Origin of the sequence: Rhodococcus sp. H-CA8f, assembly GCF_002501585.1 — a bacterium.
GTDB lineage: Bacteria > Actinomycetota > Actinomycetes > Mycobacteriales > Mycobacteriaceae > Rhodococcus_F > Rhodococcus_F erythropolis.
Window position 1 is genome coordinate 1,764,340 of sequence record NZ_CP023720.1, and the last position, 461,373, is coordinate 2,225,712.

Annotated in this window: 413 protein-coding genes, 5 tRNA genes, 3 rRNA genes, 1 pseudogene and 2 riboswitches (1 of these 424 only partly in view); of the genes and pseudogenes, 248 read left to right on the forward strand and 174 right to left on the reverse strand. The window is 62.4% G+C overall.

Annotated features, from left to right (window positions below):
* The 5 genes in view from CPI83_RS08510 to CPI83_RS08530 are tightly spaced (at most 23 nt apart) and all read left to right on the forward strand, a layout consistent with a single transcriptional unit that may run on beyond the window.
* Positions 1–57, forward strand: partial view of a siderophore-interacting protein gene (locus tag CPI83_RS08510; protein WP_020970316.1) — the 3' end only. 831 nt of this gene lie to the left of the window's left edge; the window shows 57 of its 888 coding nt (coding positions 832–888); its start codon lies off the left edge, out of view; it ends in the stop codon at positions 55–57.
* Positions 54–1,181, forward strand: a complete 1,128-nt coding sequence (locus CPI83_RS08515; RefSeq protein WP_020970315.1) for a Fe(3+)-siderophore ABC transporter permease — start codon at positions 54–56, stop codon at positions 1,179–1,181. The genes CPI83_RS08510 and CPI83_RS08515 overlap by 4 nt, the downstream gene beginning before the upstream one ends.
* Positions 1,178–2,227 carry an iron-enterobactin ABC transporter permease gene (gene fepG, locus CPI83_RS08520; protein WP_019744683.1) on the forward strand — a complete coding sequence of 350 codons (1,050 nt, stop codon included), beginning with the start codon at positions 1,178–1,180 and terminating at the stop codon, positions 2,225–2,227. The genes CPI83_RS08515 and fepG overlap by 4 nt, the downstream gene beginning before the upstream one ends.
* A 23-nt stretch (positions 2,228–2,250) precedes the next feature.
* On the forward strand, positions 2,251–3,102 hold the full coding sequence (locus CPI83_RS08525) for an ABC transporter ATP-binding protein (protein WP_044479581.1): 852 nt from the start codon (positions 2,251–2,253) through the stop codon (positions 3,100–3,102).
* Complete coding sequence (locus CPI83_RS08530) at positions 3,099–4,139, forward strand: ABC transporter substrate-binding protein (RefSeq protein WP_097387083.1); 1,041 nt, start codon at positions 3,099–3,101, stop codon at positions 4,137–4,139. Before CPI83_RS08525 ends, CPI83_RS08530 begins: the two co-directional genes overlap by 4 nt.
* Position 4,140: 1 nt before the next feature.
* Here CPI83_RS08530 and CPI83_RS08535 read toward each other — a convergent pair whose 3' ends face one another.
* Together CPI83_RS08535 and CPI83_RS08540 are read right to left on the reverse strand one after the other, a co-directional pair.
* Positions 4,141–5,115 (reverse strand): ABC transporter substrate-binding protein, encoded by a 975-nt coding sequence (locus CPI83_RS08535; RefSeq protein ID WP_020970313.1) that lies wholly within the window; start codon positions 5,113–5,115, stop codon positions 4,141–4,143.
* 71 nt (positions 5,116–5,186) lie between these two features.
* Complete coding sequence (locus CPI83_RS08540; protein ID WP_092763152.1) at positions 5,187–5,825, reverse strand: TetR/AcrR family transcriptional regulator; 639 nt, start codon at positions 5,823–5,825, stop codon at positions 5,187–5,189.
* 84 nt (positions 5,826–5,909) lie between these two features.
* Between CPI83_RS08540 and CPI83_RS08545 the strand changes: the two genes are divergently transcribed.
* The 7 genes from CPI83_RS08545 to CPI83_RS08575 all read left to right on the forward strand — a co-directional run bounded on the left by CPI83_RS08545 (position 5,910) and on the right by CPI83_RS08575 (position 13,893).
* Positions 5,910–7,292, forward strand: coding sequence for an MFS transporter (locus CPI83_RS08545; protein ID WP_060939780.1), 1,383 nt, complete (start codon positions 5,910–5,912; stop codon positions 7,290–7,292).
* 55 nt (positions 7,293–7,347) lie between these two features.
* Positions 7,348–8,337: an ABC transporter substrate-binding protein gene (locus CPI83_RS08550; protein WP_097387084.1), complete on the forward strand. Its 990-nt coding sequence runs from the start codon at positions 7,348–7,350 to the stop codon at positions 8,335–8,337.
* A complete protein-coding gene (locus CPI83_RS08555; protein ID WP_232816886.1) occupies positions 8,334–10,199 on the forward strand; it encodes an ABC transporter ATP-binding protein in 1,866 nt (621 codons plus the stop codon). The genes CPI83_RS08550 and CPI83_RS08555 overlap by 4 nt, the downstream gene beginning before the upstream one ends.
* Positions 10,196–11,932, forward strand: coding sequence for an ABC transporter ATP-binding protein (locus tag CPI83_RS08560; RefSeq protein ID WP_069146389.1), 1,737 nt, complete (start codon positions 10,196–10,198; stop codon positions 11,930–11,932). The genes CPI83_RS08555 and CPI83_RS08560 overlap by 4 nt, the downstream gene beginning before the upstream one ends.
* Before the next feature lie 21 nt (positions 11,933–11,953).
* On the forward strand, positions 11,954–12,595 hold the full coding sequence (locus tag CPI83_RS08565) for a TetR/AcrR family transcriptional regulator (RefSeq protein ID WP_069146388.1): 642 nt from the start codon (positions 11,954–11,956) through the stop codon (positions 12,593–12,595).
* A gap of 97 nt (positions 12,596–12,692) precedes the next feature.
* Complete coding sequence (locus CPI83_RS08570) at positions 12,693–13,193, forward strand: nuclear transport factor 2 family protein (RefSeq protein WP_020970307.1); 501 nt, start codon at positions 12,693–12,695, stop codon at positions 13,191–13,193.
* Between the two features lie 25 nt (positions 13,194–13,218).
* Positions 13,219–13,893, forward strand: a complete 675-nt coding sequence (locus tag CPI83_RS08575; protein WP_046378961.1) for a pyridoxal 5'-phosphate synthase — start codon at positions 13,219–13,221, stop codon at positions 13,891–13,893.
* Positions 13,894–13,908: 15 nt separating this feature from the next.
* Here the strand turns inward: CPI83_RS08575 and CPI83_RS31400 are convergent, their stop codons facing one another.
* On the reverse strand, positions 13,909–14,217 hold the full coding sequence (locus CPI83_RS31400) for a hypothetical protein (protein WP_283301934.1): 309 nt from the start codon (positions 14,215–14,217) through the stop codon (positions 13,909–13,911).
* A 55-nt stretch (positions 14,218–14,272) separates the two neighbouring features.
* Between CPI83_RS31400 and CPI83_RS31405 the strand changes: the two genes are divergently transcribed.
* Positions 14,273–14,464, forward strand: a complete 192-nt coding sequence (locus CPI83_RS31405) for a hypothetical protein (protein WP_306294056.1) — start codon at positions 14,273–14,275, stop codon at positions 14,462–14,464.
* A gap of 92 nt (positions 14,465–14,556) precedes the next feature.
* Here CPI83_RS31405 and pnuC read toward each other — a convergent pair whose 3' ends face one another.
* Both pnuC and CPI83_RS08590 read right to left on the reverse strand, forming a co-directional pair.
* Positions 14,557–15,207: a nicotinamide riboside transporter PnuC gene (gene pnuC, locus CPI83_RS08585; RefSeq protein WP_019744670.1), complete on the reverse strand. Its 651-nt coding sequence runs from the start codon at positions 15,205–15,207 to the stop codon at positions 14,557–14,559.
* Positions 15,207–16,925, reverse strand: coding sequence for a peptide chain release factor 3 (locus CPI83_RS08590; RefSeq protein ID WP_007728924.1), 1,719 nt, complete (start codon positions 16,923–16,925; stop codon positions 15,207–15,209). Before CPI83_RS08590 ends, pnuC begins: the two co-directional genes overlap by 1 nt.
* 239 nt (positions 16,926–17,164) lie before the next feature.
* On the opposite strand from CPI83_RS08590, the gene CPI83_RS08595 reads away from it, so the two are divergent.
* A complete protein-coding gene (locus tag CPI83_RS08595) occupies positions 17,165–18,799 on the forward strand; it encodes a fatty acyl-AMP ligase (protein WP_097387086.1) in 1,635 nt (544 codons plus the stop codon).
* A 3-nt stretch (positions 18,800–18,802) separates the two neighbouring features.
* Here CPI83_RS08595 and pth read toward each other — a convergent pair whose 3' ends face one another.
* The gene (gene pth / locus CPI83_RS08600) at positions 18,803–19,375 is read right to left on the reverse strand and encodes an aminoacyl-tRNA hydrolase (protein WP_003946229.1); all 573 of its coding nucleotides are present in this window, start codon (positions 19,373–19,375) and stop codon (positions 18,803–18,805) included.
* A 106-nt stretch (positions 19,376–19,481) separates the two neighbouring features.
* The gene (locus CPI83_RS08605; RefSeq protein WP_020908579.1) at positions 19,482–20,090 is read right to left on the reverse strand and encodes a 50S ribosomal protein L25/general stress protein Ctc; all 609 of its coding nucleotides are present in this window, start codon (positions 20,088–20,090) and stop codon (positions 19,482–19,484) included.
* A 290-nt stretch (positions 20,091–20,380) separates the two neighbouring features.
* Between CPI83_RS08605 and CPI83_RS08610 the strand changes: the two genes are divergently transcribed.
* Entirely contained in the window at positions 20,381–21,586 is a 1,206-nt protein-coding gene (locus CPI83_RS08610; RefSeq protein WP_232816887.1) for a GAF domain-containing protein, read from the forward strand.
* Here CPI83_RS08610 and CPI83_RS08615 read toward each other — a convergent pair.
* Complete coding sequence (locus CPI83_RS08615) at positions 21,583–23,043, reverse strand: FAD-dependent oxidoreductase (protein WP_097387087.1); 1,461 nt, start codon at positions 23,041–23,043, stop codon at positions 21,583–21,585. The genes CPI83_RS08610 and CPI83_RS08615 overlap by 4 nt on opposite strands.
* A gap of 82 nt (positions 23,044–23,125) precedes the next feature.
* Positions 23,126–24,307 (reverse strand): aminotransferase class V-fold PLP-dependent enzyme, encoded by a 1,182-nt coding sequence (locus CPI83_RS08620; protein WP_047888913.1) that lies wholly within the window; start codon positions 24,305–24,307, stop codon positions 23,126–23,128.
* 14 nt (positions 24,308–24,321) lie between these two features.
* On the opposite strand from CPI83_RS08620, the gene CPI83_RS08625 reads away from it, so the two are divergent.
* The 5 genes from CPI83_RS08625 (at position 24,322) to egtD (ending at position 29,918) form a co-directional block, all read left to right on the forward strand.
* On the forward strand, positions 24,322–25,596 hold the full coding sequence (locus tag CPI83_RS08625) for an APC family permease (protein ID WP_046378959.1): 1,275 nt from the start codon (positions 24,322–24,324) through the stop codon (positions 25,594–25,596).
* Between the two features lie 78 nt (positions 25,597–25,674).
* Positions 25,675–26,898 carry an ergothioneine biosynthesis glutamate--cysteine ligase EgtA gene (gene egtA / locus CPI83_RS08630; protein ID WP_097387088.1) on the forward strand — a complete coding sequence of 408 codons (1,224 nt, stop codon included), beginning with the start codon at positions 25,675–25,677 and terminating at the stop codon, positions 26,896–26,898.
* On the forward strand, positions 26,895–28,202 hold the full coding sequence (egtB, locus tag CPI83_RS08635) for an ergothioneine biosynthesis protein EgtB (protein WP_097387089.1): 1,308 nt from the start codon (positions 26,895–26,897) through the stop codon (positions 28,200–28,202). The genes egtA and egtB overlap by 4 nt, the downstream gene beginning before the upstream one ends.
* Position 28,203: 1 nt before the next feature.
* Positions 28,204–28,950, forward strand: coding sequence for an ergothioneine biosynthesis protein EgtC (gene egtC, locus CPI83_RS08640; protein ID WP_020908572.1), 747 nt, complete (start codon positions 28,204–28,206; stop codon positions 28,948–28,950).
* Complete coding sequence (egtD, locus tag CPI83_RS08645) at positions 28,947–29,918, forward strand: L-histidine N(alpha)-methyltransferase (protein ID WP_097387090.1); 972 nt, start codon at positions 28,947–28,949, stop codon at positions 29,916–29,918. The genes egtC and egtD overlap by 4 nt, the downstream gene beginning before the upstream one ends.
* Before the next feature lie 12 nt (positions 29,919–29,930).
* Here the strand turns inward: egtD and CPI83_RS08650 are convergent, their stop codons facing one another.
* Positions 29,931–30,275 carry a hypothetical protein gene (locus tag CPI83_RS08650; RefSeq protein WP_046379990.1) on the reverse strand — a complete coding sequence of 115 codons (345 nt, stop codon included), beginning with the start codon at positions 30,273–30,275 and terminating at the stop codon, positions 29,931–29,933.
* Positions 30,276–30,371: 96 nt separating this feature from the next.
* On the opposite strand from CPI83_RS08650, the gene CPI83_RS08655 reads away from it, so the two are divergent.
* The gene (locus tag CPI83_RS08655; RefSeq protein ID WP_198586340.1) at positions 30,372–31,913 is read left to right on the forward strand and encodes an HNH endonuclease signature motif containing protein; all 1,542 of its coding nucleotides are present in this window, start codon (positions 30,372–30,374) and stop codon (positions 31,911–31,913) included.
* Between the two features lie 108 nt (positions 31,914–32,021).
* On the forward strand, positions 32,022–33,227 hold the full coding sequence (locus CPI83_RS08660) for a PQQ-dependent sugar dehydrogenase (protein WP_097387092.1): 1,206 nt from the start codon (positions 32,022–32,024) through the stop codon (positions 33,225–33,227).
* Between the two features lie 3 nt (positions 33,228–33,230).
* Here CPI83_RS08660 and CPI83_RS08665 read toward each other — a convergent pair whose 3' ends face one another.
* From CPI83_RS08665 to CPI83_RS08690, 6 genes are all read right to left on the reverse strand, one after another.
* Positions 33,231–34,118 carry a cyclase family protein gene (locus CPI83_RS08665; RefSeq protein ID WP_097387093.1) on the reverse strand — a complete coding sequence of 296 codons (888 nt, stop codon included), beginning with the start codon at positions 34,116–34,118 and terminating at the stop codon, positions 33,231–33,233.
* Positions 34,118–35,698 (reverse strand): SLC13 family permease, encoded by a 1,581-nt coding sequence (locus CPI83_RS08670; protein WP_021345090.1) that lies wholly within the window; start codon positions 35,696–35,698, stop codon positions 34,118–34,120. Before CPI83_RS08670 ends, CPI83_RS08665 begins: the two co-directional genes overlap by 1 nt.
* Before the next feature lie 78 nt (positions 35,699–35,776).
* On the reverse strand, positions 35,777–36,433 hold the full coding sequence (locus tag CPI83_RS08675) for a hypothetical protein (protein WP_024487329.1): 657 nt from the start codon (positions 36,431–36,433) through the stop codon (positions 35,777–35,779).
* Positions 36,434–36,672: 239 nt separating this feature from the next.
* Positions 36,673–37,653 carry a ribose-phosphate diphosphokinase gene (locus tag CPI83_RS08680; protein WP_019744654.1) on the reverse strand — a complete coding sequence of 327 codons (981 nt, stop codon included), beginning with the start codon at positions 37,651–37,653 and terminating at the stop codon, positions 36,673–36,675.
* Positions 37,650–39,158 carry a bifunctional UDP-N-acetylglucosamine diphosphorylase/glucosamine-1-phosphate N-acetyltransferase GlmU gene (gene glmU / locus CPI83_RS08685; protein WP_097387094.1) on the reverse strand — a complete coding sequence of 503 codons (1,509 nt, stop codon included), beginning with the start codon at positions 39,156–39,158 and terminating at the stop codon, positions 37,650–37,652. Before glmU ends, CPI83_RS08680 begins: the two co-directional genes overlap by 4 nt.
* Positions 39,159–39,248: 90 nt before the next feature.
* Positions 39,249–39,319: transfer RNA gene (locus CPI83_RS08690), tRNA-Gln, on the reverse strand.
* Between the two features lie 154 nt (positions 39,320–39,473).
* Here CPI83_RS08690 and CPI83_RS08695 point away from each other — a divergent pair.
* The 11 genes from CPI83_RS08695 (at position 39,474) to CPI83_RS08745 (ending at position 54,041) form a co-directional block, all read left to right on the forward strand.
* Positions 39,474–40,127, forward strand: a complete 654-nt coding sequence (locus CPI83_RS08695) for a TetR/AcrR family transcriptional regulator (RefSeq protein WP_019744652.1) — start codon at positions 39,474–39,476, stop codon at positions 40,125–40,127.
* 189 nt (positions 40,128–40,316) lie between these two features.
* Positions 40,317–40,958 carry a ScbR family autoregulator-binding transcription factor gene (locus tag CPI83_RS08700; RefSeq protein WP_003946317.1) on the forward strand — a complete coding sequence of 214 codons (642 nt, stop codon included), beginning with the start codon at positions 40,317–40,319 and terminating at the stop codon, positions 40,956–40,958.
* A 286-nt stretch (positions 40,959–41,244) separates the two neighbouring features.
* The gene (locus tag CPI83_RS08705; RefSeq protein ID WP_020970291.1) at positions 41,245–41,691 is read left to right on the forward strand and encodes a holo-ACP synthase; all 447 of its coding nucleotides are present in this window, start codon (positions 41,245–41,247) and stop codon (positions 41,689–41,691) included.
* Entirely contained in the window at positions 41,684–41,926 is a 243-nt protein-coding gene (locus CPI83_RS08710; RefSeq protein ID WP_003946296.1) for an acyl carrier protein, read from the forward strand. The genes CPI83_RS08705 and CPI83_RS08710 overlap by 8 nt, the downstream gene beginning before the upstream one ends.
* Positions 41,923–43,113, forward strand: a complete 1,191-nt coding sequence (locus CPI83_RS08715) for an acyl-CoA dehydrogenase family protein (RefSeq protein ID WP_042952515.1) — start codon at positions 41,923–41,925, stop codon at positions 43,111–43,113. The genes CPI83_RS08710 and CPI83_RS08715 overlap by 4 nt, the downstream gene beginning before the upstream one ends.
* A complete protein-coding gene (locus CPI83_RS08720) occupies positions 43,110–44,066 on the forward strand; it encodes an amino acid--[acyl-carrier-protein] ligase (RefSeq protein WP_031333718.1) in 957 nt (318 codons plus the stop codon). The genes CPI83_RS08715 and CPI83_RS08720 overlap by 4 nt, the downstream gene beginning before the upstream one ends.
* Complete coding sequence (locus CPI83_RS08725) at positions 44,066–45,052, forward strand: DUF1839 family protein (protein ID WP_019744648.1); 987 nt, start codon at positions 44,066–44,068, stop codon at positions 45,050–45,052. Before CPI83_RS08720 ends, CPI83_RS08725 begins: the two co-directional genes overlap by 1 nt.
* A gap of 2 nt (positions 45,053–45,054) precedes the next feature.
* Positions 45,055–47,640, forward strand: coding sequence for a glycosyl hydrolase (locus CPI83_RS08730; RefSeq protein WP_097387095.1), 2,586 nt, complete (start codon positions 45,055–45,057; stop codon positions 47,638–47,640).
* Positions 47,641–47,768: 128 nt separating this feature from the next.
* Positions 47,769–51,395 (forward strand): transcription-repair coupling factor, encoded by a 3,627-nt coding sequence (gene mfd, locus CPI83_RS08735; protein ID WP_031331022.1) that lies wholly within the window; start codon positions 47,769–47,771, stop codon positions 51,393–51,395.
* Between the two features lie 7 nt (positions 51,396–51,402).
* Positions 51,403–52,239 (forward strand): MazG family protein, encoded by an 837-nt coding sequence (locus tag CPI83_RS08740; RefSeq protein ID WP_097387096.1) that lies wholly within the window; start codon positions 51,403–51,405, stop codon positions 52,237–52,239.
* Between the two features lie 320 nt (positions 52,240–52,559).
* Positions 52,560–54,041 (forward strand): sugar transferase, encoded by a 1,482-nt coding sequence (locus CPI83_RS08745; protein ID WP_070795947.1) that lies wholly within the window; start codon positions 52,560–52,562, stop codon positions 54,039–54,041.
* A gap of 60 nt (positions 54,042–54,101) precedes the next feature.
* Here the strand turns inward: CPI83_RS08745 and CPI83_RS08750 are convergent, their stop codons facing one another.
* Complete coding sequence (locus CPI83_RS08750; RefSeq protein WP_020970286.1) at positions 54,102–54,623, reverse strand: YdcF family protein; 522 nt, start codon at positions 54,621–54,623, stop codon at positions 54,102–54,104.
* 414 nt (positions 54,624–55,037) lie between these two features.
* On the opposite strand from CPI83_RS08750, the gene CPI83_RS08755 reads away from it, so the two are divergent.
* Positions 55,038–55,454 (forward strand): hypothetical protein, encoded by a 417-nt coding sequence (locus CPI83_RS08755; protein ID WP_097387097.1) that lies wholly within the window; start codon positions 55,038–55,040, stop codon positions 55,452–55,454.
* Between the two features lie 92 nt (positions 55,455–55,546).
* On the forward strand, positions 55,547–57,310 hold the full coding sequence (locus tag CPI83_RS08760) for a hypothetical protein (RefSeq protein WP_157920615.1): 1,764 nt from the start codon (positions 55,547–55,549) through the stop codon (positions 57,308–57,310).
* Positions 57,311–57,325: 15 nt separating this feature from the next.
* Here CPI83_RS08760 and CPI83_RS08765 read toward each other — a convergent pair whose 3' ends face one another.
* From CPI83_RS08765 to CPI83_RS08790, 7 genes are all read right to left on the reverse strand, one after another.
* Positions 57,326–58,222, reverse strand: coding sequence for a cellulase family glycosylhydrolase (locus tag CPI83_RS08765; RefSeq protein WP_229756550.1), 897 nt, complete (start codon positions 58,220–58,222; stop codon positions 57,326–57,328).
* 421 nt (positions 58,223–58,643) lie between these two features.
* On the reverse strand, positions 58,644–59,729 hold the full coding sequence (locus CPI83_RS08770; protein WP_097387099.1) for a beta-xylosidase: 1,086 nt from the start codon (positions 59,727–59,729) through the stop codon (positions 58,644–58,646).
* Positions 59,722–60,810, reverse strand: a complete 1,089-nt coding sequence (locus CPI83_RS08775; protein ID WP_232816888.1) for a glycosyltransferase family 4 protein — start codon at positions 60,808–60,810, stop codon at positions 59,722–59,724. Before CPI83_RS08775 ends, CPI83_RS08770 begins: the two co-directional genes overlap by 8 nt.
* Positions 60,807–62,396 carry a flippase gene (locus CPI83_RS08780; protein ID WP_097388146.1) on the reverse strand — a complete coding sequence of 530 codons (1,590 nt, stop codon included), beginning with the start codon at positions 62,394–62,396 and terminating at the stop codon, positions 60,807–60,809. Before CPI83_RS08780 ends, CPI83_RS08775 begins: the two co-directional genes overlap by 4 nt.
* A 7-nt stretch (positions 62,397–62,403) precedes the next feature.
* Positions 62,404–63,426 (reverse strand): glycosyltransferase family 1 protein, encoded by a 1,023-nt coding sequence (locus tag CPI83_RS08785; protein ID WP_229756551.1) that lies wholly within the window; start codon positions 63,424–63,426, stop codon positions 62,404–62,406.
* A complete protein-coding gene (locus CPI83_RS31180) occupies positions 63,354–64,760 on the reverse strand; it encodes an O-antigen ligase family protein (protein WP_228117961.1) in 1,407 nt (468 codons plus the stop codon). The genes CPI83_RS08785 and CPI83_RS31180 overlap by 73 nt, the downstream gene beginning before the upstream one ends.
* Positions 64,761–64,771: 11 nt before the next feature.
* Positions 64,772–66,538 (reverse strand): alpha/beta fold hydrolase, encoded by a 1,767-nt coding sequence (locus CPI83_RS08790; protein ID WP_232816928.1) that lies wholly within the window; start codon positions 66,536–66,538, stop codon positions 64,772–64,774.
* A gap of 116 nt (positions 66,539–66,654) precedes the next feature.
* Here CPI83_RS08790 and CPI83_RS08795 point away from each other — a divergent pair, with 116 nt between their 5' ends.
* Entirely contained in the window at positions 66,655–67,791 is a 1,137-nt protein-coding gene (locus tag CPI83_RS08795) for a glycosyltransferase (protein ID WP_019744633.1), read from the forward strand.
* Here the strand turns inward: CPI83_RS08795 and efeB are convergent.
* From efeB to efeU, 3 genes are read right to left on the reverse strand one after another with little or no spacing between them, the layout of a single operon-like run.
* Positions 67,764–69,044: an iron uptake transporter deferrochelatase/peroxidase subunit gene (gene efeB / locus CPI83_RS08800; RefSeq protein ID WP_097387100.1), complete on the reverse strand. Its 1,281-nt coding sequence runs from the start codon at positions 69,042–69,044 to the stop codon at positions 67,764–67,766. The two genes, CPI83_RS08795 and efeB, sit on opposite strands and share 28 nt — an antisense overlap.
* Positions 69,045–70,175, reverse strand: coding sequence for an iron uptake system protein EfeO (gene efeO, locus CPI83_RS08805; protein WP_019744631.1), 1,131 nt, complete (start codon positions 70,173–70,175; stop codon positions 69,045–69,047).
* A 14-nt stretch (positions 70,176–70,189) separates the two neighbouring features.
* Positions 70,190–71,092: an iron uptake transporter permease EfeU gene (gene efeU / locus CPI83_RS08810; protein WP_021345071.1), complete on the reverse strand. Its 903-nt coding sequence runs from the start codon at positions 71,090–71,092 to the stop codon at positions 70,190–70,192.
* A gap of 140 nt (positions 71,093–71,232) precedes the next feature.
* Between efeU and CPI83_RS08815 the strand changes: the two genes are divergently transcribed.
* The 6 genes from CPI83_RS08815 (at position 71,233) to CPI83_RS08840 (ending at position 75,910) form a co-directional block, all read left to right on the forward strand.
* Positions 71,233–72,045, forward strand: coding sequence for a lytic murein transglycosylase (locus tag CPI83_RS08815; protein ID WP_031333703.1), 813 nt, complete (start codon positions 71,233–71,235; stop codon positions 72,043–72,045).
* Between the two features lie 214 nt (positions 72,046–72,259).
* Positions 72,260–73,546: a phosphopyruvate hydratase gene (eno, locus tag CPI83_RS08820; RefSeq protein WP_019744628.1), complete on the forward strand. Its 1,287-nt coding sequence runs from the start codon at positions 72,260–72,262 to the stop codon at positions 73,544–73,546.
* Positions 73,547–73,566: 20 nt separating this feature from the next.
* Complete coding sequence (locus tag CPI83_RS08825) at positions 73,567–74,298, forward strand: septum formation initiator family protein (RefSeq protein ID WP_232816889.1); 732 nt, start codon at positions 73,567–73,569, stop codon at positions 74,296–74,298.
* Complete coding sequence (locus CPI83_RS08830) at positions 74,295–74,840, forward strand: DUF501 domain-containing protein (RefSeq protein WP_020908542.1); 546 nt, start codon at positions 74,295–74,297, stop codon at positions 74,838–74,840. The genes CPI83_RS08825 and CPI83_RS08830 overlap by 4 nt, the downstream gene beginning before the upstream one ends.
* Entirely contained in the window at positions 74,837–75,802 is a 966-nt protein-coding gene (locus tag CPI83_RS08835; protein WP_097387102.1) for a Ppx/GppA phosphatase family protein, read from the forward strand. The genes CPI83_RS08830 and CPI83_RS08835 overlap by 4 nt, the downstream gene beginning before the upstream one ends.
* A gap of 34 nt (positions 75,803–75,836) precedes the next feature.
* Positions 75,837–75,910, forward strand: a tRNA-Leu gene (locus tag CPI83_RS08840).
* A 60-nt stretch (positions 75,911–75,970) separates the two neighbouring features.
* Here CPI83_RS08840 and CPI83_RS08845 read toward each other — a convergent pair.
* Positions 75,971–76,180 (reverse strand): annotated as a pseudogene (locus CPI83_RS08845) (tyrosine-type recombinase/integrase); the annotation flags it as partial.
* Here CPI83_RS08845 and CPI83_RS08850 point away from each other — a divergent pair.
* Together CPI83_RS08850 and CPI83_RS08855 are read left to right on the forward strand one after the other, a co-directional pair.
* On the forward strand, positions 76,170–77,144 hold the full coding sequence (locus tag CPI83_RS08850; RefSeq protein ID WP_232816890.1) for a recombinase zinc beta ribbon domain-containing protein: 975 nt from the start codon (positions 76,170–76,172) through the stop codon (positions 77,142–77,144). The pseudogene CPI83_RS08845 and the gene CPI83_RS08850 sit on opposite strands and share 11 nt — an antisense overlap.
* A gap of 83 nt (positions 77,145–77,227) precedes the next feature.
* Positions 77,228–77,692 (forward strand): DUF488 domain-containing protein, encoded by a 465-nt coding sequence (locus CPI83_RS08855; protein WP_097387104.1) that lies wholly within the window; start codon positions 77,228–77,230, stop codon positions 77,690–77,692.
* Here the strand turns inward: CPI83_RS08855 and CPI83_RS08860 are convergent.
* Complete coding sequence (locus tag CPI83_RS08860; RefSeq protein ID WP_232816891.1) at positions 77,689–78,513, reverse strand: hypothetical protein; 825 nt, start codon at positions 78,511–78,513, stop codon at positions 77,689–77,691. The two genes, CPI83_RS08855 and CPI83_RS08860, sit on opposite strands and share 4 nt — an antisense overlap.
* Before the next feature lie 156 nt (positions 78,514–78,669).
* A complete protein-coding gene (locus tag CPI83_RS08865) occupies positions 78,670–79,323 on the reverse strand; it encodes a DUF2510 domain-containing protein (protein ID WP_097387105.1) in 654 nt (217 codons plus the stop codon).
* Between the two features lie 121 nt (positions 79,324–79,444).
* Here CPI83_RS08865 and CPI83_RS08870 point away from each other — a divergent pair, with 121 nt between their 5' ends.
* The gene (locus CPI83_RS08870) at positions 79,445–79,765 is read left to right on the forward strand and encodes a helix-turn-helix domain-containing protein (RefSeq protein WP_232816892.1); all 321 of its coding nucleotides are present in this window, start codon (positions 79,445–79,447) and stop codon (positions 79,763–79,765) included.
* Positions 79,766–80,045: 280 nt separating this feature from the next.
* Here the strand turns inward: CPI83_RS08870 and CPI83_RS08875 are convergent, their stop codons facing one another.
* The 3 genes from CPI83_RS08875 to CPI83_RS08885 form a co-directional block, all read right to left on the reverse strand.
* On the reverse strand, positions 80,046–80,732 hold the full coding sequence (locus CPI83_RS08875; protein WP_060939524.1) for a hypothetical protein: 687 nt from the start codon (positions 80,730–80,732) through the stop codon (positions 80,046–80,048).
* Between the two features lie 548 nt (positions 80,733–81,280).
* Positions 81,281–81,475, reverse strand: a complete 195-nt coding sequence (locus CPI83_RS08880; protein ID WP_046378942.1) for a hypothetical protein — start codon at positions 81,473–81,475, stop codon at positions 81,281–81,283.
* 290 nt (positions 81,476–81,765) lie between these two features.
* A complete protein-coding gene (locus tag CPI83_RS08885; protein WP_007728823.1) occupies positions 81,766–82,443 on the reverse strand; it encodes a tellurium resistance protein TerA in 678 nt (225 codons plus the stop codon).
* Positions 82,444–82,740: 297 nt separating this feature from the next.
* Here CPI83_RS08885 and CPI83_RS08890 point away from each other — a divergent pair, with 297 nt between their 5' ends.
* The 8 genes from CPI83_RS08890 to CPI83_RS08925 all read left to right on the forward strand — a co-directional run bounded on the left by CPI83_RS08890 (position 82,741) and on the right by CPI83_RS08925 (position 93,133).
* Positions 82,741–85,044 carry an EAL domain-containing protein gene (locus CPI83_RS08890; protein ID WP_232816893.1) on the forward strand — a complete coding sequence of 768 codons (2,304 nt, stop codon included), beginning with the start codon at positions 82,741–82,743 and terminating at the stop codon, positions 85,042–85,044.
* Positions 85,037–87,442, forward strand: coding sequence for an EAL domain-containing protein (locus tag CPI83_RS08895; protein WP_097387106.1), 2,406 nt, complete (start codon positions 85,037–85,039; stop codon positions 87,440–87,442). Before CPI83_RS08890 ends, CPI83_RS08895 begins: the two co-directional genes overlap by 8 nt.
* Before the next feature lie 46 nt (positions 87,443–87,488).
* Complete coding sequence (locus CPI83_RS08900; RefSeq protein WP_097387107.1) at positions 87,489–88,340, forward strand: SDR family NAD(P)-dependent oxidoreductase; 852 nt, start codon at positions 87,489–87,491, stop codon at positions 88,338–88,340.
* Between the two features lie 3 nt (positions 88,341–88,343).
* Positions 88,344–89,249, forward strand: a complete 906-nt coding sequence (locus tag CPI83_RS08905; protein WP_097387108.1) for a TIGR03619 family F420-dependent LLM class oxidoreductase — start codon at positions 88,344–88,346, stop codon at positions 89,247–89,249.
* 68 nt (positions 89,250–89,317) lie between these two features.
* Positions 89,318–90,004, forward strand: a complete 687-nt coding sequence (locus CPI83_RS08910) for a nitroreductase (protein WP_020908534.1) — start codon at positions 89,318–89,320, stop codon at positions 90,002–90,004.
* Between the two features lie 73 nt (positions 90,005–90,077).
* The gene (locus tag CPI83_RS08915) at positions 90,078–91,214 is read left to right on the forward strand and encodes a methyltransferase (protein WP_097387109.1); all 1,137 of its coding nucleotides are present in this window, start codon (positions 90,078–90,080) and stop codon (positions 91,212–91,214) included.
* Positions 91,215–91,391: 177 nt separating this feature from the next.
* Positions 91,392–92,249 (forward strand): Bax inhibitor-1/YccA family protein, encoded by an 858-nt coding sequence (locus CPI83_RS08920; protein ID WP_175413833.1) that lies wholly within the window; start codon positions 91,392–91,394, stop codon positions 92,247–92,249.
* Between the two features lie 128 nt (positions 92,250–92,377).
* Positions 92,378–93,133: an enoyl-CoA hydratase/isomerase family protein gene (locus CPI83_RS08925; protein WP_097387110.1), complete on the forward strand. Its 756-nt coding sequence runs from the start codon at positions 92,378–92,380 to the stop codon at positions 93,131–93,133.
* 66 nt (positions 93,134–93,199) lie between these two features.
* Here the strand turns inward: CPI83_RS08925 and CPI83_RS08930 are convergent, their stop codons facing one another.
* A complete protein-coding gene (locus CPI83_RS08930) occupies positions 93,200–94,417 on the reverse strand; it encodes an acetyl-CoA C-acetyltransferase (RefSeq protein ID WP_019744600.1) in 1,218 nt (405 codons plus the stop codon).
* A 121-nt stretch (positions 94,418–94,538) separates the two neighbouring features.
* Positions 94,539–95,501, reverse strand: a complete 963-nt coding sequence (locus CPI83_RS08935) for an SGNH/GDSL hydrolase family protein (protein ID WP_170320380.1) — start codon at positions 95,499–95,501, stop codon at positions 94,539–94,541.
* 80 nt (positions 95,502–95,581) lie between these two features.
* On the opposite strand from CPI83_RS08935, the gene CPI83_RS08940 reads away from it, so the two are divergent.
* The 3 genes from CPI83_RS08940 to ilvA all read left to right on the forward strand — a co-directional run bounded on the left by CPI83_RS08940 (position 95,582) and on the right by ilvA (position 99,483).
* Positions 95,582–96,967, forward strand: coding sequence for a cystathionine beta-synthase (locus tag CPI83_RS08940; RefSeq protein WP_003943292.1), 1,386 nt, complete (start codon positions 95,582–95,584; stop codon positions 96,965–96,967).
* 44 nt (positions 96,968–97,011) lie between these two features.
* Complete coding sequence (locus tag CPI83_RS08945; protein WP_003943272.1) at positions 97,012–98,184, forward strand: cystathionine gamma-synthase; 1,173 nt, start codon at positions 97,012–97,014, stop codon at positions 98,182–98,184.
* 135 nt (positions 98,185–98,319) lie between these two features.
* Positions 98,320–99,483 carry a threonine ammonia-lyase gene (ilvA, locus tag CPI83_RS08950; RefSeq protein ID WP_223257899.1) on the forward strand — a complete coding sequence of 388 codons (1,164 nt, stop codon included), beginning with the start codon at positions 98,320–98,322 and terminating at the stop codon, positions 99,481–99,483.
* Positions 99,484–99,489: 6 nt separating this feature from the next.
* Here the strand turns inward: ilvA and CPI83_RS08955 are convergent, their stop codons facing one another.
* Together CPI83_RS08955 and CPI83_RS08960 are read right to left on the reverse strand one after the other, a co-directional pair.
* Positions 99,490–100,284: an FAD:protein FMN transferase gene (locus CPI83_RS08955; RefSeq protein WP_020970264.1), complete on the reverse strand. Its 795-nt coding sequence runs from the start codon at positions 100,282–100,284 to the stop codon at positions 99,490–99,492.
* The gene (locus tag CPI83_RS08960) at positions 100,281–100,526 is read right to left on the reverse strand and encodes a hypothetical protein (protein ID WP_153211881.1); all 246 of its coding nucleotides are present in this window, start codon (positions 100,524–100,526) and stop codon (positions 100,281–100,283) included. Before CPI83_RS08960 ends, CPI83_RS08955 begins: the two co-directional genes overlap by 4 nt.
* Before the next feature lie 205 nt (positions 100,527–100,731).
* Between CPI83_RS08960 and CPI83_RS08965 the strand changes: the two genes are divergently transcribed.
* Positions 100,732–101,832 (forward strand): C40 family peptidase, encoded by a 1,101-nt coding sequence (locus CPI83_RS08965; protein WP_019744596.1) that lies wholly within the window; start codon positions 100,732–100,734, stop codon positions 101,830–101,832.
* A gap of 86 nt (positions 101,833–101,918) precedes the next feature.
* Here CPI83_RS08965 and greA read toward each other — a convergent pair whose 3' ends face one another.
* Together greA and CPI83_RS08975 are read right to left on the reverse strand one after the other, a co-directional pair.
* Positions 101,919–102,413 carry a transcription elongation factor GreA gene (gene greA, locus CPI83_RS08970; RefSeq protein ID WP_007726385.1) on the reverse strand — a complete coding sequence of 165 codons (495 nt, stop codon included), beginning with the start codon at positions 102,411–102,413 and terminating at the stop codon, positions 101,919–101,921.
* Positions 102,414–102,640: 227 nt separating this feature from the next.
* Positions 102,641–103,066, reverse strand: a complete 426-nt coding sequence (locus tag CPI83_RS08975; protein WP_020970262.1) for a DUF4307 domain-containing protein — start codon at positions 103,064–103,066, stop codon at positions 102,641–102,643.
* A 303-nt stretch (positions 103,067–103,369) separates the two neighbouring features.
* On the opposite strand from CPI83_RS08975, the gene mca reads away from it, so the two are divergent.
* The 3 genes from mca to CPI83_RS08990 are packed head-to-tail and all read left to right on the forward strand — an operon-like array spanning position 103,370 to position 106,606.
* Positions 103,370–104,248 (forward strand): mycothiol conjugate amidase Mca, encoded by an 879-nt coding sequence (gene mca, locus CPI83_RS08980; protein ID WP_020908526.1) that lies wholly within the window; start codon positions 103,370–103,372, stop codon positions 104,246–104,248.
* On the forward strand, positions 104,245–104,559 hold the full coding sequence (locus tag CPI83_RS08985; protein WP_097387111.1) for a hypothetical protein: 315 nt from the start codon (positions 104,245–104,247) through the stop codon (positions 104,557–104,559). The genes mca and CPI83_RS08985 overlap by 4 nt, the downstream gene beginning before the upstream one ends.
* Positions 104,560–104,578: 19 nt before the next feature.
* On the forward strand, positions 104,579–106,606 hold the full coding sequence (locus CPI83_RS08990; RefSeq protein WP_097387112.1) for a thioredoxin domain-containing protein: 2,028 nt from the start codon (positions 104,579–104,581) through the stop codon (positions 106,604–106,606).
* Here the strand turns inward: CPI83_RS08990 and CPI83_RS08995 are convergent.
* Positions 106,573–107,241 (reverse strand): hemolysin III family protein, encoded by a 669-nt coding sequence (locus CPI83_RS08995; RefSeq protein ID WP_020970260.1) that lies wholly within the window; start codon positions 107,239–107,241, stop codon positions 106,573–106,575. The genes CPI83_RS08990 and CPI83_RS08995 overlap by 34 nt on opposite strands.
* Positions 107,242–107,413: 172 nt before the next feature.
* Here CPI83_RS08995 and CPI83_RS09000 point away from each other — a divergent pair, with 172 nt between their 5' ends.
* On the forward strand, positions 107,414–108,181 hold the full coding sequence (locus CPI83_RS09000; RefSeq protein WP_003945211.1) for an isoprenyl transferase: 768 nt from the start codon (positions 107,414–107,416) through the stop codon (positions 108,179–108,181).
* A gap of 6 nt (positions 108,182–108,187) precedes the next feature.
* On the opposite strand, the gene coaA is transcribed toward CPI83_RS09000, so the two are convergent.
* On the reverse strand, positions 108,188–109,120 hold the full coding sequence (gene coaA, locus CPI83_RS09005) for a type I pantothenate kinase (RefSeq protein WP_003945270.1): 933 nt from the start codon (positions 109,118–109,120) through the stop codon (positions 108,188–108,190).
* Positions 109,121–109,292: 172 nt separating this feature from the next.
* Between coaA and CPI83_RS09010 the strand changes: the two genes are divergently transcribed.
* The 5 genes from CPI83_RS09010 to CPI83_RS09030 all read left to right on the forward strand — a co-directional run bounded on the left by CPI83_RS09010 (position 109,293) and on the right by CPI83_RS09030 (position 115,845).
* Positions 109,293–110,489 (forward strand): DUF885 domain-containing protein, encoded by a 1,197-nt coding sequence (locus CPI83_RS09010; RefSeq protein WP_069146350.1) that lies wholly within the window; start codon positions 109,293–109,295, stop codon positions 110,487–110,489.
* Between the two features lie 76 nt (positions 110,490–110,565).
* Positions 110,566–111,873 carry a serine hydroxymethyltransferase gene (gene glyA / locus CPI83_RS09015; RefSeq protein ID WP_003945195.1) on the forward strand — a complete coding sequence of 436 codons (1,308 nt, stop codon included), beginning with the start codon at positions 110,566–110,568 and terminating at the stop codon, positions 111,871–111,873.
* Between the two features lie 152 nt (positions 111,874–112,025).
* Positions 112,026–113,459, forward strand: a complete 1,434-nt coding sequence (locus tag CPI83_RS09020; RefSeq protein ID WP_019744590.1) for an amidase family protein — start codon at positions 112,026–112,028, stop codon at positions 113,457–113,459.
* A 26-nt stretch (positions 113,460–113,485) separates the two neighbouring features.
* On the forward strand, positions 113,486–114,202 hold the full coding sequence (locus CPI83_RS09025) for a LuxR family transcriptional regulator (protein ID WP_007726367.1): 717 nt from the start codon (positions 113,486–113,488) through the stop codon (positions 114,200–114,202).
* 275 nt (positions 114,203–114,477) lie between these two features.
* Positions 114,478–115,845 (forward strand): PhoH family protein, encoded by a 1,368-nt coding sequence (locus CPI83_RS09030; protein WP_003945274.1) that lies wholly within the window; start codon positions 114,478–114,480, stop codon positions 115,843–115,845.
* Between the two features lie 60 nt (positions 115,846–115,905).
* Here CPI83_RS09030 and CPI83_RS09035 read toward each other — a convergent pair whose 3' ends face one another.
* The 5 genes from CPI83_RS09035 to CPI83_RS09055 all read right to left on the reverse strand — a co-directional run bounded on the left by CPI83_RS09035 (position 115,906) and on the right by CPI83_RS09055 (position 120,730).
* Positions 115,906–116,310 (reverse strand): carboxymuconolactone decarboxylase family protein, encoded by a 405-nt coding sequence (locus CPI83_RS09035; protein ID WP_019744588.1) that lies wholly within the window; start codon positions 116,308–116,310, stop codon positions 115,906–115,908.
* A gap of 30 nt (positions 116,311–116,340) precedes the next feature.
* Entirely contained in the window at positions 116,341–116,766 is a 426-nt protein-coding gene (locus tag CPI83_RS09040; RefSeq protein WP_019744587.1) for a limonene-1,2-epoxide hydrolase family protein, read from the reverse strand.
* Between the two features lie 17 nt (positions 116,767–116,783).
* Entirely contained in the window at positions 116,784–118,397 is a 1,614-nt protein-coding gene (locus tag CPI83_RS09045; RefSeq protein ID WP_097387113.1) for a serine hydrolase domain-containing protein, read from the reverse strand.
* 97 nt (positions 118,398–118,494) lie between these two features.
* Positions 118,495–120,066: an MFS transporter gene (locus CPI83_RS09050; protein ID WP_029255850.1), complete on the reverse strand. Its 1,572-nt coding sequence runs from the start codon at positions 120,064–120,066 to the stop codon at positions 118,495–118,497.
* 97 nt (positions 120,067–120,163) lie between these two features.
* Positions 120,164–120,730 carry a TetR/AcrR family transcriptional regulator gene (locus tag CPI83_RS09055; RefSeq protein WP_003945239.1) on the reverse strand — a complete coding sequence of 189 codons (567 nt, stop codon included), beginning with the start codon at positions 120,728–120,730 and terminating at the stop codon, positions 120,164–120,166.
* A 340-nt stretch (positions 120,731–121,070) separates the two neighbouring features.
* Between CPI83_RS09055 and CPI83_RS09060 the strand changes: the two genes are divergently transcribed.
* Together CPI83_RS09060 and CPI83_RS09065 are read left to right on the forward strand one after the other, a co-directional pair.
* Positions 121,071–121,526: a nitroreductase family deazaflavin-dependent oxidoreductase gene (locus tag CPI83_RS09060; protein WP_020908518.1), complete on the forward strand. Its 456-nt coding sequence runs from the start codon at positions 121,071–121,073 to the stop codon at positions 121,524–121,526.
* Positions 121,527–121,585: 59 nt separating this feature from the next.
* Complete coding sequence (locus CPI83_RS09065) at positions 121,586–122,305, forward strand: NAD(P)-binding domain-containing protein (RefSeq protein WP_097387114.1); 720 nt, start codon at positions 121,586–121,588, stop codon at positions 122,303–122,305.
* A gap of 49 nt (positions 122,306–122,354) precedes the next feature.
* Here the strand turns inward: CPI83_RS09065 and CPI83_RS09070 are convergent, their stop codons facing one another.
* Positions 122,355–123,758 carry a class II fumarate hydratase gene (locus CPI83_RS09070; protein WP_019744582.1) on the reverse strand — a complete coding sequence of 468 codons (1,404 nt, stop codon included), beginning with the start codon at positions 123,756–123,758 and terminating at the stop codon, positions 122,355–122,357.
* Positions 123,759–123,859: 101 nt separating this feature from the next.
* A complete protein-coding gene (glpX, locus tag CPI83_RS09075; RefSeq protein WP_019744581.1) occupies positions 123,860–124,894 on the reverse strand; it encodes a class II fructose-bisphosphatase in 1,035 nt (344 codons plus the stop codon).
* 180 nt (positions 124,895–125,074) lie between these two features.
* Between glpX and CPI83_RS09080 the strand changes: the two genes are divergently transcribed.
* On the forward strand, positions 125,075–125,644 hold the full coding sequence (locus tag CPI83_RS09080) for a DUF4245 domain-containing protein (protein ID WP_029255848.1): 570 nt from the start codon (positions 125,075–125,077) through the stop codon (positions 125,642–125,644).
* A 21-nt stretch (positions 125,645–125,665) separates the two neighbouring features.
* Here CPI83_RS09080 and CPI83_RS09085 read toward each other — a convergent pair whose 3' ends face one another.
* The 3 genes from CPI83_RS09085 to CPI83_RS09095 are packed head-to-tail and all read right to left on the reverse strand — an operon-like array spanning position 125,666 to position 127,742.
* Entirely contained in the window at positions 125,666–125,884 is a 219-nt protein-coding gene (locus CPI83_RS09085; RefSeq protein ID WP_003945276.1) for an exodeoxyribonuclease VII small subunit, read from the reverse strand.
* Positions 125,881–127,146, reverse strand: coding sequence for an exodeoxyribonuclease VII large subunit (gene xseA, locus CPI83_RS09090; protein WP_003945258.1), 1,266 nt, complete (start codon positions 127,144–127,146; stop codon positions 125,881–125,883). Before xseA ends, CPI83_RS09085 begins: the two co-directional genes overlap by 4 nt.
* Positions 127,143–127,742: a lipid droplet-associated protein gene (locus CPI83_RS09095; RefSeq protein WP_030244398.1), complete on the reverse strand. Its 600-nt coding sequence runs from the start codon at positions 127,740–127,742 to the stop codon at positions 127,143–127,145. Before CPI83_RS09095 ends, xseA begins: the two co-directional genes overlap by 4 nt.
* 153 nt (positions 127,743–127,895) lie before the next feature.
* Between CPI83_RS09095 and CPI83_RS09100 the strand changes: the two genes are divergently transcribed.
* The gene (locus tag CPI83_RS09100; protein ID WP_003945273.1) at positions 127,896–128,909 is read left to right on the forward strand and encodes a 4-hydroxy-3-methylbut-2-enyl diphosphate reductase; all 1,014 of its coding nucleotides are present in this window, start codon (positions 127,896–127,898) and stop codon (positions 128,907–128,909) included.
* A 67-nt stretch (positions 128,910–128,976) separates the two neighbouring features.
* Here CPI83_RS09100 and CPI83_RS09105 read toward each other — a convergent pair whose 3' ends face one another.
* On the reverse strand, positions 128,977–129,933 hold the full coding sequence (locus CPI83_RS09105) for a DUF6542 domain-containing protein (RefSeq protein WP_097387115.1): 957 nt from the start codon (positions 129,931–129,933) through the stop codon (positions 128,977–128,979).
* A gap of 217 nt (positions 129,934–130,150) precedes the next feature.
* Between CPI83_RS09105 and CPI83_RS09110 the strand changes: the two genes are divergently transcribed.
* Together CPI83_RS09110 and CPI83_RS09115 are read left to right on the forward strand one after the other, a co-directional pair.
* Positions 130,151–131,326, forward strand: coding sequence for an exonuclease SbcCD subunit D (locus CPI83_RS09110; RefSeq protein WP_020908513.1), 1,176 nt, complete (start codon positions 130,151–130,153; stop codon positions 131,324–131,326).
* Positions 131,323–134,301, forward strand: coding sequence for an SMC family ATPase (locus tag CPI83_RS09115; protein ID WP_097387116.1), 2,979 nt, complete (start codon positions 131,323–131,325; stop codon positions 134,299–134,301). Before CPI83_RS09110 ends, CPI83_RS09115 begins: the two co-directional genes overlap by 4 nt.
* Here the strand turns inward: CPI83_RS09115 and CPI83_RS09120 are convergent, their stop codons facing one another.
* A complete protein-coding gene (locus tag CPI83_RS09120) occupies positions 134,302–135,495 on the reverse strand; it encodes an AI-2E family transporter (RefSeq protein ID WP_003945249.1) in 1,194 nt (397 codons plus the stop codon).
* 152 nt (positions 135,496–135,647) lie between these two features.
* Here CPI83_RS09120 and CPI83_RS09125 point away from each other — a divergent pair, with 152 nt between their 5' ends.
* On the forward strand, positions 135,648–136,052 hold the full coding sequence (locus CPI83_RS09125) for a hypothetical protein (RefSeq protein WP_019744573.1): 405 nt from the start codon (positions 135,648–135,650) through the stop codon (positions 136,050–136,052).
* A gap of 6 nt (positions 136,053–136,058) precedes the next feature.
* On the opposite strand, the gene CPI83_RS09130 is transcribed toward CPI83_RS09125, so the two are convergent.
* From CPI83_RS09130 to CPI83_RS09140, 3 genes are all read right to left on the reverse strand, one after another.
* Positions 136,059–136,259, reverse strand: coding sequence for a YbdD/YjiX family protein (locus CPI83_RS09130; RefSeq protein ID WP_019744572.1), 201 nt, complete (start codon positions 136,257–136,259; stop codon positions 136,059–136,061).
* A 2-nt stretch (positions 136,260–136,261) separates the two neighbouring features.
* Positions 136,262–138,544, reverse strand: coding sequence for a carbon starvation CstA family protein (locus CPI83_RS09135; protein WP_019744571.1), 2,283 nt, complete (start codon positions 138,542–138,544; stop codon positions 136,262–136,264).
* A 111-nt stretch (positions 138,545–138,655) separates the two neighbouring features.
* Positions 138,656–140,233 (reverse strand): FMN-binding glutamate synthase family protein, encoded by a 1,578-nt coding sequence (locus tag CPI83_RS09140; protein WP_024487321.1) that lies wholly within the window; start codon positions 140,231–140,233, stop codon positions 138,656–138,658.
* A gap of 89 nt (positions 140,234–140,322) precedes the next feature.
* Here CPI83_RS09140 and CPI83_RS09145 point away from each other — a divergent pair, with 89 nt between their 5' ends.
* Together CPI83_RS09145 and ychF are read left to right on the forward strand one after the other, a co-directional pair.
* Positions 140,323–140,826, forward strand: a complete 504-nt coding sequence (locus tag CPI83_RS09145) for a CD225/dispanin family protein (protein WP_020908510.1) — start codon at positions 140,323–140,325, stop codon at positions 140,824–140,826.
* 70 nt (positions 140,827–140,896) lie between these two features.
* A complete protein-coding gene (gene ychF / locus CPI83_RS09150) occupies positions 140,897–141,976 on the forward strand; it encodes a redox-regulated ATPase YchF (protein ID WP_019744568.1) in 1,080 nt (359 codons plus the stop codon).
* 16 nt (positions 141,977–141,992) lie between these two features.
* On the opposite strand, the gene CPI83_RS09155 is transcribed toward ychF, so the two are convergent.
* The gene (locus tag CPI83_RS09155; RefSeq protein WP_097387117.1) at positions 141,993–142,955 is read right to left on the reverse strand and encodes a pseudouridine synthase; all 963 of its coding nucleotides are present in this window, start codon (positions 142,953–142,955) and stop codon (positions 141,993–141,995) included.
* 188 nt (positions 142,956–143,143) lie between these two features.
* Here CPI83_RS09155 and CPI83_RS09160 point away from each other — a divergent pair.
* Positions 143,144–143,216: transfer RNA gene (locus CPI83_RS09160), tRNA-His, on the forward strand.
* 300 nt (positions 143,217–143,516) lie between these two features.
* On the opposite strand, the gene CPI83_RS09165 is transcribed toward CPI83_RS09160, so the two are convergent.
* Both CPI83_RS09165 and CPI83_RS09170 read right to left on the reverse strand, forming a co-directional pair.
* Positions 143,517–144,581, reverse strand: a complete 1,065-nt coding sequence (locus tag CPI83_RS09165) for a glycerophosphodiester phosphodiesterase family protein (RefSeq protein ID WP_097388150.1) — start codon at positions 144,579–144,581, stop codon at positions 143,517–143,519.
* 95 nt (positions 144,582–144,676) lie between these two features.
* Positions 144,677–145,534, reverse strand: coding sequence for a PE-PPE domain-containing protein (locus CPI83_RS09170; RefSeq protein WP_097388151.1), 858 nt, complete (start codon positions 145,532–145,534; stop codon positions 144,677–144,679).
* 107 nt (positions 145,535–145,641) lie between these two features.
* Here CPI83_RS09170 and CPI83_RS09175 point away from each other — a divergent pair, with 107 nt between their 5' ends.
* From CPI83_RS09175 to CPI83_RS09205, 7 genes are all read left to right on the forward strand, one after another.
* Positions 145,642–146,607 (forward strand): L-lactate dehydrogenase, encoded by a 966-nt coding sequence (locus CPI83_RS09175; RefSeq protein WP_020908505.1) that lies wholly within the window; start codon positions 145,642–145,644, stop codon positions 146,605–146,607.
* Positions 146,608–146,647: 40 nt separating this feature from the next.
* Positions 146,648–147,034, forward strand: a complete 387-nt coding sequence (locus CPI83_RS09180) for a phage holin family protein (protein ID WP_019744552.1) — start codon at positions 146,648–146,650, stop codon at positions 147,032–147,034.
* On the forward strand, positions 147,031–147,396 hold the full coding sequence (locus CPI83_RS09185) for a VOC family protein (protein WP_097387118.1): 366 nt from the start codon (positions 147,031–147,033) through the stop codon (positions 147,394–147,396). Before CPI83_RS09180 ends, CPI83_RS09185 begins: the two co-directional genes overlap by 4 nt.
* Positions 147,397–147,471: 75 nt before the next feature.
* On the forward strand, positions 147,472–147,966 hold the full coding sequence (locus tag CPI83_RS09190) for an SRPBCC family protein (RefSeq protein ID WP_084325339.1): 495 nt from the start codon (positions 147,472–147,474) through the stop codon (positions 147,964–147,966).
* Between the two features lie 32 nt (positions 147,967–147,998).
* Positions 147,999–149,327: a WS/DGAT domain-containing protein gene (locus CPI83_RS09195; protein ID WP_097387119.1), complete on the forward strand. Its 1,329-nt coding sequence runs from the start codon at positions 147,999–148,001 to the stop codon at positions 149,325–149,327.
* Positions 149,328–149,347: 20 nt separating this feature from the next.
* Positions 149,348–149,911 carry a mismatch-specific DNA-glycosylase gene (locus tag CPI83_RS09200; RefSeq protein WP_097387120.1) on the forward strand — a complete coding sequence of 188 codons (564 nt, stop codon included), beginning with the start codon at positions 149,348–149,350 and terminating at the stop codon, positions 149,909–149,911.
* Positions 149,912–149,964: 53 nt separating this feature from the next.
* On the forward strand, positions 149,965–150,315 hold the full coding sequence (locus tag CPI83_RS09205) for a hypothetical protein (RefSeq protein WP_020908500.1): 351 nt from the start codon (positions 149,965–149,967) through the stop codon (positions 150,313–150,315).
* Positions 150,316–150,375: 60 nt separating this feature from the next.
* Here CPI83_RS09205 and CPI83_RS09210 read toward each other — a convergent pair whose 3' ends face one another.
* Together CPI83_RS09210 and CPI83_RS09215 are read right to left on the reverse strand one after the other, a co-directional pair.
* The gene (locus tag CPI83_RS09210; RefSeq protein WP_003945198.1) at positions 150,376–152,073 is read right to left on the reverse strand and encodes a fumarate hydratase; all 1,698 of its coding nucleotides are present in this window, start codon (positions 152,071–152,073) and stop codon (positions 150,376–150,378) included.
* A gap of 114 nt (positions 152,074–152,187) precedes the next feature.
* Entirely contained in the window at positions 152,188–153,309 is a 1,122-nt protein-coding gene (locus CPI83_RS09215) for a winged helix DNA-binding domain-containing protein (protein ID WP_097387121.1), read from the reverse strand.
* A 272-nt stretch (positions 153,310–153,581) separates the two neighbouring features.
* Between CPI83_RS09215 and CPI83_RS31315 the strand changes: the two genes are divergently transcribed.
* The 8 genes from CPI83_RS31315 (at position 153,582) to CPI83_RS09250 (ending at position 160,943) form a co-directional block, all read left to right on the forward strand.
* Positions 153,582–153,707, forward strand: a complete 126-nt coding sequence (locus CPI83_RS31315; protein ID WP_019744544.1) for a hypothetical protein — start codon at positions 153,582–153,584, stop codon at positions 153,705–153,707.
* Positions 153,708–154,037: 330 nt separating this feature from the next.
* Positions 154,038–155,042 (forward strand): alpha/beta hydrolase family protein, encoded by a 1,005-nt coding sequence (locus tag CPI83_RS09220; RefSeq protein ID WP_097387122.1) that lies wholly within the window; start codon positions 154,038–154,040, stop codon positions 155,040–155,042.
* Positions 155,039–156,025 (forward strand): alpha/beta hydrolase family protein, encoded by a 987-nt coding sequence (locus CPI83_RS09225; RefSeq protein ID WP_232816895.1) that lies wholly within the window; start codon positions 155,039–155,041, stop codon positions 156,023–156,025. The genes CPI83_RS09220 and CPI83_RS09225 overlap by 4 nt, the downstream gene beginning before the upstream one ends.
* Positions 156,026–156,110: 85 nt before the next feature.
* Positions 156,111–156,590: a VOC family protein gene (locus CPI83_RS09230; protein WP_007726307.1), complete on the forward strand. Its 480-nt coding sequence runs from the start codon at positions 156,111–156,113 to the stop codon at positions 156,588–156,590.
* Positions 156,591–156,679: 89 nt separating this feature from the next.
* A complete protein-coding gene (locus CPI83_RS09235) occupies positions 156,680–157,663 on the forward strand; it encodes an iron-siderophore ABC transporter substrate-binding protein (RefSeq protein WP_097387124.1) in 984 nt (327 codons plus the stop codon).
* A 168-nt stretch (positions 157,664–157,831) separates the two neighbouring features.
* Positions 157,832–158,530 (forward strand): CPBP family intramembrane glutamic endopeptidase, encoded by a 699-nt coding sequence (locus tag CPI83_RS09240; RefSeq protein ID WP_020908494.1) that lies wholly within the window; start codon positions 157,832–157,834, stop codon positions 158,528–158,530.
* 69 nt (positions 158,531–158,599) lie between these two features.
* Positions 158,600–160,000, forward strand: a complete 1,401-nt coding sequence (locus CPI83_RS09245) for an amidohydrolase family protein (protein ID WP_020908493.1) — start codon at positions 158,600–158,602, stop codon at positions 159,998–160,000.
* A gap of 1 nt (position 160,001) precedes the next feature.
* Positions 160,002–160,943, forward strand: a complete 942-nt coding sequence (locus tag CPI83_RS09250) for an antibiotic biosynthesis monooxygenase (RefSeq protein ID WP_097387125.1) — start codon at positions 160,002–160,004, stop codon at positions 160,941–160,943.
* Here the strand turns inward: CPI83_RS09250 and CPI83_RS09255 are convergent.
* Positions 160,931–161,161 (reverse strand): PLD nuclease N-terminal domain-containing protein, encoded by a 231-nt coding sequence (locus CPI83_RS09255; RefSeq protein ID WP_031331074.1) that lies wholly within the window; start codon positions 161,159–161,161, stop codon positions 160,931–160,933. The two genes, CPI83_RS09250 and CPI83_RS09255, sit on opposite strands and share 13 nt — an antisense overlap.
* Before the next feature lie 888 nt (positions 161,162–162,049).
* On the opposite strand from CPI83_RS09255, the gene CPI83_RS09260 reads away from it, so the two are divergent.
* Complete coding sequence (locus CPI83_RS09260; RefSeq protein ID WP_069146332.1) at positions 162,050–162,832, forward strand: DUF1906 domain-containing protein; 783 nt, start codon at positions 162,050–162,052, stop codon at positions 162,830–162,832.
* On the opposite strand, the gene CPI83_RS09265 is transcribed toward CPI83_RS09260, so the two are convergent.
* Both CPI83_RS09265 and CPI83_RS09270 read right to left on the reverse strand, forming a co-directional pair.
* A complete protein-coding gene (locus CPI83_RS09265) occupies positions 162,819–163,319 on the reverse strand; it encodes a nuclear transport factor 2 family protein (protein WP_007726289.1) in 501 nt (166 codons plus the stop codon). The genes CPI83_RS09260 and CPI83_RS09265 overlap by 14 nt on opposite strands.
* Before the next feature lie 235 nt (positions 163,320–163,554).
* A complete protein-coding gene (locus CPI83_RS09270) occupies positions 163,555–165,000 on the reverse strand; it encodes an MFS transporter (RefSeq protein WP_019744532.1) in 1,446 nt (481 codons plus the stop codon).
* 80 nt (positions 165,001–165,080) lie between these two features.
* Between CPI83_RS09270 and CPI83_RS09275 the strand changes: the two genes are divergently transcribed.
* A complete protein-coding gene (locus CPI83_RS09275) occupies positions 165,081–165,545 on the forward strand; it encodes a MarR family winged helix-turn-helix transcriptional regulator (RefSeq protein WP_024487315.1) in 465 nt (154 codons plus the stop codon).
* Here the strand turns inward: CPI83_RS09275 and CPI83_RS09280 are convergent.
* The 3 genes from CPI83_RS09280 to CPI83_RS09290 all read right to left on the reverse strand — a co-directional run bounded on the left by CPI83_RS09280 (position 165,536) and on the right by CPI83_RS09290 (position 167,333).
* Positions 165,536–165,937, reverse strand: coding sequence for a hypothetical protein (locus CPI83_RS09280; protein ID WP_232816897.1), 402 nt, complete (start codon positions 165,935–165,937; stop codon positions 165,536–165,538). The two genes, CPI83_RS09275 and CPI83_RS09280, sit on opposite strands and share 10 nt — an antisense overlap.
* A gap of 78 nt (positions 165,938–166,015) precedes the next feature.
* Positions 166,016–166,759, reverse strand: coding sequence for a hypothetical protein (locus tag CPI83_RS09285; RefSeq protein WP_029255827.1), 744 nt, complete (start codon positions 166,757–166,759; stop codon positions 166,016–166,018).
* 271 nt (positions 166,760–167,030) lie between these two features.
* A complete protein-coding gene (locus tag CPI83_RS09290) occupies positions 167,031–167,333 on the reverse strand; it encodes a 4a-hydroxytetrahydrobiopterin dehydratase (protein WP_019744528.1) in 303 nt (100 codons plus the stop codon).
* Between the two features lie 16 nt (positions 167,334–167,349).
* Between CPI83_RS09290 and CPI83_RS09295 the strand changes: the two genes are divergently transcribed.
* Positions 167,350–167,775, forward strand: a complete 426-nt coding sequence (locus CPI83_RS09295; protein ID WP_097387126.1) for a (deoxy)nucleoside triphosphate pyrophosphohydrolase — start codon at positions 167,350–167,352, stop codon at positions 167,773–167,775.
* Here the strand turns inward: CPI83_RS09295 and CPI83_RS30955 are convergent.
* Positions 167,753–167,929, reverse strand: coding sequence for a hypothetical protein (locus tag CPI83_RS30955; RefSeq protein ID WP_019744526.1), 177 nt, complete (start codon positions 167,927–167,929; stop codon positions 167,753–167,755). The two genes, CPI83_RS09295 and CPI83_RS30955, sit on opposite strands and share 23 nt — an antisense overlap.
* A 324-nt stretch (positions 167,930–168,253) precedes the next feature.
* Here CPI83_RS30955 and typA point away from each other — a divergent pair, with 324 nt between their 5' ends.
* The 6 genes from typA (at position 168,254) to CPI83_RS09325 (ending at position 174,650) form a co-directional block, all read left to right on the forward strand.
* On the forward strand, positions 168,254–170,161 hold the full coding sequence (gene typA / locus CPI83_RS09305) for a translational GTPase TypA (protein WP_019744525.1): 1,908 nt from the start codon (positions 168,254–168,256) through the stop codon (positions 170,159–170,161).
* 151 nt (positions 170,162–170,312) lie between these two features.
* On the forward strand, positions 170,313–172,097 hold the full coding sequence (locus CPI83_RS09310) for an ABC transporter family substrate-binding protein (RefSeq protein ID WP_019744524.1): 1,785 nt from the start codon (positions 170,313–170,315) through the stop codon (positions 172,095–172,097).
* Positions 172,094–172,978, forward strand: a complete 885-nt coding sequence (gene mshB, locus CPI83_RS09315) for an N-acetyl-1-D-myo-inositol-2-amino-2-deoxy-alpha-D-glucopyranoside deacetylase (RefSeq protein WP_070385337.1) — start codon at positions 172,094–172,096, stop codon at positions 172,976–172,978. Before CPI83_RS09310 ends, mshB begins: the two co-directional genes overlap by 4 nt.
* A 107-nt stretch (positions 172,979–173,085) precedes the next feature.
* Complete coding sequence (locus CPI83_RS30960) at positions 173,086–173,244, forward strand: hypothetical protein (RefSeq protein WP_019744522.1); 159 nt, start codon at positions 173,086–173,088, stop codon at positions 173,242–173,244.
* A gap of 92 nt (positions 173,245–173,336) precedes the next feature.
* A complete protein-coding gene (locus tag CPI83_RS09320) occupies positions 173,337–173,753 on the forward strand; it encodes a hypothetical protein (RefSeq protein ID WP_019744521.1) in 417 nt (138 codons plus the stop codon).
* Positions 173,754–173,804: 51 nt separating this feature from the next.
* Positions 173,805–174,650 carry a uroporphyrinogen-III synthase gene (locus CPI83_RS09325; protein ID WP_019744520.1) on the forward strand — a complete coding sequence of 282 codons (846 nt, stop codon included), beginning with the start codon at positions 173,805–173,807 and terminating at the stop codon, positions 174,648–174,650.
* Here the strand turns inward: CPI83_RS09325 and CPI83_RS09330 are convergent.
* Both CPI83_RS09330 and CPI83_RS09335 read right to left on the reverse strand, forming a co-directional pair.
* Positions 174,610–176,181, reverse strand: a complete 1,572-nt coding sequence (locus tag CPI83_RS09330) for a PH domain-containing protein (protein WP_021345012.1) — start codon at positions 176,179–176,181, stop codon at positions 174,610–174,612. The two genes, CPI83_RS09325 and CPI83_RS09330, sit on opposite strands and share 41 nt — an antisense overlap.
* Positions 176,178–176,681: a PH domain-containing protein gene (locus CPI83_RS09335; protein WP_020970221.1), complete on the reverse strand. Its 504-nt coding sequence runs from the start codon at positions 176,679–176,681 to the stop codon at positions 176,178–176,180. The genes CPI83_RS09330 and CPI83_RS09335 overlap by 4 nt, the downstream gene beginning before the upstream one ends.
* An 82-nt stretch (positions 176,682–176,763) precedes the next feature.
* Between CPI83_RS09335 and CPI83_RS09340 the strand changes: the two genes are divergently transcribed.
* The 8 genes from CPI83_RS09340 to CPI83_RS09375 all read left to right on the forward strand — a co-directional run bounded on the left by CPI83_RS09340 (position 176,764) and on the right by CPI83_RS09375 (position 185,951).
* Entirely contained in the window at positions 176,764–176,952 is a 189-nt protein-coding gene (locus CPI83_RS09340; RefSeq protein ID WP_003945217.1) for a hypothetical protein, read from the forward strand.
* Between the two features lie 118 nt (positions 176,953–177,070).
* The gene (locus CPI83_RS09345) at positions 177,071–179,629 is read left to right on the forward strand and encodes a bifunctional FO biosynthesis protein CofGH (protein WP_019744516.1); all 2,559 of its coding nucleotides are present in this window, start codon (positions 177,071–177,073) and stop codon (positions 179,627–179,629) included.
* Positions 179,629–180,387, forward strand: coding sequence for a hypothetical protein (locus CPI83_RS09350; RefSeq protein WP_019744515.1), 759 nt, complete (start codon positions 179,629–179,631; stop codon positions 180,385–180,387). Before CPI83_RS09345 ends, CPI83_RS09350 begins: the two co-directional genes overlap by 1 nt.
* A 146-nt stretch (positions 180,388–180,533) precedes the next feature.
* The gene (fdxA, locus tag CPI83_RS09355) at positions 180,534–180,857 is read left to right on the forward strand and encodes a ferredoxin (protein WP_003945248.1); all 324 of its coding nucleotides are present in this window, start codon (positions 180,534–180,536) and stop codon (positions 180,855–180,857) included.
* A 5-nt stretch (positions 180,858–180,862) separates the two neighbouring features.
* On the forward strand, positions 180,863–181,966 hold the full coding sequence (gene dapC / locus CPI83_RS09360) for a succinyldiaminopimelate transaminase (protein WP_021332787.1): 1,104 nt from the start codon (positions 180,863–180,865) through the stop codon (positions 181,964–181,966).
* Between the two features lie 64 nt (positions 181,967–182,030).
* Positions 182,031–182,711, forward strand: coding sequence for a rhomboid family intramembrane serine protease (locus CPI83_RS09365; RefSeq protein ID WP_021332788.1), 681 nt, complete (start codon positions 182,031–182,033; stop codon positions 182,709–182,711).
* A gap of 12 nt (positions 182,712–182,723) precedes the next feature.
* Positions 182,724–184,136 (forward strand): acyl-CoA synthetase, encoded by a 1,413-nt coding sequence (locus tag CPI83_RS09370; RefSeq protein WP_097388153.1) that lies wholly within the window; start codon positions 182,724–182,726, stop codon positions 184,134–184,136.
* Between the two features lie 213 nt (positions 184,137–184,349).
* On the forward strand, positions 184,350–185,951 hold the full coding sequence (locus tag CPI83_RS09375) for a substrate-binding and VWA domain-containing protein (RefSeq protein ID WP_029536790.1): 1,602 nt from the start codon (positions 184,350–184,352) through the stop codon (positions 185,949–185,951).
* 15 nt (positions 185,952–185,966) lie between these two features.
* On the opposite strand, the gene CPI83_RS09380 is transcribed toward CPI83_RS09375, so the two are convergent.
* Positions 185,967–187,187 (reverse strand): HNH endonuclease signature motif containing protein, encoded by a 1,221-nt coding sequence (locus tag CPI83_RS09380; RefSeq protein ID WP_232816898.1) that lies wholly within the window; start codon positions 187,185–187,187, stop codon positions 185,967–185,969.
* Between the two features lie 213 nt (positions 187,188–187,400).
* Between CPI83_RS09380 and CPI83_RS09385 the strand changes: the two genes are divergently transcribed.
* Positions 187,401–188,375, forward strand: coding sequence for an ATP-binding cassette domain-containing protein (locus tag CPI83_RS09385; protein WP_097387128.1), 975 nt, complete (start codon positions 187,401–187,403; stop codon positions 188,373–188,375).
* A complete protein-coding gene (locus CPI83_RS09390) occupies positions 188,375–189,133 on the forward strand; it encodes an ABC transporter permease (protein ID WP_042952452.1) in 759 nt (252 codons plus the stop codon). The genes CPI83_RS09385 and CPI83_RS09390 overlap by 1 nt, the downstream gene beginning before the upstream one ends.
* Before the next feature lie 9 nt (positions 189,134–189,142).
* On the opposite strand, the gene CPI83_RS09395 is transcribed toward CPI83_RS09390, so the two are convergent.
* Both CPI83_RS09395 and dapD read right to left on the reverse strand, forming a co-directional pair.
* Positions 189,143–190,525: an amino acid permease gene (locus tag CPI83_RS09395; protein ID WP_020908472.1), complete on the reverse strand. Its 1,383-nt coding sequence runs from the start codon at positions 190,523–190,525 to the stop codon at positions 189,143–189,145.
* Positions 190,525–191,478 carry a 2,3,4,5-tetrahydropyridine-2,6-dicarboxylate N-succinyltransferase gene (gene dapD, locus CPI83_RS09400; protein WP_019749368.1) on the reverse strand — a complete coding sequence of 318 codons (954 nt, stop codon included), beginning with the start codon at positions 191,476–191,478 and terminating at the stop codon, positions 190,525–190,527. Before dapD ends, CPI83_RS09395 begins: the two co-directional genes overlap by 1 nt.
* Positions 191,479–191,527: 49 nt before the next feature.
* Between dapD and dapE the strand changes: the two genes are divergently transcribed.
* The 10 genes from dapE to CPI83_RS09450 all read left to right on the forward strand — a co-directional run bounded on the left by dapE (position 191,528) and on the right by CPI83_RS09450 (position 199,975).
* The gene (gene dapE, locus CPI83_RS09405) at positions 191,528–192,598 is read left to right on the forward strand and encodes a succinyl-diaminopimelate desuccinylase (RefSeq protein ID WP_198586343.1); all 1,071 of its coding nucleotides are present in this window, start codon (positions 191,528–191,530) and stop codon (positions 192,596–192,598) included.
* A gap of 16 nt (positions 192,599–192,614) precedes the next feature.
* Positions 192,615–193,418 carry a TIGR00730 family Rossman fold protein gene (locus tag CPI83_RS09410; protein WP_003945176.1) on the forward strand — a complete coding sequence of 268 codons (804 nt, stop codon included), beginning with the start codon at positions 192,615–192,617 and terminating at the stop codon, positions 193,416–193,418.
* The gene (locus tag CPI83_RS09415; protein ID WP_020908470.1) at positions 193,412–193,969 is read left to right on the forward strand and encodes a TIGR00730 family Rossman fold protein; all 558 of its coding nucleotides are present in this window, start codon (positions 193,412–193,414) and stop codon (positions 193,967–193,969) included. Before CPI83_RS09410 ends, CPI83_RS09415 begins: the two co-directional genes overlap by 7 nt.
* A 112-nt stretch (positions 193,970–194,081) precedes the next feature.
* Entirely contained in the window at positions 194,082–195,854 is a 1,773-nt protein-coding gene (locus CPI83_RS09420) for a long-chain-acyl-CoA synthetase (protein WP_019749365.1), read from the forward strand.
* 30 nt (positions 195,855–195,884) lie between these two features.
* A complete protein-coding gene (gene folP, locus CPI83_RS09425; protein ID WP_037249509.1) occupies positions 195,885–196,784 on the forward strand; it encodes a dihydropteroate synthase in 900 nt (299 codons plus the stop codon).
* Positions 196,781–197,722 (forward strand): glucosyl-3-phosphoglycerate synthase, encoded by a 942-nt coding sequence (locus CPI83_RS09430; RefSeq protein WP_019749363.1) that lies wholly within the window; start codon positions 196,781–196,783, stop codon positions 197,720–197,722. Before folP ends, CPI83_RS09430 begins: the two co-directional genes overlap by 4 nt.
* A gap of 32 nt (positions 197,723–197,754) precedes the next feature.
* Positions 197,755–198,132 carry a DivIVA domain-containing protein gene (locus CPI83_RS09435; protein ID WP_019749362.1) on the forward strand — a complete coding sequence of 126 codons (378 nt, stop codon included), beginning with the start codon at positions 197,755–197,757 and terminating at the stop codon, positions 198,130–198,132.
* Entirely contained in the window at positions 198,132–198,701 is a 570-nt protein-coding gene (locus CPI83_RS09440) for a DNA-3-methyladenine glycosylase I (protein WP_019749361.1), read from the forward strand. The genes CPI83_RS09435 and CPI83_RS09440 overlap by 1 nt, the downstream gene beginning before the upstream one ends.
* Positions 198,702–198,852: 151 nt before the next feature.
* A complete protein-coding gene (locus tag CPI83_RS09445) occupies positions 198,853–199,020 on the forward strand; it encodes a DUF3117 domain-containing protein (protein ID WP_003945169.1) in 168 nt (55 codons plus the stop codon).
* A 115-nt stretch (positions 199,021–199,135) separates the two neighbouring features.
* Positions 199,136–199,975, forward strand: a complete 840-nt coding sequence (locus CPI83_RS09450; protein WP_097388154.1) for a putative RNA methyltransferase — start codon at positions 199,136–199,138, stop codon at positions 199,973–199,975.
* Between the two features lie 6 nt (positions 199,976–199,981).
* Here the strand turns inward: CPI83_RS09450 and glgA are convergent, their stop codons facing one another.
* Positions 199,982–201,154: a glycogen synthase gene (glgA, locus tag CPI83_RS09455; RefSeq protein WP_070386685.1), complete on the reverse strand. Its 1,173-nt coding sequence runs from the start codon at positions 201,152–201,154 to the stop codon at positions 199,982–199,984.
* Between the two features lie 132 nt (positions 201,155–201,286).
* Between glgA and glgC the strand changes: the two genes are divergently transcribed.
* On the forward strand, positions 201,287–202,501 hold the full coding sequence (gene glgC, locus CPI83_RS09460) for a glucose-1-phosphate adenylyltransferase (protein ID WP_003945185.1): 1,215 nt from the start codon (positions 201,287–201,289) through the stop codon (positions 202,499–202,501).
* Here the strand turns inward: glgC and CPI83_RS09465 are convergent.
* Positions 202,498–203,133 (reverse strand): O-methyltransferase, encoded by a 636-nt coding sequence (locus CPI83_RS09465; RefSeq protein WP_097387130.1) that lies wholly within the window; start codon positions 203,131–203,133, stop codon positions 202,498–202,500. The genes glgC and CPI83_RS09465 overlap by 4 nt on opposite strands.
* A gap of 330 nt (positions 203,134–203,463) precedes the next feature.
* On the opposite strand from CPI83_RS09465, the gene sigE reads away from it, so the two are divergent.
* The 4 genes from sigE to tatB all read left to right on the forward strand — a co-directional run bounded on the left by sigE (position 203,464) and on the right by tatB (position 206,515).
* Complete coding sequence (gene sigE / locus CPI83_RS09470; protein ID WP_029255812.1) at positions 203,464–204,060, forward strand: RNA polymerase sigma factor SigE; 597 nt, start codon at positions 203,464–203,466, stop codon at positions 204,058–204,060.
* A gap of 52 nt (positions 204,061–204,112) precedes the next feature.
* Complete coding sequence (locus CPI83_RS09475) at positions 204,113–204,472, forward strand: hypothetical protein (protein WP_042952454.1); 360 nt, start codon at positions 204,113–204,115, stop codon at positions 204,470–204,472.
* A gap of 97 nt (positions 204,473–204,569) precedes the next feature.
* Positions 204,570–206,048: a trypsin-like peptidase domain-containing protein gene (locus CPI83_RS09480; RefSeq protein ID WP_097387131.1), complete on the forward strand. Its 1,479-nt coding sequence runs from the start codon at positions 204,570–204,572 to the stop codon at positions 206,046–206,048.
* A gap of 74 nt (positions 206,049–206,122) precedes the next feature.
* Positions 206,123–206,515 (forward strand): Sec-independent protein translocase protein TatB, encoded by a 393-nt coding sequence (gene tatB, locus CPI83_RS09485; RefSeq protein WP_003945177.1) that lies wholly within the window; start codon positions 206,123–206,125, stop codon positions 206,513–206,515.
* Positions 206,516–206,578: 63 nt separating this feature from the next.
* On the opposite strand, the gene CPI83_RS09490 is transcribed toward tatB, so the two are convergent.
* The 5 genes from CPI83_RS09490 to CPI83_RS09510 all read right to left on the reverse strand — a co-directional run bounded on the left by CPI83_RS09490 (position 206,579) and on the right by CPI83_RS09510 (position 212,117).
* The gene (locus tag CPI83_RS09490) at positions 206,579–207,715 is read right to left on the reverse strand and encodes an Mrp/NBP35 family ATP-binding protein (protein WP_003945178.1); all 1,137 of its coding nucleotides are present in this window, start codon (positions 207,713–207,715) and stop codon (positions 206,579–206,581) included.
* A gap of 24 nt (positions 207,716–207,739) precedes the next feature.
* Positions 207,740–208,603, reverse strand: a complete 864-nt coding sequence (locus CPI83_RS09495; protein WP_003945171.1) for a lytic murein transglycosylase — start codon at positions 208,601–208,603, stop codon at positions 207,740–207,742.
* Between the two features lie 145 nt (positions 208,604–208,748).
* Positions 208,749–210,176 carry a lytic murein transglycosylase gene (locus CPI83_RS09500; RefSeq protein WP_232816899.1) on the reverse strand — a complete coding sequence of 476 codons (1,428 nt, stop codon included), beginning with the start codon at positions 210,174–210,176 and terminating at the stop codon, positions 208,749–208,751.
* A gap of 115 nt (positions 210,177–210,291) precedes the next feature.
* Positions 210,292–210,834 (reverse strand): DUF1003 domain-containing protein, encoded by a 543-nt coding sequence (locus tag CPI83_RS09505; protein ID WP_003945067.1) that lies wholly within the window; start codon positions 210,832–210,834, stop codon positions 210,292–210,294.
* A complete protein-coding gene (locus CPI83_RS09510) occupies positions 210,831–212,117 on the reverse strand; it encodes a CBS domain-containing protein (RefSeq protein ID WP_019749352.1) in 1,287 nt (428 codons plus the stop codon). The genes CPI83_RS09505 and CPI83_RS09510 overlap by 4 nt, the downstream gene beginning before the upstream one ends.
* Before the next feature lie 72 nt (positions 212,118–212,189).
* Between CPI83_RS09510 and CPI83_RS09515 the strand changes: the two genes are divergently transcribed.
* The 6 genes from CPI83_RS09515 to ugpC all read left to right on the forward strand — a co-directional run bounded on the left by CPI83_RS09515 (position 212,190) and on the right by ugpC (position 218,286).
* Positions 212,190–213,152 carry a CoA ester lyase gene (locus CPI83_RS09515; protein WP_020908461.1) on the forward strand — a complete coding sequence of 321 codons (963 nt, stop codon included), beginning with the start codon at positions 212,190–212,192 and terminating at the stop codon, positions 213,150–213,152.
* A 106-nt stretch (positions 213,153–213,258) separates the two neighbouring features.
* Positions 213,259–213,753, forward strand: a complete 495-nt coding sequence (locus CPI83_RS09520; protein ID WP_003945065.1) for a general stress protein — start codon at positions 213,259–213,261, stop codon at positions 213,751–213,753.
* A gap of 227 nt (positions 213,754–213,980) precedes the next feature.
* Positions 213,981–215,318 (forward strand): ABC transporter substrate-binding protein, encoded by a 1,338-nt coding sequence (locus CPI83_RS09525; protein WP_097388155.1) that lies wholly within the window; start codon positions 213,981–213,983, stop codon positions 215,316–215,318.
* 80 nt (positions 215,319–215,398) lie between these two features.
* Positions 215,399–216,280 carry a sugar ABC transporter permease gene (locus tag CPI83_RS09530; protein ID WP_044480569.1) on the forward strand — a complete coding sequence of 294 codons (882 nt, stop codon included), beginning with the start codon at positions 215,399–215,401 and terminating at the stop codon, positions 216,278–216,280.
* A 1-nt stretch (position 216,281) separates the two neighbouring features.
* A complete protein-coding gene (locus tag CPI83_RS09535) occupies positions 216,282–217,112 on the forward strand; it encodes a carbohydrate ABC transporter permease (RefSeq protein WP_097387133.1) in 831 nt (276 codons plus the stop codon).
* Positions 217,113–217,116: 4 nt separating this feature from the next.
* Positions 217,117–218,286, forward strand: coding sequence for a sn-glycerol-3-phosphate ABC transporter ATP-binding protein UgpC (ugpC, locus tag CPI83_RS09540; RefSeq protein ID WP_019749347.1), 1,170 nt, complete (start codon positions 217,117–217,119; stop codon positions 218,284–218,286).
* Positions 218,287–218,289: 3 nt separating this feature from the next.
* Here the strand turns inward: ugpC and CPI83_RS09545 are convergent, their stop codons facing one another.
* Positions 218,290–218,526: a hypothetical protein gene (locus CPI83_RS09545; RefSeq protein WP_232816900.1), complete on the reverse strand. Its 237-nt coding sequence runs from the start codon at positions 218,524–218,526 to the stop codon at positions 218,290–218,292.
* A 126-nt stretch (positions 218,527–218,652) separates the two neighbouring features.
* On the opposite strand from CPI83_RS09545, the gene CPI83_RS09550 reads away from it, so the two are divergent.
* Both CPI83_RS09550 and CPI83_RS09555 read left to right on the forward strand, forming a co-directional pair.
* Entirely contained in the window at positions 218,653–219,918 is a 1,266-nt protein-coding gene (locus CPI83_RS09550) for an ATP-binding protein (protein ID WP_097388157.1), read from the forward strand.
* 10 nt (positions 219,919–219,928) lie between these two features.
* Complete coding sequence (locus tag CPI83_RS09555) at positions 219,929–221,035, forward strand: winged helix DNA-binding domain-containing protein (protein ID WP_097387134.1); 1,107 nt, start codon at positions 219,929–219,931, stop codon at positions 221,033–221,035.
* Here CPI83_RS09555 and CPI83_RS09560 read toward each other — a convergent pair.
* Positions 221,028–221,891 (reverse strand): hypothetical protein, encoded by an 864-nt coding sequence (locus tag CPI83_RS09560; RefSeq protein ID WP_003945080.1) that lies wholly within the window; start codon positions 221,889–221,891, stop codon positions 221,028–221,030. The genes CPI83_RS09555 and CPI83_RS09560 overlap by 8 nt on opposite strands.
* The gene (locus CPI83_RS09565; protein ID WP_097388158.1) at positions 221,881–222,579 is read right to left on the reverse strand and encodes a metallophosphoesterase; all 699 of its coding nucleotides are present in this window, start codon (positions 222,577–222,579) and stop codon (positions 221,881–221,883) included. The genes CPI83_RS09560 and CPI83_RS09565 overlap by 11 nt, the downstream gene beginning before the upstream one ends.
* 71 nt (positions 222,580–222,650) lie before the next feature.
* Between CPI83_RS09565 and CPI83_RS09570 the strand changes: the two genes are divergently transcribed.
* On the forward strand, positions 222,651–223,235 hold the full coding sequence (locus CPI83_RS09570) for a suppressor of fused domain protein (RefSeq protein WP_097387135.1): 585 nt from the start codon (positions 222,651–222,653) through the stop codon (positions 223,233–223,235).
* Between the two features lie 25 nt (positions 223,236–223,260).
* Here the strand turns inward: CPI83_RS09570 and CPI83_RS09575 are convergent, their stop codons facing one another.
* Positions 223,261–223,707: an SRPBCC family protein gene (locus CPI83_RS09575; protein WP_007736117.1), complete on the reverse strand. Its 447-nt coding sequence runs from the start codon at positions 223,705–223,707 to the stop codon at positions 223,261–223,263.
* Between the two features lie 133 nt (positions 223,708–223,840).
* Complete coding sequence (locus CPI83_RS09580) at positions 223,841–224,911, reverse strand: magnesium and cobalt transport protein CorA (protein ID WP_019749341.1); 1,071 nt, start codon at positions 224,909–224,911, stop codon at positions 223,841–223,843.
* 169 nt (positions 224,912–225,080) lie between these two features.
* On the opposite strand from CPI83_RS09580, the gene CPI83_RS09585 reads away from it, so the two are divergent.
* The 4 genes from CPI83_RS09585 to CPI83_RS09600 all read left to right on the forward strand — a co-directional run bounded on the left by CPI83_RS09585 (position 225,081) and on the right by CPI83_RS09600 (position 228,580).
* A complete protein-coding gene (locus CPI83_RS09585) occupies positions 225,081–225,935 on the forward strand; it encodes a PHP domain-containing protein (protein ID WP_020908451.1) in 855 nt (284 codons plus the stop codon).
* Entirely contained in the window at positions 225,935–226,546 is a 612-nt protein-coding gene (locus CPI83_RS09590) for a MarC family protein (RefSeq protein WP_003945093.1), read from the forward strand. The genes CPI83_RS09585 and CPI83_RS09590 overlap by 1 nt, the downstream gene beginning before the upstream one ends.
* Positions 226,547–226,549: 3 nt before the next feature.
* On the forward strand, positions 226,550–226,924 hold the full coding sequence (locus CPI83_RS09595; RefSeq protein WP_097387136.1) for a hypothetical protein: 375 nt from the start codon (positions 226,550–226,552) through the stop codon (positions 226,922–226,924).
* A 462-nt stretch (positions 226,925–227,386) separates the two neighbouring features.
* The gene (locus CPI83_RS09600; protein ID WP_003945072.1) at positions 227,387–228,580 is read left to right on the forward strand and encodes an NADP-dependent malic enzyme; all 1,194 of its coding nucleotides are present in this window, start codon (positions 227,387–227,389) and stop codon (positions 228,578–228,580) included.
* Between the two features lie 71 nt (positions 228,581–228,651).
* Here CPI83_RS09600 and CPI83_RS09605 read toward each other — a convergent pair whose 3' ends face one another.
* Genes CPI83_RS09605 through CPI83_RS09620 form a run of 4 tightly spaced genes read right to left on the reverse strand, consistent with a single transcriptional unit; the run spans position 228,652 to position 232,114 of the window.
* Positions 228,652–229,341, reverse strand: coding sequence for an ABC transporter permease (locus tag CPI83_RS09605; RefSeq protein WP_003945081.1), 690 nt, complete (start codon positions 229,339–229,341; stop codon positions 228,652–228,654).
* On the reverse strand, positions 229,338–230,021 hold the full coding sequence (locus CPI83_RS09610; protein WP_019749338.1) for an ABC transporter permease subunit: 684 nt from the start codon (positions 230,019–230,021) through the stop codon (positions 229,338–229,340). Before CPI83_RS09610 ends, CPI83_RS09605 begins: the two co-directional genes overlap by 4 nt.
* Before the next feature lie 4 nt (positions 230,022–230,025).
* Positions 230,026–231,171, reverse strand: coding sequence for an ATP-binding cassette domain-containing protein (locus CPI83_RS09615; RefSeq protein WP_029255803.1), 1,146 nt, complete (start codon positions 231,169–231,171; stop codon positions 230,026–230,028).
* 4 nt (positions 231,172–231,175) lie between these two features.
* Positions 231,176–232,114, reverse strand: coding sequence for an ABC transporter substrate-binding protein (locus tag CPI83_RS09620; RefSeq protein WP_019749336.1), 939 nt, complete (start codon positions 232,112–232,114; stop codon positions 231,176–231,178).
* A 203-nt stretch (positions 232,115–232,317) separates the two neighbouring features.
* Here CPI83_RS09620 and CPI83_RS09625 point away from each other — a divergent pair, with 203 nt between their 5' ends.
* Positions 232,318–233,202 carry an ABC transporter substrate-binding protein gene (locus CPI83_RS09625; protein WP_097388159.1) on the forward strand — a complete coding sequence of 295 codons (885 nt, stop codon included), beginning with the start codon at positions 232,318–232,320 and terminating at the stop codon, positions 233,200–233,202.
* A 51-nt stretch (positions 233,203–233,253) separates the two neighbouring features.
* On the opposite strand, the gene CPI83_RS09630 is transcribed toward CPI83_RS09625, so the two are convergent.
* From CPI83_RS09630 to CPI83_RS09640, 3 genes are all read right to left on the reverse strand, one after another.
* A complete protein-coding gene (locus tag CPI83_RS09630; RefSeq protein ID WP_019749334.1) occupies positions 233,254–234,195 on the reverse strand; it encodes an alpha/beta hydrolase fold domain-containing protein in 942 nt (313 codons plus the stop codon).
* Between the two features lie 63 nt (positions 234,196–234,258).
* Complete coding sequence (locus CPI83_RS09635; protein ID WP_019749333.1) at positions 234,259–235,089, reverse strand: SDR family NAD(P)-dependent oxidoreductase; 831 nt, start codon at positions 235,087–235,089, stop codon at positions 234,259–234,261.
* Positions 235,086–236,660 carry an NAD(P)/FAD-dependent oxidoreductase gene (locus tag CPI83_RS09640; RefSeq protein ID WP_097387137.1) on the reverse strand — a complete coding sequence of 525 codons (1,575 nt, stop codon included), beginning with the start codon at positions 236,658–236,660 and terminating at the stop codon, positions 235,086–235,088. Before CPI83_RS09640 ends, CPI83_RS09635 begins: the two co-directional genes overlap by 4 nt.
* Before the next feature lie 71 nt (positions 236,661–236,731).
* On the opposite strand from CPI83_RS09640, the gene CPI83_RS09645 reads away from it, so the two are divergent.
* Positions 236,732–237,361 (forward strand): TetR/AcrR family transcriptional regulator, encoded by a 630-nt coding sequence (locus tag CPI83_RS09645; protein ID WP_007736130.1) that lies wholly within the window; start codon positions 236,732–236,734, stop codon positions 237,359–237,361.
* Between the two features lie 126 nt (positions 237,362–237,487).
* Here CPI83_RS09645 and CPI83_RS09650 read toward each other — a convergent pair whose 3' ends face one another.
* The 5 genes from CPI83_RS09650 to CPI83_RS09670 all read right to left on the reverse strand — a co-directional run bounded on the left by CPI83_RS09650 (position 237,488) and on the right by CPI83_RS09670 (position 247,860).
* Positions 237,488–241,249, reverse strand: coding sequence for a multifunctional oxoglutarate decarboxylase/oxoglutarate dehydrogenase thiamine pyrophosphate-binding subunit/dihydrolipoyllysine-residue succinyltransferase subunit (locus tag CPI83_RS09650; protein ID WP_019749330.1), 3,762 nt, complete (start codon positions 241,247–241,249; stop codon positions 237,488–237,490).
* Between the two features lie 175 nt (positions 241,250–241,424).
* Positions 241,425–245,234, reverse strand: a complete 3,810-nt coding sequence (locus CPI83_RS09655) for an ABC transporter ATP-binding protein (RefSeq protein WP_097387138.1) — start codon at positions 245,232–245,234, stop codon at positions 241,425–241,427.
* A gap of 36 nt (positions 245,235–245,270) precedes the next feature.
* Positions 245,271–246,044, reverse strand: coding sequence for an ABC transporter permease (locus CPI83_RS09660; RefSeq protein WP_019749328.1), 774 nt, complete (start codon positions 246,042–246,044; stop codon positions 245,271–245,273).
* Positions 246,041–247,042 (reverse strand): ATP-binding cassette domain-containing protein, encoded by a 1,002-nt coding sequence (locus CPI83_RS09665; RefSeq protein WP_020723663.1) that lies wholly within the window; start codon positions 247,040–247,042, stop codon positions 246,041–246,043. Before CPI83_RS09665 ends, CPI83_RS09660 begins: the two co-directional genes overlap by 4 nt.
* A gap of 68 nt (positions 247,043–247,110) precedes the next feature.
* Positions 247,111–247,860, reverse strand: coding sequence for a hypothetical protein (locus CPI83_RS09670; RefSeq protein WP_003945111.1), 750 nt, complete (start codon positions 247,858–247,860; stop codon positions 247,111–247,113).
* Between the two features lie 154 nt (positions 247,861–248,014).
* Here CPI83_RS09670 and CPI83_RS09675 point away from each other — a divergent pair, with 154 nt between their 5' ends.
* Positions 248,015–248,425 carry a VOC family protein gene (locus CPI83_RS09675; RefSeq protein ID WP_019749325.1) on the forward strand — a complete coding sequence of 137 codons (411 nt, stop codon included), beginning with the start codon at positions 248,015–248,017 and terminating at the stop codon, positions 248,423–248,425.
* 10 nt (positions 248,426–248,435) lie between these two features.
* On the opposite strand, the gene CPI83_RS09680 is transcribed toward CPI83_RS09675, so the two are convergent.
* Entirely contained in the window at positions 248,436–249,470 is a 1,035-nt protein-coding gene (locus tag CPI83_RS09680; RefSeq protein ID WP_097388160.1) for a glutathione S-transferase C-terminal domain-containing protein, read from the reverse strand.
* Positions 249,471–249,505: 35 nt separating this feature from the next.
* On the reverse strand, positions 249,506–250,195 hold the full coding sequence (locus CPI83_RS09685) for a GNAT family acetyltransferase (protein ID WP_097387139.1): 690 nt from the start codon (positions 250,193–250,195) through the stop codon (positions 249,506–249,508).
* Positions 250,196–250,339: 144 nt separating this feature from the next.
* Between CPI83_RS09685 and CPI83_RS09690 the strand changes: the two genes are divergently transcribed.
* Together CPI83_RS09690 and CPI83_RS09695 are read left to right on the forward strand one after the other, a co-directional pair.
* The gene (locus tag CPI83_RS09690; RefSeq protein ID WP_019749322.1) at positions 250,340–250,963 is read left to right on the forward strand and encodes a PadR family transcriptional regulator; all 624 of its coding nucleotides are present in this window, start codon (positions 250,340–250,342) and stop codon (positions 250,961–250,963) included.
* A gap of 2 nt (positions 250,964–250,965) precedes the next feature.
* Positions 250,966–252,450: a DHA2 family efflux MFS transporter permease subunit gene (locus CPI83_RS09695; protein WP_019749321.1), complete on the forward strand. Its 1,485-nt coding sequence runs from the start codon at positions 250,966–250,968 to the stop codon at positions 252,448–252,450.
* On the opposite strand, the gene CPI83_RS09700 is transcribed toward CPI83_RS09695, so the two are convergent.
* Positions 252,410–253,759, reverse strand: a complete 1,350-nt coding sequence (locus CPI83_RS09700) for an FAD-binding oxidoreductase (protein ID WP_198586367.1) — start codon at positions 253,757–253,759, stop codon at positions 252,410–252,412. The genes CPI83_RS09695 and CPI83_RS09700 overlap by 41 nt on opposite strands.
* A 49-nt stretch (positions 253,760–253,808) precedes the next feature.
* Here CPI83_RS09700 and CPI83_RS09705 point away from each other — a divergent pair, with 49 nt between their 5' ends.
* The 4 genes from CPI83_RS09705 (at position 253,809) to CPI83_RS09720 (ending at position 257,666) form a co-directional block, all read left to right on the forward strand.
* Positions 253,809–254,609, forward strand: a complete 801-nt coding sequence (locus CPI83_RS09705; RefSeq protein ID WP_021344976.1) for an enoyl-CoA hydratase/isomerase family protein — start codon at positions 253,809–253,811, stop codon at positions 254,607–254,609.
* Between the two features lie 93 nt (positions 254,610–254,702).
* Positions 254,703–255,896, forward strand: a complete 1,194-nt coding sequence (locus CPI83_RS09710) for an AMP-binding protein (protein ID WP_042952424.1) — start codon at positions 254,703–254,705, stop codon at positions 255,894–255,896.
* A gap of 35 nt (positions 255,897–255,931) precedes the next feature.
* Positions 255,932–256,693, forward strand: coding sequence for a crotonase/enoyl-CoA hydratase family protein (locus tag CPI83_RS09715; protein WP_019749317.1), 762 nt, complete (start codon positions 255,932–255,934; stop codon positions 256,691–256,693).
* A gap of 7 nt (positions 256,694–256,700) precedes the next feature.
* Positions 256,701–257,666: an adenosine deaminase gene (locus tag CPI83_RS09720; protein WP_097387140.1), complete on the forward strand. Its 966-nt coding sequence runs from the start codon at positions 256,701–256,703 to the stop codon at positions 257,664–257,666.
* A 3-nt stretch (positions 257,667–257,669) separates the two neighbouring features.
* Here the strand turns inward: CPI83_RS09720 and CPI83_RS09725 are convergent, their stop codons facing one another.
* Positions 257,670–258,983, reverse strand: a complete 1,314-nt coding sequence (locus CPI83_RS09725; RefSeq protein ID WP_019749315.1) for a D-arabinono-1,4-lactone oxidase — start codon at positions 258,981–258,983, stop codon at positions 257,670–257,672.
* Between the two features lie 78 nt (positions 258,984–259,061).
* Between CPI83_RS09725 and CPI83_RS09730 the strand changes: the two genes are divergently transcribed.
* Together CPI83_RS09730 and CPI83_RS09735 are read left to right on the forward strand one after the other, a co-directional pair.
* Positions 259,062–259,709 (forward strand): TetR/AcrR family transcriptional regulator, encoded by a 648-nt coding sequence (locus CPI83_RS09730; RefSeq protein WP_020908434.1) that lies wholly within the window; start codon positions 259,062–259,064, stop codon positions 259,707–259,709.
* Between the two features lie 70 nt (positions 259,710–259,779).
* A complete protein-coding gene (locus CPI83_RS09735) occupies positions 259,780–260,955 on the forward strand; it encodes an amino acid deaminase/aldolase (RefSeq protein WP_097387141.1) in 1,176 nt (391 codons plus the stop codon).
* Between the two features lie 45 nt (positions 260,956–261,000).
* On the opposite strand, the gene CPI83_RS09740 is transcribed toward CPI83_RS09735, so the two are convergent.
* Positions 261,001–264,444 carry a bifunctional RecB family nuclease/DEAD/DEAH box helicase gene (locus tag CPI83_RS09740; protein ID WP_097387142.1) on the reverse strand — a complete coding sequence of 1,148 codons (3,444 nt, stop codon included), beginning with the start codon at positions 264,442–264,444 and terminating at the stop codon, positions 261,001–261,003.
* 83 nt (positions 264,445–264,527) lie between these two features.
* On the opposite strand from CPI83_RS09740, the gene CPI83_RS09745 reads away from it, so the two are divergent.
* On the forward strand, positions 264,528–265,169 hold the full coding sequence (locus tag CPI83_RS09745) for an alpha/beta fold hydrolase (protein WP_020970182.1): 642 nt from the start codon (positions 264,528–264,530) through the stop codon (positions 265,167–265,169).
* A gap of 5 nt (positions 265,170–265,174) precedes the next feature.
* On the opposite strand, the gene CPI83_RS09750 is transcribed toward CPI83_RS09745, so the two are convergent.
* The gene (locus CPI83_RS09750; protein WP_020908430.1) at positions 265,175–265,792 is read right to left on the reverse strand and encodes an isochorismatase family cysteine hydrolase; all 618 of its coding nucleotides are present in this window, start codon (positions 265,790–265,792) and stop codon (positions 265,175–265,177) included.
* 92 nt (positions 265,793–265,884) lie between these two features.
* On the opposite strand from CPI83_RS09750, the gene CPI83_RS09755 reads away from it, so the two are divergent.
* The 3 genes from CPI83_RS09755 to CPI83_RS09765 all read left to right on the forward strand — a co-directional run bounded on the left by CPI83_RS09755 (position 265,885) and on the right by CPI83_RS09765 (position 269,028).
* Positions 265,885–266,586, forward strand: coding sequence for an FCD domain-containing protein (locus tag CPI83_RS09755; RefSeq protein ID WP_019749310.1), 702 nt, complete (start codon positions 265,885–265,887; stop codon positions 266,584–266,586).
* Entirely contained in the window at positions 266,583–267,953 is a 1,371-nt protein-coding gene (locus CPI83_RS09760; RefSeq protein ID WP_097387143.1) for an FAD-linked oxidase C-terminal domain-containing protein, read from the forward strand. Before CPI83_RS09755 ends, CPI83_RS09760 begins: the two co-directional genes overlap by 4 nt.
* 88 nt (positions 267,954–268,041) lie before the next feature.
* Positions 268,042–269,028 carry an NAD-dependent epimerase/dehydratase family protein gene (locus tag CPI83_RS09765; RefSeq protein ID WP_232816901.1) on the forward strand — a complete coding sequence of 329 codons (987 nt, stop codon included), beginning with the start codon at positions 268,042–268,044 and terminating at the stop codon, positions 269,026–269,028.
* 56 nt (positions 269,029–269,084) lie between these two features.
* Here CPI83_RS09765 and CPI83_RS09770 read toward each other — a convergent pair whose 3' ends face one another.
* From CPI83_RS09770 to CPI83_RS09785, 4 genes are all read right to left on the reverse strand, one after another.
* Positions 269,085–270,872: a long-chain fatty acid--CoA ligase gene (locus tag CPI83_RS09770; RefSeq protein WP_019749307.1), complete on the reverse strand. Its 1,788-nt coding sequence runs from the start codon at positions 270,870–270,872 to the stop codon at positions 269,085–269,087.
* Between the two features lie 139 nt (positions 270,873–271,011).
* Positions 271,012–271,710, reverse strand: coding sequence for a hypothetical protein (locus CPI83_RS09775; protein ID WP_029255787.1), 699 nt, complete (start codon positions 271,708–271,710; stop codon positions 271,012–271,014).
* A gap of 126 nt (positions 271,711–271,836) precedes the next feature.
* Entirely contained in the window at positions 271,837–272,463 is a 627-nt protein-coding gene (locus tag CPI83_RS09780) for a phosphoribosyltransferase family protein (protein WP_024487772.1), read from the reverse strand.
* A 55-nt stretch (positions 272,464–272,518) separates the two neighbouring features.
* Positions 272,519–273,346, reverse strand: a complete 828-nt coding sequence (locus CPI83_RS09785; protein ID WP_020908425.1) for a carbon-nitrogen hydrolase family protein — start codon at positions 273,344–273,346, stop codon at positions 272,519–272,521.
* 102 nt (positions 273,347–273,448) lie between these two features.
* On the opposite strand from CPI83_RS09785, the gene CPI83_RS09790 reads away from it, so the two are divergent.
* Positions 273,449–275,224, forward strand: coding sequence for a DEAD/DEAH box helicase (locus CPI83_RS09790; protein WP_003945121.1), 1,776 nt, complete (start codon positions 273,449–273,451; stop codon positions 275,222–275,224).
* Between the two features lie 102 nt (positions 275,225–275,326).
* Here CPI83_RS09790 and CPI83_RS09795 read toward each other — a convergent pair whose 3' ends face one another.
* The 4 genes from CPI83_RS09795 to CPI83_RS09810 all read right to left on the reverse strand — a co-directional run bounded on the left by CPI83_RS09795 (position 275,327) and on the right by CPI83_RS09810 (position 279,960).
* Complete coding sequence (locus CPI83_RS09795) at positions 275,327–277,225, reverse strand: ABC transporter ATP-binding protein (protein WP_097388162.1); 1,899 nt, start codon at positions 277,223–277,225, stop codon at positions 275,327–275,329.
* A 92-nt stretch (positions 277,226–277,317) separates the two neighbouring features.
* Positions 277,318–277,908 (reverse strand): hypothetical protein, encoded by a 591-nt coding sequence (locus CPI83_RS09800; RefSeq protein WP_019749302.1) that lies wholly within the window; start codon positions 277,906–277,908, stop codon positions 277,318–277,320.
* A gap of 56 nt (positions 277,909–277,964) precedes the next feature.
* Positions 277,965–278,375, reverse strand: a complete 411-nt coding sequence (locus tag CPI83_RS09805; RefSeq protein ID WP_097387145.1) for a YchJ family metal-binding protein — start codon at positions 278,373–278,375, stop codon at positions 277,965–277,967.
* 22 nt (positions 278,376–278,397) lie between these two features.
* A complete protein-coding gene (locus tag CPI83_RS09810) occupies positions 278,398–279,960 on the reverse strand; it encodes a long-chain-fatty-acid--CoA ligase (RefSeq protein ID WP_019749300.1) in 1,563 nt (520 codons plus the stop codon).
* Between the two features lie 260 nt (positions 279,961–280,220).
* On the opposite strand from CPI83_RS09810, the gene CPI83_RS09815 reads away from it, so the two are divergent.
* From CPI83_RS09815 to CPI83_RS09835, 5 genes are all read left to right on the forward strand, one after another.
* Positions 280,221–280,994: an ABC transporter ATP-binding protein gene (locus CPI83_RS09815; RefSeq protein WP_003945134.1), complete on the forward strand. Its 774-nt coding sequence runs from the start codon at positions 280,221–280,223 to the stop codon at positions 280,992–280,994.
* Between the two features lie 4 nt (positions 280,995–280,998).
* Complete coding sequence (locus CPI83_RS09820; RefSeq protein ID WP_060939479.1) at positions 280,999–283,533, forward strand: FtsX-like permease family protein; 2,535 nt, start codon at positions 280,999–281,001, stop codon at positions 283,531–283,533.
* A 67-nt stretch (positions 283,534–283,600) separates the two neighbouring features.
* Positions 283,601–284,047 (forward strand): hypothetical protein, encoded by a 447-nt coding sequence (locus CPI83_RS09825; protein WP_020970172.1) that lies wholly within the window; start codon positions 283,601–283,603, stop codon positions 284,045–284,047.
* Between the two features lie 107 nt (positions 284,048–284,154).
* Positions 284,155–285,330: an acyl-CoA dehydrogenase family protein gene (locus CPI83_RS09830; protein ID WP_007736177.1), complete on the forward strand. Its 1,176-nt coding sequence runs from the start codon at positions 284,155–284,157 to the stop codon at positions 285,328–285,330.
* Between the two features lie 8 nt (positions 285,331–285,338).
* Positions 285,339–286,469 (forward strand): acyl-CoA dehydrogenase family protein, encoded by a 1,131-nt coding sequence (locus tag CPI83_RS09835; protein WP_097387146.1) that lies wholly within the window; start codon positions 285,339–285,341, stop codon positions 286,467–286,469.
* 58 nt (positions 286,470–286,527) lie between these two features.
* Here CPI83_RS09835 and CPI83_RS09840 read toward each other — a convergent pair whose 3' ends face one another.
* The gene (locus CPI83_RS09840; RefSeq protein WP_070384943.1) at positions 286,528–287,874 is read right to left on the reverse strand and encodes a DUF5691 domain-containing protein; all 1,347 of its coding nucleotides are present in this window, start codon (positions 287,872–287,874) and stop codon (positions 286,528–286,530) included.
* 104 nt (positions 287,875–287,978) lie between these two features.
* On the opposite strand from CPI83_RS09840, the gene CPI83_RS09845 reads away from it, so the two are divergent.
* A complete protein-coding gene (locus CPI83_RS09845; RefSeq protein WP_051636484.1) occupies positions 287,979–289,208 on the forward strand; it encodes a hypothetical protein in 1,230 nt (409 codons plus the stop codon).
* A gap of 136 nt (positions 289,209–289,344) precedes the next feature.
* Positions 289,345–290,115: a hypothetical protein gene (locus CPI83_RS09850; RefSeq protein WP_019749294.1), complete on the forward strand. Its 771-nt coding sequence runs from the start codon at positions 289,345–289,347 to the stop codon at positions 290,113–290,115.
* Positions 290,116–290,117: 2 nt separating this feature from the next.
* Here the strand turns inward: CPI83_RS09850 and CPI83_RS09855 are convergent, their stop codons facing one another.
* On the reverse strand, positions 290,118–291,065 hold the full coding sequence (locus tag CPI83_RS09855; RefSeq protein WP_007732210.1) for an aldo/keto reductase: 948 nt from the start codon (positions 291,063–291,065) through the stop codon (positions 290,118–290,120).
* Between the two features lie 183 nt (positions 291,066–291,248).
* Here CPI83_RS09855 and CPI83_RS09860 point away from each other — a divergent pair, with 183 nt between their 5' ends.
* Genes CPI83_RS09860 through CPI83_RS09870 form a run of 3 tightly spaced genes read left to right on the forward strand, consistent with a single transcriptional unit; the run spans position 291,249 to position 296,085 of the window.
* On the forward strand, positions 291,249–291,674 hold the full coding sequence (locus tag CPI83_RS09860; RefSeq protein WP_029255779.1) for a hypothetical protein: 426 nt from the start codon (positions 291,249–291,251) through the stop codon (positions 291,672–291,674).
* Positions 291,674–295,792, forward strand: a complete 4,119-nt coding sequence (locus CPI83_RS09865; protein WP_097387147.1) for a cation-translocating P-type ATPase — start codon at positions 291,674–291,676, stop codon at positions 295,790–295,792. Before CPI83_RS09860 ends, CPI83_RS09865 begins: the two co-directional genes overlap by 1 nt.
* An 11-nt stretch (positions 295,793–295,803) precedes the next feature.
* On the forward strand, positions 295,804–296,085 hold the full coding sequence (locus tag CPI83_RS09870; RefSeq protein ID WP_030536904.1) for a hypothetical protein: 282 nt from the start codon (positions 295,804–295,806) through the stop codon (positions 296,083–296,085).
* Between the two features lie 69 nt (positions 296,086–296,154).
* On the opposite strand, the gene CPI83_RS09875 is transcribed toward CPI83_RS09870, so the two are convergent.
* The gene (locus CPI83_RS09875) at positions 296,155–301,638 is read right to left on the reverse strand and encodes a carboxyl transferase domain-containing protein (RefSeq protein WP_097388163.1); all 5,484 of its coding nucleotides are present in this window, start codon (positions 301,636–301,638) and stop codon (positions 296,155–296,157) included.
* Positions 301,639–302,146: 508 nt separating this feature from the next.
* Complete coding sequence (locus tag CPI83_RS09880) at positions 302,147–302,917, reverse strand: HD domain-containing protein (protein ID WP_021344949.1); 771 nt, start codon at positions 302,915–302,917, stop codon at positions 302,147–302,149.
* Between the two features lie 216 nt (positions 302,918–303,133).
* Here CPI83_RS09880 and CPI83_RS09885 point away from each other — a divergent pair, with 216 nt between their 5' ends.
* Both CPI83_RS09885 and CPI83_RS09890 read left to right on the forward strand, forming a co-directional pair.
* A complete protein-coding gene (locus CPI83_RS09885; protein WP_019749287.1) occupies positions 303,134–303,865 on the forward strand; it encodes a GNAT family N-acetyltransferase in 732 nt (243 codons plus the stop codon).
* A gap of 53 nt (positions 303,866–303,918) precedes the next feature.
* On the forward strand, positions 303,919–304,893 hold the full coding sequence (locus tag CPI83_RS09890; RefSeq protein ID WP_019749286.1) for a sigma-70 family RNA polymerase sigma factor: 975 nt from the start codon (positions 303,919–303,921) through the stop codon (positions 304,891–304,893).
* A gap of 78 nt (positions 304,894–304,971) precedes the next feature.
* On the opposite strand, the gene CPI83_RS09895 is transcribed toward CPI83_RS09890, so the two are convergent.
* On the reverse strand, positions 304,972–305,382 hold the full coding sequence (locus CPI83_RS09895; protein ID WP_003945103.1) for a VOC family protein: 411 nt from the start codon (positions 305,380–305,382) through the stop codon (positions 304,972–304,974).
* A 637-nt stretch (positions 305,383–306,019) separates the two neighbouring features.
* Between CPI83_RS09895 and CPI83_RS09900 the strand changes: the two genes are divergently transcribed.
* From CPI83_RS09900 to CPI83_RS09915, 4 genes are all read left to right on the forward strand, one after another.
* Positions 306,020–307,537 (forward strand): 16S ribosomal RNA (locus tag CPI83_RS09900).
* 328 nt (positions 307,538–307,865) lie between these two features.
* Positions 307,866–311,000: ribosomal RNA gene (locus CPI83_RS09905) — 23S ribosomal RNA — on the forward strand.
* A 159-nt stretch (positions 311,001–311,159) separates the two neighbouring features.
* Positions 311,160–311,276: ribosomal RNA gene (gene rrf / locus CPI83_RS09910) — 5S ribosomal RNA — on the forward strand.
* The 16S, 23S and 5S rRNA genes sit together here, the layout of an rRNA operon.
* A gap of 514 nt (positions 311,277–311,790) precedes the next feature.
* The gene (locus CPI83_RS09915; RefSeq protein ID WP_232816902.1) at positions 311,791–313,110 is read left to right on the forward strand and encodes a plasmid pRiA4b ORF-3 family protein; all 1,320 of its coding nucleotides are present in this window, start codon (positions 311,791–311,793) and stop codon (positions 313,108–313,110) included.
* Between the two features lie 82 nt (positions 313,111–313,192).
* Here CPI83_RS09915 and CPI83_RS09920 read toward each other — a convergent pair whose 3' ends face one another.
* Together CPI83_RS09920 and CPI83_RS09925 are read right to left on the reverse strand one after the other, a co-directional pair.
* Positions 313,193–313,768: a TerD family protein gene (locus CPI83_RS09920; protein WP_003940660.1), complete on the reverse strand. Its 576-nt coding sequence runs from the start codon at positions 313,766–313,768 to the stop codon at positions 313,193–313,195.
* Positions 313,769–313,881: 113 nt separating this feature from the next.
* A complete protein-coding gene (locus CPI83_RS09925) occupies positions 313,882–317,064 on the reverse strand; it encodes a DEAD/DEAH box helicase (protein WP_097387148.1) in 3,183 nt (1,060 codons plus the stop codon).
* Positions 317,065–317,175: 111 nt separating this feature from the next.
* Between CPI83_RS09925 and CPI83_RS09930 the strand changes: the two genes are divergently transcribed.
* Positions 317,176–318,294, forward strand: a complete 1,119-nt coding sequence (locus CPI83_RS09930; protein WP_019749282.1) for an alpha/beta hydrolase family protein — start codon at positions 317,176–317,178, stop codon at positions 318,292–318,294.
* A 52-nt stretch (positions 318,295–318,346) separates the two neighbouring features.
* Here the strand turns inward: CPI83_RS09930 and CPI83_RS09935 are convergent, their stop codons facing one another.
* Both CPI83_RS09935 and CPI83_RS09940 read right to left on the reverse strand, forming a co-directional pair.
* Entirely contained in the window at positions 318,347–318,706 is a 360-nt protein-coding gene (locus CPI83_RS09935) for an excalibur calcium-binding domain-containing protein (RefSeq protein ID WP_020970160.1), read from the reverse strand.
* A gap of 172 nt (positions 318,707–318,878) precedes the next feature.
* Positions 318,879–320,252 carry a dicarboxylate/amino acid:cation symporter gene (locus tag CPI83_RS09940; protein ID WP_042952395.1) on the reverse strand — a complete coding sequence of 458 codons (1,374 nt, stop codon included), beginning with the start codon at positions 320,250–320,252 and terminating at the stop codon, positions 318,879–318,881.
* Between the two features lie 339 nt (positions 320,253–320,591).
* Here CPI83_RS09940 and CPI83_RS09945 point away from each other — a divergent pair, with 339 nt between their 5' ends.
* The 3 genes from CPI83_RS09945 (at position 320,592) to CPI83_RS09955 (ending at position 324,406) form a co-directional block, all read left to right on the forward strand.
* On the forward strand, positions 320,592–321,497 hold the full coding sequence (locus CPI83_RS09945) for a phosphodiesterase (protein ID WP_097387149.1): 906 nt from the start codon (positions 320,592–320,594) through the stop codon (positions 321,495–321,497).
* Positions 321,498–321,575: 78 nt separating this feature from the next.
* Positions 321,576–321,689, forward strand: a riboswitch (SAM riboswitch).
* Positions 321,672–323,018: an LLM class flavin-dependent oxidoreductase gene (locus CPI83_RS09950; protein ID WP_157920616.1), complete on the forward strand. Its 1,347-nt coding sequence runs from the start codon at positions 321,672–321,674 to the stop codon at positions 323,016–323,018. (Overlaps the previous riboswitch by 18 nt.)
* Positions 323,019–323,038: 20 nt before the next feature.
* The gene (locus tag CPI83_RS09955; RefSeq protein ID WP_007729254.1) at positions 323,039–324,406 is read left to right on the forward strand and encodes an NtaA/DmoA family FMN-dependent monooxygenase; all 1,368 of its coding nucleotides are present in this window, start codon (positions 323,039–323,041) and stop codon (positions 324,404–324,406) included.
* A gap of 51 nt (positions 324,407–324,457) precedes the next feature.
* Here CPI83_RS09955 and CPI83_RS09960 read toward each other — a convergent pair whose 3' ends face one another.
* On the reverse strand, positions 324,458–325,951 hold the full coding sequence (locus tag CPI83_RS09960; RefSeq protein WP_020970156.1) for a stealth family protein: 1,494 nt from the start codon (positions 325,949–325,951) through the stop codon (positions 324,458–324,460).
* Between the two features lie 280 nt (positions 325,952–326,231).
* Between CPI83_RS09960 and CPI83_RS09965 the strand changes: the two genes are divergently transcribed.
* A complete protein-coding gene (locus CPI83_RS09965; RefSeq protein ID WP_080910610.1) occupies positions 326,232–326,465 on the forward strand; it encodes a hypothetical protein in 234 nt (77 codons plus the stop codon).
* Positions 326,466–326,468: 3 nt separating this feature from the next.
* Here CPI83_RS09965 and CPI83_RS09970 read toward each other — a convergent pair whose 3' ends face one another.
* Positions 326,469–326,894 carry a nuclear transport factor 2 family protein gene (locus CPI83_RS09970; protein ID WP_097388166.1) on the reverse strand — a complete coding sequence of 142 codons (426 nt, stop codon included), beginning with the start codon at positions 326,892–326,894 and terminating at the stop codon, positions 326,469–326,471.
* A gap of 381 nt (positions 326,895–327,275) precedes the next feature.
* Here CPI83_RS09970 and CPI83_RS09975 point away from each other — a divergent pair, with 381 nt between their 5' ends.
* From CPI83_RS09975 to CPI83_RS09995, 5 genes are all read left to right on the forward strand, one after another.
* Positions 327,276–328,880 (forward strand): ABC transporter substrate-binding protein, encoded by a 1,605-nt coding sequence (locus CPI83_RS09975; protein ID WP_232816903.1) that lies wholly within the window; start codon positions 327,276–327,278, stop codon positions 328,878–328,880.
* 8 nt (positions 328,881–328,888) lie between these two features.
* Entirely contained in the window at positions 328,889–329,848 is a 960-nt protein-coding gene (locus CPI83_RS09980) for an ABC transporter permease (protein WP_097387151.1), read from the forward strand.
* Between the two features lie 47 nt (positions 329,849–329,895).
* A complete protein-coding gene (locus CPI83_RS09985) occupies positions 329,896–330,699 on the forward strand; it encodes an ABC transporter permease (protein ID WP_230091183.1) in 804 nt (267 codons plus the stop codon).
* Positions 330,700–330,735: 36 nt separating this feature from the next.
* Positions 330,736–332,436: an ABC transporter ATP-binding protein gene (locus tag CPI83_RS09990; RefSeq protein WP_097387152.1), complete on the forward strand. Its 1,701-nt coding sequence runs from the start codon at positions 330,736–330,738 to the stop codon at positions 332,434–332,436.
* Positions 332,437–332,499: 63 nt separating this feature from the next.
* A complete protein-coding gene (locus tag CPI83_RS09995) occupies positions 332,500–333,474 on the forward strand; it encodes a TauD/TfdA family dioxygenase (protein ID WP_097387153.1) in 975 nt (324 codons plus the stop codon).
* Here the strand turns inward: CPI83_RS09995 and CPI83_RS10000 are convergent, their stop codons facing one another.
* Positions 333,475–334,317 carry a hypothetical protein gene (locus tag CPI83_RS10000; RefSeq protein ID WP_097387154.1) on the reverse strand — a complete coding sequence of 281 codons (843 nt, stop codon included), beginning with the start codon at positions 334,315–334,317 and terminating at the stop codon, positions 333,475–333,477.
* Between the two features lie 31 nt (positions 334,318–334,348).
* Positions 334,349–336,142, reverse strand: a complete 1,794-nt coding sequence (locus CPI83_RS10005) for an alanine racemase (RefSeq protein ID WP_097387155.1) — start codon at positions 336,140–336,142, stop codon at positions 334,349–334,351.
* A gap of 160 nt (positions 336,143–336,302) precedes the next feature.
* Here CPI83_RS10005 and CPI83_RS10010 point away from each other — a divergent pair, with 160 nt between their 5' ends.
* Entirely contained in the window at positions 336,303–337,748 is a 1,446-nt protein-coding gene (locus tag CPI83_RS10010; RefSeq protein ID WP_029255765.1) for an amino acid permease, read from the forward strand.
* The gene (locus CPI83_RS10015) at positions 337,745–338,665 is read left to right on the forward strand and encodes a universal stress protein (RefSeq protein ID WP_003940649.1); all 921 of its coding nucleotides are present in this window, start codon (positions 337,745–337,747) and stop codon (positions 338,663–338,665) included. Before CPI83_RS10010 ends, CPI83_RS10015 begins: the two co-directional genes overlap by 4 nt.
* 42 nt (positions 338,666–338,707) lie before the next feature.
* Here CPI83_RS10015 and CPI83_RS10020 read toward each other — a convergent pair whose 3' ends face one another.
* Positions 338,708–339,709: an MBL fold metallo-hydrolase gene (locus CPI83_RS10020; RefSeq protein WP_020970145.1), complete on the reverse strand. Its 1,002-nt coding sequence runs from the start codon at positions 339,707–339,709 to the stop codon at positions 338,708–338,710.
* A 295-nt stretch (positions 339,710–340,004) separates the two neighbouring features.
* Between CPI83_RS10020 and CPI83_RS10025 the strand changes: the two genes are divergently transcribed.
* The 7 genes from CPI83_RS10025 to CPI83_RS10055 all read left to right on the forward strand — a co-directional run bounded on the left by CPI83_RS10025 (position 340,005) and on the right by CPI83_RS10055 (position 350,315).
* Entirely contained in the window at positions 340,005–341,105 is a 1,101-nt protein-coding gene (locus CPI83_RS10025) for an LLM class flavin-dependent oxidoreductase (RefSeq protein WP_092765257.1), read from the forward strand.
* A gap of 109 nt (positions 341,106–341,214) precedes the next feature.
* Complete coding sequence (locus CPI83_RS10030) at positions 341,215–343,338, forward strand: hypothetical protein (protein WP_232816904.1); 2,124 nt, start codon at positions 341,215–341,217, stop codon at positions 343,336–343,338.
* On the forward strand, positions 343,331–344,848 hold the full coding sequence (locus CPI83_RS10035) for an ATP-binding protein (protein WP_092765259.1): 1,518 nt from the start codon (positions 343,331–343,333) through the stop codon (positions 344,846–344,848). Before CPI83_RS10030 ends, CPI83_RS10035 begins: the two co-directional genes overlap by 8 nt.
* On the forward strand, positions 344,845–347,769 hold the full coding sequence (locus CPI83_RS10040; RefSeq protein ID WP_097387156.1) for a Z1 domain-containing protein: 2,925 nt from the start codon (positions 344,845–344,847) through the stop codon (positions 347,767–347,769). Before CPI83_RS10035 ends, CPI83_RS10040 begins: the two co-directional genes overlap by 4 nt.
* 33 nt (positions 347,770–347,802) lie before the next feature.
* Complete coding sequence (locus CPI83_RS10045; RefSeq protein WP_003940667.1) at positions 347,803–348,657, forward strand: ParA family protein; 855 nt, start codon at positions 347,803–347,805, stop codon at positions 348,655–348,657.
* Entirely contained in the window at positions 348,654–349,145 is a 492-nt protein-coding gene (locus tag CPI83_RS10050) for a hypothetical protein (RefSeq protein ID WP_092765263.1), read from the forward strand. The genes CPI83_RS10045 and CPI83_RS10050 overlap by 4 nt, the downstream gene beginning before the upstream one ends.
* 282 nt (positions 349,146–349,427) lie before the next feature.
* The gene (locus tag CPI83_RS10055) at positions 349,428–350,315 is read left to right on the forward strand and encodes an HNH endonuclease (protein WP_232816905.1); all 888 of its coding nucleotides are present in this window, start codon (positions 349,428–349,430) and stop codon (positions 350,313–350,315) included.
* A 45-nt stretch (positions 350,316–350,360) separates the two neighbouring features.
* Here CPI83_RS10055 and CPI83_RS10060 read toward each other — a convergent pair whose 3' ends face one another.
* Entirely contained in the window at positions 350,361–350,951 is a 591-nt protein-coding gene (locus CPI83_RS10060) for a hypothetical protein (RefSeq protein WP_097387157.1), read from the reverse strand.
* Between the two features lie 381 nt (positions 350,952–351,332).
* Between CPI83_RS10060 and CPI83_RS10065 the strand changes: the two genes are divergently transcribed.
* The 5 genes from CPI83_RS10065 to CPI83_RS10080 all read left to right on the forward strand — a co-directional run bounded on the left by CPI83_RS10065 (position 351,333) and on the right by CPI83_RS10080 (position 357,126).
* Entirely contained in the window at positions 351,333–352,589 is a 1,257-nt protein-coding gene (locus CPI83_RS10065) for a plasmid pRiA4b ORF-3 family protein (protein ID WP_097387158.1), read from the forward strand.
* Positions 352,590–352,977: 388 nt separating this feature from the next.
* On the forward strand, positions 352,978–354,630 hold the full coding sequence (locus CPI83_RS10070) for a sodium:solute symporter family protein (RefSeq protein WP_232816929.1): 1,653 nt from the start codon (positions 352,978–352,980) through the stop codon (positions 354,628–354,630).
* 27 nt (positions 354,631–354,657) lie between these two features.
* Positions 354,658–354,789 (forward strand): putative transporter small subunit, encoded by a 132-nt coding sequence (locus CPI83_RS31185; protein WP_003941363.1) that lies wholly within the window; start codon positions 354,658–354,660, stop codon positions 354,787–354,789.
* 103 nt (positions 354,790–354,892) lie between these two features.
* On the forward strand, positions 354,893–355,336 hold the full coding sequence (locus CPI83_RS10075; RefSeq protein WP_007726042.1) for a MarR family winged helix-turn-helix transcriptional regulator: 444 nt from the start codon (positions 354,893–354,895) through the stop codon (positions 355,334–355,336).
* Positions 355,333–357,126, forward strand: coding sequence for a long-chain fatty acid--CoA ligase (locus CPI83_RS10080; RefSeq protein ID WP_097387159.1), 1,794 nt, complete (start codon positions 355,333–355,335; stop codon positions 357,124–357,126). Before CPI83_RS10075 ends, CPI83_RS10080 begins: the two co-directional genes overlap by 4 nt.
* Here the strand turns inward: CPI83_RS10080 and CPI83_RS10085 are convergent.
* Complete coding sequence (locus CPI83_RS10085) at positions 357,123–357,503, reverse strand: helix-turn-helix domain-containing protein (RefSeq protein ID WP_097387160.1); 381 nt, start codon at positions 357,501–357,503, stop codon at positions 357,123–357,125. The genes CPI83_RS10080 and CPI83_RS10085 overlap by 4 nt on opposite strands.
* 223 nt (positions 357,504–357,726) lie before the next feature.
* Between CPI83_RS10085 and CPI83_RS10090 the strand changes: the two genes are divergently transcribed.
* From CPI83_RS10090 to CPI83_RS10100, 3 genes are all read left to right on the forward strand, one after another.
* Entirely contained in the window at positions 357,727–357,972 is a 246-nt protein-coding gene (locus CPI83_RS10090; protein ID WP_232816906.1) for a hypothetical protein, read from the forward strand.
* 124 nt (positions 357,973–358,096) lie between these two features.
* Positions 358,097–359,686 carry an FAD-binding protein gene (locus CPI83_RS10095; protein WP_097387162.1) on the forward strand — a complete coding sequence of 530 codons (1,590 nt, stop codon included), beginning with the start codon at positions 358,097–358,099 and terminating at the stop codon, positions 359,684–359,686.
* Positions 359,683–360,006 carry a ferredoxin family protein gene (locus CPI83_RS10100; protein WP_007726052.1) on the forward strand — a complete coding sequence of 108 codons (324 nt, stop codon included), beginning with the start codon at positions 359,683–359,685 and terminating at the stop codon, positions 360,004–360,006. Before CPI83_RS10095 ends, CPI83_RS10100 begins: the two co-directional genes overlap by 4 nt.
* Here CPI83_RS10100 and CPI83_RS10105 read toward each other — a convergent pair.
* Positions 359,996–361,051 (reverse strand): 2,3-butanediol dehydrogenase, encoded by a 1,056-nt coding sequence (locus tag CPI83_RS10105; RefSeq protein ID WP_003941279.1) that lies wholly within the window; start codon positions 361,049–361,051, stop codon positions 359,996–359,998. The genes CPI83_RS10100 and CPI83_RS10105 overlap by 11 nt on opposite strands.
* Before the next feature lie 176 nt (positions 361,052–361,227).
* On the opposite strand from CPI83_RS10105, the gene CPI83_RS10110 reads away from it, so the two are divergent.
* From CPI83_RS10110 to CPI83_RS10125, 4 genes are all read left to right on the forward strand, one after another.
* Positions 361,228–361,722 carry a DUF3558 domain-containing protein gene (locus CPI83_RS10110; protein ID WP_065455820.1) on the forward strand — a complete coding sequence of 165 codons (495 nt, stop codon included), beginning with the start codon at positions 361,228–361,230 and terminating at the stop codon, positions 361,720–361,722.
* A 30-nt stretch (positions 361,723–361,752) separates the two neighbouring features.
* Positions 361,753–362,106: a hypothetical protein gene (locus tag CPI83_RS31190; protein WP_232816907.1), complete on the forward strand. Its 354-nt coding sequence runs from the start codon at positions 361,753–361,755 to the stop codon at positions 362,104–362,106.
* A 68-nt stretch (positions 362,107–362,174) separates the two neighbouring features.
* On the forward strand, positions 362,175–362,666 hold the full coding sequence (locus CPI83_RS10120) for a DUF3558 domain-containing protein (RefSeq protein ID WP_230091180.1): 492 nt from the start codon (positions 362,175–362,177) through the stop codon (positions 362,664–362,666).
* Between the two features lie 43 nt (positions 362,667–362,709).
* Complete coding sequence (locus tag CPI83_RS10125; protein WP_097387164.1) at positions 362,710–363,036, forward strand: hypothetical protein; 327 nt, start codon at positions 362,710–362,712, stop codon at positions 363,034–363,036.
* 1 nt (position 363,037) lies between these two features.
* Here the strand turns inward: CPI83_RS10125 and CPI83_RS10130 are convergent, their stop codons facing one another.
* The 3 genes from CPI83_RS10130 to CPI83_RS10140 all read right to left on the reverse strand — a co-directional run bounded on the left by CPI83_RS10130 (position 363,038) and on the right by CPI83_RS10140 (position 366,584).
* Positions 363,038–363,391: a UBP-type zinc finger domain-containing protein gene (locus CPI83_RS10130; RefSeq protein ID WP_097387165.1), complete on the reverse strand. Its 354-nt coding sequence runs from the start codon at positions 363,389–363,391 to the stop codon at positions 363,038–363,040.
* Positions 363,392–363,461: 70 nt separating this feature from the next.
* Positions 363,462–364,898, reverse strand: a complete 1,437-nt coding sequence (locus CPI83_RS10135; protein WP_003941311.1) for an ATP-binding protein — start codon at positions 364,896–364,898, stop codon at positions 363,462–363,464.
* Between the two features lie 9 nt (positions 364,899–364,907).
* Positions 364,908–366,584, reverse strand: coding sequence for an FAD-dependent oxidoreductase (locus CPI83_RS10140; protein ID WP_021334150.1), 1,677 nt, complete (start codon positions 366,582–366,584; stop codon positions 364,908–364,910).
* A gap of 180 nt (positions 366,585–366,764) precedes the next feature.
* Here CPI83_RS10140 and CPI83_RS10145 point away from each other — a divergent pair, with 180 nt between their 5' ends.
* Complete coding sequence (locus CPI83_RS10145) at positions 366,765–367,292, forward strand: DUF3558 domain-containing protein (protein ID WP_232816908.1); 528 nt, start codon at positions 366,765–366,767, stop codon at positions 367,290–367,292.
* A 212-nt stretch (positions 367,293–367,504) separates the two neighbouring features.
* Positions 367,505–367,711, forward strand: a complete 207-nt coding sequence (locus CPI83_RS10150) for a hypothetical protein (protein ID WP_232816909.1) — start codon at positions 367,505–367,507, stop codon at positions 367,709–367,711.
* 56 nt (positions 367,712–367,767) lie between these two features.
* On the opposite strand, the gene CPI83_RS10155 is transcribed toward CPI83_RS10150, so the two are convergent.
* Positions 367,768–368,229 (reverse strand): 6,7-dimethyl-8-ribityllumazine synthase, encoded by a 462-nt coding sequence (locus CPI83_RS10155; RefSeq protein ID WP_003941401.1) that lies wholly within the window; start codon positions 368,227–368,229, stop codon positions 367,768–367,770.
* A 46-nt stretch (positions 368,230–368,275) separates the two neighbouring features.
* Positions 368,276–368,788, reverse strand: a complete 513-nt coding sequence (locus CPI83_RS10160; RefSeq protein WP_003941343.1) for an Lrp/AsnC family transcriptional regulator — start codon at positions 368,786–368,788, stop codon at positions 368,276–368,278.
* 219 nt (positions 368,789–369,007) lie between these two features.
* Here CPI83_RS10160 and CPI83_RS10165 point away from each other — a divergent pair, with 219 nt between their 5' ends.
* The 3 genes from CPI83_RS10165 (at position 369,008) to CPI83_RS10175 (ending at position 372,852) form a co-directional block, all read left to right on the forward strand.
* On the forward strand, positions 369,008–370,123 hold the full coding sequence (locus CPI83_RS10165; RefSeq protein ID WP_097387167.1) for a Glu/Leu/Phe/Val dehydrogenase dimerization domain-containing protein: 1,116 nt from the start codon (positions 369,008–369,010) through the stop codon (positions 370,121–370,123).
* Between the two features lie 129 nt (positions 370,124–370,252).
* Entirely contained in the window at positions 370,253–371,371 is a 1,119-nt protein-coding gene (locus tag CPI83_RS10170; RefSeq protein ID WP_097387168.1) for a class I SAM-dependent methyltransferase, read from the forward strand.
* Between the two features lie 113 nt (positions 371,372–371,484).
* A complete protein-coding gene (locus CPI83_RS10175) occupies positions 371,485–372,852 on the forward strand; it encodes an acetamidase/formamidase family protein (RefSeq protein ID WP_097387169.1) in 1,368 nt (455 codons plus the stop codon).
* Positions 372,853–372,872: 20 nt separating this feature from the next.
* Here CPI83_RS10175 and CPI83_RS10180 read toward each other — a convergent pair whose 3' ends face one another.
* The 7 genes from CPI83_RS10180 to CPI83_RS10210 form a co-directional block, all read right to left on the reverse strand.
* Positions 372,873–374,219, reverse strand: a complete 1,347-nt coding sequence (locus tag CPI83_RS10180) for a hypothetical protein (RefSeq protein ID WP_097387170.1) — start codon at positions 374,217–374,219, stop codon at positions 372,873–372,875.
* Positions 374,220–374,431: 212 nt separating this feature from the next.
* A complete protein-coding gene (locus CPI83_RS10185; RefSeq protein WP_020970103.1) occupies positions 374,432–374,914 on the reverse strand; it encodes a hypothetical protein in 483 nt (160 codons plus the stop codon).
* A 165-nt stretch (positions 374,915–375,079) separates the two neighbouring features.
* Positions 375,080–375,637: a LysM peptidoglycan-binding domain-containing protein gene (locus CPI83_RS10190; RefSeq protein ID WP_020908363.1), complete on the reverse strand. Its 558-nt coding sequence runs from the start codon at positions 375,635–375,637 to the stop codon at positions 375,080–375,082.
* Between the two features lie 306 nt (positions 375,638–375,943).
* Complete coding sequence (locus CPI83_RS10195) at positions 375,944–376,738, reverse strand: ABC transporter ATP-binding protein (RefSeq protein ID WP_041816070.1); 795 nt, start codon at positions 376,736–376,738, stop codon at positions 375,944–375,946.
* A gap of 8 nt (positions 376,739–376,746) precedes the next feature.
* Positions 376,747–377,550, reverse strand: coding sequence for an ABC transporter permease (locus tag CPI83_RS10200; protein ID WP_041815060.1), 804 nt, complete (start codon positions 377,548–377,550; stop codon positions 376,747–376,749).
* Positions 377,528–378,556, reverse strand: coding sequence for an ABC transporter substrate-binding protein (locus CPI83_RS10205; RefSeq protein WP_020908360.1), 1,029 nt, complete (start codon positions 378,554–378,556; stop codon positions 377,528–377,530). The genes CPI83_RS10200 and CPI83_RS10205 overlap by 23 nt, the downstream gene beginning before the upstream one ends.
* A complete protein-coding gene (locus CPI83_RS10210) occupies positions 378,556–379,299 on the reverse strand; it encodes a TenA family protein (protein WP_020970100.1) in 744 nt (247 codons plus the stop codon). The genes CPI83_RS10205 and CPI83_RS10210 overlap by 1 nt, the downstream gene beginning before the upstream one ends.
* Positions 379,287–379,382: riboswitch (TPP riboswitch) on the reverse strand. (Overlaps the previous gene by 13 nt.)
* Positions 379,383–379,512: 130 nt before the next feature.
* Here CPI83_RS10210 and CPI83_RS10215 point away from each other — a divergent pair.
* A complete protein-coding gene (locus CPI83_RS10215; protein ID WP_047889213.1) occupies positions 379,513–381,081 on the forward strand; it encodes a carboxylesterase/lipase family protein in 1,569 nt (522 codons plus the stop codon).
* Here the strand turns inward: CPI83_RS10215 and CPI83_RS10220 are convergent.
* Together CPI83_RS10220 and CPI83_RS10225 are read right to left on the reverse strand one after the other, a co-directional pair.
* Positions 381,074–382,258 (reverse strand): MFS transporter, encoded by a 1,185-nt coding sequence (locus tag CPI83_RS10220; RefSeq protein ID WP_153211270.1) that lies wholly within the window; start codon positions 382,256–382,258, stop codon positions 381,074–381,076. The genes CPI83_RS10215 and CPI83_RS10220 overlap by 8 nt on opposite strands.
* Before the next feature lie 212 nt (positions 382,259–382,470).
* Positions 382,471–382,740: a GNAT family N-acetyltransferase gene (locus CPI83_RS10225; protein WP_097387171.1), complete on the reverse strand. Its 270-nt coding sequence runs from the start codon at positions 382,738–382,740 to the stop codon at positions 382,471–382,473.
* Positions 382,741–383,315: 575 nt separating this feature from the next.
* On the opposite strand from CPI83_RS10225, the gene CPI83_RS10230 reads away from it, so the two are divergent.
* Positions 383,316–383,642, forward strand: a complete 327-nt coding sequence (locus CPI83_RS10230; protein WP_003941297.1) for a hypothetical protein — start codon at positions 383,316–383,318, stop codon at positions 383,640–383,642.
* Between the two features lie 57 nt (positions 383,643–383,699).
* Here CPI83_RS10230 and CPI83_RS10235 read toward each other — a convergent pair whose 3' ends face one another.
* Together CPI83_RS10235 and CPI83_RS10240 are read right to left on the reverse strand one after the other, a co-directional pair.
* Complete coding sequence (locus CPI83_RS10235; protein ID WP_021334158.1) at positions 383,700–384,323, reverse strand: Type 1 glutamine amidotransferase-like domain-containing protein; 624 nt, start codon at positions 384,321–384,323, stop codon at positions 383,700–383,702.
* 34 nt (positions 384,324–384,357) lie between these two features.
* Entirely contained in the window at positions 384,358–385,176 is an 819-nt protein-coding gene (locus CPI83_RS10240) for a maleylpyruvate isomerase family mycothiol-dependent enzyme (protein WP_097387172.1), read from the reverse strand.
* A 191-nt stretch (positions 385,177–385,367) separates the two neighbouring features.
* On the opposite strand from CPI83_RS10240, the gene CPI83_RS10245 reads away from it, so the two are divergent.
* The 4 genes from CPI83_RS10245 to CPI83_RS10265 all read left to right on the forward strand — a co-directional run bounded on the left by CPI83_RS10245 (position 385,368) and on the right by CPI83_RS10265 (position 390,293).
* The gene (locus CPI83_RS10245; RefSeq protein ID WP_097387173.1) at positions 385,368–386,906 is read left to right on the forward strand and encodes an AMP-binding protein; all 1,539 of its coding nucleotides are present in this window, start codon (positions 385,368–385,370) and stop codon (positions 386,904–386,906) included.
* A gap of 527 nt (positions 386,907–387,433) precedes the next feature.
* Complete coding sequence (locus CPI83_RS10255; RefSeq protein WP_047889211.1) at positions 387,434–388,543, forward strand: Re/Si-specific NAD(P)(+) transhydrogenase subunit alpha; 1,110 nt, start codon at positions 387,434–387,436, stop codon at positions 388,541–388,543.
* The gene (locus tag CPI83_RS10260) at positions 388,543–388,866 is read left to right on the forward strand and encodes an NAD(P) transhydrogenase subunit alpha (protein WP_003941319.1); all 324 of its coding nucleotides are present in this window, start codon (positions 388,543–388,545) and stop codon (positions 388,864–388,866) included. The genes CPI83_RS10255 and CPI83_RS10260 overlap by 1 nt, the downstream gene beginning before the upstream one ends.
* The gene (locus CPI83_RS10265) at positions 388,866–390,293 is read left to right on the forward strand and encodes an NAD(P)(+) transhydrogenase (Re/Si-specific) subunit beta (RefSeq protein WP_020970092.1); all 1,428 of its coding nucleotides are present in this window, start codon (positions 388,866–388,868) and stop codon (positions 390,291–390,293) included. Before CPI83_RS10260 ends, CPI83_RS10265 begins: the two co-directional genes overlap by 1 nt.
* Positions 390,294–390,664: 371 nt before the next feature.
* On the opposite strand, the gene CPI83_RS10270 is transcribed toward CPI83_RS10265, so the two are convergent.
* From CPI83_RS10270 to pdhA, 5 genes are read right to left on the reverse strand one after another with little or no spacing between them, the layout of a single operon-like run.
* The gene (locus tag CPI83_RS10270) at positions 390,665–391,318 is read right to left on the reverse strand and encodes a hypothetical protein (protein ID WP_020908349.1); all 654 of its coding nucleotides are present in this window, start codon (positions 391,316–391,318) and stop codon (positions 390,665–390,667) included.
* 29 nt (positions 391,319–391,347) lie between these two features.
* Positions 391,348–392,553: an MFS transporter gene (locus tag CPI83_RS10275; RefSeq protein WP_019749231.1), complete on the reverse strand. Its 1,206-nt coding sequence runs from the start codon at positions 392,551–392,553 to the stop codon at positions 391,348–391,350.
* A 10-nt stretch (positions 392,554–392,563) separates the two neighbouring features.
* Positions 392,564–393,799, reverse strand: coding sequence for a dihydrolipoamide acetyltransferase family protein (locus tag CPI83_RS10280; RefSeq protein WP_097387175.1), 1,236 nt, complete (start codon positions 393,797–393,799; stop codon positions 392,564–392,566).
* The gene (locus CPI83_RS10285; protein WP_097388169.1) at positions 393,796–394,764 is read right to left on the reverse strand and encodes an alpha-ketoacid dehydrogenase subunit beta; all 969 of its coding nucleotides are present in this window, start codon (positions 394,762–394,764) and stop codon (positions 393,796–393,798) included. Before CPI83_RS10285 ends, CPI83_RS10280 begins: the two co-directional genes overlap by 4 nt.
* A gap of 5 nt (positions 394,765–394,769) precedes the next feature.
* Positions 394,770–395,858 (reverse strand): pyruvate dehydrogenase (acetyl-transferring) E1 component subunit alpha, encoded by a 1,089-nt coding sequence (gene pdhA / locus CPI83_RS10290; RefSeq protein ID WP_019749228.1) that lies wholly within the window; start codon positions 395,856–395,858, stop codon positions 394,770–394,772.
* A 221-nt stretch (positions 395,859–396,079) separates the two neighbouring features.
* Between pdhA and CPI83_RS10295 the strand changes: the two genes are divergently transcribed.
* Positions 396,080–397,108, forward strand: a complete 1,029-nt coding sequence (locus tag CPI83_RS10295; RefSeq protein WP_020908344.1) for a phosphotransferase family protein — start codon at positions 396,080–396,082, stop codon at positions 397,106–397,108.
* Here CPI83_RS10295 and CPI83_RS10300 read toward each other — a convergent pair.
* The 3 genes from CPI83_RS10300 to CPI83_RS10310 are packed head-to-tail and all read right to left on the reverse strand — an operon-like array spanning position 397,105 to position 399,299.
* Positions 397,105–397,554 (reverse strand): thioesterase family protein, encoded by a 450-nt coding sequence (locus CPI83_RS10300; RefSeq protein WP_019749226.1) that lies wholly within the window; start codon positions 397,552–397,554, stop codon positions 397,105–397,107. The genes CPI83_RS10295 and CPI83_RS10300 overlap by 4 nt on opposite strands.
* Positions 397,551–398,789 (reverse strand): benzoate/H(+) symporter BenE family transporter, encoded by a 1,239-nt coding sequence (locus CPI83_RS10305; RefSeq protein WP_003941402.1) that lies wholly within the window; start codon positions 398,787–398,789, stop codon positions 397,551–397,553. Before CPI83_RS10305 ends, CPI83_RS10300 begins: the two co-directional genes overlap by 4 nt.
* Positions 398,790–398,825: 36 nt before the next feature.
* On the reverse strand, positions 398,826–399,299 hold the full coding sequence (locus CPI83_RS10310; RefSeq protein WP_003941284.1) for an Lrp/AsnC family transcriptional regulator: 474 nt from the start codon (positions 399,297–399,299) through the stop codon (positions 398,826–398,828).
* Positions 399,300–399,401: 102 nt separating this feature from the next.
* On the opposite strand from CPI83_RS10310, the gene CPI83_RS10315 reads away from it, so the two are divergent.
* Together CPI83_RS10315 and CPI83_RS10320 are read left to right on the forward strand one after the other, a co-directional pair.
* Complete coding sequence (locus CPI83_RS10315; RefSeq protein ID WP_003941342.1) at positions 399,402–400,025, forward strand: LysE family translocator; 624 nt, start codon at positions 399,402–399,404, stop codon at positions 400,023–400,025.
* Positions 400,026–400,047: 22 nt separating this feature from the next.
* Complete coding sequence (locus tag CPI83_RS10320; RefSeq protein WP_097387176.1) at positions 400,048–400,884, forward strand: sulfurtransferase; 837 nt, start codon at positions 400,048–400,050, stop codon at positions 400,882–400,884.
* Between the two features lies 1 nt (position 400,885).
* On the opposite strand, the gene CPI83_RS10325 is transcribed toward CPI83_RS10320, so the two are convergent.
* A complete protein-coding gene (locus CPI83_RS10325; RefSeq protein WP_003941357.1) occupies positions 400,886–401,347 on the reverse strand; it encodes a DUF6328 family protein in 462 nt (153 codons plus the stop codon).
* 13 nt (positions 401,348–401,360) lie between these two features.
* On the reverse strand, positions 401,361–402,179 hold the full coding sequence (locus CPI83_RS10330) for a shikimate 5-dehydrogenase (RefSeq protein ID WP_097388170.1): 819 nt from the start codon (positions 402,177–402,179) through the stop codon (positions 401,361–401,363).
* Between the two features lie 127 nt (positions 402,180–402,306).
* Between CPI83_RS10330 and CPI83_RS10335 the strand changes: the two genes are divergently transcribed.
* Entirely contained in the window at positions 402,307–403,881 is a 1,575-nt protein-coding gene (locus tag CPI83_RS10335) for a molybdopterin-dependent oxidoreductase (RefSeq protein ID WP_097387177.1), read from the forward strand.
* Here the strand turns inward: CPI83_RS10335 and CPI83_RS10340 are convergent.
* Complete coding sequence (locus tag CPI83_RS10340; RefSeq protein ID WP_097387178.1) at positions 403,868–404,503, reverse strand: TetR/AcrR family transcriptional regulator C-terminal domain-containing protein; 636 nt, start codon at positions 404,501–404,503, stop codon at positions 403,868–403,870. The two genes, CPI83_RS10335 and CPI83_RS10340, sit on opposite strands and share 14 nt — an antisense overlap.
* Before the next feature lie 158 nt (positions 404,504–404,661).
* On the opposite strand from CPI83_RS10340, the gene CPI83_RS10345 reads away from it, so the two are divergent.
* On the forward strand, positions 404,662–405,894 hold the full coding sequence (locus tag CPI83_RS10345; RefSeq protein WP_021334169.1) for an amidohydrolase family protein: 1,233 nt from the start codon (positions 404,662–404,664) through the stop codon (positions 405,892–405,894).
* A 1-nt stretch (position 405,895) separates the two neighbouring features.
* On the opposite strand, the gene CPI83_RS10350 is transcribed toward CPI83_RS10345, so the two are convergent.
* Together CPI83_RS10350 and CPI83_RS10355 are read right to left on the reverse strand one after the other, a co-directional pair.
* A complete protein-coding gene (locus CPI83_RS10350) occupies positions 405,896–406,597 on the reverse strand; it encodes an HNH endonuclease family protein (RefSeq protein ID WP_097387179.1) in 702 nt (233 codons plus the stop codon).
* 80 nt (positions 406,598–406,677) lie between these two features.
* Complete coding sequence (locus CPI83_RS10355; protein WP_097387180.1) at positions 406,678–407,598, reverse strand: NADP-dependent oxidoreductase; 921 nt, start codon at positions 407,596–407,598, stop codon at positions 406,678–406,680.
* A gap of 92 nt (positions 407,599–407,690) precedes the next feature.
* On the opposite strand from CPI83_RS10355, the gene CPI83_RS10360 reads away from it, so the two are divergent.
* The 3 genes from CPI83_RS10360 to CPI83_RS10370 all read left to right on the forward strand — a co-directional run bounded on the left by CPI83_RS10360 (position 407,691) and on the right by CPI83_RS10370 (position 412,176).
* Entirely contained in the window at positions 407,691–410,507 is a 2,817-nt protein-coding gene (locus tag CPI83_RS10360; RefSeq protein ID WP_047889200.1) for a DEAD/DEAH box helicase, read from the forward strand.
* A complete protein-coding gene (locus CPI83_RS10365; RefSeq protein ID WP_029255725.1) occupies positions 410,504–411,277 on the forward strand; it encodes an SWIM zinc finger family protein in 774 nt (257 codons plus the stop codon). The genes CPI83_RS10360 and CPI83_RS10365 overlap by 4 nt, the downstream gene beginning before the upstream one ends.
* 149 nt (positions 411,278–411,426) lie before the next feature.
* A complete protein-coding gene (locus CPI83_RS10370; protein WP_019749216.1) occupies positions 411,427–412,176 on the forward strand; it encodes a GntR family transcriptional regulator in 750 nt (249 codons plus the stop codon).
* 54 nt (positions 412,177–412,230) lie between these two features.
* Here CPI83_RS10370 and CPI83_RS10375 read toward each other — a convergent pair whose 3' ends face one another.
* Together CPI83_RS10375 and CPI83_RS10380 are read right to left on the reverse strand one after the other, a co-directional pair.
* Entirely contained in the window at positions 412,231–412,689 is a 459-nt protein-coding gene (locus CPI83_RS10375; RefSeq protein ID WP_019749215.1) for a glucose PTS transporter subunit IIA, read from the reverse strand.
* A complete protein-coding gene (locus CPI83_RS10380; RefSeq protein ID WP_097387181.1) occupies positions 412,686–412,916 on the reverse strand; it encodes a PTS glucose/sucrose transporter subunit IIB in 231 nt (76 codons plus the stop codon). The genes CPI83_RS10375 and CPI83_RS10380 overlap by 4 nt, the downstream gene beginning before the upstream one ends.
* A 327-nt stretch (positions 412,917–413,243) precedes the next feature.
* On the opposite strand from CPI83_RS10380, the gene CPI83_RS10385 reads away from it, so the two are divergent.
* The 11 genes from CPI83_RS10385 to CPI83_RS10435 all read left to right on the forward strand — a co-directional run bounded on the left by CPI83_RS10385 (position 413,244) and on the right by CPI83_RS10435 (position 424,831).
* Positions 413,244–414,587 (forward strand): PTS transporter subunit EIIC, encoded by a 1,344-nt coding sequence (locus CPI83_RS10385; RefSeq protein ID WP_097387182.1) that lies wholly within the window; start codon positions 413,244–413,246, stop codon positions 414,585–414,587.
* Positions 414,588–414,589: 2 nt separating this feature from the next.
* Positions 414,590–414,859, forward strand: coding sequence for an HPr family phosphocarrier protein (locus CPI83_RS10390; protein ID WP_019749212.1), 270 nt, complete (start codon positions 414,590–414,592; stop codon positions 414,857–414,859).
* Positions 414,859–416,532 (forward strand): phosphoenolpyruvate--protein phosphotransferase, encoded by a 1,674-nt coding sequence (ptsP, locus tag CPI83_RS10395; protein ID WP_060939005.1) that lies wholly within the window; start codon positions 414,859–414,861, stop codon positions 416,530–416,532. The genes CPI83_RS10390 and ptsP overlap by 1 nt, the downstream gene beginning before the upstream one ends.
* Positions 416,529–417,770: an N-acetylglucosamine-6-phosphate deacetylase gene (locus tag CPI83_RS10400; RefSeq protein WP_097387183.1), complete on the forward strand. Its 1,242-nt coding sequence runs from the start codon at positions 416,529–416,531 to the stop codon at positions 417,768–417,770. The genes ptsP and CPI83_RS10400 overlap by 4 nt, the downstream gene beginning before the upstream one ends.
* Positions 417,758–418,537, forward strand: coding sequence for a glucosamine-6-phosphate deaminase (nagB, locus tag CPI83_RS10405; protein WP_021334281.1), 780 nt, complete (start codon positions 417,758–417,760; stop codon positions 418,535–418,537). The genes CPI83_RS10400 and nagB overlap by 13 nt, the downstream gene beginning before the upstream one ends.
* Position 418,538: 1 nt before the next feature.
* The gene (locus tag CPI83_RS10410; protein WP_097387184.1) at positions 418,539–419,261 is read left to right on the forward strand and encodes a copper homeostasis protein CutC; all 723 of its coding nucleotides are present in this window, start codon (positions 418,539–418,541) and stop codon (positions 419,259–419,261) included.
* 129 nt (positions 419,262–419,390) lie between these two features.
* On the forward strand, positions 419,391–420,908 hold the full coding sequence (locus CPI83_RS10415; RefSeq protein WP_003941275.1) for a CoA-acylating methylmalonate-semialdehyde dehydrogenase: 1,518 nt from the start codon (positions 419,391–419,393) through the stop codon (positions 420,906–420,908).
* Between the two features lie 14 nt (positions 420,909–420,922).
* The gene (locus tag CPI83_RS10420; RefSeq protein WP_080910648.1) at positions 420,923–422,083 is read left to right on the forward strand and encodes an isobutyryl-CoA dehydrogenase; all 1,161 of its coding nucleotides are present in this window, start codon (positions 420,923–420,925) and stop codon (positions 422,081–422,083) included.
* The gene (locus CPI83_RS10425) at positions 422,080–423,138 is read left to right on the forward strand and encodes an enoyl-CoA hydratase/isomerase family protein (RefSeq protein WP_097387185.1); all 1,059 of its coding nucleotides are present in this window, start codon (positions 422,080–422,082) and stop codon (positions 423,136–423,138) included. Before CPI83_RS10420 ends, CPI83_RS10425 begins: the two co-directional genes overlap by 4 nt.
* Before the next feature lie 23 nt (positions 423,139–423,161).
* Complete coding sequence (gene mmsB / locus CPI83_RS10430; protein ID WP_097387186.1) at positions 423,162–424,055, forward strand: 3-hydroxyisobutyrate dehydrogenase; 894 nt, start codon at positions 423,162–423,164, stop codon at positions 424,053–424,055.
* On the forward strand, positions 424,055–424,831 hold the full coding sequence (locus tag CPI83_RS10435; protein ID WP_003941374.1) for an enoyl-CoA hydratase: 777 nt from the start codon (positions 424,055–424,057) through the stop codon (positions 424,829–424,831). The genes mmsB and CPI83_RS10435 overlap by 1 nt, the downstream gene beginning before the upstream one ends.
* Positions 424,832–424,924: 93 nt before the next feature.
* Here the strand turns inward: CPI83_RS10435 and CPI83_RS10440 are convergent, their stop codons facing one another.
* A complete protein-coding gene (locus CPI83_RS10440) occupies positions 424,925–425,458 on the reverse strand; it encodes a MarR family transcriptional regulator (protein ID WP_020970065.1) in 534 nt (177 codons plus the stop codon).
* 85 nt (positions 425,459–425,543) lie between these two features.
* Here CPI83_RS10440 and mraY point away from each other — a divergent pair, with 85 nt between their 5' ends.
* On the forward strand, positions 425,544–426,620 hold the full coding sequence (mraY, locus tag CPI83_RS10445; protein ID WP_003941316.1) for a phospho-N-acetylmuramoyl-pentapeptide-transferase: 1,077 nt from the start codon (positions 425,544–425,546) through the stop codon (positions 426,618–426,620).
* Here mraY and CPI83_RS10450 read toward each other — a convergent pair.
* A complete protein-coding gene (locus CPI83_RS10450; protein WP_097387187.1) occupies positions 426,617–427,903 on the reverse strand; it encodes a multidrug effflux MFS transporter in 1,287 nt (428 codons plus the stop codon). The two genes, mraY and CPI83_RS10450, sit on opposite strands and share 4 nt — an antisense overlap.
* Before the next feature lie 222 nt (positions 427,904–428,125).
* On the opposite strand from CPI83_RS10450, the gene CPI83_RS10455 reads away from it, so the two are divergent.
* A tRNA-Cys gene (locus CPI83_RS10455) sits at positions 428,126–428,196 on the forward strand.
* A gap of 158 nt (positions 428,197–428,354) precedes the next feature.
* Entirely contained in the window at positions 428,355–429,650 is a 1,296-nt protein-coding gene (locus CPI83_RS10460; RefSeq protein ID WP_097387188.1) for a DNA cytosine methyltransferase, read from the forward strand.
* An 82-nt stretch (positions 429,651–429,732) separates the two neighbouring features.
* Here CPI83_RS10460 and CPI83_RS31320 read toward each other — a convergent pair whose 3' ends face one another.
* Both CPI83_RS31320 and CPI83_RS10465 read right to left on the reverse strand, forming a co-directional pair.
* A complete protein-coding gene (locus CPI83_RS31320; protein WP_255246884.1) occupies positions 429,733–429,858 on the reverse strand; it encodes a hypothetical protein in 126 nt (41 codons plus the stop codon).
* 394 nt (positions 429,859–430,252) lie between these two features.
* The gene (locus CPI83_RS10465) at positions 430,253–430,900 is read right to left on the reverse strand and encodes a TetR/AcrR family transcriptional regulator (protein ID WP_046378816.1); all 648 of its coding nucleotides are present in this window, start codon (positions 430,898–430,900) and stop codon (positions 430,253–430,255) included.
* Positions 430,901–430,997: 97 nt separating this feature from the next.
* On the opposite strand from CPI83_RS10465, the gene CPI83_RS10470 reads away from it, so the two are divergent.
* Entirely contained in the window at positions 430,998–432,788 is a 1,791-nt protein-coding gene (locus CPI83_RS10470; protein WP_097387189.1) for an amidohydrolase family protein, read from the forward strand.
* Positions 432,785–433,630, forward strand: coding sequence for an alpha/beta fold hydrolase (locus CPI83_RS10475; protein ID WP_097387190.1), 846 nt, complete (start codon positions 432,785–432,787; stop codon positions 433,628–433,630). Before CPI83_RS10470 ends, CPI83_RS10475 begins: the two co-directional genes overlap by 4 nt.
* Positions 433,631–433,715: 85 nt before the next feature.
* Here CPI83_RS10475 and CPI83_RS10480 read toward each other — a convergent pair whose 3' ends face one another.
* From CPI83_RS10480 to CPI83_RS10490, 3 genes are read right to left on the reverse strand one after another with little or no spacing between them, the layout of a single operon-like run.
* Positions 433,716–434,855, reverse strand: a complete 1,140-nt coding sequence (locus CPI83_RS10480) for a sulfotransferase (RefSeq protein WP_020908307.1) — start codon at positions 434,853–434,855, stop codon at positions 433,716–433,718.
* A gap of 7 nt (positions 434,856–434,862) precedes the next feature.
* Entirely contained in the window at positions 434,863–435,645 is a 783-nt protein-coding gene (locus CPI83_RS10485) for an SDR family oxidoreductase (protein ID WP_097387191.1), read from the reverse strand.
* A gap of 2 nt (positions 435,646–435,647) precedes the next feature.
* The gene (locus CPI83_RS10490) at positions 435,648–436,814 is read right to left on the reverse strand and encodes a hypothetical protein (protein WP_021334277.1); all 1,167 of its coding nucleotides are present in this window, start codon (positions 436,812–436,814) and stop codon (positions 435,648–435,650) included.
* 116 nt (positions 436,815–436,930) lie between these two features.
* Between CPI83_RS10490 and CPI83_RS10495 the strand changes: the two genes are divergently transcribed.
* The 5 genes from CPI83_RS10495 to CPI83_RS10515 all read left to right on the forward strand — a co-directional run bounded on the left by CPI83_RS10495 (position 436,931) and on the right by CPI83_RS10515 (position 442,299).
* A complete protein-coding gene (locus CPI83_RS10495; protein WP_097387192.1) occupies positions 436,931–437,866 on the forward strand; it encodes a helix-turn-helix domain-containing protein in 936 nt (311 codons plus the stop codon).
* Positions 437,867–438,009: 143 nt separating this feature from the next.
* A complete protein-coding gene (gene cysD, locus CPI83_RS10500; protein WP_097387193.1) occupies positions 438,010–438,936 on the forward strand; it encodes a sulfate adenylyltransferase subunit CysD in 927 nt (308 codons plus the stop codon).
* Positions 438,936–440,780 (forward strand): adenylyl-sulfate kinase, encoded by a 1,845-nt coding sequence (gene cysC / locus CPI83_RS10505; RefSeq protein ID WP_060939012.1) that lies wholly within the window; start codon positions 438,936–438,938, stop codon positions 440,778–440,780. The genes cysD and cysC overlap by 1 nt, the downstream gene beginning before the upstream one ends.
* The gene (locus tag CPI83_RS10510) at positions 440,777–441,931 is read left to right on the forward strand and encodes a 3'(2'),5'-bisphosphate nucleotidase CysQ (RefSeq protein ID WP_060939013.1); all 1,155 of its coding nucleotides are present in this window, start codon (positions 440,777–440,779) and stop codon (positions 441,929–441,931) included. Before cysC ends, CPI83_RS10510 begins: the two co-directional genes overlap by 4 nt.
* Entirely contained in the window at positions 441,928–442,299 is a 372-nt protein-coding gene (locus CPI83_RS10515) for a limonene-1,2-epoxide hydrolase family protein (protein WP_042952314.1), read from the forward strand. The genes CPI83_RS10510 and CPI83_RS10515 overlap by 4 nt, the downstream gene beginning before the upstream one ends.
* A gap of 9 nt (positions 442,300–442,308) precedes the next feature.
* On the opposite strand, the gene CPI83_RS10520 is transcribed toward CPI83_RS10515, so the two are convergent.
* Together CPI83_RS10520 and CPI83_RS10525 are read right to left on the reverse strand one after the other, a co-directional pair.
* Positions 442,309–443,460: a N(5)-(carboxyethyl)ornithine synthase gene (locus CPI83_RS10520; RefSeq protein ID WP_097387194.1), complete on the reverse strand. Its 1,152-nt coding sequence runs from the start codon at positions 443,458–443,460 to the stop codon at positions 442,309–442,311.
* A 233-nt stretch (positions 443,461–443,693) separates the two neighbouring features.
* A complete protein-coding gene (locus tag CPI83_RS10525; RefSeq protein WP_019749191.1) occupies positions 443,694–444,071 on the reverse strand; it encodes a MarR family transcriptional regulator in 378 nt (125 codons plus the stop codon).
* 85 nt (positions 444,072–444,156) lie between these two features.
* Between CPI83_RS10525 and CPI83_RS10530 the strand changes: the two genes are divergently transcribed.
* A complete protein-coding gene (locus CPI83_RS10530; protein WP_097387195.1) occupies positions 444,157–445,686 on the forward strand; it encodes an MFS transporter in 1,530 nt (509 codons plus the stop codon).
* Between the two features lie 73 nt (positions 445,687–445,759).
* On the opposite strand, the gene CPI83_RS10535 is transcribed toward CPI83_RS10530, so the two are convergent.
* From CPI83_RS10535 to CPI83_RS10550, 4 genes are all read right to left on the reverse strand, one after another.
* Positions 445,760–447,652 (reverse strand): FAD-dependent monooxygenase, encoded by a 1,893-nt coding sequence (locus CPI83_RS10535; protein WP_097387196.1) that lies wholly within the window; start codon positions 447,650–447,652, stop codon positions 445,760–445,762.
* Positions 447,653–447,654: 2 nt separating this feature from the next.
* Positions 447,655–448,983, reverse strand: a complete 1,329-nt coding sequence (locus CPI83_RS10540) for an MFS transporter (protein ID WP_020908300.1) — start codon at positions 448,981–448,983, stop codon at positions 447,655–447,657.
* A gap of 128 nt (positions 448,984–449,111) precedes the next feature.
* Positions 449,112–450,038 (reverse strand): LysR substrate-binding domain-containing protein, encoded by a 927-nt coding sequence (locus tag CPI83_RS10545; protein ID WP_020908299.1) that lies wholly within the window; start codon positions 450,036–450,038, stop codon positions 449,112–449,114.
* A gap of 89 nt (positions 450,039–450,127) precedes the next feature.
* A tRNA-Arg gene (locus tag CPI83_RS10550) sits at positions 450,128–450,203 on the reverse strand.
* A gap of 243 nt (positions 450,204–450,446) precedes the next feature.
* Here CPI83_RS10550 and CPI83_RS10555 point away from each other — a divergent pair.
* Entirely contained in the window at positions 450,447–452,816 is a 2,370-nt protein-coding gene (locus CPI83_RS10555; protein ID WP_019749186.1) for a phosphoketolase family protein, read from the forward strand.
* A gap of 75 nt (positions 452,817–452,891) precedes the next feature.
* Here CPI83_RS10555 and CPI83_RS10560 read toward each other — a convergent pair whose 3' ends face one another.
* Positions 452,892–453,611, reverse strand: a complete 720-nt coding sequence (locus CPI83_RS10560; RefSeq protein ID WP_019749185.1) for a DUF305 domain-containing protein — start codon at positions 453,609–453,611, stop codon at positions 452,892–452,894.
* Positions 453,612–453,615: 4 nt separating this feature from the next.
* On the reverse strand, positions 453,616–454,443 hold the full coding sequence (locus CPI83_RS10565) for a DUF3105 domain-containing protein (protein ID WP_021334274.1): 828 nt from the start codon (positions 454,441–454,443) through the stop codon (positions 453,616–453,618).
* 216 nt (positions 454,444–454,659) lie between these two features.
* Between CPI83_RS10565 and argS the strand changes: the two genes are divergently transcribed.
* The 5 genes from argS to thrB are packed head-to-tail and all read left to right on the forward strand — an operon-like array spanning position 454,660 to position 461,108.
* Positions 454,660–456,312 (forward strand): arginine--tRNA ligase, encoded by a 1,653-nt coding sequence (argS, locus tag CPI83_RS10570; protein ID WP_097387197.1) that lies wholly within the window; start codon positions 454,660–454,662, stop codon positions 456,310–456,312.
* Positions 456,309–457,730: a diaminopimelate decarboxylase gene (gene lysA / locus CPI83_RS10575; RefSeq protein WP_019749182.1), complete on the forward strand. Its 1,422-nt coding sequence runs from the start codon at positions 456,309–456,311 to the stop codon at positions 457,728–457,730. Before argS ends, lysA begins: the two co-directional genes overlap by 4 nt.
* A complete protein-coding gene (locus CPI83_RS10580; protein WP_007726192.1) occupies positions 457,727–459,040 on the forward strand; it encodes a homoserine dehydrogenase in 1,314 nt (437 codons plus the stop codon). Before lysA ends, CPI83_RS10580 begins: the two co-directional genes overlap by 4 nt.
* The gene (gene thrC / locus CPI83_RS10585; RefSeq protein ID WP_097387198.1) at positions 459,037–460,119 is read left to right on the forward strand and encodes a threonine synthase; all 1,083 of its coding nucleotides are present in this window, start codon (positions 459,037–459,039) and stop codon (positions 460,117–460,119) included. The genes CPI83_RS10580 and thrC overlap by 4 nt, the downstream gene beginning before the upstream one ends.
* Before the next feature lie 44 nt (positions 460,120–460,163).
* Positions 460,164–461,108, forward strand: a complete 945-nt coding sequence (gene thrB, locus CPI83_RS10590) for a homoserine kinase (RefSeq protein WP_007726194.1) — start codon at positions 460,164–460,166, stop codon at positions 461,106–461,108.
* The last annotated feature ends 265 nt before the right edge of the window (positions 461,109–461,373 follow it).

Here is a 461,373-nt window from a genome sequence, read left to right on the forward strand (position 1 = left end):
GACGAGGAAGAGATTCGCGACGAGGTCGAGAAGACTCTAGAGAGCGCCGGCTTGTGACCGTTGGATTAGACAAGAGTGCCGTCGACCAGAGTGCGGCTGACGAGAGAGCCGTCGACAAACACACCGAAGAACTGATCGACGAGTCGCTGCAAGAGAAGCAGAAGCAACCGGACGGCCTGGTATCGACCAACTCTCGTCGTATGGCGGGTCTTTTGGTGTGCCTGGTGGTGCTCGCCGCCGTGCTCCTTCTGAGCATTGCGGTGGGATCGAAGACCATTCCGTTCGGCACGGTCATCGACGCGCTGGTGAACTACGACGACTCGAACGATCACGTGATCATCCGTGACCTGCGGCTGCCGCGTACTCTGCTCGGTCTGATCGTCGGCATGGCGCTCGGCGTGGCCGGTGGCCTCATCCAGGCGATGACACGAAATCCCTTGGCTGACCCCGGAATTCTCGGTGTCAATGCCGGAGCAGGCTTTGCGATGGTTGTCGCCGTCGCGGTCTTCGGCCTGACCAGCATCTGGTCGTACATCTGGTTCGCGTTCCTCGGAGCGGTGATAGCCACGGCGATCGTCTACACGCTGGGCTCGATCGGTCGAGGTGGTGCGACGCCCATTCGGCTGACGCTTGCCGGTGTTGCCATCGGCTCCGTGCTCGGCGGCATCTCGTCCGGCATCACCTTGCTCAACCCGACCGCCTTCGATCAGATGCGCCAGTGGAATGCCGGCTCACTCAGCGGACGTTCGTTGGAAATCGTTCTGGCCGTTGCCCCCTTCATTCTCATCGGACTCTTCCTGGCGCTCGCGTTGGCGCGCCAACTCAACGCGGTGGCCTTGGGTGACGATCTGGCACGTTCGCTCGGTGCCAACATCACTCGTACTCGTATCCTCGGTGTCATCGCGGTGACCTTGCTGTGTGGCGCAGCGACAGCGGCGGCCGGGCCGATCGGATTCGTCGGTCTGATGGTTCCGCACGTCGCAAGATGGTTCGTCGGACCGGATCAGCGATGGATTCTCCCGTACACGTTGGTGTGCTCGCCGATTCTGCTTCTCTTCTCCGACGTCGTCGGCCGAATCGTGCTGCGCCCGGGTGAACTTCAGGTCGGCATCGTCACGGCATTCATCGGAGCTCCGGTGCTGATCATGCTGGTGCGTCGAAGCAAGGTGAGCGGTCTGTGAGCATCGATTTCGGGCGCCCCACCACGGTGGTGCGCTCACCCAAAGAAGGCTGGTCCGCGCGGATCGACGTCCGCACGGTCACGGTCTGCCTCATCCTCGTTGCGCTTGCACTGGCGATCGGTGTCATCGCCCTCGGTAGTGGTGACTACCAGGTGCCGATCGGGGACGTCCTCGGCGCACTGTTCGGCGAAGCGCCCGCGCGTATCCACATGGTCGTCGTGGAATGGCGTCTGCCCCGAGTTCTGTTGGCGCTGATGCTCGGTGCGGCACTCGGCATGAGCGGTGCGATCTTCCAATCGCTCACCAGGAACCCGTTGGGTAGCCCAGACATCATCGGCTTCAACTCCGGTGCGTACACGGGCGCTCTTGTGGTCATCCTCCTCATCGGTGGTACTTACTACGAGATCGCAGTCGGTGCTCTGGTGGGCGGAATCGCGACCGCAGCAGTGGTTTACCTCCTTGCGTACAAGCGTGGTGTGCAGGGATTCCGGTTGATCATCGTCGGTATCGCCATCAGTGCGATGTTGGGCTCGGTCAACACGTGGATGATTCTCAAGGCGAAGCTTGACGACGCAATGGCCGCCGCAGTGTGGGGTGCCGGTTCGTTGAACGGTCTCGGCTGGACTCAGGTGTGGCCGGTGGTCGTCGTGCTGGCCATCCTCGTTCCGCTGATCCTGGTGTTGGGCAGGCGGATGCAGATGCTCGAGATGGGCGACGACGCCGCCAAGGCACTCGGAGTCCGGGCCGAACCCACGCGGCTTTCCCTGGTTGTTCTGGGTGTCGCTCTGACGGCCATGGTGACAGCAGCGGCCGGACCGATCGGGTTCGTCTCGCTGGCGGCTCCGCAATTGGTGAGGCGATTGACCGGTAGTGCCGGAGTGACCCTGCTGCCGTCGGCAGCAATGGGTGGCGCGTTGCTGATGGTCAGCGACTGGGTGGCGCAGCGAGCTTTTGCACCGACACAGTTGCCGGTCGGCGTCGTCACCGTCTCCATCGGTGGCATCTATTTTGTATGGCTTCTCGCGCGAGAGGCCCGTAAGCAGTGATCGGTGAAGGAACGAGGAACAGCGTGAACGAGGCAAGTGCGGCGGGCGTCGTGGCTGAGAAGACGAATCGGCTTCGCGCCGAGGACGTCACGATCGGGTACGACAAGCGCGTCATCTCGGAGCACCTCGACGTCGAGATCCCCGACGGTGGCTTCACCGTCATCGTCGGTCCCAACGCCTGCGGCAAGTCGACACTTCTGCGTGCGTTGTCCCGGTTGCTCAAGCCGACCACCGGCAAGGTTCTCCTCGACGGCAAAGCGATCACGTCGTACCCGGCCAAGGAAGTTGCGAGGCGGCTCGGGCTTCTGCCGCAGACGTCGATCGCCCCGGACGGCATCAAGGTCGCCGATCTGGTTGCGCGAGGACGTTATCCGCATCAGAAGCTGATCCGTCAGTGGTCGCGAGAGGACGAGGCCGCCGTCATCAAGGCGATGGAGGCAACCAAGGTCACGGATCTCTCTGCCAGGCCGGTCGACGAACTGTCCGGTGGTCAGCGCCAACGTGTCTGGGTCGCTATGGTTCTCGCGCAGCAGACTCCGTTGGTGCTGCTGGACGAGCCGACGACGTTCCTCGACATCGCGCATCAGATCGAGCTTCTGGAGTTGTGCCGCGATCTGAACGAGAACGACGGGCACACGCTGGTGGCTGTGCTTCACGATCTCAATCACGCGTGCCGCTACGGAACTCACATCATCGCGATGAAGGACGGCGCCGTGGTCGCCGAGGGCCCGCCCGCGGAGATCATCACCGAAGAACTGGTGCAGGAGGTGTTCGGCATGGCGTGCCGCATCATCGACGATCCGGTTTCCCACACACCACTTGTCATTCCGCTGGGACGCGAGCGTCAGCGAAACATCGAAGGAGCAAAGGTATGAAACTCTTCCTGGATACGCAGGTCACCGATTCGGAGTGGGCTCAGATCGTCGACCGCATTTCACGGCGCCGATTCTTCGGTGGCGCAGCCGGTGTGGCTGCAGCACTGGCGCTGAGTGCGTGTGGAACTTCCGATGCCGAGTCGGACGCGGCCAGTGACACTCTCCCGTACACGTGGGGCGAGTTCAGCGGCGACGTTCCGCGCGACCCCAAGCGCGTTGTGGTGCTGGACGGACGCGTCGACCTCGAATTCGCGATGATGATGGACTACCCGATCGTCGGTTCGGGGAACTTCTGGTTCCCCGATGCCAAGGCAGGATTCCAGTTTCCCGGCCGCACCATCGAGGACGCGAGCTTCGTCAACGTAGCCGGCGATTTCTCCACCAATTTCGAGGCTCTGCTCGCTCTCGAACCCGATCTGATCGTGATCACTGCGATCGGTTACACGAGTGACTGGTACGGCACCGAGCGCTTGTCTTCGATCGCGCCACTGTTGGTGGTCGGCGACGACGTCGAACCGATCGCCGGACACCCGGTCGACTGGCGAGGTGCGCTGATAGCGCAGGCGAGCCAACTCGACCGTGTGGCAATCGCCGAGGCTTCCATCGCGGAGTACGACGACAAGCTCGCGAGACTGCGACCCATGTTGCAGGAGAAGCTGGGCGGAAAGAAGATCGTGTTGGGCGTTCAGACGCCGACCGGATTCCTTGTGCATCAGCGGAATCTGCGGATCAGTGTTGCAATCGATGCCGGCCTGGACGTGCTCTTCCGTGACGACGACAATGCAGAGAACTCGTTCGAGTTGTCGTTCGAGCAACTCGACACCTTGGCTCCGGCGGATGTGATCATCGCCCAAGCTCGCGATCAGGAAGCACTCGACGCGATCAAGACGCAGCCGACATGGCAGCGGTTGCCTGCAGTTCAAGCGGGCAACGTGTTGACCAGCGACGCGCGATACAACCAAGGATTTGCGCTCACCGCGGCCATCTTCCTCGACGTTCTCGAGGAAGCGGCCGGGCGAATCACTGCTGGGCAGTAATTCAGGCGACGTTGCGGGCCTGGTCGAGTAGTTGTGCAACCTGCTCGAACCAGGCGCCGTAATTGGCGTAGGTGTTGGGACGCTTGTCGTCGAAGTCGATCACCTGGTTCGCGGTCACCGCGGGCAGCTTGACGAACACGGGTGATACTGCGAATGCTTCTGCCGACTTCGCGAACTGGAACACGATGTCCGCCGGGTAATCCGGGACCTGCTCCCAGCTGAGGTCGGCCCAGCCTTTGTCGCCTCCCGGTCCGGTGAACTTCACACCGAGTTCTTTCAGATAACCGAACTGGGCGAGCGCCGTTGTGCCTGCGTACAACTCGGAGCTGTCACCGTTCAGGGCGAGGACTTCGATGTCGTCGACCTTGGCCGCGGCAGTTCGGATGCGCTCTGCACCGGATTCGAATGCTTCCTTGCCCTCGCGTGCTGCGGCTGTGTCGGTGTTCCCGCCGAGAGCTTCGGCGAGTGCGGCGTATTCGCTCAATACGTCCGGTGTCGAGGCTCCGGAGAACTTGACGCCGACAAACGGTGCAACATTGTTGACGGTGTTGCCCATCGGCTCGTCCCACCAAGTCCATCGCGTCGGGTCGTCACTGTTGCCGTACCCGATGACGAGGTCGGGGTCCAGTGCCGCAAGTGCTTCCGCGCTGAGTTCGCCTTCACGGCCGACGACCGTCATGGTCGACTCGTCGGCATGATCGGTGACGTCGGGATTGCCGACGCCGTAACCGAAGATGCCGACCGGCCGAATACCGTAGTCCCACAGCGCAGCAGCGGAATACGCGTCGACGACGATCCGCTCCGGGGCGTGATCGAGGGTGATCGTGTTTCCGTATCCCGTTGTGTAACTCCAGGACTGGTCGGCGGACCTGGTCTCGGTAGAAGGCGATGCGTCGCTACTTCCGCAACCGGTGAGTAGGAGTGCGGCGACGGCGGGTAGTGCGGCGAATCCGGCGAACCGGCGGGTGAGTTTCATGAAAACCTTCCGAACATGGCGAACTAAGCTAGGTAAGCCTAACCTGATGTTCCGTTCGGGTGTTCTCCGGGTCAGGTGCCCTGCCACATCTGAAGCCATTCGCTCCAGGATGGGGGAGTGATCGACGGTTGAGGTGTTCCGCCACGAAGTCCGTCGAGCATGAAATCGAGATAACGCGTGTGTATTTCGGTGGCTCGATCGCCATCGATCGGCAGAGTCGGCCGCAGATGCACTGTCATGAGCATGACGTCTGCAGCAGTGAAGCCGGGCGGGACTTCGTGAGCGTCGATGCAGACGTCGACCATGGATTGCAGTGCGGCCTCCAATTCTTCGGCGGCACGAGTGACTTCGGCGTGTTCAGGCAACCTGCCGCCGAGGACCGGAATGAGCGGTCCCACCGATTCGGTGAGATATCGCGAGAAGAACGTCTTCAATACGGCTTCATCGGTTTTCGCGGTGCTCACGCACTCTCGGGCAAGGGTGGCGAGGTGATCGATCGCCCAGACGCGCAGGGATTGCGCCAGTTCCTCCTTGCCTCGGTATCGGCGATAGATGCTGCCGACGCCCACTCCGGCCCGTGCGGCAATCGCCGATACCGGTGCATTCCAACCCTGTTCGGCAAAAATCTCGCGCGCCGCTCGCAGCACGGTGACGTCGTTGTCTGCGGCTTCTCGGGCGCGTCCGGGGAGGCTCGCATTCTCTTTCGCCATTCCCACAGGCTAGCAATGCATGGTTTACTCAATCGGAACGGAGTGTTCCGTTCCGATTCGATTCATGATTGGAGGAAGGTGTCGATGACGACCTTGGCAGAGGCGCCCACGCGATCCGGGAGCCGGGTGATCGCAGCCCTGGCTGGAGCGGTACTCGTCTACTCGCTCATGCAGACGATGCTGGTACCGGCGTTGCCGGTGTTGGGTGAGCATTTCGACACGTCCGTGGCGGTGACCGGGTGGATTCTTACGTCCTATCTGTTGGCGGCCGCGGTGATGGCTCCGATCGTCGGGGCAATGGGTGACCGGTTCGGCGACAAGCGAGTTCTGGTGATCGTTCTGATCATCTTTGCCCTCGCCACATTCGCCGCCGCGGCAGCGCCGAACATCGGGGTGCTGCTCGTCGTTCGGGCCGTCCAGGGAGTGAGTATGGCGAGCTTCCCGCTCGCGATGGCAGTGCTGCGGAGAACGGTAGTGGGCCCCGAGTTGTCTTCGGGGATAGGTTGGCTCGCTGGGACTTTGGGAATCGGTGCCGGAAGTGCACTGGTGATCGGCGGTGTCATTCTCGAGTATCTCAGTTGGCAGTGGTTGTTCGTGATCACCGGGATCTTGATCGTGCTCGCATTGGTCGCGGTGGTGGCCGTGGTTCCGGGTTCGCATCGCCGGCCGGGTATGCCGACGGACTGGGCCGGTGCCGGAGCACTGGCGTTCGGGTTGGTGAGCCTGCTCCTGGCGATCACCAAAGCCTCCGACTGGGGAGTTCTGTCGCTCGGATTCTGGGGTCTGGTTGTGATCGCGTTCGTTTCGTTCGCGACACTGATTGCCGTCGATTCCCGCCACGACGCGCCGATTGTCGACATGCGAGTCTTTCGGGACAAGCCGATGATGATCACCAGCGCACTCACTCTGGTGTTCGGATTCGTGCCGTACATCTTCTACCTCTGCCTGCCGCGGATCCTCCAGGCGCCGGACACGTCCACGTACGGAAGCGGATTCACTGTCGTGCAGACCGGGTTGGCGCTCTTGCCTGCCGCTGTACTCGTCTTTCTCGGCGGGCGTTTGACGCCGGCTCTCGCGCGGCGATACGGGCCGCGAGTACCGGCGGTGACAGCGCTGGCACTCATGGCGACGGGCGCGATCGGACTTGCAATCTGGCCGAGTTCGGTGGTTGCGATCGTGCTGTTCTTCTCCCTCGTCGGGTTGGGGAACGGCGTGGGGTTCGCGGTCTGTGCTCTGTTGGTTGCTTCGATCGTGCCGCCATCGGAGATGGCAGCGGCCAGTGGTGTCAACAGCGTGATCAGGACCGTGGGATCGGCGGTGGGTGCGCCGGTGACCACAGCAGTCCTGGCGATCGGTATTTCCGGTGATTCGTTCGGGGCGGCGTTCGTGATGGGCGCAGTCATCAGTGTTGTCGCGTGTCTGCCGGCGTTTGCACTTCCGGTGACGAGGGCTGCACAAACGGCCTGAGTTATTGTAGGCTCCCCTAATCGAGACAGTGTGTAACTAAAGCAGGGAGAGAAGGATGCGGCAGCAGTGGGGCCTGCGAGCAACGGCACTCGCAGCGACAGCAACGGCCCTTGTCGGTTGCTCCTCGGGCGTCGATGACGCCGACGCAGCGGCACACGAGTCCTCTGCCGCGCCTGCGCCACAGAAGTTGCTCGCACTGGACGAGTTCGCAGCACTCAACGCGCTCACACTTGGGGTCAAGCCCGATACGGTCTTTGCCACCCTGCAATCACAGGCGGCGAAGGAGATCTTGCAGAGCGAGGGCATAGAGGTCATCGACAAACCGACGTTCTTCGAGTCACCCGACGTCGAACAGATCGCAGCAGTCGATCCTGACAGAATCCTGCTCAGTGACGTCGGGTCGTTGACGTCGATCACGGCTCAGGCCAACGAGATTGCCCCGACGACGGTGCTCGCCTATGCGGCGCCGTGGCGCGAAGTTCTGAATACCGCGGCGACTGCTCTGGGTCGAGAGTCCGAAGCTCGCGAAATCGTGTCGAGGCTCGAGACCAAATTTGCCGAAGTATCCGGAACGGTCGAGGCGCAACCGCAGACGTTGTCCGTGCTGGTGGGATTCTCCGGCGGCATCTACACCGTCATCCCACAGTCGCCGATGTCCTCGATCATCGAGGAAGCCGGTTTCAGGCGTCCACAAGCCGAACTCGACGCGAAGATCGGACCGAACACAGGTGTTGCCACGTCTTCGGTGTCGGGCGAGGAGGTCGGGCAGCACGCGGCGGACGCGATGGTCGTGACCTCGGGAAACATCTACGACGGCGCACTGGTACACGCAAATCCGTTGTTCAACGAGATCCCTGCGGTGCAGGCCGGGCGCACGGCAGACGTCAGCGGCGAACTCTGGTTCGGCAGTTATCCCTTCGCGGTCTACTGGATCCTCGAAGACCTCGAGGCACTTGCCGATCGCACACTCACCGGCGCGGAACTCCAAGGACGCATCGCATCCGACGCCGACGCAGTTACCCGATGGAAGGCGTTCTCGAAATGACGACGACACAGGCCACGAAAACAGACATTTCATCTGAAGAGGCCGACGTATCACAAGGAGCGGCGGCCGAAGCCTCGCAAGCCAAAGCTGAAGCGGCGGAGCACAAGAGCGCGCTTCGCGAACTCCTTGCTCCAGTGCGCACGCGGACCACCATCGCGATGGTGATGCAGGTGATCGCCGCGGTCGCAGCCATCGTGCCGTACGTGGCCATCGCCGAACTGGGTAAGACGCTGATCGTGGGCGGTGACGTCGACTCGTCCCGTGTCTGGACGATCGTGTGGGTGGTCGTCTTCGGTCTGGGTATGCGTGCGTTCTTCGGAGGCGGTGCGTTGATCGTGACGCACTTCGCCGATGTGAATCTGCAGGCGGTGCTGCGGCGTCGAATCGCAGCGACTCTCGGTCGACTTCCCCTGGGCTGGTTCACCTCCCACTCGTCCGGAACCGTGCGCAAAGCCGCGCAGAACGACATCTCCGATCTCCATTACCTGGTTGCGCACAGTGCCGTCGAGACCACCGGAGCCATCGCAGTGCCGCTCGTCGGACTCGGCTACGTGATCTCGATCGACTGGCGTCTGGGATTGGTTGCGATTGCCACGCTCCCGATCTACATGATCGCCTACGCGATGATGACCAAGGACATGGCCGTCAAGATGAGCCGGATGAATGAGGGCATCGCGGCCATCAGCAACACCATCGTCGAGTTCGTCACCGGTATCGCAGTGGTCAAGACCTTCGGTCAGGACAAGCAGTCACACTCCCGGTACCGCGACGCCGCCAAGGCATTTGCACTCTCGTACGAGGGCTGGGTTCGCCCGATGCTCCGGACCGAGGCGCTGGCCTCGATTGCATTGAGCGCACCGGTAGTGCTGGTGGTCAACCTTGGCCTCGGCTCGTGGTTCGTCCACTCCGGATGGGTGTCACCCATCGATGTGCTGACCAGTTCTCTTGTCGCGATGGTGATTCCGGTGTCGGTGACGACCATCGGTTTCGGTATGCAGGCTCGCCGAGAGGCAGCCGCCGCTGCGGCGCGACTGATTGCGCTGTTCTCGACCGAGGCGCTGCCGGAAACCGATCATCCGAAAAGTCCCGCGGGGAATGAAGTTCGATTCTCCGGAGTTTCTTTCGCCTACGACGACGGCGCCGACGTTCTGACCGACATCGATCTGACGCTGCCGGAGGGCACGGTGACGGCGTTGGTCGGACCTTCGGGTTCGGGTAAGTCGACGCTGGCAACGCTGGTTCCGAGGTTCCACGACGTGCGTGCCGGATCCGTGGCCATCGGTGGTGCCGACGTCAGGGACGTGGCGACCGACGAGCTGTACCGCCACGTCGGATTCGTTCTGCAGGACGTGCAGCTGGTCGAAGCGACCGTGCTCGACAACATTCGGCTTGCCCGACCGCAGGCGACTGCGGCCGAGGTGAAGGCCGCTGCCGCAGCCGCGCAGATCGACACCCGAATCGAAGCGCTCCCGAGAGGCTACGACTCCGTAGTCGGGGTCGACGCCAGATTCTCGGGTGGTGAAGCCCAAAGGGTCTCCATAGCGCGTGCGATTCTCGCGGACACTCCTGTTCTCGTGCTCGACGAAGCAACCGCTTTCGCCGATCCGGAGTCCGAAGCCGATATCCAGGAGGCGTTGTCGCGCTTGACGGTCGGCCGCACCGTGCTGGTGATCGCGCACCGGTTGGCTTCGATCGTGAGCGCCGATCAGATCGTGGTCCTCGACGCCGGACGGATCGTGGAGAAGGGCACGCACGATCAGCTTGTGGCGAGTGGTTCAACCTATGCCCGGATGTGGGCGAGTCACAGTCGGGCCGACAGCATCGCTGGTATGTCTGACGCAGCAGGAAAGGCCAACTCATGATTCGCGACCTCTTCCGGATACTCGGCCCGCAGAATCAGGGCCGCTATCGCGAGTTCTTGGTGTGGGCAGTGTTGTACGGCGTGATGCAAGGTTTGGCAGTGGCGCTACTGGTCCCGGCGGTGCAGGCACTGTTCGATCAGGACTGGGGCAGTTTCCTTCGGTGGCTCGCCGCTATGGCCGTGTGCGCCGTGATCAGTTCGATTGCGCATTACCTGCAGGCGATGAAGGGATTCGAGTCGGCCCTCACGCTGCTGAGGACTATGCATCTGCGCCTGGGAGATCATCTCGTCACTCTGCCGCTCGGCTGGTTCGGCGCCGGCCGACTCGGCCAGGTATCGCAGGTTGCCAGCAAGGGCACCATCTCGGTGATGGGGGCGGCTGCGCACCTGATGACACCGATCATCTCCGGAATTGCCAGCCCGGCAACCATTGTCGTGTGCATGCTGTTCTTCGACTGGCGGCTCGGGTTGGCACTGATGGTCAGCGTTCCGATTCTGTTCGCGGCAGCAAGATTTGCCTCGACGATGACTGCCAAGGCCGACGATCGGGCACATGCCGCAGCCGTCGAATCGAACAATCGAGTGCTCGAATACGCTCGTTGCCAACCGGTCCTGCGTGCTTTCGGACGCACACACGGGGTGTACGAACCGCTCGACGACGCGATCGAAGCGCAACACACTGCGGGTCGTTCACAACTGTGGTTCGTGGTGATCGGGTCCGTGGTCAACGGGATCGCCCTGCAATTCGTCTTCTCTGCAGTGATCATCCTGGGTGCATTCCTCGCGCTCGGCGGCGACATCGACCCTGTCACGTTGATCGCGCTACTCGGCCTGACCGCACGGTTCATCCAACCGCTGGGTGAGATCGGCGAGTTCGGCGGTGCAATCAGAATGGCACGCAACGAAATCCGTCGGATGTCCGAGATCCTCGAAGTGGAACCATTGGTAGAACCCGATACCAGCGGGCAGCCGACGGGGGAGACGGCCGTGCAGTTCGACGCCGTCGACTTCGGCTACGCGGACGGTGGGCAGGTGCTGCGGGACATCTCCTTCGAGGTGCCGCGGAAGTCGCTGACGGCGTTGGTCGGTCCGTCAGGGTCTGGCAAAACCACCGTCACTCGGCTGATCTCGCGCTTCTACGACGTCGACTCGGGGGTGGTACGTGTCGGCGGCGTCGATGTGCGGGACCTCACGAGTGCCGATCTGATGTCGCAGTTGTCCTTGGTTTTCCAGGACGTGTACCTCTTCGACGACACGTTGATCGCGAACATCCGCCTCGGTCGCCCCGAAGCCACGGACGATGAGGTCTTCGACGTGGCTCGGATCGCGGGCGTCGCGGAAATCGTCGAGCGACTTCCGCGGGGTTGGGACACCCGCGTCGGTGAGGGCGGGACGGCACTGTCCGGTGGAGAGCGGCAGCGGGTCTCCATCGCGCGCGCACTCCTCAAACGCGCGCCTATCGTTCTGCTCGACGAGGCGACGGCCGCGCTCGATCCCGAGAACGAGGCCCATGTACAGCGTGCGATGCAGGAACTCGCCAGTGAAAGCACACTGCTCGTGATCGCTCACAAACTGTCTACCGTCGTGGCCGCAGACCAGATCATCGTGCTCGGTGACGACGGATCGATCGTCGAAGTGGGAACCCACGAAGTTCTGCTCGCAGCCGGTGGGAACTACGCCGCGTTCTGGAACCAGCGCCACCGTGCGTCGGGATGGCGGTTGGTAGCGGGCTGAGCAGGTGGCAGGCTGAGCAGAATGCAAACCGGAAAGAAGACGGGGCGGCCGCCGACGTTGTCGACAGTGGACATCGTCGAGGCCGCCCTGGCTGGTGATCTGAGTGAATTGACCATGCCGAGTGTGGCAAAACGTCTGGGCGTCAGCCATTCTGCACTTTATCGCTACTTCGCGGACCGTGAAGCGCTGCTGCGGGCTTGTGCGGATCACGTTGTGCGTCAGACTGTATGGCCGGACACGGATCGTCCGTGGCGTGGGTTTCTGACGGATTTGTGCGACGTTCTGTGGTCCTCGTTCGAGCGCTATCCAGGTCTAGCCCAGGTCGGTCTCGCAGTTCCGGGCACGCCACCGGCGATAATCGAGATCGTGGAGAAACTGGTCGGTTCGTTGACTGCCCAGGGTTTCACACCACACGACGCGGTCCTGGCGGTGGACTTCATCTCCGAGGTGACCATGACGCAGTTCGCAATGATGGCGGCAATGGACAAGACCGTGAGCTCCGCGGATTCGCGTTCTGCGCGCCAGGCGTATCAGGAGAGTTGGAATGCGTCGGAGTCGTTGGTCGAGGGGATCGGCGACGAATCGACGTGGCACGGGCGAGGTTGGTTGGACGAGAAGATCACGATCATGCTCGACGGCCTGGAAAAGCGTGTTATCGGCTGACATTTCTACTAGCTTTGAGAGTAATGCCCGTTTCGGCGTGATACAGGCTAATGTGCACACATAGGACGGGTGGTTGCTGCACCGGGAGGCGGGGATCATGGATCTCGAAGCGATTGTTCTCATCCAAAGACTCAAGTACCGATACGCACGCGCCTTGGACACCAAATCGTGGGTCGAATTTGCCGACACTCTGACCGTCGACGCCACCGCGATCTACGGAGAACAACTCAGTTTCGATTCCCGAGATTCGTTCGTCTCCTTCCTCGAGAACACCCTCGGATCACACGTCATCACCGAACATCAGTGCGGGCAACCCGAGATCGACGTCGATGGAGACACCGCAACCGGGATCTGGTGCCTCGCGGACACTGTGGTGATCCCCGAAGACGGCATGCTTCTTCGCGGATCGGCCTTCTATCACGACAGATACACCCGCTGCAGCGACGGTGAATGGCGAATCTCCCACACGAGCTACGAGCGGACCTGGGAATCGGTGGTGGCGCTCGCCGACATGCCGAGTTTCCGATTGACGTCCAACAAGTGGGCGCTGCTGCAGCAACCGTCGTTCGGCGACTCGGTAGTTCGCAACGTCTCCTGAGGCCGCCCGCGATTAGAGTCGGCTCATGGTTGATGCAGATTTTTCGCTGCCTGACGTACGGACGTGGATTCGCGGTATCCCCGCACTGACCGGAACTCCGCCGCCCGCGCCTGAACATTTTCCGGAAAAGCCGGGAGAGCTGTTCCTCGACTGGCTCCGTGCGGCCGTGGCCTTCGGTGTCGTCGAGCCACACGTGTGTGCGCTCGCGACCGTCGACAGTGACGGTATGCCCGATTCCCGCTTCCTCATCCTCAAGGACGTGACCGAGGGTGGGTTCTGGTTTTCGGGTTCAGCTGCTTCGCCGAAAGGCATTGAGCTGAAAGAAAATCCGCGAGCATCGCTCGCCTTCTACTGGCGTGAGACGGGCCAGCAGGTCCGGATTCGCGGGTTGGTTCGCGAGGGCGACGACGCACTTCGAAGCCGAGACTTCGTCGAACGCTCCGTCACTGCGAGGGCGGTGGCGACGGCAAGTAAGCAGAGCGAGGTGCTCGAAGACTTAGGGGCGTACGACGCCTCAGTGGCCGCTGCGGAAGCAAGAATCAGTGACGACCCGGGGTTCGTGTCGAAGGACTGGCGTGCGTGGTGCCTCGAGCCGGAGTCTGTCGAGTTCTGGCAGGCAGACTCCGGGCGTCGGCATCAGCGATGGTTGTACCGGCGCGGCTCGGACCGAGCATGGACACGAGCAGTGCTGTGGCCCTGAACAGCTGGGTCGAGCTCAGCTGGCGCTGATCTCCGGCGACACGAGGTTGACGACGATCGACTGTCCACCGAGCTTGGCGTGGATTTCGGGATGTTCGAACCCCGAGGACAACAGGTAGCTGCCGAGCATCGTGAGCAACTCGTCCAGATCCATCGTGGGATCGGAGGAATGCGTGCTCGAGGGTGAGGCCTGATTCGCGATGAGTTCGGTGTGGGTGAGTCGACCGGCCACTCGAACGGCGGCTACGCCCATCGCGTCGCGCCGTACGACGGTGCGACTCCGAGTCTCGAGTGTCCTCGATGATTCGCGTGTTGAAGCTGGCACTGAAAGGTCCTCTCCGCTGCTGTGTGCGGCCGTGGTTCGGGTAGGAAGCGGAAACGTGAATGCATCCGATTGCTTGGGTGCGGTCGACAGAAAATCCGCTGTGGCGGTGGCACTGCTGGAACCGTTGCTCGTGGAAAGGTTGCTCGCAGAACCGTTACCCGTGGGAAGGTTGCTCGCAGAACCATTACTCGCGGAACTACTGGCTCTCGATCCGTTGCCGGAACCGTTGGGGCCCGTTATTCCGTGAGAATTCTTGTCTTCCATTGTTCGCTCCTGATGCCCGTAAACAGACCGCTGGTTTGCTTAATCGACGCAAACATACCAGGAGTCTGTTTACTGTTACACCCCTTGTGGAGTTCGGCGTTGAATGCGCAGCCACATCGCGAAGCCCCACAGAACGAAGAATGCATAGACCAGATAGAGGATCGCCGACGGGTAGTACCCGGCCCGGAATAGAAGGGGAACGCCGACAGCGTCGACGCCGATCCAGATGAGCCAGAACTCGGTCCAGCCGCGTGCCATCCCGTACGTCGCGAGGATCGAGCCGGTGAAGATCCAGGCCTCCGCCCACGCTCCGTACGAGCCGAGAAGGTCGAAGATCCAGGCGAAAGCGATTGTGCCGCTTGCCATGACGGCGATCATGGCGACGCGCTCGCGAGTTGTCGCCCAGTGGGGCAGGACTGCGCGACCGGAGTCACGTGCCCCACGTCGCCACTGGGTCCACCCGTAGACGCTGACGGTGATGAACAACAACTGACGGCCGGCCTGGCCGTAGAGATTGAGCTCTTGCGGCGTGTGGAAAAGTGCGCCCATGAAGACCGTGAACAACAAGGCATTTCCGGCTATACCGACAGGCCACGCCCATACCGAGCGTCGCGCGCCCGCGATCGCGGAGCCTATTCCGAACGCGTTTCCGATGATCTCTCGCCAGAGAATCGTGGCGCTGCCGATGTGCAGTTCAGCGTCGAACAGCGCCTCGATCAGGCTCATCAGTCCGCAGCAGCGACGAGGGGTTCGAGCGTCAGATCCGGGAGTTCCTTCTGGATGTACTGCAGGCGCCACTTGTCACTGACAAGGGCGAGCAGGACACCGTCGGATCGGGTGAAGACCTCCACACCGCGCTGACGGTTCAGTTCGACCTCGGACGCGGCGTCGGTACGGCGGGCCAATGCGTAGCCGAGCGGTTCCATCTTGGCCTCGACGTTGAACTCGGCCTTCATGCGCGCTGCGACGACCTCGAACTGCATCGGGCCGACAGCAGCCATGACGGGGGAGGCGTCGCCGCGGATGTCGTTGCGGAGAATCTGGACGACGCCCTCGGAATCGAGTTGATCGACTGCACGGCGGAACTGCTTGTACTTGCCGGCGCTTTCGGCGCGCAGGATCGAGAAGTGTTCCGGCGCGAACGACGGGATCGGCGGGAACTCCACCTTCTTCTCGGTGTACAGCGTGTGGCCGGGTGCGAGTGCGGTGGCGTTGACGAGGCCGACGACGTCGCCGGGGAACGCGGATTCGACGGTGGAACGTTCACGGCCGAATACCGTCTGCGCGTACTTGGTCGTGAAGGGCTTGCCGGTTTGAGCATGTGTGACAACCATGCCGCGCTCGAACACGCCGGAGACGATGCGCATGAACGCCAGACGGTCACGGTGCGCGGTGTCCATACCGGCCTGCACCTTGAAGACGACCGCACTGAACGGATCGGTGACCTCGCGCGGCTTGCCGCTGAGGTCTTCGCGGCCCCGCGGCGGCGGCGCCAATTCGACGAGAGTGTCGAGGATCTGGCGGACACCGAAGTTGAGCATCGCGGACGCGAAGATCACCGGGGACGTCTGACCGGCGAGGAACATCTCCTGATCGTGGTCCTGGCCGGTAGCGGAGAGCAGTTCACTCTCCTCGGCCGCGGTCTCCCACTCGGAGCCTTCCTTGGCGAGCGCCGCGTCGGCGTCCATGACCTCTTCGGGGGCGATCTTCGCGCCGCCTGCGGTACGGGTGAAGCGGACGTACTCGCGAGCCTCACCGTCTTCGCCGCGCCGCAACAGTCCTCGGAAGTCGCCGGCGATGCCGACGGGCCAGTACAGGGGAGTGGGCGTGAGGCCGATGCGTTCGCTGATCTCGTCGAGCAGTTCGAGAGGAGTCTGGCCGGGACGGTCCCACTTGTTGATGACCGTGATGACCGGAATGCCGCGGTGACGGCACACCTGGAACAACTTGAGCGTCTGCGGTTCGAGGCCCTTGGCAGCGTCGATGAGCATGACGGCTGCGTCGACGGCGGTCAGGACGCGGTACGTGTCCTCGGAGAAGTCGGAGTGACCGGGGGTGTCGACGAGGTTGATGACGTTGATCTGCTCGTCCGGGGTCTCGGACGAGTGGTAGTTGAACTGCAGTGCGGTGGAACTGACGGAAATGCCGCGGGCCTTCTCCATCTCCATCCAGTCCGAGACCGTCGACTTGCGGCCGGCCTTGCCGTGGACGGCACCAGCCTCGGAGATCTTCTTCGCGTGCAGTGCCAGCGCTTCGGTGAGTGTCGACTTACCGGCGTCAGGATGCGAGATGACGGCGAAGGTGCGGCGACGCTCCGCCTCGGCGGACAAGCCCTTGGTCGTCGTCGTGACCGCGACCGACCCGCTCTCGGTTGAATCGGGGCCTTCGGTGTCGGACTGGACAGTCGAGTCGGAAGGGACGGTCGAGTCGGACGGGGTAGTCAACGAAGAACCTCTCGAAGTGGGCGTCGGTGCCGGCGACGTGCCGGTGCGCGGACAGGTGGAGAGTGCGGCAGCACAACAGAGAAAGGATACTCGCAGACCACGAGGCAGTAGCCACTGCGGCGTAACACTCGGCGAACGATCGCTGATTATCAATGTATGTGTGTGTTCGAACACACAGCCATTTGTGTCCTGCGAAGAGTTGCACTGAATCGAAGAGTGACACTGACCGAGGAGTTGCGTTGAGCAAGTTCACCGAAGAGATGTACGCGACCGCCGCAGTCACCGACCGCGGCCTGGTGACGGGAGAGCCCGACAACGCTTTCCGTCAGACCTGGGGCGACATCCACCAGGAAGCTCGGCGCATGGCCGGTGGCCTGGCCGAGGTCGGCATCGATCGCGGCGTCGCGATCGGCATTCTCGCCGGACAGCCCGTCGACATCGCGCCTGCCTGCCAGGCGACGTGGATGCGCGGTGCGTCGGTGACGATGCTGCATCAGCCGACCCCCCGAACGGATCTGGGCGTCTGGGCTCAGGACACCGAGACGGTGATCGACATGATCTCCGCAAAAGCCGTCATCCTGGGTGCGCCCTTCGACGCGGCCAAGCCACTCCTCGAAGAGCGTGGCATCACCGTCGTGACGGTGGACGAGCTTCGTGGCGGAACGTCGATCGATCCCGTGGAGACGGCCGAATCGGATATCGCACTCCAACAGTTGACGTCAGGTTCCACCGGTTCGCCCAAGGCCGTGCAGATCACGCACGAGAACTTCTACACAAATGCGTACGCGATGATCAACCGCATCAAGTTCTCCATCGAGGACGACGTGATGGTGAGCTGGCTTCCGCTCTTCCACGACATGGGCATGGTCGGCTTCCTGACGGTTCCGATGCAGGTGGGCGCCGAGGTCATCAGCATCACGCCGATGGATTTCCTGCGCACCCCGGTGCTGTGGGCGGAACTCATGGGCAAGTACGGCGGAACTGTCACCGCCGCACCGAACTTCGCGTACTCGCTCTTGGCTCGTCGACTCGCACAGGCAGAAGACGGGGCAGTCGACCTGTCCAGCGTCCGATACATGTGGAACGGCGCCGAACCGGTGGATCCCGACACGATGGATGCCCTCGCCGAGGCCGGTGCGCGTTTCGGTTTGAACCCGACCGCGCTCGCTCCCGTGTACGGAATGGCGGAAACCACGCTCGCCGTGTCGATTCCGGATCCCGATCAAGGTCAGGTCCTCGACTACGTCGATCCCGACTTCCTCGAGTCGATGTCTCGGGCGGTGCCGTCCAATCGCCCCAACGCTCGTGCCCTCGCCACACTCGGAAAGATGGTGCCTGACCTCGAGGGACGCATCGTCGACCGCGACGGCCAGGTGCTTCCGGCCCGCGGCGTCGGAATCATCGAGGTTCGCGGCAAGGCAGTGACCCCTGGTTACGTCACGGTGGAAGGTCACAAGCCGGCGCAGGACTCCGACGGTTGGCTCGATACCGGTGACGTCGGGTACTTCACCGAAGAAGGACTGGTCGTGGTGTGCGGGCGAGTCAAAGACGTCATCATCATGGGCGGCCGGAACGTGTACCCCACAGACATCGAACGGGCGGCAGGAAGCGTTGCCGGTGTGCGCCCGGGAAATGCCGTCGCAATCCGTCTCGATGCCGGCCAGAAGCGTGAGAGCTTTGCGGTCGCCGTCGAGACCAACGCTTTCGAAGATCCGGAAGAGGTCAAGCGCATCGAGCGCGAAGTGGTCCACGCCGTGGTTGCCGACGTCGGTGTCCGACCTCGCGCCGTTGCGGTTCTGGGCCCCGGCAGTATTCCGAAGACGTCGTCGGGAAAGCTCCGCCGCGCCAATTCGGCTGCCCTGCTGGGTAACTGACTGTCAGTGCAAGCGGTTCTGTGCGGCTTCGAGCCCGAGTTCGAGCAGTAGCTCGACTGCATCCGCAGCTTCTTCGCACACGAGATCGAGTTCTTTTCGCTCCGTGGACGAGAACGGCTTGAGAACGTAGTCCGCCGGGTCCATGCGGCCCGGCGGGCGACCGATCCCGACGCGCGTGCGCAGGTAGTCCTTGGTGGTCAACGAACTCGAAATGGACCGCAGACCGTTGTGTCCGCCTTCGCCGCCGCCGAGTTTGAGTCTGATGGTCCCGAAATCGAGATCCAGTTCGTCGTGGACGACGATGATGTTCGCGGCATCGACCGAGAAGAATCGCGCGAGACCGGCGACCGCGCCACCCGAGAGATTCATGTACGAGCGTGGTTTTCCGAGAATCACGCGTCGTCCGGCGAGGCGACCTTCGACGATTTCGGCGCCACTCTTCTTGTGTACGTTGAACTTTCCGCCCATGCGCCCGGCAAGGGTGCCGGCGACCATGAAGCCGACGTTGTGCCGGGTCTTCTCGTACTGCGGGCCGGGATTACCCAGGCCGATGACGAGGGCGGTATCTGTGCTCAACGGACGCTACTTTCTGGCTTGTTTTTTCCTGCTACGCACGAACGGCGCGTCACTCCGAATCGGAATGACGCGCCGCGCGCAGTGAGTTCTGTTGGAACCGAGAGGATCAGGCCTCTTCTGCAGCCTCGTCGGCGGCGGGAGCTTCTGCGCCCTCTTCGAGGTCAGCCTCGGTCGGTGCAGCAACGACGTTGACGATCAGGGTGTCGGCGTCAGCCTGCAGGACGGAGCCGGCGGGCAGTTCGAGCTGGCTTGCCAGGATCTGGGTGCCGATTTCGAGGCCCTCGACCGAGACCTCGATCTGCTCGGGGATGTGGAGGGCGTCTGCCTCGATGGAGATGGTCGATGCATCCTGCGCGACCATGGTGCCTGCAGCAGCGTCACCGACGACTACGACGTGAACGTCGATGGTGACCTTCTCGCCCTTCTTGATGACGAGGAGGTCAGCGTGCTCGATGTAGCTGCGGATGGGGTGCACGACGACCGACTTGGTCAGTGCAACCTGCTCCGTGCCCTCGATGTCGAGGGTGAGGATGGCGTTGGTGCCCTGTGCGCGGAGGATGCGAGCGAAGTCGCGAGCCGGCACGTTGAGGTGGCGGGGATCTTCGCCGTGGCCGTACAGAACCGTGGGGACCTGGCCGTCGCGACGTGCGCGGCGAGCTGCGCCCTTGCCGAATTCGGTGCGGACGACGGCGACGAGGTTGTTTTCTTCAGACATGATGAAACGGCTCCTACAACTCACGGGGTTCGTGCTCGGTTTACTGACGTGTGGTTTTGCCTGCGGCAAGGCGGACAGGCGCGCACACGGCCAGGAGCGAAACGCTCGAGCTGAGCCGTAGCCGCGTCGATCACGGTAAACCTGCAACGTGTGGAACTGCTGCGATTCACCCTCGCCGAGACAACTTTGGATACGTTACCGGAGTTTGCTCCCCGCCGCTAATCGCAGGTGGTGGGGACCTGGCCGTGTGGACGTGGTTCGCGTCACATCGAAAGCGGTAGCCTGACGGAGTGACCACCGTGGGGAGCGCTCCCGAAGGCAGTCGGCTCGGTGCCGTCGTGCCGGGTACCGACCTGTCGCAGCATGCGCGCCTACTGAGCCGGGTGCACTACGCAGTTCTCTCGGGGCAGGAACCACCGGCGCAGCCGCGGACCGTCGTGGCGCGGTCGTGGTCGCGGGTGGCCGCGGGTGGGCTCGCGCCCGATCATTGCGGCGCGTCCGCTGTCGCCGATTTCTCCGAGCTGGAGTCGAGGCGTTCGCGTACCGCGCTGCGCAGCGTTCTGCCCGAACTGAGAACTACGCTCACCGAGGTCGCCGAGGACGCGGGCTTCATCGTGGTCGTTGCCGACGCCGACGGTGTCCTGCTCTGGCGCGAAGGGGCGAAGACCGTCAAACGAGCGGCGGACGCACTCGGGTTCGCCGAAGGCGCGCGCTGGTCGGAGCAGTCGGTGGGTACCAACGCGATCGGTACCGCGCTGATCGAAGATTCTGCGGTGCAACTCTTCTCGGCCGAGCACTATGCGCCGACGCATCACAATTGGTCATGTACCGGCTCGCCTGTGCACGACCCCCGGACAGGCGAGATCCTGGGTGTGGTGGACATCAGCGGGTCCGCAGCCTCGGTGCATCCCACCACTGTCGCGCTGGTTCGCACCGCGGTTCGCCTCGCGGAGGCGACGCTGTGGCGCGAGCATGCAGCTCAGCTCGATCGCCTGCGCTCGCGGGCGGCGCCATTGTTCGCGGCGGGCACGGGTCCGGCATTGGTGGTCGACGAGTTCGGCTGGGTGGCCGGCGCCAGCGGGATTGCCGCACCTGACCGCGTGGCGGCACCCAGTGCGGGAAAGCCCGTCATCGTGCCAGGTCTTGGGATGTGTCTGCCTGAGCCGCTCGGTGACGGCTGGCTGTTGCGCACCGGCGTCGGCGGGCCGGTGATCGAGCTCGAGCTGTCCCTCGGTGCATCGCCGCAGGTGACGGTGCGTGGTGATGCAAACTGGACGCGCGCGCTTTCGCCGCGTCACGCTCAGATCTTGCGTGCGCTGGCAGCTGTGGGATCGGCTGGCGTGGATGCCGCAGGCCTGAGCGAAGTGCTCTTCGGTGATCGCGAGCATGTGGTGGCAGTGCGCGCCGAGGTGTCCAGATTGAGGAAACACCTCGGCGCGGTTCTGCAGACTCAGCCGTACCGCTTTGCCGACGGCGTGCGGGTTGTGGTGACCTAGCGCGCTGCGCTGATTCCGGCACGACGTCCGAAGAAGCTGCCGTCGCCGAGACTGGTTCCGCTGGCGTAACCACCTGCGCAAACACCGGACGTGCAACGGCCTGCCGCGAACAGTCCGGGGATCGGCGCACCCGAGACGTGCAGAACCTCGGAATCGACGGTTGTCTTCAATCCTCCCAGCGTGAATCCGCCTGTGCGGCCACGTAGATCGATTGCCGCGAACGGGCCGACGATCGGCTTGACCCACTCGGACTTCTTGCCGAGCACCGGGTCGGACCCTTCAGCCGCGTGACGGTTGTAGAGGTCGACAGTCGATTGCAGCGATCCGGCGGGAAGCCCCATCTCGGCTTCGAGTTCCTCGACGGTTTCCGCCACCCAGGTCGGCTGCGCCCGCAACTGCGCACTGGACGATTCGGCATTCATGCCTTCGTCATACGCAGCTTCGTCGATCACGAGGAATGCCTGGTTGTCCTGCTGGAACAGTGTTGCCTGTCCGATGCGGCCCGGGTAGGTGTCTTCGGGGATGTATCGCTGACCACGGCCGTTGACAAGAATGCCGCGCACCATCAACTGTGGGTCGCAGAAGAACGCGACCTCGGTGGCGTCCATGTGTGCGGTGTCGGCGCCCAGGGCCTGACCGATCTGGATTGCGCGGCCGTCGTGCGCCTCGATGGAGGCCGCCGGGTGGCCGAAGATACGCGGTGCGTTCGAGCGCACCATCTCGTTGTTGTACGCGAAACTGCCCATCGCAAGCACGACGCCTTTGCGGGCACGAATCGCGACGTCCTTGCCGTAGCGCTTCGCGACAACTCCCACGACCCGATCGCCGTCGACCACCAAAGTCTGGACACGCAGATCGTATTCTGCACGGACACCGAGCTGTTCGGCCGTCTCGACGAGTGGCTTCATCAGCATGTAGCCGCCGCCCTGCTCGCCGGTCTTCTTCTCGCTCATCTGCGGGACGTGTCCGCGAGGCGCGGGATCGACGAGCGCGTTGAACGGTGCGGCGTTTTCGCCGCCCGAGTACATGAGGCCGTCGTCGTACGGCGGTTCCCAGCCGGGCTGACCCCAGAACGATTCCTTGAACGGGACCCCGGCGTCGACGAGCCAGTTGTAGTGATCGACGCTGCCCTCGCAGTACGCGTCGATCTTCGTGTCGTCGGTTCCGGGGCCGAGCGCTGCCTTCATGAACGTCTTCATGTTCTCGACCGAGTCCTCGAACCCGCACGCCTTCTGCAACGGCGTTCCACCGCCCAGGTAGATGAATCCACCAGCCAGTGACGCGGCTCCGCCCCAACCGCCCGTCCGCTCCAGGACGAGCACCTCGGCGCCCGCACGCGCTGCTTCGATCGCAGCGGTGACGCCGGCGATGCCGTATCCCGCGACGACGACGTCGGCCTCGTAGTCCCAGGTGGTGATGTCTGCAGCGGAGATCGGTCTGACGGTCGGGTCGGCCATGCGAAGCGTCCTTTCGGAAGACGAAACTACTGATCGCCACACAGTTGCAGTTTCGACTTCCGCGGATCAGGTGTGGTCCCGGTCAACGGGAGGTTTGTAATCTCCTGACCGCGCTAAGGAATGCGTCCAGGTCCGCTTCGTCGACGAAGTAGTGCGGCGATGCGCGAACCACGGCGTCGAGCCCGCGTGCATCCATGTCGAGGAGCGTGGACCCGCGACCGCTGACGGTGACGGTGATGTTCTGTGCTGCAAGCTGATCCCGCACGAGGTGCTCGGAAATACCTTCGACGGTGAAGGAAACGATGCCGCTCAGCTGGGTCCCTCGATCGTGGACGTCGACTCCGGGAATCGATGCCAGCCCTTGCCGCAGCGCGACTGCTCTGGATTCGATCTGTGCCCACACCGTGTCGGTGCCGATCGAGAGCAGATAATCGGCGGCGACGCCAAGACCCAGGCGCGCAGCGACACTCGTCTCCCAGAGTTCGAATCGTGTTGCGTCCGGTGCAGGGACGAAGCTGTTCTCGCTCGTCCATTCCGCTCCGTGCAGATCCATCGCAGCAGGTTCGAGCGCGTCGACGAGTCCGGGGCGGACGTACAGAAATCCGGTTCCGCGTGGCCCGCGGAGCCACTTGCGGCCGGTGGCGCTGAGGGCGTCGATGCCGAGTTCGGTGACGTCGATGGGCAACTGGCCGAAGGACTGGCACGCGTCGAGCAGAACGAGAGAGCCATGGGCTCTGGCCAATTCGACGACCTCGCAAACGGGGTTGATCAGGCCGCCGTTGGTGGGGACGTGGACGACGGAGACGAGGCGAACCCGATCGTCGAGCATGTTCTCGAGTGCGTCGAGGTCGATGCGTCCGTACTGATCGCTCGGGATGATCTCGACGTGGGCGCCGGTCGAACGCGCCCGCCCCAGGGCGGCGATGGCGTTGCTCGCGTATTCGACTCCGCTGATGAGGATTCGATCACCAGGTCCGAGCGAAACCGAGGCGAAGAAGTCGTTCCACGCGCGGGTCGCGCTGTCCGTCAACGCGATATCGGTTGCCTGAGCGCCGATGACCCGGGCCAGCGAATGCGGAACAGCAGCCAGGGCGCCGCTCTGACGAGCAGCTGCGACGTATCCGCCGACGTCGGCTTCACGTCGCAGGTGCTCGATCATCGTGGTCAGCACCGGCTCGGGCGGGAGCGAGGATCCCGCGCTGTCGAGGAACACCTTGTCGAGGCATCCGGGAGTGTCGCGGCGGATCGTGTCGAGATCGAACATGGCACCTTCCGTTCATGTCGGTGTGGTTCAAACTACCTGTGAACGAAGCTGTCCCGATGGAGCGAAGGCTGGGCACGGTCGATGCCGTGGTGATCGGCCTCGGCGCGATGATCGGCGCCGGAGTCTTCGTGGTGTTCGCGCCCGCTGCCGCAGTAGCCGGTACCGGGTTGCTTGTGGGCCTGGCGATTGCAGCGTTCATCGCATTCTGCAACGCGACGTCGTCGGCGCAGCTTGCGGCCAGATACCCCACGTCAGGTGGGACCTACGTCTACGGACGTGAGCAGCTCGGACCCTGGTGGGGGTTTGCCGCAGGCTGGTCGTTCGTGATCGGGAAGACCGCGAGTTGCGCGGCAATGGCCCTGACTTTCGCGACGTATGTTGCGCCTACCGCCTGGCGTGTTCCCGTCGCGGTATTGGTGGTGGCGGCGCTGGTTGCAGTCAACTACCGCGGAGTGACGCGGACGGCGCACATGGCCAGGGTGATCGTCGCTGTGTCGGCGACAGCACTGTGCGTAGCGCTGCTGGTTGCCGTCGTCGGTCCTGGTGCAGTGCGCGAGCTCCCGGATCTCGCGTTCGGGTCGTGGTACGGAGTCCTGCAATCGGCGGGGCTGCTGTTCTTCGCCTTCGCCGGCTACGCCAGGATCGCGACGCTGGGGGAGGAAGTGCGCGATCCGCGCCGCACGATTCCGCGGGCGATCCTGATTGCTCTCACCGTCGCCGTCATCCTCTATGCACTGGTAGCAGTGGTGCTGTTGGTGACGTTGGGACCTGATCGGCTGGCGAACTCGGCACGGCCCTTGGCCGATGCAGTGGGCGCGACCGGGTGGAACTGGGCAGTTCCCGTAGTGGTGATCGGTGCCGCTGCGGCGTCGGCGGGGGCGCTGCTGGCTCTGATCGCGGGGGTGAGCCGTACGGCGATGGCGATGGCACGCGAGCGTGATCTGCCGGTTGCCCTGTCAGCCGTCCACCCACGGTTCGAGGTACCTCACCATGCGGAACTTGTGGTCGGTGCTGTCGTGATCGTTTTGGTGTCGACAACCGATCTTCGTGGGGTGATCGGCTTTTCGTCGTTCGGAGTGCTGCTCTACTACCTTGTCGCGAACGTGAGTGCGTACAGCCAGCGCGGGGTGGACCGGATGTATCCGAAGTGGCTGCAAGCGGTCGGCGCGGCTGGTTGTGTCGTTCTGGTGGTCACACTTCCGTGGATTGCGGTTGTTTTCGGGGTAGGTGTTGTTCTGGCCGGTTGTGGGTACCGGTGGATACGACTGAAGAAATTCAACGACACGTAACACCACAAAGGGTGCATCTCGGACGTTGGCGTTCTATCGTCGGTAGCGACCGCGAAGACCGCCCGAAGGGGAAGTCGAATGGTGACAACAGCGTTGACAGCAGCACAGACCACGCAGGTGGATTCGCGTCCTGCGGCCGAGGCCTACGTCGGTGGTGTGTGCTTCAAACAGGGGCCACCCCGCTTGGTAGGAGCTGAGCTCGAGTGGCTGACCTGCCACGTTCCCGGTGGAGAGAGGCCGTCAGCCGCGACTCTGGCAAGGGCACTCGGGCGACATGCACCCACCAGTATCGACCCGGATTCACCGGCGGCACCGCTTCCGCGTGGCAGCCTCGTCACCGTAGAACCTGGCGGACAAATAGAACTCTCCTCAGCGCCGCGCACGTCCGCTCGCGAACTGTGTGACTGCCTCGACGACGACCGTCGTACTCTCGAAACACTCCTCGCGCCGTACTCCATCGAAATCAGTTCGGCGGCGGCCGACGTCGCCCGCCCACCTTCCCGGATTCTCCGGCTGCCGCGTTATTGCGCAATGGAATCCCGCTTCGCCGGGATAGGACCGTACGGCACCTTGATGATGTGCAATACCGCGGCAGTACAGATCAGTGTCGATGCCGGCGGCAGCCCGGAGTCCATCGCCCAGCGTTGGCGGCTCCTCGGGGACATGGGCCCGGCTCTCATCGCAGCGTTTGCGTGTTCTCCACGCTTGCAAGGGGTTCCGAAGGGAGATTGGGCGTCCCAACGCATGCGGACGTGGCTCGAACTCGATTCATGGCGAACTGTCGCAGTCCCGGAAGTGCAGGACTATGCCGGCTGGGCGCTCGATGTTCCGCTGATGTGTGTGCGAAACGAGGGTGACGATTGGACGGCTCCGCGGGGTGCCACTTTCGGAGACTGGATAGACGGCGCTGTGGATGCCGAGATCGGACGCCGACCCGTCTGGGCAGACTTGGACTATCACCTGTCCACGCTGTTCCCGCCGGTTCGCGCCGTCGGCCATCTGGAGGTTCGCTACATCGATGCGCAGCCGGGAGATCTGTGGCGAGTACCGGTAGCAGCGATCGATGCGTTGCTGTCCGGGCCTGCCGTGATGCGGGAGGCCAGTGATGCTGCAGCATCGACGGCCGGGCGGTGGCGGGACGCGGCGGAGTACGGATTGGACGATGTCGAACTGCGTTCGGCTGCAACCTCTCTGATGTCGCTTGCCGCGTCGTACGCGCCGGAGCCGCAGTTCGTTCGTCTTCTCGATGCCGCAGCCGAACGGTGTTGTCGCGCAATAGTGCCCGGTGAGAGCGACACATGACGGGGGAGATCACCAAGGAAGCGGTCGAGGCCGTACTTCTGCGAGCGCGTGAGCGGTCGACGCTACTCACCGACTGCGTCGACGATACCGAATTGATCGCTCAGCATTCCCCGTTGATGAGTCCACTCGTGTGGGACCTGGCGCACATCGGTAATCAGGAGGAACTCTGGTTGGTTCGCGATGTCGGTGGCCGCGATCCGGTGCGTAGCGACATAGACGAGCTGTACGACGCTTTCAAGCATTCGAGATCGTCGAGACCCACACTTCCCCTGCTCAACCCGGCCGAGGCGCGCGAATACGTACGTACGGTCCGTGGGAAGGTCTGGGATGTGCTCGAAGCCAGCACGTTCGGTCGTACAGAACTCGACGTGGACGGTTTTGCCTTCGGGATGATCGCGCAGCACGAGCAGCAACACGCCGAAACCATGCTCGCGACACACCAATTGCGTTCGGGACCCACGGCACTCGTTGCGACACCCGCTCCGCAAGCGGCCCGCATGCCGGAACTCGACGAGGTCACGATTCCCGCCGGCCCCTTCGTCATGGGGACCGACGACGAACCGTGGGCACTCGACAACGAGCGCACTGCGCATCAGGTCTATGTCACCGACTTCGCGATCGACAGATTCCCGGTCACCAACGGGCAGTTCGTCGAATTCATCGAGGACGGCGGGTATTCCCGACCGGAACTGTGGTCTCGCGACGGTTGGCGGCATCGCGTCGACGCGAAACTTCGTGCACCCCTGTTCTGGGAACACGACAATTCGGGTTGGTGGCACGAGACTTTCGGTGTCGAGGCTCCGGTTCCGCCGGACAAGCCGGTAGTGCATGTGAGCTACTACGAGGCTGAGGCCTACGCCAACTGGGCAGGCAAACGGCTTCCCACCGAGGCCGAATGGGAAAAGGCCGCGCGCTGGGATCCGGAATCCGGAAGATCACGACGGTTCCCGTGGGGGGACGTCTCCGCAGACGAGAATCTCGCCAATCTCGGTCAACGCCATCTCGGTCCCGCCGGCGTCGGCTCGTACCCAGCAGGGGCGTCAGCAGCGGGTGTCGAGCAGTTGATCGGCGACGTATGGGAGTGGACGTCTTCGGGTTTCCATCCGTATCCGGGTTTCCGGGCTTTCCCGTATCGGGAGTACTCGGAGGTATTCTTCGGCGGCGACTACAAGGTGTTGCGAGGGGGATCGTTCGGGACCGACAGTGTTGCCTGTCGTGGGACGTTCCGTAACTGGGACCATCCGATCAGGCGCCAGATCTTCTCGGGTTTTCGTTGCGCCAGAACGATTTCGGGTAGACCCTGACATGTGTCGGCACCTCGGGTATCTCGGGCCGCCACGTTCGGTTCGTGAACTCATCCACGACGGCGAGAACTCACTGATGCGACAGTCGTGGGCACCTCGCGAGATGCGTGGCGGCGGGACCATCAATGCCGACGGATTCGGTGCGGTGTGGTGGAACGGTGGAAGGCAGGGACGGTACCGCAGTATCTCGCCGATCTGGTCGGACCCGACAGTCGACGAGACGTTGTCCCACATAGGTTCCGGAGCCGTCCTCGCTGCCGTGCGTTCCGCGACGGAGGGGATGGCCGTCGAGATCGGTGCCTGCGCACCGTTCGTCGACGGAACCTACGCCTTCAGTCACAACGGAGCGGTATCCGGTTGGCCTGGATCACTTGCCGACTTGGCGGCAGAAGTTCCGGCCGTCGAACTGCTGAAGATGCCCGCCCCGACGGATGCTGCCTTGTTGTGGACAGTGCTTCGGCATCGGTTGAAGTCGAAGCCCGCGGAGGTCGCCGTGACGAGCCTCGTCCACGATGTGGCTGCGGCGGCGCCGGATTCACGATTGAACCTCCTGTTCGGCGACGGGCAGGAACTGTGGGCCACGGCTTGGGGCCACACGTTGTACACGCGGGTCGACGAGTCGCGGGCCCTGATCGTTTCCGAACCGTTCGATCGATCCCCGGACTGGGAGCAGGTGCCGGACCGGCACATCGTCTGCGCGCGTCCCGGCCATGTGATCATCACCCCGATCCCGATGGGAGAAAAATGAAAACCCCTACGCTCGAGGTTTATCTGACACCGGCCGAATCGGTCGACGCACTGCGAGCCGAGGCCAGGGAGGGTCTGACTGCTACGCCGAAGTGGCTCTCGCCCAAATGGTTCTACGACGCGCGTGGAAGTGAACTGTTCGAGGAGATCACGGGCTTACCCGAGTATTACCCCACCCGTACCGAACGCGGCCTGCTCACGCAGTACGCCGACGAGATCGCGGCGTTGACCGAACCCGAGATCCTGATCGAACTGGGTTCAGGTTCCTCGGAGAAGACGCGGTTACTCCTCGACGCGATGACGGCTCGCGGAACTCTGCGAACGTATGTACCGCAGGATGTTTCGGTGACGGCCCTCGAAGGCGCGGCGCAGCAAGTCGGTGCCGAGTTTCCCGGAATCGACGTGCTCGGAGTGGTCAGCGACTTCACCGGTTCGCTGCATCATCTGCCCGGTGGTGGACGGCGCGCGGTCGCTTTTCTCGGCGGAACTCTCGGTAATCTCGCTCCCGCAGAACGAGCCGAGTTCCTCTCGGGGATCGCAGCGGTGCTCGCTCCGGGGGAGAACCTGATCCTGGGGGTGGGATTGGTGATCGATCCGGCGGTTCTCGTGCCCGCCTACGACGACGCTGCCGGCGTGACTGCCCAGTTCAACCTCAACGTTCTCGCGGTCCTGAACAAGCAACTGGGAGCGAACTTTCCCTTGGAAGACTTCCGTCACGTCGCGCTCTGGGATGCCGAGAACCAGTGGATCGAAATGCGGTTGGAAGCACTTCGTGAACTCTCGGTGCATATCGACGACCTGGATCTGGAGATCACCTTCGCAGCGGGCGAGCAGCTGCGCACCGAGATCTCGGCGAAGTTCACCGAGGACGGGATTGCCGCGGAGCTCGCGTCCGCGGGCTTCGGGGTACGGAAGGTGTGGACAGATCAGGATCAGCGCTTCGCGTTGTTGTGCGCGCAGCGGGCGTGAAGTGGGCGCTTGTCAGAGGATGCTGTCTCCTCCTAGAAGTGTCTCAAAAGTTCTGTAGGCGGCAATATTTGAGAAGTGTCGAGAGTAGAGATCGGCGGTGCCAGTATGGACAGCGTCGGACACCGGCGCAAGATCCACGAGATGCGCGAGTTTTACATAGGACTGGTCATCGCTCGCGCCGAGCGGATACTCCTGCTCGCCGGCCTTGCGCTCGAATTTTGACTGCGCCTCAGCGGGGTCGCCAGCCCAGATGAGATAACAGTCCTCTCGGTAGAAGCACCCGACCCCGTCATTCTTCCCCAACTCGAATATCGCTATGCCGAAGTACGGTTGATCTCGTGTCGGATGCTGAGTCATGCGATTGAACGTAGTGACATCGGAGCGCAAAAGGTATCGGTGAATACCCCGGGATTCCGCAAAAACTTGTCGGTGGGCGCCCGTAGAATCGCTCATATGTTCGAATCGAAGACTTCCGCGGGCGCGCTGTTTCGGCAGCATGCGGAAATCGCGCGCGCCCACTTCCTCGAGATCGACGCGGTCACTGCGCTGTACTTGGACCGTTGTGAGGAGGACGCCGCGGTTGGAGTCAATGAGGCTTTTCGGGGTCAATTCGCGCACGTGGAGATCGCGTCGATACTGAGCATTACGGAGTACGCCGCGCAGAAAATGATTGCACTGGGATGTGACCTGCGCTGGCGACTTCCGCGGGTGGCGGCCGCTTTTGCTTGCGGTGACATCGATCTGGCCAAAGCGACGGCACTGTCCGAAGCTCTCGCCAATGTTTCCGAGCACGCGCTCGACGAGATCGAGCGACTCCTCGTGGACGGTGCCTGCCGTGCAACCGGTAACAAGTTGAAGGCGCGCGCACGAGGTCTCATTGCTCGGTACGACCCTGATGGGGTGCGTGCCAGGCGAGTTCGTGCGGAGGCCGATCGGGACGTTCGAACGTGCGCGTCGCACGACGGTATGTCGACTCTGGACGGAATGCTTCCAGCGGTCGGCGCTCAGACTTTGGCCACCAGACTCCGTGCGATGTCGATGCAGGTGTGTGGTTCCGATCCGAGAACTTTCGGGCAACGTCGTGCCGATGCACTGATCGCATTGGCGGAAGGAAAGACGTCGTTGGATTGTCAGTGCGACGGCGATTGCACCCGTAGGGATGATACGAAGACCTCCGCGCTCCCGATTGCGACAATTCTTGTGGGTGTCAACGCTTCCACCCTGCTCGGATTCGACGACCTGCCAGGCTATTTGCAGGGGTACGGCCACATCGATGCCGACCTTGCGCGCGCAATCGCTGCGGACGCCACGTGGCAGAGAGTCCTCACCCTTGCACCGTCCGAGGTGCAACATTGTTCGACTGCGGGGGCAGTCGGACCGGTGCAGGGCGTGGGTCGGTCGATGCGCTCACCGGAGATATTGCCCGCTGCGGCAAGGGATAATCGCTCGAGAAGGAACAGTGGTTCGCGGCGCGGTGAATCCACGTACCAGCCGTCCGCGGCGTTGGCGACGATTGTAAGGACGCGAGACGGTACGTGCCGCTTTCCGAATTGTGTTGTGCGTTCTGATAGTTGCGATATCGACCACACGGTGCCGTTCGATCACGGCAACCCCGCTCAGGGAGGGCCTACTGCAGAACGGAACTTGGCCTGTCTGTGTCGAAAACATCACCGACTGAAGACGTTTGGCAGGTGGACAGTGAAGCAAATCGGAGGTGGTCTTCTGGAGTGGAAAGATCCGTCAGGACGACGAACGGTTACCGCGCCCGTAGGCCCATTCTGTGACCCCGAACTGAGAGTGCCCGACGCGGCGAGACTGCATTTGACGGACGACGATGCGCTGGAACGACGTTTCGGACTTCGGGACAGGGGAGTGGAAGCGGATCTTGAATACCTCCTGGACTGGAGTGTGCCCGGTTGGCGGAAGGCACGATCTGCATCAAGACGCAACGCGTCCCCACTGGCGAACGCCTTGCCGGAGTTTGCCGACTTCTGAAGGGGTTTCGTTTCTCCTGTGGCCTGCGGGTATAGCGAGAGGGCCCGAAAAATGGTGTTTGTCTGTTTATAGTGAGGCGCAGAACGGTTTCCGACCCGAGGAGAACGCGTGCGTCATCCGAAGCTCGCCGCACTGACCGTGGCCCTGACTGCAGTACTGGTGATGCCGGTAACGCAGAGCGTGGCTCAACCCTTCCCCTTCGACCCCGGCAGTTTCGGCAACGGCAGTACCGGATCGCTGGGCGGTGACGACCCGGACATCCCCATCGAGAACACCCTCCCGCAGCTGTCGGTCACCACACTCGTCGACGGACTCGACCACCCCTGGGACGTCGTGGCAGCCCCGGACGGCGCGATCCTGACCGGGGAACGGTCCGGCGGATTCTTCGTTCGCCGAGGCGACAACACGACAGGTCCAGTCTCTGCTGACCTTTCGGATCTCTACGCTCAGTCCGAAACCGGGCTCATGGGCATCGCGCTTGCCCGTGACTTCGCTCAGTCGCGCACCCTCTACACCTGCCAGGGATTCAGCGCTGGGGGAGTCACGGACGTTCGAGTGATCTCGTGGACCGTCGACGCCGGATGGACCGCCCTCACTCGAACCGGAACCGTATTGCCAGGAATCCCGGTCTCGTCCGGGCGTCACGGGGGTTGCCGAATTCTTGCGGCGCAGGACGGAACGCTGTTCGTCGGGACGGGTGACACCGCGACGCCGAGCGTTCCGCAGGATCCGAATTCGTTGGGCGGCAAGGTCTTGCACATCAACGCCGACGGATCTCCAGCAGCGGGGAATCCGAATGCAGGCAGCCCCGTCTACACGCTCGGGCATCGCAACGTCCAAGGCTTGGCCGTGCAACCTGGAACCGGCCGGGTCTACTCGGTTGAACAGGGCACAAGCGTCGACGACGAAGTCAATCTGCTTACCCCCGGCGGAAATTACGGCTACCGCCCGGATCGGCTTCCCGGAACGTACGACGAATCCGTGCCGATGACCGATCCGGTGCGAGTGCCGGGAGCAATTGCGGCGGTGTGGCGTTCGGGTAGCTCCACGTTGGCTACCGCCAGCGCTGCCTTCACGGGCGGAGCCGCGTGGGGTGCCTGGGACGGTGCGCTCGTAATGGGTGGTCTCAAGAGCAAGGAACTGATCTTCCTCCGCCTCAGTGCCGACGGACGCTCGGTCGACGCGCAGACCTTCGGGTTGGTGAACCAGTTCGGGCGCTTGCGCTCGGTGACTCCGACGCCGGACGGCTCGCTCCTGGTGACCACCGACAACGGAGCAGGCGACAAGGTGCTGCGGGTGACGCCAACGCCCTGATCGTCAATACCAGGCGATGACCCGGCACGGACCACCCGAACCACCCGCATGCGTCGGCGCTCCCACCATCACCTTGGCGCCGACGGCCGGAAGTGCGGACAGGTTCGCGAGGGCTTCGACTGCGTACTTTCCTGAGCCCAAAGCGCTTCGGTGAGCCCCGTGGGTGGTGCTTCGGCCCGCGTCGATGCTGAGGGTGTCCGAACCCACGGCCGCTATGTCGCGCTCGCGGACGAGAAAGTCGATCGCTTCGGGGGCGAATCCCGGAGTGTGTTGCACGCCGAGTGCATCTCGATTCGTGAAGGAACCACCGGCACCGGCCCGAGTATCCCAACCCGAGTTCATCGCAACCAGGCTGCGAGGAGAGATCGTCCCGTGGACGGCTTCCCAATCGAGGATGTCCTGGAGGGTGAGCAACGAGTCAGGGTCGACGGCGGCTCGGGCGCTGATATCGACGACCGCAATCGGTACGACGAGGTCGGCGACCGGAATCTTCTCGACGGTGATTCCGTCCGCACTGGCGTGCGCGGGCGCGTCGATGTGCGTACCGGTGTGTTCCTCGAGGCGGAGTTCGTTGAGGTAGAAGTTTCCGCCGAAGCCAGCGGACCCGAGCGAGCCCATGGACCCGCCGGCGTCGGCGATCTTCGCCAGGTTCCTCATCTCGAACGAGCGCGCGCCCGGCCACACCGGGAAATCCGGGGTCAGTACATGGGTCAGATCGACGATGGTCCGACCCGATGGCGCTGCCGACGCAGTGGGCTGCACCGCGCCGGCCACGACGGTCGCGCCGAGCGCAGTAGTGCCGAGCGCCGCGAACATCGATCGTCGGCTGACTTTCCTGCCCTCTCGTCCGATCGATTCGTAGACCTCCGACAACACCTTCGGCGAGCACATCAGAAACTCCAGATCACTGGGATCAACACCGTCGCAACTACCAGGAACCACAACAACATCGGGAGTCCGAGCTTCCAGTAGTCGCCGAACTTGTATCCGCCAGGTCCCATCACCATCATGTTCGCGGGAGTGGCGACGGGCGTCAGGAAGGAGGCCGCGGCAGCGACAGTCACCGTCATCAGAAGGGGCAGCACCGAGATATCGAGTTCGCTGGCGACCGAGATGGCGATCGGCGTGATGATCAGCGCGGTCGCGGTGTTGCTGATCAGCTGACCCAGCGTCGCCGTCACGACGAAGAGTCCGGCGACGACGACATACGGGCTTGCACCACCGACGACGTCGACGAAGGCATGAGCGAGTTTCTCGGCTGCGCCGGTCTGCTGGATCGCGGTCGAGAGCGGGATCATTCCACCGACAAGGATCAACGTGGTCCACGAGATGGACCGATGCGCTTGCTCCACGCTGATCACTCGCAACAAAACCATCGCACACGCCGCGAGGAGTCCGGCTATCGCCGACGGCACCAATCCGAAGGTCAGCAACACGACCATCGCCGCGACGACGACGAGGGCGATGACCGCACGAGTTCCCAACGGCGCTGCCTGCTTACGGATCTGACCAGGTGCGTCGACCACGAGGACGTTCGGATCGACCGCGGTGTGCGTGTCGAGATCGTCCCAGCTGCCTTGCAGGAGGAGCGTGTCACCTGCCGCCAACTTGACGCCCTTCGGGCCGCAGTCCTCACCGGCACGCTGGACCGCGAGGATCACCAGATCGCCACTGTCGGTCACCATGCCGGGAAAAGCCCTGTCGCCGATCATTTCCGAGCGCGGCGGGATTATCACTTCGACCACACCGTCGTGCTTGGTGATCAAGGGCTCTGCGGACGGCGCATCCTTGCCCATCAACTGATACTGCTTCGCGAGGGTCTTGGCGTGCCGGCTCAGGTCAGGCGACATCGACGTCCCCGCACGATGGGGGAGGACGTGAGGACCGAGAAGTACGGCGATCGCGATCGTTCCCAATACGAGCGGCGCACCGACCAAGGTGAAACTGAAGAACCCGAAAGCACCGGCCCCGGATTCCTCGGCGGCTTCGGAAACGATGATGTTGACCGGTGTTCCGGTCAAGGTGAGCATCGAACCGGCATGGGCGGCAAATGCCAACGGCAGAAGCAGTTGTGACGTCGACTTACCGAGACGCACTGCCAAGACGACCACCATCGGCACCAACGCGGCAACGGCTCCGTTGACGCTGATCAATGCCGTCAACGCGGCAACCAGCAACATGATCGCACTCAAGAGGCGGACACGGGATTCGCCGACTTTCGCCAGTAGTTTCTCGCCCGCCCACGTGGTGACACCGGTGGCGTCGAGGGCTTCGCTGACGACGAAGAGCGCGGCGATGAACACCACCGTTGGATCGCCGAATCCGGCAAGCGCCTGCTCCATCGTGATGACACCGGTGGCGTAGAGCGCCAGGGCAGTGCCGATCGCGATGATGCCGACCGGGATTCGGCCGATCACGAACAGCGCCACGACCAGTGCAAGCACGACGAAAGTGATGGTGATGTCATTCACGATTCGTAAAGGTACCTGCTCATACAGAACGGCCCCGTCTCGCAAGGGAGACGGGGCCGTGGGACGGACGCGAAGGAATTAGTTGGAGGCGGCGATGCGAGCCTTCTCGAGAGCGGCCAGCGTGCGAAGAACCGTGGCCTTCTGCTTGTTGAGATCGCTCAGTCGCGCGCGCGCCGGCAACCCTTGTGCGAGTTCGGCGACCTTGATCTGCTCGTCGATCGAACCGAGCTGATCGAGAAGCCCTAGGACGCGAGCCTGGAGCGTGTCGATGTCCACGGTGTCCGTCTTGACCGGAGCGGCAACGCGCGTCGCTGTGCCCGTGCTGGCGGGGCGGGAAGCCCGTGCGGGTGACGTGTCGGCGACAACCGTTGCGGCACGGGGCCGAATTGCCTTGCGAACGGCGGCCGCATCGGGAAGGACGTCCATGCGGATCTCGTTCAGAACTCGGCGAGCCTCGCGAGCGTTGACGCGGTACTCGCGTTCTTCGTCGTCGTCGGACTGCAGCGTGCCGCCGAGCGGGCGCAGACCGTACATACCGAGGAAGCGCTTCGCGTCGTCGATGATGCCTTCGTTTTCACGACATTTTCCACAGCGGGGTTCGTTGCGGAACATGTCCACGGAGTTGTCGTCTCCGCACCAGACACAAGATCCTGGGCGCCACCGCCGGATCGTCGGAACTGATGAATTCAGGGAATGAGATTCGGGCCGGGATTCCAGGGTTTGCGCGTCGATCACGACGAGCCACACTAGGCGAAGATTGCGGCGCGGTGAACACCGCCCCAACATCGACCTGGGTTTCTGGTCGTGGGCGTGATCAAGATCATGCTGAATGCCGTATTCGGTGGTATTCGTGTGTCCCACAGGTGGTTTCATGATGACCGGGTGGTCTGTTTCTGTGGTGTTCACGAAGACGACGACGGGCGCGTACCAGTGACCGTGAAGTCACAGGTACGCGCCCGTAGAGCAGCGTGAGACTAGGCGCTGCCGTTGAACAGCGAAGTCACAGAACCGTTCTCGAAAACTTCCTTGATGGTGCGAGCCAGCAGCGGTGCGATGGACAGCACCGTCAGCGTCGGGAACTTCTTCGACTCGTCGATCGGAAGTGTATTGGTGACAACAACTTCCTTTGCGCCACACGTCGACAGACGCTCGGCAGCAGGGTCGGAGAGGACGCCGTGGGTTGCAGCGATGACGACGTCACCCGCTCCGGCCTCCTTGAGTACCTTGACCGCGCCGGCGATGGTTCCGCCGGTGTCGATCATGTCGTCGATCAGGATGCAGGTGCGACCTTCGACATCACCGACGACGCGGTTGGACTTGACCTGGTTGGGTACCAAGGGATCGCGCGTCTTGTGAATGAACGCCAGCGGCGCTCCGCCGAGCGAGTCGGCCCATTTCTCGGCGACGCGAACGCGGCCCGAGTCGGGGGAGACCACCGTGATGTTCTCGAGGTTGTAGCCCGCGCGAATATGGTTGGCCAACTGGCTGTGTGCGTGCATGTGATCGACGGGGCCGTCGAAAAAGCCCTGGATCTGATCGGTATGCAGGTCGACCGTGATGATGCGATCGGCGCCGGCGGTCTTGAGCAGGTCAGCGATCAGGCGAGCGGAGATCGGCTCGCGTCCGCGGTGCTTCTTGTCCTGGCGGGCGTACGGGTAGAACGGAAGAACGGCGGTGATGCGCTTTGCCGATCCACGCTTGAGAGCGTCGATCATGATGAGCTGCTCCATCACCCACGTGTTCAGCGGTGCCGGATGACTCTGCAGGACGAACGCGTCGGAGCCGCGAACCGACTCTTCGAATCGAACGAAGATCTCACCGTTCGCGAAGTCGCGCGCGGTCTGCGGGGTGACGCGGATGTCGAGTTCCTTCGCCACCTGCTCCGCCAACTCGGGATGTGCGCGACCCGAGAACAACATCAGGTTCTTCTGGTTGTCGATCCAATTCGCAGTCACTGGTTCATGCCATCCTTTTGTACTTGCCGGTCGATCTGGTGGTGATCTGTGCTGTCAGGTAGTGCAGGGCCGTCAGGTTGTGCAGCTGCTGCTGCAGCATCGGCCGCGGGCGTGCCGGGACGATTCTTCTGGACCCAGCCCTCGATGTTGCGCTGCAAACCACCCGAGACGGCAAGCGCCCCTGGCGGTACGTCGTTTCGCAGAACGGTTCCGGCCCCGGTGTATGCGCCGTCACCAACGGTGAGCGGGGCGACGAACATCGTGTCGGAGCCGGTTCGCACATGCGACCCCACCACAGTACGGCTCTTGTTCACGCCGTCGTAATTGACGAAGACGCTCGAAGCCCCGATGTTGCTGTGATGGCCGATGGTGGCGTCGCCGACGTAGGTAAGATGCGGAATCTTCGAATGCTCGCCGATGTCCGCGTTCTTCGTTTCCACGTATGCGCCGATCTTCCCGTGGTCACCGAGGCGTGTAGCCGGCCGCAGGTAGGCGAAAGGACCGACGGTCGCGTCGGCTCCGATCACGGAGTCGGTCCCGTGCGAGCGGACGACTTCCGCGCGCTCCCCGACGCTCACGTTGTCCAAGGTGGTGTCGGGGCCGATCACGGCGTCCTCGCCCACCGACGTTGTGCCGGTCAACTGAACTCCGGGCAGGAGCGTCACGTCCTGTGCGATGTGCACGCCGCAATCGATCCACGTGCTCGCCGGATCGACGACGGTGACGCCGGCACGCATCCACGTCTCGAGGATCCGACGGTTCATCTCGCGGGCGAGCGTCGAGAGCTGCACGCGGTCGTTGGCGCCCGCGACGAGAACCGAATCCGCGATGTGCTGCGCGCGAACACGCTTGCCCGCGCGACGGGCGATCATGATCACATCAGTGAGATAGAACTCGTGCTGTGCGTTGTTGGAGTCGAGAGACGCCAGCGCATCGCGCAGAGTCTCGAAGTCGAAGGCGTAGACACCTGAATTGACCTCGGTGATCGAGCGCTGCGAATCGGTGGCTTCCTTCTCTTCGACGATGGCGTTGACTTCGCCGTCCGTCGTGCGAAGGATCCGTCCGTAGCCGGTGGGGTCGAGGGCGGTCGACGTCAACACCGTGACCGCGGCCGCGGGGGCGGCAGTGTGCTGAGCGAGGAGGTCTGCGATGGTCTTGCCGTCGAGCAGCGGCACGTCGGCGGCCGTCACGAGTACGGTTCCGGCGAAGTCGGCCGGCAGACCCTCGAGTCCGCAACTGACGGCGTGCCCGGTGCCCTTCTGCTCGTCCTGAACGGCGACGGTGACGGGCCGGCCCAGTTCACCCGCGACTGCGTTGACTGCTTCGGTGACACGCTCACGATCGTGACCGACGACGGTAACCAGGTGCGTGGGGTTCAGTGAGGTTGCCGCGTGAAGCGAATGTGCCAGCATGCTGCGTCCGGCAAGAGTGTGGAGGACCTTGGGAGTCTTCGACTTCATTCGTGTACCGGCACCCGCTGCGAGAACGATCACGGCGGTCTGCACTGGTTTGAGCTCCCTCTGTCGATCAAACTGTCGATCAAACTGTCGATCAAGACACGCATTTCCGCCTGGAAAATGCATGTTGTTCACCAGCTCCGCCGCCAGGACTCGAACCTGAACTATCTGAACCAAAATCAGAGGTGCTGCCATTACACCACGGCGGATTGCCACGCATTGCCGAGCCTTGCGGCCGAACGCGCGCAAGAATAATCGCATGCCGACCCGCCGTAGGTCGAACCGCTCCTCTGATTGGGTCCCCGAAGTCCCGATAGGCTGAGCGTCCACAGCAGTAATTTGTGTGTCGGCGAGAGGAAGACAATGGCGGCGGTGTCCGGTTCGGGTGGCGGGGATCCAGTTCCCGAACGAGTGACACGGATCCGGATGACCGGTACCCAACGTCGGCAACAACTGATCGAGATCGGGCGGGCATTGTTCGCCGAACGGGGATACGAAGCGACCTCGATCGAGGAGATCGCCCAGCGAGCAAACGTGTCCAAGCCGGTCGTGTACGAGCACTTCGGCGGCAAGGAGGGGCTGTACGCCGTAGTAGTGGACCGGGAGATGTCGCGACTCCTCGAGATGATCACGTCTTCGCTCTCGCAAAATCGCTCGAGAGTTCGAGTCGAGCGGGTTGCGTTGGCTTTGCTCACCTACGTGGAAGAGCACACTGACGGATTTCGGATACTCGTGCGCGATTCGTCCGTTGTTGCGCCCAGTGGGACGTATTCGAGCTTGCTCAACGATGCGATCAGTCAGGTGGGCTACCTGCTTGCGGGAGACTTCTCCAGACGCGGTTTCGACCCCGGACTAGCAACGATGTACGCACAGGCGCTTGTCGGCATGGTGTCCACTACGGCTACTTGGTGGCTCGACGAACGGACTCCGTCGAAGGAAGTTGTCGCCGCTCACCTCGTGAATTTGTGTTGGAATGGGCTGACGAATCTGGAAGCCGACCCACAATTGGAGGGTTAACCAGGCGCGCCTGCCGCGCAGAGATGGATCGCGGTCTAAGCTGTGTTCGCTGTATCACGATCGTTTGATGGGCAAATGTCTCATTTGTTTGCAGGGTGGGTTGAATGCCGAACCGTGCCTTCCATTTTGACGCTGTGAACGGGTAAGACCAAGGATTCGTTCGATGTGTGGTGATTGGAGGCCGGATCGATGGTGAGGCAAGAACGGGCAGAAGCCACCCGTGATTCGGTGCTGCGCGGAGCAGCGGGTGTGTTCTTGCGCCTGGGTTATGCCAATGCCAGCTTGAGCGAGATCATCGCTGAGTCGCAGGTGACCAAAGGCGCGCTGTACTTCCATTTCGGGTCCAAGGAAGAACTCGCGCGGGCGGTGATCGACGAGGGTTCGGCGCGTTTCGACGCAAAATGTGAGCTCTGGTTGGACCGTCGCACTCCCGCACTCGAGTCGCTGATCGGTATTTCGTCGGTCATCGTCGACATCGGTGCGCATGACGCCATGGTTAGAGCAACGTTCCGCTTGTTGGTCGAGATCGGGGACTATCGGGGCTCCGGGCCGGCGACTCTGGACGTGTGGCTCGATATTTACCGTGAACTTGCCAGCCGTGCGGCAGACGAAGGTGATCTGCGTTCGGACGCGGATTCTGCTGACATTGCTCGTTTCCTGTTGGAAGTGGCGTCCGGAGTTCGGCTGATGGCAGCCGCGACCGGGACCGTTCGTGAGCTTTCGGACTCCATGAAGGCATCGTGGAACCTGATACTTCCGATCGTGGTCCCGGAATCGAAAGTGGAGTACTTCAGGCAATTCGCGGCCCGCCGCCTTGCCAGCGATCACTGAAATCACTGACTCTCCGCACTGCTCCTTTGGCCAGTTTGCTGCAAATGTCCTGGTAGCGACATTGTTCTCTTTGTTCTGCATTCGAAACAAACTAAGAGTATGTTTATAGTGTTGATGGGAATCTGGAAGTCTGATCTTGCCCATCATCTTCGGATTGCGGTATGTTCTACCGGTAGCTGAAGAATTGCTGAGAATGAAGGTTTGTCAGGGCAGGGTGACGGCGTCGGCGCACCGGGCAGCATAGGGGGCTGCCCGGCGTGTACGACCCCAGATGGGGAGTCAACAGATGGGTGACACTGCGCCGACGCCGATGCTCGATATCGGCCCGCGGATCGGCTGTGACGTAGTGAACGTCGTGGATGTCACTCGAAGTATCGAACTCTTCGGGCGGAGGTATCTCGATCGGACCTTCACCCCGCACGAATTGCAGACGTGCGCCGGGCCGGCACGGGATCAACGATTGGCTGCACGCTTCGCCGCTAAAGAGGCTGTTGTGAAGGTACTGCGGCCCGGTGATGTCCCCGTTCCGTGGAATTCCATCGAAATCACTCGGGCCGAGTGGGGTGGCTGTGGGGTGACGCTGTCCGGTAATGCCGCGGAACTCGCGCGGGCCCAGGATCTGCACGATTTTCAAGTATCTATCTCGCACGAAGCGGACGTGGCCATCGCAATGGTGATCGCAACACGCTCGGGCGCTCGCATCGAAAAGAAGGACGACATCGCTGATGATTGATCAGGCAATTCGGAAAGTGCTCGTCGAGCATGGTCGACTGGCAGTCGACGTGAGCACGATCGATGGAGAGGCCGATCTCTACGAGTTGGGTTTGACGTCGCACGCGAGCGTGAATGTCATGTTGGCGCTGGAGGATTCGTTCGACATCGAGTTTCCTGACGAGTTGTTGCGGAAGAGTACCTTCGCAAGCGTCAAGGCGATCGAGGGTGCGTTGACGGAGTTGGGTGCTGCATGAACGCTCCGCAATCGCAGTGCGCCACCGGGACAGCCCTCGAGCGGGCCACACGGTTGGCCGACGAAGTTGCAGCGGTGTGGGCCGACGAAGTCGATGCCGAGGCAAGGTTTCCGCGTGAAACTGTCGACGCCATGCGAAGCGAACGGCTGCTGTCGGTAGCTGTGCCGAGGGAACTAGGCGGCGAAGGACTCTCGCTGCAGGAAGTGTCGCAGATCGCCCGTGTGATCGGAACACGCTGTGCAGCAAGCGGAATGATCTTCGCGATGCATCAGACGCAGATCTACTCGTTGGTCAAGCACGGCAACACCGAAGCGCTACGCGGGTTTGTCGAAGAAACGGTCGACAAGCAACTGCTGTTGGCATCGGCAACCACTGAGCTGGGAATCGGTGGTGACGTCAGCCGGAGTTACTGCGCGGTCGAAGACTTGGGCGGTCATCTGCTGTTGATCAAGAACGCGCCTGTCATTTCGTACGGCGAACACTCCGACGCGATAGTCGTGACGGCTCGGCGAACCCCGGAGAGTCAGCCGAACGATCAGGTTCTCGTTGTGTGTCGTACCCCAGACCTGACGCTCGAACGCACCACCGAGTGGAACACGCTGGGACTCAGGGGAACTTGCAGTCTTGGTTACATCCTTCGGGCCACCTCGACGCCCGAGATGGTCGCCGACGTACCGTATTCCGATATCTCCACCCATACGATGCTTCCGGTCTCGCACGTCGTCTGGAGTTCGGTGTGGTTGGGAATTGCCGACGCTGCAGTCGAGAAGGCACGCAAGTACGTGCGTGCCGCCGCCCGCAAGCAGCCCGGAGTCACTTCCCCCGGAGCGCTGCGGCTCGCCGAAGTTGCTGCTTCGGCACAACAATTCGCCGATCTTGTCGACGCCTCTGCACGCAGGTACGACCGCGCAGTTCACGCTGCGGAAGGCGCCGCCGATTTCGAGGCGACGGGAGCGGTGGGCTTTTCGCTCGCGATGAACAACCTGAAAGTCACAGCCTCCACCGCGGTGGTGGAAATCGTGGGGCAGACAATGCTGATCTGTGGCATCTCGGGATATCGCGAGGACACCGAATTTTCACTCGGTCGGCACCTTCGTGACGCGCACGGCGCAGCGGTGATGGTGAACAACGATCGAATCATGGCAGGTTCAGCGCACATGGCTATCGGATACCGGGGAACGCTATGACGACGGAGAATGTGACAACCGAGACTGTGACAGGCGAGACCGATCTGGATCGGGCTCGGGCTGCATTTCAACGCGAACTGCTCGTCGAAGGACTACTCGTCGAGACAGAGGTACCGGGACTCTACGGGCGTTCCGGCGTGTTCGAGGACATCGTCGACGGTATCGACCGAGTGGTGGTTGCAGCGGGGCCAGGCGACGCCGCGACTCGGCTGCGGTTCCCGCCGGTGTTCCCTCGTAGCAGTTTCGAGCGCACCGACTACATCGCTTCGTTTCCCAACCTCACCGGCGCCATCAACACCTTCGCTGGTTCCAATCGCGATCACGCGCGACTGCTGGCCGATCGCGCCGACGGACAATCGTGGGATCGCCACCTCGAGCCGACCGAGACCATGCTCGTCTCCGCAGCGTGCCATCCTGCCTATGCGCGATACACCGGAGTTCTCCCCGAAGGCGGGGTGCTGCTGGACATCTACGGTTTTTGCTTCCGGCACGAACCGGCGATCGATCCGGCTCGCATGCAAGCGTTTCGGATGCACGAGTTCGTGACGATCGGTGACGCCGCGGCAGCGCGAGCGCATCGCGAGCACTGGATCGAGCGGGGGCTCGAGGTGCTCGGCCGGCTCGAACTCGACGCCACCCCGGTGATTGCCAATGATCCTTTCTTCGGACGCGCCGGAAAGATGCTTGCAGCCAACCAGCGTGAAGAGAATCTCAAGACGGAACTGACGGTTCGGCTCTACGGAGATCTCGACGAGGGCACGGCGATCGTGTCCTCGAACAACCATCTCGACCATTTCGGTGTCAACTTCGACATCCGAACGGCGGAGGGGGAGGTGGCGCACAGCTCGTGCGTCGGCTTCGGGATGGAGCGAATCGCGTTGTCCTTGTTGCGGACTCATGGTCTTGATGTGGCTGCGTGGCCAACCTCCGTACGCGAACGAATGGGCATCTGATGTCCCGGCTCATCGACATTTCACCTGATCGCTACCAACCCCATTCGTTGCACCAGGACGACCGGGTGTGGGCGCAGACCAACTGCTATACGGATCTGTGGATCGAAGTGTTGCATTCGCTGGGATTGGACCCCGTCCCGGCGCTGGCATGTGCCTTCTCATCGCGGTTCGACGGGACTCAGTGGACGTTCCTCAAGCTCAAGGCCGAGGACATCTACGCGCTGTACGGAATCGAAGTCGCCGAGATGAACGTCTGGCGGGCCCCGCTGATCCATGTCGAGGACAACCTCGCGGTTGGGATGCTGTCGACGGTTGAAGTCGACGGATACTGGCTTCCCGACACTCTCGGAACGAGTTATCACGAGGGGCACACCAAGACCACGATCGTGCCCAATCGGATCGATCGCGTTGCCGGCGAGCTCGAATACTTCCACAACAGCGGGTACTACTTGCTGCGAGGCGACGATTTCTCCGGTGTCTTCGATCTCGATCGTTCCTCACTTCCTTCGTTCGTGCCGTACGTCGAACAGATCAGGTTGAATCCGGTTCACGCGACCAACGCCGGAAACATCGCCGAAGTGGCTCGGCGGAACGTAGCGGTTCGAGCCGCGGGTAATCCCGTGCGAGAGCTGGGACGCCGGGTGATCGACGACCTCGAATGGGTGCAGGGGGCGGGTATGGATGCCTTTCACCTCTGGTCCTTCGGGCTACTTCGTCAGTGTGGTGCCAGCGCGGAGCTGGCAGCCGACGCCAGCGAGTTTTTGGACACTGCAGGTTTCTCCGGGACAGGCGAAGCTGCGCCAGATTTCCGCAAAGTGGCGTCCGGGGCCAAGAGCGTGCAGTTTCAGATGGCGCGTGCCTCCAGGGGCCGCGCGGTGGACCCGCGTGAGCAACTCGACGAGATGGCCGTGTCGTGGAAGAGAGCGATGGAAGTCGTTGCCGACACAGTCGGCGTCGACTCGCATCGACACTTGAGGTTGGTCTAACAGTGCCTCGTTCGTCAGCAGACCTGCTGGCCGGCGCGATATGGCGATGCGCTGCAACCGAACCCGGATCCATATCTGATCCGGATGCCCTCGAAACCGTGACCGAGTGGGTCGCAGCGTCTGTGCCTGGGACAGTCGTTGGTGCGATACAGGCGGCGCACACGGACGCCGGACGCACGAAGTCCGTTGCATCGTCGTCGGTTTCATCGTCGTCGGTTTCATCATCGGACTGGTGGTTCGTGACTACCGTGGCCACGACCGGTGAGGGGTCGTGGCTGCTCCAGTTCGACGGTGTGACGGCGTTTGCCGATGTCTGGATCGGCGGTGTCCATGTCGCGTCCACTGAATCCATGTTCACGCCTGGGGAAGTGAGCATTCCGGCCGTAATCGGCGCTGGTAAACGTGTCCAGGTCGCTATTCATTTTCATTCTCTGTCCGCGATTCTGAGATCGAGGCGTCCTCGAGGACGTTGGCGCTCGTCGATGGTCCGTGAACAGGGTCTTCGGTGGATCCGAACCACGATGCTCGGTATGGCTCCCGTATTCAGTGGCGTTCCGGTACCGGTGGGACCGTGGCGGGGTATCCGGTTGTTGGACAAGGGAGTTGCCGCCGTAGTCTCGGCTGTCAAGCACGCGAGTGTCGACGGCACAACCGGTCACGTTGCCGTCAGCGCTCGGCTCACCGGATTGCCGGCCTCGCTGGAGTACGTGACCGTGCGCGTTGGCGAACACTCGCGACAATTGGCTGTAATTGCCGGACCGGACGGATTCCTCGAGGTGTCCGGCGTCGTCGAAGTGCCGGACGCGCAGTTGTGGTGGCCGCACACTCATGGCGCTCCTCGCACGTATCCGGTGACGATAGAAACGGTCGGAGTCTCCGAGCATCTCGGTTCAGTGGGCTTCCGGACGGTGGAGGCCGACAGATCCGATGGTGGATTCCGTTTGAATATCAACGGCATCCGGGTGTACTGCCGTGGGTCGGTGTGGGTGCCGACCGACCCGATCTCGCTTCAAGACGACGCCGGCACCACTCGTGTCTTGGAACGCCTGGCTGAGGCGGGCCTGAACATGATTCGAATCCCAGGGACGATGGTCTACGAGAGCGACCACTTCTGGGAGGAATGCGCGCGACTGGGCATTCTCGTGTGGCAGGACATGATGTTGGCGACTCTTGATCCGCCCGACACCGACGAATTCTTCGAACTCGTTGCAGCAGAGGTCACCGCGTTCTTGCACAGAGTGCGTGGAAATCCCGCTTTGGCAGTCTTCTGCGGCGGCAGCGAGACCGAACAGCAGCCGACCATGCTGGGCTTGGTCGATCAACACATCCCGCTCATTCATTCGAGACTGCCGGAGCTGATCTCGGCGGTGGCACCTGAACTCGAATACGTGACGTCGTCGCCCTCGGCGCCTCGCGGGGGAGAGCAATTGGCAACGCATGTCGGAAGCGGGGTCGCCCACTACTTCGGGGTGGGTGCCTATCGTCGTCCACTGGCCGACGTGCTCAGCGCGCGAGTACGTTTTGCGACCGAATCACTGGCATTTTCGATTCCACCGTCGAATGCCGTGATCGAGAACGAATTCGGTTCGCTCGCCGTCGCAGGGCACCACCCGGCATGGAAAGCCGCGGTGCCGCGGGACAACGGATCGTCGTGGGATTTCGAGGATGTTCGGGATCACTACGTCCACGCGCTTTTCGGCGAAGACGCTCGTGAAGTCCGGTGGTCCGACCCGGAACGCTATCTCGACCTGGGGCGAGCAGCCGTATGTGAGGCGTTCGCCTCGACGCTCGGCTATTGGCGTCGCCCGGATTCTCGGTGCGACGGCGCCTTGACACTCGCACTGCGAGACCTGGAGCCCGGGCCGGGATGGGGGGTCCTCGATTGGAGCGGCAGCCCCAAGGCTCCGTGGTTCGTGCTCCGTAGGAGCGCCAAACCGATCGCGCTCCTCGTCACGGACGACGGTATGGACGGATTGAGGCTCGACGCGATCAACGAGACTGCCGAACCTGTCGTCGGCGAGATCAGGTTTCGAGCGCACAGTCGGTCAGGTGTCGTCCCAGTCGACGTCGCGCTACCGGTCAAGGTGGAATCGCACTCGAGTCTGACCTGGTCCGTGGACAGCCTTGTCGGCCGTTTCACCGACCTCACTCACGTCTTTCAGTTCGGGGCGCGGACATACGACGCCGTCACCGTCACGCTCGAAGACGAAGACGGCGAGATGGTGGACGAAGTGGTGCACCTCCTGGGGAGTCCGGCACGGCCCCTCGAGCGGTCGGTCGGACTTGTCGCCACGGCGCGCAACGTCGGCGACGAAGAGTGGGTAGTCGACGTCTCGACGGATGCTTCCGCCCAATACGTTGCCCTCGAACTGCAGGGCTTCGAGCCCGAAGACTCCTGGTTCCACCTCGCGCCGAACGGTCGCAGGACTGTACGTCTACGGAGAACCAGCCAGGCAACGAAGGTAATCGGCCGGGTTCGGGCGCTCAACTCTCACACCAGCGTGGCCGTGGCACCGCCGAGCGCCCCGGCCACCCGATCTTCACCGGCCAAGCGGACGACGAAGAAGCCGAGCGTTACGGGAAACTGAACGGATCGGACTGCGCTGCGAGATCGCGCACCGATAGAATCGAACCGGCGCACAACTCTGCCTCGGTGGAGATCTTGCGCTCGGGCTGTGCGTCCGCAACCCGTCATCACTGTTCAGGAGTGCGTTCGTTGACTTCCTTGTCCTCTGCCCAGACTGCGCTCGCTGGACTCGCCGAGGTCGCCCTCGCAGACGCCGCGTTCACTCCAGTGATCGACTCGATCGGTGCGCCTGCCCTGGACATCGTGGCGCCGAAGCCGGCTCGACCATTCATCGCCGCTGCACTTGCCGCGCGCACTCCGGTGCTGCTGGTGACGGCCACCGGTCGCGAAGCCGACGATCTGACGTCAGAACTCACCGAGATGCTCGGTGGAGGCGTCGCGCAGTTCCCGTCGTGGGAAACATTGCCGCACGAGCGACTGTCGCCGAGCGCGGACACCGTCGGGCGACGGGTGGAGGTACTGCGCCGACTCGCCAGACCAGACGACGCCTCGTACGGCTCGCCTCTTCGGGTGATCGTGACCACGGTGCGCTCTCTCGTTCAGCCGATGGCGCCGGGTCTTGGCGAGATCGAGCCGATCACGTTGCGCGTCGGCACCGAGATCGATTTCGATTCTGTTCTGGTTCGTCTGGTGGAGATGGCGTACAGCCGTGTCGACATGGTGGGAAAGCGTGGTGAGTTCGCGGTCCGCGGCGGCATTCTCGACCTGTTCTCGCCGACGGCGGATCATCCGGTACGTATCGAATTCTGGGGTGACGAGGTATCGGAGCTTCGGTACTTCTCTGTCGCCGATCAGCGTTCGCTACCGGACGTCGACGTCGATTCCGTGATCGCGCCGCCGTGTCGTGAGCTGATTCTGACAGCTGATGTTCGCGATCGAGCTGCGGCACTCGCTGCTGAGAATCAGGCTGACGCGTCGTTGGTCGAGATGCTGGACAAGATCTCGGCAGGCATCCCCGTCGAGGGGATGGAAGCTCTGCTCCCGGTTCTCAAACCCGGTGAACTGCAACTACTTTCCGATGTCCTTCCGGTAGGGGCACACATCCTTCTGTGCGATCCGGAGAAGGTGCGCACCCGCGCCACCGATCTGGTGCGCACCGGCCAGGAATTCTTGGAAGCGTCGTGGACGGCGGCGTCGATCGGCGGCGCTGCACCGCTCGACACGTCGATCCTCAACGGCGGGGGAGTCGATCTCGGTGCCTCCGCATACCGGTCGCTTCGTCATGTTCGCGAATCTGCCGAAGCTGCCGGCCGTCCGTGGTGGACGGTCAGCCCGCTGGCGTCGGGAAATGGTGAAGAACTGGAAATCCCGGTTCAGGCGGCACCGCAGGTACGTGGTTCCGACGACCTGTTGGCCGAGCTGTTCGTCAGCCTCCGGGCGCACGTGAGCACGGGCGGTCGCGCGGCGATCGTGGTGGCAGGCGCCGGCACCGCAAGCCGAGTCGTCGAGCGACTCGGTGAAGCCGAAGTGCCCGCCAAGATGCTCGATGGCGGAGCGACCCCTGCCCGTGGACAGGTCGCGGTGCTCCGCGGGTCTCTGCACGACGGACTGGTACTCGCCGGCGACGACTCGACGCCGGGGATGGTGATCGTCACCGAGTCCGATCTGACGGGCAACCGCGTTGCAGCGGTCGGCGACGGAAAGCGCTTGCCGGCCAAGCGCCGCAATCAGGTCGATCCCCTCGCGCTGTCTGCAGGGGACATGGTCGTGCACGATCAGCACGGTATCGGCCGGTTCGTCGAGATGGTCGAACGCACCATCGGCGGGGCGCGTCGTGAATACCTGGTCATCGAGTATGCGCCGAGCAAGCGTGGTCACCCGGGTGATCGTCTGTTCGTCCCGATGGAATCGCTCGATCAACTCTCCCGGTATGTCGGTGGAGAGTTGCCTGCGCTGAGCAAGCTCGGTGGATCCGACTGGGCGAACACCAAGCGTAAGGCTCGCAAGGCGGTTCGTGAGATCGCGGGTGAGTTGGTTCAACTCTACGCTGCGCGTCAGGCGGCCCCGGGGCATGCATTCGGCCCGGACACGCCGTGGCAGAAGGAACTCGAAGACGCGTTCGCCTTCACCGAGACCATCGACCAGTTGACCGTCATCAGTGAGGTCAAGGCCGACATGGAGAAGCCGGTTCCGATGGACCGGGTGGTGATCGGTGACGTCGGGTACGGCAAGACGGAGATCGCCGTTCGTGCCGCGTTCAAGGCAGTCCAGGACGGCAAGCAGGTGGCGGTACTGGTCCCGACGACTCTGCTTGCACAGCAACATCTTCAGACGTTCACCGAACGAATGGCGTCGTTCCCGGTGAAGGTGCGAGGGCTGTCCCGTTTCACCGACGCCAAGGACTCGAAGGAAATCATCGCCGGCATGGCCGAAGGCGAGATCGACATCGTCGTCGGTACTCACCGGTTGCTGCAGACCGGTATTCGCTGGAAGGACCTCGGGCTTGTGATCGTCGACGAGGAACAGCGATTCGGAGTCGAGCACAAGGAACACATCAAGGCACTACGCACCCACGTCGACGTCTTGACGATGTCGGCTACCCCGATTCCTCGTACTCTCGAGATGAGCATGGCCGGGATCCGTGAGATGTCCACGATCCTCACACCGCCGGAAGAACGTCATCCGATCCTCACTTACGTCGGCGCGTATGCGGACAAGCAGGTTGCCGCGGCCATCCGGCGTGAACTTCTGCGCGACGGTCAGGTCTTCTACGTACACAACCGTGTCAGCTCGATCGACAAGGCGGCCAAGAAGATCCGTGAACTCGTCCCGGAGGCTCGCGTCGTCGTCGCGCACGGTCAGATGAACGAGGACACTCTCGAAAAGACCGTGCAGGGCTTCTGGGAACGCGACTTCGACGTGTTGGTCTGTACCACGATCATCGAAACCGGTCTGGACATCTCGAACGCGAACACACTGATCGTCGAACGTGCGGACTCGCTTGGCCTCTCGCAGTTGCATCAGCTCCGCGGACGCGTCGGGCGTAGTCGTGAACGTGGATACGCATACTTCCTGTACCCGGCCGAAAAGCCGTTGACGGAAACGGCATACGACCGACTGGCAACGATTTCGCAGAATTCGGACCTCGGCGCCGGTATGGCAGTCGCGATGAAGGACCTCGAAATCCGTGGAGCCGGAAACGTTCTGGGCGCAGAGCAGTCCGGCCACGTCGCGGGCGTCGGGTTCGATCTGTATGTCAGGCTGGTCGGCGAGGCGGTCGAAGCCTTCCGGGCTGCAGCCGACGGCAAACCGATCACCATGGACGAGGGCACGAAGGAAGTCCGGATCGACCTACCGGTGGACGCGCACATCCCGCCCGACTATGTCACCAGTGACAGGCTCAGGTTGGAGGGGTACCGCAAGCTCGCTGCGGCAACTGATTCCGACGGCATCGCTGCCGTAGTCGAAGAACTGGTCGATCGCTACGGCCCACTGCCCGAAGAGGTTCGACGGCTGATCTCGGTGGCCAAGCTTCGACTGCTCTGCCGCGAGTACCAACTGGAGGAAGTCGCCGTCACCGGAACTCAGCTCAAGATCTCGCCGATGTCACTGCCCGATTCCAAACAGATCAGGCTCAAGAGGATCTATCCGAGCGCGCAGTACCGGGCAACGACCGGGCTCGTGCAACTCCCGCTGCCTCGCACCGGCGGAGTCGGCTCGGATCGCCTGCGGGACGTCGAACTACTTCAGTACATCGCGGACTTCATCTTGGCGATAGACGGGCGCGCCGCCGGTGCCGTCCTGGTCGAGGCGTGAGCACTCGGTGAACGAATCGCCCGTCGTCGTACTGCTCGATCCTCTGCGGCCGCATGTCTTTCCGCTGGAGGCGCTCCCGTTCCTGTCCGGCGCGATCGATATCGACCCGGACGTTCCCGACTCGGTACGCGGCGCATTGCCTGCCACGACACCCGGCGCCGCGGTGACTGTGATGATGGACACCGCCGAGCCGAAGATCGAGGCGTTGTCTGCCGCTGGGGTAAAGATGATTCGCGCCGAACCCATTCACGGCGATCGATTGGTGGAAGCGGCGTCGATCATGGACCGGCTGTGGAATCGCGGCGGTTGGGAGTCGACCCAGACGCACGAGAGCCTGTCGGTTTACCTCGTCGAGGAGACCTATGAGGTACTAGACGCGATTCGAAGCGACGACGAGAGCGATCTCCGTGAGGAACTCGGCGATCTGTTGCTCCAGGTGTTGTTCCACTCGCGGATCGCTCAATCTCACGGCATTTTCGAATTGGACGACGTGGCCGGCGCACTGATCGCGAAACTTGTGCACCGCAGCCCGCACCTGGTCAGTTCCGGAGTGGTCGACATCGCTGAGCAGGAGCGGGCGTGGGACGCTTTGAAGGCTGCCGAGAAGGCGCGCGCGTCGTCCATGGACGGCATCGCTCGGTCGCAACCGCCGTTGCTCCTCGCCGAAAAAGTACTGAGCAGGGCCGCCAAAGCCGGTGTGATCGAAAGCGCCGATGAAGCTGATCTGGAAGCTTTGATCGAACAGTGCCGACGCGCCGACACTGCACTCCTGGGCGCCCTGGACATGTTGATCGCCGACATTCGGATTCGTGAGGGAAGACGTTTCCAAAACGTGGAGGATTAGCCCACTTTGACGTAATTGCCCGGTAATCATCTGGCAACCGGGAAATAGCCTGGATTCGGTGAGTGCAGTTGAAACAAACCTAAGGTATGTTTACGTACGAAATGAGCAACACTGGGTCGTTTTGTCGCACGAAGTGGCCTTTGATCGGCAGTTATGTAGGGGGGTCCGATGACGGTTCGTTTCTGCACTGCGAGCAGCGAGGTACGGCAACCGGCGGGGTGTTGCCGTACCTGGAGGCTCGCAGTGGCTACCGATCAGCGATCCGCTGAATCCGTTCGACCCGCTGAAGTCATTCGAATGACTAGAAGGACTGATGGCAAATGAGCGTTCATGCTGAGGTGGAGAGCCGGTCGGCAGCATTGCAGGATTCCGCTCATGTCGGCACCGACTGGCGTCGGGCATACCGGAAGCGGATTGCCGTGAGCGATTCGATCACGGTTCTGTTCGTGATCGCGCTCGCACAGATCGGCAGCATGTGGCCGCATCCGATCGAGTGGCTGACACCACTCAAGGTGATTGCGTCTGCAGCGCTGGGAGGGCTGTGGATGATCGCGCTCGCACGCGGACGCAGCCGTCATCAGTCGATGCTGGGCGAGGGCAGCGACGAGTACGAGAAGGTGCTGCTCGCTACCGGCCAAGTCTTCGGAGTGGGCGCACTGGCCGGGATCATTCTCGGCGTAGGAATCGCGCGTAGCTATCTCATGATCGCACTGCCCGTCGGGCTCGCTGCGCTGCTTCTCGGGCGCTACCTCTGGCGACGCGACATTCGAAAGAAGCGTGCGAGCGGGGATTGCCGCAACTCGGTGCTGTTGGTCGGTGGACACGCGTCCGTCGTTGCTACTACGCGAGCCTTCGTGCGGGACTCCTCGGCAGGCTACGACGTTGTGGGAGCGTGTATTCCGCGTCGGGCGACCGCGCTGGACGATCACATCGTCGTCGACGGCGCAGCGGTCCCGGTATTGGGCAACGAGTTCGAGGTGGTCGAGGCGATGCGCGCAAGCGGCGCAGACACCGTCATCGTCACCGGAACCGAAGACCTCGGGCAGGTGGGCATACGCAAGCTGATGTGGGATCTCGAAGCCGAGGGCGTCGACATGGTGGTTTCACCGGTCGTAGCCGACGTGTCGAAGGCTCGCTTGATGTTTCGCCCGGCGGCGGGACTCCCGTTGATTCATGTTGCGCGACCGCGCTACCAGGGCGCCAACCGGCTTGCGCCCGCTGTTTTCGACGCGGTGTTCTCGATGCTGATGATCCTCCTCGTGGCGCCGGCCATGGTCGCCGCCGCCGCTGCGGTCAAGTTCACGTCGAAAGGCCCGGTGTTCTACAAGGCAGAACGCATCGGCCTCAACGGGAAACCGTTCCCTATGTTGAAGTTTCGTACCATGGTGGAAGGCGCCGATCAGCAGGTTGTCGATCTGATGGGGGACAACGAAGGCGCGGGAGGCGTGTTGTTCAAGATGCGGGAGGATCCACGAATCACGTCCGTCGGCAAGATCCTTCGTCGATTGAGCATCGACGAGCTACCACAGTTCTTCAACGTCATTCGCGGCGAGATGAGCGTTGTCGGTCCGCGGCCGCCGTTGCGGCGTGAGGTCGAGATGTACGACGACGAGGTTGCCCGGCGCCTGCTGGTCAAGCCTGGCATCACCGGCCTCTGGCAGGTAAGTGGTCGCAGTGATCTCTCCTGGGAAGAATCTGTTCGTCTCGACTCGTCGTATGTGGAGAATTGGTCTGCGGCGCAGAATATCTCGATCATCACCAAGACCGTATCCGCAGTGCTCAGGAGCGACGGAGCGTACTGACTACGCGGTTGGTGCCGGCGCGGATATCCGCGCCGGGCACCCTCCTGTCAGCTGTCGAGCTCAACAATGCGAGAACAGATTCTTGACGTAGCCGGCAGTTTGGTAAACGTAGTTGAATGCCCACGTCCCGATCGAGAGTTCCGGACGGCTTGCGACCATGACCAGTTCTCCTTGATAACACTGCGAAATGATGTGCCGCGCCCGCGAGATATGAGGAACGAACGTCACGACGATGACAGTCTTCCATCCGTTGGCATTGGCCATTCTCTCGATTTCGAACCCCTCGCCCTCGGTGGTGGACGGTGAGGGGACGAAACAGTCGACAGGGAAGTCGAACGTACCCTCGCAGATCGACCGCATCTTCTTGTCGTTGTCGCCGTAAGGATTCGAGAAGATCAGGCGTGGTGCGTAACCGTCTTTCATCAGTTGGATTCCGACCTCCTCGCGTCCGTCGTGTGCTCCGCCGAGGACAACGATAGCGTCAGCACTTCGTGGTGCATCGATCTTGGGTGAGACGAAGACGGGCCAACCCGCTGCCGCACCAAGGGCGAGGAGTGATAGAGGTATGCCCGCAATCTTCAAGGCCGATTTGATCTGTTTGATGGCCCCACAATACCTGGACCCAGGAGACGACGATGATCGGATGGCAACCACTTCGGACGGTGGCGGGGTTGACCGCCTTACGGGATGCCTATGGGCAGAACATGTCTGGACTCGTACCTGAGACCGGTGTGTATCTCGCTGACGACGGTTGGTGGATCGCTCTCACGGGTGCACCCGATCCCAGCTACAACCTTGCATTGGTCCATGGGGGTGATGTGCGGAAAAACACGGTCGCCGTTGTGGAACGAGTGCTCGCAGAGCGACTGCGCACCGTTGTCATGCTCGCCGGGGCGGGTCTGGATGCCGCGACCGTCCTCGCGGACGCAGGGTGGGTGTGCGTAGGTTCGAGTTCGCTGCGCGCTACCGAATTCTCCGTCAGCGCCGGATGCCGCGGTGCGGATCCTGGAAGATGGCGACCTGCGTTCAGCACGACAACTTGCGGAGGATGTTTTCGGTATCGATCGCGAATCTGCGACTCTGGTGTATCCGGAGGCGGCCCCCGACCGACCAAGTGAGCGTTCAGTCGTCGGCCTGTTCGAACTCGACACGCTGCAGACCGCAGCGATGCTGTCCTTCGGTAAGCCCATCAGCACTGTGTGGGCGGCCGGCACCAGGGCGCAAGGACAGCGGCGTGGACATGGGTTGCGGGTCCTTCGGCAAGTGTCGGCAGCCGCATTCGAGGCTGTCGGCGACGGCGCCGTATGTGGTCTCGCCAGCGCTGCCGGCAATGCTCTGTACGACGCGAGCGGAGCCGAAATCGTCGAGTACTGGCAGATGTGGTCGCGACCGCGATGGCTACTTGGTAGCTGACATCAGCCGTCAGGTATGTTTGTGTGCGTTCGGCAAACTTTTGGTTTCTTTCAGCTACGCTTCAACGCGCGATCCAGTCGGGGGTACTCAAGATGGCAGATTCGAGTACCAGGGATGCGGCGATACGTCGCGAACTCGGCGTTCCGCCCACTTTCGACCTGGTGAGGCATGCACGAAACCTTGCAAGAGTGTTCTTCCCCGCTCTTGTCATCGCATTGCTCGTCGGTGGGATTGTCTACGCTGTGCGGGGAAGCGCGACACCGGTGTATCAATCCGACATCGTCGCGGAGGTTCAGTCTGCCTCTCAAATCGTCGTGACGGACGCGAACCTCGGCCAGTTGGTTGCCCCCTATGTCGCACTGGCCACCGATAGCGATGTGGTTGCCGCCATCCACGGCCAGTTGAATAACGGGTGGACGACAGCGGATGTCTCGAGCCACATCTCGGTGACGCCGGGTACTTCTCCGGCATTGGTATTCGTCAAGGCGACTGCCTTCAGTCAGGCTGACGCGGACGCGCTGGCACGAATAGTCGTCGCCACCTTGAGCGACGCGCAGGCGCGACGCAATGCAGACACGCTGGATCGTCGTACCCGAGTTCTCACCGACGACATCGCTCGATTGAACGGGGACTTGGACGCAGCGCGGCGAGAAAGCTTGGACGAATACGAGACGCCCGCCGACGATCCGACTATCAAGGCGGATCTCGACGCGAGGCTGGAGCAGTTGCGCCAGTTGAGATCGACCGTATCCGGTTCCGACCGACTGCAGTTGCTTTCCGCCCCCGCGGGAACGGGTCTGCCGGTTGCACCGAAGCCGCTCGTCGAGTCGGCGGTTGCGTTCTTGGTGGTCCTCATTCTCGCTGCCGAAATCCTCTCTGCCTGCCGGGGTCGATTCAGTTCGCGAGTGACCGACGCGTGGGCACGTCGAACGGCCCGGAAATACGGAGCCTCACTACTCCTGCAGCACTCCGAAGCCGCTGAGTTTCCACCGAACCTCGCGCTGACGATATGCCAGCGTGCAAGTCTCGGTGATCATGTCCTGGTGCTTTCGGGTGACGGCGTCCCCTCGACATCATGGGATGTTCCTGCGCACGTGCGATCCGGGGTCTCCCGATATTCGCTGAAGTCGGACTGGTGGAGCCGATTTGACTCCAATGGAACCGGGTTTGCCCTGGTTGTTGTCTCCGCACAGCACGCCAACCAACGGGAGATCGTCGAATGCCTCAGGGCTTTGGCCGAAGTCGATGTTGCGCGAACACTGGTACTCGTGGGTCCGTCTGCTCCCGAGCCTCTCCTCGACGTACTTACCCTCGCGGTGCTGCGTCGCAGACGCAGGCCCGCAAGTTCAGTGAAACTGACGGCCGAGCCGACCAACTCGGCCACGAACTCACAGACCCCGTCCGACAGCGCCTGGGTGAAGTCCGGTGCGCCGCGGCTGAACGAGCCTTCCGTTGCCGTGCCCTACGGAATGGATACTTCCGCCCTGGATTCGAGGAGAGATCGCGCCAGCCTGGTGGATGCGAAAACGGTCAGTATTGCGAAGAAGAACCTGCCGAAGACTACGCCCAAGCCGAGCGCAGGGGTCGAGCTCGAAGAGCCGCAGATCGTGCAGGCTGTTGATGTCGAGGGCGCCGGAGTCGAGGCGTCCGCAGTGGAAATTTCCGGAGCGGAGTCGACCAGCAATGATGCAATTGGTGTCAAGGCGTCCGGGGAAGCCGACAGCATCGACTCCGAAGCCTCGACCGAACGAATTATGTTGACCTCCAAAGATATAGCGGAAATTCGAAAGAGGAGGCAAAGAACTCGCGTGAGCCTTATACGTTCGGATTCAGCAGACGGACAGTCGGAATCCTGAAGGACCGGGCTTTCACTAGATCTTGGGTGTGCTGCACCCTCCAACTGCCTGTTTCACCGCTGCGAGTGCGGGTTTCGGAGTGTAATTGATCGTGACCAGACCGAAGTTCTGTTCGATATCCGAAGTGTTGGTTCCGCGATCACGCATGCTGTAGATGAAAATGCGCTCGATGTAACCGAGCACCTTTGCTTGCGCGAATCCATCCGAGATGATGTTGGCCTGTAATTGCGGGCTGACGGCGGTCGGGCCTGTACCTGTCGGAGCTCCGAATTCGGTTGCCCAGACTTTCTTTCCGCTGTCCCCGTTCTGCACCATCGATTCTCGCATCAGTCGGATCCTGTAGAAAGTGTTCCAATTCTGGGTGGACGAATCCGAAGGTAGCGCAGGCCAACTGTACGGATGGATCGAAAAGACATCGAATGAAGACTTTGCTCCTGCCGCGTACATACCCTTGAGATATGTGACCGGTGAGATGTCGGATCCGTTGTCGACGGCCGGTGCCAAACCGCCGTTGAGAATCTTTGCACCCGGTTGTACCGCACGGATACTTTCAGATGCGGCTTTCAGGAGTGCAGTGTAGGTGTTCACATTCGGCTTGGGGCGGAAGAATTGTGTCAGGTTCGGTTCGTTCCAAATCTCCCAAGTGCTGATTCTGGTCGAGTACCGTTGTGCTGCTTGTTGTGCAAACTTGGCAAACGCGGCCGGATCGGATGGATACCCGTGGGTATCGTTGACCCCGGCGACGCGAGCCCAAGCCGGCGTGTACGTAATGATTCCCAAGACGCTCAATCCTTGGAGACGTGCTCGATCGACGACGCGGTCGGTTGCGCTCCAATTCTGTTGGCCCTTGGTTGGTTCGACGGCGGACCAATCGACGTCGAACCTGAGCCAGGTCGCGCCGGCATTCTTCATTGCGGTCAGTTCTGCATCGAGATCATTCTGAGAGAGGCCGTTGAGTGGTGCGCCCGCGGCGATCCCTAAACCAACGGAACTGCACGTCGAGTTCGGGGTTGGGGTTGTTGTTGGAACTGGACTCGGTGTACACGCGCTCAATGACCCGACAGTCAACAGGGCGCAGGCGAGGGACAATCGAAGTCGACTCACGTCGACCACCTTCTTTCCACAGTGACTCGAAACCGGTGCGGGACAGACAAGTTGGAAGCCGAACTAGATGACCAATCCGACAAATCAAAGAATTGCATGAATTGGGTCACTTGGCACCAGTCTCGAAGTCGGTTCTGCAGTACTTCCGTCCGGTTGGGTGCTACTGCGAAATGCGCCGGTTGGTATTGTCCGATTTTCTCGGTGACTGTGGTCGAAAATGATCAATAGTTCAGAGGCATCCTCCAGTTTCGTTTGCATCTTGCAACACGGCCATAGCGGGCTTCGGTTCGAAGTCGAGATTCAGAAGGCCAAAGTTTTGTTCGCGATCACCGGGATCGGAGCCGCGGTCCTGGAGACTGTAAACGAAGACCTTCTGAACGAACCCGAGGCTACGTGCTTCGTTGAATCCGTCACGCAGTATCTCGGCTTGCATCGACTCGGTCACAGCGTCGAGACCAGTTCCTGTTGGTGCCCCGAATTCGGTCGCCCAAATAGATTTGGTCGAGTCGCCGTTTGCAACCATTGTGTCGTGCATCAGCCGCATTCGATAGAAAGAGTTCCAGTTTCGAGTCAACGGGTCCGAGGGCAGTGCCGGGTAGGTGTACGGATGCATTCCGACAACGTCGAAGTGTTGTCCAGCTCCATATTCGTAGATGTTCGCGAGGAACGTCGTGGGGCTTATGTCAGTGCCGTTGTCAGTTGCGGGGGACAAGCCACCGGAGACAATTGTTGCGCCCGGTTGCACTGCCTCGATTGCTACGCTCGATGCGGCGAGCAGCTTCGAGTAATACTCAGGATCCGGCGTCGGATTGAAGAATGTTTGGAGATTGGGCTCGTTCCAGATCTCCCATGACGAAATGGAATTCGAGTAGCGGGCAGCGGCAAGCGCCGCGAACCTACCGAACTCGTCCGGGTCGGCCGGACGGGTATGCGTGTCAGGACTCGTCGCTGCCGGATCTCTTGCCCAGGCAGGCGTGTAGGTGATGAGACCCAGAATCTCGAGTCCGGAAGATTTCGCGATGTCCACGAGGCGATCGGTTCCGGACCAGTCGAAGGCGCCCTCGGTACTTTCGATGGCGGACCAGTCGATGTCGAATCTGACCCAGTGCGAACCCGATGATCGAATAGCTTCCACCGTTCGATCCGTTTCGGCGTCACTCATTGCGGTATAGCCGGAACCAAGTGCGATGCCAGTATTGTCTGACGAAGGTTGAACTGCGCAAGGTTCGCCCGTTGCGGTAATCGAAGAATGGACTACCAATCCGACAATCAACAAGACCACTGCGACTGCGGCGACTCGACGTGCCTTAGCCATCGATGAGCTCCTTCAGCAGAGCCGGAAGATTCTTCTGGATGTCATATCGGTCCTCTACCTTCCGCCGGCCGATGCGTGACAATTCGGATCGTGCACTCCCGTCCTCCAACAGTCTCGTTATCTCGGCTGCGAGTTCTACTGAATCAGATGGCTCGACGAGCGATCCGGCGCCGTCCCCCAGTAGCTCACTGGTGCCGCCGAGATCTGTTCCGACGACTGGCACTCCGATGCTCATTGCTTCGAGTGCCACGAGTGGGCCGGCTTCGGGAGAGATGCTCGCAGAAATCGCGATGTCCCATCGTTTGATAGTTGCCAGTGAATCGACATATCCGAGAAATGTGACGCGACCCGCCAGATCCGACTGCTGTGCGCGTTCACGTAGTACTTGTGCGTACATTTCATCGCCCGGGAACGGAAGTCCGGCGATTTCGAGTTGGACGTCTACTGTGCGGGCGATGGCATCCATCAACACCAAGTGGCCTTTCCACGGCGTCAGTGACCCGATGATTCCGACAACTCGGCGTGCCGGTGATCGAACTTCCGTTACCTCAGGGGGAACTACAACACCAAGTCGTGACACCGAGGTGGGAATTCCCAGCGAAAGAACAGGAAGCGAGGTCGGTCCGGAGACGGCGACTGCTCGTCGGATCCCGGGTTTTGCAATCCGTACGACGATTCGTTGTTTTGTGCTCGAGAGAGTGTCGTGGACAAGCCACGTTGCACGTTGCGGTACGCGGCCGAGCCTGATCACCGGCAATGCGAACAGTGAGTTGACTATCACGGTCGAGCTGGCCGACTGAGCCCGAGACGCAATGATGCGCCCGGCAATTCGCCAATTCTTTGCAACTTCGAGAATCGCCAGGACGCGTGCCAGACCCCCTTCGCCTCTGAGCGACAGGGTTGGTAGCGTGACCGTTTCGAAGTCGACTGACGCGCGTGCGCGATCCCTCAGCGGCCCTTCCGGACAAGCCAACGTTACCGTGAAACCCTGCTCGTGTGCCAAACGCATCAGTTGGAGCATGACCAGTTCGGCGCCGGAGATCTCTCCAGTGTGGCTGACGAAAATGATCGTTCGTGTCATTTTACTTCCCTGTCGGGTTTTACCATTGCGAGTGGCGACTTCCCGCCCGCGAGCGATACAAGTGCATAGATTCCGACTGTCCCAAGTGGAGCGAGAACCGAAACGACTGGCCATGGCACGCTCAACCTTTCGACGCAGATCGTTCCTGCCACTGTGACCACCGCGCAGAGGGCGACGGCCGCTCCGAGCGGGAGCATCGGAAACATTCTGTGAACCGGCAGACTTTGCCGCACTACAATCCAAATTGCAACGAAAAGAAGCAGTTCGGTCGATACGGTCGCAACTGCCGCTCCGTTGAATGACATTCGAGGAATCAACACGATGTTGACCACGATATTGAAGAGTAAGCCGCCCAATGCAATCCACGGATATATTCGATGCCGGCCGCTCGCAACCAGGATCATCAACCCCAACTGGGTGAGCATCGAGAAGCATGCGCCAAGCACCAACAGTCGCGTCGAGGTCCCTGCAATTGCGAACCGCTCTCCGTACAGAAAGGTGAGCACTCCGGTGGCAGCAGGCCAGAACGCGGCGATCGATGCGCTCCCGAGAACTGTCAGGACGATGAATGTTTCGCGGCTTCGTTCGCGGAACACTCCCACGCTGTCGGGCCAATATGACACGAGAAGTGTTGTTACCGGGGTGACTACGGTGATTGCGACGATTTGCAGAAGGTCCGCGAATTTGTACCCGATGGTGTACAAGCCGACCGAATCGAAAGTATCGAGCTTGCCCAAGAGCAGCACATCCACTTTGGACAGAAGCGTGACCAAAGCGAAGCCGATGCTCAAAGGGATTGCTTCGATCAGCATTTCCCGCCACCTACGAAACTGCGCTCGTGACGACGGCCTTGGCCCGGCGACGCCCTTTCGGACACCGCGCACTTTCACGACGGCCGCGACCACTTCGTTGATGACCGCAGGGATGACGAGAACGAGGAGGATCGGCTGCCACAAAACCGCGACGATGGTCGCGACAAGCTGGGCGAGTTGCCCGACGCCCTCGGCGATTGCGACATACGTCATGCGCAGGCGGCTCTGGTACATGACGGAAAGTGCATGGCTGGGAGTGGCAACGACAACGACCAAACCAGCGACCGCCGTTGCTTCGACCACTTCTGCGGGGTAGCGGAGAATCCAGACATAACCCACCGCGACGATGTATCCGAAAAGACCAAGGGCGACCCGTAGGGATATGAACGCGGTGGTGACCAGCGAAACTTCCCACGGATTGCACTCGACCAACTTCGCGAGCACCACTCGGCCGACGCCGAGATCGGTGACGACGGACAACAATCCGAGCAATCCGAAGATGAGGGAGAACTGACCGAATTCGTCAGGGCTGATCGAACGCGCGATCAGAACCGAGCCGGTCCACCCCATCGCTGCCACTGCGATCCGGCTTCCGAGCATGATCGCAGTGCTTCGGCGTGCATCGTTCGCAGTCAAATCCGGAGCGGCCGGCCCGTGGATTTTCGTCTCTCGCTCGCGACGTTCCTTCTCGAACTTGTCGATAGCGGCCTGGCGCAATTCGGCGAACTCTCGCGGCGATACGGGCTCGGTGCCCGTCGAATTGCGATTCGTCATGAGCAACTCACACGCTCAGCCCTGCAATGCGGTACGCGTCAACCGTGTATTCGGCTGTTCGGGTCCACGTCGATCGGGCCGCGACACGTGGCGCAGATATACGGAGTGCGGTGTTGACATCGTCGTCCAGGACGACTGAGCGAAGAGCGGCCAACCAGGAAGCCTTGTCGTGCTTGCGGACAAGCACGGCGGCGTTGTCGGCGAATTCGGTCAGTGCTCCGACCGCACTCGCAACCACTGCCGCGCCGCACGCCATGGCTTCGAGTGGCGGCAGACCGAACCCCTCGTAGTGGGAGGAGTAAGCGACAGCAGTTGCGGCGGAATAGAGTGCCGGAAGGTCTTCTGTCGCGACGTAACCCAATCCTCGGGCGGAACGGGGCGCGTCGGGGCCCGTCGAGCCGGAGCCCGCCAGCAGAAAAGGAATCGACAGCTCCGTGCACGCTTCGGCGACCAGAGCGACATCTTTTCGAGGTTCGATCGTTCCGACCTGCAGCACGAATCGCTCCGGTAGTTTCAATCGCCGCCGAACTTCGGTCACTGCAGCTTCGGTGGGGATCGTGGCCCAGGATGCGGGTGCCAGCGGCGTGACAACGGCATGCCGACCGCTCAGTGCGAATATTCGTTCGGCGGTGAAGTCCGATACTGCAATGACGACGTCGGCCTTGCGTAGCGCTGCGGACAGGAGTCGGCGTTCGCCAGCTGCTCGATATCGACTGAAGGCCCACGGAACGTCGAATACCGACATGTCGTGAAACGTCGAGATCTTCAGGCCGCCTTGCCCGATCGGGAGGTCGACGTCGAGGCTGTGGAACAAGTCGCTGCCCGCGACCGGCACCATCGCCCACGCTGCTCTGCGTGCTCCGGAGGCGACAGGGCGCGTCACGGCGCGCACTCCGGTTGGAATCTCATCGACAGCGTCGATTTGCACTGTTGCGCTGAGGTTCGTCGATTCGCTGATCAGTGGGGAGAGTTCTCGGAGTAGTTCGCGTGCATAGGTTTGGACGCCGCCCCCACCAGGTCGGAGTGCCATGGCTCCGAGGGTGATTCGTGACCGGATATCGCTTCTTTCTCCGAGTGGTGTTGAGTCAGTGCGCATCCCACGGTTCCAATCAGTAGCCAAAAGTAGAGGTCGAGGGGAAATATCTCGAAATATGTCGAGACGACAGAAGCGACCGCGGCCGCGACGATCGAGGCGCTGACACCGAGAGCCAAAGCGCCGTCCGAGCCAGGAAGCAACCGCGATGCCCTCAGCGCGGACACTCCGGAAGATATGAGGACCAGGACAAAAATCCACAAACCGATCGGTCCGAGCTCGACCGCGACTTTCATGTAGTAGTTGTCGGGCTGATAGGGGATCAGCCCAAGTGTTGTCGCGGCCTTGATCGTCATCGTGTTGAGCATCGGTTGCGCTGCTTCCGCAGCCTTTGCTGCCGCGGATCCTGTTGCGCCCAAACCTTGCCCGAGCGGATGCACGAACAGCGAGCTGATTGTCGACGACCATCCGCTACCGCGTTCTTCGAGACTGTACGACGAGAACAGTGGTTTGACGATTGATGGTGGTGCCAACAGAAGTACAAAGGGAACGGCAGCGGCAGCCGCGCCGAACAACATCAAGATAGACCGATACTTGTATACGGCGATCCAGAGAAGCCCGACAGCCAACCCGATGTAGCTGGCCCGCACAATCGAGACTCCCATGCCTACGACCATGATCGGAGTTGCGGCCAGAAAGATAATGTTGCGCAGCCTTTTCGGATCTGCGAGAGCGACCGAAATGCCGACGATCAAACTCAGCATCACGAAGAGGCCGAACGCAAACGGACCGGTGAAAGTGCTGAAGCTTCGCAAGATCGAGCCGGTGATTCGAATCTGCTCGGTGTAGCTGTACCCGAGATCCACCAGGTATGCAGGCCCTACTGCTTGCTGAAGGAGTCCGATGACTGCTGTCAATATCCCCATGCCCATCAAGACGGACACGAGATGATCTCGGTCGTCCCGCGAGAACGGTGCGCGCCAGAGAATGACGGGTATCAAGATGTAGAAGTAGGTGATCTTTATCGATGTCACCCCGGCGATACCGGACAGAAGCAGTGCTGACGCGGAACCGAATGCTACCCAGGCTGCGGCAGCAGGCCACCAAGGCATCGAGGGGCGCTCTACCCGAAGGCGATTGGGGCTGACGAAGGTGCATCCAAACGTGAGCAGGAGCAACCCCTCCTTCCAACCGGCCATCGATGTCCCGCCGGGAATGATCGCCAACAGACCGTGGAGCGGAGCGAACAGTGCAACAAGCAGCAAGCCGCGTTGTGGTCGCTGGTAGATCGCAACGACGATGGGTACTGCGAAGATTGCAGCAACAATCATGAATGATGTGTTCACGCGATGAACCGGTTCGCATTCGCCGTGTGTGCCCGGGGAGCCGTCGCAATTCCGAATGCTTTCGCTATCGAAGAAATCGTCTTTGTTTGCACGATATTTCGGAGGTCACGATGGTAGGACGGGTGATCGCCGACCGGTGGCATGATCGCGTCGAACGTTTGTCCTCGGTGAGTCATCCGGGCAACGCCTTCGGGTCCGCGTTGCTGATTGAACCATGCGGCGTCCGCGGGGGAGAGGATGACGGTGGTATCCACCCCACGCTTGCAGAGTGCCTCCAGCATTACCTCAGGAACCTGCGTGATTCCTCTGATTCCCAGTAGCTTCCACGCTGAATAGGGGAGACGGGACTGCAGTACGCCTTTCACCCGTCCGCGGAGGGGAAGTTTCGTGGTTTCGGCACCTGGATCGATTCGAGGAGCCTCCGGCAAGACAGCATCCATCAGGGACTTCTTGCGCCTCACCGACCACAGAATCATGTTCACGAGTATTGTCGATCTCGCACCCATCTCGAGCGCCATGGACGCTGAGGTCCATGCCCCAGAACACAATCCGGTCATCACGAGGTTTCTCGGATCTGCGCCGAGTGCGGCAACGGCAGTGCGTGCGTCCTCGTCTGCCGCGTGTGAATAGACCGACGTCGGATTGTCGGCGTCGATCGGACCCGAGTCGCCGACCCCTCGTCGGTCGAATCGGAGACTCGTGACCGAGAGAGCCGCGGCCTCACGAGCGATGGTCACCCACGAGCGGCCAGGCCCGACTCGATGCTCGATTGCCGTAGTGAAGAACAGTAGTCCGCGCTCGGGAGGCGCATCGGTGGTCGATATGTTGCCTGCCTCGGATTCGGGAGAAGTTGCGGGATGCGTGCGGATCGCGAAGAGCTCCTGAGCACCGAATCGTTCCAACGTCTCGAACACCTCCTCGCCGACTTCGGTGATCGCGACGCGAGCTGTGGTGGTGATCGCGGGAGTGAACGCGGAGGAACTCGTGGGCGCGTGGCGATCCAACCACTGTGCGATTTCGCTGATGTGTGTGTAGGGGATGTCGACGTAGAAACTGGGAGGCGACGTGAACGCGTCGTGGTTCTCCAAGATCATCATCTCGGGATCAAGAGTTGCTGCGAGCCCGGCGACAGCCCTGCTGTCCAGTACCGAAGACTTCACGGCCAGAAGGGTGCGTGGACGTCCGAGAAATGGTCCGGTGATGCGGAGACGTGACAGTTGGTCGGCGCATTCGGGTGCCAGCACGCCACCCATGATCGACACACGTGAGTCGGCGGGATCGTCCTCTCCGACGCTGATCGCATAGAACGCACGTTGTTCCCTGAGGTAGTTGCGGCCGGTCAGAATTGGGTCCCACAGGACTATCGAGTTGACGGCTCCGCACTCCTGCAATGCCGACGCTGCCAGGAGGGCCCCAACTCTCAGTCCGACGATACTGACGGATTCCGCGCCCGCTCGTCGGACATAGTCCACAGCGCTGACGATGCTCTTCAGCCAGAGGGTGAGAGCGTCAGGATCGTCTTCGGCGCCGGCCGAGTCGCCGACTCCCGCGTACTCGAAACGAAAAGCTGCCATACCCTGTGCCGCGAGTTTTTCGCCGAGAAGTCGCATGCCGCGATAGGTGTCGATGTGCTCCTTGCCCAGCGGGGGACACATGACCACGGCTTCTCGGACAGTTCCTGAAGAGGGCACGTGAACGAATCCGAGCAACGGCCTGTCTGCCGACCCGAACCACGTGGCCAGTTGAGTCTCGATGGTGATCACTCCGGTCAAGATCGGTTGCCTGTATGTTGCTAGTAAACATACCAGTAGTCTGTTTGGTGCCGATCCGGCAATCTCTAGGTTTGTGGAGCGCCAAAAAAGCGCATAGGAGTCCGAAAATGTCAGGTGTACTCGTCCATGAATGGATAGAGCGTTCGGGCGGCGCAGAGAAGGTGCTGGACGAGTTCGTCAACTGCTATCCGGACGCTGACCTGTATTGTCTGTGGAACGATGCTCCCGGGCGTTACTCGACAACCGATGTCAACGAAAGTGCGCTCGCTGCAACGCCATTGCGTCGTAGCAAAGCGCTCTCATTGCCTGTCATGCCGTTTACCTGGCGAGGGTTGGAGAACCGCGACTACGACTTCGCGCTGATCAGCTCCCACGTGTTTGCCCATCACGCAACATTCAGGGGGCAGTCTGCGCGATTCCGGAAATTCGTCTACGTGCACACCCCCGCCAGGTACGTGTGGAACCCCGAACTGGACGAGCGTGGAAACTCGCCACTCGCGAGGCTGGGATCACCCATTCTGCGCAAAATTGACCGCAAGAGAGCGTCGGAGGGGGCCTCGTTCGCAGCGAACAGCGAGTTCGTCAGTCGACGGGTTGAGCGTGCCTGGGGCGTGCAGTCACGGGTCATCCACCCCCCGGTGGACGTCGACCGGATCTCTGCCGTCGAGGATTGGCGGTCCCGTTTGAGCGAAAACGAACTTCAGCTACTATCCAGTTTGCCCTCACCATTCGTTCTCGGTGCCTCGAGGTTCATTCCGTACAAGCGTTTGGACTGGGTGATCCGGGCAGCCGAGCGGGCCGGGACGGCTGCTGTCATCGCAGGGTCGGGCCCGGAAGAGGATCGGCTCCGCGCGATGGCTGACTCTGCGTCGGTTCCCGTTCGAATTGTTCGTCGCCCCTCGGATGCGTTGCTTTTTGCGCTGTATCAGCAGGCACTCGCATACGTCTTTCCGGCGATCGAAGACTTCGGAATCATGCCGGTGGAGGCGATGGCTGCGGGTGCGCGCGTGATTACGAACAGCATTGGTGGAGCTTCGGAAACCGTGACACCTGGTGTCGACGGACTCCATTTCCACGACGACAGTTGGGAATCGGTGGCCGAGTGCATCCGAGATGTCGCCGCGGTGGATGTGAATGGTGCACGCTCGTACGAGAAGTACTCCGTGCGCAGATTTCGTTCCGAGATCGCAACCTGGACCGGTGTTCCGGTGTTCGGCTACGCGAACAGTGTTTCGCCCCAGTAGTGTCCGTCGGCGAGACCGCCGGGGCACGCGAAGACGGCAGAACCGACGTGTTGGATGTATTCGTTCAGCGCATCGTGTCGTGAAAGGTTTTGCTGCATCGGAACAAACTGCTCGACCGGATTCCGGCAGTACGCAACGAAGAACAGTCCCGCGTCCAGGTGACCGAAGCCGTCGGAGCCGTCGGTGAAGTTGTATCCGCGGCGCAAGATCTGAATCCCACCGAGTTCCTCGGCAGAGGCCAGGCGCACGTGTGAATCCTCCGCGATGACGAAGTCGTGGCCCATTTTGGAATCGAGATCGAGTTCGTCGAACTCGTCTTTGCCGCCGAGTGGCGCTCCGCTGCGTTTGGAGCGGCCGATGACAGCTTCCTGTTCCTTGAGTACTGCGCGATCCCACTGCTCGATCAGCATGCGGATTCGTCTGGCGACGAGGAATGAGCCGCCTGCCATCCAGGCCTGATCGTCAGTGGGATCAACCCAGACGTGCTGGGCGAGTGCGTTTGGATCTTCCGCCTTGATGTTGGCTGTTCCGTCCTTGAACCCGAACAGATTTCGTGGTGTCGCCTGCGTCGTCGAGGTCGAGGACGTTCGCCCGAACCCGAGTTGTGACCACTTGACCGACGCGGTCCCGAAAGCGACTCGCGCGAGATTGCGGATCGCATGGACGGCAACCTGGGGATCGTTGGCGCACGCTTGGATGGCGATGTCGCCCCCGCTGCGATTCGGATCGAGGTTGTCCGCGCGGAAGTGGGGGAGATCGAGCAGGGCAGCAGGTTTCTTGTCTGCGAGCCCGAAACGGTCGTCGAAAAGTGACGGTCCGAATCCGATGGTCAGGGTGAGTTGCGACGGCGCGAGATCGAGTGCCTCACCGGTATCGCTCGGTGGCGCGTACGGACCGTCGCCGGTCGCTCCGTCCTCGGTTGCTTCCTGACCCGCTGTCATTCGTTCGGCCATCGCCGTCCACGTCTGCAGCAGCGTGATCAGTTCGTCGCGCGACTTCGTCGTCACATCGAAAGCGACGAAGTGCATGCGATCCTGGGCCGGCGTCGTGATGCCTGCTTGATGCTCGCCGCGGAAAGCCACCACGTCTGCGTGATCGGTGCCGGAATTCTCGTCGGCGGTCACCCGCCCGATGACGGCACCGGCACCGGCCAGGACGGCGCCGGCCCCCACGGCGCCGAACAGTCGGCGCCGTGAGACCGCATGCGGTGCTGCGTTTTCCGCAGCGGGTGTGCCTTCTGGTGAATCAGTCATCTACTGTCCCGCGACTACTTCCTGGACCTGGCTGACCTCGGCGGACAGAGCATCGATTTTACGCGAGAGTTCCTGACGCTGCGCCTCGGTGACGGTGTCGTAGTACACGAATCCGTCGCCGACGCGGAACTGCGCCAGAGCGGCGTCGAGGTCGGCGAAGCGGTCCGCGATGCGCTGGGCGAGCTCGGGATTACGTTCCTGCAGAATCGGGTTCAGTGCCGCGATCGCCGCTTGTGAGCCGTCGACGTTGGCCTGGAAGTCCCACAGGTCGGTGTGCGAGAAGATGTCTTCTTCTCCGGTGATCTTGGAGGTCGAGATCTCGTCGAGCAGTCCTTGGGCGTCGCCGGCGATCTTGGTTGGATCGATCGTGTAGTCCTCGGCGTTCACCTGATCGGCAAGATACTGAATGTCTTCGAGCAGTTGATCGGCGACCGCGTTGGTATCCGGCTGAAGTCCGGTAACCCACAAATCCTTCTCGAGGCGGTGGAATCCCGTCCAGACCTGACCGGGCTCCAGGTCCGCTTCGCGCAGGTCAAGCTTGGGATCGAGTTCGCCGAAGCTCTCGGCTTCGGGCTCGATGCGCTCGTAGTAGGTACGTGCGATCGGGAACAGTGCCTTCGCCTGGTCGACGTTGCCGGACTGGACGGCGGCGACGAACTGAGCTGCGGTGTCCTGCAGCGCGACGATCTGGCTGCGGATGTACCGCCGGTAGCCGTCGGCAGCTTCGGCGAGTTGTCCGCTCTCGTCGGTGGCCGCCTGCGAATCGCCCGTGACGACGAAGTCCTGGCGGATGCCGGTTCCGACCATGCCCGGCTTGCACGCGAGTTGATAGGTCGCAGCCTCGGGGAGAGAGACGATCAGCTGCCGGGTAAGGCCGGGGCCGATGTTCTCGACTTCGCCCATCGCTCGATCACCCTCGGCGAAGACGTAGAACTCGGTGACCTTCGAGCCGTTGTTCGTCACCTGGAACGTCGAACTGCCAGTGGTCCCGGTGGTGGCACTGACGTCACACGAATCGTCGGTGGCCGTGACGACGATGTCGCCGTCGCTCGCCGTCGTCTTCTCGGTGCACGCGGCGAGGGAGAAGGGAAGTACCGCAGCCGTGGCCAGTACGAGGGTGGATTTACGCATGTCGGCAATGCCTCTCAGGATTTTTCGGGAACGTGTGTGTCGTGCGCCGGCGGGGCCGTCGGCTCGGTTGGCTTCGACGGAAGGGGACGCAGGAAGAGCGCTAGGACGACTACGAGGTAGACGACCCACGCGACGGCTTGCAGGACCGTCGGATCCGGGCGGAAGTTGAAGATTCCGGCGAGGACGGTGCCGTACCAGGTCGACGGGTCGTAGCCGGGCGTCAGGTTGAACGCGAGATTCGAACCGCCCGGAAGCACATTTCCGGTCTGTAGAGCGCGAACACCGTACGAGAGGATTCCGGCGGCTACGACGATGAGGAAGATCGCCGTGTACCGGAAGAACGTCGTCAGGTTGAGCCGGAGGGCGCCGAAGTACATGGCGACGGTCAAGACGGCGGCCAGGAGAATTCCGAGGAGCAGTCCGACCAACGGCCAGGAGCTGCCTGCGGTGTTCTCGGCGTAACCGACCATGAGCAACGCTGTCTCGACGCCTTCACGACCGACCGCGAAGAACGACAGCGACAAGATGGCGACGGGGCCGGCGATCAACGCCTTCTCCATCCCCGCTTTCAGATCGCCGGAAATGTTCTTCGCGGCCGTGCGCATCCACAGGACCATGATCGTGACGATGACGACGGCGACCAGGGAGGCAACGCCCGCGATGATCTCTGCGGTCAGGCCGTCGACCGTCGACGTTCCGTAGTGGATCGCGAAAAAGATGATCGCCACCATTGCGACGGCGATCGCGACGCCGAGCCACACCCATTTGAGTGCATCCCTGCGCTGAGCTTTCACGAGGTAGGCAGCGAGAATCATCACCACGATGCCCGCTTCGAGGCCTTCGCGCAGACCGATCAGGCCACTGCCGAATAACTGGGTGGCAACTGATGGTGTGCTCGCGGCAGCGAGTACCGACACGGGCACGGGCGACTCCTGACTGAGTGAGTGCGACAGCTTCTGACGAACTTATGAGGCTAGGCCAGCCTTAACTCAGAAGAAGATACTCCACAATCGGTGGTGAACCACGCCCTGACCTGTACTTTTGCTGTTCTTTACCAATGGGTTCGGGAGTACTTCGCTCGCATGTGGATGATGGAAGGGTGTACCGAACTCCCGCAGCCCGCAGAAGTCCCCGGCGTCTCTCGAGAGTCGTAGCCGCAGTAGCTGCCGGAACAGCCTTGCTGGGCGCAGGCATCGTGGCGTGTGGATCGAACGAACCGAAAGTAGCCATTCCGGAGGGCATCCCCCCAGGTACCGGCTCTCCGACGCCGCCGATCGACATCAATGCCCCCGGCCGCAGTGCCGATCAACTCGCCGACTGGGCCGCGGGATTGTCGGACGACATCGGGATCGGGACGACGGCACTCGAGGCGTACGGGTACGCCGCTGCGGTCATGGCCGAGACGCTTCCCAGCTGCGGAATCGGGTGGACGACATTGGCCGGTATCGGCAGCGTCGAGAGCCGACACGGGACCTACGACGGTTCGTCGGTCGATGCGTTCGGCCAGGTCGCCCCGACCATTCGGGGAATCCCTCTGGACGGTGGCCCGGGAGTTGCCGAGATCCCCGACACCGACGGCGGGGCGATGGACGGCGATCCAGTGCACGACCGTGCGATGGGGCCCATGCAGTTCATCCCTGAGACGTGGCTCAAATGGGGAGTCGACGCCAACGGCGACGGCCGGGTGGACCCGGACAACATCGACGACGCTGCCCTCACCGCCGCCCGCTACCTGTGTGCACGCGGGGGAGACCTCACTGCCGCTGCCGGGTGGCAGCAGGCGCTCATGGCGTACAACCTCTCGGGCGACTATCTCGCGCTGGTTCGTGATCGCGCGTCGGCGTATTCAGTCGGGGTACGGCCGGACTGACGGTGATCGATCCGCAGGTCGGGACCGTGACCGCGCGTCGATAAAGAAGCCTTCGGCCCGTGCGGTTAGGCTGTGTGCTGGCACTACAGAGGTGCTGGCACTGCAGAGGCCCAGCCGCGATCGTGGTCCTCTTTCGACCGGAGGGGTCGGAGCCCAAGTGTCAAGCACGCAGAGCGTGCCCCAATGCGAAGCCCATTCGAAGGAGAACCACACAGTGGCCAGTATTGAGCAGGTCGGAGCTCGCGAGATCCTTGATTCACGTGGCAACCCCACGGTTGAGGTCGAGGTTCTGCTCGAAGACGGAAGTTTCGCCAGGGCTGCGGTGCCGTCCGGTGCTTCCACCGGTGAGCACGAAGCCGTCGAACTGCGCGACGGTGGCGCACGCTACGGCGGAAAGGGCGTCGAGAAGGCCGTGGAGGCTGTGCTCGGCGAGATCGCTCCGGCCATCATCGGTATCGACGCAACCGAGCAGCGCACGGTCGACCAGGCGCTGCTCGACGCAGACGGCACCCCGGACAAGTCGCGTCTGGGCGCAAACGCTCTGCTCGGTGCCTCGCTTGCCGTGGCTCGCGCCGCTGCCGAGTCCTCGGGCCTCGAGCTGTTCCGCTACGTCGGTGGCCCCAACGCTCACGTTCTCCCTGTCCCGATGATGAACATCCTCAACGGTGGCGCGCACGCAGACACCGGTGTCGACGTCCAGGAGTTCATGGTTGCTCCCATCGGCGCACCGAGCTTCAAGGAATCGCTGCGCTGGGGTGCCGAGGTCTACCACTCCCTGAAGTCGGTCCTCAAGGAGAAGGGCCTCTCCACCGGTCTCGGTGACGAAGGCGGATTCGCTCCCGACGTCGCGGGCACCAAGGAAGCACTCGACCTCATCACGATCGCCGTGAACAAGACCGGCCTCAAGCTGGGCACCGACGTCGCGCTCGCTCTCGACGTCGCCGCCACCGAGTTCTACACCGACGGCACCGGCTACAAGTTCGAGGGCAAGAACCGCACCGCGGCCGAGATGGCGGCGTTCTACGCCGAGCTCATCGACGCCTACCCGCTCGTTTCCATCGAGGATCCGCTCGACGAAGACGACTGGGACGGCTGGGTTGCACTCACCGATCAGATCGGCAACAAGGTCCAGCTCGTCGGCGACGACCTCTTCGTCACCAACCCCGAGCGCCTCGAAGAAGGCATCGTCAAGGGTGCGGCAAACGCACTCCTGGTGAAGGTCAACCAGATCGGCACTCTGACCGAGACCCTCGACGCCGTCGATCTCGCTCACCGCAACGGCTACAAGACGATGATGAGCCACCGTTCCGGCGAGACCGAGGACACCACCATCGCCGACCTCGCGGTTGCCGTCGGCAGCGGTCAGATCAAGACCGGTGCTCCGGCCCGCAGCGAGCGCGTTGCCAAGTACAACCAGCTGCTGCGTATCGAGGAGAACCTCGGCGACGCAGCACGTTACGCCGGCGAGGTTGCGTTCCCGCGCTTCGCTTTCGAGGCCTGACGGAAATCTAAGATTCAGTAGTGTCTGCACAGCGCGGTAAGCCACGATCCCCCGGCGGAAGTCCGGGGGGTCGTGGTTCCCGTCGTGGGGACACACCGTCGCGTGCGCGTCGTGACAGCGCTCGACGCCCACGCGCGTCGGAACCGGCATCTTCGGTAGATCCGGCAGCAGTTGATTCCGCTGTGACAGACCCCGCGCAACCGGGGGTCTCCGCCGAGAAAGCGTCGGCGAGTGGGTCGAGGTCGGCCCGGGGGAAGAGCGGAACCAACAAGTTCTGGTCTCGGCTTCCGAAGTCGGACAACACCATTTTCGGCTTGTCCACCAGTCGGGCCGTTGTGCTCGCGATGGTTGTGCTCATGCTGGCGCTGACACTGGCAGTGCCGCTGCGTACGTACATCAGCCAGCGTTCGGATGCCGCGCAGGTGGCGGCCGAACGTCAGGTGCTCGAGGAAGAACTGCGAAAGCTGCAGGGCCAGAACGCGCGCTTCGACGACCCTGCGTACATCGAAGCTCTTGCACGAGAACGCCTTCGGTACGTCAAACCGGGCGAGACCCCGTTTCAGGTTCAGCTTCCCGGCGACTACAAGGAACCCGAGAAGAAGCAGGAAAAGGAAACACCGCTGACAGGTCCGTGGTATCGCGATCTGTGGCAAACGATTTCGGAACCGCCAGTGGTTCCCGAGACGACGACACCGGCCCCGATGCCGTTGGCGCCGATAGAGCCAGAAGAACAAGGAGTACCCACCGGGTGAGCAACACGTCCGAAAATTCCCCACAGGTTTCACAAGCGGATCTCGACGCCGTTGCCGCTCAATTGGGCCGTGAGCCACGCGGAGTGATCGAGATCGCGTACCGCAGCCCGGACGGTCAGCCCGGCGTCGTCAAGACTGCCCCCAAACTTCCGGACGGAACACCGTTCCCGACGCTGTACTACCTCACCGACCCGCGACTGACTGCCGAAGCGAGCCGTCAGGAATCCGCCGGTGTCATGCGTGAAATGACTGAACGCCTGACCCAGGATCCGGAACTTGCCGCGGCCTACCGACGGGCATACGAGTCGTACCTTGCCGAGCGGGACGCGATCGAATCTCTCGGAACCGACTTTGCCGGTGGCGGGATGCCGGATCGCGTCAAGTGCTTGCACGTGCTGATGGCGCATTCGCTTGCCAAGGGTCCCGGCGTCAATCCGCTCGGTGACGAGTCCGTTGCCTTGGCCGGCCACGGAAAGCTCCGCGGAACTGCAATTCCCGCGGACTGGCCTGGCATCGACGACGCCGACACCGCCGACCGGTGACTCGCCGTGTTGCCGCAGTCGATTGCGGTACCAACTCCATTCGACTGCTGATCGCCGACGTCGGCGCCGACGGCCGTCTGGTGGATGTCCGGCGCGAGATGCGCGTCGTGCGACTGGGTCAAGGTGTTGATGCGACAGGGACATTCGCGCCCGAGGCCATCGAACGCACCCGGGTCGCGCTGGTCGAGTACGCGTCGATGATCGCCGATGCCGGAGCAACCGCCGTTCGAATGGTCGCGACGTCGGCTACTCGCGACGCTGCGAATCGGGAAGACTTCTTCACGATGACGCGGGACGTGCTCGGTGCGGTGATTCCCGGATCCGGAGCGGAGGTGATCACCGGCGACGAAGAGGCGCGACTCTCGTTCGGTGGTGCTGTGGGAGAACTTGATCCCTCCGAGGGCCCCTTCGTGGTAGTCGATCTCGGCGGCGGGTCCACCGAAGTTGTCCTCGGCGACGCGTCAGGCGTCCAGGCTGCGTACTCCACCGACATCGGCTGTGTGCGCGTCACTGAGCGATGCCTACCGTCGGATCCGCCTACGGCAGAGCAGGTTTCCGAGGCGACGGCTTTTGCGACCGCGAAATTGGCCGAGGCATTCGAGGCCGTGCCCGTCGAGAAGGCTCACACCTGGGTGGGTGTCGCTGGAACCATGACGACGCTGGCCGCGATTGCTCAGGAACTTCCGGAGTACGACGCCGAGAAGGTGCACCTGTCGAGGATTCCGTTCAAGCAACTTTTCGAGGTGTGCGAGCGACTTACCGCCATGCCTCGGGTTGATCGCGCCGCCTTCGGCCCGATGCATCCGGGGCGGGTGGACGTCATCGGCGGCGGAGCGATCATCACCACGGTGCTGGCTCAGACATTCGAAGCCAAAGCCGGGATCACCGAACTGGTTGTCAGCGAACACGACATCCTCGACGGCATCGCGATGTCGATAGCTCCGACCCACCCGATAGTCTGATTCCCGACGCACCCGACCAGTCGGGTGCGTCAAGGCCCCCATAGCCCAATTGGCAGAGGCAACGGACTTAAAATCCGTCGAGTGTCGGTTCGAGTCCGACTGGGGGCACAAGAATTGGATATTCGAACATGCAGGTCAGAGGCATTTTTCAACATCTAGTTCGAACGCTTACGCAGTCTCTGCCCACAATTTGCCCACAACTGAATCCAACTTCGCAGCGACTGCATTCAGGTCGTCGTCGAAAAGGTCGGCGTAGACGTCGAGAGTCATGGCTGCACTCTTGTGCCCAAGCATCTTCTGGACTGCCTTCACGTTCGCGCCGGCGGAGATCGCCAAGGAAGCGGCCGTATGCCGGAGGTCGTGCGCGGTGACGCGAGGAAATGGAGGAGTCGTCGGGTTTTTGCCCTCGGCTTCACGTGCGGCAGCAGCCCTCTTTTGGCATCGAGCAACAGCTCCACTGAGCCAGGAATCATGGCTCGACGGCGGCTCACTCCGCGGACTCGTCGACCACCTCGAAACCGAAGGCATCTCCACCGTCTCCGGCAAAGCGTGGAAACCGATCACCATCAAACGAGCACTCACCAACCCCCGCATGATCGGGAAGAAGCAGAGCGGCGAGAAACTCGTCGCCACCACCATCCCGCCGATCCTGCAGCCCCGAACATACAAGCGGCTATGCGAACTGCTCCTCGAACCGGAGCGAGCGAAGTACACCGGCGACCGCACCCAAGTCGCACTCCTCGGCGGCGGGCTCGCCAGGTGTGGAGGCTGCGGCAGACCCATGTACGCGGCATCCACCGTCGGCCGCCCCACCGTCTACGCCTGCTCCACCCGCAGCAGCGACTGCCCCTCCATCGTGTCCGTCCAAGCTGAACTGCTCGAGGCGGACGTCATCGAGCGGGTCCTCGCGCGGTTGTCGTCCCCGAAGTACCGGAAAGCGTTGACGAAGTCGATCAACGAACTCGGCTCCCGCGAGGAAGGCGAAACCCGCGTCGCCGAACTCAACGCCCGGTTCACCGCGCTGGGGGAGGACTTCGCCGACGGACTCATCGACCGCGAAACCATGCGCGCCGGCACCGACCGCGTACGAGCGAACATCGCCGCAACCGAACTGAAGATGGCTCAACGGGAAGTCCTCATCGACCTCCCGGAACCGTCAGCGGAGGACATCGTGAAGTGGTGGGAGGAAGCGGGCGCCGCGATGTCGTGTCGATCGTCGTCGACCACCTCACCGTCAAACCCACCGACCGGCGAGGCCGCGACGGACTCGACCCCCACCGCGTCGACTACGTCTGGAAAACACAGTGAGCGGCGGACTCGCGTAATCCATTGCCCTGCATGATTTTTAAGCTCTTCGGTTGAAGGTGCTAAGGTTCGGTTTGGGTTGGCGTGGTCGCGAGGACCTGGTTGTGAGATATCTGAGGGATGGGTTGCATAGTGGCGAAAAAGGTAGTGACATCGGCGCTGGTCAGTGTGGGATACGAGGGCCGGAGCGTGGACGATCTCGTTCAGCGGCTGAAACTTGAGCGCGTTCAAGTTCTTGTTGATGTCCGCCTGACGCCATTGTCGCGCAAACCCGGTTTGTCGAAAACCAAACTCGCAGAGGCACTAAGGGCAGAGGGCATCGAGTACGTGCATCATCGAGCCCTTGGGAATCCGAAGGATAATCGCGACGGCTTTCGCAGTGGCACTTCAGAGAGTCGAAAGCGGTTCCGGGAGGTGCTCGGGTCTGATGCAGCGACTGACGCCCTGGCTCATGTGGTTGAGCTTCTCGATGGGGGCGTGGTTGCGTTGCTATGCTTCGAGCGAGATCATTCCACGTGTCATCGGGACCTAGTTGCAGAGCAAGTCAAAGTCGTCTCACCTAACGTCGAGGTGTTCCACGTTTAGAACAACGTGTCAGGCGATTGCTTGGGATACCAGGTGCCCAAGATGGAAAAACTGTGTCGATATCTAGCCTGGTTTCCGATGTAGAAGTGTGTATCGCGAGATTGATCGCACATTTCGTCTTCCCACTTTTGTCGAACCATCTCGCGCGCCCGCTTGTCGCCATGTTCTCTGCGCCACCGTCGTCCTGCCTGGCCGAGTTCCCAATCGAGGACCTTCGGGTTGTGTCCCGGGCATCCTAGGGTCTGGCAGCGGTAGTTGTACTTGACGATGTATGGCGCGGGTTCAAGCGGGGCCAATCCAGGCCCGAAGAGTGTGTCTTGACTGGCTCGCTCGATCTTCTCAAGTTGATCGCTAGACCAGTCGGTGCCGGGCTCAACTGAGACCCCTTGAATGTTGGGTTTGATCAGACCGAGAGATTCCGAAGGCTCGCTCATCTTGACAGACCTGTTGTCAGCGATGAGCTCGCAGGTTGTTCGCTGGCCAATGAGCTTCCCCATAAGGTTTTCGCGGGAAGTCCAACTGCCCTTCTCCGTCCCGATCTGTCCAAGAATTTGAACGCTGTCCTGATCGGGTCGGTGCGACTCCACTCTGGGATCTTTGTCGTGCTTCTTCACATCGACGGCGATTCGCTGGTACTTCTTGAATGTCCGCTCGGCGTCAGCTCCGCGAAAGCGAATTGGGTAGAGCCGAATCCATGACGGACTTTCGCGATCAATGCGAACCCCGGCAACACAGACAGTTTCCTCATATGAGCTTGACGGGCTCGGGTAAGTCTTGACCGTTACCAGCACTTCTGCACGTTCGAAGCCCATTTTCGTCATGCCTTGAAAGCCTCTCCTTGAATCCCGCGTGGAACTGATCTTTAGGATTCGGGAATCATCGCATGCCGCAACCGGCCAGCATCACCCGAACCATACTTACCGGTCTCAAACACAACGAAGGCCCCACCAAACGGTGGGGCCAACGCGGTGTGGCAGCTACTCGGCGAGTTCGATGATGCCAACCTGGAACTGAGGGACAGTCAATTTGAAGTCCGCGGTCGAGGTGTATGAATACTCGCCATCGACCACGACATGCATCTTCACTCTGTCATCCTTGACGAACGGTTTCAGTGTGGCCGAATTGCCGATCAAGTGAGCAGATTCGAAATTACCTACGCCCAACGCAGATGTACCAACATCCGCTAGAAATCGGTCAGGTCCGGTTGCAGAATCAAACTGGCGGATTGATCCGTACAGAATGATGCGTCGTCCTGACTGAGCTGAGACGTCTTTCAAGATCATTTCGAAATCACGTTGTGTGATCTCGTCGTAGGTCGAGGCATCGAGAATGGTCTGATCTGATTGAAGGTCGTCGCGCGTACTGATGGCTTGTTGTTGCTGTTGTTGCTCTGCCTGGCGAGGGTTCAGTGCATCGTTTACGACCGCAGCGACGATCAATGTGGCGACGACGATAAGCCCGATGATGACTACTGCTTTGATATTTGAGGCAGCGACGCTCTTCTTATGGGTCACAACAGGGGATACAGGCATGGGGGTTGGCCGTGTGGCGTCTGACCACTGCAGTCCGTTCCAGTAGCGCTGAATGCCTTGGATTTGCGGGTCTGGGTACCAGCCGGGCTGTGAGTTCATCGTCGCGTCCTTGCTCGGCCCCGTGCTGGGGAAGTGTCAGCAATACATACCAGACAGTCCGGACACGAGTGAAGGTGCACGTGGAAAAGCTCCGGTCTCCCTGCTGCGATTCAATCGGTGTATGGCCAAAACTGAACCGATTGTTATTTCGCCGGCTGTCGTCGATGGTCTCCGCATGATCTTCGCGCGCCTAGCGAATGACACATCGGCGTTGAGCAGACCGGCGGACGTCGCCGAGCCGGTAGATCGTGACGCCATATCTCCGCGTCTACTCACTGCTGTTCAAGCTGGCGAGTTCCTTGGTGTGGACCAGACAACCGTTCGAGAGCTATGGCGAGACGGCAAATTGAAATGCGTTCATATTGGTCGGGGCAGGAAAGTGTCGACTGTCGAACTGTGGCGCTACATCAACGAGCATGAGCAGTTTGACCGCGATCGCTGAAGGCATCACTGGAGTTGGTCGCATCAACCCAACTGTGACTCAGTGGTCTCTGCCCACATTTTGCCCACACCGTTGCGGTAAGGGCAGTCGAGTTGAGGTAAGTCCAGGCAGGAAAAGGCAAGGTGCATAACAGATTTTCCTCTGACCTGCATGTCCACAACGGTTCGAGTCCGACTGGGGGCACCAAGTAGATCCGCCTGCACATTGAATCGGAAAACCCCGCTCGTCCTCATACGGACGGGCGGGGTTTTTCGTGGAGCAACGACTGCTCACCAAGTGGCTACTGGGCCCAGACAGTCGTCCCTGCAGGCGCATTCAGTGTGTTGACGAGGTCGATGCCGGCTACGACAGCCGCGCCGCCGCCACCGAGGATCGTTCCGGCGACACCGCCGATTCCGGCTCCTGTTGCGAGGCCACCCAGGCACAGTGCCGCAGCGACGGGGAGTCCGACGATGGTCAAGCCCAGTGGAGCACCGACAGCGCAACCGATTCCGGCACCGACGATGGTGCCGAGCAAGCTGCCGACCTGAGTGCCGAGACCGAGCTGACTCTGGAAGTGCGCAATCGCCCGATCATTCTCCTCGGGCGAAGCTACCGGAGTCCATTCCTTTGCCGCAGGCGCACTCTCGGGTCGAGGTGTTGCCTTCGCCGAATCGGTGATCGGTGTCAGTGTGAGGGTCTTACCGTCTTCACTGATCGTGCGATCGAAGGGGAACTGCAGATCCCCGAGGTTGTATGCGAGAGGCAGGGAAACAAGGTCGGCTCCCTTGCTGTCCTGCAAGACGACGGAGTGGCCGTCGCCGGATACCTTGAACAGCCCGGCGTCGATAGTGGTGACGATCGACTTGTCGACGATCTTCGCTTCGTAGTTCACGTCGGTCGACGGATCAGCTGATGCGATCCCTGTTGATGCTCCGACTGCAGCGACCGCTAGAGCAGTCACAGCCGCCTTCTTGAAGAAACCCATAGTTCAACCCCGTGTTCGCCTGCGTGTGCTCGCAGAAACTCGACAACTTCGGACATTGGTAAACCCCCGACAAAGCCTTCGTATTAAAGCAGACCGAAGTGACAGAAGGGATAGTTGCGCTCGGGCTGACCGGAAGCGGCCGGTGCAATCGAATTTGCAGTGTGCAGTACCAAGGTATCGAACATGTGTGCGAAAATGTGGAGATGCGGCTAACCGAGCGATCCCCGGACCGCTGCCCGAACGGACACCCGCTGACGGCCAATACGTGCCTCGTCGGCTGGGAGGTTTGCGGGTGTGCCTCGACCGAGAATGGCGGGCATCGGACCCATTACTGCAGGCGCTGCGGTGAAACTGTCCGGACGCCAGAGTGTGTCGGCGTGGATCCGCAGAAAAGTCGATGGAGTTGAAGGGGTGCCCTGCCTGCTTGGGTGGGGCAACCAGGCAGGGCAGTGGTTGGCCGTCCCTCTCAATACCGACCTACGGCGAACCATTGGCGTTGAAGGTACCCACAGTTCGTGACGCGCGCCACTTACGTACCAGTACCTTCGTTAGCCGAGGTCAGTGGTGGCGACGACCGAAGTCGCCGACGTCCCCGCGGGGACGTGGTTCATGGAGAAATCGCGGTCCCGGTCAGGGTTGACGACGCTTGCCAGCAGGAGCATGGCGGCGACAAAGAGAACTCCCGCGGTGAGGTAGGCGATTCTCACGGGCAGGCGCGGGCGTCGATCTGAATTCGTGGACATTCACGTTCTCCATCGGTACATGTTGGACGAACGCCTAGTTTAACGATCAACTAATAAGAGGGGTCCGAACAGTGACGCAAGATACGAAAAGACCCTCGATCTCGGGGGAAATCGAGGGCCTTTCCGGTCGAACGTCGGTGTCGCCAAGCACATAGCGTCACCGACCCACTATCGGTGTCGAGCGTGACCCCTCATGTCCGACCCCACTTCTCGACACTATCCAGTAACTTGCGACATTGTGGACGATTCGGACATTGTCATTCGGATGGGGGACACCCCGCCCGCGACACCTACTTTCGTCCAGCCGCCCATTTCATTCCCCAGTTGTAGGCCCGATCGAGATCTGACTGACTGCCGTTGATGTACTGAACTTCGCGGGTCACCGTCACGCCCTGACCTGAACTCTGGATGAGAGCGATTGCGCACAACCGCTCCTGGTTGCTGGCCGAATCGAGCCGCACTTCCACCTCGGGGCCGTTGGTGGGATACAGGGTGACGACGCCGTCCACGGCCGCCCAGTTGGGGGCGCCGTCGTAAATCATCGCGAAGATCAGGATTCGCCGGAAAGCGCTTGGGTCACCGAGATTGACGTGCATGTTCTCGCCGCCGGTGTTCGCACCACTGCGGTCGTCGCCGTCGAGGGAGATGTAGGGCGGAGAAGTCAGTGAACCGAAACTGTTGCCCAAGGCTTGGACCACTCCCTTGGACCCGTCGGCAAGTTCGTAGAGGCATCCGAGGTCCAGGTCGACCGCGCCAGAACCTGCGCCGGCGAGTTTGGCGAGGAAACCGGTCTTCTTCGGTGGTGCTCCCTGCGACCAGTTGAGGTTCACCCGCATATTGCCTTGTCGTTCACCCGCCTTCGCGAGGTTGACCGTCGGTGCCGATTTGGTGAGCGTGATCTTGCTCAGGCTGACCGGTGCTTGCGACGGAGTGGACTCGCCGGAACGTCGGGTGTAGTCGATTGCCATCGTGATAGTCCTTGTCTGAACTCGAATGAGTCCGATCGTGTTACCCGTCGAGGAATCTCCACCGACGTGATCGGCGATCTCCGGCCATTGTCCCTCATGTCTGATTTCAACCCATCGGCATCAAACTTGCCGCACCAACCACCGGCAGACCAGTAGTTTGCTGATTACTGTGTCTGTGGGCAGACCTGACTCCGAAATAGGTCGGACGTACTGGTTGACACCGCAGTGCCTAATTACGAGAGAATTGCTGAGTCGGACGTCCGATTCGAATTGCGTCGTGGGAGCGGGAGGTAAGTGATGTCGGTCCTGTCTCTTCTGCAACCCCACCAGAGAGAAAGATTGACGCCCGCGCAGCGCGATGACGTCACTCGTGAGCAGATGGCCGTCACCTTCGGCGTGCTGCCGTGGGCCGCTGCTGTCCACCTCGTCGTCACACTCGGGCTGACGTTGTATGTGATTCCGCCGGACAGCGGACCGTTGCCGCGTCTGTGGCCATTCCTGTCCGGAGTGATCGGGTTGGTGGGGATGTGCGTCGGTCTCGCCATTCATTTCAACCTGATCGCACCCACGTACCGGATGTCCTACGCGTTTCTCATCGTCGAATTTGCTGTAGTCGGGATCCTGTATTCCTCGCTCGCCCTGGTCCTGTACCCGATCCTGGACGATTCCGGCGACCTGATCCTGATAGCGGTCACCACATCCATCACCGGAGCCGGAGCCGTGGCCACCGCGATGTTGCGGATGGTGGGGGTCACCTGGATCCTGTCCAATATGGTCATCCTCGGGGTGGCATTCTGGCTTCAACCGGGGCCCGAGTTCGAACGAATTCTCATTGGAATGATCGCCTACGGCGCAGCTCTGATCGGCGGCACGATAGTGGTCTCGGGCAACCTGGAATCTCGCTACCGAGCTGAATTGAGCGCCGCGTCGGAACGATCGGTTGTGCAGATGCTTCTCGAGGATTTCGAAGGCAACGCGGGGGACTTCGTGTGGGAGACGGACCAGAAAGGCAAGTTCAACCGAATCCCGACGCGGCTCGCGGTCGAAGCGGGGCTGGACTCCACCGAGTTGCAGGGAACGGCGTGGCAGGACCTGTTCATGGAGTTGGGCACCCTACGGATCCCCGGCGGAATCGATGCGCTCATGGAGTTGCAGAAAGCCCGCCACACGAAGACCGCATTCGTCGACGTGCTCGTTCCGGTCCGAGTGCACGGCGAAATCCGGTGGTGGCAGATCTCCGGACGCCCGCGCCCCGGCCGCGCGCCCGACGAGTTCGTCTGGCGGGGAGTCGGTTCCGACGTCACGGAAGTGAAACTGCAGAGTGACGAGATCGTGCGGATGGGTCGGGTGGACGCACTCACCGGCATGCCGAACCGGCACAGCTTCTGGACCGAGCTCGAGCGACTGCTGCGCGATCCGTACACAAGCGAAAGTGGTCTCGCGTTGGCCATGCTCGACCTCGACAACTTCAAATCGGTCAACGACACACTGGGTCACACCGTTGGCGACGCGGTTCTGCGAGAGGTCGCGGATCGCCTGTCCGAGGCCGGTGGGATGTCACAGTTGTTCGCACGTCTGGGTGGAGACGAGTTCGCGATTCTTTTCACCGATGTAGGTGACAGTTCGCAAGTTCGTACTCTGCTCGGCCGCTACATCGAAACTCTGCATGAGCCGATCACAGTGGCCGGCACGCGGTTGGAGATCGGATGCAGCATCGGGTACTACCTCCCCGCCGAACTGCCGTCCTCCGCCGACGAAATGATGGGCGCTGCGGACCTCGCGTTGTTCGCTGCAAAGGAATCCGGGCGCGGGGCCGTGCGTGAATATCGAGACTCGATGAAGTCCGTGGCCGATCGGCGGGCCCGCCTGCTTGAAGATCTGGGAAACACCGTCGCGGAGAAGGACCTCGAACTCGAGCTGCTGCCCAGGATCGACGTGCTCTCCCGCGAGATCGTGGCCGTGGAGGTCCGCGTGGTCTGGCACAACGCCCGCCTCGGAGCTGTGACGTCCGCCGAATTCATGAGCGTCGCAGACGACACCGGTTTGGCTTATTCACTAGGAACGACCGTCTTCGAGCTGGCGTGCGAGGCGGCGTCGCGTCTTCCTGATCACCTGCGGGTAGCCGTCGCGGTATCGACGCGTCAGCTCGAATCGGATTCCTTTGTCGACTCGATAGGTGATTCGCTTCGACGATCGGACGCCAGCGCACATCAGCTCGAGCTCCAACTCAACGAATCCTCGGCGATCACCGACGAGTCCAAGTCTGCATTGCACGCGATCGCGGACATGGGAATCGCGCTGACCGTGGACGAGTTCGGTGCCGGATTCTCCTCGCTCGCATCACTGTCCGGCCTTCCGTTCACCAGAGTCCGGATAGAACGCTCCATTTCGGGTGCAGCGCCTGGTGGACGGCCGATTCTCGAAGCTGTCGTGGATCTGGTCGACGCGCTGGGAATGGAGGTCGTCGTCTCAGGAGTCGACGGTGAGGAGGACTTGAAGTCCGTGGCCGCTGCAGGGGTGAGGACTGTTCAGGGATACATCGCCGGCGGGGTCATGTCGGTCGACGCGGTCGCAGCGGCGGTAGCAGGCCGACGTGGATGACCCGGCGGTACTCCGTAGGCGTCGTGTCGAGACGTCTGTGCGCAAGCTCGGTCGCAGCGGCACGGAACAACACCTCTCGGATTACGATCGCCGTCGCTTACTCGATCGACGCCTGCGGTTCACCGCGCGCGTACTTCCGTGGTCGTTTCTGACTGCAGCGGTTGCGTTGTCAGCGATCGTGGTGCTCCTGCCGGTGGATGCCGGATGGTTCAGCTTCGCCTGGTCGAGTGTCATGCTGTTGTCGAGCGCTGGGTTCAGTGTCTATTGGCTCCGGCGCTCGCGTATGGGAGTCTCAGAGTCCCAGACCACCGAATTGGTGGTGCTCACAGTCGAAATCATTGTCTGGGGAGTGCTCCTGGCGTGCTTGGCTCTCGTTCTCTTCCCGATGCTCGATCCTGGTGACGAATTGGTACTGAGTTCGACCTTGATCGGTGGGATCGCGGTCGGCGTGTTTCCCACCATGATGTTTCGCGGAATCACTGTCGTCTGGATCAGCCTGGTGGGAGTCGGGCTGGCCGGGGCGTTCTGGACGGAACCGGGTACATCGCGTTTCGTGCTGATCGGGGTGCTGGTCATCTTCGTAGGTTCGCTCTACAGCGGAACTTTGCTGTTGGCCAACCTCTTCGAGAGACGGCTACGCGCCGAACTCGTAGCCGAGGACGAACGAGATCTCGTCGAATTGTTGCTCAACGATCTCGAAGACGGAGCACAGGATTGGCTCTGGGAAACCGATTCGCGCGGTATCGCCAGTACCGTGTCGTACCGATTTGCCGAGCAGGTCGGTTTACCGGCAGCGCAGATTCGGGGCCGCACCATGCACGAGATCCTGATCGGGATCGGCGCATCTCGAACAGATGCGGGCAGGAAGTCCCTTGATCTTCTCACCGCGAATTTTCAAGCCGGGACGGCGTTTCGGGACCTCACCATGCAAGTTGTCGTAAGGGGCGATACTCGCTGGTGGTCGATGTCAGGTCACCCGGGCAGCGGCGACGGGGCAGACTACGGGTGGCGCGGTGTCGGATCCGATATCACGCACTCCTATCACCAGCGTCAAAATATCTTGCGACTGGCGGAAGTCGATTCGCTGACCGGACTCAGGAATCGGTACAGCTTCAACGCTCAGCTCTCGTCGAGGCTTCGGGACGGACGCAGAGTGTGGTTGGCGATTCTGGACCTGGACAACTTCAAGTCGATCAACGACCGGTTGGGACACCACGTCGGAGACGACGTGCTTCGCGATGTTGCGAGCAGGCTGCACAGCGTTCTGCGATCGAACGAGATCTGTGGGCGACTGGGGGGTGACGAGTTTGCCATCGCCTTCGACGACTCCGCCTTCGACGACTCCGCCTTCGACGACATCGCGAGTGCAGATGAGGTCGAGGAACGATTCCAAACGATTCTCGACTCATTCGAACGACCATTTTCACTGGTCGGCAACCAGATTCGCATTCGTGCCAGTCTGGGGTACGGCTCGATGCCCGACGACGCCGACAGCCTCGAAGACCTGGTGATTGTTGCGGACCTCGCGCTTTACCACGCAAAGGAGAGCGGTCGGAACCAGATTCGCGCCTTCGATGCGACTTTGCGGGATCGTGCGACAGGTAGGGCCAGAGCACTGTTGGATCTTCGTCGTGCGTTGATCGACGAAGAGTTCGAGTTGGTCTATCAACCGCAGGTTTCAGCCGCGACGGGAGTTGTTGTCGGGTTCGAGGCTCTGCTGCGTTGGAACCATCCGACTTCAGGTCTCGTCTCGCCGGGAGACTTCATTTCGGTCGCCGAGGAAACTGGCTTGATCGTGCCGATCGGTGCAGGTGTTTTGCGGGCTGCCTGCACGGCAGCGACAACGTGGCCGGAGGACATTCGGGTTGCCGTCAATGTTTCTCAGGTGCAACTGCGTTCGAGTCGATACGTCGAATCGGTACGCCAGACACTGAACGAGGTGAACCTCCACCCCAGCCGACTCGAGATCGAGGTGACCGAATCGCTGGTCATCGACGATGCCGACCGAGATGTGTTGGTACAGCTCTCGGCGCTCGGAATCGCGATTGCGATGGACGACTTCGGTACAGGGTTCTCCTCGGTTGCCAGCTTGGCCCGGCTGCCGCTCGATCGGTTGAAGATCGATCGGGCGTTCGTCGCACCGCTGGACGCGGATCCCTCGAATTCGAGGTTCGCTGTCCTGCGAGCCGTCATCGCGATTGCCAAATCTCTCGGGCTGGACACCGTTGCCGAGGGCGTGGAGACGGAGAGGCAGCGCGCGATAGTGACGGAGTGCGGATGTGACGTGATCCAGGGGTACTTGGAGGGAATGCCGATACGGGCAGCCGAGATTCCGGACTATTTGAATGAGCGACCAGGCGGTCCGAGCAGGCTGGGTGTCGCGGCTACCACTGAGTGAGAACTTTGCGCCCGTTTTGGCGATCGATGTGTGACGGTACGCCGAAGTGATTCACATCGAACTGCAGAAGGGTGTCTTCGTGGTGGTCGGATCGGCGTACTTCCCAGGGCCGATGTTGGTGGGTAAGAAGGCAGTGGTCACAGGCGGTTCCCAGGGAATCGGCGCAGCGATCGTTCGAGCATTTGCCTCGCATGGCGCGTCAGTTCTGGTTGTGGACACGGCACCGCTGGGCGAGGTCGAATTCGACTCAGCTGCAGGTGGTTCGATCAACCATCTCGAGTACGACGTGCGTGCGCAGGAAGTCCCCGTCGCGTTGACCGAGTTCGCGCCGGACGTTCTGGTGAACAATGTGGGTCATTTCCTGAACCCGCCGACAGCGTTCACCGGTACGGATCCAGGATTCTGGTCCGAGGCGGGCAACATCAATTTCGATCACGTCGTGCGCCTGACCCATGCCCTGCTTCCCGGCATGATCGATCGCGGAGTCGGTGGATCGATCGTGAACCTGACGACGGTGGAGGCGCATCGAGCGATCCCGGGCCACACCATGTACTCGGCATACAAGGCCGCGCTGACGCAGTTCACCAGAAGTCTTGGTGTGGAGATCGGTCGAACCGGAGTGCGCGTCAACGCCATTGCCCCGGATCTGATCGAGTCGGTACAGGTGCCGTATCGCAGGATCGTCCCTGCCGACGACTGGGACAAGTGGCCGGGGTGGGCGCCGCTGGGTGGACCGGGCCAGCCGGTCGACATTGCCGGCCCCGCGCTGTTCCTGGCTTCAGACCTGGCGAGATACATCACCGGAACCGTCATCCACGTCGACGGCGGCTCGCACGCTGCCGGAGGCTGGTTCCCCACCGAAGAAGGCGGCTGGACCAACCGGCCCCGAAAGGCTTGACACATGACAACTTTCAGTCTGAACGTTCCTAATTTCGGCACCACTCTCTCGGAGAACTCCTACGGGAAACTCGTGCAGGTCTGTCAGAGCGCGGAAGCTGCCGGCTTCGACCGGGTCCTCGTCACCGATCATGTGGTGATGGGCTCGGACAACTCGGCATACACGTGGTCGGCGTTCCCCACCGAGCCTGACGCCAACTGGCTCGAACCGCTGACCGTCCTGGCTTTTGTTGCCGGACAGACGAAGACAATTCGCTTGGGGACCGGAATCGTCATCGCGGCGCTTCGCGGGGGAGCGGTACTTGCCAAGACTGCCGCGACACTCGATCTGCTGTCCGGCGGCCGCCTCGACCTCGGCGTCGGAACCGGTTGGCAGCAACGCGAATACGACGCGGTCGGTATGGACTTCGGTAAACGAGGACCGTTGCTCGACGACGCTCTCGCTGTGTGCCGGGCCCTGTGGAGTTCGGCGCCGGCGAGCATCGACACTACTCGTCTGAAGTTCGACGACGTGTATTGCGCGCCCCGTCCAGCCGCTGGAATCCCGATCTGGGTATCCGGTTCGCTCTCCAAAGCCGTCGTACGACGCGTCGCAACCTGGGGTGACGGGTGGATTCCGATCATGGGCGCCGCGGACGACGACCTACGTGAAGGGATCGATGTCATCGGGAAGGCCATGGCGGATCTCGGACGCGATCCAGCGGAATTGCAGGTCCGTGGGCGACTGACCGTTGTTCGCGGGGCTGACGGTTCGATCGATCTCCCGGCGACGATGATCGGTGCCGAACAGCTGCTCGAATCCGGTGCTACCGATGTGCTGGTCGCGCTGGCAGCTGTTGATCCGGATCCGGACACGGCGATGTCGGAGTTCGGCGAGCTAGTGTCGGCCTTCGCAAAGGTGACCCGATGACTATTGCGTTGAAGCGATAGTTCTATCGTGCGAAGTGTTGTAGTGCAGCCTGATCGAGGAGAGAACACATGACCGAGAGCATCGTCGTGGATACGAGCCTGGAAGGGTTGCTCGATGCCCGGATCAGCTGCCGCGCCTACGAGGACCGTCAGGTGCCACGTGAGGTGATCGAGGAGATCCTTCGGCTGGCGCAGAAGACGCCGTCGTGGTGCAACACGCAACCGTGGCAGGTCGCGATCACCGAAGGGGAGGGCACAGAGCGATTCCGCGCCGGCCTCGGTGAATACGTGATGGCCAACGCCCAGGAGTCGGACTTCGAGTTCCCCCGCGAGTACCAGGGCATCTACAAGTCGCGTCGGTTCGACTGTGCGATGGCGCTTTATTCGAGCGTCGGAATCGAGCACGGTGACCGCGCCGGTTCCGCGGCACAGACGATGAAGAACTTCGAGCTCTTCGGCGCTCCCCACGTCGCGATCATCACCACCGACGAGGCATTGGGCACCTACGGCGCTGTCGACTGTGGGTTGTACGTGAACAGCTTCCTGCTCGCGGCCCAGAGCCTGGGGGTGGCCACCATTCCGCAGGCGGCGCTCGCGGGTAGCTCCAAGTTCATTCACGAGCACTTCGGCATCGACGACACTCGCAAGGTCGTGTGCGCGATCTCGTTCGGATACCCAGATACCGACCACCCGGTGAACGGATTCCGCACCGAACGCGAAACCGTCGACAACGTCGTGCAGTGGATGTCGAACTGATGTGGATGTCGAACTGATCACCTGCACTTCCAGGGATTGAGTGCTGAGCTGATTCACCTGAAAGACTGGTGGCATGTCCGACACACCCGAACTGTTCGATCGTCTGCGCCGATTTCCCGATGTCGAGGCACCCAATCTCTTTGCCGTCGACGCGGCTGATCGTCTGATCCTCGACGAGGCCGCCGACGCTCTTGCCGCGGCACCGGCGGGCACCGTCGTCGTGATCGGCGATCACTACGGTGCGCTGACCGCCGGTGTTGCGCTCGTTCACGGAATCGCCGGCGTGCGGGTTCACCAGGATCCGCTCACCGGAGAGTTGGCCCTCGCGAACAATGCGCGCGAACTCGGTTTCAGTGACGCCTTCACCTCCCGCGGACTGGACGAGGAGTTGCTCAGCGGCGCCCGCGTCGTGCTCATGCAATTGCCGCGTAGCCTCGCTGAACTTGCCGAGATCGCTCAGCTGATCGCGCTCCACGCCGACCCGGCGGTTCGTGTCTTCGCCGGTGGGCGTGACAAGCACATCACCCCGGCGATGAACAAGGTTCTCGGCGAATCGTTTTCCGACGTCAGCGCCTCGCGTGGGCGTCAGAAGTCCCGCGTACTCAAGGCATCGGAACCGAAGGCCGATGTTGCCATCACGTTCCCGATGACCGAACGCCTCGACGAGTTCGACCTCGACGTCGTTGCTCACGGCGCCGTGTTTGCCGGTGCGAGCCTGGACATCGGCACCCGGTTGCTCCTGGAGAACCTCGGAAAGATTGCGGTCGATCCGCTGAGCGACGTGATCGATCTGGGTTGTGGCAGCGGCATTCTCGCGGCGGCGATCGCGCGTAAGTTCCCGGATGTCCACGTGATCGCAACGGATCAGTCCTCGGCAGCCGTCGCTTCGGCTCTGGCGACCGCAACTGCAAACGGCGTCGGCGAACGGGTGAGCGGCCTGCGCGACGACGCCGTGAGTTCGTTGCCCAGTGCGAGTGCCGATCTGGTTCTGTTGAACCCGCCGTTCCACGTCGGCGCGGCGGTGCACACCGGCGGAGCACTCAAGATGTTCGAAGCCGCCGGTCGCGTCCTGCGTCCGGGTGGCGAGTTGTGGACTGTTCACAACGCGCATCTGGGGTATCGCGAACCGCTGAAAGCCGCGGTGGGACCGAGCGAAGCGATGGCGAAGAACGCCAAGTTCATCGTGATGAAGTCGGTCAAACCGTCCTAGTATCGAAGAGTGTTGATCTTCCGGAAATGCGCCGGGAACTACAACCGACGCTTCGACGTTGTAAATTACGAGTGCTTTACTTTTAGTTAGGTACACGGACCGTGTCGGAAACTCGGATCCGTACGGCGAACCCGCGACGCACCCGTCGTAGGCCACCACGATGAAGGGATGATCACGGTGCGCACCACCAGCAACCCGGTGTTCCGCAATCTGCCCAAGCAAGAGGGCAACGGATACGCCTCGTTCGGATCTGCGACGGCGGGCGCCTCGCAGGCAACCCAGCAGTTCGGTCAGCCGCAGTACGCTCCGGCCGAGCCGTACCAGACCGGTCCCACCTCGCGGGCCATGACGATCGACGACGTCGTCACCAAGACGGGCATCACGCTCGGCGTGCTGTCAGTGACCGCGCTGATTTCGTACTTCCTTGTGAACAACGACCCCAGCCTCGCGACACCTTTCGTGATTGTCGGCGGACTAGTTGGCCTTGTTCTGGTGTTGGTGGCCACGTTCGGGCGCAAGATGGACAGCCCGGTTATCGTGTTGGCGTATGCGGCATTCGAGGGCCTCTTTCTCGGCGCGCTGTCGTTCATGTTCACGTTCCCGATCGAGGCTGCAGGCGGTGCAGAGGCTTCGACGCTGATCGCCCAAGCTGTTCTCGGCACTTTCGGTGTGTTCTTCGGCATGCTGGTCGTCTACAAGACGGGCGCGATTCGCGTTACGCCGCGCTTGACGCGAATGATCATCGGCGCATTGATCGGCGTTGTCGTTCTGGCGCTCGGTAACCTCGTGGCCAGTTTCTTCATCGATGGGGGATTGGGACTGCGTGACGGTGGCCCGATTGCCATCATCTTCAGCCTCGTGTGCATTGGTCTGGCAGCGTTCAGCTTCCTACTGGACTTCGACGCCGCTGATCAACTGATCCGCGCACAGGCTCCGGAGAAGGCGGCCTGGGGTGTAGCGCTCGGTCTTACGGTCACGCTCGTGTGGCTGTACATCGAGATCCTCCGTCTTCTGAGTTACTTCAGCAGAGACTGATAGCGCCGTACTACTCGCAAGACGCTGACAAAAGAAGGGCCCCGCGAGGGGCCCTTCTTTTGTCGTCTGTGGGCGGTTACGGTGCTTGGATGCCTAGCAACTGCTTGGTTTGGAGCGAAGGGGAGCGAATGTCGACAAACACCACCGAACCCGTGCTTGTGGCGGATGCCGGAGCAGTGCGAACGCTGACCTTCAACAATCCGGGCCGCCTGAACGCTTTCGATGCGGCCGGCTTTCGAGCGTTGACCAAGGCGCTTGACGACGCGGCGTCGGACGAAGCCGTGGCCGTGGTGATCGTCGAGGGCGCAGGCAAGGCATTTTCCAGTGGCGTCGACCTACGCGCACTCGCCGAACCAGGCACCGACAATTCAGACTTCGGCCATGCATTCGCGCCGCTGATCGTTGCGCTGGTGGAGTTCCCGAAGCCCTTGATCGCCGCGGTGCACGGCGCTGCCGTCGGCATCGGCCTGACCATGCTGCTTTACTGCGACGTCGTCTACGTTGCCGAGGACGCACGCCTGCGGGCACCGTTCACTTCGCTGGGTACCGCTCCTGAAGCTGCCAGTAGTTGGTTGCTGCCCAAGGTGATCGGAACGCAGCGCGCCGCCGAGCTGATCCTGTCGGCCCGGTGGCTCAGCGGCATCGAAGCTGCCGCCTACGGACTGGCGACCGCTGCCCTACCGGCCGACCAGGTACAGGCACGCGCCCGCGAGAGTGCCGAGCAGATTGCCGCCAACATCGGACCGGCAGTCCTTGCCGCCAAGCGACTGCTCCGCCACGGTTGTGCCGACGAAGCCCGCGCCGCTGTGCAGCGTGAGGACGACGCTGCCCGAGCGTTGATTCGCGAGTTGGGGAGTTTTGCTCGGAAATTCACGACTACCTGAAACACGACCACACGAAAGCGGCCGCCCGGCAGAAGCCGGGCGGCCGCTTTCTACGTGCTCAGGGGATCAGCTGAGGCGCTCGATCACCATTGCCATGCCCTGTCCGCCGCCGACACACATGGTCTCGACGCCGAAGGTCTTGTCCTGCTCCTGCAGGTTGTTGATCAGGGTGTTGGTGATGCGGGCACCGGTCATACCGAAGGGGTGACCCAGGGCGATCGCGCCACCGGAGATGTTGAGCTTGTCCTCTTCGATGCCCAGTTCGCGAGCGGATCCGAGGACCTGCACGGCGAATGCCTCGTTGATCTCGAACAGGTCGATGTCGGAGATCGACTTGCCGGCGATCTTCAGGGCGTTCTTGACGGCCTGGATCGGGCCGAGGCCCATGATCTCGGGGGACAGGCCCGAGACGCCGGTGGAGACGATGCGAGCCAGCGGGGTCAGGCCGAGTGCCTTCGCCTTGGTGTCGGACATGATCACCAGTGCGGCTGCGCCGTCGTTGAGCGGGCAGGCATTGCCGGCGGTGACGGTGCCGTCGGGGCGGAAGACGGGCTTGAGGCCGCTGATGCCCTCGTAGGTGGTGCCGGCGCGGGGGCCGTCGTCCTTGGAGACGACGGTGCCGTCGGCGAGGGTGACGGGCGTGATTTCACGCTCGAAGAAGCCGCGAGCGATGGCTTCCTCGGCGCGGTTCTGGCTGCGAACTGCCCAGCGGTCCTGGTCTTCGCGGGTGATGCCGGTGGCCGAAGCGACGTTCTCGGCGGTCTGGCCCATGCCCAGGTACACGTCGGGGATCAGGCCTTCTTCGCGAGGATCGGTCCAGGCGACTCCACCCTCGGCTAGCTTGGCGCTACGAGCCTGCGCTGCGTCGAAGAGCGGGTTCTTGGTGTTGGGTAGGCCGTCGGCGTTGCCCGTGATGAAACTGGAGACGGACTCGACGCCGGCGGAGATGAAGACGTCGCCCTCGCCTGCGCGGATGGCGTGCAATGCCATACGGGTGGTCTGCAGCGAGGAGGAACAGTAACGGTTGACCGTCACACCGGGGAGGAAGTCGTAGCCGAGCTGAACGGCGACGACGCGGGCGATGTTGAAGCCCGACTGGCCGGCGGGCTGGCCGCAACCGAGCATGAGATCGTCGATCTCGGTGGGGTCGAGCTCGGGGATCTTTGCCAACGCGGCGGCAACCATCTGAGTTGCGAGGTCATCCGGGCGGATGTCCTTGAGCGAACCCTTCATTGCGCGGCCGATGGGCGACCGTACTGCTGAGACGATTACTGCCTCGGGCATGAAAACTCCTTTTGTGTACTGCTCGTGGGCGGCTTGAAACGCCGTCGAGCAGGGCAAGTTGAATGCAGCTTCGACTTACAATTTACGTTGCCGCTCCCAGATGGTGGTCACGCAGTCTCACTCAGTTGACGTCGGGGCGCTGAACTGCGGGTTTGGTGCGTCTCGCGAAGGCTTTCCACTGAGTTGCCGCTGCCGTCAGTCGGGCCGCGACGGTGCGAGCTTGCGCCGCCTCCGAGACGTGGGGAAGTTCGGGTAGCGGGCCACCCTGCCACTCACCCAGAGCCGACGCGAGAACCGGGACGATCTGCTTCGCCGCGAGCTCGTAGCCGGCCGCCGACGGGTGGAAACGATCAGCCGAGAACATCGTGTCGGGCGAGGCCAGGAATTCCTTGGCCAGCAGGTCGGCTAGTGGAACGGGATGACCCCCGGCGTTTCTGGTCGCGGACGCCTGGGCGAGCGCGAGACGATGACCCCATTCACGCACCACGGAGCGCAGTGGTTGCGGGATAGCCGTGACCACCCCCAGATCCGGGCAGGTGCCGACAACAACGACGGCGCCACTCTCGCGTAGCCGTCGTACCGCGTCGCCGAGGCGTTTTGCCGAAGCATGAATTGCGTTCTTCGCCGTGACGTCGTTGGCGCCGATCAGGATCACGGCAGCATCCGGGGGAGGGCCGGCGACGAACATGGCGTCGACCTGCCCACTCAACCCGCGTGAGGTGGCGCCGCCGATGGCCTTGGTGCTCAAACGGATTCGCTTCCCGGTTTCACTCGCAAGCAGCTTCGCGACCTGCACACCCGGAACTTCCGACGCCGTCAGCGCGCCGACGCCGGCCGCAGACGAATCGCCGAAGATCATCAAGTGGAGATCGAAGGGCACGGCCCGCCACCAGAGTTCCGGGTTGTCGGCGCCGGGTGCGTACACCCCGTCCGCCTCGGGTGGCTTGGCGATATTGCGACCGATCACCCCACGGGCCGCCCCCGCCTGCGACATCAGATAGTTGTAGCCCAACCAGGAGAGCGTGCCTGCACTCGATCCGGCCACCACCGTGGCCACCGACGCTTTCAGTCCGGTTCGACTCACACTTGCCAATCTAGCCGGATTGCACCACCTTCGCCCGACGTCCGCGCGCACCGTTTTCTTTCATCTGGGAACATGGACGAATGCGCATCGCGGAACACGTCGTCGACCTCATCGGCAACACCCCACTCGTCAAGCTCACGTCCGTCACGGGCGAAAACTTCGGCACGGTGGCAGCCAAGGTCGAATACCTCAACCCTGGCGGTAGCTCCAAGGACCGCATCGCCGTCAAGATGATCGACGCAGCCGAGGCTTCGGGTGAACTGAAGCCCGGCGGCACCATCGTCGAGCCGACTTCGGGCAACACCGGAATCGGCTTGGCACTCGTGGCGCAAAAGCGTGGATACAAGTGCGTTTTCGTCTGCCCCGACAAGGTCAGCGAAGACAAGCGCAACGTCCTGCGTGCCTACGGCGCCGAGGTGGTCGTGTGCCCCACGGCCGTCGCACCGGACAACCCGAACAGCTACTACAGCGTCTCCGACCGCCTCACCCGTGAGATCCCCGGCGCCTGGAAGCCCAACCAGTACTCCAACCCGGGCGGACCGGAGAGCCACTACGAGACCACCGGTCCCGAGATCTGGGCCGACACCGACGGCAAGATCACGCACTTCGTCGCGGGCGTCGGCACCGGCGGCACCATCACCGGCACCGGCCGCTACCTCAAGGAAGTTTCGGGCGGCAAGGTCAAGGTCATCGGCGCAGACCCCGAAGGCTCCGTCTACTCCGGCGGCACCGGTCGCCCGTACCTGGTCGAAGGCGTCGGCGAAGACTTCTGGCCGTCGGCATACGACCCGTCCATCCCGGACGAGATCATCGCCGTCTCGGATGCCGATTCCTTCGAGATGACGCGTCGCCTCGCCCGCGAAGAGGGACTGCTGGTCGGCGGTTCCTGCGGTATGGCAGTCGTCGCTGCCCTCGAAGTAGCCAAGCGCGAAGGCCCCGACGCTCTGATCGTCGTCCTCCTCCCGGACGGCGGCCGCGGCTACCTGTCCAAGATCTTCAACGATCAGTGGATGGCGTCGTACGGATTCCTGCGCACCCCACTCGACGGCAAGACCAACGTCCCGACCGTCGGCGACGTCCTGCGCGGCAAGTCGGGCGAGCTGCCGGACCTCGTTCACACTCACCCGTCGGAGACTCTGCGCGACGCGATCGAGATCCTGCGCGAGTACGGCGTGTCCCAGATGCCCGTCGTCGGTGCGGAACCGCCGGTCATGGCAGGCGAGGTCGCCGGAAGCGTGTCCGAGCGAGATCTGCTGAGCGCGGTATTCGAAGGCCGTGCGCACCTTGCGGATTCCGTCGAGAAGCACATGAGCAAGCCGTTCCCGCTCATCGGTTCCGGCGAGCCGGTCTCGGCTGCCACGAAGGCGCTCGGTGACACCGACGCACTCATGGTCGTCGACGACGGCAAGCCGGTCGGTGTCATCACGCGCCACGATCTCCTGGGTTTCCTGAGTTCGGATTCCTGAGTTCGGATTCCTGCGCCGGTGCCGGCGCCATTAGGCTGGGGACCATGAGTGAGCAACGCAGCAAGGCCGACAACATCAGCTGGCAGGGTTTCTCCACGAAAGCGGTGCATGCGGGTTACGAACCCGATCCGCTGACCGGTGCGGTCAACGTGCCGATCTACGCAAGTTCCACCTTCGCCCAAGACGGCGTCGGTGGAATGCGCAGTGGCTTCGAGTACGCGCGAACGGGCAACCCCACCCGTCGCCCGCTCGAGGCGAACCTTGCCGCGCTCGAATCCGGAACCTACGGCCGAGCGTTCAGTTCGGGAATGGCGGCCACCGACTGCCTGCTCCGTTCGGTGCTTCGACCGGGCGATCACCTGGTCATCCCCGACGACGCGTACGGCGGAACCTTCCGTCTCATCGACAAGGTGTTCACGCAGTGGGGGATCGAGTACACCCCGGCTCCGGTGTCCGACGTCGATGCGGTGCGCGCGGCGATGAAGTCCAACACCAAGCTGGTCTGGGTCGAGACGCCCACGAACCCGCTGCTCAATATCGGTGACATCGAGCTCCTTGCCGAGGTCGCCCACGAGGGCAACGCAAAGATCGTGGTGGACAACACCTTCGCGTCGCCGTACCTGCAGCAGCCGCTGCAGCTCGGTGCCGACATCGCGCTGCACTCCACGACCAAGTACATCGGCGGACACTCCGACGTGGTCGGTGGCGCTCTCGTCTGCAACGACGAAGAACTGGACACTGCGTTTGCCTTCCTGCAGAACGGATCCGGCGGCGTTCCCGGCCCGTTCGACGCGTTCCTGACGTTGCGCGGAATCAAGACGCTGGCGCTGCGCATGGAGCGTCACAGTGACAACGCGGAGAAGGTCGTCGAATTGCTCGACGGCCACCCCGCGGTTGCCGGCGTCATCTACCCGGGCCTGGCTTCGCATCCGTCGCACAAGGTCGCGGCCAAGCAGATGCGACGCTTCGGCGGCATGATCTCCGTCCGCCTCAAGGGCGGCAAGGCGGCAGCTCTCGACCTGTGCTCGCGCACCGAGATCTTCACGCTGGCAGAATCGCTCGGCGGAGTCGAATCCCTCATCGAGTTCCCCGGCGCGATGACCCACGCCTCGACGGCCGGTTCCGCTCTCGAGGTTCCCGACGATCTGGTTCGCCTGTCGGTCGGCATCGAAGACGCCTCCGATCTGGTCGGCGACATCGAGCAAGCGCTGTCCTGATCTTCGCTCTACAGTAATTCGACTTCGAATCTGCAGTGCGCCTTCACACCTCACGAGGGTGTGGAGGCGCACTTTCTGGAGGCATGCGTGAATCTCGAACAGATAAAGGCTGCACAGCAACTGCTCGCCCCGGTCATGCGACGCACCCCGGTCGTGGCCTCGCGAGTGTTGTCCGAAACCACCGGCTTCGCCGTGAGCTTGAAATGTGAAAACCTGCAGCGCACCGGCTCTTTCAAACCGCGCGGTGCGTACAACCGCATTGCCAATCTTTCCGCAGAGGAACGGGCAGCGGGCGTGGTGGCGGCCAGTGCCGGTAACCATGCGCAGGGAGTTGCCTGGTCTGCAACAGAACTGGGAATCAAGTCGACCGTCTTCATGCCGACGGGTGCGCCGCTGCCGAAGTTGGTGGCCACCAAGGCATATGGAGCTCAGGTCCACCTGCACGGTTCGACTGTCGACGAAGCGCTCGTGGCCGCTCGCGAATTCGCGGACCGGACGGGAGCAGTTCTGGTCCACCCGTTCGACCACGAGGACGTCGTGGCGGGGCAGGGGACTGTGGGGCTCGAAATCCTCGAGCAACTGCCTGAGGTCGGCACTATCCTCGTCCCCACCGGCGGCGGCGGTTTGATCGCCGGAGTGGCCGCAGCAGTCAAAGCTGTACGCCCGCAGGTCCGCATCGTCGGAGTGCAGGCCGAGACCGCGGCTGCCTGGCCGGCGTCGTTGGCAGCCGGGAAGCCGACCGCCTTGGCGTCGATGTCCACGATGGCAGACGGTATCGCCGTTGGCTGCCCTGGCGAGGTTCCGTTCGCCGAAGTTGCCGCCCATGTCGATGCCGTGGTGACGGTCAGCGAGGAAGCGCTGTCCAAAGCGCTCCTGCTGTGCCTCGAACGCGCCAAGCTCATCGTCGAACCGGCCGGCGTTGCGGCCGTCGCGGCCTTGATGACCTGCTCTCCGGAGGAGCTGGGACTGACAGGGCCGGTGTGCGCCGTGCTTTCCGGCGGCAACATCGATCCGCTACTGCTCACGCACGTCATCTCGCACGGTCTGCGAGCGGCCGGACGGTTCCTCGGCGTTCACATCACCATCGACGATCGGCCGGGCGCACTGGTCTCGTTGCTCGAAGTGGTTCGAGCGAACGGCGCCAGCGTGGTCGACGTCATCCATTCCCGTACCGGTGGCGAACTCGCGCTCGACGAAGTGGAAGTCTTCCTCACCGTCGAGACGCGGGGTCCGGACAACAAGGCGGAACTTCTCACCGCCTTCGACCGTGCCGGCTACGCCGTACGACTGCAGAACTGACGCGACTTACTCGTCAGGCCAGCCGCCCAGAACCGTTACGCGGTACTCCTGGTCGACCAGCCTGGCGGGTACGTCGAGTTGATGTAGCCAGTCGATGGCCGAACCGCCCATGCCGACCGCAACCCGACTGAATGCGGCGGCCTGGGCGCAGGAGGGCGCAATCACCGACACCGTGCGCCACATCGGCGTCGCCGTCGATTCGCGGTGTAGTGGTTTGACGGTGCTGGCCGTGGCGATCCCGCAGTCGGAAGGAAGCGCTACCTGGCACGTCGGGTCGCCGGGCAGGTCTTGAACCTGAATCTGCCAGCCGTCTTCCGGCGCCGGGCCGGCAACCGCGATGTCCCCGCCGAGGCCGACCAGTACTCCGCACCCGAGAAGCGTGGCGGTCGATGCCGCGCAGTGGTCCGCTGAACTGGCGCGGGCCGTCGCGGACAGATCGAGAACGACGTCGTCCGGGCTGTACACGCGGTTGTTCTCGACGCGGATCTTCCACCAGGAGTGAGGGTCTGCCGACCCGGCCGTCGGCGTGAGTTTGCCGTCGGTCAGTCGTGCGACGGCCAACGCGTCTTCGAGGAAGTGCGCGAACATCGGAGTCACGGCGACGCCGTCGACGTTGCTAGCGGCGCTGACATAGGTACGAATCTCGGAGTCGGCACGATCTCGATTGGTGGCAGCGTCGGCAGCGGTGAGGTATCCGCGAACCAGGCTGGCCGCGGAGGGAAGGACCTCAGGGTCGGTGACTACGACCCGGGCCTGCACACCCCACGTGAGCCACTCGGAGGCCGAGCGCGGAGTGCTCACGAACCGTTGGAGACGGCGTCCGGGGTTCCGAATCCGGCGACCACGACGGGCCGCTTCGCTACGGGATTCTTGGTGTGAGAAGCCGAGGTGTCCGGCGCGAGTGCCGTGGCAGTGGGAGAAGAAACGAGTGAAAGTCCGCCGCTTGCGAGTGCTCCCGCCACAGCCGTGGCTGCGAGGGCGAGGCGAACTGGTCGATACACCGTAGTGCGTCCCCGGGCGGGTCGTGGCCGATCGTCGCTCATGCACTCAGCTTGCACGCCGAACCTGAGAAAAGCCTTGGTGTCTGTAGTCATTTGCGTAACGCCCACGGAGATAAATGAGACATTGGTTACAGGAGTCGCGAGACTGAGCCGTGTCGAATGCATGTTCGAAAGGGTAGATGTTCGCACCGACAAGTTTCGGGTACGACCACGTACGTAGATTTTCAGAGGTTTATCGGAGGTTCGGATGGCAGTCGGTGTCCTGGCGATCGCTGTGTCGATCGGCACCGCACTGGGCGTGATGAGTGGAACTCTCGGAGCGCCCGCACAAGTCGAGAAGAACGAGTCTTCGAATGCTGCAGTCTCACTTGCAGCCTGGAACGGACCGGCACGAACTCAGGACACACCTGAGGGAATCGTGCCTTCCGTACCCTCCAACTTTCCGGGAGCGACATTGGCGCCCGTTGGAGCGGTGGCGGTGTTCGCGCCGTGGATCAAGAAGGCCGGTGCTCTGTGCTCGGAGATCACGCCCGCGGTGATCGCTTCGCTGTACTCGGTCGAGAACGGATTCAAGTACGGACCCGATACCGACATCTCACCGGAAGGTGGGCGCGGGCCTGGCCGCTTCACCACCGCAGCGTGGACGGCATACGGCAAGGACGGTGACGGCGACGGAAAGATGGACATCCTGGGCGTTGCCGATCCGGTGATGACAACCGGATACCGGTTGTGCGATCTCGTGAAGCAAGCGCAGTCCTGGCAGAAGTCCGGTGAGGTCGAGGGCGATACCGTCGACCTCGCGCTCGCTGCCTACGACGTCGGGCCGGACGCAGTTCGCGAAGCGGGCGGCGTCCCCGCCGACAAGGCGGGCGAGGTTCCCGCGGAGCAGGCGGTCGCCGCTCCGTTTGTCGCACAGATCAAATCGTTGCAGGACTCGTTCGCTCTGATGCTCGCACCCTTCGACTACAACAACCTCGCCGCTGCGGTTGGCGGCGTCGTCGAGGCCGGTCTGAAGTTTCTCGGATTGCCGTACGTGTGGGGCGGCGGAAACATCAACGGGCCCTCGATGGGCGGGTTCGACTGCTCGGGTCTGACGTCGTACGCGATCCACGCGGCCACCGGAGTGACTCTGCCCCGGACCTCGGAGACACAGTGGGGCGTCGGCGTCGAGATCCCGCTGGATCAGGCGCAGCCCGGTGACCTGTTGTTCGGCAACTGGCAGGCAGGCGGTCCCGGCCATGTGGCGATCTATGTCGGGAACGGACAGATGCTTCACGCACCCACATTCGGTGACGTGGTGAAGGTCGGCCCGATCTTCGCAGGCATGAAGGCTCGCCGCGTGGTGTGAGTGGGCCGGAACTGCAACGCCGACAGAGCAAGAAGCGCCACCCGACCGAGTCGGGTGGCGCTTCTTTTCAGAGCTGGTACAGCCGATCAGCTGTGGTAAGGCTCCGCGCTCAGCAGCGTGACCTTCATGGTGCTGCCGTTGGGCAGGTTGTACTCACGCGTGTCGCCGACCTTGGCTTCGAGCAGCGCGCCGCCCAGCGGTGAGTTCGGGGAGTAGACCTCGAGCTTGGCGTCACGTGCGCCTTCTTCGCGGGTAGCGATGAGGAACGTCTCGGTGTCACTCTCGTCGCCGTCGTAGTAGACCTTGACTACGGATCCGGGCAGTGCAACACCGGACTGAGTGGGGGCCTCGCCGACCTTCGCGCTGTTCAGCAGCTCCTGGAGCTGGCGAATGCGGGCTTCCTGCTGACCCTGCTCTTCGCGGGCAGCGTGGTAGCCGCCGTTCTCTTTCAGGTCACCCTCTTCGCGACGCTCGTTGATCTCGGCGGCGATGACCGGGCGATTGGCGATGAGCTGGTCGAGTTCGTTCTTGAGCCTGTCATGTGATTCCTGGGTAAGCCAGGTCACCTGGGTCTCGGTCATCTCGATCACTCCCTAGTAGTCGGAGCCGGGGGCTCCCTCGACGATCGCTGCAACAGCAGCGAACAACGACTCGGAAGCACCACCAGGGATGCAACCTTGCCGTCAAACCTTGCGTCAATGCAGCAATACACGGTTCCACCCGGAACCGTGTATCGGGCAATTCTATCACGCATGACTACCCGCCCTGTCCGGCGCCAAACGTCCGGCAGGGTGGATGCGTTCCGAGGTCAGCTCTTGGTCAGGTACTCCGGAACGTCGAAGCTACAGCCGTAGACGTCGGCCATGCCTGGCGGCTGGGACGTCTTGACCTCGGTGTTGAACTCGAGGGTCTGATGCTCGGAGGACGGGACGTAGACCTCACGTCGTCCGGTTTCGGATCCGTCCTTCGAGCGAGCGCGCACGATGCACATCGCGTCACGTGACGAGTCGTCGCGCGTGACGGTGAAGCGGATCTTCACCGTGGAGTCGTTGGCGATGTCGAACGAGATGGTCTCGGTCTCGATTTCCTTGACCGCAAATTTTCCGTACGCGTAGTACGCGATTCCGCCGCCTACGACGATGACGAGTGCGGTCAGAGCCCACACCATCCACTTGCGGGGACTGCCCGTGCGAGTTGTGCTCGGGTACCGATCTTGGGGAAGCGGTTTGCTCATCACTCTGCTCTCGAAGACTCGAGTTCACGTGTCGTGCAGCAACTGACTGTGTCCCGCCGAATTACCGAAGGGGTCACGGCTGCGCCAGGAACTCTCGGGTGGAACTATAGAGGACGTGTCCCGTCGCGCCGTCGGTAGGTTTGTCGGCAGTCGGTACGTTTGACGGCAACCACCCGGAGTAATCCGAGCGGTGCACAGCGTGTGACTCGAAGACTGCCGGTGACGGCTACAGGTGAACTGCCGGTGACGGCTACAAGTGAACTGCCGGCAACGGCTACAGGTGAAGTTGAGGTGAACGAACACGTGAGCGGATTCCGGCTCATGGCCGTCCATGCCCATCCCGACGACGAGTCGAGCAAGGGTGCGGCCACCACCGCCCGTTATGCAGCCGAAGGCCACGAAGTGATGGTCCTGACGCTCACCGGGGGTGAGCGTGGCGACATTCTCAACCCGGCCATGGACGTTCCCGGTGTCCGCGATCGAATCAGCGAAGTTCGCCAGGAGGAGATGGCCGAGGCCGCTCGCATCTTGGGCGTGAAGCAGCGCTGGCTCGGTTTCGTCGATTCCGGGCTCCCTGAGGGTGATCCTCTTCCTCCGCTGCCCGAAGGGTGCTTCGCCCTCGTTCCGCTCGAAGAGTCGACGCGCGCTCTGGTCAAGGTGATTCGCGAGTTCCGTCCCCACGTCGTCACGACGTACGACGAGAACGGCGGATACCCGCACCCTGATCACATCCGGTGCCACGAGGTGTCGATGGCTGCCTACGAGGCCGCTGCCGATCCCGAGTACTTCCCCGAGGACGGTCAGCCGTGGGAAATCAAGAAGGTCTACTACTCGCACGGATTCATCCGTAAGCGCCTCGAACTCTTCCAGGAGGAGTACGAGCGTCGCGGTGAGCCGTTCCCGATGGCGGACTGGCTCAAGAAGTGGAAGACCGAGCGCGGCGACATGATGGTCCGAGTGACCACTCAGGTCACGTGCGGCGACTACTTTCCCCAGCGCGACGACGCTCTGCGTGCGCACGCGACGCAGATCGATCCCAACGGTTCGTTCTTCGCTGTGCCGCTCGATATTCAGCAGAAGATCTGGCCCACCGAGGAATTCGAGCTCGCCAAGACGCGGGTCACCACGTCCATTCCGGAAACCGACCTGTTCGCAGGTCTCGAAGAGGACGCTCAGAAGTGAATGCTCTGTCCGCCGAGGTAGTTCTCGGCACCACACAATTTCTTGCTCAGACCCCGAGTAACCCATCCGGCCCGGAGTTCGGAAAGTCGTCTCCGGTCGGCCTGCTGGTGATTCTTGCGCTGCTCATCGGTGTGATCCTCTTGGTCCGGTCGATGAACCGCCAGCTCAAGAAGCTGCCGGAAACGTTCGAACCGGATCATCCCGAACTCGATCAGCAGGCAGACGAAGGCACCGACCGGGGAGCGATCACAGCTCCGAGCCCGGCGGAACCGAACGTCTCTACCGAGAAGAAGCCGAAGCAAGACTCCTGAGACGAACGAGGTAGCGACGATGGACCCACGGCTGCGCAACAACCTGGGTGGGTCCTCGAGCCCCTACCTGCGTCAGCACGCCGACAATCCGGTCCACTGGCAACAGTGGGGCGAAGAGGCGATGGAGTGGGCGCGCGAGCGCAACGTGCCGATCCTCCTCTCGATCGGATACTCGGCGTGCCACTGGTGTCACGTCATGGCGCACGAGTCGTTCGAGGACGACGAGATCGCGGCCGTCATGAACGCGAACTTCGTCTGTGTGAAGGTGGACCGCGAAGAACGTCCCGACATCGACGCCGTCTACATGAATGCGACGGTCGCGATGACCGGTCAGGGCGGCTGGCCCATGACCTGTTTTCTGACTCCCGACGGTTCACCGTTCTACTGCGGCACGTACTACCCGCCGACGCCTCGCGGCGGAATGCCGTCGTTCACACAGCTTCTCGAAGCGATAGCCGACACCTTCACGAATCGGCGCGACGAGGTCGACAACGCGGCGCAGTCGATCGTCACGGAACTTCAGCGCGCGTCTGGCGGAATTCCGTACGGCGGAGCGCCTATCGACGCCGAACTGCTGAACGCGGCGGGTCGATCGATCCTCGGTGACGAGGACATCCCGCGCGGGGGATTCGGTGGGGCACCGAAGTTTCCACCGTCGGCACTACTGGAGGGGCTGCTCCGACAGTTCGAGCGAACGGGTTCGGGCGAGATCTTCGGCGGTATCGAGCGCACCGCCGAAGCAATGGCACGCGGCGGTATCTACGACCAGTTGGGCGGGGGATTCTCGCGCTACTCGGTCGATGCCGAGTGGGTGGTTCCGCACTTCGAGAAGATGCTCTACGACAATGCGTTGCTCCTGCGGTTCTACGCGCACTTGGCGCGGCGAACCGGATCGGACCTGGCCACCCGCGTCGCCAGTGAGACCGCAGGGTTTTTGCTCTCCGATTTGCTGACCGAGAACGGTTGCTTCGCTTCGGCTCTCGATGCCGACACCGACGGCGTCGAAGGCCTCACGTACGTATGGACGCCGACGCAGCTGGTCGAGGTACTCGGTGCGGAGGACGGGCAGTGGGCGGCGGACTTGTTCCGGGTCACCGATACCGGAACCTTCGAAGAGGGTGCGTCGGTATTGCAATTGCTCCGTGACCCCGACGACTGGTCGCGCTGGCAGACGGTCTCCGACGCTCTACGCGCCGCCCGGGCTCAGCGTCCACAGCCTGGCCGCGACGACAAAGTGGTGACGGCCTGGAACGGGTTGACCGTCACGGCTTTGACGGAAGCGGGACTTGCCCTGGACCGACCCGACTGGATCGCGGCGGCGGCCGAGTGCGCTGGCGCTCTTCTCGACCTTCACCTGGTAGACGGCCATTTGCGTCGCGCTTCCCTCGGCGGGGCTGTCGGCGCCCCGACGGGAGTGCTCGAGGAATACGCAATGTTGGCCACCGGCCTTCTGGCTCTCTACCAGGCAACGGGATTCGCGCGGTGGCTCGATGCGGCGCAGCAGTTGCTCGACGTCACGCTCGACCACTTCGCCGATCCGGCCGAGCCGGGAAGCTGGTTCGACACGGCCGATTTCGCGGAGTCCCTCGTCACACGGCCCCGAGACCCGTTGGACGGCGCGACGCCGTCCGGTGCGTCGAGCGTCGCGGAGGCTCTGTTGACCGCGGCGGCGTTGACCGATGCCGGTCGATCCTCTCGTTACGCCCAGGCCGCGGCGGACGCGTTGGCGAGGGCCACGCTGCCGCTCGAGCGTGCGCCTCGGTCGGCGGGACACTGGCTCACAGTGGCGGAAGCGTCGTTGCGTGGTCCGATACAGGTTGCCGTCGTCGGGGAAGGTTCGCTGTTGGCCGATGCCCGGCGGCTTGCCCCGGGTGGTGCAGTGGTTGTCGGCGGAGCGCCGGATTCTTCACCGCTGCTTGCAGATCGCCCCCTTGTCGACGACGGTGAAGCCGCCTACATCTGTCGGGGATTCGTGTGTGATCGGCCGGTGACGACGGTGGTGGAACTGGCGAATCAGTTGAACACGACGAGCCATACCGCGATGTAGTGGCAGATCGCTGCGATGACAGTGGCAGCGTGGAAGAACTCGTGATGCCCGAACGTCGTCGGCCACGGGTTGGGCCATTTTGTCGCGTACAGAATTGCGCCGACGCTGTAGAAGATTCCGCCGACGAGCAGCAGCACCATCGGCGCCACACCGACCTGGTGTGTCAGTTCACCGACCACGGGAACGATCGCCCAGCCGAGGAGAAGGTAGAGCGGTACCCCCACCCATTTCGGCGCGGTGGGCCAGAGCATCTTGAGGGCAACGCCGGCCAGTGCACCTGCCCACACGATCGCAAGAATGATCTTGCCGGTGTGGGTGGGAAGGCCGAGCATGGCGAACGGTGTGTAGCTGCCGGCGATGAAGAGAAAGATCATCGAATGGTCAGCACGCTTCATCCACGTACGGCCCTTGACGGTCTGCCACTGGATGCGGTGATACGTCGCGCTGATGCCGAAGAGGCCGCAGATCGTGATGCTGTAGATCGCGGTTGCCCAAGCCGCCTTGGCGCCCACCTGAGCGCCGGCTACGGAGACGAGAACAATGCCCGCGACGACGGAGACACCGAGCGCCCACAGATGGATCCAACCGCGCATGCGTGGTTTGACCGGAAGCTCGTCGAGCCCGAATGCCGTCATGTGCAACCCCTCTCGTTCCATGCTGTTGCGAACTACGTAACCTACGGTACCGTAGGTTACGCACCAGTAGCATAACCTACCTGCGGGTTTTCGACGCGTACAAAAAGCGTGACGGCGCTCGCATGTGGCTGTCACTGCCGGGCGTAGTCTTTGACACCATGGTGATGTCACGGTGAATCTGCGCGGACTGCTGTACAGCATCTACGAGCGACGGCTCCTCAGTCATCTCGACGGTCTCGCGCACCCACGGCACGTAGCCGTGATGTGTGACGGAAACCGGCGATGGGCTCGCGAGAACGGCTTCACCGATGTCAGTCACGGGCACCGCATGGGCGCGCTCAAAATTGCCGAATTGCTCGAGTGGTGCGACGCCGCCGGAATCGAGATGGCAACCATCTACCTGCTCTCGACCGAGAACCTGCGCCGCGAGCCGGAAGAACTCGACACGCTCCTCGAGATCATCACCGACGTCGTCGAAGAGATCTCCGGGCCCGGCAAGAACTGGAGTGTGCAGATCGTCGGTGCTCTCGATCTTCTGCCCCCCGAGCAGTCCAGGCGCTTGCGGGAAGCGGCGGCGGGGACCAGTGGCCGAACCGGGACACATGTCAACGTCGCGATCGGATACGGCGGACGTCAGGAGATCGCCGACGCCGTCCAGTCGCTCCTGCGCGACAAGATCGGTGCGGGTCTGAGCGGAGACGAACTGATCCAGGCCGTCACGGTCGACGGCATCGACGGTCATCTGTACACGTCGGGACAGCCCGATCCGGATCTGGTGATCCGCACCTCCGGCGAGCAGCGGCTCTCCGGATTCCTGTTGTGGCAGAGCGCTTATTCGGAGATCTGGTTCACCGAGGCGTACTGGCCCGAGTTCCGTCGAGTCGACTTTCTTCGAGCCTTGCGTGACTACGCGGCGCGCCACCGCCGGTTCGGCGCCTGAGCCGTCTCAGAGCTTGCGCAGTCGGAGCCGGTTGATCGTGTGATCGGCGTCCTTGCGCAGTACCAGGGTTGCGCGGGGGCGGGTGGGGAGAATGTTCTCCACCAGGTTCGGGTGATTGATCGAGTTCCAGATCTCCTTCGCCGCGATGGTCGCGTCACGGTCGGAGAGGCCGGAGTAGTGGTGAAAGTGAGCGTTCGGATCGGCGAACGACGTGTTGCGTAGCGCGAGGAACCGCTGGATGTACCAGGCTTCGATGTCCTCGATACGGGCGTCGACGTAGATCGAGAAGTCGAACAGATCGGAGACCATCAGACGCGGGCCGGTCTGCAGGACGTTGAGGCCCTCGATGATGAGGATGTCAGGCTGGCGGATCAGGTGGTACTGGCCCGGGATGATGTCGTACGACGTATGCGAATAGACCGGCGCCGCTACCTCTTCCGCCCCGGACTTGACTTCGGTGACGAAGCGCAACAGCTTGCGGCGATCGTAACTTTCGGGAAAACCCTTGCGGTGCATGATGCCCCGACGCTGGAGTTCCCTGGTCGGATAGAGGAATCCGTCCGTGGTGACGAGGTCGACGCGTGGATGGTGGTCCCAGCGGGCCAGGAGAGCTTGCAGCACACGAGCAGTCGTGGATTTTCCGACCGCGACCGAACCGGCGACACCGATGACGAAGGGCACCTGACGGTCGGGATGCTTCTCACCGAGGAACGTCGCGGTGGCCGCGAACAGCCGTTGGCGTGCCGCCACCTGCAGGTGGATCAGACGTGCGAGGGGGAGATAAACCTCGGCAACTTCTTCGAGATCGATCTGCTCGCCGAGACCACGCAGGCCGTACAACTCGTCCTCGGTCAACACCAGCGGCGTCGACTTACGCAGTGTCCGCCACTGCTTGCGGTCGAACTCGACGTAGGGACTCGATTCGTTGGTGCGCGCCATCAGCCCAGCTCACCGGCATGTAGTGAACCCGGGGCCCGGCGGACGAAACAGCTATGCGAGCAAGCCAGGCGCGTGTGCGCACGATCCGAGTGCATAGTCGGATTGTGCTCGGTGCCACGTCCGGGACTTTCGCCGGGTGGCATTCCGGAGCGAGCGGCTAGGCTCGGTCGTTATGGATCCAGACACACTTGTTCGCCAATATCTGCTGCTCGGACTGGGTTTCGACCGTCTCGAAGACGGGTTCGTCGACGCGTTCACCGGTGACCCCGCGCTGCGTAAGCAGATCGAGAGCGCCCCGAAGCCCGATCCGCGTGAACTTGCCCGCACGGCACGTGAATTGCGGGGCGAGCTGGCCGGAAGTGGTCTGAATGCCGAGCGCGCTCATTTCATCGACGTTCACCTTCGCGCGCTGGAATGCTCCGGGCGCAAGTTCGCGGGTGAGGACATCGGCTTCGTGGACGAGGTGGAGGCGTACTTCGACGTACGAATCGAAAAGGGAAACGAGGACGCCTACAGCGACGCTCACCGGTTGATGGGTGAAGTTCTGCCCGGTCCGGGACCGCTGGCGCAGCGAGTGCAGGCGCATCGCAAGGCCGACGAGATCCCCGCGGGGAGACTGAACGAGTGCGTCGAGGCAATGTCGAGTGCGCTGCGCGATCTGGTCCGCGGCACGTTCGGGCTTCCGGCGTCGGAAACCGTCGAATACGAAGTGGTGGGGGACAAGCCGTGGTCCGGCTTCAACTACTACCTCGGTGACTACCGCTCCAAGGTTGCGATCAATTCGGATCTGCCGCAGTTCATGGCCAACCTGCCGCGGCTGATCGCGCACGAGTCCTACCCCGGCCATCACACCGAGCATTGCCGTAAGGAAGCCGGTCTGGTCGGTTCGGGTCAGCTCGAGCAGACACTGTTCCTGGTCAACACGCCGCAGTGCATCATGGCCGAAGGCCTCGCAGATCTGGCGCTGGAAGCGATCGTCGGTCCGGAGTGGGGCTTGTGGGCGCAGGACATCTACGCCGATCTCGGCTTGTCTTTCGACGGGGAAAAGGCGCAACGGCTCTCCGCCGCGTCGGGGCAACTGCTGAGTGTTCGTCAGGATGCCGCTCTGATGTTGCACGACGAGGGGCGCAGCCTCGACGACGTGGCGCTGTTCCTCGAACGGTGGTCGCTGTCGACGCCGGAACGCGCTCGCCAATCGCTCAAGTTCCTGTCTTCACCGCTGTGGCGGGCGTACACCAGCACGTATGTCGAGGGATACCGGCTGCTCGGGGGCTGGCTGGACGAGGTGCCGGTGGGCGCAGAGCGCACCGAACGCTTCCGCAGGCTGCTCGACGAGCCGCTGGTCCCCAGCTCTCTGCGTGCTGCCTAGTGCCGGGTGGAGACGGCGGGAGCGAACTTCGTAGACTGGACGCATTCGTTTCCGCATCCAGCTTGGAGATTCCTCGATGACCGCTGTGCCCGGCTCCGACGTCAACTCTGCATCACTCGCCGAACTCGACCCCGAAGTCGCCGAGGCGATGGCTGGTGAATTGGCTCGTCAGCGCGACACGCTCGAGATGATCGCGTCGGAGAACTTCGTTCCCCGCTCGGTTCTGCAGGCTCAGGGCAGCGTCCTGACCAACAAGTACGCCGAGGGCTACCCGGGACGTCGTTACTACGGCGGTTGCGAGCACGTCGACGTCATCGAGGATCTGGCGCGCAACCGTGCGAAGGAACTCTTCGGTGCAGAGTTCGCGAACGTTCAGCCGCACTCGGGCGCACAGGCCAACGCTGCTGTTCTGATGGCACTGATGAACCCGGGTGAGAAGCTGCTCGGCCTCGACCTTGCACACGGTGGTCACCTCACGCACGGCATGAAGCTGAACTTTTCCGGCAAGTTGTACGACGTCGCGTCCTACGGCGTCAGCAAGGAAGATCACCGCATCGACATGGACGAGGTGCGCTCGATCGCCCTCGCCGAGAAGCCGAAGGTCATCGTTGCCGGTTGGTCCGCGTACCCGCGTCAGCAGGACTTCGCGGCGTTCCGTGCGATCGCCGACGAGGTCGGGGCGTACCTGTGGGTGGACATGGCTCACTTCGCCGGACTCGTTGCCGCAGGCCTGCACCCGTCGCCCGTCCCGTACGCGGACGTCGTCTCCTCGACCGTCCACAAGACCCTCGGTGGACCGCGTTCCGGCCTGATCCTGGCGAAGAAGGAGTGGGCCAAGAAGCTCAACTCCGCTGTCTTCCCGGGTCAGCAGGGTGGACCGCTCATGCACGCCATCGCGGCCAAGGCAGTCACCTTCAAGATCGCTGCCGGTGAAGAGTTCAAGGATCGTCAGGCACGCACCCTTTCCGGTGCGCGCATCCTTGCCGAGCGTCTGGGCAACAAGGACGTCGCAGACCAGGGCATCAGTGTCCTGACCGGCGGCACAGACGTCCACCTCGTTCTCGTGGACCTGCGTAACTCGCAGCTCGACGGCCAGCAGGGTGAGGACCTTCTGCACGAAATCGGCATCACGGTCAACCGCAACGCTGTTCCGTTCGATCCCCGCCCGCCGATGACCACCTCCGGTCTGCGTATCGGTACCGCAGCGTTGGCCACCCGCGGATTCGGCGATGCCGAGTTCACCGAGGTCGCCGACATCATCGGTACCGCTCTGGCCGGCAACGCGGATCTGCCGGCGCTGCGTGCGCGCGTCGCCAAGCTCGCCCTCGACCTTCCGCTGTACGACGGTCTCGAGAACTGGGGCCTGCTCAGCAAGAACGTCTAGGTATTCCTTCACCGACGGCCCGGTCCCTTTCGAGGGGCCGGGCCGCTGGTTTTTTGCCAGTCGCGGATTGTGGCATCGGTCACATGACCGATGGTGGCCGAGTTCGGCGCTTCCTAGCCTGAGAGCATCACCCCTCCGGCGAAGGAAACCCCATGACCGAACAGAATCTGCATTGGCTCTCCGCTACCGAGATGGCGGCGTCGGTCGCGTCGAACAGTCTCTCGCCCAACGAGATTGCCGAAGCGATGATCCAGCGCGTCGACGCCGTCAATCCGTCGATCAACGCGATAGTGCAGTTCGATCGCGAGCAGGTCACGCGCGACGCGGCCGAACTCTCACGGCAACAGGAATCGGGCGAGAAACTCGGCCCGCTGCACGGCGTTCCATTCACGATCAAAGATCTGACGGCAGTCGACGGGCTGCCGACCACGTTCGGGATGAAGCCGATGGCCGACAACATCGCGACGGGAAATGCCGTCGTCGTGGACAGGCTGCGCGGCGCCGGCGGACTGTTCCTGGGAAAGACGAACACTCCCGAAAGCGGTTACTACGGTGGCACGGACAACCACCTGTACGGGCCGACGCACAACCCGTGGAAGCTCGGCAACAGCGCGGGCGGGTCCAGTGGCGGTGCGTCGGCTGCCGTGGCTGCAGGCCTCGGGCCACTGGCCGAGGGCAGTGACGGCGCCGGATCGGTGCGTATCCCGTCGGCGCTCTGCGGGGTCGTCGGGCTCAAACCGACCACCGGCGTCATTCCGCAGACCATTCTGGCCGGGCGGTTCTACAACTGGGCGTACCACGGTCCGATCACCAGGACCGTCGCCGACAACGCGCTGATGCTCGACATCATGGCCGGGCCGGACAATGCGGATCCGCTCTCGATCGAGCGTGCGGAGACCTCGTACGTCGAAGCGGCGAAGGGTGACGTGAAGGGGCTTCGCGTCGCGTGGTCGACGAATCTCGGCCTCGGCCATGTTGATCCAGAGGTGCTGGCAGTGTGCCTCGACGCGCTGGCGGCATTCGAGGAATTGGGTGCCCAGATCACCGAGGCGACCCCGCAGTGGGGAAATCCGTCGGAGTCGATGTGGAACGGCATCTGGGTTCCCGGTTTCGCTTCCGAATACGACTTGCTCGACTGGGAGAACCAGCGCGGCGAGGTCGACGACAACCTGATCGAGATCATGCACGAGGCCGAGCGGCTCACCGGTGTCGACGTCGGGCGGGCCGACGCATTCCGCGGCGTCATGTGGGACACGTGGACCACGTTCATGAACGACTACGACGTGTTGGTCTCGCCGACCTTGGCTTCGGCCACGTTCCCGCTCAGTCAGTTCGCGCCGTCATGGCTCGAAGGTGCGTCGTTGCGTGAGCAGTTGCTCGATTGGCTCTTCACCTACCCGTACAACATGCTCAACAACCCCGCGATCACCGTGCCCGCCGGATTCACCGCCGACGGTCGACCCGTGGGGCTGCAGATCGCCGCACGCCACCGCCAGGACGCACTGGTTCTGCGGACTGCCGCGAACTTCGAAGCGGTGCGTCCGTGGGCGGACAGGAAGCCGGCCGATTCACTGGTGGTGGCCTAGCTCACACGATTGGCTAGATTGGTGTGATGACGTCTGTACTGCCTGATCGCGGCGCTGGACCTGACATGTTCGCGCCGCGATCGCCGGCGGCCGGGGCGTACGGCATTCTCGGCCTGTGCGCCGAAGAACTTCGCGCACGTGGACTCGCGTACTCGGCTGCGGCGGTCACGTACCGAGACCCGTCGAGCGGACGGCATCGGGCTTTGGCGAGTTCCGGATACGACGCCAGGGTGCTCGAGTTCCTGCTCGACGACTTCGTCGCCGATCGCAATCTCTTCGGCATCATTCGCGAGGCTTCGGGCGTGCCAGTGTTCTGGCAGGACGTGCCACGATTCGAGCAGGTCGAGATGGTTACCGATGTTCTGCGGCCGTCCGGGTACGCCGAGGGCGCGTCGGTCGCATTGGGGTTCTCCGGCCGTGAGGTGACCGGATTGCTGCACATGAGCTTCGCGGATTCCGGCGTCGTCGATCGCGTGCGCGAGGTGGTGGCGGCGTCCAGCGCGGCCTGCTCGCGCGTCGTGGGGGACCAGGTGGCGCTCGATCGTGTCCATCTGAGCCCACGGGAGATCCAAGTACTGCAATTGGTGGCCAGGGGCGCGGGCAATGTCGAGATCGCCGAGGAGTTGTTCGTCAGCCGTCGCACCGTCGCCACCCACCTCGAGAACATCTTCGTCAAGACCGGAACCAATTCGCGGGTTCAGGCAGCGGTGCGCGCCGCGAAGTGGGGTCTGATCGAGTCCTGAGTGACGCTGAATCACACGAGTGGCATTTTGTTACCTGGCGTTCACCAGATGTGCGGCTCGTTCCGTGGCGCGAGTGTCCGATCCGCAGTACCGTCGGCAGTAACGAGTAACCAGAAGTTACTTGTGCGGGAGGTTCTGATCGTGACTGAAACACTCAGTACGAGAGGGCCGGCGCCCGGCCCTTGTTTCAGCTGACACAGCGTCACCTGACACCAGAGCCGTCCGGCCCAGCGAGCTGAGTTTGCGCGGGTGCCGCGCAGACCTAGGAGCCCAACGTGACTGCATCACGCTCCGTCTCTGCCCACTCGGCCCGGGCTGATCTATCAGCCGGGAATCATTCGGGAGATGCACTTCGCACGTACGTCTTGGATACCTCGGTACTACTGTCCGATCCATGGGCTGTCACTCGATTCGCCGAACACCACGTGGTACTGCCACTGGTCGTGATCAGCGAACTCGAAGGCAAGCGACACCACCACGAACTGGGATGGTTCGCCCGAGAATCGCTCCGCATGCTCGACGATCTCCGGATCGAATACAGCCGCCTCGACCGTCCGGTACCGATCGGCACCGAGAACGGGACACTGCAGGTCGAACTCAATCACACCGACCCTGCGGTCCTCCCCGTCGGATTCCGCACGGACAGTAACGATTCGAGGATTCTGGCGTGCGCGCTGAACCTTGCGGCGGAGGGCAAGGACGTAGTCCTCGTCAGTAAGGACATACCGCTTCGTGTGAAGGCAGGCGCGGTGGGACTGCCTGCCGACGAGTACCACGCTCACGACGTCGTGCCATCGGGATGGACGGGCATGACCGAGCTGGACGTCGCCTCGACGGACATCGACGAGCTGTTCAACGAGGGTTTCCTGGACCTTGACGAAGCACGAGATCTGCCGTGTCACACGGGTCTTCGTCTGCTCGGTGGTTCGTCGAGCGCCCTCGGTCGGGTGACTCCCGACAAGCGCATCCAGTTGGTGCGCGGTGAGCGTGAGGCGTTCGGACTGCACGGCCGCTCCGCCGAGCAGCGCATTGCGCTCGATCTCCTCATGGACGAGAGCATCGGCATCATCTCTCTCGGCGGCAAGGCAGGCACCGGTAAGTCGGCCTTGGCTCTGACAGCAGGTTTGGAAGCCGTTCTCGAGCGCCGCACCCAGCGCAAGGTCGTCGTCTTCCGTCCGCTGTATGCCGTTGGCGGACAAGAACTCGGCTACCTTCCCGGTAGTGAGAGCGAGAAGATGGGCCCGTGGGCTCAGGCCGTTTTCGACACTCTCGACGGGTTGGCTTCGCCAGAGGTTCTCGAAGAGGTTCTCGCCCGCGGAATGCTGGAAGTGTTGCCGCTGACGCACATTCGCGGTCGGTCGCTGCACGATTCGTTCGTGATCGTCGACGAAGCGCAGTCACTCGAACGAAATGTTCTGCTGACAGTGCTTTCTCGTCTGGGAACCGGCTCGCGAGTGGTCCTCACGCACGACGTCGCGCAGCGTGACAACCTGCGAGTGGGCAGGCATGACGGAGTTGCGGCCGTCATCGAGAAGCTCAAGGGGCACCCGCTCTTTGCGCACATCACACTCACGCGCAGTGAGCGGTCGCCGATCGCCGAGTTGGTGACCGACATGCTCGAGGAGTTCGGCCCCACTTCCTGAGAAGCGATCTCCCCGTGCGGACTTCGGTCTGCACGGGGAGATTCTTGGGTTTTCAGTAGTTCAGTTTTGCAGCGGTCCGAGTTCGTTGTCGAGAACTTCCTGCACCACACGCATTGCCGCCAGCCCCGCCGGCGCGCCGCAGTACGCGCTCGCGTGGATCACGGTTTCGACGATCTCGGTGCGCGTCAAGCCGTTTCGTAGTGCTCCGCGTACGTGGCCTTTGAGTTCGTTCTCCGCGCGCAGCGCGATCAGCATCCCCAGATTGATCAGACTGCGGCTGCGGCGATCCAGTCCGGGACGCGTCCATACCGAACCCCAGACGTTGGCCGTCACGAAGTTCTGCAGTTCTTCGCTGTCGGTGCCGCGGGTGCGCTCGAAGGCGGCGTCGACAAAATCGGCCCCCATGACTTCGGTGCGCACAGCCAAGCCGGCGTCGAAGGAGTCAGGCGTGGTGTTCTCGGGCATGGCAGGTTCGCTCGCTTTCGGCAGGTGATTTCAGGCCGGAGCAAGCCTACTTCGTGTCCCGCTCCCGACGACTGCACGGCCGACCGCGGTCACCACACCCCACGCGACGTCTCGCAGACTGAAGTAGTCACGCCAGACGGAGACCTTGCCGTCGCGCAGTTCGAAAGTTCCGCACACCCAGAATTCGATGCGCAGCGGCCCGACGGTCAGGATGTCGGTGCGTTCGGTGAGCACCGTGGACTCGTCGCCGACGATGTGGTGCATCTCGGCCTCGAATTTCAGTGAAGGCTTGGTGACCAGACGAAGCGCTCGCACGACGGTCTTCTTGCCTCGCAGTGTGGGGAGCGAGACGTTCTGCCAGACGATGTCGTCTGTCATCAATTCCGCTGCTGCGTCCACGTCGAAATCGGTGAGGGCCGCGAACATTGCGTTCACCGTGGCTGTCGAACTACTCATGGGGTGTCCTTGGCTGATTATTCGGCCGGTGTTGCCCGGATGAAGGTACCGAGATGATCGTGATCGAAGTACTCCAAGGTTAGCGAGTTTCCGTCGTAGGTGGCCTTCGAGACCGTCCCGGCCGGTGCGTTCTCGCCGCTGAGCGGAAACGTGAAGGTGTTTCCGTCCCAGTGGGTCAGCGGATACGTCACCGCGGCGGGACCCATCGTCAAGGTCAGCGCAGCGTTCTGCTGCGTCACGAGTGCGGGACCCCAGTACGGGTTGCCGTAGTCGCCGGTCAATTGGTTTGTCGGTGGGGCAGGAGCGGGAGTGGCCGGCGGTGTCTTCCCGGCAAGTTCGCCCTCGGGATCGGCTTGTGAGGCAAACGCCGCTTCGTACAGCGGGCGCCACTCGCGGGTGATCTTCCCGAACTGCACCAGATCGGCGAACTCGGCGGTCAAGGTCTCCGCGACGCCGGTGGGCGTGCCGTTGGTCAGAACGACGATGCCGACGTCAGCGGAGGGAATCGTCACGAAATTTGTCCCGGCTCCGACCAGGAAGGCGCCGGAGTGGCTGGCGGTGACACGGCCTGCGGCGCTGTCGGAAACGTTGAACCCGTAGCCGTAGAAGCCGGAGCGTTCCCCGATTTCCTGCGCGTGGCGCGAGACGATCTCCGGGTTCACTGCGGGCACGAGCGCATCCGTCTGTACGACCTGCTGCCCCTGATACTGACCGCCGGACAGCACCATGTCCAACCACTTGGCCATGTCGTTCGCCGAGGAGCTGACTCCACCGGCGGGGGATTGGGCGTCGGCGTCCCGAACCGGGCCTATCTTGTACTTTCCGTCTTCGAGGATGTGGCCCACTGTTCGATTTTCTCGGGCTTGGTAATCGGCGAACCGCGAAGACGTCGACGTCATACCGAGCGGGCCGTAGATTGTGTTCTGCGACAGCGTTTCCCAATCGGTGCCCGCCGCAGCTGCAACGGCCTCAGCGCCGGCTGTGACGCCGAAGTTCGTGTACTCGTATGTGATTCGAAATGGATTGAGCGGTAGTTGGCGAAGCTTCTCGAGCACCTGGGCCCGGTTGTAGCCCAGGTCCTCCAGCCCGTCGCCGGCGTGGTCCGGTAATCCCGACCGATGCGTGTAGAGATCGGAGATCGTGAGGTGGTCGGTCACCCACGGATCGGCAAGCGCAAACCCCGGCAGTTTCGAGATCACCGGAGTGTCCCAGTCGACGGTCCCGATTCCGACTTCGTGGGCGACCACCGTGGCTCCTACCGATTTCGACACCGACGCCAGTTGGAACACGGTGTCGGCATCGACGGTGGCGCTCTTACCCAACTCGCGAACCCCGAATCCCTTTGCATACACAGTCTTACCGCCGTGCACCACGGCCACAGCCATGCCGGGGACGCCCGAACTTGCCATGAGATCGTTCGCGAGGCCGTCGAGCTTCCCGACCGCGTCGTCGATTTGCCCGTCCGGGATCGGCACCCCGGCGTCGAGACCGGGGCTGGCGTCGCTGACGACCGGCCCGGGCGCTGAGGTGGTGTCTGAATCGGACGAGCATCCGGCGAGCAGGGCGACCGTCAGTACTACCGGAACCGCCGCAGCCGACAGGCGCGAGCTGTTTCTACTGGTGATGGACACGAGATTCTCCCTAGCAGGGCTGTCGTCGGTACCACTCGGTCAATCCAGTATCGGGGAACGGCGGGCTGAGATACGGACAAATCGGGAAACCTTGTAGCTACTTCGGGGTCTTGGTCGCCAGACTGCCGAGAATGGAGCCTTCTGTGACGGGCTTCCAGGGGAGCAACAACGCGACCAGCAGCGCGGTGATCAGTGCTGCGCCGACCGTGAAGTACGACGCGATGGCGAAGCCTTCCAGGCATGCGGCCTTCATCGTGTAGATCAGACTGTCCTTCTGCTGCTCGAAGAGCGGACTGATGTCGCGCGAGCGGATCTCGATGACGCTGAGCACCGACTCACGAGCGAAGCCCTTCTCCTGTGCCGACATCACGGCGTCGGGAATGGCGTCGACGATCGGAGCCACCTTGGACGTGTAATACGAGGCGACGATCGAGCCGATGACGGCGACGCCCAGGGTCCCACCGAGTTCACGCGTCGTGTCGTTGACTGCCGAGCCTGCGCCGGCTTCGTCGAGGGGCACCGAGGACATGATGGAGTCGGTAGCCGGTCCCTGGACAATTGCGAGGCCCAGACCCATGAGAACCATCGAGATCACGACGGGTCCGAGGTAGGGCGTCTCGACGGTCGTCTGGCCGGCCAGGAACATGCCGCCGCTGAGGACGAGGAGGCCGAACACCATCACTGCGGTCGTGCCGAGTTTCTGTGCCGCCAAGGTGGCGACGGGAGCGCCCACCGCAACAGCGGCGGCGAAAGGCAAAGAGTGGATGCCGAATTCGAGTGGCGAGTATTCGCGAACGCCCTGGAAGTACTGCGTGATCAGGAACAAGAACCCGAACATGCTGAAGTAGCTGACCGCAATAGCCAAGGCGGGGAATGAAAACCGCCGGATTCGGAAGAGATTCATGTTCAGGATCGGCGCATCGGTGCGCAGTTCCCATGCGACGAATGCCGCCAACAACACTGTCGCAGAGAGGTATCCCGTGATGCTGAATGGCGACACCCATCCGCGATGTGGCGCGTCGATGATGGTCCACACGAGAATGACGATGCCGAGGAGCGACAAGATTGTTCCGACGAAATCGAATCGGCCGACGTGAAGCGCCTTCGATTCCGGAACAACCAGCAGCACACCGACGATGACCAGCAACGCAGCCGGAACGTTCATCCAGAACACCGAGTGCCAGGAGAAGTGCTCGAGAAGCCAACCGCCTGCCGTCGGGCCGATGGCAATCGCGAAGCCGGCCATTGCGGTCCAGGCCGCGATGGCGATGGCTCGTTCTCTGGCGTCGGTGAAGATGTTCGTGATCATGGCCAGGGTGGCCGGAAAGACCGCTGCGGCAAAGACACCCATGGCAGCGCGCGCCATGATCACCTGTTCGAGGTTGGAAGCCAAAGCGCCGACGAGCGACATCGCGCCGACGCCGATCAGACCGATGATCATCACTCGGCGGCGTCCGAAGCGGTCACCCAGGTGGCCGAAAGTGAGTAGGAACCCGGCGAAGGTCAACGTGTACGCGTCGACGATCCATTGCAGGTCACTGACGCTGGCGAACAGGTCGACGCTCATCGTCGGCAGTGCGACGTTGACCACTGTGTTGTCCAGCACGACAAGGAGTTCGGCGAGGCAGATGAAGATCAGCGCAGTGAATCGACGGGACTTGGTCATCATAGGCGCCGAGGGCGCCGGTGCAAGTGTGTGAGACATGTTTGTACGCCATCTCTGCTCCTGCGCGGACGGCAGCAGCGGTTGGAAGTAGAGGGGTTGGTCAGCTCGGGGCCGAGACCAGAGCCTTGAGGTGCGCGCCGATCCGATCGAGAGGCGCGGTGGTGTGCTGAGCTTTTGCCATCAGAGTCGCGCCTTCGATCGACGCGATCACGACGGTTGCCCACTGTGCTGCAGTCTCGGACGGCTGTCCCTGCTGCCAGAAGAACGATGTGAGAAGCGATTCCCACGAGGTGAAGGATTCGCCCGCAGCAGTTAATGCCGCCGGCGTCGACGCGCCCTCCACCGCCGCGGCTGCGACCGGACAGGAGGAGGTGAAATCGCTCTCTACCAAGCTGTTTCGAAATATTGTGACAACCGCGTCGATGATCTCCGGTGGGGAAGACTGAGCGATCATCGAACTGATGGCGGCGCTGACGCCTCGGCCGAAGTAGGCAACTGCTTCGCCGGCCAGCTGTCCTTTGCCTTCGGGAAAGTAGTGGTACACCGACCCGCGGGGAGCTCCCGAGCGTTCGACGATCTCGGTGAGCGAGGTCGTCGCGATCCCGTGTTCACGGAAGGCATTGATGGCGCCGACCAGCATCAGAGTGCGGGAATCGGAGTCGGCCATCCCGCCATCGTATGCAATCGCAGAGCTGTTCGATTCATCTGGTGCCGCTGATTCTCTTGGTACTCCCCACTTGCGACGCGCTGCGGCGATCGGACAACGCGTCTGCGGGCCGGTCATGGCAACGAGGTGTCTCGAGGTGTGTTCATCACTGCCTCCCAGTATGTCGATCGGTATAGGAACGAATCTGAGACTAGATGTAACTGACAGACACAGTCAAGTGTTGTGTGCAGGTAGTGGGTATTGATCGATATTCATGGTGGCAAAACTCCCGGATCAGTGGTTATATCGTGCGGTATAGAGCTGTTGCTTCGAGCGCCAGCTCCGGAGGAGAGGAAACGGCATGCCGGTACCGACGTCAGTTGCACGAAAACGAAGAATCGAAGTCGCAGTCGGGAAGTATTTCGCCAATCCGCTGGTCACCGGATTGAATCGGATCGGTTTGATGCCGTCGTTGATGACCGAGATCGAGACGGTTGGACGCCGAACCGGTCTGACCCGCCGAGTGCCCGTTGCGATCACCTACGACGGCGACGAGGCGTGGGTCATCGCGCAGCACGGCATCGACAGGGGCTGGGGCGCCAATATCTCTGCGACGCCGAAGGTTCGGATCCGTCGCCGCGGCGAGTGGGTGGACGGACAAGCCCAGATCATGCCGGACGACGACGTCCCGGCGCGGGTGAAGACATTCACGTCGGGGAAGTTCAGATCGGCGCTGACGGCCTCTGCCTTTCGCGGATTGCAGACCGATCCGGTCAGTGTTCGCATCAGGCTCGAACTCGATCCGTCGACCGATTGAATCAACGGGAGTTGAAGTAGTCGGTACGGAATGACCCGGTGCGTTCTCGTCGTTGACGAATGCAGCGGTGGCGCGATCGCCACTGCACACGACGAAGGAGCAGGGTCATGCGCATCGGAATCATCGGAGCCGGTCAGATCGGTGGCACGCTCACACGTAGGCTCGCTGCGCTCGGTCACGACGTGCGCGTCTCGAACTCGCGGACACCGGACACCCTTGCAGAACTGGAAGCGGAGACGGGCGCTAAGGCAGTCCGCAGCACCGAGGCCGCCGAGGGCGCCGAGCTGGTCATCGTGAGCATCCCGCAGAAAAACGTGGTCGATCTACCGGCGGGGATCCTCAGCGGTGCGGTCGCCGGTGCCCCGGTCATCGAGACCAACAACTACTACCCGCAACAGCGTGACGGTCTGATCTCGGCCATCGAGGACGGACAGACCGAAAGCGGATGGGTGCAGGAGCGCCTGGGTGTACCGGTATTCAAGGCGTTCAACGGAATCTGGTGGAAGCATCTCCTCGAGAAGGGGCTTCCCGAAGGTGCAGAGGGGCGCATTGCGCTACCCATCGCCGGCGACGACGACGCGAACAAGCAGGTCGTGTTCGATCTGATCAATCAGTTGGGCTTCGATCCTGTCGATGCGGGAACGATCGACGATTCCTGGCGTCAGCAGCCGGGAACTCCGGTGTACGGCAAGGACTTCGATCGTGAAGCGACGTTGAAGGCATTGGCCGAGGCGAGCCCCGATCGCACCGACGAATGGCGCGCAAACACTACGGTGTAGGGAAAAGAGTGGCGGTTTCCGAAGTGGAAACCGCCACTCTGTTGTTTGTTCAGTCCTTGACCTTCGCCATCGCCAGAACGTCGAGACGCTTGTCGAGTTCTTCCTCGCTCAGCTTGTCCGGGACGAGTCCGCGCTCGATGACGACCTGGCGGATCGTCTTCTTCTCTTTGAGCGCCTGCTTCGCGACGGCCGCGGCTTCCTCGTAACCGATCGCCGAGTTGAGGGGCGTCACGATCGACGGTGACGATTCGGCGAGTGTCTTGAGGTGCTCCTCGTGCGCGACCAGTCCGCTGACACACTTGTCGGCGAACAGTCGAGAGACGTTGGCCAGCAAGGTGAACGACTCCAGCAGGTTGCGTGCCATGACCGGGATGTAGACGTTGAGTTCGAACGCTCCGGCAGCGCCGCCCCACGCGATGGCGGCGTCGTTTCCGATCACCTGAGCCGCAACCTGAGTGGTTGCCTCGGGCAGGACCGGGTTCACCTTGCCGGGCATGATCGAGCTACCCGGCTGCAGATCGGGGAGTGCGATCTCGCCGAGTCCGGTCAGCGGACCCGATCCCATCCACCGAATGTCGTTGGCAATCTTCGTCAGTGAGACTGCGATGGTCCGCAGCGCGCCCGACGCCTCGACCAGTCCGTCACGCGCGGCCTGTGCTTCGAAGCTGTTCTTCGCCGGAGTCAGCGCGTCGACGCCTGTCGACTTGACCAGCTCGGCAACAACTTTGGGGCCGAATCCATCCGGAGCATTGAGACCGGTGCCGACTGCTGTTCCGCCGATCGGCAACTCGCCGAGGCGGGGGAGTGTTGCGTTGACGCGCTCGATGCCGGCCTCGATCTGACGTGCGTAACCGCCGAACTCCTGACCGAGCGTGACCGGCACAGCGTCCATCAGGTGGGTGCGTCCGGATTTGACGACGGTCTTCCACTCGGACGCCTTCGTGGCAAGCGCAGCATGCAGATGTTCCAGTGCCGGAACAAGATCGGTGACCGCTGCTTCGGTAGCGGCGACGTGCGTGGCGGTGGGGAAGGTGTCGTTGGAGGACTGCGACATGTTGACGTGATCATTGGGGTGTACGTCCACGCCCGCGGCCTTCGCGATGGACGCGATGACCTCGTTGGCGTTCATGTTCGAGCTGGTTCCCGAGCCGGTCTGGAAGACGTCGATGGGGAACTGATCGTCGTGCTTGCCTTCGGCGATCTCGTTCGCGGCGGCGATGATTGCGTCGGCCTTGTCCGCGTCGAGCAGTCCGAGGTCCTTGTTGACCTGCGCACACGCTGCTTTCAGCAAGCCCATTGCGCGGATCTGGGTGCGCTCGAGTGGGCGCCCGCTGATCGGGAAGTTCTCGACTGCACGCTGGGTCTGTGCCCGCCACAGCGCGTCGATGGGCACCCGAACTTCGCCCATGGTGTCGTGTTCGATTCGGAACTGTTGATCGTTGCTCTCCGTCATGGCTCCACATTGCCACTTTTGGAGGGCGGGTAGGGGACTACGTCCCCCGTGAGCGGTTAAGGAGTGCAGGGACTCCCTAACCGCTCACGGGGCGGAGCCGATCAGAACGTCGGGGGAACCGCGCCCTCTTCGCCGTCGAAGTCGACGGAGCTGTACTCACGCAGCTTCTCGAGACGGTGGTACGCGTCGATCATGCGAACGGTGCCGGACTTGCTACGCATCACGATGGACTGCGTGCTGGCGCCGCCGCCGTAGTAGCGGACACCGCGCAGCAGGTCACCATCGGTGACGCCCGTGGCGCAGAAGAAGACGTTCTCGCCGGAGACGAGATCTTCGGTGGTCAGGATCCGATCGAGATCATGACCGGCGTCGATGGCCTTCTGGCGCTCTTCGTCGTCGGTGGGTGCGAGCTTGCCCTGCAGCGATCCACCCATGCAGCGCATGGCTGCTGCGGCGATGATGCCCTCAGGCGTTCCGCCGATGCCGACGAGCATGTCGGTGCCGGACTCGGGACGCGCTGCGGCGATGGCGCCGGCAACGTCACCGTCGGAGATCAGACGGATACGGGCGCCGGTGTCGCGCACGTCCTGGATCAGCTGGTTGTGACGCGGGCGGTCCAGGATGCAGATCGTGATGTCGGAGACCGACGCCTTCTTGACCTTGGCGACGCGCTTGATGTTCTCGGCGATCGGTGCGCTGATGTCGATGACATCTGCAGCGTCCGGTCCGACAGCGATCTTCTCCATGTAGAACACGGCCGACGGATCGAACATCGCGCCGCGCTCGGCAACAGCCAGAACGGAGATCGCGTTGGGCATGCCCTTGGACATCAAGGTGGTGCCGTCGACCGGGTCGACGGCGAAGTCACAGTCTGGACCGTCGCCGTTTCCGACCTCTTCGCCGTTGAACAGCATCGGCGCTTCGTCCTTCTCGCCCTCACCGATGACGACGATGCCGCGCATCGAGACGGAGGAGACGAGCTGACGCATAGCGTCGACGGCTGCTCCGTCGCCGCCTTCCTTGTCGCCGCGGCCTACCCAGCGGCCGGCAGCCATAGCACCGGCTTCGGTGACTCGGACCAATTCGAGTGCGAGGTTACGGTCCGGGGTCTCACGATGAGTGCTGCTGGCCGTCATGTGCGGTGCCTCCTGGCGCGGTCGCGGTCGACGGGGTGTGTCGACGCAGTGGTTTCTTCAGGCGTCATTGTCCCAGATGGGAGCGGCTACGTGCGCTGTCGGGTCGCTGCTGCGACGTTTTGTCTCGCTCGAAGGGGACCGGGAATCGTATCTACTGCGCAGTACCTGGATACTGGGGGTGTGGCATCGAAGAAACCCCGCATTCTCGAAGACAACAAAGACATGGTCTGGTCACTCGTACCGTTGGTGCTGTTCTGCATCATCATTGCGGGCATCGCCAGCCAGTGCACATTTAGTCCTGGCGGCCCGACGCAGGGGCCTATCCCGAGCGTCGACGTGGACGCAGCTCTGAACTACGACGCGAAGGAACTCGGATTTCCCATCCGTAATCCCGGTGTTCCGGACGGGTGGACCCCGAACTCCGGCAGTCGCAAAATCATCTCCGGCGACGGTGGTGGAGATTCGAGCACTGTGGGATTCATCACGACCAGTGGTCGCTACATTCAGCTGACACAGAGCAACGCCGAGGAATTCCCGTTGGTGTCACACGTTGCCGGTGGACAGCGATTCGCGACCGGAGTCGAGACCGTCGGTGCCGATACGTGGAACGTCTTCGGCGGCGAAGGTGTCGAGTCGATCTGGGTCACGGACGTCGGGGATGTTCGCCTGTTGCTCACGGGCGCGGCGACGCCGGACGAGTTCCGGATTCTTGCCGAGAAGGTCGGCGCAGCGCAGCCGATCACGCCATAGGATTTCCGGTCGGAGCGGACGTTACTCGTCCGCTTCGGCCAGAGCCTTTTCGACGCGAGCCCTGGCGCCGGCCAAATGCTCTTCACAGCGCTTGGCCAACGCTTCGCCTCGCTCCCACAGTGAGAGTGACGCGTCGAGGTCCAGGCCGCCCTGTTCGAGAATCTTCACGACGCTCACCAATTCGTCGCGGGCTGCTTCGTAGCCGAGTTCGTTGATGTCGGTGTCGGTGGCGTTGCTCATTTTTCTCTTCCCATCACTGCGGCGCGAACGGCGCCGTCTGCAAGTCGAACTCGAATCTGGGTTCCGGGTGGCGCGTCCTCGACCGAGCGCAGAACCTCCGGATCGCCGTCGGCGACAACACGTTGCACGACTGCGTACCCGCGGGCCAGCGTCGCGGCGGGGCCGAGAGTGGTGAGCCGGGCGCGCAGATGCTCGATCGTTCGGGACTCGGAGTCGATCAACCGAGTCACATCGCGTCGCCCGGCGGCCTGGAGCCTTTCGACCTCTTCGGCGCGACGGTCCACCGCGAGCAGTGGTGATGCCATGACCGGTCGAGTGCGCAACTGTTCGATCAGGTGAGACTCACGCTTGACCCAGCTGCGCAGTGCCGCAGCGCTGCGGTCACGAAGATCGGCAACCAGAGCAGCTTCCGCAACCGCGTCGGGTACGACGCGCTTGGCCGCGTCGGTGGGTGTGGCTGCGCGCAGGTCGGCGACGTGGTCACTGAGCGGGCTGTCCGGCTCGTGGCCGATGGCACTGACGATCGGCGTCGTGCAGGCCACGATGGCGCGGCACAGCGCTTCGTCGGAGAACGGCAGAAGATCCTCGACGCTACCGCCGCCGCGAGCCAGGATGATGACGTCGACTACCGGGTTGGCGTCGAGTTCCTTCAGCGCTTCGATGATCTGGGGAACAGCAGTCGGGCCCTGCACCGCGGTGTTACGCACCGCGATAGCCACTGCGGGCCAACGACGGTGGGCGACCGAGACGACATCCTTTTCGGCCGCGCTGGCTCGGCCCGTGATCAGGCCGATCGTGCCGGGCAGAAACGGAAGAGGCCGTTTGAGTCTCGGATCGAACAAGCCCTCCGCGGCGAGCAAGGCGCGCAGTCTCTCGATGCGGGCCAGCAGCTCACCGATACCCACGGCGCGAATCTCGGTGACACGCAACGACACCGTTCCGCGTCCGGTGTAGAACGAGAGCTTGCCGAACATCACGACACGCGAGCCCTCGGTCAACGGCACCGGAGAGTTGTGCAACAACTGTGGTGAGCATGTGATCGACAGCGACATGTCTGCCGACGGATCACGCAGAACGAGAAAGGCCGTTCGGGTACCGGGGCGTGCATTGATCTGTGTGATCTGACCTTCGACCCAGATGCTGCCGAGTCGATCGATCCAGCCGGCGACCTTGGCGGAAACCGTGCGGACCGGCCACGGCTGCTCAGCGCTGCTGGCGCCGGACGATCGCTGCGATGAAGCGGGGGGCGTTGCGGAAGTCACTTTGCCTTGGCTGTGGTGATGCGGTTGGTGAGCATGGTCTGGAACGGTGCGCGGGCGAGCGTCGCATTCTCGTAGTCCAGGACGGCGGTCAGCTCGTCGATGCTGAGCGTCCGGATACGCGCACGGAGCTGTGCGAGTGTGAGGTTGGGGTAGTCGAGTTCGGTGACGATCTCGGGCTCTTCGGCAGGTCCGTCCGTCGTAGCTGCCGCGGATTCGGACTCGGCGCCGGGTGCGGGCTCCTCGATGGGGGCAGTCGGCTCGAGCGAGTAGAGCGCGAAGCGTCCGGCGTTGGTCGGGGTGTCAGCGGTGGTCGCGCCGGTGGTCGACGCCGAGTCTGCGGGAGCGTCGGCGTCCTCGTCGAAGACCGCCCACTCGGGCTGTTCGTCCTCGGAAGACCAGTTGATCAGTGCAAATGCCTGATCGCCCTTGATCGCCAACGAGGTGATCGACTGCTGCACGCGCATGCTTGTCTGCAGCATCTGGCTCACGGCGGTCATCGGCAGGGCGACAGCGGTGGTGGGCAACTTCTTTGCCTCTTCCATCGCGGTGACGGCGAGTCCCGCGGCAACGCGCGCCACGAACGGTGGTCGGATCATTCCCACAGCTTGCCGCAAAGCTCCGACAATCGGTAGCCGACTTGCCTGTGACGGCCGTACTCGTTTACTTCGGAACCTTCGATCGGAGCCCGAAACCGAGGTGTTCACGTTTGCCGGAGTGTCTCACGTTCGAGGTGCCAGTAGGCTGGTCACATGTCTTCGGCTGTTCCTCTCAATCTCGGTATCGCGCACTCGGCTGATTCGCCGTCCACCCGCAAGGGCAGCGCCAAGCGCGTGCTCCTCGCCGAGCCTCGCGGCTACTGCGCCGGCGTCGACCGCGCGGTCGAGACCGTCGAGAAGGCGCTCGAGAAGCACGGCGCACCCATCTACGTGCGTAAGGAGATCGTCCACAATCGCCACGTCGTCGAGACGCTCGAAGATCAAGGCGTGATCTTCGTCGACGAAACCGACGAGGTTCCGGAAGGATCACTCCTCGTGTTCTCAGCGCACGGTGTGTCTCCGGCCGTCCACGACTCGGCCGCCGAGCGGAACCTGCGCACGATCGACGCTACGTGCCCCCTGGTCACGAAGGTGCACCAGGAAGCAAAGCGATTCGCTCGCGACGATTACGACATTCTCCTCATCGGCCACGAAGGCCACGAGGAGGTCGAGGGCACCGCAGGTGAGGCTCCCGATCACGTCACCATCGTCGACGGCCCGGATTCGGTCGACGCGGTCACGGTTCGTGACGAGTCGAAGGTCATCTGGCTTTCCCAGACCACACTGAGCGTCGACGAGACGATGCAGACTGTCGCGCGCCTGCGTGAGCGTTTCCCCAATCTGCAGGACCCGCCGTCCGACGACATCTGCTACGCCACGCAGAACCGTCAGGTCGCGGTCAAGGCGATGGCCCCCGAGTGCGATCTCGTGATCGTGGTGGGTTCGCGGAACTCGTCCAACTCGGTTCGCCTCGTCGAGGTCGCACTCGGGGCGGGCGCTGCCGCGTCGTACCTGGTCGACTACGCCCGTGAGGTCGATCTCGCGTGGCTCGAGGGTGTCCAGACCGTCGGCATCACATCGGGCGCATCAGTGCCCGAGGTGCTCGTGCGCGGCGTGATCGAACTTCTTGCCGAGCACGGATACAACGACGTTCAGCCCGTCACCACAGCCAACGAGACCTTGGTGTTCGCTCTTCCCCGTGAATTGCGAGCAGCGCGCACGTCCTAGAACAAGAAAATGCGGGGCACCTTCCATCTGGAAGGTGCCCCGCATTTTTTGCTGCTGGGCTCGTCTGTCAGGGCTCTTCGCGATCGCGGTACCGAACTCGCGGCGGCGGATACGCCGGAAGATCGACTCCGGGTGGGCGGCGCCGAGGGGACAGCGGCGGCGATACGTCGTCACCCGAAGCGAAGAAGGGCTCCATCCGCTCCTCACGCCTGGGCGACGGACTGGGCTCGGGCGCCCGGCGGCGACCGTACGACGGGTAGTCGTCGTCTGCTGTCGGTCTGCTGTCCGGCTGAGGGCGACGCGTAGGCGGTTGGTGCGTGCGATCGACCCTGGGTGGCAGTGGGCTTCTCCGGGGCGGCAGCGGGCGATCGTCTTCGATCGGTTCGCGCCGGGGAGCGCTTCGGTAAGCGGGCTGTTCGTCCACCTCGGGGGCGCGGCGACGCGGGGGCCCGGGGACGGGCGCGTCCGAGACTCTGCGGCGACGCCCGGTCTCGGGTGCGGATTGTTCTCGCGTGGCAGCCGCAGAGGAGTCTCGAGTGGCGGTCGCCGAGCGGCGGGAGCGGGTCGAGCGCGCAGGCCCGGTGGGACGCTGATTGAGCAGGAAGTACCGGAAACCGCCGATTATCAGCACGACGACGGTTGCGGCCAACATGATCGGAAAGCGGTTGACCAACGGGTACGCGATGTTGATCGCGATGTCGCGCAGTGCGGTGCTGTTGTCCTTGCCGATGAGCGTGTGCCCGATCGGCACCGCAGCGAAGAGCAGCAACGGAGGTTGGGCCATCGCGGTGAAAAGAGCCTTGTTCGAAGCGGCAACCACAGCGAAGAGACAGCCCAGGAAGTAGAACGTCGAGAACACCGCGGTGAGCTCGCCGCCGCCTCCGGTTGCATCGATCAGTACGCCGACGGCGGTGACACCGGCAGCAAGCAGGATCACTCCCCACCAGGGCAGGCCGGGGACGGTCACGATGAGCGATCGCTTGTCCAGCGGTACCCCGGAGCGAGCACGTTGGGTTGCAGACACATAACGACATTAGCGGTTCTTGCGTTGTCGGCCGTGTTTGTGCGGGTCGTGGCTGGCGCATTTATCGGCGCGATGGCGCGATGGTTTCGGGTTCTTCGCCAAACGAACCGGACGGATTGTGTGCAGGGTCACCGGACGTTCGTGGGTTGGGGCACACCGTCGAAGCCGTCAGCGTGGGAGATCGGCAGTGTCGGTGGGCTGCTCTACCGTCGGATTCATGAAGATTCTGCACACCTCCGATTGGCACATAGGTCGCACGTTTCACGGCGTCGATCTGTTGGCCGATCAGGCTAGTGTGCTCGGTTCCATCGCAGATTCCGTCCGCGAACACGGTGTTGACGTCGTGGTCGTGCCCGGTGACATCTACGACCGCTCAATTCCCAGTTCCGACGCGGTCACGGTGTGCAATCGAGGCTTCGAGGCAATCCGGGCGGCCGGAGCGGTCATCGTCGCCACGTCCGGCAACCACGATTCTGCGGTGCGGCTCGGTGCCGGGGCGTCCTTTGCAGCTGCCGGCGGATTGCATTTGATCACCCGAGTCGGCCAGATCGGTACTCCGGTGATGCTCAGTGATCAATTCGGACCTGTCGCGTTTTACGGGATTCCGTATCTCGAGCCGGAGATCACGCGCGTCGAGTTGGACGTGCCCCGGGCTCGTACTCATTCCGACATCCTCGGTGCGGCAATGTCGCGTGTTCGGCGAGACCTCGCCGAACGAACAGCTACCGATCCGTCGACTCGGTCGGTACTGCTCGCGCATGCCTTTGTCGTGGGCGGTGAGGCGTCCGAATCGGAACGCTCCATTTCGGTCGGCGGAGTGGAGACTGTCGCAGTGGGCGAGTTTGCCGGTGTCGACTACGTTGCGCTGGGGCATCTGCATTCGCCCCAGATGCTCTCGGAGAGCGTTCGCTACTCAGGTTCACCGTTGCCGTATTCGTTCGGTGAGCGCAGCCACCGCAAGGCTGCTCTTTTGATCGAACTCGACGCAGCCGGTCTGTCGTCGGTGCAGCGCCTCGATCTTCCGGTGATTCGAGGGCTGAGCCAGGTGACGGGAACTCTCGAGGAACTTCTCACCGAGTCGAAGTACGCCGATTCCGAGCAGTGCTACGTCTCCGCTTTGCTCACTGATCCGGTTCGTCCCGTCGATGCCATGAGGCAGCTCCAGGCACGTTTCCCCTTTGCCGTTCACCTCGAATGGCAAAGGCCGGAAGGACAATCGGATCTCAAGTATCGCGACGCGGTACGGGGTCGAACCGACATGGAGATCGCCCGTGGCTTTGTCTCGGCCGTGCGTAGTGACCCGTCCGAGCGGGAGGTCACGTTGATGGCCGAAGCGCTCAGCGCTGCCGCGCGCGCCGAGGAGTCCACGGTAGAACTGAGTGAAACCGCGTGAGGCTTCACAAACTCGAAGTCAGCTCTTTCGGGCCCTTTGCCGACACTGTCGAGGTCGACTTCGACCGATTGGGTGCAGACGGGCTGTTCCTTCTGCACGGCGACACCGGTGCAGGCAAGACCACGATCCTCGACGCGGTTTCCTTTGCCCTGTACGGGCGGGTTCCGGGTGCGCGCAACGAGGGCAAACGGCTACTGTCCGATCATGCGCCTGCCGGTTCGGTGCCGCGCGTGGAACTCGAAGCGACCATCAGTGGTCGCAGAATCAAACTTGTTCGTAGTCCAGAGTATTCGCGCCCGAAGAAGCGTGGCACCGGTTCGATCACAGAGAATGCAAAGGCCACACTGACGTGGTTGGACGGCCGCGGCGAAAACCTTTCGCGCATCCCTGACATCGGTGACGAGATCAACCGCCTCATGGGCATGAGCGCTGATCAGTTCTTCCAGGTGGTGCTCTTGCCGCAGGGTGAGTTCGCCAAATTCTTGCGTGCCGAGAGCGACGAGCGAGGCAAACTGCTCGAGCGTCTGTTCGACACCAAACGGTTCGTCTCCGTCGAGGCATGGTTCGACGCCAAGCGAAAGGCAAGTGCGACCGCGCTCGCGGCCAGGGAGCAATCCGTGCGGCTGCTGCTCGCGAAGGTCGAGACAGCTGCGGGACTCGAGGTGGGCGCCGAGGCACACCCACTGGAATGGTCGCGCAAACTCCTCGCCGAGGCTCAGGACACCCGCGATGCAAGTCTCGCGGAGCTGGTGACCGCGAAAGATGCAGCAGCCGAGGCTAATCGGGTTCTGTCGGCGGCGCAGCGAACCGCAGATCTGGTAGCTCGCCGTAATCGTGCGACCGCTGAACTCGCAGCATTCAATACGGGCGCCTCCCAAAGAGCTGTGATCGGCGCCGAACTCGAGACCGCCAAGCGTGCACTACCGGTGGCCGCTGTCGCCGGCGATGTGGACGCTGCCGGCTTGCATCTCGCTGCCGCACTCGAATCGATGACCACAGCGATGTCGACCTACTCCGCACTCGACGGTCCGGAGATTTTCGTGCCGGAGGTGTGGCCACCCACCGACGATGAGCGTCAACGCGTCGTAGCTCGGATCCGGACCTGGCGTGACGAGATCGTTCGCCTGGACGCAATGGCGGAGGACGCTCGCCGAGCCGATGCGGCAGAAGCCGAGATCGAGAAACTCGGAGTTCGGCGAGACACTCTGTCCGAGCGCATCGATGCCATCGCGGTTGAACGCACACAACTGCCAGAACTGGTGCGCTCGGCCGGCCAACGACTGGAGGATGCGCAACGCGCTCACGCGGCTCTGCCTGGCCTCGAGGCTGCACTCGTAAAAGCGTCGGATGCTGCGACAGCGGCCCATGAAATCGTTTCTCTGCGTGCACAAGCCGAGAAGATTCGTGTGCAGGTGTTGGATGCGCGCGACGCCCATCAGAGTGCTCGCGGGCGCTGGCTCGACCTCGTGCAAAAGCGTATCGAGGGCATGGCGGCGGAGTTGGCGAGTTCACTCGCGCCCGGTGACCCATGCCAGGTGTGTGGTTCGCGTGAACACCCTGCGCTGGCTCAGTCGGATGTCGTCACGGTCACCGAACCCGATCTGGAAGCCGCGTCAGCGGCCGAGCGTGCGGCCGAGAAAGCCCTCAGCAAGGTGGCCGATCGCCAGGTAGCCGTCGAACGTGACATCGACCGGGTGATCGCGCGCGGCGGAGACGGCGATTCCGAAGAACTCGACAGGCTCCGCGCCGAGGCACGGAACGCCGTCGACGAGGCGACACACTCTGCCGGTCAGGTTGGAGTGCTGGCACAAAAACTTGCGCAACTCAATGGGCGTGACACCGAACTACAACAGGAATCCGCTTCTCTGACAGCCGAATTGGCGGCACTTGCCGAGCGTAGGACGACTCTGTCAGCGACGGTCGAGCAGATTCGAGCGGCGATCGTTGCTGCGGTGGGAGAAGATTCGACCATCGCTGCTCGGCGCTCACGGTTCGAAGGCCTTGCCTCCGCTGCCACGGCGGCGTCCGAAATGCGCGACGACGCCGTTCGTGCGCAGGCCCGATCGGCGGAACTGTCGGCCAAACTGGCCGCTGCGGCGGCCGCTGCCGGATTCGATTCGGTCGAGGCTGCGATCGGAGGGGTGAGAGCGCCTGCCCGAATCGCGGCGATCGAAACGGAACTCGCCAAGGCGCGTGACCTCGAGGTTGCCGCCCGGACTGTCCTCGACGACCCCGAAGTTGTTGCGGTGGGTGAAGTCGAGACCGTCGACGTGGACGGACCTCGCGGCCTCGCGCTTCAGTGCGCCGAGGTGGTGAACTCCGCTGTTGCGGCCGCTTCCCTGGCCGAGAACCGTGTGTCGGATCTCGAACGGTTCAGCGGACAACTCGAGAAGGCCTACGAGGCGGTTGCACCTGAGCGTGAACTGCACGACGAACTCGCTGCCCTCGCAGACGTGATCGCCGGTAAAGGTCAGAACAGTCGCAAGATGTCGCTGCGAGCGTATGTGCTCGCTTCGCGGTTGGAAGAGATCGCCGTGTCGGCATCGGTTCGTCTGCAGCGGATGTCCGGGGGACGGTACGAGTTCGTACACAGTGACGAGGCAGGATCTCGGGGTCGCCGCGGCGGTCTGGGACTCGACATCCGGGACGACTTCACGGGCGTCGTTCGCTCGGCGAAGACGCTCTCGGGCGGTGAATCGTTCTTGGCGTCATTGTCTTTGGCGCTCGGACTCGCCGATGTGGTTGCGGCGGAGTCCGGCGGAATCGTTCTCGACACGATGTTCATCGACGAAGGATTCGGCACCCTCGACGCCGACACCCTCGACTCGGTGATGGCTGTGTTGGACGAGCTTCGCGACGGAGGACGAGTGGTGGGCATCGTCAGTCACGTGGACGAGATGAGGCAGCGAATCCCGAGTCGCCTGCACGTCATTCGCGGACGTGCAGGCTCCTCGGTGAAGGTGATCGCGGGCTGATCAGGCCTTTTTGTTCTCTACCTCTGACTCGGCGTCGTCGTCTTGATCTTCGAGGATGTCCGAGGCATCGCCGGCGGGCATCGGCTCGTTGTCGCTTGCGCGTTCGTCGATCTGCTCTCCGATGTAGCGGATGACAACTGCTGCAACAGCGGCGACGGGCACTGCGAGGAAGGCGCCGACGATGCCGTACAGCGAGCTACCGGCGGCCACGGCAAGCAGCACGATGACGGCGTGGAGTTTCATCGACTTGCTCTGCAGCACAGGCTGAAGGACATTTCCTTCGATCTGCTGAACGGCCAGGATGATGATCAGGACGATGATGGCGGTGGTGAGGCCGTTTGCCACCAACGCAACCAACACGGCCAGGGCGCCGGCGACAAACGCACCGACGATCGGGATGAATCCACCGATGAACGTCAGAATTGCCAGCACCGGTGCCAGCGGGACCCCGAGGATGAGCAATCCGGCGCCGATGAAGACCGCGTCGATCAGGCTCACCAGTGCTTGAGTCCTGATGAATCCGCCGAGCGTGTCCCACATGCGGGTGAGGACCTCTTCGAGATGCCGACCGGCGCGGCCGCCGCCGACAGCGTGCAGCCAGGGGATGAACCTCGGTCCGTCCTTGATGAAGAAGAAGGCGAGAATCAGGACCAAACCGAGCGTGACCAACAACGAGCTCGCCGTGCTCACACCGCTGAAAACGCCTGAAGCGATGGCGGTTCCACTTTCCTGCACCTTCGTGATGACGGCATGGACTGCGTTGTCGATCTGGTCGTCCTTCAGATTCAGTGGCGGACCCTGGAGCCAGTCCTGAACCTGATTGATGCCCTCGGTGGTCTTGTTCGCGAGCTCGGGGGCCTGGCTGACCACTGACGGAACGATGCCTGCGATCACACCGGCCAAGATTCCGATCGAGAGGACCAGGGTGATGCCGGCTGCCGCGGCCGGTGGCATACCGCGCTTGATCATTCCGCGGGTCGGCGGCCACATGACTGTCGCAACGACGATTGCCAGAGCCACCGGCAGGATGATGACCCAGAGCTTTTCGATCAGCCAACCGAAAATCCAGGCGCCCAGCGAAATCGATGCCAACACCAACGACCACTTTGCGAGCCACATACCCCCTTGCCCGATGATCTCGCCGCGGTCGCGCTTTCGCACCCCTGCGGACGTCCCCTTGTCTTGCTCGCTCACTGATCGTCCTTTCCGTCGGCGCAGGGATCTCCTCGCCGATGTGAGAATCCGGTGATCTAGCTGAGCTGATCGTAACGACTGCATGCGATAACTCGTGTGTTGCGCTTCAATACTGTGTTTTGAAGCATGCCAGGCGGACTAACATTTCCGTCATGAGAATCGCAGCAGCAGTCGGGGCAGCAGCAATCGTCGTTCTCGGGCTCACCGCGTGTAGCACCGAGGATCAGGACAACGCGCAGAACAAGATCAGCGAGGCAGTCACGAGCGGGCAACAGGCGCTCGAGACGGCGAAGCAGTCAGCGGGCAACGCCATCGACCAGGGCAAGACGGCGTTGTTCGTCGCCACCTTCCGTGGGGCTTACGCACCATTGGCGGAGAACCGCGACGACGCAGACATCGAGGAGATCTTGACGACCACGTGCACCGAGGTCGCCAACGGCACGGACGAGGCGGAGGTCAAGTCCAAGATCACCGACCTGGCCGAGAACAACGGCAACAAGCCCACCGACGAGCAGGCCGGCCACATTTACGAACTCGCGAAGGCCACCTGCCCCTGACCGGATTCAGCAGCAGCGGGCGCCCGGGTTGGCGTCGGCTGCTGCATGCCGGCGGCGCCAGAACTCTCGTTCGCTGATCACCGGTGAGTCGGCGTGGTGGCGTCGGGTGTGCTCGACGTAGCGCTGATAGTCGAGATCGCCCATCACCGAGCGAACCCACCACAGCGTTCCGCGGAACGCTGTGGTGAGTTTTGCCGTCATGGTCATGGTCAGTGCCCACCTCCGTGCGCGGCGCCGGGTGCCCGGACTTTCCCGGCTTTGATGAGCTCGTCCCATTCCTTCTGGATTTCCTTCTCCGCGGGCGTCGGAATGAAGCTTGCGGGACCGAAGATCTTCGACGGTTCCTCCGGGGACTCGGTGGTCGGCAGCCCACCGGCCCGGATTGCCTTGGCACATACGATGATCCCGGCGATGACCACGACGATCACCAGAGACGCGAAGATGATCGAGAGCGTGCCCTGAATGAAAGTGTTGCGGATGACGGCATCGATGGCCTCTGGAGTCTTCGCAGAACCGTGCGCCGTCTCACCTGCTGCCTTCGCATCCTTGAACACGTTGTGCTGAGCCCAGTAACCGATCGCGGGGTTGTCGGAGAAGATCTTCTGGTACGACGCGGTCATAGTCACGACCAGGTCCCACACCAATGGCACGCCGGGGATCCAGGCCCATTTGAACAGGCCCTTCTTCATGACGATCGTCATGACCACCGTCAGTGCGATCGCGGCCAGAAGTTGGTTGGCGATGCCGAAGAGCGGGAAGAGCGTGTTGATTCCGCCGAGTGGATCGGTGACACCCATGAGCAGGATCGCGCCCCACGCAGCGACCACGATCAGCGAGCACAGCCACGCACCGATGCGCCACGACGGGTCCTTGAACTTCTTTGCCGGACCGCCGAAGTTGCCGAGCGAGTCCGAGAGCATGAATCGAGCGACGCGAGTGCCGGCATCGATCGTGGTGAGGATGAAGAGAGCCTCGAACATGATCGCGAAGTGGTACCAGAACGATTTCAGCGAGTCGCCGCCGAAGACGTCGCTGAGCACTTCGGACATGCCGAACGCGAGCGTCGGGGCGCCGCCGGTTCTCGAGATGATCGATTCTTCCCCGACGGCTTCGGCTGCCTGCGTCAGCACGTCCGGTGTGATGGGGGCGGTGCCGAGGGGCAGATTGTTGACGTATTCGGCTGCGGTTTCCGGTGTTCCACCGGTCAGCGCCGCGGGAGCATTGAGTGCGAAGTACAGGTGCTGATCGAGGATGCAGGCGGTGACCAGAGCCATGATCGCGACAAACGATTCGGTCAGCATGCCGCCGTACCCGATCATCTTGGTCTGGCTTTCCTTCTCCAGCAGCTTCGGCGTCGTGCCGGACGCGATCAGCGCGTGGAAGCCCGAGAGTGCGCCACAGGCAATGGTGATGAATAGGAACGGGAACAATGAACCGGCAAAGGCCGGGCCTTCGCCGTTGGAGGCGAACGGCGTTACTGCAGGCATGTTCAGCGCGGGTCGTGCGACCAGAATTCCGATGGCCAGCAATGCGATGGTGCCGACCTTCATGAACGTCGACAAGTAGTCGCGCGGTGCCAGGAGCAGCCAGACCGGCAGCACCGAAGCGGCGAATCCGTACGCGATCATCAGCCACGCAATGGTGACCTTCGAGAGTGTGAACCAGTCTGCGCCCCAACCGGTATCGGCTACCCAACCACCGGAGACGATGGCCAGGAGGAGTAGGACGACGCCGATCAGGGAGACTTCGGAAACCTTGCCCGGCCGCAGATACCGCAGGTACACGCCCATGAACAGGGCGATGGGGATGGTCATCGCGATCGAGAACACACCCCACGGGGACTCGGCGAGCGCATTGACGACCACAAGTCCGAGCACCGCGATGAGGATGATCATGATGACGAACACGCCGATCAATGCGGCGACGCCGCCGACGAGGCCGAGTTCTTCGCGGGCCATCTGACCGAGGCTGCGCCCGCGGCGCTTCGACGAGATCCACAGGACCATGAAGTCCTGCACCGCCCCGGCGAACACCACGCCGACGATGATCCAGATCGTTCCCGGAAGATATCCCATCTGCGCGGCCAGGACGGGTCCGACCAGGGGACCGGCACCGGCGATTGCCGCGAAGTGGTGACCGAACAGCACCCGACGGTCGGTCGGCATGTAGTCGGCGCCGTTCTCCATGATTTCGGCGGGAGTTGCGACGTCGTCGCGGGGCTTGACGATCTTGCGTTCGATCAACCGCGCATAGAAGCGGTAGGCGATCAGATAGGTACAGATTGCGGCCAACACGAACCACACGGCGCTGATGTGTTCACCGCGGACGATCGCAATCATGTACCAGGAGCCCGCGCCGACCAGTCCGAGAACGAGGAAGACGACGCGCGCAGTGGTGGAAATGGGTGTTTTGTCGATGACGCCGACAGGTGGCAGGTCAGGATCGGTTTTCAGGTACTCGACATTTGGTTCCGGCGCAGTCGTCAAGCTCATCGTCGAACTCCGTCCACTAGTGCAGTGTGGCCGCCGTCACAGCGGGCCATCTGTCACTGTAGGACCAGACGGGTGAATCCGCGCGATCTGTGGCGCGGGAGTCGACCGGCGTCAGAATCGGTGAGCGTCGGCGTCGATCCAATCGGTGAGCCAGCTCTGCGGCGGGGAGTCGAGCAGTTCGCCCGGCATCAGCCAGTCGAACAGGTCGGCATAGGTACGCGTGGTGAGACCGTCGACGCGGCGGTTGAGCATTCCCGGTTGCAGTTGGTCGAACGAATCGATGCCCATCGACGCGATCATCTGTTGTGCGCTGGCGACAGTTGCCTTCTGGAAGCGGTAGACGCGCTCGCTCTTGTCGGGGATGTCGAGTGCGCGGGTGCGTGCCGGATCCTGAGTGGCAACGCCGACCGGGCAGCGGTTTGTGTGGCACATCTGGGCCTGAATGCAGCCCACTGCGAACATCATTGCGCGGGCAGCCATCGTGAAGTCTGCGCCTTGGATGATGCGTTTGACGATGTCGGAACCGCTCGCCACCTTTCCGGAAGCGCCGACTTTCACGAGAGCGCGCAGACCGGTTCCCACCAAGGCGTTGTGCACGAGCATCAGGCCTTCGGTCAACGGCATGCCCATGTGGTCCTCGAATTCCACCGGACCTGCGCCGGTGCCGCCTTCGGAACCGTCCACGATGATGAAGTCGGGCGTGATGCCGCGTTCGATCATCGCCTTGCAGATTCCGAGGAATTCACGACGCGAGCCGACGCACAGTTTCATCCCGACCGGCTTGCCTCCCGACAGTTTTCGCAGGGTCGCGATGAAATCGACCAGTTCGACCGGAGTGCTGAACGCGGTGTGCGCGGGTGGCGAAATCACGGTCTGGCCGACGGGTACCCCGCGGGTTTCGGCGATTTCGGGTGAGACCTTGACTCCGGGAAGCACGCCACCCAACCCGGGTTTCGCACCTTGCGAGAGCTTGATCGAAATGGCCTTCACCTGATCGAGGCCGGCACGCTCGGCAAACCGGTCAGGATCGAATCGGCCGTCCTCGGTTCGGCATCCGAAGTATCCCGAGGCAATTTCCCAGATCAGATCGCCGCCGTGTTTGCGGTGATACGGACTGATCGCGCCTTCGCCGGTGTCGTGGGCGAAGCCGCCTTTGGCGGCGCCGGCGTTGAGGGCCTCGATTGCGTTGGCGGACAACGACCCAAAGCTCATCGCGGAGACGTTCAATAGAGCGATGTCGTACGGCTTCGTGCAATCGCGTCCGCCGAGGCGAACTCGCGGAACGGTGTCGGGGGCGGTCCGTGCGCGAATCGAATGCGTCATGAACTCGTAGCCGATCGCATTGACGTCGCGCTCGGTCCCGAAGGGCTCTTCCGCCAGTGTTCCCTTTGCGCGCTCGTAAACCAGATCTCGCGTTTCGCGATCGAATGGCATTCCATCGGTGGATGATTCGACGAAGTACTGCTGGATCTCCGGTCGAATCTTCTCGAGGAGGAATCGCGCGTGCCCCAGGACCGGATAGTTACGGAGGATGCTGTGGGACTTCTGAGTGAGGTCGTAGGTGCCCATCGCCGCCAGCGCGAGAGTGACGACAGCGATCACCCACCATCCGGGCGAGGCGACAATTGCGAGCGCGGCGGTGCCGAGACCCACTATCCATATCAAGAGCACGATCAGCATCCGAGTCACCTCGAGAGCGTAGGCGCCCACTGTGACACGGCAGCGGTAAGTCTCCACTAGGTTCTGCGATAGAGAACCGAATCCGACTCTTTGGGGGAATGATGACCGAACCGCAATATCCGACCGACCCGCAGGATCCGAAGGAGCAGCAGTATCCGGCGGGCCAGCAGTATTCAGCCGGTCAGCAATATTCAGCAGGCCAGGAGTATCCGACGGGCCAGCAGTACCCGACCGACCCGCAGTACTCAGCCGGACAGCAGTATCCGACCGGTCAGCAGTACAGCGCGACCCAGCAGTACAGCGCCGCACCCACGTACGCGGCGCCCCAGTACGGTCCGCCGAAGTCCAACGCGGGATGGGCCGTCGCGTCGATCCTGTTCTTCTGGCCTATCGCGTTCGCCGCGTTCAACCATCTCCACGACATCTACCCGAAGTGGGCGATGGGCGATCACCAGGGCGCACAGTACGCGTCCGAGCGCGTGAAGAAGCTCGGGCAGATCTCGCTCCTCATAGCCGTCATCTGCTGGGTGCTGTTCATCGCGTTCTACGTCATCTTCCTGGTTGCGATCGTGTCGTCCGTCGATTCGTATACCTACAACTGATCACCTGCCGCGACGTGACGGTGGGGCGAGTACCCGTCACGTCGCTGCGAGGCCGTAGAATCCACAGACCGTGAGCCTTACCCTCGGAATCGTCGGACTGCCCAACGTCGGCAAGTCCACCCTTTTCAATGCACTGACCAACAACGACGTGTTGGCAGCGAACTACCCGTTCGCGACCATCGAACCCAACGTCGGCCTGGTCGAGCTGCCCGATCCGCGGCTGCAGAAGCTCGCCGAGATCTTCGGCTCCGAGCGCATCCTCCCCGCGACCGTGTCGTTCGTCGACATCGCGGGAATCGTGAAGGGCGCGTCCGAGGGCGCAGGCCTTGGTAACAAGTTCCTGGCCAACATCCGTGAAGCGGACGCCATCTGCCAGGTAGTTCGCGTCTTCGCCGACGACGACGTCATCCACGTCGACGGCAAGGTCGACCCGGCCTCCGATATCGAGGTCATCGAGACCGAGCTCGTGATCGCCGACATGCAGACCTTGGAGAAGGCTCTCCCGCGTCTGGACAAGGAAGCTCGCAAGAACAAGGAGCTCAAGCCGGCCCACGACGAGGCACTCAAGGCTCAGGCCTTCCTCAACGAGGGCACGACGCTCTTCAGTGTCAAGGACAAGCTCGACTTCTCGCTGCTGCGTGAACTGAGCCTGCTCACCACCAAGCCCTTCCTTTACGTCTTCAACGCCGACGAGTCTGTGCTCACCGACGCAGCGAAGGTTGCGGAATTGCGCGCATCCGTCGCACCGGCCGACGCTGTGTTCCTCGACGCGAAGGTCGAGCAGGAACTCCTCGAGCTCGACGAGGAAGACCGCCAGGAAATGCTCGACTCGATCGGTCAGACCGAGCCGGGCCTGCACGCTCTCGCGCGCACCGGCTTCCACACCCTCGGACTGCAGACCTACCTGACGGCCGGTCCGAAGGAAGCTCGCGCCTGGACCATCCACAAGGGTGACACCGCGCCCCAGGCTGCTGGCGTCATTCACACCGACTTCGAGCGAGGCTTCATCAAGGCTGAAATCGTGTCCTTCGACGACCTCGTCGAGGCCGGTTCCATGGCCGCAGCCAAGGCTGCAGGCAAGGTCCGCATGGAGGGCAAGGAATACGTCATGGCCGACGGCGATGTGGTGGAGTTCCGCTTCAACGTCTAAATCCGGCTTCTGGTCCTCACCCCACGGGCAACTCGCTGAGCGTCCGACGTGTCACAAACCGCCGCGCTCTCCCAGTCAACGGGTCGGTGAATTCGAGTTCCCTCGCGAGCAATTGGAGTGGGAGGGAATGATCGTCCGGGGCGTCGGGAAGCAGGTCGGGGTATCGCCGGTCGCCCAGGATCCCGGCGCCGAGAGCTGCCAGATGCACCCGTAACTGGTGCATCCGTCCGGACTGCGGACGTAGAACCGTGTGCAGCACAGCACGTCCGGAGGCGCTCACGCCCATCCCTCGCGCCTCGATCATGGTCTCGGAGTTGGGTTCACGGCTGTCGTCGACGACGACCCGCAACTCGCCGCGTCGAGCTTCGATGTGGTTGCGGTAAACGAGAGGGACGTCGAGCGCTGGCGCATCCTGGCCCCACCGGGACGGTCGCGCCGACACCGCCTCGTAGACCTTCGTGACCTGCCGCTTCTCGAACAGTGACTGGTACGCGCCGCGCGTCGCGGGGCGGGCCGAGAACATCACCACCCCTGCGGTGCCGCGGTCGAGTCTATGGATCGGGGTCAGATCTGGGTTGTCGAGACGGACCCGCAGTCGGACGAGCGCCGACTCGCGGAGGTAGCGCCCGCTGGGGGTGGTCGGGAGAAAATGGGGCTTGTCGATGACGACGAGATCGTCGTCGACGTGCAGGATCTCCTCGTGGAACGGCACGGGGTCCTCCGCCGGCAACTCACGGTAGTACCAGACGAACCGGTGCGCGCTGAGTTCTGTGCTCCGGCAGATCGACTGGCCGTCGATACCCACGAACTCGCCGTCGTCGAACCGCCGATACAGGTTTTCGGCGTCCAGATGGTCGAACTTGGCTACGACGTACTCGGCGATCGTCGTCCACGGCCCAGAGAGCGGGATGCGTAGGCGCGTCGGGCCAACCCCGTTCTTGACGGGCAGCGGTGGGGACATGGACACACAGGTAATCATCCCATCGACTGCTGGTCAGCGGTGATTCGGTGCGGCCTTGCCGGAGACGTCCCCGCGGGGACGTGGGGACCAACTCGGACCGGTGATCACCAGAGATCGGCGAGTCGGAAAATCAGTAGCGCAGGCGAGATGCGGGCCCGTATGGTTCGGCAGAGAAAGGTCGCAGTCGAAAAGCACTGCGGTCCATACCTTCTGTAGCTCAATTGGTGAGAGCACCCGACTGTGACTCGGGCGACGGCGGATCGTAACCGCCCAGAGGGACTCAGTTCAGATACGGCTGAGGTCGGGCCTCTAGGCGCAGAGGCCGGCAGCCCTTTGCCTGCACAGTTGTCGAACGAGCCTCAGCCGGTATTCCCTGAATCGCCGAACAGCTTTCCAGTCACCCGCCATTTCCGCGTCGGCAAGTAGGTATTCGCAGTTGTCCAACTGATCCTTCAAAGACATCATCAGAATTCACCTCCGATCACCCGAGCAAGTACCTGTCCAGGATGCGTCCGGCGACACCCCGCGGACATCGGCCGAAGTACCTGTTCAGGTACCTGCTTCGGTGCGCGGTGGAGGTTACTTCTTGACCGCAGGCGCTGGTAGCGGCATACCGCGCTCGGACAGGACGGCGCGGAGACGGTCAGGGTAATCGGTGATGATTCCGTCGACACCCAGGTCTATGAGGGCGTGCATGGTGGCGGGATCATCGACGGTCCACGGGATGACCTTCATGCCACGCGCATGTGCGCTCGCGATCATGTCGGCTGTCGGGTACAAGGCGAAGCCGGGGTCGCCGACCTTTCCACCCTGGGGAGTTCCTTGGACGGGGGAGTAGGCGGAGGCGCCGAAGGTTGCCACCGCCGCGATGCCGTCGCCACCGAAATCATCGATGTCCAGACCGCCGAGCCACGGTGACGCTCCGTCCTTGCCTACCTGGAGAAAGTCACCGTTGGTGAGCGCGACCACGGGCACACTCGGCGCGAGTTGACGGGTGAGCATGAGCGAGCCCCAGTCGAAGCTCTGAATGGTGACGCTGTCCAACAATCCGGCTGCCCGGATCGTATCGAGGACTACAGAGACGAACTGCTCACGCGGGGCGGTCTCGTGGGGCGCTCCCGCTTCCACCTTGGTCTCGATGTTGAGCTTGATTCCGGGAGCGTTGTACGACTTCACCAGAGCGAGCACTTCTTCGAGCGTCTGCATTTTCGCTCCCGGAACACTCTGCTGCTCAGGGTATCCGGCAAGAGGGAGCGTGCCACAGTCCATGGTCTTGATCTGTTGCAGGTTCAGCGTGTTGACGAATTTGCCGACGTACGGGAACTCCGGGTCGCCGGTAGTGGCGGGCTCGGTGTCGAGGCATTTCTTGTTCGAGATCTTACGATCGTGCGTGACGACAGCGATCCCGTCTTCGGTGATCTGGGTATCGAGTTCCAGTGTGCTGACGCCCATTTCGAGAGCATTGGAGAACGCGGCCAGGCTGCTCTCCGTGTACAGGCCGAGCCCGCCGCGGTGGGCTTGGACGTCGAACGTCGAAACCGGCTGGGGTGCTGAACTACCGAACGAACCGGACCAGTCGAGACTGCCGGTTGGCGATGCGCCGGCCGGGGTCGCCAGGGCGGTGAGGGGGAGTGCGACGGTCACGGCGGCACACGACAATATTCTGCTCAGTTGCATGAAAGGAACGTAAGGGCGTCGAATGGCTCGCCGGGGTTCGTTAGGTAAACTAACGGTAAAGGTCAGGCTGCGTGAACGCGCTGCTCGACGCCGTTTGCCTGGACCTTCATCCACGACGCCAGAAGCTCGCACCCGGTCAGTCCGCTCTCGTCGAGAGGTTCGATCGCGTAGCTGATGTGTCTACCGCCGCGAGGGTTCTCCAGCTGAAAGCGGTTCAGGTTCAACCGCGTCGGCAGATAGCCGAGGACTTCGAGGAACGCGGTGCGAATGCGTCGTAGATCGGTGCGCCACTGTTTCGGACTGAAACGAGTCTTCTGCGCATTCTGGAAAGCATTGCTACGAAGTAGTTCCCAAACTTTTTGTGCCCACACGCGTGCCTGGGAGAAGGACATCCAGCGCGTCAAGTCTGCGATGTCGCGAATGTAGCTGTCGTCGCTGGCATTACAGATCATGTCCTGTGGGTGCCCGATCCACTTGACCGGAATCCACGGCTGGACTTCGGGTCCGTCGCCGGCAACTCCGTGTCCCTCGCAACCTTCGATGACGCCGGTCGGTTGTTGTGGATCGGAGATCAGTCCGACTCCGATGATGTTGGCGCCGTTCAGCGTCGGAGAAGTAAACGTCGGGAGTGCCGCGCGGATCACGGTGCATCCCTGTGAGTATCCGATCAGCATGACTGGGCCGTCTATCTCTGCGATTGAGGTCGAGAGGGCCTTCACACCCATCGCGGTGCTGTGCCGAAAGCTCAGGCCGCCGTCGGCGACTGGGCCGTACGAAGCGGGATAGGCGACCCAGCGAGAATCGAATCGACTGTCGAGTTCGTCGGTGACGGCACTGAGGAGTCCGCGCACACGGTCGCCGTGGTCGCCGACGTGGGATTCACCGGTGCCGCCAACTGCAAGAACGGTTACCTCAGCCATGCCAGCGATGATCCACGTCAATTCTGAGAGATCGGCATCCAAACCCTGAGAAGAGACTGGCAATCCGTTGTGCTGCGAAATCGTTATCGAGCGAGCACCATTTACCCATGACGACGCCGAATCGTTCATCCAGGCGAAAAGTGTCCGTTGTCGGTGCGGGAAGCGTCGGCACTGCGATTGCGTACGCGTGCTTGATACGCGGATCAGCCGACGCGCTCGCCCTCTACGACACCAACAGTGCAAAGGTCCGCGCCGAAGTTCTCGATCTCAACCACGGCACCCAGTTCACACCGCCGTGCACCGTCGAGGGAGGTGATGACATCTCGGTCACCGCGGGATCCGACTTGGTCGTCGTCACCGCGGGCGCAAAACAGCATCCCGGCCAATCGCGGCTCGAACTTGCCGCGGTGAACGTCAAGATTGCACAGACTCTGACCGAACAACTGTTGGCGGTGTCACCGGACGCGGTTCTACTCTTCGTCACCAACCCGGTCGACGTGGCGACCTACGCAGCGATCCAGGCTGCGGGACCGTCGTACCGCAGCCGAATTTTCGGATCGGGGACGGTGCTCGACACGGCCCGATTGCGATTCCTGCTGGCCACCGAACTCGGAGTCGCGGTCGAGAACGTCCATGCCTTCATCGTCGGCGAGCACGGGGACTCCGAGATTCCGCTCTGGTCGAGCGCAACCATCGGCGGAGTGCCGGCCACCTCGTTCGTGGGACCGTCGGGCGGAGTCCTCGGCCCCGACTTACGCGCGAATGTCGCGAAGTCTGTGGTCGAGAGTGCCTACGAGATCATCGAAGGAAAGGGTGCGACCAACCTCGCCATCGGATTGTCGAGCGCATTCATCGCGGAAGTCGTGTTGCGGGACGAACAACGGGTTCTTCCGGTATCGACCTTGCAGACCGGTGTCCACGGACTCGATCGCGTTTGCCTGTCCCTTCCCACGATGGTTGGTCGCGCGGGTGCCGGTCGAGTCCTCGAGGTACCGCTTTCAGAAAAAGAGGCTTCGGGGCTCCGATCTTCTGCCCGTACATTGCGAGAGGTGCAGGAATCTCTGGGATTGTGAATATCTGTTCTGCTCGATATCCGACATATAGGATCAACAAATGATCAGCTTCCTGATTCGCGCCGCGATCTTCCTGGGTTCTGCCGCTGTCGGGCTTCTTGTTGCGTCGTTGATTCTTTCGGGCTTCTCGGCGCCCACATCCGGATTCATCGTTGCGGTCGTGATCTTTGCGATAGCGCAGTCGGTCCTGGCGCCGTTCATCGCGACAGTGGCAAAGCGCCACGCACCAGCATTTCTCGGCGGAATCGGATTGGTGTCGACGTTTGTCGCTCTGTTGGTGGCGTCGCTTTTCTCCAATCTGTCGATCTCCGGTGTCTCGACGTGGATTCTGGGAACAGTCGTCGTGTGGCTGGTAACAGCACTTGCGACGCTGGTGCTTCCGTTGTTGTTCGTGCGTAAGAAAGTTCAGGAGAAGAAGGCTCAGTGACGCGTCCGAACATCGGTATGGACTACGCAGTCCTGGACTGCCCGGATCCGGCTGCATTGGCCAACTTCTACGTCCAGGTCCTCGACTGGAAAAGCGTTCGGGACGAAGATGATTGGCACGTGATCGAAGGACCCGCCGGCGAGCGGCTCGCGTTTCAGCTTGCTCCGGATTTTGTTCCGGTCGACTGGCCGACATCCGGCGTCGGAATCCATCTGGATCTGCTCGTCGATTCTCTCGACCCCGCGGAGGCTTGGGTCATCAGCCTGGGTGCGCAGCGGGTGATCGGCATCCCGGAGCATCAGACTTTCCGCGTCTACCGCGACCCGGTCGGTCACCACTTCTGCCTGTGTCTGCGCGACTGAGTGTCGACTCGCCCCGATCTCGTCGACCGTGGATAATTCCGAACACTTGTCACGCCCGAGATTTGGAGATCGACGATGGCTTCGCAGAATTCCGACGAATTCCTGGTAGAACGTACGACGATCGTCAAGGCAGAAGCTTCGGTCGTCTTCGCGTTGATCAACGATTTCCACCAGTGGACGCAGTTCTCGCCCTGGGAAGGTCTCGACCCGGCAATGCAGCGCACGTACGCGGGTCCTGACGCGGGCGTCGGGGCTTCGTACGCCTGGGCCGGCAACAAGAAGGCAGGTTCCGGTTCGATGGTGATCACCGAATCCGTCCCAGACGAACGCGTAGTTTTGGACCTGGCCTTCCTCAAGCCGTTCAAGGCACAGAACGTCACCACCTTTCTCATCTCTCCGAATGCAGGTGCCTCTCCCAATGCCGGTGAAGTTCAGGTGACGTGGAAGATGACTGGAAAGAAGAATCTGTTCTTCAAGATCTTCGGTTTCATCTTCAGCATGGACAAGCTCGTCGGAAAGGATTTCGAGAAGGGCCTGTCCCAGCTGAAAGCTGCTGCCGAAAAGGGCTGACGAGCCGGTGGTACCGTCTCCCGGTGTTACGGATGACGCCCACCGATGCCCAAACCTTCTGGATTTCGGAGAAGATCCCCAACGATCAACTACTGCTCTACTGTTTCGACGGGCAGAGCCAGTCGATCGACGAGCTACGACGCTCGGTGGTGGAAAGAGCGTCGCTCATTCCGGATCTCAATGTTCGGATTCGTGAATCACCGTGGCATCTCGACTATCCGCTCTGGGATCCCATGCCGGTCGATGCCTCGTTGGTGAGAGTGCATGAGCTGCCGGATGACTCGTGGCCATCGTGTATTCACGGAATCGAAAAGCTTCTCGAAAACCACGTCGACCCGCGTGAGTCCCCGTGGACGCTTCACCTGTTCCACGGCGTCACCGGCGCGCCGCGTTGTAGCGGCCCGGCGCTGATCGCAGTTCTGCAGGTCGCTCATTCTCTGGCGGACGGCAAACGCGCGTCGGCGATTGCTCGCCAGCTGTTCTCGCCGCAACCGCCCGCAAAGCAGAAGACGGACGTGCGGCGTAGCGGATCAGCCGAGATTCTGGGCCGCGCCGCCCTGCGCCTTCCGGGTCAACTTGTTTCGCTGTTCCGCGACGGTCGGGCGGGGCACCGAGCGCAGTTACAGCTGCAGGCGGACACCGAATCGGGAGTTGTTGCGCCGCAGGCGGCGAGCCGTCCCAAGGTGCGCTCCAACATCCCGCCTGGATCTCACCGACTGGTGTGCATGGTCGTGCGGGACAGCGCAGATTTCCGTGGTGACGGCGTATCCGTCACGGTCGGAGCGATGACAGCCATCTCGGTAGCGATGGCGAATTACCTCACCGAGCGAGACGGCTCGGTACCGCCGGAACTGGGAGCTGAGGTGACCATCGCCAAGGCGGGTACACCCACGGCGCGCAACCACTTCCGCAATGCAGGTGTCGGACTGTTCCCGGATGTCGATGACCTCCGTGAGCGAGCCCAACGGATCAAGGCGTCGATGGACGAGCGTCGCGCACGGGCATCCCATCCGTCCAGCGCAGCTTCGGATCTCGCGCTGAACGCGGTTCCCGGCCCGCTGGTCCGTTGGGGCGTGCAGCAATACGATTTCGCGGCAGTGCCCGACGAGGTCACCGGCAACACCGTGGTGTCGAGTGTCGCGCGCGGTGACGCGGATCTGGTGCTCGGAGGCGGCGTCGTTCGGTTCACAGCGGGCTTCCCGAGTTTGTCACCGGTCATGTCCTTGACCCACGGCGTACACGGGATCGGGGACACGGTGACGATCAGCATCACCAGCAGTCCGGCCTCGATCCCGGACATCGACGTGTACGAGCAGATGATGCACGACGCGATCGACGAGGTACGAGAAGCACTGTCGTGACGGCCTGATGTACTGGCAGCATGGGATTCACGCGTGCCGAACTGGAATCGTTCCGAGACGCCGAGATCGACGATCTGATCGGGCCGAATTGTCGGCTGTTGTTCGTCGGTATCAATCCGGGACTGTGGACGGCGGCGACGGGCGCGCATTTCGCCAGGCCGGGTAATCGGTTCTACCCGGCACTACTGAGGGCAGGCATCATCGAGCGTCCGATCGATCCTTCCGCGGGTATGTCGGACGCTGACACACAACATCTGATCGATCGGGGAGTGGGGATCACCAACTTGGCGGTGCGGGCAACTGCGCGCGCAGATGAATTGACGTCGGAGGAGCTCGCAACTGGCGGAGTCCGGGTCCGAAAGATCGTGCGCGCAACCAAACCAGTAGTCGTTGCCTTCGCCGGGATCACCGCCTATCGAACAGCTTTCGGTGACAAGAAGGCGAAGGCCGGGCGCCAAGACCGCGATTTCGAGGGGGCAAAACTGTGGATCGTGCCCAATCCCAGTGGGCTGAACGCACACGAGACGGTGGATACGTTGGCCGCCAAATACCGTTCTGCTGCAGCCGAAGCCGGGATATTCTGACAGGAACTCTCAGTTCCGTTCGCCTGGAACGAAGTACGGGATAGAGTGATCGTATGTCTGTTCTTTACAACATCTTTGTAGTGATTCACCTACTCGGTATGGCTGCCCTGGTCGGTAGCTACTTCACCGTCCTCAAGGCTCCTTCGATCACCGAGGTCATGGTGTGGGGTGCCAGGATGCAGTTCGTGTCCGGCCTGATCATCGTCGGCTTGGGCGAAGGCGCGCTGGACAAGAACTACATTCACGCGAAAATCGCTGTGAAGCTGGTGCTTTCGCTGGTGATCGTGGCGCTGGCCGAGATCACCCGGGCGAAGCAGAAGAAGGGGCAACCCAATCCGAATCTGGTGCACGTCGTCGGCGGGTTGTCGATCGTAACCGTATTCGTGGCCGCGCTCTGGACCTGACAAAGACACAAAAGAGCCCCGGCGATCGAAACTCGCCGGGGCTCTTTGCTGTTGACGCGTCTACAGGCCCGGACGCTTGCCGATCGTCAGGGTCACTTCACCGGTGTGGGCGAAGAAGTCGTTGCCCTTGTCGTCGACGACGATGAACGCGGGGAAGTCCTCGACGTCGATCTTCCAGACGGCTTCCATACCCAGTTCGGCGTACTCGAGGATGTCGACCTTCTTGATGCAGTCGAGTGCCAGGCGAGCCGCCGGCCCACCGATCGATCCGAGGTAGAAACCTCCGTGGGTGTTGCAGGCGTCGGTAACCTGCTTGGAACGGTTTCCCTTGGCCAGCATGATCATCGAGCCACCGGCGGCCTGGAACTGCTCGACGTACGAGTCCATACGGCCGGCCGTGGTCGGGCCGAACGAACCGGACGCCATACCGTCGGGCGTCTTGGCTGGGCCGGCGTAGTACACCGGGTGATCCTTGAGGTACTGCGGCATCTCTTCACCTGCGTCGAGACGCTCTTTGATCTTGGCGTGCGCGATGTCGCGTGCCACGACGAGCGGACCGGTGAGCGACAGACGAGTCTTCACCGGGTGCTTGGAAAGCTCGGCGAGGATCTCGGCCATCGGCTTGGTGAGGTCGATCTTGACCGCAGCACCCTTGCCGGTACCCGAAATGCCATCGGTCTCTTCGTCGAGCTGAGCGTCCGTGACCTCGGGCAGGAAACGGCCCGGGTTGAATTCGAGCTGTTCCAGGAACACGCCCTCCGGCGTGATTTTGGCCTTCGCCTGTCGATCGGCCGAGCACGACACCGCAATGGCGACGGGCAATGAAGCGCCGTGGCGGGGGAGTCGAACGACGCGGACGTCGTGGCAGAAGTACTTACCGCCGAACTGTGCGCCGATGCCGATCTTCTGCGTGAGCTCGAAGACCTTCTTCTCGAGTTCGTGATCGCGGAAGCCGCGGCCCGTAATGGCGCCTTCGGTGGGGAGCTCGTCGAGGTAGTGCGCGGACGCGTACTTGGCTGTCTTCATCGCGAACTCGGCCGACGTGCCGCCGACGACGATTGCAAGGTGGTACGGCGGGCAGGCAGCGGTACCGAGCGAGCGGATCTTTGCCTCGAGGAACTGCATCATCGAGTCGGGGTTCAGGATCGCTTTGGTTTCCTGGTACAGGTAGGACTTGTTGGCGCTGCCGCCGCCCTTGGCCATGAAGAGGAACTTGTACGAGTTCTCATGTCCGGCAGCAGTATCGGCGTACAGCTCGATCTGTGCGGGCAAGTTGTTGCCAGTGTTCTTCTCGTCCCACATCGTGATGGGGGCGTTCTGCGAGTAGCGCAGGTTCAGACGCGTGTAGGCGTCGTAGACACCGCGGGCAATGGACTTCTCGTCGTCGCCGGGGGTGAGTACGTGCTGTCCACGCTTGCCCATGACGATGGCGGTTCCGGTGTCCTGGCACATCGGCAGAACGCCGGCAGCGGCGATATTGGCGTTCTTGAGCAGGTCGAGCGCGACGAACTTGTCGTTGTTCGACGCTTCGGGATCGTCGAGGATGCTCGCGAGCTGCGTCAGGTGATCCGTGCGCAGGTAATGAGAGATGTCGTGCAGCGCCGTTTCGGTCAGCAAGCGCATCGCTTCCGGCTCGACCTGAAGGAAGGTGCGGCCGTCCGGTCCCTCGACTGTCGACACCCCTTCGGTGGTGAGCAATCGGTACTCGGTGGTGTCATCACCGATCGGCAACAGGTCCTCATAGAGGAAGTCGGCCATCATCTCTCCTGAACAAGGGTGCGTGCGAAGGTCGCATTCAGGTTATCGTTGGGGGTTTCCTTCTCCGAATCGGGGCGGGTGTGAGCTGGAATTATCCGGATGCCACTGGCTCGATCAAGATACTTCGACCAGTTCGGAGAGCTCGGCGCCGCGAAATTCGGCAAGTATTTCGGCCTGCTCGGCCACTGCTGCACGGGCCGATCGTGACCACGTTCCCCACGGGGTGATCGCGACCTTCAGCTTCTTTCCGGACGCCCGCGGTCGCCACAGTCCGGTGATCGTGCCGCCGACCACCACCGTGCCCGGTCGCCCGAGGGTCGGCCACACCGTCTTCTGGGCGGCCGGATCGGGCACCAGGGTCTCCCGATCCTTGAGCTGTACATACGGATCGAAAGGCCCGAGCAAGCGCGTACTCGAATCGGAGGGGGAGCCGAGCAAGTCTTCGCGGTCTTGTTCGAGAATCCACCGCTTCTCGCCGTTCACCTCGATCTCCTCGGCATCGACGGGCCAGTGGGCTTTGACGTCCTTGACCGGGGCATCGAGAAACGACGCGACGTGAGCAGGAGCGGCGGGGCCGTAGAAGCGCAGATACCCGCGAATCACGTCGAAGCGGGGATCGGCGTCTGAACCTGAGGCTGTGTACGGGCGTCGGCGCCAACCCGGAATGCGTTCGAGCACTGGGGGAGATGTGCCCGGCTGTAGCTGGAGGCCTGCCTGAAGCGCCGCGAGCCGGAACGGCATCTCGTACAGATGAGTGGCGTTGCACGGGCGGCAGAATCTCAAATAGGGCTCGGTGACCCGCGTGGTCAATTGCGCGGACATCTCGCCCTTGACGGTTGGTTTCGAGACGATGTCCCGCATCGCAGTAGCAACTGTTTGCAGGGCACTCAGCGTCGGGATGCCGGCGGCCTTCAGGGGCCGATTCGCGTCGTAAATGCGCTTGGCTGCATCAGCCTCGCTGAACGGCGACGTGGCGACGGCGATGGCAGGCAGGTCGCCCCGACGGTAATAGTGGGGAGCGCCGCGCAACGTCCAGGCAAGAGCGAGCTCAGTGACGTCGCCGCGGAGGCCGCGGATCCGCAGGGCCCAGGCGGCTCCGTCAGGTCCGGTGTTCTGAATCCCGAGATCGAGAATGCTGCAATCGCTGTGATCGGCGTCACCGGCAGCCGCTCGGTCGAGTTGATGGCGGTGCCACCGGAAATTAGCTACCTGCGTGAGTGAGGTTGCGCTAGACATGATTTCAGTTTACTGGTGGGTAACCGCAGGATTTGGGGCAGTTGATCAATGCGACGACAGAATCGGTGAAATTCGACCGATTGTCCGGAATTTTTTCAGTAGCAGACCTTATTAGTCGAAATAATGACCCCATTGTCGGAATCCTTTGCCAACTGGTCGTTCGTATGATTACTGTTACCCACGTCACGGATACATTACAGATGTGACGCAGCTGTCACAGCACTGTCGGGTGCTTTTCGGCAGCTGACCTCTGACCTCTCAAGGAGATTCACATGGGTTCAATGGAAGGAATTCTCGGCGCTGTTGTTCAGGGCCTGGGATCACTGTTCAGCGCTGACGGTCTGCTCAAGACCTTCATGGGATCGGTAGAGACCATCTCCAAAGACCCCACCCCCTAATTCAGCGCGACATTGCCACGCCCGCTCCGGGTGTAGTTACTTCAATTTCGACAAACTGCAGGAGGAAACTCATGGGATCTCTCGGTGAAGCCATCGGAAGCGTCAACAACCTCGGTCAGCGTCTCGTCGACGCACTGACCACGCTCAGCGGCGGCACGGTTACGCCCAAGTAAGCGTCGTCTGACGAGAAAGGCTCACGCACTCGGTGCGTGAGCCTTTCCGCGTCGATCGGAACTAGGTCGACCGGATCGAGTTTTTCCGATCACGTCGGGTTTGCCTCTTTCAGCCGGTACCGTTCGAAAGGTTCCGCTGCCGAAGAGAGTGACCCGGATGATCGAGACTCGTGCTTTGCGAACGGTTTTCCGCGTCTTCGTGGCGTTGGCCACGGCAGTATGTGGGCTCCAGCTCCTCACGGCACCGGGTCACGCTCAGTCGGTGGACAGCAGGCTGGTCGACATCTCGGTGTACTCACCGTCGATGGGGCGCGACATTCCGTTGCAGGTCTTGCGGCCGGCTGATACCTCCACGCCCGCTCCGACGCTCTACCTACTCAATGGAGTGGACGGAGGCAAAGACGACGCGACGTGGTCGGTGCGGACCGATGCACCGAAGTTCTTCGCGGACAAGCACGTCAACGTGGTCACCCCTCTCGGTGGAGCATTCAGCTACTACACCGATTGGGAGCGGCCGGACCCCGGCCTCGCGAAATCCGGCAACAACAACGGGGTCAACATGTGGACCACGTTCCTGACGGAAGAACTACCGCCAGTCATTGATTCGACGTTCGGGACGACCGGCGAGAACGCACTTGCCGGCTTGTCGATGGCAGGCACGTCGGTACTGGATCTGGCTATGGCGGCGCCCGCGCTGTACAACAGTGTCGGGTCCTTCAGCGGGTGTGCGATGACGAGTCCAGGCATCGGTCAGGACTTCGTGAAACTCGTGGTCGCAGTGGGTGGTGGCAACGCGGAGAACATGTGGGGTCCGTACGATGGCCCGGGTTGGCCGGCTCACGATCCGGTTGTCAACGCGGACAAGCTACCTCGAATCCCGATGTACATCACTACCGCAACCGGGACTCCGGGTCCGTACGACACGCTTGCCGATCCACGGATCGACAACGACGTCACAGATTTGGCGTTGCAGCTTGCACTCGGTGGCGGAATCGAGGCGGCAACTCACTACTGCACCACCCAGCTTGCGGACAGGACGAACGCATTGGGTATGAACAACATTCGCTACAACTTCAAGCCGGCAGGAACGCATTCATGGGGATACTGGGAAGACGACTTACGCGACTCGTGGCCGATGATCGCCGCGTCGCTCGGCGTATGAGGCCCCATCGAGCAAGCCTTCGAAGCGTCGTTCTCGTCGGCGCGCTCGCCTTGATTTCACTACTTGCGTTGCCCTCGACCGCGCTCGCCGACGAGACCCCGAAGATAACGAGTGTCACCGAACTGTCTTCGCGCTTGGTTCTTCTCGACGTCGCGAGTCCCGCCATGGGGCGCACCGTGCAGGTGAAAGTGCTGCTTCCTGCCGACCGCTCGGAACCGCGCGGGACGCTGTATCTCCTGGACGGCAATTCCGGGCAGATCGAAGAGAACAACTGGCTGGCTCCGGCCAACGGCGACATCGTCCCGTTCTTTGCCGACAAGAACGTGAACGTCGTACTCCCCATCGGTGGAACCGGCACCATGTACACCGATTGGCAGGAAGACCACCCGAAATTCGGTCGTCTGAAATGGGAGACGTTCCTGACGAAAGAGCTTCCCTCACTGATCGACACGAGGTTCGCAACCAACGGGCACAACGCAATCGGCGGGATCTCGATGGGTGCAGAGGCCGCGCTGATCCTGGCCCAACGCTCGGCCGGGTTGTACGACGCGGTCGCGGGCTACAGCGGCTGCTACACAACCGTCGGAGGATTCGGCAAGGCGTTGACCGATCTTGTGGTCGTCAACGGAAATGCCCGTTCGGAGCAGATGTGGGGTCCGGCCGGCAGTGAGGCTTGGCAAGAGCACGACATTTTCGCCAATGCCGACAAGCTGCGCGGCACCAAGGTGTATCTCGCCTCGGGATCGGGACTACCAGGCCCGCACGAAACTCTCGATACTCCTGCCCTGGGCCGGGTACTGGTCGTTGGCGGGGTCATGGAACTGGGATCGAACCTGTGCACCGACCAGATCACGCAGGTGTTGCGCGATCGCGGAGTCGATGTCACCCGCAGCGCTCAACCGGTGGGGACGCACGGTTGGCCGTACTGGCGCGACGAACTCGTTCGCTCCTGGCCGATGCTCGACTCTGCGTTGTCGGCTTGAGTAATTCCTTGCGATGAGTTTCCGCTTCGGGCCGGGTCTATAACTCTGTACACCTGATTCGTAACCTCATCGACAAGGACAGAACATGCCTTCCATCACTCCCTGTTTGTGGTTCGACAACCAAGCAGAAGAAGCAGCGAACTTCTACATCTCGGTGTTCGGTTCCGGGCAGATCCTGGGAATCGAAAGATACGTCGAGGGATCGCCTTCCGGAATGCCGGCGGGATCGGTGATGACCGTCAGCTTCGAGCTCGGCGGTCAGCGATTCACCGGATTGAACGGCGGACCGATGTTCACGTTCTCGGAAGCAGTGTCATTCGAGATTCCGTGCGTCGATCAGGCTGAGGTCGATCACTACTGGTCCAGGCTGACTGAAGGTGGGGAAGAGGGCCCGTGCGGATGGGCCAAGGACAAGTTCGGATTGTCCTGGCAGGTAGTCCCGAATCGTCTTCTCGAACTGATGAAGGATCCGGATCGGGCCAAGGCACAACGCGCCACGGACGCGATGATGAAGATGAAGAAGATCGACATCGCAGAGCTCGAACGGGCCGCAGACGCATCCTGAACACGATCTGGCCGATGGGCGACAGTCTTCGTTAGCTGATGCTAGCCTTCCCTAATTCTCGCTGGAGCGTTGGAGGAGTGCTGGTAACCATGCGAATCAAAGTCTCTCGAATGAAGATTGCAGTCACGGCCTTGGCGGCCTCGCTCGCCGTCGCCGGGCTTGCCGGCTGCAGCAGTGACAGCGCTGACGCACCCGCGGCGGCGGGAGCAACCGTCTCGACCATGTTCGGTGACGTCGAGGTCCCGGCCAACCCGCAGCGCGTCGTCGCGCTCGGTTGGTCGGACGCCGAGACGGCACTTGCCCTCGGAACACAGCCGGTCGGTGTCGCGGACTGGATGGCGTTCGGTGGCAAGGGCGTCGGACCCTGGATTGCGGACGAGTTCACCACGGACCCGAAGATCCTCGGAACGATGGACCTGAGCATCGAGGACGTCATTGCTCTCGACCCGGACCTGATTTTGTGGACGAGAAGCGACAACACGCAGGCCACCTACGACAAGCTCAGCGCCATCGCGCCGACGGTCGGGCCGCCCCCGGGTCTGGCCACTGCGTACGGGACGACGGTCGAGCAGCAGACCGAACTCGTCGCGAAGGCTCTCGGCAAGGAAGCAGAAGGAAAGGCGCTACTGTCCGGCCTGGACGCCAAGTTCGACGCTGCAATTGCCGCCAATCCGAGCTTTGCGGGTAAGACAGCGGCCGTCGGCGCCTACAGTTCCGATGGTTACGGCGCGTACGTACCAGGCGACGCACGCGCAGACTTCATGACGCGCCTCGGCTTCACGATCCCGACGGCGATCACCGAAAAAGCCACCGGAAACTTCTATATCCCGGTCGCCAACGAGAACCTGAACTTGTTCGACGCGGATCTCACGGTGCTGTTTCCGATCTTCCTCGACAGCAGTGCGTTTGCGAACGATCCGCTACTGCGCGCAATCCCGTCGGCCCAGGAGGGACATCTGTTGATCCTCGATGACCCGGCACTCGTCAATGCGTTCTCGAGTGGCTCGGTACCGGGGTTGACCTACGCAATCGACAACGCCGTTCCGAAGTTTGCGAGCACGCTCGGCGCCTGATCAGAGGTGTTTCGGGACCTGCCCGTCACTGTGAGCGTGTTCGCAAACAGTGGCGGGCAGTTCTCATGCGTCAGTACACTGGAAAAAGTGAACTTTCAGCTAACGAGCGGCGGCCCAGTGGAGATCGGTCCAGTGGAGATCGCAACGACCGCTCCTCGTTTTCCGCGGATGCATGCATACGTGGATATCGCTGTTGTGATCGTGGTGCTGGTGGGAACCAATCTGATCGCGCATTTCACCACCGCCTGGGCAAGCATCGCGACGGTACCCATCTCTGCTCTCGTCCTGTTGGCGCTCACCAAGCGCCGGGGAATGGGATGGGCGGAATTGGGGCTCTCACCTCGCGATCTCCGGCGGGGTTCGAAGTACGCCCTTGCCGCTGTCGGCCTGGTCCTGACCGTTGTCGCCGTCGGCGCGTTGCTTCCGCTTACACGCCCCTTCTTCATGGCGGATCGCTACGCCACAATTTCCGGCGCGATCATCGCGTCGATGATCGTGATCCCGCTGCAGACCGTCATTCCCGAAGAGTTGGCTTTCCGTGGCGTCCTGCACGGCACGTTGAACCGGGTCAGTGGATTCCGCGGCGTCGCCGCTGCCGGTTCTCTGATGTTCGGACTGTGGCACATCGCGTCGTCGATGGGTTTGACCAGCGGTAACGAAGGTCTGTCCGGCTTTCTCGGTACCGGAGTCGTCGGCCAGGTCGCCGGTATCCTCGGAGCTGTTCTCGCCACCGCTGCGGCCGGTCTCGTATTCACCTGGCTTCGTCATCGAAGCGGCAGTCTCATTGCGCCGATTGCTCTGCATTGGTCGTTGAACGGTGCAGGTGCGCTGGCTGCGGCTCTTGTTTGGCATGCAACTCTTGCTTGATCCCAATATCTGACAAAAAGGACAGCATTCGCCGCGCGGCGCCGGGTAGTTTTGTGCTTTGCTCAGTAAGTGACGCACCTTCATCGAGGCCATGTCTTCCACATTTCCGGTCGTCCGACGGTTGAGGATGCGGCGCAGTCGCTCGTCTCGATCCCCGACGGCGTCTTGGCGATCGACGATGCCGGAACGATCGTCTACTGCGGAGAATTCGAATCGCTCCCCGGAGACCTCGCGGGCGGCGAAATTCACGATCATCGACCGGGTTTCCTGCTGCCCGGATTCGTCGATGCCCACATTCATTTCCCGCAGACCTACGCCGGCGATGCGTACGGCGGCGGCCAACTCCTCGAGTGGCTCGACCTGTGCGTCTTTCCCTCCGAATCGAGATTCGCTGATCCGGAGTTCGCCCAGCACGCTGCCGAGGCCTTCTGCGCTCGCCGAATCGCCACGGGAACGACGGCCGCGATGGTGTTCGGATCGGCCTTCCCGCACGCACAGGACGCATTGTTCAGTGAAACTCTGAATCGCGGCCTTCGAGTGGTCAGCGGCCGCGGGATTCAGACCACCGGCCCGGCGTCCGCTGCCGCGCTGATCACCTCGGAAGAGGACGCGATCAGACTCACCCGCGAGGAGATCGACAAGTGGCACGCGGCCGACACCGGCGACGTGAACACCGCACTCATTCACGTTGCAGTGGTTCCTCGCTTCTCCCTCGCGGTGACAACACGGACGCTGAAAGACTTGGGGGAGTTGTACGACTCGGTCCGTGACCGAGGCGTCTACTTCCACAGTCACCTCAATGAGAACAATCGGCCGGGAACCGGCGAGGTGGCAACCACACTCGCCGAGTACGAGGTCGAGACCTATCTCGACACGTACGACGGCAAGTTCCTCCCCGGCTCACAGGTCGGCGGAAAGAGCTTTCTGGGTCCGCGCGCGATACTCGCGCACTCGGTGCACTGCCAGGACTCCGAACTCGCACGAATGGCCGAGACCGGAACCTCGATCGCACATTGCCCGACGTCCCAGCAGTTTCTCGGCTCAGGCACCATGCCGTGGAAGCGAACCGTTGCGTCAGGGGTCAACATCGCGATCGGATCGGACTTCGGCGGCGGCGACGAGTGCCTGCTCACCCGAGTCCTCGGCGACGCCTTCAAGGTTCATATCTCCGAAGCCGGCGACGACGGAGTGTCGATGCACCCCGCCGAACTGCTGTTCACCGGAACACTCGCCGGTGCTCGCGCGCTGGACATGGAGAACCGGATCGGCAACTTCGACGAGGGCAAAGAGGCCGACTTCCTGGTGATCGATCCCTCCGGGTGGCCGCCGCTCGCCGGGCTCGTCAACCACGGAACGCGTTCGGATGATCCGATACTCGCCCGCGACCAGACGCTCTTCGGCCTCCTGATGGCGATGCGCGAGCCCGCGATTGCGCACGTATACGTGCAAGGGCGCCGGGTGTCGGGCTGACGTGTCCGCAACCGCCATCACCGGGTATCACCGAACGAGTTCGGGATTCCGGGCGTGGGTCGAGCGTGCGGCCGAGACCGCCGGTCGATTCGACGGCTACCTGAGCTGTGGCATCAGTGATCAACCGGAACCGGTGTCGCACGGCATGTCTGTCACATTCGACAGTGCCGACGATCTTCACCGTTGGCTGGAGTCGGGTGATCGCCGCGATCTCGAAAGAGCTGCTGCGGCAGCGGGAATTCTGGCACAGACGAGTGATCTGGTCCTCGTCGACGGAGTTCTGCCGCCGCCCGGTATCGGCGTGTACGACCACGTCGTCGTCGTGGGTAAGGAGCACGAGTTTCTGCGAACGCAACGCCATCTCATCGATCTCAGTTCGCGATTCTCCGGCTACGAGTCGGTGATGTTGTTGCGGTCGGTCACCGACTCCACCCAGTGGAAGTCCGTCCTTCGGTTTCGGACCGAGCAGCAATTGGCGGAGTGGATGGCGTCGCCCGAAAGGGCCGCGGCACTGCCGAAACTGCGAGCCGAGTTGGCCGAGGACTTCACCGAGACCACGCGGTCGACACCGTTCGGCACGATTCTGCGCACGGAGAACGGGCAGACCCGTGCGACGCCGAATTGGAAAACGGCGATGATCATCCTGCTCGTTCTCTATCCGACAGTGATGACGCTGTCACGATTTCTCGGGCCGCTGCTCGACGGGATCGGAGCGCCGCCGTGGCTGTCGATGTGGTTGAGCCAGATAGTCAGCGTCGGCGCCATGACGTGGTTCCTGATGCCGACGGCCACCAGGTGGTTCCGCCACTGGCTCGACCCGGTCGACGGCGCCGTTCCCCGCACCAACTGGCGCGGTGTCGCAGCGGTAATTGCGGTGTACGTCGTGACTCTGACGCTCTTCGCCTCCGTGAAGTGGCTGCAGTTCTGGGACTACTTCGACTGAATCCGGCCTCGGCGGAAGTAGGTGAGTGGCCCGAAGAAGTTGACGAAGATGATCGCCGCCCACTTCTTCTTGCTGCCGTTGACCGTATCGGCAGGGCGTCGCGCCAGGTCGGTCCACGCTGCGATCGCCAACAGGGACTGAATCGTTGCGAGCAGGGAGACCACGCGGCGCTGCGCGGGTGACAGCTCACTCCAGGATTTCTTTTTTGTGAGGTTCATGAACTCCACTGTGCCCTCGAACGTCCGATTGGTGTCGAGATAGGGCTGCTATCGGTGCCTGGAGTTCCGCAAATCGGTGTGAATAGCGTCACCATGATGACCGCTAGGTACGGTCCCGCGGTCAGTCGGGATGGTCGTTTTCGGCGTAAAGATCTCGCTAACTCGAACTGTGGCTGAATGTTTGCGCCCGGACTAACCTCGCGTGGCCACATTGCCGCGGGGGATTTGGCCAATCTGCTGGTACGCGCTCTAGCGGGAGCAACGCCCTCTCTGTTAAGTAAGGCTTGCCAATCTTGTGGTCCGCCTACAGGTTTGATGCTGCGAGATAGCTGTTATCGGGAACGATGTTCGGAATATGTCAATAAATCGTCCGTAGGTGACAGTTTGATCACTGCCGGTGGGCGTCACCTGTGTGTATGTCCGTGTCCCGAAGGGGTCGAAATGTAACGTCCCGGACACATTTGGTGTCGCGGAAGTAACGGAAGACCTCTACTCTTATCGCCAGCAGCCACTCACGTGGCGGCAATCCTCTGGACCGTATCTTCGACAGGAGCACATCGCATGAGCAGCGCAGAATTCTCGGATGCCTTCACCTTCCTCAACGACTTCTTCAGCAACGCGTCTGATCTCTTCAGCGCTCTGAGCTTCTTCACCTCGCTCAGCTGATAGCTTCCGGCCGCTAGGCCGACTCAGTGGCCCCCGAAGACATCGTCTTCGGGGGCCACTGTTGTCTGTCTGACTATCTGTCTAGCGTCCAATTTGGTGACAATGTGAGCATTGTTGGCCAAGTGCATGGCGGGGATGATGTGACTGTGGTGGAATGCGAGCGAAAGAAGATAGCTTGCCTGCCCGCCACTTCCAGCGGGACACGCCGATGATCGGAGCTTTGTGCACGTCTCGCGAAGAAACCTCTTCAAGTACGCAGCGGCTGGATCGGCAGCTGCCGGACTCGCTGCATTGAGCGGTACGACGTCGGTGGCCAATGCCGGTTCGCTGGGGACCCTGCTCGATTACGCCGCCGGTGTGCCGTCCGCTCAGGCAATCAAGGCCGCCGGGTATGCAGGCGCCATTCGATATGTCTCGGATAGGCGCCCGGGAGCCGATTGGATGGTCGGCAAGCCCGTACTGGCGCGGGAAACCGACGCGTTGACGGCGGCCGGACTCCAAGTCGTTTCCTGCTATCAATTCGGCAAGGGCGGAACGGCGGACTGGCGCGGGGCTCGCGAGGCAGGCAAGCGTCATGCTTCCCGTGGCCTCGAACTACACGCTGCGGCTGGTGGGCCGTCCGGTCGGCCGATTTACGCGTCGATCGACGACAACCCGACCAGTACCGAAATCACTACACTGATCTCGCCGTACCTCGAGGGGTGGGCCTCGGTCGTCGGCAACGGAGCACTCGGTATCTACGGAAACACGCGCGTGATCGACGCAATGATCAGCGCCGGCGTCGGAACCTGGTTCTGGCAGCACAATTGGGGTTCACCCGCAGGATATGTGCACCCGAGGGCAAACCTGCACCAGTTCGAGATCGACAAGCGCAAGGTCGACGGCGTCGGCGTGGATCTGAACTCGATCCTCACTCGCGACTACGGGCAGTGGTCGTTGGCCGGCTCGGTCGGGCCGGCCCAACCGGTTGGTTCCTCGTTACCGACAGGATCTATCGCACCATAGCGCCGAATTTGGCGAGCCAGGCCTTGGCGTCATCGGGGAGGGTGCCCGCCGCTTCGGCGGCGAGGCACCATGCTTTTGCCATCGACAGGAAGTTCATCGGGTTGTAGGCGTCTTCTTCGCGAGACCACAATCCGTTGCCGGCGTAATGCAGGATCGTGATGTTGGCGGCTCCGTGCTTGGATCCGTCGCCCGGATCCTCCATCGGGTTGTCGATCTCGCACACGATCCATCCGCGCTGCTCGTCGACGACGAACCAGTTGGCCGGGAACTCGGTCATGCGGTGCCCCGGGAACTCCGTCATCGTGCGAGTGACCCACTTGCGTACAGCTTCTCGGCCATTGAGGGTTCCGAAAGCGTGTTCCACGTAGACGACGTCCTCGGTGAACATGTCCGCGAAGGCGTTCCAATCGCCGGAACGAGTGCACTCGACAACGGTGTTCTGGTACCCCGCGAAGGCGTCTTCGAGTTCGGTACGCGTCCAGGTCATGAAGGGCTCCTCGGTTTGTCGTCGCTTCAGATTAGAACACGTTGCAGAATTGATTGTCGGTGATTCGATGCAGAAGAGTTCTGCGGTACCGTCGTTGACGGGTCGGGGACCCATTATGTGAGAGGGCACCACGTGGAGATCATCATCAATTTCATCTACACACTTTTGTCGAAGTTGCAGACTGGCAGCATCGAAGGCTCTTCGGAGAAGTGAGTCCTCTGCCGGGTTGATTCCCTTACGTGACTTTCTGTTTGGGAATCAACCCGGCGAACACCATCGTCACAGCGGCGGCGGCGATGGAAATCAGGAACGTGGCACGAAACGCCTCGAACGAGGGAATCACTGCGGTGCCGACGGTGATGGTCATTCCGGCCAGAACGACGCTCACGATCGCGGCAGACGTCGACGTGCCGATCGATCGCATCAAGGAGTTCAGTCCGTTCGCGGCTGCAGATTCCGTGATGGGGACTGCTCCCATGATCAGGGCGGGCATGGCCGAGTAAGAGAGCCCGACGCCCGCGCCGATGAACATTCCGGCCACGGCGACCTGCCAGACGCTCGACACCGTGAAATATGCAAAGGCATAACCCAATCCGATGACGAGGGCGCCGAGCATCAGCGTGATTCGTGGGCCACGCCACGCCGAAATGCGAGCGGAGACGGGTGAGAGCGCCATCATGACGAGTCCGCCGGGGGCCAGTGCGAGTCCCGCTGCGACCATGGACAGTCCGAGTCCGTAGCCGGTGGACGTCGGTGCCATGAGGAGTTGGGGGAGCGTCAAGGAATTGCCGTACATGGCAAAACCGACGGCGATCGAGGCGAAGTTGGTGAAGAGAACCTGAGGCCGGGCCGATACGCGGAGGTCTACCAGCGGTGCGCTGCGTCGAAGCTCCCACCATCCCCAGACGAGGAAACTGAGAGCGGAAACTGCCAGGAGGCCCAGGGTTTTCGGGTCGCCCCATCCCCAGGTTCCGCCTTTGGTGATGGGGAGTAACAGAGTGATCAGACCAACGGTGAGGCCGAACGCTCCGACGAAGTCGAAGCGTCCCGGGCGTCGTACCGTCGATTCGGGAATCACGAACGCAACCAGTGCGATGCAGATCAGCCCGAACGCCGCCGAAGTGACGAAGAGGAAGTGCCAGTTGGCATTCTGAGCGATCACCGCAGCGATCGGCAGTCCGATCGCACCGCCGACGCCGAGGGTGGCGCTCATGACCGCCATAGCTCCGGCCACTTTCTTCGGTGGAAGAACATCACGAATGATTGCTATGCCCAATGGAATTGCCCCGACCGATGCTCCTTGAAGAGCGCGGCCGACAACGAGCACGATCAGTGAAGGTGCGATCGCACAGATGGCTGAGCCCAAAACGACCATCCCGAGACTGACGAGCAGCATTCGCTTCTTGCCGAACATGTCGCCGAGGCGCCCGCTGATCGGCGTGATCACCGCGGCGGCGAGGAGCGTTGCGGTGACCGCCCACGAGGTGTCGGCGGGAGTGGAGTTCAGCAGGTGAGGCAACTGCGGAATGATGGGGACTACCAGCGTCTGCATCAAGGCGACGACGATTCCGCACAGCCCGAGGACAGTGAGTACGGGACCAGAAGGGGCGTAGTTCGTGGCCGTGGTTTTCTTGTCCGGGGATTTCTCGTCGACGCTCGACGAATCTGCGTGAACGGACATTCGGCTCCCGCCATGGCGTGTTCGGTTTCGGTGCGTTCGCCCCAGTGTGCACGCTACACATCGTGTGTATTCTGCACAATATGAGTGTGGATCGGGAACCTGAACTGGTGAATATCGAGTACGAGTTGACCCTGCTCTCGCGCTATCACGCGCTCGCTCAACGGGCGGAACTTCATCTGGACCGGTCCGCGTATCTACTGCTCGGACGACTGGAATTGCAACAACCGATGAGCCTCAAGGAGCTCTCCTGTGCCTTCTCGCTCGACATCTCGACCATCAACCGGCAGATCGGCGCGCTGAGGCGTCAGGGCTTGGTGGAGCGAGTGGAGGATCCGGACGGTGGGCTGGCGCGAAAGGTTCGGCCGACGGTGCAGGGTCTGTCGAAACTTCGTGCAGATCGCGAACATTCGACGGCCGGCGTCGAAAAGGTCTTGCGTGAGTGGACGCCGGAGCAACGCCTCGCGCTCGGTGACCTACTGCGGCAATTCAATACCTCGGTCGAGTCCTTGGAAGGCCGCGACTGGCCGCGACCGAATCAGGTCTGAGAGTGCGAGACGGACCGCAGCGATCGATCCGGATCGCTCGAATCCGATTCCGGCGCAATGACAACAAGTTTCGGATGTTCCTCAGGTGCTGCGTGATTTCCACGCCAGGAGAGTAGTGACCAGCGTGAGAGGCCGGACAGTGCCGACCCGAGGCTGGTGAACGAGCCCGAACTCAGCACCGACGCCGTAGACCCGATGCTTCCGATGGAGAGGAAAGAGCCGACGCTACCGATCGAGAGGATCGAATACGCCGATCCGATCGAGAGAATGGACCCCTCGGATCGGATGGACAGTATCGATCGACTCGACTTGTGAGACCGTATCGACTGGTCGTCTGGGCTCGATGCCTTGTCTGGACGGCCATGCGTGATGTCCACTCGTAGATGTCCCATCTATCGGGTCTATCACGGTGATCGGAGATGCAAAAGGGACCCGCCGAAATTCGGCGGATCCCTTTCACGAGACTTCGATCAAGCGACCGCGAACATACCCACGGTCGGGAGGAAGCTGCAGGTGATGCGATCTGCGCCTTCCGGCTGGGTGGTCAGCGAACCGCTGATCACCGAGAGGACGCGTCCCGGACCTGTATCGGCAATAGCCGACAAGGTGGCGGGACCATCCGGGTTGATGCGCGACGCGTTGGTCAGGTTCTGGGTGGCGCTGCGCTGGTTGTCGATGTTGACCCACGTCACGGTCATCGGCACCGGCTGGTCGTCGACGGCGGGAGCCGTTCCGAGAGCGGTGAAGACGAATCCAGCCTGACCGGCAGCGGGGCCGGGAGGAGGCAGGTGAGCCGGGCCCGGAACAGCAAGCGCGGTTCCGACCGAATCGGCGGTGGCCGAGATGCAGCCCTTGCCAAGCGTGGGGTAGAGGAACTGCGCGATGACGGGGGCGTTCTCGTTCGGGATTTCCGGTCCGCCGCCGCCGCTGCCGTCGAGGAAGGTGATGACCTTCTCGAGGGTGGCTTTGATCTCGGGCGGAATGCCGGGGGAGTTCAGGATCGCGCGAGCTTGGTCGAGCAACGCTTGCTGCGGGCCGCCGGCGACGTCAGCCGGACCTGCAGCGGCGCCGATGATGGCGGGCGCAAACGATGCGAGGAACTCGATCGGCACACTTTCGGGTGCGGGCGGTGCTGCCGGATCGGCCATTGCCTGTGCCGGCAATGCCAGTCCTGCTACTGCGGCAATAGCGACGGCGGTGAACGCCTTTCGCATACCTCGGGTTCGAAGCACTGTTTCCCCATCCTTAGTCATACCGCGCGGGCGCCTAGGCGAGCTCCGCGTTTGACGGCTCGAGGGGTCACTCTATGTACAGAGCCCCCGGGTTGTACAGCTGTTCAGTTGCTGAGCAGCTACGCACCGGGGGGAGTCTATGGCATGACCGGCCTCGATCGTGATTTACGGCGACCATACCTGTGACTGAAGTGATCTATGTGAAAGTTGATGCAACTGTTACGTCAGATTGCGAGGTTTGTTCACTCGGAGATCAGGCGAAACGGACCGAATCGTCGACGAGTACGTCAATTCGACGGGCAAGGTCGAAGTCCAGTTCCGTGAGACCGCCCGCCGAGTGTGTCGAAAGCGTGTACGTGACCTTTCGCCAGCGAACGTCGATGTCGGGATGATGATCTGCGGCCTCGGCGACAGCCGCGATGCGTTGAAGAAGCGCGATCGCGTCCGGGAAAGTCGCGGAATCGACGGTACGAGTGATCGAGCCTGGCGACAGCTGCCAGGCCGGCAGTTCGTCGAGAGCGCTTTGGATCGCGGAGTCGGACAACAAAGTGGCCATACTCCATCATGGTGCGATGAGTGATGTGCCTGCAAGGGATCGCGAAGTTGTCGCCGGTGCGATCTTCCGTGGGGGAAGGCTGCTCCTCGCGCAGCGGACGAGTCCGCCGGCGTTGGCCGGTCGCTGGGAACTGCCGGGCGGGAAGGTCGAGGACTTCGAAACGCCGCAGGCTGCGTTGGCCCGCGAGTTGCGCGAGGAGCTTGCGGTAGAGGTTCGATGCGGAACAAGAATCGGCGTCGATGTGCAACTGTCGGCCGGGTTGGTCCTGCGGGCGTACCGGGCGGAGTTGGTGTCCGGCGAACCGGTCGCGCTCGACCACGCCCAGTTGGCATGGGTCGATGCCGAAGAACTCTTGTCGATGGATCTGGTCGACAACGATCGAGCCTGGATCCCCGAACTGCTCGAGGAGTTGAGGGCGCTTACGCCGCGCGGGCCTTCTTGAGACCGGCTTTCAGTTCCTTCTTGGATGCGCCCTCGTTCTCGAGCTTCTTCATCCGCATGATGACGACGGGGCACTTGATGCACCGTGTCTTCTTCCGGCAGCACTTCTTTTTCGGCTTGAGCTTCGAGACCTTGCTTGCCTTGATTTTTCCCATGTGACGCTGCGGCTTTCCTGTTTCACTACGGCGGAGAGCCCGCTCTTGGAACGAGGTTAGCGTACCCTTAAACACCCTGTTTCTCCAGGTCGTAATCCTACTCGCTTCAGCGTGGTGCAGATCACTATTGGCTGGTGGGGGCGGTGATAGAGGCCGCACAATGCAGGAGTATCCGCTCGGAGCGAGTAGTATTTACTAGGCCGCGGTGCCTATTCAGGCGATTCGTGCCCTGATTCGGATCACACACTCGTGCAGCGGCCACCAGAAGAGCCGTGCGACTTGACTTTCGCGTGGCCGAATCAACTCAGCCAGGAGAGCCATCGCGTGACCACCACCAGCTTCCGTAACGTTGCCATCGTCGCACACGTCGACCACGGCAAGACCACCCTCGTCGACGCCATGCTTCGTCAGTCCGGCGCGTTCGAGGAGCGCGCCGAGCTGGTCGATCGCGTCATGGACTCCGGCGACCTCGAACGCGAGAAGGGCATCACGATCCTCGCGAAGAACACCTCGGTGCACAAGCGCAACGAGGATGGTTCGGTCACCGTCATCAACGTCATCGACACCCCGGGCCACGCCGATTTCGGTGGCGAGGTCGAGCGCGGCCTGTCCATGGTCGACGGCGTCGTCCTGCTCGTCGATGCGTCCGAGGGCCCGCTTCCGCAGACGCGTTTCGTGCTGCGTAAGGCACTTGCTGCCTCACTGCCCGTCATCTTGGTTGTCAACAAGACCGATCGTCCCGATGCTCGCATCGAAGAGGTTGTCTCCGAGGCTCAGGACTTGCTCCTGGACCTCGCGTCCGATCTCTCCGACGAGGCCGCCGAAGCCGCCGAGCTTGCGCTCGGGCTGCCGGTTCTCTACGCCTCCGGCCGCGAGGGCAAGGCTTCGACGGTGCAGCCCGAGAACGGTCAGGCTCCCGACGCCGAGGACCTCACCGCTCTGTTCCAGGTTCTGATGGAGTACGTCCCGGCCCCCAAGGGCACGGTCGACGCGCCGCTTCAGGCTCACGTCACCAACCTCGACGCGTCGGCATTCCTCGGTCGCCTCGCGCTGGTTCGCATCCACAACGGCGAGCTGCGCAAGGGCCAGACCGTGTCCTGGTGCCGCGAGGTCGACGGCGAGCCCGTCATCACCAAGACCAAGATCACCGAACTGCTCACCACCATCGGTGTCGAGCGTGTTCCCGCCGAGGTTGCGCTTGCCGGCGATATCTGCGCTGTTGCGGGTTTCCCGGACATCATGATCGGCGACACGCTCGCCGACCTCGACAACCCGGTTGCGCTGCCTCGCATCACTGTCGATCAGCCGGCTATCTCGGTCACGATCGGTACCAACACCTCACCGCTGGTCGGCCGCGTCAAGGGTCACAAGCTCACCTCGCGCATGGTCAAGGCTCGCCTGGACCAGGAGCTGGTCGGTAACGTCTCGCTCAAGGTCCTCGACATCGGACGTCCCGATGCGTGGGAGGTCCAGGGTCGTGGAGAGCTCGCGCTCGCCATCCTCGTCGAGCAGATGCGTCGCGAAGGCTTCGAACTGACCGTCGGAAAGCCGCAGGTGGTCACTCAGACTGTCGACGGTAAGATCCACGAGCCTTTCGAAGAGCTGACCATCGACAGCCCTGAGGAGTACCTCGGTGCCATCACTCAGCTTCTGGCCAACCGCAAGGGCAAGATGGTTCAGATGTCGAACCACGGTCAGGGCTGGGTTCGTATGGAGTTCATCGTTCCTTCGCGTGGTCTTATCGGCTTCCGTACGGAATTCCTCACGGATACCCGCGGAACCGGCATCGCCAACGCCGTCTTCGACGGGTACGGTCCCTGGGCCGGCGAGATTCGTGCACGCCACACCGGTTCTCTCGTGTCGGACCGTTCCGGCACGGTGACGCCGTTCGCCATGATCCAGCTGGCTGACCGCGGAACCTTCTTCGTCGAGCCCGGCGCGGACACCTACGAGGGTCACGTCGTCGGTATCAACCCCCGTCAGGAAGACCTCGACATCAACGTCACCCGCGAGAAGAAGCTGACCAACATGCGTCAGTCGTCCGCAGACGTGATGGAGACCCTCGCGAAGCCCATCAAGCTCGAGCTCGAAGCGGCCATGGAATTCTGCTCCGGCGACGAGTGCGTCGAGGTCACCCCCGAGGACGTCCGCGTCCGCAAGGTGCATCTCAATGCAACCGAGCGCGCTCGCGAGCGTTCGCGTAGCAAGTCTCGCGACAAGGCTGCTCTGTAGTCTTTCGTCGGTTACCACCTGACAGGCGGATGTGCCTTTCAGCCGAGTTTTCGGCGGAAAGGTACATTCGCCTTCATGGTTTCCGGGCGAAAGTTCTGCCCGGAAATCGAGTGTGAAGGGGCGACGCGGCCCCGTACGGAAGGAATTGTCTGTGGCCTCAGGACGTCGCTACCTGGCGTTGGCAGTGGCAGTGACGGCGTTGTCGCTGACCGCGTGTACGGCCGATCCGCCGCCTCCGGTCGAGAGCACCGAAACCGTCAAGCCCACACCGACTCCGGTTGTTCCGGCGATGAAGCAGGTCACCGTGGCGATCGACGAGGTAGGAGGCGGATTCAACCCGCACCTGCTCGCGGATCAGTCGCCGGTCAACTCCGCAGTCGGCAACCTCGTGTTGCCCAGTGCGTTTCGCCCGATCAATTCGCCGACGCAGCCTGGTGCGACGGAGTGGGCGATCGACGATTCTTTTCTCGTTTCGGCTGAAGTGACGTCAGAGGCTCCGTTCACTATTCGCTACCAACTGCGCAACGAAGCCCAATGGTCGGACGGCGCTCCCATTGCGGCAGAGGACTTTCGCTATCTCTGGCAGCAGATGATCTCGGTTCCCGGTGTGGTCAACCCCGCCGGCTATCAGATGATCGACGACGTGAACTCGTCCGGCGGTGGCAAGACGGTCAACGTCGTGATGCGTGCGCCGTATCCGGCGTGGCGAGAGTTGTTCACCGATATTCTTCCATCCCACCTGATCAAGGACACTCCCGGCGGTTTCAGCACCGGTTTGAGTGAGGGGATTCCGGTGTCTGGAGCCCACTTTCACGTGCGCTCGGTCGACCGTGGTCGAGACGAAATCGTGCTGGAACGCAACGACCGATTCTGGGGCAAGCCTTCAGATCCGGATCAGATAGTTCTGCGACGCGGAGGAACGGCTTCGCAGTTGGCGGATGCACTGCGTACCGACGATGCTCAAGTGGCGCAAGTTCATTCGGGTAGTGCCACGGATATTCAGCTTTCTGCAATCCCGGGTGTCAGTACTGCATTCTCCTACGTTCCGCGCACTCTCGACATCAACGTCAATGGGCGCAGTAAGAACTTCGCGGACGTTCGGGTGCGTAAAGGTGTTCTGGGACTGCTCGATCCGGACCTGCTCGCCGTAGTGGCGGCCGGGAGTGAATCGGCGTCGGCCCCGGTGAAAGCTCAGATCCTCGCTCCGTCGGATCCGGGATATGCGCCAACCGCGCCGCCGAAACCGACCAGAGAGCAGGCGCTGGGCGAGCTGACCGCAGCCGGCTACTTGACAGCACCGCCAACCGGAATCGTCACTGGCACTGGAACGGTCGGATCGATCGTCCGGGACGGCGCTCAGTTGACGCTGCTGATCGGCGCTCCCGAAAACGACGACATCGCGATCGCCGTGGCAAACACCGCTGCCGACGAATTGCGTGACGTGGGGATCCTGGCGACCGTCGAATCGGTGCCGCCGGAGGAGCTCTACGGCGAGGATCTGACTACAGGACGCGTCGACATGATTGTCGGTTGGAGCCGAGCAGGCGCTGACACCGCAACTTCGCTGGCCTCCCGGTTCAGTTGCCCGACAGCGCCTTCCACTCCTGCGACAGGTTCGGCGGTGCCCACACCGACGCCGTCGCAGTCTCCGGAGCCTGTTCGAACGACAAGCGTCGAGGCTCCGAGCAACCTGTCCGGGCTGTGTGATCCGGCGTTGCAAGGTCGGATCGACGAAGCGCTCAGTGGCATCGGGGATCTCGGGTCGTTGATCGCCGATGCGGAACCCAAGCTGTGGGATCTGGCGGCGGTTTTGCCGATCGTGCAGAGCCGAGCGCTGGTTGCAGTCGGGACCGGAGTCGAGGGCGTGGTCCTCGACGGGCCGGTGCAGGTGGGGATATTCGGAAACGCTACGGACTGGGTGAGGGTGGCAAAGTGACCGCGTCGGCGAAGCGACTTCTGTTGGTGCACGCACATCCGGACGACGAAACGATCACCACCGGTGGCACTATCGCGCGTTACGCGTCCGAAGGCGCCGACGTCACGGTCCTCACCTGCACGTTGGGGGAGGAAGGTGAAGTGATCGGTGACGCGTGGGCAGGGCTCGTGGCTGCCGAGGCCGATCAACTCGGGGGCTACCGGATCGCGGAACTGAGCGCTGCTTTGTCGGCTTTGGGCAGTGCCGCTCCTCGCTTCCTCGCCGGTGCCGGTCGTTATCGCGATTCCGGAATGATCGGCACGCCTTCGGCCGCCAATCCCCGTGCTTTTGTCAATGCTCGACTCGACGAGGCAGTCGGCGCGGTGGTCGCCGTCATTCGTGAGATTCGGCCGCACGTCGTGATCACGTACGACCCCAACGGAGGCTACGGGCACCCGGATCACATCCAGGCACACGCGATCACGACAGCGGCCGTGGAAGCTGCAGCAACGGCCGCATATCCCGAGGCCGGCGAGCCGTGGTCGACTCCGAAGTTCTACTGGACCGTGACCGAGCGCAGCGGACTCGAACGCGGCATCGCGGCGATTTCCGAGTTCCCGGAGAACTGGCGTCTGCCCGAGCCCGGTGAATTGCCGAGCGTCGAGGACGCAGACGTGACGACGGCAATCGATGTTCGAGGCGTCATCGATGCGAAGGCGAGGGCATTGAGCGCCCACGCCACTCAGGTGACGGTAGCCCCGAGTGGAGCCGAGTTCGCGTTGTCGAACAACGTGGTCCAACCGATCCTGACGGTCGAGCATTTCGTATTGGCCGCCGGCACGCTCGGTCCGGTGGGTGAGGACGGTCGCGAGCGCGATCTGTTCGGCGGGCTGCACAGCTGACCTGGGCGTCGGCTCACAGGCATTGCGATCGACGCCGTAGTGGTGTGTGATGCGTGTCACCGGATGGGTGGTCCTTTCGGTAACAGCAAAGCCTGGGGGCTGAAGAAATGTACAACTGGGACCTGCAGAACCAGATCGTCGCCTTCGTCGATTCGTTGCGTCCGATGGCCGGTTACTACCACGACATGTATTACGGATCGCTCTACGCATTTGCAGATCAGCAAAGTCATCTGCTGACGCTGCTCGGGTTCCCGCCGGTTCCCTGATCGACTTCGTGCTTTTCGGGCGCGAGCCGGGGTGCTTGTCGGGAGGGACCCCGCGCTCGCGCGTTGGCCGTCGATAGACCACTATCAAAACCATGATCACGGCCGAGAACAACACAGACGCTTCGACAGAAACGTCGCTGTCGTGGCTCGACCCCATCATCCTCGGTGTCCTGATTTTCGACGGGTTCTTGTGCGCGGTGTTGTCAGTCCTGTTCTTGCCGACTCATCTCGGTACGACCGCATTTCCGATCAGCATTCTCGTGGCAGCGACCGCGAACCTCGTATTGGTGATCGCCGCCCGCACGGTTACGACGCCGGGTATGGCCGCATTGCCGCTCGCCGGTTGGATCGTCGGGTTCTTGGTGTGCATGGTCGGCGGTCCGGGCGGCGACGTGCTGGTGCTCTCGTCCCCTCTGACGTTCTTACTGCTGGTCGGCGCAATCGCTCCGGCCGCGGTTTTCCTCTTCAAAGTAGCGATCAACAGGCTTGCCACCCTCAGTTCGCAATAGTTCTCGGCGCGCGCGTAGGAAAGTAACCCATCCATAAGGGACACTCAGCCTGTGGCTGAAGATGATCTGGCGGGCGCGACTATCGCCTTGACCGCAGAACGGCGTGTCGAAGAATTTGCGACGCTCCTCGAACGTCGAGGCGCGGAGATCGTGCGGACACCGGTGATCCATGTGCTGCCGTTGGTGGACGATCGGGACCTGCGTACTCAGACGTCCGCGTTGATTGCCGATCCGCCGGAATTGGTCGTGATCAGCACCGGAATCGGCTTTCGGGGTTGGCTCGACGCCGTCGCGTCGTGGGGTTTGACCGACGAGTTCCTCGGAGCTCTGGCCCGGACGCGCATCATCGCCCGCGGCCCCAAGGCGACGGGCGCCATCCGGGGCGCCGGACTGCGCGAGGAATGGTCGCCTTCGGGTGAGTCGTCCGAGGAAGTTCTGGCGCACCTCGGAAGCGAGGGAGTGGCAGGCTTACGCGTCGCAGTCCAGTTGCACGGCACCATCACCGAATGGGAGCCGTTGACGGACCTGAGCGCCTCCCTCGCCGACATCGGCGCGGTTGTCACCCCGGTGTCGGTCTATCGGTGGATCCGGCCGCCGGATCAGTCGCCAGTCCGCGCGTTGGTCGCTGCAGTTCGTTCCGGTGCAATCGACGCGCTGACCTTCACCAGTGCCCCCGCGGTGTCCTCGATGCTCAGCACGGCAAAAGAAATGGGCGAACTGGAGCGGTTCGTCGCAGCTATGCGCGGACCGGTACCGACCTACTGCGTCGGACCGGTGACGGCCGCCCCGCTGGAGTTGCTCGGCGTTCCGACCATCCAGCCGGAGCGATCGCGTCTCGGTTCGCTGGCGAGGCTCATCATCGACGACCTGCCCAAACGTCGCCACCGCCCGGAGTGACGGCTTCGATCAATGCCCACGCGTTCTCGGCGGGGAGATCGATCACCTCGTAGCTTCCGGTGCCTGCTGGCGTCGCGGCGATGACGGTTGCCACGCCTGCGCGTCGCTGGAAGAACGTCTCGCGCACCGTCCATCCGATGACACCTTCGGATTCGAGGCTGTGGCGCTGGCGATCGAGCGAGCCGCTTCGGGTGATCAACCATCCCGGCAGGACTGCGTGGCCGAGGCCGTTGTATCGGTCGTAGGCGAGGGCAGCGCCAGCGATGGCGAGTACGGCGACCCCGAACCACGCGTAGATCGGGACATCCAGACCAGAAGCCGCGCACGCCACGCAGACCAGAAAGGCTACTGTCGCGAGAAACAGTGCCCTGGTGTACCGGCGACGCCGCGCGGCCGGGCCGTGCGGGATCAGCGGGGCGGACGCCTGACGTGAGTCACCGATGACGGTGGCCATCACTCGCTCGGCTTCCCTGCGTGGTCCCTGCGGGAGCAGCAGCGAAGATTCCTTCTTCTCGGCGCTGACCCCGGTCATGATGGCGTCGAGCCGCGCGCCGCGGGCCAATCGCAGTAGAAGCGGTTCCTTGAGCGTCGTGCCGCGGAGGCGGGCGCGGTCGAGTGTGGTTTGCCGAGTTTTCAACAAGCCGTGACTGACATGCAGGATGCGGCCGTTGTCGGTGAGTTTCATGTTGCCGAACGCGATCAGGTACTGGACGCAGGCGAGTGCACTCGACAGCACCAGCAGCACGACGAGTGCGATGACGACCATCAGCGCGATGCCGAGGCTCTCGAGTGAGTCGAAGCTGTCGCTTACTGCCGACGATTTCGCGACGGCAGTGCCGATGCCGTATTGGAACGAGATGCCGATGATCGCTGCGATGATGGCGATTCCGGTGAACGAAAAGGGAGCGTAGCGAACCCAACTGGGCTCCCAGTGACCGATCTCGGTGTCGACCGGTTCGGCGATGTTCTCGACCGGTGTGCCCGGGGTTTCCAGTCGCCGTGCCTGTTGCGCGCCGGCCAACAGTGCGGCACGTAGGTCCGGAACCAGGGCAGTCGAGAGGGCATTGAGTTCGAACTTGTTCGAATCGTGGCCGATCCCGGCGCGCTGGCCGGTCCCGATGCGCACGATCGACAGCCCGAGCAGTCGGTGCATGACCCCGGCCTCGACGTCGACGGATCGGATGCGGCTACGCGGGACGGAGAGCAGCTTTTTCTGGAATACCCCGGTGCGCAGTTGTACGTGAACGGGCCCGATTCGGTACGTGGTGGTGAAGTACCGCAACAGACCGAAGACGACGAGCAGAGTGACGACGCCGAGTCCCCACCAGTGGTTTCCGGATTGGCTGCCGAGAACTACGGAGACGAGCAGGACCGGGAGCAGTTTGACGACTTCGTTGACGGGGTGGACCAGAAGCATGCGGCGGTCGAGGCGGAGCCATGGCTGTTCCTCCTCGGCTGCCTCGGCAGCTGCCGTTTCCGCCTCGACCGGGATTTCGATCGCGGTCGGGTCGCCCAACTGCTTCTCGTTCACGTTGCGTCTCCCACGTTGGTGCCCGCGATCTCCGTCAGTTGGGCCACTGTGCGGTCGGCGATTTCCTGGTCGAGCGCGGAGATCTTCACAGCCCCGGCAGACGACGCCGTAGTGACGGTCACGGTTGCCAGACCCAACATGCGGTCGATCGGTCCGCGTTCGGTGTCCACGGTCTGCACGCGCGATATCGGTGCGATCCGTCGTTCCTGGGTGAACCACCCCGTGCGTGTGTACACCGCAGTGTCACTGATTTCCCATCGGTGGACGCGATACCGCCACGCCGGAACCATCAGAATGTAGGTGGCCGCGAACAGGACGGTGACTGCGAAGACCAGGCCCACCACCCAGGACGGGATTCCGGGTATCAAGACGGCACAGACGATTTCGGCGACGATGACGGGTACCCAGAACAGCGAGGCAGTGATTGCCCACAGCCTCGGGGCTTTGGCGCTGGGTCGCCATAACGGGTCGGCCATGGTCAGCGGTTGCGGGGCAGTCATGGGCACTACTTTGGTCGAGTGAGGGGCGATCTGTCGACATCGGCCCTATCGTGGAGTGTGGCGACCGCGAAGGGAGCACGTGATGACCGAACAAGATGCGACATTCGACCCGGAGGCTCCGGAATCAGATGCGCTCGAACAATCGACACCCGTAGATCCGAACGCCCCCGAAGAACCCGATCTGACCGACATTCCACTCGACGCGCCAGTGGCTGACGTGGTGGATCAACGAGTCGAGGTCGCGGTCGACGACGACTACCGGCCGTCGTGATCGAGGCCGTGTCGGGGCGGTAAGGCCTCCTACTTCTGGCACCGGGTGGCACTAGTCGTCCCACATGGCGCATGATCGCTAGGTGAACCGAACTGGTGATGACTCCGGCAAACCCACCATGCTTCCGATGCCAGGTATTTCCGCGTCCGCCTCGTCCAGTCCGTCGCCCGGCCCGTCAGCGTCGGCGATGCGGCGAGTTCTCCGTCGCGCACGCGATGGAGCGACCCTGAACGTCGACGAGGCGGCAACGCTGCTGCAGGCGCGGGGAACCGATCTGACCGATCTGTGTTCCTCGGCAGCCAAGGTTCGCGATGCGGGTCTGCTGGCAGCGGGTCGGCCGAACACCGTGACGTATTCGCGGAAAGTTTTCATTCCGCTGACCCGTCTATGCCAGGACAAGTGCCACTACTGCACGTTCGTCACGGTGCCCGGGAAACTGCGTGCCGCTGGGCACGGCATGTTCCTGGAGCCGGACGAGGTTTTGGACATTGCCAGGGCAGGCGCCGAATTGGGCTGCAAGGAAGCGTTGTTCACTTTGGGTGATCGCCCCGAGGCTCGCTGGCCGGAAGCAAAGCAGTGGCTGGACGAACGCGGCTACGACTCCACCCTCGACTATGTGCGGGCGATGTCGATTCGGGTGCTCGAGGAGACCGGACTGCTCCCGCATCTGAATCCCGGTGTGATGAGCTGGCAGGAACTCTCGCGGCTCAAGCCCGTTGCGCCGTCGATGGGCATGATGCTCGAGACGACCGCAACCCGCCTGTTCACCGACAAGGGTGAATGCCACTACGGCAGCCCGGACAAGGACCCGGCGGTTCGGCTGCGCACCCTGACCGACGCAGGCCGACTGAACATCCCGTTCACCACGGGAATTCTTGTGGGCATCGGGGAGAACTTCCTCGAGCGTGCCGAATCGATCATGGCGATACGCAAGTCGCAGAAGGCGTTCGGGCACATCCAGGAAGTGATCATCCAGAACTTCCTGGCCAAACCTGATACCGCGATGCGCGATACCCCTGATGCAGGACTCGACGAGTTTCTCGCGGCCATCGCCGTCGCACGCCTGCTGCTCGGGCCGACGATGCGGATTCAGAGTCCGCCGAATCTCGTCTCGAACAGCGAGTGCCTCGCGCTGCTCGGCGCCGGTGTGGACGACTGGGGCGGGGTGTCACCGTTGACCCCCGATCACGTCAACCCGGAGCGTCCGTGGCCGAATCTCGAGACCTTGGCGGAGATCAGCGCCGAAGGCGGCTTCACCCTGACCGAACGCACTGCGGCTCAGCCGGCATATGTCCTGGCCGGGGCTCCGTGGATCGATCCGCGCATTGCGGGCCACGTGCAGGCACTGGCGGACCCCAAAACCGGCCTCGCCCGGCCCGACACCAAACCGGTGGGTCGACCGTGGCAGGAACCGGACGAGTCGTGGGAATCGAGCGGACGCGTCGATCTCAATACCGAGATCGATACAGACGGGCGCAACACCGAGACCCGCAGTGACCTGGGCAGTGCGTTCGGCGACTGGGAGACCGTGCGCGAACAGGTACTCGAGCTCAGTGCTCCGATTCGCGTCGACACCGATCTGCTGGCTGCGCTGCGCAGTGCCGAACGCGACCCGGCCGGATGCTCCGACGACGAGTACCTGGCCCTTGCCACGGCGGAGGGCCCGGGCCTGGAAGCTGTTGTGGCACTGGCGGATGCGCTACGCAAGGACGCCGTCGGCGAGGACGTCACCTACGTGGTGAACCGAAACATCAACTTCACCAACATTTGCTACACGGGCTGCCGGTTCTGTGCATTCGCGCAGCGCAAGGGCGACGCCGACGCGTTCACGCTGTCGGCAGAGCAGGTCGCCGACCGTGCGTGGGAAGCGCACGTCGCCGGCGCGACCGAGGTGTGCATGCAGGGCGGTATCGATCCGGAACTTCCCGTCACCGGTTACGCCGACCTGGTCCGGGCCGTCAAGAAGCGCGTGCCGTCGATGCACGTCCACGCGTTCTCGCCGATGGAGATCGTCAACGGTGCATCGCGCAGCGGTGAAAGCATCAGGGATTGGCTGACCGCTCTGCGTGAGGCGGGCCTGGACACCATTCCCGGTACGGCAGCGGAGATCCTCGACGACGAGGTGCGCTGGATCCTCACCAAGGGCAAACTGCCGACGGCGGAGTGGATCGAAGTGGTCACCACGGCCCACGAGGTGGGACTGCGGTCGAGTTCGACGATGATGTACGGGCATGTCGATCAGCCGCACCACTGGGTCGGGCACCTGAACGTTCTTCGCGGAATCCAGGACCGTACAGGTGGATTCACGGAGTTCGTGCTGCTGCCGTTCGTTCACCAGAGCGCGCCGCTGTACCTGGCGGGCGCTTCACGGCCAGGGCCGACCAACCGGGACAACCGCGCTGCGCATGCACTGGCACGCATCATGCTGCACGGTCGTATCCCCAACATCCAGACCAGCTGGGTCAAGCTCGGGATCACCGGAACGCAGATGATGCTCAACGGCGGAGCCAACGACCTCGGCGGAACGCTGATGGAGGAGACGATCTCGCGGATGGCTGGCTCCGAACACGGGTCCGAGAAGACCGTCGCAGAACTGCGCGCCATCGCCGAGGGAATCGGACGTCCGGCGCGCGAACGAACCACCACACATGCACGACGCGAAGGAGCGATTGCCTGATGGCTGACGTACTGGGGGACCGCAAGGTCGTCGAGGTTCTCGATCGAGCGGTGTGGGGGATCAACCCGGTTCTCGATCTCGCCTACAGTGATCCGCTCGGTATCAAGCGTCGGACCTTCGAGCCGACCGATCCCGAGCGAAATGCCGCAGCGATGGTGTTGGACGCGGCGGCCTGGGTCCTCGACGTCGTCAAGTTCCCCGGGACGGCGGCGTGGTCGGTGATGACCGACGAGCAGCGCTCGAAGTGGTGGACGACCCGGTTGGGTGCACTCAACACCGTTGCCGTCGCGTTCCCCGGCATCTTCGGCGTCCTCCTCAATCGGCTGCCGATCCAGGACCTCTTGGCATTCGCGAATCAGGCCGTTGTGCTCGTTGCGGTTGCCCGTGAACACGGAGTGACGGAGCGGGATCAGCAGGTGGACCTCCTGGCGTCGGTGCTGTGCCGGCGTGAGACCAAGTCCCGAGATCTGCTCGCCGGTGAGGATTTCGCCGAGAAGTCGGTCAGCGGCACCGACGAGACCTGGCGCCCGTTCGCGCTCATCGGCACCTTGTGGCGCACGTCCAAGACTTTTCGTGCCATCACGGACGAGCTGCACAAGCGGCCGTCGCGGACAAAACCGTACGAGATTTTCGGCAAGATTCCGGTGGTCGGCGTCGTGGCGGATTATCTCGGTGAGCGCGGCGCTTTGGTCCGCGCGGCTGCTGCGGGGGAGAAGTGGATCGCGATTCGGTCGAGGAACATCACCGCAGTAGGCTGAAATGTGTTACCCCCGCCTGCTCAGAGTCGGTTGGCAGGGGGATAATAGGCTGTTCCCGCGGTACGTGAGAGTCGTATCGGATTTTCGGCCCCTTGCAACTGCGTGTTGCGGCGGCGATGCACGACAGGAAGGCAGGGAGATCGGCAGTGACCTACACGATTGCTGAACCGTGTGTAGATGTGATGGACAAGGCGTGCATCGAAGAATGCCCTGTCGACTGCATCTACGAGGGTGGACGCATGCTTTACATCCACCCCGACGAGTGTGTCGACTGCGGCGCGTGTGAGCCTGTCTGTCCCGTCGAAGCCATCTTCTACGAAGACGACGTCCCGGACCAGTGGAACGCGTACATCAGCACCAACGTCGATTTCTTCGACGATCTCGGTTCGCCGGGTGGAGCGGCCAAGCTCGGCAAGGTCGACTACGACACGCCGTTCATCAAGGCGCTGCCTCCCATGGGTGAGGAATAGAGATCTTGTCTCGTACTCCGGTGGCCGCTGGGCTTCCTGATTTTCCGTGGGATTCGCTCGCCGACGTCACGGCGAAGGCGCACTCTCATCCCGACGGCATCGTGAACCTGTCCGTGGGAACGCCGGTTGATCCCGTTGATCCGGTGATCCAGGAGGCTTTGTCCTCTGTTGCCGAGATACCCGGATATCCGACGACGCACGGCACGCTCGCACTTCGCGAGGCCGTAGCGGAGTCACTCGATCGCCGTTACAACATTCCCGACGTCGATCCGGCAGCGGTCCTGCCGGCGATCGGCACGAAGGAAATGATCGCGTGGCTGCCGACATTGCTAGGTCTCGGAGCCGACGATCTGGTGGTCATTCCGGAGTTGGCATACCCGACGTACGAGGTCGCGGCGAAGCTGGCAGGCGCTCGCGTCCTGCGCGCCGACGGCTTGAACAAGCTCGGTCCCGAGTCGGCGGCGATGATCTTCGTGAACTCGCCGTCGAACCCCACCGGCAAAGTGCTCGGCCTCGAGCACTTGCAGAAGGTCGTGGCCTGGGCGCGCGAGCGGGGCGCGATCGTCGTCTCCGACGAGTGCTACCTCGGATTGACGTGGGAAGCGGATGCGCTCTCCATTCTCGATCCCCGGGTCAACGACGGCGATCTGACCGGTTTGCTTGCGGTCCACTCGCTTTCGAAGACGTCCAATCTCGCGAGCTATCGCGCCGGGTTCGTCACCGGTGATCCGGCTCTGGTGTCGGAACTGCTCGAGGTGCGAAAGCACGCGGGCATGATCCTGCCGCTGCCGATCCAGGCGGCGATGACCGCAGCTTTGGGCGACGACCAACACGAGAACATCCAGCGCGAGCGGTACCGCGAGCGTCGCAGCGTGTTGATCGAAGCTGTTCGAGGCGCCGGATTCACCGTCGACAATTCCGAGGCGGGTCTATACCTCTGGGCGACGCGCGGCGAGGAATGTCGAGCGACGGTCAGTTGGTTCGCCGATCGTGGGATCCTCGTTGCCCCCGGTGAGTTCTACGGACCGAGCGGGAGCAAGCACGTGCGAATCGCGCTCACTGCAACAGACGAACGAATCGCCGCGGCAGCAAAGCGCCTCTCCGCCTGAACCGTGTGCTTTCCCAGGTGTCAGGTTCCCTGATGTCGGTATCGGTCCGATGTAAGGTCGCGCTGTGACCACCTCAGGGACCGGCGGCTTGGACGCGGTACTGATTTTTGCTGTCGTTGTCGCCTCGGTTGCACTGATGCTCGTGTGGTTGAAAAGTCGTCGAGTTTTCGGAGAATTCCCACTCTCGGCAGCTCTCCTCTGGCTGATGGTTGCAGTGCCATCCATCCTGCAGGCGCTGATACCAGGACTACTCGAGATGTTTCGTCGTGATCCCGCGTTGATTCGCGACGGTCAATGGTGGCGCATTCTGACCTCCGTGCTCGTCCAGGACGGAGGGGTCGCAGGAACCGTCACCAATCTCGTGACGCTGGCCGTGGTTGCACCGCCTGCGTTTCGGCTCTGGGGCGCCGCACGCGGCTGGGCTCTCTTCCTGCTCGGTCAACTGTTGTTCGGTTTGCTCACCACCGCAGTCTTTCCGTCGACCGGCGCAGGTAACTCCGGTGCCACACTTGCTCTGGCAGCGGCGGCCGCGGGGATCGGTGTTCTGGTGCGCCCGCGAATGCCTGAGATCGTTCTGACGGCCGTGATTGTCGTCGGCGGCGCAACCCTGGTGACGGTCGACGACGCGCACGGATTCGCCGTTCTTTCCGGGGCGCTTTTGGGGGCGGCGCTGGTGACGCTGTTCCCTCCGCACTCGATAGACGCGCGTCGGGCGGGAGAAAGTTTGCGACCATCGGCCCTGTGAGATGCTGTCGTGGTGCTGCTGAGATCACTGAACCCCCTTGCTGTCGCCCGCGGTGACGACCTCGACGACGCCGTGGCGATCGGTGACACGGTTCTCTCGCGGAGTGCCATTCTCGGTGCCGCGACCTCGGTCGCGGAACGAGTGGCGCAGGCCGATCGGGTTGCCGTATTGGCAACTCCCACAGCAAAAACGATCCTCGCCGTCGTCGGGGCCTTGATTGCCGGTGTCACCGTTGTGCCGGTACCGCCGGACTCGGGGAAGGCTGAGCGGGAGCACATTCTGCGTGACTCGGGTGCTCAGGCGTGGCTCGGTGAAACGGACGACCACTGCGACACTCTGCCGGTAGTTCCCGTCCGGTTGCACGCTCGCTCGTGGCACAGCTATCCGGAACCGGCACCGCAGTCCACAGCATTCGTCCTGTACACGTCCGGTACCACTGGCCCACCGAAGGGCGTTCTGCTCAGTCGCTCGGCCATCGCAGCCGGGATCGACGCGCTCGCCGAGGCCTGGGACTGGACGTGGCGAGACACGCTCGTGCACGGGCTTCCGCTCTTCCACGTGCACGGACTGATCCTCGGAATCCTCGGCCCCCTCCGGATCGGCAGCCGGGTGATCCACACCGTCAAGCCGACGCCGGAAAATTACGCCCGGGCGAAAGGCTCCCTCTACTTCGGTGTTCCCACCGTCTGGTCGCGTATCGCCGAAAACGAAGAAGCTGCGCGCGCGTTGTCCGGTGCCCGACTTCTGGTTTCCGGTAGTGCGCCGCTTCCTGTGCCTGTCTTCGAAAAGCTACGGGACCGAACAGGATTGACGCCCATCGAGCGTTACGGCATGAGTGAGACGATGCTGACTTTGAGCACACGTTTCGACGGCGAGCGACGCCCAGGGTGGGTCGGCGTGCCGCTGCGCGGAGTCGAGACTCGTCTTCGTGACGAGAAGGGCAACGACGTGCCACACGACGGCGAGAGTATCGGCGGTCTACAGGTACGTGGGCCGATGCTTTTCGACGGCTACTTGAACCGTCCAGACGCAACCGCCGAGTCCTGGACGGAGGACGGCTACTTCAAGACCGGTGATGTCGCCGTCATCGACGAGGGTGGGTTCCACCGAATCGTCGGCCGCGAATCCATCGACTTGATCAAAACCGGTGGATTCAGAGTCGGCGCCGGCGAGATCGAGACCGCCATCCTCGGGCACCCTTCGGTGTCCGAAGTTGCGGTGATCGGTGTCCCCGACGCCGATCTGGGTCAGCGGATCATCGCCGTCGTAGTCCGTAAGCCCGGGAGGCCCGAGGTCACCGAAGCTGAATTGGTCGAGTTGGTCGGGGCTGAGTTGTCGGCGCACAAGCGTCCCCGTGAGGTTCGCTTCGCCGAGACTCTGCCGCGTAACGCGATGGGCAAGGTCCAGAAGCGCGAGCTCTTCTGAGCAGAGCGGTTTGCTGAAAAGTCGCTGCGACGCTTGAAGGTTCGCGACTTCGGTCGGGCTGTCCCGGAATATGGGCTCGTCGGTTCTCCGGCGATTCAGCGCTAGTTGGAATTTCTGTGTTCTTGGCTACACTACCGCCCGGTAGGGATAGCTCCAGTCGCACGCATGCCGTCGGTATGTCCTAGTGCGAGTGGCCTCGGAAGGGCAGATTTCATGGCGGGCGGACGGCATTCGAGTCCTGACAGCGGGCGATCGATCGGGTTCTACGCAGTGGGTGGGTTGGTTGCCGTCGCGGTAGTCGCTACCGGGGTGGTGGTCTTCAAGGCAACACAGTCCGATTCCTGCGAGAGCGTCGACGAGTACTCGCTGGCAGCAGATCCTGCGATCGCGCCTGCAGTCACGGAGATCCTCGCAGAATCGTCGCCGGAGCAGACAGGCTGTTCGCGGATCACAGTCACCTCTGCGTTGCCAGGCGACGTAGCGGGAACCCTGGGTAAGGGCGTGGACGCACCGGACATGTGGATACCGGATTCGACAGCGTGGGTCGGCAAAGCTGCACTGACGGCCAAGGGACCGGTTGCTGCCGCCGGCGGTTCGATCGCCACCTCGCCTGTCGTCCTCGCCTCCGGCGGTGGCGAGCAGTTTGCCAGTTGGCTCACGGCGCTTCAGGTTCCCGATCTCGCGCTGGGCAATCCGTTGTTCACCGGGGTTGCGTCGGCGCCCATTCTCGGAGCCCTCGCGGAGACCGGGGCCACCTCCGAATCGGTTCGAGCGGCCCTGGTACCCCATGCCCAAGCAGAGAGCGTTCGTACCGAAGATCAGCCGGTAGGGCAGAAGATGCTCACCGAATTGGTCAGCTCCGGCAAGGTCGGTGTTTCGACCGAGCAACAGGTCGTCGAGTTCACGAAAGCCGAGTCGAAGATTTCCGCGACAGTACCGGCGACTGGAACCATGATCATGGATTACCCCCTGGTGGTCAGTGCCTCGGCGCCGGATCGGCACTACGCGGCAGCGAAGAAGAGTGACGCCATCGCCGACCTGTTGCACAGTGAATCTGCTCAGGAAGTGCTGACACGCAGCGGTTTCCGTACTTCCGGCGGTGGAGCTGTCGAAGGTGGAGTTGGTGACGTGACGGCCTTGACGGTCTCCGAACAGTCGGTGGCCGATCAAACGCTGGGCGCTTGGGCTCTGATGGCCAAGCCGATCCGGACACTCGTTGCGATCGACGTGTCTGCGTCGATGGACTACCCGGCAGCAGGCGGCAAGACGCGCATGCAGTTGACCACTGCTGCCGCTCTCGCCGGCAATCAGGTCTTCCCGGACAGTGTCGCTGCCGGTCTCTGGGCGTTCTCCCAAGGTATGAACGGAACCCAGGACTTTCAGGAATTGGTGCCGATCAGGCGCTACGACACCATCGTCGACGGCGTGACTCAGCGAAAGTTGATGGCTGATCAGGCGAACCGGCTCACCGAACTCAAGCGTGGCGCCACCGGTTTGTACGACACGACGCTGGCCGCCTTCCGTAAGGTGCAGGAATCGTACGATCCGCGAGCGGTCAACAGCGTCATCATCTTGACCGACGGTGCCAACGAAGATCCCGACAGTATCAGCCGTGAACAGCTGCTCGATGTTCTTGCACGCGAGCAGGATCCGGCGCGTCCGGTCATCATCGTCACCATCGGCATCACCGATGACGCCGATGCGGCGGCGCTCGCCGATATCTCCCGCGTGACGGGCGGTTCGACGTACATCGCTCGAGACCCCTCGGAGATTTCCGAGGTGTTTGTGAACGCACTGGCTCACCGAGGATCGTGAGCCACGCCGAGGACCTCAGGCCGCGTCGGGACCGGCCCAGGGCGTCGGAAGTGGCGGAGCCTCAGACGAATATCGGTGCCCGGTAGGTGTCGTCGTGGTGAAGGTGTGCCGGGTACCTGGTACAGGTTCGGCAGACCAGTCCGAGCCCTGTTTCGCGTAGTTGCATGCCGCGCACAACCCGGCACCGTTGGCTGCGCTGGTGAGGCCACCCCTCGAGTGATCGCGAATGTGGTCGCGGTGGCGAACCGGCGCGTCGCACCACGGAGTGCGGCAGCTTCGATCCCGGAGTTCGATCAATCGTGCCAACCCCTTCGGGAAGGTTCTCGCGGTGGATTCCATTGCGGTCAGTGCGCCCGTATCGGGGCGTGCGTAGAGCTTTCGAACCGTTGTCATGGTTTCGGAGTCCTCGCCGGACAAGGTGATCCATTCACGTGCGATGGCTGCTGGAACAGGTCCGTACCCGTGGACGTGGGCAGGGTCGGAACCGTCGCCGAGTAGCGACTGGTCGGAGACAATCAGATTCACCGTAACGGGTGTCGGTGTGGCGCGGCCGATTCCGGTGACCCGCTCCACCAGGAGATCAGCCATGATCTGAGCTCGCGTGCGCTCGTCCCCGCCGGCAAGTACGGAATCTGCATCGCGGCCGAGCGTGGCGTATACGACGGTACCCGCGGCAGCGGGAAGTAGGACATTGAGCCAGCACATCGTGTCGGGCGCAGGCCGAGACGTCACACGTCTGTCTCGTACGGCTTTGCGTGCTCGTCTCGCAACACTGTCGGCGTCTATTTCGGCAGTGCGTGCGCGGATTCTTTCTGTCAGTTGGTGGGTGCCACATCCGTCCAAGATCGCAGCGTCGCAGCAGAACTCGCGATCCAATGCAGCGCGATCCTGGACTGTGAGACACGCAGTTTCACGCATGAGAATTGTCGCTTGATGCTCACTGATGGAGCCACGGACGAGTAGTCGAAGTGTGTGTGGCATCTCGTCGTTCAGTGCGCGGGCCAGGTTGAGATGCTGAGTTCCGAACCATGCCGACTCTCGCCGTGCGAGGGCAATCTGTGCGTTGATTCCACGGCCCTGGTACGAGCGCGGAACTCCCCGTTCGCCGCGGTCCTTGCGGGTGAACGCGTCGAGATCGGCAGCCAGCAATGCCTGGGCCCCAGCGCAACTGGCCTTCAGCTCTTCCAGTGCGCGTAGTAGATCCACGCGAGCTGCGTTGTCGATGGAACGATCCATGCTGACGAGTGACGCTCGGAATTGTCCGATCGTTTCTTCGGATATCGTCTGTTTGGATATCGCCTGTTCAGATACTTTCGTCGTCACTTTTACCCCCCCGGTAGTGTCGAACATACATTCGATACTAGCGCCGACAGTGAACGCACGCAACGGCTTTCTCTGTTGGCGTCCGAAAGTTCCGACAGTTCGGTTTTTCATGGTTGACTGGTCCTCATGATCGAGTTGAGGGGATTGACCAAGGTTTACGGACCGACGAAAGCGGTGGACGATTTGTCGTTCACGGTCAAGCCGGGCATCGTGACGGGCTTTCTGGGCCCGAACGGTGCGGGTAAGTCGACGACGATGCGGATGATCCTGGGTTTGGATCAGCCGACGTCGGGTGCGGCGTTGATCGAGGGCAAGCCGTACCGCGAGCTCAAGACACCGCTGCGGACTGTCGGCGCGTTGTTGGATGCGAAGTGGGTGCACCCGAACCGCAGTGCGCGGGCGCATCTGCAGTGGATGGCTGCTTCGAACGGGATCCCGAAGTCCCGCGTCGACGAGGTGCTCGGGTTGGTCGGGTTGTCCGAGGTGGCGGGCAAGAAGGCCGGTGGGTTCTCGCTCGGTATGTCGCAGCGTCTCGGGTTGGCGGGTGCGTTGTTGGGTGATCCGAAGGTGTTGTTGTTCGACGAGCCGGTCAACGGTCTCGATCCGGAGGGCATCGTCTGGATTCGTAAGTTCATGCAGCGGTTGGCGGCCGAGGGTCGCACGGTGTTGGTGTCGAGTCACCTTCTCTCGGAGATGGCGTTGACGGCGGAGCAGTTGGTGGTGATCGGTCGGGGTCGGTTGATTTCGGATTCGACGGTGGCAGAGTTCGTGGATCGTTCGTCGGAGTCGACGGTGCGCGTGCGTAGTCCTCAGCTCGATGCGTTGCGCAGTGTGTTGCTCTCGCAGGGGTTGACGGTGCGTGAGGACGGTTCCGGTGTTGCGCCGGCGTTGGTGGTCGTGGATTCGACCACTGACGTGATCGGCGGTCTGGCTGGTTCGCAGGGAATCGTGTTGCACGAGTTGGCGTCTGTGCAGGGTTCGCTCGAGGATGCGTTCATGAAGTTGACCGGAGACGATGTCCAGTACCACGCATCCGGTATCGATCCGGGTGCCGGAGCCCACCACACAAACACACAGCAGGCTATGGGAGGTGCACTGTAATGGCTGTTCTCAGTGCTGAACGTATCAAGATCACCACGACCAAATCACCGTTGTGGTGCACGATCATCATCATCGTGCTCGGGTTGGGACTCGCTACCGTTTTCGGACTCAGCGCCAAGTCGTCGCTCAGTAGCCCCAACGGTGCAATGATGCCGACAGTGTCGGGGGCACTCAGTGGAGTGACCGGCTTCGGTGTGTTGGTTCTGATGATCATGGCGGCTCTCGCGATCACCAGCGAATATCGCTTCGGGACCATCCGCACCACCTTCCAGGCAGTTCCGAACCGCGCTTCGGTGCTCATCGCCAAAGCGGGCCTCATCGGTGGGTTCGGAGCGGTGCTGACTCTCGCATTGTCGTTCGGCGCTTTCGCTCTCACGAAGGCCACATCAGGTGACGCCGGAAGATTCCTGACTCTGTCTGGCGACGATAACTGGCGGGTCGTCTACGGAACACCGATCTACGCGTTCTTCTGCGTAGTTCTAGCCGTAGGAGTGGGCGCGTTGCTCCGGCAGTCTGCAGGTGCGATCGCATTACTGCTGTTGTGGCCCTTGCTGATCGAGAATCTTTTCAACCTGTTCGGAAGTATCGGCGAGAAGATCATGCCGTTCCTGCCGTTCATGAACGCCAACAACTTTCTCGGTTCCGGCGGTAGCGTCGACTTTCACTGGGGACCCTGGGGCAGCCTCATCTACTTCGCCCTCTTCGTGCTCGTCGTATTCGGCCTCAGCATCGTCGTCGTGAACAAGCGAGACGCATAGGCGCACGGATCAGGCGGGCTGATTCTGCTTACGCCAACGGGCGTTCAGGAAACCCAATGCCGCGATCACGAGGAACAACACGGTGGTCGAGATCAACTGTGCACGGGCATCGGCGTCGAAGAGCATGAGGACGACGAAGACGCCAAGCATCGCGAGGGTCGCGTAGCTCAGATACGGGAACAGCCACATACGAACTGTCAGCTTGCCCGACGCTTCGAGTTGTTTACGCAGTCGCAGATGCGAGACGACGATGAAGATCCAGATGACGAGCAGCGCGGCGCCGACTGCGTTGAGCAGGATGCCGAGCAGGTCGTCGGGGAGCAGCCAGTTGAGCAGGACGCTGACGAAGCCGAAGAACACCGACAGCAGAACGGCATTGGTCGGAACTCCGGTGCTCGACAGTTTCGCCATGAAAGCGGGTCCGTCGCCGCGGCGCGAAAGTGAGAACGCCATCCGGGAGGTGCCGTAGATGTTGGCGTTGAAGGCGGAAAGCAACGCCACCACTACGACGAGTTCCATGAACCCGGCAACACCCGGAATGTTCGCCTTGTTCAAGACGGCCACAAATGGGCCGCTCTCGAGTTCGGGGTCGTTCCAGGGCAGCACCAGAACCATGATGGAGATGGCACCGATGTAGAAGACACTGATGCGCCACACGACGCTTCGCACAGCGACGGCGATGGAGCGTTCCGGATTCTCGGATTCGGCTGCGGCGATGGTGACGATCTCGATCCCACCGAAGGCGAACGCCACGACGAGCAGTCCTGCAGCAATGCCAGACAACCCATTGGGCATGAAGCCGCCCTGCCCGAACAGATTGCTAGTACCGACCGGGTCGGTATCGGGGAGGATGCCGAACACCAGCAGGACGCCGATGACGAGGAAGGCGATGATGACGGTGACTTTGATTGCGGCGAACCAGAACTCGAACTCACCGAAGTTGCTGACCTTCGCCAGGTTCACCACGGCGAAGAACACCACGAAGACCAGGGCGACAACCCATTGCGGGATCGACGGCACCCAGTCGTTCACGATCGCCGAGGCTCCGGTGATCTCGGCGCCCAGCACCATGATGAGCATGAACCAGTAGAGCCAGCCCATCACGAAGCCGGCCCACTCGCCGATCCCCAGGCGCGCGTAGTGAGAGAAGGAACCGCTCGCCGGGATCGCAGCTCCCATCTCACCGAGCATGCGCATCACGAACACCACGACGGCGCCCGCAAGGATGTAGGAGATCAGGACGGCCGGGCCGGCCTTGGCGATACCGACGCCGGTTCCGAGGAACAGGCCGGCGCCGATGGCCGAGCCCAGGCCCATCATCGTCAGATGGCGGACCTTGAGACCGTGGCCGAGAGCAGTGGTTGTTCCGTCGGAGACGTCGGTGTCAGTCATCAGTCGTTGGCGTGCAAAGCAGCGTTCAGTTCGACGCCGGTGCCCTTCCACGGCACGACCTCGACGGCACCCGAGACCGAGTTACGACGGAAGAGAAGGTTCGACTTGCCGCTGAGTTCCTTGGCCTTGACGACGGTGCCGTCCGGGCCGGTGACCTTGGTGCCCGCGGTGACATAGAGGCCCGCTTCGAGGACGCAGTCGTCGCCGAGCGAAATGCCGAGGCCGGCGTTTGCGCCGAGGAGGCAGCGCTTGCCGAGGGAGATGGTTTCCTTGCCGCCGCCGGAGAGGGTGCCCATGATCGAGGCGCCGCCGCCAACATCGGATCCGTCGTCGACGACGACGCCCGCGGAGATGCGGCCTTCGACCATCGAGTTACCGAGGGTGCCGGCGTTGAAGTTGACGAAGCCTTCGTGCATGACGGTCGTTCCGCTGGCGAGGTGCGCACCGAGTCGGACACGGTCCGCGTCACCGATACGCACTCCGGACGGCACGACGTAGTCGACCATGCGGGGGAACTTGTCGACGCTGAACACGGTCACGACGCCGCGGATGCGCAGACGTGAGCGAACTTGCTCGAAGCCTTCGACGGCGCACGGGCCGAAGTTGGTCCACACGACGTTGCTGAGCAGGCCGAACTGGCCGTCGAGGTTGACGCCGTGGGGTGCGACGAGACGGTGCGAGAGGAGGTGGAGGCGCAGGTAGACGTCGTGTGCGTCGACCGGCGCCTTGGAGAGATCGGCGATGGTGGTGCGGACGACGACCTGCGAGACCTCGCGAGCGTCGTCAGTGCCTGCCAGCAGTGCAAGATCGGAAGGAATGTCTGTTCCCTCGACGTTCTCGGTACCGGTCTTGTCGAATGTTCCCAGCTCCGGTGCCGGGAACCAGGTGTCGAGGACGGTTCCGTCCGCGGTCACGTTGGCGATACCTACTGCTGTTGCTCCCTGTGCGCTCACGGGACTAGAGATTACTGGGTGGTGGGTGCACCGGCCTAGGCTGGTGCGTGTGAGCATCCTCGATCTTGCTTCGGACCCCATCGACTTGACGGCCGCCCTGGTCGACATCCCCAGCGTCTCGCACGACGAATCCGTCATCGCGCAGGCCGTCGAGGATGCGCTGCGTGAGCAGACTTCGGGCTTCGAGATCATCCGCAACGGCAACGCCGTGTTGGCGCGGACCTCGCGTGGTTTGCCCAGTCGCGTCATGCTTGCCGGACATCTGGATACGGTGCCCATCGCGGACAATGTTCCTTCGCGGCGTGACGGCGACATCCTGCACGGCTGCGGGACCGTGGACATGAAGTCGGGCGACGCGGTCTTTCTGCACCTGGCGGCAACCATCGAGAACCTGGCCCACGATCTGACCCTGGTTTTCTACGACTGCGAAGAGATCGCCGCAACCTTCAACGGCCTGGGACGGATCGAACGCGAGATCCCGGAATGGCTCGCGGCCGACGTCGCAATTCTCGGTGAGCCGACGGCCGGTTTCATCGAGGCCGGATGCCAGGGCACGATGCGGGTTCGGTTGACAGCTTCGGGAACTCGCGCACATTCGGCCAGGTCCTGGCTGGGGGACAACGCCATTCACAAGTTCGGCGGTGCGTTGGAGCGGTTGTCGAGTTACCAGCCGCGCTCGGTCGACATCGACGGTTGCGGCTACCGCGAAGGTTTGTCGGCGGTGCGGATTTCTGGCGGTGTCGCCGGAAACGTCGTCCCGGACGAAGCCGAGATGGACGTCAACTTCCGATTCGCGCCCGATCGCAGTGAGGTACAAGCCGAGGCGCATGTGCGCGAAGTGTTCGACGGCCTGGGCCTCGGATTCGAGGTCACCGACTCCTCGCCCGGCGCGCTGCCTGGCTTGGCGAACCCGTCCGCTGCCGCCCTGATCGAGGCGGCCGGTGGTCAGTTCCGTGCGAAGTACGGGTGGACCGACGTGTCCAGGTTCTCGGCGCTCGGCATTCCTGCCGTGAACTACGGACCGGGTGATCCGAACCTCGCACACAAGCGCGACGAGCACGTTCCGGTGCAGCAGATCACCGACGTCGCGGCCGTGCTGAGGAAGTATCTGTCGGCCTGACCGTTAGCCTTGCCGCATGGCACCAGAGAAGAATTCGGCTTCGAAGAAGCAGAGCTCGTCGATCAAGCACCGCGGGCCCGTTCAGCTTCGACGCAAGCGCAAGGACGAGAAGACCACGACCGATCAGCGCTTGCTCGACAAGCGCGGACCCACGGACTGGGTACACACCGATCCGTGGCGTGTGCTGCGTATCCAGAGCGAATTCATCGAAGGTTTCGGCGCACTCGCCGAGGTCCCGCGTGCGGTGACGGTGTTCGGTTCGGCCCGCACCACTGTCGATCATCCCGAGTATCAATCCGGCCGTGAGCTGGGAACGGCGTTGGCCGAAGCCGGATACGCCGTCATCACCGGCGGTGGACCGGGAGTCATGGAAGCTGCCAACCGCGGTTGCAGCGAGGCCGGCGGATACTCGATCGGTCTCGGCATCGAGCTGCCGTTCGAGCAGGGTCTCAACGAGTGGGTGGATCTCGGAATCAACTTCCGGTACTTCTTCGCGCGCAAGACGATGTTCGTGAAGTACTCCCAGGCATTCATCTGCCTGCCGGGTGGCTTCGGAACACTCGACGAGCTGTTCGAGGCACTGACCCTGGTGCAGACCCACAAGGTCACGCGCTTCCCGATCGTCCTGTTCGGTACCGAGTACTGGTCCGGACTCGTCGACTGGATTCGCGGCACCCTCGAGCGTGACGGCAAGATTTCCGAGGGCGACGTGAATCTGCTGCACGTCACCGACAGCGTGGAAGAAGCAGTACGAATCGTCCTCAACGCCGACAAGGGCGTCGACGAGGCCGCAGATCTGGGGAAAGAAGAAGAATGGTGACCGATTCCGACAAGAAGTACTCGATCTGCGTCTACTGCGCGTCCGGTCCGGTGGACGAATCGTTCCTGGCATTGGCTGCCGAGGTGGGAACCGCGATCGGTCGACGCGGATGGCAGTTGGTCTCGGGCGGTGGCAACGTCTCGATGATGGGCGCTGTCGCCGAGTCCGCTCGCGCGGCGGGCGCCTGGACCGTCGGCGTCATTCCGAAGGCCCTGGTGCACAAGGAAGTAGCCGACGTCGATGCCGACGAGCTGATCGTCACGGACACCATGCGCGAGCGCAAGAAACTGATGGAAGATCACGCCGACGCGTTCATCACGCTGCCGGGCGGAATCGGGACGCTGGAAGAGCTGTTCGAGACGTGGACCGCCGGCTACCTCGGAATGCACGAGAAACCAGTGGTGATGCTCGATCCCGTCGGGCACTTCACCGGCCTGCTCGAGTGGTTGAACAAGCTCGACGGGACCGGCTTCGTCGGGCGTCAGGCTTTGGACACTCTGTTGGTGCGGACGGACGTCGAGGCTGCGCTCGACGCGTGCGTCAGATCCTGATCAGACGCCTGCGTGGAACCCTGACCTGGGGCATGGCGGGCTTTATTACCGTGCAGTAAGGTGGCCGCAGACTGGGCGGCCGAATGGGCGCCGGATACGTGTTAGGGGAGCCATGAGTTCGGAAGCCCGTTCGACCGTCGGCCTGCTGGATCTGGCGGCAAAACTGCCGTCGATGATCACCGAGGTGCCGATCCTGGCGCGGGGGGCCGCCGGGCTCACCCGCAAGCCTTCGGCCAAGGAATCGATCGGGTTGATCTTCCAGAAGGCCGCGCACGCGCACCCGTCGCGCCCGTTCATCCGGTTCGAGGGCCACGCGACCAGTTACGCGGAGGCCAACGAACTGGTGAACCGCTACGCCGACGTCCTCCGCGGACGAGGAGTCGATCGCGGAGACGTCGTCGGAGTGCTGGCAAAGAACACCCCCGAAGCCCTGCTGATCGCGTTGGCCGCCGTCAAACTCGGCGCGGCTGCGGGCATGTTGAACTACAACCAGCGCGACGACGTTCTGGCACACAGCCTTACGCTGCTCGACGCGCGCGTCCTGGTGGTCGCCGACGAGTGCGAAGAGGCCCTCGAATCCTTGCCGGCGGGGTTTACCGGACCGAAGCAACTTCTCGTCAGTGAACTGGCGGATCTGGCGAAGACGGCTGATGCCGCCAACCCCGCGGTCACCGCCGAGGTGCTCGCGAAGGAGAAGGCGTTCTACATCTTCACCTCGGGTACCACGGGAATGCCCAAGGCCAGCTTGATGACTCACTTCCGTTGGCTGAAGTCGATGTCGGGCCTCGGGTTGATGGGCGTGCGCTTGCGCGGCTCGGACACTCTGTACTGCTGCCTGCCGCTCTACCACAACAACGCGTTGACGGTCTCGCTGTCCTCGGTGCTCGCGTCCGGTGCGACAATCGCGATCGGTCGTCAGTTCTCCGCCTCGCGGTTCTGGGACGACATCGCACTCAACAAGGCGACCGCGTTCACCTACATCGGCGAACTCTGCCGCTATCTGCTCAACCAGCCGGTCAAGCCGACCGACAGCGACAATGCTGTTCGGCTGATGGTGGGTAACGGTCTGCGCCCGGAGATCTGGGCCGAATTCACCCAGCGCTTCGGCATTCCCCGCGTCGCCGAGTTCTACGGTGCGAGCGAATGCAACATCGCGTTCGTCAACGCACTCAACGTCGACAAGACGGCCGGGATCTGTCCGTTGCCGCACGCCGTCGTGGAGTTCGACGAGGACACCGGAAAAGCGTTGCGTGGAGCCGACGGTCGCCTTCGCAAGGTGTCCACGGGTCAGGTCGGGCTCCTGCTGTCGAAGGTCACCGACCGAGCGCCTTTCGACGGTTACACCGACGAAGCCGCGAGCAACAGCAAGCTGGTGCGCGGCGGATTCAAGGACGACGACACCTGGTTCGATACCGGAGACCTGGTGCGCAAGCAGGGATGGGGCCACGTCGCCTTCGTCGACCGTCTCGGCGACACCTTCCGTTGGAAGGGCGAGAACGTTGCCACCACGGAGGTCGAGGGCGCGCTGAGTTCGCACCCGGCCGTCGAGGAAGCAGTTGTCTACGGCGTCGAGATCCCGGGCACCGACGGTCGCGCGGGAATGGCGGCGGTCAAGCTGCGGGACGGGCAGAGCTTCGAGGGAAGCGAAGTTGCAGCTCACCTCTACGGCAAGCTTCCCAACTACGCGGTCCCGCTGTTCATCCGCATCGTCGACTCACTCGAACACACCAGCACTTTCAAGTCGCGCAAGGTGGAATTGCGCAACGAGGGTTACGACGTCGGCGCCGACACTCTGCACGTTCTCGAAGGCCGCGAGGGTGGTTATGTGGACTCGTACGACGAATACGTCGGAAAGGTCGCGGCGGGCTCGGTACCCAAGGGCTAGACCGAGTTCCGTCATGCCAGTATGAGTGGCATGTCTTCACTCTCCGGTTCTACCGCGCAGCCAGGTCCGGCGCCCACCCTGTGTGGGCGTCCGGTCGCGGTCGACCGTGCATTGGTGATGGCGATCGTCAACCGCACTCCCGATTCCTTCTACGACCAGGGCGCGACGTTCTCGGATTCGGCAGCGATGGCTGCCGTCGACAGGGCCGTCGACGAGGGCGCCGATCTGGTGGACATCGGGGGAGTGAAAGCCGGGCCAGGTGACCTCGTCGACGCCGACGAAGAGGTCAGGCGGGTGGTTCCGTTCGTCGCCGCGATCAGGGCCAAGTACCCCGAGCTGATCATCAGCGTCGACACCTGGCGGAGCGGCGTCGCGCGGTTGGCACGCGGCGAAGGCGCCGACCTGATCAACGACACGTGGGCGGGTGCGGATCCGGAACTCGTTGTGGTTGCCGCCGAGACTGGTGCCGGGATCGTTTGCTCGCACACGGGTGGCGCGGTTCCGCGCACCCGCCCGCACCGTGTCCGCTACGACGACGTCGTCGCAGATGTGGTCACCGAGGTCGTGTCGGCGGCAGAACGCGCCCTGGCACTCGGAGTGCCGCGTGACGCGATTCTGATCGATCCCACTCACGATTTCGGTAAGAACACCTTCCACGGGCTCGAGTTGTTGCGAAAAGTGGACGTTCTTGTAAACACCGGGTGGCCAGTGCTGATGGCGCTGAGCAATAAGGACTTCATCGGGGAGACTCTTGGTGTGGAGCTTTCCGAGAGGTTGGAGGGAACATTGGCAGCGACAGCAATGGCCGCGGCTGGCGGCGCCCGGGTGTTCCGTGTTCACGAGGTGGCGTCCACCCGTCGAGTAGTCGACATGGTGGCCGCGATCCAAGGACGCCGTGCCCCGGTACGTACGGTTCGAGGTCTGGCATGAGCATCACCGGTGCGGGCCCGACCCGCGTATGGGCAGAAGCCAACAGTTGGGACCATCCGAGTTGGACGGTCGCCGAACTCGAACGGGCGAAGGGTGGCCGAACCGTCTCGGTGGTGTTGCCCGCGCTCAACGAAGAGGACACCGTTGCTGCGGTGGTCGACACCATTCACCCGTTGCTCGGTGGTTTGGTCGACGAGTTGATCGTTCTCGATTCCGGTTCGACCGACCGTACCGCCGAGCGTGCTCGCGCGGCGGGGGCGACGGTGATCAGTCGTGAGAGCGCAGTCCCGTCCATCCCGCCGACCGCGGGCAAGGGTGAGGTGCTGTGGCGTTCGGTCGCCGCAACGACCGGCGATCTGATCGCATTCGTCGACTCCGATCTCATCAATCCCGATCCGGCGTTCGTGCCCAAACTGCTGGGGCCGCTGCTCACGGTGGACGGCATCCATCTGGTGAAGGGCTACTACCGCCGTCCGCTCCGCGTGAGCGGCACGGAGGACGCCAACGGCGGCGGACGAGTCACGGAATTGGTTGCGCGGCCCATGTTGGCTGCGCTGCGGCCCGAACTCACGTCGGTACTGCAACCATTGGGCGGTGAATACGCGGGCACCCGTGAGCTGCTGTCCGCTGTCCCGTTTGCGCCCGGCTACGGCGTCGAGATCGGCCTTCTGCTCGACACGTACGACACGTTGGGGCTGGCGGCGATCGGTCAGGTCAATCTCGGTGTGCGCAAGCATCGCAACCGGCCGCTCGCCGACCTCGGCGTGATGAGCCGGCAGATCATCGGAACGATGCTCCGGCGGTGCGGGATCGAGGATTCGGGTGCCGGGTTGACCCAATTCCTGGTCGACGGAGATTCTTTCGTGCCCGAGACCACTGAGGTTTCGCTACTCGATCGACCCCCGATGAATTCGATAGTGCGCACCGCGGGGGTCTGACCGCTCACACTCGGGTATGGGAGTATCGGTTCATGATGACGATCCTCCTGTACCTGATTGTCATGGCACTGGTCGGCGCGATGATCTTCCTCGCCGCCAGCGCTGTGTTCGGGCGCTCGGAAGAGCTGCCGCCGCTGCCTCCTGGCACGACGGCGACCGTACTCCCGGCAGAGGACGTCACCGGGGCGGATGTCGACGCTCTTCGTTTTCAGCAGGTGTTGCGTGGATACAAGGCGAGTGAAGTGGATTGGGCCCTGCATCGCCTCGGGTTGGAAATCGATTCTCTGCGTGCGCAACTGGGCCGTGACGAGAAGTCCGAGGTTCTGGTGAAGGCGGATGCTCCGGCCAAGGCCGAAGCAACGCAGGAGGCGCCTGAGACCGAATCCGAAGCGAAGGATTCCCAGGGCTGATGGCAGACGGACTGGTTCGGTGCGGCTGGGTGGTCGAGACGCCCGGTGACTCGCTGTACCGCGACTATCACGACGAGGAGTGGGGGCGTCCGCTACACGGGCGCGACGAACTGTTCGAGCGGCTCGCCCTCGAAGCATTCCAATCGGGGCTTTCTTGGATCACGATTCTGCGCAAACGCGAGGCGTTCCGCGAAGCCTTCGACGGGTTCGATCCGGACAAGGTCGCAGCGTACGGAGTTGCGGATGTGGAGAGATTGCTCTCCGATGCCGCGATCGTCCGCAATCGCGCGAAGATCGAGGCGACGATTTCCAACGCCCGAGTGCTCGTGAATTCACCCGATCTGGACCTCGATTCGTTACTCTGGTCGTTCTCGCCGCCTCGACGCACCAGACGACTGACATCAATTGCAGAGGTTCCGGCGGTCACTCCCGAGTCGACTGCGATGGCTAAGGAACTCAAGCGACGCGGGTTCAAGTTTGTGGGTCCTACCACGGCTTATGCGCTCATGCAGGCTACCGGAATGGTCGACGATCACGTGGCTGATTGCTGGGTTCCGGCGCAGGTGTGACGGTCGACTGAACACCCCTAAATGTGACTCAGATTCCCGGTTCCTGCATCCATAGGGAACAATGGAGGGTACGAGCCTCGCTGATTGTTGGCGGGGCGCACCGTTAGTCGAGGCGCAGAGCAATGCAGCGCAGATCTGGAGGGAGCAGAGGATGGCGGCCATGAAGCCCCGGACCGGGGACGGTCCCCTCGAAGCAACCAAAGAGGGACGAGGAATCGTCATGCGGGTTCCACTCGAGGGTGGCGGACGCCTCGTCGTCGAGCTGACCCCGGATGAAGCTGCAGCGCTCGGTGTGGAACTCACGAACGTCACCAGCTAGTCGGGTCCAGGTTGTAGCAGTACGAACAACAGCACGTGATTGCACGCAGGCTCCGTATCCGTTTCGGTACGGGGCCTGAAGTGTGCGCACCGCCGGTAGCCGAAAGGACGGATCAATGCTTGCCGCCGTGGTCGATCTACTGTCCTGCCCGCAGTGCGCCGCAGAGCTGGAATTGGTGGACGGCGCCGCCGAGTGCGATCGCGGACATCGATTCGACGTCGCTCGCCAGGGTTACGTGAGCCTGATCAGTGGCGGTGCCACGAAGTTCACCGGCGACAGTGCCGAGATGATCGCCGCGCGTGCACGACTTCTCGGCGCCGGCCACTTCGGCCCGCTGATGGATGCCGTTTCCCGGGCCTGCGCGACGACGGCAGGGGCGGATCCTGCGCGGATCGTCGAAATCGGTGCAGGCACAGGACAATACCTCGCACACGTCATGGATTCGCTGCCTGATTCTCGGGCAATAGCCTTGGACGTGTCCAAGTTCGCGGCACGGCGAGCGGCGAAGATCCACGAAAGGATCGGCTCGATCGTCGCGGACGTCTGGCAACCACTTCCGATTCGAGACGGAGTGCTCTCCCACGTGCTCTGTGTGTTCGCTCCACGCAACGGTCCGCAGTCCCATCGAGTTCTCGCCGATGACGGCGTTCTGGTGGTCCTGACGCCCACCGACAGGCATCTGCGCGAGCTGATCGACATTCTCGAGATGGTCAAGGTCGACGATCGCAAGGTGGAACGTCTCGAATCGTCGATGGCCGGCTTGTTCGAGCGCGTGAGCAGCGACGAGGTCGAGTTCACGATGTCACTCTCACACCAGGACGTCCTCGACCTGGTGGGAATGGGACCGTCGGCGAGGCACCTGATGCCCGCCGATCTGGCTGCCGCCGTGGCGAAGCTGCCGCAGCCGAGCACCGTCACCGCGTCGGCGACGGTCTCGACCTATCGCAAGATCTGACGCGGATCAGCGTCTCGTGACGGCGTCCGCGTAGACCTCGAGCGTCTGCTTGGCGATTTCGGCCCAGGAGAACTCGTCGATAGCACGGATTCTGCCCGCACGACCCATCGCGTCGGCGCCTTCTCGGTCGGCGACAACGGCATTGACGGTGGCAGCGAGTGATTCCTCGAATGCGTTCGGCTCGTAGGCGTTGTAGTGCACGAGTCGACCGGTGACGCCGTCGGCGACCACCTCGGGGATACCGCCGACATCGGAAGCGACCACGGCGGTCTCACACGCCATGGCTTCGAGATTGACGATTCCGAGGGGCTCGTACACCGAAGGGCAGACGAATACCGTTGCTGCCGAGAGTATTTCCCTGATCTGCTCGGTCGGGAGCATCTCGCGCACCCAGTAGACATTGCCCCGATGTCTGGCGAGTTCGGCCACTGCCTTCTCCGTTTCGGCGGCGATCTCCGGCGTATCGGGAGCGCCGGCGCACAGCACGAGCTGAATCTCCGGGTCGAAGTGGTGTGCTGCCGCGACGAGGTGCCCGACGCCCTTCTGCCTCGTGATCCGTCCGACAAAGGCCACGATGGGTTTTGCGGGGTCGACCCCGATCGACGCGAGTGCGGACGGCGCTCCCGGCGCAGATCCCCCGGGATGCCATACCTCGGTGTCGATTCCGTTGCGCACTACGTGAACGCGACTCGGATCGACGGCGGGGTACGCGTCGAGGACGTCGAGTCGCATACCTGAACTGACGGCGATGATCGCGTCTGCGTGCTCGACGGCGTTGCGTTCGGACCACGACGAGATCCGATAGCCGCCGCCTAGCTGTTCGGCCTTCCACGGGCGTCTGGGCTCGAGTGAGTGCGCGGTGAGGATGTGCGGCACGTCGTAGAGAGCCGACGCGAGATGCCCGGCCAGTCCGGTGTACCAGGTGTGGGAGTGGACGATGTCGACACCGGCCGCGGCGTCCGCCATCCGCAGCTCGGTGGAGAGCGTCGTCAAGGCTGGATTGGATCCGGCGAGAGCGGGGTCGGGAGAGTGGACGATCGCGCCTTCGCGCGGGGCGCCCATGCAGTGCACGTCGACCTCGCACAACCGCTTCATCTGAGCGACGAGCTCGGTTACGTGTACTCCTGCACCGCCGTAGATCTCCGGCGGGTATTCCTTGGTCATCATTGCGACTCGCACGCGCTAAACCTAACCGCCCGTGGTCGATCCGGCTACCGATCGCGTTATCCCCGACCGTTCGGAGGGGGACACGATCGGACCTCTCGGACTGCTTCGCTAGCGGGAGTTCACCAGTGCGGATAGGTTAGCGGTGTGAGAAGCCAGCCGCATGTGCTTGGAATCGTGCTCGCCGGGGGCGAGGGCAAACGCTTGTATCCGCTGACCGCGGACAGAGCGAAGCCCGCAGTGCCCTTCGGAGGTGCATATCGACTTATCGACTTCGTGTTGAGCAACCTTGTCAACGCGGGATATCTGCGTATTTGTGTGTTGACGCAATACAAGTCACATTCACTCGACCGTCACATTTCGCAGACGTGGCGATTGTCCGGGTTCGCGGGTGAGTACATCACTCCGGTGCCGGCCCAGCAGCGGCTCGGGCCGCGCTGGTACACCGGCAGCGCCGACGCAATCCTGCAGTCGCTCAATCTCGTTTACGACGAGGACCCCGAGTACATCGTGGTTTTCGGTGCCGACCACGTGTACCGGATGGATCCGGAACAGATGGTGCAGCACCACATCGAATCCGGGGCAGGCGTGACGGTCGCGGGTATTCGTGTACCGCGAAGTGAGGCTTTCGCTTTCGGCTGCATCGACAGCGACGAGTCCGGACGCATCACGCAGTTCCTGGAAAAGCCCGCCCATCCTCCCGGGACACCGGACGACCCAAATTCCACGTTCGCGTCCATGGGTAACTATGTGTTCACCACCAAGGTGCTCGTGGACGCCATCCGCGCTGATTCCGAGAACTCCGATTCCGACCACGACATGGGCGGAGACATCATTCCCGCCTTGGTCGCGGCGGGTGAGGCGTCGGTCTACGACTTCAAGGACAACGTCGTTCCCGGCGCCACCGATCGAGACCGCGGTTACTGGCGTGACGTCGGTACCCTCGACGCCTTCTACGACGCTCACATGGACCTCGTGTCGGTGCACCCGATCTTCAATCTCTACAACCGTCGCTGGCCCATCCGCGGCGCCACCGAGAATCTCGCGCCCGCCAAGTTCGTGAAGGGTGGACTCGCGCAGGAATCGGTGGTCGGTGCGGGGTCGATCCTGTCCGCGGCGACCGTGCGCAATTCGGTACTCAGTTCCAACGTGATGATCGAGGACGGTGCGACCGTCGAGGGCAGCGTGCTGATGCCGGGTGTGCGCATCGGCAAGGGCGCCGTCGTGCGGCGCGCGATCCTCGACAAGAACGTCGTGGTCGGTGACGGCGAAATCATCGGCGTCGATCTCGAACGTGACCGCGAACGATTTGCCGTCAGTCAGGGTGGCGTCGTCGCCATCGGTAAGGGCGTCTGGATCTAGAGCTTGCTCGCGCAGAGGAGGCCGTCGCCGAGGGGGAGGAGGACTCGAATGAGTCGCTCGTCCTCGGTCACGGCCTTTGCTGCTTCTCGGACCGCAACCGTTGTCGCGTCGCGAGCGGAGCTGTCGGCAACGCGGCCGTCGGCCAGGGCGTTGTGCAGAACGATGACACCGCCGGAGCGCAGCAGGCGGACACCTTCGCGGACGTAGTGGGGGTGGTCGATCGCGGCGCAGTCGACGAACACCAGGTCGTAGCCGCCGTCTGCGAGCCGGGGAAGTACGTCGAGAGCCCGTCCGTTGATCAGGCGAGTGCGTGCCGGAGTGATTCCGCTTTCGCGGAAGGTCAGCTTGGCCGCCCGCTGGTGTTCGGGTTCACTGTCGATCGTGGTCAGGACGCCGTCGTCGCGCATTCCGTGCAGAAGCCACAGGCTGCTCACGCCGGCTCCGGTACCCACCTCGACGGCCGTCTTCGCGTCGAGCATCCTCGCGAACATCGCGAGCGTCGCACCGACGGCGGGCGTCACCGGATGGGCTCCGAGATCCAGCGCTCGATCTCGCGCCGCGGTCAAAATCTCGTCCTCGGAAACAACGTCCTCGACGTGGCGGAGTATCTGTTCGGCGTGGGTCACGCTCATGAGGTTATCGGGCGGTTCGGATTGTCGCTGCAAGGCGCGCAGTCACCAGGATTCTCAGGAATCCCTCAGGCTCCTCATATGGCGTGCACACCGCGATGAGAAAAGGTGTATACATCGCCGGATCGAAGATCGCACGGCGGTATCGATTTTTACCAAGTTGGTCTTTCGCAGCTCGGTGATCGGGAACAAATCACAGCAACGGCTGGTTCTCCCGAATATCGCGCATTACGTGATTCGGACAACGCGGTGATCGAACTACGCGATCCCGAGCAGGAGGATCAACTTATTTACCAGGTCAACGACGAGCCTCGCCCTCGAGAGTCGGAAGTTTTGACGACGGAATCGGCTGTGGATTCCGAATTGATCGGCACTGCTGTGTTCGATGCAACTGGTGAGAAGTCCTCCATGCCGTCTTGGGACGAACTCGTGCGTCAGCACGGTGACCGGGTGTACCGCCTGGCCTACCGGTTGTCAGGCGATGCCCAGGACGCCGAGGACTTGACGCAGGACACCTTCATTCGGGTGTTCCGCTCGCTCTCCGATTATCAGCCCGGAACTTTCGAGGGCTGGCTGCACCGCATCACCACAAACCTGTTCCTCGACATGGTTCGCCGACGCAACCGTATCCGTATGGAAGCGCTGCCCGAGGACTACGACCGCGTTCCCTCGCCCGGTCCGGACCCCGAGCAGATCTACCACGACGCGCGCCTCGACGCAGGTCTGCAGGCCGCACTCGACTCACTCGCACCTGAATTTCGCGCCGCTGTTGTGCTCTGTGACATCGAAGGTCTGTCGTACGAGGAAATCGGTGCCACACTGGGAGTGAAGCTCGGAACGGTTCGTAGCCGTATCCATCGTGGGCGACAGGCGATTCGTGATCATCTGGCAGCGCAGCGCGCAGCCGAATCCGAACTCGTCGGTTTCTGACGGTCGGGTTCGAGCTACAGAGCGGGACGTGGTCAATCACCTGGAGGGACGAATGACGGAGGCGCGGGCACATCGCCAGTTCGGTTCGACCGAACATCTGGCCAGCGAGGCAATCGCTGCCTACGTCGACGGAGAACTCCGAATGCAGGCCTACTTGCGGGCCTCGCATCACATCTCGATCTGCGCCGAGTGCGCTGCGGCCGTCGATGCTCAGCAGCAGGCACGTGGTGCGCTGCGTCGAAGCGGCGAGATGACGATGCCGTTGTCCCTGGTGGGACTTCTCAGTCAGATTCCCTCGTGCAACAGTCCGACCACCGGACCCAATTCGGAAAACACCGACGGTTCCGTCGGCAATCAGCCCGCAGGCTTTTCCACCATCAGCAAGCGGTTGTCCCGTCGCTGGCGCAAATGACACCGCGCGCTGGCGCAAATGACGCCGCGCGCCAGCTTCCCGGCACGGATCAGTGATACTGGACAACGTGACTGACGGAAAGAGGGGGCACTCCGGAGTGAGCTCGGATTCTTCGGCAAGCGGTTCGGCGGATCGACCGGCAGATGCGCCGGTGCTCGACCCCCGGCCGGTGTACCGACCTCAGATCGATCCGGCCTCGCGCCAGGTGTTCGGTCGACCGAGTGGAGTCGAGGGCTCGTTCACTCCGATTGCCACGCGATCGACCCCGTCTTCCGACGTCGTGATCGGGAATCCGGACCCGGTTCTGGCCGAAGCGTTCGGTCGACCCGCAGACGCCACCGAGTCGATCGGTCGCGATCCCGAGGCGTCGGCGAACAACACACCCGACGAAGAACCCCCGCGTGATCCGTGGCGCGATCCTGAATCCGAGGTCTCGCTGGGCAAGCCTGCAGAGTCCGAGGCGCCGGTGCAGTTGCCTCCCGCCCAGAAGCTCGACGTGCGTGAGCTGTTGTTCGGTCGCAAGGTCGCCCCCTCAGCACTGGCCGCGCTTGCGGGCATGGCACTTGTCATCGCTCTTGTCGGTGGCTTGCTCGCCACTGTCATCACCGCCGATCGCAGTTCACTCACCAGCTCACGTGTCGCGCTCGTTCAATCCGGCGGCGGTGAACAGCCGGAGTCGCAGGTGGCGAAGGTCGCCGACGCAGTGCTGCCTTCCGTGGTGTCGATTCAGGTCGCCGTCGGTGACCAGGGAAGTACCGGCTCCGGTGTGGTCATCTCGGGTGAGGGGTACATCGTCACCAACAACCACGTGATCTCCTCGGCAGTACCGCCCGCTCAGGACGCGAAGATCCAGGTGATCTTCTCCGACGGAACCAAGACCGATGCCCAGATCGTCGGACGTGACGTCAAGACAGACCTCGCGGTGCTCAAGGTGTCGGCCAACAATCTGACGGTCGCTCAGCTCGGAAAATCCGAGGATGTTCAGGTCGGCGACGACGTCGTCGCCGTCGGCTCACCGCTCGGATTGAGCAAGACCGTCACCCGCGGAATTGTCAGTGCGCTGAACCGGCCTCTGCGTTTGTCGGGTGAAGGCACCGACACCAACGCCGTCATCGACGCCGTCCAGACCGATGCGGCGATCAACCACGGCAACTCGGGTGGTGCACTCGTCGACGACGAAGCCCGCGTCATCGGTATCAACACGGCCATGCTCAGCGAGTCCGGTGGTTCGGTCGGGCTCGGCTTCGCGATTCCGATCGATACGGTCACCGAGGTGGCGCAGACCATCATTCGCGACGGCAAGGTTCATCACCCCGACATCGGCGTGAATGCCCGCACCGCGGTCAACGACGCGACCAGCGGTGCTGCGGTGGCCAACGTCCGCGACGGCAGCCCAGCTCAACGTGCGGGGATCGTCGAGGGTGACGTCATCGTCAAGGTCGGTGACCGACCGGTGACGAGTGCCGACGAACTGGTGGTTGCGGTCAACGCGACGACCGTCGATCAGCCGGTCAACGTCCAGTTGATCCGCGACGGACGGCAGGTCGACATTTCGGTCACGCCTGTGTCCGACTGATCGGACCCTGCGATCTTCCTGTGAGGTTGATCCGGACATGCGCGCACCGAGCGAGCACACAGTAGGCTGACCCTGTGTTTGGCAACATCGGTTGGGGCGAGTTCATGATCCTCCTCGTAGCGGCTCTGGTCATCTTGGGACCTGAGCGGCTTCCTGGTGCGGTCTCCTGGGTCACGAAGTCCCTGAGGCAGGTGCGCGAATATGCTTCGGGCGCTTCCAATCAGCTCAAGGAAGAACTGGGCACCGATTTCGAGGATCTGCGTAAACCACTCGCAGATCTGAACAAGCTGCGCGGAATGACGCCGCGCGCTGTGATCACCCAGCACCTTCTCGACGGCGACGATTCCATCTTCACGGGCAACTTCGACAAGAAGCCGCAGAGCGGAGTGCAGGAGCCGAAGACGCTGTCGAAGGACAAGCCACTCACCGCGGGCGAACGTCCTCCTGTGGACTTCGACGCAACCTAGATTCGATATGCGAAAGGGCGCCTGTCACCGATCGGTGACAGGCGCCCTTTCGCATGCGGGGTTCTACAAGTTGCGAACCGTATTGATACCGAGCGACATTCCGGCCAGCCCGCGCTGACGGACGGCCAACTTGTCGGCGATGTCCTTGAGTGCGATGGCCGCGGGTGAATCGGGAGCGCTGAGGACGATCGGCGTCCCGGCGTCGCCTGCCTCGCGGACGGACGGGTCCAGCGGAATCTGTCCGAGAAGCGGAACCTTGGCGCCGACGGCCTTCGTGAGGCGATCGGAGACGGTCTGCCCGCCGCCTTCGCCGAACACGTCCATGCGGGTGCCGTCGGGAAGTTCGAGCCACGACATGTTCTCGACGACGCCGGCGACGCGCTGGCGGGTCTGCAGGGCGATGGCGCCCGCTCGCTCGGCGACCTCGGCAGCGGCCTGCTGCGGTGTGGTGACGACCAGGATCTCGGCGCTCGGGATGAGCTGAGCCACCGAGATGGCGATGTCACCGGTGCCTGGCGGCAGATCGAGAAGCAGCACGTCCAGATCGCCCCAGAACACGTCGGCGAGGAACTGCTGGAGCGCGCGGTGAAGCATCGGTCCGCGCCAGACGACAGGAGTGTTGCCCTGGGTGAACTGCGCGATGGAGATCATCTTCACGTCGTGTGCAACCGGCGGCATGATCATGCGCTCGACCTGAGTGGGCTTGGCGTCGGTGCCGAGCATGCGGGGGATCGAGTGACCGTAGATATCCGCGTCGAGTACGCCGACAGACAGCCCGCGCGCGGCCATTGCTGCCGCGAGATTGACTGTCACACTGGACTTTCCGACGCCACCCTTGCCGGAGGCTACGGCGTAGACGCGGGTGAGTGAACCCGGCTGGGCGAACGGGATGACGGGTTCGGCGGAATCGCCGCGAAGCGACTTGCGGAGCTCGGTCCGCTGGGCGTCGTCCATGACGTCGAGTTCGACGCGGATCGCACCGACCCCGGCGACGTCGGCGACGGCCTTGGTGACGCGTTCGGTGATCTCGGTGCGCATCGGGCAACCGGCGGTCGTGAGATAGATGCCGATGTCGACGCTGTTGTCACTGGAGAGGGAGATCCCCTTGACCATCCCCAGCTCGGTGATGGGTTTGCGGATCTCTGGGTCCAGAACTCGCGCGAGCGCGGAGCGAACGTCGGACTCGGTCAGTACAGACATGACTCCATGGTAAGTCCAGGTAGGTCAGTGGATGCGCGGCAGGTCCGATGCGGCGGGCACGATGCCGGTGGAGTACCCGAGCGACCAGGCCAGAACATTGGCAACGTAGGCGGCCGAGTTGTTGTAGCGGTGGATCGCGGAGGCAACCTGGGTGACGTCCTGCATGTTGAGTCCGCCGTCGCACAGGTACTTGCCGGTGGTCAGTGCGGAGTCGAAAAGGTTCTGGGGGTCGGCGATTCCGTCACCGTTGCCGTCGCCGGCGTACTGGTTCCAGGTGGACGGGATGAACTGCATCGGGCCGACCGCGCGGTCGTAGACGGTGTCGCCGTCGAGGGCGCCGCCGTCGGTGTCCATAATGACGGCCTGGCCGGGAAGGCTGCCGTTGAGTGGCAGGCCGATCACGGGCTTGTAGAGGTTGCCGTTCGCGTCGGCGTCCTTGCCGTCGTTGGCGTGGCCGGATTCGACGCGGCCGATACCGGCCAGGAGTGTCCAGTGCATGTTGCAGTTGGGCTTCTCGACGGCGAGGATCCGCTCGGCGTTCTGGTATGCGGCGACGCTCACGCTCGGGATTCCGAGTGCGCCCTCGGCCATGGAGGCTGGGAGCGGGGGAGTCGCCTGCACGGGAGCCAACGGCGCGGGTTCCGGCGCGGGGGCGGGAGCGGGCTCGGCGATTGCTTCGACGGCGGGCAGAATCTGCGCTTGCGGTTCCTGCGTGGCTTGCGCGGCAGTGTCCACCGTTTCGGCGGAGCTGGTGTTGAAGAACGGAACCTTGGGAGCGGCGCCGGCCGTGTTGGCTGCGGTGACGAGTCCGATAGGGATGAGTCCGGTGAGCGCGATGACCGAATTTCGACGGATGTGCGAATCTGTCTTCTTGCTGTGCCGACCCACTGTGTATGCCTCCTGAACCTCCGCGAGGAGGTTTTCCGTTCAACTGACGGAGTCGAGGCTACCTGATTTGTTGCGTTTCCGTTATTCAACCGTGATCTAGAAGGGCAGTTTGGGGCATATGCACTGTTCTTTCGTGATTTTTTGGTTACAGAGCGGGCATGCCGGGCAGGCCCGGGAAGAACGGCGCGAATGCCGGAGCCGGGGCCGGGGCAGGTTCCGGTGCGGGGGCCGGTGCGGGTGACGGAGCGGGCTCAGGCGACGGGGCAGCCGGCGGCGAAGATTCCGCGGGCGCTGCGTCGGTGGTGGCGGGTGCCGTGGCGGCTACTGCCATTCCTGGGACCGTGCACGGCAGAAGGATGCCGTCCTGCAAGGCGTCGAGTGCTGCTGGATCCGGAAGGATCACGCACATGTCGTCGGGCCAGCGCCATCCCTCAGCCGTCAGAATCGGCCAGACGAGACCCCGTGAGGTGAGGACGGGGAGCGGGATGATCGGACCGGGAGCCGCGTTCCGGGCGGCGTTGGGTCCCGGAGTGGGGCTGGTCGGCGTTACTCCCGGCGGGATCAGTGCCTGGATCTCGGGTGAGAGCGCGGGCATGTCGGGCAGGCCTGGGAAGAGAGGGGGGGTGGTGGTCGGAGTCGTCGACGCAGATTCCTTGTCGCCTGCCGCCGGGTCGGTAGCTGCAGCAGCGGCGAGAACGGCCGAAGCGGCGGAGTCTGCCGAGGCGGCGGCGTTGATCGCCGAGCTGCCGGTGTTGATGCCGGTGGTGTACGGGAGCTGGCCGGAAGGAATGACACCGTTCTTGTATGCCGTCGACCACATGATCACGTTTGCCGCGTAGGCGGCCGAGTTGTTGTACCGCAGAACAGCTTTGGTCTCCTGGGCGACATCGCGCAGGTTGAGTCCGCCGCTGCAGAGGTACTTCGCTGCCGAGAGCGCCGCATCGAAGACGTTGTTGGGGTCCTTGATTCCGTCCCCGTTGCCGTCGCTGGCATAACCGGCCCAGGTGGCCGGAATGAACTGCATCGGCCCGACAGCGCGGTCGTGGGTCGGGTCTCCGTCGATCGCGCCCTTGTCGGTGTCCCGAATGACTTCGTTGCCTGCCAACCGTCCGTCGAGGACGGGGCCGAGGATCGGGGTGACCGTCGTACCCACCGACGTCGTCTTGCCGCCGTTGGCGTGACCGGATTCGATGCGTCCGATGCCGGCCAGGAGATGCCAAGGGATGCCGCAGCCCGGCGCTTCGGTCATCATCACCAGTTCGGCGGATCGGTACGCGTTCAGAACGATCTCGGGGATGCCCAGAGAAGTGAGGACGACGGCCGCAGCGTTGGGCGCTGCCGGAGCGCCGGCGACCGTATCGCTGGGTGGGGCCGATCGTTGCGTTCGGACGGTGCGGGGCGTCGGGAGGAAGTCGACAGAGTCCGGCTGCGCAACGGAGGCGGAGCCTGCGAGGGCAATGGGGACCTGCGACCCGCCGGATGGTGCGCTTCCGGCCGTGAGGGCTGCTGGACCTGTTACGACAAGCAGTCCCCCCACCAGTGTGGATGCTGCAATCATTCCGCGTACTCGCACGATTCCCCTTTGCTGGTGCTCCCGCCTCGGAGTACCCACCGTGATAATCCATCCTGCTGTGACTTACGTTACATATCGGTCACGGTGCGTGCAGCAAAACTCAGCGAACGCTCAGCTAGTTGTGACTTTGTTTCGCAGTATTCGAGTCACGGTGCTTCTTCTTCGGGGTCGGTTCGCCGTCGGCGGCAAGGATCGACTTGATCTCCTCGAGCTCCCGCCGCAGGTAGTCGCGGGTGGCGACCTCGCCGACGGCGATGCGCAGCGCTGCCAGTTCGCGAGCGAGGAATTCAGTGTCCGCTTTGGTTTGCTCGGCGCGTGAGCGGTCCTCCTCGAGCGAGACCCGGTCGCGATTCTCCTGACGATTCTGGGCCAGGAGGATCAGCGGCGCCGCGTAGGCGGCCTGGGTGGAGAAGGCGAGGTTGAGCAGGATGAACGGATACGGGTCCCACTGCAGAGCCACCGCGAACACGTTGATCAGGATCCAGACGATCACGATGATCGTCTGGATCGCGAGATAACGCCCGGTACCGAGGAAGCGGGCGATGCGTTCACTGACGCGTCCGACAGCTTCGACGTCGAAATCGAGATTGAACCGGCGGCTTCCGCGAGGCGTTTCCAGTCGTTGCCGTGCGGTCGTGCTCGACGCCCGTTCGCTCATCGGAGTAGTTCCTCGTCGTCGGAGTAATCCTCACGCCAGTCTTCCGGCAGGAGGTGATCGAGCACGTCGTCGACTGTCACGGCCCCGATCAAATGGTTTTCGTCGTCCACGACCGGCCCACATACCAAGTTGTAGGTCGCGAAGTATCGGGTGACCGACGCCAGCGAGTCGTCCGGCGCCAACCGGGGCATGTCGGTGTCGAGTATTCCGCCCACCAGGCTGGCGGGAGGCTCGCGGAGAAGCTTCTGCAAGTGGACGCAGCCGAGATACCGCCCGGTCGGAGTCGCCGTCGGCGGACGTACGACGAAGACCATGCTCGACAGCGCCGGGGTCACGTCGTAGTTGCGGGCGCGGGCAAGGGCCTCGGCGACGGTCGTCGAGGCCGTCAGTACCACCGGTTCGGGCGTCATCAGACCACCGGCAGTGTCCGGGGAGTGCTCGAGCAGGCGACGAACAGGTTCGGAATCCTGCGGGTCCATCAACTGCAACAGTGATTCGGCTTCGGTCTCGGGCAGCTCGCCCAACAGGTCGGCGGCGTCGTCGGGATCCATCGCTTCGAGTAGATCGGCGGCACGTTCGACTTCCAGGTGCATCAGCAGATCGGTCTGGTCGTCCGCCGGCAGTTCCTGCACGACGTCGGCGAGGCGTTCGTCGTCGAGCGCCACGGCCAGTTCGTGGCGGCGCTTCTCCGGCAGTTCGCGCATGGCGTTGGCCACATCGGCGGGTCGCATGCCTTCGTACTGCAAGAGGAGGTGAGCTACGCCCTGGCCGGGGAGCGAGAGATCGCTCTGGGTGAGGCCGGCGACGTGCTGCCAGTCGACGATGTGAATCGCCGCGCGTCGACCGAGGCGTCCGCGATGGCCGCGAACGGCGACCTTCGAGACGACCCAGTCTCGCGTTCGCGTCGATTCGATCCCGAGGTCGACGACTATCGTGTCGACGCCGTGAAGCTCCTCGAGTTCCGGGTCGTCCACGCGCACATGCGAATCGAGTACCTGCGCCAGCGCGAGTACTTCACCCGGCCGCTGGTTGAAGCGCCGCAAACTGACGTTCCCCGTGGTCAGGGTGACCGCACTCGGCTCGATGGCTGTCACGCGGAGCATCGGAACGAAAATGCGTTTGCGCGTGAACATTTCGATCACCAGACCGAGAACCCGCGGTTGCTGGCGTCCGATACGGACCGTGATGACGACGTCGCGCACACGACCGATCGATTCGCCGTCCGGGCCGAGCACAACCAGGCCGGCAAGCCTGGCTGCAAATACCTTGCCTGCTGCTGCCATGATTGCAAGGCTAATTCGTCCAGCGTCAAAATCTGCAACGGCGCCACCGAAAATCGAGAAGGGCAGTCCGCAATGACTTCACGCAACCGTTCCCGTCGATCGGTATTGGCAGTTCCCGGCAGCAGTCGGAAGATGATCGACAAGGCGAAGGGATTGCCCGCCGACGAGATCTTCCTCGACCTCGAAGACGCGGTGGCGCCGTTGGCGAAGCAGGCGGCACGAGAGTCGATCGGCGACGCGTTGGCCGAGGACGGGTGGGGCAAACAGGTCAAGGTCGTCCGGGTCAACGACTGGACGACCGAATGGACGTATGCCGACGTCGTGGAGGTGGTCGGCCGCGCCGGAGCGCATCTGGACGCCATTCTGCTGCCCAAGGTTCCCGACGCGAGTCACGTCCAGGCACTCGATTTGTTGTTGACGCAGGTCGAGAAGGCCAACGGTCTCGAGGTCGGCAAGATCGGAATCGAGCCGCAGATCGAGAACGCGATCGGCTTGACCAACATCGACGCGATCGCCACCGCGAGTCCCCGCGTCGAGGCACTCGTGTTCGGCCCGGCCGACTTCATGGCGAGCTTGAACATGCGAACTCTGGTCGTCGGTGAGCAACCGGACGGCTACGACCGCGGTGACGCGTATCACCACATCTTGATGACCATCTTGATGGCCGCACGTGCACACGGCGTCCAGGCGATCGACGGTCCGTACCTCCAGATTCGCGACGTCGAGGCTTTCACTCGGTCGGCGGCGCGGACGGCAGCGCTCGGCTTCGACGGCAAGTGGGTTCTGCATCCCACGCAGATCGAGGCGGCCAACGAGGTGTTCAGTCCGCGCCAATCCGATTACGACCGTGCAGAACTCATCTTGGACGCGTACGCGTTCCACACCTCGGCCGCCGGAGGAGGGCGGGGCGCCGTCATGCTCGGCGACGAGATGATCGACGAGGCGAGTCGCAAGATGGCACTGGTGATTTCGGCCAAGGGCCGCGCAGCGGGGATGACGCGCACGTCGGAATTCACGCCGCCCGAACACGCCTGACGCTCGCATAGCCGAACGAATCAGGTCTGTAAAGGGCACAATAGGGGTAGATGTACTTGCGTCGTCCGCGTGGATGACGTGCCCGAAAAGAGGAGCGCAGCCAGCCATGTCCAATCCGCTCGGTCAATCGTCGAATGGGTCGCGCCGTGGAGCGTTGCCGACACCGCCTTCGGGATGGCCCATCGGGTCGTACCCCACCTACGCCGAGGCGCAGCGCGCAGTCGATTACCTCTCCGATCAAGAATTCCCGGTTCAGGACGTCACGATCGTCGGCGTGAACCTGATGCAGGTCGAGCGAGTTCTCGGCCGGTTGACGTGGGCCAAGGTGATCGGTGGTGGCATCGTCTCCGGTGCCTGGCTGGGTGTCTTCTTCGGCCTGGTGCTCGGAATCGTCACCGGCGGGTTCCTCGCTCCGCTGATCGCGGGCATCGTGGGCGGCATCATCTTCGGTGTCATCTCCACGACCATCCCGTACGCCGCGACGCGTGGGCAGCGGGACTTCGCCTCGACGATGCAGTTGGTCGCCGGACGTTACGACGTACTGTGTGAGCCCAAGACGGCGGAGTCGGCGCGCGACCTGCTCGCCAAGCTCGCCATCTGACATTCTCGCTCGGGCTGCCAACTTGTGTGATCTCGGTTACTTTATGTACACGCGGGCGAGGTAGTACTCGCTTCCCGTGACCGTTTGCCGGACAAGGAAATAGGTCCCTTCTCCGGGAAAAGTGCCGATGTGTGGTGCGTCGGCCAGCCGAATCGACTGTGCCGTCTCGCCGCCCGAGGAGGACGGCTGTGCAGAACAAGAGATTGCAGGCGGGGCAGAAGAAGAAATTGAGGGTGGGGCTGCTCAGCGCGGCGACATTGTTGTTGGCGCCCTTGCTCAGTGCGTGTGGATCAGACAATGACGACGGCGTGGTGCTGTCCTTCTACACCGCCGCCGACGGCGCCGAGCAGTATGCGGAGGCCGCCGCCAATTGTTCGGCGGCGTCGAACGGCGCGTACCGGGTCGAGCAGAAAACTCTGCCCAAGGGTGCCGACGACCAGCGACTTCAGTTGGCCCGGCGTCTGACCGGCAATGACAAGTCACTCGATCTGATGACGCTCGACGTGGTGTGGACTGCCGAATTCGCCGAAGCCGGATGGGCATTGCCGCTTCCTGACGGCGTGGCGGCCGAGGTCAGCAACGGGACTCTCGCGGGTCCGCTGGAGTCGGCGAAGTGGCAGGACCAGCTCTATGCGGCGCCATTGAACACCAACACCCAATTGCTCTGGTATCGAAAGGATTTGATGCCGGACGGGCAACCACCCCCAACCTGGGATCAGATGATCGACATCTCCGAAGGCCTGGCCGCGGAGGGGCGCCCCAGCTGGATCGGTGTGCAGGGCAAGCAGTACGAAGGATTGATGGTCTGGTTCAACACCCTTCTCGCCAGTGCCGGCGGATCGGTGGTGGGGCCCGACGGAACAACCGTGACGGTGGCCGACGGTGATGCTGCCCAGCAGGCGCTGACCGTCATGAAGCGCGTCGCTACCGCGAAGGGTGCGGATCCCTCGATCTCGCAGGGGGATGAAGCGTCGTCGCGACTGGGTATGGAGAGCGGCAAATCTGCCTTCCAGGTCAACTGGCCGTTCGTGCTGCCCGGCATCATGGAGAACGCCGAGAAGGGCGATCTGCCGTACATCGACGACAAGGGCAACGTCACCAGTGAGAACACCGGAAACACGGTGCTCACGGTGAACGGAGAACGGAATTTCCTTGCCGCTCCGTATCCCTCGGTGATCGAGGGTAAGCCGGCCGAGGTCACGATCGGCGGCTTCAACGTAGCGGTGGCCAAGACCAGCCAGCATCCGGACCTCGCGTTCGAGGCGCTCACCTGTCTGCGTAACGAGGAGAATCAGCGCAACAACGCGGTAGCCGGTGGCGTTCCGCCGACTCTCGAGAGCCTGTACGACGACCCGGCGTTCCAGGAGGCGTACCCGGCGTGGCGTGAGGTTCGCGACAGCCTGGACACCGCTTCGGTTCGTCCGGTTTCTCCTGCCTATCAGAGTATTTCGACGCTCATCACTGCCACGCTGAACCCTGTGGGAAACATCGATCCGGAATCGACCGTGAACGATCTTGCCGAGCAGGTACGTAAGGCAGTCAATTCCGAGGGGCTGATTCCGTGACGATCGACAGCGAAAATTCGGGAGCTGCACCAACAGTCGCGACGCCCTCGCCGGAGCCGAAGCACTCCGCGAAGTCGAAGATGTCGGACGGAAAGGCGGCCGAGCGTCGCCTCGGTCTCTGGCTGGTGGCCCCGGCCGCGATTCTCATGATCGCGGTGACCGCATATCCGGTGGTCTACGCCGTTTGGCTGAGTTTGCAGCGCTACGACCTGCGCTTCCCGGATCAACGAAAGTTCGTGTGGTTCGACAACTACGTGTCGGTGCTGACCGACGGTTACTGGTGGCAAGCGTTCGCGGTGACGACGTCGATCACTGTCGTCTCGGTCGTCATCGAGTTCGTTCTCGGACTGACCATCGCACTGGTGATGCACCGAACGATCGTGGGTAAGGGGCTCGTCCGCACCGTTGTGCTCATCCCGTACGGCATCGTCACCGTCGCGGCGGCATACAGCTGGTACTACGCGTGGACGCCGGGGACCGGCTACCTCGCCAATCTCCTGCCCGACGGCAGTGCGCCGCTCACCGACCAGATCCCGTCGCTCGCGATCATCGTCCTTGCCGAGGTCTGGAAGACGACGCCGTTCATGGCGCTGCTCCTGCTGGCCGGCTTGGCGCTCGTGCCCGATGACCTTCTCAAGGCGGCTCAGGTGGACGGCGCCGGCGCGTGGACCCGGTTGGTACGCATCATCCTTCCGCTGATGAAGCCCGCCATCCTCGTCGCTCTGCTGTTCCGCACACTCGACGCATTCCGCATCTTCGACAACATCTACGTGCTGACGAAGGGAGCGAACGACACCGGGTCGGTGTCGATTCTGGGTTACGACAATCTGTTCAAGGCATTCAACTTGGGCATCGGATCCGCGATCAGCGTGCTGATCTTCGTATGTGTGGCCGTGATCGCGTTCATCTTCATCAAACTTTTCGGTGCTTCGGCTCCCGGATCCGATACGGAAGGACGCTGACATGACCGTGACTCCCAGACTCAAGATCAGCTGGTCCGTCGTCAACCTTCTGGTCTTGCTGTACGCGCTGGTTCCCGTCCTGTGGATCGCCAGCCTGTCCTTCAAACCGGCCGGAACCATCAAGGACGGCAAGTTCATTCCGGAGAAGTGGACCCTGGACAACTACCGAGGAATCTTCGACACCAGCGCCTTCACCAGTGCTCTGATCAACTCCATCGGTATCGGACTCATCTCGACGGTCATCGCCGTGGTGATCGGGACCATGGCGGCGTACGCCATTACGCGCCTGGATTTCCCGGGCAAGAAGCTGCTGGTGGGTGTTGCACTGCTGATCGCGATGTTCCCGCAGATTTCATTGGTGAGCCCGCTGTTCGACATCGAACGACGGCTCGGACTCTTCGACACCTGGGCCGGACTCATCCTGCCGTACATCACCTTTGCGTTGCCGTTGGCGATCTACACGCTCTCGGCGTTCTTCAAAGAGATTCCGTGGGAACTCGAGAAGGCGGCTCAGATGGACGGCGCGACGCCGGGTCAGGCGTTCCGGAAGGTGGTGGCTCCTCTCGCCGCGCCCGGCATCGTCACTGCGGGCATCTTGGTTTTCATCTTCTGCTGGAACGATCTGTTGTTCGCGATCTCGTTGACGTCGACCGAACGCTCCATCACCGCCCCTGCGGCCATCGCGAACTTCACCGGCGCTTCACAATTCGAGGAGCCCACCGGGTCGATTGCCGCGGCCGCCATGGTCATCACCATTCCGATCATCATCTTTGTTCTGTTCTTCCAACGTCGTATCGTGGCCGGGCTAACTTCCGGCGCAGTGAAGGGATAAGCCTGTGGCCGAGATCGTGCTGGACAAGGTGACCAAGCTGTACCCGGACGGAGCCAAGGCGGTCAGTGATGTCGACATCACCATCGCCGACGGAGAATTCATCATTCTCGTGGGCCCGTCCGGTTGTGGAAAATCCACGACCCTCAACATGATTGCCGGGCTGGAAGACATTTCGACCGGCGAGCTGAGGATTGCGGGTGAACGCGTCAACGAACGCGCCCCCAAGGACCGCGACATCGCGATGGTGTTCCAGTCGTATGCTCTGTATCCGCACATGACGGTGCGCCAGAACATCGCGTTCCCACTGACATTGGCGAAGATGTCCAAGGACGAGATCAACGCCAAGGTCGACGACGCGGCGCGGGTGCTCGACCTCACCCAGCATCTCGATCGCAAACCGGCGAACCTGTCGGGCGGTCAGCGTCAGCGTGTCGCGATGGGACGCGCAATCGTGCGCAGCCCGAAGGCGTTTCTCATGGACGAGCCGCTTTCCAACCTGGACGCCAAACTGCGCGTGCAGATGCGGACGGAGATCGCCCGACTGCAGCAGCGACTCGGTACGACAACGATTTACGTGACCCACGACCAGACCGAGGCGATGACGCTCGGCGATCGGGTAGTCGTGCTGCGCGGCGGAATCGTGCAACAGATCGGTGCGCCGCAGGAACTCTACGATCGTCCGAACAATCTGTTCGTGGCGGGGTTCATCGGGTCCCCGTCCATGAACTTCTTCCCCGGACAGTTGACGGCGGACGGCGTCAGCACGCCGATCGGCGATGTTCGCCTGCCCGCGGCGGCGCAGTCGAAGATCTCGGGCAGCGGCTCGGGCAAGGACGTCGTGGTCGGTATCAGGCCGGAACATTTCGAGGACGTGGCGCTGGTCGATGCAGCGCAGAAGCCGCACGGTGGGACGTTCACCGTCGACGTCGACGTGCTGGAATCGATGGGTTCCGACAAGTACGCGTATTTCCTCGCTGGTGGCCCCGCCGTCAATTCTCGTGAACTCGAGGAACTCGCCGCCGATTCGGGAACGGCCGTCGCTGGTGGCGGTCAACTGGTTGCCAGGCTCTCGTCGGAGTCCACCGTGGCCCAGGGCAGGTCTATCGATCTGTGGTTCGATCCCGCCAAGATCGCAGTGTTCGACGGCGGTACGGGAGCCAATCTGCTGCTGTGACCTTTACCCGGGCAAGGTGACCGAATACGTCGCGCCCCAGGGGAGCGGTCCCTGTTCGGGGCCGGGCGCTGCGTCGGCCGGCTCGAGCAGGGGGACCAGGCGGCCGAATTGTTCGTGATGGGTGGAGGCCGGGGCGGCTTGCGCTGTCCCGGCGACCACGGCGATCGGCGCCGCTGCCAGGGCGCCGGCGACGGCAAATCGAGTGGCGATGCGGCGCTTGCTTGCTCGGGTCGAGATCATGAGCACTCCTGCGTGGTTTCGAGGTTCGGTGAATGCTGTGCCATTCACGGTATTGCGGGTTGATTGTGAAATCTCGTGTGCGAAGCTCATTCACAGGGAACTGGGATGGGCGGCACAGGAGGACAGATGAACGAATCCTCGGTACGAACCGAGCACCTGCCCGGCGGCCCGGACCTCGAACGGATCATGCGCGAACACGCCTACCGCGGTGCGTACCTCCAACTGACGGTGCGCGGCGCTCTGGTGCTGTTCATCGCCCTGACGCTGATCTTCGTCCCGCCGATGAACGACGCGGGATGGTGTTTCGCGATTCTGGGCGCCTATGCCCTCTGGTCGGCAGCCGTGGCGCTGTGGATCCGCAAAGGCGGCACCGGCCCGGTGACGATGATCTGGCTCGGCTTGTTCGTCGACCTCGCCGTGCTCGCAACTCTGACATTGCTGACCGGTCTCGCAGCCGAGCAGAGTTGGACCGCCGACATCTTGAGCAACGGGCTCTTCGTCATTCCGGTTCTTGCGTGTACGCAACTGCGGACGGACGTGTGTGTCGGCGTCGTTGCGTGCACGATCGGTGTATTTTTTGCTTCCAGTTGGGCAACGATGACTTCGAATTCCGAGCCGTGGCCGTCGATCCTGCTGAGTACCATGGCCTTGGCCGGGGTGGGTGCGGGCGCAATCGGATTGACTCGGATTCAAAGATCACGAGTGTTGACCATCGGGCACCTCGTCGGGCATCGCACGAGCCTTCTGGCCGAACTCATGGGGCTCGAGCAGCGTGAGCGCACAGAACTGTCCGAGCAATTGCACGACGGGGCGCTCCAGTACGTTCTCGCGGCGCGGATGGATCTCGACGAATTGGCAGGCAGTGCGGAACCCGTCGCGTTGGCGCGAGCCGGGAAAGCGCTCGGTGAAGCGACAACGCTGCTGAGATCGTCCGTCTCGGAACTACATCCCACAGTTCTCGTCCACGTTGGCCTTGCCCGCGCGATCGGGGACCTCGCGCGCTCGGCGCAGGGACGCGGCGGAGTGGTGGTCGACGTCGACACTTCGGGCTGGAACGACGATTTGCGCACGTCCGCGGACGAGGTCTTGTTCGGCGCCACCCGAGAACTTCTGGGCAACGTCGTCAAACATGCCGGCGCGCAGAACGTCCGGATCGAGCTTGCACTACTGGACCACCGTGCGGTGCTCGTGGTCTCGGACGACGGTCGGGGGATCAGCGCCGATCGGATTGCCCAACGACGGGCCGCCGGGCACATCGGACTGCTCTCGCACGAACTACGTGTGGTTGCCGCTGGTGGCTCGTTCTCGGTCGGACCGGGTGAAGAGTCCGGAACCCTCGCGCGAGTCGAGATACCGTTCGAGATCGTCACCGCCCCTGACCACGATCGTTGAGGAGTTGTCGATGGCTGCACTGATCACCGATCGCGAGCTCAACCTGGCGACTCTGGCGCGGCAGTTCCTGCTGCGGCGGGCCGAGGTCAGCGCGTTGGATGCGATCGAGCACCTGGCAGGTCTGCAGGCCCAGGCGCCGAATCCGCCGTACCTGGCACTGTGGGCGCGGCTGAAGAACTTTGCGGCAGAAGACCTCTCCACCCTTGTCGAGAAGCGCCAGGTGGTGCGGCTGGTTGCCATGCGGGGCACGGTCTTTGCCCTCTCGGCCGCCGATGCGGGTCCCTTCCGTGCCGCGGTTCAGACGATCATGGAACGCGACCTCCACACCAACAGCACTCAGCGTGCGGCGCTCACCGGGTTGGATCTCGACGCGCTGGCGCAGGCGGGGCGTGACCTGGTAGCGGACGGGCCGCTCACTCAGATGCAGATGAGACCGATACTGGCAGAGCGCTTTCCCGGCCACGCGGCCGAGGGACTGGCGCACGGAGTTCGAGGGCTTCTGCCGATGGTGCAGGTGCCACCGCGAGGTCTGTGGGGACGATCCGGAGCGCCGGCACTGACGACCTTGGAGAATTGGCTTGGCGCAGAAATGAGTTCAACTCCAGATCCCGACGCGATGGTGCTGCGCTATCTGGCTGCCTTCGGGCCCGCGAGCGTGAAGGATGCGCAAGCGTGGTCAGGGCTCACGAGACTCGCCGAAGTCTTCGAGAGGCTACGTCCCGGCCTGATCAACTTTGTCAACGCGAAAGGGGCCGAGGTGTTCGACCTGCCGGATGCGCCACGACCGAACTCCGGAACACCGCCGGTCAGAATCCTTGCTCCGTTCGACAACATCCTGCTCTCGCACGCCGACCGCTCGCGAATCATGGACGAGCAGTATCGAACTCGCGTCTTCACCGTCAACGGCATCATCAAGCCCGCCATCCTGGTGCGCGGAAAGGTGGTGGGATTCGCGACGGTGACGCCGGCCAAGGAGACGGTCGAGTTGAGCGCGACTCTGTTTGCGCAGCAACCGAAGACCGCACTCGCGTCCATCGAGAAAGAAGCGCGTTCGTTGCTGAAGTTCATGCACCCGAAGATCCCGACCCGAGAGGTGCGGTTCGCTGTCGCTACGTAGCGGGCTTGTGCTTTCGCGGTGCTCGATCGCGTAGTTCGGCCACGATCTCGTCATTCCACATGTGCCGCCGCACCAGTCGGTACCGCTCCCGGGCGATCCACAAGTACGCCTCGGCGTCGGTGTGCTCGGGCAACATGTCGGCGCCCCGCAGCATTCGCACGACGGGGAGAAACTCCTCGCCGAACCAGCGCCGGGCGACCGTGTCTCGGCCGAGGAACTCGCCCTTTTCCTGCATAAGCCGAAAACCCCACGCCTCCACGCACTCACTGAGTTCGGCGTACTCCCACGGGTCGGTGACCTGGACGGCTTCGCGTTGGGAGCCCTGCAGCGGAACGCGAGTGAGGAAGAGTCGGCGATGGTCTTTGATGAGCAGATCGGCGCGCTGAGTGATGCCTTCCGGCGAGATACGCGTGATGATCTCGGTGACGTACGCGTCGATTGTCTTCTGGTGCATCGCACACGCAATGGACACTCGGTGGTGTCCGTCGATCACGAAATGCATGGAGCCGACGCGATACAACTGAACGGGTGGTACCGATTCGCCGCGGCGTTGCGCCACCGCAAGTCGCTCCCAACGAGCGCGCGAGTGAGTGGACGTCGGACGGAAGTACCTGTCGAAATCACCTGTGCGGTCGACACTTCCGACTATCGATTCGATGGTGACAACCTGCAGACCCAGAGACTTCTCGCCGACCTTGCCCAGAGCTGCGACAACCTCGTCGAACGGCAGGATCGCGTTGACGTCGTCCGGTTCGCGTCGTAACCAACTGACCAGACGGGCAACGTCGGCGCGTCGACGCTGACGAGCGAAGTCGTTTTCCGCGTCGGCTGTGGGAAATCCGGTGTCACGAGCCATGTCGGCGCCTCACGATCGTCGGCGGAGTACCTGGGGAAAACTCCATCAGCGTGAAGCCGACGGTATTGAGCACGATAGTCCGGCCTACCTCCAGATCGAGAGGTGTTCGCCCGTGCGGGTGGATGTGTCCGTGAATCATGACCGTCGGATCGAGGGTGCGGATCAAGGGGGTGAAGCATTCGAACCCACGATGTGGCCGATCCTCGGCGTCGCCGACACCGCGGGCGGGGCTGTGGGTGAGCAGCACATCCACGCCCGCCCGGCCACCGGGAAGCCGCGATTGCCAGGCGTTTCGCCAGGTGAGCGAGCGGGCGCGTCGGCTCTGCTGGCGCTCGGACCACTGATTGGGACCCGTGTTGTATCGGATGGAACCACCGAGGCCCGCGATCCGCAGACCGGCGACGGTCACGATGCGTCCGTCGGCGTTGACTGCGCCGGTCGGGCCGGGCCACTGCGCCGGCATACCTGCCCGCATCCAACCGGATCTCTTGTTCGAATATCCGGACAGATCGACGTCGTGGTTTCCGGGAACGAACACGCACGGCGCATTCAGTTGGTCAGACAGGTACTCCAGATACGCAAACGGCAGATCGCCCGCGCCCAGGATCACGTCGACTCCGAGTGAACGAACTTGACTGCTCCACAGGAATTCGACGGTCTCGTCGCTGACAGCGAGAACGGAGACCATTTCGACGACGCTACCGCCACCGCGAGGTATCTGCGCTGCGAACCTCGCGGGCACGGTGTTTAGATGGTCGAGTGTCAGACAGCGTCGTATCTTCCGTCCGGGCCCATCTCGTCAGCAGCATCGAGGGGCCGGACCCCACCGCGGCCTCAGTGACGTTCCTCGGTGTCGAACCGCTGGACGTGCTGCGTTTCGAATCACCCGACGGACTGGTCCGCTACGTCACACTGGGGTGCTCGCGTCATCCGATGGGCGACCCCAATGAACTGGTCGCAGACCCCACACGCGGTCCTCGCGCCGAGTTGGCGCTCACCCTGCGCGGTGGCACGGGTGTCGCGTCGGGTGTGGCCAGGACGCTCGCGGTCCTGGCTGCGGCGCCGTCCGTCGAAGGCGTCGTGCTGCTCGAGGACGCACTGTTGGACCTGGGCGAGCCGCTGTGGAAGGACACTGCGTTCACGGCGGTGCTTCTCGGTGACAGCGGGATCGCCGACCTGACGCTGCCGGAGCCGTTCGATCCGGTGCGCTTCCTTGGCGTGGTCCCCCTGACCGGTACCGAAGCCGCCTGGGTGCGTCTGCGCGGCGCGGAGGCGCTGCGGGAAGCGTGGACCGAGGCGGGGATCGACATTCGCGATCCGCACCGTTCCGCTGCCTCGCTCTAGCTGCGCCGGCGCTTTGTCCGTCAGATCATTCGGCGTGCACGAGGATGTCCGCCAAGTTCTCGAGACTTACCCGAACGGTCCGTGAAAATGCTTTCGTCACGATCGGGTCGGCCATCTTGCCGAATACGCCGCCGAGTCCGCTTTCGCTGTCGAGTCGGTAGGTGACCCGAGTGCCGTCACCGACTTCTTCGCATGTCGTGGTCTGCGAGAAGCTGACCGGACTTTCGACGGACGTCGATTTCGACGATCTCGGTGGGTCGTACTCGGTGAATTCGGATGTCCACTCGAGGCGCTTGCCCAGGATTCTCGAGACACCGTGCCAACGGCTTCCCACGCCCATCGGGCCGTCGGTGATCTGTTTGCACTCGACCATCGAATTCTCCCAGTTGGGCCAGTTCTCGGCGACGGCGATGTACTCCCAGACGTCCTTGGGTGGCAACGCGATCTCTACAGACTGCTCGACTGTAGGCATGGTTGTTCCTCCATCTCTCCTGGATCTGAATTTGCTTGTCGCAAAATGAATTTCGGGAACGGAATGAAAATGCGTACCCATATCCATTGTCCGCCTGCGACGGTGGCAAGTACAGGGAGTCAGCGCGCGAGGTTCACAGCCAGTTGTTGCGACGGAAGAGAAAGAACAAGCCGACACACACCGACGCGATGAGGAACAGGATGGACTGATAGCCGTACTTGTAACCGAGTTCCGGCATGTTCTCGAAGTTCATTCCGTAGATACCGGCAACGCCCGTCGGCACGGCGGCGATAGCGACCCAAGCCGAGATCTTGCGCATGTCGGTGTTCTGTTGCACCGCGATCTTCGCGAGTGCGGCATCGACCAGGGAACTCAACACCTCGTCGTACTCCGAGATACGTTCGGCCACGATCGTGTGGTGATCCCTTACGTCACGGAAGTATCGCCGGATCTCCTTCGGGACGAGGCCGCCCGCGGGCTGGGTCAGCTGGAGCAGTGGCAATCCGAGTGGAGTGACCGAGCGTCGTAGTTCGACGATTTCACGTTTGAGCAGGTAGATATGCTCGACGGCAACGGTGTTCCGCGGGTTGAACACCAACTCTTCCATGCTGTCGACGTCCTGCTCGACGAGTTGGATGACGGAGAGATAGCTGTCGACGACGTGGTCGGTGATCGCGTGCAACACCGCGAACGGGCCCATGGCGAGACGCTCGGGATTCTGCTCGAGTGACTTGCGCACGCTTGCCAGTTCGGAGTGATCCCCGTGCCGGACGGTCACCACGAAGTCGGGACCGACGAACACCATGATCTCGCCGGTTTCGACGATCTCGCTCGCCGTCGCCACGGACTCGTGCGGTACGTAGACGACCGTGCGCAGCACCAGGAACATGACGTCGTCGTAGCGTTCGAGTTTCGGGCGCTCGTGTGCATGGACGGCATCCTCGACCATCAACTCGTGGAGTCCGAAAGTTGCTGCGACATCTTGCATCTGGCCTTCGTCGGGTGCATGCATGCCCACCCAGACGAACGCGTTGTCTCGACTACGGACCTCGGCCAACGCGGCGCGGTGCGTGTACTTGCCCGGCAACCGCACGCCGTCCACGTAGACCGCGCAGTCGACGATCGCGCGGGCTGCCGGAACGGGGATCTTGGGCGCATCGGCTTGCGTCGATTTGCCGTTCGACCAATTCGGCAGTGACGGCATGGTTGGCACGCTCGCTCCTTCTCGGTCTGTAGTGCAGTGGAACGGCAGGGGAACGGCACTGCAGCGACACGTGATCGAATTGCGCTGCCGCTGCGGCGTAATCGTACGTCAGCTTCCTGCTCGCCCACCGGAGCGCGATGAAGTTGCCGATTGCTGACACACTGGAACAGTGCGAATAGACCTTCACACCCACTCCAACGCATCGGACGGCACCGATACCCCGGCTGCCCTCATGCGCGCCGCAGCCGACGCCGGACTCGACGTCGTCGCCATCACCGATCACGACACGACTTCGGGCTGGGCCGAGGCGGCGCACGCCTTGCCGGCCGGCGTCAGCCTGGTTCGTGGGATGGAGATGTCGTGCGAAGGTCGAGGTGAGCGTGGTTGGCCGGTCGCTGTTCATCTGCTGGCGTACCTGTTCGATCCGACGCACCCCGAATTCGCCAAGGAACGTGAGCGACTGCGCGCCGAACGCGTCGAACGTATCCGGGTGATGACGACCATGATGGCGCGCGACGGTCTGCCCGTCGATCCCGATCAGATCTTGGCTGACGCCGGTCCGTCCGTCGGACGCCCGCACGTCGCAGCGGCCCTGATGCGAGCGGGAGTGGTGTCGAGCATCAGTGAGGCTTTCTCCGACCTGTTGTCCAGTCGAGGGCGATACGACGTTCCCAAGTACGACACTCCGCTCGAGTACGCCGTCGAACTGGTGGCAGCGGCCGGGGGAGTAACTGTCCTTGCGCATGGACGTGCCCGTTCGCGCGGCGGATTGCTTGCGCTCGACCACATCCGTGATCTGGCCGATCTGGGTCTCGGGGGTCTCGAAGTCGATCACCCGGACCATCGCAGCGACGATCGTGACGTCCTGCGCCGCCTGGCCGTCGACCTGGGCTTGGCAGTCACCGGATCCTCGGACTACCACGGCGAGAACAAGACGATCGGACTCGGCGACGAGCTCACGGACGAGGCCGAGTTCGACAAACTCGTCTCGGCTGCCACCGGCGTGGAGGTACTTGGGCGCTGATGCTCGACACCACGCTCTACCTCACCGTGTTCATCACGCTGTTCGTGATCATGGACCCGCCCGGAGTCATCCCGGTGTTCTTGTCACTGGTCGGCCGCAAGAGCCGTGAAGATCGCAACCGAGCGGCATGGCAGGCCCCCGCCGTCTCCCTTGCGGTCATCTCGGTCTTTGCCATCGGCGGTCAGGCGATACTCAACTACCTTCACATCGGCATTCCGGCGTTGCAGGGCGCAGGCGGATTACTGCTGCTTCTCATCGCACTCGAACTGCTGACCGGGAAGGCCTCCAACCGTCCGCAGGGAGCCGACGACGTCAACGTCGCACTCGTTCCTCTGGGAACGCCGATGATGGCCGGTCCCGGTGCAATTGCGGCTGTCATCGTCTTTGTCGCCCAGGCCGATGGTGAAGCGGCGTCGTATCTGGCGATCGCGTTGGCGATTCTGTCCATCCACCTCGTGCTGTTCGTGGTCCTGCGCTTCTCGACGGCACTGATCCGGATACTGGGTGAGGGTGGCATCAGCCTGCTGGCACGCATCGCCGGTCTTTTGCTCGCCGCCATCGCAGTTCAACTCATTGCGGAATCAGTCCGCGGATTCGTCGCGGGAGCGTAAGAGATGACATACGACGACAGGTACGAGGACGACTACCGGTACCAGGATTTTCAGGATTATCAGTACGAAGACGATTACGACTATCCCGCCGACAAACGACAATGGCTGCTGGTTCGCGCTCTACGCGCCCTGAGCGGCACCGTGGCGGCCGGAATCGTGGTCTTGACACTCGTGATCATCGGTTCGGCATATCTGGGCGGCAACCGCGGATTCCCGGGTCCGGGAACAACGTCGATCACCGCGCACATTGCGGCTTCGGTGGTTGCTTTGGCCGCGCAGATCTGGTGCGACCGCAGGCGGGGTATCGCGGCGGTTGCCGGATCGGTGGTCGTGCTCGTGGTGGCGGGGCTGTTGTTGGTGACGCAGTGGTGGGGATGACTGGGTGGGGATGACTGGGTGGGGATGACTGGGTGGGGATGACTGGGTGGGGATGACTGGGTGGGGATGACACGGTGGGGATGACTGGGTGGGGATGACGACTCGGGTTTGAGTGTGGTGAGGAATCCGACCGCTTGGAGGATTTGATTGTGATCCGACTCTGGTGGCAAACTGGAGTTACTTCGAGGCGGCGCCACAGCCCGGCCCCGAAGTGCAGGTTTCGTCAGAATTTCTCCCGAAACCTAGATTGCATGGGTACGCCAGGGCTCACCCGCCCCACACCATGACGCTTCGGATGTATTGCGGCCCACTTTCTCGCGCACGCCGAATGCTCTTCTTCTCAGTAGTCGTTCGCGGAAGAAATGATCTCTGACCGTTGTGAACGTGGTTTCGCAGCGGTCCGAAGGATTACTTCCCAGTAACCCAGCCCCGCTTGAGGCTGGACTAATCAGGAGTGTCATCGTGTCCCTCGTGACTGAAGCCATCAACGTACCCAAGGTCGAGTTGACCGACGAAGAAATCTTTGCCGCTCACGTCGGTGGCAAGCTCTCGGTCGAGACCACCGCGCCGCTCGATACGCAGCGGGCCCTCTCGATCGCCTACACGCCGGGTGTTGCTCAGGTGAGCCGCGCCATCGCTGCAGACGAAACCCTCGCCGATCGATACACGTGGACCAACCGACTCGTCGTCGTGGTCAGCGACGGCACCGCGGTTCTCGGACTCGGCGACATCGGCCCCCGCGCGTCGCTGCCCGTCATGGAGGGCAAGTCGGCACTGTTCAAGAACTTCGCCGGACTGAACTCCATTCCGCTGGTTCTCGACACCAAGGATCCCGACGAGATCGTCGAGACGCTCATCCGTCTGCGCCCGAGCTTCGGCGCGGTCAACCTCGAGGACATTTCGGCGCCGCGTTGCTTCGAGATCGAGAAGCGCGTCATCGAAGCCCTCGACTGCCCCGTCATGCACGACGATCAGCACGGAACCGCCATCGTGGTCCTCGCTGCCCTCAAGGGCGCCGTGAAGGTCCAGAGCCGCGACATCACCACACTCAAGGTCGTCATCTCCGGCGCCGGTGCTGCGGGTGTTGCCTGCGCGAACATCCTGCTCGCCGCCGGAATCAGCGACGTCATCGTGCTGGACTCGAAGGGCATCATCTCGGGCGAGCGCAGCGACCTCAACGACGTGAAGGCAGAACTCGCGGCCCGCACCAATCCCCGCGACCTGCACGGTGGTGCCATCGAGGCTCTCGAAGGTGCCGACGTGTTCCTCGGTGTCTCGGCGGGCAAGATCCCCGAGGAGCTCATCGCTTCGATGGCTCCCGAGTCGATCGTGTTCGCGCTCTCCAACCCGGACCCGGAGATTCACCCCGAAACCGCGTCGAAGTACGCGGCGATCGTGGCTACGGGTCGCAGTGATTTCCCGAACCAGATCAACAATGTTCTCGCCTTCCCCGGTGTGTTCAAGGGCGCGCTCGACGCCGGCGCCCGTCGCATCACCGAAGGTATGAAGCTCGCTGCCGCCGAGGCAATCCTGTCGGTGGTCGGCGACGAGTTGGCGGCGGACAAAATCGTCCCCAGCCCACTCGACCCTCGCGTGGCACCCGCAGTAGCGGAAGCCGTCGCGGCCGCAGCGCATGCTGAGGGCGTGACCAGCTAAGAGGGACTACGAAAGCCCCGATCGGAACCCGCACACAAGGTTCCGATCGGGGCTTTTTCGTGTGTACCGATCTACAGACGAGTGAGATCGGGTGTTCGGCGCAGCCTGCCGGTCCCGGGAACCGATGCCCAGACCACCAGCGCCAGTAAGCCGTCCACGACCAGAGCCACAACCGCGACCAGGATTGCGCCGACGACCACTCGGTCGTACTTGTAGAGCGCGAGACCGTCGAAGATGTACCGGCCGAGGCCGCCGAGGTTGACGTAGGCGGCGACCGTTGCCGTGGCAATCACCTGCAGTGTCGCGTTACGCAGTCCGCCGAGAATCAATGGCAGCGCATTGGGTATCTCGACGCGGAAGAGCACTTGGAGTTCGGTCATACCCATCGCCCGCGCGGCCTCGACGACGCCGCGGTCGACGCTGGCAATTCCGGCGTACGTGCCGGCGAGTAGTGGGGGAATGCCGAGGATGACGAGGGCGAGAATCGGCGGCATCACCCCGAGTCCCATGAGAAGAACGAGGAAGGTCAGCAGGCCGAGAGTGGGCAGCGACCGCAGTGCGTTGACCAGACTGACGACCACGATCTCACCGCGACGCAGATGGCCGATGAGTAATCCGATGGGCACCGCGATCACAGCCGAAAGCGCCACGGCCAGAACGCTGTACCAGAGGTGCTGGAGGATGCGGGTGCCGATTCCGGTGTCGCCGCTCCAATTTCCGGGATCGACGATGAAGTCCCAGGCTCCGGTGAAGATGCTCATACGGGTTCCCCCTCGGCAGCCACGACGGCGGGGACCTTCGACGAGGTCGATGTTCTGGTCCACGGGGTCAGGAATCGGCCGATCAGATACAGGATCAGGTCGAGCGCCAGGGCCAGCACGACAATCGCGATGATGCCGGCAACGATCTGGTCCGGGTAGTCGCGGTCGTAGCCCTGTTTGAACAGAACTCCCAGCCCGCCGATTCCGATCAGCGATCCGACCGAAACCAGCGAAATATTGGTAACGGCAATAACTCTGATGTTCGCGATCATCACCGGCAGTGCCAACGGCAACTCGACCGTCAGGGCGCGTCGTAGCGGTGTGAACCCGACGGCGGTGGAAGCGTCGATGACGTTGTCCGGCACCGAATCGAGTGCTTCGGGCACGGCCCGGATGAGCAGTGCCGTCGCATAGACGCTCAGTGCGATCACGACGTTGAGCGGATCAAGGGTCTTGAGTCCGAACAGCTGGGGGATGGTGACGAACAGCGCGAGCGACGGAATCGTGAACGCAATGCTCGCCAGGGTCAACGTGATTCGGCGCAGCCATCTGACGTTGCGGATCGCTGTTCCGACCGGAACAGCAATCAGGAGACCGATCAACAAGGGCAGCAGCGCCAGATACAGATGGGTCTTCGAGTAGTCCACGACCGTCGAGAAATTGTCGATGAGCCAGCGCATGCCGCTACGCCCCGAATCCCTCGGTGAAGGCGACTCGGTTGCGTTCCTCGTCCTCGCGTCGACGCTGATCTGCCAATTTCGCCACGACTTCGGACCCGAGGATCCCGCCGATGACCGCTCCCTCGCCGTCGACGGCAACGCCGATACCGGAAGGGGACGAGATTGCCGCATCGAGTGCTTGGCGTAGATCACCGCCGGGGGAGAACAACGAACCACCGGCCGACGTCGACTGCGCGAGAGTGCGTCCCGAGCGCAGGCCTTCGACGCCGGTCACGTCGATCCATCCCTGTGGACTTCCGCTGTCCGTGACCACGAGAACCCACTCGCCCAATTCGAGACGCAGAGCCTTCAATTCGTTCTCGACGGCCGTGCGTACGGGGTGTAACGGAACCTCGTCGGCAGCGCGGAACGACAATCCCCGATATCCGCGATCGCGTCCGACAAATCCGGCGACAAAATCCGTTGCCGGTGCGGCCAACACGTCGCGAGGTGCCGCAACCTGCTGAAGCCGCCCGCCGGGACCGAAGACGGCAATGTGATCACCGAGTTTGACTGCCTCGTCGATGTCGTGGGTGACAAAGACGATCGTCTTCTTCAGTTCGCTTTGAAGACGGAGCATTTCGGTCTGCAGATCCTCACGCACCACCGGGTCGACGGCGCTGAAGGGCTCGTCCATCAACAGGATCGGCGGATCGGCAGCCAATGCACGCGCAACTCCCACACGTTGTTGCTGCCCACCCGAGAGTTGCCCGGGATAGCGGGTGGCAAGGGAGATGTCCAGACCGACTCGTTCGAGTACCCCCAACGCGGCTTTGCGCGCTGCGCGGCGGGACTCACCGCGCAGTACCGGAACTGTTGCGACGTTGTCGATCACGGTGCGATGCGGAAGCAGGCCCGCGTTCTGGATGACGTACCCGATGCCGAGACGCAGCTTCACCGCGTCGGTCTGTTCGATGTCACGACCGTCGACGAAGATCTTGCCCGACGTCGGTGTGATCATCCGGTTGATCATGCGCATCGACGTCGTCTTGCCGCACCCGGACGGCCCCACGAACACCGTGAACGACTCGGCCTCGATGGTGAGATCGAGACGGTCGACGGCGGTGGTGCCGTCCGGATACTGCTTGGTGACGCCCTCGAATGTGATCACGTGACTACGAGACCGGCTTGTCGAGGCCCTGCGCCGTCACCCACGCCTTGGCCGCCGCTGCCGGCTCCGTCTTGGTGTCGCCGGACACCTGGACGTTGAGTGCCAACAACTCTTCGGTGGTGAGCTTGGCGGACACCGCATCGAGGACTGTCTTCAACTTGTCGGAAGACTTCGACGCGCGCAGCACCGGCACCACGTTCTGAGCCGGGAAATTGTTCTTCGGGTCTTCGAGAACCACGAAGTTGTTTGCCGGGATGGAGGCAGACGTCGTGAAGATGTTTGCCGCCGTGATGTCGCCGGACGAGAGAGCCTTCACTGTTGCCGGTCCACCGCCGTCGGCGATCGGGACGAAGTTGGCTGCCGAGATGTCGAGACCGTAATTGGACTTCAAACCGGGCAATCCGGCTGGACGTTCCTGGAACTCGGCCGGAGCGCCGAACTTGACCTCGGCGGAATGCGGAGCCAGATCGGCGATCGTCTTCAGGTTCCACTTGTCAGCGGTTTCCTTGGTGACGACGACGGCGTCCTTGTCCTCGGCGGATGCAGGCGTCGCAATTGCCAATTCCGACCCGAGAGCTGCGGGAAGAGCGGCGAGGACATCAGCGGAGCTGGTGGCCGTGCTGTCGGGATCCAAGTACTGCAGGAGATTTCCCGTGTAATCCGGAATGACGCTGATCGACCCGTCCTTGAGTGCCGGAATGTACGCCTCACGGCTGCCGACGTTGAACGACGTGGACACATCGAACCCGTTGACACGCAGTGCTTCGGCGTAGATGTTGGCGATCGTCTCGGATTCGGTGAAGTTGGCGGAGCCGACGACAACCGCGTTGGGATCGCTGTTGGAGTCACCGTCACTGCTACCGCACGCTGTCAGTGCAGTCAGAGAGACAACGGTTGCCGCGGCTACGAGCCAACGGTTGGAACGAAATCGTGAGGTGCGCATGAGCGTCCTTCCGGTTTTTCGGGCGTCCCGTGTTTCGGGCGTCGGAAACCATCCCCTTGTGGCGAAGCCACCCGAGTGGCTTCGACGGCGCCGCCACCGAGTGGCTGCGTCAGGACTGGTTACCGCGCATCGCCCGACAAGTGTAACGATAGGTACCGACATGGCACGGTTTTCGATCCATGGGATTGGATGTGAGGATTTCGGTGAAGAGCACACGCACGAAGTATTCGACTGTTGTTGCAGCACTGATGGTCCTGCCAATTCTCAGCGGATGCGCAAACGGTGATTCGGTGGTAGAGAGCGCCGGAGCGGAGTCTCGTGACCAGATCGTGGTGGCTGCTAACGCATCAGTGGAGAGTTCGGTGTTGGCCGAGGTGTATTCGACGGTGCTCTCATCTTCCGGTCTGTCGGCTCGCGTCGAATCGGTGGGTGGAGGCAGAACCCAATCACTCGAGGCTCTGGACGCAGCGCGAGTCACCTTGGTGTCCGAGTTCACCGGTGCGCTGCTCGATCACTACGACCCGTCATCCCCGGCCCGCAAGGCCGACGACGTCTTCGAAGCCTTGAGTCGCTCTCTGCCGGAGGGTCTTTCGGTCTCCGACTATGCGATGGCCGAAGATCGTGCGGTCCTCGCACTCGACACCGGATACGCACAGTCGTTGGGAGCGAAGACGATAGAAGCCTTTGCTCCTTCGTGTGCCGCGGCGACGCCGCTCGTCTCCGCGAGATTCGTCGAGGACGGGGCAGTGGAACAGTTGGCCGAGGGCGCCGAGTGTGTCTTCGCCGGTGTCGATCAGGCAACGCCGGCAGACGTACCCGGTGCACAGGTATTCGGAACCACGACGCTGTCAGCGCTGGCACAATCCGATGCCGTCACAGTGCTCGCTGATTCGAATCACGTTCTGGCTGCGCAGAATGTCGTTCCGCTCTTTCGAGCGGGCGCACTGGGAGATTCGGCTGTCAAGGCGCTCAGCGTCGTTGCGGGTGAACTGTCCACCACCGATCTCGCCGCAATGATCGAGAAGGTGCGGACCGGCAAGGCGTCAGCCTCGGAAGTGGCACGGACCTGGTGGGACACCCGTCAGTGACATGGACGGAGTGGGCCACCCGTCAGTGACATGGACGGAGTGGGCCACCCGTCAGTGACTGTTCGATCCCACTGCTGAACTCGAATCATCCTTGGCACGAATCAGTTTCGATGCGATGAACTGGCCGAGGTCGGCAACGGCGTCTGCTGCTTCCTTCACCAGTGACGCCTGTGCGTGAGCCACATGCCACAGTCGTGCGTACTCCACCAGTGACACGTCGACGCCGGCAGCGGAGAGCTTGTCGGTGAACGTCATGATCTGCGGGTAGAGGACCTCCTCGGAACCGACGTGAATCCTGGTGGGCGGCAACCCGTCGAGCTTGCCGTGCATCGGCGCGTAGCCAGGATCAGTACGGTCGCCGCCGGCAAGGTAAGCGTCGGCGGCATCGAAGGACCAAGCTGTGTTGACCACCAGGTCGGCCTTTTTGGTAGCACCCCGATCGCCGGGATCGACCCACGGCGAGATCAGTGCGAGCGCGCCGGGGGTCACGCCGTGACGCTCGATCAGACGCAGAGCGGTCGCCGCGGCCAGACCGCCACCGGCCGAATCGCCGGCGATGGCAACGCGGTCTTCCGAATAGTCGAACTCGGTGACCAACTGCATGAAGGCTGAGACCGCGTCGTCGAGAGCGGCGGGATACGGATTCTCCGGCGCGAGACGGTAGTCCAAGGTGAAGACCGCACTGGACGATTCACGGGCGAGATGAGCTGCGAGAGAACGGTGTGTGGCCAGCGAACCCAGCGTGTACGCCCCGCCATGCAGGTAGAGAACTGCGGTGGGGCGCTCGGTTGCGCCGACGGTGATCTTCTCAGCCGGTCGGCAAGCCAGCTCCAGCGGGCGCACGACGGCGCCCGCTGGAACCTGCTGTAGCGGTGCCCCGGCCTCGAGCAACAGACGTTGAATCCGATACGGCAGCCGCGAGTTGAAAGCCAGACGGAAGTACGGCTTCAACAAGAATGCGACCACGGGCAGCGGAAGGGTGAACGTGCTCACCGGCAGGGCTCCTGACTCTTTATGCGAACTGCGCTGTGAAACGAACGACGCTGTGAAACGAACTCAGCTGGACTTGGGCATCATTCGGCCGGCGACGATCGCGACGATGCGCTGGTAGCCCGATCCTACGAGGCGAACCCAGGCGTCGAGTGCGATTGCGTCCATCCCGATGAGAACTCGCGGCTTGCTCTTGCGAACACCGTTGACGATCGTCTTGGCGGCGTCCTCAGGTGTGGTGCGCGCGAGCTTGCGGTCGAAGAACTCGGAGAAGACCGCAAGATCTTCGCCCGGGCCCGCGGTGGCGTTGCGTGCGATGGCGGTCTTGATTCCGCCCGGGTGCACACAGGTCACCTTCACCGGGTGCTTGGCGATCAGCATTTCCTGGCGAAGCGACTCGGTGAAACCGCGAACGGCGAACTTGGCCGAGTTGTAGGCGCTCTGACCCGGCATCGACAGCAGACCGAAGAGGCTCGACACGTTCACGATGTGCCCGTCACCGGAGGCGATGACGTGGGGAAGGAATGCCTTGGTGCCGTTGACAACTCCCCAGAAGTCGACGTCCATGACCCGTTCGAAGTCCTTGAACTCGGACTTCTCGAAGGTGCCGTGGTACGCGATTCCGGCGTTGTTGTAGATCTGGTTGACCTTGCCGAAATGGGCGACAACCGCGTCGGCGTACTCGAGAACCGCTTCACGCTGGGTGACGTCGAGATGGTCCGACTTCACCTCGGCGCCGATGGCCTCCACCAGACGGGCTGTCTCGGCGAGCCCGACGGTGTCCACGTCGGAGATCGCCAACTTGGCGCCCTGGCCGGCCAGGTTCAGTGCGAGTGCGCGACCGATGCCCGATCCCGCTCCGGTGATGACTACGACCTTGCCTGCAAAATCACTCATTGTGCTACTGCCTTCTCGTCGTCGAGGTCGATCTGTGAAGTGGTCGCGGTGCCGACGGCGCCGAGATCCGAGGTGGCGACGCTGCGGTATGCCGCGAGGTCGAAATGCTTGGTGGCATTGCGGAACTGGAAGGTGAAGCCAGGCCACAGGGTGGTGTTGTTTCCGTGCTTGTCCATGTACCAGCTGGCGCAACCACCGTTGTTCCACACGCTCTTGGACATAGCTGCCTGCAGGTCCTTGTTGTACTTGTCCTGCTTGTCCTTGCGCACCTCGATGGTGCCGATGTCGTACTTGTCGATGGTGGCGATCGCGTCGACCAGGTAGTTGATCTGCGACTCGATCATGAAGACCATCGACGAATGTCCGAGGCCGGTGTTGGGGCCGACCAGGAAGAACATGTTGGGGAAGTTGGCAACTGCCGCGCCCTTGTATCCCTGCATACCGGTCTCTTCGAAGACCTCGGCGAGCGAGCGTCCGTCCTTGCCGAAGATTCCCGCGAAGGTGGGGGAGTCGGTGACGTGGAATCCGGTCGCAACGACGATGGCATCGATCTCACGCGTGGTGCCGGTCTTCGAGACGATCCCGTTGGCGGTCACCTCCTCGATGCCTTCGGTCACCAGGTCGACATTGTCCTGGGCGAGGGTGGGGAAGTAGTTGTTCGAGATCAGCATGCGCTTGCAGCCGATCTGGAAGTTGGGCATGACCTTCTTACGAAGATCCTTGTCCTTGATCTGAGCCTTCAGGTGACGCTCGGCGGCGAACTGCAGCGGCTTCATGAAGACCGGCGCCTTGGCCAGGCCGACGACCTGCGTCTCTCGCATCCAGTAGATACCGGTGCGGCACAACTTCTGGAAGCCGGGGAGGTACTTGAACGCCAGGTGCTCGATCTTGGTGTACTCGCGGTCTGCGCGGGGCAGGATCCACGGCGCCGTGCGCTGGTACACGTCGAGGTGTGAGACCTTCTTGCCGATAGCGGGCACGATCTGGATGGCGGAGGCGCCGGTTCCGATGACGGCCACGCGCTTGCCCGTCAGATCGGCATCGTGGTTCCAGCGCGAGGAGTGGAAGATCTCGCCCTTGAATCCGTCGATGCCCTTGATGTCCGGAAGTGAAGGCTCACACAGTGCGCCGACGGCCGAGACGACGATCTTTGCGACGAATTCACCCTTGTTGGTGCTGACGTGCCACTGAGCCGACGACTCGTCCCATCGGGTTGAGAGAACGTCGCAGTCGAAGATGTGCTTGTCGAGCACCTTGTGGCGGTTGGCCACCGACTGGATGTACTTGTAGATCTCGGGCTGGGTGGAGAAGGAGCGCGTCCACTCCGGATTGAGTGCAAAAGAGTACGAGTACAAATGCGACGGCACGTCACACGCGGCGCCCGGGTAGCTGTTGTCACGCCAGGTTCCACCGACGTCGTTGCCGCGCTCGAGAACAACATAGTCGGTGATGCCGGCCTGTGCCAGTTTGATCGCCGCACCGAGACCGGCGAAACCGCTGCCGATGATCAGTGTGCCGACGTGGCGAGTATCCGCGGCAGGTGCTGAGGTATCTGTAACTGGAAGACTCATGTAGGGAACGATATGCCTTTATTGAGTCACGGTCAATAGCTTATTGACGGATATTCAGTAGTCTATTGGGCATGGACGCAGTAAAGCGAACGCGGCTCGACCCTGCGCAACGCCGAGCGCAACTCATCGACCTCGGGGCGCGCATGCTGGCCGAACGGCCGCTCGAGCAGATTTCCGTCGAGGACATCGCCGATCAAGCGGGGGTGTCGCGTGGGCTTCTGTTCCACTACTTCGCGTCGAAAAGCGAGTTCCATCTCGCCATCGTCCGACACAGCAGTGAACAGATGCTCCAGCGCACGGAGCCGAGCGAGTCGGACGATCCGATGCTCACCCTCCGATCGGTGCTGGCGTCGTACGTCGACTACGTGACCGAGAACCGCAATACCTACGTCTCGCTGCTCCGGGGGACCGCCAGCGGGGATCCGCAGATGCGTGAGGTGTTCGAGCAGACTCGCGACATCATGGCCAAGAGAACCCTCGATCAGCTCCCCAAGATCGGCCTGACTCGAACGCCTCAGGTGGAGTTGGCCGTTCGAGGTTGGATCGCGTTTGTCGAGGAAGCCACCATCAGTTGGCTCCGCGCGCCCGCCATCACCCGCGAGGAACTGATCGACCTGACGGTTCAGTCGTTGCCCGCGTTGGCACTGGCCGCCGTCGGCTTCGATGCCGGGCCGGATCTGGGTCTGCTGCAATCGAATTGACGTGAACGCAGAAAGGCCGGGCCCCACACTCCTTGCGGAATGTGGGGCCCGGCCTTTGGGTACTGCCACTGCTTACTTGGTCGGCAGGAACGCCACTGCTCAGTTGGTCGGCAGGAACGCCACTGCTCAGTTGGTCGGCAGGAACGCCTCGTCCAAGATCTCCTGCTGCTCCACCGCGTGCACCTTGCTCGATCCCGAAGAGGGAGCGGACATCGGACGACGCGAGATGCGCTTGATGCCGGTCAAGGTCTCCGGCAGAAGATCCGGCAGAGCCAGTCCGAGGAACGGCCACGCACCCTGGTTTGCGGGCTCTTCCTGAACCCAACGGAACTGATCCGCATTCGGGTAACGGTCCAGGGTCTCCTTGAGACGACGCTTCGGCACGGGGTAGAGCTGCTCCATGCGCACGATTGCGATGTCGTCACGCTCGTCCTTGTGCTTCTTCGCCAGAAGCTCCCAGTACAGCTTGCCGCTGACCAGCAGAACCCGCTTGACCGATTCGCGGGCGCTTTCGCCGCTCTCGAATGCAGGCTCCTCGAAGACGGAACGGAACTTGCCCGTCGTGAAGTCCTCGACGTTGCTGACTGCAGCCTTGTTACGCAGCATCGACTTGGGCGTGAAGACCACCAGCGGACGGCGGATGCCGTCGAGGTGATGGCGACGCAGCAGGTGGAAGTAGCTGGCCGGAGTCGACGGAACCGCGACGGTCATCGAGCCTTCTGCACACAGCTGAAGGAAACGCTCGATGCGACCGGAGGTGTGGTCCGGACCCTGACCCTCGTGACCGTGTGGCAGGAGCAGCACGACGTCGGAGAGCTGACCCCACTTGGCCTCACCCGAAGAGATGAACTCGTCGATGATGGTCTGCGCGCCGTTGACGAAGTCACCGAACTGCGCTTCCCACAGGACCAGAGCGTCGGGGTTACCCACCGAGTATCCGTACTCGAAGCCCAGACCTGCGTACTCGGTGAGTGCGGAGTCGTAGACCATGAACTTGCCGCCGTTTTCGGCGTCGGCAGCGATCTTGGCGATCGGGCTGTACTCGTTGCCGGTCTTGCGGTCGATGAGGACCGAGTGACGCTGCGTGAACGTTCCACGCTTGGAGTCCTGACCGGCGAGGCGGATCAAGGCACCCTGCTCGGCCAACGAGCCGAACGCGAGCAATTCTGCGAACGCCCAGTCGACATGTCCCTCACGGGCCATCTCGCGGCGCTTCTCGGCAACCGGCTTGACGCGCGGGTGAACGGTGAAGCCGTCGGGGACGTTGACGAACGCATCACCGATGCGCTCGAGAACCTCGGGAGCGACAGCCGTGGTCAGGCGAGCCGGGGGAGTCTGGTCGAGTTCGACGGACTCGGACGGTTCGGGCTGGAACTTCTCGAGTTCACGGACCTCGTTGAAGACCCGTTCGAGCTGGCCCTGGTAGTCGCGAAGTGCGTCTTCGGCTTCCTTGAGCGAGATGTCACCGCGGCCGATGAGGGACTCGGTGTAGCTCTTACGAACGCTGCGCTTGGTGTCGATGACGTCGTACATCGCCGGCTGGGTCATCGACGGATCGTCGCCCTCGTTGTGACCGCGGCGGCGGTAGCAGATGAGGTCGATGACGACGTCCTTGCCGAACTTCTCACGGAAGTCGACGGCCAGCTGAGCAACCCAGACGCACGCCTCGGGGTCGTCGCCGTTGACGTGGAAGACCGGTGCGGCGATCATCTTCGCGACGTCGGTGCAGTACTCGGACGAGCGTGAATGTTCCGGAGCGGTGGTGAAGCCGACCTGGTTGTTCACGACGATGTGTACGGTGCCGCCGGTGCGGTAGCCGCGAAGCAGCGAGAGGTTCAGCGTCTCGGCGACAACGCCCTGACCGGCGAATGCAGCGTCACCATGCAGCATGAGCGGCAGGACGGTGAAGCCTTCTTCGCCCTTGTCGAGGATGTCCTGCTTTGCGCGGACCAGGCCTTCGAGAACCGGGTCGACGGCCTCGAGGTGAGACGGGTTGGCGGTCAAGGAGACAGCGATGTCGTTGTCACCGAACATCTGGATGTACGTTCCGCTGGCGCCCAGGTGGTACTTCACGTCGCCGGAGCCGTGAGCGGCTGCCGGGTTCATGTTGCCCTCGAACTCCGTGAAGATCTTGGAGTACGGCTTGCCGACGATGTTGGCAAGCACGTTGAGACGGCCACGGTGCGGCATTCCGATGACGACCTCGTCGAGCTGGTGCTCGGCGGCCTGGTCGATCACGGCGTCCATCATCGGGATGACGGCTTCGGCGCCTTCGAGCGAGAAGCGCTTCTGGCCGACGTACTTGGTCTGCAGGAACGTCTCGAAGGCCTCGGCGGCGTTGAGCTTGCTCAGGATGTACTTCTGCTGAGCGACCGAAGGCTTGGCGTGATGGCCCTCGACGCGGTCCTGGATCCACTGACGCTGATCCGTCTCGAGGATGTGCGTGTACTCGACGCCGACGTGGCGGCAGTACGCGTCGCGCAGCACGCTCAACACGTCGCGCAGCTTCATCTTCTCTTGGCCGTGGAAGCCGCCGACCTTGAACTCGCGGTCCAGATCCCACAACGTCAGGCCGTGGCTGATGACGTCGAGGTCGGGGTGGCTGTGGAACTTGTCCTTGACGAACTGCAACGGGTCCGTGTCGGCCATGAGGTGGCCGCGGTCACGGTATGCAGCGATCAGTTCGAGAACACGGGTGTTCTTGTCGACAGCGCCTTCCGGCACGTCCTTGCGCCAACGCACCGGCTCGTACGGGTTGCCGAGCGCGTGGAAGATCTCGTCGTAGAACTCGTCGCTGATCAGCAGGTTGTGGATCGTGCGCAGGAAATCGCCCGACTCGGCACCCTGGATGATGCGGTGATCGTAGGTCGAGGTGAGAGTCATCAACTTGCCGACGCCCATCTCGGCCAGCTTCTCGTCGCTGGCGCCCTGGAACTCGGCGGGGTATTCCATCGCGCCGGCACCGATGATGGCGCCCTGGCCCTTCATCAGGCGAGGAACGGAGTGAACCGTGCCGATGCCGCCCGGGTTGGTCAGCGAAATGGTGACGCCGGTGAAGTCTTCGCCGGTGAGCTTGCCTTCACGGGCGCGTCGGACGATGTCCTCGTACGCCGCGTGGAACTGGACGAAGTTCATCGACTCGGTGTTCCGGATGGCGGCAACAACCAGTGAGCGGTTGCCGTCCTTGCCGGGAAGGTCGATCGCGAGTCCGAGATTGGTGTGCTCGGGGGTGACCGCGTTCGGCTTGCCGTCGATTTCGGCGAAGTGCCGGTTCATGTTGGGGAACGCGTTGACTGCCTGGACGATCGCGTAACCCAGGAGGTGGGTGAACGAGATCTTGCCGCCGCGGGTACGCGCGAGGTGGTTGTTGATGACGATGCGGTTGTCGAACATCAGCTTCGCGGGGATGGCACGCACGCTGGTTGCTGTCGGAATCTCGAGCGAGAGCGACATGTTCTTGACGACTGCTGCTGCGGCGCCGCGGAGAACCTTGGTTTCCTCGGCTCCGCCGGCGGGAGCGGGCTTCGCGGGAGCGGCCGCAGGCTTGGCTGCTGCAGGCTTGGCCGGGGCGGCCTTCGCGGCGGGCGCTGCCGTCTTCGCGGGGGCCGGTGCGGCAGCCTTGGCAGGCGGCGCAGGAGGTGCGGTCTTGGGGGCGGGAGGCGTGGCCTTGGGAGCAGCAGGCGGAGCTACAACAGCGGCGGGTGCAGCCGCGTTGCCGTTCGAGGCAGTCCCGTTTCCACCTCCCGTGTTCGCCGAGTCCGGCGAGTAATCGGTCAAGAATTCGTGCCAACTGGGATCCACGGACGACGGATCGTCCTGGAAGCGTTGGTACATCTCGTCAACCAGCCACTGGTTCTGTCCGAATTGGGATGTAGAACTGCTGCTCACGGCAGGTGTTCGCCTCGTTTCTATTTCGGTACCCGATCAGAGCGCCTATATATATGAGATTAGCCCGAGCGTGTGACGAGCAATTGTGCGGCACACAATTTGTGAGCTGTCTCACGGAAGTCCGTGATCTTGCGATCGCGCACTACCTCTCGGCGGTACAAATCCGTGCCGACTGTCACGCGACGGGGTTGCCTTCGATGACAGTTCTCGACGTCAGATTATTCCCCTCACGCGCCTGCGATGCATCCCAGAGTCCCGAGTAGTGACCACCGGCATACCGCAGAACATCGTGCGGGCCGTATTCAACGATACGTCCCCGGTCAACTACGACAACGAGGTCCGCTCGGGCAGCTGTCGCGAGGCGGTGAGCTACGACGACGGAAGTCCGTTTCCGGGTGACCGACCGACTTGCTTCGAGCACCATTCGTTCGGTCGCGGGATCGAGCGTCGCGGTCGCCTCGTCGAGGAGCAGAAGGTCCGGGTCGACCAGTTCGGCACGGGCCAATGCGATCAGTTGGCGTTGGCCTGCCGAGAGCCCCTGACCGCGCTCGCCGACGGGATGATTCATGCCTCCACGCATGTCGGCTATCGAATTCAGTGCGCCGACGGAACGCGCCGCTTCCTCGATCTCCGCGTGCGACGCCGACGGCCTCCCGTACGCGATGTTGTCGGCGACCGTGCCGGTGAACAGATGCGCCTCTTGCGGGACCACGCCGAGGCGACGTCGGTACTGCGAGAGGTGGAAGTTCCGGATGTCGGTTCCGTCCACGTCGACGGATCCGGACGTCGGGTCGTAGAAGCGGGCGAGCAACTTCACCACCGTCGACTTCCCGGCACCAGTTCTGCCGACGAGGGCAACCGTCGTGCCCGGCGGAATCTGCAGATCGAAATCGGAGAGGGCGTCGACGTCCGCACCCGAGTACCGGAACCCGACCCCGTCGAGATGGACGGCGCCGTCGAGCCGTCCGGAGATCGCGATCAGATCCTCGCTGTCGGCTGTTTCGATCGAACTCCGAGTACGCAGAAGGTCACCGATTCGTTGCAATCCGACGTTTGCCTGTTGGTAACCATCGAACACTTGTGAGAGTTGCTGAATCGGTCCGAACAGCAGGCCGAGGTAGAGCACGAAAGCGATCAGTACGCCGGGTGACGTCGACCCGTTGGCGATCTGGTGCGCGCCGACGAACACCACTGCGGCCAACGCGAGGTCGGACAGGAACGAGATGAACGGGAAGTAGATCGAAATGGCTCGCTGCGACCGCATCCGCGATCGGCGGTAGCTTTCGGAGCGTTCTGCGAACCTACGCGCCGCACCTTCTTCGCGGCGGTAGGCCTGAGCCGCTCGCAGACCGGCGATGTTCTCCTGGAAGTCGGCATTGACGAGCGAGATCCGTTCGCGGGACTGGCTGTAGGCAACCGAGGAGATCTTGCGGAAGATCACGGTCGCAACCACGAGCGGTGGGATGACGGCCAGCGCCACCAGTCCGAGCGTCACGTCGGTCGCCAGGAGTGCGATCGAAATTCCGCCGACGGTCAGAACGCTCACGATCGCCGTCGACATGCCGGTTTGGATGAACGACGACAGCGCGTCGACGTCGGTGGTCATGCGCGTCATGATGCGCCCGGACAATTCACGTTCGTAGTAGTCCAGGCCCAGGCGCTGCAGGTGTGCATAGCTGCGTACGCGGAGCCCGAACAACACGCGTTCGCCGGCCCGGGCGGTGAGCACCGTCATGACCGCGACGACGACCCAGTCCGCGGCGACCAGGAGCGCGCCGAATGCCGTCGCTATCCAGAGCGTGCTGCTGTCCGCGGTCACGACTCCGTGGTCGATCGCGTATCTGACGAGGGAGGGAAATGCGATCGCCGCTGCGGAGTCCAGCGCAAGGCACACGACAACCGCCAGTAGAACCCAGCGGACCGGCGTCAAGATCTGTCGGAGTGAGAACTGTGGATTCGATTCGCGCAGGCTCTCAGGAGCGATTCCGGGGTCTTCGCGTGCGGGTGGGAGAGCGTCGACTGCTGCCCGCAGGGACGGCGTCACCGCGATTCCGCTGAGCGCTCCGGCCATCGGTCCGCCCGCACCCTGCGTCGTAGCGGCTGTGCTGTCGGCTTCGGATTCCGGTGCCTGCGGCCACAACTGCTCGGTTGTCGGCTCGCTGCGGTCACGTCCGAAAGCATCGGAGTCGACGTCGTCGAGTTCGGCCGGTAGTTCCGGCGGCGAGGAGAACAGGGCACGAAAGAGCGGACATCGCGCTTCCAGTTCGTCCACGGTTCCGGAGTCGATGATCCGTCCGCCGTCGAGAACCGCGACCCGGTCTGCGAGCGTCAGGGTGGACCGCCGGTGAGCGAGGATGAGCGTGGTCTGGCGCCGTCTGGCCCGGAACGCGTCGAAGATCGCGGCTTCGGTAGCCGCATCGACTGCGGAGGTCGCGTCGTCGAGGACCAGGATCCGTGGGTCGACGAGCAGTGCCCTGGCAAGTGCGATGCGCTGACGCTGGCCGCCCGACAGCGTCAGACCTCGTTCACCGACAACGGTGTCGTATCCGTCCGGGAGTGCCTCGATGAACGAATCTGCCTGTGCCAGTGCTGCTGCGTCGCGGATGTCCTCGTCGGAGGCGTCCTCGCGGCCAAGTGCGATGTTGGCGGCAATGGTGTCCGAGAACAGGAACGGTTCGTCGAAGACGAGGCTGACGGCGGCACGAAGCTGCTCACTGCGCAGTTCGCCGATGGGGAACGTCTCGCCGGCGGTATCGACTGTCACCGCACCCGAAGTCGGTGCGTAGAACCGCGGGAGAAGCAAGGACAACGCGGTCTTGCCCGACGCGGCCGGACCCACGACGGCGACGGTCTCGCCCGGTTCTATGCGGAGGTTCAGCCCGGTCAGGACGTCGCGTTCGGTGTCGAATCCGAATGCCACGTCGTCGAAGGTGACTCCGAGAGGACCGTCGGGCAGGTCCACCGGATGGTCTGGATCGGCGATGTCCGGCTGAGCGTTGATGACGTCGTAGACACGCTCTACAGCGGCGCGCGCCAGCTGCGCCATGACGATGACCGACGACAGAGTTCGGGTGACTCCGGTCATCGTCACGATGTAGGTGGCGAACGCGAGAAACGTTCCCACGGTGATCTTGTCGTGCAGTGCGAGATACCCGCCGAGAGCGATCACTCCCACCTGCCCGAGCTGGGGCAAGGCGGCCATGGTTGGCGCGAATTTCGCGTTCAACCACGCGGCGCGAAGGCGCTCGGAGTACAGCGTGCGGCTATGTTCCTCCAGCTGGTCGACGGCTCGTTGTTCCTGCCCGAATCCCTTGACGACGCGAACGCCGGTGACGGTTTCCTCGACGTGTTGGGCGAGGTCGGCGGCACGCTGCTGCGCGGACCATGTTGCGGCGAAGAGCATCGGTCGCATCAGGAACACCACCAGCCCTACTGCTGGGATGACGGCGACAGCGACGAGAGTCAACAGCGGCGAGAGCCACGCCATGATGCCGATCGCCAGCACGAATTGCAGGAGCGCTCCCGCGGACATCGGCACCATCGCGAGCAAACCCTGGACGAGCTGCAGATCCGTGATGGACCGGGAGACCACCTGGCCTGTGCGGATCTGATCCTGCCCTCGTCCGTCGAGGCGTTGCAGCGAACCGAGCAGGGCGAGCCGCAAGTCGTGTTGAACGTCGAGCGAGAGTCGGCCGGCAAGCATCCGTCGGCCGTACTGGCACGCGAAGCGGACGATCGCGAGTAACGCGATCGCCAACGCGACGAACCCGATCACCTTGCCCGGGTTCTCCTGGCTTGCGGCGTCGAGCGCATAGCGGGTCAGGAGAGGAAACGAGATGTCGATCGCAGAGGCGATGACCGTAACGAGTAGCGCGCCGATCGCAACTCTTCGGTGCAACCAGCATGCGTGGGCCAAGCGGCGGATCCAGCCCGGAGCTCGATCCACCTCTCCAGCTACCGGACTGTCCGTGTTGATCGTGTTCATCGAGATCCACGGTAGACCCGGCCCCAGACAGCTTTTTCAGGTGATGTCGCGGGTCCTGGTCCGTAGCCAACCGAGCCCGCAGAACAGAACTACCCAAGCGGCCAGCATCATCGGGCCGCTCGGCCAGGACGCAAACGCGTCGACGTCGATCGACGGTGCCGCATTGACGATCGTGCCGATCGTTGCCGACACCGGAAGCGCGGCCCCGATCCCACCGAGATCCATCGCGAGCAGCACGGCGCGAACGATCCATTCACCGAAGACGAACCACAGGATGACCGAGAGGGCACCGGCCATCGACGAACCGGTGAGCAGGGCCACCCCGGCGCCGAGTAGTGCCCACAGCGCGCACGCCAGAATGCCTGCGGCGCAGATGGCGAAGAGATCGGTGGTGAAACTGAAGTCCCGGCCGAAGAGCAACATCGCGCCGATGCTGACTACTTCGACCGCCAGTGCGTAGCCGACGGCGAATACCGCGACGACGGCAAGTTTTGCGCCGAGAACTCCGTCGCGGCCGCGAGCTGTGAGGAACGTTGTGGTGAGAGTCTTGTAGCCGAATTCGGATCCGGCGGTGAGTGCTCCGAAGACGGCCGCGAACACCAGGACAAGCGTGTTGGAGACACCGAGGCTGACGCCGGTGGACACGACATCGACGTCGAAAGTGGTGTCGGCCGAATCGGCCACAACTTCGACGAACGTCCGAGTCGAGGCAGCAATCAGCACGGCCACGACGACCGGTGCGATGGCCAGTGCCCACCAGTAGCGCAGGGTGAGAACTTTGAGTGTCTCCGCGCGCACGAGCGTGGTCATCTGTGTCCTCCGGAAGGTCCGTATGCGGCAGGGCCGTAATAGCCCGGTCCGGAACCGGGACCGGGTGGGCGGTGGTATCCGACCTGGGGAACCGCGTACTGCGGTGTTGTCATCGCGAGGAACAGTTGCTCGAGATCTGCGCCTTCGGTCGCGACACCGAAGATCGTGACACCGGCGGCGGATGCCACCGGTGGGAGCACCGACGTGTCGGTGCCGCCCACGGCGAGCCGTCCGTCCTGGGTGATCTGGGCGTCGATGATTCCGCGAGCGGCCAAGGCCGTGGCGAGGAGCGCTGGGTTGGAACACGAGACGAGCAGTCGACTGCGCTGGGAGCGGCGAAGTTCGTCCATGGTCCCTTGGTAGACGAGTGAGCCGGCGCTGACGATGACCACGCTGTCGACGGTCGCTTCCACTTCACGAAGCGCGTGACTCGAGATCAGTACGGTTCGGCCGGAACCGGCGAAGGTCTGCAGGAACTGACGTAGCCACGCCATGCCTTCGGGGTCGAGTCCGTTCGCGGGTTCGTCGAGGACGAGGATCTCGGGATCACCGAGCATCGCGGTGGCAAGGATCAGGCGTTGGCGCATCCCGAGTGAGAAGGTGCCGGTCTTGTGGGCTCCGACCGAACTCAGACCGACCATGTCCAGAACCTGCGCTGCGCGCTGAGTCGGCATGCCGATAGCGGCCGCGTAAATCTCGAGGTGTCCGAGCGCCGTTCGTTTCGGATGGAGACTGCCGACGTCGAGTACTGCGCCGACGGTCCGGGCCGGGTTGGGCAGCAAACGCATCGGAGTGCCGTTGATCGTGGCCGATCCCGACGTCGGTGACACCAGTCCGAGGAGCATCCGCAACGTGGTCGTCTTGCCCGAACCGTTCGGGCCGAGAAACCCGGTGATCGAGCCCGCCTGAACGTCGAAGCTCAGGTCGTTGACCGCGCGCGCCGCCTTGAACGTCTTCGTCAACCCACGAATCTCGATGGGGGCAGAGAAGGATCCCATTGCGGTGTTCGTCAATGCTGCTCCCGGGTCGGCGGCGAATACGTGATGCGAGCCTACGGCCCGGACGGCTATCTGCGGATGGCCCGGCGTGTCTCCGTCTGGGGAAGCACTGCGGCATCGTCGGCAGGCATCACGATCAGGTGATCGGTCCACCTGGCCGGTGCCGGTCCGAAGGCTTCGCGCGCATTCTTGACGACGCCCTTGCCGATGGCACGGTTACCCGCACCGCCGATGACCGCACCGATTCCGGCGGGAACGAGCTTGCCGAGGATCAGTGCGCTGCGCTTGGCGGCGTACTTGGTCACGAATTTCCGCACGAGGGTGCTGTTCATTCCCCTCATCGTGGGTCCGGGAATCTTGCTCGTGATTGCCGTTCCCCAGTTCTTGGCCGTGATCCCGGTGGCCTTCTGGACGATCTCCATGCCGGATTCGCCGAGTGCGACTGCCAGTACCAGGGCACGTCGTTGCTGATGATCCTGCACGGAGATTCCGTGCACAGACGCGATTGCCAATGTGAGCAGCGCCGACGCTTCGAGGAAGAAAGCCGATTCCGCACCGACTGCAGCGATGGACGCGACTGTTCCGACGCCCGGCACCGCGGCCGTGGCACCGACGGCGCTGCCGCTTCCGGTCACGGCGAGAATGAACATCTTTTCCATCCGCTCGACGATCTGAGCAGGTGACTCGTCGGGGTGCGCTTTACGGACGTGGTTGACGTATTTGGCCACTGCGGGCGCTTGCAGGCGGCTTCCGTTGTCGAGAACGGAAACGAGGACCTTCTCGATACGCCCGCTGTCGTTGTTCGTCGACTTGCTCATTGCTGCCCCTCCACAGTTGTCCTCCTCTGAAGCGAGGTGGACCGTATCTCGAGAATAGGTGAAGTTTTCGGTAGCGGCGGTGATCGCAGGGGCCATAGGCTCGTACGAGACTCGGTTTTCTTCGTGAGTTTTCCCAGGCAGGAGTTCGAGTGTTATGACCGCCACTTCGGAATCTCGTTCGACGACCATCTGGCCGACACTGCGCTACCTCGACGCCCGGGCTGCAATCCACTTTCTGGTGAGCACCTTCGGTTTCGTGGAGAAGGTCGTCTACGGCGAGGGAGACGTGGTGGACCACGCCCAACTCGACTGGCCGGGCGGTGGCGGCATCATGCTGGGTTCGCCGCGCACCGATTCGGCGATCGCCGGCCTGCCGCCTGGAATCGGTTCGGTGTACATCGTCGTGGACGACGCGGACGCAGCTGATGCACTCCACGAACGCGCTGTCGCGGCGGGCGCCACGATCACGCAGGGATTGCGCGACGAGGACTACGGTTCGCGAGGGTTCACCTGCCGTGATCCCGAAGGTGTGTACTGGAGTTTCGGCACGTACGCAGGGGAGTAGCCGCCGCGACCTATCTGGTGGCCCAGTGCTCTGCTGGAACCACTTCCGACCGGATGGGCGGGTGAGGCGGTGTGCCGTCCCCGAACGGTCGGCCACCCAACTGTTCGCGGCCGTGCGGTTCGAGCCAGTGCGTCAATTCCGGTCCCTTGGGCACGATTCCGGAGGGATTGATCTCGGAATGCACGATGTAGTAGTGCGCTTTGATCTGTGTGAAGTCGATGGTGTCACCGAATCCGGGAGTCTGGAACAGATCGCGTGCGTAGTCCCACAGCACCGGCATCTCGCTGAGTTTGCTTCTGTTGCACTTGAAGTGGCCGTGATAGACGGGATCGAATCGCGCCAGCGTGGTAAACAGGCGCACATCGGCCTCGGTGATGGTGTCTCCCACCAGGAAGCGTTGCCGGGCAAGACGTTCGGTGAGCCAGTCGAGGCGGGCGAACAGCTTGTCGTATGCCTCGTCGTACGCCTCCTGTGAACCGGCGAAACCGCAGCGGTAGACGCCGTTGTTGACGTCGCGGAACACGTACTCGGCCACTTCGTCGATTTCGTTTCGCAGAGGCTCCGGGTACAGATCCGGTGCGCCTTCGCGGTGGTACTTCTTCCATTGCGTCGAGAAGTCGAGGGTGATCTGTGGGTAGTCGTTCGTGACCACCTTGCCCGTCGCGATCTCCACCATGGCGGGCACCGTGATTCCCCTGGGGTATTCGGGATCTCGGGCGAAGTACGCGTCCTGTAGTCGCGGGATCTTCAGTACGGGATCGACGCCGCCCGGGTCGAGATCGAAAGTCCAGCTTCGCTTGTCGTGAACCGGACCGCAGATGCCCATCGACAGTACGTCTTCGAGGCCGAGCAGACGGCGGACGATGATGGCGCGGTTTGCCCACGGGCAGGCACGTGCCACGATCAACCGGTATCGCCCCGGTTCGACGGGGTAACCGTCGCGACCGTCCTCGGTGATCCGGGTCGGGATGTAGTTGGTGTCGCGTTTGAATTCACGACCCTCTTCGACGAATGTCGGTTCGCTCGCGCCGTCTTCCGTACTCATCTGCGGTCCCTCTCGTTCGAGTGTCATTTCGAGTGTCAACTGGGCAGGTGCACGTGTACCCGAGCGTATGCCCCCAGAACGTCGAATTTGGCTTTACGTGGAAGCGTCGCGGCGATCGCGCTGCCGCGACTCGTGCGTAACTGCGGGATCAACCCGGAATCGAGAGCGTCCTCCGCGGCGAGAAGCGTTACTGCACAGCCGATTCCGTGACGGCGATGTGCAGGAGCAGTCAGGGTCGTGAGATCTGCCACGAATCCCTGAAATTCGGAGTACGCCGCGCATCCGAGCACCTCGGTGGAATCGGTGACGGCGGTGAACCACCGCGTCCGGTTCTCGAGGTCGGCCGTGGTGCTGTCGTCGGGTGGGCACAGCGCAGCGACGGCGAGGGCGGCGTCGACCTCGTGGGAAATCAGCAGTTGCTCGTCGGGTGGCGCGTCCGTGTAGTCGCCGAGGAAAGCGAGATCGACGGGACCGGTGATTCGCCCGCCGTGATCGCCGGCGATCTCGAGGAGGCGTGTCGGTTGCAGTAGTGCGTCGACGGAGATGCCCTCTGTGCGCTCGATGAACCACTGTGGCCCGACGATCGCACCGGAGCCTGCCAGATCGAGAACGTGGATGTCGTCGCCGACGACCCGGGCCGTGTGCGCCGGACGCAGTGCCGAGTCGCCGAGTCCCAGCTCACGCGCCCAGGCAAGTCGGATGATGTCGAGGTGATGATCGTCCACTCGCTACAGGCTAGTCCGATTCGAACGGGTTGATCGAGACGGACAGAGGTCGTATATTCCATGTGGACTATTTCGGGTGGAATAGTCAAGAAATGGTCAATTGCGGCTCGTCAGTCAACTACGGCTTGTCAGGGAGGGGGACTCATGGGTGACGTGTCACTGACGCCTTTGGGAATCACCGTGCTGGGCCTGCTGTCCGAGCGTTCGATGCACCCGTACGAGATGTACCAACTCGCCTCGGTGCGGCGGGGCGATCAGCTGGTGAAAATCAAGCCGGGATCGCTCTATCACACGGTTTCCCGGTTGGAGAAGCAGGAACTTCTGGCTTCGATCGGGACCGATCGTGAGGGCAACCGCCCGGAGCGGACGACGTACGAGATCACTGCCCGCGGCCGTGATGCCCTCGAACATCAACTACGCGAGATGTTGGCGGTTCCGGTGCGGGAGTATCCGCGGTTGCCACTCGCGCTTGCCGAGATGCACAACCTCTCCGCATCGACTGCGTGTCAGATGCTTCGGATCCGTCTCGCGCACCTCGACAAGACGATTGCGAAATTCGAGGTGGACTACGAAGCGGTGAAGGCCGCGGAGAAACCACGAATCTTCACGGTGGGCGCGGACTACGCCCACGCACTGACCGTCGCCGAAAGAGAGTGGATCGGCGCGTTGGTGACAGACATCGAGAGCGGCGAAATGCCCTGGCTCTCACAAGAACTTCTCGACCGGCTGGCCGGCTCCGCAGGCTCGTCCGCACTACCTAAGGACTGAAGATGGAAAAGCAGGTCAATCCCTGGCACGCGCTGTGGGCGCTGTGTATCGGGTTCTTCATGATTCTGGTGGACAGCACCATCGTCGCTGTCGCCAACCCCGCGATCATGGAGGACCTCGGCACCGACATCAACAAGGTCGTCTGGGTCACCAGCGCGTACCTGCTGGCGTACGCGGTGCCGCTGCTCGTCACGGGCCGACTCGGTGACAGGTTCGGTCCGAAGAACCTGTACATGATCGGCCTCGTACTGTTCACCGGCGCATCACTGTGGTGTGGTCTGTCCGGCAGCGTCGAGATGCTCATCGTCGCAAGGGCTTTCCAGGGTCTTGGTGCTGCAATGATGACGCCTCAGACGATGGCCGTCATCACACGCACGTTCGCGCCGAACAAGCGTGGCGCCGCAATGGGTCTGTGGGGCGCCGTTGCCGGTGTTGCCACCCTGGTGGGTCCGCTTGCCGGTGGCGTCCTGGTGGACAATCTCGGCTGGGAATGGATCTTCATCGTCAACGTCCCGGTTGGTGTCATCGCCTTCCTGCTCGCGTGGAAGCTCGTTCCGTCGTTGCCGACCAGCGAGCACAAGTTCGACATCCCCGGCGTGATTCTCAGTGCCGCAGGCATGTTCCTTCTGGTGTTCGGAATCCAGGAAGGCAGTTCGTACGACTGGAACGGATTCGTCTGGAGCCTGATCGGCGCCGGTGTGGTGTTGCTCGCGGTGTTCGTGTTCTACCAGTCGCGCAACAAGAACGAACCCTTGCTTCCCTTGGAGCTCTTCAAGGATCGCAACTTCTCACTCGCCAATGTCGCCATCACCGCGATGGGCTTTGCGATCACGTCGATGGTCCTTCCGCTGATGTTCTACACACAGGCAGTTCGTGGCCTCTCCCCGACGCAGTCGGCGTTGCTGCTCGTTCCGATGGCAGTGCTGACCGGTATCTTCGCCCCGATCATCGGCAAGCTCGTCGACAAGACACATCCGCGCTACATCGCCGGCACCGGCTTCTTGCTGTTCGCCGTCGCCTTGGGTTGGCTGGCACTGGTGATGTCTCCCGACGTCGCGATCTGGGAACTGCTCCTGCCGATCGGCCTGATCGGCTTCGCCAACGCGTGCATCTGGTCTCCGCTCGCGGCCACCGCCACACACAACCTGCCTCCGATGCAGGCGGGCGCGGGCGCCGGCGTCTACAACACCACCCGGCAGGTGGGTGCGGTTCTCGGCAGCGCTGCGATCGGCGCTCTGATCACCGCGCGATTGGCGGCTCAGGGACTGACCGGCGGCAGTTCGGAAGCCGGCGTGGGTCACCTCCCAGAGTTCGTCCGTGAACCGTTCAGCACGGCGATGTCGGAGTCGATCTGGCTACCTGCGGGTGTGCTGCTCATCGGTTTCGTCGCGTCGGTGTGCTTCGCCCGGCCTTTACGCGGGGACGCGCACGACGACGCGATGGCCGTCAGTGCCGAAGCGCGTCGGGAAACATCACTGCGCGATTGAGATAGTCGCTCGGGTCAAGGGCTCGCTTGATCGCCCACATCGTGGCTATGTCCTGCGCCGAGAGGGCCAGGTCCAGATAGTTGCGTTTGAGCGAGCCCACCCCGTGCTCGGAACTGACGTTTCCGCCGTGATCGCGAACCAGTTCGAGGACACTGCGATACACGGTGTCGGCGTTCGGACAGTTCAGGACGTTGAGGTGGATGTTTCCCTCGGCGACGTGTCCGAACAGGATCGGAATTGCCTCGGGCGCTCGGCTCGCGATCACCGCCGTTGCGTCCTCGGTGAAGGTGGCAAGCGAGTCCAGCGGTAGCGCCGCGTCGAATTTCAGTGGGGGACCGAACAATCCGACCACCTCGGCGAAGCATTCGCGGGCCGCCCACAAGCGCGTCGAGCCGGGGGCGTCGACCGCCACGGCCGGGGTCTGCGGTGGGCCGATGCGTTCGAGCAGCTCGGCCAGGTCTTCCAGCGGATCGTGGGCCGCGGACACCTCGGCGAGGAGGTACCACGGTCGCCCTGTCGGAACCGCGGCTTTCAAATGGCGTGCGGCCAGTTCGAGACCGCGCCCGTCCAACAATTCGAGTGCGTCGACGCCGTCGAGAGTGCGCAACACTCGCCCCGCCTCGACGACGTCTTGGAGTGTGTCGAAACCGATCAGCGACGTCACGCGGTAGGTTGGTATCTTCCGTAATTTCAGGTCGACGGAAGTGACCACCCCTAGAGTTCCTTCGCTACCGACCCACAGCGCGGGCAGGTTGTATCCGGAGTTGTCCGACAGCACTTTCGGTGACCGGCGCACCGTTGTTCCGTCGGGGAGTACCACCTCGAGTCCGAGCACCTGTTCGGCCATGTTCCCGTATCGAACCGTGTGCAGGCCACCGGCATTGGTGGACACCATGCCGCCGATCGTCGCAGTGTCCCGCGAGGCTATGTCGACACCGAACTTCAAACCGGCGGCGGCCGCCGCGGAATGTACCTGCGCGAGTGTCACTCCCGCCCCGGCGGTGATCCGCCCGGCGGCAAGATCGACGTCGCCGATCGCCGCGAGGCGTTCGGTGGAGAGCAGGACGTCGTCGTGTTCTGGCACCGTGCCGGCGACCAGGCCCGTTCGCCCGCCCTGAACGGTGACCGGTACACCGCGGGAGCGGCACACGTTCAGCAGTGCAGCGATTTCGGCTGTATCGGCCGGTCGGACCAGGGCGCAGGCACGGCCCGTGTACCGCCCTGTCTGATCGGTGGAACGGGTCGTCAACACGTCGGCGTCGGTGACGACGAACCGGTGTCCCACAACGTCCGCGAGCGCATTTCTCAGACCGTCCACCCGACGATCGTAGGCCGGTTCGATGTGGCAGTGTGGCGGGATGACTGCTCCCGAATCGCATCCCACCCGTCTCGAGCGCTTCACCACCGATGGTGGTGCCGAGGTGGCTGTCCTGACGTTCGCGCACGGACCACTCAATCTGTTCGATCAGGCCATGTTCGACGCGGTCATCGCCGATGTTGCGGCGCTGACCGAAAACCCACCGCGCGCGGTGCTTCTGCGCGCCGAGGGCAAGGTCAACTCGGCCGGCGTCGACGTCCATGTGTTCGACGGCCTCGACCCGGAGCAGGGCGCGGAGTTGTGGCGCCAACTGTTCGCCCAGATCTGCCATCCGCTCGAGGCGTTGCCGTGCCCGGTGATCTATGCGGCGCACGGGTTGACGCTGACTGCTGCATTCGAGATCTCCTTGGCCTGCGACATCATCCTCGCGGCGCCCAAGGCGAAGTTCGGACTGGTCGAGACAGTGGTCGGACTGACGCCGTCCATGGGTGGACCGCAGCGTTTGGCCGAGCGTGCCGGTTCCGGACGGGCTCGGGAGTTGGTCATGACCGGCGACCTCTACGACGCCGTAACCCTGCACTCGTGGGGCGTCGTCAATGCAGTTCACGACGATGTCGATGCTGCGGCGCGTGCCCTGGCGACCAGGCTGGCGGACGGACCCACGCGAGCCCACGACGCCACCAAGCAGATCGTCGCGGCCTGGCGTTCCGGCGGGATCGCTCATGCGGATTCGGTGACTCCCGGAGTGTCCGGTGCGCTGTTCGCCACCGATGACCTACGCGGCGCTGTCCGCAGTTTCCTCGACGTCGGACCGGGCAAAGCGGTCTACTCCGGAAAGTAAGTTTGCGACGATTATCGCCAGAGACCTCCACGAACTGTGATCCACGTCATATAGTCGAATGGCCGGTGGGTTGTCAGTGACGTGGAGGTATTGATGCGGTCGACGCTTGTGGAATACCCGTGTTCGAATCAGCTCCTCGCCGACGCCCGCGTCACCCGCGCCGGTGACGGGGTGCTTCGGTACAGCCAACTGGACCCGTCGTTGTCCGAACTACTGGACATCGCCGTCCATCGGTTCTCCTCACGCGTCGCGGTCGAGGAGGTCGACGGCGAGCAGGTCACCTTCGCGGAGCTGTGGGCCGAGGCGTCGCGGGTCGCGGGAGGGCTGAAGTCGCGGGGCGTCGAGATCGGTGACCGTGTGGCCATTCGTGTCGCCGCTGGGGTGAGGTGGATGGAGGCGTGCCTCGGCGTCATCCTCGCCGGCGGTGTTCCGGTCTCCGTCGGTGTGCACTTGAGTGATGACGCGGCGGACTTCGTCATCGCGGACAGTGGCTCGGTGTTGGTGCTCGATGGGGAACTCCCGCACGGTGTTCCGTTCATCGACGACGGCGCCGCCCCGGACGAGATGGCGATCCTCGCGTACACCGCGGATTCTTCGGGCGAGATGCTTGGCGTCGAGTTGAGCAACGAGAACGTGCTTTCTGCCATCGTCGGAATTCTGCACTCGCGTGACTACGGCGTCGAAGGTGTGCGGAATCTGCTGGTGGACAACGACTTCAAGTCGGTACGGCAGTTCGTGCACGTGCTCGCGACGTTGGTGGTCGGTGGAACGGTGGTCCTCGCCGGGGACTTCTGGCGTGAGAGTGTGCATACCGTCGACATCGTGACCGGGCGGCCCGAGGACTTGCTCGAGCCACGGTTGCTCACGCTCGGGCCGGCGGCGCGTTCCGGTTCGAGGTCGGTGCAGTGGATCGATTGCAGCGGGTCGCCGATCACGGCCGAACAGGAATCCAAGCTGCTGACCCTGTTCCCGGCTGCTCGGCATGTGATCGGGTGGGGTAAAACCGAAACCTGTGGGGCTGGTCTCATTCTGCCAACCGAGTCGGCGCCCACCCACCTCGGAAGCGTCGGAATCGCTTTCGGTGGAATGGAAGTGGCGTTGTACGGCCCGGATGCTCCAGGTGGTTTCGGTGAGTTGCTGTGCCGTGGACCGAGTGTCACGCGTCGGTATTGGAACTCGCCGCAAGCGACCTCGACGAGGTTCACCCAGGGGTGGTTCTGCACTCACGACACCGCGCAGATCGACCCCGATGGCTTCGTCCGTATTGTCGAACGCAACGTCGCGTAGTCACGCGAGCGTGGTCGACAAACGAGAGGGACATCATGGCGGACGAGGTTCTCACCGAGCGGCGCGGGCGGACACTGATCATCACCATCAACCGGCCCGAGGCGCGTAACGCCATCAACTCGGCGGTCAGTCACGCGTTGGCCGCCGCGGTCGAAGAGCTCGATGCGGACGACGATCTGTCCTTGGCCGTGCTGACAGGAGCCGGCGGAAACTTCTGTGCCGGTATGGATCTGAAGGCATTCGTGGCCGGCGAGAACGTCCTCGTGCCGGGACGCGGTCTCGGATTCACGGAAGGGCCACCGCGTAAGCCGATCATTTCGGCGGTCGAGGGCTTCGCGTTGGCAGGCGGCACGGAACTCGTGCTTGCCACCGACCTGGTGGTGGCGTCGTCCGAAGCGAAGTTCGGTATCCCGGAGGTCAAGCGAGGACTGGTTGCAGGTGGCGGCGGATTGTTGCGCCTGCCCAAGCGGATTCCGTACCAGAAGGCTCTGGAACTGGCGCTGACCGGCGACAGTTTCACCGCCGAGGAGGCATACCGCTACGGCTTCGTGAACACGTTGACCGAACCGGGCAAGGCGCTCGACGGCGCACTGGAGCTGGCTGATCGAATCACCCGCAACGGACCGCTCGCGGTAGCGGTCACCAAGGAGATCATCGTCAAGGCCGGCGGTTGGTCCGACGATGAAGCTTTCGCGAAGCAGTTGCAGGTCATGGCGCCGGTATTCGCATCCGAAGATGCACGCGAGGGTGCGACGGCGTTCGCCGAGAAGCGCGCCCCGGTCTGGAAGGGGCGGTAACACCGACATGGCTACACCTGTCGCAGAACTGCACATGCACATAGAGGGTTCTCTGGAGCCCGAACAGATTTACCGACTTGCCGAGCGCAATCGAATGGATCTGCCGTACAAGGACATCGACGATCTGAAGTCGAGGTACGAGTTCACCGACTTGCAGTCGTTCCTCGATCTCTACTTCGCCAACATGGCCGTCCTGCGCACCGCGGAGGATTTTGCCGACCTGACACGAGCGTACTTCCGCCGGGCGGCTGCGGCCGGCGTCGCGCATGCCGAGTTCTTCTTCAATCCACAGGCGCACGTAGTCCGCGGTGTTCCGCTGACCGAGGTCCTGGACGGGATCATGGATGCGGTGGCATCGAGCGAGCGCGAGTTCGGGCTCAGCAGCGCGGCAATCGCCGCCATCCTCCGAGATCAGCCCGTCAAGGACGCCGAGGAGATCTTCTCCGAGATAATTCGCCTGCAGGCTCCGATCGTCGGGCTCGGGCTCGACTCCGCAGAGGTAGGCAACCCACCGTCACTGTTCGAGGACGTGTTCGCCCGCGCGCGTGCCGAGGGTTTGCACGTTGTCGCTCACGCCGGTGAAGAGGGACCGCCCGAGTACATCTGGCAGGCACTCGACATTCTCGGCGCCGAGCGGATCGACCACGGAGTCCGGGCACTCGAGGATCCTGCCCTGATCGAGCGTCTGGTCGACGAGGAGATTCCACTGACGGTCTGCCCGTTGTCGAACGTTCGTCTGCGGGTGTTCGATTCGCTGTCGGATCATCCGCTTCGATCGATGCTCGAGATGGGTTTGATCGTCACGGTCAACTCCGACGACCCGGCCTACTTCGGGGGATACGTCGACGACAATTTCACCGAACTGGGCCGAGCCTTGGGTCTGACCGAGGCCGAGCGAGAAACCCTCGCCCGGAACTCGATCAAAGCCTCGTTTGCGAGCGATGCACGAAAAGCGGAACTGCTGCGGCGCTGACCGTCAGTCGCCGAGTACCTGACGCAAGTATTCGTTGTCGAACACACGATTCGCGTCGTACTTGTCTCTCACGGCGACAAAGTCGTCGAGTCGGTCGTACGTAGGACGCAGGTCGTCGACGGTCCGGTTGTGCATTTTTCCCCAATGCGGCCGGCCGTCGACGGCGCGCGCGATGGCTTCCACTGCGGCGAAGTATTCGGTTTCGGGTCGTCGGTGGTACTGGTGTACGGCGATGTATGCGGTGTCGCGACCGTGAGCAGTCGAGAGCCAGAGGTCGTCGGCGGCAGCAAAACGTACTTCGACGGGGAACGCGACGTTAGTTCCGGACTTCTTCATCCAGCGGTCGATTTCGTGGAGTGTCTCGGTGACGTGTTCGCGGGGGATCGCGTATTCCATCTCCTTGAACTTCACCCGGCGCGAAGACGCGAATACTCGGTAGCTGCGATCGGTGAACTCCCGGGCGCCGAGCAATCGAGACGACACGTTGTTGATTCTCGGGATCGCGGCCGGTGCCAGGGTGGCAACGCGGTTGACACCTTCGAAGAGTGTGTTCGAGAGGAGTTCGTCGTCGACGAACGCGCGAACCTTGCCCACTGGATCGGGTTCGGTATCTCCGGGCAGTCGCGTATTGCTCTTCGTCAGGACACGGTCGGTGTGCGGAAACCAGTAGAACTCGAAGTGGTCCAAGCCCAGACGATCGCTCTCGAGGGTGTCCAGTATGTGAGACAGCGTGTCGGGTTCCTCGATTGCGCGAAGTGTGAATCGCGGGACGCAGGCGAGAGTGATCTTCGAAATGATGCCGATTGCGCCCAATCCGAGGCGGCCCGCTTCGAACAATTCGACGTTTTCGTCGGCGCTTGCGGTAACGACAGATCCGTCGGCGAGAACGATCTCGATTCCGCGAATCTGTGTGGCGATACCGCCGAATCGTGCGCCGGTGCCGTGCGTGCCGGTGGACGTCGCGCCGGCCAGTGACTGGACGTCGATGTCACCGAGATTGGCCATCGCATATCCGCGTTGCCACAAGGCGTCGTTGAGAGCATGAAGGCGAGTGCCTGCAAAAACAGTGACCAGCGCACCGTCGTCGGTCGGCGTGATCGAATCGATTCCGCTCAAGTTGTCCAGGCTAACGAGGACACCGTCGGTGACCGCGACACCGGTGAACGAATGGCCGGCGCCGACGGCCTTCACACGTTGGCCGCGCGCCGCGGCCTCGGCGACCAACGACGAAAGTTCACGGGTATTTGTCGGCGTCGCAAAGCGACGCGGCGCGGCACTTTGAGTGCCCGCCCAGTTCTGCCAAGTGTCCGAAGCCATTACGCAATAATGTACTTGGACGGTCGTCCAGGCAAGTATTGCGCGAAGATTTTGTCATTTGCGTTCTACGATCATTGGATGCTGAACAGGCTTCCGGCGGACGAACGCCGCACACAATTGGTCGAGTCCGCTTTGTCTATTGCGGAACAGCGCGGTGTCAGTTCTGTGACGGTAAGGGCGGTGGCAGAGGAGGCCGGCGTATCGCTCGGCGTCGTTCATTACTGCTTCGAGAGCAAGGAAGCGCTGATCGCGGCAATGGGTGAAACGCTCATTCTGCAGCTCAGTGCGTCGATGCAGTATGCGTTCGCGCAGGTCCGCCATGCGCCGGATCTCAGTGGTGTGCAGGGGCTCAGGGAATTGCTGCATATCGGCCTGACCGGAATGTGGCCGACCATCGAAGCAACTCCGGATCGCCAGTTGTTGACCTACGAAATCACCGCGCAGGCACTGCGTAGTCGCAATCTCGGAGCCGAACGTGCTGGGGCAGTTGCATTTGAGCAGTACCGAATCATGGATGAGCTCGCGGTGTCGTTTCTCGAAGAGTGCGCCAAGATATCGGGCACGGTGTGGACGGAGCCGTTGAGTTCGATTGCGCGACTGAGTCTTGCAATGATCGACGGCCTTGTTCTGCGATGGCTGGTCGATCGTGACTCCGACGCGACTATTGCCGAGTTCGGAGAAATGGTTCAGGTAATCGCCAATAAAGCAGTGGTCGCGCCTCAGTAGAACCGCCATCCTGGACATACGTCCAGGATTGGTGATTGACTGGTCGCACGCCGCGACGATTGGATCATCTGTGACCAGGACCCTCGATCGACTCACTGCTGCCACGCGAGAACTCGACCCGCCTCTGGCTGCTCTGGATCTGACCACACTGCGCAGTAATGCAGCCGACCTGGTGCGCCGCGCCGGTGGAACCCCGGTGCGAGTGGCGAGCAAATCGGTTCGTTGTCGTACGGTTCTGACTGAAACTCTCGGTGACACACTGACTGCATCCGGCGGGTTCCGCGGAATCATGGCGTACTCACTGCGCGAGGCTCTGTGGCTGGTCGGGCTCGGCGCACGGGACATCCTGATGGGATACCCGACCGCCGATCGTGGCGCCATCGCGGATCTCGCTGCCGATGACACCGCCCTTCAATCGATCACCTTGATGGTCGACGACGATGCGCAGTTGGATCTCATTCGTTCGGCGTCGACGGGAGATGCGCCTGTCCGGGTATGTCTCGACGTCGATGCGTCACTGCGGATCGGTCCGATCCATCTGGGTGTACGACGCTCGCCGCTGCGCGAACCTGCCGCGGTCGCCGCACTCGCGGCGCGTGCTCGCCAGCGCGGATTCTCCGTTGTCGGAGTGATGTTCTACGAAGCCCAGATCGCCGGCCTCCCGGACACCAGCGCTCCGATCGGTTGGGTCAAGAAGGCCTCTGCCCGCGAACTGGCGTCCAGAAGGGGCGCTGTGGTCGCGGCCGTCACCGATGCCGTGGGTGCACTCGAGATCGTCAACAGCGGCGGTACGGGGTCGCTGGAGGTCAGCTCGGCCGATCCTGTGGTGACCGAGGTAACAGCAGGATCCGGACTGTACGTACCGACCCTGTTCGACCGCTACCGTGCCTTCCGTCCCGATCCGGCGCTGTTCTTCGCACTGTCGGCCGTGCGCAAGCCGACGCCGTCCGTCACGACCCTTTTCGGCGGCGGATACATCGCGTCGGGACCTGCCGGAGACACCCGCGTTCCGTCACCGGTCTGGCCCGCTGGTCTCAAGCTGCTCCGCAACGAAGGAGCCGGCGAAGTCCAGACGCCGGTCACCGGGAAGGAAGCCGGAAACATCGCGATCGGCGACCGCGTATGGTTCCGTCACGCCAAAGCCGGCGAGCTGTGCGAGCGCTTCGACCGCGTGTATGTGGTCGAAGCCGACGGCACCCGAACCTCGGTTCCCACCTACCGCGGCGAAGGGCAGTGTTTCGGGTAGGACAGTGCTTCGGGTAGGGCAGCGTTTGGGTGTGAAAATATTTGGCTAGCTCGTCAACCTCATGAACGCGCCCAGCTCCACCAATCCTGCGGGCGTGCTCGGCATGTACTGCGTCAACGCGTGTGATCGGACGATGATCGCGCACCACTTGCCGCGGGAGACAGCAACATTGAGGCGGTTCCGCGACAGAAGGAACGACATTCCTCGCGGGACGTCCTCGACGGCAGATGCGGCCATCGACACGATTGCCACCGCGGCCTCGCGGCCCTGGAACTTGTCGACGGTCCCGACCTCGACCTCCGTGAGACCGGCTTCGGTGAGATCGCGCTCGACGGTACCGACCTGGGCGTTGTATGCCGCGACCACGAGGATGTCCGACTGCTCCAGGGGCCGGGTTCCCTCGAACTCGCTCGGATCGGTCCATGGCGTACCGAGAAGGCCCTGGATCTGGCGAACGATTTCGTGGGACTCTTCCGGGGAGTACGTGGAATTGCCGCGGTGATCGACGAACACCGTGTGCACTCCGGCAGCGAGTCCGTCGAGTTTTCTTGCCGCACTCACGGTTTCCTGGGAATGCAGCTTGCCCTCGTACGACAATGCGGACACGGGCGCACACAGATCCGGGTGCATCCGCCAAGTCTTCTCGAGGAAGTAGCCGAGTTCGGGTGGCAGTGCGCCGTGTCCCTCGGCGAGCCAACCGAGCGCCGATTCGTCGACAGGTTCGGGGTGAGTACCTTGGCTCACCTGCGGCAACTGCTGCGGATCGCCCAGCAGCAACAGGTTTCGCGCGGAAATCGCGACGGCAATGGTGTTGGCGAGCGCGAACTGGCCCGCCTCGTCCACCACGAGCAGGTCCAAGCTGCCCGCTGGAACACGATCGGTGTTCGCGAAGTCCCACGCAGTGCCGCCGATGACGCAGCCGACGCCTTCGGCCTCGGCGATGAATCCCGCATATTCTTCGGATGCGATGTCCTGCCATTCTGCGGTCTTGCTGCGGCTGCCCTTCTTCGCGACCAGCGCAGGGTCCACTCCGGCCTTCAGAATGCCGCCGAGCATGTTCTCGACCACCGAATGTGATTGAGCCACCACTCCGATTCGCCACTGATGTTGTTCGATCAGTGTCTTGACGACACGAGCACCCGTGTAGGTCTTGCCCGTACCAGGGGGACCCTGTACTGCCACGTAGGAATCATCGAGGTCGAGAAGTGCGGCGGTGATGGCGTCCGCGTAGTTGTTGTCGGTGCCGACGGGCGGGAGCGGTGAACCCGAGCGTGTCCTCGGGGTGCTGCGCCGGAGAATGTCGACCGCTGCTACGGGTGGCAGTTCGGGCAGGATCTCGCTGGCGCCGGATGCGGCAGCGGCGATGGACTTCTCCATGCGTCCGGTGGGAATCGGACGACCAGGTGCCAATGCGACTGGAGCATCGAGGTATTCGTCACCGCCGAGCAGTTCTTCGACGGTGACCACGTCGAGTCCTTCGGACTTGACCACGGCCGTGACCTTGACGCTGCTGGTGCCGCGTTGGGTGGGGTTCTCGCTGGCAACAGCATCGGGGGAGGGGGTTGCGTAGAGAGCGAACAGATCACTGCCCGGGCTCAAAGACGTTCCGGTGCCGAAACTTCCGGTCAGCTGAATGTGTCGACGGAACTTCTTCTGACGTGGGGTGCTCTTGTGCCAGTCCGCCTCGATTTCGGACTGTTCGACCACCATGACGTCGCGGATGTCCACCAGGTCTTCGATCGGTGTGACCAATCGGTCGAAGTGGGCCCACCAGTACGGCTTCCGCTCACGATTGTGGTACCCCACCGCAGCAGCCAGTAGAGCAGCTGCCTGCTGATCGGGGGTACGCGCCGAACCTGCCTTGTGTCCTGCGAATTCGCGGAGCGCGATCTCCGATTCGGTGAGCTCCTCGAGTGGAATCTTGATCTGCCCGGTCGGCTCACGAAGTTCGACGCCGTGTTCTGCGGCGCGCTCGGCAAGCCAATCGCGCAGGCGCAGAGTGGATTCGCAGTCGTACTCGTTGTAGTCGGAGATGCCCTGAAGAAGTTCCCTGGCCTGGTCGGCTTGTCCGCCGTCGCGCAATTGGCAGTAGTCGGCATAAGCGACAACCGAAGCGGCGGCATTGGTCACGTCGCCGTCGCGGCCGTGCTCACCCATGTAGAGCGGCTCGAGTTTCTTGATGCTGTACGAGCGTTGTCCGATCCGCAGGCAGGCACGGACGATCGGGTACAGGTCCACGAGCACGTTCTCGCTGAGCAGCGTGTCCACCGTTTGCTCGCCGACACCGTGACGTGCGGCCAAGCGCAACAGCGCCGATTTCTCGTACGCGGCGTAGTGATAGATGTGCATGCCGGGGTGAGCTTCTCGGCGCGCGGTGACGTAGTCGAGGAAGTCGAGGAGTGCCTGGCGTTCACCGTCGCGATCGTGTGCCCAGAACGGCTTGAACACGTAGTCGTCCGCCGGCCCTTCGACCACACCGAAAAGGTATTCCAACCCCCAGTCGGTGGATCCGTCCTCGGCCCATAGGGGATCGCCCTCGAAGTCGAAGAAGATGTCGCCGTCGTCGGGGACGGGTAGTCCGCCGAGCGCCGAGGGTTCGTAGACCTCGAATTCGGCGTCGCCGGATTGTTCCTGACGAAGTTGAACCGCGGCCTGCGCACGGAGTTTGTCGAGTGTTTCCCGTCGGATGCCCTCGACAGGGCCGGTGCTCGCGGCGAGTTCGTCAATTGTCGTGATCCCCGAGACGATCAGTTGTTCACGCTGATGGCCGCGGACGCCCGCAACCAGCAGCAGGTCCCGATGACTTTCGACTTCGACGCTGCAGGTGTCGCATCGACCACAACGCAGGTACCGATCGTCGAGCCACTGTGTCGGTTTCCCCTCAGCACGGTGCTCGTCGAGGACTCGTTCGAGTTCAGCTCTGCGTGCTGCGAATACCGGCGCGATGTCTCCGATGTCGTGCGACGACGTGCTGCCGTCGCCGAGCAGTAGATGAACCTGATCGGAGGCGGCAATTGCATTGCGCTCCAACGCATCCGCGTATGCGGCGAGTTGTAGAAGTGCCGACACCTTGGCGTGCCGGGAGAGCTTGCTGTCGTAGACCGCGTAGGTGTTGCCTTCGCGGACGAGGAAATCGCAGAACCCGAGGAATCGGCCGTCGAAAAAGGTTCCCTGATAGATGACTGGCGCGCCCGATCGGGCTGCCTCGACGGTGGCCAACGTGGCGGCGGTCAGGCCTGCGCGTGAGTGTTCCGGTCGCGGCATGACGACGACGCCGTCTCCGTGTTGATCGATGAACTTCTGAAGCTGTTCGCGCTCGTGCGAGTCGCCGAGGCTCGACGTCCGCTCGAGCATCGGATCCGCCTCGGCCGCCTCGGCTGAGATCAGACCGGTTCGGGCGTCGAGTTGCCGCAACAGTGCGAACTCGCACGAGGCCGCGGCCGAGAGGTCACTGGCGCTGTAGACGATCTGATCATCGAGTAGGAACACACGGAGATTGTGCCATCGCTCACCGACAAGGCAACCCACCAGTAATCGCCCACCGCCCGCGGATACCCGTAGGAGAGTGCAGAATGACGAGCATGCCCTTCTTCGACGGACGAACCGGTCAGGTGCACTTTCGGCATTGGCCGGCGGCAGGGGGCGCAGTGCCCACTGTGTCTTTGGTCTTTCTGCACGGCCTCGGTCAGCACAGCGGGCAGTATCACCGTTTCGCGGGCGCAATGACGGCGTCGGGGATCGACGTGTGGGCGATCGATCACACCGGGCACGGTTTGTCGGAGGGTGATCCGGGAGTCGGGGCTCCGCTCTCCGATCTTGCTGCCGATGCAGCCGCGCTGGCTGACATCGCCTTGGCGGAACTGCCCGAAGTTCCGCAGGCGGTGATGGGTCATTCGTTAGGTGCCGTGACTGCGCTGACGGTGCTGGCTCATCGCGATCACGAATTCGCGTCCGCCGTGTTGTGCGGCATTCCGCGCAGCGCGGTGGAGCAACACGGGTGGGCGGAACTCTCCGACGCGGGCATCCCAGTGCTGGTCGTTCACGGTACCGACGACCGGATCGCCCCGGTCGATCCCGTCCGGGACTGGGCGCGGACGCTGCGCAACGTCGAGATGCGCGAGTTCGAGGACGCCGGTCACGACCTGCTGCACGAGAAGGTTCACGCCAGTGTCACCAACGTCAGCCGTGAATTCCTTCTCGCGCATTCCAGGTAGTCCTCTCAGGAGAGCGCGCCGAGCACCTCTTTCGACGTGACGGGGTGCGAGAACATCGGGTAGTCGTAGGTGATCGCGTTCTCGTGTTCGGCGACCGAAGTGCCTGCCACGCAATCGGTGAGTGTGATGACCCGGTAACCGTTCTCGTATCCGGTGCGCATGGTCGATTCGACGCAGCAGTTGGTCAGGAAGCCGCCGAGAAGGATCGTGCGAATTCCTTTGCTGCGCAGAATGAAATCGAGGTTTGTGCTGGCAAAAGTGTCGAGTCCACGCTTGCCCTCGATGACGATGTCGCCGTCTTTCGGGGCGAGTTCGTCGACGATCGCAGCTCCCCAGGAACCCTTCACGAAAGCCTTGCCGTCGACGACGCCCTTGAGGATGCCGTACGGATGCGAGGTGATTTCGTTGTACCCCTCGGCGAAGGTGATCGGTGCGTGCATCACGGTGACACCTGCCGCCCGAGCCGCATCGACCAGCGCAGTGGTGTTCGCGAGGAGTCCGTTCGATTCCATGACCGGAGCGACGGCCTCGTGAAGAACACCGCCCTCGGTGGTGAAGTCGTTCTGGTACTCGATGAGCACGACGGCTGTGGTTGCTGGATCCAATTCGAGCTTGTCGGTCATGGTCGACACCTTGTCTGTTGTGGTCCGGGTCACGAATCTCCTCAATTAAACAGTTTGTCAGACAAGCAGGCAAGGGGTGGTAGCGTCGCGGCATGGATACGACTCCGTTGTCGCGCATGCCGCTCAGCCTTGCCGTGTCGGGAAGAATCCGTGCTGCCATACTCGACGGCTCGCTTCCCGTCGGCGAGGCGTTGCCGACCGAACAGGAACTCGCGCAGACCTTCTCGGTGGGTCGATCGACGGTGCGCGAGGCACTTCGTGTCCTGCAAGCACAGGGATTGTTGACCGGCGCGGACACCACCTCTACTGCCAGGCCTCGGGTGACGCACGAGCACACCGCCGATTCTGCGGCCACCGCTCTGAGTACGGCACTGCAAGTGGGCGCGGTTCCGCTCGGCGATCTTGTCGAATTGCGAGTGCTGCTCGAAGCTGCTGCGCTGCGAACCGTCGCCGTCGTGCCAGACGACGCCCGGGCTGCGATCGAGCGAATGCGCATCGCAACCCGGGCCGACGACTCGGTCGCATTCCACGACGCCGACGTCGACTTTCACGTTGCGCTCGCCGGAGCGGGCGGGAACAAGGCGTTCGGGTTGGTCATGACGGTTCTCCGCGACAGCATCGCCGGCTACCTGCTGAGCGAACTGGACTCGCGCGAGAACTCGGCGGCCACGCTCGGCGCACTGCTGGCCGAGCACGAGGGTATCGCCGACGCGATCGAGCGCGGCGCAGCTGACGAGGCCGCCGATTTGGTCGAGCGCCATGTGCGCGGATTCTACGAAGGACGAACGGAATGACCACGAGTATCGATCTGTTGGGTGAACGCTTGCAGAAAGCGGTGGGGGACAGGGCGACAACCGATCCCGACCGAATGGGCGCGTACGTCCGGGATCAATCACTGCTCACTGCAGCCGGAAGGCCCGCCGCGCTGGTCAAGGCGAAGACGGTCGACGACGTCGTCGCGGTTATGACGGTGGCGCACGAACTCTCCGTTCCGGTGGTGACACGAGGGGCAGGTACCGGGTTGGCCGGCGCTGCCAATGCGCTCGACGGGTGTATCGTCTTGAGCGTCGCGGGCATGGATCGCATTCTCGAGATCGATCCTGCCGCGCGCACCGCCACGGTGGAGCCCGGAGTGATCAATGGTGACCTGGCGGAAGCTGCTGCACAGCAGGGCCTTTGGTACGTACCGGATCCGGGAAGCCGGGCCATCTCGAGTATCGGCGGCAACCTGGCGACAAATGCAGGCGGCATCTGTTGCGCCAAGTACGGCGTCACCGGTGATCACGTCGCGGCCCTGACGGCGGTACTCGCCGACGGGCGTGTGATCCGTACCGGTGCACGGACGCGCAAAAATGTTGCGGGGCTGGACCTGACACATCTGCTCGTGGGCTCGGAGGGAACGCTCGCGGTCATCGTCGAAGCCACGATGCGGTTGCGTACGGCGCCCACTGCCGCGACCACCGTCGTCGCCTTCTTCGATTCCGCGGAGTCCGCGATCGAAGCCGTCCTCGCCGTGTCGGCAGTGGCCGAACCGTGTCAGATGGAATTGATGGACGACGTCACCATCGGCGCGGTCAATCGGCTGACGAAGATGGGGCTGGACGAATCGGCCGGGGCGATGCTGCTCATCCAGTGCGACGGTAGGTCGGCGGCCGCCGAGGCAGCGGACTGCGCCGCGGCGTGCGAAAGTGCCGGGGCTCGAGAGGTTTTCCACACCGACGATCCGGTGGAAGGTGAAGAGTTCACTGCCGCCCGCCGGATGGCGTTGCCAGCTCTCGAGGCGTTGGGCACGGTACTTCTCGACGACGTCGCGGTGCCAGTGCCGGCGTTGCCGTCCATGTTGGAATGCATTCGTGAAGCGGCCGATCGCCACGGTGTCACGATCGGAACCTTCGGCCACGCCGCCGACGGCAATCTTCACCCGACCATCGTGTTCGACGCTGCCGAATCGGGAGCGCAGGATCGTGCGCGCGGAGCTTTCGACGACATCGTTGCCGGCGCACTGGCGTTGGGCGGAACGATCAGCGGTGAACACGGTATCGGGGTTCTCAAAGCGCCGTACATGGCAGACATGGTCGGCCAGACCGAACGCCAGTTGATGCTTGCGGTGAAGGCCGCATTCGATCCGAAGAGCATTCTCAATCCCGGACGGGGTATCTGAGCGCTTCTTCCGCCCCTCACTCGTCGGAAATTGCGCTACCAGACGAACTTGTTGCTGCACGACGCTTTTTCGAGTGACGATGGCCGTCATGAAGCTGCTGATTCTCGGAGGAACACGGTTCCTCGGCCGTGCCCTCGTCGACGACGCCCTGGCACGGGGCTGGGAAGTGACAGTGCTCCATCGGGGGCTCACCGGAGCGCCACCACCTACCGCGGAGGTTCTGTTCGCGGATCGCACCGATCAGCGAGCGATGGTTGAGGCGCTCGGTGATCGTCGATGGGATTTTGTCGTCGACACCTGGTCGGGTAGCCCCCGAGTGGTCGCTGAGAATGCACGCGTCTTGCACGGTCACGTCGACCGGTACGCATACATCTCCAGTGGATCCGTCTACCAATGGGGCTTGCACGTGGACGAGGGCTCGCCGGTGGTTGCCGCATCTGCGACGTCCGATGACAACAGCGATTACGCGTCCGCCAAACGCGGGGCCGAACTCGCTGTCCTGGAATCCTTCCCGGACGCGCTGCTCGCGAGGGCAGGGTTGATCCTCGGCCCGCACGAGGACATCGGGCGGTTGCCGTGGTGGTTGCAGCGCATCGCTGAGGGCGGACGCGTCGTTGCTCCCGGAGCGCCGACCAGACCGTTGCAGTACGTCGATGCCCGCGACATCGCATCGTTTGTCCTGTCCGGACTGGCGGCCGAAATCAGCGGGACGTACGACGTCATCAGTGCGTCCGGGCACACCACTACCTCCGGGCTCCTCGAGGCGTGCGTGGACGCCACCGGTTCGGGTGCGGAGTTGGTGTGGATCGACGAGGACCGACTTGCAGCAGCGGGAGCGCAACCGTGGACACAACTGCCGTGTTGGGTCCCGCAAGAGGGCGAGTTCGCGGGTTTCCTCGAAGCCGACACTGCCAAGGCAGCGCGGGCAGGGTTGCGGTGCCGTCCCGTCGAAAACACCGTGCGCGATACCTGGGAGTGGATGCAGCGGGAAACTCTGCCGACCCAGCGGGAGGATCGTGCGGTGCACGGCCTTCCATCCGAGATCGAAAAGGAACTACTCTCCGCCGGAGAGTGAAACGAGTCTGGCCCGGTTCGCATTCGAACCGGGCCAGACTCGGGAAAGACGATCGATCAGGCGTACAGGTCGCTGATCTTGGTCTTGTGAGCTTCGTGAATGATGTTGCGCTTGAGCTTGAGCGTCGGCGTCAATTCACCGGTCTCCTGGGTGAAGTCGACCTCGAGGATCGTGTACTTCTTGATCTGCTCGGGGTTGGAGACCTTCTTGTTCGCGTCGGCAACGGCCGAGTCGATCTCGGCGATCAGGTCGGCGTTCTTCACCAGATCCGCGATAGCGGTGCCGGCGGGCAGGCCGTTGCGCTCGACCCAACCGGGCAGAGTCTCCGGATCGAGGGTGATCAGTGCACCGATGAACGGCTGACCGTCGCCGACGACGAGGCACTGGCTGATCAGAGCGTGCGCACGCAGGGAATCCTCGAGGCCTGCCGGTGCGACGTTCTTGCCTCCGGCCGTGACGATGATTTCCTTCTTGCGCCCGGTGATGGAGACGTAGCCCTCGTTGTCGATCGATCCGAGGTCGCCGGTGTGGAACCAGCCGTCGACGATCGATTCGGCCGTCGCCTTGTCGTTGTGCCAGTAGCCGGCGAAGACGACCGGGCCCTGCAGGAGGAGTTCGCCGTCCTCGGCGATCCGTGCTGCATGGCCGTTGATCGGCTTGCCGACGGTGCCGACGCGCTGCGCGCTCGAGGTGTTGACGGTGATTGCGGCGCTGGTCTCGGTGAGTCCGTAGCCCTCGTAGATCGGGATGCCGACGCCGCGGAAGTAGTGGCCGAGACGCGCGCCGAGGGCTGCGCCACCGGAGACTGCACGCTCGCACTCGCCGCCCAGAGCTGCGCGCAACTTCGAGTAGACGAGCTTGTCGAATACCGCATGCTTGAGCTTGAGTGCCAGCCCGGGGCCACCCTTTTCGAGGGACTCGCTGTATTCGATGGCAGTGGCGGCAGCCTTGTCGAAGATGCTGCCCTTACCGCCGTCGACTGCCTTCTGGCGAGCCGAGTTGTACACCTTCTCGAACACGCGCGGTACCGAGAGGATGAAGTTGGGCTTGAAACCGGCGAACTGCTCGAGGAGCGTCGTCAGATCCGACGTGTGGGCGACGGTGACCTTGGCGTCGAAAGCGCCGAAGGAGATCGCTCGCGCGAATACGTGGGCGAGCGGCAGGAACATCAGCGTCTTCTTGCCGGGGACCATCGACTCCGGCATCGCCAGGCGGCAGGCGTTGGACTCGGCGTAGAAGTTGGAGTGCGTCAGCTGGACACCCTTGGGGCGTCCGGTGGTTCCGGAGGTGTAGATCAGGGTCGCGGGCGAGGCAGCGGTGACCTGGTGACGACGAGTGTGCAGTTCTTCATCGGTGATTGCCGAACCGCGACTGGACAGCTCGTCGATAGCACCTGACTCGATGACCAGAACCTCGCGGAGGGCTTCTGCACCGTCGGTGACTTCCTTGTGAGTCTCCGCGTGCTTGGCCGTTTCGACGACCAGAAGTGTTGTCGCGGAATCCTCGAGGATCCACTGCGCCTGATCAGGGGAGGAGGTCTCGTAGATCGCGACGGTGCATCCGCCGGCAGTCCAGATGGCGTAGTCGAGAACGACCCACTCGTAGCGAGTTGCTGACAGGATAGCGACGCGGTCGCCGAGCTCGACGCCCGAAGCGATCAGGCCCTTGGCAACTGCGGAGACCTGCTTCGCGAATTCAGCTGCAGTGACGTCGACCCATCCACCGTTCGACGGCCTCTTGAACGGCACGAATGTGGGGTCTTCTTCGGCGTGACGGAACACGGAGTCGGCCATGGATACGTTCTCCGGAATTGAGAACGACTGTGGAACTGAGAACTCGCGCACTATTGACCCCTCCAGTGACTACTGACATTTCTGATGTGCATTGCATCACATTAGTCGTCATTTTGCACTGTCGTTACTATTCGGTAGAACTGGTCGGGCGCTGACCTGCAGTTTAGTGTGACCGCCTGTTTACAGGTACTCAGGCGACGTGTTGGAGCATGCGGCCGTGCACGGACAACCACCGGCGAATTGCGTAGTCCAATCGGTCCGGATCCACTCCGAGTTGCTCTGCAGTAGCTGCAAGGATCTCCGAGGTGTCTCCTGACAACTCGGTGGTGCCGAGTGTTGCGCTTATGAACGTGTCGGCAGCGGTACCCAGATCGGTGTGTGGAATTCCGGCCAACATCAACAGGTGTGCCCAGGTCACTTCGGAACCGTCTCCGCAGGCGTCCACCCAGGCAAGGTGAACCGCATCGAGAGCGTTGTCGGAATCGGCAGCAGAGAGCAGGTCCTCGACGCTGTTGATCCGCAAATGATGGAGTTTCTCGGCGACCTGTTGGATGTGACGTGCCTCGATCGGGACACCCGTCGCCGTGTAGCGACGCTTGTACGAGCCGATCTTGCCTGCCCACTGGTCCGAACTCCCGGCTTCCTCGAAGGTGCGGAGTAGTTCGCGTGCGCCGTCCGTGACGGGTTTGTCTTCGCGGGCTTTCCGGTAGGCCAGGTAGCGATCTACGACGGTCACTTCGCTGTGGCCCGACGTGGACTGAACGGATTCGATGATGCACAGGGCGAGGCTCTGTCGATAAGCGTCTGACGCAACCCAGGCGGAAGGGTCGCCCAGGCGGTCACGGCACGCAGCTGCGACGGCGTCGACGGTATCGGTCGAGATGGTCACGGTTCCTCCAGAAAGCCGAATTCTTTTTGTTCCATTTGGGCTATCGGCACCGAGGAGCGAAATGTTGCACACATCACAAATTCTCAGAGATCTCTTGGACTGCGCTCAGGCTGGAGGGGTGTCCTCTCAGGCGAGGAAGGTCAGCACTTCGTCGTCGCTGAGTTGATGAAAGTCCTCGAATGCAGCACCGACGCCGCCCAGCAGGGCAGGAACGAAGGGGCAGACGACCCGATCGGCTGAGCACGCGATCACTCTCATTGCTTCAGGGGAGGCAACTGGGACAGCGACGATGACGGATGCAGCACCCGCGGTGCGCGCGCAGCGGCAGGCAACGGCGGCACTCGCACCCGTGGCCATTCCGTCGTCGACGATCACTGCTGTGCGTCCGTGGAGGGAAACCGGGGTCCGTCCCTCGCGCAGGAGCCGCGCTCGCCGTTCCAATTCGGTTCGTTCGTCGCGTTCGACGGCGACGAGTTCACTTTTCGAGACGCGAACCGCTGCGATGACGTCGTGATTGAGGACCCGCACGCCACCCTCACCGATGGCGCCCATCGCCAGTTCCGGGTTGTACGGACTGCCGAGCTTGCGCACCACTACGATGTCCAGCGGAGCGTTCAGTGCCGCAGCCACCTCGGCTGCGACCGGTACTCCGCCGCGTGGGAGTCCGAGAACGACAGGCTTGTCGAGACGCAAAGACTCGAGCCGCCCGGCCAGAAATTTGCCGGCGGAAGATCGATCCCGATACTGGGTCACTGCGTTGTCCTCGAGAAGCTCGAACCCCGACCTGTTCGACGCTACCCGCTGCAGGTCACCGCGACGAGACTGTGAACCTCCGCAGCGCGAGAGCGGGATTCTTCTCGCGTACTTCGGCGATGCGAGCGGCCGAAACAGTCGCGGCGGCAACCCCGACCTGCTCGCCCAGTGAACACATCACGACGCCCATCGGGTCGACGATCATGCTGGCACCCGCGCCGCCGCGCGCGCTCTGGTCAGCCGCTGCGATGTACATCGTGTTCTCGATGGCCCGGGCGCGTACGAGAGTGGTCCAGTGGTCTTCCTTGAGTGGCCCGGGCACCCACTGGGCGGGCAGGAGCAGGATGTCCGCGCCGACGTCGACGATGCGCCGGGTGACTTCCGGGAAGCGCAGGTCGTAGCAGGTCTGGAGGCCGAAGGTCAGGCCGTCGCACCCGAATGTCTGCGGTTCCGTGATGTCGCCGGCACGGATCACGGCCGACTCCTGGTAACCGAATGCGTCGTAGAGATGCAGCTTCCGGTAGGTCGCCACCAGTTCGCCGTTCGGGTCCATCGCGACGAGGGTGTTGGAGATTCTGCTCACGTCGTCGATCCGCTCGTTCATTCCCGCTACGAGGAAGATTCCGAACTCCGCGGCGACCGCCGCCAGTGCCGAACCGAATTCGCCGTCCAGGTCCTCCGCGGACTCGATCAGTCGTTCATCCGTCTTCGGTGCGGTGAACATCGAGTATTCCGGCGCCACGACAACTTTCGCGCCCCGTGCTGCTGCATCGGAAGCCAGTGATCGCAGTGATTCGAGGTTGGCTTTCTTGTCCGTCCCCGGGGCGAATTGGGCAATCGCGACAACGGTCTGGGCGGGGGTGGCAACGGTGGCTTCGGTCATGCTCCATACGCTAGGCGAAACCCGCTGGGAGGGTGGATCTGTCGTAAATGCACCCCCGGTATGTCGTCGTGTCTATACTCTATCCGCTAAACTGCTGGTCAAATGAGTGATATTGAGCGTGACCCCGAACCCCCAACATTTGCCGACCTCGACATCGATGATCGGGTACTGAAGGCACTGTCAGACGTGGGCTACGAGTCGCCCTCGCCCATTCAGGCTGCCACCATTCCGCCGCTGCTCGAAGGCAAGGACGTCGTCGGTCTCGCACAGACCGGTACCGGCAAGACCGCAGCTTTCGCAGTTCCAGTCCTGTCGCGGATCGACACGTCGATCAAGCAGACCCAGGCGCTGGTGCTTGCTCCCACGCGTGAGCTGGCGCTTCAGGTTGCCGAGGCATTCGGCAAGTACTCCGCGCACATCCCCGGACTCAACGTGCTGCCGATCTACGGTGGCCAGAGCTACGGCGTCCAGCTGTCGGGCCTGCGCCGCGGCGCACACGTCGTCGTCGGTACCCCGGGTCGTGTCATCGACCATCTCGAAAAGGGCACCCTGGATCTGACCAATCTCAAGTACCTCGTTCTCGACGAGGCCGACGAGATGCTCAAGATGGGGTTCCAGGAGGACGTCGAGCGCATCCTCCGCGACACCCCCGGCGACAAGCAGGTCGCCCTGTTCTCCGCAACGATGCCCGGCTCGATTCGCCGGATCTCGAAGCAGTACCTGAACAATCCGGTCGAGATCACCGTCAAGTCCAAGACGTCGACCGCTTCGAACATCACGCAGCGCTACATTCAGGTTGCTCATCAGCGCAAGCTCGATGCACTGACCCGAGTCCTCGAGGTCGAGGCATTCGAGGCGATGATCATCTTCGTCCGTACCAAGCAGGCCACCGAAGACCTGGCGGAGAAGCTGCGGGCCCGCGGGCACTCGGCTGCCGCGATCAACGGCGACATCGTCCAGGCACAGCGTGAGCGGACCATCGGTCAGCTCAAGAACGGCGCCCTCGACATCCTTGTCGCGACCGACGTTGCCGCTCGAGGCCTCGACGTCGATCGAATCTCCCACGTCGTCAACTACGACATCCCGCATGACACGGAGTCGTACGTTCACCGCATCGGTCGTACCGGCCGCGCCGGTCGTCAGGGTGACGCGTTGCTGTTCGTCGCTCCGCGTGAGCGTCATCTGCTCAAGTCCATCGAGAAGGCGACGCGTCAGCCGCTTGCGGAGATGCAGCTTCCCAGTGTCGACGACGTCAACGCCCAGCGCGTGGCCAAGTTCGGTGACTCCATCACCGAGAGCCTGGCCTCGGAGAATCTCGCGATGTTCCGCAAGATGATCGAGGACTACGACCAGGAACACGATGTTCCGCTCATCGACATCGCTGCCGCTCTGGCATTGCAGTCGCGCGACGGCGAAGCATTCTTGCTTTCTCCCGAGCCGCCGGCACCGCCGCGTCGTGAGCGCGAGCCGCGTGAACCGCGTCCCCCTCGTCGTTTCGACGACGGCCCGGCTCCTCGCTCGCGTGGACCCGAGGGCCAGGAGTTGGCTGCATACCGCATTGCAGTCGGCAAGCGTCACCGCGTCGTTCCGGGTGCCATCGTCGGTGCCATCGCCAACGAGGGTGGACTTCGTCGAAGCGACTTCGGGCACATCAGCATTCGCCCGGATCACAGCATCGTCGAGCTGCCGGCCGACCTCTCCAACGAGACTCTCGAAGCTTTGCGTCGCACACGCATCTCCGGCGTCCTGATCCAGCTGCAGCCTGATTTCGGCCCGCCGCAGGGACGTCCGAGTGGCCGTGGCGACCGTGGTGGCCGGGACGATCGCGGTGGACGTGACGACCGCCGCGGTGGCGGACGCGATCGCTACAACGACTGACCTACAGCTTCAACGACTGACATAAAGACTGAAACAGGCGCTGCCCTCCGCGAGGAGGACAGCGCCTGTTTTCTGTGTGTGGGGGCAAGGCGCTGCGCGGTATCAGATCGGCGTCGGTGCGAGGGCGCCGTTCTTCCGGGCGTTGGTGTCGAACTGCGTGCGGTACAACTCGGCGTAGCGGCCACCGCGCGCGAGCAGTTCCTCATGGTTGCCGCGCTCGACGATCTGGCCTGCTTCGACGACAAGGATCAGGTCGGCGGAACGGATCGTCGACAACCGGTGAGCGATCACCACCGCAGTCCGCCCGGCGAGTGCTTCGCCGAGTGCTTCCTGAACCGCGGCTTCCGACGTCGAGTCGAGATGCGCGGTGGCCTCGTCCAGGATGACGACGCGAGGCTGGGCCAGGAGCAGTCGTGCGATGGTCAGGCGTTGACGCTCGCCGCCCGAGAGGCGGTAACCGCGTTCACCCACCACGGTCTCCAGTCCGTCGGGCAGCGACGCAACCAGGTCGGTGAGCCGTGCTCGCTCCAGAACTTCGCGCAGATCTTCTTCGGTGGCATCCGGTCGCGCAAGGAGCAGGTTGGATCGAAGGCTCTCGTGGAACAGGTGCCCGTCCTGCGTGACCATGCCGACGGTCTCGCGGATGGAATCGGCACTGAGGTCGCGGACGTCGACGCCGCCCAACTCGACCGAACCGGAGTCGATGTCGTAGAGGCGCGGAATCATCTGCGCCACGGTCGACTTTCCGGCGCCGGACGTGCCGACCAGGGCGACCATCTGCCCTGCTTCCGTGCGGAAAGACAGGTCGTGCAACACGTCCTCGCCGCCGCGGGTGTCGAGGATCGCGACTTCCTCCAGAGAAGCTAGTGACACCTTGTCGGCAGACGGGTAAGCAAAAGTGACGTTCTTGAACTCGACGGACACCGGGCCCTGCGGCACCGTGCGTGCATCGGGCTTCTCGGTGATGAGCGGCGCCAGATCGAGAATCTCGAATACCCGCTCGAAGCTGACCAGGGCGCTCATGACATCGACCCGGGCGCTGGCCAGTGCGGTCAACGGCGAGTACAGCCGCGTCAACAACAATGCCATCGCCACGACGGCGCCTGCGTCCAACTGTCCGCGCAGCGCGTAGAAGCCGCCGAGTCCGTAGACGAGGGCAAGAGCAAGGGCCGAGACCAGCGTCAGCGCTGTGACGAAGACTGACTGCAGCATTGCGGTCCGGACTCCGATGTTGCGCACACGCCTGGCGCGAACCGCGAACTCCGCCGACTCTTGCGACGGGCGGCCGAACAGCTTGACCAGAGTCGCGCCGGGAGCGGAGAACCGCTCCGTCATCTGGGTGCTCATGAGCGAATTATGGTTGGCTGCTTCACGATTGAGTGCTGCAAGTCTTGCGCCCATGCGCCGTGCGGGGATGACGAAGATCGGGAGAAGTAGCAGCGCGAGGACGGTGATCTGCCAGGAGATCCCGAGCATGACGATCAGCGTGATCACCAGGGTGACCAGGTTGCTGACCACTCCGGACAAGGTGTCGCTGAAGGCGCGCTGAGCGCCGATGACGTCGTTGTTGAGACGGCTGACCAGTGCTCCGGTTCGAGTTCTGGTGAAGAACGCGATGGGCATCTTCTGGACGTGATCGAAGACGGTGGTGCGCAGATGCAGGATCAGGTCTTCGCCGATGCTGGCCGAGAGCCACCGGGTCAACAGTCCCAGAGCGGCTTCGAGAAGTGCTACCAGTGCGATCAGGGCGGCAAGTTTGACGACCACGTCGACGGCGTCGCCGCCGACTATCGCGTTGACCACGCGCCCGGCCAGGACGGGTGTTGCCACGGCAAGCGCAGCAGTGACAACACTGAGTACGAGGTACCAGCTGAGGTTGCGTTTCTGTGGAACTGCGAACGTCGCGATCCGCTTCAGTGTCGCCTTCGAGAACGGGCGCCGATCTTCTTGCGCGTGCATCGCGTTGTACATCGCGTTCCACGCGGTGACTTCCATACTCATGACTTCGCCCCTCCGGTCGCCGGCCACGAAGATTACGTGGCCGGTACGACACGAAGGTAGAACCTCAACCAAACTTCAGGTCAAGTGCGGCCTCAGCGGGCCACGTCGACCACCACGCGCGGAGGGTCGCTGAGCGTCGTGACCGTGAACGGCTGCTTTTCGGTCACGCCGATGAACGACTGCGTGACTCCCTCGAAGACGTTGGACCCGTTGACCTCGGTCACGACTCCGCCGACACCGGGGACCGGGTTGGGGCCGGAGTACTGCTCGACTCCGCTGTCGAAGGGATAGGCGGAACCGTCGATCAGGACCTGGATCACTGCGGCACCCTTGATGTCCACGGGCTTACCGCTGCCTTCCTGCGTCGCCGCGTCGACGTACTTGACGCGCCATCCGGGTGTGCCGGTTCCGCCCATTTCGTAGACGACACGATCGAATCCGTCGTGCTCGCCCACTCGGATGTCGACGACGGTGAGCTTGGATTCGGTGCCCGCAGCCGACGTCTTGTCGGAGCTGTCCGTCGGGACTGGTTCTGTGGTCGACGCTGCTGCACTCGAGGTCGAGGTGACGGCCGAGGTGGCTGCCGTGGGAGTGGTCTCCGCGTCCTGCGAACAGGCAGTCAGGCTCACGCCCACTGCGATGGCAGCGACAGCGGCAAATGATCTCGTCCGGTTCGTTGTCATGACTCGATCGTAGGGCTCGTGTTATCGGGATCCGCGGCGGCGGTGCCCGGAGTTACCTAACCGATATCGCCGTCGACGTAGAGCCACTTACCCTCTGTTCGCGCAAATTGACTGCGTTCGTGGAGCATTCCCCGCTCGCGCCCGAATGTGTAGTGAGCGCGAAATTCCACGACGCCGTCGGAATCGAACAGCCCGCCCCGTTCGGTGTCCAGGATCTCCAACCGGAGCCATGTCTGGTCGGGGTCGAGATCGAGTTCGGTGGGGCGATGGGCGGGATGCCAAGTCTGCGTGAGATATTCGTCGTTCATCACAGCGAAGGCCGTGTAACGCGAACGCATCAGGGTTTCGGCAGTCGGTGCGTGCGCTTCACCGCTGATGTACTTTCCGCAGCATTCGGCCAACGCGTTGCCGCTGCCGCACGGGCACGGATCGGTCGGATTGGGTGTGGTGGGGCGGCGCGAAGTCACCGCCCCATTACAGCACGCGAACTCAGACCAGTTTGTGTTCGCGGTTGTCCCAGTACGGTTTGCGGAGGTCGCGCTTGAGGATCTTTCCGGTGGGATTGCGGGGAAGGATCTCGACGACGTCGATACTGGTCGGGCACTTGAACTTTGCGAGGCGTTCCTGTGTATAGGTGATCAGTTCGGCTTCGTCGATCTGCGCTTCGGCAGTGAGAACCACGACTGCCTTGACGGTTTCACCCCAACGGTCGTCGGGAACGCCGATGACCGCGACCTCGGCGATTGCCGGATGCTCCACCAGTACTCGTTCGATCTCGGGGGAGTAGACGTTCTCGCCGCCGGTGATGATCATGTCCTTGAGGCGGTCCTCGATGAAGACGAAGCCGTCGGAGTCGGCGCGGCCCATGTCGCCGCTACGCAGCCACCCATCTGCGGTAATCGTTTCGGCCGTCGCCTCGGGCTTGCCCAGGTATCCGGGAGTGCACTGTTCGGATCGCCACCACAGTTCGCCGGTCGTTCCGGTGGGCACGTCCTCGAGCGTGACGGGGTCCACCACACGCATCTCGACGCCTGGGATCGCCGTGCCTGCTGATGCCATGCGCTCGACCTGCGACTCGTCGCGGTGAACGTCCGGCATCAACGCGGTAATGACACCTGCCATTTCGGTCATGCCGTAGACCTGGACGAATTCGGTGTCCGGCCAAGCCGCGAGTGCTGCTCGCAACAACGGAAGGGGCATGGGGGCGGCGCCGTAGGTAATGCGTTTGAATGCCTTGAAGGCGGCGACGGCCTGCTCGCCTGCGGCCAGGACTCCGGCAATGACCGGTGGGACGAGAAAGGCGATGTTGGCTCCGGCGGCGAGACCGGCGAAGATCGACGGTCCGTCGGCTTCTCTCGTGAAGTAACAGCGCCCACCCGTGTGAATTGCCATGATGGCGTAGCACGTTCCGCCGACGTGAAACATCGGCATCGCGATCAAGAATCGGTGATCCTCGTGGGCCGGCAGGATTTCGAGCACATTGTTGCTGTGCGCGAACAGGTTTCGATGCGTGAGCTGTACGCCTTTGGGCCGACCGGTCGTCCCGGAACTGTAGAGAACCAGAGCGGTGGCATCGGGGCTCACCTCGGGGCGGGAGTGCAGCGGTGCGACCTCGTCGATCCACGGTTCGAACTCGTCGTGTTCCCCGCCGACGGCGAAGATCGATTCGACGGCCGTCAAGCGGTCGCGCATGGCGACGATCTGGGGGAGTAGTTCGCTGCCGACAAACAGAATGCGAGCGCCACAGTCCGCGAGGACGTAATCCAGCTCTTCGCCCGAAAGTCGCCAGTTGGGAATGACATTCGCGGCGCCGAGCAGTGAGGCGGCGTAGGTGACTTCGAGGCAGGACAGATGATTCTTGTCGACGAACGCGACAGTGTCGCCGGCGCCGATGCCGGATTCGGCGAGGGCGGCGGCGATACGCAAGATGCGGTCTCGCCACTGGGCCCACGTGTATTCGGTCCCTTGGAAGGTCATCGCTGCTTGATCAGGCTTGACCGTCGCCCAGTGCTCTAGCCGATCGAAAATGATTCCAGCGGTGGCGTCGGACATTCGGCCGCCTCTCTCGTGTGATTGGTGTCACAAGGTTAATGTGCGCCCGGTCTTCGTATCGCTGTTTCTCGTCAATGCGCACAAGCAGAAAGAGCACATTCCCGCGACCCTGACCGGCTCGGCTGCAGATATCAGGGTGGTCCCCGATGGCGAGCGCGCCCGACACCCGACAGGATGGAACCAACCATTGCGGGCGTCCGTGTTTTCACGGGCGCCCGTCACGCCCACAAGTAGTACCGAAGTGAACAGGAAAGGCGATCATGAGTTCGCACGCCCAGGATGTCGCGGCCCGCGCAGTCGGCCTGTCCAAGACCTACGGCACCGGAGATACCCAGGTGCACGCACTCAGTTCGGTGTCCGCAGATTTCGCCCGCGGTGAGTTCACGGCGATCATGGGGCCGTCCGGTTCCGGTAAGTCGACGCTGATGCATTGCCTCGCCGGTCTGGATTCCGCAAGTTCGGGTTCCGTTCTCATCGGCGACACGGAACTCACGACGCTTTCCGACAAACAGATGACCCAATTGCGACGCGATCGCATCGGTTTCGTTTTCCAGGCGTTCAACCTGGTGCCGACGCTGACGGCGCTCGAGAACATCACGTTGCCGCTCGACATCGCGGGACGCAAAGCGGACCCGACCTGGCTGAACAGCGTCCTGACCAAGCTGGGTCTCGGGGATCGCCTCGATCACCGGCCGGGAGAGCTCTCGGGTGGTCAGCAGCAGCGTGTGGCGTGTGCGCGTGCGCTGGCGGGTCAGCCGGAGATCATCTTCGGCGACGAGCCGACCGGAAACCTCGATTCGAAGTCCTCCGGGGAGGTGCTCTCGATCCTGCGGGCGGCCGTCGACGAGTTCAACCAGACCGTGGTGATCGTGACGCACGATCCGCGGGCAGCGGCGTATGCCGACCGGGTGGTGTTCCTCGCGGACGGCAAGATCGTCGACGAATTGCGCGAGCCTACGGCGGATTCGGTCCTCGACCGGATGAAGCGTCTGGACGCTCCGCAGGCGGTCGTGAACGTGGAAGCCGGGGCTTGAGCACATGGCTTCGGTAAGCAACTCGCCGATGCGCAAGGTTTCCCTGCGCAACTTGGCGGCACACAAGGTGCGACTTGCACTGACGGTTCTCTCCGTGGTGCTTGGTACGGCTTTTGTCGCGGGGTCGTTCGTTTTCACCGACACCCTCCAGAAGACTTTCGATTCGATCTTCGAGAACACCGCCCAGGGCGTCGACGTCCGGGTATCGATGGAAGAGCGCAACACCAGTGGCGTTCCGGTCGAGGATGTCGACAAACTTGCGGCGGTCGACGGCGTCCGAGCGGTAGCCCCGGCCGTCAGTGGACAGATCGTCCTGATCAACGCAGACGGCGGCGCCGTTCAGACCGGCGGCGCGCCGAGTATCGGGCAGTCCTACCTACCGCCGGGCCAGGCGATTGCCGAACCCGACACCTTCGTCGAGGGCGCGCCTCCGACGCAGACCGGTCAGGTCGCGCTGAACACCAGCGCCGCCGAGCGAGCCGGACTGAAGGTGGGGGACTCCGCCAAGGTTCTGGCACCGGCCCGCGGAATCGTGGACGTGACGTTGTCCGGCATCTACGAGGGGGCGGGCAGTGACACCGGCGGGTTCATCGGCGCGCTCTTTACCGACGAGCAGGCCCGTGGACTATTCACCGACGGCCAACATGTCGAGTACATCGACGTCGCGGGCGACGGGGTGTCGCAGACGGAACTGCAGCAACGCGTCGAGCAGGTTTTCCCCGATCTCAAGGTGCAGACCGGCGACCAGGTTCGTGAGGAGACCAAGGCCGAGGTCGACTCGGCGCTGAGCTTCATCAACTACTTCCTGTTGGCGTTCGGCGCGATTGCTCTGCTCGTCGGAACGTTCATCATCTACAACACCTTCTCGATGATCGTGGCGCAGCGTCTTCGTGAGCTGGCGCTGCTGCGTGCGATCGGTGCGAGCCGAGCGCAGGTCGGCCGTTCGGTGGTCACCGAGGCGCTCGTGGTCGGACTCATCGGCAGCATCATCGGTCTGCTCGGCGGTATCGGTCTCGCCTACGGATTGCGCAGTCTGCTCAACACATTCGACGTCGGTCTGCCGGAAGGCCCGCTCCAGGTGGGTGCCCGCACGATCATCGTCGCGTTGGTGGTCGGCGTCGTCGTCACGACGCTCAGCGCTTACGCCCCGGCTCGTCGTGCGTCGAAGATCCCGCCGGTAGCGGCCATGCGTGAGGAGTTCGCCTCCACCGGTGACTCACTGCGAGTGCGGACGTTGATCGGTGCGATTCTCGGCGTGATCGGTGTGGCACTGCTCGTGTTCGGCTCTCGCGGTACCGGCGGCGGCGCGGCGCTGATCGTCGGGCTCGGTGCATTCTCGTTGATCATCGCGGTTCTTCTCGGGGCTCCGGCGCTGTCGCGGCCGATCGTCGGCGCGCTCGGTGCCGTGTTCGCCAAGCCGTTCGGCGCCATCGGGCGATTGGCTCGTACCAATGCGGTGCGTAATCCTCGCCGCACGGCCGCAACGGCATTCGCGCTGACTCTCGGTCTGATGCTGGTGACGGTCATCGGAGTGTTCGGTTCTTCGGCCAAGGCGAGCATCAATGCTCTTGTGGACGTGGGTGTCTCGGCCGACTACATCCTGACCGGTCCCAACGCGATCGGTGTGCCGCGAGGTGCGGCCGACGCGGTCCGGCAGGTACCCGACGTACAGAGCGCGACGTCCTTGCACGGGGTGCGCGCGAAGGTCGACGGTGAGGACGAGCAAGGCGCTTCGTTCGACGGACCGATCGAAGGTGTGCTCGAGTACAAGATCCTCGAGGGCACGGTCGATCTGACCGGCAACAACATGCTCGTCTCGAAGTCGACTGCGGATGACAAGGGCTGGACTGTCGGCTCGACGCAGACGTTGACCGGTCCTGGCGGCGTCGAGTACCAGACCGTTGTCGCGGGAGTGTTCGAGGACAACCAGCTGATCGGCTCGTGGATCGTCTCGGACGAGGCGTACCGGAAACTGATGCCGGCCGAGAGTCTCCCGGACTTCGTGGTGCTGGTGAAGGCGAAGCCTGGTGCGGATCTGACCATGCTGCGATCCGAGCTGGAAACGGCCACGGAGAAGTACGTCGTCGTCCAGGTGCAGGATCGTGAGGAGTTCAAGGGAACTCAGGGCCAGCAGATCAACACCTTGTTGGCGATCCTCTACGGACTGCTTGCACTCGCGGTCGTGATCGCAATCCTGGGCATCATCAACACCTTGGCACTGTCGGTGGTCGAGCGGCGACGAGAAATCGGAATGCTGCGAGCTGTCGGCATGCAGCGCGGACAGATGCGACGCACGATCTACCTCGAGTCGGTGCTCATCGCGGTGTACGGCGCGGCGGTCGGAGTTGTTCTCGGCATCGCGTTCGGTTGGGCCTTCGTGAGCACTCTCGCGGATCAGGGCCTCGACAAGATCACGATCCCGTGGGGTCAGGTGGTCGGAATGCTGATCGGCTCGGGTGTGGTCGGTGTCTTGGCGGCGCTGTGGCCGGCCAACCGAGCGGCCAAGACGAAGCCACTGGAGGCGATCGCAGACATGTAGGGCCTTCGGCCCCGTGCGCACTTTTGGTAGCGGAAGCAGCCGAAAGTGCGCACGGTACCGTTGCCACATGAGCACCCTTCAAGAAGTCGGCGAACGTGAATCCTGGCGCTGCTGGCTGTGTGACGAACCGGTCGATCCCGACATGTCCGTCAATGATCCGCGCGGCCCGAGCATCGACAGCATCAACACCGCAAAAAAGGGTGGCAAGACCAAAGGTGGCGTCGAACGCTTGGCGCACCGCGCATGCAACACCAAGAAGGGTGCGGTCAAACCTGTTGTGGAATGGCCGGATCGGCTGTTCGTCGTGGATCCCGCTCCGATCATCGGGGTCGTGGAGCAACTCGAGCGCAAGGGTGGCCGCGTCGCCGTCGCTCGCTGCCCCGGCAAGGACGACGCCCAGGAAGCGTCGGATTGGTTGATCGATCGGTTGTCACGTTTGGCTCCGTCGTTGAACGTGGAAACGAGCATCGACGCCGCGGGCGGGGGCTACCTGTTGGTCCTCAAAACCGTGTAGAAGGTCGGCCCTGAGTGCCGTCTTTCGCGGTACCTGTTCCGCCTCCATGGTCGTCGGGGTACGGTCGAACCGAACATGAATCCGGTTTCGAGTGCGAAGGAATCCCGATGAACCTGGCATTGACCGACGAGGAACTAGCGTTCCGCGACGAGATGCGGACGTTCTTCCGTACGCAAATCCCCGCGGACATCAGGGAGGCGTACGCCCACGGCGAGGAGTTGGGGCGCGACCGTATGGTCGAGGCGCAGCAGATCCTCAATGCTCACGGTCTGGCGGTACCGCACTGGCCGGTCGAGTGGGGCGGCAAGGACTGGACCCCGGTCCAGCACAACATCTGGCTCGACGAACTTCAGCTTGCGTCGGTCCCCGAACCGTTGGCGTTCAACGCCAACATGGTCGGTCCGGTCATCGCAGCCTTCGGCTCGCAGGAGCAGAAGGAGAAGTTCCTTCCCGCGACCGCGAACCTCGACATCTGGTGGTGCCAGGGATTCTCCGAACCCGAGGCCGGCTCCGACCTCGCTTCGCTCAAGACCCGCGCGGTCCGCGACGGCGACGACTGGGTCATCAACGGTCAGAAGACCTGGACGACGCTGGGACAGTACGCCGACTGGATCTTCTGCCTCGTGCGTACCAATCCCGATGCGCCGAAGCGCCAGGCAGGTATCTCGTTCATTCTGGTCGACCTGAAGACGCCTGGCGTCACGGTCCGCCCGATCAAGCTGATCGACGGCGGCTACGAGGTCAACGAAGTGTTCTTCGAGGACGTCCGCGTTCCGGGAGAGAACCTGGTCGGTGAAGAGAATCAGGGCTGGGGCTACGCCAAGTTCCTGCTCGGCAACGAGCGCACCGGTGTCACCCGCGTCGGTTTCTCGAAGGTTCGTCTGGCCCAGGCCAAGGCCCGCGCTGCCGAGGTCAAGGTCGGCAACGGGACCCTGCTCGAAGATCCGCTCTTCGCTGCTCGCCTCGCCGAACTCGAAAACGAATTGCTTGCCCTCGAGCTCACTCAGCTCCGGGTGGTCGCCAGTTCCGCTGACGGCCAGCCGAACCCGGCGTCGTCGCTGCTCAAGCTTCGTGGCTCCGAATTGCAGCAGGCGAGCGTCGAATTGTTGATGGACGTGGCCGGCCCTGATTCACTGCCGTACGACGCGGGCAGCGACATCGCCTCCGCGAGCTGGGCGCAGCACACTGCCCCGACGTACCTGAACTACCGCAAGGTATCCATCTACAGCGGATCGAGCGAAGTGCAGCGCAGCATCATCGCCTCCTCGATCCTCGGATTGTGAGGCGTGGCATGGACTTCGAACTGAACGACGAGCAGAAGCTTCTCCGCGACACCACCAAAGACCTCCTCGCGCGTAGCTACGACGCCGAGAAGCGCAACGCGATCATCGACTCCGATCCAGGGTGGAGCCCGCAGGTCTGGAAGCAGTTGGCCGAGGTCGGCTTGCTCGGCCTGACCTTCTCCGAGGACGACGGCGGCATGGACGCGGGCCCGGTGGAAATCGGTGCGGTCATGACCGAGATCGGTCGACGCTTGGCCCCCGAACCGTTACTCGACGCGGTCGTGACGCCGGGCGGGCTCATCTCCGAAGGAGGCAGCGCAGAGCAGCGCTCGTCGATTCTTCCCGGAGTGGCCGAGGGCACCACGTTCCTCGCGTTCGCCGATCAGGAACCAGGAATCCGTTGGCCGGCAACCGAACGGGCCACCGCGGCGGCGCAGGTCGACGGCGGCTGGACCATCACCGGTATCAAGAATCCCGTTGGCCACGGCGCGACTGCGGACATCCTCGTCGTGAGCGCTGCGCTCCCCGGCGGTGGCGTCGGACTGTTCCTCGTCAAGAGCGATGCCTCCGGCCTGGTACGCAAGTCCTACGCCACTCACGACGGGTTGCGTGGGGCGCAGATCGAGTTCACCGATACTCCAGCCGAAGCACTCGGTGAGGGCGGTGACGCTTCTGCTCTGATCCAGGCCGCACAGATCCGTGAGCAGGCCGCGCTGTGTGCCGAGGCTGTCGGAGCGATGGAAGAGGCGCTACGCCTGACCACCGAATACCTCAAGACGCGTAAGCAATTCGGAGTTCCGCTCGCGAAGTTCCAGACGCTGACGCACCGCGCCGCCGACCTGTACGTCTCGCTCGAGTTGGCACGCAGCATGAGTCTGTACGCAACGATGTCCCTTGCCGACGGCGTCGTGGATCCGGTGATCGCTTCGCGGGTGAAGTTGCAGATCGGGCGTTCGGCTCGGCTCATCGGCCAGGAAGCGATCCAGATGCACGGTGGCATCGGTATGACCGCGGAGTACCCGGTGGGTCACTACGTGAGCCGACTCGTCGCCATCGAGCGCACCCTCGGCAGCGCCGAAGATCACCTCCGGGTGTTGGCCGCCGGTGTGGCTGATCACGAGATGGTCAGCGTGGTCTGATCTTTCACGATCGACAGAGGGGCCGCATTCCGTTCGAGAGATGCGGCCCCTTCGTCGTTCAGTGGTGACTACGTAGAACGTCCAAGCGGAGTCGACGCTGCTCGATGTTGACGGCGCTGTCGGTGAATGCTTGTTGCCACCCGGGGTCACTCGTTCGTGCCGCCGCGTCCTGCAGAAGCGGTACGGCATCGAAAGGGAAGCGCGCCTGCACGCTTCGCAGAGTGGAAAAGTGACTGTGTCGCGAGTGAATGCCCAAGTCCTCACCCGTCGCAGCATGCTCCATCGCTTCGTTCTCCAAGGCGTTCAACAACTTTTCGGCGACGGCCAGGGGCCATGGACGGTCGATGCCGTCGAGTAGTGCGCTGCCGTCGACGCCCAGAAGGTATTCGTCCGCGTGGCCGGCAACGATGTATTCGACGCGCTCGCGTGGGTCTGCGATGGCGACGATTCTCCGGTCGGTCGTGCGCCCGTCCCGCTCCAGAAATGCCGACGCCCACGCTGTGTTCTTCTGAAGAACTGTTGCAGCAGTCCATGATTCGATCATCACGGTGCGCCATTGCTTCTCGATGGGGATGGTGAGGGCCTCGCGTGGCGAACCGGCCATCGATTCCCACAGCGTCAGTGGAGTGGCGGTCACGACTTGCCGTAACCACCAGCGCCGGATGCCTTTGTTCTTGTAGTGGACGTCTTCGATGCCGTCACGAAATGCGTGGTCGTCGAGCGAGCCTGGCAACCGGACGGCAAGGCGCGGTCGCAACGGCTTCGTCTCGAGCCGGACCCACGACTTAGCCCGAGTGACCATGCGAGAGGCAAAAGGAGATCGGGGGAGTTGCCGTAGTAGTTGAATTGCACGCTCACGAACCCGCACGGCTGGATCGTCGAGTGCACGCTCGAGGAGGGTGTGATCGTGTTCACCCAGTCCGACCTCGAGGTGATCGAGGAAGTGCAGGCGGTTTGCGGTGGGCTCGTCGTCCCAGGCGATCTCGAGCTCCTCGCTCGCCAGTTCCGGGTCGACCGTACGTATGTAATCGAACCAGGCCGTACGGTCGTTCGGATCGGGCGATAGCCACAGTTCGTCCCGGCGTGACCCGATCCGCCGCAATTGGGCCCAATCGGGATTCTGCTCCGCCAGGTACTGCCCGCGTCGACCGGCGAGGCGAAGGAGCGCCTCGCGGTGCTCGGGATACTTCAGCGCGGCTTCCATGAAGAGCGGAACACTGGCCGCGGGCGCGAGGAATCCGCGTTGGTCGGCCATCGCGAACCATTCCGCGAGAGTCCAGGAACGTACCTGCAACAACGACTGGAGTTGTTCGATCGCGAGATCGGGAAGTAGTGGTTGAACCGCTGGAGGAGTCCGCGGTGCGCGCGAGTGACCTGCTTGCGCGTCTGATCGCAGGGAGGTCACCCGCCTACGGTATGGCAGAGGTGCGTCGACTTCGGGAGCAGGGGTCGGGCGCGTGTCGGCAGATTCTGGAACAGTGGTAACCGGCACCCAGCAGGAGGCGTGAGATGACGGATGGCCGTGAGATGGCAGACGGAAATGGCGACGTCTTTGTCGTGGCGTCGGTGACCGAACGGCGAACGCTCATCTCCACCCGAGTCAGGGAGTGGTGTGCGGCGGGGACAGTCGAGTCGAACCGGCCGGAGTTGTCCGACGATGTCGCACTGCTGATCGCCGGCGGCTATGCGGACGAGTCGACGCGGTCGATCCTGGCGAACCGGCGCAGTGTCGGACGTTCGTTCCCGGAGATCGGCGGCTTTTCGGAGTTGAGGTATCTCACCGACGAGCTGGCCCGCACCAGGCGTCGACTGCTCGCGACACGCATCGGTCCCGTTCAGGTTGTCCTCGAACGGCGGGTGCAGACGCTGGACAAGCGCGTTCAGTCGATGCGATCGGCGATCGTGCATTCCAATCGTCATTTCGCGAGCAGCGTCCGTGCCATCCGCAAGGACCGCCGCGACGGTCTCCATCTCGACGTCGAGCAGCGCGAGGCTCTCTTTGCCGGGCTCACCTGCACGCCGGTTCCGGCCAAGCTGCCGGTGGGTCTCGGTGTCGTGGCCAGCAGTGGAAACGCAGCACTGGACAAACTCGCCGCCCAGTTCGGGAAGGTCCAGGGAACCGGTGTCATCGCCGATGCCGGAAGACGTATCGCGGAAGTCCTCGACGGACTGGTCGATTCCGAACCCGAAGGATGCGCCGGTGAGTACGACGCCCTGCTTTACCTCGCCGGGAATCTTTTCGACCGGATCGAGAGTTCCAGCGCGTGGCATTCCGATCACTTCGTCATTCAACGTAATCAACTGGACTTGGCAGACGAGATCACGCAGATCGCGGTCGATACCGTAGCGCTGCGTTCGATACTCGCAGAGCTGGACGACGCGGCTGCGCTGGCACGTGACGAGGGAACCCGAGCCGGGATCGCTTCGCGAAGGGAAGCGCTCGGCACGGTCTGGGACCAGCTGGTCGAGCGCGTCGCGGCGCTCGCGCGGATCGGTGACCTGGTCGCACGGGCCGAGGATCAGTTGAGTTCGCAGCGCGCGGTTGCGCATGCAGCGAGCCTCGACAGCCGGATCGACGACCTACTCGCGCGCTCTGGTTCACGTGAACTTTCGGCTGCCAACACGCACTACGTCGGGGATCAATTCGACGGTGTGGAAGAACTGATGTTCGCTCACCGGGCGGCGCTTTACGGGGACATTGCACTGCTGACCTCCGGGAACGAGCGTCGGGCGCCGTAGTCAGGCTGTCGCCGGAGCTGTAAGGTCGAAGGTACTGACCGGCCGCACGATCGAAGAACAGGCCGAGAATTCGCTCATTGCTCGACCCCGATGCCGATCCGGTGATGCGGGCGTACCCGCTCGAGACAGGTCGATCATGGAAGACACCGCAAGCCGCGGCATCAATGCGTTCATTTCCGAAGCTACGCAGCGTGGGGGCAAGGCTGTCCGCCTCACGCACTCACGTCGTAATCCCGTCGAGGTGACGGGCGCAGACGGCATCAGCCGAATCGTCCGAGTGCGTTCCAAGCTCGACGGTGACTGGCAGGCCAGGCGTCAGGACGAGTCGCTCGAGAGCGACGACACGCGCTCCGAGTTCTGGGTGTTCGTCGACCTGGCTGCAGACCCGCACGAGTTCTTCATGCTGCCCTCCAACGAGGTTGCGGACGACATCCGTGCCGAGGTCGACCTGTGGATCATGGACAGCCCCGGACGCAATCGCACCGGACATCACGCGATTCCGCGCGGACGCGTCGTGCACGGTCACGATCGTTGGGATGCGCTGGGCCTGGCCGCGGTCAAGGATCCGAGCATTTACGTGGAGGCCCCGGTTGCGACCAAGCGCAAGACGTCGCCGGTCGCCGCGAAGAAGCGTCGCGCCAGCGGTGTCGAGGAGATCGAAGTTGTCGACAATCGCCTCGAGATGACGGCTGATTGCCATGGATACCGCTGGGTCGGACGTTTCGACGAAAGCACCGAGGTCGTCGAGATCATGCGCGGACCGATGGAAGGCCGCCGATTCCCTGATCCGACCGCGGCCGCCAATGCCGTGACCGGTCACATTTCAGGCGACACCGAGAGCCATGACGGCTGGTCGTTCTGGACGATCAACAACACGGCCCTCGGCGCTCATCTCAAAACTGCTTGATTTCAGGCGCCGACTGCCGCCGACACCCGTTCGAGAGTGTCCAGTTCATTCGACGACAGCACCAGATTCGGGGCGTCCAGTAGCGCCGGGAGCTGCTCCGGCCGGCTGACGCTCGCGATCGGTGCGGTGATGCCAGGTCGAGTCAGCAGCCAGGCCAGCGCGACGGTCGAGATCTCGCTGTCGTGCGCCTGCGCGATTGTTGCCAGTTCCGCGACGACGTCGAGTCCGGCGTCGCTGAAGTATCCGGCGGTCAGTCGTTCGCGGGAGCTGCCTTCGATGTCCGCGCGGGTCTTGTACTTTCCGGTCAGGAAGCCGGAAGCGAGAGCGAAGTACGGGAAGACGCTGATGTTGTTGTCGGTGGCGATCTGCGCGAGTTCGGGTTCGTACGACTTGCGGTGCACCAGGTTGTAGTGCGGTTGCAGCGCGATGGGCGCGGCGTACCCGTTCTCCTCGGTGATCCGCAGCCACTCCCGGACGCGGTCGGGGCTGTAGTTGGAGATTCCGAGATAGCGAACCTTGCCCGCGACGACCAACGCATTGAAGGCTTCGAGAGTTTCCTCGAGCGGAGTCTGCGGGTCGTCGAAATGTGCGTAGTACAGATCGATGCAGTCCGTCTGCAGGCGCTGCAGCGACGCCTCAGCTGCGGCCGCGATGTTGTCGGCCTTCAGTCCCTTGAAATCGGGATGGCTACCCACCTTGGTGGCGACGACGATGTCGTTCTGCAGTCCCCGATCGGTGATCCATTTCCCGATGATCGTTTCGGATTCCCCGCCGGAATTGCCGGGAGCCGACGCCGTGTACGAGTCGGAAGTGTCGATGAAGTTTGCACCGGCTTCGGCGAACGAGTCGAGGATCTCGAAGGACGTCTTCTCGTCTGCCGTCCATCCGAAAGGGTTGCCGCCCAAGCTAAGTCGGAAGATGTCGAGGTCCGAATTTCCGATGATCGCCACTGTGTGGAACTCCCGTCGATGAAGGTGGTCGCTGCATCCCGCACCGTACCCTCTCACGGCGCTGACGATGGCGCGCCCTCGCCAGGTTCGCCGAAAAATGTATCGGATCGTGATTGCCGCCGTCGGTGTTGGGTATGGCCTCAAATACTGAATTCTTCGATGGACTGCTGATAGGAGCGTCCGATGATGATTGTCGACGAAGCCACCCGCGTCGTTCGTGGTGTGGCAGACGCAACGACGACGGTGGCTGGAGCCGTCGGTGGTGGAGTGATCGGTGGAGTGACGGGCGGGATACGCGGAACGGCGGAGGGCGTCCGAGACGGAATTCGTGCGGGTAGTTCCTCGACGCCGACCGCGGTTCTCACGATGGCCGCCGTCGGCGCGGCGGGATTGGTGGAGTGGCCGGTGCTCTTGGCGGTCGGCGGCACGGCCCTGGTACTTCACGAATGGGATCGCAAGAGCGCGCGGCCCGATCGTGCGGTCAAGGCGGTTGGGCGCGCGACCAAGACGGAACCGGCAAAGAAGGAATCGAGCGGAAACTCCCACAAGGCGGCCAGTCGGTCGCAGGATCGAACTCACAGTTCTTCGCACACTCGATCCACTCACTGATGTTCTCAGCGATGGCCCGGCGTGCGGTGTCGGTGGCAACTTTGCCGCCGCGCCTGGCGTTGTCGGGTCTGGCGTTGGTCGGTGGTTCGACGATTCCGCGGACCGCTGTCAGTGACGTGGCGCTGCGGACTGGCACTCTTGCGCTGGCGGGCGTCGGGATGATTCCTGCAGCAGCGGGATCGATTCTTCGTGCGCCGCGAATGCCGGGTTCCGCCTATGTCTCGGCGGCGGTGTCGGCGATCAATTATCAACCCCGGGTGCGTCGGCGAATCGAACAGCGCCTTGGCCGTTCGCTCACCGACTTCGCATTGGAGTCGGCGACGTCGTTCGCGGATGTTCTGACCTATGCGCCTGCGTCATTGGGCGTGGATTTCGGGCTGCGGACGATGCTGCTGCGCGAAACTCTGGCGGCGCGAAACTCTCGGCTGGTGTGGCCACTCGAACCTGGCGCTCGCGGTTCTTCCACGAGGCGTGACCCGAGTGGTCCGGGGGAGCGTTATGCCGACAGGATCGCTGGGGTTCAGCTGGCGGCTGGGGCTGCACTGGCTACCGTGTCTGCCGGCGGTGACACCGTTGCGACGAGCATCAAGGTTTCGGCGCCGCGGCCGCTTCGGATGTCACGCGAATCGTTCGCTGCTGGTTTGTCATACGGTCTTTGCCGGACGCACCACGTCGCCGTTTCGGACCCCGCGGCTCTACGCATGCTCGATCGCGTCGATACCGTCCTCGTCGATCCGAGTGTCCTTTTCGAAGACGCGCTCCGGGTTTCCGACATACGAGAGGTGTCCGAGTTGGACCGCGTCGTGGTTTGGGCACATGCCAGGGAAGCGCTTGACGCCGGCTCGCTCGGGGTCGGAAGACACCGCATCGACGGCGCCGAAGTTGTCGTAAGACCGGTGCGAAAAGGGTTGGCGGAATCACTGATAGGTGAGATACGCGCGAGCGGAGTCGCAGCGGCCACGATCGACGACGACGGGCTCGGATCACTGCGAAGCGGATTCGACGAGCTCTATCCGGCGCCATCGACTCCCGAAGCCGGCCTGCGCGAAGCTCTCTCGGCACTGGTGGCCGAGGGTCGGACAGTTGCGATCGTGTCGAGTAGGGCGATAGCGGGGCAGGCAGTGCTACGCATCGGGATTTCACCACCGAGTGGCGAGCACGTGAGTGCCGACATCCACACCGACTTGGCCGGGGCGTGGCGGGTCGTCCATGCGCTCTCGGCTGCCCGAACAGCGACGAGGCGCGGCGTCGAACTCTCCTCGGGTTCTTCGGCATTGGGTGCCTTGATTATGCTTCCGGGAATTCGAGGGGCTGGGCCGGGGCCGGTCACGGCTGGTTCGGCCGCGGGACTGTGGACCGGATACACCTTGTCCCGATCTGTGATTCAGGCTCCCGCCCCTGTCGGTGCTCCGAGCGATAGCTGGCATGAGATGGACGGTGATTCTGTCGTTCGCGAACTCGCCGAATCCGTCCGGCATACGCCGCAGCGCGCCGACGCTCGTGTGCGAGCGCCCGCACGCTTCAGGTTGATCCGTGACGGATTATCGGCGTTGCGAACAGAATTGGCGGATCCACTCACGCCGGTGTTGGCAACCGGCTCGGCGGCCAGTGCAGTCCTCGGGTCACCGGTAGACGCCGTCCTGGTCGGTTCGGTTTTGGTCGGCAATGCCGCGATGTCCGCTGTTCAACGACTTCATTCGGAACGGGCAGTGCAGCGACTTTTGCGGACTCAGGAACCGGTAGCTCGGCGAGTAACCAACGTTGGCGAGGTCGAGACTGCGGCAGACGCGCTCGAACTCGGTGACGTCGTGGCCCTCGAGTCCGGGGACATCGTGCCCGCCGATTGTCGACTGTTGAGCGCCGAATCGCTGGAAGTCGACGAGTCGTCGTTGACGGGGGAGTCCATGCCCGTCGACAAGCAGACCGACCCGACCCCTGGGATGCCCCTGGCCGAGCGAAGGTGCATGGCCTATGCCGGGACAACAGTGCTTGCCGGCTCCGGTCGTGGCGTGGTCACGGCCACCGGAGCTCGAACGGTGACCAGGCGCGCCGATGTTGGTGTATCCCGATCCGGACCTGCTGTGGGCCTGACCAACAGACTGCGCGAACTCACCAGGGCGACTCTGCCGGCCAGTATCGGCGGCGGAGCGTTGGTGACAGTCGCGGGTCTGATTCGTGGTACCGGTCTGCGCCGCGCCGTCACCGGAGGCGTGGCCGTTGCCGTGGCCGCCGTGCCGGAGGGATTGCCTCTGGTTGCGACCCTGGCTCAGCAGGCGGCAGCTCGAAGGCTCACTGCAGCAGGAGTGTTGGTGCGTGCTCCACGTTCGATCGAAGCGCTCGGCCGTGTCGACGTGGTCTGCTTCGACAAGACCGGAACCCTCAGCGAGAACAAGCTACGGGTGGCCGCGGTCGAACGCGTCGACGGTTGGGGCGAAAGTGAGATTTTGGAAGTTGCGGCGCGAAGTGCTCTGGGAAGTCGCGACGATCGCGTCTTTCATTCGACGGACGCCGCCGTCGTCGATGCAGCCGAACAAGCTCTGGACGAGGCTCGGGTTTTCGGTGATGCCGACGCGCTCAACCTCGTTCCGTTCAGGTCTGGACGGCCGTACTCGGCAGCCCTACTGGGCAGACGGATCGCACTGAAGGGTTCACCGGAATTCGTGGCGGAGGCAGGGCGGGATCCGAATGCTGTGTCGGCGAGCCACGTTCAGAGCATGGCCGGACGCGGACTGCGGGTGGTTGCCGTCGCACAGCGCGAGTTGTCGGAACACGATGCGCGACGCGCTGCGGAGGACTCGGAATTTCTCGAACAGTGTTGCTCCGAGGGGTTGGAAGCGGTCGGCCTTCTCGGACTCTCGGACACGCTCAGACCCGAAGCAACGCAACTTGTTCGAGAACTTCAAGCCAACGGGCAGCAAGTGCGCGTGCTGACCGGGGATCATCCGACAACAGCGGCGGCGGTCGCCACCGAACTGGGGATGGATGTGGCGCGCGAGGACGTGGTCACCGGTCCGGACTGGGAGAACTTCTCTCGCGCAGAACGACGGAACGCCGTCCGCGGCAGCAGCGTCTTTGCGCGCGTGACACCCGAGCAGAAGGTCGAGATCGTGCAAGCGTTGGAGACTGACGGGCGCGTGTGCGCCATGGTCGGTGACGGCGCGAACGATGCTGCGGCGATCCGAGTTTCCAGCGTGGGAATCGGGGTGGCGTCGACTGACAGCGATCCGGCGCGCGGCGCCGCAGACATCGTGCTCCTCGACGGCCGTGTCGGCGGATTGACCGACGCATTGGACGAGGGCAGTCAATTGTGGCGGCGGGTCAGATCAGCGGTGGGGGTTTTGCTCGGAGGCAACGCGGGTGAAGTCGCATTCGCTCTGATCGGTTCTGCGCTGTCCGGCGAATCACCGCTCAACGCAAGGCAGTTGCTACTGGTCAATCTGATGACGGACGCCTTGCCCGCTGCTGCGCTTGCGGTGAGCACCCCGTCCGAGAACGGATCCGAGAAGTCCGAACAGATGGACACTCATGCGTTGTGGCAGACGATCGCTGTCCGCGGCGGTGCCACGGCAATCGGTGCGCTGGCAGCGTGGCTTCTGGCCCGGACGAGCGGCAGGCGGCGGCGAGCGTCGACGGTGGCGTTGGTTGCCCTGGTGGGCACCCAACTGGGGCAGACGCTGCTCGAATCGCGCAGTCCGCTGGTGGTCGCAACAGTTGCCGGGTCCGCTGCGGCGCTGGCGACGCTCGTCAGCACACCGGTGGTGAGCCAATTTCTCGGTTGCACGCCGCTCGGTCCGATTGGGTGGGGCCAAGCAGTGGGCTGTGCGTCGGCAGCGACGCTGCTGGCGGCGCTGGCTCCGCGGGTGTTGGAGCGGATCGCCGCAACTGAGGAGACTGGAACCGAGGAGAGCGCGGAAGGTCAGTCGACGATTCGCAAGATCCCGACGCGGACGAGCACCGCGTACACCTCCCGAACCGGGGGAGTCAGCGCTCGCGACAGCGTGGAAATCAGCGAAGCGGAAATCAAAGAAGCGGAAACCGGTGAATCGGACACGCTTGTGAGCGTCGCTGCTGGAAGTGACACGTCGCCGAACTCCCGGGCGACCCGAGATGAATCCTGAGGAATCGTGACATGTCCCAGAACACCGTCGACCACACGAACCCCGTCGATCACCGCGCGGTAGTGGAATCCGTCCGTTCGGCACGGAGCTTCGAGTTGGAGCTACCGATCGTCGGTGCCATTCCGGTTCCGAGACCCGAGCAGATCGCCTATTTTGCGGTGATGGGACTGATGGTTGCGTTCGAGATCATCGAGTGGCCCGTGGCAGTCACCATCGCGGCGGGGCATCTGCTCGCAACAGAGCAGCACAATCACGTCCTCGAAGAGATCGGAGAGGCTCTCGAGGGCGTCTGAAACCGGCGCGGTGCGGACACAAATCGAGCGGCCCCGCATTTCGCGGGACCGCTCGACGTGCGGAGAAACTTACTGCGCGAGTGCGCGCTTCATGCCGCGTTCGACTGCTGCGATGATCTGCGGACGCAGTTCTGCGGCAGGGACGATCTCATCCACCGAGCCGACCTCTCGGGCCCGCTGGATGTTGTGGATCGCTTCGAATTCGGATGCCACTTCGCCGAGCTTGTCGGAGCGGACGGCGATGCGCTGAGCGTTCAGTTCGACGCGCAGGTGTGCTTTCTCCGTGTCGTCCTTGGCTGCTGCCAAGTCTGCTTCCAGTTGCTGCACCTTCGGGTCGTTGTTGGTGCGGGTGTTCACCTCACGGGTGAAGACCACTGCGGCGGCGGGGGCGCCGCCGAGTACCGAGGCGAACGAACCTTCGACAGCAAGAACTTCCATGTTGTCGTTGAGCGCACCGGAGAATACGACGAACGCGCCGCCGTGGTAGCGGGAAACGACGCAGAACACGATCGGTCCGTCGAAGTTGACGATGGCGCGGCCGATCTCGGCGCCGTACTCGAGCTGGATGTTGCGCAGTGACTCCGGTGAACCGTCGAAGCCGGACAGGTTGGCCAGCACCACGATCGGACGGTTTCCGCTCGCAGCATTGATCGCGCGGGCCGTCTTCTTCGACGAGTTCGGGAACAGCGTTCCCGACGTCCAGGTGTCGGGACCGTCGGCGGGGAAGTGACCCTTACGCGGGATCGCGCGGGATTCGATGCCCACCACTGTGACCGGATGTCCGGCGAGGTGCGCGTCCAGAACGACCGAGGTGTCGGCGCCGGCCATGTCGGCCCAACGCTCGAGAACCGAGTGGTCCTGGTCGACCACCGAACGCATCACGGTGCGAATGTCGAAGGGCTTCTTCCGATCCGGGTTCTTCGCCGAGGAGAAGATGTCGCCGACCGTCTCGAAGTCGCTCGACGGGTGGGTGTGCGGGAAGCTACGCACGTCGCGATCGACTGGGTCCGTCGTCGCTGCGCGACGTGGGAACCGTTCGCCGGGAGCGAGGTACGAGTGTGCGTAGTGACGGAACAGGATCTCGCACGCCGCAGTGAGGTCGGGGGCCCAGTACTGCGCCTGGCCGTTGGGGCCCATGACGCGGTCGTAACCACCGATACCGAAGTTGTCCTCGGCCGACACACCACCGGAGTAGTCGAGAGACTGCTTGCCGGTCAGCACCATCGCGCTGTCCGGGGTCATCACCAGAATGCCCTTGGTGTGCATCAACATGGTGGCTTCGGCGTTCCAGTAGGGCTGAGCGCCGACGTTGATTCCCGTGACGACGATATTGATTTCGCCGCCGTTCTGGGTGAAGGTGATGATCCGGCGCAGGCCACGGGAGACCCAGTCCATGTTCTCGGTGCCGCTCTCCATCGAGATGGTGGCACCCGAGGACAGTGCAAACCACTCGACCGGAGCGTTCAACTTCTCGGCCAGGTCGATGGCAGCGACCACGCGTGAGCATTCGGCCTCGGCCACGGTACCGAGCGCCTTGGTGGGGTCACCGAAGAGCGCGACACGGGTCATTCCCTCGGGATAGCGCGGCGTCGGAGTGTTCACGAGGCCGACGACGATGCCGGCCTTGTTGAGTCCGTACGGACGCTCGACGGGCGAGAGGACGCCCGCTTCGTCGAAGTCGTGCTCGACGAAGGTGCCCTTGGTGCCGGTCAGGAGCGGAATCAGCTCGTACGGGTACACCGTGCCGCGTGCCCGCGAACTCTGGACCTTCTGGGCGTACGCGTCGAGGGGGAGCAGCGGTTCAGTGGGAGGCGTGGTCTTGTTGATGACCACACCGGCACCTGCGCGGTAGGAGAATCGCAGCGCAACTTCCTTGGGCGCGCCGCCCTTTCGGTCCTTCAGGCGGGTGATGAGTGTGATCTCTTCGAGCCCGGCGCCGACGGTCAGTCGGGCTGCGTTCTGAGCGATCACGGAGAAGCGTTCGCTGGGAACGTCGGCGACCGGCCACACGTAGAGCACGACGCGGTTGGCTGCCAGTCGACGCTTGTCTCCGCGCTGGGACTGCGCACGGCGGATGCCGTCGAGGCACGCGGCAAGTGTGCGCTCGATGGCCGGAAGCGCAACCATCTGACCTTCGTCGTCGAGCTGCGGTGTCACGTCACGGATTTCCGCGAGAGCGATCAGGCGCTCGTCCTTCGGGTTCTCCTTGGCGGAGAGGTGGAACAGGTAGGTGTTCTCCGGAGCCGGCAGACGCTTGCCGTTGAAGTTCTTCAGGCGCCACATGTCCAGACGCTGACCCGTGAGCGGATGCATGTCGCGGATGATGTTGTCCTCGACCAGTTCACCGTCGATCGGGCGGAAGGTGACCCAGCGGACCGGCTCCCCATTCGGATTGCAGATGATCACAGTCGCGCGGCGGGACCGGGTGATCGTCTCGTTGCGCGAGAGTTCGGTGCGCAGCGTCTCGACGAGCGTGTCGCCGTCGGCGGGCTGATTCGGCCAGTCGAGGTAGATGTCGACAACCAGGCCGCGACCGGATGGAGCATCCTGCGCGATCGTAGCGACATCGTCGAGAGCCGTTCCGAGAGCGTCGAATTCGGCCACCGTTGAGACGAGATGTAGCCCGTCGCCCTTGAGGTCGAAGTTACCGGTCACGAAACGGCGGTCGACGTGCTCGAAAACGCGGACGTCTTCGAAGGAGTGAATCTTGTAGTAGCGACGCGTGATGACCTCGAGTAGAGGGCCGCCATCGCGGTTGCCAAGGCCGATCTTTCGACCCAACAGGTCCAGGAGCGGTTCGGGAGTGGCGACGAGGTTGGCGATTCGCTCGTCGAAATCGGCAGCGTCCGGCTGCTCTTCGAGGTAGGCGAGGTTGCCGCGTACTCCGTCGTAGACGTCTTCGCGAACCTTGCGGATGCGCGGCTCGTCGAAGAACCGGAAGCGAAGGTTGCGGGCGACGTCGCCGATGACGGGGTAGCGGACCTGCGTCGCGACGATGAGTCGATCGAGAACCTCGTTGAGCTCCTGAGCCGAGCAACCTGGAGCCTTGTCGCCGACGAGCCAGCCTTCGAGAAGTGCTGCAATGACCGGGATCTGGGCTTCCATGCGCTGCAGAGCCAGGAAAAGTCGGTACACCGCTTCCTCGACGGCCTGGCGATCTTCCAGATCGGTGACGTCGTAGTGGCGAAGTGCCCGTTCGAGTCTCGTGCGGAACGACGTCGGCAAACCTTCGCGCTCGGAGTCGAGTGAGTGCAGGAAGGTGTGGAAGTGCTCGCGGGGGCTGTGGACGGATTCGTCCTTCGCGGACTCACCCGAGGTGGGCTTGTTGCGCGAGAGTTCGCAGATGTCGGCGAAGGTGGTCAGCACAGCCAGTTCGGCCTGTACCAGTTCGCGGTCCTCGGATTCGAGTGCGCTGCGAAGTGCGTCGTACTCGGCCAGAACAGCATTTGCGTGCTTACCGCTGACGTCGTAGCCACTGATCATCGCGGTCAGTGCTTCGAGCTGTGCCAATGCGTCGTCGCGGGCGTCGGAACCGGAAGTTGCTGCCGGAAGATCGAATTGGACTCGCGGAGCCTTCTCCGTGACAGCTTCCTCGCTGACCTGGTCGACGCGCAGGAGCGGCGCGCCGGCATCGACCTGAGAGTTGACGGTAGCGAGAACTTCACGCACCTTGCCCGCGTACGGTGCGCGAACTGCGGTCTCCATCTTCATGGATTCGAGCACGACCAGGGTGGAGCCGGCTTCGACGTCGTCGCCGACCGCGACCGGTACGGCCACCACGACGGCGGGAGCCGGCGCGCGGACGACTCCGGCGTCGTCCTGGCTGATCTGGTGGCTGATGCCGTCGACCTCGACGAGATAGCGAGCCGGGCTCACGACGGAAACGACGTGGAACCGCCGATCACCGATCACCAGCCGTGACTCGAAGTCGCCGAGACGATCGACGTCGACCTCGATGTCGCCGGCGTCTCCGTCGACGCGGTAGCGGTGCGGGCCGATACGCCCGACGGTCAGTTTGTATGCCTGACCTTGGTAGTTGAGCTCGACGGTACGGCCGATCGCGTGATTGGCGCGGGGACGGCCGCCACGTGCCGAGGCGAGGAAGGCCGCACGCTCGAGGGACTCCTCGGCGTCGTAAGCATCGATGGCGGTGGCGATCAGTGCGACGTCCGCGCGGCGAGTGGTGCCGGTCAGGGTGCCTGTGCGGTCGAGCCAGCCGGTATCCGCGGATGCCGAGATGACCTCGTCGCGATCGAGTAGATCGAGGAGGAACGACTTGGTGGTGGTGCCGCCGTCGAGTACGACTGTGGTTTCACGAAGGGCGGTACGCAGGCGCGCAAGTGCCTCGGAGCGGTTGCGACCCCAGGCGATGACCTTCGCGACCATCGAGTCGTAGTCGGGCGGAATGACGTCCCCGGCAGCGATGCCGGTGTCGACCCGGATGCCGGAGCCGAGCGGGAACTTGAGGAGCTGAACCGTGCCGGGTGCCGGCGCGAAATCGTTGTCCGCGTCCTCGGCGTTGAGACGGGCTTCGACGGCGTGGCCGAATGCGGGCGGGCAGTCACCGACCAATTCGTCACCACTGGCGACCAGAATCTGCAGTTTGACGAGGTCGATTCCGGTGGTGACCTCGGTGATCGGGTGCTCGACCTGCAGACGGGTGTTGACCTCGAGGAACGTGAAGAGCTTGTTCTCGGGCTGGTAGAGGTATTCGACCGTGCCTGCGCCCTGGTATCCGGCTGCCTTGACCAGTTCGGCGGACACCTTCTTGAGGTGGTCAGACTGTTCTTCGGTCAGGACGGGGGAGGAGGATTCTTCGATGACCTTCTGGTTGCGACGCTGAATCGAGCAGTCGCGAACGCCCGGAGCCCAGACATTGCCGTGGTTGTCGGCGATGACCTGTACCTCGACGTGGCGTGCATCGGTGACAAGGCGTTCGAGGAAGACGACGGGGTCGCCGAAGGACCGCTCTGCTTCGCCCTGCGTGCGCTCGAGTGCAACTTCGAGTTCGTCTTCGGCCCAGACTTTGCGGATACCGCGTCCACCGCCGCCGCTTCGGGCCTTGATGATCAGGGGGTATCCGATGGACTGAGCATGACGACGAGCGTCGGCGCGCGTTTCGACCGGTCCGCCGCTCCACGGGGCGACAGGTACGCCGACCTTCTCGGCCAGGATCTTGGCGGCAACCTTGTCGCCGAGCAGGCGCATCGCGTCGGCGCTCGGGCCGATGAACGTGATGCCCAGTTTCGCGACGATCTCGGCGAAGGCGGGATCCTCGGCCACGAAGCCCCAGCCGACCCAGACTGCGTCGGCCTTGGCTGCGAGGAGTGCTCGCTCGAGTTCGGCGTAGTCGAGATACGGGCTGCCGGTGCCGGTGCTGCGCAGGGTCACACCCTCGTCTGCCTGGCGGACGAACATGGCGCGGCGCTCGGCCTCGGTGTGCAGTGCAATGACGCGAATGCCGTAGTCGTGTTCGGCGTTCAGTTCGCGTACAGCCCTGATCAGCCGGACCGCGGCCTCACCTCGATTGACCACTGCGATTCGTTTGAACATTGTCACTGCCACCGTCCTTGATGAGATTCTTCGTCACGTACGTTGCGATATGAGCCGACCGTGTCCCACATACCCGGATTACCTGGTTCGTGAACTACGCCGCGATGCGCTGTGTTTCCCCCGGTTGCGCGTCGGCAAGTGATTGCCCTTCCGGTTCGTAGAGTCCCCTGCGCTCAGGCACGGCGTGCCTTGTACGCCACCCTGCAGGCGTGGACTCAGAACCGCTCCAATCACGAATCAGCAACATATTGTGTCTGCTTCCAGGGAATCCCTGGTTTATCTAAGAATGCAGTATGTCGACGCTCATGTCACCTGGGCGAATTGAAGAATATTAGTCAACGTGAACCACGGTTACACTTATAGCGTTAAATCATTGCAGTGCAATGGAATTCGACCCTGTGACACGGATCACGATGGTAATGAAATTGGCAAGAAAGTGAATACTCACTGGTAACAAAATCGCGTATTCGGAGAATTCTCCCGATTGCTCGATTATTACTGATCGGTACTACTGGCGAGTATTTTCTATGTCCCCTCGGACTGTATTCGAGAAATCGCCTTCGATGGTTGCAATGTGCTGTGCGATCGCGTCGAGTCCTGCGGGAGGGAGCTGCAATGCGTTGGCGAGAGCAAGCGAAGCCCGCTTGAAGTGCTCCACGAGTGGTTCGTACTTCGTGACCAGCCTCAGCCTGTCGGTCTCGCTCAGGTACTTCACGCTTCCCGCGTTGTCGACGAAGTCGCTGAACTTCACGAGGAACACAGCGGGATCCGCGATCGCGCGGATGACGTGATCCTGGTAGCCGGTGGTGTTGTCGTGCGGGTAGTCGATTGGATTGGTCACTGCCTCAACAAGTTCGGAGATTCTGTGGCCGAAGTGCGAGGCGATGAGTGTTGACGCACGTTCTTGCGCTTCGGATGCAGACATGTCGTCCGCAGTCCGGCCACCGAGGAGTGCGATGACGGCGTGTGGTCGGTCCTCGACCGTGTCGTGAAGCGCGGTTGCGCTCAGGATCTCGACATCGGAGCACCCGTACCGAAGCAGCCGCAACACATTTCGTAGGGGATGAACGATGTAGGGATCCTCGTCGGACTTGATCCCGTTCTTTCTGAACTGATCGAGGTGCGCGAGGGTCGCGACCTCCATGGCGAGTCGCAAGGTTTCACCCGGGAGTGCCATCTCGTCGACGGCGCTCTCGATCGCGAAGACCAGCGTCGCGGCGTCCATTTCCTTCAGGGGTAGCTGGTCGAATGCGGATCTGATCGGGTCGGAGTGGCTCATGGCGAACAGCCTTTCGTTTGGTGTAGGTGTCGCGACGAAAGTCTTTATGAGAATCTGCCCTCGAACCGTGGTCGTCACCGGGCGTGGGGCGGAAGTCAGAATCATCTTGATTCTATCCGGCGACTACGACAGCAAGTGTTCCTAGCGTTGTGATCGAGGTGGGCGGGGAATTTCGGTCGCCTCCATCACTGGCAGACTTGGGTAGGAAGAGGTTCGATGACCACGGAGGCGACCCTGGCGTCGTTTGTCGAGACGGTTGACACGGATGTCGACATCCATCCACTGGACGATCCTGTGCGACAAGGTCTTCGCGGACAGCATGCGCAATTCGCTCGCTGGGCAGGGAGAGTTGCGCGATACGACCCGACAGTCGCTCCGTTTGTCGGTCATCCGCCCGAGTTGGACGCCGAAGACTGGGAGAACCTACGCACACTCGTAGGTCCAGGCGGCACAGTAGGTTTACGAGGATTTGATCATCAGCCGCCGGAAGGGTGGCGCGTTGTGGATCAGTTCGGCTCGGTGCAAATGGACGGTTCCGCACTCGATGTCTCCGTTGATCCGTCGGTCGAACTTCTCGGAAGGGGCGACGTCCCCGAAATTCTGGCGTTGATCGAGCGCACCAAGCCCGGACCGTTTCTTCCTCGTACCGTCGAGATGGGGAGCTACTACGGCATTCGCGTCGACGGAAGACTTGTTGCCATGGCGGGGGAGCGGTTGCACCCTCCGGGATGGACGGAAATCAGTGCGGTGTGCACCGACAGCGACTTCCGAGGTCGAGGCCTGGGTACGACGCTGATCCGTGCCGTAGCCGCCGGGATTCGCGAACGCGGCGAGCTGCCGTTTCTCCATGCAGTGCAATCGAATACGAATGCGATCAGACTCTACGAATCGCTGGGGTTCGTTCTGCGGAAGCGATCCCGGTTGACCGCGGTTCAGGCGCCTGCCTGATCGAATTCTCGCCGACGACTGTGTTTCGGGCGCTCGGCCACTAGTCTGAACAAATGACAGTCGATCAGGCGTTGGACAGTGATTTCCTCACTCTTGCCGATCCGTACCGCCGCGAGTTGCTGGCGCACTGCTATCGCATGATGGGGTCGATTCACGACGCCGAAGACCAGGTCCAGGAGACGTTCATCCGGGCTTGGCGCGGGTTCGACGGTTACAAAGGCCAGTCGTCGCTCAGGACCTGGCTCTATCGCATCGCGACGAATACGTGCCTGACCGCGCTGGAGGGGAGATCGAGGCGTCCACTGCCGACCGGCCTTGGTGCACCTAGTTCGGACCCGGCCGACGATTTGATCGAGCGCAACGAGATTGCCTGGTTGGAACCGATCGCGGATTCTGCGTTGGGCGACGTCAATGATCCCGCCGTCATGGTCGTCAATCGCGATTCGGTCAGGCTCGCGCTTGTTGCCGCGCTGCAGCACTTGTCCGCCCGCCAACGTGCGGTTCTGGTTCTGCGTGACGTTCTGCAGTGGAAGGCATCGGAAGTTGCGGAGGCGCTGGACACCACAACCACTGCGGTGAACAGCCTGCTGCAGCGGGCTCGCGCACAGATCAATCACATCGGGCCCACTGAGGACGATCTCGTGGAACCGTCTACCGAGGCTGCCCGGAAGTTGCTTCGCGACTACGTGCACAGCTTCGAGAGCTACGACGTCGAGGCCATCGTTGAGCTGTTCACGCGGGAAGCCATCTGGGAGATGCCTCCGTTCGAGGGTTGGTACCAGGGCCCCGAGGCAATCGGGCAGCTCATCGGAACCAAATGCCCGGCCGACGGACCAGGTGCGATGCGGCTACTACCGACCGCAGCCAACGGCCAGCCGGCGTTCGGCCTCTATATGCGCGAGCCCGATGGGGTTCACCGTGCTTTCCAGTTGCACGTTCTCGATGTCACCGAGTCCGGGATCTCGCACGTGACGTGTTTCTTCGATCTGAGTCTGTTCGCACGGTTCGGATTGCCTGCAGAGCTGTAGGGGCAAGGAGTTGCGCGAGCCCTCCGGTATGGAGGGACCCGCGCGGCTACTCGCTATTGCTGTTGCTGTTGCTCTGCGTTACTGCTGGGGAACAGTCGCAGCCGGGTCCATCCACATGACCTCCCAGACGTGATTGTCGAGGTCGCGGAATGCGCGTCCGTACATGAAGCCGTGATCCTGGGGTTCCATCCACTTGCTACCGCCGGCAGCGATCGCCGCGTCGACGAAGGTGTCGACTTCCTCCCTGCTGTCGGCCGACACGCACATCAGTGCTTCTCGAGCTTTCGACGTGTCACATATGTCGTCGGCGATGAAGTCCCCGAAACGGGGTTCGTTCAGGAACATGACGGTGGCGGAATCACTGACGATCATCGAGACAGTGTTCTCGTCACTGAACATGTCGTTGAACTCGAAGCCGAGGCCGCTGAAGAACGCCCGGGTAGCGGCGACGTCCTTGACCGGCATGTTGACGAAGAGAAGACGAGACATTGGGTGCTCCTTGAAGTCGGTTGACTGATTACTGAACGCTTCGGTTCCTGTTGGTTCCTGCTCATACAGACTGCAGTGGGCGCAGAAAGTCATCGCGAGAGGCGAAAATTCGAGGAAACTATCGGCTGTTAACTCGCGTCAGTGCTCTGACCTGGCGATTTGGTGTTGTGTTGATCTTCGCGTAACTTTGTCCAGGTCAGAGCGACACGGACACCGACTCCCACCTGCGAGGGTGAGTGACACGAGGTTGTACGAAGTGCCTGGCGAACACAATCCAGTTTTCTTCACGGGGTTCCGGTTTGCGCCGGTGACCTGGTTGGGATAGGCTGGAAAAGTTGCCCCGGAGCGGCGGCCATAGGGTCGTGGTGATGGTGTGTGCGTGTTCTTTGAGAACTCAACAGTGTGTCGATGAATGTCAGTGCCAAATATTTTTTGGTACTTCACATCCGCGAATGATTAACCGCCTCTTGGGGTTTGGTTGGTTTGTGTGTGGTGTGAGTATTTTTCGTCGGTGATTGTTCATTCTTCCGTCTGAATGGTTGCCGACACATTTTTTGCTAGTTGAGTTTTTTTGCTAGTGATTTGACTCTTTTTGTCTATGACTGATTAGCAGTTTCGGCTGCGAAATCTAGAGTCTTCAACGGAGAGTTTGATCCTGGCTCAGGACGAACGCTGGCGGCGTGCTTAACACATGCAAGTCGAGCGGTAAGGCCTTTCGGGGTACACGAGCGGCGAACGGGTGAGTAACACGTGGGTGATCTGCCCTGCACTTCGGGATAAGCCTGGGAAACTGGGTCTAATACCGGATATGACCTCCTATCGCATGGTGGGTGGTGGAAAGATTTATCGGTGCAGGATGGGCCCGCGGCCTATCAGCTTGTTGGTGGGGTAATGGCCTACCAAGGCGACGACGGGTAGCCGACCTGAGAGGGTGACCGGCCACACTGGGACTGAGACACGGCCCAGACTCCTACGGGAGGCAGCAGTGGGGAATATTGCACAATGGGCGAAAGCCTGATGCAGCGACGCCGCGTGAGGGATGACGGCCTTCGGGTTGTAAACCTCTTTCAGCAGGGACGAAGCGCAAGTGACGGTACCTGCAGAAGAAGCACCGGCTAACTACGTGCCAGCAGCCGCGGTAATACGTAGGGTGCAAGCGTTGTCCGGAATTACTGGGCGTAAAGAGTTCGTAGGCGGTTTGTCGCGTCGTTTGTGAAAACCAGCAGCTCAACTGCTGGCTTGCAGGCGATACGGGCAGACTTGAGTACTGCAGGGGAGACTGGAATTCCTGGTGTAGCGGTGAAATGCGCAGATATCAGGAGGAACACCGGTGGCGAAGGCGGGTCTCTGGGCAGTAACTGACGCTGAGGAACGAAAGCGTGGGTAGCGAACAGGATTAGATACCCTGGTAGTCCACGCCGTAAACGGTGGGCGCTAGGTGTGGGTTCCTTCCACGGAATCCGTGCCGTAGCTAACGCATTAAGCGCCCCGCCTGGGGAGTACGGCCGCAAGGCTAAAACTCAAAGGAATTGACGGGGGCCCGCACAAGCGGCGGAGCATGTGGATTAATTCGATGCAACGCGAAGAACCTTACCTGGGTTTGACATATACCGGAAAGCTGCAGAGATGTGGCCCCCCTTGTGGTCGGTATACAGGTGGTGCATGGCTGTCGTCAGCTCGTGTCGTGAGATGTTGGGTTAAGTCCCGCAACGAGCGCAACCCCTATCTTATGTTGCCAGCACGTTATGGTGGGGACTCGTAAGAGACTGCCGGGGTCAACTCGGAGGAAGGTGGGGACGACGTCAAGTCATCATGCCCCTTATGTCCAGGGCTTCACACATGCTACAATGGCCAGTACAGAGGGCTGCGAGACCGTGAGGTGGAGCGAATCCCTTAAAGCTGGTCTCAGTTCGGATCGGGGTCTGCAACTCGACCCCGTGAAGTCGGAGTCGCTAGTAATCGCAGATCAGCAACGCTGCGGTGAATACGTTCCCGGGCCTTGTACACACCGCCCGTCACGTCATGAAAGTCGGTAACACCCGAAGCCGGTGGCTTAACCCCTTGTGGGAGGGAGCCGTCGAAGGTGGGATCGGCGATTGGGACGAAGTCGTAACAAGGTAGCCGTACCGGAAGGTGCGGCTGGATCACCTCCTTTCTAAGGAGCATCTCTTTCGCTCGCTGCACACAGGTGTGGTTGAGGAAAGCAGAGGCCATTTCGTTCCCGTATGTGGAACGGTGGTTGCTCATGGGTGGACGCTGACAAGCATTCGTTTTCGTTACTGCCGGCCTCAGTGCTGGTGGGAGAACAAATTATATCGGCATACTGTTGGGTCCTGAGAGAACACGCGAGTGTTTCCTCGAAGGAAGTAACGACAATGTTCAGGCGCGGTCATACCGCAAGAATTTTTTTCTTGTTGGTGTCTGCTTGGAGCCTGAGTGTTGTGTGTTGTTTGAGAACTGCACAGTGGACGCGAGCATCTTTGTTGTAAGTAATGAAGAGCGTACGGTGGATGCCTTGGCACCAGGAGCCGATGAAGGACGTAGGAGGCTGCGATAAGCCTCGGGGAGCTGTCAACCGAGCTGTGATCCGAGGATGTCCGAATGGGGAAACCCAGCACGAGTGATGTCGTGTTACCCGCGCCTGAATATATAGGGCGTGTGGAGGGAACGTGGGGAAGTGAAACATCTCAGTACCCACAGGAAGAGAAAACAACCGTGATTCCGTGAGTAGTGGCGAGCGAAAGCGGAAGAGGCTAAACCATGGGTGTGTGATAGCCGGCAGGTGTTGCATTCGTGGGGTTGTGGGGTTCATTTTGTCTGTTCTGCCGAGCAGGCCAACAGTAAGAAATCACAGGGTTAGTGGAAGTGGTCTGGAACGGCCTGTCGTAGAGGGTGAGAATCCCGTACACGAAAACTTTGTGACTGTTGTAATGGAAACCCAAGTAGCACCGGGCCCGTGAAATCTGGTGTGAATCTGTCGGGACCACCCGATAAGCCTGAATACTCCCTGGTGACCGATAGCGGACTAGTACCGTGAGGGAAAGGTGAAAAGTACCCCGGGAGGGGAGTGAAATAGTACCTGAAACCGTGCGCTTACAATCCGTCAGAGCCTTCGAACAGTTTACTGTTGGGGGTGATGGCGTGCCTTTTGAAGAATGAGCCTGCGAGTTAGTGGCATGTCGCGAGGTTAACCCGTGTGGGGTAGCCGTAGCGAAAGCGAGTCCGAATAGGGCGATCGTAGTGGCATGCTCTAGACCCGAAGCGGAGTGATCTACCCATGGCCAGGTTGAAGCGACGGTAAGACGTCGTGGAGGACCGAACCCACTTAGGTTGAAAACTGAGGGGATGAGTTGTGGGTAGGGGTGAAAGGCCAATCAAACTCCGTGATAGCTGGTTCTCCCCGAAATGCATTTAGGTGCAGCGTCGCGTGTTTCTCACCGGAGGTAGAGCTACTGGATGGTCTAGGGGGCCCACAAGCTTACCGAAATCAGCCAAACTCCGAATGCCGGTGAGTGAGAGCGCGGCAGTGAGACTGCGGGCGATAAGGTTCGTAGTCGAGAGGGAAACAGCCCAGATCGCCAGCTAAGGTCCCTAAGCGTGTACTAAGTGGAAAAGGATGTGGGGTCGCGAAGACAACCAGGAGGTTGGCTTAGAAGCAGCCACCCTTGAAAGAGTGCGTAATAGCTCACTGGTCAAGTGATCCTGCGCCGACAATGTAGCGGGGCTCAAGTACACCACCGAAGCTGCGGCATTCACGCAATAGCCCCCAGTTGATCCAAGGATTTTCTGGCAGGTGTGTGGATGGGTAGGGGAGCGTCGTGTGGCCATGGAAGCGGCAGGGTGACCTAGCCGTGGAGGCCACACGAGTGAGAATGCAGGCATGAGTAGCGAAAGACGAGTGAGAAACTCGTCCGCCGAATGACCAAGGGTTCCTGGGCCAGGTTAATCCGCCCAGGGTGAGTCGGGACCTAAGACGAGGCCGACAGGCGTAGCCGATGGACAACGGGTTGATATTCCCGTACCCGTGTGAACGCGCCCATGGTGAATCAGTGATACTAACCATCCTGAAGCCACGAGAAGACCTTCGGGTCTCGAGTTGGTGGATGCATGGGACCTGATCTGGTAGTAGCCAAGCGATGGGGTGACGCAGGAAGGTAGCTGAGCCAGTCAGTGGTAATACTGGTGTAAGCGTGTAGGGCGTGACCTAGGCAAATCCGGGTCACACATAGCCTGAGACGTGATGCGTAGCCGATTGAGGCGAATTCAGTGATCCTATGCTGCCGAGAAAAGCCTCTAGCGAGCTTTCACACGGCCCGTACCCCAAACCGACACAGGTGGTCAGGTAGAGAATACTAAGGCGATCGAGATAACTATGGTTAAGGAACTCGGCAAAATGCCCCCGTAACTTCGGGAGAAGGGGGGCCCTGTTTGGTGACGACATTTACTGTCTGAGCTGGGTGGGGCCGCAGAGACCAGTGAGAAGCGACTGTTTACTAAAAACACAGGTCCGTGCGAAGTCGTAAGACGATGTATACGGACTGACGCCTGCCCGGTGCTGGAAGGTTAAGAGGACCGGTTAGTTCCTTCGGGAGCGAAGCTGAGAATTTAAGCCCCAGTAAACGGCGGTGGTAACTATAACCATCCTAAGGTAGCGAAATTCCTTGTCGGGTAAGTTCCGACCTGCACGAATGGCGTAACGACTTCTCAGCTGTCTCAACCGTAGACTCGGCGAAATTGCATTACGAGTAAAGATGCTCGTTACGCGCGGCAGGACGAAAAGACCCCGGGACCTTCACTACAGCTTGGTATTGGTGTTCGGTTCGGTTTGTGTAGGATAGGTGGGAGACTGTGAAACGGTGACGCCAGTTATCGTGGAGTCGTTGTTGAAATACCACTCTGATCGAATTGGACCTCTAACCTCGGACCATGATCTGGTTCAGGGACAGTGCCTGGTGGGTAGTTTAACTGGGGCGGTTGCCTCCCAAAATGTAACGGAGGCGCCCAAAGGTTCCCTCAGCCTGGTTGGCAATCAGGTGTCGAGTGCAAGTGCACAAGGGAGCTTGACTGTGAGACTGACAGGTCGAGCAGGGACGAAAGTCGGGACTAGTGATCCGGCACCGGCAAGTGGAAGCGGTGTCGCTCAACGGATAAAAGGTACCCCGGGGATAACAGGCTGATCTTCCCCAAGAGTCCATATCGACGGGATGGTTTGGCACCTCGATGTCGGCTCGTCGCATCCTGGGGCTGGAGTAGGTCCCAAGGGTTGGGCTGTTCGCCCATTAAAGCGGCACGCGAGCTGGGTTTAGAACGTCGTGAGACAGTTCGGTCTCTATCCGCCGCGCGCGTTAGAAACTTGAGGAAGGCTGTCCCTAGTACGAGAGGACCGGGACGGACGAACCTCTGGTGTGCCAGTTGTTCCGCCAGGAGCACCGCTGGTTAGCTACGTTCGGAAGGGATAACCGCTGAAAGCATCTAAGCGGGAAGCCTGTTCCAAGATGAGGTTTCTCACCCCCTCGAGGGGGTAAGGCCCCCGGCAGACCACCGGGTTGATAGGCCAGAACTGGAAGTGCAGTAATGCATGCAGGTGACTGGTACTAATAGGCCGAGGACTTACCACAAAGAAGCTACGCGTCCACTGTGCGGTATCTGAAACAACACACAGATACTGATGAGAAACCCTGTTTTCTCCGTCATCCATCCACCCGGTAACGGGTTCGGGTTGGTGCACGGTGAAACCAGGTGATCAGAAGTTGGTTACTGTGACAGTTTCATAGAGTTACGGCGGTCATAGCGAAGGGGAAACGCCCGGTCCCATTCCGAACCCGGAAGCTAAGCCCTTCAGCGCCGATGGTACTGCACTCGACAGGGTGTGGGAGAGTAGGACACCGCCGAACACAAATTACGAGAAGCCCCCCAACCAGTGATGGTTGGGGGGCTTTCTCGTACCCAAAACACCCCCCAAAAACCACCCCCCGAAAGCACCCCCGCCGGCACCCCCGACTTCGAGCGAACGGTACTTTCGTCGCCTCAGATCGACCCAACGCCCCGTTCACACCATCACGAGCAGAAGCGCACGGCCGGCTCACCACCCCGTCCGGGATCGAGCGAACGACACTTTCGTCGCCTCAGATCGACCGAACGTGCCGTTCGCACGATCAGGGCACGACCAGGGCAGGAATTGGGTGAGGAACATGCCAGCGCCGACGCACGTAGCGACTGGTTAGCCAAGGTACAGATTGTGAACCCTCTCATAGGTGCGAAGTACTCTCCGATTTTGTGCCTTTGTCCCTAGTACTTTGGCCTAGGCTGAGTGTCATGGTGGGGTTGAGCAGCTCGCGGGTGTCGCATTTGCGACTCGTTCCGACGGAACCTGAAGAACTGCAAAGGTTTGTACAAGAAGCTGGCGGAGTGCGTGGGGGCATTCAGATTGCGCGATCGTTACGTTCGAAGAGGCGCGCGGTACCGGCGCAATACGCGATACGTATCAGCGTCGACAATGTATCCACTCAGATCTGGCGACGAATTCTCGTCGCGTCGGATTTGAATCTGGGTGACCTGCATTCGGTGGTTCAACGGGCAATGGGGTGGAGTGACCGTCATTCGCACGCGTGGTCCAAGTCAGGAACCCGATTTCCCGGCGAGGTCGAAGAGTATGTAGCTTCCGGAAGCAACGCCGAGCAGCGCCTCGCCGGACGAGTGGCGATCGTAGAGTCTGCGGTACGTCTGGACGAGGTCATGGCCTCGCCCGGCGATGAACTTAGATATCGCTACGGACGCTTCGGAAACTGGAGTCACACGCTGACACTTGAATCTTCGGAAATACTGCCCGACGGATTCCAGATTGTGTGTGCCGCGGGTCGCGGTGCGTGTCCGCCGGAGGAATGCATCGGGCCTGACGAGTACGAGCAGCTCCTCGGTGTCCTCGCTTCGGAGAAGTTGCGCTCCCACGAATGGACCCTCGAATGGCCGCAAACCGAATTCGAGCCGACACGATTCGAGATCGCTGAGGTCAACAATCGCCTTCATATACCTCGACCGGACGAGATCGTTGCGCCGTACGACACCGCAATGCTCGTCGAATGCCTGGAACCCTCGCGCGTCCCGGAACTGCGCGCGGTCCTCGCCCGAGCCGGCATTGACGATGAGTCGGCAATCGGAGAGTTGGTCCACGTCGAGGCGGGCCAACGCCTTCAATCGGTCCTGACGCTGATCGGTGTCGAAGGGGTCGACGCTGATGACTTCTTCACGACGGTCGACGCAATGCTCGACGAACCCGAACTAGGACCTGTCAACCTTCCCAAGGGGCGATCACTCTTCGCAGTACTCAAGAGGTTTGGCCTGGTGCGAAAGCACAAAGGGCAGATTGTGCTGACGAAGCGGGGACAGTCAGCGCAGCAGGACGCATCAATCATGTGGTCGGTGATCGTCGACAGCGTTCCGGTTGCGCCGGGAGGCTCGCAGAGAGCAGTGGAACTTCTTGTCCTCCTCGCCGTAGCCGCTGGTTTGTCGCCGGCAGATCGTCATCGCTTCGTCGCGGGAGCACTGGAGTCGATTCGGTCGTCAAGCATCCTCATGTCCGGCGCTCAGACTTCCAAACGTGACACGTCCGGGAGCACCGTAGAGGTGCTCGGTTTGATCGGCGCTACGGGGTACGAGCTGGGGAAGTTCGGCACCAAAGAGGACTCTCCCTGGGCAGCTCACCTCGCTAGGGCGATCCTGCAGCGTTAACTCGCGCGTTCGATGCAGACAACCGAAACGGGGTTCGATCCGGCAATGCCGAATCGAACTCCATTTCGTGTCCTGGTAGAGATCAGATGTTGACGCCGTAGTCGCGGGCGATGCCGGCGAGTCCGGATGCGTAGCCCTGTCCGACTGCGCGGAACTTCCACTCGCCGTTGTGGCGGTAGAGCTCACCGAAAAGCATGGCGGTCTCGGTGGAAGCGTCTTCCGAGAGGTCGTATCGTGCCAGCTCGGATCCATTCGACAGATCTACGACGCGGATGTAGGCGTTGGTGACCTGTCCGAAGGACTGGAGTCGGGCATCGGCGTCGTGAATCGAGACGGGGAAGAAGATGTTGGTGACGTTGGGCGGTACAGCCGGGAGGTCGACGTTGATGACTTCGTCGTCGCCGTCACCTTCACCGGTGAGGTTGTCGCCGGTGTGCTCGATGGATCCGTCGGGCGAGCGAAGGTTGTTGTAGAAGACGAAGTGCAGGTCGGAAAGAACCTTGCGTTCCGGGCCGGTGACCAACGCGCTGGCGTCGAGGTCGAAGTCGGCACCACTGGTGCTGCGTGCATCCCAGCCGAGACCGACTGCGACCTTGGTGAGGTTGGGTGCGGCTTTCGACAGAGATACGTTGCCGCCCTTGGCAAGTGTGACGCCCATTCAGGTTCCTCTCGTTCGAACGAAGTGGATTTCTTCGTTCGGGAGTTCTGTGTTGTCCGTTCTCGACTCACATTACCGTGAGCGGGTAGGTGCGGTTCGACCGAATAGCTACCTCACTCGAACAGCGCGCGAAGATCCTCGGCGTCGAGTCCGGTGCCGAGTGTCCCTTCGGCGTCCATGACATTCGAGAACAATGCCGACTTCTTGGCTTTGAGCGCCATGACCTTCTCTTCGATCGTGTCTTTGGCAATGAGACGGTAGACCATGACGTTTCGTGTCTGCCCGATGCGGTGAGTGCGATCGACTGCTTGTGCCTCGGCGGCCGGGTTCCACCAAGGGTCGAGAATGAAGCAGTAGTCGGCCTCGGTGAGGTTGAGGCCGAAGCCACCAGCCTTGAGGCTGATCAGGAATACGGGGGCTACGCCAGACTTGAACTCCTCCAACACTTCACCGCGATTGCGCGTCGAACCGTCGAGGTAGCTGTACGGGATTTTTTCCGTGTCGAGTCGGTTGCGGATCGAACCGAGGAACCCGGTGAATTGGCTGAAGATCAACGCACGGTGTCCGCCCGCAATGACGTCGCCCAATTGCTCGACGAGAGCGTCGGCCTTGGCTGAGGGGACAGGTCCGCTTTCCTCGTCGACCAGCGAGACGTCGAGACTGAGTTGGCGTAGCAGCGTCAGCGATTGCAGGATCGTGAATCGGTTCTTGTCGACGTCGTCGAGCAGTCCGAGAATCTTCTGCCGTTCTCGTTGCAGGTGGGTGTCGTAGATCGCGCGATGGCTCGGATGCAACTCGATCTCGAGTATCTGTTCTTGCTTCGGCGGCAAGTCTGCTGCCACCTGTTCCTTGGTCCGTCGCACCATCAGCGGTTTGACGCGCCGCCGAAGTTGCGCCAATCGCTCTGTGTCGCCTTCCTTTTCGATGGGAGTGCGGTAGACGTCGGTGAACGTGGTGGGGCTGGGAAACAGTCCTGGTGCAGTGATCGCAAGGAGCGACCACAACTCCATGAGATTGTTTTCCATGGGTGTACCGGTGATCGCGAGTTTGAAGGGTGCGTTCACTGCCGTCGCACACTGGTGGACCTTGGACTTGTGGTTCTTGGCGAATTGGGCTTCGTCGAGTACCAGTCCGGACCAGACGCCCGCCGAATACGCATCGGTGTCGAGGCGAAAGAGAGCGTACGACGTCACGACGATGTCCGCCCCGTCGACGAGTGTTGCCAGGTCGGTTCTTCTGCGCCGCAGAGTATCCGTGATGACAGCGGTGTGGAGGGTTGGTGCAAACTTGGCCACCTCGGATTTCCAATTGGAGACCACGCTGGTGGGAGCAACGATCAGAAAGGGCGGCGCCGCTGGATTCGATTGCCGTGCAGTGCAGATCATTGCGAGAGTTTGCAGGGTCTTGCCCAGGCCCATGTCGTCGGCGAGTATGCCGCCCAGGCTGTGCTGCCGGAGGAAGTTGAGCCAGCGGAATCCGTCGACCTGATAGGGGCGCAGTGTTGCCGTCAACGTGGCGGGGACGTCGACGGGATCGATCCCGGAACCGCCGAGCAATCCTGCGATCTGCTTCTTCCAAGCTGCTGCCTGATGTTCGACTCTTCCCAGTGTCGTCAATTCTTCCCACAGCCCGGCTTGAAACTTGCTGATCGCGAGTTTGCCGGTTGGTCGATCGAGCAGCGACCGCGCTTCGGTGATGAGTCGGTGTAGACCGAGAAGGTCAGGTGCGTCGAGTCGGAAGAAGGCGCCGTCCGGCAGCAGTATGTGAGTCTCACCCTTGCTCAGGGCGGAGAACAGCGTGGTGAACGGAACGCCTTGTCCCGCAACGTCGACGGTGACGTCGAGGTCGAACCAGTCGGATCCGCTGCTCCCGTCGGGGGCTGACGTGCTGAGGCCGATCACGACAGCGTCGTCTGCGGGCCGATAGTCGGCGGGAGTGCCCACGACGGTGAGGTCGACGTCGTCGTTCGCGTCGAGTTGGGGGAGGAGGTCGAGTGTGAACTGCATGGAATCGAGGCCGGCCAACGTTCCCGCGAGAGTGGCCTTCGCCGCGGCCGCACCGAGGCTCTTGGCAATGGCATCTTCGGCAACGTGGTTGCGGATCTCGGACTCGTCGGTGGTTGTGTCTGCGGTAGAAATGATCAGTTCGTCGGCATCGACTGTGTACTTCCATGCCGATTCGATGTCGATGCGGTGGTTGTCCGCGTAAGTGGCCATCAGTTGTAGCCGAGGACCGGACACAGTCGGTGGGTTGTAGGCGCCGTCGGAAGATATGACGGGAGCGAGGTTTCCGAGTTTGAACACGAACCGCGAAGTGAATGCATCCCGATGCTCGGCGGGTATGTCGACCGATTTTCCGGAGTCGATCAACTGCCTCAATTGGTGGGTTATCGGCGTGTGCAGTGGTGCGAGAGTGATCGCGTTGGCGGCGTCGAGCGCGAAGACGCCATGTGCCGGCATGCCGACCAGTCCCCAGTCGGAATGAGTCACGATGTGCCCACCGGCCTGAATTCGGGGCGTCAGGCGGAGGTTGTTGTCTTCCGCTCCGTGGACGTCGAGGCAGATGCTGGCATCGTCGAGTAGGGAGATGTGGCCGAGGCCGGCCTTCGAGTGAACGAGTGAAACGCCCACGCTGATCGCCTCACGAAGAAGAGACCAGAGTTGCGGGCTCGCGAACCCGGCAAGATCGATTTCCGCGGCATTTTGATTTCTGTAGTAATTGCCGGCGCTGTGGAGGAGATGTATGTCGCGTAGAACCCGGAGGTGATCCGCGGGGAACTGAAAAGTGCTTCCGAGCTTGTTCCAGGCGAGCCCGCCGGAGATCCATCCTCTCGCTCCTGGTTGTACGGGTTTGACGATGAGCCTTGTCGATGCGCCCTTGGTTCGGGTGGTGAATTGAATGCCAAGTCCACGTGTAGTGCGGCCGGCCGGGTCTGGTCGGAGCAACTCCTCGAGCGCGCTGTCCCATCCGAGGTGTTGTGGAGTCTTGTTCGCCTCGGCAACCGCTGCGAGCACCAACGCGACTACGTGCTTGCAGTTCATCCGCACGGGACACGTGCAGAGGCCACGCGTGAACGTTGCTGTACCGGCCGCGCTGCGACTTACCGAAATCGTGCAGGTGTACGGCTCTCGCGCAGTTCCCGATACAGCGCCGGTCAAGGTGTCAGCGGTGTCGTTCCATGCGATGGATTCGACTGCATTCTGCCGCAGGTAGGTAAGTCCGCGTTCGTAGGTGGTTGTGCCCACGACAGCGCGAATTCGGTCGAGGTCGAGGGCCCTGACTGAATCCGGTTGCACGGGGCCAGCCTAGTGGCGGCGACCGACAGATCTTGTCGTGGTCGTTTGTCCAAGAAAGTCCGAACTGCACGGTATGTTCACGGAAACATCATTGACTGGTTTGGGAGTTTCATGAGGACTGAGCGGCGTGCGTGGATCCGATCTGCGCGCACAGGTGCGGTGTGTTTGGCCGTTTGTGCACTTTCTTTGCAGTTGGGCGGACTGTCGACGGCAGCGCCGAGTTCCGGGAGCTCGGGAAGCTCGGGAAGTCTGGGCAGCGTCGAGGGCAGCGTGAGTTCGGGGTCGACGATCCCAGGACCGCTTCAGGAGGATCCGGGCCCCAAGCCGGAGCTGCGCGACGACATCGTCGTCCCGGCCATCGTCGGCGAGAAGGTGACCGCACCGCAGGCAGTCAGGCTGACGGTGGCGTCGCCTGCACTTCGACGCGAGGTCGGCGTCGAGATCTTGCTACCCGCGGACAATTCGGTTCCGCGCCCGGCGCTGTACATGCTCGAGGGCGTCGACGCCGGAGAGAAGAGCAGCGGATGGATGACGATCGGCGGCGCCCCGGCGTTCTTCGCCGACAAGAACGTCAACGTCGTGATGCTCAACGGTGGGATCGCGAGCCTGTACTCGGACTGGGAGAATCCGGATCCGCGGCTGGGACTGCACAAGTGGGAAACCTTCATCACCGAAGAGTTGCCACCGCTGATCGACGCACGGTTGAAGACCAACGGCATCAACGCGATTGCCGGCAATTCCATGGGCGCGATGGGCGCAATGATGCTCGCCCAACGCTTTCCGGACATGTATCGTGGCGTCGCGGTTTTCAGTGGCTGCTACTCCACGATGGATCCGCTCGGCCGAACTGCCGTCCAGGCCACGATTTCTTCGCGAAGCGGAGATCCGGCCAACATCTGGGGTGTGCCAGGAGGCCCCGAGTGGGAGGCACACGATTCGTTGATCAACGCAGAGAAGCTGCGTGGCAAGGAAATCTACGTGTCGACGGCAAATGGTCGTCCCGGATCCGACGAGACGCTGCAGACTCCGGAACTACTCGAGCGTCTGGTGATCGGCGGCGGCATCGAGGTTGCTGCGCATGCCTGCACCAAGATGTTCGACGCGCGGTTGCAGGAGCTGAAGATTCCGGCGCAGGTAGATTACGAGCCGAACGGCACACACGCGTGGGCATATTGGCGTGAACGACTACCCAAGGCGTGGCCGACTTTGTCCCGGGCGTTGGGCGTCTGACGGTTCGACAACAGTGCTCGGGTTGTGGGTGCACCACAACCCGAGCGTTGGATCACTCGCAGGCGATGCCGTCGTTGTCCCGGTCGAGATGCGGGGCATATCCGTTCTGGCCCCGGTACAACGGAGCTGCGCCGGCGTTACGCACGGCAGTGCAGTTCTGGTAATACCGCGCCGGTGCGGGAGTGTTCTGCGGCGCCGGCTGGTTCTGGGGCGCTTGCGGAGCGGGCGGTGCAGGCGGTGCGAAGACCGGGGGAAGGAACGGCTGGACTGCGTCGGCAGAGCCAGTCGGAATCATGCGTGCGATCTCGATCGGTAGGAAATCGAAAACCGTGGATGCCTGAGCGGCGGGTGCGGCAACCAGAGTGATTGCGGCGCAACCTGCGATGCTGAATGCCAGACGGCGGAGCTTCATGTGACCTCGTGTTCAACTGGGCAGCCCTTCCACTTCGGAGGGCTGTGCCGGCTGAGCATACTGGCCATAACGACCAAATGGTCTATTTCGGTAAGGGTGAAACCTGGGGTGAAAAGCAGCGTCCCCGCACCGTATTGCTCGGGTGCGGGGACGCTGCTGCTGTCAGCGAGGGTTACGCGTCGACAAGTTCCTCGGCGAAGGGATCACCGTTGCGGGGAGCGTCGAAGCGTTCCTTGTCGAGAATGCCCTCACGCTTTGCGACGATGACCGGAACCAGAGCCTGGCCGGTGACGTTGACTGCGGTACGGCCCATGTCGACGATCGGTTCGACTGCGAGGAGCAGTCCGACGCCGGCCAGGGGAAGACCCAGGGTGGAGAGTGTGAGTGTGAGCATGACTGTCGCACCCGTAGTTCCGGCCGTTGCTGCCGAGCCGATGACCGAAACGACGACGATCAGCAGGTAATCGGTGAAGGTCAGCGGAACGTCGTAGAAGCCGGCGACGAAGATTGCCGCGATCGCGGGATAGATTGCGGCGCAACCGTCCATCTTCGTGGTGGCACCGAGCGGAACTGCGAACGAGGCGTACTCACGAGGAACGCCGAGGTTGCGTTCGGTGACGCGTTCGGTCAGCGGCAGGGTGCCGATCGACGAGCGCGAGACGAATCCGAGCTGAGTCGCGGGCCAGACACCGGAGAAGAAGCTTCGAACCGAGAGACCGTGTGCGGCAATCAGGATCGGGTAGACCACGAAGAAGACAATGGCCAGACCGATGTAGATGGCGGCGGTGAAGACGCCCAGCGAGCCGATCGCATCCCAGCCGTAGGTGGCGACAGCGTTGGCGATCAGCGCGGCGGTGCCGATCGGGGCGAGGCGGATGATCCACCACAGGACCTTCTGGACGATCGCGAGCAGCGAAGCGTTGAACTCGAGGAACGGCGCAGCCTTGGGACCGATCTTGAGTGCAGCAATGCCGATTGCGCCGGCGATGACGAGCAGCTGCAGGACGTTGAAGCTCAGCGATGTAGTCGCCACGCCTTCGGCGACGGAAGTCTTTGCACCCAACCCCAGGAAGTTGTTCGGAACCAGTCCGGTGATGAACGCCCACCACGAGCCGGAGCTCTTGGGTTCCTTCGCTGCTTCGGCGGCGACGTCGGTCCGTGAACCGGGATCAGTGATCAGGCCGACGACGATGCCGATGATCACAGCAATGAAAGCGGTGATCGCGAACCAGAGCAAGGTCTGCACGGCCAGGCGAGCTGCATTGGCGACCTGGCGCAGGTTGGCGATGGAGCTGACAATGGCGGTGAACACCAGCGGGATCACCGCAACGGTGAGCAGCTTGACGTAACTCGAACCGATGGTCTGCACGGTGCCGACCAACCAGTTGACGTTGCCGTCGGCTGCATCAGGCATTGCCCGGGCGACGAGACCGATGATGACGCCGAGTACGAGACCGGCGACGATCTGCGGTCCGAATGCCGTCGCCCAGGACGGAAAACGGGACGTGGACTTTTCCGGCACGCCGGTGGAGGTGGAGCTGGGCATGACTATGCCTTTCGAAAATCAAGGGAGCGAAACGCAGCGCGGCACCAGAGGCCGGGCAGATTCGAAGAAATGTTTCCTGGTACGCGTCAGGTCAGAGCGAGCGCGTACACATTGCGCTCGCCTGCAGGCGAAGGTCGACGTAACGCCGACTGGTCAGGAACAACACTGTCCACACACTACTCGCAGCTTCAACTACTCGATCCCGAGGGTCGCCGCGGGAGTTCGCTTCGTGTTCGTCGGGCGTGCCCCGATCAGTCACTGTTGGTCGGTTGACTAGTCTCGACGATCAGTAGGTGCCGCACCGGCGCCTAAGCGTCGGCAAGCGGAAGCGAGAGACCGATGAGCGTTCGGAATGCCGAGTACCCGCGTCCGAAGCATTTCCTGGTGCACCTCAGTGACACGCATCTGGTGGCTCAGGGGGAGTTGTACGACGCCGTGGATGCGTCGACGAGATTGCGGGAAGTGCTCAGCGGGATCGTGGCCTCGGGCGCACGCCCGGATGCACTGATATTCACCGGCGACCTGACCGACCAGGGACACCCCGACGCATACGCGGAATTGAAAGCCATCGTGGAACCCGTGGCGGCCGAGATCGATGCGCAGGTGATCTGGGCGATGGGCAACCACGACGACCGCTCTACTTTCAGGTCTCTGCTGTTGGGCGAGGACGCCACCGATCATCCCGTCGACAACGTCTACGACCTTGACGGACTGCGGGTGATCACCCTGGATTCGTCGGTTCCCGGTCACCACTACGGCGAGATCTCGGATCGTCAATTGGATTGGCTACGCTCAGAATTGGCGGTGCCCGCGCCCGACGGAACAATTCTGGCGCTGCATCATCCGCCGGTTCCGTGCATTCAGGATCTCGCGGTTCTGGTGGAGTTGCGCGATCAGTCCCGGTTGGCAGACGTCTTGCGTGGCAGCGACGTCCGGGCGATTCTTGCTGGGCATCTGCACTATTCGACGACGGCGACGTTCGCCGGCATTCCGGTGTCCGTGGCGTCGTCGACGTGTTACACCCAGGACTTGAACGTGGAAGTCGGTGGTCAGCGTGGTCGTGACGGGGCTCAGGGGTGCAACCTGGTGCACGTCTACGACGAGACAATTGTTCATTCGGTCGTTCCACTCGGCGCGCACGTGACGGTCGGTGAGCCTGTCGACGCGCCCGAGGGAGCCCGGAGGCTCAGCGCTGCCGGTATTCGAATCCTCGAGAGCGAAAAGGCGGCACGCTCGATCATCTGAGGTGGCAGGCGGTTTCCGGCACCCCGGCGCAGTTCTGGGTGATTGCCGGGCTGTCGCATACTCACTACCGTCGAGGTAGGTGCAGAGCTCCAGCAACAAGGACCGGCTAGCTGGACGGCAACCCTTCATGCCGATGGGGTGCCCCGGAATCACACCTGGCGATACGCGCGGTGCGTGTCGCAAGCGGCAGTCGCCACGAGAACCGTCAGTCGGGTGCTGACGGTTTCTGCGGTCGGCACTGTGCGCTCCCGAGTAGTTCTCGAACAGGAGTATGCGCCGATGACCTCCACCCCCTCTTCTCATCTTGCTCCGTTGCATCTCGCCGTAGCGCTGGACGGTGCCGGTTGGCACCCTGCAGCCTGGCGAGAGCCACACTCGCGCCCGAGTGAGCTGTTCAGCGCGTCGTATTGGACTGACGTGGTGACGACCGCCGAGCGTGGTCTGCTCGATTTCGTCACCATCGAGGACAGTCTCTCGGTGCCGGCCAACCCACTCGAGCCCGTCGACGACGCGGTTGATCGGGTGCGCGCTCGGCTCGACGCACATCTCGTGGCCGCCCGACTGGCACCGATCACGAGCAACATCGGCTTGATCCCGACCATCACCACCATTCACACCGAGCCGTTTCACGTGTCCAAAGCCGTTGCCACGCTGGATTACACCTCGCGCGGTCGCGCCGGATGGCAGGTGAAGGTTTCGGCGTCGGAATCCGAGGCAGCACAGTTCGGGCGTCGCGACATCCCAGCGCTCACCGATGCCGACCGTCAGTCGATCGTTTCAGGCGTCCTCCCGGACTTCGTGCGCGACCTGTTCGACGAAGCTGCGGAGGCGGCTGACGTAATCCGGCGACTCTGGGACAGCTGGGAGGACGGCGCCGAGATCCGCGATGTGGAGCAGCGCCGGTTCATCGACCGAGACAAGTTGCACTACATCGACTTCGAGGGAAAGTACCTCTCGGTCCGTGGACCGTCGGTGACTCCGCGCCCGCCGCAGGGGCATCCCGTCGTTACCGCGTTGGCACATCAGCGGGTCGCGTACGAGCTGGCGGCGCGGACGGCCGATCTGGTGTTCGTGACGCCGTTCGACGACGAGCAGGTCACGGCAATCCTGGGTGAAGTGCGAGCCGCCGAAGAACACGTGCAGCGCACCGGCGAACCTCTTCGGGCCTTCACCGACATCGTCGTCTTCTTCGATGCGCCGGAAGAAACCGGAAAGGAACGGCTCGCTCGCCTCGACGCGCAGGCCGGCGCCGAATACCGTTCGGACGCGCTGACCTTCACCGGCTCTGCTGCGGAGTTGGCGGATCTCCTGCTCCGGTGGCAGCAGTTGGGAATCGAAGGCTTCCGGTTGCGGCCGGGCGTCCTCGTGGACGACCTCGACGCCATCGCAGGTGAGCTGGTGCCTGAACTGCAGCGACGCAGCGTATTCCGCACCGAATATCCGCAGACGAATCTTCGCGGACTCCTTGGTCTACCCATCGACGTTCCCAACCGCTACGCCGCCGGCACTCCGGCCGCCTGACAGACGAGGAATAGATTTTCATGAGTTCTCAGAAGCGTAAGCAGGTCATCCTGGGTGCCTACCTCGGCGGCGTCAACCATCACACTGCATGGTGGGATCCGCAGGCGGGCAGCCAGATAGAGTTCGATTCTTTCGAGCACACCGCTCGAACCGCCGAGCGTGGGAAGTTCGACTTCTTCTTCCTCGCCGAAGGCCTCGCCCTTCGTGAGCGTGCGGGACAGATTTTCGACCAAGACATCATCGGTAGGCCGGACACCTTCACGGTCCTTGCGTCGTTGGCGGCAGTAACCGAACACCTCGGATTGGCCGGCACCATCAACGCCACGTTCAACGAGCCGTACGAACTGGCCCGCCAATTCGCGACGCTCGATCAGTTGTCCGGAGGGCGTGCCGCCTGGAACGTCGTCACCTCGTTCGACGCATTCACCGGCCAGAACTTTCGCCGCGGCGGATACCTCGACCGCGCGCAACGATACGAGCGTGCGGAGGAGACCGTAGCGCTGGTGCGTGAACTGTGGGATTCGTGGCGAAGCGACGACATCGTGGCCGACAAGGCATCAGGGCGCTTTCTCGCGAGACCGGATGCCGGTGAATTCGCTTTTCATGGATCGCATTTCGACGTGAACGGCCGATTCACAGTGCCGCGTAGCCCGCAAGGGCGCCCGGTTATTCTGCAGGCCGGGGTGTCGCCGCAGGGGCGCGATTTTGCTGCCGGCAATGCCGACGCGATCTTCTCACCGTACGGTCAGTTGCCCGAGGCTGCCGATTTCTATCGCGATATCAAAGCACGTGCCGTCGCGGCCGGACGTGACCCGGGTGACATCAAGATCCTGCCGTCGGCGAGTTTTGTTCTCGGCACCTCGGAGGCAGATGCGATCGAGAAATACCGAGAGATTCGCGACCAGCAGGTCACCGGCCAGACCGCTTTGGTTCTGCTCGAACAGATCTGGAATCTCGATCTGTCGAAGTACGACCCCGAAGGACCACTACCCGACATCGCTCCGGATCCCGAGGCTCCGCCGATCATCCAGGGCCGCGCCTTCATTCACCAAGATCGTTTCGCGACCGTCGCAAAACTGCGCGCGGTAGCCGAGAGCAAGAAGTTGAATCTGCGCGAAGTGGTGATCGATCAGTTCGAGCGTGGACCGATCGTCGGTACACCGCAGCAGGTTGCCGAGAAAATAGATTCGTTTGTCAGCAACGACGGTTCGGATGGGTTCATCCTCGGGTCGCACCTCGTGCCGACCGGCCTCGACGAGTTCGTCGACGACGTGGTGCCGCTGCTGCAGGATCGAGGTGTTCTCCGCAGTGACTACGAAGGAACGACGTTGCGTGACAATCTCGGTCTGCCCATTCCGGTGCAACGGGAGCATGTGACAGCACGCTGATCGACCGAAGTAGCAAGGGCCCAGCCGAAATCGGCTGGGCCCTTGTTTTGTCTAGGCTTCCCAGGGCGCCGGGATGGGGTAGTAGCTCTCCAGGAACTCCGTGATCTTGCGTGTGCGAAGTTCCAGATCGATCTCCGGAGCGCTGCCGTCGTTGAGGCAGAAGAAGTCCATGGAGCGCTTGGCGAGCAGTGAGTCCATGTCGCGCAAACCGGCCTTGACCGTCGTATCGACGTATTTGACGGCGGCGGACTTCTGTACCACCGACCGTCCACTCATGAGCGTGTAGTAGTGGTACAGCGAATTGGTCACCGAGATATTGGAACTCGCGCGGAAGGTGCTTGCTGCAGTGGCCGCGAAGTCTTCGGCGAACTCACGTTCCATCTCGGCCATCACGCTCTTGCGTAGTGGCGTCGCTGCGTGCTCCAGATGTCTGGTGGTCATCAGACCGAAGCGGTCCTGCAGCAGACGGCGGTTGACGCGGGCCGCATTCTCGAACCCGCTGCGGTCGTTGTCGTTGTGTCCCAATCCGATTCTGGTGTCGGCCTCGATGAACATGCTGATCCCACCGGGGGAGAAGAACATGTCCGGGCCAACGGGGCGACCGAAGAACATGTCGTCATTGGAGTAGAGGAAATGCTCTGCCAGACCCGGAATATGGTGCAGCTGGCACTCGACAGCTTGAGAATTATGGGTAGGCAACACACTTGGATCGGCGAAGAATTTCTCGCTGGGCATGAACGTGACTCGCGGATCGTCGGCAAGCCAGTCCGGACGATCGGAATCGGTTGCGACGAAGATCCGCCGGATCCACGGCGCGTACATGTGGATGGATCGAAGCGCGTATTTGAGCTCGTCGATCTGACGGAAGCGCGCTTCTGATTCGTCGCCCTCTCCGACGATGTAGTTCTGCATGCGCTTGGCGCGCTGAGCCTGAAACTCCTTGGAAGAGCCGTCGACCCAGGAAAAGACCAGATCGATATCGAAGCTGATATCGGAGGCATGATCGGCGAACATGTTCTCGATAGTCGGCCAGATCCGGCCGAATCGCTCGACGGTTCCTCGGACAGCTTCTTCGGGGAGGACGGTTCGTCGTGTCAGTGAGTTCTCGACGGGTAGGACGATTTCTTCGTCGGAAATCGACCACAATTCGATTTGAACGCCGATGTTCGCGCCGTAGTTCATGCCGCTTGCGACGTGAACCCGCGGACGGAACAAGCGGAAGATCCGTGACTTGTTGGTTTTCGACAGGGCACCGTCCGCGACAAGGAGCGCTGGGCTCTTCTTCGCGTCGACGGTTTTGGAATAGAAGGGTGCGTTTGCGCATCCCTCGACAAGTGCCTGCCGCAGGTTTTTGCGCTCGGTCCAGCTCACCGCGATCACGGGGCGCTCGTCGTTTCCGCGGACGAGTAGATACTCGATTCCTGCGGCGTCGAGGATGTCGCGGATGAAGAGGAGATCTTCGACCATCGCTTCGAGCGGCGTGGTGGTCGTGATCGCGAGGGCAAAACGATTCTTGAATCGGACGGTCTCGGGTAGCTCGCCCATCCGTGCGCGTGACGCGGCCGACGCCGGTTCCACGGGATTGGGGCTGTCCTGCTCCGGGGGTACGAAGTAGATGTCGTGCGGAGCGGGAGATTCTGTAATGGGATGCCTTCCGATTCTGATCCAGCTGTGTATCTGTCGCCCCCGACGCTGCGAGAGCGTGGTGGCGACGAGCTCAGTCTATGCCGTCGGCGCCGAAAGTCGGACATGAGTGACGGCGATGGGTAGGGCGGGGCGAGTCGGGTACCCCGAGGACCGAAGCGAGAGTGAAGGAGGAGAACCGATGCGTGTGAAAGCGATGGTCGGAACAGGCGCGATGGCTGTTGCGCTGGCCGCCGGCCCAGTTGCCACAGCTTCTGCTGAAGGCGCCGAGACGGCGGGGTCGGAGGGTTCACCGGAGATGCTGACCTGCGAGGTGGTCTTCGATGCACTGGAAGACATGAGCCCGGAATGGACGGAAGAGGGGATCGATCAGGTCGAAGACTGGTGTGAGTTGATCACCGGCGAAGAAGACTGAACGTCAGCCGCGCGAGATCACTCGTCGCGACAGTCGCCACCGCCCGTCTTCGAGTTCGAACTCATCGGCGTAGCTCCCGACGCCACTGAGCTTGGGAGTTGTGGTCGTGTCGACGTAGAACGTCCACACCGCATCCGCGCGGGCTGTCGTTTCCGACGTCACGTCCACGGCGATCGCCGTGGTGACGTGACGCGTGAACGTGCCAGGCCCTTGAATTCCGGCCGCCCTGCGCTCGACTACTCCAGCAGCAATTTCTTCACGGCCACGTCGTACCTGTACGGGGATACCGCGATCGGGATTGGCCGGCATGTTCCATTCGGCCTCGCGGGTGAACTGCTCCACGTAGTCCTCGACAGAGCCGGTATCGGCAAGATGCGCGATCCGAGCGAGCGTTGAACGAATCTGTTCGGCAGGGCTCTCGGGTTGCATGCTGTTCTCCGTACGTGTGGGTGCTGTGGTGGATCGCAGGATATTGCCCGTGGACTGACCGAACACCGAGGCGTCCCAGTCAGTGGCAGCAGTTGAGAGAAATTCAGATCACCGTGAGTTCAACTATTTCCCCGATATCAGGGGAAATGGTTGAGTATCCCCTGAAGGCAAAAGCCTTAATTCCGACCGGGAGGTTTCACACCGTGTCCGTCGCTCCTCGATGTCGGCTCTGACTTCTTCAGCGCCACAACGACTGTCGTAGCAGCTCGCTTTTCTGAATTCCCGGGAGTGAGCATGTCGGAACGACACTCTTTCCCATTCTCGCAAGCGTGTGCCCTGAGAGTGCACAGCTGCGCACCTATTACGAAGGACAACACCTCCGTGAACTCGTCTCTTTCGACGGCCGGTCTCGACCGCCGTGCCTTCTTCCGTGGCAGTGCGATCGCCGCATTCGCCGTCTTCGGTAGCGGCTCACTGGCCGCGTGCTCCTCTGCAGTCGGCGAACAACGCTCGGACGCAGGTGAATCAGTTGAGCCGGTTCGAGGTGGGACGCTCACACTGGCGATACCGGACGACGTCAGCCCTGCGGCACTTTTGACCAGCACCACCGTTGCCGGTGTCACGATATCCGGGCTCGTGTACGAGACCCTGACCCGCTATCCACTCGATTCGGTAGTGCCACAGCCAGTTCTGGCCAAGGCCTGGAAGCTGTCCGACGATGGGCTTACGCTCACGCTCAATCTGCGCGATGACGTCACCTTCCACTCCGGCCGGCGCTTCACCTCCGCTGATGCGGAGTTCTCGCTGCGCACCTATGCGGACCCGAAATTCTCGGCCCAGCTCAGGAGTACTGCGGCCGCCATCACCGGCTTCGACTCTTCGGATCCCAATACGCTGGTTCTCACCCTCGCACACCGAACCGGGAACATCTTCGATCTTCTCGATCTAGCGCCGATCTTCGACCCCGAAACGTTCGACAAGGCGGTGACCGGTGAATCCTTCGTTGGTACAGGCCCTTTCGTATTCACCTCACGCACCCCGAACAGTTCCATCTCCTTCGATCGGAACCCGAACTACTGGGTCGCCGAGCGGCCGTACCTCGATCACGTGGAAGCGCGGATCGTTCCGGACGCCCAAGCGCGCCTGACATCGCTGAAGTCCGGACAGGTCTCTCTTGTTGCTCCGGCGTCGTTGCCCTTCCGTGACTCACAGAACTTGGCCAAGACCAGCGGGTTCGTGACAACCTCGATCGAGGGTGCGGAATTACAGATATACCTGGGCGCAAACGTAACCGCCGACGGGCTGACCGATGTGCGGGCACGAAAGGCGTTGGCCTACGCGATCGATCGTGACCGCATCATGAGTGAGGTGTATCGCGATACCGGGTATGCGGTCAATCTGCCGTGGCCGAAGTCGTCACCCGCCTACGACGCTGCCAAGAACTCGATTTACACCCGCGATGTCGGCAAGGCGCGCACCCTGGTCGGCGAACTGGGCGCACTGCCGACCATTCCGTTGACCTACACAGGAGCGAGCCCGGATTTCGAAGCCGCCGCGCAGATCGTGCAGGCCAATCTCGCCGAGGCAGGTATCCGCGTCGAGTTGGATCCTGTCGAGGCATCCATCTTCGTCAAACAGTTGATCGGCGCTGAGTTCAAAGGACTTTGGCTGACCAATCACACTTTTGCGCAATATGTTCCGTCAACCCTGACGGTCAGCGCCTACCCGTTCAACGCTGCACACAATGCCTCGAAGTTCAGTTCGCCGGCGTATTCCGCCGCAGCGGAGGGTGCGTGGCAGGTTCCCGACGGTTCGAGCGATGAGGCAAAGAAACTGTATGCCGAATTGGGCACGCAACTGTTGAACGAGTTGTTCTTGATCGAGATCGGTGTTGTCGTGCCGCAGGTATCGGCGGCCGAGACCGTTCGTGGTCTGGGCTGGACAAAGGGTCGCCAGCCACAATTCGCCAACACATTCCTGGCGTAGGGGATTCGATGATTCGTTACATTGCGGGGCGACTACCGTCGGCGGTGGTGGTTCTCTTCCTCGCGTCGATATTGATCTTCTCGGTGATGCGCCTGGTGCCTGGCGACCCCGCGTTGGCTCTCGCCGGCCCCGATGCATCTCCGGAAGCGATTGCAGCCATTCGTGATTCGCTCGGTCTCGACAAGTCGATTCCCGCGCAGTACCTGACCTGGATCGGCGACGTACTGACATTGGATCTCGGGCGTTCGTTCGTTCTCGGGGGCCAGATTTCCGATCTGGTGCTGGCGGGGTTGGGGAACACCGCAGTTCTGGCGGGAAGTGCGTTGCTGCTGGCCGTCGTGTTGAGTCTGGTGCTCAGTGTTGCGGTGGTGGTGTGGCCGAAGAAATGGCTGACCTCGGTGGTGCACCTTCTCAACACTCTCTCGGTTGCTCTGCCCAACTTCGTGACCGGTGTCCTCCTGGTTCTCGTCTTCGCGGTGCTGATTCCGGTTCTGCCATCCGGTGGTGTTCCACCAGGTGGGTATCTCGCTCGTCCCGACATCACGTTCCAGTACCTGCTGCTGCCGTCACTGTGCCTCGCACTTCCTGTCGCGGCCGCTCTCACCAGGTTCCTGTCCGAAGCGCTGCGCACCGAGATGGCGCAGCAGTACGTGATCACCGCTCGCGCAGCCGGTGTGCCACGGTGGAACTTGGTTACACGCAGTGCATTACGCAATGCACTGCCAACCATGCTCACCGTGCTCGGAATTCAGACCGGGCACCTTCTCGGCGGAGCCGTACTGGTTGAGGCGATCTTTGCCTGGCCTGGCATCGGCCAATTGATCGAGCAGGGAATCGGTCGGCGGGATTACCCGGTGGTGCAGGTGCTGCTCCTGCTGTCGGTCACGATCTTCGTTCTGATCCAACTTCTGACCGACATCGTGCATGCCTACCTCGACCCACGAATCAGAATCGGAGGGCAGCAATGACGGTGGCCGATCAGTCTGTTGACGAAAGGGTTCGGCGATCTCGTCCTGTGCGCGCTGCTCTGACGCACGGTCAGGGGCTGGCGGGTGTGTTGATCCTGGTGGTCATCGCAGTAGCGGGAATTGCTGCTCCACTGTTGACTCACTACGGGCCCAACGAGCAGATCGAGGGTGCAAATCTGCTGGGGGCCAGTGCACAGCACTGGTTCGGAACAGATCAGGTCAACCGTGACGTCTTCGCTCGTTCGCTCTACGGAATCCGGATCAACCTCGTAATCGTGCTCGTCGCGGTGCCAGTGGGCGCGATCATCGGTTCGCTCGCAGGCCTGGTGTCGAGTATCAATTCGGTGGCAGATGTCATCGCACAGCGGATCTTCGATGTGATTCTTGCCTTCCCGCTGCTGATTCTGGCGATCACGTTGGTCGCGATCACGGGGCCGGGAGTAGCGCCGGTGATCGCGGTGATCGTGGCTGCTGAAATACCCTTGTTCGGGCGCCTGGTGCGAACGACGGTGTTGAAGGTGCGCGAACTCCCGTTCGTGGAGTCGGCCGAGGTAATCGGTGCGGGGCGGTGGTGGGTACTGCGTAAGCATGTGCTGCCCAACGCCGTAGAACCGCTGGGTGTGCAGATTGCGCTCTCCATGTCGGTTGCGGTGTTCGCCGAAAGTGCGATGAGCTTTCTCGGAATCGGCGTGCGCCCGCCGGATCCGTCTCTCGGTTCGATCATCGCGGGCGCCATTCCGAACCTCGATGCCAATCCGGCCTACGCGATCGGACCGTTGGTGATCGTCTCGGCGCTGGTCCTGAGCTTCCTGCTGATCGCCCAGGGACTGGGCAAGGCCCGCCGAATCTGAAATCGACACCGCCACCACCACTTCAAGGACGTAGTCATGAATACAACACCCGCACAGGCAGTTCTCGCCATCCGGGATCTGGTGATCGAGTTCGATGCCGACGGTTTCCGTGGCTCGTCGACAACTGTGGTCGACCACGTCAACCTCGAATTGGGTTTCGGTGAGATATTGGCGTTGGTCGGCGAGTCCGGATCCGGTAAGTCATTGACCGCTCGCGCTGTTCTCGGGTTGTTACCGGACGGCGCGCAGGCCCGCGGGTTGATCCAACTCGGTGGCCAGCAGGTGCTCGGTGCCGACGAGGCGACGCTCAATCAATTGCGGGGGACTCGGGCCGCGATGGTTTTCCAGGAGCCTCAGACTGCACTGAATCCAGTGCAGAAGGTGGGTTGGCAGATCGCGCAGGCGCTGCGGGCACACGGCAAGATCTCGCGTGCCGACGCCAGAGTTCGCGCAATCGATCTTCTACGGATGGTGGAGATTCCGGAACCGGAGCGTCGGGTCGACTGGTATCCGCATCAACTCTCGGGTGGACAGAAGCAGCGGGTTGTCATCGCGCTGGCGTTGTCGGGCTCTCCTGATTTACTCATCGCCGACGAACCGACTACTGCGCTCGACGTCACCGTGCAGGCCGAGATTCTGCAACTCCTGCGTAGTCTGCGTGATCGTTCGGGCACTGCAATACTGCTCATCACACACAACATGGGTGTCGTTGCGGACATCGCAGATCGCGTGCTGGTGATGCGATCGGGCAGGGTCGTCGAGCAGCAGTCCGTTTTCGATCTCTTTGCGACGCCGCGTGAGTCGTACACACAGGCTTTGCTTGCGGCCGTGCCACGTCTGCCGGAGGCCGACCAGCCGAAGCCTGTGGTTGCTCTGATCGATAGCGAAGGCGACGCGCAAGTCCCGCCGATCCTGCGGTTCGACGCGGCCTCCATCGTGTACCCGGCGAGGCTGGGCAACAAAGAGTTTCGTGCGGTCGATCAGGTGAGCCTGACGGTTCAGGCCGGCGAGGTTGTCGGACTGGTCGGTGAATCGGGATCAGGGAAGACAACTCTCGGCCGGGCCGCGCTCGGTGTTATCAGGGCCAGTAGTGGCATCGTTGCTTTCGACGGAACCGATCTCGGAAAGATCTCCGCCGCGAATCTTCGGGGCCTCCGCAAGGGAATGGCCTTGATTCATCAGGACCCTGCGGCATCTCTCGATCCGCGTCGAACGGTCGGACAAAGCGTCGGCGAGCCACTCGAAGTCCATCGCTTTGCCACCGGAGCCCTGCTGCGAAACCGGGTGGGGGAGTTACTCGAATCAGTTCGCCTACCGAAGTCTTTTGCTCACCGGGCACCAGGAGAACTTTCCGGTGGTCAACGCCAGCGTGTTGCGCTGGCCCGAGCACTTGCCCTCGGACCGAGACTGCTGGTGGCCGATGAGCCGACCAGCGCTCTGGATGTTTCCGTCCAAGCCGATGTTCTATCACTCTTTGCCGATCTCAGGGAGGAATACAACTTCGCATGTCTGTTCATCAGCCACGATCTTGCAGTCGTCAATCAGGTAGCCGACCGGGTAGCGGTACTTCGCAGCGGGGAGTTGGTCGAAGAGGGCCCCGCTGCAGAGGTATTCAGCTCGCCACGGCAGGACTACACACAACAGTTGGTTGCCGCGGTGCCTGTTCCAGATCCGCGTCGTCAGCGCGCCGGGCGGGAACGGGAATCACTGGTTCCCGACCTGACTGTTGCCGTTTGACCCGTCTCGACATCAAACAGCATTACCACCACTCAACCTTTTGCCGACTCATAGGAGCTTGACATGTCCATCGCCGAACTCGAACGCGTCACTCAGACCCCGGAGCAGATCTACGCTGCCGGCGGAATCATTGTCCACAAGGTCGGTGAGCTGATCGGCGCCCGCATCGACGGCGTACACCTCTCTGGGGATCTGTCCGAAGAGACCGCCTACGCGATCAACTATGCGCTGGCAGCGCACAAGGTTGTGTTCTTCCGTGGGCAGCAGCATCTCGACGACACGTCGCAGTACGAATTCGCCGGAACCCTCGGCAGCCAGACCACCACGCATCCCACTCTCAAGTCCAAGGACAACAAGCTGTTGGTGCTCGACGGCGCTGCCAGCAGCTGGCACACCGACGTCACTTTCATCGATCGCATCCCGAAGGCATCGATCCTGCGCGCGACCACAATTCCCGAGTACGGCGGAGCCACCACGTGGGCGTCTACCACGGCTGCGTACAACCAACTGCCGCATTCGCTCAAGGTATTGGTCGAGAATCTGCGCGCTGTCCACACCAATGCATACGACTACGCCGAGATTATCGACAAGGTGAAGCAAGGCGACGCTCAGCGCGTGACGAACTACTCCGAATTCACTCGCGAAATCTACGAGACGGAGCATCCGGTGGTTCGGGTCCATCCTGCGACAGGGGAGAAGACTCTGCTTCTCGGTCACTTCGTCAAGGAGTTCGTCGGACTGAAGCCGTCGGAGTCGGTTGCTCTCTACCAGCTTCTGCAGGCACGAATCATCAAGTTGGAAAACACCGTTCGGTGGTCATGGGCTCCCGGTGATCTGGCGATCTGGGACAACCAGGCAACCCAGCATTACGGGATTTCCGATTACGGGACACAGGCGCGCAGCGTGCATCGCGTGACGTTGGCCGGTGACGTTCCCGTCGATGTCCACGGTGAGCAGAGCCGCATCGTCAAGGGCGATGCATCCGAGTTCTCGATCGTTGCAGACATCGACCGGCTTCCCGGCTTTGCCGCGAACTGATCAGTCCTGCTGCGGGTGATCCGGCGGGAACATCTGTCCCCATGAGTGATTGCATGCTCGGCACGTCCATTCCGGGGTGTCCGGTCCCACGACGCAGCCTGTTCCGGCGAGCCACGGTAGGTGATCGAATGGATGGACCGGCATCCCCGGGGAACACTGAGCGGTTCTGTGTGCACCGCAGAGTGGGCACGACGGATTCTTCGACAGCATGTAGTCGATGAAGTTGGTGTGCCCGGACGTGGCCATCCTTCCGGTGCATTTGCGGCACAGGACGGCTGGGTAGTCGTCACCAGGTTCAGCCTGCCTGAAGATCCGTGATGCGGAATGAAAGTGAAGGCGATCGCCGCCGTTGAACTTTCGCAACGGCGTCGGTGAGCTGCAACCTGTGCAGTTGCCCCGCTCGTTCATCAACGTTCGGGCGTGGGCAGCTGTGGACGTCGGATCCAGCGTGTCGATGTCGCCGAAGTAGTGCGCATAGTGTGACTGGCCGGCCGTGAGAATTTGGTCGGCCAGTGCGTCGTCGACCGGCCCAGGATCCGTGGGAAACGTGATGGACCATCGTTGTTCGAGTTCTGGAACGGTGGGCAAACCGTGGAGTTCGTACGGGCGTTCATCGACTTCCATCCGCGACGTGCCGTCGAAGGGCGCAGCCACGGTCTCGATGCAGAGCAGCGTGCGAGGAGTGGTGTCGAGAACAGTGATCAGCAGGTCGCCGATGGCCATCTTTCCGCGCATGATCCAGGGATCGACACGGGCACGGGGTTCGAGAAACGCGACCACGGCATCGAGCCACGGCGTGCCGAGTGCGATGAATACGTGCTGACCGGAGCTCCGCGTGATCATCGAACGATTCTCGCAAGGGCTGCCGACAACGTCAGGCTTTGACCACCTTGCGCCCGAGCAGCGATGCAACCAGTCCGTCGACGAAGGTCGCCTGACGGCCGAGAGGATCGGAATCCGCTCCCGCAACGCTGCCGATCGAAATCGATCTCGTCAGGCCGGTCTCGCTGATGAATTCGGCGGCGAGGTGCGCTTCTCGGAATGTGAGGCCGCCCAGATGCGTCGTGTCGTCGACGCCGAGAACACGCCCGTCGATGATGTCCAGGTCGAAGTGGACGTGGACGCCGTTCACACCCTGACCCGCCGCGGCGAGGACGCGAGGCATCAAGGCCGCCATGCCATGGCGATCGATCTCGTCGATCGTCACCAGCAATACTCCGTACTCGTCGAGTGCGCGCTTGTGATCGACCGTGGCGTTCTTGACGCCCACCAAGACGGTGTTCTCCAAACTGGGGCCGTGCAGATCCGCCGCCGACGACAGCAATTGTTCGATATCGCCGTGGGAGGCGAAAATAATTGCACCCAAATCAGTTCCGGGTTCGGTGGCGATCGGAATTCTGGTGTTCTGCCAGGCCTCGGCAGTGAGCCACAGCGGCAACGTCGTGAGATCCGCGGCGGCGTTCTCTCCTTGAATGCAGCTGAAACCGATTCCGGACATGTCCTCGCGCAGACCGTGATCGAGGAGATGGCTTGCCAGCCCGCTAGTTTCGAGGTCGATCAATTCGACGGTCGCATTGGCATCGATCGGTTCGGTGCCCAGGACGTAGCGCTTTTCGACGTAGGGCGATGTCATCGCCATCAAGAGCGCGCCGTAATCGATCGTGAAGTCGACGGTGCCACCCAGTCGGTATTCGTCGCCTGTTTCTCCGGCGTCGACGAGGAGGTGATCGCTACTGGCGCTGATCACCTTCAGGCGCGGATCGATCGGGGTCAAGCCTTCCGGCGAGATGTCTTCGCGGCCGATGGACAAGATCAGGCGTCGGCTCGGCTTGTCCTCGTTGTCGAAGACGGGGCGTCGGCCGAATGCGTCTTCCCCTGAGACTCCATACGGCCGCGACGGCTTGACCTTGGCCTCGATGATGTCCGCGGTGAGAGTGAAGGCATCGTTGTTCAGCAGTTCGTACAGTCCGGGGGGAGTGGGTGATTCGGCCAGTACGATGCTGGCGCCCAAGCGCAGATGGTTGATCCCCTCGGGCATCGTGCCCGTCTCGAGTAGTGGCAGCGAGAACGTATTGCCGCCGGAAACGATCGGCAGTTCGATCGAGAACCGCTTCGTGATTTCGTCGGCTAGGTAGACCAGATTCGACAGGTTGTCGACGGTCGGTTGGATGCCACCGACGCACGCGAGGTTCGCGCCGATTCCGATCAGTCTGATGCCCTCGATGGGAAGGATTTCAGCGACTACGTCCAACGCCTCCGCCGGCAGGATTCCTTCGCGGAGATCTCCGAGGTCGATCATCAGCACGATGTCGTGGACGACTCCTCGCGTTTGTGCTGCTCTGCCCAGCGCAGCAATCGTCGTCAACTCGGAGTTGAGGCTGATGTCCGCGTAGCGGATCGTGTCGTCGATCTCGTTGAGCGACGGTGCGCGGATCAGCATGAGGGGAACGGTGATGCCGTCGCGGCGAATGCGGGCCAGGTTGTCCAGGCGGGAGTCGGCGATCTGCGTGACGCCGCCGCGGACCATTGCTCGTGCCACTTTGGGGGATCCGCACGTAGATTTGCTGACACCGGCCACCGATATACCGTGAGCGCTGGACGCCTCGACGAGGACGCGCGCATTCTGTTCGATACGACGCAGGTCGACGGTGATGGTCGGTCCGGTCATGATCTCCCCGTTTTCTCCGAAGGCGGTTCACGATCCGGGCTTTCCAGACCGGACGGTTGGCGTGAGCTGTACAACTTTGCTCCAACTGTTGTGTCGCAGGACACTTGCGTGCAGTATGAGGATACAACAGTTTCCTACCAGGCACTCTAGAGGAGCGTCGATGGCTACTCTCGTCAAACACGTACTTCGGCGCAAGCCGGCTTTGCAGATAGACCAGGAGACCGGTGCAGATACCAACGGCGGCGAGCTGACCCGCAGTATCGGTTTGGCGCAGTTGTCCATGTTCGGCATCGGCGCCACGATCGGCACCGGTATCTTCTTCGTCCTCTCGCAGGCAGTCCCGGTCGCCGGTCCGGCAGTGATCATCTCCTTCGTTGTTGCCGGTATCGTCGCGGGACTCACGGCGATCTGTTACGCGGAGTTGGCCGGAGCTGTCCCGGCGTCGGGCTCGTCGTATTCCTACGCTTACGCGACGCTCGGAGAGCTTCCGGCCATGGCCGTCGGCGCGTGTCTGCTTCTCGAATACGGAGTCTCGGCCGCGGCGGTGTCCGTCGGATGGTCGCAGTACTTGAACCAGCTACTTGGCAACCTCTTCGGGTTCCAGATCCCCGACGCGCTGTCACAAGCGCCGGAGCAGGGCGGCATCATCAATCTGCCCGCAGTGATCCTGGTGTGCCTGTGCGGTGTTCTGCTCATTCGCGGCGCCAGTGAATCGGCCAAGGCCAACGCCATCATGGTCTCGATCAAACTCGCAATTCTGCTGCTCTTCATCGTGGTCGGCATCGCCGGATGGAACAGCAATCACTTCGCCGACTTCGCACCGTTCGGATTCAGTGGCGTCATGTCCGCCGCCGGAATCATCTTCTTCTCGTACATCGGCCTCGACGCTGTGTCCACCGCCGGCGAAGAAGTGAAGAACCCTCGTCGCAATCTCCCTCTCGCGATCCTCATTGCGCTCGTGTCTGTCACCGCGATCTACATCGCCGTTGTCGCCGTGGCGATCGGTGCACAGGATTCCGCATCGTTCGAAGGTCAGGAAGCCGGACTGTCCGCCATCCTCGAACAGGTGACCGGATCTACCTGGCCGGGAACACTTCTGGCCGCCGGTGCGGTGATCTCGATCTGCAGCGTCACGCTCGTGGTCATATACGGTCAGACCCGCATTCTGTTCGCGATGTCACGCGACGGCATGATTCCGTCGATCTTCCACAAGGTGAACCCGCGGACTCTGACGCCGGTGCCCAACACCATCATCGTCTGCGTCGTCATCAGCATTCTGGCCGGTTTCATTCCCATCAACTTCCTGGCCGAAATGACCAGCATCGGAACCCTGGTGGCCTTCCTTGTGGTCTCGATCGGGGTCATCATCCTGCGGCGCAGTGACCCGGACCTGCCGCGCAGCTTCAAAGTTCCCGGCTATCCGGTGACGCCGATCCTCTCGATCCTGGGCTGCCTGTGGATCATCAAGGACCTCCGAACCGTCACGATCTACGTGTTCCTCATCTGGGTGACCGTCGCGATCATCTGGTACTTCGCCTACGGTATGAAGCACTCGCGCCTCGGTGCGAAGAACCGCGCCGAATTGGGATCGGAGTCCGAGTCATGACGCTGCTCGCGGGATACGCACCCGACGGTGACAGTTCCGGAACCGTCCATCTGGCAACGCTGTTGGCGCGCTCGTCCGGTGAACCGCTGGTGATCTGCGCGGTGATTCCCTCGCCGCCACCGCCCGGAATGGCGCGTGTCGACGCCGAATACCACCAGCAGTTGCGAGCCGAAGCCGAAGCGGCACTGGCGAAAGCGCGGGCAGACATGCCCTCCGATGTCGACGTGACCTATGTCGTGCATGAGGCTCAGTCGACGTCGAGTGGCCTGCTCGATCTCGTTCACGAGCACGAAGCCAAGATGATCGTCCTGGATTCGTCCACAGCCGGGGTGTTCGGTCACGTGGCTCTCGGCAGTGTCACCTCACGCTTGCTGCACAGCTCCGACGTTCCGGTCGCGCTGGCGCCGAGGGGATTTCGAACCAAGCCCGGTGAGGTGGTGCGCCGCGTCACCGCCGCATACTCGGGCACACCCGATCAAGACGATCTGGTGCTCGCCGCCGCGACCGTGGCTGCGCGTGTCGATGCCGGACTCAGATTGGCGGCGTTTGCAGTTCGTGCGAACGCGCAGTACACGACCACGCTCGGGACCGAGGGGGATTCGCCGATCATCTCCGAGTGGGCCGAGGTGGTCGAGCGTGAGACGAACGCTGCCTTCGAGCGCGTGCGTGCACTGCCCGAAATACCCGACGTCATGGAATCGGTTATCAGCCATGGTCGTAACTGGGCCGAGGCGCTCGAGGGCGTCGAGTGGGATCGAGGTGACGTTCTGACAGTCGGCTCGAGCAAGGCAGGTCCACTGGCCCGGGTCTTCCTCGGCAGTCGGGCAGCGAAGATCGTGCGGTACTCACCGGTTCCGGTGGTGGTGGTCCCGCGATCGGCGTCGACCCGAATAGTCGATCAGGCCGAAGCGGAATAGAGATCAGGGCCGACGAGCGGAGTGCTTGTCGGCCCTGATCTTTCAGACGGAGCGAGCGAAGAGCGCGGGCTCGGAGCCGGGAACCTGAGAGACCTGCTCTCGGGCAACCAGATGGCGAAGGTGAGCTGCGCCCTCGGAGAGCGCCATCGTCTTTCCCATCGGGGAGATCTCGGCCCACGGCTTGTACCACTTCATCTTTGCCGCGACGTCCCACACGGTGAGCTTGTCGTCGGCGAACTCCTGGAGCAGGTGATCGAGTCGCTCCTGGTGATGCTCGATCAGCTCACCGGCGCGACCTCCGACGTCGTCGATCGGAATGCCGTGAGCGCCGAGACCGCGGGTGATGTTCATGTTCTGCACCCGTGCGAGCGAGTCGAGGAAATCGGCGAGGGCGTCCCGCTCGTCGAGTGGGTACACGAAGTTTCCGACGTGTGGTGTCGTCTTCTGCAGGACGTGATCGCCGGTGAACATGACGTCGGCGTCGTCCAGGTAGAAGCAGACATGCCCAGGCGTGTGGCCGGGGGTGTAGACAACGCGGAGGCCACGGCCGGTGAGTGCAATGATCTCGTCGTCCGCGAGAAGGCGGTCGGGGGCCGACTCGGGGCCCACGGGAGACTCGCCCGCGGCAGCAAGCCGGAATGCATCACGGTCGGCTTTGGGGGCCCCAGCGCGTTCCATGTTCTCGAGCTGGTAGGCCATCCATTCGTCGTCGCGTGCAGTCGACATCTGATCGAACAGGTAGTGGTCGTCCTCGTGCATCGCGATCCAGGCGCCAGATGCCTCGCGGACCCGGCCGCACAGTCCAGTGTGGTCCGGATGGAAGTGCGTGACCACGACGCCCTCGATGTCGGTCACCGAATGCCCGATCTCGGCGAGCCCTGCGTTTAGGCCCTGCCAGCCGTTGTCGTCACCCCAACCAGCGTCGACCAAGATCAGTCCGCCGGGGGATTCCATGGCGTAGACGAGCGTGTGCCCGAGCGGGTTGTCCGTGATTGGGACAGGAATCTGAAATATGCCATCACCGATGGCTGCCGCACCGTTCATATCAAGTACCTCTTAACGATAAGGGAACGCACTTTTATACTTCATGTTTACCGTGCGCTCGATTGGTCGGTGACACAGGTCCTGCCTGGCGGGAGTTCGGCATGATTTCGGTCGACTTCGGATCGGTGAGAGTTTTATCGACTGAATGGTCTCATTGAGGCGAAAGAAGTTGCTGAATAGAGTGTTTCGCGAGTTCGTTGCGTTGGGCGCGTCCTCGGATGGCGGATCCGCCGAGCAGCCGCGCACTAGCCTCCGAGGGACAGGCGCGCTGTGCGGTTATCGAGAAAGACGGGTCATGCGTTTTCAGGTTCTGGACATCATTTTCAACCCACCCCATCCAGTGACCGGCGAGGAAGTTGCCCCGTCCGATCGGCTCAACCGCGTCGTCGAACTGGCGGTTCTCGCCGAAGAACTGGGTATCGATTCGTTCTCGGTGGGTGAGCGCCACGCCGGGCCGGTTCTTTCGTCGGCGCCAACCGTCGTTTTGGGGGCAATTGCGCAGGCCACAGACAGAATCCTGCTCTCGACGGGTGTCACCGTTCTGTCGCTACTCGACCCGATTCGAGTCGCCGAAGATTTCGGAACCATCGATCAGCTGAGCCGGGGACGTCTCGAGATTGTGATCGGCAAGGGCAACGAGGTCCTTCAATACCCGCTCCTCGGCCTGGATATCGCCAAGCAGTACCAATACCTCACCGAGAACTACGAACTCCTCAAACTGCTGATCAGCGAGGAGAACGTCAAGTGGGTGGGAACTCACCGACCATCGCTCGAGGACGCGACGACTCTACCGCGTCCCTACGACGGACCGTTCCGTATCTGGCACGGATCGGCCACCTCATTCGAGGCCGTCGAACTCGCGGCGAAGTGGGGCGACCCCATCGTCACCGCCAACGCCTTCCAGCCTCGTGAGAACTACAAAGTGCTGATCGACCACTACCGCGAGCAGTACCTGGCGTACGGGCACGACCCGTCCAAGGCGTACGTCGGCTCGGGTTCGGGTGGATTGTTCCTCGCGGATACCACCGAACAAGCGATCGAAGAGTTCCGTCCGATCTACGAGGGCGCCGTTGCACAAGCTGACATACGCAAGCACGACCCCAACGCGGTCGGAAAGTCGACGAGCTTCCGGACGATCGAGGAAGCCGTCGACCGCGGGCCGGCGTTGGTCGGGTCTTCGGAGCGAGTCGCCGAGAAGATCCTCGATTACCACCAGAGCTACGGCCACGATTTCCAATCGGTGTCGGTCAATCACGTGCTCGACTTCGAGCAGCAGAAGGACACGCTGCGCCGATTTGCGGAGGAGGTTATCCCGCTGGTGAAGGCAGAACTGTCGACGACGCTGTGGACCTCGGCCGACAAAGATCGGGCGAAGGGTTTCACCGCCGTCGATTGAGCGGAGAAGCCTGACTGTCGGGTAAGCAGGTCCGGCGCTGCGACCGCTCACGAGCTGCAGTAACTTGTTACCGACATCGCGGTCGGTTTTGACTGCAATGAAGGTATCCGTGAGTGGGAGTAGTGCGTTGACGTTGGGTGTGAACTCGCTTCCCGCGAACGAGCTGAGTCAGACGCTGTGGGTCGATCTGTTTCCTTGGTTGGACGACTACGTATCCGATCGTGCTGCGCTGCTCGAGCCGCTGGCCCCGTCGCCTGATTGGTGGTTCAGCGAAGCGCCGTCGTTCACTGTTCTCGAGGTCGATCTCGAGAAGGTTCTCTCCGAGCTGGCGTCCCTCTACATCGCTCACCACGCGGCAGCGGTATTACAAGAGAGCTTTCCGCTCCTTGGTGAAGATCTCCCGCTGGAGGTGTTGAGTCTCGATACTCGCGCAATGACGGCGTTGTCACGGCTCACCACCGACAAAGCAATCGGCGGACTGCTGACGCACACGACCGCTGAGATCTTCGGCGTGCGCGGAACTAGCGAACAGACGGTGCACGACATAGTGCTCAACCTGTTGGTCTGTGCGGTCATGACGACTCCGCTCGCCCGCGTCGAGACCGCTGAGGAAGCAGTTGCCCCACCCGCGATCACAGCGCTGCTCGACGATCTCGCTCAGCTGGCAATGTGGCGACGGGTCCGAGGCCAGGACAGCAGACCACTCGTCACCGTCGAGATCGACGATGAATCTCCGGCCTCGATTCAGGAAGTTGCCGCCCGGATCTCGGCTCTGACGCCGAACGACTTGCCCGACACGGACCGTACCGACGCGATGGACGAGATCGACAATCTCTTCTCGCAGCTGGATGAGCGGGAGTCGTTGGTGTTGCGTGAGCGGATCGTGGCGCGAGTTCCGCAGCGCAGGGGAGCGATCGGAGCCAAGCTCGGAGTGGGCTCGGGGCGAGTCGGGCAGATCGAGGCCGACGTGAAAGCCAAACTCAACGCGGCGTGCGGATTCGGGACGGCGGTGGGGAACCTGCTTGCCAGCCTGCGCGTCGAGATTCAGCCGGTAGCTTCGCTTGATCGCCTCCTCGACGTGCATCCGAGCATCGCGGCGGAGGTGCCTGGTTACGGAGTTCCGCTGTGGTTGGTTCTGGACCGTCTCGACGACTACTTCGAGGTGACTGACGGTTGGGCTGCCGCTCCGGGCGTCGCGGAGGCCAAGAAACGCACTCAGACCTTGCTGGAAGACTTTGAGTCCCCCAACGGTGTGGTTGCACTCGACGACGTCGCCGAAGTGGTGTCGATGTCACGCGGCGAACTGGAGAAGTGGCTTGCGTGGTGCGGCGTTGTCGTTGTGGCGGAGTCTGCGCTGACGCGTGCGCGTCGGATCTCCGATCTGGCAGTCGGCGCGCTCGAAGCCGTCGGATCGCCGAAGTCCGTCGTCGAGCTTGTGGAGTTGCTGAAGTCCGATCGCAGTGACCGGTCGATCGAGCGCGCGCTCGAGGCCGACGATCGCGTGGCGCTCGACGGCGCAGTGTGGCGGCTGCACGCCTGGGGAAGTGCGGATTCCGTTGGGGAGGAATCGCTTTCTTCGGGAGAGGCTGAAGGAACCAGTGAGTTCAACATTGGTGGTGACGGGATCGTCCGGCGCAAGCGGACACGTAACACTGCGAAGACGCCAGAGTTGACTCGCCGCCTGTACCGGTCAGGTAGTACGTGGCGGTATCGACTGACTGTGACCGCAGATCATCTACGGGGTTCCGGGTTTGCGGTGCCCGCCGGTGTTGCGGTCGCTGCGGGCTGTGCGCGCGGCGAGACCATCGAGTTGGAGAGCCACCTCGGCGTTCAAGCAGTTCGGTGGACCGGAGCGCAGCCGACGTTCGGCACTATCCGCCGATTCCTGCGTGAACTCTCCGCTGTCGAGGGCGAAGACGTGCTGCTCGAGCTGTGGCAAGACGGAACCTTCCGCGTGGTTCGACCGGCGATTGTCCACTCTGACATCGACCCACTACGTCAGGCACTCGCAGAGGTTGGCAATCGCGAGCCATTGCGAACTGCCGAGAGACATGTGGTGCGGATCCTTGCCGAGGCCGTGTGTCTGGACGGCGAAGACCGTCCACGAAAGATACTGCGCGCGTACGAAGATCGTGGTGAGGACGTGATTCTGGACTTCTTGGAGGCGGCGTGGAGGCGCGGCGAAGCATCCGAAATCGACGAGGCAGACGGTAAGGATGCATCTCATGACTGACGTCGCGGGCACCCGCATAGTGGGCACCAAGATCCTTGCGGCGGACGAGTCCCTCGCCGGCGCCATTGGCTTGCACCACACCATCGCGACAGCGCTCGCCGATCTGATCGACAACAGCCTCGACGCCGCGGCCTCCCACGTGCTGATCAGGTTCGTTCAGGACGGCACACGGATCGTGTCGATGATGGTGATCGACAACGGTTCCGGCATGGACAGTGACACCATCGATGCTGCGATGACCTACGGCCGTCGACGCGACTATGCCGCCGAGGACCTGGGTCATTTCGGTGTGGGGATGAAGGCAGCGTCGTTGAGTCAGGCTCGTTTGCTACGAGTGTGGTCTCGAAAGTCGGGCCACCCGACGCAGGGCCGCGAGATCGACTCCGCCTCAGTGCAGGGGCGTCAGTCAGTTTCGGTGATCGAGGACCGGCAAGCCGCCGAATTCTTCGACGCAGTCACGCCTCGCTTTCCGTTCGACACCGGAACTGTTGTCGAATGGCGCGGCATCACAACCTTTCTCATGTCCGCACACGCGGACGAGCAGACCAGCTGGCTCGAACAGACCATCAACGACGTGCGCAGTCATCTCGGCGTCGTATTTCACCGTCTCATCGAATCCGGCCGGATTGCTCTGACTGTCGATGTCTTCGACGTCGAAGCGGGACGCGCCGGCGCGCTGCGCAAGGTCAGCGCCATCGACCCGTTCCGGTATCCGCGCACCGGTGACCTCAACTACCCTCGGACACTTACCGTGTCGATCGCCGGCGGCACAGTAACCGCCGAAGCTCACGTGTGGCCCGCTCGGAGTAATGCACCGGAATTCCGTATCCACGGCGCCCCCGGCCGCGACCAGCAGGGGCTCTACTTCTATCGGCACGATCGACTCCTGCAGATCGGTGGATGGAACGCGATAGTGCGGGGCCGACCGGATTACGGATTGGCACGAATTGCCGTCGATCTGAACGATTCTCTGCTGCAGCACATCACAATCAATCCCGAGAAATCGGGGGTGACGCTTGATGCCACTGCGTCGGCTGCCGTCGACGGGGCCGTCTTCACGGAGGGGAACGGTGGATTCCGCTCGTATTTGAGCGACGCCGAGCGCGCGGTGCGGGCAGCCCGAAGTTCTGCACCTCGGCCGATCAGCGTCATCGAGCCGGCATCCGGCTTTCCGGAAGACGTGCTCGATTCCTTCAGCGACGCCTTCGAATTCAGTGTCGGCGATGATCCTGTTGCCGTGGGTTGGCGAGCTTTGGCGCGTGATCAGTTCTTCGAAGTCGACCTCAAGACTCGTACTTTGTGGATCAATGCGCGTTTTCGGCGTGATCTGCTCGGACGCCGCAGCCTTGACCCGGCTGATGCTCCGGTGCTCAAGACTCTTGTCTTCCTGTTGGTGAGTGAGATGTTCGAAGGAACGAGAATCGGCGCTCGTCAGAGGGAAAAGTTGCAGGCGTGGCAGGAAGTGTTGATTTCCGCAGTGGCAGCGCACCGGGAGCAGGTAGTGCAGTGAGTGATGAAGTATTCCGTGCGGTTGCGCGTGAACTCGGTGACGGGTTTCCGCCCGAGAACGTGCTCTACCCGGTCAACGCGCGCCTGCGAGCGAGCTATCCGGATGGCCTGACCATCGCGGACGTCATCGATGTGTTCCTCGACGACAGTGCGGTCGGTGTACGAACGGCGCTCACCTCGCGTCTGCGGCAGTGGGATGCGGAAAGTGTTGAGACATGGGTAGGTTCGACTACCCCGCAGAGCCCGGAACGGCGAGCTCGGATCTACGACCTGTTGGGACTGCCGGTAGACGCGCACGCCGAGATGGATGCGCGCTTCCCTCGCGAAGGTGGGCCCGTTGTCATTGCGGCTCAGCAGCCGTGGGACCCCTGGTACACCTCCGAGCGCCGGCGCGAGCACGACTTCTATTGGCGGGCTTACAAGCGAGTTCTAGCCGACAAGAACTGGGACGAAGCAACAATCGGAAAGCTGGACATCGCAACGACCGAGGTTGTGCATCGACTCGCCGACCCAACCAGGCCGGAGCCGTATCAGTCCAAAGGTTTGGTGGTCGGCTACGTCCAGAGCGGAAAGACGGCGAATTTCAGTGGCGTAGTAGCCAAGGCGATCGACGCTGGGTACCGCTTGGTCATCGTTCTGACAGGCACGATCGAGATTCTCCGGAGCCAGACTCAGCGACGCCTCGACATGGAATTGGTCGGTCGTCAAAACATCAGTGCCGGTGTGGACGACGACTACGCCAACGACGAGGACTGGCGGGACGGGAACTTTCTCGAACACGAAATCGATCCGAACAAGACGAACGAAATTCCGGCAATCCGTCGACTCACCACGTCGACGTTCGATTACAAGAGCCTGCTCGCGGGCCTGAGCGCACTGCACTTCGAAACCGTCGATCACTCCCTTCCGCTCAATGATCCGAAGAATCTGTACCCCAGCAATATTCGGATCGCTGTCGTCAAGAAGAACGTCTCCAGTCTCAAGAAGCTGGTCGCGGATCTGAAGAAAGTCCCCACCGAACTCGATCAGATCCCGGCTCTGATCATCGACGACGAGGCTGATCAGGCGTCGGTGAACACGATCGATCCGAAGAAAATGGAAACCGAGCAGATCGAGCGGACTGCGATCAACGGTCAGATTGCCGAGATCCTCGGTCTTCTCAAGCGGGCTCAGTACATCGGTTACACCGCAACACCCTTCGCCAATGTGTTTGTCGATCCGGAAGACAGTGTCAACGTCTTCCCTTCGGACTTCATCGTCAGCCTCGAGCGGCCCGGCCCGTACATGGGTGGTGCGGACTTCCACGATCTCGACGATCTCGAAGACGACGACAAGACTCCGGCCAATTCGAACCAGAAAGCGTACGTACGGGATCTCCGGGCCGAGTGCGACGAGGATCGTTCTGCCGAACAATTGTGGGCTCTCGACTCGTTTGTCCTGACCGGGGCGATCAAGCTTTTCCGGGAATCGAAGGGCGCCAAGCCGTATCGGCACCACACGATGTTGGTGCACGAATCGGTGAAGCAGGCCGAGCACGACGCGGTGGCCAACGATTTCAAGGCCTTGTGGAAGTCGGCGGGGTACAGCCAGGCAAAGAGTCTCTCGAGGCTGGAAAAGCTCTGGGCCGAGGACTTTGCAGTGGTGAGTGCTGCGCGTGGTAGCGAGTTGGCTAATCCCAGCTCGTTTGGTGACTTGGAGGAGTTCATCGGCGCCGCCTACGACAGGATCTCGGAGGGAACCAGCCCCGTCATCGTGGTCAACGGGGCAGCCGAGAAGGACTACAAACAGGATTCCCTCGATTTCCAAGAACGGGGAGTGTGGAAGATCCTTGTCGGCGGAACAAAGCTGAGTCGCGGCTTCACGGTCGAGGGCCTGACCATCACTTATTACACGCGTCGCACGGGCCAAGCAGACACGTTGATGCAGATGGGACGCTGGTTCGGATTCCGCCCCGGGTACCGAGACTTGGTGCGCCTGTTCATCGGCCGCGCGGTTGGCGGACCCGCCGGCGCGGACTACGACATGTACAAGGCGTTCGAGGCGATCGTTCGGGATGAGCAGGAGTTCCGGAACGAGCTCACCAGGTTCAGCGGCGTGAACGAGAAGGGCGAACCGTGGGTCACTCCACGCGATGTGCCGCCGATGGTGTTTCAGCAGCTGCCGTGGCTCAGGCCAACGGCTCGAAACAAGATGTTCAACGCCGATCTGGTTTATCGAGGCATGGGTGGTGAAAGTTTCAGCTTCACGATGCAGCCCCCGCGAGGCGACGGTTCGATCAACGCTCGGCACTTCGACGCGGTTACACCATTATTGAAGTCGTTGGACGAAAGTGGGTCCTTCAATTTCGTTGACAAGGATGACGTTTCGCGATCGTTCACTGCGCGATACGGCATCGTCCCGGCCCATGTGGTGCTGGAGGCCGTCGACCAGTTCGAGTGGGCGAACGGGTGGGATTTCGCTCCCCACCGCGAAGCGCTCTCGACCGCAATCGAATCCGGATTGCTCGAAGACTTCGCAGTTCTGCTTCCGTACCCCAAGACCCGGGAGCCGATCGAGATCAAGGGTTGGCACGAGAAACTTCCGATCGTCAATCGCAAACGCCAGGAACGCGAGTACCGAACAGGTTTCACCGGTACGGCCGTTCGTGAGCGCGATGCGATCGAGCACATTGCGGGCAGTCCGAAGAAGAACGGTGGACCGCTTGCGGGTGCTCTTCATCGGAAGACTCGCGGTGCATTGATTCTGGTATTTGCGAACGATCCGGCTCCTCGTCAGTTGAAACGGGCACAGGCTGGTCCCGTGGACTCGCGCGATTTTGCGACGTTGTTCTCGTACGCGCTTCCGCACGCGGCGGAGCCGTTGGGGCGAATCGGTTTTCGGGTGAAGCAGTCAGGGACAGGGGCGATCGTCGATGCGAACTAGGTGTGTTGTGGTGGGAGACAGGAATGGGTTCTGATGGCTAAGACGATTGCGACGATCAACCTCAAGGGCGGCGTCGGTAAGACGACGATCACCGCGGGGTTGGCCGAGTTCATGTCGCTCGAATTCGGTCAGCGCGTGCTGCTGATCGACCTCGATGCGCAGATCAATCTCACGACGATGATGATCAGCGAGGATCACTGGCTCGAACTCAACAAACAAGGGCTGACCAGCGCAACCATTTTCCGTGACGCTGTCGATGGCACGTCGAACTTCGATCTCGAAGCTTCGATTCAGCGCGGAGTCTCGCCGGTCAAGCGAGTGACGGGTGTGGATCTGCTTCCCTCATCTCTCGATTTGATCGAGCTGCAGGAGGAGATCAGTGCCCTTCGGGTTGCTGATCGGAACTCCACCAAGCCGGTTGAATTGTTGAGGGATGCCGTCGCCCCGGTGATGCCGTATTACGACTACGTTCTGATCGATTGCCCGCCGAATCTCGGGCCGATCACACTCAACGGATTGGCCATGGCTGACGGCTACGTGATCCCCACGATCCCGGATGTGCTCTCCACGTACGGCATTCCGCAGATCCAGACGCACATCGCGAAGTTCGGCAAAGAACTCGGCCGTGAACTCTTCGAACTCGGGTTGGTGATCACCAAGTACAAGTCCAACTCGGCGGTGCACCGCACTACTGTGCGAAACCTTCGACGCGATCCCAACGTCCCACACGTATTGCCGGAATATCTCGCGGAGTCGAATCAGATTGCCGCGTCGGCGGAGTTTCACCCGTACAGCACTTTGAAGGTGAAGTACGGCAATGCAGGTCAGTTCGATCAGATGCGTGCAATTACGCAGAACATTCTCACGGAAGCGCAGGCGAAGCTATGAGTGCGGGTATCGATGAGGCGCGTCGTCGCGTGCAGGTGCAGGAGACCGGTGCCGCGCTCTTGAAGTTGGGTGCAACTAATGCCTCGGCCTCGGTGTTGCTGGCCAAGCTGGTTCAGGTAATCGCGGAGGAAGCTGCCCGTACCCCGCGGTTCGCGAAGGCAATCGAAAGCGCTTTCGCAGTTCCGTCGGATGGATCCGCCGCTGTGGTACCTGCTGCTGCGCCGGCGCCGCGTCGTCGTGCTGCGGCTCCGAAGGTGAAGCGGGAGCCCGGCGCTTTCGATCCGTTCGAGGTCTTCAATGCCGATGGGGAAGAGGTTCTGTTGGAGCGTCTCTCGGCCCTCGACGCAGACGGGATCAAGGACATCATTGCGGAACAGGAAATGGATACCCACAAGGAGACAGGCCGTAAACGGAAGGTCGATGTGCTGGCGGTCTGGACCGTCGAGCGGGTGAAGGCATTGACCTCGAAGGGGAGTGCGTTCCGGTAGGGGCCTGCGGCCCAGTGCGCCGTTGTGGTCCTTGGGGCCGCCAGATTGGCACACGCGTTCGCCGGAATCCTTCATCGGTGGATGGCGATCCCCCACGAGTGGCTTCGAACGATTCCGCGCGGCGCCGGCTAGTGTGTGAACTTGCGGGTTGGACACTTACCAGGAAGGCGCAAAGTGGCACCTTCGGTAATCTCCGAGTTTCTTGATCCGTCGCCCGCCGCGCTGGCGGCGCAATGGAAATCGGTACTCGCACGCGAGGAGGTACCGAAGGGAAGCCGACAGGTGCCGTTCGTTCCGAGCGAGGTCGTGTTGTCGCTCTGTGCATCGCTGTTGGTTGACCATCGCCGGTTCGGTAGCTCTTCTGCACATCGTGCGGGAATGCCGGTCCAGCATTTTGCGAGTTTGTTCAAGCGTCGGCCCACGAGCTTTATCGCAAAGATGGCGAACCTGGATGGAACACGTAGTCATGGCGGGCGACATGAGGTCGAAGTCGCGTCGTTGATGCTTTCGGACAGCGTGTTGATGCAGGACGTATACCTTCGAATTCTGCGATCGGCGCGTTCCCACGGAATTGACGAACATGCGTTGCCAGACTTCCTCGAATTGGAAAACGGCGAAACGCTGTGGTTGGCGGGACAAGAAGAGTTAGTCCAAAGTGAGATCGAGAGATCCTTGGAGCAGTCGCTCGAAAAGTGGTCTAGCGAGCGTAACGATATTCCCATCGCGACCACTCAGCGATTGCTGACCTCCAGAGTTCGGATCGGCCAGCATCGGTTCGCCGCTGGCGTACTCAGCAATCACGAGCACCGTTGCGTGTTCTGTGGCCTTAGCGCGAACATCGGTGGCCGACGCCGGCCGCGCCTCCTTACTGCAAGCCATATCAAGCCCTGGCGAGACAGCACTGACAAAGAGCGACTTGACCGTCGCAACGGCTTCACCGCGTGTCCGACACATGACATTGCCTTCGATACGGGGCTCATCACCGTCGACGAGGACTTGAACCTCCATTACGCGCCCGGCGTCGAGAGCGATATGGAGATCGAAAGCCCGCTTCGCGCCGCACTCGGGAAGCCACCTCTGAGAGATCGATTGATCTTGCCGGACAAGGCGGAGCGTCCGGACGTTGTCTATCTGGACTGGCACCGCACGCAGATCTATGTCGCTTCGTGACAAACGCCAGCGGGCGCTCTGCGGAACTGATCGAAGAGGGCCAGTCTATTTGACTTGGCTAATACCAAGATCGCCGTCGGCGGCGTCTGTATTGGCGCCGCACGCACAGTCGCAGTCTCCTCCGCAACCGCCGGGATTGCAGTCGCCGGCGTAACTGTCGTCATCCGCGTCGCAGTCGAGGGACCCGCCGAAGGATTCAGCAAAATCGTCGTCGAGTTCGTGAGTGAAGTCGTGAACCTCGTCGATCAGGTTCAGCAGATGCTGCGGCGCGAAGGGATCGGCGTCGAGCATCGTGGAGACCAGTAGGTGGTCGCCGCTGAAGGCGAAGCGCAGGCGCGGCCATTCCTGCGCGAGTTCGATCAGTCGAGTCGCAGCATGCGAGGGATTGCCGAGGCCGGTCAGAACCGAAGACCAGACGTTGATCTGAGGGCCGTCATCCGCAACTGTCACGTAGACGACAAACCCGTGAACCGGCACGACGATGTCGCCGTCGTCATCGGTGGCAGGCTCACTGCCCAGTAGTTCGGCGAGAGTTTGAACGCACAGGCGAACCAATTCGTCGCGCTCGTCCGTCACCAAGGCAATTGCGCCGTTGATGTAGAGGGGCTGGTCGGCGGTCGTGTCTTGGTCGCTCATGGATCCTCATGTTCTGTGCCAGTCCGAGCAGGCGCTGGGCACTGTTTTCGTGCGGTAGCTGTCAGGTCTACGGTAATCGGCGCACACTATTGGCAGCGCAGTGGATGATCAAAAATGCCTGGGTAGGTCCGCGTTGATCTGGACTTGACAGCCGACCAGCGACGAGATGCGAGCCCCGACAAATCGGGCAACCTTGTGGCAGTGAGTATCTCGGCTGTCGGTAGGTAGATCTAGCCTCCATACATGACGGGTCAGCGAGTTCGGCGAGCTTCACATCTGCGTTTGGTACCTGCATATCAAGCGGCGCAAAGCCAGATGAAGGTCCTTACGCCGAGGCAGATGCGGAATCAGCGTCGACGGCCGGCGGCGGCGAACTTTGTCATGCGGATCGAAATCGATTGCATCACGCCGCCTATTTGGAGACGGTTTTCGGTTCCGTCGAATATCGAACTGGACCAGCTTCATTCGATTGTGCAGGCGGTGATGGGATGGGGAGATCAACACGCTCATCAGTGGGTGAGTGTCCATCATTCAACGGACAATGGCCCAGATCGGTATATCGCGCCAGAGGTGATCGAGCGCGACGGATACCAGGAAGACGAGTTTGGTGAGGACGAAGTCCGGATCGACGAGGCAGTTACCGCGGTCGGGGAGTACGTCCGTTATGAGTACAACGCCCGCGCAAGGTGGAGTCACACGTTGGTTCTGGAGCAGATTGTCGAAGACCAGCCGATTTCTGAGCCATCGTGTTTCGACGGCGAGAGGGCTTGCCCGCCAGAGGATTCTGGCGGTCCGATCGGGTATCGCGAGTTCCTGAACGGGCAGGCGAGTAACGGACTGTTCGATCCCGAACGTTTTGTTCCCGCAGAGTCCGATGCAGCAGTCACCATTGCAGTGGCACTGCATAAGTCACCGCCTGTGGGAAGCTCGTTGTTCGAGAAGTTCTTGCGCAGCTTGTCGGTTCATTCCGCGCCGAAACTGTTTGCCGCAGTTGCCGAAGCGGAGCTTCGTGGCGGATATGACAACTATTTCGAGGTGATGCGTGAGGGAGCAACACGCCAACTGCTGTGGCTGCTGAACTCTGCGCGAGGTGGTGGGATTGCGTTGACGGCGTCCGGGGCACTTCCTTCGGACCATGTTGCGGCCGCCCGAGGCGAACTCGATTGGGACAGTGACGGGATCGATGTCACGGCAGGGAGCGGCTCGCAATTAGCAGTACTCGTTGAAGTCGCAAAGACACTGAAATTTGTCCGGAAACTCCGAGGCACATTGATTCTGACTCGACTCGGCGCGTCAGTGCTTGCATATGAAGGCGAGCTGTGGCGTCATATCGTGTCGGCCATGCCGTTGGGAAAGGGCGAGTTGGGGCAGGAAGCCGGCCGAATTCTGTTCCTTACGTTGGCTGCCGGCTTGTCGGAGTTCGAACGTAGTGAAGTGATGATCGAAGGCCTCACGGCTCTGGGTTGGTCGACAACAGACGGAACCCGCCTCGGCGACGACGATTGGACGTGGATGGTGCGAGACACTCTCGTGTACTTGCGAATGATCGGGGCGATTGTCTCCAATCCGCTGGACGAGCATGTTTCCGCCGATCCCGAGTGGGGCCGACGGTTTGCCAGGATGGTCCTGTCGAAGTAGCTGAGCGATCGAATCGAGCATCGATTTCAATCGATGCGGAGTTGTTATATGCGCTGGAAGCGCACGATTTTTCTGCTGCGGAATCATGAATCTTTTCGGGTGGGAAAATATTGGAGTTTTTGTTCGAAATTGCCATCATGCTATGGTCGATTCTCGGTTGTTAAATTGCGTGGTCGAGCCAAAAGTTTGCGCAGAAGATTTATTTTGTGGAGGTTGGGTTTCCGAAAAGACGAAGTGCGTGGTGCTAGTCAATTGAATATGTGACCGGTGTTGGTATGACGGTCGCTCCTAGGGCGTGCAGAAACGAAGCGCAAAGATCCTGAACAGGGGTTTTGCGCTTTGTTCTGCCGATTATGTGCGAAGGATGTGGCATGTGACGGGGTCCGACATGGTCCAGTTCAGTACCTTGGTAATTGTTTCACTGCTTGTTGCTTTTTATGGTGGAACATTTCTGATTTCTCTTCGTATTGGTAAGAGGCAGGAAAATGCCGACGGTTTTATGACTGCCGGAAACAAGTTAGGATTTGGTGTTTCGGCCGCGAGTATGACGGCCACCTGGATTTGGGCGTCGTCGATGTACGCATCCGCCACTTCTGGCTACACCTACGGAATCTCCGGCCCCATTCACTACGGTTTATGGGGCGCGTTGATGATTCTCTTCATTTATCCGTTTGGCCAGCGAATTCGCAAAGTAGCGCCGAAAGCCCACACGCTGGCTGAGGTCATGTACGCGCGGCACGGACGCTCGAGTCAGCTGATGCTCGCGGGTTCCAATATCGTCGGCAGTCTCATCAGTTTGATGTCGAACTTCCTCGCTGGTGGTCTGCTGATCGCGTTGCTTTCGCCGTTCAACTTCATTCAGGGTGTGTTCATCGTCGCGTTGGGCGTTTTGCTGTACACGCTGTGGTCGGGCTTCCGCGCTTCGGTGTTGACCGACTTCGTTCAGCTGATCGGAATGCTCGGTGCGGTAGCGGTTTTGGTGCCGTTCATCTTCTTTGCGGCGGGGTTCCCGGCAGCCTTCGAATCCGGGGCAGGCAACCTTACTGCTGAGCAGGGCAACTTCTTCTCGAGCGTTGCCTTCTTCGAGCAGGGCGCGCCGTACATCGCGGCAGTTCTTGCCTACGCAATCGGCAACCAGACCATTGCCCAACGTCTGTTCGCGGTCCGCGAAGACCTGATCAAGCCCACCTTCATCACCGCAACCGTCGGATACGGCGCAACGGTCATTGGTGTCGGAATGCTGGGTGTTCTCGCTCTATACCTCGGAATCGAGCCGATGGATGGTGACGTCAACAACCTGATTCCGCAGATGGCCGCGTCGTACCTGCCCGGAATTTTGCTGGCTGTCTTCTTTGTCATGATCATCGGCGCGCTGTCATCGACGGCGGACTCGGACCTTGCTGCACTCTCGTCCATCGTGATGACCGACGTTTACGGCCAAGCCGTCGCAGGCAAGGCTAATGCGAACCCTCGACGGATGCTGCTCATCGGCCGAGTAACGATGATAGTTGCCACGGCGGCGGCTATCTCCTTGGCAAGTCTGCAACTGAGCATTCTGGATCTGTTGGTGTTCGTCGGCGCGCTGTGGGGCGCGCTGGTGTTCCCGGTTATTGCGAGCTTCTATTGGGGAAAGGTCACCAACAAGGCCTTCACTGTGTCGGTGCTGGTGGCTCTTGCTGCCTTCTTGCCCGTCCGATTCAGTTGGGTGCCGATGGATGGGATGTTCGGGATTCTCTCCGACATCGTTGCCGTTGTCGGTATCGGAGTGGTGCTGGGGCTCATGACATTTGGATTCTTCGGTCTGAAGGTTGCGCAGATCGTCGGTGGCCTGGCGATCGTGCTGTCCGCGCCGTTCGCGATCGGCTTCCTGCACGACTACCCAACGCTCAGCGGATCTTTGGTGGCCTATGCCGTCAGTACCGTCGTGTGTTTTGCGATGTCCGTCAATCAGCGTGAGACGTTCGATTTCGAACTCATCAAGCAGCGGACCGGAGACTTCGACGAGGAGGAGTTTCCTGCTGTCGGAGCGTCCGGAAAGTAACCGTCGAGACAAGTAGAAGGAATACGAATGAGTACAGCCCTACTGACCATTTATGTTCTGATCTGGCCGGCGTTGGTCTTGGTCGTGCTGGGAGTCATCAGCAAGGGATTCTTCAAGGATTGGGCAACTGCTCGCCGCAACGGTGAGGATCTGGTCTAACTCTTCACGCCGCCACCGACGGACTTCTTGTCGGTGGCGGCGGTCATATTGCGTCGGATACAGGGGTCGGCGTTATAGTTGCTCAGTGCAACACGACGGAGCAATGGCGCTCACCGGTCCACCAGCTGTTCATGACGAGCTGGTGCACCTCACGCGGCAGCTGATGACGGGGGATCGGCATTCCGATGACCACCCGTCGATCGCGCAGCATTCCTTCCTCTCCTTCATCGGCCGCAACGACGGCTGTAAGGCCACGGAGATCTCCGAAGTCTTCGGCGTCAATCGTTCGACCATCTCGCGCCAAGTGCGCGGGTGCATCGAGGCTGGCTGGGTGTATGCCGATCCGGGATCCGTTCGTCAGGGCAATCCGCTGCACCTCACGGAGGCTGGCCGCAAATACCTCGACGCCGCAGACGCGCGTCGGCTCGACCAAGTCGCCGGCAGGCTGCACGATTGGACCGAGTCCGAGGTCGCAGACTTCGCCCGCGCACTCCACCGCTTCAGAATCAGCATCGAATCGCAGACCAACGGAGATGACACCCTGTGAGTGAGTACAGCGCCAAAGCCCAGTTCACCATCTCCGACAACGAGTCTGTGGTGCACACCGTCTTCACTCACGCCGAGCGCACGCCAGATCTGACGGTGTTCTCCCGCCCCAAGGGAGAGGGTTGGGTAGACGTCACAGCCAAGGAGTTCGCCGAGCAGGTCACCGGCGTCGCAAACGGTCTCATTGCCGCTGGCGTGCAGGCAGGCGACCGCGTCGCACTGCTCTCCGCGACCCGATACGAGTGGACGCTCTTCGACTTCGCCATCTGGGCGGCCGGCGCCGCTACCGTCCCGATCTACGACTCGTCGTCTCAGGGGCAGGTCAGCTGGATCCTCGAAGACTCCGAGGCCGTCATCGCGATCGTCGAAACCGGCGCGCACGAGCAGCTGTTCCAGGACGCGCCAAGCTCTCTCAAGGCCGTCATGCAGATCGACGACGGAGCAGTCGAAAAGCTGACCGCACAGGGTGCCGACGTTGACGACACCGAGCTGAAGAAGCGGCTCGCGGGCATCAAGGCCGACGATCTTGCGTCACTCGTCTACACCTCCGGCACGACAGGTCGTCCCAAGGGATGCATCCTCACGCACCGCAACTTCCTGTCCGAGGTGCGCGGGATTCTCACGGCATCGATCGGCAAGGTGGCGGTTCCGGGAAACCGAGTCCTGACCTTCCTGCCGCTCGCTCACGTACTGGCCCGCGCGGTGTCCCTCGCGACGTTCGAAGCTGGTGCGTCGCAGGCCCACTGGTCCGACTTTGCCACCATTACAACTCAATTCGAGCGGTACAAGCCCAACACCATCCTCGGTGTTCCGCGTGTCTTCGAAAAAGTTCGTGACGGCGCAGCACGCAAGGCGGAATCCGGTGGAAAGATCCCCAGCGCGATCTTCGCCTTCGCCGAAGCCACCGCCAAGGAGTACAGCCAAGCTCTCGACAAGGGCGGTCCCTCGCTGATCTTGAAGGCGAAGCACGCAGTGGCAGACAAGCTCGTGTATTCGAAGCTTCGTGAGGCTCTCGGCGGCGAGTGCTGGTTCGCGATCTCCGGCGGCGGCGCCCTCACTCCTGAGTTGGGACACTTCTTCCGTGGGCTCGGAGTTCCGATCTACGAAGGCTATGGCCTCACCGAAACCACTGCGGCGCACTGCGTCAACGTGCCGGGTGCTCAGAAGATCGGAACCGTCGGACAGCCGATGGGCGGCAACGGGGTTCGCATCGCCGAGGATGGCGAGATCGAACTCAACGGTGGAGTCGTCTTCAAGGGATACTGGAAGAACGACAAGGCCACCGAAGAGACATTCGTCAACGGCTGGATGCGAACCGGTGATCTCGGTGAACTCGACAGCGACGGTTACCTTTCCATCACCGGACGCAAGAAGGATCTTCTGGTGACGGCGGGTGGCAAGAACGTCTCGCCCGGCCCGATGGAAGACCGTATCCGTTCGCATTCCATCGTCTCGCAGGCAGTCGTCGTCGGCGACGGGAAGACCTACATCACGGCGCTGCTGACCGTCGACCCCGAGGTGTTCGAGAAGTGGAAGGCGGAGAACGGTAAGCCTTCTGGCGCGACCGTCGCCGAACTACGTGACGACAAGGACCTTCGAGCGGAGCTGCAGAAGGCTGTCGACGACGCCAATGCTGCTGTCTCGCATGCGGAGTCGATCAAGAAGTTCGTCATTCTCGATCGCGATCTGACCGAGGAAGACGGTGAGATGACAGCGACGCTCAAAATCAAGCGCAATGTCGTCGTCGATCGGTTCTCGAAGGAGATCGAAGGAATGTACGCAAAGAGCTAGGCGCGTTTGGGGAACTGCTCGCGGTAAGCCATCACGTCATCGAGGCGGAACCTGCGGTGGGTGCCTCGTAGTTCGATCGGGAGTTTCCCGGCGTCGGCGAGTTTGCGTACATACGTGTCCGAAACGCCGAGGATCTCTGCTGCCTGTGAGGTGGTGAGGAGCTCTGCGACGGGCCCGAGAGCGACGCTGTCGCCGGCCGCGAGGTAGGTCAGGAGCTGTACGACGGCGTCGCCGACCGACGGTGGAATCTCGATCCGGACACCGTCGAACACCAGCGTGGTCGTGTCCGTCGAGGTGGCGGCTATCTCGGCCAGGGCCGTTTTGATTCGCTCGGCAGCATCGCCGTCGACTGCGGAAACGATGTGGTCGATGCTCACGCGGTATATCTCCGATCGAAGGCAGTGTTTCGCAAGCATAGACAGCGACAGTGTCCGTCGGCACGCTGGCTAGCGCCGTGTGCGTTGCATTACATGAGTGCCGTGAGTGGAAAACGATTTACCCACGTAGATCGGAATTCGAAGGTTTTGGCGCCCAAAGATATTCGACTAGACGCATATGTAACTCACCAATCTTGGTGTACCCGCTAGTAACATCCTGAGCGTGGCTAGACGATCGGTAACGGTGAGATTCGACGTAGAGGAACTGAGGGCCCTAGAGACCCTCCAAGAGCTCACGGGCGCGGACATTTCCAGCGTCATACGTGAAGCTGTGATCGAGCATGCTCGTCGATGTGTTGCGCAGGGAAAGCCCCGCGACATCACCGAGCGACGCAAATCGCTGACCTTGCAGGAAGCCTTCGCCAAGTACTCCGCGTTGTGCATCGATGAGGAGAGGGAAGCGTCGTAGCGCTCTGCCGATGCGGCGGTGACTGGTTGAGTTCACAGTGATTCTGACTGTGGCGCTGGGTAGTTCGTTCGAGGAATATTGCGGCAACAGGAGTGTTGCGTAGACCTCTGACAGGAGCTGGCCAGTGACGGACGTCCTCGAACTCTCCACCGATGTATTGGTGATCGGTGGTGGCCCCGCCGGCGCGTGGGCGGCGTTGCGTGCGGCCAAGGCCGGTGCAGACGTCGTCCTGGTCGACAAGGGATACTGCGGAACGAGTGGCGCGACGGCCCCATCCGGAACGGGTGTTTGGTATGTCGAGCCGGATACGACTGCCCGCGAGCGGGCAAAGGCCGGTCGTGAGGCGCTCGGCGGATATCTGGCCGACCACCATTGGATGGACCGCGTCCTCGAGCAGACCTACTCCAACATGGATCTCCTCGCGGTGGAGGGTAGATATCCGTTCCCCGTCGACCCCAGCACGGGCAAGCAGATACGTACCGGCTTGCAGGGACCTGAATACATGCGACGGATGCGCACCTGGATTCGTCGAGCCGGGGTGCGGATCCTCGACCATTCGCCGGCACTGGAGTTGTTGGTGGACGGCGAGGGCCGAGTTCGCGGAGTCGCCGGATACCAGCGTCACGAACATCAGGACTACCGCGTCTCGGCAGGCGCGGTAGTGGTCGCCAGCGGAGGTTGTGCGTTTCTGTCCGGTGCGCTGGGCACCAATGTCGATACCGGTGACGGTGCATTGATGGCAGCCGAAGTCGGAGTGGAGTTCTCCGGCATGGAGTTCTCGAACGCGTACGGGATCGCGGCGGCCGGATCGACGATCACCAAAACTGCCTACTACGCGTACGCGACGTTCTTTCACGCAGACGGAAGCGTGCTCGAAGGTGCCGGTTCGGCGAAGGGGAGGTCCGTCATCGCCAGCACGTTGCGGAACGAGCCGGTCTTCGCGCAGATCGATCGGGCCGACGCTGAGGTGCAGCGTCGAATGAGGCTGGGGCAACCCAACTTCTTCCTGCAATTCGATCGCCGCGGAATCGATCCCTTCACCGACAAATTCGAGGTCGGCATGCTCGCTGAAGGCACGGTGCGCGGCACTGGGGGAATCAACGTCGTCGATGACGATTGCGCGTCATCCGTTCCAGGTCTGTTTGCCGCCGGGGACGCTGCGACCCGAGAGCGAATCTGCGGAGGGTTTACCGGCGGGGGAAGTCACAACGCCGCGTGGGCGATGTCTTCTGGTTCATGGGCAGGAACCGGTGCTGCGCGCTATGCGCTGTCGGTCGGACGTGGGTCTACCAGTGGTCTTCGCGGAGCCGGAACCGTCGGATTGCGTAATCCGGTACGAACCGGGTTTGCTGCCGACGATGTGGTGAAAGCTGCTCAGGCGCAGCTGATTCCCTTCGACAAGAACTACCTCCGCAGCGGTGATCGAGTATCCGCAGCGCTCGGTGAGCTCGAATCGCTCTGGGGTGCAGTGAGTGCGGATCTGGGCGCGGACCCAGCAGGTCGGATGGCGGCGCGGCAGGCTGCCGCGATCACGGCCGTCGGTCGCTGGATGTACCACTCGACGTTGGCGCGGACCGAGACTCGGGGAATGAGCAAGCGGGACGATTATCCCGAACTCGATGTGACGCAGCACCATCACGTCCTCACCGGCGGTTTGGATTCGGTGTGGACCCGGACTTCTGAATCTGTCGGGTCTGCACTGGTGGCGTCATGATCGAGCTGGTGTCCGCGCCTGACTGCATCGGCTGCGACAAGTGCGTAGATGTTTGTCCTACAGATGTTTTCGATCGGACGCCGTCGGGCGTCCCGGTGATTGCGCGCCAATCGGATTGCCAGACCTGCTTCATGTGTGAGGCATATTGCCCGACGGATGCGCTGTATGTGCATCCGCAATCCACGCCGTTGGAAACGGCCGATGTGATCGAGGACGATCACATCGGCCGCTACCGAGAGAAGATCGGATGGGGCAAAGGGCGGGCACCTGGGTCGCTGACTGCGGTGGGCCCGGAGGTGCCCCGTCCGGTTACGACCTGACGAGAATCTTGACCGCAGTGTCGTTGTGCTCGATCAGAGTGGTGAATCCTTCGGAGATCAACTCTTCGAGCTGAATGCGACCGGTGATGAATGGCGCCAGATCGACGACACCGTCCTGGACCATCTTGATGACCGCTTCATGGTCGCGTACGTACGCGATGGTTCCGCGTAGGTCGATTTCCTTGAGGACCAGCTTCTGCATGTCGATGGTCGCGGGCTTGCCCCAAATCGATACGTTGACAACAACTCCAGCAGGCCGGACCGTGTCGAGCATGGTGTCGAGGACCGCGTTGACGCCTGCGCACTCGAAGCCGATGTCTGCGCCGATGCCTCCGCTGAGTTCGAGGACGCGCGCCTTGACGTCTTCGGTGGTGGGATCGATGACGTAGTCGGCGACTCCACTGGAGAGGGCCTTGGCCTTGCGGGCTTCGCTGAGTTCGGTGACGATTGTCGTGACACCCAGACCCTTGAGAACTGCCGCAACGAGGAGTCCGATCGGTCCAGCTCCGCCCACGATGGCGACGTTGCCGCTTTCGGCTCCACTGCGTACGACTGCGTGATGGGCGACGCTCAACGGTTCGATGAGAGCTGCCTCGTCGAGCGGGATGTTGCCGATCTTGTGGATCCAGCGACGGTCGACGACAACCTTCTCGCTGAGCCCGCCACCTCCGCCAGCCAAGCCGATGAACCCCATCTTCGTACACAGGTGGTAGTTGCCCGCCTTGCACGGGGCGCACTCGTTGCAGACGAAGTACGGCTCGACGACAACATTTTCACCGACCTCGACGTCCGTGACACCTTCGCCGACCTCTTCGACGGTGCCGGAGAACTCGTGGCCCATCGTGACCGGCGCATTCTCGTGTGAGAGAGGATGCGGGTGTCCGGGTGCGGAGATGAAGATCGGTCCCTCGAGGTACTCGTGGAGATCGGTGCCGCAGATTCCGCACCATGCGACCTTCAGCTTGACTGTTCCTGGCCGCAATTCGGGCTCAGGGATCTCTTCGATCCGGATGTCTTTCTGCCCGTGGAACCGTGCTGCCTTCATTGATCCGCACCTCACTTCGTTGTGAATCCCCTGGTAGATCGACGTTAGGCCGATTGTTGGCGTGGGTGAAGGGTTGCAACGGAATGCAATGGGGTGGAACCGATCGGTGCTGGGGAGCGTCCAATACTGTGAGCGGGTCGCGAACGAGGGGGAGTGCTGTGGGAGTGAGGGGTGCAGTGGTCTTGGTCGCGGCCGCGCTGTTGGTTGGGGGTTGTTCCTCGACGGTCGAGGGGCATGCAGTACGAGCCGACGAGGCTGTTGGGCTATTTGACCCTTGTAGCGGCATTAGCGACAGCGCCTTGCGGTATGTCGGCGTTGATCCGGCGACTGAGGAACGCGGGATTCTTGGAGTTCAGATTCCACGATTTGAAATCTGCTCATGGGATGGGACGGGAATTTCGCTGAGCGTCTGGTCAACTGACCACACTCTCGACGAAGTCGAAGCGAACACCAACAATGCCGATGTAAGGGCTGCGAATGTTCATGGCGGCCCTGCTATCAAATTCGGGCAGCGTGACGATGCGACCGGACAGATTTGCTCTGTAGCTTGGACGACCAATCAGGGGGTGCTGATCGTTCGGATCGCCCCAGATTTCGGTGAGACGCCAATCGACCCGTGTGGCCTCGCCTCGACGATTACCGACAAACTCTTCCCGGAGCTCCCCAGATGAATCGCTCGCTTGATGAAGGTGGTGCTACGCATGAGTTCAAATGAGGACTCCGGGGCCGAGGTTTCGTTCTCGCTGGATCCGGACACGGCGCGATTGCTAGTTACGGCATGCGGCGAATACCAAATGACGTTGGAGCATTTGTCTGTTGCTGCTGCGAAACTGAGTTGGGTTGGTGGTTTAGGGACGCTCGCATCAGGTCGAGCGCTTCAGACGAAGTTCGAGGAGAAGGCCGTCGGTGGCCACGATGCGCTCGTCGATGTGTTGGCGAGTCATATCGCGGTCGTGGAGGCAATGCAGGCTCAGTTTCAAGCCTGCATCGACAACGCATTGGATCAGGAGTCGTCGAACGTGTCGACTTTGAGGTCGGTCGACCTGCCAAATTGAGGCAGCGAAGTGTCGCTGGAGTGTCCGGGCAGCGAATGAGGGGGAGTGCTGTGGGAGTGAGGGGTGCAGTGGTCTTGGTCGCGGCCGCGCTGTTGGTTGGGGGTTGTTCCTCGACGGTCGAGGGCGAGGCTTTCCCTGTCGATGTGATTGGGATGTTTGATCCGTGTGAGGTTCTCAGCAATGAGGAATTGGAGAAAGTCGGAGTTGACCCGGCAACAAAAGAGGTTGACATCGTTGACACGCATATCGATGGTTTCAACATTTGCTCGTGGAACGGTGAGTGGTACTTCTTGTCTCTGACATCGACCGATCATTCGCTCGTAGAGGTCGAACAGAATCCAGTCATGCGCGACCTTCATCGAGCCCAAATCGCCGGGCGCGAAGTTCTGAAATACCAGGAACGCAATGACAAAACAGATTCTGCTTGCAACGTCGCCTTCGCGACCTCTCAATCCACTGCGATGATCCGCGTCGGCGCCAAGGTCGGTGTGGCGCGCCCCGAGACGCCGTGCACGCTGGTGGAACGAATCGCCGAGACAGTGATTCCATTGCTCCCGTGACAGCGGTCCTGATTGCAGCTACACCCTCGAATACAGGAGTCACATGTCGAATTTGTATCTCGATGCCAAAGCCGCCGGCGAGCTGATCGCGGCTTGCACTGAACTCCGCGCGCAGTTCGAGGCAGCATTGAACTCCGCCGCACTACTCGGTCAATTGACAGGGTTTGGAACCCTAGGATCCGCACAGGCCCTACAGGCTAAGTTCGAGGAGAAGGCCGTCGGTGGCCACGACGCGCTCGTCGATGTGTTGGCGAGTCATATCGCGGTCGTGGAGGCAATGCAGGCTCAGTTTCAAGCCTGCATCGACAACGCATTGGATCAGGAGTCGTCGAACGTCTCGACTTTGAGGTCGATCGACCAACCGAACTGAGTCAGTGGATGTGTTGCTGCCAATCGGCTGGGACACGACCCTTAGGTCCCGGCGTCGGCTGATCTACGGGATGTGAAGTGGGCGCCGCCAATTCAGGTCCGTCGTACGCCTCGTTGGTTTCGAAGCTCCAGAACCAATCCTCATCGGGTTCGTAGCTCTGCATGAACGGATGCTTTGTCGAGGCCGCATGCTTGCTCGCGTGCTGTGACGGTGAGGAGTCGCAACACCCCACGTGACCGCATCGCGCGCATCGACGCAGGTGCACCCACCAACCGCCGCTCGCATCGCATTCAACGCATCCCGCGCCACTGGGCGGCACGCTCGGATCGATCCCCGCTGGAAGTCCGTCGGTCATGGTCCACCCTCTCGCTGACTGAAGTCGGTCATTTCATCGTGCGCTTTGCCTACCGGCCGTGCAAGGGCGACTAGTCGTCGCGCGTATCCCGCGGTGGGCCCGCGATTGGCAACAAAACTCTGAACCGGGTGTTACCGGGCTCAGACGTGACCCGCAGCTCACCACGATGCTTGCCGACCACAATTCGCCACGAAATATCAAGGCCGAGACCGGTTCCCTCACCGACAGGCTTAGTCGTGAAGAAGGGTTCGAAGATCCTGTCGATGACGTCATCGGGAATCCCGGCGCCGGTGTCGCAGATCTCGATGCACACGCGGTCACCGTCGCGGCTTGTCCGAACGGTGAGTGTTCCCGATCCGTCCATGGCAGACACCGCATTGTCGATGAGGTTGGTCCACACCTGATTGAGTTCGGCGGCGTAGGCGTCGATCGGTGGCAGCGCGAGGTCGTATTCCTTGACGACTTCGATTCCGCTTCCGATCTTTTGCCCCAACATGATCAACGTGCTGTCAAGTAGTTCGTGGACATCGATGGTCTGGAAGGGTGCGCGGTCCATCTGAGAATACTGTTTGGCTGCACCGACGAGAGTCGAAATCCTCGTTGTGGAGTCGGCGATCTCGTTCATCAGGAGTTCGGATTCGATGGTGTAATTCAGCCAGCGAATTGCGCCTTCGAGTACGGACTCGTCAACGGCTGCAGCAACATTCTCGAGCCAAGCGGTGTCGAGACCAGCCTGCACGAAGGTCGGAGCCAGATCCCAACCCTCTCGAATCGAATGATCCTCGAACCATTCACCCAACGAATCCTCTCGATCCGAGGCTTCGAGGGGAGTGAGCGTCGGCGCCTTGGCGACAACCTCTGCAACTTCCTCTTGAAGTCGCATGAGAGTGACGAGGGCATCGCGGTCGTAGGTGCCCGACGCGACCATTCCCAGTTTGTGACGCATGCCTGCGACACGCTCGCGCAAAGAGGCTGTCGCTCGAACCGCCGCGGCTGCAGGGTTATTGAGCTCGTGAGTCAACCCGGCCGACAGTGATCCGAGTGCAAGGAGTCGCTCTCGCTGATCGATGATCTGCTGAGTGTTCTTCTTGCCGAAGAAAACACCTTCGAGCAGATGAACCGCCATCGGAAACCACTCGCGCATCGCGTTGCCGAATTTGTCGGCGTCCAGGACGAAAAACGTCGAAGGCGTCGTCACTCGCATCGACCCCGCGTAGACCTGCGGTACACGATCGCCGAGATACGCCGTCCAGCCTCCCGAGTAGACGCCGCGCTGGGTGGTCCTGTTGATCTCGATGTCTTCGCCGCCCGACAGCTTGGACAGCACCACCTCGCCCTCGATGAGGACGTAGAAGCAGGTGGCAGGCTCACCTTCGAGGTAGACCTGACCTCGATCGATCTCGGTGATATGGCCTGCCTGGCACAGTGATTCGAGCTGATCGTCGGTGAGCTTCTCGAACAGGAACAGGGTGCGAAGCAAGTCTGGGCTGCATTCAGGAATGGACATCGAATCTCCCTATTGTTGAGCGAGATAGCGGTGGACGAACATCACGGCCATCGCGCCCTCTCCGACGGCCGACGCGACGCGCTTGGCCGATTCGGCGTGTACGTCCCCGGCGACAAACACTCCGGGGACACTGGTTTCGAGATGATGTGGTGCGCGGTCGAGCGGCCACCCGTCCGGTGTGACGCCTTCGGACGGAAGGTCCGGGCCGGCAAGAACGAAGCCATTTCCGTCGCGGACCACCACGTCTCCGAGCCAGTCGGTCAGGGGAGCGGCACCGATGAAGATGAACAACCACTGAGCATCGACAGTGTCTTCTTCTCCGGTGGCTCTGTTACGCAGTGTGATTCGTTCGAGGTGATCGTCACCCTCAGCGCCGATTACCTCCGTGCACGTGCGCACGGTGATCTTCGGATTCTTTTCGATCTGCTGAATCAGGTAGTAGGACATCGAGGCTTCGAGCGAGTTGCCGCGAATGAGAATGGTGACGGACCTAGCTCCGCGGGAGAGATAGACCGCAGCTTGGCCTGCCGAATTGGCGCCGCCGACTATGTATACATCTTGTTCGCTGCACCGAGCGGCTTCGGTGACAGCTGACCCGTAGTAGACCCCTCGGCCAGTGTATGTATCGAGCCCCGGCGCCGAAAGTTGGCGATAGGAAACACCGGTCGCCAAGATGACCGAGTGGGCGTCGACCGACGAACCGTCGTCGAAACGCACGGTGCGGGCCGAGCCGTTGATTTCCAAACCGGTGACGTCTCGCGCGGTGATGACTTCGGCGCCGAACTTGGTTGCCTGGCGCCTCGCCCGATCGGCCAACTGTGCGCCGGAGACTCCGTCGGGGAAGCCCAGGTAGTTCTCGATCCGCGAACTCTGGCCGGCCTGACCGCCTGTCGCTCGCCGTTCGATGAGGACCGTCCGAAGCCCCTCCGAAGCGCCGTACAGAGCAGCTCCTAGACCCGCAGGGCCGCCGCCGATGACAACGAGATCGTAAAAGTCTTCGGAGAGAGTGGTACTCAACCCGAGTTTGTCGGCAAGTTCGGCGTCGGTGGGCTCGACGAGTACATCTCCATTGGGTGCGATGACGACGGGAAGGCGCAGTTCGTCGGTACCGGCAGCCGAGAGCAGTCGTTGGCCTTCCGGCTCGTCCGACATGTACCAGCGATAGGCAAGTTGGTTGCGTGCCAAGAACTCTCGAACGTCGGATGATCGCTCGGACCAACGATGGCCGATCACCTTTGTTTCCTCGGCGGGGTGATGACTCGAGCTTGCCCAGGCATCGAGCAGCGCATCGATGACGGGGTACAGCTTCTCTTCCGGCGGATCCCACGGCTTGAGGAGGTAGTGGTCGAGGTCGACTACGTTGATGGCGTCGATCGCAGCATCAGTATCGGCGTACGCGGTGAGGAGAACGCGACGAGCTACGGGATACAGGTCCATTGCCTGTTCGAGGAACTCGATTCCACTCAAACCGGGCATGCGGTAATCGGCGACGATCACAGCGACTGCATCGCCGCGAAGTTTCATTTCGCGCAAGGTCTCGAGAGCCTGGTCGCCGGACTCCGCACGAATGATTCGGTACTTCTCTCCGTACCGCTTGCGGAGGTCTCGAACGACGGCACGCGAAACACCAGGATCGTCGTCGACGCTGAGGATCGCTGGTTTGGCCGGGGCTTTCGGTGCGCTCACTCGGTGCCTTCCCGAAGTCGTAGTCAACCTCTCCAGTATGCGACTGCTGAGCTGAGCGTCAATCGCTGGAGATGCGCTCTGAGTGAACCAGCGATCGTGACCTGGGAATTTCAAGATTGCGGGAACCGATCGAGCCTCCGATGCATCCAATAGAGTGGGTCCACATCAACAGGGGGTGCCATGCGGGGGTCGGTGGGGGTTGGGCGACTGCTCATGGCTGGGATGTTGGTGTGGGCTGCGGCAGGATGCAGCTCAGTCGTGGAGGGGGCGGCTGAGCCTGCATCCGGCCAAGAGGGTTTGTTCGATCCATGCAAGGACATTCCGGACTCGGTGTTGGAAGAAGTGGGGCTTGATCCGGCGACCGAGGAAGTTGACATCGAGGGCATCGAACAACCCGGCTGGAAGATCTGTTCGTGGACCGAATCTTGGTACTACGTAGTCCTTTTCTCGAATCGGTTCACGATCGATGAGGTTAAGGAGAATCCCGACTACACCGGTTTCCAGGAGATAGCGTTGGATGCACGCTCGGGCGTTCGATACCACCGGGTATCAGACGATGAAATCGGCAAGTGCTACGTCGCAGTAGAAGCGAAGCAAGGTTCGATTTGGATCGTGGTCGAGAAGAAGGGGAGCGCCGAAATGCAAGGCGCGACGTGCGATCTTGCAACTAGTTACGCGACGGCACTCGAAGGTTACGTGCCTCGGTAGCGGTGATGGAGAGCGCGTGAATACGACGTTAGGTCGAAGAGTGCGTTGTTTGCACCGAAGTGGATCGGATGGATTTGATGGCTGGATTGGGGTTCGATCAGCTGGCGATAGATTTCGACTCGGCAACGAGAGTCGCGGCGGCTTTCACTGCTCTGAGGGAAGAGTTAGATGCTGCGCTGCGATCTGTTTCGGACCTCAGAGAGGTCAAAGGGATGGGAACTCTGAAGTCAGGGCAGGACTTGGCCGCCAAATTCTCCAAGAAGGCCGTCGGCGGTGAAGATTCGTTGGGGAAGTCGTTGACCAGCCACATCCAGGTGGTCACCGAGATGCGGGACTTTTTCCAGCAATGCGTCGACCGCTACGGCGAAGTCGAGGGCTCGAACGCCTCCGCACTGGCAAGAGTCGACACCCCTCGATAGACACAAAAAATCTCGCTGAGTCGATGGCATTCGACTCAGCGAGACTTGGGTAACGACTAGCTGGTTGGCAGGGCCTTCAACGACTTGACGGTGGCGTCGACCGCGCGAGCAGCCTCGGCGCCCTTCTTCACGAAATGCGTGCTGAAGTAGTCGACGTGCTCGGCGTGCTCGTGGAAGTGATGCGGCGTCAAGACCACCGAGAAGACCGGAACGTCGGTGTCGAGCTGCACGCGCATCAGACCGTCGATGACAGCCGTCGCCACGAAGTCATGCCGGTAGATACCGCCGTCGACGACCAGACCTGCGGCAACGATCGCCTGGTAGCGGCCGGTCTTGGCCAACCGCCGGGCGTGCAGCGGGATCTCGAAGGCTCCCGGTACCTCGAAGAAATCAACCGTGTCCTTGGGGTAGCCGAGCTCGACGATCGCGTCGGTGAATCCGTCGCGTGCACGGTCGACGATGTTGCGATGCCACGTCGCCTGAATGAACGCGATGCGCTGTCCCTGGATCTCACTCATAACCATGAAACTAGCGCACTTGGAAGCATCGACGCGACCACCCGTCCTAGTCCTGCTGACGGGGGAAGGCGGTCGAGCGACCCCATCCGGCGTCATTGGTGAGGTGCTCTAGGAGAGGCTGAATTCGATATGGAAGGGGATTGGTCAGAGCGATGGTCGTGGTCGAATGCGTGACGCCTGGAAGTGACACGATCTGCTCGGCCAACTTCTGCAGCGCCGCGTGCGTCGAGGTGGCGACGCGAACGAGCAAATCCTCGCGACCGGTTGTGGCGTGAATTTCGATCACCTCGGGCAACTCGGTCAGACTCCGAGCGACTGCGCTGATCTTGCCCTGCTCGAGTTCCAGACCGACAAATGCCTGAATCGGGATACCGACCTCGGGGAGATTGAGATTCGGCCGAAACCCGGTGAGAAGTCCGTTGGATTCCATGCGCTTCATTCGCGACTGGACGGTGTTGCGGGCGACGCCCAACGAGTTGGCCAACTCGGCCACACTCATCCTCGAGTCCTTGCTGAGCAGTCCGAGCAACTGGACGTCGAGCTTGTCGATGCTGAGCACTTTGTGAACCTCTCCTCAGTGATATGGGTCACTGAATGATCGAATTGACTAGTTCAAGAGATTTGCATTGACCAAATCGTAGCTCAGGCAGAGCATTGGTTCCACGAATTGCTCAGCGGGATTCTCTTTGGGTTATTTGTCCCCAATAGTACCCAACGGCCATTTCGTCCCAGTATTTCGACTGCACCCCGTTTATCCTTCGGAAAGGTCTATCCCACAATGACTCTCACCGCCGAGCCCGTGAACTCTGTTGTTTCTTATGACGACACTGCGGGCGTGTTCGATCGCGCCGACTACCTGCGCGATTACCCCCACGAGCAGGTGAGCTTCTTCCAGGATCCCGCGAGCGGCCTCAAGGCCATCGTCGCCATCCACTCCACGACGCTCGGCCCCGCGCTCGGCGGAACGCGCTTCTACCCGTACTCCGACGAATCCGCCGCAGTCACAGACGTTTTGCGTCTCTCGCGCGGAATGACCTACAAGGCTGCGGTTGCCGGCGTGGACCTCGGCGGCGGCAAGGCCGTCATCATCGGCGACCCCGCAACGGCCAAGACCGACGAATTGCTCGGCGCCTACGCAAAATTCGTCCAGACCCTCGGCGGCCGCTACATCACCGCTGGTGACGTCGGAACCAACTCCAACGATCTTGACATCATCGGTCGTAACACCGACTTCGTCGTCGGCCGCAACGCTACGGTCGGCGGTTCCGGCGACAGCGCTCCGATGACGGCCCTCGGCGTATTCCAGTCGATGCGCGCCGCGGCACAGTCGCATTGGGGCACTCCGTCGCTCGCAGGCAAGACTGTTGGTGTCGAAGGCACAGGCAAGGTCGGCTACGAGCTGATCAAGCTCCTCCTCGCAGACGGCGCGACCGTTCTCGCGACCGACGTCAACGCCGCAGCGCTCGACCGCGTCAAGGCTGACTTCCCGCAGGTGAGCATCGTCGACAGCATCATCGACGCCGATCTCGACGTTTACGCACCCTGCGCGATGGGCGCAACCCTCACCGACACGACCGCACGCTCGATCAAGGCCGAGGTTGTCTGCGGCGCTGCCAACAACCAGCTCACCGTGCCCGAGGTCGAGAACATTCTCCGCGACCGCGGCATCACCTGGACCCCCGATTACGTCGCCAACGGCGGCGGCCTCATCCAGGTTGCCGGCGAGCTGAAGGGCAACTCGGCCGAAGAGGTCAAGCTCAAGGTCGAGAAGATCTTCGACACGGTCACCGAGATCTTCGCGAAGTCGAAGAACGACGGAATCCTCGCCGGCGAGGCTGCTGACGCGGTCGCCGAGGCTCGGATCGCCGAGGCAGCTCGCGTCGCCAAGGGCTGACATCCCTCTCGCAGTCATGTAGCGCGGCCGGTCCCGACTAGTGTGGACACCAGACGAGCAGATTTTGCAGATCTGGACCACATCAGCCGGTAGACCGGCCGCTATGCGTCGGACGCCGGAAGGGCTTACATGACTGAACAATTCGCAGTGTGGACCGAGAACGACGGCGAGCAATCGGCCCGTTGGGGTTCGACGAGCAACGCCCCGGTGCCCAAGCGCATCGTCGTCGCCGACGACACGATGAAGGCCGACGACGCCTATCGCTTGGCATGCGAAGGCACGGCGTTGTTGTGGCGCGGAGATTTTCAGAACGCTCGCCAACTGTCGAAGGCCGTCGCGTCGCGCATCGACCGCAAGCCGCGCCGAGCGTCCGACGACCCAGCCAAAGCCTTCCATCTCCACCGGCAGACCCAAGGACGCCGCGCGCAGATCCTCGGTATGCTGCTCATTCCCTTGGATGCAGATCTGTCGATTCCACTCCGGCGAGCCCCGGACGCGCGAGTAGCGTTGACTGAAGCCTTCGGGATTACCGGTGAGCCTTCGGTTCGCTCGTTGCGTGACATCCTCGGCGCGATCGGCGCTCACGAGTGGCACCGCAAAGGTGTTTTCATCGAGGCTCTCGACGCACGAGTGCATCCCGCTTTCGGAGTGTTCTCACCCGTCCGCGGGGAGTATGTCGATCTTGTCGCGTCTGCTCCGCTACCGTCGACGGAATCTGCTTTCGATATCGGAACAGGTACCGGCGTACTTGCTGCCGTCCTGGCGCGGCGTGGAGTTCAGACAGTGACGGCCACCGACCAGGACCCCCGGGCATTGCAATGCGCGCGCACCAACCTGTCGCGGCTTGGCTACGGCGATCAGGTGAACGTGGTGGAAGCAGACCTCTTCCCCGAAGGCACCGCTCCGTTGGTGGTCTGCAATCCTCCCTGGATTCCGGCCAAGGCCACCTCGCCCATCGAATACGCCGTCTACGACCCTGCTGGAGCGATGCTGAAGGGCTTCCTGACGGGTGTCGCAGCGCATCTGGACGACGGGGGAGAAGCGTGGCTGATCCTCTCGGACATTGCCGAACACCTCGGTCTCCGGACGCGATCCGAACTACACGACCTGTTTGCGGCCGGTGGGCTCACTGTTGTCGATCGCATGGACGTCAAGCCGACGCACGCAAAGGTCAGTGACCGAACCGATGCGCTTCACGCTGCCCGGGCACGAGAGACGACCTCGCTCTGGCGGCTTCGCCGTCGCTGAATTCATTCTCAGTCAACGGTATTTCCCTGCCATGAAATGGTAATGAACGAGTAACAAATCGGGTCTAGCTTTCTTCGCAGTCGCACATCGTCACGCACTCCGGAGGAATCTCGATGGAAAACACTCTTGCCCGCAACGCAGCCGAAGATCTGACGAAAGGTCTTGGCCGACGCGGATTCATGAGGGCAGTCGCGGCTCTCGGTGCGGGAGTAGGCGTTGCGGGTGTGGCTTCGGGATGCGCGCACTCGAACGCATCGCCGGCTGGATCATCCTCCTCTGCGCTGCCGTTCGCCGATGGTGTGCCGATTCTGCAACCGGGCAGCGGAAACGTCAGTGGCGACCACTATCTGAGTTCGGATCCGTCGGACGTCATGTGGGGTTATGTGCCCAACATCCACACCCGCGAGGTGATGCGGATGAAGTCGGGTCAGACCGTCACGATCGACGCCCTCTCGCACGAGGGAATTCTCGAGGATCAAGGGCGCAATCCTCTCGAATACTTCGGTAGCAAAGGCGTTTCCGAGAAGGACGTGCTCGAAGATGCGATTGCCGTTGCGGCCGAATACAACCGAACCGAACGAAACTTCGACAAGGACGGACCGCACGTCGTCACCGGCCCGGTCTTCGTCGAAGGCGCCCAGCCTGGAGACGTACTCAAGATCGAGACTCTCGAAGCCATTCCCCGCGTGCCGTACGGCGTTGTGTCGAGCAGACACGGCAAGGGCGCTCTCGCCGTCACAGCAGACGGAACCGCTCCAGCGGGAATCACTCTGGACGAAGTCATGCCGCCGGTCGCCACAGACGGGCGCGCAACAAAGGACCCGTTGAAGTACGGTGGTGTTTCCACCTTCACGGCGATCGACGACGGCAAGGGCGTGATGCCTTTCGGACAGTCGAAGGTGCGGTTTCCCTTGCGACCCTTCATGGGAATGATGGGAGTTGCCTATTCCTCGGATGCCGACCCGACGTCCCCGTCGTCGAACTCCATTCCTCCGACCCTGGGCGGCGGAAACATCGACATCAGGCATCTCGGTGTCGGATCAACCTTCTATTTGCCGGTATTCGCTGAAGGCGCCCTCTTCTACGTCGGTGACCCACACATGGCCATGGGCGACGGTGAGGCGGCGCTGACGGCGATGGAAGGATCGCTGCGCGGCACGTTCCGACTCAGCGTGTGCAAGAAGGATTCCGGTGACGCTCCATCGGTGGCTTTCGGGTACCCGTTCGCCGAGACCGAGGAGGCCTGGATTCCGATCGGCCTGTCCGACCCCAACGGTTCGGTCGATGGGCAGAACAGTGACCTCAACGGCGCCATGCGGCGCGCGGTGGTCAACGCACTCGACTTCCTCGAGCACGATCGCGGTATGGATCGAGCGACGGCCTACGCCTATCTTTCTGCCGCAGCCGATTTCACGGTCTCACAGGTAGTCGATCGAACCGTGGGCGTCCACGGACAGATCTTCAAATCCCACTTCGAATAGAGGGAAGGCGATCCGTCGTGTCAGGACGGATCGTCGAAGAGACTCTGTTGCAAGGGATCGGCAAACAGGCCCATCTGCTCAGGTTGCGGCTTTGCCGGCGTCTCGGTTCGAGAATTGGGCAGGACCACCAGTCGCAAAGCCCCGCGAAGACGGTCGACCATGAGTTCCCACCCACCGACCTGATCCTCGTATCCTGCAGCCTCTTCGGCGTCCCCGCGACTGTGGGCGTCCACCGCCTGACCACGGAGCTGAATCTGCCATTCGTTACTGATGTGGAGGAGCTGAAGAATCAGATCGCGATCGCGCCCGCAGACATCGGCTACCGCGTCGAGATCCTCGGCCACGTCCAGATCGAGATGCAGCAGGGTCTCGAGTTCGGGAGGCAGGTCCTCGGCCGTCAGATCAGGCTGCAGCGAGGAGGAGTCACCGCTCTTGTTCGCGAAGAAGAGGTCTCCGCCGACGCGTGCGGCGAACTCGTCGTCCACGGTGCGCAGGAACGACGTCAAGGCGGCACATGTATCGGTGAGTTGCTTGGGAACGAATGGCGAGCCCGCCACCTCGAGGAACACCGACAGACGGTCGTCGATCAAGACGAACTTGATGCGCGACCATTTGCGGTTGAGATCGGCGATGACCTCGGCTGCACGAGTGCGGTTGCTGATGTCCTGAACGAGCGGCGAGAACAACTGCACGTCCATGGACTCGGAAAGCGGACCGACGAACATGACCGTCGAACCGACCCGAATTGGTATGTCGCCGTCGCTGTCCCGCTCGGGAAGCGTGCCGAGCATGGGAAGCAAAGCGAGAGTGACCAACTCCTTGAGGTGGTCGACGTCGTTGGGCATGTAGGCCGCGGTGGGGTCGAGTGTCGGAAGTTCTGTCGACTCGACAACCGACGGATCGAAATCCGGAGTCTGCTCGTTGCCGGTGAGATCGCTGGATAGAAAAGCCGGGTGCTGCACACCGAACACATCACGGAATGCAGCGACAGTCATCGCTGCGAGCTGATCGGCCCAGTTCTGCGCCTTGTCGACGCAGAAGGCGGGCGAGTTGTTCGGATCCTCGAGATTCTCGGAAGGCGGATTCCAGCCGAGTGCGATCAACTTTTGTTCGTCGGCATCTTCGAGTCGATAGCGCGGATGAAGGAAGTCGTTGGAAGGAACCTCGCAGCGGACTGTGTTCTCGTCCCACACGAGGAACTGAACGCATGGCGCTGCGCCGTCAGCTGGATCGAAGTCGCCGGTGGACGATTCCACGGCAAGCACGTCGCCGTCGACCATGATGGAAATGTGATCGCCGAGGCGACGTTGAAATTCTGCCCATGCCCGGTCGACACTGACATCGAGATCGAAGCCCATTGCGCTCATCAGCCACCTCCTTCCGCAAAAGCTCAGACCTATACGGTATCGCGAGGTCCCGACAATGCTGCTGTCCTTTTCCGGTCGACCGGATTGCAGCGGGCCACGAACCGTGACGACTAGGAAGGTTGTCGCAGGTAGATCGGGTATTTGAGAGCGGCGACTGAAGTGTGCCTGTAACCGCCGTCACGCCAGGCGGTATGCAGGCGAAAGAGCGATGACTATCCGGCGAGAACGGGCGAGACCTCGACGACGGGCGGCGTGGACCCGGTCGTGACAACTGGGGTGGTGCTGGTCTTGGTGGTCGTGGCTGTCGCGGTCGGTGACGAGGTCGCGGTAGCCGACGCGGTGGTCGTGGACGAGACCGGTGTTGTCGTACTCGTTGCAGTCGTAGTGGACGTAGCGGAGCTCGTGCTTGTCGCGGTCACCACCAGCGGCTGATTACGAGGAGCAGTCGTCTCGTCGGCGATTCGCCAGGTCGGCGTCGGCGGGATGACAACCGTGGGAACTGCAACCGAGCTGTAGAACGCGGCCGGTTCGATCCCGGCGACGGACTCCACGGAAACCGACGAGACCAGAGCGGGAGGCTTCACCACAGGGCCGCCGGAACCGAATGCGCCGGCTGCTCCGCCGAAAACGAGGCCTGATGTCAGAGAGAGAGCGGCCACTGCGACAGCGCCGATCATGACTGTTCTGTCTTTCATGCACACCTGTCCTTCGGGAGCAGTACGGAAGTACTGTAGGCGAAAAGATGCCGCAATGGAGTATCAGGGCCTGCTGGGCGGGACGCGAATCTGTGTGGCGTAGAACACAAAAGGCCCTGGGTGTCGACGCGGACGTCGGCACCCAGGGCCAGGTCAAGCAGTGAATCAGGCGGGGATCGTCAGTACCTGACCGGCGTTGATGAGATCCGGGTTCGGGATGCCGTTTGCATCCGCGATGCGCTGGTACTGGTTGCCGTCACCGTAGAAACGCTCTGCGATTGCCCACAGGGTGTCGCCGCTTTCGACGGTGTAGCTCTGCGCTGCCGGAGCGGCGGGTGCAGGCTCGGGCTCGGGTGCCGGAGCGGGCTCCGGGGCAGCCTCGGCGGCCGGAGCCTCGATTGCAGTGTCCGAAGACCACAGAGCATTTCCACCGGCGGACAGAACGACGTTGCGATCGTCCTGAACCGAGAGGGAGGCACCGTCGTTGCCTGCGGTCTGCGATGCCCACACGGCGTCGGAGTCCTTGTAGATGACGAAGTTTCCGTCAGCCTGCACCTCGGCGCGGTTGGCGCCGGATCCGTTGGTGCCTGCGGCCCAAACAGCCTGTCCGCCCTCGGACAGAACCAGGTTGCCGTCGTCCTGCAAGGTGAGGGTGTATGCGCCGTTGTCGGACTTGAGTTCCTGGCCGACTCCGAGGCTCTGACCTGACTGCAGTGTGCTCACGCTGTCCCTTTCCAAATCTGTTGCGATGACTGTGCCTCCACGATTCCGCTTTACCGTCCAGTTACCTTCTGGCCGTTGGTCTCGTAGGCGACCGAGTGTACGTTACCGAAGAGTACGGAGAATTGTGCAGCGTTGACGGACTGCGTGTCGAGCGTTCGGATCTTGCTGATATTAAGGCGTTTTGGGTGAAAGTGCCGGATCATGGTACGTGACCTCGTCAGGTTTCGGTGCGCATTCTCCTGAACTCCAGGTGAACTCGAAACTCTCTCAGCGCATTATCAGTAACTACTGCATTATCAGTAACCGCTAGGGGCGTAGCGACTTGCGCGTCTCGTCGTGGAGAACGGCAAGCAGTTCACGCTCGACGTCGGCGAACTCGGGCGTGGTGATCATGTCCAGCTCGCGTGGTCTCGGCAAGGGAACGTCGACTACGCACCTGACCGTTGCCGGACGCGCAGACAGAACGACCACGCGGTCGGACAGATAGATAGCTTCACGAATATCGTGGGTGATCATCAGCACGGTCCACCGGTACTGCTGCCACACGTCTTGCAGCCAAGCCTGCATCTCGGTGCGGGTCAACGAGTCCAGTGCGCCGAACGGCTCGTCGAGCAGCAGGACAGGTTTGCCCTGAACAACGGTGCGCAGCATCGCCGCTCGCTGGCGCATACCGCCGGACAGCTGTGACGGCCGGGCGTCCTCGAATCCGGACAGGCCGAACGCGGGGAACAACTCACGAGCGCGCTCGCGTGCTTCCTTCTTGCCGACTCCCTGCACTTCCAAACCGAGGGCCGTGTTGTCGAGTACCGAGCGCCAAGGGAACAGAAGATCCTTCTGCGGCATGTATGCGGTGTGCACCTCGGCGGCTGCTTCGGATTCAGTTGCGCGCGTGCCTACGCGGACTGAACCCGAGGTCGGGGATTCGAGCCCGGCCAGGACGTTGAAGATCGTGCTCTTGCCGCAGCCGCTCGGCCCGATCACCGACACGAATTCGCCCGCGTCGGCGCGGAAGGACACCGAATCGAGCACGAGACGCGATTCTCCGGCCGTGTCGAACCTCTTGGTCAGGTCCTGAATTTCGACCATTGCATCCTCGACCATCGGGTCAGTCATGTCCGTGACCTTTCGTTCATCGCCCATGGTGCAACGATGCGCTCGATGGCGAACGTCAGCAAGTACAGCGTGACGCTGATCAACGCGGTCACCAGTACGGCCGCCAACACCAGATCGGTGCGGAAGGAGTTCTTCTGGGTGCTCATGTAAATGCCCAAACCGGAAGTAGCGCCGACGTATTCGGAGAACACCGCACCCACGACCGCATACGTGATGCCGATGCGCAGGGCAGTGAAGAATCGCGGAATTGCCGAAGGAAGGCGAACGTATCGGAACTCCTGCCAGCGAGTGCTGCCCATACTGCGCAGCAGAGCGCCCGCTTCCCGATCGGCCGCGGCAAATCCCTCGATGAGTCCGATGGTCATGGGGAAGAACGTCGCAAGTGCGATCACCAACACCTTCGGCAACAACCCGAAGCCGAACCAGATGATCATCAGCGGCGCGATGGCGATGATCGGCAGCGTCTGCGAGACGACAAAAAGTGGTACCAGCGCGCGTGACAACCACGGCGAAAAGTCCACGACCACAGCAAGAATCCAGGCCAACACCAATGAAACAGTGAAGCCGACCAACGTGACCTGCAATGTCGACCAGGCGTGGCCGGAGATGATCTCGCGGTTGTCCCACCCCTGGGACAGAACGCGACCAGGAGACGGAAGTACCTGCGGCCGAATCCCACTGATCTCGACGTAGATCTGCCACGCCGCTACGAGGAGCACCACCACGGCGAGCGCGGGAAGCGCCCGCCGCATGGCCGAGACCAGCCGTCCGCTCACGTCAGGACGCGTCGAGATACTCATTGGTGAAGTACTCCGACCAGTCCGGCTTCTGGGTCAGCGGCTTCCCGTCGGGTCCGGCGAGCAATCCGTTGTCGAAGAGGAATCCCGAATAACCCGACCAGGTTTCGAGATTCTGCGTACCGACGACGCCGTTGGCGTCTTTCATGTAGTCGGCGGCAAGCATCCGCTGACTGTCACGGACGAGGTCTTCGTCGGTGAAAGCTCCGGGGTTCGCGTCGATGAGATCCTGCGCGGCCTGGTCCGGGTTGTCGGCAGCAGTCTGATATCCGCGTTGAACGGCTTTGACGAACTTGCGTGCCTCGTCGGGATGGTCCTTCAACCACTGCTGGTTGCCGTTGATCACGATCGAATACGCATCGGGGAAGCCGTAATCGGTGTACTGGAAGTACCGCATCGGAGTTCCGTTTCGCTCCGCTTCGAGGCCTTCCCACGCAAAGTAGGAGACCGTGAAATCTGCCTGCCCCGAGTACACGGCTTCGTACGCGGACGTTCCGAGCGTGACCGTCGTGAAGTTCCCGGTCCCGCCGTCGTTGCGGATGATCTGCTGCAGCGTTTCGACTTCGCCGGGATCGCCGAACCCGGCGTACGTCTTCCCGTCGAGATCACGTGGGCGCGTGATGTCCGCACGATCCGCCTTCACGCCGATGCCGGTGGCGCGGTGCTGAAGTGGCGCGATGACGGACGTCGTGGCGGCGCCGGCCGCTCGGGCGAACGTGGCCTGACTCTGTGTGCTGATGCCGAACTCCGCGTTGCCGGCGTCGACCAGGGTGTCGGGAGAGGTGTTGTTGTACGGCAGGATCGAGACGTCCAGACCGGCGTCCTCGAAGTAGCCCTCTTGGAGTGCAACGTACAAACCGGTGTGGTTCGTGTTCGGGGTCCAGTCGAGTGCGAACCGAATGGTCCCGTCGGAAGAGCCGGTGTCAGCGGCGCATCCGGTCAGAACTGTGAATGCGGCTGCGATCGCGGCAGACGTGGCAAGTGTGCGGCGCAGCGCCGCAAACGACATCACGACGCCGGCCAGGGCTGCTGGTGGAGTGCGGAATCCCAGAACATCAACTCGTAGCGACTGGCGATGCGGAATGCTTCACTCATCGCCTCACGCTCTGTCTCGGTGGCTGCTTCGGCCGCAGCATCGACCAGTACGCGGGCCTGCGCCACCGACTCGTGGAATTCGGGTGCGTCGTACGTCGTGACCCACTGTGCGTACGGATGCGACGGATCGGCGTCGAGTACCTCGCGCGCTGAAGCGGCAAGATCGCGGCCGACCTCGGCGTAGATCCAGAAGCAGGGGAGTACCGCCGCTGCGGAGACCGGGTAAGGCGCAGTTGCCGCAGTCGCCGTCAGATACGAGACGTATCCCAGGCAGGCCTGCGAATGCTCGAGCCTTCCCGATCCCGCTGGAAGAATTCCACCGGTGAGAAGTCCGTCGTGAAGCGCAGATTCCACTGTCGCTGCCGTGGACGCGGAATTCGACCAGAAGCCCGCGGACTGCGGATCCGGGGCGTGGGCCGCGACCAGGGACAACGCTTTCGAATACCCCTCGAGATAAAGCTTGTCCTGCTCGATGTACGTGCGGAACGCGTCGAGAGGCAATGTTCCGTCGCCGAGGCGTTTGAGGAACTCCAGTGAGTCGATCGACTCGCGGAGGACCTTCGTCTCGGCCCAGAGTCGATCGGTGAACCGATCCGTCGACGGCGCTGTGGCCACCGAGTTTTCGGCAGAATTGTATGCAGGCTGCGTAGTAGCCATGACATCCCTTCGTCAGCATTACCTGATCAGGTTCCCGGGTGTGTTCTCAGCCCCGCCCATGCGGAGCACCCCGTGTCAGAACTAGGCGACCTTAACACCGAGCCTCTGCTTCGTCGGCGCCTACCTGGCAGTTGAGTAGTCGGCGCACATCGGCCTTATGTTGGTACGTTTGGTCTTGTTTGCCACACGCGCGGGTCGGGAGGGGATTCAGACATGGAGACCGACGTTCGACCGAATCTCGGCGAGGACGGAACACTCGTGATCCGTGCCCGCGGCGGAGAAGCCCGCGGGTATCCGGATGGCGGAGTATTCGCGTGGAAGGGCATGCCTTACGCAGCAGCGCCGGTGGGTGCGCGGAGGTTCCGCGCGCCGCAACCCGCTGAGCCGTGGGACGGGGTGCGCGACTGTCGTGAGTTCGGGCCGATCGCGCCGCAGGGCCAGAGTCCGGCGGTTCCGATCGATCGGGCCTTCAAAATCGACGAAGACTGTCTGTCGATCAACGTGTGGGCCCCGCGCCCCGACGGCACGCCGCGACCGGTGATGGTGTGGATTCACGGCGGCGCCTACTGCCTCGGGTCCGCCGCCCAAACGATCTACGACGGCCGTCATCTGGCTGAAACCGGTGACGTCGTTCTCGTCTCCTTCAACTATCGCGTCGGTGCCCTCGGATTCCTGGACCTGTCTGGATTCTCCACCGCGGATACCGTTTTCGAATCGAACTGTGGTCTGCGAGACCAGATTGCGGCACTCGAATGGGTTCGAGACAACATCGACGCCTTCGGGGGTGACCCGAGTGCGGTGACGGTGTTCGGTGAGTCCTCCGGCGCAGGATCCATCACGACGCTCATGACCTGTCCGAGCGCCGAAGGTCTGTTCCATCGTGCGATTGCCCAGAGTCCTCCCGCGACCTCCGTCTACGGGGCCGAGCGCGCCAAGACCGTGGCGGAGCGGTTTCTCGAACTGCTCTCGATCGACCCTGAAGACGCGGGCGATCTGCTGACCACGGATCTCGAACTGCTCGTGAAGGCAAGCGATGACCTGGTCAACGAAATTCCGACCCGGATTCCGGGAACTTTGGCGATGGCACCCGTTGTCGATCGTGATCTGGTGCCGCACTACCCGGTTGCGGCTTTCCAGAAGGGTTACGCGCACCGAATTCCACTGATCATCGGTTCCAACAAGGACGAGGCGTCGATCTTCAAGTTCATGAAGTCTCCGCTGATGCCGGTGAGCGCGCAGTCGGTCGAGGCCATGCTGCAACTGCTGGCGGATGATCACCCCGACATCTCCGCGACCAAACTTGCCGAGATCATGTCGGCTTACCCTGATCACGCGAAACCGAGTGGCGCGCTGGCACTGTCGCGGGACGCGGCGTTTCGCATGCCGACTCTGTGGATCGCCGACGCTCACTGCAGGCATTCCCCTACGTGGGTCTACCGCTTCGATCACGCGACGCCGATGCTCAAGGCGGCGCGGATCGGCGCGGGCCACGCGACCGAATTACCTTATGTATTCGGCAATTTCGGAACCCTGAACGTCGACCCCACGTTCTGGCTGGGTGGACGGAAGGCTGCGATGGAGGTAGCCGGCCGTATTCAACGGCGATGGTTGGCCTTCGCGCGGCATGCCGTGCCGGCAGCTCTCGACGGTTCGAAGCACTGGGCGCCGTACGAGGAAGAGAAGCGGTCGACGCTGTTGATCGACTCGGCTGACACCCTCGTCAGCGACCCCGATCACGGACTGCGCGTCGCCTGGGGCAACGACGTGATGGGGTTCAACTGACGTCGGTCGAGTGCCGCGGACGATCCAGTTCGCGAAGCACCGGCAGGGAGGCACAGACTGCGGCGATCAGGATGATCGGAATCGACAGGGCCACAAAGGTCGACGCGATTCCGAGTTGATCGAGCAGAGGGCCGACCGCGAGGTAGCCCAGCGGGCCGGCGGCGTAGGCAGTCGACGTCATGACACCGACGACGCGTCCGCGCATGTGCTCCGGGCTGTGGGTCTGCATGGCGTAGTTGGCGATCGGGCCGACTGGTCCGTAGACGAGACCCTGCAGTCCGGCGAGCACGAGGATCACCCACAGCGGAGGTAGAAGCGCCATGGCAAGCATCGCTATGCCGAGAACGGCAACGGCAAAAATCATGATCAGTCGCCGGGACATGATCGGTGCCAGCGGAGCGTAGGCGAGAGAGCCGATGATGCCGCCGATCGCCAATGCCATCAGCACCGATCCGAGTTGCGCCGGTTGATCCAACTCTGTGAAGTACACCGGGAACACGACACTCTCCACCGGCATGTAGAGCGCGACGACGGCCATGTCGATCAGCGCCAGAGTGCGCAGCAGTTTGTTGTTCCAGACGAACCGAAGACCGTCGAGTGTGCCGTGCCAGATCGATTTCGGACGATGTTCGTGTTCGGGGACTCCGGCGCCAGGAAGGCGGATGAAGGCAACCACGACGATCGAGAACACAAAACCTGCCGCCGTCACCCAGAGCGTGTTCACCGCCCCGATCGTTGCGATCAGGACACCGCCGATGCCAGGGCCGATCAGATATGCGACGTTGAAATTGGCCTCGTACACGCTGTTGGTGCGATCGAGCTTCCACTTGGCTGTCCGAGTTGCTGCAGGCAGCATGGACTCCCTCGCCGCCATTCCGGCGGGGTCGAACACCGCACCGAGCGCGGCCAACGCCGCGATCACCGGGATCGTCAAGCCCGCGGTGGCCGCGATGATCGGGATCGCCGCTACGGACATCGCCGAAAGTGCGTCGGAAATCATCGACGTTCGACGGCGTCCGAATTTGTCGACGAATGTGCCCGAGAACAGGCTCGACACGAGTAACGGAATGGCTGCTGCGCCGGCAACTATCGCCGCGTCGGTAGCCCTGCCGGTTCGTTCGAGAACAAGCCAGGGGAGTACGACGATGGCGATACCGTTGCCGATCGCCGAGAACAGCGTCGCGAGATTGACGAGGACGAGAGGGAGATAGCTGGGGGTAACTACGTCCTCGGATGCAGGTGGGCGCCGATCTGCTGAGGCGACCACGTTCTTTCCTTCCCCGAGATGGTGCCGACCAGGATTTCGAGAGTTTCGACGACGGCACCATCGACGCTAGCAGCGGGGGTTGCAGGTCCGCGAGTGATTTTTCGCGGACCGTCCTCGTTCGGTTATGCCTGGTAAACGGGGTTCTCTGCAACAAACTTCTCGACGTACGAGCACGTGGGAAGGATCTTCAATCCCTCGTTCCGGGTGTGATCGAGCGCTTCACGCACCACGATGGCGGCAAGCCCGCGCCCGCGAAACTGTGGGTACGTCACCGTGTGGTGGAAATCACGGACACCGGAATGGTCCGAGTACTCGGCAAAACCGGCCAGTTCGCCGTCGACACGGATCTCGAAGCGCGTTTCCGCGGAGTTGTGCGCCACTGTCTCGGTCATCTTCGGGCTCCGTTTCGAAAGGGCGGCCGGTTGCGGCGCGCCGCGTCTGCGTTCTGTGGAGCCACGCTACCTGGCAGGCGGTCCGCAATATCGCTTGCCGGCGTGAGTTCCGTTACTTAGCGCAACTACAACTGGACGACCGTTCAAGGGACCTTGGTCGTGTCGGATCAGGAAGAAAACTGGTCTGTACGTGCCGATTTGCCCGTACTTTTGTGCCCACATTGGGTGATACATATGCATCACGAACGTAAACATCCCAATATGTGGGACTCGTCACAAAGTTTTTTGTCATCTGTTCGGATGGATTAAGTGGAGGGCCTGAAACGGGCAAATTGCAGGTCAGCGGGGCGCGGATTGTGTGTCGGCGAAGGGTGCGAGCGCCCGGAAACCCCAGGGGTATTGCCTTGGTCATCAGATCGTTTCTCGGACGTGATCCCAAAGACCCGCTTGGGGGGTTAGCGTTTGAATCGTCGGGGATAGAAGAAGCGTTACAACTTCGCCAAAGAAACTTTGGTGCGGCTTCGCAACGGTTCGATTTCGAGTCTTCGTCGGACAACTTCGAGGAAGGAACGCACATGATTTTCGGGCAGCGTGAGTCGAACAGTTACTTTGCCGCAATTTTTTCGTACGACTTCCTTGACGAAGGTCTGGGATACGAGACCATCGCACGGATCCACCGGGGCGAGATCTGCGAGTGGATTCGCGATCTCGAGGCGTCCGGGTTGTTCTCGGCTGCGGAGGTCCATGCCGCCGAACTGGCATGGCGCGAAAATCCGCGCCTGCTCCTCGACGCCCTTCTCGAGGACGCCGACGAGGTCTCGGTCAAGCGCTGGGAGATTGCGTGGACGAGGCTGGAGCGTCAGTCGCCGGCAGCCGGAACCGCGGTGGCAGAGCACGGCTGATCCAGTCGGGCCAAGTCGACTCCCCAGTCTGCGTCAAGATCAACCGTCTGCGTCAGATCAGCGGTCGACGACTATCACCTCTTGATCAGTAAGCACGGTGAATTGCGCGCCAGCAGTGGTCAGCGCTGCGACCGTCCGCGCGGTCACCTGCGGATCTTCGAGTAACGAATCGCCGCCGTGCGGCACTATCGCGAAGTCGACCAGCGCGAGCCCGGACCAGATCGGGTCGATACCGCACGTAGGCGTGACTTCAGCGGGGTCGTCCGACGCGTCGAGCCCGATCAGAGTCGGAGTCACCAGACACGCTCCCGCGCTGTATCCCGCATAGGCCACGAGGCCCGAACGAACCAGCATCTCTATGACCCGATCTGCGCCGCTTCGGGCTAGCTGAGCTCGCAGGACAAACGTGTTTCCGCCGCGAACCCACAGACAGTCGAATTCGCGAAGTCGGACTTCGAGTGCTTCCGTTGCACCCAGGAAGTCTCGGACGTCAACTTCCTCTGCCGTGAAGCCCGCGGCCCGTAGTGGAGTCAATTCGCTTGTCACTGCCGAACTGCGGGCATTGACGGGCCACGAATCTGCAGCCGCGGCGATCACCGCTATGCGTGCGCCGCGGCCTACAAGATCGACAAAAGCCTCGCGGTGGTCGCCGAAACGGTAGGACGAGAGAAACAGTTTCACTTCTCAGTACCTTCGCGACCTGCCCGCCCAGCTCTCAAATCGTGAACGCCAGATTGTCGACGACGCGTGCGCCCACGGTGGTGTCACCGCGAAGCGAGATGTCGGTTCGGTGATCGGACGCCTGGACGCGGCCACCGGCAATCCGGGTGAAGAGCGGTGAGCTCATCGAGATGGTCGTGGTCGCCGGGCCGTCCAGCTCCGGGACGAGCGTTGCACGCGCATCGACCGAGATGTGAAGTGAACGGGCAAGTGGCCCTTCGAGTTCGAAAGTGATCCGTGCTCCCTCGGGTGCCTTTCCTCGTTTCCCGACGACAAATCCGAGCGCGCTGGTGATTTCGCCGAATGCAGTCTCCGCGCGCAATCCGCCTTCCTCGCCTGGAATGCCGACTGCATCTCTGATGTCGAGTTCGTGCATCCAACAGTCGAAGGTCCGAATACGCATGAACCGGCCATAGGGCGCAAGACCGACCGGTGTTTGTGTCTCGGCGTCCCAGTCTGCGCCCGTCATCGAGCGAAGAGCGTCGGCTCGCGTGGCGGTGATATCGCGATAGTGGGCCAACAAGTCCGCGTGCGGCGTCCGCCTCAGGCCTTCGACCCAGCGCTCGTTGAACGCCGCAATCTCGTTGTGGACGTGAGGCAATGCGTGCACGTCCAGGTCGATCGACGGCGGATTGATGCCCGCGAGCAGTGATTCCGTACCGATCAGGTGGGACACGATGTCATGAACCGTCCACCCCGGAAGGTTGGACGGTGCCAACCACTGCTCACCGTCGAGTTCGGCAAGCAGTGCGTCGATGACTCTCCATTCCTCGGTCAACGCGTCGACTACTGCGTCCTGGGGCCAACCACTCATGCGGACATCTCCTGTTTCGGACGGTGCGGTTCTCCTCACTGTATGTCGCGCCGGATAAGTGAGCGGGCATTCCCATGCTTCGAGTCGGTGTCGCCAAACATCCGAGGGAGGCAGAGTTCCTGTGGTAGACCAGGATTGTCGACGCCGAAGCAGGCTCACGCGGCGTTGTCGTCACCGACAGAGGAGTCTTCGTGTTTCCAGGAAATTTTGTCCAGTCCACGCCGGACAAGCCCGCCGTCATTCGCCCGGCGACGGGTGAGTCCATCACCTATCGGGAACTCGACGAACGGTCGACGCAGTTGGCGCGATACTTCCGAAGTGTCGGTGCCAAGCCTGGGGACCACGTCGCTCTCATCTCGAACAACGATCTCCGGGCGTTCGAGGTGTACTGGGCAGCATTGAGATCAGGTCTCTACATCACTGCGGTGAACTGGCATCTCACGGCTGCGGAGACCGCCTACATCGTCGACGACTGCGAGGCGACAATTCTGGTGGCGTCGGGTCAGGCGTCGACAGCAGTTCCGTTGGACGAGAAGCTGATTCCGCGCGTGCGTCACCGATTGGTGTACGGCGGCGCCCTCGAGGGTTTCGACGACTACGAGGATGCGGTCGATGCTCAGTCCGCCGATCCACTCGACTCGCAGCCACGTGGGGCTGACATGTTGTACTCGTCCGGAACCACCGGCAGGCCGAAGGGGATCAAGGGAGACCTTCCGGAGGGCGAGGTGGACACCACCATGGATCCGTACACCGCGGTGTTCGCGCCGATGTACGGGTTCGATTCCGACACAGTCTATTTGTGCCCGGCTCCGGTCTATCACGCGGCGCCCCTGCGCTTTTGTGGCGTGATCAATTCGGTCGGCGGAACCGTAATCTTGATGGATGCATTCGAAGCCGAAACCGCGCTGGAGTTGATCGGTAAATACGCTGTGACGCACAGTCAGTGGGTACCGACGATGCTCGTTCGAATGTTGAAACTTCCGAAGGAGACCCGCGATCGTTACGACGTCTCGACGGTGAAGGTCGCCATTCACGCTGCTGCTCCCTGCCCGCCTGAAGTGAAGACGGCAATGATCGACTGGTGGGGGCCGGTGATCCACGAGTACTACGCCTCGACCGAGGGTTCGGGCGCCACCTTCATCAACAGCGAGCAGGCCTTGGCGCATCCGGGTTCAGTCGGTCGTGACGGAGTGATGGGGATCGTGCACATCTGTGACGACGCCGGGCGTGATCTTCCGGTCGGCGAGGTCGGTACCGTGTTCTGGGAGCGGGAGACTCTGCCATTCCGGTACCACAACGACCCCGAGAAAACGGCTGCCGCGCAGCATCCGGATCATCCGACGTGGACGACGAGTGGAGATATCGGCTATATCGACTCCGAGCGTTTCCTTTATCTGACCGATCGTGCGGCATTCACGATTATCTCTGGTGGCGTCAATATCTATCCGCAGGAGTCCGAGAACATCCTTACCTTGCATCCGAAAGTGTTCGACGTGGCGGTCATCGGTGTTCCCGATGAAGAAATGGGCGAACAGGTCAAGGCGGTTGTCCAACTGGCGGAGGGAGTCGAGCCGAGTGCCCATGTCGCCGAGGAATTGCTGGAATACGTTCGCAGCCAGGTTGCACATTTCAAAGCTCCGAGAAGCATCGACTTTGCCGACGAATTGCCTAGGACCGCGACCGGAAAGCTCGTAAAGCACAAGTTGCGGTCTCAATATGTGAGCAGTTGATCCTCCGGTGAAATACTAGGACATCAGAGTAATTCTGCGAGATAGTCGGCAAGGACCTGCGCGTGGCTGTATCGCAGGTCCTTGCTTGCTGTCAGTAGAGCAACGGGTCGAGAATCCGATGCCGGTGCGATGCGTACTGCAGGTTTTTGCGTTTGACGCCGCGCGGCCAGAGTCGGTCGATGAGAAGCCGGACGGCGTTACATTCGGAAGCTGGTTCGTAAACTCGCTCGACGGTGATTATTCGGCGCGTCATTCTCATGCCTTTTCGTCTTTCGGCCGTTTCAAATAGTGGAATAGCCCGCCATTCGAGTGTGATCGGCCTCACAGTAGGCTTCTTGGGGTATGTCCAAACATACTGTTCGGACTCGATTCAGATGGAGAAAGTGCGTCGTCGGTTTCCCTACGCCGCGGTAACTCTGGCTACTATCAGTCACCATTCACCCAAAAGCGGGTCATCTTCCGCTCATCACATGCTGGTTGCCGCTCGTCGCAGCAGGCGAACCACCAACCGCAGAAGGTAATGGAAAATGGAAACATCGAAGAGCGCACAAGTGCGTCCGACGGTCGGCGTCCCTCGAGAATCGAGTGATGGTGAGCGTCGGGTCGCATTGGTGCCGAAAATTGTGTCCGCTTTGATCGGCAAGGGCGTCGACGTGGTCGTCGAGTCCGGGGCCGGTCTCGGGGCGTTGATTCCCGACGAGTTGTACACCGCTGCCGGCGCGAAGATCGGCGATCCGTGGACTGCTGACGTCGTGGTCAAGGTTGCGCCCCCGTCGACAGAAGAGATCGCCCGGATCAGTACCGGCGCGAAGCTCATCGGTTTCCTGAATCCGCGTAACGCGGACAACCGCATCGCCGAGTTGAAGGCCGCCGGCATCGAGGGATACGCCGTGGAGGCGATTCCTCGTATCTCCCGCGCGCAGGTGATGGACGCGTTGTCCTCGCAGGCGAACGTGTCGGGGTACAAGGCTGTTCTGTTGGCAGCATCGGAGTCGACGCGGTTCTTCCCGATGCTCACCACCGCTGCAGGCACGGTGAAGCCTGCGACCGTTCTGGTGCTCGGAGTGGGTGTGGCAGGTCTGCAGGCGCTGGCGACAGCCAAGCGCCTCGGTGGCCGCGCTACCGGGTACGACGTGCGTCCTGAGGTCGCCGACCAGGTGCGTTCGGTGGGTGCACAGTGGCTCGACCTCGGAATCGACGCGGCGGGTGAGGGTGGATACGCCCGCGAGTTGACCGACGACGAGCGAGCGAAGCAGCAGCAGGCACTCGAAGATGCGATCAAGGGCTTCGACGTTGTGATCACCACTGCTCTGGTTCCGGGTCGTCCGGCGCCGCGCCTGGTCACCGCTGCCGCGGTCGAAGGCATGAAGCCGGGCAGTGTCGTGGTCGACCTCGCGGGTGAAACCGGCGGTAACTGCGAGCTGACCGAGCCGGGTCAAACCGTCGTCAAGCACGGCGTGACCATTTGCTCTCCGCTGAATTTGCCGGCGTCCATGCCTGAGCATGCGTCCGAGTTGTACTCGAAGAACATTTCCGCGCTGATCGAACTGATGCTCGTCGAAGGTGCATTGGCGCCTGATTTCTCCGACGAGGTTCTGGCCGGTGCGTGCGTCACCCGTGAAGAGAAGGGCGCCTGATGTACACATCACTTCTGGCGAACATCGCGATCCTGGTGTTGTCCGGGTTCGTCGGTTTCGCTGTGATCTCCAAAGTTCCGAACACCCTGCACACCCCGTTGATGTCCGGCACGAACGCCATCCACGGCATCGTCGTCCTGGGTGCGTTGGTCGTCCTGGGCAAGGTGCACGATCCCTCGATCGGGTTGCAGATCATCTTGTTCGTCGCGCTCGTCTTCGGAACCGTGAACGTTGTCGGTGGTTTTGTGGTCACGGACCGCATGTTGGCGATGTTCAAGGCCAAGCCGGCCGCCAAGTCTGTGTCGAAGGATGGTGACCAGTAATGGAATACCTGGTCAATGCGCTCTACATTGTCGCGTTCTCGATGTTCATCTACGGCCTCATGGGCCTTACCGGCCCGAAGACCGCAGTCCGCGGCAACCAGATCGCCGCGGTCGGCATGCTCATCGCCGTCGTTGCAACTCTGATCTCCATTCGTGATGCGGAGATGGGGAACTGGATCCTCATCGCTGCCGGCCTTGTCATCGGTGTCGTGCTCGGCGTCCCGCCGGCGCTGCGCACTAAGATGACGGCCATGCCGCAGTTGGTGGCACTGTTCAACGGTGTCGGCGGCGGCACGGTCGCGTTGATCGCGTACGCGGAATTCCTGGACTCGGACGGGTTCACCGCTTTCCAGCACGGCGAGTCGCCGACGGTGCACATCGTCATCGCTTCGCTCTTTGCTGCGGTGATCGGATCGATCTCCTTCTGGGGCAGCGTGATCGCGTTCCTGAAGCTGCAGGAAACTCTGCCTGGTCGTCCGATCGGAATCGGTAAGCTCCAGCAGCCGCTCAATGCGCTGCTGCTCATTGCCGCCGTCGCATTCTCGGTAATCATCGGTATCAAGGCGATCTCACCGGAAGGCCCGACCAGCTCACTGTGGATCGTCGGCGTGCTCGTACTCTCGGGCATCCTCGGACTGATGGTCGTGCTGCCCATCGGCGGCGCGGACATGCCCGTCGTCATCTCGCTGCTCAACGCTCTGACCGGTTTGTCAGCTGCTGCTGCAGGTTTGGCGCTCAACAACCAGGCGATGATCGTCGCCGGCATGATCGTGGGTGCTTCGGGCACCATCTTGACCAACCTCATGGCCAAGGCCATGAACCGGTCCATCCCGGCCATCGTGGCCGGCGGCTTCGGTGGCGGCGGCGAAGCGCCGTCCTCCGACGGCGTCGTGCGCACGGCAAAGGCGACCTCGGCCGCCGACGCGGCTATCCAGATGGCCTACGCCAACCAGGTCATCGTCGTACCCGGATACGGACTTGCCGTCGCGCAGGCTCAGCACGCGGTCAAGGACATGGCGAAATTGCTCGAGTCGAAGGGCGTCGAGGTCAAGTACGCCATTCACCCGGTCGCCGGCCGTATGCCTGGTCACATGAACGTTCTTCTCGCAGAGGCGGATGTCTCGTACGACGCGATGAAGGAAATGGACGACATCAACGACGAGTTCTCTCGTACCGATGTCACCTTGGTGATCGGCGCGAACGACGTCACCAACCCGGCGGCGCGCAACGATCCGAGCTCACCGATTCACGGAATGCCGATCCTCAACGTCGACCAGTCGAAGTCGGTCATCGTGCTCAAGCGTTCGATGAACTCCGGTTTCGCCGGTATCGAGAACCCGCTCTTCTTCGCCGAGGGCACCTCGATGCTCTTCGGTGATGCCAAGAAGTCGGTCTCCGAAGTAACCGAGGAACTCAAGGCGCTGTAGCGCTCGAGCTCGGAAGGGGCGTCCACTCGTAACCACGAGTGGGCGCCTTTTTCGTGTCCCTGTGCTGAAACGGCTTCTTGTGCTGAAACGACTTCTTGAAACGACAAAGGCGCCTGGTCCGAGACGAAACTCGGAACAGGCGCCTCTGGCGACGTTTTACGGGACCTCGGGGGTTTCGGGGTCGGAAGAGAAGCCGGAAAGTAGTTCGATCAACTTCTGGATCAGTTCGAGCGGGTTCAGATCTTCGAGGCTCACGGTAAAGACTCCTTCGCTGTGGAACTACTTGATTCGGACATTTCAGAACATACGTCATGCCCCGCCGTCGCGGGAGGGCTTAGCGGCGAGAATCTCTGAATCACAAAGATTTAGGACTAAAGTCGGATGCTCCGGTGCCGGGAGAACGCGATTGCAGCCGTATCCGGGCGTAGCGCTTCACGTTTCGCGGCGATGGGCGATCGTGCCATCAAAATGGCTGCAGCACAGGCCCATACCAGAGCGATCAGAACGCCAGCTATCACTCCGAAAAGGCCGCTCAACTCGGCGGCCAGTGCGCTGGCACCGATCGCAGCAACCCCCACGAATCCGAGACCGGCGACCACCGGACGCCACTGCGGGGCGGAGATCAAGATCGCCGAGCAGTACAGCGCGGTCGCCGCTGCCACGTGACCGCTGGGCAACAGGTCCTGGGGCACATCGGGGAGCCAGGAGCCGAACGCCGCGTTGGTGAGATTGGCGCCCATTCCGAGGAGCAGGATCGCGCCGATGCCGTATGGCAGTCCGCGGACCATCGAGACGACGGCCAGAGCAGTAGTGGCTGCGAGTACAGCGGTGACGTCGAATCGGCCTACCGTCCACTCGGCAAGTGCGCGCACCTGTTCGGGGACGCTCACCCCAGGCGAGGTGGGTCGCACGAAATACAAGACGCCCAGCGCTACGACGGCGATCGCAGCAAGGACGAGGAAGCGAGTGGTTGTGGAGGGAGCGGGGTGCTGGGTGGAGGTCGAGACGGTCACGAGTACCAGCATCCCTGTTGAGTCTGTGCCGATCGTGAGGATCAGCTGTGAGGTCTGTAGGCGGTCGGAGAATCGCGCCGAACGACACCCGCACAAGCCGCTGCGACCAGGACGCATGCAAACGGGATCAACATTGCTGTGGTGAGAGGCACAAGCGTGGTGACCCAGCCGATGGTTGCCGGACCGGCGAGGAATCCGATGTATCCCATGCCGACGACGCGAGACATGTTGGTGCCGGCCGAACCTGAGCCCAGATTTCCCGCCGTGGTGAAGATCTGCGGAATGCATCCCGACAGGCCGGCGCCGAACAGGGCCCAACCGAGCAACGTCAGTGGTAGCCAGCCCGACACCACGACGGTCAGCATTCCGATGGACGAGAGCAACGCACCGTAGCGAACCACTGCCACCGGGCCGACTGCCGCGCTGATCCGATCCGCGGTGAATCGGCCGACGGTCATCATGGCGGAGAATGCACCGAACGACAGTGCAGCAACGGCATTCGAGACACCCAGATCTTCCTTGACCTGCAGTGCGCTCCAGTCGTTTGCCACTCCCTCGGCCAGCATCAGAACAAAGGCGAGGGTTCCGAGGGCAAGTACGCGAGCCGAGAATCTGCCGTGTGTCTTTCCGGTAGTCGACGCGGTTTCGGCATGCACGTCGACGTGAGGGAGCAGGGGTCGCGAGCACAACCAGACCGCGAGCAAGCCGATTGCCGACGCGATGCTGAGCGTGACGTACGGCGGAAGATCCAGTGCGAGAGTGCCGAATCCGATGACGGACCCTAATACGCCGCCGACCGAGAACATGCCGTGAAAGGCCGCCATGATCGGGCGCCGGTACAACTGTTCGGCCTCGACAGCCTGCGAGTTCATCGACACGTCCAACGCGCCGTTCGCGAAGCCGAATACAACAAGTGCAGCGCCCAGTTGCCAGGTGTTCGTGGCAAATCCCGGGCCGAGAGTGGCGAATGCCAGCCCGCTACCCGCCAGGATGACCATGCGCCTGCTGCCGTATCGATCGGCGAGCGGACCGCTCAATTGCATACCGGCAATGGCTCCGACAGCAAGAAGGAGAAGCAGTGAGCCGAGCGTCGAGTGACTGATTCCCACACGGTGTTCGATGGACGGAATGTGGACGACCCACATCGCGAGCAGAAATCCGTTGATGCCGAAGATGCCGAAGATGCCGGCCCGGGCGCGTACCAGGGCGGAGGTGGGGACTACTCGGTCGGTGGGGTTGACGCTCACTCGTTCCTTTTTACAGGTGAGACAGCAACAGGTCCGGGCCCGCGAGCATCTGTGCGACAAATGAGAGGAATCTCGCGGCCTGCTCACCATCGAGTATCCGGTGGTCGAACGTCAACGTCAGTGTCGCGACGCTCCGCGCTTCGATCTTGCGCTCAATTACCCAGGGACGCTCGCTCACTGTGCCCAGGCAAAGGATGACGGCTTCTCCCGGATTGAGGAGCGGAATGCCCCCGTCGACGCCGAAGACTCCGACATTGGTGATCGTGACGGTGCCACCGGTCAGGTGATGGACATCGGTCACTCCCGCGCGGGCAGCGACGGTCAGTTCGGTCACCGCGCGTGCAAGTTGGACCAGGCTCAGCGTCTCGGCGCTTTTGATGTTGGGCACGGACAGTCCACGTTCGGAGGCGACGGCGATGCCGAGATTCACGTGATCGTCGATGACGGCGTCGCCGCGGGCCTCGTCCCAATGCGCGTTCACCATCGGGTGCGACGAGATCGCCGTAACCAAGGCCTTGGCCGCGAGAGTCAGCGGAGTGAGAGAAAGCCCGGTGAATGCGTCCGAGGGACGGAGCCTGCCGAGTAGTTCCATCGAAGGCGTGACATCGGCGGTGAGGAAGACGCTGGCCTGAGGGGCACGGGTACTGGCGACCATCGCCGACGCCATCTGTTTCCGCATGCCGGACGAGACCGGCTGTTTCTGCATACCGGATTCGGCCGGCCGCGGAGCTTCATTCGACGCGGCCTTCAAACGAAGCGCGTCTGCGACGTCCGCTGCCGTGACGGCACCGTCGAATCCGCTTCCGGTGATTTCGCTCAGATCGATGCCGGCTTCGCGGGCCGCGCGCCGCGCCGAGGGTGTTGCGGGCCGACGCTCGGTACTCGCCGCGAATTGCGAGTATGGTGTGATCCTGCTCCGTCGTCGGCTCGGTCTCTCGGCCGCGGGTCCGTATCCGACAAGCACACTCGGAGACTGTGAATCACTTGGAGACGGTGAATCTGCAGGCTCCTCGATTCGGATGATCGGAGTGCCGACCGGGACGGTAGAGCCAGGTTCGACGAGGAGTTCTCTGACAACGCCGACGTAGGGCGACGGCAGTTCCACAAGAGCTTTGGCTGTCTCTACCTGGGCGAGAACTTGATTGAGTTCCACCGTGTCGCCGACGCCGACCGTCCACTCGACCAGATCGGCGGACGTCAGGCCCTCGCCGAGATCCGGCAACCGGAATTCGTGCCCGGTACTCATGCTGCCAGCGTCCGGTCGAGTGCTGCGAGGATCCGGTCGGCGTCCGGAAGGTGAAATCGCTCGAGCTTGGCGGGCGGGTAGGGGATGTCGAATCCGGTGACCCGCAGGATCGGTGACTCGAGCTGATAGAAGCAGTGTTCCGCGACGTGTGCTGCGATTTCGGCGCCGACGCCGAGAAACTTCGGCGCCTCGTGGACGACGACCAGCCGTCCTGTCTTGTTCACTGACGCCTCGATCGTGTCGAAGTCGATGGGGGAGAGTGAACGCAGATCCACGACCTCCAGATCGTGGCCTTCTTCTTCGGCGATCCGCGCGGCGTCGAGCGCGGTGGCGACCATGGATCCGTACGCAACTACTGTCGCGTCGTCTCCAGGGCGAGCGACGCGGGCACGGTGGAGCGGAAGCTCAGGCGCGGCATCGGTATTCACGTCGGCGGTATCCCAGTAGCGCCGTTTGGGTTCGAGGAATATCACCGGGTCGTCGGCCGCAATGGATTGGCGGATCATGTGAAAACCGTCGATCGGATTGCTCGGGTACACCACCCGCAGTCCCGCGGTGTGAGCGAAGTACGCTTCCGGCGACTCCGAATGATGTTCCACCGCACCGATTCCGCCGCCACTGGGAATACGAATCGTCAGTGGCGCAGAGGCAGCGCCTCGGGTGCGGTACTGGATCTTGGCCACCTGCGAGACGATCTGATCGAAAGCCGGGTAGACAAACCCGTCGAACTGGATCTCGCAGACAGGCCGATATCCGCGCAAGGCAAGACCGAAAGCTGTTCCCACGATCCCTGATTCGGCGAGGGGCATGTCGATCACCCGAGTATTGCCGAAGTCCTTCTGCAGGGCATCGGTAACCCGGAATACACCGCCGAGACGGCCCACGTCCTCTCCCATGATGACAACGCGACGATCGTCTTCGAGTGCGCGTCGCAGGCCGGTGTTGAGCGCTGCCACCAGATTCATGACGGTCACGACGAAGCCCCTTCCATGCTGCGGAGATACGCGCGGTGCTCTTCGCGTTCAACGTCGATCAGTGGGTGTGCCTCGGCGTAGACGTGATCGAAGAGCGCTGACGGGGGTGGATCGGCGAGCGCGATGGTTGCGCGTCGCAGTCCAGCTGCGACGTCGTCGGCCGCCGCCGCGATGGTGCTGAGTTCGTTTTCTCCGAGAAGATCGCGACGGCCGAGGAACAGACGCATTCGCTCGAGCGGATCGCGGCTTCTCCACTCCGACATGTCGGTATCGGCGCGGTACCTGCTCGGATCGTCGGACGTCGTGTGCGGGCCCATTCGGCAGGTGATCGCCTCGATGAACGTCGGGCCGCTGCCTTCGCGTGCGCGATTGAGCGCCGAGCGCGTGACTGCGAGAACGGCGAGGACGTCGTTGCCGTCGACGCGGATCGCGGGGATGCCGTAACCGATCGCCCGATGTGAGATGGGCGTGCGTGACTGGAGGGATACCGGTTCACTGATGGCCCACTGGTTGTTCTGGCAGAAGAAGACAACGCCGACACGGAAACTGGCGGCAAATCCCATCGCCTCGGCGATGTCGCCCTGACTTGTGGCGCCGTCGCCGAAGTACGCGATCGTTGCGATCTCGGCGCCGTCCAGGTGTGCGCCGAGTGCGTATCCGGTGGCGTGCAGCCCTTGGGAGCCGACGACGATCGCCGGATTGGTGACGTTGAATTGTTCTGGAACCCAACCGGAATGGGAGATTCCTCGCCACATGGTGGTCAGCAATTCGGGGGGAACTCCCCGGCAGTACGCGACGGCATGTTCGCGGTAGCTGGTGAACGCGAAGTCGTCTGGGGCGAGCGCTCTCGCGGAACCGACCTGGGCGGCTTCTTGGCCCAGCATCGGAGCCCACAAACCTATTTCGCCTTGACGCTGCAGGGCAACAGCTTCGGTGTCGATTCGGCGACTCACGACGAGATCGCGATACAACGACAGCAGTTCGTCAGGCCCGATGTCTGTTATCAGACGGTCGAATTCGGGACGGCACACTCGTGCGCCGTTCGGTTGGATGAGTTGGACCGGATAATCGAGGTTGTCGATCATCTTCGCTCACCTCGGTTTCTGCTCATGCCCGGCGCGCCTCGTGAGTACGCCGCACAATCCCGATGTGTTGTATGCAGTTGTCGCTCTACCATCAGGATCCCCCTGATTGGGAAATCCGCAAGTATTTTCACTGCCGTATCAAGACCTGAACTGCGAACTGGCGAGTAACAAACGTGTCGGTACGGCCAACCGATCGGAATTCAACCGCTAGCATCGGTGCGGTGACTGCAGTCGGTTTGAACGAAGAAGCTGTTTCCGCGTGGATCGCCGAACTGGGGGTCGGCGCCACGACACCACTGACTTTCGAGAGGATCGGTAACGGGCAATCGAACCTGACCTACTCCGTGACGGATGCGGGCGGAGGACGGTGGGTACTGCGCAGACCTCCACTCGGCACGTTGTTGGCGTCCGCGCACGACGTCGTTCGCGAGCACCGCATCCTGTCCTCGCTCCAGGGAACCAAAGTGCCGGTTCCGAAGATCCTCGGCATCACGGAAGATCCGGAGATCACGGACGCTCCGCTGGTCCTCATGAGCTACATCGACGGCGTTGTGATCGACGGCGTTCCAGTGGCTCAGAAGTTGACCGAGGACGAGCGTCGCGCGGTTGGATTGGCGATGCCGAAAACCCTCGCAAGCATCCACGGGGTTGACCTGGAAGAGACCGGCCTCGACGATCTGGCCAGCCGCAAGCCCTTTGCCGAGCGTCAGCTCAAACGGTGGTCGGCGCAGTGGGAGAAGTCGAAGACCCGCGATGTTCCTGACGTCGACAGGTTGGCCGAGATTCTGCACCGAAACATTCCGGAACAGAACGAAGTGACCTTGGTTCACGGCGACTTCCACCTCAACAACGTCATCACCGACCCGGTCGAGGGGCGCATCGTTGCCGTCGTCGACTGGGAGCTGTGCACGTTGGGGGAGCCGCTCGCGGATCTCGGTGCGCTACTCGCGTACTGGCCGGAAGCCGGTGACAAAGTTGCCGGTCCGTTCATGGCGTCCACGCTGGAAGGCTTCCCGAACCGCGACGAGCTGGTCGCTGCCTACGTCGAGGCGACTGGCCGCGACGTGTCAGCGGTCGGATATTGGCACGTACTCGCTCTGTGGAAGCTCTCGATCATCGCCGAGGGCGTGCTGCGACGCATTCTCGACGATCCGCGGAACAAAGCCGAGCACGGCGGCCCGACGGTCGCGCTGATCGACGGAATCGTTGCACGCGCCGTCTTGACGGCAGATCAGCTCGGCCTGAGCTAGTTTTCGGTCAAGGTCCCGGCTGCTGATCTGATCGCAGCCGGGATCTCCACCGGCTTACGGGTGTCGGCATCGACGTAGACGTGCACGAAGCGACCAGTCGCGGCAGGTTCCCAATGGCCGTTTTCGACCTCGTGGAATATCGCCAGGGCGTAGACGATGCTCTTGGTGCCCAGCTTCTCGACGGAGATACCCACCTGCAACTGCTCGGGGAACGACAGTTCGCTCAGGTACCGGCACGACGTCTCGGCGACGACGCCGATGGCAGGCAGATTGCGGATGTCGGTTCCAGTGGAAGACATCAGCCAGGCGTTGACCGCGGTGTCGAAGTACGAGTAGTAGGTCACGTTGTTGACGTGGCCGTAGTGATCGTTGTCGTCCCACCGCGTCGGGACGGGCCAGAGAACGGGAAACTCGCTGATCGACGGGGGCGTCTGCGCTGTGCTCACGGCTTCGACTGTAGTGAGGACTTTCGCGAGAGTGAGGGCAGGGTGGTGCCCTGTAGGACTGCACGCACGATCAGCCCCACCAACAGTGCCCAGAATGCCGAACCGATTCCCAGGATACTGACCCCGGATGCGGCGATCAGAAACGTGACCACGGCGCCTTCACGTTCACTCGCCTCGCTCAGCGCCGACGTGAGGGCGCCGGCAAGCGTTGCCAGGAGCGCCAGTCCGGCAACAGTTTCCACGACTCCGGCCGGTGCGGCGGCTACCAGAGCGGCCACCGCGGCCGCGCCGGCAGCGAGAACGAGATACGCCCAGCCTGCGGTGAAGGCAGCGATCCATCGACGTTTGGGATCCGGATGTGCGGTGGGGGCGGCGGCCAGGGCCGCGCTGATCGCCGCGAGGTTGATCGCATGGCCACCGGCCGGTGCGCCGACGATGGTGCCGATACCCGTCACGATCATCGACGGCCGCCAGGGAACGGTGTAGCCGAACGAATTCATCACGGCCACACCGGGAATGTTCTGCGAAGCCATCGTGACGATGTAGAGGGGAATCGCAATGCCGATCATTGCCTGCCAGGTCCACGACGGCGCGGTGAGATCGATGCGGGGAATCATGGCGCCGGCGTCGAGTACTCGATCCGACGTGACGAGGCTGATCCCGATCACGACCGCTGCTGTGAGAAACGCGAGCGGAACCGCCCATCGCTTGGAGAAGCGCTGCGCGGCAAGCCAAACCAGGATGACGGGCGCGACCGCTGCCGGTGCGTCCCGGACGGCGATGATCGGCGCCAGGCACAACGGCATCAGAACCCCGGCGAGCATCGCTTGCGCGAGGGGCGTCGGGATTGCCGAGATGATCCTTCCGAGCGTCGGCCACAGTCCGGTCAGCACGATCGCGATTCCGACGACGATGAATGCTCCGACCGCGGCCGGCCACCCACCCTCGACCGCTCCGGCGCCGGCGAGCAGAGCGGCACCGGGCGTCGACCAGGCCAGGGTGATCGGCATCCGATACCGGCGTGAGAGCCAGAGCATTCCCAACGCTTGGGTCACACACAGAACCAGCAGTCCGGACGCCGCCTCGGTCGCGTCCGCACCGACAGCCGCGAGGCCGGTGAGCACCACCGCGAACGAACTGGTGAAGCCGACGAGGGCCGTGACGATGCCTGCGCTCATCGGTTGCGAGTTGCTGCGAACGGCTTCCGGTTCGGTGGTATCTGTGGAGTCCGACATGGTCAGTGATTCTGCCCGACCCGCCCCAGACCCGATTTACCTGTCCGGTCGGATGGGTGAGGTGACCGCTTTGCCGTAGATGAGGTGCGTTTGGGCGTGCCAGACCTCGGGATGTGCGGCGAGGTGGTCGATCAATACTCGCTGTAGATGAGCACTGTCACGGACCGCGACGTGGAGGAAGAAATCCTCAGGCCCCGAGACGTTGAAGAGCGCAAGCGTTTCCGGCAGTGCTAGGGCGTCGGCGGTGAACCGGTCGACGAGGTCGCGGCGGTGTGGTCGCAGTTGAACGGCGATGATCGCCTGCATCGACCGGCCAACGGCTGCCGGATCGACAACCGCGTGGATACCGCTGATCGTTCCGTTGGCACGTAGGCGTCGTACGCGCTCGTGGCACGAGGAAGTCGCCAAGCCGACTCGATCGGCCAACACCTTGTTGGTGATCGACGCGTCGTTCTGCAATTCGGCCAAAATCTTCCAGTCCACCGGATCCAGAGGCTCATTCTTCGTCATCTGCCGAACTATATCCGGAGTCGTTTTGAACTTCCCGGATCCAGTTGCACACTCCTGGCATGAACATGTGTCTCGAATCAGCTCGGGTGTGAGGTATTTCGGATGAGTGTCGGTCAATGGCTCGCTTTCGGCTCCCTGCTATCCATCGTCCTGTTCACGCCGGGACCGGATTTTGTCCTGATCCTGCGTCATTCTCTGGCAGATCGTCGGACCGGCGCGGTGGTGGCCGCCGGTGTGATTTCCGGGCTCTTCGTTCACACCGCTGCCGCGTCACTTGGTCTCTCCGCACTTGTGGCGACACGGCCACAGTTGCTCTCTGCGCTCACATACGCCGGGGCGGCATATCTGACCTGGCTCGGCATCTCCGCGATTCGAAGTGCTTTCAAAGCCCGAGCCTCGGACGAGGGAATTCCGGCAGCGAAAGAACCGATCGCGGTCACCACGGCATTTCGCTACGGCTTCCTCTCGAACCTGCTGAACCCGAAGGCGCTGTTGTTCTTTCTCGGGCTACTCCCGCAATTCATCGAGCCGGGTGAAGGCGCAGGGCTGCGCACGTTGATGTTGGCGGGCGCGACGGTGGTCGCCGCGGCACTGTGGTGGGCGATCGTGGTGGTGTTGGCGGCCGGAGCCGGCAAGAAGCTGCGTCGTCCTGGCGTCGGCAAGCGAATCGACGTGGTGACGGGAGTGTTGTTGGTGGGTCTCGGTGCCTTCTTCGGGGTTGCATGAGTGGTCGTGTCAGGATGGGTTCATGACACTTCCCGTGCTGATCGACGTCGAAGAACTGTCCGCTCTCATCGAGGCCGGCGCTGCGCCGCGATTGCTCGATGTCCGATGGGCGCTGGGTGATTCGAACGGCGAGCAGCATTTTCGCGACGGCCATATTCCCGGCGCGGTATTCGTGAACCTCGACGAGGAACTTGCCTCGCCGTCGTCGCCGGGCACGGGAAGGCATCCGCTGCCGAGTCTCGAAGACCTGCAGGACGCTGCGCGTCGTTGGGGAATCGACGACGGTGATTCGGTGGTGCTTTACGACGCCACCGGCAACACGGCCGCTGCCCGTGGTTGGTGGCTGCTGCGGTGGGCCGGGCTCTCGGATGTCCGACTGCTCGACGGCGGGCTACAGGCCTGGGAGTCCGCGGGACTGCCGTTGGCGGCCGGTATCGGTGAGTCGGTCACTCCGGGCAATGTGACTTTCACCGGCGGCAACATGCCGACTGTCGACATTGACGGCGTCGGCGACTGGACGCGTGCGGGCGGCGTGCTTCTCGACGCCCGAGCGGGGGAGCGGTACCGCGGCGAGGTCGAGCCGATGGATCCCGTCGCAGGGCACATCCCCGGTGCGGTGAGCGCGCCGACCGCGGAGAACATCACCGGCGACGGTCGGTTCCTGGACGCGACCCGCCTGCGTGAGCGGTTCGCCGGACTGGGCGCCGGAGACAGTGTCGCGGTGTACTGCGGATCCGGAGTAACTGCAGCGCATGAGATTGCGGCACTCGCGATCGCCGGTTACGACGCGACGCTGTTCCCGGGCTCGTGGTCACAGTGGTCGAACGACAGCACTCGCGCCGTCGACACCGGAGCCTGAGTCAGCTCTTGGTGCGATCGATGAATGACGGCACGAGAAACCACAGTGCCGTGAACATGATCGCGGCGCACGCTGCCAAGACCTTCGCAGCAACTCCGCCGACGGCGACCTCGGCGATCAACAGGACCGTGCCGGTCATGGAGGCGGCGAGAAAGGCTATGCCGCACAGGGCGAATCGGTTGGCGACGGGCAATATGTTCTCGCGGTGCCCACGGCGGAAGAGCATGCGATGCCAGACCGCGGGTGCCATCAGGAACCCGAACGAGATGGCAACAAGTATCACCGTCACCAAGTGGATGCCGCGGATGTACGCCGACGCTTCCTCGTAGCGTTCGGTGAATGCCACAGCCAGCAAGAAGGCAAACAGGATCTGCACACCAGAGAGCGCGACGCGCAGTTCTTGCAACAACTCGTTGAAGTTCCGCGCGAGTTGTTGAGGTGGAGTCTCCCCGGTCTCGTTCACGGCGACGTGGTTCCTACGCCCGTGAGTATTCCGACGCTCGCTGGATCTGCTCCGCGCTCGGACGCACGCCGGTGTAGAGCACGAACTGCTCGGCGGCCTGAAGGGCAATGACCGACGCTCCCGTGATCGCCGTCTTGCCGAGTTCGGTCGCCAACGCGATCAGTGGCGTGTTCGCAGGCATCGCGACGACGTCGAAGACGACATCGGCGGCGCGCACTGCTAGTTCGGGGAACGACAATGCATCTGCCTCTGCGCCGCCGGACATACCGATCGGAGTGGCGTTGATCAGTACACGGGGACGAAGCTCACCGAGTTCGGCCTGCCAGTCGAAGCCGTACTGCTTCGCGAGCGACGACCCCACTTGCTGGTTGCGGGCGATCACGGTGACGTCGGTGAATCCGGTGTCGCGCACCGCAGCGACGACTGCTTTTGCCATGCCACCGCTGCCGGCGACAGCGACGGACAGGCTCGTGTCGACGTCGTTGTCACGCAGTAGATCGGCCACCGCCTGATAGTCGGTGTTGTAGGCGTGCAGCACTCCGGACTCGTTGACGATCGTGTTCACGGAGTCGATGGCGCTGGCCGAATCGTGCATGACGTCGATGTGCTCGATGACCTGTTCCTTGAACGGCATCGACACCCCGCAGCCTCGAATCCCGAGTGCTCGTATGCCGGCGATCGCGGCGGGTACGTCTTCGGTGGTGAAGGCTTTGTAGACGAAGTTCAGGCCCAATTCCTCGTAGAGGTAATTGTGAAACCTGGTGCCGATGTTGCTCGGTCGCCCGGAGAGCGACATGCACAGGAGCGTGTCCTTGTTGAGGTCGACGGTCATCGTTCCCACTCTAATCGCGAGTTCGGCGTAGTTCTTGATGGAGGAGTGCACCCATCCGGATGTCCCGCAGCGCCGAATGTCGGGTATCCGATCGAAGCACCACTCGCACCGACAGAGCCGAGACGACATGGTCACACAGAACATCGACGAGCACCCGAGCACCGAATCTCGTCCACCGCGTCGTAGATGGGCTGCTCACGCGATCTCCGGAGTGTTGGCCGCGGCTGTCGTCCTGGGCGTCGGTGAACTGGTGGCGCTGCCGATCAACCCGGACGCGTCGCCCTTCTACGCAGTTGGCGCGACCACCGTCGACCGAACCCCGGCGTGGGCTCGCGAGTTCGCGATCGACACCTTCGGCACCAACGACAAGCCGGCGCTGTTCATCGGAATGTCGATATTGATCGTTCTGCTCGGTGCGGTAGCCGGGCTGTTGGAACGGCGACGCCGCCCGATCGGCAGTGTCATCCTCGTTCTTCTGGGCGCGGTTGGTGTGTATGCGGCGATGCAGCGCCCGACTGCCGATGCGATGTACGTGTTCCCGACGCTGGTCGGTGTGGTGGCGGGCGTCGCAACCTTGCGGTTGCTGATCACGCAACTCGAGGTGCCGCTCTCGCCTGGCGTCGCCGACTCGTGGTTGCCTCGTCGTCAGTTTCTTCTGCTGGCAGGTGCGGCGTTGGCAGTGGCTGCGGCAGCGGGTGCCGCCGGGAAGTTCGTGGGGCAGAGAATCGCCGGAGCAGTAGCGAATCGTGAAGACTTTGTCGTACCCACTGCCGCTGACCCGGCGCCGCCGATTCCGGCGGGTGCGGACATCGCGATTGCGGGTGCGTCGACGTACATCACGCCCAACGACGACTTCTATCGAATCGACACTGCACTCCTCGTTCCGCAATTGACGACGGATTCGTGGGAACTGCGGATTCACGGAATGGTGGACCGCGAGATGACGTTGTCGTTCGACGATCTGGTGGCGCGAACGCCCATCGAACGGGTCATCACGCTGACGTGTGTTTCCAACGAGGTGGGCGGCGTTCTGGCCGGGAACGCGAAGTGGATCGGTTATCCCATGAAGGACCTGCTCGACGAAGTCGGTGTCCATCCCGACGCCGACATGCTCCTGTCGACCAGCGTCGACGGCTTCACAGTCGGCACCCCGGTCGAGATAGTCACCGACGGCCGTGACGCGATTCTCGCCGTGGCGATGAACGGTGAGCCGTTGCCGTTCGAGCACGGCTATCCCGTTCGGCAAGTAGTTCCCGGCCTATACGGTTTCGTCTCCGCCACCAAGTGGGTGACGGAGTGGGAACTGACGCGTTTCGACAAGGTTGAGGCCTATTGGACCCAGCGCGGTTGGGGTGCGCAGGCACCGATCAAGACGTCGTCGCGTATCGAGGTGCCGGCAGCTTTGGCGCCGATCGAGCCGGGCCAGGTGCTGGTGGCGGGAACGGCCTGGGCGCAGCATCGCGGGATCGAGAAGGTCGAGGTTCGCGTCGACAACGGCGAATGGCAACCGGCGACACTGGCGCAGGAGTACTCGATCGACACCTGGCGTCAATGGTCGTGGATGTGGGATGCAGGCTCAGGTTTGCACACCGTGCAGGTCAGAGCGACGGATTTGGACGGGAGCGTTCAGGTGGAAGAGCGCACTCCGCCGATTCCCGGTGGAGCCACTGGATGGCATACGAGGTCGTTCACCGTGAAGTGACAGGTAGATCCGAATGGGATTCGGTATACAGGCGGACGACGCACTGGGCCATCCATCCAGCGATCAGCGTTCGCAGGCCGAAGTCGAAGGTGTCGTCGGTTCGCAGTGGGTTCGCGGCCTCACGCGTGACCTCGCTCGCGTTGGAGGATTGAGTCCACGCGACATCCGGCGTCGAGAGTTTCACGACGGATCCGAGAACCAGACTGTCCAGCGTGGAAATTGCGTGACGCGTATCGGTCGAATCGAAACCCCCGTCCGAAAATGCTTGAACGAGTGCAGTATCAATATCAAAAGTCACCTCGGTGCGGACGCTGCGTGTCATGAGTAGCGGGATGAGGCGCCAATGTTCGACGGCAGCTCGGCGATATGCCCACCCCCACGCGCTGATCCGTTCGCTCCATCCTGCGGGTGGGTGGGGGACAGAGATCGACGACATCACGCGGATGCGCATGAGTTCGACGATCTCGGATCGACCCGAAATATGTGTGTAGAGCGAAGACGGAGTCACGTTCAGTTGCTTGGCGATCCCGGGCATGGTGAAGTCGCCGGTTGCGTCGACAGCATCCAGAGCCGCGTCGGTGATGTTTCGCGTGGACAGTATCGGCTGAGTGGGACGCGGCATCGATTCTCCTGGTGAGGGATTCGTCGGCAATCTCGGACTTGATCGATTGATGAGAACTCCTTGATTTCGGGAGCCGGTATGCATCATACTAACCGAACCCTATTCGGTATGTCGGCGGAATCTTCCGGCGATCGGTACACGTCGGAGGAACATTCAATATGTCTGTCGTATGGCTGACCGGTGCAACGATCATCGACGGCACGGGCGCCGACCCGATCGAGAACTGCGCTGTTGCCGTGGAAGATGGCCGCATCAGTGCACTCGGTGGAACGCCGCCCGCGGGGGCGGAGGTGCTGGACTGCACCGGGCTGACAATCACGCCCGGCCTCATCGACGCACACGTTCATCTCGGTGGATCGAGCGATCTCGCACCGAGTCTGCGGCGTCAGATCTCGGTAGCCGAGCTCGCTGCAGACATGTTCGCGACCTGCGCATCGACCCTCGACGGAGGATTCACCACTGTTCGTGACTGCGGCGGAATCGACGGTGGACTCGCCGGAGTTGTCGCCTCGGGCAAGATTCCGGGTCCGCGGATCATTCAGTGCGGCCCGATCCAGTGCCAGACAGGTGGACACGGACACCTGGCGGCCGAGTGGGAGCCGACTTCGGACTGGTCCGATCATGACATCCCCGGATTACGTTGTATGTCTCTGCTTTCCGACGGTCCGCACGAAATGCGAAAGAACGTTCGCGAGACGTTCCGCAGGGGTGCGGACTTCCTCAAACTGTGTGTTACCGGGGGAGTGGTATCGACTCATGACAAGCTCACCGATACCCAGTTCACGGTCGACGAGATCGAAGTTGCCGTCGAGGAAGCCAATGCGCGCGGTACCTATGTCACGGTGCATGCTCACAACAACGAGGGAATCCGAAACGCTGTAACTGCCGGCGCGAAATGCGTCGAGCACGGCTCAGGTATCGACGACGAGACTGCCAAGTTGATGGCCGAGCACGACGTCGCGTTGGTGCCGACGTTGGCTGTGGTGCAGGCACTCTCGGACAGCGCGGCGTCAGCAGGTCTACCCGAATCGATTTCGGCTCGGATCGGTCAGATGATGCAGGGTCAGATCGACGGGCTTCTTGCTGCTCGAAATGCCGGCGTCAGAGTGGGATTGGGATCGGACCTCATCGGTACCGATCAAACGGGCCGGGGAATGGAGCTAGTCCTGCGCGCCAAGGTCGAAACCCCGATGGACGCATTGGTTTCCGCTACCCGGATCAACGCCGACATTCTCGGTATCGCCGACGAGGTCGGCACCATCGAAGTCGGCAAGTTCGCCGACCTCGTTGCGTTCCGCGGCAATCCGTTGACGGATCCGTCCATCTTCGCCGATCGTGAGCGCATCGCACTCGTCATTCAGAGCGGTCGAGTGGTGAAGGACGGCCGGTAGCTCAACAGCGAGTGGCGAGTTCTGTCAACGCCGAGTGATCCGCCCGGCTGACCGGTAAGCCGTAGGAAATCGCGACGGTCAAGTACTTGCCGGCGTAAAAGCATCGGTATGCAGGATTGGGCGGCAACCACTCACTGGGCGTGCTGTCGCCTTTCGACTGGTTGTCGGGGCCGTTGACGGCCAACAGGTTCAGTGACGTGTCGTTCGCGAACCTCATCCGAAGCGCGGGCGTCCAGGAGTTCGCGCCGAAGTCCCAGGCCGCGGCGAGTGGGAAGACGTGGTCGATCTGGACGGACTTGGCCTGGCTGCGTTCGAATTCGATGCGATCACCGGAGTACGGGTCGGTCATCGCGCCCGACAGTACGACGCAGTCACGTGTTCCCGGTTTGAACACCACGTCCGAGAGATCATGGGCCAGAACGTTGTTGCGGGTATCGCACCCGTCGTGGCCACCAGGTGCGTCCTGGTCGTCGGACCAAGCGGGGCCGAAGACGCAAGCCTCGCCGTTACCGCAGCCGCGCTCGTATCCACCCGGATGTGGTCGGTTGTCGACAATCGCGGTCCGGGACAGCAGCGATTCGAGCTCCGATCGTGTCGGGCTGCCCGGGGCCGAATCGAGACGCTCGTCCCCGAACCATCCGCAGGACGCGACGAGACATACGAGCGCGAGCGTCGACAGGATCGCAGATAACCGTGCAACCACCTGTGCCCCCGTCCGTCGTAGACGGTGATTCAACGCCGCCCGTCGTAGACCGTGATTGAACCATCGGGGGCCGACAGAAATCAGCCGAACTCGATCACCACTTTGCCGGCTGCATGGCCGTCTTCGACTGCAGCGAGCGCTTCCCCAGCGCGGGAGAATGGGTAACGGCCGGACACGGACGGGTCGAGGGTCCCGTCGGCCACGAGTGCCGCGACCTCCGTGAATACTGCTGTAGTTCTTCGGCGTTCGACACCGCCGCCGCCGAGTCGGCTCGCCGCCAGAGGATCGGCGATGCTCAGGATCGGCGCGTCCGGTCGGGCGAGCTCAGCGCCGCGAGTGAGAGTGTCCCCGCCGACCAGGTCGAAAACCGCGTCCACTCCGTCTGGGGACAACGCGGACACTTCGCCTGCGAAGGCGTCTCCCGACGCAACCCACCGTGCTCCCGCTCCCTCGATCGCGGTTCGCTTGGACTCACTCGCGACGCCGATGACGTCGATGCCTCGAGACACCGCAATCGCGGTCGTGCTTCGACCAACGCCGCCGCCGGCACCGAGGAGCAGGAGTGTTGCCCCGGGTTTCAGATCCAGACCGTGGAGAGCGTCGTAAGCCGTTCCCGCCGCAACCGTCAGCACCGAGGCATCGGCCCAGGACACGGTCGGCGGCTTGTGTGCTGCCGAGGAGACGTTGAGCAATGTCGACGCGGCGTAGCCGCCGAAGCCGGTAGCGGTAGCGCCGAACACTTCGTCGCCGACCTCGAACTCGGTGACCCGCGGACCTACTCCGATGACAACACCGGACACTTCGCGGCCCAGAACCGCAGGCAGCGTCACCGGGACAGTATCTTTTCGAGTACCCGCGCGAACTTTCCAGTCAGCTGGGTTGACGCCCGCCGCTCGGACCGACACCAGCAGTTGGCCGGCACCCGGTGGGGGCAGGGTGACGTCGAAGTAGGACTGTGTGTCGGGTCCGCCGTACTCGGTGAAGCCGTATGCCGTCGTCATGACTGCCAGCCTATTGCCCAGCCAGATCGGAAGGACGGTCCGGAAGGGTGGTGTCGAAGAGCGGTGTCGGTGGCACCTGATTGGATGGTCGGATGCTGCATGGACTCTGGTCACCGGGATCGGGGCTCAAACTGTGGGTCGACGGGCACGACGGTGCCGGAACCGACGATCCGCGAGATCCGGTCAGTGCTGTCCTGCATCGTAAGTTCCGTCATCGTGTGAATGTCGCTATGCCGCCCGTACCTGGCGGGCCTTTGCAGAGTGAGTACGCAGCTGTTGCGTTGGCGCCGCCGGACGCAGTCGCTCTCCTGCTGCGGTTCAAGGCCGACGATCAGCGAATTGCGGGAGACCTGCACTTTCTCGTACACGTGGCGCGAGGAATCGACCGTTGGGTGCGCGCCGGCCGGGTGGTGCCGGCGCTGACGCGAGCCGAGGGTAGTTGGTGGCCGCGGTGGCAGTTGTCGGTGGGGGAACGCCAGCGCGCCTGGATCGGCGAATTGGTAGTGGCCATGCCGCCGGTGCAGCGGTCAGTCGGCTCGCCGAGGGCGACGATCGAAGACATCACGAACGAACTCACGGACCCGATCGTCCGTCGTGTTCTCGGTGACTCGCATCCGGTGGTGCAGACCCCGCTGTGGCAGGCCGTGTTGTCCGGGGACGCTTTCGACGACGTGTCGGTACGAGCGGCCGAGGGACTCGCCGAATGGGGGTCGACGTTCACCGCCGGAGAGCCGGACCTGGTTCTGCGGCTGATCGAGCCTGAACTCGACGACAATTCCGATCCCGACGACGATGCGCTGTGGCGTCTGCACGTGTGTTTGCGTCCCGAAGGTGAAGCGCCCGAACGTGTTCGACTGCACCGGGCAGATCCCAAACGTATCCAGCTCGGCAGCCGCAAACTCGAAGAGGCGATCAAGGCTTACCCACGTTTTCGCGACGTGCCGCGCGACGAGGACAGTCTCGACCTGTTGCTGCCCACTCCTGTCGTGATGGACCTGGTCGGACACGGCGCGATAGTCCTGCGAGAGCGAGGGATCACGCTGCTGCTTCCGCGTGCCTGGAACGTGGTGTCTCCATCCCTGCGTGTGCGGGTGACCTCGGCGGCGTCTCCGATCGTTGCGGAGAATCGTACGGTCGGTATGGACCAATTGCTGGAATACGATTGGGAATTGGCGCTCGGAGACAAGGTGCTCACCGCCGAGGAAATGACCCGACTGGTCGATGCGAAGTCCGATCTGGTCCAGTTGCGCGGCGAGTGGGTTCAGGCGGACAAAGACGTCCTGGCCCGCGCGGCTCGTTTTGTCAGTCAGCGGCACTCGAGCGGGGACCGAGCGATTGTCGATCTGATCAAGGATTTGATCGCCGACGACCTCAAAGACCTGCCGGTCGAAGAAGTGAAGGCAACCGGATGGGCCTCTGCACTGCTCGACCAGTCGGTAGCTCCGCGGCAGGTCGCGGTACCGTCGACGGTCAACGCGACTTTGCGTCCGTATCAACGACGCGGTCTCGACTGGTTGGCGTACATGAGTGCTCTCGGGCTCGGCGCGGTACTGGCCGACGACATGGGTCTGGGTAAGACGCTGCAACTGTTGGCGTTACTTGCGCACGAGAAGTCCAAGACAGCAACCCTTTTGGTGTGCCCGATGTCGGTTGTGGGAAACTGGCAGCGTGAATCGGCGCGATTCGTGCCGAGCTTGCGCGTCTACGTTCATCACGGTTCGGATCGCGCTACCGGGGCGGAGTTGGAACAGGCAGTTCGTGAGAGTGACCTGGTGATCACCACCTACGCGCTCATGACCCGCGACGTCGCGGCCCTCAAGGATCTCGACTGGCGGCGCGTAGTGCTCGACGAGGCTCAACACATCAAGAACGCCAAGACATCTCAGGCGAGAGCTGCTCGCAGCATCCCCGCGGATCATCGCGTTGCTCTGACCGGAACGCCGGTGGAGAACCGACTGGACGAGCTGCGGTCAATCCTCGATTTTGCCAATCGCGGGGTACTCGGCTCGGAGCAGATGTTCCGCAAAAGGTTTGTCGTACCGATCGAGCGGGAAAAAGATCAACTTGCCGTCTCGAGACTGCGAGCCGTCACGTCCCCCTTTGTGCTGCGACGGGTCAAGACCGATCCCTCCGTGATCGCGGATCTCCCGGAGAAGTTGGAGATGACGGTTCGAGCGAATCTCAGTGAGGAACAGGCGGCGTTGTACCGCGCCGTGGTGGACGAGATGATGGCGCAGATCAAGGGAACGGAAGGGATGAAGCGCAAAGGCGCCGTCCTGTCTGCGCTGACCAAACTCAAACAGGTGTGCAATCATCCGGCGCACTTCCTGCGCGACGGTTCGCCGGTGATGCGCCGCGGGCAACACCGTTCGGGAAAACTTGGCCTGGTCGAAGATATCGTCGAGTCGGTCACGGCCGATGACGAGAAGGTTCTGTTGTTCACACAGTTTCGTGAGTTCGGGGAATTAGTGGTGCCGTACCTGGCCGACCGGTTCACCACCGAGGTTCCGTTTCTCCACGGCGGCGTGTCCAAAGCTGGACGCGACGCGATGGTCGAGGCATTCCAAGGCGCAGACGGTCCGCCCATCATGGTGCTCTCGCTCAAGGCCGGCGGCACGGGTCTGAATCTCACAGCGGCCAACCATGTGGTTCACCTCGACAGATGGTGGAACCCGGCGGTTGAGAACCAGGCGACGGACCGTGTCTTCCGCATCGGTCAGAGAAAGAACGTGCAGGTCCGCAAGATGGTGTGTGTCGGAACTTTGGAAGAGCGAATCGACACGATGATCGCGAGTAAAAGTGAACTCGCCGAACTTGCAGTCGGGACCGGTGAGAACTGGGTGACGGAGATGAGCGTCGAGCAATTGGACGAGTTGTTGCGACTCGGCGACGACGCGGTGGGCGAATGAGTCCGCGCGGTAAAGGCCCCGATTTCAGCGAGTACACCGGGCCCCGGCGGCGAGCACCTGCGCCGGTCAAGCCTCGTCCAGCGTTCGGGAGAACGTTCTGGGGCAAGGCTTTTGTCCGCGTCGTCGAAGAGATCGGCGACAAACCTCGTGTCACGCGCGGGCGAACGTATGCGCGTTCGGGTCAGGTTTTGGCGCTCGACATCGAACCGGGAGTGGTGACGGCCGAGGTTCAGGGCAGCCAACTTCAACCTTTCGTTTCCACGCTGTCGATCGACACTCTTGATCAATCGGATATCGACGACATCATCACCAAGATCCGCCGAGTGCCGGGAAGCCTTGCCGCGCTGGTGTCCGGCACTGTCCCGGACATGCTTGCTGCCCAACTGATACCGGACGGCCCGTCGGCTTTCCGTTTCGACTGCACCTGCCCCGATGACGGTTGGCCGTGCAAACACGCTGCGGCCGTGGCGTTCTTGACTGCCGAGCGGATCGACACCGATCCGCTGAGGTTGCTGAGACTTCGCGGGGTCGACCTGGAGCAGTTGATCGGGGGAGTGGAGGACGAGTCGACTGTTCCGGTAGACGTCGAGAATTGGTTCGGAATCGCTGCTGCCCTCCCCGCGCTACCGAAGGTGCAATTTCGACCGGCGATAGACGATCTGGATATCCGCCGTCTGCGTGAGGCGGTGGCGGCACTGGGATTGGACATGGCTCAGCAGAACGTCGCCTTGGACGAAATACGGTCCATCTACCGACGGTTGGACGGTTGAAATCGGACAACTCCGGACTGATGCTAGTTTCCTACCGTGAATTCCAGTATCGTTAATTGGACCGGTCCGGTCGGGACCTGCCCGCGATTTCAGATCGTTATCGTCGGCGAATAGACGACTATTCATTTCTCGGAGGGACAGTCGCTGTGATGCCCGTTCATTTGCGCGACAGCGCAATACCCAAACATGAGCAGTTGCGCACCATTCTCCTGCGCAAGTGCACCCAAGAACTCCAGCCTGGCGACTTGATGACCAGCGAGCGAAACCTGATGCAGGACTACGGCGTCAGTCGGATCACTGTTCGCGAGGCCATCGGCCAGTTGGTCAATGACGGACACCTCGTGCGTGTGCGTGGCAAGGGCACCTTTGTCGCGCACCGCGCTGTCCAGTCCAAGCTGCACCTTGCGTCGTTCACCGAGGAGATGAGGGCCCAGGGGCATCACCCCACCACAGTGGTCCTGGTCAGTGAGCAGGGGCCGGTCCCCGAAAGCACTGCTGCCGCACTGAATATGAGACCGGGTTCCGAGGGGTATCACGTCAAGCGCTTGCGCCTCGCCGACGGCGAGCCGGTGAGTGTGGACGACGGCTGGTTCAATCCGGAACTGTTGCCTGGTCTACTCGACATGGACTTGACGGGTTCGATCTACCGGGCGACCGCTGACAAGTACGACAAGCCGATCGACCGGGCAGAGCAGACTGTCAGTGCAGATGGTGCCAGTACGGAGATCGCGACTCTCCTCGGCACTCGTAAAGGCGCGCCGGTTCTGTACTTCGATCGAGTGTCGTTCAGTGAGATAGCGCCGGTCGAACACACTCGCAGTTGGTACCGATCCGACCGCTACCAGTTGCAGATGGAAGTGCAGGGCCAGGCGCGGCCCAAAACGCGCGGAGACCAATAGCCATCGTTCGAAACGAAAGGGCGAGCACACCTTCCGGTGTGCTCGCCCTTTGCGTTACGCCGACCAGTCGAACAGGGTGTCGCCTGTGGCGACGTCCCCACCGACGGAAGGGGATTCGACGGTGTCCGGTTTGGAATCCATCACGACAACCGGGCAGATCGCCGAGTAGCCGGTCGTGTCGATGTGCGCTGGATCGAAGCTGACAATGGGATCACCCGCATCGACGGTGTCACCCTCGGCGGCGATGAGCGTGAATCCGTCGCCTTCGAGCTTGACCGTGTCGATGCCGATATGAACCAGCACGCCGGTGGCCTTCTCGCCGAAGATCACAAACGCGTGGGGGTGAAGTTTCAGGATCTTTCCGCTGATCGGCGCCACGACCGTGAGCGGGCCTTGACCGCGGGCGGGTTCGATCGCGACGCCCGAGCCGACCATCTGCTGAGCGAAAACCGGGTCCGGGACGTCCGCGAGTGCGACGACCCGGCCGGGTAGCGGGGCGAGGACGACCGTCACAGGATGTCCTCGATGTCCTCGGCAAGGGTGTCGGCTTCGGGCCCGACGATGACCTGGACAACCGTTCCGGCCTTGAGTACGCCGTGTGCGCCGGCAGCCTTGAGGGCGGACTCGTTCACCTTCGCTCCGTCCTTGACCTCGGTACGCAGGCGGGTGATGCAAGCCTCGATCTCGACGATGTTCCCTGCGCCGCCGAGGCCCTTGATGATTGCTTCCGCTTTCGACATTTGCTGCTCCTGATTGTCGGGTTGGTCGTGATCGTTGAACGGTCGTACAGGTGGGCTGACTAGTTGCTGGTCAAGGCTATCCCGGTTACGTATGTCACATTTGGGTGTTGACAACTCGCCTCGACCAGGTAAAACTACAACTGGTTATGACCGGACAGTACCCGTTGGAAGTCCGGCTCCACAACAGTTTCGACAAAACGGTTTTGCCCTCACTTCCGAGCATGAACCGTGACCTGCATTTTCACGAAACCTGCACGTGCACGACACCCGAATTTCCAGAACCAGCGGCCGATCGCGACGCGGCCCGGCGAACGAAGAAGGTCCTTGATGACTCTCGAAGACACCCCGAAGAAGGAATCGAAAGTGTTCGCCGGGGTTCAACGCCTCGGCCGAAGCTTGATGCTTCCGATCGCCGTTCTGCCGGCTGCGGGAATCTTGCTCCGCCTAGGCCAGGACGACCTGCTCGGGCGATTCAGTTCGATGCACAGTGCTGCTGCAGTGATCTCTGCGGCAGGACAAGCAGTCTTCACGTGGCTGCCGCTGATCTTCGCCGTCGGTATCGCGATCGGCTGGGCCAAGAAGGCCGACGGCTCGACTGCCTTGGCGGCCGTCGTCGGCTACATGGTGATCGACGGAGTGTTCAAGGCGATGTCGCCCATCGTCCTCGAAGGGAAGACCGACCCGAACGGGGATCAATCACTGATCAACTACGGTGTGCTCGCCGGCATCGTGATGGGCTTGCTGTCGGCGATCTTGTGGCAGCGGTTCTATCGAACGAAGCTTCCCGATTATCTCGGATTCTTCAACGGGCGCAGGCTCGTTCCCATTCTGACAGCGATCACAGGTCTCGTCGTCGGTGTCCTGATGGCATTCGTGTACCCGTTGTTCAACTCCGGATTGAACTGGGTCGGTGAAGCAGTTGCTTCCAATACCGTTGTGGGCGGCGGCATTTACGGCGCAGCGAACCGCCTCCTGATCCCCACCGGCTTGCATCACATCTTGAACTCCGCCGTGTGGTTCCTGATCGGCGACTACCAGGACGCGAGCGGACAGATCGTTCGCGGCGACCTCAACCGGTTCTTCGCCGGCGACCCATCTGCCGGCACGTTCATGACCGGCTTCTTCCCGATCATGATGTTCGCCCTCCCCGCTGCAGCCTTCGCAATCTGGCGCAACGCCAAGCCTTCTCAGAAGAAGCTCGTCGGCGGCATCATGCTCTCCACCGGCCTGACTGCTTTCCTCACCGGTATCACCGAGCCGCTCGAATTCTCCTTCATGTTCGTCGCGTGGCCGCTGTACGTCATCCACTCGCTCCTGACCGGAACGTCGATGGCCTTGGTCAATGCGCTGGGGATTCACGACGGATTCACGTTCTCCGCAGGCTTCTTCGACTACGTGTTGAACTTCGGCAAGGCCACCAACGCATGGATGTTGATCCCGATCGGACTCGGCTACGCCGTGATCTACTACTTCCTTTTCAGCTTCGTCATCAAGAAGTGGAATCTGCGCACGCCGGGACGAGAAGAAGAGGTCGCGGTGGCCGCTGGTGAGCCCGACGCCGCGCTGCTCGAGGCCGAACTGGCACTGGCTGCCGAAGGTGACAGCCGCACCGACGCCCCGCTCGTCGCCGAACTGGAAAACAAGCTCGACAAGGAACTGGGAGGACGCTGACCATGGCGATCGCAACCACGACAATCGGATCCCGAGTCGGGCTCCACGCACGACCCGCAGCGCTCTTCGCGCGCGCCGCGGCCGACCTGCCGGTCGACGTCACCATCTCGCTGGGCGACGGCGAACCCGTCGACGCCTCCAGCATGTTGTCTGTCATGACTCTCGGAGCCGCATTTGGGGATTCGGTGACGTTGCGTGCTGACGGTGACGGCGCCGATGCTGCGGTCGGTTCGCTCGCAGAGCTTCTCGCCTCCGAACTGGACGAAGCCTGATGACGGCGAGTGTGGACAACCGCATCGCGGGTATCGGAGTGAGCGCGGGTTCGGTCTGTGCGCCGTGGTTGCGATTCTCCACGCCTGAGCCGACTTCGGCGTCGGACCCGATCACCGGCAGTCCCGAGGCGGAGCTGATCAGGATCCGTGAGGCACTGGACGCCGTCGCGGAGGAACTGCTCTCGCGTGCAAAGACAGTCGAGGGCGTATCGGCGGAGATCCTCACGACGTCGGCTGCGATGGCGCGCGATGCGGGCATCGTGAAGGCGGCCAAGGCGAACCTGGAATCGGGGCTGCCGACCGCACACGCCGTCGCAGTTGCCTTCGACGCATTCTGTGAAAAGCTCACGGCGCTCGGTGGGTACATGGCCGAGCGGGCAACGGATTTGCGCGATCTCGGGCAGCGAGCCGTGGCCGTTCTTCGCGGCGAACCGATGCCAGGAATCCCCGCTCCCGGTCATCCGTACATCCTGGTGGCGCGCGACCTCGCTCCGGCGGATACAGCGACGTTGGGCAACAGTGACGTGGTCGGATTGTTGACTGCCGAAGGAGGTCCGACCAGCCACACCGCAATCTTGGCGAAGTCGCTCGGAATCCCGGCCGTGGTCAACTGCTCGGGAACCGATCTGCTGGCTGAGGGAAAACTCCTCATCCTCGACGGCACCACCGGGACGGTCACCATCGATCCCTCGGCAGAAATGCGCGAGCGCGCTGTCCTCGAAGCATCGTTCGTGGCAGAGCAGTCAGCTTCGGCACATGGTCCAGGACGCACGCGTGACGGGTTCGCGGTGAGGTTGTCGGCCAACATCGGAACCCTGGAGGACGCCGCGCGGGCCGGGGCGGCGGATTGTGAGGGCGTCGGACTGTTCCGTACCGAATTCTCGTATCTCGGGCGCCACGACGCACCTTCGGTGGAGGAGCAAGCGCAGACGTATTCGTCGGTGCTCGGGCACTTCGCCGGACAGAAGGTGGTGGTCCGCACTCTCGACTCTGGTTCGGACAAGCCGTTGCCGTTTCTCGATCTCGGGGTCGAGGAGAATCCGGCCCTTGGTATCCGCGGGCTCCGTGTCGGCACGGTCTATCCCGACACACTCATCAGTCAGCTCGACGCCCTCGCGGCTGCAGGCAACGCGACGGGCGCCGATCTGTGGGTGATGGCGCCGATGGTAGCCACTGCCGACGAGGCGAAAGACTTTGCAGAACTTGCGCGTTCGCGGGGGATCGGCAAGGTCGGAGCAATGATCGAGATTCCGGCTGCCGCGTTGCGAGCGAAGGATATCCTCGAGCACCTCGATTTTGTCAGTATCGGCACCAACGATCTGAGCCAGTACACCTGCGCCGTGGATCGTATGGCCGGAGGCCTGGCGCAGCTGCTCGATCCGTGGCAGCCGGCGGTCCTCGATCTGATCGCGATGGTCGGTCAGGCGGGCGCCGACGCCGGGAAACCTGTTGGTGTGTGCGGAGAATCCGCGTCGGACCCGCTGTTGGCTCCGGTTCTGGTCGGTTTGGGCGTGACGAGTCTGTCGATGTCGGTCCCGGCATTGGGCGCAGTTCGCGCGCAACTGGCCTCTCTCGATCTGGCGGTGTGCAAGGACATGGCCGCTGCGGCGCGGGGCGCGCGAAACCCGCTCGAGGGTAGAGCAGCTGTCGCGCGGATTCGCGAGTCAGCATGAGTACATCAGGCTCGGCTGCTGTCGGCGATCGGCTCGTACTGCGGGGAACGGTGATCGGATCTCCGATCGGCAAGATTCACGACGGAGTTGTGGTCGCGGACGGTGAGAAGATCAGCTGGGTCGGCTCGGCTGCGGACTACATGGCGTCCGCACCGGTCGTCGTCATTCCGGAACGCACCGACACGGTGATCATGCCCGGCCTGATCGATGTGCACAGCCACGGCGCAGCTGGTGCTGGTTTCCCGAACACCGACGCCGATGGTGCGAGCCGCGCTGCGGCGCACCATGGTGAGCACGGCACGACCGGAATGCTGGCCAGCCTGGTCTCTGCACCGCGCGCAGATCTGGTCCGACAAGCAACGATGCTCGCCGATCTGGTCGAACGCGGAGAACTTCTGGGTATCCACCTCGAGGGGCCGTTCATCAACGGCGTTCGCTGCGGTGCCCAGGATCCGGCGGCGATCGTGCCCGGCGATCCGGACCTTCTCGAAGCCGTCTGTGACGCTGCGCGGGGGACCGTGCGGTCCATGACCTTGGCGCCCGAGACCGAGAACTTCGAAGAGTTGCTCGCGATCATGCGTCATCGCAATATCGTGCCGAGTTTCGGTCACACCGATGCGGACGCGGCAACGACATCGGCGCGCATCGATGCTGCGGTGCAAGGGGATTGGGCCGGTCAGATCAGCGCAACCCACCTCTTCAACGGGATGCCGCCCCTGCACCATCGATCTCCGGGTCCCGTCGCGGCGTGCCTGGCGGCTGCCGCGAGAGGCGAGATGGTGGTGGAACTGATCGCAGACGGTGTGCATCTTGCGCCCGAGACCGTGTCGATGGTCTTCGACGCTGTCGGACCGGACCAGATCGCCTTGGTCAGTGATTCGATGGCCGCGGCCGGAATGGACGACGGCGACTACCAACTCGGTGCGCTCGACGTCACGGTTGCCGACGGAGTAGCAAGACTCGCGACCACCGACGGCAGTTCCGGTGCCATCGCCGGAGGGACTGCAAGATTGCTCGACGTGCTTCGCAGCACTGTCTTCGACGGCGGCGTCGCGCTGGAAGACGCTGTCGCAGCGGCAACTCGGAGCCCAGCGCGTCTGCTGGGACTTGGCGACCTGATCGGATCGCTGGCCGTGGGCTGCCGAGCCGACATCGTGGTCACCGATCGTCAATTGCGCCTGGGGCGTGTACTACTCGGCGGAAAAGCCGTCGGAAAGGAAAAATCATGGAAATCGTAATTCAGCCGACACCCGCGGAGGTCGACTCGACCGTCGCGGACATCGTCGAAGGCTACGTCAGAGCCGGGGCGACGACGCTTGGGCTTGCAACGGGGTCGTCGCCGATCGGAACCTATCGTGAACTGGCAGCGAGGCATCGCGATGCCGAACTCGACTTCTCGCTGGCTCGGGCGTTTCTGCTCGACGAGTACCTGGGATTGCCGAAACGCCATCCGCAGTCGTATTACTCGGTGATTCGGTCGGAGTTCGTCGATCACGTCAATCTGGATCCGGCGATGGTGTCGAGTCCCAACGGTGAAGCACCGTGCCCGGAGAAAGAGATCGCACGATACGACCAGAGCATCGCGGCGGCCGGGGGAGTGGACGTGCAGTTGCTCGGCATCGGCACCGACGGTCACATCGGCTTCAACGAGCCAGGGTCGTCGTTGACCTCGAGAACTCGCGTGAAGACGCTGACCGAGCAGACCCGGATCGACAACGCACGGTTCTTCGACGGGGTGGACGACGTCCCACACCACGTGCTGACCCAGGGTCTCGGAACCATCAGCGATGCACGGCATCTGGTGATGATCGCGACCGGAGAAGGGAAGGCCGATGCGATCGCCGCTGCCGTCGAAGGTCCGTTGTCTGCGTTCTGCCCGGCTTCGGTGATGCAATTGCATCGCCATGTCACCGTCGTGATCGACGAAGCTGCTGCCAGTTCGCTCAAACTTGCCGACTACTACCGGTATGCGCTCGAACACAAGCCGTCGTGGCAGTCCTTCTGACATGACGGTTCTGGAGCTGGCTGTGCAGGACGTGCGGGGGGCGAGGATCGCGCGTTCGGTAGGAGCGACTCGAGTCGAGTTGTGTGCGGCACTCGGCCCGACGGGGGGATTGACGCCCAGCATCGGAGTGATCGAGGCTGCGTCGGAAGTGGGGATCGCGGTTCACCCGTTGATCCGTCCGCGCGCCGGAGGTTTCGTGTTCTCACCCGACGAAGTGTGGGTGATGGAGCACGACGTACGTGCTGCCGTGGCCGGAGGAGCTTCCGGCGTCGTGATCGGCGCACTGACAGAAGACAATACGATCGACACCGTCGTGCTGCGTCGCATCATCGGATGCATGGACCGTGCGCGGGTCGAGGTGACGGTACATCGTGCGATGGACGTGGTGGCCGACCGTCTGACCGCGCTGGACGAACTGATCGAGTTGGGCGTGACCCGCGTGCTGACGTCCGGGGGTGCGGATACCTGCAGCGAGGGTCTCGACGAGATCGGTCGAATGGTCGAACATGCCGCAGGCCGGATCCAGATCATGGCCGGTGGCGGAATAACCGTCGACGACATCCCGGCAATCGCCGCCGTCGGCGTCGATGCGGTGCATCTCTCGGCACGCAAGGTTGTCGCGGTGTCCGGTGGCCCGGGCGGGGGATCGGACGGATACGACGTCACCGATGCAGTAGTCGCGCAGGAAGCGGCAGCCGCGCTCCGCGCTGTGCGCCTTTATTAACCCCCCGCGGTTAATAAAGGCGCACGGCCCTTGGGCTCTAGACATACATGGACATCCAACTATAGGATGGTAGACATATTCACTGCTGCCTCCTGGGCGGTCCATACGAGCAAGGAACGGGTTAGCACAATGGTTGAAAATGCGACGGTTCACGAGTTGACGCACTTCGTCGGTGGCAAGCGTGTTCCCGGGACATCTGATCGATTTGCGGACGTGTTCGATCCCAACACCGGCAAGGTGCAGGCCCGCGTCCCCCTCGCGAGCAAGGCCGAGACCGAAGCCATCATCGCCAATGCCGAAGAGGCGCAGCAGGTGTGGGCAGCATTCAACCCGCAGAAGCGCGCCCGTGTGCTGATGAAGTTCCTCCAGCTCGCTCAGGCCGAGATGGATTCTCTGGCCCGCCTCCTCTCGTCCGAGCACGGCAAGACCGTCGCCGACGCCAAGGGTGACATTCAGCGTGGCCTCGAGGTCATCGAATTCGCCGTCGGCGCTCCGCACCTGCTCAAGGGCGAATTCACCGAGAGTGCCGGCACCGGCATCGACGTGTACTCCATGCGTCAGCCGCTCGGCGTCGTCGCAGGCATCACGCCCTTCAACTTCCCGGCGATGATCCCGCTGTGGAAGGCCGGCCCCGCCCTCGCCGCCGGTAACGCCTTCATCCTCAAGCCCTCCGAGCGTGACCCCTCCGTCCCGCTGCGTCTGGCTGAACTGTTCCTCGAAGCCGGCCTGCCCGCGGGCGTGTTCAACGTCGTCAACGGTGACAAGGAAGTTGTCGACGTCCTGCTCACCGACGATCGCATCAAGGCTGTCGGCTTCGTCGGCTCCACGCCGATCGCTCAGTACATCTACGAGACGGCCGCAGCTCATGGCAAGCGCGCACAGTGCTTCGGTGGCGCCAAGAACCACGCGATCGTCATGCCGGACGCCGACCTCGACGAGGTTGCCGACGCCCTGATCGGTGCAGGCTACGGCAGTGCCGGTGAGCGTTGCATGGCCATCTCGGTTGCCGTTCCCGTCGGCGAGGAGACCGCGGACGCTCTTGTCGCGAAGCTGAAGGAGCGCGTCGCGAAGCTCAAGATCGGTCGCAGTGACGACGAAGGTGTCGATTTCGGCCCGCTCGTTTGCCAGGATGCCCTCGACCGCGTCAACAACTACGTGCAGATCGGCATCGACGAGGGCGCAACGGCAGTCGTCGACGGCCGCGGCTTCACTCTCGAAGGCCACGAAGGCGGATTCTTCGCCGGCGCAACCCTGTTCGACAACGTCACCTCGGACATGCGCATCTACAAGGAAGAGATCTTCGGACCCGTCCTTCAGGTGGTCCGCGCTGCCGATTACGAAGAGGCGCTGCGTCTTCCGACCGAACACGAGTACGGCAACGGCGTCTCCATCTTCACCCGCGACGGCGACACCGCACGTGACTTCACCGCCCGCGTCAACGTCGGCATGGTCGGCGTCAACGTGCCGATCCCGGTCCCGATCGCCTACCACACCTTCGGTGGCTGGAAGCGCTCCGGATTCGGTGACCTGAACCAGCACGGTCCCGACTCCTTCCGCTTCTACACCAAGACCAAGACCGTGACGCAGCGCTGGCCTTCCGGCAAGAAGGAAGAGACCAACCACTTCGTCATCCCCACGATGAACTGATCGGAACACTTTCCATGTTTACTCTGACCGATGACGAGCGGGCGATTCGCGACACTGCCCGCGACTTCGCGGCCGAGCATCTGGCGCCCAACGCAGTGGAGTGGGATCAGACCAAGCATTTCCCGGTGGACGTCCTCCGTAAGGCGGCGTCCCTGGGGATGGGCGGTATCTACATTCGTGAGGACGTGGGCGGCAGTGAGCTGAGCCGCGTCGACGCTGCCCGGATCTTCGAAGAGCTGGCCAAGGGCGATCCGTCGATCGCCGCGTACATCTCCATCCACAACATGGTCACGTGGATGATCGACCAGTTCGGCAACGACGAACAGCGCCACAAGTGGGTCCCCGGACTCTGCTCGATGGATCAACTGGGCAGCTACTGCCTCACCGAACCCGGCGCTGGCTCCGATGCTGCGGGCTTGAGCACCAAGGCCGTTCGTGACGGCGACGACTACATCCTCAACGGCGTCAAACAGTTCATTTCCGGCGCAGGCACTTCCGACGTGTACGTCGTGATGGCACGCACCGGATCTGCCGGTGCCAAGGGGATCTCGGCGTTCATCGTGCCCAAGGATTCGCCCGGACTGTCGTTCGGTGCCAACGAGGTCAAGATGGGCTGGAACGCGCAGCCCACCCGTCAGGTGATCTTCGAAGACGCGCGAGTTCCTGCCGCCAACATGCTCGGTGAAGAGGGCAGCGGCTTCCGCATCGCTATGAAGGGTCTCAACGGCGGCCGGCTGAACATCGCCGCCTGCTCGGTCGGTGGGGCCCAGGCAGCGCTGGAGAAGGCAGTCGCATATCTGGTGGACCGCAAAGCTTTCGGTTCGGCACTGATCGAGTCGCAGGCCCTGCAGTTCCAGCTCGCCGACATGCGTACCGAACTCGAAGCGGCCAGGACGTTGCTGTGGCGCGCCGCTGCCGCACTCGAAGACGGAGCGTCCGACGTCGTGGAGTTGTGTGCGATGGCCAAGCGCTTTGCCACCGACACCGGGTTCGACGTAGCCAACAAGGCTCTCCAGCTTCACGGCGGGTACGGCTATCTTGCTGAGTACGGGATCGAGAAGATCGTCCGCGATCTTCGGGTTCATCAGATCCTCGAAGGCAGCAACGAGATCATGAGGGTGGTCATCGCGCGAAGCGTGGTCGCATCAGGTCAGGGAAAGCAAGGAGCAGCATGAGCGACGAGCTCGAGGTATTGATCGAAAAGCGTGACGGACTGGGGCTCATCACCCTCAACCGGCCCAAGGCGATCAACGCCCTCAACCACTCGATGGTCAAGGCGATGGCCAAGGCACTCGCGGAATGGAAGTCCGACGACGACGTCAAGGCGGTCGTACTCACGGGCGCCGGCGAGCGTGGTCTGTGCGCCGGCGGCGACATCGTCTCGATCTACCACGACGCCAAGGACGGCAAGACCGGTTCGCTCGATTTCTGGCGTGAGGAGTACATCCTCAATTCCGAGATCGCGAACTACCCGAAGCCGTACGTCGCAATCATGGACGGGATCGTCATGGGCGGCGGCGTCGGAGTGTCCGCACACGGCGACATTCGCATCGTGACCGAGCGCTCGATGATCGGAATGCCCGAGACCGGAATCGGTTTCATCCCTGACGTGGGCGGAACTTACCTGCTCTCGCGTGCTCCCGGTGAACTCGGAACGCACATCGCGCTCACCACGGCGCGACTGAGCGCCGGCGATGCCATCGCAGCAGGCTTCGCGGATCACTTCATCCCGTCGGAGAACATCGAGACGTTCATCGCCGCACTCGCGTCGTCTTCGGTTGCCGACGCCGTGGCGCAGTACGCGGAGCCGGCTCCGGTGTCGGAACTGTTGGCCCAGCAGAGCTGGATCGACGCCGCGTACTCTGCCGACGACGTCTCCACCATCGTCGAGCGTCTTCGAGCGAGTGGAATCCCCGAGGCGGAGAAGGCAGCGGAGCAGATTCTCGGCAAGTCTCCGATTGCACTGTCGGTGACCCTGCGATCCCTGCGACATGCCAAGGAAGCAGCAAGCTTGGAAGAAGTCCTCAACGAGGAGTTCCGGGTCTCGACGGCAGCGCTCGCCTCGCACGACCTGGTCGAGGGTATTCGCGCCCAGGTAGTCGAGAAGGACCGAAACCCGAAGTGGTTGCCGGCAACCCTCGAAGATGTCACGGCTGAATCCGTCGATGCCTACTTCACCCCGCTGGGCGACAACGAGCTCGGACTCACCACTCAACCGCAAGGCAACTGATCACCGCCGAAGGAGCATCACTAATGAGCACCATTGGATTTATCGGACTCGGTCACATGGGTGGCCCGATGGCGGCCAATCTCGTCAAGGCCGGACACAAGGTCGTCGGTTTCGATCTGGCACCCGCGGCGCTGGAGCAGGCAGTCAAAGACGGTGCATCGGTAGCGGATTCGGCGGTCGACGCCGTTCGCGGTGCCGACGTCGTGATCACGATGCTGCCGAGCGGTAAGCATGTTCTGGGTCTGTACGAAGAGCTGCTGCCGGTGGCAACACCGGGCACGCTGTTCATCGACTGTTCCACCATCGACGTCGCAGACGCCCGCGAGGCGCACGACAAGGCCGAAGCGGCCAGTCACCGCAGCGTCGACGCACCGGTCTCCGGTGGAGTCGTCGGGGCTACCGCAGGCACGCTGGCATTCATGGTCGGCGGTTCCGAGGCTGATTTCCAGGCCGCGTCACCGTTGCTGGACGTGATGGGCCGCAAGGTCGTTCACTGCGGCGACGCCGGTGTCGGCCAGGCTGCCAAGATCTGCAACAACATGATCCTCGGCATTTCGATGATCGCGATCAGCGAGGCATTCGTGCTGGGCGAGAAGCTCGGCCTGAGCAACCAGGCGCTCTTCGACGTGGCGTCCAACGCCTCGGGGCAGTGCTGGGCACTGACCACCAACTGCCCGGTACCGGGACCGGTGCCCACCAGCCCGGCCAACAACGACTACCAGCCCGGCTTTGCTGTCGCGCTGATGGACAAGGACCTCGGTCTGGCTGCAAATGCGCTGCGCAACAACGGCGTCGATGCGGAGATCGGGCTCAAGGCCGCGGAACTCTACAGTCGCTTCCACGCCGCGGGCGGTGGCGGTCAGGACTTCTCTGCCATCATCAACGACATCCGTGACCGTTCGACCGAAGGACAGTAGTGACCGACTTCAACACCATCATCCTCGAGCGTAAGGGTCGCGTCGGCGTCATCACGCTCAACCGCCCGAAGGCTCTCAACGCCCTGAACTCCGAGCTGATGAACGAGGTCGTCGCCGCGGTTGCCGACCTCGAAGCGGACAACGGCATCGGAGCCATCCTGATCACCGGTTCCGAGCGCGCCTTCGCCGCCGGCGCCGACATCAAGGAAATGCAGTCCAAGACGTACATGGACGCATACGTCGAAGATTTCTTCACCCCGTGGGACCGCGTCGCAGCCGCTCGTAAGCCGCTGATCGCCGCCGTCTCCGGGTACGCGCTCGGTGGTGGCTGCGAACTGGCGATGCTCTGCGATTTCATCATCGCTTCGGATACCGCGAAGTTCGGCCAGCCCGAGATCAAGCTCGGTGTCATTCCGGGTATCGGTGGCTCACAGCGCCTTACGCGCGCCGTGGGTAAGGCCAAGGCCATGGAGCTGTGCCTGACCGGCCGCAACATGGACGCAGAAGAGGCCGAGCGCGCAGGCCTGGTTGCCCGGATCGTTCCGGCCGCCGATCTGCTCGACGACGCATTGAAGACCGCAACCACCATCGCCGAGATGTCGCTGCCCATCGCGATGATGGCCAAGGAAGCGGTCAACCGTTCCTTCGAGACCACACTCGCCGAGGGCGTCCGCTTCGAGCGTCGGGTGTTCCACTCGACCTTCGCGACGGAGGATCAGAAGGAAGGCATGACCGCGTTCGTGGAGAAGCGGTCCGCCGAGTTCAAGCACCGCTGAAATTCGTTAGCGCTGAACTTTCGAACAGCTGAAACTGCCCTCACACTCGTCGAGAGTGTGAGGGCAGTTTCTTTGTGTGTACGGGTCGTCGGTTCACCACTTGGTGGGCGCGCCGCCGGTGTCGAAGTCACCCGCAGTCTTGCGAAGTTCAGTGAGGATCGTCACCAATTGCTCGAGCTTGTCCTGCTGGAGTCCGGGGTGTGCGAACACTTTGCTGTTGAGCATTTCAGTGGCTTCGAGGGCCAGCGCGCGACCCGCGTCGGAGATCTCGATGAGCGTCGCACGTCGATCGCTGGGATGCGGGACCCGTCTGACCAGCTCCGCTTTCTCCAAACGGTCGACGGCATTGGTGACGCTGGTGGGGTGAACCTGGAGTCGGGCGCTTGCCTTGGCCATCGGGAGGGCGCCCGACCTGGTGAAGGTGAGAAGCGTCAGCAGTTCGTAGCGGGCGAAGGTCAGCCCGAGAGGCTTGAGTACCTCTTCGACCCGCGCCATCATGATCTGTTGCGCACGCATCACCGACGTGACCGCAGCCATACCGTCGGCGACATCGCTCCAACCGTGCTTCGTCCACTGACGATGCGCCTCTTCGATGGGGTCGAGGGGGAGCGGCGCGGGGGGAGACATAAGTTCGATCATCCCATGCTGGCAAGCGGTCGGGTGCCTTGTCTGATTGTGTGTCGCAGCCGCTTACGTCTGTAGAGTCCCACGGGTGATTTCAATCCTCGTAGCGGGTGGCGTCTCGTTGTTCGTCGCGCTCTTCCTGACTCCGTTTCTCATTCGTGTGCTTTCGCGGCAGGGGCTCGGGCACGAGATTCGGATCGAGGGTCCGCAGAGTCATCAGGGCAAGCGTGGCACCCCGTCGATGGGCGGCATCGCGATCATCGCCGGCATGTGGGCGGGCTACCTGGCGGCACACATCATCGGTTTCGGCTCGCGGCTACCGCGGTTGTCTGCATCCGGTTGGCTGGTTCTCGCGCTCGCCACGTCACTGGGAATCGTCGGCTTTCTCGACGACTTCATCAAGATCCGCAAGAAGCGCAATCTCGGGCTGAACAAGACGGCAAAGACCGTCGGTCAGCTGGCGAGCGCCATCATCTTCGGCATTCTGTTCCTGCAGTTCTCCAACAACAACGGAGTCACCCCCGGAAGCCAGTACCTGTCCCATGTGCGAGATATCTCGGTGTTCTCCATGGGTGCCATCGGCTTTGTGGTCTTCTTCTGCATTCTGGTGTTCGCCTGGTCCAACGCCGTCAATTTCACCGACGGTCTCGATGGTCTCGCGGCCGGTTCGATGGGCATGATCCTGGGGACCTACGTCGTCATCGCCGGTTGGCAGTACCGGAACTCGTGTGTCCTCGAGCCTGCCGCCGGTTGCTACGACGTTCGTGACCCCCTGGATCTCGCTATCGTCGCTGCCGCGGCAGGCGGGGCGTGCCTCGGCTTCCTCTGGTGGAATGCCGCCCCGGCTCAGATCTTCATGGGTGACACCGGCTCCTTGGCGCTGGGCGGCCTGGTGGTCGGCCTGTCCGTCACGACGCACACCGAGTTGCTAATGGTCATCATCGGCGCCCTGTTCGTGGCTGAGATCCTGTCGGTGATCATCCAGGTTCTGGTCTTCCGATCGTCCGGCCGACGCGTATTCAAGATGGCCCCGATCCATCATCACTTCGAGTTACTCGGTTGGCCGGAAACCGTCGTGATCGCAAGATTCTGGATCTTCGTCGCGATCTCGTGCGTCCTGGGACTTGCCACCTTCTACAGCGAGTGGTTCTCCGCTGCCGGTTAGACCGATTCACTCTTTCGGGTCGTATCACTCTTTCGGGTCGTAGCCAGAAGAGCGACCAGACCGAGCGACACACACGCCGTCATCGTGACGGCCAGGGCTGTGCTCGTGTTTCCAAGCAGGCCGACGGCCGGCGCGATGGCCGCACCGACGCCGAACTGGAATGCACCGAGCATTGCCGCGGCAGTACCGGCCGCTTCGCCGTGACGAGCGAGCGCCAGTGCCGGGGCGTTGGGAAGAACGAACCCGATGGCACCGGCCATGACCCACAGTGCGATCACGAATCCGGCGAGCCCGCCCAGTTCCAGGACCGCGACGGCAATGACGACGGCCCCGGAGACAACGGCAGCCACGAGGGCACACTTGGTGATCTGCTGAGGAGTGCAGCGATCGAGCAGTCGGACGTTGACCTGCGAAGCACCGATCAACGCAATCGCGCCCGCACTGAAGAGCAGTGCGAACTCCTGCTGATTGAGGCCGTACTGATCTTGATAGACAAACGACGCGCCTGAGACATACGCGAACAACGACGCCATACCGACGCTGGAGACGAGCGTCAGGACCATGAACGTGCGGTCGCCGAGCAGCGAACCGTAGGTGCGGAGAACCGACTTCAATCCGCTCGGGCGACGCTTTTCCTTCGGCAGTGTTTCGGACAGTCCGAAAGCACCGATCATCGCTGTGCCGACGCCGATCAGTGCCAGGACGACGAAGATCCCGCGCCAGTCGAGGGCGACGAGGAGGGCGCCACCGATGCTGGGCGCCAGGATCGGCGCAACGCCGAGCACGAGCATCAGCCGGCTCATCACGACGGCAACGGTGTTACCGCTGTAGAGGTCGCGGACGATCGCCATGGTGACCACTGCCGCGGCCGCCGCGCCCATGCCCTGGAAAACCCGCAGGATGCCGAGGACCGCGATGCTCGGTGCGAAGACCGCCAGCAGCGAAGCCAGGATGTGCACACCGATCCCGGCGAGCAGCGGCTTCTTGCGGCCGAGAGTGTCCGAGAGCGGCCCGACCAACAGCTGTCCGAGTGCGAGGCCGATGAGAGTTCCGGTGATCGTCAGCTGAACCGTTGACGACGAGACCCCGAGATCGGCGCCGATATCCGGCAGCGCGGGCAGATACATGTCGATGGTGAAGGGCCCGAGTGCAGTCATGGAACCGAGGGCAAGAATCTTCCCGACGCTGGGCTTACGGTCGACACTGCTCATTTCCAGCGGGGCTGCCTCCAAGGGCGGAGCTGCCTTCACGGGCGGGGCAACGGCGGTGTTCTCGGCACTCATGAAACCTTCTGGGTTGTCTGGGTCTGGCGAACTGCTCGGTCGTTCGGGCGAAATTCGTATGATCTGCGCCCGCCGAGGGAGTCAGCATCGAGACTGACCGATTTGTTCCCGAAGGGCTCGCAGTTTTCCCAGAGACTGGAACGGCGGGTGGGATCGCACTCGAATCATGCTGAGCGGAACTGTGGTTCGACGCCGTGACTCAGGGCAGAGTTACTCACTGACGCGGGTGTGGCTGAGTGGCTAGGCACCGGCCTGCAAAGCCGTTCACACGGGTTCGAGTCCCGTCATCCGCTCGTGTCGGAGACCGGCAGGCATACCGCCTGCCGGTCTTCCTTGTGAGGTCCCGGTTCACGGGTCGGCTGCGATAGTCTGGGCTGCCGGAGCGAGCGGACCATATGAGTGAGGCACTGAATTGATTTCGGGAGAGGACCTGCGATCACGGCGCTTGGACGTGGGGATCAGTCAGTTCCAGTTCGCCCGTCAAGCGGGAGTCTCGTCAGCCGTCGTCTCCGCGTGGGAACTCGACAAGGCGTATCCGAAGCCACCGGCGGAACGAGCAGTTCTCACGGCCCTCTCCGCGCTGGAAGCGGCCAAGCGTGAGGGTACGTACGCGGCCCCCCGGAAGCGATCGAGCGGCAGTACCCGTGCGCGTCGAGTGACACCGGTCAACGACCCCGCCTCGGTGGCCAGGCGTGCCGTCGCGGGGGCAGGAAGCGGGGGCCCCACCGTATTGACAGCGTTCTCGGGTTGTGGCGGTATGGCCGAAGGCTTTCGGATGGCGGGGTTTTCGGTGGAGGGATACATCGAAGTCGTGCCGGAGGCGCGTGCGACCTTCGATCGGAACTTCCCCGGCGCGAGGTGCCTCGGCGAGGACATTCGGGCGATCGACGAAGCCCGGGTGAAAGATCTTCTGGCACAAGTGGACATCGATGTGTTGGCTGGGGGACCGCCGTGTCAGGGGTTCAGCCTCGCCGGCCGGCGAGACCGCGACGATCCGCGCAACCATCTCTTCCGGAACCTGCTGCAGCTCGCCGAATTGGTGAAGCCGAAGGTCTTGGTGATGGAAAACGTGCGACTGCTGCTCAGCATGAAGGACCCGGACGGTGGGATGGTCGTCGACCGGATTCTCGGCGAGATGGCTGCATGCGGTTACGACGCGTCGGTCAACACGGTCAATGCGCAGGATTACGGCGTCCCGCAGTTCCGGGAACGAGTGTTCATCGTGGCGACCCGCCGCGACAGTAGTATCGGGCCGCTGCGTTTTCCGCCGAAGACTCACGGCGTGAATGGTGTTGCACCGCTGAGGACTTTTCGCGATGCCACCGTCGACCTGGCTCCGCTGGAATCCGGACAGACCTGCGAAACGGACCCGCTGCACTGGGCCGTCGAGCATCCCGAGCACGTCCTGCGGTGGCTGCGTGATGTGCCGGAAGGAATGTCGGCTCACGACAACGAAGATCCGGCCATGCGACCGTCGTCCGGGTACAACACGACGTACAAGCGCCTCCGGTGGGACGAGCCGGCGTCCACGGTCGGAACCACTTTCGGGATGATCTCGGCTTCACGCAACGTGCATCCGAAACACACGCGATCGTTGACCGTTCGAGAAGCTGCTCGCCTCCAGACCTTTCCCGACGACTACGTCTTCGAGGGTAAGTGGGGAGCGGTGCGCACGATGATCGGCAATGCGGTGCCGCCGCAGCTGGCGTCGGTACTGGCAGGAGAGATCAAGAAGGCACTCGGCTGAGATAGAGCACCTACGGAAAATGGGGCCGACAATGTCGGCCCCATTTCGAGTTACGCCCTGGCAGGGGTGTGGTGCAAGCGAATCAGCTGAGGTTGAGCTTGGCGATCAACGGCTGGACGACCTTGATGATGTCGATGACGGCGCTGAGGGTGTTGATGGAACCCATGTTTCGGTCCTCCGTGTCGTATGTACAGGTTTGTATGTACAAGGTTGTGTCTGCGTGGTGTTTCTGTACGACCTTGTGTCGCAGACACAAGTTAGCAAACTGGACGCTTGTTTTGGTCGAAATGACCACTTTGCGCTGAAGTTGCTGAAAAGTTCACGGATTGTTCAGGAGCGGAAACAAAAAACAGGCCGGACTCCCCGAAGTCCGGCCTGTCGATGACGCTTTGCGATCAGCTGAATGCCGAAAGTGCGCTGATGAGGCCGATGCCCGCAACTGCGACCTTGAGGACACTCAAGACGTCTTCGAGCTTGACACCCTCGGGCAATACGTTTTCGACAGACTCCATGTTGGATCCTTCATGTGTTGGGGTCGTGGTCCAGCGCCACTGCAAGCAAGATACCCAATCGTGACCACCTGTGAAACCCCGGCGCGAAGATCACAGTTTTGTTGCGCCGGACTCACTGGCCGTCGCAGCCATGGTGGCCGCCACTATTTGTTCCACGCTGATGCCCGCCGCCGGTAGGCAGTGATAGAAAATTCGTTCGCAGAGGTCGACCATCTCGCCTCGTTCGAGGGTCGGCTCGTCGATCCAGTTGACGACTATTTCCTCCATGAATGCCTGCCACCCGGCGATGGTCGCCTCGACGGTCGCATTCGATTCGATGCCCAGATTTGTGAGCGCGGCGACGATCCATGTGGTGAACGTTCGGCGCATCCCGCGATAGATCGTGCGCATCCGGACGTCGCCACTGCCGGCCATACGCATCACGGCGAGGTAAATGGTGGGGTGCTCGATAACGGCATCGACGAAAGTTTCGATACCTGAACGCAGCTGGGACGTGATCGGTAGTTCGGGATCCGGTCGCATTCGATCTTCGAGATCGGCCGAGGCAGCCTCGAGGATCGCGTTCTGGAAACCCTTCTTGTTCTTGAAGTAGTGAAACAGCAGTGGGGGCGAGACACCGGCCTCGGCTGCGACGCGATCCATCGACAGTTGGTCGAAAGGCTCGGTCCGCAACATGCGTACTGCTACCTCGAGGATTTGCCTCTGACGGTCTTCGGGGGAGCGGGGGACTGCGGCCATTCCGACATCTTATGTATTGGTTCGGAAGGTTCATTGACTTTTACTCAACGCTGTCTATAACGTGAGGTAACACATACGTGAGGCGAGGAGTCCGACAGTGTCTGCTTTCGACATCGTGGTCAACGACGGGTTGTGGTTCGACGGGACGGGGGCTCCTGGTCTGCGTCGAAATCTCGGAATTCGAGACGGCGTGGTCGCGGAGGTGTCCACGACGCGCCTGGAGATCGGGCCGGACACCGAGGTGATCGACGCGGCCGGCAAGTGGGTTCTCCCGGGCTTTGTCGACGTCCACACGCACTACGACGCCGAAGCCTTGGTCAGTCCAGGCCTTCCGGAATCGGTTCGCCACGGCGTCACTACGGTCGTGCTCGGCAATTGCTCGCTGTCGGCGGTGTATTCGACCCCGCGTGAAATCGCTGACCTGTTCAGCCGGGTCGAAGCAGTTCCCCACGACGCGGTGCTGCGCATCCTCGAAGCGAACAAGACCTGGACCGGTCCCGCGGCCTACACCGCCGCACTCGAAGCCCTTCCCCTCGGACCCAATGTCGCGGCATTCATCGGCCACTCCGACATCCGCACGCACGTACTCGGATTGGGGCGCGGCACCGACAAGAAGGTCAAGCCGACCCGCTCGGAACTCGGCCGGATGGGCTCGATGCTCGAGGACGCCATCGATGCGGGGATGCTAGGCCTGTCGTCGATGACCAATGCCCTCGACAAGATCGACGGCGACGAATACCGTTCTCGCTCTTTGCCGTCGACGTATGCACGGTGGAAAGAGTTCCGATTCCTCAACCGCATCCTTCGCGATCGCGGAAAGATCTTGCAGAGCGCTCCGACCATCAACCTGCATCCGAACGTCGCGGCGTTCTTCGCCGAAAGCTCCGCCATCGGACGCAAGAAGCCGCTCAAGACGTCGCTGCTCTCCGGTGCGGATTCGAAGGCCTACCCGGTGATCGTGTACTTCATGCTCGCTGCGGCCCCACTGCTCAATCGCTTCGCGAAGACCGATTTCAAGTGGCAGCACCTTCCGGTTCCCTTCACCGTCTACGCGGATGGAATCGACCTGGTCGTGTTCGAGGAGTTCGGTGCCGGCGCCGCCGCTTTGCATCTCAAGGACCAGGTGGAGCGCAACGAACTGCTCCAGGACGAGTCGTACCGTCGCGCATTCCGTAAGGACTACGACAACAAGTTCTCACCCCGCATCTGGCATCGCAATTTCTACGATGCGGTCATCGTGGGATGCCCGGACGAGACGTTGATCGGCAAGAACTTCGGTCAGGTCGGTGACATCCGCGGAGTGCATCCGGTGGACGCGTACCTCGACCTGGTGGTGAAGTACGGGCGAGATCTTCGCTGGCGCACCACCATTGCCAATCACCGGCCCAAGTTCGCGAAGAAACTCGCCGCGAGTTCCGGTGTGCAGATGGGCTTCGGCGATGCCGGCGCACATCTGCGCAACATGGCGTTCTACAACTACCCGGTGCGACTCCTCAAGCGCGTCAAGGACGCTCAGAGTGACCGCAAGCCGTTCCTCACCATCGAGCGCGCAATCCACCGCCTGACCGGTGAACTGGCGGACTGGTACGGCATCGACGCCGGACATCTACGCCAGGGCGACCGCGCGGACTTCGTTGTCATCGATCCAGCCGGGCTCGACGAGTCGGTCGACGGCTTGTTCGAGGCAACCGTTCCCGAGTACGGCGGGATCAGTCGAATGGTCAACCGCAGCGACGATGCGGCCGTCGCGACAGTGATCAACGGCCGACTCGTCTACCGCGAAGGTGAATTCGCCCCGGGATTCGGCATCGAAAAGACAGGCCAGTTCCTGCGCGCAGGTGAAAAGGCTCCGATTACACGGGCCGCGAAGACTAGCGTGGCGCTATGACTACGCCGGCGGATCGCCTCACCTCGTACTCCCGGTCCGGGCTGACCTTCGACGTACGCGACGAAGGACCGGCAGACGGTCCGGTCGTGGTCCTCCTGCACGGATTTCCGCAGGATTCCCGCTCATGGGATCACCTCGCGCCGTTACTGCACGCCCGCGGCTTCCGCACCGTGGCGCCGGACCAGCGAGGGTACTCACCCGGTGCCCGGCCGAAAGCGCGCTGGGCCTACCGCGGGTCCGAACTCGCCGCCGACACTGTCGCGCTGATCGACACACTCGGTGTGGGGAAGGTGCACCTGGTCGGCCACGACTGGGGTGCCGCGGTCGCGTGGCAGGTGGCTGCCGAACGGCCGGATTTGCTCGATACCGTTACCACGGTGTCGGTTCCGCACCCGCTGGCCTTCATCAAGGCGATGGTGACCAGCACTCAGGGACTGAAATCGTGGTACATGGGGGCGTTCCAATTACCCTTCGTTCCTGAGAAGATTCTGGCCTCGTCATCGCTGGGCGAGAAGTTCCTGGTTTCGAGTGGGCAGACGCCGGCGAATGCGCGGCGCGATCTGAACGCCATGCTCGCTCCCGGCAGACTGCGCGGCGGTCTGAACTGGTACCGCGCGATGTGGATGACCAAGCCGAACCCGGCAGCTGCCCGGGTCACCGTGCCGACCCTGCACGTCTGGAGTGACGGCGACGCCGCCATCGGGCCCAAGGGTTCTGCCCTCACTCCCGCGTTTGTCGACGGTCCGTATCGGTTCGAAGTTCTCCGGGGTGTGAGCCACTGGATTCCCGACGAGGCGCCGACGGAGTTGGACCGGTTGCTCGGCGAGCATTTCAGCAGCTGACCGAGTTGCGTACTGAAGCCCCCGCCGTCCGGCGGGGGCTTCAGTCGTCAGCAAGGTCGTCAGCAAGGTCGTCGACCAACGGTGGTCAGCGAGTTCCGAATCGCTCCTCCACCTGTTCCTTCGTCAGGCCGAACTCCTCGAGCGTGTACTTGTGCGACGGTTTGCGAGCACCCGAGCGGCTTTCCTCGTGCATGGCCTCCATCGACTGCTGGGCGGTAGATGTCAACGGGATGTCGAAGTGCGTGTAGATGTTCTCGACGGTTCCCAGTGGATCGGTGACGAAGTCCTGATAGTCGACGTCGATGAACTGCGCGGGATTGTGGTGTGCGCGTGCACTGTCGAACTGCTCGAGCCCCCTGGCCCACAATTCGAGCTGACTTTCGCCGATCACCTTGTCGGTGAACGTGTTCGACCAACCCTCTGTCGCCTGGGCGGCCAGGCTGCATACCGACGGAATGATCGTCGTAGGGGAGCGGTGAGTCTGGATGACGAGAGCGTCGGGGTACGCCTCCATCAATTCGTCGAGCGCAAACAGGTGGCTCGGGTTCTTGAGGACCCACCGTCGATCCTGATCGGGCAGACCGATCAGCTGCAGGTTCTTCTTGTGTCGTGCATAGGCGTTCGACCACTCCTGGTCCTTCAGCCATGCGGAGTACGTGGGTAGATTCGCCAGGCACTCGTACGACACGGACTTGAACGTCTGACGCAAGAGTTGCCAACATTCTTCGACTTCACTGGCCGACATGTAGTGCACGCCCATGAATTCGGGATGCTCGACGTGGTGTTGACCGAATGTCTCCTCGATCTTGGCGAAGACCGGGTTCGATTCCCACGTATCGCGAGGCGGGCGAGGCTGAGGGAACTCGGTCAGCCACATCTCGAGGCCCTGGTGAGCCGGGTCGACCGTGAGGAGGCGGTGCAAGGCAGTGGTGCCCGTGCGTGGCAATCCGGTGACGAAGATCGGCCGCTCGATCTTGACGTCGGCGTGTTCCGGATGCTCCTTCCACGCCGATTCGCTGAGGAGACGGGCCACCAGGGCGCCGCGAAGGAATACCCGAGAGATCTTGCTGCCGAAGGGCGTCAGATCCTCGTCGCGGTCGTAAGACTCGAGGAGGACCGACAGAGCCTCGGTGTAATCGTCGACGCCGAAGTCCGTCAGGCCGGTCATCCGCGTCGCCGAGGCATGGAGATCCTCGACGGTGCCGACGTGAGTGCGTTCAGTCATGGTGCTCCTAGTGATGGAATTCGCCGCAGTTGACGTCGATGCATTGGCCGGTGATCGCGCTGGCCATCGGGGACGCCAGGAAGATCGCCGCATCGGATACTTCATCCGTCGTCGGCAGGCGCTTGAGGTCGGTGTTCGACGCAGTGTGCTCGTAGATCTGCTCGACAGTCATGCCGAACTTCTCCGCCTGGTGCGCGAAGTATCCCTTGAGGGTGTCGCCCCAGATATAGCCGGGTGCAATCGAATTGACACGAATTCCCTGCGGGCCGAGTTCGGTGGCCAGGGACTGCGACATGGCGAGCAGGGCCGACTTCGCCATCTTGTAGCTGCCGTAACGCTCTTGCGAATGCCGCAACACCATCGAATTGATGTTCACCACGGAGCCGTCCGACTCGGCAAGTGCCGGCGTGAACAGCTGAGTCAGGCGCAACGCACCCAGTACGGTCAGTTCGATGCTGTCGCGGATGTGCTGGTAATCGGTGCGAGCCAACGGTTTCATCGACGGAATCGAGAATGCGTTGTTGATCAGAGTGTCGACTTTGCCGTAGGCGGCAATGGACTCGGCCACCAGATTCTCGGCGGAAGCCTGGCCGGTGATGTCGGTGGCAACGGTGACGGCGCGCCCACCGGCATCGACTATTTCTTTCGCAACGTCGTCGAGTCGCGATTGCGTACGTGCTGCGAGAACAAGACTCGCGCCGGCCGACGCACATCGAAGGGCCAGAGCGCGGCCGAGTGCCGGGCCGACTCCGGAGATGACTACTACACGGTCTTCGAGCAAGGCGGTCATGATTACCCCAGCATTCGGTTGTCGATGGCGGCCTGGCGCTGGGCAATGCGCGCTGCCCAGTCCTCGGCGGTGATGGTGTTGGTGTCGAAATGCGGCAGGTGCTTCGCAATATCTGCGACGGCGACGATTTCGACGGTGGGACCGTCCTGCGGCGTCAGCTCGCGGGACACGCGCTGCCAACGGAACTGCAGAATGCCGCGCGGATGTCCGACGGTTTCGATCCAGTTGGTGACACCGGGGTTCTTCTCGCTGACCACCATTCGGACCATCCCGTCCGGATCGACCTGTGCCTGGCCGTTGTTGAGGGAGGTCTGATGATTGACGTAGTCCAGTGAGATGTACCAGAGGCTCCCCAGTTGGAAGCCGAGATACGGTGCGTCGGAGGCGGGAACGGTGATGATCATCGCCTGCTCGTCGGTGAGTTCGTAATGTCCCACCGACGAGTACTGCGTTGCCAGCCCGCCCGGTGTCAGGCGTGGTTCGGTCATGGTGTTGACCGTGAGCTTGAGGTAGAACCACTCCGGGAACTGGAGCCACGTCTTGACCCGCGTGACCAGTGCCTTCCCAGCCCGGGCGTAACGCTTCTCGGTCTCTTCGGCGGTGAGAGGTGGCGGCGCGATCCCGATCGAATCGGTGCGCTCGATGCGGATCACGCCGCGCTGCTGACTCCAGTCGCTGTAGACCTCGCGAACGACCAGCTGCGAGGATCCGGGGGCCAGGGTGTAGTAGTTGGCTCGGCCGTCGGCGGGGCCAGGGCCGAACCAAGCGACGAAGTTGCCGTCGTCGTCTATCTCCAGCTCGCGGTCGTCGAAGGCGATTTCGCTGCCGGGAACGTTCGAGTTGGTGTAGTTCCCACTCAACACCTGGAAGCTGAGATCGGCTGTGGTGCCGCGCTTTCCGGTGACCTTGTATTCCTTGTCGTCGTTGATACGGGCGCCGAAGTAGAGGGTGTCCGGGTTGTCGAGACCCATCTTGGTGAATGGTCCGGTGCCCTGGATGAAACTCGGATGGGTCTTTTCGCTGGCCCAGGCGGCATGCGTCGTCGCGATGATTCCGCCTGCCAGATATTGGTATCCCTCCAGTAGATCCTGTTCGGATCTGATGTGCGGCGCAGTCTCGATCAATTTCTCGGCTTCGGCGATCGCCTCGGCAAACGGGTCCGTCAGCACGCTGGCTCCTCACAGTTCCGACTATGTCGCCGGTCCAGAGCGTCGTGGTACAAATATGTACCTATTTGGTAGATGTTGGGTATTTCGACAATAGAACGCGTTCTAGGGAGTGGTCAATGGGTGGACCGGAGAAGACGCCTGAAGAGGGACGCCCGCGGGGGAGACAATCGCCTCCCACCGAACGGGTGGTTCAGGTGCTCGACTACCTCGTCGGCCGCCCTGATCAGCGGTTCGGGCTGTCGGAACTGGCCCGCGCGCTCGAGATCAGCAAGCCCACCTGCCTGGGAATCCTCACGGCGCTGGCTGATCGTGGATACCTGACTCGGGACGAGGTGTCGAAGACCTATGGGCTCGGTCCGGCCTTGATCGCGGCCGGACGTGCAGCTCAGCGAGGATTTGCCGTCGGACCCATTGCCCGCACCCATCTGGAGAAAGTGAGCACGGAGTTCGGAACGACGTGCACGGCGTCCGGTGTGATCGGTGATCAGATCAGCGTTCTCGAAGTGACCGGACCGATCGGAGCGCGTCGCGCTGCCAAGGTCGGTCAGGTGTACCCGTTCGCACCACCGGTCGGACTGATGTACGTCCTCTGGGGTTCGGATCACGACATGGACAGTTGGCTGAGCAAAGAGCCGAGCCTGCCGGTGCGCTTGGATCGCGAGCGTCTGTGGAACGTGGTCCGCGAGTGTCGCGCTGCGGGGTATCTGGTCGAGAGTCTGGATCCAGTCGGGCAGCGACTGCACACGTTGATGGCGGGCGTTGCGACGCACGATCTTCCGCCGGAGGTGCGTGAACTGCTCGGGGAGATGGTGTCGAGCCTGGGCGAGAGGGTGTACCTCGGGCGCGACATCAGCTCTGACGACGAGCATCCCGTCAGTCTCATCGCGGCCCCGACCTACGACGCCGAGGGGCATCAGGCCCTTGTGCTGACACTTTATGTGGGCGGGGCGATTACGGGCGCCGAGATCGAGCGAAGGGCTGTGGCGCTGGTTACGGCGGCGGATGCGGTGACGGCGGAAGTTGGTGGCCGGAGTCCGGTTCGCGGTTTGTGACGTCTGATTGCCGGTCATTGACCTTTGGGTAGAACGAGTTCTATTCTGTGATTGCGTTCAATTTAGAACCAGTCCGGTACATAAATGTACCGATGCGGAAATGGTGTTCCGCACGGAGTACGTGATGCTCAGGAGCGAAAGACATGGCAACACTCCAGACCCCGCCCGCCTACGAGTTGTCGCATTTGCGGGCACTCGAAGCGGAGGCGGTCCATATTTTCCGCGAAGTCGCAGCGACTTTCGAAAAGCCGGTCCTCCTGTTCTCCGGAGGTAAGGATTCCGTCGTGATGCTGCACGTAGCGGCCAAGGCATTCTGGCCTGCTCCATTGCCGTTCGCCGTGATGCACGTCGACACCGGTCACAATTTCGACGAGGTGATCGAGTTCCGCGACCGCACGGTCGATCGCTTCAACCTGCGTCTTGTCGTCTCCAGCGTGCAGGACGACATCGACGCCGGACGCGTCATCGAGGACACCGGAGTCGGTTCGAGTCGCAATCGCCTGCAGACGCACGCGTTGCTGCGCGGAATTCGCGACAATAACTTCGACGCCGTGTTCGGTGGTGCTCGCCGAGACGAGGAGAAGGCACGCGCCAAAGAGAGGGTGTTCAGCTTCCGGGACGAGTTCGGGCAGTGGGATCCCAAGGTGCAGCGACCTGAACTGTGGAACCTGTACAACGGCAAACACCGTAAGGGTGAACACATTCGGATCTTCCCGCTTTCCAACTGGACAGAGCTCGACATCTGGCAGTACATAGAGAAGGAACGGATCGACCTTCCCGGCATCTACTACGCCCATCGTCGCGAAGTGGTTCCGCGCGACGGAATGTTGTTGGCACGCACCCGCTTCCTCGAACTTCGTGCCGGCGAGGAGTCCTACGAGGCGTTGGTGCGCTTCCGTACGGTCGGCGACGCAACGTGTACCGGATGCGTCGAATCGTCGGCCGAAACACCGGCCGCTGTCGTGGAAGAAGTTGCGGCGAGCCGTATCACGGAGCGTGGCGCAACCAGAGCTGATGACCGGATTTCCGAAGCTGGCATGGAAGATCGTAAGAAAGAGGGGTACTTCTGATGCCGCAACTGCTGAGAGTCGCTACAGCGGGCAGTGTCGACGACGGAAAATCGACACTCATCGGCCGGTTGCTCTACGACTCCAAGTCGATCTTCGAGGACCAACTCGAGGCCGTGGAGCGGAGCAGTCGAGAACGCGGCGACGAGTACGCCAACCTCGCGCTACTGACCGACGGATTGCGCGCCGAGCGTGAACAGGGCATAACGATCGACGTGGCCCACAGGTATTTCGCGACCCCTCACCGGAAGTTCATCATCGCGGACACACCCGGGCACGAGCAGTACACCCGCAACATGGTGACCGGCGCTTCGACGGCCGACCTTGCCCTGATCCTGGTGGACGCACGCAAAGGTGTGCTCGAACAGACGCGACGGCACGCTTTCTTGTCGACTCTCCTGGGGATACCCCACCTCGTGCTGTGTGTGAACAAAATGGACCTCGTGGGCTGGTCTCAGGAACGGTTCGAGGAGATCAAGGAAGAATTCCGGCAATTCGCGATCAAACTGGACGTCCACGATCTGACGTTCATTCCGGTGTCGGCGCTGTTGGGGGACAACATCGTTGCCCGGACCGAGAACATGTCCTGGTACGACGGGCCTTCTCTGCTGCACCATCTCGAGCAGGTACACATCGCTTCGGATCGCAACTTGATCGACGCGCGTTTCCCGGTGCAGTACGTGATCCGTCCGCAGAAGCAAACGGATGCCGACCTCCACGATTTCCGTGGATACGCCGGAACGGTGGCCAGTGGCGTCTTCAAACCCGGCGACGAAATCGTGGCATTACCTTCAGGATTCACCTCGACGGTGAAGGCAGTCCACGGGCCGGGCGGTGACGTGATCGACGAGGCGTTTGCGCCCTCGGCCGTCTGCATCGAGCTGGCCGACGATCTCGACGTCAGCCGCGGGGACCAATTGTGTCGGCTCAACAACCGGCCGCAGGTCGGGCAGGAAATCGATGCGATGGTCTGTTGGTTGACTGAACAGACCACCCTGTCGGAGAACAACCGCTACTCGTTGCTGCACACCACGCGCTCCACGAAAGCGCAGATCGTCAAGCTCGACTATCGCCTGGACGTGAATTCTCTGCACCGCGACGAGAAGGCAGAATCTCTGTCCCTCAACGAGATCGGTCGCATCTCGATCAAGACGCAGCAGCCGTTGATGTTCGATCCCTACCGCCGCAATCGGGTGACGGGCAGCTTCATTCTCGTGGACGAGACCACGGGTAATACCGTCGCGGCCGGAATGATCAACGGTCCGACACTCAAGGAATCGCGCGTCGTCTGGCACAGTGCGGAGGTTTCTCGTGAGGAACGTGCGACTGCCGGCGCCACCGTCTGGCTCACCGGTCTCTCGGCCTCGGGTAAGTCGACGATCGCGGTGGAACTCGAACGCCGCTTGGTGGCCGCGGGTATCCCGGCGTACCGCCTCGACGGCGACAACCTCCGGCACGGATTGAACGCGGATCTGGGATTCAGTGCCGAGGACCGAGCCGAGAACGTCCGCCGAGTCGGCTCGGTGGCGCAGTTGTTCGCTGATTCAGGTGCAGTGGCAGTGGCCTGCCTGATCAGCCCGTACCGCGAAGATCGTGATCGAGTGCGGGCGGCGCACGAGGCCGCCGGGCTGAAGTTCGTCGAGGTTTACGTCGACACCCCGATCGAGCAATGTGAAGCCCGAGACCCCAAGGGTATGTACGCCAAGGCCAGGGCCGGGGAAATCAAGGGTTTCACCGGAGTCGACGATCCGTACGAGGCTCCAGTCAGTGCCGAGCTGGTGATCAGACCCGAAGACGGAACGCCTACCGAACTTGCGCTGCGAATTATGGAAGTGTTGGACCGGTGAGCGAATCCACACACAGCAGAATCGCCGACGAGGCACTCGCGGCGGAATTGGCGCAGGCCGCTGGTGCGATCCTCCTGGGGATCCGAGCCGAGGGCCTGGGTGTCGACGACGGTCGTGAGCTTGGTCGCCGGGGCGACAAGGCCGCCGATTCCTACATCCTCGACCGGTTGGCCGCCGAGCGGCCGGAGGATTCCGTGCTCTCGGAGGAGTCTGCCGATGATCGCAATCGTCTGGACGCATCCCGGGTTTGGATCATCGATCCGCTGGACGGCTCCAAGGAATACGGCTTGCCGGATCACGCGGATTGGGCAGTGCACGTGGCGCTTTGGGAGCGCGGTAGCGGAATTACCGCAGCCGCGGTTGCTCAGCCGGCGCTCGGAGCGGTGTACTCCAGTGGCGACGAGGCCGATTCGGTTCCCGCGAATTCGCCGCTCCGCGTAGTAGTCAGCGGATCGCGACCGCCCGCATTCACCGAGGCGGTGGCAGCCGAACTCGGCGCCGACGTGGTGCACATGGGATCGGCCGGCGCCAAGGCGATGGCGGTCGTGCGAGGCGAGGTCGACGCCTACCTGCATGCCGGTGGGCAGTGGGAATGGGATTCGGCCGCACCCGTCGGCGTCGGACAGGCGGCCGGGCTGCATTGCAGCCGCATCGACGGTTCGCCGCTGCTCTACAACGAATCTCACCCCTACCTTCCGGATCTCGTGATCTGCCGACCGGAGTTGGCTGAGTCGATCCTGGGTGCAATTGCCAAGCACTCCACGGAGTCTGCGGTCAGTGGGCGCGTCGCCATGGCGCGTGAATACGTGAACGCATTGCTCACTCACGACGCAACGAAGGTCCGATTCGCAGCTGACGCCTGGCGGGTCGAGAACGGTCAGCGAACCGGTGACACCGGCGCGTTCATCAGCAACGAGCTCGAACAGGGGCAGCAATATCGCGGAATCGTGGCGATACGTGAACTCGCGCTGCGTGAGTGGGGCGAGAGCGTCGTCGCGCGGTATCTGCTCGACCTCGGAACACCTGGCCAGGCACCGGCCGTCACAGTTTTCGTCACCGAGTACTTCGGGATACCGGCAGGCGAGATCGAAAGCATCCTGGCAATCATCGAACCCTACGAAAACGATTCGAAAGAGGCTGGAACACAATGACATCGGACAAGCTGATCACCGATTTCTGCGCGCTGTGGGCGGCCGCCGATGTTGCAAAGATCGTCGACTACTTCACCGATGACGTCGTTTATCACAACATTCCGATGGAGCCCGTGGTCGGTCGCGAGGCCGTCCGGGCGTTCATCGAGCAGTTTGTCGGTGCCTTCGGCAACATCGACTTTCAGATCAAGCGTCAGGTCGCGGACGGCAACACCGTCATGAACGAGCGCGTCGACGTCTTCACCATCAACGGCGCCGAGGTAGCGCTCCCGGTCATGGGGGTATTCGAAGTCGAGGACGGAAAGATCAAAGCCTGGCGCGACTATTTCGACATGGCACCGATCAACGCGGCAGCCGGCCAGGCCTGATCGGGGCGGCTACTCCGCGATAACAGCGTGCGGGTAGTCCTCCGAGCGGTGCTGGAAACGCGTAATGGCGGGATTCACGATGACGCCGTCACGGATTTCGATGGCGCGGTCGACGGTCTCGTCTGCCTTCCAGGCCGTCTCTCCTACCATCACAGTGGGCAGGTAGGGAAGAAGTGATTCGCTGATCTCCCACGACGCGGAGTTCCACAGGTACGACGGGCTGTGATCGACGCCGTAGTAAGTGATGTTGTCGCCGACGATGAAGGTCGGATCCGCGAACGAGGTTGGACGAGCCCAGCTGAACCCCATGCCTTCGTCGCACGAGACGTCGACGATGAGGCTTCCCGGTTGGAAGTCCATGAGATCTTCCTCGGTCAGGAACGTCAGCGGGGCGTCCGTGTTCTGCAGTACGCAGTTGACGACGATGTCGTGCTCGGCCAGGAAGCCCGGTACCGGCACGCTGTGGTTGTCGAGCATGACGTGGCTGCCGCGGACATCGCCGTTGTTGTTGTCGAACGAGACCATTCGCGCCGAGTGGATGGGGGAGCTGACGGCGGTGACGCCGCGCTGAGTCAGTACGTCCACTTCGTGGATACCGTGCGCCTTGAGTGCAGTGACAGCGCCGCGTGCAGTGGCACCGAAACCGATCACGGCAGCAGTGAGACGGCGGCCGTAGTCTCCGGTGGAACCGATCAACTGCAGGGCGTGCAGTACCGAGCAATAGCCGGCCAACTCGTTGTTCTTGTGGAACACGTGCAGATTGAACGATCCGTCGCTGTGCCAGAAGTTCATCGCTTCGAAGGCGATGAGAGTCAGTTTCTTGTCGATCGCGATCTGTGTCAGCTCGGTGTCCTGGACACAGTGCGGCCAGCCCCAGAGAACCTGACCTGACCTTAGTTCGGCGAGGTCACGCACCAACGGCTTCGGTAGCAGAACCACATCGGTTTCCGCCAAAATCTGCTTGCGCGTGCGGATTCCGGCCACCAGACGCGAGAGGTAGTCGTCGGAGTAGCCGAAGGGGTGGCCGTAACCCTCTTCGAGGTAGATCCGAGAACGTAGTTCGGCATCGATGCGATCGAAATGCGCGGGATGGATCGGCAACCGGCGTTCTGCCGGTTTGCTCGACTGTCCGATGACTCCAAGGGTGCGTGCGTTGTTCAATTGTGTATCTCTCGATAGGAGCAGGTAGAGATGTCAGGCAGGCGCCTGAGGGACTAGCAGAAGCCGCAGGAACGCTGGCAGATTGCCTCGGCCAGGATCGCGTGAAGGCGTGCCGGCTGCGCTGCTGTCGATCGCCGACGGCTACAGAAAGGCGCGCCGGTATGTGCTCAGTCTAGTCCTGAACGGTCCTCGCCCGGCGGCCGGGCGAGGTGCGGTGCTGCTCCGACGTAGGGCTACTGCTCGCGCAGGCGTGAATCCAGCACGGCCAGTTGAATTTTGCTGGCATCCGTGTGTACTTGACGACCTTTGTCGGTGACGTCGATGAAGACTCCGCGCCGGTCAGCCTCGCACAGTGCTCGCTGAACCAGTCCGGCCTTCTCGAGGCGGGCGACGCTGCGGGAGAGCGCACTGGGACTCAGGTACATCTCCGAAGCCAGATCCTGCATCCGTGGACGCTCACACGAGGTGTCCATGAGTCGGTCGAGGGCCTCGAAGTCGCTCATACTCAGGCCGTGCGCCGACTGCATCTGGCGATCGAGTTCGCACGCGATGTCGTTGTAGCTGGTCGACAACGAGCGCCAGGTGTTGCGCAATTCCGATTCCGACGTCACGACCGCATTCTAGTTGAAGACTCGATTACGTGCAATTGCATTAAATGCTTGTGCATTAAGTGCATGTGCATCTATTCTCGCTGACGTGACTTGCACAGACTCGACACTCAAACCATTCGATTCGCCGGAATCCCCGGGTTCTACGGAATCCACGGATCCGGCCACAGGAGAGGGCTGGTCCCTCAAGCTGTGGGGCATCCTCGCGGTGCTCTGCCTCGTGTTGTTCCTCGACGGTCTCGATGTGTCGATGGTGGGCGTCGCTCTACCGTCCATCGGCAACGAACTGGGCCTGTCCACTACTTCGCTGCAGTGGATCATCAACGGCTACGTCCTCGGATTCGGCGGCTTGTTGCTACTCGGCGGACGTACCGCCGATCTTCTCGGGCGCAGTAAGGTCTTCCTGATCGCGCTGACCGTGTTCGCAATCGCTTCGCTGGTCGGTGGCCTTGTCGACAACGGAACACTGCTGATCGCATCACGATTCGTGAAGGGACTGGCGGCGGCCTTCACTGCGCCGACTGCAATGTCCATTCTCACCACGACGTTCAAGGAGGGTCCGGCCCGTAACCGTGCGCTGTCCGTGTTCTCCGTGTTCGGCGCCAGTGGTTACTCGTCGGGCCTGATCCTGGGTGGGCTGTTGACCAGTGCCGGTTGGCGATTCACGTTCCTGATGCCGGTTCCGTTTGCCGTCATCGCTCTGATCGGTGGGTACTTCCTCATTCCGCGGGACCGTCCCGCAGATGCCGGGGGACACGACCTCGTCGGCGCCGTCACCCTGGTGACGGGAATGCTTCTCACGGTGTACACGATGGTTTCGGCTCCGACTCGTGGATGGGCACACCCGATGACGCTGGGTTCGTTCGCCGTCGCAGCCGTGCTTCTGGCGACGTTCTTTTTCGTCGAGAAGAAGGTGGCTCATCCACTTGTGCGACTTGGGCTTCTGCGCGTCGGCACCATCGTTCGTGCGAATCTGGCCATCATCGCGCTCTTCGGTTCCTACCTGAGCTTCCAGTTCATGATGACGATCTTCCTGCAGTCGGCCCTCGGCTGGTCGCCCCTGAAGATGGCGATGGCACTGCTCCCCGCGGGCATCATCGTCGCCTTCGGATCGCCGTTCGTCGGACGGCTGGTCGACTTGTACGGCAGTGCCAAGCTCATCATCGCGGCACTGACCTCGCTCAGCGTCGGGTACCTCTGGTTCCTCTTCGCGGGCAGCGATTCACCGTCGTACGTCGTGGCGATTCTGCCGAGCGTCATCCTGCTCGGACTCGGATTCGCGTTGGGCTACACCTCGATCATGGCCCAGGCCACCTCGGGTGTCGACGACTCGGAGCAGGGTTTGGCGTCCGGGCTGGTGAACACCTCCGCTCAGGTCGGTGCGGCGCTCGTACTCGCTCTGACTACCGCCCTCGTGACCGCCGGATCGCACACCGCGTCCGGTGCCGGTACCGCCGGATTCGAACAGTTCCATCCCGGATTGATCCTGGTTACCGGAGTCGCGCTGGTGGGCTTGGCGATCACCGTCTCGCCGCTGGTACGTGGAAGGTCGCTGCGGGGAAGATCCGTGCGTGAAAGGCGCGCTGAGGAAGAAAAGGAATTGGCCGAGGTCAACTGAATACTTGCTTCATCCGCGAATGCGCTCGGCCGCGTAGGAGACAATCCTGCGCGGCCGAGTTGCTGTGTCTGAACTATCGGGTGGCAGATTTCAGGGCTGCGTCTTTCGGGGCTGCGTCTTTCAGGGCTGCGTCGAAACTCGTCGACGTAGCTTGCGAACCGAGAATCAAGGCAAGGCGCACCAACATGGCTTCGCGGTCGGACGGATCAGCCTGATCCAGTGCATTCGACAGTGTCAACCAGATGTGCTCGCGGTGGCCCTCGTCGTCGATCACCGCAGTTGTCGCCGACTGTGCCGTATCGAAGTGTGTCGGCGCAGTGCCGGCGGTGAGGTGCTTGGCCACGTCGTTCAATTGCGTGGGATCGCTGATGCGGCAGAGCGCCAATCCGTCGGGCCGAATCACGAAGATCTCGCCGACACAAGCACCGAGGGCAGATGCGAGATTGCCTTCGGCATCGGGAATCGTGGAGTCAGTAGTTCCCGCGGTGATCACCCGTACGGTTTCCGGTGCAAGGGCCTGAGCAAGGATTTCGGCTTGCGTGTCGAGTTCGGATACCAGCTCAGCTGACAGTCCGAAAGCCAGCAGGCCGAATCCAGTACCGCGCAGACTGTTCAAGGAGGTTTTCGAACCGTCCGCCGAGACCTGGACGACTCTGTCCTCCAGCGGATCCCCGGGTAGTACGCCCTCGGTGCCCGCAGCTGTGGGCCACGTCAGCGGCGAGAGACGGGCGTGCGTTGCACTCGACTGGCGCGGGTTGATGAGGTGCGCGAATTCGCTTCGCTTGGTGGCGAGTTCGAGTACGGCGTCGCGGGTGGTCCGGTAGCCGTGACTGCCGGGCGACATGATGAGCGTCGACTTGCCTGCATTGTCGACGTTCTGCTGCCACGCGCTACGACGTTCCTTCGAATACGCGTCGAGGATGGCGGTATCGGCAGCTCCGTTGATGACGGCCGCCAGTTGCCACACCAGGGTCTCGGCATCTTCCATGCCAGAGTTGAGGCCACGAACACCGAAGATCGGAACGAGATGCGCGGCGTCGCCGGCAAAGAGCACACGGCCGTGAGTGAAATCTTCCAGGGCGAGTGCATGGGCGCGGTAGAAGCCGAACCATTCCAGGGTCCAGGGGATATCGCTCTCGAGCCATTCGAGGTGACGCGTGATGCGGTCACGGATGCGATCTTCTTGCGTCTCCGCCTCCGGATCGTCCGACGCGTCGAGCTGGTAGTCGATGCGCCAGATGTCCCGTGGTTGGCGGTGCATGATGATCGTGGAGCCCGGGTTGCTGGGTGCGTCGAACCACACCAGACGCTCGGCCGGGAGTTCCGATTCCCAATGAATGTCGGCAATGACGTAGTTGCCCTCGTAGCTGTTGCCCTGCAAGCGGATTCCGCTGAGTTCGCGCATCTTGCTGCGTCCACCGTCGGCAGCCACGACCCACGCCGCACGCAGTTCGCGGGTTCCGAACGCGGTGTCGACGGTCAGAGTTACCTCGTCGTCACCGCCGGAGATGCCGGCGATCGACGACGACCAGTGGAAGTTCACCAGTGGGTGGGCGAGCAATTTGTCGGTCATGATCTGTTCGAACTCGGATTGCGAGACGTTGACCATGGGTCCGCGCGCGTCGTGCTCGGCGGATGCCATCCGGAACTGCAGTACTTCCTGATCGCGGTAGTAACTCCGACCACCCACCCACGGCAGAACGATGTCTTCGAGCTCGGCACCGAAACCAAGGCGTTCGGCAACTTCGAGGCTGTGCCGTGACACGCAGATCGCGCGACTGCCGAACGAGACCTGATCGGCCGCTTCGAGAATCGTGACGGCAATGCCGCGCTGCGCCAAGCCCATGGCTACGCCCATGCCGACTGGGCCGGCTCCGACGATCACGACGGGAAGTGCGTCGGCCGAAGGCGCCAGGGAAGCGAAGTCCTCGGGTGCGTACTTCTTCGGATGAAAGTAGGTCGACATGGTCACGAGGCTTTCTGTGCGGCAGTGTTTTTCGGGATCAGTTGAGGTTCCGGGAGTAGCAGGATGGAAACCAAGCTGATCACGGCAATGATCACGAAGTAGACGGTGATGGCGAACGAGGTGTCGAAGGCGGCGTAGAGCGCGGTGGCGATCATCGGGGCCAGACCGCCGCCGAGGATTGCGCCGATCTGGTAGCCGAGTGACGCTCCGCTGTAGCGGATGTGTGCGGGGAACAATTCGGCGAACAGCGCCGCTTGTGGGCCGGCGCAGCAGCCGAGCGTGAAGCCGAGGGCGATCATCGATACGAGCATCACCGGGACGATCGCTGTGTCGATCAGCGGAAAGAACACCGCCGCCGCCACTACCAGGGCGATCGAACTGCGGATGTAGACGGTCCGGCGTCCGAGAGTGTCCGACTTGTGAGCGCTGAAAGCCATTCCCGCCATCCAGAACGGGCAGGATGCGATGAGGAGGAAGAGCATCGTGGTTTTGCTGAAGCCGAGTTCGGACTCGCCGTATTTGAGCACGTAAACCATGTACGCGTACGCAATTCCGTTGGTGGCGATGAAGGTTCCACCGGCGAGGAGCACTGTCTTCCAGTGTCTGGTGAGAACCTCGAGAATCGGCATGGACTCCGCCGGTGCTTCGGACTTCGAAGCGGTGAACTCGTCACTTTCCTCGAGGCCGAGACGGATCCACATCGCAACGCCCACAAGAACTGCGCTGAGCAGGAACGGGATTCGCCATCCCCAGGAGTTGAATGCATCGTCGTCCATGAAGGCGGCGAGGGGGAGATAGACGAGATTGGCCACCAGTACGCCTGCGGGAACACCGATTTGTGGTGCGCTGCCGTACAGCCCCTTCTTGCCCTCCGGTGCGTTTTCGGTGGCGACCAGAACTGCGCCGCCCCACTCGCCGCCGACACCGAGTCCCTGAACGAATCGCAAGGTCACCAGGAGTATGGGGGCGAAGACGCCGATGGCGGCGTAGTTGGGTAGCAGGCCGATGGCAACGGTGGCGCAGCCCATCAGCATCAACGAGGTGACCAACATGGATTTGCGTCCGATGCGGTCGCCGAAGTGGCCCATCACGATTCCGCCGATGGGACGCGCGACGAATCCGACGGCGAGGGTGGCGAAGGCGGCCAGGGTGCCGGCCAGATCGGACGTGCCGGGGAAGAACTGCTTGCCGAGCACGAGCGCGGCGGCGGTGCCGTAGATGAAGAAGTCGTACCACTCGATGGCGGTGCCGACAAAGCTGCCGAGTGCGGCCTTGCGCGCCTTGACCGTCGCGGCGGTGCGCGTAGCGGTCGGTGAGGCGATGGAGGTCATGAAGTGCCTTTCGAGATGAATGTGGCTTGAAGAAACAATGACGTGCGCCACAACAATTGAAAAGCGAAAGAATTGGAGGTTCTTGCACGGAAAATCCGTGGAATCAGCTCCGCTGCCTGGTAGTGGGACTATTGGGCAGGTTCCGAGGGTGAAACGAATTCTATGAAAGCGCGTGCGACGCGGCTGAGGCGAGTGTTCTGGTGCCACGCGAGAACTACGTGCACCGACGGCACGACAGGGGAAGCGATGGTCTTGACGACTACCTCGAGCCCCTCGTACGTGACGTCCATCTTGGGGCGCTGGAGCAACAGCGTCCAGCCGAGTCCGCGTCCGACAAATGCCCGCGCCGTCTCGAAGTTCGCGGTTCTGTATGCAACCTTCGGGATGAATCCGCCTGCGCGGCAGACGTCGAGCGCGTGTTTGGTGCTCGGCGGCGCGTCGAGGAGAACCATCGGGTGTTCCGCGAGATCCGGAAGATGGATCGGTCGCTCGGACCGCGCGAGTGGGTGTTCTGCACCCAGGACGATCAAGGGTTCGCGGATGGCCAACGGAACTGTGCGCAATTGTGGAGACAGGTCCAGGTCGTAAGCGATCGCGAGGTCCAACTCGCCGTTCTCGAGATGTGTCTGGAGCCGATTCTGAGTGTCCTCGCGGAACTCCACCTGCGCGTCGGGATTCTCACGGGTGAACCCGGCGATCATCGACGGCAATACCGTCGGCCCCAGAGCAGGATAGCAACCGATCGCGATGGGCCCCGACACGCTTCCGCCGGTTCCGAGCGCATCGGATTCGAGCTCCCCGGCTTGCTGAAGTAGCGCCCGGGCGCGCACCAGAACGGATTCACCGGTGCGGGTCAGTTGAATGCCGAATGAGCGACGGCGAACGCACAGTTGAACTTTGAGCGCGCGTTCGAGTTCGGTGAGCGACGCGGACAGGGCGGAGGGGGAGAGGTGCAAGCGCTCGGCCGCGGCGCTGATCGTCCCGGTCTCGGCTACCGCGACAAACGCAGCCAGCTGACGCATCGTGTACGTGGGAGCAGGATCGATGCGAGGCATGAGATCGACAGTAGTCGGATAGATTGCCCTGAATATTTTGGTGCGGCACCGTGGAGAAGTCGACGATCAATCGCTGACCTGCGTCTTCGTGGTGCCCCCGGCAGGATTCGAACCTGCGACCTTTCGCTCCGGAGGCGAACGCTCTATCCCCTGAGCTACGGGGGCGCACCGAACTTTCGGTGTGCCGATTGGGCTGCGTTAGCGTAGCGCATCACGGGGGGCCAAGACCAAACCGGCACCCGTCTCGGCATGGCGTCGTCGCGGGAGGCAGTCGAGGATGCGGCCGGGGACCATGGTCGTCGAATCATCTGTACCGACTGACTCGGATGCTTTTTACGCCTAGGCTCGGCTCTGAGCACAGGCTCGGGCGGACTGCTCGGGCACCCTCGTGAGGTACGGGAGTCGTTGATGACCGATCACCACTATTCCGAAGACCAGCTCGCGCTCGACCTGAAGTGGTGGGCAGCGGCCAACTACCTGACCGTTGCGCAGATCTATCTGAAAGACAACACGCTTCTGCGGGAACCGTTGCGAGCCGAGCACATCAAGCCTCGACTGCTCGGACACTGGGGGACCAGCCCTGGCCTGTCGATGATCTACACGCTCCTCAATCGGCACATCGTCGCCACTGATGCCGACTGGCTGTACGTCACGGGCCCGGGGCACGGCGGCCCGGCGCTGGTCGCGTCGACGTATCTCGAGGGAACGTATTCGGAGATCTATCCGGAAGTCTCGGACGACGCCGAGGGTATCCACCGGATGTGTCGGCGATTCTCGGCTCCCGGCGGAGTGCCCAGCCATGTGAGTGTGCAGACACCCGGAAGCATCCACGAAGGCGGCGAGCTCGGCTACGCCCTTGCACATGCGGCCGGCGCTGCCTTCGATCATCCGAACCTCGTGGTGGCCTGTGTGATCGGCGACGGCGAAGCGGAGACCGGGCCGTTGTCCGGCTCGTGGAAGCTCCCGGCGTTCCTCAATCCACGACGCGACGGCGCGGTGTTGCCGATCCTGCACGTGAACGGCGCCAAGATCGCGGGCCCGACCGTGTACGGGCGCAGCAGCGACGAGGACATTCAGGCCTACCTCGGCGGCCAGGGGTGGGCGCCGATCGTCGTCTCCGGTGACGACCCCGACGTCGTGTTTCCTCAGTTGTATCAAGCGATCTCGCAGGCACACGAGAAGATCCGCGAGATGCAGGGTGCCGCACGCCGCGGCGACGAGTGGACGGGTTCGTGGCCGGCAATAGTCTTGCGGACGCCGAAAGGATGGACCGGTCCACACACCGTCGACGGAATCTTGGTCGAGGGCACACATCGTGCGCACCAGGTGCCGTTGTCCGGCGTGCGAACCAACGAATCGCATCTGCGGCAACTCGAAGAGTGGATGCGGTCGTACCGTCCGGACGAGTTGTTCGACGCCAACGGATCACTGGCCGCGGAACTGGCGGCGCTCTCGCCGGCGGGGGACAAACGCATGGGGAGCACTCCCTACGCGAACGGTGGGCGACTTCGCGTCGATCTCCCGATGCCGCCGCTCGAAAAGTACGCGCTTCCCATCCAATCCCCGGGTTCGACCTTCCACGAGACGACACGAGTTCTCGGCGAGCTTCTGCGCGACATCTACGCCGCCACGGAAACCGAGGACAGCGGCGGGATCTTCCGACTCTTCTGTCCGGACGAGACGTCGAGCAATCGCCTCGGCGCCGTGTTCGAGACAACCGACCGCTGCTGGCAACTGCCGATCACCGACTACGACGACGGGCTGTCCGCGGACGGTCGTGTCATGGAGGTCCTCAGCGAGCACCTCTGCGAGGGGTGGCTCGAGGGTTATCTGTTGTCCGGTCGACACGGGATGTTCGCGAGCTACGAAGCATTTGCGATGGTGAGTGTGTCGATGCTCATCCAGCACGCCAAGTGGCTCCAACATGCCGTCGACCTGCCGTGGCGGGCGTCCGTCGCTTCGCTCAACGTGCTGCTGACCAGTACATGCTGGCGCAACGATCACAACGGATTCAGTCATCAGGGCCCCGGCATGATCGACGCCGTTATTCCCTTGGCACCCAGTGTGATCCGCGTGTGGCTGCCGCCGGATTCCAACACCTTGCTCTCGATCTCGGATCACTGCCTGCGTAGTACCGACCACGTCAACCTGATAGTCGTGGACAAGCAACCGCATCTGCAGTACCTCACGCTCGAGCAAGCGCACGAGCACTGTGCGGCGGGCGCTTCGGTCTGGGAATGGGCCGGAACCGAAGCACGCGGACAGGAACCGGACGTGGTCCTGGCCGCTGCGGGAGATGTGCCGACGCAGGAGATCCTGGCTGCTGCACAGTTGCTGCGCGATCACACGCCCGAACTGATCACCCGCGTCGTCAACGTCGTCGATCTGATGGCCCTGCTGACGCCAACCGAACATCCCCACGGATTTGGGGAGCGGGTCTTCCTCGACCTGTTCACCGCGCAGACCGACGTAGTGTTCGCATTCCACGGGTACTCGCGTGCGGTGCACGAACTGATTCACGGGCGTCCGAGTCCCGAACGCTTCCACGTTCGCGGATTCAGTGAACAGGGAACAACCACAACACCGTTCGACATGGTTGTCCTCAACAAGATGAGCCGCTACCACCTGGTGATCGAGGCGCTACGACGCTCCAAGCGTCGGCCGGCCGGGGCGTCCGAGTTGGCGGAGTTCTGCCGGACACAGCTCGAAAAGCACTCGCGTTACATCGTCGAGCACCTCGAAGACATGCCGGAGGTAGAAAACTGGACCTGGTCCTGAAATTCAGGACCAGGCCCAGTTGGGTCTGAACATTCTCGGTTCAGCTCAGTGCAGTGCAGTGCAGTGCAGTGCAGTTCAGTTCATGGGCAGCGGCACTGCGCCGCGAGCTGCCAACATGTCGGTCATCAGCTTGGACTCGCTCTGCTGCGTGTTGACCATGGTCTGCGCCAGGCTGCGCACCGGACCCTCGGTGGCGTCGGCAGCTGCGTACTCCATCATCGGAAGCCCACCTTCGTGGTGACGAAGCATCAACTGCAGGAACAAGGTGTCGAGTTGCAGGCCTTCCGCCGCGCGGAGAGCCGCGAGGTCCTCGGGGGACGCCATGCCGGGCATCGTGTCGACCGGGCCGGAATGAGCCATGTCCATCGTGGCCGAAGTCCCGTGCGATCCGTGGCCGGAGCCTGAATCCGACGACATCCACTCCATGTACGGCCCCACCTTGGACAGCGGCTGATCCCACATGGTCAGCCACGCCTGCATTTGACCGAGCTGGTTCTGCTGCGTGGTCAAGATGTCGAACGCCAGCGTGCGCACATCGTTGTCCGTGGACTTCGTCAGGGCGATGGACGCCATGTCGACGGCCTGGCTGTGGTGCACGCTCATGTCCTGAGCGAAGCCCACGTCCACCGAATCCGATGCCGGAACGGTCAGTGACGACTTCGCATCGGGTCCGAGGAGGTTGGTCAGTGCGCCGAGGGCAAAACCGACGGCGATCGCGCCGATCAGACCGATGATCAGCAGTGCGGTGCGCTGACTCGGCTTCGAAGGCTGATCGGTGGTCTCTGAACTATTCACCGGACTATCCACCGGCGGGAATCTGCTCGTCGGTGGCCGGGGTAGCGCCCGTGCCGTCCATCTGGATGGCGTCGGCGCCCGGAGGCGTCGGATCGAACGGCGACGTCGACGGGGTGAACAGCGGGTTGGTGCAGCTCGCTCCGACCTCGGGGTAGACGTTCGGGTTCTGGTTCAACGCGGTGATGAACTGATCGATGCGATCGTCGTCGGCCTTGTCGATCTCGAGGCGATGGCCCCACGACTGCAGAGAAATGGGGCTGCTCTGGCCGGGGAACGGCGACATCAGCATGTAGGACTTGCCGTTGACGCGTCCGGCGAGGCTGTCGATCTGGTCCTGGTCGACGAGATCGGGGTTGTACGTGATCCAGATGGCGCCGTGCTCGAGCGAGTGGACGGCGTTCTCGGTGCGAATCGGGTCGGCGTACACGGTTCCGGTGCAGTTCGCCCAGGTGGCGTCGTGCGGGCCACCGAACGGCGGGGTCTGGTCGTACGCCACGCGCTGAGTGGAATCGACGTGCTGGCCGGCCGGGTACTCGATCTTGAGGACGCCGTCGATCTTGTCGGACGGATCCTTGTTCTCGGAGCTGTACTTGTACGGCTCGAGGGCCTGCCGCTCCTCGACCTTGGGCCACAGATTGATACCGAGCACGGCGATGAGTGCGAGCACAGCCACACCGGCGCCGATCGACAGCCAGGGGATCTGGCGGGGAGCGGGGACGCCGCCCTTGCCCTTCTTGGCCGGCCGACTGTTCTTGTTGGCGGCCTTGATGGCCTTGGCTGATTTGGCCCCGGAGTTCTTGTTGGGACCGCGACTATCGGAACCGCTTGGCATCGATTGGGCTCTTTCGGTGTGTGGGCTTGAGGTGTGGCGCGCCCGCGCATGAAGGTACGCGGTGGTAGCTCGGGCATTACCACTGTACTTTCCGAGTCTGAGGGCAAACTTTGAGAGTGGCGTGCGACACGCCACAGCGGCCCCGCGCACGTTCACGGAGAGCGAGGCGTGAGGCGAGTCTCCACTTCCGGTGTGCAGGCAATAGGATGAATACCTGTGACTCCAGCTGACCTTGCCGAACTGCTCCGCGGAACCGCAGCGAGCGTCCTTGCCTATCGTGGCCTCGACGTATCCGTGCTGCCCGAAACCCTTACCGTCGAGCGACCACGCAACCCCGAGCACGGCGATTACGCCACCAACATTGCCATGCAGGTAGCCAAGAAGGTCGGCACCAATCCCCGCGAGCTGGCGGGCTGGATCGCCGAAGCCCTCACCGCTGCCGACGGAATCGAATCCGCCGAGATCGCCGGACCCGGCTTCCTCAACATTCGGTTGGACAAGGACGCCCAGGGCGCGATCGTCGTGTCGGTTCTCGAAGCCGGTGCGTCGTACGGCTCGGGTGACTCCCTCGCCGGCAAGAAGATCAACCTCGAATTCGTCTCGGCCAACCCCACCGGACCGATTCACCTCGGTGGAACCCGTTGGGCTGCAGTCGGAGACGCGCTCGGACGCATTCTGTCCGCGCAGGGTGGATTGGTCACACGTGAGTACTACTTCAACGATCACGGTGCCCAGATCGACCGCTTCTCGCGTTCACTGATCGCTGCAGCGAAGGGTGAACCTGCTCCGGAAGACGGTTACGCCGGTGCATACATCGCCGACATCGCCGCCTCGGTTCTGAAGCAGCGTCCCGACGTCATGGAGCTGCCCGCCGACGAGCAGCAGGAAACCTTCCGCGCCATCGGCGTCGAATTGATGTTCACGCACATCAAGCAGACCCTCCACGACTTCGGCGTCGACTTCGACGTCTACTTCCACGAGAACTCGCTCTTCGAATCCGGTGCGGTCGAGAAGGCCGTCGAATCCCTCAAGGGTTCGGGCAACCTCTTCCACGAAGACGGTGCGTGGTGGCTCAAGAGCACCGACTACGGCGACGACAAGGACCGCGTCGTCATCAAGAGCGACGGCAACGCCGCCTACATCGCCGGTGACATCGCCTACTTCCAGAACAAGCGCGCCCGCGGGTTCGACCTCTGCATCTACATGCTCGGTGCCGACCATCACGGATACATCGGCCGTCTCAAGGCTGCCGCGGCCGCATTCGGCGACGATCCGGACACCGTCGAGGTGCTGATCGGCCAGATGGTCAACCTCGTCAAGGACGGCACTGCCGTCAAGATGAGCAAGCGCGCAGGCACCGTCATCACCCTCGACGACCTCGTCGAGGCAATCGGCGTCGACGCCTCGCGTTACGTCATGATCCGCTCGTCGGTCGACTCGAGCATCGACATCGATCTCGACCTGTGGACCAAGACCAGCAGCGAGAACCCCGTCTACTACGTCCAGTACGCGCATGCACGCCTCTCGGCGATCGCTCGCAACGCCGCGGACCTCGGTCTGTCCGCCGACGCGAGCAACCTCGCCCTGCTCACCGTCGAGCAGGAGGGTGACCTCATCCGCACGATCGGCGAGTACCCACGCGTCGTGTCGAGCGCGGCGAATCTGCGTGAGCCGCACCGTATTGCCCGCTACCTCGAAGAACTCGCGGGTGCGTACCACCGCTTCTACGGCGCGTGCCGCATCCTTCCGCAAGGCGACGAAGACGCCACCGACGTGCACCGCGCGCGTCTGGCTCTCTGCGCCGCCACCCGACAGGTCCTGGCCAACGGCCTCGAACTGCTCGGCGTCACCGCACCGGAGCAAATGTGAACGCGCACCCCGCCGGCCCCAAGCATGCCGAGCAGTTGCAGGCCCCCGGCTTGCCCGACCGTCCTGCCAGCCCCGAAGCCTTCGGTGAACTCTCACCGCAGGTGTGGCCGCGCAACGCTTCTCGCGGCGACGACGGTGAAGTGACCCTCGCGGGTGTCAAGGTCGGTGAACTTGCCGAGAAGTACGGCACCCCGCTGTTCGTCATCGACGAGGACGACTTCCGCTCGCGTTGCCGCGACATGGCCCGCGCCTTCGGCCCGGATGCCAAGGTGCACTACGCATCCAAGGCATTCCTCTGTGGCGAGATCGCACGCTGGGTCGCCGACGAAGGCCTCTCGCTCGACGTCTGCTCCGGCGGCGAACTGGCGATCGCGTTGCACGCGGACTTCCCGGCCGAGCGAATTGCCATGCACGGCAACAACAAGTCAGTCGCCGAACTGGCCGCTGGTGTCGCCGCGGGCGTCGGACACGTCGTGCTCGACTCGGCGATCGAGATCGACCGACTCGATCGTGTCGCCGGTGAGGCCGGTGTCGTTCAGGACGTGTTGATCCGACTGACCGTCGGCGTCGAAGCGCATACCCACGAATTCATCTCCACCGCACACGAGGACCAGAAGTTCGGTTTCTCGCTGGCCGGGGGAGCCGCGATCGACGCGGTCCGTCGCGTCTTCGCTGCCGACAACTTGCGACTGGTCGGCCTGCACAGCCACATCGGTTCGCAGATCTTCGACGTCGACGGTTTCGAGGTGGCAGCGCACCGCGTGATCGGTTTGCTCCGCGACGTCGTCACCGAGTTCGGAGTCGAGAAGACCAAGCAGATTTCGATCATCGACCTCGGCGGCGGCATGGGGATCTCGTACATCCCCTCCGACGACCCGCCGCCCGTCGACGAACTGGCAGCAAAGCTCGGCCACATCGTGCGCAACGAGTCCGCACTGGCCGGATTGCCGGAGCCGACGCTTGCCGTCGAACCCGGCCGCGCCATCGCCGGACCTGGCACGGTGACGCTCTACGAGGTCGGCACCATCAAGGACGTCACGGTGGGTAGCTCGCTGACACGCCGCTACATCAGCGTCGACGGCGGGATGAGCGACAACATCCGCACGTCCCTCTACGGTGCGGAGTACGAAGCCAAGTTGGTTTCGCGAACTTCCGAGGCTGATCCCGTCGTTGCACGTATCGTCGGTAAGCACTGCGAGTCCGGTGACGTGGTCATTCGGGACACCTGGATGCCCGAGGACGTCGGGCCCGGTGATTTACTAGCGGTAGCAGCGACCGGTGCATACTGCTATTCGATGTCGAGCAGGTACAACCTGCTCACCCGCCCAGCCGTGGTGGCGGTGCGTGACGGAGTCTCACGCGTGATTCTGCGGAGGGAAACAGTGGAAGATCTGCTCAGCTTGGAGGTATCGCAGTGACGAGCGAATCGGCGCATCGCGCTATCGGTGTGGCCGTTCTCGGCCTCGGCAACGTCGGGAGCGAGGTCGTCCGGATCATTCGTGAGCAGGCCGAGGAACTCGAAGCTCGCGTCGGCGCCCCGTTGGAACTGCGGGGAGTTGCCGTCCGCCGTATCGGCTCGGACCGCGGAATTCCCGAGGAACTGCAGACGACGGACGCCGAGTCCCTGGTCGGTCGTGACGACGTCGACATCGTGGTCGAGGTGATCGGCGGAATCGAGCTCCCTCGCAAGCTGATTCTCTCTTCCCTCAACTCCGGTAAGTCGGTCGTGACCGCCAACAAGGCGCTGCTCGCGGACCACACCGGTGAATTGGCGGAGGCTGCAGAGGCCAACTCTGTCGACCTGTACTTCGAGGCCGCTGTTGCCGGTGCGATCCCCGTGATCCGCCCGCTCACACAGTCGTTGGCCGGAGACCGTGTCAACAAGGTCGCCGGAATCGTGAACGGCACCACCAACTTCATCCTCTCCGCGATGGACGAGACCGGCGCCGACTACGAGGAGACCCTCGCCGAAGCCGGACGCCTCGGATACGCGGAAGCCGACCCGACCGCGGACGTCGAAGGCTACGACGCCGCGGCGAAGGCTGCGATCCTCGCGTCGATCGCGTTCCACACCCGCGTCACTGCCGCGGACGTGTACCGCGAAGGAATCTCCACGATCACCTCCGCCGACCTGGCGTCGGCGAAGGCACTCGACTGCACGATCAAGTTGCTCTCGATCTGCGAGCGCATCGTCACGCCCAAGGGCAAGGAGCGGATTTCCGCTCGCGTGTACCCGGCGCTGGTTCCGCTCAGCCATCCGCTGGCCTCGGTCAACGGCGCGTTCAACGCCGTTGTCGTGGAAGCAGAGAACGCCGGCCGGCTCATGTTCTACGGCCAGGGCGCTGGCGGCGCCCCCACCGCTTCCGCGGTGATGGGTGACCTGGTGATGGCGGCGCGCAACAAGGTTCACGGCGGCCGCGGCCCCCGCGAGTCCAAGTACGCCAAGCTCAAGGTCGCCCCGATGGGCGACATCCTCACGCGCTACTACGTGAACATGGAGGTCGCGGACAAGGAAGGTGTGCTGTCCGCAGTCGCCGCCGAGTTCGCCAAGCACGGCGTGAGCATCTCCGTCGTCCGCCAGGAGGGCGCCGGCGCCGGCGCGCGTCTGGTGGTCGTCACTCATGTAGCAACCGACGCGGCTCTCTCCGAGACCGTGGCGGCCCTCAACGAACTCGAATTCGTCACCGCTGTGACCAGCGTGCTGCGACTGGAAGGCACTGAACAATGACCGGCATCGTCAACCCCGTCCACAAGGCATGGCCGGGTCTCATCGAGGCATACCGGGACCGTCTCGCGATCGGTGACAACTGGAAGACCGTCACCCTGCGCGAAGGCGGCACCCCGCTCCTGCCGGCCGGCCACCTCTCCGAGATCACCGGCTGCGACGTCTACCTCAAGGTTGAGGGTCTCAACCCCACCGGTTCCTTCAAGGACCGCGGCATGACGATGGCCGTCACCGACGCCTTGGCCCGTGGCCAGCGCGCAGTTCTGTGCGCGTCCACCGGCAACACCTCCGCCTCGGCCGCTGCGTATGCAGCCAAGGCAGGCATGACCTGCGCCGTGCTCATCCCGCAGGGCAAGATCGCCATGGGCAAGCTTGCGCAGGCAGTCATGCACGGCGCCAAGATCATTCAGGTCCAGGGCAACTTCGACGACTGCCTCGAACTGGCACGCAAGACCACGGCGGAATTCCCCACCATCGGTCTGGTCAACTCCGTCAACCCGGTGCGCATCGAAGGTCAGAAGACCGCGGCATTCGAGATCATGGACGTGCTCGGCAAGGCTCCCGACGTGCACGCTCTCCCGGTCGGAAACGCAGGAAACATCACCGCGTACTGGCGCGGATACTCCGAGTACTACGCCGACGGTCTGACCATGGTCAAGCCCCGCATGCTCGGCGTCCAGGCAGCCGGTGCGGCTCCGCTGGTCAACGGCGCACCCGTCAAGGACCCCGAAACCATCGCTACCGCAATCCGAATCGGTTCCCCCGCTTCCTGGAACGGTGCTGTCGCCGCGAAGGAAGAGTCGAACGGTGCATTCCGTGCCGCCACCGACGAGAAGATCCTCGAGGCTTACCGTCTGATCGCCGCCACCGAGGGCGTCTTCGTCGAACCGGCGTCGGCAGCCAGTGTCGCCGGCCTGCTCGCCGCACGTGCAGAGGGCTGGCTCGAGCCGGGCCTGACCGTCGTGTGCACGGTGACCGGTAACGGTCTCAAGGATCCTGACACGGCTTTGAAGGGTATGCCGAACGTCGAGCCGATCGGTGTCGATCCCGTTGCCGTCGCGGCTGCCCTCGAGCTTGCATAGTGTCCGTGGATTCATCGACCACTCCGCGGAATCCGGTGTCTGACATGACTATAACCCTGCCTATCGGCCTTTCGGTGACTGCTCGCGTCCCGGCCTCGAGTGCAAACTTGGGGCCGGGGTTCGACACCCTCGGTCTGGCGTTGGGGTTGTACGACGAAATCGTGGTCACCACAACGGATTCGGGCCTTCAGATTCGCGTCGAAGGTGAAGGCGCTGCCGACGTACCTTGGGGTCCTTCGCATCTCGTAGTTCGCGCTATCGAACGCGGTCTCGAAGCGGCCGGGGTGTGGGCCAGTGGCCTGGACGTGTTGTGCCGCAACGCGATCCCGCACTCGCGCGGGTTGGGATCCTCGGCTTCTGCGGCTGTCGGCGGACTGGCAGCAGCCAACGGTCTTGCGCGCGCACTCGATGCCGAGATCGGCTTGACGGAAGAGCAGTTGGTTCAACTCTCGTCCGAGTTCGAAGGTCACCCGGACAATGCGTCTGCCAGTGTTCTCGGTGGCGCAGTCGTCTCGTGGAGTTGCCCACCGGCCGTCGAAGGCGACGAGCCGATCTACTCCGCGGCGAAACTCGATGTCCATCCCGACATCCGTGCTGTGGCACTGGTTCCCGAGGAGCGGTCGTCCACCGCACACACTCGTGGCCTCCTGCCCGAATTGGTTCCGCACCAGGATGCCTCGTTCAACGCGAGCCGCAGCGCGCTGGCTGTCGTTGCGCTCACTGCTCGGCCCGATCTGTTGATGGCAGCCACCGAGGATCGCCTGCATCAGGCGCAGCGCGCACCCGCACTGCCGCTCACGACGCGATGGATCGGGATCCTGCGCGAGGCGGGCATTGCCGCGACCGTTTCGGGAGCAGGCCCCACCGTGTTGGCGCTCAGCACAGAGCCTTTCCCCGTCGAGCTCGCCGAAGCGGCGCGGGCAGACGGACTACGTGTGCTCGAATTGGACATCGCCGACGGCGTCGAAGTATCCACGACGACGGTCTGATCCCTGCCTTGGTCCTGGTGATCGCCCACTACCGATCGGTAGTGAACTGACACACCCAGTCGTCCAAATTCTTGCCGGACTCAGGTTTGGACGCTATCCTGGGCTATGTCCGTACATCGTGCGCGTCAGTCGCCGGTGCATCACCAGGGGGCAAAACTCCTTCCCAATCGGGGTCCACAGTCCTTGGCATGATTCTCGCAGGCATGATCCTCACGCTTGTACCTTCTCCGAAGGTTTGAATCCTCCGCGGATCGAACACTCAGAG

What these genes read in the sequence shown, in the direction of transcription:
- CPI83_RS08530 (WP_097387083.1), top strand. Translation starts at nt 3,099, where the DNA reads ATGAAACTCTTCCTGGATACGCAGGTCACCGATTCGGAGTGGGCTCAG.
- CPI83_RS08535 (WP_020970313.1), bottom strand. Translation starts at nt 5,115, where the DNA reads ATGAAACTCACCCGCCGGTTCGCCGGATTCGCCGCACTACCCGCCGTC.
- CPI83_RS08540 (WP_092763152.1), bottom strand. Translation starts at nt 5,825, where the DNA reads ATGGCGAAAGAGAATGCGAGCCTCCCCGGACGCGCCCGAGAAGCCGCA.
- CPI83_RS08545 (WP_060939780.1), top strand. Translation starts at nt 5,910, where the DNA reads ATGACGACCTTGGCAGAGGCGCCCACGCGATCCGGGAGCCGGGTGATC.
- CPI83_RS08550 (WP_097387084.1), top strand. Translation starts at nt 7,348, where the DNA reads ATGCGGCAGCAGTGGGGCCTGCGAGCAACGGCACTCGCAGCGACAGCA.
- CPI83_RS08555 (WP_232816886.1), top strand. Translation starts at nt 8,334, where the DNA reads ATGACGACGACACAGGCCACGAAAACAGACATTTCATCTGAAGAGGCC.
- CPI83_RS08560 (WP_069146389.1), top strand. Translation starts at nt 10,196, where the DNA reads ATGATTCGCGACCTCTTCCGGATACTCGGCCCGCAGAATCAGGGCCGC.
- CPI83_RS08565 (WP_069146388.1), top strand. Translation starts at nt 11,954, where the DNA reads ATGCAAACCGGAAAGAAGACGGGGCGGCCGCCGACGTTGTCGACAGTG.
- CPI83_RS08570 (WP_020970307.1), top strand. Translation starts at nt 12,693, where the DNA reads ATGGATCTCGAAGCGATTGTTCTCATCCAAAGACTCAAGTACCGATAC.
- CPI83_RS08575 (WP_046378961.1), top strand. Translation starts at nt 13,219, where the DNA reads ATGGTTGATGCAGATTTTTCGCTGCCTGACGTACGGACGTGGATTCGC.
- pnuC (WP_019744670.1), bottom strand. Translation starts at nt 15,207, where the DNA reads ATGAGCCTGATCGAGGCGCTGTTCGACGCTGAACTGCACATCGGCAGC.
- CPI83_RS08605 (WP_020908579.1), bottom strand. Translation starts at nt 20,090, where the DNA reads ATGTCTGAAGAAAACAACCTCGTCGCCGTCGTCCGCACCGAATTCGGC.
- CPI83_RS08615 (WP_097387087.1), bottom strand. Translation starts at nt 23,043, where the DNA reads ATGGCCGACCCGACCGTCAGACCGATCTCCGCTGCAGACATCACCACC.
- CPI83_RS08620 (WP_047888913.1), bottom strand. Translation starts at nt 24,307, where the DNA reads ATGTTCGATCTCGACACGATCCGCCGCGACACTCCCGGATGCCTCGAC.
- CPI83_RS08625 (WP_046378959.1), top strand. Translation starts at nt 24,322, where the DNA reads ATGTCGGTGTGGTTCAAACTACCTGTGAACGAAGCTGTCCCGATGGAG.
- egtA (WP_097387088.1), top strand. Translation starts at nt 25,675, where the DNA reads ATGGTGACAACAGCGTTGACAGCAGCACAGACCACGCAGGTGGATTCG.
- egtB (WP_097387089.1), top strand. Translation starts at nt 26,895, where the DNA reads ATGACGGGGGAGATCACCAAGGAAGCGGTCGAGGCCGTACTTCTGCGA.
- egtC (WP_020908572.1), top strand. Translation starts at nt 28,204, where the DNA reads ATGTGTCGGCACCTCGGGTATCTCGGGCCGCCACGTTCGGTTCGTGAA.
- egtD (WP_097387090.1), top strand. Translation starts at nt 28,947, where the DNA reads ATGAAAACCCCTACGCTCGAGGTTTATCTGACACCGGCCGAATCGGTC.
- CPI83_RS08650 (WP_046379990.1), bottom strand. Translation starts at nt 30,275, where the DNA reads ATGACTCAGCATCCGACACGAGATCAACCGTACTTCGGCATAGCGATA.
- CPI83_RS08655 (WP_198586340.1), top strand. Translation starts at nt 30,372, where the DNA reads ATGTTCGAATCGAAGACTTCCGCGGGCGCGCTGTTTCGGCAGCATGCG.
- CPI83_RS08665 (WP_097387093.1), bottom strand. Translation starts at nt 34,118, where the DNA reads ATGTGCTCGCCGAAGGTGTTGTCGGAGGTCTACGAATCGATCGGACGA.
- CPI83_RS08695 (WP_019744652.1), top strand. Translation starts at nt 39,474, where the DNA reads ATGGCGGCGGTGTCCGGTTCGGGTGGCGGGGATCCAGTTCCCGAACGA.
- CPI83_RS08700 (WP_003946317.1), top strand. Translation starts at nt 40,317, where the DNA reads ATGGTGAGGCAAGAACGGGCAGAAGCCACCCGTGATTCGGTGCTGCGC.
- CPI83_RS08705 (WP_020970291.1), top strand. Translation starts at nt 41,245, where the DNA reads ATGGGTGACACTGCGCCGACGCCGATGCTCGATATCGGCCCGCGGATC.
- CPI83_RS08710 (WP_003946296.1), top strand. Translation starts at nt 41,684, where the DNA reads ATGATTGATCAGGCAATTCGGAAAGTGCTCGTCGAGCATGGTCGACTG.
- CPI83_RS08715 (WP_042952515.1), top strand. Translation starts at nt 41,923, where the DNA reads ATGAACGCTCCGCAATCGCAGTGCGCCACCGGGACAGCCCTCGAGCGG.
- CPI83_RS08720 (WP_031333718.1), top strand. Translation starts at nt 43,110, where the DNA reads ATGACGACGGAGAATGTGACAACCGAGACTGTGACAGGCGAGACCGAT.
- CPI83_RS08725 (WP_019744648.1), top strand. Translation starts at nt 44,066, where the DNA reads ATGTCCCGGCTCATCGACATTTCACCTGATCGCTACCAACCCCATTCG.
- CPI83_RS08745 (WP_070795947.1), top strand. Translation starts at nt 52,560, where the DNA reads ATGAGCGTTCATGCTGAGGTGGAGAGCCGGTCGGCAGCATTGCAGGAT.
- CPI83_RS08760 (WP_157920615.1), top strand. Translation starts at nt 55,547, where the DNA reads ATGGCAGATTCGAGTACCAGGGATGCGGCGATACGTCGCGAACTCGGC.
- CPI83_RS08765 (WP_229756550.1), bottom strand. Translation starts at nt 58,222, where the DNA reads ATGAAGAATGCCGGCGCGACCTGGCTCAGGTTCGACGTCGATTGGTCC.
- CPI83_RS08770 (WP_097387099.1), bottom strand. Translation starts at nt 59,729, where the DNA reads ATGGCTAAGGCACGTCGAGTCGCCGCAGTCGCAGTGGTCTTGTTGATT.
- CPI83_RS08775 (WP_232816888.1), bottom strand. Translation starts at nt 60,810, where the DNA reads ATGACACGAACGATCATTTTCGTCAGCCACACTGGAGAGATCTCCGGC.
- CPI83_RS08780 (WP_097388146.1), bottom strand. Translation starts at nt 62,396, where the DNA reads ATGACGAATCGCAATTCGACGGGCACCGAGCCCGTATCGCCGCGAGAG.
- CPI83_RS08785 (WP_229756551.1), bottom strand. Translation starts at nt 63,426, where the DNA reads ATGGCACTCCGACCTGGTGGGGGCGGCGTCCAAACCTATGCACGCGAA.
- CPI83_RS31180 (WP_228117961.1), bottom strand. Translation starts at nt 64,760, where the DNA reads ATGATTGTTGCTGCAATCTTCGCAGTACCCATCGTCGTTGCGATCTAC.
- CPI83_RS08795 (WP_019744633.1), top strand. Translation starts at nt 66,655, where the DNA reads ATGTCAGGTGTACTCGTCCATGAATGGATAGAGCGTTCGGGCGGCGCA.
- efeB (WP_097387100.1), bottom strand. Translation starts at nt 69,044, where the DNA reads ATGACTGATTCACCAGAAGGCACACCCGCTGCGGAAAACGCAGCACCG.
- efeO (WP_019744631.1), bottom strand. Translation starts at nt 70,175, where the DNA reads ATGCGTAAATCCACCCTCGTACTGGCCACGGCTGCGGTACTTCCCTTC.
- CPI83_RS08815 (WP_031333703.1), top strand. Translation starts at nt 71,233, where the DNA reads ATGGGTTCGGGAGTACTTCGCTCGCATGTGGATGATGGAAGGGTGTAC.
- CPI83_RS08855 (WP_097387104.1), top strand. Translation starts at nt 77,228, where the DNA reads ATGGGTTGCATAGTGGCGAAAAAGGTAGTGACATCGGCGCTGGTCAGT.
- CPI83_RS08860 (WP_232816891.1), bottom strand. Translation starts at nt 78,513, where the DNA reads ATGACGAAAATGGGCTTCGAACGTGCAGAAGTGCTGGTAACGGTCAAG.
- CPI83_RS08865 (WP_097387105.1), bottom strand. Translation starts at nt 79,323, where the DNA reads ATGAACTCACAGCCCGGCTGGTACCCAGACCCGCAAATCCAAGGCATT.
- CPI83_RS08870 (WP_232816892.1), top strand. Translation starts at nt 79,445, where the DNA reads ATGGCCAAAACTGAACCGATTGTTATTTCGCCGGCTGTCGTCGATGGT.
- CPI83_RS08875 (WP_060939524.1), bottom strand. Translation starts at nt 80,732, where the DNA reads ATGGGTTTCTTCAAGAAGGCGGCTGTGACTGCTCTAGCGGTCGCTGCA.
- CPI83_RS08880 (WP_046378942.1), bottom strand. Translation starts at nt 81,475, where the DNA reads ATGTCCACGAATTCAGATCGACGCCCGCGCCTGCCCGTGAGAATCGCC.
- CPI83_RS08885 (WP_007728823.1), bottom strand. Translation starts at nt 82,443, where the DNA reads ATGGCAATCGACTACACCCGACGTTCCGGCGAGTCCACTCCGTCGCAA.
- CPI83_RS08890 (WP_232816893.1), top strand. Translation starts at nt 82,741, where the DNA reads ATGTCGGTCCTGTCTCTTCTGCAACCCCACCAGAGAGAAAGATTGACG.
- CPI83_RS08905 (WP_097387108.1), top strand. Translation starts at nt 88,344, where the DNA reads ATGACAACTTTCAGTCTGAACGTTCCTAATTTCGGCACCACTCTCTCG.
- CPI83_RS08910 (WP_020908534.1), top strand. Translation starts at nt 89,318, where the DNA reads ATGACCGAGAGCATCGTCGTGGATACGAGCCTGGAAGGGTTGCTCGAT.
- CPI83_RS08915 (WP_097387109.1), top strand. Translation starts at nt 90,078, where the DNA reads ATGTCCGACACACCCGAACTGTTCGATCGTCTGCGCCGATTTCCCGAT.
- CPI83_RS08925 (WP_097387110.1), top strand. Translation starts at nt 92,378, where the DNA reads ATGTCGACAAACACCACCGAACCCGTGCTTGTGGCGGATGCCGGAGCA.
- CPI83_RS08930 (WP_019744600.1), bottom strand. Translation starts at nt 94,417, where the DNA reads ATGCCCGAGGCAGTAATCGTCTCAGCAGTACGGTCGCCCATCGGCCGC.
- CPI83_RS08940 (WP_003943292.1), top strand. Translation starts at nt 95,582, where the DNA reads ATGCGCATCGCGGAACACGTCGTCGACCTCATCGGCAACACCCCACTC.
- CPI83_RS08945 (WP_003943272.1), top strand. Translation starts at nt 97,012, where the DNA reads ATGAGTGAGCAACGCAGCAAGGCCGACAACATCAGCTGGCAGGGTTTC.
- ilvA (WP_223257899.1), top strand. Translation starts at nt 98,320, where the DNA reads ATGCGACGCACCCCGGTCGTGGCCTCGCGAGTGTTGTCCGAAACCACC.
- CPI83_RS08960 (WP_153211881.1), bottom strand. Translation starts at nt 100,526, where the DNA reads ATGAGCGACGATCGGCCACGACCCGCCCGGGGACGCACTACGGTGTAT.
- CPI83_RS08965 (WP_019744596.1), top strand. Translation starts at nt 100,732, where the DNA reads ATGGCAGTCGGTGTCCTGGCGATCGCTGTGTCGATCGGCACCGCACTG.
- greA (WP_007726385.1), bottom strand. Translation starts at nt 102,413, where the DNA reads ATGACCGAGACCCAGGTGACCTGGCTTACCCAGGAATCACATGACAGG.
- CPI83_RS08975 (WP_020970262.1), bottom strand. Translation starts at nt 103,066, where the DNA reads ATGAGCAAACCGCTTCCCCAAGATCGGTACCCGAGCACAACTCGCACG.
- CPI83_RS08990 (WP_097387112.1), top strand. Translation starts at nt 104,579, where the DNA reads ATGGACCCACGGCTGCGCAACAACCTGGGTGGGTCCTCGAGCCCCTAC.
- CPI83_RS08995 (WP_020970260.1), bottom strand. Translation starts at nt 107,241, where the DNA reads ATGACGGCATTCGGGCTCGACGAGCTTCCGGTCAAACCACGCATGCGC.
- coaA (WP_003945270.1), bottom strand. Translation starts at nt 109,120, where the DNA reads ATGGCGCGCACCAACGAATCGAGTCCCTACGTCGAGTTCGACCGCAAG.
- CPI83_RS09010 (WP_069146350.1), top strand. Translation starts at nt 109,293, where the DNA reads ATGGATCCAGACACACTTGTTCGCCAATATCTGCTGCTCGGACTGGGT.
- glyA (WP_003945195.1), top strand. Translation starts at nt 110,566, where the DNA reads ATGACCGCTGTGCCCGGCTCCGACGTCAACTCTGCATCACTCGCCGAA.
- CPI83_RS09020 (WP_019744590.1), top strand. Translation starts at nt 112,026, where the DNA reads ATGACCGAACAGAATCTGCATTGGCTCTCCGCTACCGAGATGGCGGCG.
- CPI83_RS09025 (WP_007726367.1), top strand. Translation starts at nt 113,486, where the DNA reads ATGACGTCTGTACTGCCTGATCGCGGCGCTGGACCTGACATGTTCGCG.
- CPI83_RS09035 (WP_019744588.1), bottom strand. Translation starts at nt 116,310, where the DNA reads ATGCCCGAGAACACCACGCCTGACTCCTTCGACGCCGGCTTGGCTGTG.
- CPI83_RS09040 (WP_019744587.1), bottom strand. Translation starts at nt 116,766, where the DNA reads ATGAGTAGTTCGACAGCCACGGTGAACGCAATGTTCGCGGCCCTCACC.
- CPI83_RS09050 (WP_029255850.1), bottom strand. Translation starts at nt 120,066, where the DNA reads ATGATGACCAAGTCCCGTCGATTCACTGCGCTGATCTTCATCTGCCTC.
- CPI83_RS09055 (WP_003945239.1), bottom strand. Translation starts at nt 120,730, where the DNA reads ATGGCCGACTCCGATTCCCGCACTCTGATGCTGGTCGGCGCCATCAAT.
- CPI83_RS09060 (WP_020908518.1), top strand. Translation starts at nt 121,071, where the DNA reads ATGCCGGTACCGACGTCAGTTGCACGAAAACGAAGAATCGAAGTCGCA.
- CPI83_RS09065 (WP_097387114.1), top strand. Translation starts at nt 121,586, where the DNA reads ATGCAGCGGTGGCGCGATCGCCACTGCACACGACGAAGGAGCAGGGTC.
- CPI83_RS09070 (WP_019744582.1), bottom strand. Translation starts at nt 123,758, where the DNA reads ATGACGGAGAGCAACGATCAACAGTTCCGAATCGAACACGACACCATG.
- glpX (WP_019744581.1), bottom strand. Translation starts at nt 124,894, where the DNA reads ATGACGGCCAGCAGCACTCATCGTGAGACCCCGGACCGTAACCTCGCA.
- CPI83_RS09085 (WP_003945276.1), bottom strand. Translation starts at nt 125,884, where the DNA reads ATGAGCAACGCCACCGACACCGACATCAACGAACTCGGCTACGAAGCA.
- CPI83_RS09095 (WP_030244398.1), bottom strand. Translation starts at nt 127,742, where the DNA reads ATGATCCGACCACCGTTCGTGGCGCGCGTTGCCGCGGGACTCGCCGTC.
- CPI83_RS09100 (WP_003945273.1), top strand. Translation starts at nt 127,896, where the DNA reads ATGTCTTCGGCTGTTCCTCTCAATCTCGGTATCGCGCACTCGGCTGAT.
- CPI83_RS09110 (WP_020908513.1), top strand. Translation starts at nt 130,151, where the DNA reads ATGAAGATTCTGCACACCTCCGATTGGCACATAGGTCGCACGTTTCAC.
- CPI83_RS09125 (WP_019744573.1), top strand. Translation starts at nt 135,648, where the DNA reads ATGAGAATCGCAGCAGCAGTCGGGGCAGCAGCAATCGTCGTTCTCGGG.
- CPI83_RS09130 (WP_019744572.1), bottom strand. Translation starts at nt 136,259, where the DNA reads ATGACCATGACGGCAAAACTCACCACAGCGTTCCGCGGAACGCTGTGG.
- CPI83_RS09135 (WP_019744571.1), bottom strand. Translation starts at nt 138,544, where the DNA reads ATGAGCTTGACGACTGCGCCGGAACCAAATGTCGAGTACCTGAAAACC.
- CPI83_RS09145 (WP_020908510.1), top strand. Translation starts at nt 140,323, where the DNA reads ATGATGACCGAACCGCAATATCCGACCGACCCGCAGGATCCGAAGGAG.
- CPI83_RS09155 (WP_097387117.1), bottom strand. Translation starts at nt 142,955, where the DNA reads ATGATTACCTGTGTGTCCATGTCCCCACCGCTGCCCGTCAAGAACGGG.
- CPI83_RS09170 (WP_097388151.1), bottom strand. Translation starts at nt 145,534, where the DNA reads ATGGCTGAGGTAACCGTTCTTGCAGTTGGCGGCACCGGTGAATCCCAC.
- CPI83_RS09175 (WP_020908505.1), top strand. Translation starts at nt 145,642, where the DNA reads ATGACGACGCCGAATCGTTCATCCAGGCGAAAAGTGTCCGTTGTCGGT.
- CPI83_RS09180 (WP_019744552.1), top strand. Translation starts at nt 146,648, where the DNA reads ATGATCAGCTTCCTGATTCGCGCCGCGATCTTCCTGGGTTCTGCCGCT.
- CPI83_RS09190 (WP_084325339.1), top strand. Translation starts at nt 147,472, where the DNA reads ATGGCTTCGCAGAATTCCGACGAATTCCTGGTAGAACGTACGACGATC.
- CPI83_RS09195 (WP_097387119.1), top strand. Translation starts at nt 147,999, where the DNA reads ATGACGCCCACCGATGCCCAAACCTTCTGGATTTCGGAGAAGATCCCC.
- CPI83_RS09200 (WP_097387120.1), top strand. Translation starts at nt 149,348, where the DNA reads ATGGGATTCACGCGTGCCGAACTGGAATCGTTCCGAGACGCCGAGATC.
- CPI83_RS09205 (WP_020908500.1), top strand. Translation starts at nt 149,965, where the DNA reads ATGTCTGTTCTTTACAACATCTTTGTAGTGATTCACCTACTCGGTATG.
- CPI83_RS09210 (WP_003945198.1), bottom strand. Translation starts at nt 152,073, where the DNA reads ATGGCCGACTTCCTCTATGAGGACCTGTTGCCGATCGGTGATGACACC.
- CPI83_RS09215 (WP_097387121.1), bottom strand. Translation starts at nt 153,309, where the DNA reads ATGTCTAGCGCAACCTCACTCACGCAGGTAGCTAATTTCCGGTGGCAC.
- CPI83_RS31315 (WP_019744544.1), top strand. Translation starts at nt 153,582, where the DNA reads ATGGGTTCAATGGAAGGAATTCTCGGCGCTGTTGTTCAGGGCCTGGGA.
- CPI83_RS09220 (WP_097387122.1), top strand. Translation starts at nt 154,038, where the DNA reads ATGATCGAGACTCGTGCTTTGCGAACGGTTTTCCGCGTCTTCGTGGCG.
- CPI83_RS09225 (WP_232816895.1), top strand. Translation starts at nt 155,039, where the DNA reads ATGAGGCCCCATCGAGCAAGCCTTCGAAGCGTCGTTCTCGTCGGCGCG.
- CPI83_RS09230 (WP_007726307.1), top strand. Translation starts at nt 156,111, where the DNA reads ATGCCTTCCATCACTCCCTGTTTGTGGTTCGACAACCAAGCAGAAGAA.
- CPI83_RS09235 (WP_097387124.1), top strand. Translation starts at nt 156,680, where the DNA reads ATGCGAATCAAAGTCTCTCGAATGAAGATTGCAGTCACGGCCTTGGCG.
- CPI83_RS09240 (WP_020908494.1), top strand. Translation starts at nt 157,832, where the DNA reads ATGCATGCATACGTGGATATCGCTGTTGTGATCGTGGTGCTGGTGGGA.
- CPI83_RS09255 (WP_031331074.1), bottom strand. Translation starts at nt 161,161, where the DNA reads ATGAACCTCACAAAAAAGAAATCCTGGAGTGAGCTGTCACCCGCGCAG.
- CPI83_RS09265 (WP_007726289.1), bottom strand. Translation starts at nt 163,319, where the DNA reads ATGACCTGGACGCGTACCGAACTCGAAGACGCCTTCGCGGGGTACCAG.
- CPI83_RS09270 (WP_019744532.1), bottom strand. Translation starts at nt 165,000, where the DNA reads ATGTCCGTTCACGCAGATTCGTCGAGCGTCGACGAGAAATCCCCGGAC.
- CPI83_RS09275 (WP_024487315.1), top strand. Translation starts at nt 165,081, where the DNA reads ATGAGTGTGGATCGGGAACCTGAACTGGTGAATATCGAGTACGAGTTG.
- CPI83_RS09280 (WP_232816897.1), bottom strand. Translation starts at nt 165,937, where the DNA reads ATGGGACATCTACGAGTGGACATCACGCATGGCCGTCCAGACAAGGCA.
- CPI83_RS09285 (WP_029255827.1), bottom strand. Translation starts at nt 166,759, where the DNA reads ATGCGAAAGGCGTTCACCGCCGTCGCTATTGCCGCAGTAGCAGGACTG.
- CPI83_RS09290 (WP_019744528.1), bottom strand. Translation starts at nt 167,333, where the DNA reads ATGGCCACTTTGTTGTCCGACTCCGCGATCCAAAGCGCTCTCGACGAA.
- CPI83_RS09295 (WP_097387126.1), top strand. Translation starts at nt 167,350, where the DNA reads ATGAGTGATGTGCCTGCAAGGGATCGCGAAGTTGTCGCCGGTGCGATC.
- CPI83_RS30955 (WP_019744526.1), bottom strand. Translation starts at nt 167,929, where the DNA reads ATGGGAAAAATCAAGGCAAGCAAGGTCTCGAAGCTCAAGCCGAAAAAG.
- CPI83_RS30960 (WP_019744522.1), top strand. Translation starts at nt 173,086, where the DNA reads ATGTACAACTGGGACCTGCAGAACCAGATCGTCGCCTTCGTCGATTCG.
- CPI83_RS09320 (WP_019744521.1), top strand. Translation starts at nt 173,337, where the DNA reads ATGATCACGGCCGAGAACAACACAGACGCTTCGACAGAAACGTCGCTG.
- CPI83_RS09335 (WP_020970221.1), bottom strand. Translation starts at nt 176,681, where the DNA reads ATGACTGCCCCGCAACCGCTGACCATGGCCGACCCGTTATGGCGACCC.
- CPI83_RS09340 (WP_003945217.1), top strand. Translation starts at nt 176,764, where the DNA reads ATGACCGAACAAGATGCGACATTCGACCCGGAGGCTCCGGAATCAGAT.
- CPI83_RS09345 (WP_019744516.1), top strand. Translation starts at nt 177,071, where the DNA reads ATGCTTCCGATGCCAGGTATTTCCGCGTCCGCCTCGTCCAGTCCGTCG.
- CPI83_RS09350 (WP_019744515.1), top strand. Translation starts at nt 179,629, where the DNA reads ATGGCTGACGTACTGGGGGACCGCAAGGTCGTCGAGGTTCTCGATCGA.
- CPI83_RS09375 (WP_029536790.1), top strand. Translation starts at nt 184,350, where the DNA reads ATGGCGGGCGGACGGCATTCGAGTCCTGACAGCGGGCGATCGATCGGG.
- CPI83_RS09380 (WP_232816898.1), bottom strand. Translation starts at nt 187,187, where the DNA reads ATGGATCGTTCCATCGACAACGCAGCTCGCGTGGATCTACTACGCGCA.
- CPI83_RS09385 (WP_097387128.1), top strand. Translation starts at nt 187,401, where the DNA reads ATGATCGAGTTGAGGGGATTGACCAAGGTTTACGGACCGACGAAAGCG.
- CPI83_RS09390 (WP_042952452.1), top strand. Translation starts at nt 188,375, where the DNA reads ATGGCTGTTCTCAGTGCTGAACGTATCAAGATCACCACGACCAAATCA.
- CPI83_RS09395 (WP_020908472.1), bottom strand. Translation starts at nt 190,525, where the DNA reads ATGACTGACACCGACGTCTCCGACGGAACAACCACTGCTCTCGGCCAC.
- CPI83_RS09410 (WP_003945176.1), top strand. Translation starts at nt 192,615, where the DNA reads ATGGCACCAGAGAAGAATTCGGCTTCGAAGAAGCAGAGCTCGTCGATC.
- CPI83_RS09415 (WP_020908470.1), top strand. Translation starts at nt 193,412, where the DNA reads ATGGTGACCGATTCCGACAAGAAGTACTCGATCTGCGTCTACTGCGCG.
- CPI83_RS09420 (WP_019749365.1), top strand. Translation starts at nt 194,082, where the DNA reads ATGAGTTCGGAAGCCCGTTCGACCGTCGGCCTGCTGGATCTGGCGGCA.
- folP (WP_037249509.1), top strand. Translation starts at nt 195,885, where the DNA reads ATGTCTTCACTCTCCGGTTCTACCGCGCAGCCAGGTCCGGCGCCCACC.
- CPI83_RS09430 (WP_019749363.1), top strand. Translation starts at nt 196,781, where the DNA reads ATGAGCATCACCGGTGCGGGCCCGACCCGCGTATGGGCAGAAGCCAAC.
- CPI83_RS09435 (WP_019749362.1), top strand. Translation starts at nt 197,755, where the DNA reads ATGATGACGATCCTCCTGTACCTGATTGTCATGGCACTGGTCGGCGCG.
- CPI83_RS09440 (WP_019749361.1), top strand. Translation starts at nt 198,132, where the DNA reads ATGGCAGACGGACTGGTTCGGTGCGGCTGGGTGGTCGAGACGCCCGGT.
- CPI83_RS09445 (WP_003945169.1), top strand. Translation starts at nt 198,853, where the DNA reads ATGGCGGCCATGAAGCCCCGGACCGGGGACGGTCCCCTCGAAGCAACC.
- CPI83_RS09450 (WP_097388154.1), top strand. Translation starts at nt 199,136, where the DNA reads ATGCTTGCCGCCGTGGTCGATCTACTGTCCTGCCCGCAGTGCGCCGCA.
- CPI83_RS09465 (WP_097387130.1), bottom strand. Translation starts at nt 203,133, where the DNA reads ATGAGCGTGACCCACGCCGAACAGATACTCCGCCACGTCGAGGACGTT.
- CPI83_RS09475 (WP_042952454.1), top strand. Translation starts at nt 204,113, where the DNA reads ATGACGGAGGCGCGGGCACATCGCCAGTTCGGTTCGACCGAACATCTG.
- CPI83_RS09490 (WP_003945178.1), bottom strand. Translation starts at nt 207,715, where the DNA reads ATGTCTGTACTGACCGAGTCCGACGTTCGCTCCGCGCTCGCGCGAGTT.
- CPI83_RS09505 (WP_003945067.1), bottom strand. Translation starts at nt 210,834, where the DNA reads ATGAGCGAACGGGCGTCGAGCACGACCGCACGGCAACGACTGGAAACG.
- CPI83_RS09510 (WP_019749352.1), bottom strand. Translation starts at nt 212,117, where the DNA reads ATGGCAGCAGCAGGCAAGGTATTTGCAGCCAGGCTTGCCGGCCTGGTT.
- CPI83_RS09515 (WP_020908461.1), top strand. Translation starts at nt 212,190, where the DNA reads ATGACTTCACGCAACCGTTCCCGTCGATCGGTATTGGCAGTTCCCGGC.
- CPI83_RS09520 (WP_003945065.1), top strand. Translation starts at nt 213,259, where the DNA reads ATGTCCAATCCGCTCGGTCAATCGTCGAATGGGTCGCGCCGTGGAGCG.
- CPI83_RS09530 (WP_044480569.1), top strand. Translation starts at nt 215,399, where the DNA reads ATGTCGGACGGAAAGGCGGCCGAGCGTCGCCTCGGTCTCTGGCTGGTG.
- CPI83_RS09535 (WP_097387133.1), top strand. Translation starts at nt 216,282, where the DNA reads ATGACCGTGACTCCCAGACTCAAGATCAGCTGGTCCGTCGTCAACCTT.
- CPI83_RS09545 (WP_232816900.1), bottom strand. Translation starts at nt 218,526, where the DNA reads ATGATCTCGACCCGAGCAAGCAAGCGCCGCATCGCCACTCGATTTGCC.
- CPI83_RS09550 (WP_097388157.1), top strand. Translation starts at nt 218,653, where the DNA reads ATGAACGAATCCTCGGTACGAACCGAGCACCTGCCCGGCGGCCCGGAC.
- CPI83_RS09555 (WP_097387134.1), top strand. Translation starts at nt 219,929, where the DNA reads ATGGCTGCACTGATCACCGATCGCGAGCTCAACCTGGCGACTCTGGCG.
- CPI83_RS09560 (WP_003945080.1), bottom strand. Translation starts at nt 221,891, where the DNA reads ATGGCTCGTGACACCGGATTTCCCACAGCCGACGCGGAAAACGACTTC.
- CPI83_RS09565 (WP_097388158.1), bottom strand. Translation starts at nt 222,579, where the DNA reads ATGGTCTCCGTTCTCGCTGTCAGCGACGAGACCGTCGAATTCCTGTGG.
- CPI83_RS09575 (WP_007736117.1), bottom strand. Translation starts at nt 223,707, where the DNA reads ATGCCTACAGTCGAGCAGTCTGTAGAGATCGCGTTGCCACCCAAGGAC.
- CPI83_RS09580 (WP_019749341.1), bottom strand. Translation starts at nt 224,911, where the DNA reads ATGCCGTCACTGCCGAATTGGTCGAACGGCAAATCGACGCAAGCCGAT.
- CPI83_RS09590 (WP_003945093.1), top strand. Translation starts at nt 225,935, where the DNA reads ATGCTCGACACCACGCTCTACCTCACCGTGTTCATCACGCTGTTCGTG.
- CPI83_RS09595 (WP_097387136.1), top strand. Translation starts at nt 226,550, where the DNA reads ATGACATACGACGACAGGTACGAGGACGACTACCGGTACCAGGATTTT.
- CPI83_RS09605 (WP_003945081.1), bottom strand. Translation starts at nt 229,341, where the DNA reads ATGAGCATCTTCACCGGAGCCTGGGACTTCATCGTCGATCCCGGAAAT.
- CPI83_RS09610 (WP_019749338.1), bottom strand. Translation starts at nt 230,021, where the DNA reads ATGCGCTGGCTCATCGACAATTTCTCGACGGTCGTGGACTACTCGAAG.
- CPI83_RS09620 (WP_019749336.1), bottom strand. Translation starts at nt 232,114, where the DNA reads ATGCGCACCTCACGATTTCGTTCCAACCGTTGGCTCGTAGCCGCGGCA.
- CPI83_RS09635 (WP_019749333.1), bottom strand. Translation starts at nt 235,089, where the DNA reads ATGAGTGATTTTGCAGGCAAGGTCGTAGTCATCACCGGAGCGGGATCG.
- CPI83_RS09640 (WP_097387137.1), bottom strand. Translation starts at nt 236,660, where the DNA reads ATGAGTCTTCCAGTTACAGATACCTCAGCACCTGCCGCGGATACTCGC.
- CPI83_RS09645 (WP_007736130.1), top strand. Translation starts at nt 236,732, where the DNA reads ATGGACGCAGTAAAGCGAACGCGGCTCGACCCTGCGCAACGCCGAGCG.
- CPI83_RS09655 (WP_097387138.1), bottom strand. Translation starts at nt 245,234, where the DNA reads ATGAACACGATCAACACGGACAGTCCGGTAGCTGGAGAGGTGGATCGA.
- CPI83_RS09660 (WP_019749328.1), bottom strand. Translation starts at nt 246,044, where the DNA reads ATGACCACGCTCGTGCGCGCGGAGACACTCAAAGTTCTCACCCTGCGC.
- CPI83_RS09665 (WP_020723663.1), bottom strand. Translation starts at nt 247,042, where the DNA reads ATGGGATCCTTCTCTGCCCCCATCGAGATTCGTGGGTTGACGAAGACG.
- CPI83_RS09670 (WP_003945111.1), bottom strand. Translation starts at nt 247,860, where the DNA reads ATGAGCAAGTCGACGAACAACGACAGCGGGCGTATCGAGAAGGTCCTC.
- CPI83_RS09675 (WP_019749325.1), top strand. Translation starts at nt 248,015, where the DNA reads ATGACCGCCACTTCGGAATCTCGTTCGACGACCATCTGGCCGACACTG.
- CPI83_RS09680 (WP_097388160.1), bottom strand. Translation starts at nt 249,470, where the DNA reads ATGAGTACGGAAGACGGCGCGAGCGAACCGACATTCGTCGAAGAGGGT.
- CPI83_RS09690 (WP_019749322.1), top strand. Translation starts at nt 250,340, where the DNA reads ATGGGTGACGTGTCACTGACGCCTTTGGGAATCACCGTGCTGGGCCTG.
- CPI83_RS09695 (WP_019749321.1), top strand. Translation starts at nt 250,966, where the DNA reads ATGGAAAAGCAGGTCAATCCCTGGCACGCGCTGTGGGCGCTGTGTATC.
- CPI83_RS09705 (WP_021344976.1), top strand. Translation starts at nt 253,809, where the DNA reads ATGACTGCTCCCGAATCGCATCCCACCCGTCTCGAGCGCTTCACCACC.
- CPI83_RS09710 (WP_042952424.1), top strand. Translation starts at nt 254,703, where the DNA reads ATGCGGTCGACGCTTGTGGAATACCCGTGTTCGAATCAGCTCCTCGCC.
- CPI83_RS09715 (WP_019749317.1), top strand. Translation starts at nt 255,932, where the DNA reads ATGGCGGACGAGGTTCTCACCGAGCGGCGCGGGCGGACACTGATCATC.
- CPI83_RS09720 (WP_097387140.1), top strand. Translation starts at nt 256,701, where the DNA reads ATGGCTACACCTGTCGCAGAACTGCACATGCACATAGAGGGTTCTCTG.
- CPI83_RS09725 (WP_019749315.1), bottom strand. Translation starts at nt 258,983, where the DNA reads ATGGCTTCGGACACTTGGCAGAACTGGGCGGGCACTCAAAGTGCCGCG.
- CPI83_RS09730 (WP_020908434.1), top strand. Translation starts at nt 259,062, where the DNA reads ATGCTGAACAGGCTTCCGGCGGACGAACGCCGCACACAATTGGTCGAG.
- CPI83_RS09745 (WP_020970182.1), top strand. Translation starts at nt 264,528, where the DNA reads ATGACGAGCATGCCCTTCTTCGACGGACGAACCGGTCAGGTGCACTTT.
- CPI83_RS09750 (WP_020908430.1), bottom strand. Translation starts at nt 265,792, where the DNA reads ATGACCGACAAGCTCGAATTGGATCCAGCAACCACAGCCGTCGTGCTC.
- CPI83_RS09755 (WP_019749310.1), top strand. Translation starts at nt 265,885, where the DNA reads ATGGATACGACTCCGTTGTCGCGCATGCCGCTCAGCCTTGCCGTGTCG.
- CPI83_RS09760 (WP_097387143.1), top strand. Translation starts at nt 266,583, where the DNA reads ATGACCACGAGTATCGATCTGTTGGGTGAACGCTTGCAGAAAGCGGTG.
- CPI83_RS09765 (WP_232816901.1), top strand. Translation starts at nt 268,042, where the DNA reads ATGAAGCTGCTGATTCTCGGAGGAACACGGTTCCTCGGCCGTGCCCTC.
- CPI83_RS09785 (WP_020908425.1), bottom strand. Translation starts at nt 273,346, where the DNA reads ATGACCGAAGCCACCGTTGCCACCCCCGCCCAGACCGTTGTCGCGATT.
- CPI83_RS09790 (WP_003945121.1), top strand. Translation starts at nt 273,449, where the DNA reads ATGAGTGATATTGAGCGTGACCCCGAACCCCCAACATTTGCCGACCTC.
- CPI83_RS09795 (WP_097388162.1), bottom strand. Translation starts at nt 277,225, where the DNA reads ATGAGTATGGAAGTCACCGCGTGGAACGCGATGTACAACGCGATGCAC.
- CPI83_RS09800 (WP_019749302.1), bottom strand. Translation starts at nt 277,908, where the DNA reads ATGACAACGAACCGGACGAGATCATTTGCCGCTGTCGCTGCCATCGCA.
- CPI83_RS09810 (WP_019749300.1), bottom strand. Translation starts at nt 279,960, where the DNA reads ATGTCCGACGCCACCGCTGGAATCATTTTCGATCGGCTAGAGCACTGG.
- CPI83_RS09815 (WP_003945134.1), top strand. Translation starts at nt 280,221, where the DNA reads ATGAGTTCGCACGCCCAGGATGTCGCGGCCCGCGCAGTCGGCCTGTCC.
- CPI83_RS09820 (WP_060939479.1), top strand. Translation starts at nt 280,999, where the DNA reads ATGGCTTCGGTAAGCAACTCGCCGATGCGCAAGGTTTCCCTGCGCAAC.
- CPI83_RS09825 (WP_020970172.1), top strand. Translation starts at nt 283,601, where the DNA reads ATGAGCACCCTTCAAGAAGTCGGCGAACGTGAATCCTGGCGCTGCTGG.
- CPI83_RS09830 (WP_007736177.1), top strand. Translation starts at nt 284,155, where the DNA reads ATGAACCTGGCATTGACCGACGAGGAACTAGCGTTCCGCGACGAGATG.
- CPI83_RS09835 (WP_097387146.1), top strand. Translation starts at nt 285,339, where the DNA reads ATGGACTTCGAACTGAACGACGAGCAGAAGCTTCTCCGCGACACCACC.
- CPI83_RS09845 (WP_051636484.1), top strand. Translation starts at nt 287,979, where the DNA reads ATGACGGATGGCCGTGAGATGGCAGACGGAAATGGCGACGTCTTTGTC.
- CPI83_RS09850 (WP_019749294.1), top strand. Translation starts at nt 289,345, where the DNA reads ATGGAAGACACCGCAAGCCGCGGCATCAATGCGTTCATTTCCGAAGCT.
- CPI83_RS09860 (WP_029255779.1), top strand. Translation starts at nt 291,249, where the DNA reads ATGATGATTGTCGACGAAGCCACCCGCGTCGTTCGTGGTGTGGCAGAC.
- CPI83_RS09865 (WP_097387147.1), top strand. Translation starts at nt 291,674, where the DNA reads ATGTTCTCAGCGATGGCCCGGCGTGCGGTGTCGGTGGCAACTTTGCCG.
- CPI83_RS09870 (WP_030536904.1), top strand. Translation starts at nt 295,804, where the DNA reads ATGTCCCAGAACACCGTCGACCACACGAACCCCGTCGATCACCGCGCG.
- CPI83_RS09875 (WP_097388163.1), bottom strand. Translation starts at nt 301,638, where the DNA reads ATGTTCAAACGAATCGCAGTGGTCAATCGAGGTGAGGCCGCGGTCCGG.
- CPI83_RS09880 (WP_021344949.1), bottom strand. Translation starts at nt 302,917, where the DNA reads ATGAGCCACTCCGACCCGATCAGATCCGCATTCGACCAGCTACCCCTG.
- CPI83_RS09885 (WP_019749287.1), top strand. Translation starts at nt 303,134, where the DNA reads ATGACCACGGAGGCGACCCTGGCGTCGTTTGTCGAGACGGTTGACACG.
- CPI83_RS09890 (WP_019749286.1), top strand. Translation starts at nt 303,919, where the DNA reads ATGACAGTCGATCAGGCGTTGGACAGTGATTTCCTCACTCTTGCCGAT.
- CPI83_RS09895 (WP_003945103.1), bottom strand. Translation starts at nt 305,382, where the DNA reads ATGTCTCGTCTTCTCTTCGTCAACATGCCGGTCAAGGACGTCGCCGCT.
- CPI83_RS09920 (WP_003940660.1), bottom strand. Translation starts at nt 313,768, where the DNA reads ATGGGCGTCACACTTGCCAAGGGCGGCAACGTATCTCTGTCGAAAGCC.
- CPI83_RS09930 (WP_019749282.1), top strand. Translation starts at nt 317,176, where the DNA reads ATGAGGACTGAGCGGCGTGCGTGGATCCGATCTGCGCGCACAGGTGCG.
- CPI83_RS09935 (WP_020970160.1), bottom strand. Translation starts at nt 318,706, where the DNA reads ATGAAGCTCCGCCGTCTGGCATTCAGCATCGCAGGTTGCGCCGCAATC.
- CPI83_RS09940 (WP_042952395.1), bottom strand. Translation starts at nt 320,252, where the DNA reads ATGCCCAGCTCCACCTCCACCGGCGTGCCGGAAAAGTCCACGTCCCGT.
- CPI83_RS09945 (WP_097387149.1), top strand. Translation starts at nt 320,592, where the DNA reads ATGAGCGTTCGGAATGCCGAGTACCCGCGTCCGAAGCATTTCCTGGTG.
- CPI83_RS09955 (WP_007729254.1), top strand. Translation starts at nt 323,039, where the DNA reads ATGAGTTCTCAGAAGCGTAAGCAGGTCATCCTGGGTGCCTACCTCGGC.
- CPI83_RS09960 (WP_020970156.1), bottom strand. Translation starts at nt 325,951, where the DNA reads ATGGGCGAGCTACCCGAGACCGTCCGATTCAAGAATCGTTTTGCCCTC.
- CPI83_RS09965 (WP_080910610.1), top strand. Translation starts at nt 326,232, where the DNA reads ATGCGTGTGAAAGCGATGGTCGGAACAGGCGCGATGGCTGTTGCGCTG.
- CPI83_RS09970 (WP_097388166.1), bottom strand. Translation starts at nt 326,894, where the DNA reads ATGCAACCCGAGAGCCCTGCCGAACAGATTCGTTCAACGCTCGCTCGG.
- CPI83_RS09980 (WP_097387151.1), top strand. Translation starts at nt 328,889, where the DNA reads ATGATTCGTTACATTGCGGGGCGACTACCGTCGGCGGTGGTGGTTCTC.
- CPI83_RS09990 (WP_097387152.1), top strand. Translation starts at nt 330,736, where the DNA reads ATGAATACAACACCCGCACAGGCAGTTCTCGCCATCCGGGATCTGGTG.
- CPI83_RS09995 (WP_097387153.1), top strand. Translation starts at nt 332,500, where the DNA reads ATGTCCATCGCCGAACTCGAACGCGTCACTCAGACCCCGGAGCAGATC.
- CPI83_RS10000 (WP_097387154.1), bottom strand. Translation starts at nt 334,317, where the DNA reads ATGATCACGCGGAGCTCCGGTCAGCACGTATTCATCGCACTCGGCACG.
- CPI83_RS10005 (WP_097387155.1), bottom strand. Translation starts at nt 336,142, where the DNA reads ATGACCGGACCGACCATCACCGTCGACCTGCGTCGTATCGAACAGAAT.
- CPI83_RS10010 (WP_029255765.1), top strand. Translation starts at nt 336,303, where the DNA reads ATGGCTACTCTCGTCAAACACGTACTTCGGCGCAAGCCGGCTTTGCAG.
- CPI83_RS10015 (WP_003940649.1), top strand. Translation starts at nt 337,745, where the DNA reads ATGACGCTGCTCGCGGGATACGCACCCGACGGTGACAGTTCCGGAACC.
- CPI83_RS10020 (WP_020970145.1), bottom strand. Translation starts at nt 339,709, where the DNA reads ATGAACGGTGCGGCAGCCATCGGTGATGGCATATTTCAGATTCCTGTC.
- CPI83_RS10025 (WP_092765257.1), top strand. Translation starts at nt 340,005, where the DNA reads ATGCGTTTTCAGGTTCTGGACATCATTTTCAACCCACCCCATCCAGTG.
- CPI83_RS10035 (WP_092765259.1), top strand. Translation starts at nt 343,331, where the DNA reads ATGACTGACGTCGCGGGCACCCGCATAGTGGGCACCAAGATCCTTGCG.
- CPI83_RS10045 (WP_003940667.1), top strand. Translation starts at nt 347,803, where the DNA reads ATGGCTAAGACGATTGCGACGATCAACCTCAAGGGCGGCGTCGGTAAG.
- CPI83_RS10050 (WP_092765263.1), top strand. Translation starts at nt 348,654, where the DNA reads ATGAGTGCGGGTATCGATGAGGCGCGTCGTCGCGTGCAGGTGCAGGAG.
- CPI83_RS10060 (WP_097387157.1), bottom strand. Translation starts at nt 350,951, where the DNA reads ATGAGCGACCAAGACACGACCGCCGACCAGCCCCTCTACATCAACGGC.
- CPI83_RS10065 (WP_097387158.1), top strand. Translation starts at nt 351,333, where the DNA reads ATGCGGATCGAAATCGATTGCATCACGCCGCCTATTTGGAGACGGTTT.
- CPI83_RS10070 (WP_232816929.1), top strand. Translation starts at nt 352,978, where the DNA reads ATGGTCCAGTTCAGTACCTTGGTAATTGTTTCACTGCTTGTTGCTTTT.
- CPI83_RS31185 (WP_003941363.1), top strand. Translation starts at nt 354,658, where the DNA reads ATGAGTACAGCCCTACTGACCATTTATGTTCTGATCTGGCCGGCGTTG.
- CPI83_RS10075 (WP_007726042.1), top strand. Translation starts at nt 354,893, where the DNA reads ATGGCGCTCACCGGTCCACCAGCTGTTCATGACGAGCTGGTGCACCTC.
- CPI83_RS10100 (WP_007726052.1), top strand. Translation starts at nt 359,683, where the DNA reads ATGATCGAGCTGGTGTCCGCGCCTGACTGCATCGGCTGCGACAAGTGC.
- CPI83_RS10105 (WP_003941279.1), bottom strand. Translation starts at nt 361,051, where the DNA reads ATGAAGGCAGCACGGTTCCACGGGCAGAAAGACATCCGGATCGAAGAG.
- CPI83_RS31190 (WP_232816907.1), top strand. Translation starts at nt 361,753, where the DNA reads ATGAGTTCAAATGAGGACTCCGGGGCCGAGGTTTCGTTCTCGCTGGAT.
- CPI83_RS10125 (WP_097387164.1), top strand. Translation starts at nt 362,710, where the DNA reads ATGTCGAATTTGTATCTCGATGCCAAAGCCGCCGGCGAGCTGATCGCG.
- CPI83_RS10130 (WP_097387165.1), bottom strand. Translation starts at nt 363,391, where the DNA reads ATGACCGACGGACTTCCAGCGGGGATCGATCCGAGCGTGCCGCCCAGT.
- CPI83_RS10135 (WP_003941311.1), bottom strand. Translation starts at nt 364,898, where the DNA reads ATGTCCATTCCTGAATGCAGCCCAGACTTGCTTCGCACCCTGTTCCTG.
- CPI83_RS10145 (WP_232816908.1), top strand. Translation starts at nt 366,765, where the DNA reads ATGCGGGGGTCGGTGGGGGTTGGGCGACTGCTCATGGCTGGGATGTTG.
- CPI83_RS10150 (WP_232816909.1), top strand. Translation starts at nt 367,505, where the DNA reads ATGGGAACTCTGAAGTCAGGGCAGGACTTGGCCGCCAAATTCTCCAAG.
- CPI83_RS10155 (WP_003941401.1), bottom strand. Translation starts at nt 368,229, where the DNA reads ATGAGTGAGATCCAGGGACAGCGCATCGCGTTCATTCAGGCGACGTGG.
- CPI83_RS10165 (WP_097387167.1), top strand. Translation starts at nt 369,008, where the DNA reads ATGACTCTCACCGCCGAGCCCGTGAACTCTGTTGTTTCTTATGACGAC.
- CPI83_RS10170 (WP_097387168.1), top strand. Translation starts at nt 370,253, where the DNA reads ATGACTGAACAATTCGCAGTGTGGACCGAGAACGACGGCGAGCAATCG.
- CPI83_RS10175 (WP_097387169.1), top strand. Translation starts at nt 371,485, where the DNA reads ATGGAAAACACTCTTGCCCGCAACGCAGCCGAAGATCTGACGAAAGGT.
- CPI83_RS10180 (WP_097387170.1), bottom strand. Translation starts at nt 374,219, where the DNA reads ATGAGCGCAATGGGCTTCGATCTCGATGTCAGTGTCGACCGGGCATGG.
- CPI83_RS10185 (WP_020970103.1), bottom strand. Translation starts at nt 374,914, where the DNA reads ATGAAAGACAGAACAGTCATGATCGGCGCTGTCGCAGTGGCCGCTCTC.
- CPI83_RS10195 (WP_041816070.1), bottom strand. Translation starts at nt 376,738, where the DNA reads ATGGTCGAGGATGCAATGGTCGAAATTCAGGACCTGACCAAGAGGTTC.
- CPI83_RS10200 (WP_041815060.1), bottom strand. Translation starts at nt 377,550, where the DNA reads ATGAGTATCTCGACGCGTCCTGACGTGAGCGGACGGCTGGTCTCGGCC.
- CPI83_RS10205 (WP_020908360.1), bottom strand. Translation starts at nt 378,556, where the DNA reads ATGTCGTTTGCGGCGCTGCGCCGCACACTTGCCACGTCTGCCGCGATC.
- CPI83_RS10210 (WP_020970100.1), bottom strand. Translation starts at nt 379,299, where the DNA reads ATGGCTACTACGCAGCCTGCATACAATTCTGCCGAAAACTCGGTGGCC.
- CPI83_RS10215 (WP_047889213.1), top strand. Translation starts at nt 379,513, where the DNA reads ATGGAGACCGACGTTCGACCGAATCTCGGCGAGGACGGAACACTCGTG.
- CPI83_RS10225 (WP_097387171.1), bottom strand. Translation starts at nt 382,740, where the DNA reads ATGACCGAGACAGTGGCGCACAACTCCGCGGAAACGCGCTTCGAGATC.
- CPI83_RS10230 (WP_003941297.1), top strand. Translation starts at nt 383,316, where the DNA reads ATGATTTTCGGGCAGCGTGAGTCGAACAGTTACTTTGCCGCAATTTTT.
- CPI83_RS10240 (WP_097387172.1), bottom strand. Translation starts at nt 385,176, where the DNA reads ATGAGTGGTTGGCCCCAGGACGCAGTAGTCGACGCGTTGACCGAGGAA.
- CPI83_RS10255 (WP_047889211.1), top strand. Translation starts at nt 387,434, where the DNA reads ATGGAAACATCGAAGAGCGCACAAGTGCGTCCGACGGTCGGCGTCCCT.
- CPI83_RS10260 (WP_003941319.1), top strand. Translation starts at nt 388,543, where the DNA reads ATGTACACATCACTTCTGGCGAACATCGCGATCCTGGTGTTGTCCGGG.
- CPI83_RS10265 (WP_020970092.1), top strand. Translation starts at nt 388,866, where the DNA reads ATGGAATACCTGGTCAATGCGCTCTACATTGTCGCGTTCTCGATGTTC.
- CPI83_RS10270 (WP_020908349.1), bottom strand. Translation starts at nt 391,318, where the DNA reads ATGCTGGTACTCGTGACCGTCTCGACCTCCACCCAGCACCCCGCTCCC.
- CPI83_RS10280 (WP_097387175.1), bottom strand. Translation starts at nt 393,799, where the DNA reads ATGAGTACCGGGCACGAATTCCGGTTGCCGGATCTCGGCGAGGGCCTG.
- CPI83_RS10285 (WP_097388169.1), bottom strand. Translation starts at nt 394,764, where the DNA reads ATGAATCTGGTGGCAGCGCTCAACACCGGCCTGCGACGCGCACTCGAA.
- pdhA (WP_019749228.1), bottom strand. Translation starts at nt 395,858, where the DNA reads ATGATCGACAACCTCGATTATCCGGTCCAACTCATCCAACCGAACGGC.
- CPI83_RS10305 (WP_003941402.1), bottom strand. Translation starts at nt 398,789, where the DNA reads ATGTCGGACTCCACAGATACCACCGAACCGGAAGCCGTTCGCAGCAAC.
- CPI83_RS10310 (WP_003941284.1), bottom strand. Translation starts at nt 399,299, where the DNA reads ATGACGAAGAATGAGCCTCTGGATCCGGTGGACTGGAAGATTTTGGCC.
- CPI83_RS10315 (WP_003941342.1), top strand. Translation starts at nt 399,402, where the DNA reads ATGAGTGTCGGTCAATGGCTCGCTTTCGGCTCCCTGCTATCCATCGTC.
- CPI83_RS10320 (WP_097387176.1), top strand. Translation starts at nt 400,048, where the DNA reads ATGACACTTCCCGTGCTGATCGACGTCGAAGAACTGTCCGCTCTCATC.
- CPI83_RS10330 (WP_097388170.1), bottom strand. Translation starts at nt 402,179, where the DNA reads ATGACCGTCGACCTCAACAAGGACACGCTCCTGTGCATGTCGCTCTCC.
- CPI83_RS10335 (WP_097387177.1), top strand. Translation starts at nt 402,307, where the DNA reads ATGGTCACACAGAACATCGACGAGCACCCGAGCACCGAATCTCGTCCA.
- CPI83_RS10340 (WP_097387178.1), bottom strand. Translation starts at nt 404,503, where the DNA reads ATGCCGCGTCCCACTCAGCCGATACTGTCCACGCGAAACATCACCGAC.
- CPI83_RS10345 (WP_021334169.1), top strand. Translation starts at nt 404,662, where the DNA reads ATGTCTGTCGTATGGCTGACCGGTGCAACGATCATCGACGGCACGGGC.
- CPI83_RS10355 (WP_097387180.1), bottom strand. Translation starts at nt 407,598, where the DNA reads ATGACGACGGCATACGGCTTCACCGAGTACGGCGGACCCGACACACAG.
- CPI83_RS10360 (WP_047889200.1), top strand. Translation starts at nt 407,691, where the DNA reads ATGCTGCATGGACTCTGGTCACCGGGATCGGGGCTCAAACTGTGGGTC.
- CPI83_RS10365 (WP_029255725.1), top strand. Translation starts at nt 410,504, where the DNA reads ATGAGTCCGCGCGGTAAAGGCCCCGATTTCAGCGAGTACACCGGGCCC.
- CPI83_RS10370 (WP_019749216.1), top strand. Translation starts at nt 411,427, where the DNA reads ATGCCCGTTCATTTGCGCGACAGCGCAATACCCAAACATGAGCAGTTG.
- CPI83_RS10380 (WP_097387181.1), bottom strand. Translation starts at nt 412,916, where the DNA reads ATGTCGAAAGCGGAAGCAATCATCAAGGGCCTCGGCGGCGCAGGGAAC.
- CPI83_RS10385 (WP_097387182.1), top strand. Translation starts at nt 413,244, where the DNA reads ATGACTCTCGAAGACACCCCGAAGAAGGAATCGAAAGTGTTCGCCGGG.
- CPI83_RS10390 (WP_019749212.1), top strand. Translation starts at nt 414,590, where the DNA reads ATGGCGATCGCAACCACGACAATCGGATCCCGAGTCGGGCTCCACGCA.
- ptsP (WP_060939005.1), top strand. Translation starts at nt 414,859, where the DNA reads ATGACGGCGAGTGTGGACAACCGCATCGCGGGTATCGGAGTGAGCGCG.
- CPI83_RS10400 (WP_097387183.1), top strand. Translation starts at nt 416,529, where the DNA reads ATGAGTACATCAGGCTCGGCTGCTGTCGGCGATCGGCTCGTACTGCGG.
- nagB (WP_021334281.1), top strand. Translation starts at nt 417,758, where the DNA reads ATGGAAATCGTAATTCAGCCGACACCCGCGGAGGTCGACTCGACCGTC.
- CPI83_RS10410 (WP_097387184.1), top strand. Translation starts at nt 418,539, where the DNA reads ATGACGGTTCTGGAGCTGGCTGTGCAGGACGTGCGGGGGGCGAGGATC.
- CPI83_RS10415 (WP_003941275.1), top strand. Translation starts at nt 419,391, where the DNA reads ATGGTTGAAAATGCGACGGTTCACGAGTTGACGCACTTCGTCGGTGGC.
- CPI83_RS10420 (WP_080910648.1), top strand. Translation starts at nt 420,923, where the DNA reads ATGTTTACTCTGACCGATGACGAGCGGGCGATTCGCGACACTGCCCGC.
- CPI83_RS10425 (WP_097387185.1), top strand. Translation starts at nt 422,080, where the DNA reads ATGAGCGACGAGCTCGAGGTATTGATCGAAAAGCGTGACGGACTGGGG.
- mmsB (WP_097387186.1), top strand. Translation starts at nt 423,162, where the DNA reads ATGAGCACCATTGGATTTATCGGACTCGGTCACATGGGTGGCCCGATG.
- CPI83_RS10440 (WP_020970065.1), bottom strand. Translation starts at nt 425,458, where the DNA reads ATGTCTCCCCCCGCGCCGCTCCCCCTCGACCCCATCGAAGAGGCGCAT.
- CPI83_RS10450 (WP_097387187.1), bottom strand. Translation starts at nt 427,903, where the DNA reads ATGAGTGCCGAGAACACCGCCGTTGCCCCGCCCGTGAAGGCAGCTCCG.
- CPI83_RS10465 (WP_046378816.1), bottom strand. Translation starts at nt 430,900, where the DNA reads ATGGCCGCAGTCCCCCGCTCCCCCGAAGACCGTCAGAGGCAAATCCTC.
- CPI83_RS10475 (WP_097387190.1), top strand. Translation starts at nt 432,785, where the DNA reads ATGACTACGCCGGCGGATCGCCTCACCTCGTACTCCCGGTCCGGGCTG.
- CPI83_RS10480 (WP_020908307.1), bottom strand. Translation starts at nt 434,855, where the DNA reads ATGACTGAACGCACTCACGTCGGCACCGTCGAGGATCTCCATGCCTCG.
- CPI83_RS10485 (WP_097387191.1), bottom strand. Translation starts at nt 435,645, where the DNA reads ATGACCGCCTTGCTCGAAGACCGTGTAGTAGTCATCTCCGGAGTCGGC.
- CPI83_RS10495 (WP_097387192.1), top strand. Translation starts at nt 436,931, where the DNA reads ATGGGTGGACCGGAGAAGACGCCTGAAGAGGGACGCCCGCGGGGGAGA.
- cysD (WP_097387193.1), top strand. Translation starts at nt 438,010, where the DNA reads ATGGCAACACTCCAGACCCCGCCCGCCTACGAGTTGTCGCATTTGCGG.
- cysC (WP_060939012.1), top strand. Translation starts at nt 438,936, where the DNA reads ATGCCGCAACTGCTGAGAGTCGCTACAGCGGGCAGTGTCGACGACGGA.
- CPI83_RS10515 (WP_042952314.1), top strand. Translation starts at nt 441,928, where the DNA reads ATGACATCGGACAAGCTGATCACCGATTTCTGCGCGCTGTGGGCGGCC.
- CPI83_RS10535 (WP_097387196.1), bottom strand. Translation starts at nt 447,652, where the DNA reads ATGTCGACCTACTTTCATCCGAAGAAGTACGCACCCGAGGACTTCGCT.
- CPI83_RS10540 (WP_020908300.1), bottom strand. Translation starts at nt 448,983, where the DNA reads ATGACCTCCATCGCCTCACCGACCGCTACGCGCACCGCCGCGACGGTC.
- CPI83_RS10545 (WP_020908299.1), bottom strand. Translation starts at nt 450,038, where the DNA reads ATGCCTCGCATCGATCCTGCTCCCACGTACACGATGCGTCAGCTGGCT.
- CPI83_RS10555 (WP_019749186.1), top strand. Translation starts at nt 450,447, where the DNA reads ATGACCGATCACCACTATTCCGAAGACCAGCTCGCGCTCGACCTGAAG.
- CPI83_RS10565 (WP_021334274.1), bottom strand. Translation starts at nt 454,443, where the DNA reads ATGCCAAGCGGTTCCGATAGTCGCGGTCCCAACAAGAACTCCGGGGCC.
- thrC (WP_097387198.1), top strand. Translation starts at nt 459,037, where the DNA reads ATGACCGGCATCGTCAACCCCGTCCACAAGGCATGGCCGGGTCTCATC.
- thrB (WP_007726194.1), top strand. Translation starts at nt 460,164, where the DNA reads ATGACTATAACCCTGCCTATCGGCCTTTCGGTGACTGCTCGCGTCCCG.